The sequence below is a fragment of the Flavobacterium piscis genome, assembly GCF_001686925.1.
GTDB classification, from domain to species: domain Bacteria; phylum Bacteroidota; class Bacteroidia; order Flavobacteriales; family Flavobacteriaceae; genus Flavobacterium; species Flavobacterium piscis.
Genome location: NZ_LVEN01000042.1, coordinates 57,672 through 493,470 on the forward strand (window position 1 = coordinate 57,672; position 435,799 = coordinate 493,470).

The 435,799-nt window shown below is 33.0% G+C and carries 412 protein-coding genes, 8 tRNA genes, 1 pseudogene and 1 riboswitch (1 of these 422 running past the window's edge); of the genes and pseudogenes, 251 read left to right on the top strand and 170 right to left on the bottom strand.

The annotated features are described in order from the left end of the window. Together obgE and FLP_RS17595 are read left to right on the top strand one after the other, a co-directional pair. On the top strand, window positions 1–797 hold the 3' portion of the coding sequence (gene obgE / locus FLP_RS17590; protein ID WP_065450834.1) for a GTPase ObgE. The gene continues 205 nt to the left of window position 1, outside the view; only the last 797 of its 1,002 coding nucleotides appear in the window; its start codon lies beyond the left edge, outside the window; it ends in the stop codon at window positions 795–797. Window positions 798–974: 177 nt separating this feature from the next. Beyond that, window positions 975–3,119: a S46 family peptidase gene (locus FLP_RS17595; protein ID WP_065450835.1), complete on the top strand. Its 2,145-nt coding sequence runs from the start codon at window positions 975–977 to the stop codon at window positions 3,117–3,119. Between the two features lie 132 nt (window positions 3,120–3,251). On the opposite strand, the gene FLP_RS17600 is transcribed toward FLP_RS17595, so the two are convergent. Then, window positions 3,252–9,656: an alpha-2-macroglobulin family protein gene (locus tag FLP_RS17600; protein WP_065450836.1), complete on the bottom strand. Its 6,405-nt coding sequence runs from the start codon at window positions 9,654–9,656 to the stop codon at window positions 3,252–3,254. A 133-nt stretch (window positions 9,657–9,789) separates the two neighbouring features. Between FLP_RS17600 and FLP_RS17605 the strand changes: the two genes are divergently transcribed. From FLP_RS17605 to FLP_RS17615, 3 genes are all read left to right on the top strand, one after another. After that, on the top strand, window positions 9,790–10,476 hold the full coding sequence (locus FLP_RS17605; RefSeq protein ID WP_065450837.1) for a tetratricopeptide repeat protein: 687 nt from the start codon (window positions 9,790–9,792) through the stop codon (window positions 10,474–10,476). Between the two features lie 58 nt (window positions 10,477–10,534). After that, window positions 10,535–11,890, top strand: coding sequence for a UDP-N-acetylmuramate--L-alanine ligase (locus FLP_RS17610; RefSeq protein WP_065450838.1), 1,356 nt, complete (start codon window positions 10,535–10,537; stop codon window positions 11,888–11,890). A 156-nt stretch (window positions 11,891–12,046) separates the two neighbouring features. Then, the gene (locus FLP_RS17615) at window positions 12,047–12,559 is read left to right on the top strand and encodes a hypothetical protein (protein WP_065450839.1); all 513 of its coding nucleotides are present in this window, start codon (window positions 12,047–12,049) and stop codon (window positions 12,557–12,559) included. Window positions 12,560–12,647: 88 nt separating this feature from the next. Here FLP_RS17615 and FLP_RS17620 read toward each other — a convergent pair whose 3' ends face one another. Beyond that, window positions 12,648–13,274, bottom strand: coding sequence for a DUF1287 domain-containing protein (locus tag FLP_RS17620; protein ID WP_065450840.1), 627 nt, complete (start codon window positions 13,272–13,274; stop codon window positions 12,648–12,650). A gap of 206 nt (window positions 13,275–13,480) precedes the next feature. Here FLP_RS17620 and radC point away from each other — a divergent pair, with 206 nt between their 5' ends. From radC to FLP_RS17635, 3 genes are read left to right on the top strand one after another with little or no spacing between them, the layout of a single operon-like run. Continuing rightward, the gene (radC, locus tag FLP_RS17625; protein WP_065450841.1) at window positions 13,481–14,170 is read left to right on the top strand and encodes a RadC family protein; all 690 of its coding nucleotides are present in this window, start codon (window positions 13,481–13,483) and stop codon (window positions 14,168–14,170) included. Window positions 14,171–14,173: 3 nt separating this feature from the next. Continuing rightward, on the top strand, window positions 14,174–14,860 hold the full coding sequence (locus FLP_RS17630) for a YjjG family noncanonical pyrimidine nucleotidase (protein ID WP_065450842.1): 687 nt from the start codon (window positions 14,174–14,176) through the stop codon (window positions 14,858–14,860). A gap of 2 nt (window positions 14,861–14,862) precedes the next feature. Further along, the gene (locus FLP_RS17635) at window positions 14,863–15,609 is read left to right on the top strand and encodes a hypothetical protein (RefSeq protein WP_065450843.1); all 747 of its coding nucleotides are present in this window, start codon (window positions 14,863–14,865) and stop codon (window positions 15,607–15,609) included. Window positions 15,610–15,627: 18 nt separating this feature from the next. On the opposite strand, the gene FLP_RS17640 is transcribed toward FLP_RS17635, so the two are convergent. Beyond that, the gene (locus FLP_RS17640) at window positions 15,628–16,905 is read right to left on the bottom strand and encodes a replication-associated recombination protein A (protein WP_065450844.1); all 1,278 of its coding nucleotides are present in this window, start codon (window positions 16,903–16,905) and stop codon (window positions 15,628–15,630) included. Window positions 16,906–17,057: 152 nt separating this feature from the next. Here FLP_RS17640 and FLP_RS17645 point away from each other — a divergent pair, with 152 nt between their 5' ends. Together FLP_RS17645 and FLP_RS17650 are read left to right on the top strand one after the other, a co-directional pair. Next, window positions 17,058–17,828: a rhomboid family intramembrane serine protease gene (locus FLP_RS17645; protein WP_065450845.1), complete on the top strand. Its 771-nt coding sequence runs from the start codon at window positions 17,058–17,060 to the stop codon at window positions 17,826–17,828. A gap of 57 nt (window positions 17,829–17,885) precedes the next feature. Then, the gene (locus FLP_RS17650; RefSeq protein ID WP_065450846.1) at window positions 17,886–18,392 is read left to right on the top strand and encodes a hypothetical protein; all 507 of its coding nucleotides are present in this window, start codon (window positions 17,886–17,888) and stop codon (window positions 18,390–18,392) included. Between the two features lie 2 nt (window positions 18,393–18,394). Here the strand turns inward: FLP_RS17650 and FLP_RS17655 are convergent, their stop codons facing one another. The 7 genes from FLP_RS17655 to FLP_RS17685 form a co-directional block, all read right to left on the bottom strand. Beyond that, the gene (locus FLP_RS17655) at window positions 18,395–19,195 is read right to left on the bottom strand and encodes a DUF2490 domain-containing protein (RefSeq protein ID WP_065450847.1); all 801 of its coding nucleotides are present in this window, start codon (window positions 19,193–19,195) and stop codon (window positions 18,395–18,397) included. Window positions 19,196–19,239: 44 nt separating this feature from the next. Continuing rightward, a complete protein-coding gene (rlmB, locus tag FLP_RS17660; RefSeq protein ID WP_065450848.1) occupies window positions 19,240–19,974 on the bottom strand; it encodes a 23S rRNA (guanosine(2251)-2'-O)-methyltransferase RlmB in 735 nt (244 codons plus the stop codon). Window positions 19,975–20,149: 175 nt separating this feature from the next. Further along, window positions 20,150–21,607: a SusD/RagB family nutrient-binding outer membrane lipoprotein gene (locus tag FLP_RS17665; RefSeq protein ID WP_065450849.1), complete on the bottom strand. Its 1,458-nt coding sequence runs from the start codon at window positions 21,605–21,607 to the stop codon at window positions 20,150–20,152. Window positions 21,608–21,624: 17 nt separating this feature from the next. Further along, window positions 21,625–24,786: a SusC/RagA family TonB-linked outer membrane protein gene (locus FLP_RS17670; RefSeq protein WP_065450850.1), complete on the bottom strand. Its 3,162-nt coding sequence runs from the start codon at window positions 24,784–24,786 to the stop codon at window positions 21,625–21,627. 310 nt (window positions 24,787–25,096) lie between these two features. Next, complete coding sequence (locus FLP_RS17675) at window positions 25,097–26,602, bottom strand: SusD/RagB family nutrient-binding outer membrane lipoprotein (protein ID WP_065450851.1); 1,506 nt, start codon at window positions 26,600–26,602, stop codon at window positions 25,097–25,099. 10 nt (window positions 26,603–26,612) lie between these two features. Then, window positions 26,613–29,828, bottom strand: a complete 3,216-nt coding sequence (locus FLP_RS17680) for a SusC/RagA family TonB-linked outer membrane protein (protein WP_065450852.1) — start codon at window positions 29,826–29,828, stop codon at window positions 26,613–26,615. Between the two features lie 87 nt (window positions 29,829–29,915). Continuing rightward, window positions 29,916–31,076 (bottom strand): BamA/TamA family outer membrane protein, encoded by a 1,161-nt coding sequence (locus FLP_RS17685; protein WP_342341556.1) that lies wholly within the window; start codon window positions 31,074–31,076, stop codon window positions 29,916–29,918. A 722-nt stretch (window positions 31,077–31,798) separates the two neighbouring features. Between FLP_RS17685 and rpsL the strand changes: the two genes are divergently transcribed. The 38 genes from rpsL to ctlX all read left to right on the top strand — a co-directional run bounded on the left by rpsL (window position 31,799) and on the right by ctlX (window position 55,909). Then, window positions 31,799–32,182 (top strand): 30S ribosomal protein S12, encoded by a 384-nt coding sequence (rpsL, locus tag FLP_RS17690; protein WP_007136570.1) that lies wholly within the window; start codon window positions 31,799–31,801, stop codon window positions 32,180–32,182. A gap of 113 nt (window positions 32,183–32,295) precedes the next feature. After that, entirely contained in the window at window positions 32,296–32,772 is a 477-nt protein-coding gene (gene rpsG / locus FLP_RS17695; RefSeq protein WP_007803600.1) for a 30S ribosomal protein S7, read from the top strand. 10 nt (window positions 32,773–32,782) lie between these two features. Further along, a complete protein-coding gene (gene fusA, locus FLP_RS17700; RefSeq protein ID WP_065450854.1) occupies window positions 32,783–34,939 on the top strand; it encodes an elongation factor G in 2,157 nt (718 codons plus the stop codon). A gap of 11 nt (window positions 34,940–34,950) precedes the next feature. Further along, complete coding sequence (gene rpsJ / locus FLP_RS17705; protein ID WP_007803605.1) at window positions 34,951–35,256, top strand: 30S ribosomal protein S10; 306 nt, start codon at window positions 34,951–34,953, stop codon at window positions 35,254–35,256. 403 nt (window positions 35,257–35,659) lie between these two features. Next, window positions 35,660–36,277: a 50S ribosomal protein L3 gene (gene rplC, locus FLP_RS17710; protein ID WP_007803612.1), complete on the top strand. Its 618-nt coding sequence runs from the start codon at window positions 35,660–35,662 to the stop codon at window positions 36,275–36,277. Then, entirely contained in the window at window positions 36,277–36,906 is a 630-nt protein-coding gene (rplD, locus tag FLP_RS17715) for a 50S ribosomal protein L4 (protein WP_065450855.1), read from the top strand. Before rplC ends, rplD begins: the two co-directional genes overlap by 1 nt. A gap of 7 nt (window positions 36,907–36,913) precedes the next feature. Then, a complete protein-coding gene (gene rplW / locus FLP_RS17720; protein WP_065450856.1) occupies window positions 36,914–37,204 on the top strand; it encodes a 50S ribosomal protein L23 in 291 nt (96 codons plus the stop codon). 9 nt (window positions 37,205–37,213) lie between these two features. Beyond that, window positions 37,214–38,038 (top strand): 50S ribosomal protein L2, encoded by an 825-nt coding sequence (gene rplB, locus FLP_RS17725; protein WP_007803623.1) that lies wholly within the window; start codon window positions 37,214–37,216, stop codon window positions 38,036–38,038. 6 nt (window positions 38,039–38,044) lie between these two features. Further along, window positions 38,045–38,323: a 30S ribosomal protein S19 gene (rpsS, locus tag FLP_RS17730; RefSeq protein ID WP_012022488.1), complete on the top strand. Its 279-nt coding sequence runs from the start codon at window positions 38,045–38,047 to the stop codon at window positions 38,321–38,323. A gap of 6 nt (window positions 38,324–38,329) precedes the next feature. Continuing rightward, window positions 38,330–38,743 (top strand): 50S ribosomal protein L22, encoded by a 414-nt coding sequence (gene rplV / locus FLP_RS17735; protein WP_007803631.1) that lies wholly within the window; start codon window positions 38,330–38,332, stop codon window positions 38,741–38,743. Window positions 38,744–38,748: 5 nt separating this feature from the next. Further along, window positions 38,749–39,510, top strand: a complete 762-nt coding sequence (rpsC, locus tag FLP_RS17740) for a 30S ribosomal protein S3 (RefSeq protein ID WP_007803635.1) — start codon at window positions 38,749–38,751, stop codon at window positions 39,508–39,510. A gap of 19 nt (window positions 39,511–39,529) precedes the next feature. Further along, window positions 39,530–39,955 carry a 50S ribosomal protein L16 gene (rplP, locus tag FLP_RS17745; RefSeq protein ID WP_007803637.1) on the top strand — a complete coding sequence of 142 codons (426 nt, stop codon included), beginning with the start codon at window positions 39,530–39,532 and terminating at the stop codon, window positions 39,953–39,955. 13 nt (window positions 39,956–39,968) lie between these two features. Further along, window positions 39,969–40,160, top strand: coding sequence for a 50S ribosomal protein L29 (gene rpmC / locus FLP_RS17750; protein ID WP_007803639.1), 192 nt, complete (start codon window positions 39,969–39,971; stop codon window positions 40,158–40,160). Window positions 40,161–40,177: 17 nt separating this feature from the next. Next, on the top strand, window positions 40,178–40,438 hold the full coding sequence (gene rpsQ, locus FLP_RS17755; protein WP_007803646.1) for a 30S ribosomal protein S17: 261 nt from the start codon (window positions 40,178–40,180) through the stop codon (window positions 40,436–40,438). 2 nt (window positions 40,439–40,440) lie between these two features. Further along, a complete protein-coding gene (rplN, locus tag FLP_RS17760; RefSeq protein WP_007803649.1) occupies window positions 40,441–40,809 on the top strand; it encodes a 50S ribosomal protein L14 in 369 nt (122 codons plus the stop codon). Window positions 40,810–40,820: 11 nt separating this feature from the next. Continuing rightward, window positions 40,821–41,135 (top strand): 50S ribosomal protein L24, encoded by a 315-nt coding sequence (rplX, locus tag FLP_RS17765; protein ID WP_007803650.1) that lies wholly within the window; start codon window positions 40,821–40,823, stop codon window positions 41,133–41,135. Window positions 41,136–41,137: 2 nt separating this feature from the next. Then, window positions 41,138–41,689 carry a 50S ribosomal protein L5 gene (gene rplE / locus FLP_RS17770; protein WP_007803652.1) on the top strand — a complete coding sequence of 184 codons (552 nt, stop codon included), beginning with the start codon at window positions 41,138–41,140 and terminating at the stop codon, window positions 41,687–41,689. A 3-nt stretch (window positions 41,690–41,692) separates the two neighbouring features. Then, entirely contained in the window at window positions 41,693–41,962 is a 270-nt protein-coding gene (gene rpsN, locus FLP_RS17775; protein ID WP_007803655.1) for a 30S ribosomal protein S14, read from the top strand. Between the two features lie 104 nt (window positions 41,963–42,066). Further along, the gene (gene rpsH / locus FLP_RS17780) at window positions 42,067–42,465 is read left to right on the top strand and encodes a 30S ribosomal protein S8 (protein ID WP_017495014.1); all 399 of its coding nucleotides are present in this window, start codon (window positions 42,067–42,069) and stop codon (window positions 42,463–42,465) included. An 18-nt stretch (window positions 42,466–42,483) separates the two neighbouring features. After that, entirely contained in the window at window positions 42,484–43,026 is a 543-nt protein-coding gene (gene rplF, locus FLP_RS17785; protein ID WP_042565877.1) for a 50S ribosomal protein L6, read from the top strand. An 11-nt stretch (window positions 43,027–43,037) separates the two neighbouring features. Continuing rightward, complete coding sequence (gene rplR / locus FLP_RS17790) at window positions 43,038–43,388, top strand: 50S ribosomal protein L18 (RefSeq protein ID WP_065450857.1); 351 nt, start codon at window positions 43,038–43,040, stop codon at window positions 43,386–43,388. A 3-nt stretch (window positions 43,389–43,391) separates the two neighbouring features. Then, a complete protein-coding gene (rpsE, locus tag FLP_RS17795; RefSeq protein WP_085950271.1) occupies window positions 43,392–43,916 on the top strand; it encodes a 30S ribosomal protein S5 in 525 nt (174 codons plus the stop codon). 12 nt (window positions 43,917–43,928) lie between these two features. Further along, entirely contained in the window at window positions 43,929–44,111 is a 183-nt protein-coding gene (gene rpmD / locus FLP_RS17800; protein ID WP_017495010.1) for a 50S ribosomal protein L30, read from the top strand. A gap of 11 nt (window positions 44,112–44,122) precedes the next feature. Then, complete coding sequence (rplO, locus tag FLP_RS17805; protein ID WP_017495009.1) at window positions 44,123–44,575, top strand: 50S ribosomal protein L15; 453 nt, start codon at window positions 44,123–44,125, stop codon at window positions 44,573–44,575. Between the two features lie 13 nt (window positions 44,576–44,588). After that, window positions 44,589–45,935 carry a preprotein translocase subunit SecY gene (gene secY / locus FLP_RS17810; RefSeq protein ID WP_065450858.1) on the top strand — a complete coding sequence of 449 codons (1,347 nt, stop codon included), beginning with the start codon at window positions 44,589–44,591 and terminating at the stop codon, window positions 45,933–45,935. A gap of 7 nt (window positions 45,936–45,942) precedes the next feature. Further along, complete coding sequence (gene infA, locus FLP_RS17815) at window positions 45,943–46,158, top strand: translation initiation factor IF-1 (RefSeq protein ID WP_007136545.1); 216 nt, start codon at window positions 45,943–45,945, stop codon at window positions 46,156–46,158. Window positions 46,159–46,170: 12 nt separating this feature from the next. Beyond that, on the top strand, window positions 46,171–46,287 hold the full coding sequence (ykgO, locus tag FLP_RS25180; protein ID WP_072945378.1) for a type B 50S ribosomal protein L36: 117 nt from the start codon (window positions 46,171–46,173) through the stop codon (window positions 46,285–46,287). 2 nt (window positions 46,288–46,289) lie between these two features. Beyond that, window positions 46,290–46,664, top strand: a complete 375-nt coding sequence (rpsM, locus tag FLP_RS17820) for a 30S ribosomal protein S13 (protein ID WP_007803675.1) — start codon at window positions 46,290–46,292, stop codon at window positions 46,662–46,664. A gap of 8 nt (window positions 46,665–46,672) precedes the next feature. Continuing rightward, window positions 46,673–47,056 carry a 30S ribosomal protein S11 gene (gene rpsK / locus FLP_RS17825; protein ID WP_007803677.1) on the top strand — a complete coding sequence of 128 codons (384 nt, stop codon included), beginning with the start codon at window positions 46,673–46,675 and terminating at the stop codon, window positions 47,054–47,056. A 95-nt stretch (window positions 47,057–47,151) separates the two neighbouring features. Next, window positions 47,152–47,757 (top strand): 30S ribosomal protein S4, encoded by a 606-nt coding sequence (rpsD, locus tag FLP_RS17830; protein ID WP_026982953.1) that lies wholly within the window; start codon window positions 47,152–47,154, stop codon window positions 47,755–47,757. 21 nt (window positions 47,758–47,778) lie between these two features. Continuing rightward, on the top strand, window positions 47,779–48,771 hold the full coding sequence (locus FLP_RS17835) for a DNA-directed RNA polymerase subunit alpha (RefSeq protein WP_026109818.1): 993 nt from the start codon (window positions 47,779–47,781) through the stop codon (window positions 48,769–48,771). A gap of 36 nt (window positions 48,772–48,807) precedes the next feature. Then, window positions 48,808–49,299, top strand: coding sequence for a 50S ribosomal protein L17 (gene rplQ, locus FLP_RS17840; protein WP_029272056.1), 492 nt, complete (start codon window positions 48,808–48,810; stop codon window positions 49,297–49,299). Window positions 49,300–49,549: 250 nt separating this feature from the next. Next, complete coding sequence (carA, locus tag FLP_RS17845; protein ID WP_065450859.1) at window positions 49,550–50,668, top strand: glutamine-hydrolyzing carbamoyl-phosphate synthase small subunit; 1,119 nt, start codon at window positions 49,550–49,552, stop codon at window positions 50,666–50,668. A gap of 100 nt (window positions 50,669–50,768) precedes the next feature. Then, entirely contained in the window at window positions 50,769–52,061 is a 1,293-nt protein-coding gene (eno, locus tag FLP_RS17850) for a phosphopyruvate hydratase (RefSeq protein WP_065450860.1), read from the top strand. 156 nt (window positions 52,062–52,217) lie between these two features. After that, the gene (locus FLP_RS17855) at window positions 52,218–53,495 is read left to right on the top strand and encodes a citrate synthase (protein ID WP_065450861.1); all 1,278 of its coding nucleotides are present in this window, start codon (window positions 52,218–52,220) and stop codon (window positions 53,493–53,495) included. 65 nt (window positions 53,496–53,560) lie between these two features. Further along, the gene (locus tag FLP_RS17860) at window positions 53,561–54,475 is read left to right on the top strand and encodes a dimethylarginine dimethylaminohydrolase family protein (protein WP_065450862.1); all 915 of its coding nucleotides are present in this window, start codon (window positions 53,561–53,563) and stop codon (window positions 54,473–54,475) included. 64 nt (window positions 54,476–54,539) lie between these two features. Continuing rightward, entirely contained in the window at window positions 54,540–54,908 is a 369-nt protein-coding gene (locus tag FLP_RS17865; RefSeq protein ID WP_065450863.1) for a four helix bundle protein, read from the top strand. A 65-nt stretch (window positions 54,909–54,973) separates the two neighbouring features. Then, window positions 54,974–55,909, top strand: coding sequence for a citrulline utilization hydrolase CtlX (gene ctlX, locus FLP_RS17870; protein ID WP_065450864.1), 936 nt, complete (start codon window positions 54,974–54,976; stop codon window positions 55,907–55,909). 88 nt (window positions 55,910–55,997) lie between these two features. On the opposite strand, the gene FLP_RS17875 is transcribed toward ctlX, so the two are convergent. Next, entirely contained in the window at window positions 55,998–56,627 is a 630-nt protein-coding gene (locus FLP_RS17875; RefSeq protein ID WP_065450865.1) for a MarC family NAAT transporter, read from the bottom strand. A 151-nt stretch (window positions 56,628–56,778) separates the two neighbouring features. Here FLP_RS17875 and FLP_RS17880 point away from each other — a divergent pair, with 151 nt between their 5' ends. The 66 genes from FLP_RS17880 to FLP_RS18205 all read left to right on the top strand — a co-directional run bounded on the left by FLP_RS17880 (window position 56,779) and on the right by FLP_RS18205 (window position 128,315). Then, the gene (locus FLP_RS17880; RefSeq protein WP_065450866.1) at window positions 56,779–57,144 is read left to right on the top strand and encodes a CoA-binding protein; all 366 of its coding nucleotides are present in this window, start codon (window positions 56,779–56,781) and stop codon (window positions 57,142–57,144) included. A 180-nt stretch (window positions 57,145–57,324) separates the two neighbouring features. Beyond that, window positions 57,325–57,945: a recombination mediator RecR gene (recR, locus tag FLP_RS17885; protein ID WP_065450867.1), complete on the top strand. Its 621-nt coding sequence runs from the start codon at window positions 57,325–57,327 to the stop codon at window positions 57,943–57,945. A 70-nt stretch (window positions 57,946–58,015) separates the two neighbouring features. Further along, window positions 58,016–58,807, top strand: coding sequence for a polysaccharide biosynthesis/export family protein (locus FLP_RS17890; RefSeq protein ID WP_065450868.1), 792 nt, complete (start codon window positions 58,016–58,018; stop codon window positions 58,805–58,807). 15 nt (window positions 58,808–58,822) lie between these two features. Beyond that, window positions 58,823–61,270, top strand: a complete 2,448-nt coding sequence (locus FLP_RS17895; RefSeq protein ID WP_065450869.1) for a polysaccharide biosynthesis tyrosine autokinase — start codon at window positions 58,823–58,825, stop codon at window positions 61,268–61,270. A gap of 9 nt (window positions 61,271–61,279) precedes the next feature. Then, window positions 61,280–62,263: an SDR family oxidoreductase gene (locus FLP_RS17900; protein ID WP_065450870.1), complete on the top strand. Its 984-nt coding sequence runs from the start codon at window positions 61,280–61,282 to the stop codon at window positions 62,261–62,263. 29 nt (window positions 62,264–62,292) lie between these two features. Next, window positions 62,293–63,684, top strand: coding sequence for a UDP-glucose 6-dehydrogenase (locus FLP_RS17905; RefSeq protein ID WP_065450871.1), 1,392 nt, complete (start codon window positions 62,293–62,295; stop codon window positions 63,682–63,684). Window positions 63,685–63,767: 83 nt separating this feature from the next. Beyond that, a complete protein-coding gene (locus FLP_RS17910; RefSeq protein WP_065450872.1) occupies window positions 63,768–64,235 on the top strand; it encodes a UpxY family transcription antiterminator in 468 nt (155 codons plus the stop codon). Between the two features lie 268 nt (window positions 64,236–64,503). Next, window positions 64,504–65,817 (top strand): nucleotide sugar dehydrogenase, encoded by a 1,314-nt coding sequence (locus FLP_RS17915; protein ID WP_065450873.1) that lies wholly within the window; start codon window positions 64,504–64,506, stop codon window positions 65,815–65,817. 15 nt (window positions 65,818–65,832) lie between these two features. After that, a complete protein-coding gene (locus FLP_RS17920; RefSeq protein ID WP_065450874.1) occupies window positions 65,833–66,255 on the top strand; it encodes an adenylyltransferase/cytidyltransferase family protein in 423 nt (140 codons plus the stop codon). Between the two features lie 3 nt (window positions 66,256–66,258). Further along, window positions 66,259–67,260, top strand: a complete 1,002-nt coding sequence (locus FLP_RS17925; RefSeq protein ID WP_065450875.1) for a mannose-1-phosphate guanylyltransferase — start codon at window positions 66,259–66,261, stop codon at window positions 67,258–67,260. Window positions 67,261–67,270: 10 nt separating this feature from the next. Next, on the top strand, window positions 67,271–68,317 hold the full coding sequence (rfbB, locus tag FLP_RS17930) for a dTDP-glucose 4,6-dehydratase (protein ID WP_065450876.1): 1,047 nt from the start codon (window positions 67,271–67,273) through the stop codon (window positions 68,315–68,317). Window positions 68,318–68,360: 43 nt separating this feature from the next. Then, a complete protein-coding gene (locus FLP_RS17935) occupies window positions 68,361–70,787 on the top strand; it encodes an SLBB domain-containing protein (protein WP_065451181.1) in 2,427 nt (808 codons plus the stop codon). A 6-nt stretch (window positions 70,788–70,793) separates the two neighbouring features. Then, window positions 70,794–71,858, top strand: a complete 1,065-nt coding sequence (locus tag FLP_RS17940; RefSeq protein WP_065450877.1) for a Wzz/FepE/Etk N-terminal domain-containing protein — start codon at window positions 70,794–70,796, stop codon at window positions 71,856–71,858. 186 nt (window positions 71,859–72,044) lie between these two features. Beyond that, window positions 72,045–73,391: a lipopolysaccharide biosynthesis protein gene (locus FLP_RS17945; RefSeq protein ID WP_083195900.1), complete on the top strand. Its 1,347-nt coding sequence runs from the start codon at window positions 72,045–72,047 to the stop codon at window positions 73,389–73,391. Continuing rightward, entirely contained in the window at window positions 73,363–73,956 is a 594-nt protein-coding gene (locus FLP_RS25790; protein ID WP_123921687.1) for an acyltransferase, read from the top strand. Before FLP_RS17945 ends, FLP_RS25790 begins: the two co-directional genes overlap by 29 nt. A gap of 16 nt (window positions 73,957–73,972) precedes the next feature. Then, on the top strand, window positions 73,973–75,064 hold the full coding sequence (locus FLP_RS17955) for a DegT/DnrJ/EryC1/StrS family aminotransferase (protein WP_065450878.1): 1,092 nt from the start codon (window positions 73,973–73,975) through the stop codon (window positions 75,062–75,064). A gap of 1 nt (window position 75,065) precedes the next feature. After that, complete coding sequence (locus tag FLP_RS17960) at window positions 75,066–75,488, top strand: GNAT family N-acetyltransferase (protein WP_065450879.1); 423 nt, start codon at window positions 75,066–75,068, stop codon at window positions 75,486–75,488. Window positions 75,489–75,490: 2 nt separating this feature from the next. After that, window positions 75,491–76,699, top strand: a complete 1,209-nt coding sequence (locus FLP_RS17965; RefSeq protein ID WP_065450880.1) for a glycosyltransferase — start codon at window positions 75,491–75,493, stop codon at window positions 76,697–76,699. A 73-nt stretch (window positions 76,700–76,772) separates the two neighbouring features. Next, on the top strand, window positions 76,773–77,534 hold the full coding sequence (locus FLP_RS17970) for a glycosyltransferase family 2 protein (protein ID WP_083195901.1): 762 nt from the start codon (window positions 76,773–76,775) through the stop codon (window positions 77,532–77,534). Beyond that, entirely contained in the window at window positions 77,527–78,252 is a 726-nt protein-coding gene (locus FLP_RS17975) for a glycosyltransferase family 2 protein (protein WP_065450881.1), read from the top strand. Before FLP_RS17970 ends, FLP_RS17975 begins: the two co-directional genes overlap by 8 nt. Continuing rightward, the gene (locus FLP_RS17980; RefSeq protein WP_065450882.1) at window positions 78,252–79,568 is read left to right on the top strand and encodes an O-antigen polymerase; all 1,317 of its coding nucleotides are present in this window, start codon (window positions 78,252–78,254) and stop codon (window positions 79,566–79,568) included. The genes FLP_RS17975 and FLP_RS17980 overlap by 1 nt, the downstream gene beginning before the upstream one ends. A gap of 5 nt (window positions 79,569–79,573) precedes the next feature. Then, on the top strand, window positions 79,574–81,007 hold the full coding sequence (locus FLP_RS17985; protein ID WP_065450883.1) for an MBOAT family O-acyltransferase: 1,434 nt from the start codon (window positions 79,574–79,576) through the stop codon (window positions 81,005–81,007). Further along, a complete protein-coding gene (locus FLP_RS17990) occupies window positions 81,007–81,825 on the top strand; it encodes a hypothetical protein (RefSeq protein ID WP_065450884.1) in 819 nt (272 codons plus the stop codon). The genes FLP_RS17985 and FLP_RS17990 overlap by 1 nt, the downstream gene beginning before the upstream one ends. A 23-nt stretch (window positions 81,826–81,848) precedes the next feature. Then, window positions 81,849–82,757 (top strand): glycosyltransferase family 2 protein, encoded by a 909-nt coding sequence (locus tag FLP_RS17995; protein WP_065450885.1) that lies wholly within the window; start codon window positions 81,849–81,851, stop codon window positions 82,755–82,757. Window positions 82,758–82,824: 67 nt separating this feature from the next. Beyond that, window positions 82,825–83,907, top strand: coding sequence for a glycosyltransferase (locus FLP_RS18000; protein ID WP_065450886.1), 1,083 nt, complete (start codon window positions 82,825–82,827; stop codon window positions 83,905–83,907). Between the two features lie 59 nt (window positions 83,908–83,966). Beyond that, window positions 83,967–84,869, top strand: a complete 903-nt coding sequence (locus FLP_RS18005) for an NAD-dependent epimerase/dehydratase family protein (protein ID WP_065450887.1) — start codon at window positions 83,967–83,969, stop codon at window positions 84,867–84,869. A 13-nt stretch (window positions 84,870–84,882) separates the two neighbouring features. Then, window positions 84,883–86,001 carry a GDP-mannose 4,6-dehydratase gene (gmd, locus tag FLP_RS18010; RefSeq protein ID WP_065450888.1) on the top strand — a complete coding sequence of 373 codons (1,119 nt, stop codon included), beginning with the start codon at window positions 84,883–84,885 and terminating at the stop codon, window positions 85,999–86,001. 43 nt (window positions 86,002–86,044) lie between these two features. Further along, the gene (locus FLP_RS18015) at window positions 86,045–86,977 is read left to right on the top strand and encodes a GDP-L-fucose synthase family protein (protein ID WP_065450889.1); all 933 of its coding nucleotides are present in this window, start codon (window positions 86,045–86,047) and stop codon (window positions 86,975–86,977) included. Window positions 86,978–86,988: 11 nt separating this feature from the next. Beyond that, a complete protein-coding gene (locus FLP_RS18020; protein ID WP_065450890.1) occupies window positions 86,989–87,954 on the top strand; it encodes an MraY family glycosyltransferase in 966 nt (321 codons plus the stop codon). Then, a complete protein-coding gene (locus FLP_RS18025) occupies window positions 87,951–88,379 on the top strand; it encodes a cupin domain-containing protein (RefSeq protein WP_065450891.1) in 429 nt (142 codons plus the stop codon). The genes FLP_RS18020 and FLP_RS18025 overlap by 4 nt, the downstream gene beginning before the upstream one ends. Further along, complete coding sequence (locus FLP_RS18030) at window positions 88,369–89,508, top strand: DegT/DnrJ/EryC1/StrS family aminotransferase (protein ID WP_065451185.1); 1,140 nt, start codon at window positions 88,369–88,371, stop codon at window positions 89,506–89,508. The genes FLP_RS18025 and FLP_RS18030 overlap by 11 nt, the downstream gene beginning before the upstream one ends. Before the next feature lie 14 nt (window positions 89,509–89,522). After that, the gene (gene rfbC, locus FLP_RS18035; protein WP_065450892.1) at window positions 89,523–90,071 is read left to right on the top strand and encodes a dTDP-4-dehydrorhamnose 3,5-epimerase; all 549 of its coding nucleotides are present in this window, start codon (window positions 89,523–89,525) and stop codon (window positions 90,069–90,071) included. Further along, window positions 90,071–90,916: a dTDP-4-dehydrorhamnose reductase gene (gene rfbD / locus FLP_RS18040; RefSeq protein WP_065450893.1), complete on the top strand. Its 846-nt coding sequence runs from the start codon at window positions 90,071–90,073 to the stop codon at window positions 90,914–90,916. Before rfbC ends, rfbD begins: the two co-directional genes overlap by 1 nt. A 96-nt stretch (window positions 90,917–91,012) precedes the next feature. Continuing rightward, on the top strand, window positions 91,013–91,897 hold the full coding sequence (gene rfbA, locus FLP_RS18045) for a glucose-1-phosphate thymidylyltransferase RfbA (RefSeq protein WP_065450894.1): 885 nt from the start codon (window positions 91,013–91,015) through the stop codon (window positions 91,895–91,897). A gap of 84 nt (window positions 91,898–91,981) precedes the next feature. After that, window positions 91,982–93,949 carry a polysaccharide biosynthesis protein gene (locus tag FLP_RS18050; protein ID WP_065450895.1) on the top strand — a complete coding sequence of 656 codons (1,968 nt, stop codon included), beginning with the start codon at window positions 91,982–91,984 and terminating at the stop codon, window positions 93,947–93,949. Between the two features lie 202 nt (window positions 93,950–94,151). After that, the gene (locus FLP_RS18055; RefSeq protein WP_065450896.1) at window positions 94,152–95,018 is read left to right on the top strand and encodes an ABC transporter permease; all 867 of its coding nucleotides are present in this window, start codon (window positions 94,152–94,154) and stop codon (window positions 95,016–95,018) included. Between the two features lie 49 nt (window positions 95,019–95,067). Further along, complete coding sequence (locus FLP_RS18060; RefSeq protein ID WP_065450897.1) at window positions 95,068–96,327, top strand: ABC transporter ATP-binding protein; 1,260 nt, start codon at window positions 95,068–95,070, stop codon at window positions 96,325–96,327. Between the two features lie 4 nt (window positions 96,328–96,331). Next, window positions 96,332–97,255 carry a class I SAM-dependent methyltransferase gene (locus FLP_RS18065; protein ID WP_158596318.1) on the top strand — a complete coding sequence of 308 codons (924 nt, stop codon included), beginning with the start codon at window positions 96,332–96,334 and terminating at the stop codon, window positions 97,253–97,255. Further along, window positions 97,248–98,378: a glycosyltransferase family 4 protein gene (locus FLP_RS18070; RefSeq protein ID WP_158596317.1), complete on the top strand. Its 1,131-nt coding sequence runs from the start codon at window positions 97,248–97,250 to the stop codon at window positions 98,376–98,378. Before FLP_RS18065 ends, FLP_RS18070 begins: the two co-directional genes overlap by 8 nt. 11 nt (window positions 98,379–98,389) lie before the next feature. Beyond that, the gene (locus tag FLP_RS18075; protein WP_065450900.1) at window positions 98,390–99,469 is read left to right on the top strand and encodes a glycosyltransferase WbsX family protein; all 1,080 of its coding nucleotides are present in this window, start codon (window positions 98,390–98,392) and stop codon (window positions 99,467–99,469) included. 345 nt (window positions 99,470–99,814) lie between these two features. After that, window positions 99,815–100,744: a glycosyltransferase family 2 protein gene (locus FLP_RS18080; RefSeq protein WP_065450901.1), complete on the top strand. Its 930-nt coding sequence runs from the start codon at window positions 99,815–99,817 to the stop codon at window positions 100,742–100,744. Between the two features lie 48 nt (window positions 100,745–100,792). Continuing rightward, on the top strand, window positions 100,793–101,950 hold the full coding sequence (locus tag FLP_RS18085; RefSeq protein ID WP_065450902.1) for a glycosyltransferase family 4 protein: 1,158 nt from the start codon (window positions 100,793–100,795) through the stop codon (window positions 101,948–101,950). A 49-nt stretch (window positions 101,951–101,999) separates the two neighbouring features. Continuing rightward, on the top strand, window positions 102,000–102,962 hold the full coding sequence (locus FLP_RS18090; protein WP_065450903.1) for a glycosyltransferase family A protein: 963 nt from the start codon (window positions 102,000–102,002) through the stop codon (window positions 102,960–102,962). Further along, a complete protein-coding gene (locus FLP_RS18095) occupies window positions 102,959–103,804 on the top strand; it encodes a glycosyltransferase family 2 protein (protein WP_065450904.1) in 846 nt (281 codons plus the stop codon). The genes FLP_RS18090 and FLP_RS18095 overlap by 4 nt, the downstream gene beginning before the upstream one ends. 28 nt (window positions 103,805–103,832) lie before the next feature. After that, window positions 103,833–104,534, top strand: coding sequence for a Rossmann-fold NAD(P)-binding domain-containing protein (locus FLP_RS18100; protein WP_065450905.1), 702 nt, complete (start codon window positions 103,833–103,835; stop codon window positions 104,532–104,534). After that, window positions 104,531–105,457, top strand: coding sequence for a polysaccharide biosynthesis protein (locus FLP_RS18105; RefSeq protein WP_065450906.1), 927 nt, complete (start codon window positions 104,531–104,533; stop codon window positions 105,455–105,457). The genes FLP_RS18100 and FLP_RS18105 overlap by 4 nt, the downstream gene beginning before the upstream one ends. A gap of 32 nt (window positions 105,458–105,489) precedes the next feature. Beyond that, window positions 105,490–106,500, top strand: a complete 1,011-nt coding sequence (locus FLP_RS18110; protein ID WP_065450907.1) for a glycosyltransferase family 2 protein — start codon at window positions 105,490–105,492, stop codon at window positions 106,498–106,500. After that, window positions 106,501–107,427, top strand: coding sequence for a glycosyltransferase family 2 protein (locus tag FLP_RS18115; RefSeq protein ID WP_065450908.1), 927 nt, complete (start codon window positions 106,501–106,503; stop codon window positions 107,425–107,427). Between the two features lie 9 nt (window positions 107,428–107,436). Further along, window positions 107,437–108,102, top strand: a complete 666-nt coding sequence (locus FLP_RS18120; RefSeq protein WP_065450909.1) for an acylneuraminate cytidylyltransferase family protein — start codon at window positions 107,437–107,439, stop codon at window positions 108,100–108,102. Between the two features lie 18 nt (window positions 108,103–108,120). Beyond that, a complete protein-coding gene (neuB, locus tag FLP_RS18125) occupies window positions 108,121–109,161 on the top strand; it encodes an N-acetylneuraminate synthase (RefSeq protein ID WP_065450910.1) in 1,041 nt (346 codons plus the stop codon). Window positions 109,162–109,195: 34 nt separating this feature from the next. After that, on the top strand, window positions 109,196–110,305 hold the full coding sequence (locus tag FLP_RS18130) for an acyltransferase family protein (RefSeq protein WP_065450911.1): 1,110 nt from the start codon (window positions 109,196–109,198) through the stop codon (window positions 110,303–110,305). Window positions 110,306–110,371: 66 nt separating this feature from the next. Further along, window positions 110,372–111,493 carry a UDP-N-acetylglucosamine 2-epimerase gene (gene neuC, locus FLP_RS18135; protein WP_065450912.1) on the top strand — a complete coding sequence of 374 codons (1,122 nt, stop codon included), beginning with the start codon at window positions 110,372–110,374 and terminating at the stop codon, window positions 111,491–111,493. Window positions 111,494–111,499: 6 nt separating this feature from the next. After that, window positions 111,500–112,399, top strand: a complete 900-nt coding sequence (locus FLP_RS18140) for an alpha-1,2-fucosyltransferase (protein ID WP_065450913.1) — start codon at window positions 111,500–111,502, stop codon at window positions 112,397–112,399. Window positions 112,400–112,412: 13 nt separating this feature from the next. Continuing rightward, window positions 112,413–113,807: a UDP-glycosyltransferase gene (locus tag FLP_RS18145; RefSeq protein ID WP_065450914.1), complete on the top strand. Its 1,395-nt coding sequence runs from the start codon at window positions 112,413–112,415 to the stop codon at window positions 113,805–113,807. 48 nt (window positions 113,808–113,855) lie between these two features. Next, window positions 113,856–115,289, top strand: coding sequence for an MBOAT family O-acyltransferase (locus FLP_RS18150; RefSeq protein ID WP_065450915.1), 1,434 nt, complete (start codon window positions 113,856–113,858; stop codon window positions 115,287–115,289). Continuing rightward, on the top strand, window positions 115,289–116,173 hold the full coding sequence (locus FLP_RS18155) for a hypothetical protein (RefSeq protein ID WP_065450916.1): 885 nt from the start codon (window positions 115,289–115,291) through the stop codon (window positions 116,171–116,173). The genes FLP_RS18150 and FLP_RS18155 overlap by 1 nt, the downstream gene beginning before the upstream one ends. Window positions 116,174–116,225: 52 nt before the next feature. Then, window positions 116,226–117,101, top strand: coding sequence for a hypothetical protein (locus FLP_RS18160; protein WP_065450917.1), 876 nt, complete (start codon window positions 116,226–116,228; stop codon window positions 117,099–117,101). Next, complete coding sequence (locus FLP_RS18165; RefSeq protein WP_065450918.1) at window positions 117,102–118,262, top strand: glycosyltransferase family 4 protein; 1,161 nt, start codon at window positions 117,102–117,104, stop codon at window positions 118,260–118,262. Continuing rightward, complete coding sequence (locus FLP_RS18170; RefSeq protein ID WP_065450919.1) at window positions 118,262–119,803, top strand: glycosyltransferase family 2 protein; 1,542 nt, start codon at window positions 118,262–118,264, stop codon at window positions 119,801–119,803. The genes FLP_RS18165 and FLP_RS18170 overlap by 1 nt, the downstream gene beginning before the upstream one ends. Window positions 119,804–119,806: 3 nt before the next feature. Continuing rightward, on the top strand, window positions 119,807–121,426 hold the full coding sequence (locus tag FLP_RS18175) for a hypothetical protein (protein ID WP_065450920.1): 1,620 nt from the start codon (window positions 119,807–119,809) through the stop codon (window positions 121,424–121,426). Between the two features lie 7 nt (window positions 121,427–121,433). Next, window positions 121,434–122,303, top strand: a complete 870-nt coding sequence (locus FLP_RS18180; protein ID WP_065450921.1) for a class I SAM-dependent methyltransferase — start codon at window positions 121,434–121,436, stop codon at window positions 122,301–122,303. A 6-nt stretch (window positions 122,304–122,309) separates the two neighbouring features. Continuing rightward, window positions 122,310–123,320, top strand: a complete 1,011-nt coding sequence (locus FLP_RS18185) for a glycosyltransferase family 2 protein (RefSeq protein WP_065450922.1) — start codon at window positions 122,310–122,312, stop codon at window positions 123,318–123,320. Beyond that, entirely contained in the window at window positions 123,320–124,432 is a 1,113-nt protein-coding gene (locus FLP_RS18190; protein ID WP_065450923.1) for a glycosyltransferase, read from the top strand. The genes FLP_RS18185 and FLP_RS18190 overlap by 1 nt, the downstream gene beginning before the upstream one ends. A 2-nt stretch (window positions 124,433–124,434) precedes the next feature. Continuing rightward, window positions 124,435–125,508: a glycosyltransferase gene (locus FLP_RS18195; RefSeq protein WP_065450924.1), complete on the top strand. Its 1,074-nt coding sequence runs from the start codon at window positions 124,435–124,437 to the stop codon at window positions 125,506–125,508. 3 nt (window positions 125,509–125,511) lie between these two features. Next, window positions 125,512–126,861 carry an O-antigen ligase family protein gene (locus FLP_RS18200; protein WP_065450925.1) on the top strand — a complete coding sequence of 450 codons (1,350 nt, stop codon included), beginning with the start codon at window positions 125,512–125,514 and terminating at the stop codon, window positions 126,859–126,861. A gap of 59 nt (window positions 126,862–126,920) precedes the next feature. Next, entirely contained in the window at window positions 126,921–128,315 is a 1,395-nt protein-coding gene (locus FLP_RS18205) for a sugar transferase (protein ID WP_065450926.1), read from the top strand. Window positions 128,316–128,318: 3 nt separating this feature from the next. Here the strand turns inward: FLP_RS18205 and FLP_RS18210 are convergent, their stop codons facing one another. Further along, window positions 128,319–129,455, bottom strand: a complete 1,137-nt coding sequence (locus tag FLP_RS18210; protein WP_083195902.1) for a lipoprotein N-acyltransferase Lnb domain-containing protein — start codon at window positions 129,453–129,455, stop codon at window positions 128,319–128,321. Between the two features lie 36 nt (window positions 129,456–129,491). Then, window positions 129,492–130,559 (bottom strand): putative type IX sorting system protein PorV2, encoded by a 1,068-nt coding sequence (locus tag FLP_RS18215; RefSeq protein WP_455423219.1) that lies wholly within the window; start codon window positions 130,557–130,559, stop codon window positions 129,492–129,494. A 239-nt stretch (window positions 130,560–130,798) separates the two neighbouring features. On the opposite strand from FLP_RS18215, the gene FLP_RS18220 reads away from it, so the two are divergent. After that, a complete protein-coding gene (locus tag FLP_RS18220) occupies window positions 130,799–131,515 on the top strand; it encodes a CDP-alcohol phosphatidyltransferase family protein (protein WP_065450927.1) in 717 nt (238 codons plus the stop codon). Window positions 131,516–131,525: 10 nt separating this feature from the next. Then, window positions 131,526–132,386, top strand: a complete 861-nt coding sequence (locus FLP_RS18225) for a glycoside hydrolase family 25 protein (protein WP_065450928.1) — start codon at window positions 131,526–131,528, stop codon at window positions 132,384–132,386. A gap of 45 nt (window positions 132,387–132,431) precedes the next feature. Here the strand turns inward: FLP_RS18225 and FLP_RS18230 are convergent, their stop codons facing one another. The 5 genes from FLP_RS18230 to FLP_RS18250 form a co-directional block, all read right to left on the bottom strand. Beyond that, entirely contained in the window at window positions 132,432–132,653 is a 222-nt protein-coding gene (locus FLP_RS18230) for a DUF5808 domain-containing protein (protein WP_065450929.1), read from the bottom strand. Between the two features lie 52 nt (window positions 132,654–132,705). Continuing rightward, complete coding sequence (gene lptB, locus FLP_RS18235) at window positions 132,706–133,446, bottom strand: LPS export ABC transporter ATP-binding protein (protein ID WP_026982881.1); 741 nt, start codon at window positions 133,444–133,446, stop codon at window positions 132,706–132,708. Window positions 133,447–133,533: 87 nt separating this feature from the next. Further along, a complete protein-coding gene (locus tag FLP_RS18240; protein ID WP_065450930.1) occupies window positions 133,534–133,887 on the bottom strand; it encodes a carboxymuconolactone decarboxylase family protein in 354 nt (117 codons plus the stop codon). Next, the gene (gene tatC, locus FLP_RS18245; protein WP_065450931.1) at window positions 133,880–134,695 is read right to left on the bottom strand and encodes a twin-arginine translocase subunit TatC; all 816 of its coding nucleotides are present in this window, start codon (window positions 134,693–134,695) and stop codon (window positions 133,880–133,882) included. The genes FLP_RS18240 and tatC overlap by 8 nt, the downstream gene beginning before the upstream one ends. Further along, a complete protein-coding gene (locus FLP_RS18250; RefSeq protein ID WP_065451188.1) occupies window positions 134,695–135,660 on the bottom strand; it encodes a KpsF/GutQ family sugar-phosphate isomerase in 966 nt (321 codons plus the stop codon). The genes tatC and FLP_RS18250 overlap by 1 nt, the downstream gene beginning before the upstream one ends. 87 nt (window positions 135,661–135,747) lie before the next feature. On the opposite strand from FLP_RS18250, the gene recQ reads away from it, so the two are divergent. Continuing rightward, window positions 135,748–137,943 carry a DNA helicase RecQ gene (recQ, locus tag FLP_RS18255; RefSeq protein ID WP_065450932.1) on the top strand — a complete coding sequence of 732 codons (2,196 nt, stop codon included), beginning with the start codon at window positions 135,748–135,750 and terminating at the stop codon, window positions 137,941–137,943. Between the two features lie 67 nt (window positions 137,944–138,010). On the opposite strand, the gene FLP_RS18260 is transcribed toward recQ, so the two are convergent. Then, the gene (locus tag FLP_RS18260) at window positions 138,011–138,250 is read right to left on the bottom strand and encodes a hypothetical protein (protein WP_065450933.1); all 240 of its coding nucleotides are present in this window, start codon (window positions 138,248–138,250) and stop codon (window positions 138,011–138,013) included. Between the two features lie 286 nt (window positions 138,251–138,536). Between FLP_RS18260 and FLP_RS18265 the strand changes: the two genes are divergently transcribed. Beyond that, the gene (locus FLP_RS18265) at window positions 138,537–140,096 is read left to right on the top strand and encodes an NAD(P)/FAD-dependent oxidoreductase (protein WP_065450934.1); all 1,560 of its coding nucleotides are present in this window, start codon (window positions 138,537–138,539) and stop codon (window positions 140,094–140,096) included. A gap of 8 nt (window positions 140,097–140,104) precedes the next feature. Then, window positions 140,105–141,196 (top strand): DUF6630 family protein, encoded by a 1,092-nt coding sequence (locus tag FLP_RS18270; protein ID WP_065450935.1) that lies wholly within the window; start codon window positions 140,105–140,107, stop codon window positions 141,194–141,196. 107 nt (window positions 141,197–141,303) lie between these two features. Here FLP_RS18270 and FLP_RS18275 read toward each other — a convergent pair whose 3' ends face one another. The 3 genes from FLP_RS18275 to msrB all read right to left on the bottom strand — a co-directional run bounded on the left by FLP_RS18275 (window position 141,304) and on the right by msrB (window position 144,107). Next, window positions 141,304–142,707 carry an aminopeptidase P N-terminal domain-containing protein gene (locus FLP_RS18275; protein ID WP_065450936.1) on the bottom strand — a complete coding sequence of 468 codons (1,404 nt, stop codon included), beginning with the start codon at window positions 142,705–142,707 and terminating at the stop codon, window positions 141,304–141,306. Window positions 142,708–142,927: 220 nt separating this feature from the next. Beyond that, window positions 142,928–143,545, bottom strand: a complete 618-nt coding sequence (gene msrA, locus FLP_RS18280) for a peptide-methionine (S)-S-oxide reductase MsrA (RefSeq protein ID WP_083195903.1) — start codon at window positions 143,543–143,545, stop codon at window positions 142,928–142,930. 7 nt (window positions 143,546–143,552) lie between these two features. Beyond that, window positions 143,553–144,107, bottom strand: coding sequence for a peptide-methionine (R)-S-oxide reductase MsrB (msrB, locus tag FLP_RS18285; protein ID WP_065450937.1), 555 nt, complete (start codon window positions 144,105–144,107; stop codon window positions 143,553–143,555). A 295-nt stretch (window positions 144,108–144,402) separates the two neighbouring features. Here msrB and idi point away from each other — a divergent pair, with 295 nt between their 5' ends. From idi to FLP_RS18325, 8 genes are all read left to right on the top strand, one after another. Then, entirely contained in the window at window positions 144,403–144,930 is a 528-nt protein-coding gene (gene idi, locus FLP_RS18290) for an isopentenyl-diphosphate Delta-isomerase (RefSeq protein ID WP_065450938.1), read from the top strand. A 22-nt stretch (window positions 144,931–144,952) separates the two neighbouring features. Then, window positions 144,953–145,363, top strand: coding sequence for a 6-carboxytetrahydropterin synthase (locus FLP_RS18295; protein WP_065450939.1), 411 nt, complete (start codon window positions 144,953–144,955; stop codon window positions 145,361–145,363). Window positions 145,364–145,366: 3 nt separating this feature from the next. Further along, window positions 145,367–145,825, top strand: coding sequence for a peroxiredoxin (locus FLP_RS18300; protein WP_065450940.1), 459 nt, complete (start codon window positions 145,367–145,369; stop codon window positions 145,823–145,825). A gap of 52 nt (window positions 145,826–145,877) precedes the next feature. Then, on the top strand, window positions 145,878–146,846 hold the full coding sequence (locus FLP_RS18305) for a type I phosphomannose isomerase catalytic subunit (RefSeq protein ID WP_065450941.1): 969 nt from the start codon (window positions 145,878–145,880) through the stop codon (window positions 146,844–146,846). A gap of 57 nt (window positions 146,847–146,903) precedes the next feature. Beyond that, window positions 146,904–147,170: a hypothetical protein gene (locus FLP_RS18310; RefSeq protein ID WP_026982865.1), complete on the top strand. Its 267-nt coding sequence runs from the start codon at window positions 146,904–146,906 to the stop codon at window positions 147,168–147,170. A 78-nt stretch (window positions 147,171–147,248) separates the two neighbouring features. Continuing rightward, window positions 147,249–147,322 (top strand) — tRNA-Thr (locus FLP_RS18315). Between the two features lie 72 nt (window positions 147,323–147,394). Further along, window positions 147,395–147,468 (top strand) — tRNA-Thr (locus FLP_RS18320). Between the two features lie 314 nt (window positions 147,469–147,782). Next, on the top strand, window positions 147,783–148,241 hold the full coding sequence (locus FLP_RS18325; RefSeq protein WP_065450942.1) for a DUF5362 family protein: 459 nt from the start codon (window positions 147,783–147,785) through the stop codon (window positions 148,239–148,241). A 152-nt stretch (window positions 148,242–148,393) separates the two neighbouring features. Here FLP_RS18325 and FLP_RS18330 read toward each other — a convergent pair whose 3' ends face one another. Both FLP_RS18330 and htpG read right to left on the bottom strand, forming a co-directional pair. Further along, window positions 148,394–149,113, bottom strand: a complete 720-nt coding sequence (locus tag FLP_RS18330) for a DUF4369 domain-containing protein (protein WP_065450943.1) — start codon at window positions 149,111–149,113, stop codon at window positions 148,394–148,396. A 176-nt stretch (window positions 149,114–149,289) separates the two neighbouring features. Further along, window positions 149,290–151,173 carry a molecular chaperone HtpG gene (gene htpG / locus FLP_RS18335; RefSeq protein ID WP_065450944.1) on the bottom strand — a complete coding sequence of 628 codons (1,884 nt, stop codon included), beginning with the start codon at window positions 151,171–151,173 and terminating at the stop codon, window positions 149,290–149,292. A 203-nt stretch (window positions 151,174–151,376) separates the two neighbouring features. On the opposite strand from htpG, the gene FLP_RS18340 reads away from it, so the two are divergent. From FLP_RS18340 to FLP_RS18350, 3 genes are all read left to right on the top strand, one after another. Next, a complete protein-coding gene (locus FLP_RS18340; RefSeq protein WP_065451190.1) occupies window positions 151,377–151,877 on the top strand; it encodes a lipocalin family protein in 501 nt (166 codons plus the stop codon). Between the two features lie 26 nt (window positions 151,878–151,903). Continuing rightward, complete coding sequence (locus FLP_RS18345) at window positions 151,904–152,599, top strand: YiaD family glycine zipper/OmpA-like lipoprotein (RefSeq protein ID WP_065450945.1); 696 nt, start codon at window positions 151,904–151,906, stop codon at window positions 152,597–152,599. Window positions 152,600–152,704: 105 nt separating this feature from the next. Further along, the gene (locus FLP_RS18350) at window positions 152,705–153,655 is read left to right on the top strand and encodes an ABC transporter ATP-binding protein (RefSeq protein WP_065450946.1); all 951 of its coding nucleotides are present in this window, start codon (window positions 152,705–152,707) and stop codon (window positions 153,653–153,655) included. An 85-nt stretch (window positions 153,656–153,740) separates the two neighbouring features. Here the strand turns inward: FLP_RS18350 and FLP_RS18355 are convergent, their stop codons facing one another. Then, window positions 153,741–156,152: an alpha/beta hydrolase family protein gene (locus FLP_RS18355; protein ID WP_065450947.1), complete on the bottom strand. Its 2,412-nt coding sequence runs from the start codon at window positions 156,150–156,152 to the stop codon at window positions 153,741–153,743. 264 nt (window positions 156,153–156,416) lie between these two features. On the opposite strand from FLP_RS18355, the gene FLP_RS18360 reads away from it, so the two are divergent. The 3 genes from FLP_RS18360 (at window position 156,417) to FLP_RS18370 (ending at window position 158,921) form a co-directional block, all read left to right on the top strand. Next, the gene (locus FLP_RS18360; protein ID WP_065450948.1) at window positions 156,417–157,424 is read left to right on the top strand and encodes a 3-oxoacyl-ACP synthase III family protein; all 1,008 of its coding nucleotides are present in this window, start codon (window positions 156,417–156,419) and stop codon (window positions 157,422–157,424) included. A gap of 312 nt (window positions 157,425–157,736) precedes the next feature. After that, on the top strand, window positions 157,737–158,060 hold the full coding sequence (locus FLP_RS18365) for a GIY-YIG nuclease family protein (RefSeq protein ID WP_065451191.1): 324 nt from the start codon (window positions 157,737–157,739) through the stop codon (window positions 158,058–158,060). 189 nt (window positions 158,061–158,249) lie between these two features. After that, window positions 158,250–158,921, top strand: a complete 672-nt coding sequence (locus FLP_RS18370; RefSeq protein ID WP_065450949.1) for a copper homeostasis protein CutC — start codon at window positions 158,250–158,252, stop codon at window positions 158,919–158,921. Between the two features lie 91 nt (window positions 158,922–159,012). On the opposite strand, the gene FLP_RS18375 is transcribed toward FLP_RS18370, so the two are convergent. Then, the gene (locus FLP_RS18375) at window positions 159,013–161,427 is read right to left on the bottom strand and encodes a TonB-dependent receptor (protein WP_065451192.1); all 2,415 of its coding nucleotides are present in this window, start codon (window positions 161,425–161,427) and stop codon (window positions 159,013–159,015) included. A 322-nt stretch (window positions 161,428–161,749) separates the two neighbouring features. Between FLP_RS18375 and argS the strand changes: the two genes are divergently transcribed. The 3 genes from argS (at window position 161,750) to FLP_RS18390 (ending at window position 168,754) form a co-directional block, all read left to right on the top strand. After that, a complete protein-coding gene (gene argS / locus FLP_RS18380; RefSeq protein WP_065450950.1) occupies window positions 161,750–163,528 on the top strand; it encodes an arginine--tRNA ligase in 1,779 nt (592 codons plus the stop codon). Between the two features lie 581 nt (window positions 163,529–164,109). Beyond that, window positions 164,110–167,277, top strand: a complete 3,168-nt coding sequence (locus FLP_RS18385; protein ID WP_083195904.1) for a SusC/RagA family TonB-linked outer membrane protein — start codon at window positions 164,110–164,112, stop codon at window positions 167,275–167,277. Between the two features lie 4 nt (window positions 167,278–167,281). Continuing rightward, on the top strand, window positions 167,282–168,754 hold the full coding sequence (locus FLP_RS18390; RefSeq protein ID WP_065450951.1) for a RagB/SusD family nutrient uptake outer membrane protein: 1,473 nt from the start codon (window positions 167,282–167,284) through the stop codon (window positions 168,752–168,754). Between the two features lie 97 nt (window positions 168,755–168,851). On the opposite strand, the gene FLP_RS18395 is transcribed toward FLP_RS18390, so the two are convergent. Continuing rightward, the gene (locus FLP_RS18395; protein ID WP_065450952.1) at window positions 168,852–169,754 is read right to left on the bottom strand and encodes a DUF6607 family protein; all 903 of its coding nucleotides are present in this window, start codon (window positions 169,752–169,754) and stop codon (window positions 168,852–168,854) included. A 105-nt stretch (window positions 169,755–169,859) separates the two neighbouring features. On the opposite strand from FLP_RS18395, the gene FLP_RS18400 reads away from it, so the two are divergent. The 11 genes from FLP_RS18400 to FLP_RS18450 all read left to right on the top strand — a co-directional run bounded on the left by FLP_RS18400 (window position 169,860) and on the right by FLP_RS18450 (window position 184,068). Continuing rightward, complete coding sequence (locus FLP_RS18400; protein ID WP_065450953.1) at window positions 169,860–171,926, top strand: TonB-dependent receptor plug domain-containing protein; 2,067 nt, start codon at window positions 169,860–169,862, stop codon at window positions 171,924–171,926. A gap of 27 nt (window positions 171,927–171,953) precedes the next feature. Continuing rightward, window positions 171,954–172,577 carry an HmuY family protein gene (locus FLP_RS18405; RefSeq protein WP_065450954.1) on the top strand — a complete coding sequence of 208 codons (624 nt, stop codon included), beginning with the start codon at window positions 171,954–171,956 and terminating at the stop codon, window positions 172,575–172,577. A gap of 345 nt (window positions 172,578–172,922) precedes the next feature. Further along, a complete protein-coding gene (locus FLP_RS18410; protein WP_065450955.1) occupies window positions 172,923–174,407 on the top strand; it encodes an SGNH/GDSL hydrolase family protein in 1,485 nt (494 codons plus the stop codon). A gap of 82 nt (window positions 174,408–174,489) precedes the next feature. Further along, window positions 174,490–175,821 carry a GDSL-type esterase/lipase family protein gene (locus FLP_RS18415; RefSeq protein ID WP_243397554.1) on the top strand — a complete coding sequence of 444 codons (1,332 nt, stop codon included), beginning with the start codon at window positions 174,490–174,492 and terminating at the stop codon, window positions 175,819–175,821. Between the two features lies 1 nt (window position 175,822). Beyond that, window positions 175,823–177,508: an MBOAT family O-acyltransferase gene (locus FLP_RS18420; protein ID WP_065450957.1), complete on the top strand. Its 1,686-nt coding sequence runs from the start codon at window positions 175,823–175,825 to the stop codon at window positions 177,506–177,508. A gap of 219 nt (window positions 177,509–177,727) precedes the next feature. Further along, the gene (gene ffh / locus FLP_RS18425; protein ID WP_065450958.1) at window positions 177,728–179,080 is read left to right on the top strand and encodes a signal recognition particle protein; all 1,353 of its coding nucleotides are present in this window, start codon (window positions 177,728–177,730) and stop codon (window positions 179,078–179,080) included. Between the two features lie 130 nt (window positions 179,081–179,210). Continuing rightward, entirely contained in the window at window positions 179,211–180,095 is an 885-nt protein-coding gene (locus FLP_RS18430; RefSeq protein WP_065450959.1) for a bifunctional 5,10-methylenetetrahydrofolate dehydrogenase/5,10-methenyltetrahydrofolate cyclohydrolase, read from the top strand. A gap of 416 nt (window positions 180,096–180,511) precedes the next feature. Beyond that, a complete protein-coding gene (locus tag FLP_RS18435) occupies window positions 180,512–181,126 on the top strand; it encodes a hypothetical protein (RefSeq protein WP_065450960.1) in 615 nt (204 codons plus the stop codon). 9 nt (window positions 181,127–181,135) lie between these two features. Continuing rightward, window positions 181,136–181,426 (top strand): winged helix-turn-helix domain-containing protein, encoded by a 291-nt coding sequence (locus tag FLP_RS18440; RefSeq protein WP_065450961.1) that lies wholly within the window; start codon window positions 181,136–181,138, stop codon window positions 181,424–181,426. 114 nt (window positions 181,427–181,540) lie between these two features. Then, window positions 181,541–182,929: a DUF4153 domain-containing protein gene (locus FLP_RS18445; RefSeq protein ID WP_065450962.1), complete on the top strand. Its 1,389-nt coding sequence runs from the start codon at window positions 181,541–181,543 to the stop codon at window positions 182,927–182,929. A 188-nt stretch (window positions 182,930–183,117) separates the two neighbouring features. Further along, window positions 183,118–184,068 (top strand): magnesium transporter CorA family protein, encoded by a 951-nt coding sequence (locus tag FLP_RS18450; protein ID WP_243397553.1) that lies wholly within the window; start codon window positions 183,118–183,120, stop codon window positions 184,066–184,068. A 72-nt stretch (window positions 184,069–184,140) separates the two neighbouring features. Here the strand turns inward: FLP_RS18450 and rluF are convergent, their stop codons facing one another. The 3 genes from rluF to FLP_RS18465 all read right to left on the bottom strand — a co-directional run bounded on the left by rluF (window position 184,141) and on the right by FLP_RS18465 (window position 186,695). Further along, window positions 184,141–184,998 (bottom strand): 23S rRNA pseudouridine(2604) synthase RluF, encoded by an 858-nt coding sequence (gene rluF, locus FLP_RS18455; protein WP_065450963.1) that lies wholly within the window; start codon window positions 184,996–184,998, stop codon window positions 184,141–184,143. Between the two features lie 187 nt (window positions 184,999–185,185). Next, the gene (locus FLP_RS18460) at window positions 185,186–185,530 is read right to left on the bottom strand and encodes an antibiotic biosynthesis monooxygenase family protein (protein WP_065450964.1); all 345 of its coding nucleotides are present in this window, start codon (window positions 185,528–185,530) and stop codon (window positions 185,186–185,188) included. Window positions 185,531–185,540: 10 nt separating this feature from the next. Next, window positions 185,541–186,695: a cytochrome P450 gene (locus tag FLP_RS18465; protein ID WP_065450965.1), complete on the bottom strand. Its 1,155-nt coding sequence runs from the start codon at window positions 186,693–186,695 to the stop codon at window positions 185,541–185,543. A 73-nt stretch (window positions 186,696–186,768) separates the two neighbouring features. Between FLP_RS18465 and FLP_RS18470 the strand changes: the two genes are divergently transcribed. Then, window positions 186,769–187,449 (top strand): ArsR/SmtB family transcription factor, encoded by a 681-nt coding sequence (locus FLP_RS18470; protein ID WP_065450966.1) that lies wholly within the window; start codon window positions 186,769–186,771, stop codon window positions 187,447–187,449. Window positions 187,450–187,757: 308 nt separating this feature from the next. On the opposite strand, the gene FLP_RS18475 is transcribed toward FLP_RS18470, so the two are convergent. The 3 genes from FLP_RS18475 to FLP_RS18490 form a co-directional block, all read right to left on the bottom strand. Further along, window positions 187,758–188,618, bottom strand: coding sequence for an alpha/beta fold hydrolase (locus FLP_RS18475; RefSeq protein ID WP_065450967.1), 861 nt, complete (start codon window positions 188,616–188,618; stop codon window positions 187,758–187,760). Between the two features lie 356 nt (window positions 188,619–188,974). Next, on the bottom strand, window positions 188,975–189,754 hold the full coding sequence (locus FLP_RS18485; RefSeq protein ID WP_065450969.1) for a zinc ribbon domain-containing protein: 780 nt from the start codon (window positions 189,752–189,754) through the stop codon (window positions 188,975–188,977). A gap of 3 nt (window positions 189,755–189,757) precedes the next feature. Further along, window positions 189,758–190,852 (bottom strand): Nif3-like dinuclear metal center hexameric protein, encoded by a 1,095-nt coding sequence (locus FLP_RS18490; protein WP_065450970.1) that lies wholly within the window; start codon window positions 190,850–190,852, stop codon window positions 189,758–189,760. Between the two features lie 213 nt (window positions 190,853–191,065). Between FLP_RS18490 and FLP_RS18495 the strand changes: the two genes are divergently transcribed. From FLP_RS18495 to lpxK, 3 genes are read left to right on the top strand one after another with little or no spacing between them, the layout of a single operon-like run. Beyond that, window positions 191,066–191,308, top strand: a complete 243-nt coding sequence (locus FLP_RS18495; RefSeq protein WP_065450971.1) for a DUF2683 family protein — start codon at window positions 191,066–191,068, stop codon at window positions 191,306–191,308. After that, window positions 191,290–191,571 (top strand): Txe/YoeB family addiction module toxin, encoded by a 282-nt coding sequence (locus FLP_RS18500; RefSeq protein ID WP_065450972.1) that lies wholly within the window; start codon window positions 191,290–191,292, stop codon window positions 191,569–191,571. Before FLP_RS18495 ends, FLP_RS18500 begins: the two co-directional genes overlap by 19 nt. Window positions 191,572–191,575: 4 nt before the next feature. After that, a complete protein-coding gene (lpxK, locus tag FLP_RS18505; protein ID WP_065450973.1) occupies window positions 191,576–192,598 on the top strand; it encodes a tetraacyldisaccharide 4'-kinase in 1,023 nt (340 codons plus the stop codon). Between the two features lie 28 nt (window positions 192,599–192,626). On the opposite strand, the gene FLP_RS18510 is transcribed toward lpxK, so the two are convergent. From FLP_RS18510 to lipA, 3 genes are all read right to left on the bottom strand, one after another. Further along, on the bottom strand, window positions 192,627–194,798 hold the full coding sequence (locus FLP_RS18510) for a tetratricopeptide repeat-containing hybrid sensor histidine kinase/response regulator (protein ID WP_065450974.1): 2,172 nt from the start codon (window positions 194,796–194,798) through the stop codon (window positions 192,627–192,629). A 26-nt stretch (window positions 194,799–194,824) separates the two neighbouring features. After that, window positions 194,825–195,823 carry a type I glyceraldehyde-3-phosphate dehydrogenase gene (gene gap / locus FLP_RS18515; protein ID WP_065450975.1) on the bottom strand — a complete coding sequence of 333 codons (999 nt, stop codon included), beginning with the start codon at window positions 195,821–195,823 and terminating at the stop codon, window positions 194,825–194,827. Window positions 195,824–195,912: 89 nt separating this feature from the next. Next, a complete protein-coding gene (gene lipA, locus FLP_RS18520; RefSeq protein WP_065450976.1) occupies window positions 195,913–196,779 on the bottom strand; it encodes a lipoyl synthase in 867 nt (288 codons plus the stop codon). Between the two features lie 327 nt (window positions 196,780–197,106). On the opposite strand from lipA, the gene FLP_RS18525 reads away from it, so the two are divergent. Next, entirely contained in the window at window positions 197,107–197,982 is an 876-nt protein-coding gene (locus FLP_RS18525) for a M48 family metalloprotease (RefSeq protein WP_065450977.1), read from the top strand. Window positions 197,983–198,050: 68 nt separating this feature from the next. Here FLP_RS18525 and FLP_RS18530 read toward each other — a convergent pair whose 3' ends face one another. The 13 genes from FLP_RS18530 to recF all read right to left on the bottom strand — a co-directional run bounded on the left by FLP_RS18530 (window position 198,051) and on the right by recF (window position 208,397). Next, entirely contained in the window at window positions 198,051–198,431 is a 381-nt protein-coding gene (locus FLP_RS18530) for a PH domain-containing protein (RefSeq protein ID WP_065450978.1), read from the bottom strand. A gap of 67 nt (window positions 198,432–198,498) precedes the next feature. Further along, window positions 198,499–199,131, bottom strand: coding sequence for a DUF4184 family protein (locus FLP_RS18535; protein ID WP_244894299.1), 633 nt, complete (start codon window positions 199,129–199,131; stop codon window positions 198,499–198,501). Continuing rightward, complete coding sequence (locus FLP_RS25930) at window positions 199,097–199,237, bottom strand: DUF4184 family protein (protein ID WP_262496247.1); 141 nt, start codon at window positions 199,235–199,237, stop codon at window positions 199,097–199,099. The genes FLP_RS18535 and FLP_RS25930 overlap by 35 nt, the downstream gene beginning before the upstream one ends. Window positions 199,238–199,395: 158 nt before the next feature. After that, window positions 199,396–200,220, bottom strand: coding sequence for an energy transducer TonB (locus tag FLP_RS18540; protein WP_065450979.1), 825 nt, complete (start codon window positions 200,218–200,220; stop codon window positions 199,396–199,398). Between the two features lie 157 nt (window positions 200,221–200,377). Continuing rightward, window positions 200,378–200,929, bottom strand: a complete 552-nt coding sequence (locus FLP_RS18545) for an RNA polymerase sigma factor (protein ID WP_065450980.1) — start codon at window positions 200,927–200,929, stop codon at window positions 200,378–200,380. Then, window positions 200,920–202,026, bottom strand: coding sequence for a glycosyltransferase (locus FLP_RS18550; protein WP_065450981.1), 1,107 nt, complete (start codon window positions 202,024–202,026; stop codon window positions 200,920–200,922). Before FLP_RS18550 ends, FLP_RS18545 begins: the two co-directional genes overlap by 10 nt. 83 nt (window positions 202,027–202,109) lie before the next feature. Continuing rightward, window positions 202,110–202,724 (bottom strand): FMN-binding negative transcriptional regulator, encoded by a 615-nt coding sequence (locus FLP_RS18555; RefSeq protein ID WP_065450982.1) that lies wholly within the window; start codon window positions 202,722–202,724, stop codon window positions 202,110–202,112. A gap of 2 nt (window positions 202,725–202,726) precedes the next feature. Next, window positions 202,727–203,194 (bottom strand): GNAT family N-acetyltransferase, encoded by a 468-nt coding sequence (locus FLP_RS18560; protein ID WP_065450983.1) that lies wholly within the window; start codon window positions 203,192–203,194, stop codon window positions 202,727–202,729. 131 nt (window positions 203,195–203,325) lie between these two features. Then, entirely contained in the window at window positions 203,326–204,339 is a 1,014-nt protein-coding gene (gene murB / locus FLP_RS18565) for a UDP-N-acetylmuramate dehydrogenase (protein ID WP_065450984.1), read from the bottom strand. A gap of 214 nt (window positions 204,340–204,553) precedes the next feature. Beyond that, a complete protein-coding gene (locus tag FLP_RS18570) occupies window positions 204,554–205,612 on the bottom strand; it encodes a glycosyltransferase (protein WP_065450985.1) in 1,059 nt (352 codons plus the stop codon). Between the two features lie 97 nt (window positions 205,613–205,709). Further along, a complete protein-coding gene (locus FLP_RS18575) occupies window positions 205,710–206,387 on the bottom strand; it encodes a DUF2461 domain-containing protein (protein WP_065450986.1) in 678 nt (225 codons plus the stop codon). Between the two features lie 10 nt (window positions 206,388–206,397). After that, on the bottom strand, window positions 206,398–207,096 hold the full coding sequence (locus FLP_RS18580; RefSeq protein ID WP_065450987.1) for a thioredoxin domain-containing protein: 699 nt from the start codon (window positions 207,094–207,096) through the stop codon (window positions 206,398–206,400). 221 nt (window positions 207,097–207,317) lie between these two features. Beyond that, window positions 207,318–208,397, bottom strand: coding sequence for a DNA replication/repair protein RecF (gene recF / locus FLP_RS18585; RefSeq protein WP_065450988.1), 1,080 nt, complete (start codon window positions 208,395–208,397; stop codon window positions 207,318–207,320). 414 nt (window positions 208,398–208,811) lie between these two features. On the opposite strand from recF, the gene FLP_RS18590 reads away from it, so the two are divergent. The 7 genes from FLP_RS18590 to FLP_RS18620 all read left to right on the top strand — a co-directional run bounded on the left by FLP_RS18590 (window position 208,812) and on the right by FLP_RS18620 (window position 217,368). Beyond that, entirely contained in the window at window positions 208,812–209,597 is a 786-nt protein-coding gene (locus tag FLP_RS18590; protein ID WP_065450989.1) for a tetratricopeptide repeat protein, read from the top strand. Window positions 209,598–209,672: 75 nt separating this feature from the next. Beyond that, window positions 209,673–210,245 (top strand): 6,7-dimethyl-8-ribityllumazine synthase, encoded by a 573-nt coding sequence (gene ribH, locus FLP_RS18595; protein ID WP_065450990.1) that lies wholly within the window; start codon window positions 209,673–209,675, stop codon window positions 210,243–210,245. A 164-nt stretch (window positions 210,246–210,409) separates the two neighbouring features. Next, window positions 210,410–212,326: a DNA mismatch repair endonuclease MutL gene (mutL, locus tag FLP_RS18600; protein WP_065450991.1), complete on the top strand. Its 1,917-nt coding sequence runs from the start codon at window positions 210,410–210,412 to the stop codon at window positions 212,324–212,326. Next, entirely contained in the window at window positions 212,323–213,072 is a 750-nt protein-coding gene (locus FLP_RS18605; protein ID WP_083195905.1) for a rhomboid family intramembrane serine protease, read from the top strand. The genes mutL and FLP_RS18605 overlap by 4 nt, the downstream gene beginning before the upstream one ends. A gap of 43 nt (window positions 213,073–213,115) precedes the next feature. Next, complete coding sequence (locus tag FLP_RS18610) at window positions 213,116–213,979, top strand: rhomboid family protein (RefSeq protein ID WP_065450992.1); 864 nt, start codon at window positions 213,116–213,118, stop codon at window positions 213,977–213,979. A 48-nt stretch (window positions 213,980–214,027) separates the two neighbouring features. Next, window positions 214,028–215,044: an endonuclease/exonuclease/phosphatase family protein gene (locus FLP_RS18615; RefSeq protein ID WP_089477453.1), complete on the top strand. Its 1,017-nt coding sequence runs from the start codon at window positions 214,028–214,030 to the stop codon at window positions 215,042–215,044. A 161-nt stretch (window positions 215,045–215,205) separates the two neighbouring features. Further along, window positions 215,206–217,368, top strand: coding sequence for a S9 family peptidase (locus tag FLP_RS18620; protein ID WP_065450994.1), 2,163 nt, complete (start codon window positions 215,206–215,208; stop codon window positions 217,366–217,368). Between the two features lie 119 nt (window positions 217,369–217,487). On the opposite strand, the gene FLP_RS18625 is transcribed toward FLP_RS18620, so the two are convergent. The 8 genes from FLP_RS18625 to FLP_RS18660 all read right to left on the bottom strand — a co-directional run bounded on the left by FLP_RS18625 (window position 217,488) and on the right by FLP_RS18660 (window position 226,777). After that, on the bottom strand, window positions 217,488–218,102 hold the full coding sequence (locus tag FLP_RS18625; protein ID WP_065451196.1) for a WbqC family protein: 615 nt from the start codon (window positions 218,100–218,102) through the stop codon (window positions 217,488–217,490). A gap of 94 nt (window positions 218,103–218,196) precedes the next feature. Further along, window positions 218,197–219,753, bottom strand: a complete 1,557-nt coding sequence (lepB, locus tag FLP_RS18630; RefSeq protein WP_065450995.1) for a signal peptidase I — start codon at window positions 219,751–219,753, stop codon at window positions 218,197–218,199. Window positions 219,754–219,818: 65 nt separating this feature from the next. Further along, window positions 219,819–220,523, bottom strand: coding sequence for a 4-hydroxy-tetrahydrodipicolinate reductase (gene dapB / locus FLP_RS18635; protein WP_065450996.1), 705 nt, complete (start codon window positions 220,521–220,523; stop codon window positions 219,819–219,821). Window positions 220,524–220,561: 38 nt separating this feature from the next. After that, window positions 220,562–221,122 (bottom strand): DUF5683 domain-containing protein, encoded by a 561-nt coding sequence (locus tag FLP_RS18640; protein WP_065450997.1) that lies wholly within the window; start codon window positions 221,120–221,122, stop codon window positions 220,562–220,564. Beyond that, window positions 221,122–222,024 (bottom strand): ParB/RepB/Spo0J family partition protein, encoded by a 903-nt coding sequence (locus FLP_RS18645; protein ID WP_065450998.1) that lies wholly within the window; start codon window positions 222,022–222,024, stop codon window positions 221,122–221,124. Before FLP_RS18645 ends, FLP_RS18640 begins: the two co-directional genes overlap by 1 nt. Before the next feature lie 5 nt (window positions 222,025–222,029). Further along, entirely contained in the window at window positions 222,030–222,797 is a 768-nt protein-coding gene (locus FLP_RS18650) for a ParA family protein (protein ID WP_065450999.1), read from the bottom strand. Window positions 222,798–223,038: 241 nt separating this feature from the next. Beyond that, on the bottom strand, window positions 223,039–224,268 hold the full coding sequence (locus FLP_RS18655; RefSeq protein ID WP_065451000.1) for a hypothetical protein: 1,230 nt from the start codon (window positions 224,266–224,268) through the stop codon (window positions 223,039–223,041). After that, window positions 224,255–226,777, bottom strand: coding sequence for a DUF2339 domain-containing protein (locus tag FLP_RS18660; protein WP_065451001.1), 2,523 nt, complete (start codon window positions 226,775–226,777; stop codon window positions 224,255–224,257). Before FLP_RS18660 ends, FLP_RS18655 begins: the two co-directional genes overlap by 14 nt. A 312-nt stretch (window positions 226,778–227,089) precedes the next feature. On the opposite strand from FLP_RS18660, the gene FLP_RS18665 reads away from it, so the two are divergent. Then, window positions 227,090–229,258 (top strand): pectate lyase family protein, encoded by a 2,169-nt coding sequence (locus FLP_RS18665; RefSeq protein ID WP_065451197.1) that lies wholly within the window; start codon window positions 227,090–227,092, stop codon window positions 229,256–229,258. Window positions 229,259–229,381: 123 nt separating this feature from the next. On the opposite strand, the gene FLP_RS18670 is transcribed toward FLP_RS18665, so the two are convergent. Continuing rightward, a complete protein-coding gene (locus FLP_RS18670; RefSeq protein WP_065451002.1) occupies window positions 229,382–229,786 on the bottom strand; it encodes a septal ring lytic transglycosylase RlpA family protein in 405 nt (134 codons plus the stop codon). 224 nt (window positions 229,787–230,010) lie between these two features. Between FLP_RS18670 and FLP_RS18675 the strand changes: the two genes are divergently transcribed. Next, window positions 230,011–230,085: transfer RNA gene (locus FLP_RS18675), tRNA-Pro, on the top strand. A 445-nt stretch (window positions 230,086–230,530) separates the two neighbouring features. Beyond that, window positions 230,531–231,478: a thioredoxin-disulfide reductase gene (trxB, locus tag FLP_RS18680; RefSeq protein ID WP_065451003.1), complete on the top strand. Its 948-nt coding sequence runs from the start codon at window positions 230,531–230,533 to the stop codon at window positions 231,476–231,478. Between the two features lie 144 nt (window positions 231,479–231,622). Here the strand turns inward: trxB and FLP_RS18685 are convergent, their stop codons facing one another. The 5 genes from FLP_RS18685 to FLP_RS18705 all read right to left on the bottom strand — a co-directional run bounded on the left by FLP_RS18685 (window position 231,623) and on the right by FLP_RS18705 (window position 236,000). Further along, complete coding sequence (locus FLP_RS18685; RefSeq protein WP_065451004.1) at window positions 231,623–232,456, bottom strand: GIN domain-containing protein; 834 nt, start codon at window positions 232,454–232,456, stop codon at window positions 231,623–231,625. Window positions 232,457–232,541: 85 nt separating this feature from the next. Next, window positions 232,542–233,276, bottom strand: a complete 735-nt coding sequence (locus FLP_RS18690; protein WP_065451005.1) for a head GIN domain-containing protein — start codon at window positions 233,274–233,276, stop codon at window positions 232,542–232,544. Window positions 233,277–233,279: 3 nt separating this feature from the next. After that, window positions 233,280–235,007 (bottom strand): PspC domain-containing protein, encoded by a 1,728-nt coding sequence (locus FLP_RS18695; protein WP_065451006.1) that lies wholly within the window; start codon window positions 235,005–235,007, stop codon window positions 233,280–233,282. Between the two features lie 2 nt (window positions 235,008–235,009). Further along, window positions 235,010–235,342: a PadR family transcriptional regulator gene (locus FLP_RS18700; RefSeq protein ID WP_008464689.1), complete on the bottom strand. Its 333-nt coding sequence runs from the start codon at window positions 235,340–235,342 to the stop codon at window positions 235,010–235,012. Between the two features lie 181 nt (window positions 235,343–235,523). Beyond that, entirely contained in the window at window positions 235,524–236,000 is a 477-nt protein-coding gene (locus FLP_RS18705) for a DUF4870 domain-containing protein (RefSeq protein WP_065451007.1), read from the bottom strand. Window positions 236,001–236,231: 231 nt separating this feature from the next. Between FLP_RS18705 and FLP_RS18710 the strand changes: the two genes are divergently transcribed. Then, window positions 236,232–236,684, top strand: coding sequence for a DUF4442 domain-containing protein (locus FLP_RS18710; RefSeq protein WP_065451008.1), 453 nt, complete (start codon window positions 236,232–236,234; stop codon window positions 236,682–236,684). A 146-nt stretch (window positions 236,685–236,830) separates the two neighbouring features. Here the strand turns inward: FLP_RS18710 and FLP_RS25570 are convergent, their stop codons facing one another. From FLP_RS25570 to FLP_RS18740, 7 genes are all read right to left on the bottom strand, one after another. Continuing rightward, a complete protein-coding gene (locus FLP_RS25570) occupies window positions 236,831–236,986 on the bottom strand; it encodes a hypothetical protein (protein WP_165606694.1) in 156 nt (51 codons plus the stop codon). 130 nt (window positions 236,987–237,116) lie between these two features. After that, a complete protein-coding gene (locus tag FLP_RS18715) occupies window positions 237,117–239,354 on the bottom strand; it encodes a multicopper oxidase family protein (RefSeq protein ID WP_065451009.1) in 2,238 nt (745 codons plus the stop codon). A gap of 9 nt (window positions 239,355–239,363) precedes the next feature. Continuing rightward, complete coding sequence (locus FLP_RS18720) at window positions 239,364–241,898, bottom strand: heavy metal translocating P-type ATPase (RefSeq protein WP_065451010.1); 2,535 nt, start codon at window positions 241,896–241,898, stop codon at window positions 239,364–239,366. 246 nt (window positions 241,899–242,144) lie between these two features. Next, window positions 242,145–242,705: an AraC family transcriptional regulator gene (locus FLP_RS18725; RefSeq protein ID WP_065451011.1), complete on the bottom strand. Its 561-nt coding sequence runs from the start codon at window positions 242,703–242,705 to the stop codon at window positions 242,145–242,147. Between the two features lie 2 nt (window positions 242,706–242,707). Then, on the bottom strand, window positions 242,708–243,238 hold the full coding sequence (locus FLP_RS18730; RefSeq protein WP_065451012.1) for a DUF3347 domain-containing protein: 531 nt from the start codon (window positions 243,236–243,238) through the stop codon (window positions 242,708–242,710). Window positions 243,239–243,405: 167 nt separating this feature from the next. Beyond that, window positions 243,406–243,789, bottom strand: a complete 384-nt coding sequence (locus FLP_RS18735; RefSeq protein ID WP_065451013.1) for a hypothetical protein — start codon at window positions 243,787–243,789, stop codon at window positions 243,406–243,408. A gap of 71 nt (window positions 243,790–243,860) precedes the next feature. Then, window positions 243,861–244,694, bottom strand: a complete 834-nt coding sequence (locus tag FLP_RS18740) for an AraC family transcriptional regulator (protein ID WP_065451014.1) — start codon at window positions 244,692–244,694, stop codon at window positions 243,861–243,863. 102 nt (window positions 244,695–244,796) lie between these two features. On the opposite strand from FLP_RS18740, the gene FLP_RS18745 reads away from it, so the two are divergent. The 4 genes from FLP_RS18745 (at window position 244,797) to FLP_RS18760 (ending at window position 253,186) form a co-directional block, all read left to right on the top strand. Next, complete coding sequence (locus FLP_RS18745; RefSeq protein WP_065451015.1) at window positions 244,797–245,963, top strand: MFS transporter; 1,167 nt, start codon at window positions 244,797–244,799, stop codon at window positions 245,961–245,963. 561 nt (window positions 245,964–246,524) lie between these two features. Further along, a complete protein-coding gene (locus tag FLP_RS18750) occupies window positions 246,525–249,734 on the top strand; it encodes a SusC/RagA family TonB-linked outer membrane protein (RefSeq protein WP_065451016.1) in 3,210 nt (1,069 codons plus the stop codon). Window positions 249,735–249,750: 16 nt separating this feature from the next. Then, complete coding sequence (locus tag FLP_RS18755; protein ID WP_065451017.1) at window positions 249,751–251,568, top strand: RagB/SusD family nutrient uptake outer membrane protein; 1,818 nt, start codon at window positions 249,751–249,753, stop codon at window positions 251,566–251,568. Window positions 251,569–251,617: 49 nt separating this feature from the next. Further along, window positions 251,618–253,186, top strand: a complete 1,569-nt coding sequence (locus FLP_RS18760; RefSeq protein ID WP_065451018.1) for a DUF5123 domain-containing protein — start codon at window positions 251,618–251,620, stop codon at window positions 253,184–253,186. Between the two features lie 138 nt (window positions 253,187–253,324). Here the strand turns inward: FLP_RS18760 and FLP_RS18765 are convergent, their stop codons facing one another. The 4 genes from FLP_RS18765 to FLP_RS18780 form a co-directional block, all read right to left on the bottom strand. After that, complete coding sequence (locus FLP_RS18765; RefSeq protein ID WP_065451019.1) at window positions 253,325–253,897, bottom strand: pentapeptide repeat-containing protein; 573 nt, start codon at window positions 253,895–253,897, stop codon at window positions 253,325–253,327. A 41-nt stretch (window positions 253,898–253,938) separates the two neighbouring features. Beyond that, complete coding sequence (locus FLP_RS18770) at window positions 253,939–254,139, bottom strand: hypothetical protein (protein WP_065451020.1); 201 nt, start codon at window positions 254,137–254,139, stop codon at window positions 253,939–253,941. Window positions 254,140–254,210: 71 nt separating this feature from the next. Next, the gene (locus FLP_RS18775; protein WP_065451021.1) at window positions 254,211–255,131 is read right to left on the bottom strand and encodes a helix-turn-helix domain-containing protein; all 921 of its coding nucleotides are present in this window, start codon (window positions 255,129–255,131) and stop codon (window positions 254,211–254,213) included. A gap of 2 nt (window positions 255,132–255,133) precedes the next feature. After that, entirely contained in the window at window positions 255,134–255,697 is a 564-nt protein-coding gene (locus FLP_RS18780; protein ID WP_065451022.1) for a DUF6642 family protein, read from the bottom strand. Between the two features lie 230 nt (window positions 255,698–255,927). Here FLP_RS18780 and FLP_RS25855 point away from each other — a divergent pair, with 230 nt between their 5' ends. Continuing rightward, window positions 255,928–256,056 (top strand): hypothetical protein, encoded by a 129-nt coding sequence (locus tag FLP_RS25855; protein ID WP_262496246.1) that lies wholly within the window; start codon window positions 255,928–255,930, stop codon window positions 256,054–256,056. A 70-nt stretch (window positions 256,057–256,126) separates the two neighbouring features. Here the strand turns inward: FLP_RS25855 and FLP_RS18785 are convergent, their stop codons facing one another. From FLP_RS18785 to FLP_RS18800, 4 genes are all read right to left on the bottom strand, one after another. Next, window positions 256,127–256,474, bottom strand: a complete 348-nt coding sequence (locus FLP_RS18785; RefSeq protein ID WP_207797824.1) for a hypothetical protein — start codon at window positions 256,472–256,474, stop codon at window positions 256,127–256,129. A gap of 294 nt (window positions 256,475–256,768) precedes the next feature. Continuing rightward, a complete protein-coding gene (locus FLP_RS18790) occupies window positions 256,769–257,095 on the bottom strand; it encodes a DMT family transporter (protein WP_065451024.1) in 327 nt (108 codons plus the stop codon). 65 nt (window positions 257,096–257,160) lie between these two features. Then, window positions 257,161–257,724 (bottom strand): Crp/Fnr family transcriptional regulator, encoded by a 564-nt coding sequence (locus FLP_RS18795; protein ID WP_065451025.1) that lies wholly within the window; start codon window positions 257,722–257,724, stop codon window positions 257,161–257,163. Window positions 257,725–257,831: 107 nt separating this feature from the next. Beyond that, window positions 257,832–259,334 carry an aminotransferase-like domain-containing protein gene (locus tag FLP_RS18800; protein WP_243397552.1) on the bottom strand — a complete coding sequence of 501 codons (1,503 nt, stop codon included), beginning with the start codon at window positions 259,332–259,334 and terminating at the stop codon, window positions 257,832–257,834. Window positions 259,335–259,377: 43 nt separating this feature from the next. On the opposite strand from FLP_RS18800, the gene FLP_RS18805 reads away from it, so the two are divergent. The 5 genes from FLP_RS18805 (at window position 259,378) to FLP_RS18825 (ending at window position 265,482) form a co-directional block, all read left to right on the top strand. After that, entirely contained in the window at window positions 259,378–261,240 is a 1,863-nt protein-coding gene (locus tag FLP_RS18805) for a TonB-dependent receptor plug domain-containing protein (protein WP_065451026.1), read from the top strand. Window positions 261,241–261,421: 181 nt separating this feature from the next. Continuing rightward, window positions 261,422–262,270 (top strand): helix-turn-helix domain-containing protein, encoded by an 849-nt coding sequence (locus tag FLP_RS18810; RefSeq protein ID WP_065451027.1) that lies wholly within the window; start codon window positions 261,422–261,424, stop codon window positions 262,268–262,270. A gap of 79 nt (window positions 262,271–262,349) precedes the next feature. Further along, on the top strand, window positions 262,350–263,075 hold the full coding sequence (locus FLP_RS18815; protein ID WP_065451028.1) for a siderophore-interacting protein: 726 nt from the start codon (window positions 262,350–262,352) through the stop codon (window positions 263,073–263,075). A gap of 140 nt (window positions 263,076–263,215) precedes the next feature. Then, window positions 263,216–264,475 (top strand): putative DNA modification/repair radical SAM protein, encoded by a 1,260-nt coding sequence (locus FLP_RS18820; protein ID WP_065451029.1) that lies wholly within the window; start codon window positions 263,216–263,218, stop codon window positions 264,473–264,475. A gap of 224 nt (window positions 264,476–264,699) precedes the next feature. After that, on the top strand, window positions 264,700–265,482 hold the full coding sequence (locus FLP_RS18825) for a TIGR03915 family putative DNA repair protein (protein WP_065451030.1): 783 nt from the start codon (window positions 264,700–264,702) through the stop codon (window positions 265,480–265,482). A 24-nt stretch (window positions 265,483–265,506) separates the two neighbouring features. Here FLP_RS18825 and FLP_RS18830 read toward each other — a convergent pair whose 3' ends face one another. Both FLP_RS18830 and FLP_RS18835 read right to left on the bottom strand, forming a co-directional pair. Next, complete coding sequence (locus tag FLP_RS18830) at window positions 265,507–267,087, bottom strand: Na+/H+ antiporter (protein WP_065451031.1); 1,581 nt, start codon at window positions 267,085–267,087, stop codon at window positions 265,507–265,509. 17 nt (window positions 267,088–267,104) lie between these two features. Continuing rightward, on the bottom strand, window positions 267,105–268,001 hold the full coding sequence (locus FLP_RS18835; RefSeq protein WP_065451032.1) for a helix-turn-helix domain-containing protein: 897 nt from the start codon (window positions 267,999–268,001) through the stop codon (window positions 267,105–267,107). A 191-nt stretch (window positions 268,002–268,192) separates the two neighbouring features. Between FLP_RS18835 and FLP_RS18840 the strand changes: the two genes are divergently transcribed. After that, window positions 268,193–269,173, top strand: coding sequence for an aldo/keto reductase (locus FLP_RS18840; RefSeq protein WP_065451033.1), 981 nt, complete (start codon window positions 268,193–268,195; stop codon window positions 269,171–269,173). 63 nt (window positions 269,174–269,236) lie between these two features. Here the strand turns inward: FLP_RS18840 and map are convergent, their stop codons facing one another. Both map and FLP_RS18850 read right to left on the bottom strand, forming a co-directional pair. Further along, complete coding sequence (map, locus tag FLP_RS18845) at window positions 269,237–270,001, bottom strand: type I methionyl aminopeptidase (RefSeq protein WP_065451034.1); 765 nt, start codon at window positions 269,999–270,001, stop codon at window positions 269,237–269,239. 28 nt (window positions 270,002–270,029) lie between these two features. Beyond that, entirely contained in the window at window positions 270,030–270,392 is a 363-nt protein-coding gene (locus FLP_RS18850; RefSeq protein WP_065451035.1) for a nuclear transport factor 2 family protein, read from the bottom strand. 199 nt (window positions 270,393–270,591) lie between these two features. On the opposite strand from FLP_RS18850, the gene FLP_RS18855 reads away from it, so the two are divergent. Further along, window positions 270,592–271,068: a GNAT family N-acetyltransferase gene (locus FLP_RS18855; RefSeq protein ID WP_065451036.1), complete on the top strand. Its 477-nt coding sequence runs from the start codon at window positions 270,592–270,594 to the stop codon at window positions 271,066–271,068. 103 nt (window positions 271,069–271,171) lie between these two features. On the opposite strand, the gene FLP_RS18860 is transcribed toward FLP_RS18855, so the two are convergent. Further along, window positions 271,172–271,429: a hypothetical protein gene (locus tag FLP_RS18860; protein ID WP_065451037.1), complete on the bottom strand. Its 258-nt coding sequence runs from the start codon at window positions 271,427–271,429 to the stop codon at window positions 271,172–271,174. Window positions 271,430–271,745: 316 nt separating this feature from the next. Between FLP_RS18860 and FLP_RS18865 the strand changes: the two genes are divergently transcribed. The 3 genes from FLP_RS18865 to FLP_RS18875 are packed head-to-tail and all read left to right on the top strand — an operon-like array spanning window position 271,746 to window position 273,651. Then, window positions 271,746–272,684 carry a ring-cleaving dioxygenase gene (locus FLP_RS18865; protein ID WP_065451038.1) on the top strand — a complete coding sequence of 313 codons (939 nt, stop codon included), beginning with the start codon at window positions 271,746–271,748 and terminating at the stop codon, window positions 272,682–272,684. A 38-nt stretch (window positions 272,685–272,722) separates the two neighbouring features. Then, entirely contained in the window at window positions 272,723–273,013 is a 291-nt protein-coding gene (locus tag FLP_RS18870) for a GNAT family N-acetyltransferase (RefSeq protein WP_065451039.1), read from the top strand. Window positions 273,014–273,024: 11 nt separating this feature from the next. Next, window positions 273,025–273,651: an alpha/beta hydrolase gene (locus tag FLP_RS18875; protein WP_065451040.1), complete on the top strand. Its 627-nt coding sequence runs from the start codon at window positions 273,025–273,027 to the stop codon at window positions 273,649–273,651. Between the two features lie 679 nt (window positions 273,652–274,330). Here FLP_RS18875 and FLP_RS18880 read toward each other — a convergent pair. The 6 genes from FLP_RS18880 to FLP_RS18905 all read right to left on the bottom strand — a co-directional run bounded on the left by FLP_RS18880 (window position 274,331) and on the right by FLP_RS18905 (window position 282,798). Next, the gene (locus FLP_RS18880) at window positions 274,331–274,639 is read right to left on the bottom strand and encodes a hypothetical protein (RefSeq protein ID WP_065451041.1); all 309 of its coding nucleotides are present in this window, start codon (window positions 274,637–274,639) and stop codon (window positions 274,331–274,333) included. A 7-nt stretch (window positions 274,640–274,646) separates the two neighbouring features. Next, the gene (locus FLP_RS25575) at window positions 274,647–274,820 is read right to left on the bottom strand and encodes a hypothetical protein (RefSeq protein WP_165606695.1); all 174 of its coding nucleotides are present in this window, start codon (window positions 274,818–274,820) and stop codon (window positions 274,647–274,649) included. Window positions 274,821–274,877: 57 nt separating this feature from the next. After that, entirely contained in the window at window positions 274,878–275,186 is a 309-nt protein-coding gene (locus FLP_RS18890; RefSeq protein WP_065451043.1) for a DUF4468 domain-containing protein, read from the bottom strand. Between the two features lie 348 nt (window positions 275,187–275,534). Then, complete coding sequence (locus tag FLP_RS18895) at window positions 275,535–275,969, bottom strand: hypothetical protein (protein ID WP_065451044.1); 435 nt, start codon at window positions 275,967–275,969, stop codon at window positions 275,535–275,537. Between the two features lie 12 nt (window positions 275,970–275,981). After that, window positions 275,982–282,332: an FG-GAP-like repeat-containing protein gene (locus FLP_RS18900; RefSeq protein ID WP_083195907.1), complete on the bottom strand. Its 6,351-nt coding sequence runs from the start codon at window positions 282,330–282,332 to the stop codon at window positions 275,982–275,984. A gap of 4 nt (window positions 282,333–282,336) precedes the next feature. Beyond that, window positions 282,337–282,798, bottom strand: a complete 462-nt coding sequence (locus FLP_RS18905; RefSeq protein ID WP_243397555.1) for a T9SS type A sorting domain-containing protein — start codon at window positions 282,796–282,798, stop codon at window positions 282,337–282,339. Window positions 282,799–283,426: 628 nt separating this feature from the next. Here FLP_RS18905 and FLP_RS18910 point away from each other — a divergent pair. The 3 genes from FLP_RS18910 (at window position 283,427) to FLP_RS18920 (ending at window position 289,612) form a co-directional block, all read left to right on the top strand. Further along, complete coding sequence (locus FLP_RS18910; protein WP_165606696.1) at window positions 283,427–287,407, top strand: T9SS type B sorting domain-containing protein; 3,981 nt, start codon at window positions 283,427–283,429, stop codon at window positions 287,405–287,407. 517 nt (window positions 287,408–287,924) lie between these two features. Further along, complete coding sequence (locus FLP_RS18915) at window positions 287,925–288,593, top strand: hypothetical protein (RefSeq protein WP_065451048.1); 669 nt, start codon at window positions 287,925–287,927, stop codon at window positions 288,591–288,593. 389 nt (window positions 288,594–288,982) lie between these two features. Further along, window positions 288,983–289,612, top strand: coding sequence for a hypothetical protein (locus FLP_RS18920; RefSeq protein ID WP_065451049.1), 630 nt, complete (start codon window positions 288,983–288,985; stop codon window positions 289,610–289,612). A 142-nt stretch (window positions 289,613–289,754) separates the two neighbouring features. On the opposite strand, the gene FLP_RS18925 is transcribed toward FLP_RS18920, so the two are convergent. Further along, a complete protein-coding gene (locus tag FLP_RS18925) occupies window positions 289,755–290,219 on the bottom strand; it encodes a JAB domain-containing protein (protein WP_065451050.1) in 465 nt (154 codons plus the stop codon). A 497-nt stretch (window positions 290,220–290,716) separates the two neighbouring features. Between FLP_RS18925 and FLP_RS18930 the strand changes: the two genes are divergently transcribed. Further along, entirely contained in the window at window positions 290,717–291,622 is a 906-nt protein-coding gene (locus FLP_RS18930; protein WP_056191235.1) for a LytTR family DNA-binding domain-containing protein, read from the top strand. Between the two features lie 101 nt (window positions 291,623–291,723). Continuing rightward, complete coding sequence (locus tag FLP_RS18935; RefSeq protein WP_065451051.1) at window positions 291,724–292,875, top strand: acyltransferase family protein; 1,152 nt, start codon at window positions 291,724–291,726, stop codon at window positions 292,873–292,875. A gap of 404 nt (window positions 292,876–293,279) precedes the next feature. On the opposite strand, the gene FLP_RS18940 is transcribed toward FLP_RS18935, so the two are convergent. Further along, entirely contained in the window at window positions 293,280–294,038 is a 759-nt protein-coding gene (locus FLP_RS18940; protein ID WP_065451052.1) for a hypothetical protein, read from the bottom strand. Beyond that, on the bottom strand, window positions 294,028–294,357 hold the full coding sequence (locus FLP_RS18945; protein ID WP_083195908.1) for a hypothetical protein: 330 nt from the start codon (window positions 294,355–294,357) through the stop codon (window positions 294,028–294,030). The genes FLP_RS18940 and FLP_RS18945 overlap by 11 nt, the downstream gene beginning before the upstream one ends. Before the next feature lie 728 nt (window positions 294,358–295,085). Here FLP_RS18945 and FLP_RS18950 point away from each other — a divergent pair. Then, window positions 295,086–296,354, top strand: coding sequence for a hypothetical protein (locus tag FLP_RS18950; protein WP_123921688.1), 1,269 nt, complete (start codon window positions 295,086–295,088; stop codon window positions 296,352–296,354). 141 nt (window positions 296,355–296,495) lie between these two features. Here the strand turns inward: FLP_RS18950 and FLP_RS18955 are convergent, their stop codons facing one another. From FLP_RS18955 to FLP_RS18965, 3 genes are all read right to left on the bottom strand, one after another. Continuing rightward, complete coding sequence (locus FLP_RS18955) at window positions 296,496–296,750, bottom strand: GIY-YIG nuclease family protein (protein WP_065451054.1); 255 nt, start codon at window positions 296,748–296,750, stop codon at window positions 296,496–296,498. A 110-nt stretch (window positions 296,751–296,860) separates the two neighbouring features. Next, complete coding sequence (locus tag FLP_RS18960; protein ID WP_065451055.1) at window positions 296,861–297,115, bottom strand: GIY-YIG nuclease family protein; 255 nt, start codon at window positions 297,113–297,115, stop codon at window positions 296,861–296,863. Window positions 297,116–297,171: 56 nt separating this feature from the next. Then, window positions 297,172–297,245 (bottom strand) — tRNA-Met (locus tag FLP_RS18965). A gap of 153 nt (window positions 297,246–297,398) precedes the next feature. Between FLP_RS18965 and FLP_RS18970 the strand changes: the two genes are divergently transcribed. Further along, window positions 297,399–297,791, top strand: coding sequence for an START-like domain-containing protein (locus FLP_RS18970; protein WP_026984135.1), 393 nt, complete (start codon window positions 297,399–297,401; stop codon window positions 297,789–297,791). Between the two features lie 54 nt (window positions 297,792–297,845). Continuing rightward, a complete protein-coding gene (locus FLP_RS18975) occupies window positions 297,846–298,685 on the top strand; it encodes an aminotransferase class IV (RefSeq protein ID WP_065451056.1) in 840 nt (279 codons plus the stop codon). Here FLP_RS18975 and FLP_RS18980 read toward each other — a convergent pair. The 6 genes from FLP_RS18980 to FLP_RS19005 form a co-directional block, all read right to left on the bottom strand. After that, on the bottom strand, window positions 298,682–299,242 hold the full coding sequence (locus FLP_RS18980) for a YqgE/AlgH family protein (protein ID WP_065451200.1): 561 nt from the start codon (window positions 299,240–299,242) through the stop codon (window positions 298,682–298,684). The genes FLP_RS18975 and FLP_RS18980 overlap by 4 nt on opposite strands. A 128-nt stretch (window positions 299,243–299,370) precedes the next feature. Beyond that, entirely contained in the window at window positions 299,371–299,643 is a 273-nt protein-coding gene (locus tag FLP_RS18985) for an HU family DNA-binding protein (RefSeq protein ID WP_017498096.1), read from the bottom strand. A gap of 180 nt (window positions 299,644–299,823) precedes the next feature. Beyond that, a complete protein-coding gene (gene fmt / locus FLP_RS18990) occupies window positions 299,824–300,771 on the bottom strand; it encodes a methionyl-tRNA formyltransferase (protein ID WP_065451057.1) in 948 nt (315 codons plus the stop codon). After that, window positions 300,771–302,666: a RecQ family ATP-dependent DNA helicase gene (locus FLP_RS18995; protein WP_065451058.1), complete on the bottom strand. Its 1,896-nt coding sequence runs from the start codon at window positions 302,664–302,666 to the stop codon at window positions 300,771–300,773. Before FLP_RS18995 ends, fmt begins: the two co-directional genes overlap by 1 nt. A 64-nt stretch (window positions 302,667–302,730) precedes the next feature. Beyond that, entirely contained in the window at window positions 302,731–303,264 is a 534-nt protein-coding gene (locus tag FLP_RS19000; RefSeq protein WP_065451059.1) for an AAA family ATPase, read from the bottom strand. 375 nt (window positions 303,265–303,639) lie between these two features. Next, a complete protein-coding gene (locus tag FLP_RS19005) occupies window positions 303,640–304,557 on the bottom strand; it encodes a carboxylesterase family protein (RefSeq protein WP_065451060.1) in 918 nt (305 codons plus the stop codon). A 331-nt stretch (window positions 304,558–304,888) separates the two neighbouring features. Between FLP_RS19005 and FLP_RS19010 the strand changes: the two genes are divergently transcribed. The 4 genes from FLP_RS19010 to FLP_RS19025 all read left to right on the top strand — a co-directional run bounded on the left by FLP_RS19010 (window position 304,889) and on the right by FLP_RS19025 (window position 308,294). Then, window positions 304,889–305,185, top strand: a complete 297-nt coding sequence (locus FLP_RS19010) for a DUF493 family protein (protein ID WP_017498101.1) — start codon at window positions 304,889–304,891, stop codon at window positions 305,183–305,185. Window positions 305,186–305,187: 2 nt separating this feature from the next. Continuing rightward, window positions 305,188–305,910, top strand: coding sequence for a DUF4290 domain-containing protein (locus FLP_RS19015; RefSeq protein ID WP_065451061.1), 723 nt, complete (start codon window positions 305,188–305,190; stop codon window positions 305,908–305,910). Window positions 305,911–306,000: 90 nt separating this feature from the next. Then, window positions 306,001–307,314 carry a UDP-N-acetylglucosamine 1-carboxyvinyltransferase gene (gene murA, locus FLP_RS19020; protein WP_065451062.1) on the top strand — a complete coding sequence of 438 codons (1,314 nt, stop codon included), beginning with the start codon at window positions 306,001–306,003 and terminating at the stop codon, window positions 307,312–307,314. A gap of 104 nt (window positions 307,315–307,418) precedes the next feature. Next, window positions 307,419–308,294 (top strand): cation diffusion facilitator family transporter, encoded by an 876-nt coding sequence (locus FLP_RS19025; RefSeq protein WP_065451063.1) that lies wholly within the window; start codon window positions 307,419–307,421, stop codon window positions 308,292–308,294. A gap of 196 nt (window positions 308,295–308,490) precedes the next feature. Here the strand turns inward: FLP_RS19025 and FLP_RS19030 are convergent, their stop codons facing one another. The 4 genes from FLP_RS19030 to FLP_RS19045 form a co-directional block, all read right to left on the bottom strand. After that, on the bottom strand, window positions 308,491–308,808 hold the full coding sequence (locus FLP_RS19030) for a GIY-YIG nuclease family protein (RefSeq protein ID WP_065451064.1): 318 nt from the start codon (window positions 308,806–308,808) through the stop codon (window positions 308,491–308,493). A gap of 117 nt (window positions 308,809–308,925) precedes the next feature. After that, a complete protein-coding gene (locus FLP_RS19035; protein ID WP_065451065.1) occupies window positions 308,926–311,415 on the bottom strand; it encodes a DUF5686 and carboxypeptidase regulatory-like domain-containing protein in 2,490 nt (829 codons plus the stop codon). Window positions 311,416–311,485: 70 nt separating this feature from the next. Next, on the bottom strand, window positions 311,486–311,899 hold the full coding sequence (gene aroQ / locus FLP_RS19040; RefSeq protein WP_065451066.1) for a type II 3-dehydroquinate dehydratase: 414 nt from the start codon (window positions 311,897–311,899) through the stop codon (window positions 311,486–311,488). A gap of 278 nt (window positions 311,900–312,177) precedes the next feature. Continuing rightward, window positions 312,178–312,738: a porin family protein gene (locus FLP_RS19045; protein ID WP_065451067.1), complete on the bottom strand. Its 561-nt coding sequence runs from the start codon at window positions 312,736–312,738 to the stop codon at window positions 312,178–312,180. Between the two features lie 287 nt (window positions 312,739–313,025). On the opposite strand from FLP_RS19045, the gene FLP_RS19050 reads away from it, so the two are divergent. From FLP_RS19050 to FLP_RS19075, 6 genes are all read left to right on the top strand, one after another. After that, complete coding sequence (locus FLP_RS19050; RefSeq protein ID WP_065451068.1) at window positions 313,026–313,580, top strand: outer membrane beta-barrel protein; 555 nt, start codon at window positions 313,026–313,028, stop codon at window positions 313,578–313,580. Between the two features lie 209 nt (window positions 313,581–313,789). Next, window positions 313,790–314,371 carry a porin family protein gene (locus FLP_RS19055; RefSeq protein ID WP_065451069.1) on the top strand — a complete coding sequence of 194 codons (582 nt, stop codon included), beginning with the start codon at window positions 313,790–313,792 and terminating at the stop codon, window positions 314,369–314,371. A 177-nt stretch (window positions 314,372–314,548) separates the two neighbouring features. Beyond that, window positions 314,549–315,172 (top strand): porin family protein, encoded by a 624-nt coding sequence (locus FLP_RS19060; RefSeq protein ID WP_065451201.1) that lies wholly within the window; start codon window positions 314,549–314,551, stop codon window positions 315,170–315,172. Window positions 315,173–315,345: 173 nt separating this feature from the next. Beyond that, window positions 315,346–315,954 (top strand): porin family protein, encoded by a 609-nt coding sequence (locus FLP_RS19065; protein WP_065451070.1) that lies wholly within the window; start codon window positions 315,346–315,348, stop codon window positions 315,952–315,954. An 81-nt stretch (window positions 315,955–316,035) separates the two neighbouring features. Next, complete coding sequence (gene xerD / locus FLP_RS19070; protein WP_065451071.1) at window positions 316,036–316,932, top strand: site-specific tyrosine recombinase XerD; 897 nt, start codon at window positions 316,036–316,038, stop codon at window positions 316,930–316,932. Window positions 316,933–317,077: 145 nt separating this feature from the next. Continuing rightward, window positions 317,078–318,598 carry a PAS domain-containing sensor histidine kinase gene (locus FLP_RS19075; protein WP_065451072.1) on the top strand — a complete coding sequence of 507 codons (1,521 nt, stop codon included), beginning with the start codon at window positions 317,078–317,080 and terminating at the stop codon, window positions 318,596–318,598. A gap of 72 nt (window positions 318,599–318,670) precedes the next feature. On the opposite strand, the gene rny is transcribed toward FLP_RS19075, so the two are convergent. The 3 genes from rny to FLP_RS19090 form a co-directional block, all read right to left on the bottom strand. Further along, window positions 318,671–320,233: a ribonuclease Y gene (gene rny / locus FLP_RS19080; protein WP_055091880.1), complete on the bottom strand. Its 1,563-nt coding sequence runs from the start codon at window positions 320,231–320,233 to the stop codon at window positions 318,671–318,673. Between the two features lie 208 nt (window positions 320,234–320,441). Then, the gene (locus FLP_RS19085) at window positions 320,442–320,735 is read right to left on the bottom strand and encodes a cell division protein ZapA (RefSeq protein WP_041516860.1); all 294 of its coding nucleotides are present in this window, start codon (window positions 320,733–320,735) and stop codon (window positions 320,442–320,444) included. A 6-nt stretch (window positions 320,736–320,741) separates the two neighbouring features. Continuing rightward, entirely contained in the window at window positions 320,742–321,032 is a 291-nt protein-coding gene (locus tag FLP_RS19090) for a hypothetical protein (protein ID WP_065451073.1), read from the bottom strand. A gap of 179 nt (window positions 321,033–321,211) precedes the next feature. Between FLP_RS19090 and FLP_RS19095 the strand changes: the two genes are divergently transcribed. Genes FLP_RS19095 through FLP_RS19110 form a run of 4 tightly spaced genes read left to right on the top strand, consistent with a single transcriptional unit; the run spans window position 321,212 to window position 326,766 of the window. Then, window positions 321,212–322,894: a M23 family metallopeptidase gene (locus FLP_RS19095; RefSeq protein WP_065451202.1), complete on the top strand. Its 1,683-nt coding sequence runs from the start codon at window positions 321,212–321,214 to the stop codon at window positions 322,892–322,894. An 11-nt stretch (window positions 322,895–322,905) separates the two neighbouring features. Next, the gene (locus FLP_RS19100) at window positions 322,906–325,365 is read left to right on the top strand and encodes a TonB-dependent receptor (protein WP_065451074.1); all 2,460 of its coding nucleotides are present in this window, start codon (window positions 322,906–322,908) and stop codon (window positions 325,363–325,365) included. Then, window positions 325,362–325,997: a hypothetical protein gene (locus FLP_RS19105; protein WP_065451075.1), complete on the top strand. Its 636-nt coding sequence runs from the start codon at window positions 325,362–325,364 to the stop codon at window positions 325,995–325,997. Before FLP_RS19100 ends, FLP_RS19105 begins: the two co-directional genes overlap by 4 nt. A gap of 46 nt (window positions 325,998–326,043) precedes the next feature. After that, the gene (locus tag FLP_RS19110) at window positions 326,044–326,766 is read left to right on the top strand and encodes a hypothetical protein (protein WP_065451076.1); all 723 of its coding nucleotides are present in this window, start codon (window positions 326,044–326,046) and stop codon (window positions 326,764–326,766) included. Window positions 326,767–327,070: 304 nt separating this feature from the next. Here FLP_RS19110 and FLP_RS19115 read toward each other — a convergent pair whose 3' ends face one another. From FLP_RS19115 to FLP_RS19140, 6 genes are all read right to left on the bottom strand, one after another. After that, entirely contained in the window at window positions 327,071–327,772 is a 702-nt protein-coding gene (locus FLP_RS19115) for a DUF2971 domain-containing protein (RefSeq protein ID WP_065451077.1), read from the bottom strand. Window positions 327,773–327,904: 132 nt separating this feature from the next. Then, window positions 327,905–329,734, bottom strand: a complete 1,830-nt coding sequence (locus FLP_RS19120; protein WP_065451078.1) for an ABC transporter ATP-binding protein — start codon at window positions 329,732–329,734, stop codon at window positions 327,905–327,907. Further along, window positions 329,735–330,772 (bottom strand): PDDEXK nuclease domain-containing protein, encoded by a 1,038-nt coding sequence (locus tag FLP_RS19125; protein ID WP_065451079.1) that lies wholly within the window; start codon window positions 330,770–330,772, stop codon window positions 329,735–329,737. A 6-nt stretch (window positions 330,773–330,778) separates the two neighbouring features. After that, window positions 330,779–332,506: a phospho-sugar mutase gene (locus tag FLP_RS19130; RefSeq protein ID WP_065451080.1), complete on the bottom strand. Its 1,728-nt coding sequence runs from the start codon at window positions 332,504–332,506 to the stop codon at window positions 330,779–330,781. 182 nt (window positions 332,507–332,688) lie between these two features. Further along, the gene (locus FLP_RS19135; RefSeq protein ID WP_065451081.1) at window positions 332,689–333,645 is read right to left on the bottom strand and encodes a glycosyltransferase family 2 protein; all 957 of its coding nucleotides are present in this window, start codon (window positions 333,643–333,645) and stop codon (window positions 332,689–332,691) included. A gap of 18 nt (window positions 333,646–333,663) precedes the next feature. After that, window positions 333,664–334,197 (bottom strand): DUF4199 domain-containing protein, encoded by a 534-nt coding sequence (locus FLP_RS19140; protein ID WP_065451082.1) that lies wholly within the window; start codon window positions 334,195–334,197, stop codon window positions 333,664–333,666. Between the two features lie 245 nt (window positions 334,198–334,442). On the opposite strand from FLP_RS19140, the gene FLP_RS19145 reads away from it, so the two are divergent. Next, window positions 334,443–334,697, top strand: a complete 255-nt coding sequence (locus tag FLP_RS19145) for a type B 50S ribosomal protein L31 (protein ID WP_029272307.1) — start codon at window positions 334,443–334,445, stop codon at window positions 334,695–334,697. Between the two features lie 354 nt (window positions 334,698–335,051). Then, the gene (locus FLP_RS19150) at window positions 335,052–336,227 is read left to right on the top strand and encodes a GlmU family protein (RefSeq protein WP_065451083.1); all 1,176 of its coding nucleotides are present in this window, start codon (window positions 335,052–335,054) and stop codon (window positions 336,225–336,227) included. Between the two features lie 95 nt (window positions 336,228–336,322). On the opposite strand, the gene FLP_RS19155 is transcribed toward FLP_RS19150, so the two are convergent. After that, entirely contained in the window at window positions 336,323–336,766 is a 444-nt protein-coding gene (locus FLP_RS19155; protein WP_065451084.1) for a PepSY-like domain-containing protein, read from the bottom strand. Window positions 336,767–336,965: 199 nt separating this feature from the next. On the opposite strand from FLP_RS19155, the gene FLP_RS19160 reads away from it, so the two are divergent. The 4 genes and pseudogenes from FLP_RS19160 to FLP_RS25315 form a co-directional block, all read left to right on the top strand. Then, window positions 336,966–338,600, top strand: coding sequence for an ABC-F family ATP-binding cassette domain-containing protein (locus FLP_RS19160; RefSeq protein WP_065451085.1), 1,635 nt, complete (start codon window positions 336,966–336,968; stop codon window positions 338,598–338,600). 210 nt (window positions 338,601–338,810) lie between these two features. Then, entirely contained in the window at window positions 338,811–339,965 is a 1,155-nt protein-coding gene (locus FLP_RS19165) for a porin (RefSeq protein ID WP_065451086.1), read from the top strand. A 64-nt stretch (window positions 339,966–340,029) separates the two neighbouring features. Beyond that, window positions 340,030–341,598, top strand: a complete 1,569-nt coding sequence (locus FLP_RS19170; protein WP_207797825.1) for an anaerobic C4-dicarboxylate transporter — start codon at window positions 340,030–340,032, stop codon at window positions 341,596–341,598. A gap of 102 nt (window positions 341,599–341,700) precedes the next feature. Continuing rightward, a pseudogene (locus FLP_RS25315) lies at window positions 341,701–341,879 on the top strand (anion permease); the annotation flags it as partial. Between the two features lie 26 nt (window positions 341,880–341,905). Here FLP_RS25315 and FLP_RS19175 read toward each other — a convergent pair. Then, complete coding sequence (locus FLP_RS19175) at window positions 341,906–342,217, bottom strand: GNAT family N-acetyltransferase (RefSeq protein WP_228520454.1); 312 nt, start codon at window positions 342,215–342,217, stop codon at window positions 341,906–341,908. Between the two features lie 289 nt (window positions 342,218–342,506). On the opposite strand from FLP_RS19175, the gene FLP_RS19180 reads away from it, so the two are divergent. Continuing rightward, entirely contained in the window at window positions 342,507–343,166 is a 660-nt protein-coding gene (locus FLP_RS19180) for an alpha/beta fold hydrolase (protein ID WP_065451087.1), read from the top strand. A gap of 131 nt (window positions 343,167–343,297) precedes the next feature. Here the strand turns inward: FLP_RS19180 and FLP_RS19185 are convergent, their stop codons facing one another. Continuing rightward, window positions 343,298–343,813 (bottom strand): hypothetical protein, encoded by a 516-nt coding sequence (locus FLP_RS19185; RefSeq protein WP_065451088.1) that lies wholly within the window; start codon window positions 343,811–343,813, stop codon window positions 343,298–343,300. A 166-nt stretch (window positions 343,814–343,979) separates the two neighbouring features. Here FLP_RS19185 and rpmH point away from each other — a divergent pair, with 166 nt between their 5' ends. Further along, window positions 343,980–344,141, top strand: coding sequence for a 50S ribosomal protein L34 (rpmH, locus tag FLP_RS19190; RefSeq protein WP_008464848.1), 162 nt, complete (start codon window positions 343,980–343,982; stop codon window positions 344,139–344,141). Window positions 344,142–344,288: 147 nt separating this feature from the next. After that, entirely contained in the window at window positions 344,289–347,144 is a 2,856-nt protein-coding gene (gene carB / locus FLP_RS19195; RefSeq protein ID WP_065451089.1) for a carbamoyl-phosphate synthase large subunit, read from the top strand. Window positions 347,145–347,214: 70 nt separating this feature from the next. Here carB and yiaA read toward each other — a convergent pair whose 3' ends face one another. The 5 genes from yiaA to FLP_RS19220 form a co-directional block, all read right to left on the bottom strand. After that, a complete protein-coding gene (yiaA, locus tag FLP_RS19200; RefSeq protein ID WP_065451090.1) occupies window positions 347,215–347,625 on the bottom strand; it encodes an inner membrane protein YiaA in 411 nt (136 codons plus the stop codon). A gap of 158 nt (window positions 347,626–347,783) precedes the next feature. After that, window positions 347,784–348,320: a DUF4252 domain-containing protein gene (locus tag FLP_RS19205; RefSeq protein WP_065451091.1), complete on the bottom strand. Its 537-nt coding sequence runs from the start codon at window positions 348,318–348,320 to the stop codon at window positions 347,784–347,786. 1 nt (window position 348,321) lies between these two features. Then, window positions 348,322–348,849 carry a DUF4252 domain-containing protein gene (locus FLP_RS19210; RefSeq protein WP_065451092.1) on the bottom strand — a complete coding sequence of 176 codons (528 nt, stop codon included), beginning with the start codon at window positions 348,847–348,849 and terminating at the stop codon, window positions 348,322–348,324. Window positions 348,850–348,866: 17 nt separating this feature from the next. After that, window positions 348,867–349,325 carry a hypothetical protein gene (locus FLP_RS19215; protein ID WP_065451093.1) on the bottom strand — a complete coding sequence of 153 codons (459 nt, stop codon included), beginning with the start codon at window positions 349,323–349,325 and terminating at the stop codon, window positions 348,867–348,869. Further along, window positions 349,312–349,821 (bottom strand): RNA polymerase sigma factor, encoded by a 510-nt coding sequence (locus FLP_RS19220; protein ID WP_065451094.1) that lies wholly within the window; start codon window positions 349,819–349,821, stop codon window positions 349,312–349,314. The genes FLP_RS19215 and FLP_RS19220 overlap by 14 nt, the downstream gene beginning before the upstream one ends. Window positions 349,822–349,982: 161 nt before the next feature. Between FLP_RS19220 and FLP_RS19225 the strand changes: the two genes are divergently transcribed. Then, window positions 349,983–351,455, top strand: a complete 1,473-nt coding sequence (locus FLP_RS19225) for a S41 family peptidase (RefSeq protein WP_065451095.1) — start codon at window positions 349,983–349,985, stop codon at window positions 351,453–351,455. A 73-nt stretch (window positions 351,456–351,528) separates the two neighbouring features. On the opposite strand, the gene FLP_RS19230 is transcribed toward FLP_RS19225, so the two are convergent. The 8 genes from FLP_RS19230 to FLP_RS19265 form a co-directional block, all read right to left on the bottom strand. Then, window positions 351,529–352,599, bottom strand: a complete 1,071-nt coding sequence (locus tag FLP_RS19230; protein ID WP_065451096.1) for a YncE family protein — start codon at window positions 352,597–352,599, stop codon at window positions 351,529–351,531. 5 nt (window positions 352,600–352,604) lie between these two features. Continuing rightward, entirely contained in the window at window positions 352,605–354,467 is a 1,863-nt protein-coding gene (locus FLP_RS19235; RefSeq protein WP_065451205.1) for a TonB-dependent receptor plug domain-containing protein, read from the bottom strand. 27 nt (window positions 354,468–354,494) lie between these two features. Next, window positions 354,495–354,701: riboswitch (cobalamin riboswitch) on the bottom strand. Between the two features lie 67 nt (window positions 354,702–354,768). Then, window positions 354,769–355,302 carry an alpha-ribazole phosphatase gene (gene cobC / locus FLP_RS19240; RefSeq protein ID WP_065451097.1) on the bottom strand — a complete coding sequence of 178 codons (534 nt, stop codon included), beginning with the start codon at window positions 355,300–355,302 and terminating at the stop codon, window positions 354,769–354,771. After that, window positions 355,287–356,084 carry an adenosylcobinamide-GDP ribazoletransferase gene (locus FLP_RS19245; RefSeq protein WP_065451098.1) on the bottom strand — a complete coding sequence of 266 codons (798 nt, stop codon included), beginning with the start codon at window positions 356,082–356,084 and terminating at the stop codon, window positions 355,287–355,289. Before FLP_RS19245 ends, cobC begins: the two co-directional genes overlap by 16 nt. A gap of 58 nt (window positions 356,085–356,142) precedes the next feature. Continuing rightward, on the bottom strand, window positions 356,143–357,822 hold the full coding sequence (gene cobT / locus FLP_RS19250; RefSeq protein WP_065451099.1) for a nicotinate-nucleotide--dimethylbenzimidazole phosphoribosyltransferase: 1,680 nt from the start codon (window positions 357,820–357,822) through the stop codon (window positions 356,143–356,145). Between the two features lie 205 nt (window positions 357,823–358,027). Continuing rightward, on the bottom strand, window positions 358,028–358,537 hold the full coding sequence (gene cobU, locus FLP_RS19255; protein WP_065451100.1) for a bifunctional adenosylcobinamide kinase/adenosylcobinamide-phosphate guanylyltransferase: 510 nt from the start codon (window positions 358,535–358,537) through the stop codon (window positions 358,028–358,030). Window positions 358,538–358,552: 15 nt separating this feature from the next. After that, window positions 358,553–358,942, bottom strand: a complete 390-nt coding sequence (locus tag FLP_RS19260; RefSeq protein WP_065451101.1) for a four helix bundle protein — start codon at window positions 358,940–358,942, stop codon at window positions 358,553–358,555. A gap of 26 nt (window positions 358,943–358,968) precedes the next feature. Beyond that, window positions 358,969–359,331, bottom strand: a complete 363-nt coding sequence (locus FLP_RS19265; RefSeq protein ID WP_065451102.1) for a C1orf53 family protein — start codon at window positions 359,329–359,331, stop codon at window positions 358,969–358,971. A 173-nt stretch (window positions 359,332–359,504) separates the two neighbouring features. On the opposite strand from FLP_RS19265, the gene FLP_RS19270 reads away from it, so the two are divergent. From FLP_RS19270 to FLP_RS19280, 3 genes are all read left to right on the top strand, one after another. Continuing rightward, window positions 359,505–360,647 carry an ABC transporter substrate-binding protein gene (locus tag FLP_RS19270; protein ID WP_065451103.1) on the top strand — a complete coding sequence of 381 codons (1,143 nt, stop codon included), beginning with the start codon at window positions 359,505–359,507 and terminating at the stop codon, window positions 360,645–360,647. Window positions 360,648–360,712: 65 nt separating this feature from the next. Next, window positions 360,713–361,681: an iron ABC transporter permease gene (locus tag FLP_RS19275; protein WP_065451104.1), complete on the top strand. Its 969-nt coding sequence runs from the start codon at window positions 360,713–360,715 to the stop codon at window positions 361,679–361,681. A 125-nt stretch (window positions 361,682–361,806) separates the two neighbouring features. Beyond that, window positions 361,807–362,583, top strand: coding sequence for an ABC transporter ATP-binding protein (locus FLP_RS19280; protein WP_065451105.1), 777 nt, complete (start codon window positions 361,807–361,809; stop codon window positions 362,581–362,583). Window positions 362,584–362,832: 249 nt separating this feature from the next. On the opposite strand, the gene FLP_RS19285 is transcribed toward FLP_RS19280, so the two are convergent. The 3 genes from FLP_RS19285 to FLP_RS19295 form a co-directional block, all read right to left on the bottom strand. Next, entirely contained in the window at window positions 362,833–363,204 is a 372-nt protein-coding gene (locus FLP_RS19285) for a hypothetical protein (protein WP_123936744.1), read from the bottom strand. 109 nt (window positions 363,205–363,313) lie between these two features. Next, complete coding sequence (locus FLP_RS19290) at window positions 363,314–363,769, bottom strand: tRNA (cytidine(34)-2'-O)-methyltransferase (protein WP_065451107.1); 456 nt, start codon at window positions 363,767–363,769, stop codon at window positions 363,314–363,316. 63 nt (window positions 363,770–363,832) lie between these two features. Further along, the gene (locus tag FLP_RS19295; protein ID WP_065451108.1) at window positions 363,833–364,411 is read right to left on the bottom strand and encodes a pseudouridine synthase; all 579 of its coding nucleotides are present in this window, start codon (window positions 364,409–364,411) and stop codon (window positions 363,833–363,835) included. Window positions 364,412–364,553: 142 nt separating this feature from the next. On the opposite strand from FLP_RS19295, the gene FLP_RS19300 reads away from it, so the two are divergent. Together FLP_RS19300 and FLP_RS19305 are read left to right on the top strand one after the other, a co-directional pair. Then, window positions 364,554–364,922: a hypothetical protein gene (locus FLP_RS19300; protein WP_065451109.1), complete on the top strand. Its 369-nt coding sequence runs from the start codon at window positions 364,554–364,556 to the stop codon at window positions 364,920–364,922. Between the two features lie 164 nt (window positions 364,923–365,086). Beyond that, window positions 365,087–365,839 (top strand): SDR family NAD(P)-dependent oxidoreductase, encoded by a 753-nt coding sequence (locus FLP_RS19305; RefSeq protein WP_065451110.1) that lies wholly within the window; start codon window positions 365,087–365,089, stop codon window positions 365,837–365,839. 64 nt (window positions 365,840–365,903) lie between these two features. Here FLP_RS19305 and FLP_RS19310 read toward each other — a convergent pair whose 3' ends face one another. Genes FLP_RS19310 through FLP_RS19330 form a run of 5 tightly spaced genes read right to left on the bottom strand, consistent with a single transcriptional unit; the run spans window position 365,904 to window position 370,239 of the window. Next, entirely contained in the window at window positions 365,904–366,425 is a 522-nt protein-coding gene (locus tag FLP_RS19310; protein ID WP_065451111.1) for a MepB family protein, read from the bottom strand. Window positions 366,426–366,478: 53 nt separating this feature from the next. Continuing rightward, window positions 366,479–368,347 carry a hypothetical protein gene (locus tag FLP_RS19315; RefSeq protein WP_065451112.1) on the bottom strand — a complete coding sequence of 623 codons (1,869 nt, stop codon included), beginning with the start codon at window positions 368,345–368,347 and terminating at the stop codon, window positions 366,479–366,481. Beyond that, on the bottom strand, window positions 368,344–368,895 hold the full coding sequence (locus tag FLP_RS19320; RefSeq protein WP_065451113.1) for an RNA polymerase sigma factor: 552 nt from the start codon (window positions 368,893–368,895) through the stop codon (window positions 368,344–368,346). Before FLP_RS19320 ends, FLP_RS19315 begins: the two co-directional genes overlap by 4 nt. A 51-nt stretch (window positions 368,896–368,946) precedes the next feature. Then, window positions 368,947–369,348: a hypothetical protein gene (locus FLP_RS19325; protein ID WP_065451114.1), complete on the bottom strand. Its 402-nt coding sequence runs from the start codon at window positions 369,346–369,348 to the stop codon at window positions 368,947–368,949. A 6-nt stretch (window positions 369,349–369,354) separates the two neighbouring features. Further along, window positions 369,355–370,239, bottom strand: a complete 885-nt coding sequence (locus tag FLP_RS19330; RefSeq protein WP_065451115.1) for a protease complex subunit PrcB family protein — start codon at window positions 370,237–370,239, stop codon at window positions 369,355–369,357. A 199-nt stretch (window positions 370,240–370,438) separates the two neighbouring features. Between FLP_RS19330 and FLP_RS19335 the strand changes: the two genes are divergently transcribed. The 4 genes from FLP_RS19335 (at window position 370,439) to FLP_RS19350 (ending at window position 373,975) form a co-directional block, all read left to right on the top strand. After that, on the top strand, window positions 370,439–371,812 hold the full coding sequence (locus tag FLP_RS19335; protein WP_065451206.1) for a DNA recombination protein RmuC: 1,374 nt from the start codon (window positions 370,439–370,441) through the stop codon (window positions 371,810–371,812). A 34-nt stretch (window positions 371,813–371,846) separates the two neighbouring features. Beyond that, window positions 371,847–372,395, top strand: coding sequence for an acyl-CoA thioesterase (locus FLP_RS19340; protein WP_065451116.1), 549 nt, complete (start codon window positions 371,847–371,849; stop codon window positions 372,393–372,395). Window positions 372,396–372,425: 30 nt separating this feature from the next. Continuing rightward, a complete protein-coding gene (locus FLP_RS19345; RefSeq protein WP_065451117.1) occupies window positions 372,426–372,821 on the top strand; it encodes a VOC family protein in 396 nt (131 codons plus the stop codon). 584 nt (window positions 372,822–373,405) lie between these two features. Continuing rightward, complete coding sequence (locus FLP_RS19350) at window positions 373,406–373,975, top strand: YceI family protein (RefSeq protein ID WP_065451118.1); 570 nt, start codon at window positions 373,406–373,408, stop codon at window positions 373,973–373,975. A 3-nt stretch (window positions 373,976–373,978) separates the two neighbouring features. Here FLP_RS19350 and FLP_RS19355 read toward each other — a convergent pair whose 3' ends face one another. Next, on the bottom strand, window positions 373,979–374,890 hold the full coding sequence (locus tag FLP_RS19355; RefSeq protein ID WP_065451119.1) for a TIGR01777 family oxidoreductase: 912 nt from the start codon (window positions 374,888–374,890) through the stop codon (window positions 373,979–373,981). Window positions 374,891–374,988: 98 nt separating this feature from the next. Here FLP_RS19355 and FLP_RS19360 point away from each other — a divergent pair, with 98 nt between their 5' ends. From FLP_RS19360 to FLP_RS19375, 4 genes are read left to right on the top strand one after another with little or no spacing between them, the layout of a single operon-like run. Then, entirely contained in the window at window positions 374,989–375,651 is a 663-nt protein-coding gene (locus FLP_RS19360; protein ID WP_065451120.1) for a TetR family transcriptional regulator C-terminal domain-containing protein, read from the top strand. Further along, window positions 375,648–376,952, top strand: coding sequence for an ABC1 kinase family protein (locus FLP_RS19365; RefSeq protein ID WP_065451121.1), 1,305 nt, complete (start codon window positions 375,648–375,650; stop codon window positions 376,950–376,952). Before FLP_RS19360 ends, FLP_RS19365 begins: the two co-directional genes overlap by 4 nt. A gap of 42 nt (window positions 376,953–376,994) precedes the next feature. After that, window positions 376,995–377,678, top strand: a complete 684-nt coding sequence (locus tag FLP_RS19370) for an SDR family NAD(P)-dependent oxidoreductase (RefSeq protein WP_065451122.1) — start codon at window positions 376,995–376,997, stop codon at window positions 377,676–377,678. 5 nt (window positions 377,679–377,683) lie between these two features. Further along, complete coding sequence (locus tag FLP_RS19375) at window positions 377,684–379,102, top strand: SDR family oxidoreductase (RefSeq protein ID WP_065451123.1); 1,419 nt, start codon at window positions 377,684–377,686, stop codon at window positions 379,100–379,102. 477 nt (window positions 379,103–379,579) lie between these two features. Here FLP_RS19375 and FLP_RS19380 read toward each other — a convergent pair whose 3' ends face one another. The 9 genes from FLP_RS19380 to FLP_RS19420 form a co-directional block, all read right to left on the bottom strand. Beyond that, window positions 379,580–380,875, bottom strand: a complete 1,296-nt coding sequence (locus FLP_RS19380; protein WP_065449319.1) for a cryptochrome/photolyase family protein — start codon at window positions 380,873–380,875, stop codon at window positions 379,580–379,582. Window positions 380,876–380,976: 101 nt separating this feature from the next. After that, window positions 380,977–381,459: an SRPBCC family protein gene (locus FLP_RS19385; protein WP_065451124.1), complete on the bottom strand. Its 483-nt coding sequence runs from the start codon at window positions 381,457–381,459 to the stop codon at window positions 380,977–380,979. Between the two features lie 189 nt (window positions 381,460–381,648). Further along, on the bottom strand, window positions 381,649–382,089 hold the full coding sequence (locus FLP_RS19390) for a sterol desaturase family protein (protein WP_065451125.1): 441 nt from the start codon (window positions 382,087–382,089) through the stop codon (window positions 381,649–381,651). Between the two features lie 129 nt (window positions 382,090–382,218). Beyond that, window positions 382,219–383,058, bottom strand: coding sequence for a phytoene/squalene synthase family protein (locus FLP_RS19395; RefSeq protein ID WP_065451126.1), 840 nt, complete (start codon window positions 383,056–383,058; stop codon window positions 382,219–382,221). 3 nt (window positions 383,059–383,061) lie between these two features. Continuing rightward, window positions 383,062–384,528, bottom strand: coding sequence for a phytoene desaturase family protein (locus tag FLP_RS19400; RefSeq protein ID WP_065451127.1), 1,467 nt, complete (start codon window positions 384,526–384,528; stop codon window positions 383,062–383,064). A gap of 38 nt (window positions 384,529–384,566) precedes the next feature. Continuing rightward, a complete protein-coding gene (locus tag FLP_RS19405) occupies window positions 384,567–385,466 on the bottom strand; it encodes a MerR family transcriptional regulator (protein WP_065451128.1) in 900 nt (299 codons plus the stop codon). A 71-nt stretch (window positions 385,467–385,537) separates the two neighbouring features. Next, window positions 385,538–386,500, bottom strand: a complete 963-nt coding sequence (locus tag FLP_RS19410; protein ID WP_065451129.1) for an ion channel — start codon at window positions 386,498–386,500, stop codon at window positions 385,538–385,540. A gap of 135 nt (window positions 386,501–386,635) precedes the next feature. Beyond that, window positions 386,636–387,136, bottom strand: coding sequence for a tetratricopeptide repeat protein (locus FLP_RS19415; protein ID WP_243397557.1), 501 nt, complete (start codon window positions 387,134–387,136; stop codon window positions 386,636–386,638). A gap of 187 nt (window positions 387,137–387,323) precedes the next feature. After that, window positions 387,324–388,268 (bottom strand): DUF4421 family protein, encoded by a 945-nt coding sequence (locus FLP_RS19420; protein ID WP_065451131.1) that lies wholly within the window; start codon window positions 388,266–388,268, stop codon window positions 387,324–387,326. Window positions 388,269–388,634: 366 nt separating this feature from the next. Between FLP_RS19420 and FLP_RS19425 the strand changes: the two genes are divergently transcribed. Further along, on the top strand, window positions 388,635–389,621 hold the full coding sequence (locus tag FLP_RS19425) for a hypothetical protein (protein WP_065451132.1): 987 nt from the start codon (window positions 388,635–388,637) through the stop codon (window positions 389,619–389,621). 2 nt (window positions 389,622–389,623) lie between these two features. Further along, on the top strand, window positions 389,624–390,322 hold the full coding sequence (locus FLP_RS19430; RefSeq protein ID WP_065451133.1) for a hypothetical protein: 699 nt from the start codon (window positions 389,624–389,626) through the stop codon (window positions 390,320–390,322). 132 nt (window positions 390,323–390,454) lie between these two features. Here the strand turns inward: FLP_RS19430 and FLP_RS19435 are convergent, their stop codons facing one another. From FLP_RS19435 to FLP_RS19445, 3 genes are all read right to left on the bottom strand, one after another. Beyond that, window positions 390,455–392,119, bottom strand: coding sequence for a serine hydrolase domain-containing protein (locus tag FLP_RS19435; RefSeq protein WP_065451134.1), 1,665 nt, complete (start codon window positions 392,117–392,119; stop codon window positions 390,455–390,457). Between the two features lie 80 nt (window positions 392,120–392,199). Beyond that, window positions 392,200–393,012, bottom strand: a complete 813-nt coding sequence (locus FLP_RS19440; protein ID WP_065451135.1) for a helix-turn-helix domain-containing protein — start codon at window positions 393,010–393,012, stop codon at window positions 392,200–392,202. A gap of 793 nt (window positions 393,013–393,805) precedes the next feature. After that, window positions 393,806–393,878, bottom strand: a tRNA-Lys gene (locus FLP_RS19445). 610 nt (window positions 393,879–394,488) lie between these two features. Here FLP_RS19445 and FLP_RS19450 point away from each other — a divergent pair. The 14 genes from FLP_RS19450 to FLP_RS19515 all read left to right on the top strand — a co-directional run bounded on the left by FLP_RS19450 (window position 394,489) and on the right by FLP_RS19515 (window position 408,033). Further along, window positions 394,489–394,863, top strand: a complete 375-nt coding sequence (locus tag FLP_RS19450) for a hypothetical protein (RefSeq protein WP_165606698.1) — start codon at window positions 394,489–394,491, stop codon at window positions 394,861–394,863. 297 nt (window positions 394,864–395,160) lie between these two features. After that, on the top strand, window positions 395,161–395,463 hold the full coding sequence (gene ureA, locus FLP_RS19455; protein ID WP_065451137.1) for an urease subunit gamma: 303 nt from the start codon (window positions 395,161–395,163) through the stop codon (window positions 395,461–395,463). 11 nt (window positions 395,464–395,474) lie between these two features. Further along, on the top strand, window positions 395,475–395,843 hold the full coding sequence (gene ureB / locus FLP_RS19460; RefSeq protein WP_065451138.1) for an urease subunit beta: 369 nt from the start codon (window positions 395,475–395,477) through the stop codon (window positions 395,841–395,843). Window position 395,844: 1 nt separating this feature from the next. Then, the gene (ureC, locus tag FLP_RS19465; RefSeq protein ID WP_065451139.1) at window positions 395,845–397,566 is read left to right on the top strand and encodes an urease subunit alpha; all 1,722 of its coding nucleotides are present in this window, start codon (window positions 395,845–395,847) and stop codon (window positions 397,564–397,566) included. 68 nt (window positions 397,567–397,634) lie between these two features. Continuing rightward, the gene (gene ureE, locus FLP_RS19470) at window positions 397,635–398,147 is read left to right on the top strand and encodes an urease accessory protein UreE (RefSeq protein ID WP_065451140.1); all 513 of its coding nucleotides are present in this window, start codon (window positions 397,635–397,637) and stop codon (window positions 398,145–398,147) included. Then, on the top strand, window positions 398,140–398,832 hold the full coding sequence (locus tag FLP_RS19475; RefSeq protein WP_065451141.1) for an urease accessory protein UreF: 693 nt from the start codon (window positions 398,140–398,142) through the stop codon (window positions 398,830–398,832). The genes ureE and FLP_RS19475 overlap by 8 nt, the downstream gene beginning before the upstream one ends. 28 nt (window positions 398,833–398,860) lie before the next feature. Continuing rightward, the gene (ureG, locus tag FLP_RS19480) at window positions 398,861–399,499 is read left to right on the top strand and encodes an urease accessory protein UreG (protein WP_065451142.1); all 639 of its coding nucleotides are present in this window, start codon (window positions 398,861–398,863) and stop codon (window positions 399,497–399,499) included. Continuing rightward, the gene (locus tag FLP_RS19485; RefSeq protein WP_065451143.1) at window positions 399,499–400,284 is read left to right on the top strand and encodes an urease accessory protein UreD; all 786 of its coding nucleotides are present in this window, start codon (window positions 399,499–399,501) and stop codon (window positions 400,282–400,284) included. The genes ureG and FLP_RS19485 overlap by 1 nt, the downstream gene beginning before the upstream one ends. Window positions 400,285–400,293: 9 nt before the next feature. After that, a complete protein-coding gene (locus FLP_RS19490) occupies window positions 400,294–400,995 on the top strand; it encodes a hypothetical protein (RefSeq protein WP_065451144.1) in 702 nt (233 codons plus the stop codon). A 24-nt stretch (window positions 400,996–401,019) separates the two neighbouring features. Beyond that, window positions 401,020–401,910 carry an urea transporter gene (locus FLP_RS19495; RefSeq protein ID WP_065451145.1) on the top strand — a complete coding sequence of 297 codons (891 nt, stop codon included), beginning with the start codon at window positions 401,020–401,022 and terminating at the stop codon, window positions 401,908–401,910. 110 nt (window positions 401,911–402,020) lie between these two features. Beyond that, window positions 402,021–403,298, top strand: coding sequence for a RidA family protein (locus tag FLP_RS19500; RefSeq protein ID WP_065451146.1), 1,278 nt, complete (start codon window positions 402,021–402,023; stop codon window positions 403,296–403,298). 188 nt (window positions 403,299–403,486) lie between these two features. After that, complete coding sequence (locus FLP_RS19505) at window positions 403,487–404,755, top strand: hypothetical protein (RefSeq protein ID WP_065451147.1); 1,269 nt, start codon at window positions 403,487–403,489, stop codon at window positions 404,753–404,755. A gap of 103 nt (window positions 404,756–404,858) precedes the next feature. Next, the gene (locus tag FLP_RS19510) at window positions 404,859–407,114 is read left to right on the top strand and encodes a TonB-dependent receptor (RefSeq protein WP_065451148.1); all 2,256 of its coding nucleotides are present in this window, start codon (window positions 404,859–404,861) and stop codon (window positions 407,112–407,114) included. Between the two features lie 46 nt (window positions 407,115–407,160). Continuing rightward, window positions 407,161–408,033 carry a helix-turn-helix domain-containing protein gene (locus FLP_RS19515; RefSeq protein ID WP_065451149.1) on the top strand — a complete coding sequence of 291 codons (873 nt, stop codon included), beginning with the start codon at window positions 407,161–407,163 and terminating at the stop codon, window positions 408,031–408,033. Between the two features lie 99 nt (window positions 408,034–408,132). Here FLP_RS19515 and FLP_RS19520 read toward each other — a convergent pair. The 3 genes from FLP_RS19520 to FLP_RS19530 form a co-directional block, all read right to left on the bottom strand. Beyond that, a tRNA-Leu gene (locus FLP_RS19520) sits at window positions 408,133–408,215 on the bottom strand. 42 nt (window positions 408,216–408,257) lie between these two features. After that, window positions 408,258–408,330: transfer RNA gene (locus FLP_RS19525), tRNA-Lys, on the bottom strand. Window positions 408,331–408,369: 39 nt separating this feature from the next. After that, a tRNA-Lys gene (locus FLP_RS19530) sits at window positions 408,370–408,442 on the bottom strand. Window positions 408,443–408,569: 127 nt separating this feature from the next. Here FLP_RS19530 and FLP_RS19535 point away from each other — a divergent pair. Beyond that, a complete protein-coding gene (locus tag FLP_RS19535) occupies window positions 408,570–409,088 on the top strand; it encodes a shikimate kinase (protein ID WP_065451150.1) in 519 nt (172 codons plus the stop codon). Here FLP_RS19535 and FLP_RS19540 read toward each other — a convergent pair. Both FLP_RS19540 and FLP_RS19545 read right to left on the bottom strand, forming a co-directional pair. Then, entirely contained in the window at window positions 409,080–409,580 is a 501-nt protein-coding gene (locus FLP_RS19540; RefSeq protein ID WP_065451151.1) for a phosphoribosyltransferase domain-containing protein, read from the bottom strand. The two genes, FLP_RS19535 and FLP_RS19540, sit on opposite strands and share 9 nt — an antisense overlap. A gap of 97 nt (window positions 409,581–409,677) precedes the next feature. Beyond that, window positions 409,678–410,067: an RNA-binding S4 domain-containing protein gene (locus FLP_RS19545; RefSeq protein WP_065451152.1), complete on the bottom strand. Its 390-nt coding sequence runs from the start codon at window positions 410,065–410,067 to the stop codon at window positions 409,678–409,680. A gap of 79 nt (window positions 410,068–410,146) precedes the next feature. On the opposite strand from FLP_RS19545, the gene bamM reads away from it, so the two are divergent. After that, window positions 410,147–411,301 carry a BamM family beta-barrel-assembly machinery protein gene (bamM, locus tag FLP_RS19550; RefSeq protein WP_065451153.1) on the top strand — a complete coding sequence of 385 codons (1,155 nt, stop codon included), beginning with the start codon at window positions 410,147–410,149 and terminating at the stop codon, window positions 411,299–411,301. A gap of 605 nt (window positions 411,302–411,906) precedes the next feature. Here bamM and FLP_RS19555 read toward each other — a convergent pair. The 3 genes from FLP_RS19555 to FLP_RS19565 form a co-directional block, all read right to left on the bottom strand. After that, window positions 411,907–412,860, bottom strand: a complete 954-nt coding sequence (locus FLP_RS19555) for a transketolase family protein (RefSeq protein WP_065451154.1) — start codon at window positions 412,858–412,860, stop codon at window positions 411,907–411,909. A gap of 75 nt (window positions 412,861–412,935) precedes the next feature. Then, a complete protein-coding gene (locus tag FLP_RS19560) occupies window positions 412,936–413,787 on the bottom strand; it encodes a transketolase (RefSeq protein ID WP_065451155.1) in 852 nt (283 codons plus the stop codon). Window positions 413,788–414,130: 343 nt separating this feature from the next. Then, the gene (locus tag FLP_RS19565; RefSeq protein WP_065451156.1) at window positions 414,131–414,454 is read right to left on the bottom strand and encodes a hypothetical protein; all 324 of its coding nucleotides are present in this window, start codon (window positions 414,452–414,454) and stop codon (window positions 414,131–414,133) included. Window positions 414,455–414,834: 380 nt separating this feature from the next. Here FLP_RS19565 and tgt point away from each other — a divergent pair, with 380 nt between their 5' ends. The 10 genes from tgt (at window position 414,835) to FLP_RS19615 (ending at window position 425,092) form a co-directional block, all read left to right on the top strand. Next, window positions 414,835–415,965, top strand: a complete 1,131-nt coding sequence (tgt, locus tag FLP_RS19570; protein ID WP_055091740.1) for a tRNA guanosine(34) transglycosylase Tgt — start codon at window positions 414,835–414,837, stop codon at window positions 415,963–415,965. Between the two features lie 101 nt (window positions 415,966–416,066). Further along, entirely contained in the window at window positions 416,067–417,155 is a 1,089-nt protein-coding gene (locus tag FLP_RS19575; protein ID WP_065451207.1) for an LptF/LptG family permease, read from the top strand. Further along, window positions 417,142–418,029, top strand: coding sequence for a DMT family transporter (locus FLP_RS19580; RefSeq protein ID WP_065451157.1), 888 nt, complete (start codon window positions 417,142–417,144; stop codon window positions 418,027–418,029). The genes FLP_RS19575 and FLP_RS19580 overlap by 14 nt, the downstream gene beginning before the upstream one ends. A gap of 112 nt (window positions 418,030–418,141) precedes the next feature. Beyond that, complete coding sequence (locus FLP_RS19585; protein ID WP_065451158.1) at window positions 418,142–419,095, top strand: acetyl-CoA carboxylase carboxyltransferase subunit alpha; 954 nt, start codon at window positions 418,142–418,144, stop codon at window positions 419,093–419,095. A gap of 140 nt (window positions 419,096–419,235) precedes the next feature. Beyond that, window positions 419,236–420,780 carry a replicative DNA helicase gene (gene dnaB / locus FLP_RS19590; RefSeq protein WP_065451159.1) on the top strand — a complete coding sequence of 515 codons (1,545 nt, stop codon included), beginning with the start codon at window positions 419,236–419,238 and terminating at the stop codon, window positions 420,778–420,780. Window positions 420,781–420,911: 131 nt separating this feature from the next. Beyond that, window positions 420,912–421,286, top strand: a complete 375-nt coding sequence (locus tag FLP_RS19595) for a hypothetical protein (RefSeq protein WP_065451160.1) — start codon at window positions 420,912–420,914, stop codon at window positions 421,284–421,286. A gap of 164 nt (window positions 421,287–421,450) precedes the next feature. Beyond that, the gene (locus FLP_RS19600) at window positions 421,451–421,918 is read left to right on the top strand and encodes a hypothetical protein (protein ID WP_243397559.1); all 468 of its coding nucleotides are present in this window, start codon (window positions 421,451–421,453) and stop codon (window positions 421,916–421,918) included. After that, on the top strand, window positions 421,915–422,706 hold the full coding sequence (locus FLP_RS19605) for a sensor histidine kinase (RefSeq protein ID WP_065451162.1): 792 nt from the start codon (window positions 421,915–421,917) through the stop codon (window positions 422,704–422,706). The genes FLP_RS19600 and FLP_RS19605 overlap by 4 nt, the downstream gene beginning before the upstream one ends. Before the next feature lie 112 nt (window positions 422,707–422,818). Further along, window positions 422,819–423,484 carry a response regulator transcription factor gene (locus FLP_RS19610; protein WP_065451163.1) on the top strand — a complete coding sequence of 222 codons (666 nt, stop codon included), beginning with the start codon at window positions 422,819–422,821 and terminating at the stop codon, window positions 423,482–423,484. Window positions 423,485–423,832: 348 nt separating this feature from the next. Further along, the gene (locus FLP_RS19615) at window positions 423,833–425,092 is read left to right on the top strand and encodes an asparagine synthetase B (RefSeq protein ID WP_065451164.1); all 1,260 of its coding nucleotides are present in this window, start codon (window positions 423,833–423,835) and stop codon (window positions 425,090–425,092) included. On the opposite strand, the gene FLP_RS19620 is transcribed toward FLP_RS19615, so the two are convergent. The 11 genes from FLP_RS19620 to thrS all read right to left on the bottom strand — a co-directional run bounded on the left by FLP_RS19620 (window position 425,093) and on the right by thrS (window position 435,165). Then, the gene (locus FLP_RS19620; RefSeq protein WP_065451165.1) at window positions 425,093–425,896 is read right to left on the bottom strand and encodes an endonuclease/exonuclease/phosphatase family protein; all 804 of its coding nucleotides are present in this window, start codon (window positions 425,894–425,896) and stop codon (window positions 425,093–425,095) included. A gap of 97 nt (window positions 425,897–425,993) precedes the next feature. Beyond that, a complete protein-coding gene (locus FLP_RS19625; protein ID WP_065451166.1) occupies window positions 425,994–426,248 on the bottom strand; it encodes a hypothetical protein in 255 nt (84 codons plus the stop codon). An 81-nt stretch (window positions 426,249–426,329) separates the two neighbouring features. Next, window positions 426,330–426,998 (bottom strand): DNA-binding transcriptional response regulator, encoded by a 669-nt coding sequence (locus FLP_RS19630; RefSeq protein WP_065451167.1) that lies wholly within the window; start codon window positions 426,996–426,998, stop codon window positions 426,330–426,332. A 10-nt stretch (window positions 426,999–427,008) separates the two neighbouring features. Then, the gene (locus FLP_RS19635; protein WP_083195909.1) at window positions 427,009–428,784 is read right to left on the bottom strand and encodes a tetratricopeptide repeat-containing sensor histidine kinase; all 1,776 of its coding nucleotides are present in this window, start codon (window positions 428,782–428,784) and stop codon (window positions 427,009–427,011) included. After that, the gene (locus FLP_RS19640; RefSeq protein ID WP_065451168.1) at window positions 428,781–430,496 is read right to left on the bottom strand and encodes a tetratricopeptide repeat-containing sensor histidine kinase; all 1,716 of its coding nucleotides are present in this window, start codon (window positions 430,494–430,496) and stop codon (window positions 428,781–428,783) included. The genes FLP_RS19635 and FLP_RS19640 overlap by 4 nt, the downstream gene beginning before the upstream one ends. A gap of 174 nt (window positions 430,497–430,670) precedes the next feature. Continuing rightward, window positions 430,671–431,105, bottom strand: a complete 435-nt coding sequence (locus tag FLP_RS19645; protein ID WP_065451169.1) for a carboxymuconolactone decarboxylase family protein — start codon at window positions 431,103–431,105, stop codon at window positions 430,671–430,673. A gap of 78 nt (window positions 431,106–431,183) precedes the next feature. Further along, window positions 431,184–431,756 (bottom strand): Crp/Fnr family transcriptional regulator, encoded by a 573-nt coding sequence (locus FLP_RS19650; protein ID WP_065451170.1) that lies wholly within the window; start codon window positions 431,754–431,756, stop codon window positions 431,184–431,186. Window positions 431,757–431,903: 147 nt separating this feature from the next. Continuing rightward, on the bottom strand, window positions 431,904–432,248 hold the full coding sequence (gene rplT / locus FLP_RS19655; protein WP_041515545.1) for a 50S ribosomal protein L20: 345 nt from the start codon (window positions 432,246–432,248) through the stop codon (window positions 431,904–431,906). Window positions 432,249–432,348: 100 nt separating this feature from the next. Continuing rightward, the gene (rpmI, locus tag FLP_RS19660) at window positions 432,349–432,546 is read right to left on the bottom strand and encodes a 50S ribosomal protein L35 (protein ID WP_022827375.1); all 198 of its coding nucleotides are present in this window, start codon (window positions 432,544–432,546) and stop codon (window positions 432,349–432,351) included. Window positions 432,547–432,644: 98 nt separating this feature from the next. Beyond that, complete coding sequence (infC, locus tag FLP_RS19665; protein WP_371296044.1) at window positions 432,645–433,202, bottom strand: translation initiation factor IF-3; 558 nt, start codon at window positions 433,200–433,202, stop codon at window positions 432,645–432,647. Between the two features lie 16 nt (window positions 433,203–433,218). After that, complete coding sequence (gene thrS / locus FLP_RS19670; protein WP_065451172.1) at window positions 433,219–435,165, bottom strand: threonine--tRNA ligase; 1,947 nt, start codon at window positions 435,163–435,165, stop codon at window positions 433,219–433,221. Between the last annotated feature and the right edge of the window lie 634 nt (window positions 435,166–435,799).

The following is a 435,799-nucleotide window of genomic DNA, read 5'->3' on the forward strand; positions in this document are numbered from 1 at the left end:
AAGCTGGTCACGGTGGAGATGGAGGTGGAGATCGTAGTACAGGTGCTGATGGAGAAGATAAATTTATCGAAGTACCTTTAGGAACTGTCGTAAAAGATAAAGAAACTGGAGAAACCTTGTTCGAAATTACCGAAGATGGTGAAAAAAGAATCCTTTCAAAAGGTGGAAAAGGCGGTTTAGGTAACTGGCACTTTAGAAGTTCAACAAATCAAACACCACGTTACGCACAACCAGGTTTACCGGGTGTAGAAATGGATGTGATTCTGGAACTTAAAGTTTTAGCCGATGTAGGTTTAGTAGGTTTTCCTAATGCAGGAAAATCAACTTTATTATCTGTATTGACTTCTGCAAAACCAAAAATTGCGGACTATCCTTTTACTACTTTAAAACCAAACTTAGGAATTGTAGCTTACAGAGATTTTCAGTCTTTTGTAATTGCAGATATTCCGGGAATTATTGAAGGTGCTGCTGAAGGAAAAGGTTTAGGACATTACTTTCTGCGTCATATCGAGCGTAATTCAACATTGTTGTTTTTAGTTCCTGTTGATACGCCGGACATTAAAGGGGAATATGATATTTTGGTTAACGAATTAACGAAATACAATCCTGAAATGTTAGATAAGGAACGTCTTTTAGTAATCTCAAAATGCGATATGCTGGATGACGAACTTAAAGCTGAATTAAAGACTGAATTAGATGTTGCTTTCAAAGACATTCCTTATATGTTTATTTCATCGGTTGCCCAACAAGGTTTAACAGATTTGAAAGATAAACTTTGGAAGATGTTAAACGAATAGTAAAAATAATAGTTTTATACAAAAAAGGTGTTCTGTAATAGGACACCTTTTTTATTGTGCAAAATGTTAATTTCGTAATAAAATCTTAAAAAGAGGTGAGCATATTTATTTTTGATCCTACTTCGGATGATATAATTATGAAAATGACTTATATTCGCATCACTTAAACAAAATAATATGAAAAAAATAATTTTATTCTTAACCATGTGCTTAATGGCTTTTCCTGTAAAAGCTGATGAAGGAATGTGGTTTTTGATGTTTATCGAAAGATTGAACCATAGAGATATGGAAAAAATGGGCTTACAGCTTACAGCCGAAGAAATTTATAGCATTAATCATCATAGTTTGAAAGATGCAATTGTACAGTTTAACGGAGGTTGTACTGCTGAGATTGTTTCTAAAAACGGATTGGTTTTAACAAATCACCACTGTGGATATAATGCAATTGCAGAACTTTCTACAGCCGAGCAAAATTATCTGAAAGATGGTTTCTGGGCAAAAACAAAAAGTGAGGAAATGAAGCCAAAATCGTTATACGTTCGTTTCTTTGTTCGTATGGATGACGTTTCTAAAAGAATTTTGTCTAAAGTAAATGATAAAATGACAGAGACTGAAAGAAATAAAATCATTCAGCAGGAAATCAATTTGATTGAAAAAGAAAATAACGAAGGAGGAAAATATACCGTTTCTGTTCGTCCTTTCTTTCAGGGAAATGAATATTACTATTTCGTATATCAGGATTATACCGATGTTCGCTTAGTAGGAACACCTCCGGAAAGTGTTGGTAAATTTGGTGGAGATACTGATAACTGGGAATGGCCGCGTCAAACAGGAGATTTCTCTATGTTTAGAGTATACGCTGATAAAGACGGAAATCCTGCGACTTACTCAAAAGACAATGTGCCTTTACAGCCTAAACATTACTTACCTGTAAGTATAAAAGGAGTTAAGGAAAATGATTTTGCTATGATTTTAGGATATCCTGGAAGAACAAACCGTTGGATGCCAGCCGGAGGAATCGAGCAAAACATAAAATATGCATATCCTGCATGGGTTGAAGGTGCTAAAACCGGAATGGATGTAATGAAAAAATATATGGACAAAGATGCAACAGTTCGTTTGCAATATGCGTCTAAATATGCTTCGACTGCCAACTACTGGAAAAACCGTCAGGGAATGATTGATGCCTTAACAAAAGCCGGAACGGTAGATGTTAAAGCCGCACAGGAAGATAAATTCTACGAATGGGCAAGTAAACCGGCTAATAAAGAAAAGTACGAAAATGTAATTCCTACTATTAATGAGTATTACAGATCTACAAATTTAAAAGCAACTCATGATAATTATTTAATGCAGCTTTTGCGTACGTCAAGTTATGCTGCAGGACCAGCAAACTTAGGAAATGCATTGATTGCTTATTATAATGAAAATGACGCTAAAAAAGCAGAAATGTTACCTAAGATCAATGCTATGATCGATAACATTTATGGTGAGTTTTATGCGCCCCTTGAAAAAGATATATTTGCTGCACAATTGAACTTGTACACCTCTAAAGGTGCTGAATATGGTTTAGGTACACAAGTAGCTAAAATGAAATCAGAAAATAAGGGTGATTTTACTGCAGATGTTGCAAAAGCAACTGAGGTAAGTTACTTTACAACTAAAGAAAAAGTGTTGGCATTTATGGCTAATCCAAAACCATTAGCAATTGTACATGATCCTTTGTACATTATTTCTAATGATTTGATGACAAAATACCGTGCTAAAACAGATGATCAGGCTAAAGCTGATGATGGTTTCGCAACTGCTTTCCGCGAATTGGTTGAAGGGTTAAGAGAGTCAAAATTAAACACGATTCAATACCCTGATGCAAACTCTACTTTGAGACTGACTTACGGAAAAGTTCGTGCATTACCTGCAGATCCTAGAAATGATGCTACAATTAATAACTATACTACTATGGAAAGTATGGTGAAAAAATACAAAGCAGGAGATCAGGAATTTGATTTACCAAAACGTTTGTTAGAATTGAACAAGAAAAAAGATTACGGACAATATGCTGACAAAGCTGGATATATGCCTGTAAACTTCCTGACAGATAATGATATTACAGGAGGAAACTCTGGTTCACCGGTTCTTAACGGAAAAGGAGAGTTAATTGGTATTGCTTTTGACGGAAACATTGAAGCAATGGCAGGAGATGTTATTTTTGATCCTAAATTGCAAAGAACAATCAACGTAGATATTCGTTATGTACTTTGGATTATCGACAAATACGCTGGAGCTAAAAATATTATTGATGAATTGACTATTGCAAAATAGTTTGTTTTATTTCTAAAATTAAAGCCGACAGATTTAAAATCTGTCGGCTTTTTTTGTGGTAATTTTTTCCGCCACGAATTCACGAATTTTTATTTTAATTAATTCGTGAATTCGTTGCTATTTTTCGAAATTTTATTGAACTTTTACCCGAATTCCTTTTGTATGACTGGCAAATTCCGGAGCATACATACTTTCAATTGTTGTAATTCCGTTTGAGAATTCTCCGCTGTTGTTTACTCTTATATCATATTCTATTACATAAGTTCCTTTGTTGATCTGGTCAAAAAACAAATGCGTTGCAGCATCTTTTGTGCTCATATAATATCCTAAACCATTTTTGTATTGATATTCAGAAAGTACATTTACAGGTTCAAAGCAAGAAGCGCGCATATCTTTTAAATGCACAAATTCCATGTCTTCTTTAGATTTTATAATTAGTCTTACCGTAACTAAATCTCCTGTTTGTAAAGGGTTTTTGCTTGTAATTCGTTCTAATTGGTTGCCTTTTAGTGAAGTCTTCTTTAAATACAATTCTTTCGAAACTGATAAAACTGCGCCCGAATTGGTTTTGATTTTATCCAATTCTTCAAAATATTGCCAATAAACGCCGCCAAATCCGGGAACTTTAGATTTGTTTTGAATACTTATTGAAGCCATTTCTCTTTTGACTTCATCAGCTTTCCAATTCAGTTTGATATAGCCGGTTTCAGCTTCTTTTTCGTTTTCGTTTAATTTTTTGGTTAAGATTTTTTCGTTTCCAATTTTGATGATAGTATTGTCTTTCACGCTTAACCAATCATTACCTTGCATCAATAAAGCATAAACAGCTTCTGTTGTAGATTTTGTTGTTGGCCAGTTTTTGGTCTGTTTGTTTTTTAACAACCAAACTTTCATGGCATCCACAGATTTGATATCGTGAGTCACTTCGGTGAAAGCCTCAATCAATAAAGCCTGAGTTTCTATGGGGGCCTGATACCAATACCAACCTGCTTTATTGGAAATCCAGTACATGCCCCAATCTACATTATTTGATGACGTTTCTTTTAGACTTTCAATAATTTTTTTAGCCGACTCGCTTTCTCCAAAACGATTTAAAGTTAAAGCAGCCAGTCCTTTTTCGTAAAGCGAATAATTGAGCCAATCTTTTTTAGTTGTTTCTAAATACAATTTTGTTGCTTTTTTCAAAGTATCGGAAAGCGGATAATTGTCTAAATAAAAACTTCTGGTATATAAATAATGCAGATCTGAATAGGGATTGATCCAAATTAGCTTCTCTGTCTTTTTTAAGTTTTTAGTCTTGTTTTTATAATACTCTAAGAATTTATTGTCCAGAAAAGGAACTCCGGTTTTGGCAATGGCATCAATTTTTGCAACATTATCTTCTGTTTTGTTTAATTTGGATAAATGACCTAAACCTGCCAGAATATGACGGGTGATGTATTCATTTTCAGAACTTCCTTCAAACCAAGAAAATCCTCCTGATGAGTTTTGTTTTTGTTTTAATTTATCAAAAGCAGCTTCTTGCGATGCCTTCATTTTTTCCAAATCAAATAAAAGAGCCAGATTCTTTTTCTTTTCTTCTTCGCTTTCCGCATCTTTTAGCCACGGAGTTTCTGCCAGAATAATTGATTTTAGTTCTTCGTTTTCTTCTAATTTAGAATTCAGTTTTCCGTTTTTTCTCCAGTTTTCAAATACAGTTGCAATTTTCGGATTACTCGAAATGATTTCTGAGGCCAAAGCATTGGCATAAAAGCGAGCGAAAGTTTGTTCGGCACATTCATGTTCGTATTCCATCAAAAACGGCAAAGACTGAATTGCCATCCACGATGGATTTGATGTATATTCTAAAGTAAGCTGATGATTTTTTAAAGTCGCTGAATTGTTGTTTTTTAAATTCTCAAAAGTATATTCTTTGGTAGAATTTTCACGAACCCAAATGGGGATACTTTCTGTAACCAACATATTATTGGTCAAAACCGGAAGTATGTTTTCTTCTCCATCCGAAAAATTACCGGATTTGGCCAGGATTTTATATTGCACACCTTGCAAACCTTCTGGAATTGAAATTGTCCAGGTTGCTGTTGTATTCCCAAAAGCACCAACCGTAAAGTTTCTCACATTTTTTGCATTCAGCATTTTGGCATCTATGGGCTGCATTGTTGTCGCATCGAAAAACTGTAAAATAGCGATTCCTGTTTTTACCTGATCTGTTACATTTGAAATCTTAGCCGAGATTACAATCGTATCTTTTTCCCTAAAGAAGCGAGGGAAATTAGGTAAAAGCATTAATTCTTTTTGAGTTACAACACTTTTCTCTAAATAACCGGAAACAGCATCTTTATTATGTGCCAATAAACGAAGTTTCCAAGCCGTTAGAGCTTCCGGCGAAGTAAAATTGAAACTTACTTTTCCGTTGGCATCGGTTTTTAAATTAGGTAAAAAGAAAGCGGTTTCAGAAAGATTTTTTCTGGCTTTTACTTGGGTTAATGCTTCTAATGCTTTTTTGGTTGTAATGATTATGACGCCGTTTGCCGCTCTGCTTCCGTAAAGTGCTGTGGCTTTGTCTCCAGTTAAAAACTCGATGTCAAGAAGATCTTCAGGGTTTATTTTTTTGAAATTATCTTCAGAAGAAATTTCTCCATCAATTATATATAATGTTGATGAATTAATTATCATTGAGGTAAGACCATTCGTGATTTTTTTTCCAGGAACAAATTGCACTTTATTGGTTTGATAGTAATATTCTGGATTGTTTAAAGTATCCCCAGTTTTCATATAGGCAGGTTTTACAAATCGTACCTGATCTACTTTTGGAGCTGGTGCTGAAGCAGATTCTGAAATAGTAATTGCTGCTGCTGCGCCAACAGGTTCATCAACAGTTAAAACAGCATCAGGATCTCCTTTAATAGTTTCACTGCCTACTTTTTTATCTTTAAGTTCGGTTATCGTGATGCCAAGTGAATCACCGTATCGGCTATTATTGAAGTCAAAACCAAACCAGTTTAATCGTGTTTCATCATTTTTTAATACAGTTAGAGGAAGAAATTCATTTAAATTTTCCAGAGATGAAGATGTTCGTTCAAAACCTAAACCAGATTTAAAATTAGGAGAATTGTAATGGTAATTGTTTATACTTAAGCTATTATTCCAGTCCTTTTTTGTAAACTGGTCTAAAGAGCTGTCGTACATAGAGGCTAATACTTCTGCTTCGGTTTTTGCATTGATTGATTTTAGTTTAAACGACCAGGTTTCCTTACTTCCGGGTTCGATTTTATTTCTAAAACTTTCTACAAGTAATTCAAGTTTAGATTCCGGTGTTTTTAGTGCAACGTCTATTTGGTTATTAAAAATTTCGTTGTCGAAAATGCTTTGAAAACTTATGCCAACTGATTTTTCGAATTCTTTTTTTAAAGGAACTTTTATTGTTACTTCATGGTTTTGTAAATGATACGTATTTTCAAAATAGGTTTGATTACCATAATTTCCGTTGGTAGTGATATAAAGATCCGGAATGACAGAAGAAAGTTTAATTGTTACAAAACCATCTTTTTTTGGATCCGTATTAATTTGCTCTGCTGTAAATAATTTACTTGGATTAAATTTGTCTTTGCTTTGTTTTATTTCGAAAGTCGATACAGATTCTATGGGATTATTGAAGGTGTCTTTTGCTGAAAACACAATTTTATAAATTCCGGATTTATAATCTGAAATAAAATCCAAGACTATTTTTTTGTCTTTTTCGGTGTCTACTTTTTTCGAAAACAATAAAACTTCATTTGCTTTATCTGTTTTAATTTCTACCATTTCATAAGGAAACAATCTTTCAAAATCTGACGCTGAGATATTCTCGATTTCTGGTTTTTGCCACAAGTTTTCTTTAAATTTATAAGAAAACGGACTAACGAAATACAATTTAATTTCGCCTTTGGCTGCTAAAAATTCTCCGTTTAAATTGGTACTTGTAAGCGTGATTTCGTTTTTGTTTTTAGTTTCAATACTACCCGGAATACTGGCATTGATGACCAAATCATGATAACCCACTTTTACAGTGGTTTCTGAGGTATGTGTTTCGCCATTAATATCAGTGACATCGGCAATTACACTGTAGCTAAAAACAGGCAATTGTTCTTTGATTGCATTTTTTGAAGGTTCGGCAATAAATTCAATTACAAATTTACCAGAAGCATCTGTTTTGGTTTCGCCCGTTGCTATAATTTCGTTTTGTTCGTTCCCCCAATAATCACTATAATTCCTAACATAACGTGTAAATCGAGTTACTTTGTAAGTTACTTTTGCATCAGAAATGTTGCTTCCGGCAAATGCTTTTGCAGTTCCGTTTACTTTAATCGATTGATTGACCTGAAAACTTTCTTTTTTAGGATCAAAATCTACTTTAAATTTTGGACGTTTGTATTCTTCGACCCTAAAATAAATTTGAGAGTTTTCAAGTCTTACGGTTTTCCAAAATGATGCATTTGGTTTGTTTTTAAACGAAATATCTCCTTTTTCATAATTATCAGGTTGCGTTGCATAAATATTAAAATTACCTGTAAGTCCGCTTTTAGGCAAAGTGAATTCTCCTGAAAAAGAACCAAATTCATTGGTAATAACTTCTAGTTCTTTAAACGTTTGATAATTAGTATCTCTTACGAAAATTTTAAAAGTGGTATTGGCAACAATACTGGTTTTGTTTTTTTGTTTTTTAATGGCAATTCCTTTATAGTAAACCGTTTGTCCCGGACGATAAATTGCCCTGTCCAGATAAAACTCAACTTTTCCTGTTAAAGAATTGTTTTCTGTTTGATTGTATTGCTGCGTATATCTAAGATAATTTTTCTCGGGTAAAATAGTGTCGTTTGCCAATGAAAATTCTATATGCTCATTGTAATCGTAGTTATTTGCTCCAATATAAGAAGCTAGTCCGTTTGAATCTGTTTTAAGAGTATAACGCTTAGATTTTATGGTTACATTTTCAAGAGGTTTTCCTGTTTTTCTGTCCAGCACCTGAAAATTTTCTTTGTTGATTTCCTGCGAGGCCAGAATACTTAAATTTGAAACGGTAATGGTTTGATAAGAAAATGGTTTCTCTTTTTTTGCATCAGAATCACTTTCAAAATAAACTAAATACGTTCCTGTTTCCAGTTGTGGTAAAACAACTTCTGTAGTATATTCAAAATAATCCTTTTTATTTTGAAGCTGATAGTCTTTAGAAGCTATTTTAATTTGATTTTTTGTAATGGCTGCAGCTAAACTATCTTCTTCAGAATATGAATCTAAAAATTTCCTGAGTTTTTTTTGATCTATTTTGTAGAATGATATTCTTAAATGGTCAAGATTTTTATAAGTGATAAAAGCTCTGGTATTCTCCTTATTATAAATGAACTTTTGAAGCCTTGCAGTTAATGATTTAGAAATAACATATTGTTTTTGCCCCAAAGCAGTCTGAGCTGCATTGGTTTCATTATTCATTTTTATTATCTCGTCGTATATTTTGACCGCTTCGATATTATAATCAGGATGTAATTCTTTCGATGCCTGGCTAAGGAGAATTTCTGCTTTTTTTAATAGAATTTTCTGAGTAAGAATGGGATCATTCGAACGTTGTTGAAATTCATTTAAAAATATTTTCAAATCTTCATTGGGCTGTGGCATAAATTCACTACAAAAAATAATGCGGTCAAATTGGTTTTCTAATGATGGATTGCCAGATTCGAGTTTTTGATATAAAGACAGCACTTTTTTGAAATTTTCTTCTTTTATAAAATTGAGATCAAGCGCTAAAAAGGCTTCTGAATTTCCTAAAAGTTCATTTTTATAAGCTGGAATTTGGCTGTTATCAATTTTCCATCGCTCAATTTTTTCAGTGAAAAACGCGATATTTTCTTTTAGTAAATAATCATATAAGTTTTCATTTTTTAGCTTTTCTAAAGTCAGAAAACTAAAAATAGCCTGATACTTTTTTAAAGATGTTTTTTTAAGGATTGATTCATTTTCCAGTGTTTTTTCATAAAGTGCTAGTACTTCTTTTTCAGATGTAAAATCAATGCTTGCTTTATCATCTTCCAGTATATCAACAACGGCTGTGGTGTCTATGGCTACAGCAATAGTATCTACAGTAAAAATAGCAGAATCTATCATTGCAGCAGCTTCATCTACAACCGCCGCAGCACTGTCTACAACTGCATAAGCTTCGTCATAATTAGAGTACCTATTTAAACATTTTGCATAAATTAAATTCAAAATTGCTTTTGATGGTATCGAAACCCGGTTAATATCTGTTTTAAGATGATCTAAGATTTTAGTTTTTGCGTTTTCGTCAACTACCTGCAAATATTTCGATTGATAAAAAAAACATTTTATCATTTGTACTTCGTCTTTTGCTGAAACTGCTTTTTTGTAAATTTTGTCAACGATTTCATTTGCTGATTTTATTTTACCTTCATTTTCATAAGCGGCAACTTTAGCCCAGTTTTTGTCGTTTTTTTGAGCAAATAAAGCAGTAGTAAACAATAAGAAAACAAATAATATATTTTTCATAAATCGGTTTTTAGTATATAGAGCGCGGTTTTGTATAAAAGGTTGGGAAAACTATTGAAAATAAATTTCGTACAAATTACTAATTTATCTTCAAAACCAAATGTTGCGTTTTATATTTCCCTATTTTTGAAAGATGAAAAAGCTAATCCTCTTTTTTTTATTTGTGCCAATATGTATTTGGTCGCAATCTAATTTTGAAAAAGCAGAAAAGCTATATCATGCCAAAAAGTATGATGAAGCGCGGGTTGTTTTTGAAGAGGTTTTAAAAAGCAAACCTTCGGATATAAAAACAATTGAGTATTTGGGAGAAATTACAGCGCATCAAAAAGCATGGATAAAAGGAGCTGAATATTTCAAAAAACTGAAAGAATTAAAACCTGCAGAAGCAGATTATTTCTATAAATACGGAGGCTGTCTGGCAATGCGGGCTATGGAAGTCAACAGATTGAAAGCTTTGGGAATGGTGAGTGAAATGAAAGAATCATTTGAAAAAGCTATTGTTTTAGATCCTAAACACCTTCCGGCCAGATGGGCATTAATCGAAATATATTTGCAATTGCCGGGCATTTTTGGCGGAAGCGAATCTAAGGCAATTTTATACTCCAATCAGCTGGCGCAATTATCGCCCGTTGATGGTTATTTATCAAAAGGAAGAATAGATGTGTATTTTAAGAGATATACAGCAGCCGAAAAAAACTTTATAAAGGCTCATGAAATTGGCAAATCAAAAACTACGTTTCAAAAATTATATAATTTATATTTGAATAATCTAAAAGACACTAAAAAAGCAAAGGAATTAAAACAGAAATTTGAAGCTTAATGTCAAAATTAAATTCCATTTAATTGGAATTTGGAATTTTAAAAAAATTGGAATTTAAATGAGAACACATTTCATCGCAATAGGCGGGAGCGCTATGCACAACTTAGCATTAGCATTACATAACAAAGGATATAAAGTTACGGGCAGCGACGATGCTATTTTTGAACCATCAAAATCAAGATTAGAAAAAAAAGGAATTCTGCCTGCAGAAATGGGTTGGTTTCCTGAAAAAATCACTGCCGATATTGATGCTATAATTTTAGGAATGCATGCGAAAGCCGATAATCCTGAATTGCTAAAAGCACAGGAATTAGGTTTGAAAATATATTCGTATCCTGAATTTTTGTACGAACAGTCTAAAAATAAAACACGTGTTGTAATTGGAGGTTCTCACGGAAAAACAACCATTACTTCGATGATTTTGCACGTAATGCATTATCATAATATCGAAGTTGATTACATGGTAGGGGCACAGCTTGAAGGTTTTGATACCATGGTGCATCTTACAGAAGAAAATGATTTTATGGTTCTGGAAGGTGATGAATACTTATCTTCGCCTATAGACAGACGTCCGAAATTTCACTTGTATCAACCAAATATTGCTTTGATTTCAGGAATTGCCTGGGATCATATCAATGTTTTTCCAACGTATGAAAATTATGTTGAGCAATTTGAAATTTTTATTGCTAAAATTACAAATGGCGGGATTTTGGTTTATAATGAAGATGATGCTGAAGTAAAAAGAGTAGCAGAGGCGGCCACAAATCCAATTCGTAAACTGGCTTATTCTACTCCAAAATATAGCGTAAATGATGGCGTAACTTTATTAGAAACTCCTGAAGGCGATATGCCAATTGAAGTTTTTGGAGCGCACAATTTAAATAACCTGGCTGGTGCCAAATGGATCTGCCAAAACATGGGCGTAGACGAAGCCGACTTTTACGAAGCAATTGCAAGTTTTAAAGGTGCATCAAAACGTTTAGAAAAAATTGCCGAAGGAAAAGGAAAAGTGGCCTATAAAGATTTTGCTCACTCTCCAAGTAAAGTGGCTGCAACTACAAAAGCAGTAAAAGAACAATACCCAAACAGAACTTTGGTAGCTTGTCTGGAATTGCATACCTACAGTAGTTTAAATGCTGAATTTTTGAAAGAATATGAAGGAGCTTTAGAATATGCAGATGTTGCTGTAGTTTTCTATTCTCCGGATGCTGTAAAAATTAAACAGCTTGAAGAAGTAACTTATGAGCAAATTGCAACTGCTTTTAATCGTAAAGATTTAATTATTTATACTAATCCGGCTGAGTTCAAAGAATATTTGTTTCATTTAAATCTTGATAATTCGGCTTTGTTATTGATGAGTTCAGGAAATTACGGAGGATTAAACTTTGATGAAGTAAAAGGCTTAATTGAGTAGTTTTATTTGCAATGAACAGAAGAGTTGCTAAGTTAAAAAGAAAATAAACGACAGCTAAAAAATGAAATAAAACGCAATGATAAAAAACTGTATAAGTTATTTGTTGGTTTTTTAATTTTTGGAATTTTAAACTGGCTTTTCTGGTATAATCAATATTTGAATAAGGGAATTCTTGGTGATATAATATTTGTTTATCTGCCCATTTTACTGGGAATGATTTTCTTTTCTTTTAAGTTCAATTCTTTTGTTAAATATTATTCAGATACAACTTCAGTCCTTGATAAAATTGGCTGTTTTTTACTTTTGTCTTTGATGGGAGTAATGATTTCTTTTCTTAGTTTTGGAACTGTGTCTGATATTATTTATAAGTCTTTAATGGATTATTCTATAAAGGATAAGCCAACAGAAATGCAATCTTATACGATCAAAAGATTCATTTACGGTTCGGGAGGAAGAAATAGTATCAAAAGGTTTTCAAGGATTGAGTATTACGATTCAGGAGAGCATGAAGGAAATTTTAGTCTTAGTAAATTTGATGGTGATGATTCAGATGTTATTAGAGAATTAAGAAATCTGGACAACAACCAAATCAAAAAGAAGAAATTAGTTTTGTACACCAAAGAAGGTTTTTGGGGTATAAAAAAGATTATAAATTATAAGATTAATTAATAGGTCTAAAATGCCAATTACAATTAGTAGTTGGCATTTTTTTTCTTAATTTAATTTGGCATTTTTCTATTGCCATTTTATTTAATCTTTATTCCCAATACCTATAATGTCCTACAATTTTATATTCAAATAAACAATCCTGCAGTACTTGTCCGTTACCAACATTGTGTACAATCAGGTTTCTTTTTCCGTCACTTGATTTTTTGCTGGTTACGATTCCAATATGTGGCAATTTGTTATTAATAAGCCAGGTTACAATTTCTCCGGTTTTATAATCTTTTGGATCTTGTGTTACGGAAAGTTTTTTTCCGTTTCTTTCAAAAAAAATTTCCAGATTAGGAACTCTTCTATGATCAATATTAGTATCTGTTTTAGTCATTCCCCATTTTTCTAGATTAGGATATTTAGAAAAATTTTCGATCATATCTTCATGAACTTCTTTTTGCAAATCGATGCCTAATTTTCGATAGGAACGAATAATAACATCTGTACAAACGCCCTTATTTTTAGGAACATCTCCGTTAGGATATTCGATAGAGAAATAAGCAGGATCATAATCTATTGATGGGTCAATTATAGAGATCGCTGCATTAGATAATTTCTCAGCGAAGTTTTTTGCTGCTGTTGGCGTAGTTTGAGAGAAAGTATTGCTTTTTTCTTTTTGATTACATGAAATGAATAAAAAGATGATGAGTAAGGTATATGGAAATTTCATTGCGAATTTGGCAGAAGTTTGGTTAAGAGTCTTTTGGCATTTAAAGTTAATTAATTTGAAAATAGTAATCACTTTTTATGACTGATTTTTCTTATTTTTAAATATATTCGCTTTTTGGATTAAAAGTAAAATGAATTCAAAAATAAAGATTGTCAGCAGAAAAAGAGTGCAAACTCTAATTTATATATGATTAATAATATACAATAATGGAAACAACTCATTTTCCTATAAACAATTGGTCTGAAGATGACCGACCTCGTGAAAAATTAATGCTGAAAGGTAAAATAGCCTTAAGTGATGCTGAACTTATTGCAATTTTGATTGGTTCAGGAAGTCGAAACGAGTCGGCTGTAGCTTTAAGCAAACGAATTTTATCAAGTGTTGATAGTTTAAATGGTTTAGGCAAAATGTCAGTTTCTCAATTGACTAATTTTAAAGGAATAGGAGAGGCTAAAGCAATTACAATTATTGCCGCATTAGAGCTTGGTCGGCGCCGAAGAGCCGAAGATGCGGTAGATTTAGTAAAAGTTACCTCTAGTAAAAAGGTATTCGAAATGATGCAACCTATTATTGGTGAATTAACACATGAAGAATTTTGGGTGCTTTTTCTGAATAATTCTAATAAGATAATTTCTAAATCGCAGCTTAGTAAAGGCGGAATAACAGGTACAATTGTAGATGCGCGTCTTGTGTTTAAATTAGCACTTGAAAATGGTGCTACAGGCCTGATTTTGTGTCATAATCATCCGTCAGGTAATTTACAGCCCAGTGAGGCGGACAAGGAAATTACAAAAAAACTAAAATTGGCCGGTGAAAGTTTAGATGTTAAAGTTTTAGATCATTTGATTATTACTGAAACAAAATATTATAGTTTTGTAGATGAAGGAATTTTTTAACAGATGAAAACAAATATTACCGATGTTTTTTTTGATTTAGATCATACACTTTGGGATTTTGATAGGAACTCACAGATGGCTTTTGATCGAATTTTTAAAAACAGATTTCCTGAAATTAAAATACAGGATTTTATAGCAAAATACGCTCCTATAAATCAGGAGTGCTGGAAGCTTTATCAAAACGATAAAATTACTCACTTAGAATTGCGTTACAATAGATTGAAGTTTTCTTTTGATGCTTTAAACATTAATATTTCTGATGAAAATATTAATCAAATTGCAAATGATTATATAGAGTTTTTAACTGATAATAACCATCTTTTTGATGGTGCAATCGAAGTTTTAGACTATTTAAGACCAAAATACAGATTGCATATCATTACAAATGGTTTTGCAAATGTTCAGGACAAGAAAATTAATAATGCTCTTCTTTCAGGATATTTCCAGACTATAACAAATTCTGAATTGGCAGGCGTAAAAAAGCCAAATAGTATTATCTTTGATTATGCTGTAAATGTTGCCAAAGCTTCTAAACAAAATAGTGTCATGATTGGCGATTGCCTTGATGCCGATGTCAATGGAGCTTTAAACGCTGGACTGGATGCTATTTTTTTTAATGATAAAAAAATTACGGTCCCGGATAATATTAAACAAATAAACCATTTATTAGAACTTAAAAAATATTTATAATTATGAGAATAAAATTTTTGTTGATTGCGCTTCTTACTTCAGTTATTGGGTTTTCGCAATCTGTTAATGATTACAAAGCAGTGATTGTGCCTTTAAAATATGAGTTTCTTAAAACAGAAAACCAATACAGGTTATCAACGATGACTAAGGCAAATTTGGTTAAAGCTGGTTTTAAGGCTTTTTATGGTAATGAACAGCTTCCGGCAGAATTTGCTGATCGTTGCGATCTATTGTATGCAGATGTAAAAAGAGATAATGGTTTTTTAGTGACCAAACTTTTTGTTGAATTTAGAGACTGCTATGGTAAAGTTGTATTTACTTCGCAAGTAGGAAAAAGTAAAGAGAAAGAATACGAATCAGCTTATAGAGAAAGTCTTGAAATGGCATTTGTTTCTATAAATGCACTGCAATATAAGTATAATGGAAAAAGTGCTAATACAGTGAAAACTGTTACTGCTTCGGTTCCTGCAACTGTTCAAACTGTGACTGCTGCAGCAACTGTATCGGCTCCGGTGGCAGATATTACAGATCCTAACTTGTTATATGCGCAACCTACAGAAAACGGATATCAGCTAATTGATAAAACTCCCAAAGTAGTAATGAAGTTGTTAAAAACATCTCGTCCTGATTCCTTTATTGCAATAAAAGATGGTATTCAGGGATCATTAAATGCAAAAGACAATCAATGGTTTTTCGAATATTACAAGAATGATCAATTAGTATCTGAAAAAGTTGTAGTAAAATTCTAAAAATAATAAAATACGGTTTTAGTAACCATATTTATCTTTCCAACGGTTCTTTAAAAATTCGCGGTTGCTATTCTCTCTAGAATTGTTACCAGGATTATAAAGAACCGTTTTCTTTATGGCATCAGGTAAAAACTCCTGTTCGGCAAAATTATTAGCGTAGTCGTGCGAGTATTTATAATCATCACCATAACCTAATTCTTTCATAAGTTTAGTTGGCGCATTTCTTAAATGAATAGGGACAGGTAAATCACCGGTTTGTTTTACCAATTGTTGTGCGTTACCAATTGCCATATAAGAAGCATTACTTTTAGGAGATGTTGCCAGATATATGGCACATTGACTTAATATAATTCGGCTTTCAGGATAACCAATGGTAGTCACGGCCTGAAAAGTATTGTTTGCCATTATAAAAGCCGTTGGATTTGCATTTCCAATATCTTCACTAGATAAAATAAGCATTCTTCTCGCAATAAATTTCACGTCTTCACCACCTTCAATCATTCTTGCGAGCCAATAAACAGCACCGTTTGGATCGCTGCCGCGAATTGATTTTATAAATGCCGAAACAATATCATAGTGCTGCTCACCACTTTTGTCATACAAAACAGTATTTTGCTGAACCAGTTCAAAAACCCTATCATTTGTAATAATTATTTCATCGCCTGCAGAAGCATTTACAACAAGTTCAAAAATATTCAGTAATTTTCGTCCATCTCCGCCCGAAAGTCGGAGTAAAGCTTCTGTTTCTTTTAATGTAATATTTTTTGAAGCCAGATAAGTATCTGTTTTCATAGCACGATGCAATAAGGCTTCTAAATCTGCTTTTGTAAAAGCATTTAGTATATAAACTTGACAACGTGACAATAATGCAGGAATAACTTCAAAACTTGGGTTCTCTGTAGTAGCACCAATAAGTGTGATCCATCCTTTTTCTACCGCTGCTAAAAGTGAATCTTGTTGTGATTTGCTAAAACGATGAATCTCATCAATAAATAAAATAGGGTTTTTGGCCGTAAATAATCCGCCGCTTTGTTTTGCTTTTTCGATTACGTCACGAATATCTTTTACTCCCGAATTTATTGCACTCAAAATGTAGAAAGGACGTTTAGATTCCTGAGCAATAATTTGGGCCAGAGTTGTTTTTCCTGTTCCCGGAGGTCCCCAAAATATCAATGACGGAATGATTCCTTTCGAAATTTGTTGTGTCAAAGAACCATTTGGTCCAACCAAATGACTTTGACTAATATAATCTTCTAATTGCTGTGGGCGAATACGCTCGGCTAAAGGTGCTTCCATTTTGTAAAATTACTATTTCAATTTTAATTTTATAGTTAAAAAAGGGTTACAAATCATAACAAAGGGTATAAGGAGCATAGCTGACAAATTATCAGTAAATTGTAATTGGATAGTTTTTTGATATTGTCTCTTTAACTTTATTTCCAAAAACAATGAATGATAACCACTTTAAATTTTCGAATGCTGTTATTGGCCTTCCTGTTTTCTTTGTTCTTTTTCTGTGGATTGTTTATTGGATGCAAATCCGGTTTGATTTTGATTTTTACCAACATGGTATTTATCCTCGTGATTTTTCGGGTTTACAAGGTATTTTGTTCAGTCCTTTTATTCACGAAAATTTAGATCATTTATATAATAACTCCATTCCGTTATTAGTATTACTGGCGGCGATGCAATTTTTTTATCCTAAGCAAACTTTGTCTGTTATTGCTTTCGGAATTGTATTGTCAGGTTTAATTACGTGGGTTATTGGTCGCGAAAATTATCATATTGGTGCAAGTGGACTGATTTATGTTTTGGTTAGTTTTATTTTTTTTAAAGGAATTCAAACTGGTTATTATCGTTTGGTGGCACTTTCATTATCAGTAATTTTACTCTACGGAGGAATGATTTGGTATGTTTTCCCAGACGTTGATAAAACAATTTCCTGGGAGGGACATTTGGCTGGTTTTATAACCGGATTTGTAATGTCTTTGCTTTATAAAACTCCCGAGTATACAAAACCGGTTGTTTATGAATGGCAAAAAGCTGATTTCAATCCGGAAGAAGATGCGTTTATGAAGCATTTTGATGAAAACGGAAATTTTGTAAATACGGAGATACCGGAAGAAGAAACAGAATCATTTTCGACTTATTATCATTCAGATGTTTCGGTTAATTATACTGTAACCAGAACAGAATCAGACGATAAATATAATAACTAATATTTGATTGATTTAAAAACGCTATTTTTGTTAGTGTTCTAATTTTAATTTGAGGTTATGAAATATTTAAACCTAACAATAGTTTTTTTATTAGTCTTACTTGCTTCTGAAGTATTTGCACAATGCGATGTAAAAAATAAAGTATTAGCCGATGGAACAATGGTATATTATTTTGAGCCATCTGATTTTTATGTTACCAAATCGAAGTCATTAAAAATTAATATTGTAACAGATAAAGAACATTACTTTGTTGCTTTGCAGCCATTGCCATTTCCTCCTAAAAATGATGGCAAGAAAATCAAAGATGATTTAATTATTCATTTGGCCAATAAAAAAGAATATAAGTTAACTCACTACGATACACAATACAGGCAAAATGATTCGATTATGCAAGTGCTTTATTTAATAGATGACAAAGATCTTGACGATTTTTCAAAATTTGAAGCATTGGTAGCAAAAATAAATATGCAGGGTACTGAGTTTGTTCGAGACTACACTTTTAAGTTGCATAAAGATGCTATTTTAAAACAGCTGACCTGCTTTTTGAAAAAGGAAGATAAATAATTCTATTCTTCGTTAGGAGAATCGCTTTTATGAGATAGTTTTTTTTTGATATTTCTAAAAAGATTATTAAACGTTAGTGTAAGTGAAGCAGCATTTACAATTTGAGTTTCTTCATTTCTGGGCAGGTATTCATTTGCATAAATCAATTCGACTTGTATATCATCTGAAAATAAATAACCAGCTCCAATATTTAGCCTGTTTCTGTCAAAGAAACTTTGTCCTGTTACTTTTGTTCCTGATTTAAAGAATAATTCATCTGAAGCTACTGCGTAAACGACACCTTGTCTTAGAATTTTGCTGTTTATGGGTTGAATGTACTTTATTTGTTGTCGATATCTTAAAACATTATCATAATCTCCATCTTCATTTCGCATATGCCTCAATTCCATTCTCATTCGGGTACTAAGAGTATATCCTGTTTTATGAAAATAGTAAATACTTTGTAAAGCAAACCTAACTTCGGGAGATTTAAACTGACCTATTTCAGGAACATCTTTGTTGTAATTGTAAGCTAAAAATGAAGAGAATTTCCAACGGGGAGAAAAGTAATAATGTCCCCATGCGCGTACAGAACGCTGAGTGTTTTGTTCGAAAATATTAGAAGAAGATTCTGTACTGCTATAGGTGGCTCCAATATTTAATTCAGTTGACCATTTTTCATTGATCGTTCTGTTGAATTGAATTTCATTCCAAAACTGATTGTATGTAGTAGTTTGTCCGTAATTAATACTTGTAATCAATAAAATTACAAGTATTAAACCGGTCTTTTTTGATAATATGTTATGAGAAGGTTTTAAAGACATCAATTGTTATATTTATTTGTCAACCTAATTCCTCAATACTTTGTTTAGCTCCTTTGGCGAACAGTCTCGTATAAAAATGCGCCACAGGCAACAGAAACGTTTAGAGATCCTATTGATCCAAACATTGGTAATTTTGCTTTTTCATCAACGATTTTAAGTACAGAAGGGTTTATTCCTCTTTCTTCCGATCCCATGATAATAGCTACTGGTTCGTTTAATGCAACGTCATATATATTTTGATCTGTTTTTTCAGTTGCGGCAACGGTTTTGATACCTGATCCCTGAAGATAGAAAATAGCATCTTTGATATGTTCAACTTTGCAAATTGGCACATTAAATACAGCTCCTGCTGATGTTTTAACGGTGTCTCCATTTACTGGGGCAGAACCAGATTTTTGTACAATGATTCCGTTTACACCAGTGCATTCTGCTGTTCTTATGATAGCCCCAAAGTTACGGGCATCAGAAATCTGGTCTAATATTAAAAATAAAGGTTTAGTTCCGGATGCAATGGTTGATTCAACTAAATGTTCCAGTTCTATAAAACCAATAGGAGAGATGGTTGCCACTGCTCCTTGGTGATTGTTTGGAGTTAATCGATTTAATTTTTCTACAGGTACGTATGAGAAATTAATGTTAGCGCGTTTCATCACTTTCATTAAATCTTTCATTAATTCTCCTGAAATCTCTTTTTGTATAAATACTTTATCGACTTCTTTACCTGCTTGAATTGCTTCTATAATGGCTCTAATTCCAAATATTTGATGTTCTTTTTCCATGGGACAAATATAGCGATAATGTTTGCAAAAAAAAATCACTCTGAAAAGAGAGTGACATAAGTAATGTTTTATATTTTGACAAAGGGTTTTTATTGAAATTCTTAAAAGTAAAAAGGGCACTCATCATAAGATAAGTGCCCTTTTATTGAAGTTGTTTTTAGATTTAAAAATACTATTATCTAGTACCTCCTGCCCACCAAACTTTTTCTGTGTAAACGTAGTTTCCATCTCCAAATGCTGCTTTTACATTGCTGTTTGCAGATACATCAGAATCACCATAAGGTAATCTAAGCGGGAACTGAGTTGCGTTCAATGGGTTTGCCAATTGAATTGGATGCGCAGCCGCAGAACCGTACATAGCTAATAAACGTCTGTAATCATTGTATGCTTCAGCAGATTCGTTTTCGTAGAAAGAAAGGTATTTTTGTACAGCAATTTCTTTTAATAAATCAGCATTAGTTACAATACCCAATCCAGCAACATAAGTTGTTGCATTTGTGGTTGAAAAATTAGTTGCCTCATCTTTATTGAAAGCAGCATTTACTGCAGCAGTCAAACTAGCTGTGCTTGTAACAGCAGCTGAGTTTCTTGCTTCTGCTTCTGCCTTAATGAACAATAGTTCGTGGTAGCTTAACATAAATATCGGATTACTTGCATCTAATAATGCTGAATACGAATAGTTTTGACTTTGAAGACTAACACCATTGATGTAAAACTCGTAAGTAAGTGGTGCTCCAGCTGATTTTCTTATTGGTTCAAAATAACCTGTAGTACGTGGGTCACCAGTTTTTGTAAGTAATTTATCATGTAAACTTTTGCTTGCAAATAAATATCCTCTATCATTATCGAATTGGAAATAGGGATTTGGAATATTCGAATTTTTCATTTTAAATTCTTCAGCTTTGCTTGTAAAAGATTTACTTACGTAAGTCAATACTTTTGCATAATCAGGATTTTTAAAAGAAAGACGTAAAGTATAACGAGCTAATAAACCATTAGCTGCTTTTATCCATTTAGCATTGTCTCCTCCGTAGATTAAATCCTGAGATCCTAAAGATGCATAAGTTGATGTTTTTCCTAAATTAACAATCGCATCTTCCAAAGTTGCGAAAACAATTTTATAAAGGTCTTCCTGACGGTCTAATTTAGGTGTAAAAATTACTCCAGGTTGAAAAGCCTCAGTAAAAGGAACGTCTCCAAACATATCTGTTAGCAAAGCTAAATTATATGCGTATAGAACTTGTGCAGCACCTAATGTTGCCGTGTTACCTTTTTCTTGACCAGTTGTACATTTATTAATGATCAACTTTAGGTTGTACATTGTTTGATATATGCTATTCCAAGAGTTGTTAAAAGTAGTCTGGTTTTTAGGTTCCCCATTTCTCGTCTCTGCATTGTACATTTGACCAAAACCACCTGCGTTTAATTCTACATAAACACCAGTGTAGAAAGATAGATCTGAACCGGTATTGCTGAATGCAGTACTTGTCATAGCGTCAGTGATGGCAAAACGAGTTGGCACATCTAATGGATCGTTTACGTTTTTGTTGATTTCGTCCATTTTATCCTCTGAACAAGAATTTAATGAAAGTGACGCAATCACCAAAAGTAAGATGACTTTATATTTTTTCATGATTTTTTTGAATTATATTAATTAATTGTTAGATTCATTCCAAATCCAATACTTGTTGTTTGTGGAACAGATAATCTTTCAAAACCTCCAGCCATATTATTGTTTCCTTGAGATGATTCTGGATCTAAGTTTGGCATTTTAGCCCATAATAAAATATTTCTTGCGAATGCAGTAACACGTATGTCGAATCCTGTAGAAAATTGAGGAAGTGTATATCCTAAAGATAATTCTCTAAGTTTCACGAAAGAAGCATCATATACTGCAGTTTCTGCAATATTTGAATATCTGTTATAAGTAGCTTCTTTAGTAGCAGCTTTTGTGTTTGGCTGTCCATCTGCTGTTACTCCTTCTTGAACTAATAGTTCGTCACGGTTTCCTGTTTTAGCACTTAATCCGTAAGTGTCTAATAATGAGTTTGTTCCGCTGTACATTTTACCTCCGTTTTTCCAGTCAAAAGTAGCTGCAAGAGTTATTTTTTTGTATCTGAAAGTAGTTGTTCCTCCTAGGTTGAATTTAGGTGCTACTTCTCCAAGTGATTTGGTTTCTCCAGCTACAGCTAATCCATTAGCATCAACTAGAATATTTCCATTAGCATCTCTTGCAAATGCCTGTCCGTAAATTACAGGAAAACGTTCTCCAATACTAGCTCTAATTTGTGGAGTTGTAAATCCTCCTAAGAAAATATTTGGCACACCTTCTTTTAATTCGTCTACAAAGTTATCAATTTGAGTATAGTTCGCAGATACTGTCCATTCGAAATCGTTAGTTCTAATTGGTGTAACACTTACGATCAATTCATGACTGTTAGTATGGATTTTTCCACCATTCATTACTAAAGTTGCAGCTCCTGTAGAACCTGCTAATGGTACCTGGAAGATTTGATCAATTACATTTTGTCTAGAGTAAGTATAATCGATACTTACGCGATCTTTAAATAATCTTACCTCACCACCTAATTCATAAGATCTTGTATTTTGAGGTTTTAAGTTTGGATCATACTGTACATTGTTTGGTATGTATGAATTTACACCTCCAAGTGGGTAATTTACCGGAGAGTTTGCCCAGAAACCACCTGAGTAGTTAGGTACAGAGTAGTAATTATCTAAATAAGATCCTGCTTGACCTACTTCAGCCCAAGATGCTCTAAGTTTAGCAAAAGATAGCGTAGAGTTTCCTTTTAAACCTTCCAATTCAGTTAATACAACACCTAATGATACTGATGGGTATACAAATGAACGGTTATCTCTTGGCATTGAAGATACAATATCGTTTCTTACTGTACCACCTAAGAAAATAAAGTTTTTGTATGCAAGATTCACGTTTCCAAATAAACCGAAAGTTCTGTTTTTAGCAATGTTATCTGTAGCAACTGTTTGTTGTGTATTTGATAAATTAGGAAAACCACCATAATTAAGGTTATTTCCTGTCATGCTGTACGATTTGTTGTATCTATCGTTAATCTCATTACCAACCAAAGCTGTTAAGTTTAAGTCGTCTGAAATTTTATATTCATAATTAACTGTGAATAATGAATTTACTGTTCTAGATGAAATTCCGTAGATTTCTAAATGTCCTGCTGTAGTTTGTGCATTTCCGTATTCTTGGATATCTCTATAATTAGTAGTATAAGTATCAGCACCAAGTTGGTAACGGAAAGTTAATTTATGTTGGTCGTTCGCTGAGATAGTTGGTGCGAATTCAACATATGTATTTCCGAAAAAACGGTCAGTTTGCTCGTCAAATATATTATTTTTAGCTGCCCAGTAAGGATTGTTAAATCCTGTTGGTCTGTAGTAAACTTGTTTGTAAGGATCTGTTGGACTTGCGAAGCCATTTCCTTTTAAATCATAGCTTATTGGACTTGCGAATGCACCTGCAACAGATGAATCATTTGCACCTGTAGCTTTTGTGATTTTAGTGTTGATGTAGTTACCAACGAATCCAGTTTTCCACTCGTCTCCTAATTTTGTACTAAACGCTGCTTTTGCATTGTAACGATCCAAACCAGTTGCAGGAATAAAACCATCCTGGTTAGAAGAACCTAAAGCAAACGCATAATTACTTTTGTCAGTAGCTTGTGTTATGTTGAAAGAGTTGTTAACTGTTATTCCTGTTTTAAAGAAATCACCAAAATTGTCATATACCTTAGGAGAAACCCATGGGTCTAAACCTGCTGTAACTCTTTGTGGTACGTAATATTGACCAGGATGAGCTCCTGCATTCATTCCGTTTAAAGCATTTGGAACATTACCCCCGTATGTTGGGTTGTTTGGTAATTCAGAAATTTTAGAACCCCAAGATAATGAACTTGTAGGATTGTATATCCCACCTGATCCTTGTGCATATTCATCTTGAAAATTAATTTTTCTAGATATGTCATCTGCAGTAATTGAGCTATTGAAGCTTATTGTAGGTTTTCCGCTTTTAGAAGCTCCTCTACCACTTTTTGTAGTAATTACTACTACACCATTTGAAGCTCTAAGTCCGTAAATTGCAGATGCAGCTTGTCCTTTAAGAATATTGATAGATTCAATATCGTTTGGATCAATATCTACTGCTCTGTTAGCAAGATCTGATCCGGTTACACTGTTTCCAGTGCTGTAATCAGCTTGAGATGCTACTGGCATACCATCAATTACATACAAAGGAGTATTGTTTCCTGTGAATGAACGAGCTCCACGAATTACAATTTGAGAAGAAGCTCCAGGAGCACCACTAGAAGGAGTAATTTGAACCCCTGCCAATTTTCCTTGAAGAGCACCAGCTAAGCTGTTGTTGTTTCCTCTTGTTAATTCTGTCGCTTTAACCTCTTGAGTAGCATATCCTAATGCTTTTTTCTCCTTTTTAATACCTAATGCAGTTACTACAACACTTTCCAGTTCTACTGAATCATTGTTTAGTTTTGCATTAACGCTAGATGAACTTGCTGTTAGTTCCTGGGATCTCATCCCAATGTAGCTGAAAATTAATACTTGGTTTGGTGCTGCTTTGATAGAATATTTTCCATCAAAATCAGTTTGTGTTGCTGTTTTTGTTCCTTTAACTAATACACTAACACCTGGTAAAGGCATTCCTGTATTGTCGGAAACAGTTCCAGAAACAACTCTTTCTTGCGCGAAAGTAAGTTGCGCAATTAGTACTAGCAATAGCACTAAGAATCCATTGAACTTTAGTTTCATTTTTAAATATTTTGAATTAGTTCGACAAAAATCTTAATAATTTGTTAATCTACCTAATATAAAAAGCTTTTTTTTTAGTTAAATTATGATTTTACTATAAGATATTGTTTTTTTATAGTTAAAAAACATGTGTAAATTGTAAATTCGTATTTTTTTGCTTCAAATATGATAATAATGAAAAATAATGTGATTGTTTAAAATGTTAAATTTAAGAAAATAGTGGTTATTATTCTTTTTTTTATAACTTTTACACAAAAAAACCACCCTTTTTGAAGGGTGGTTTTCTGTTAAATTATGTTAGGATTACTATTTACTTATCCCAGAATATTTTTGTGCTTAATTTATCTCCTCCAATTGAAGTTGATGCAGCATTGTAATTTGTAGCATTTAATGTTTGCTCTCTAATAGGATATGCCATTCTTGAAGGTACTTGGCCTTCAGCTGCAGCATCTGCATTTGCAGCTAGTGCTAAAACCGGGAAATTTAGTCTTCTTGTAGATGTCCATCCTTCAAAACCTCTGTTGAATAAAGCATACCAAGCTTGTTCTCCAATTTTTTGTTGCCATGTTCCTGCGGCTGTAGCATAAGCGACAGCTGGCTGACTTAAATAAGTATCTGCATCTGCTGAAGAAACACCCCAGTCTTGCATAGAAGCTCTAATGGCAGCTTCATAATGCGAAGCAATAGATCCTCCTACTGCAACTCCTCTTGCTGAAGCTTCAGCTAATAAAAATTCTACTTCGGCATAGTCTAATAAAGTACCGCTGAAATCAGGGGCTTTAATTTTGTCACTTGCGTGTGTAAATCTCGATTGAGAATTTTTTGTTCCTACTATTCCTCCTCTGTAACCAGTAACTGTTATCAGTTCGTCTGTAACAGGATCTGTATCTTTATACGTTGGTCTAAAATACTGCGCTTTTCTAGGGTCGTTTAAAGTTACTAATGCATCAACAAATGGTTTTGCAACAACAAAATCATTTCTTCCTGAAAATACCATATCTACATACAGTGGATTCGTGTTAGGAAGGTTTGACATATAAGGTAATTTTGCATTGTCAGCATTGGATGTAAATCCTCCTGCTGCGGCGGAAATAATTGTAGCGTCAGCAATAGCACCTTCTAGTCCGGATGCTTTTAAGTTTACTCCTAATTTTAATTTAATACTGTTAGCAAATTTAACCCAAGCATCTAAATCGTCTTTGTAGATAACTTCAGCATCTTCAAATGCAGACTCTGAAGTGTCTATGTTAGCAATGTCATTGTTTAGACGAACAATTAAATCTTTGTAGATGTCAAGAGCTTTGTCGTACTTAGGTAAGTAATTACCTGCTCCTTTTAATGATTCTGTATAAGGAACGTCTCCAAAAGTGTCTACTAATATTTGATAAGTATAAACCATCAAGATATCAATTAGTATTAATTGATTTTTCTTTCTGATTGTTTTTTGAGCAAATTCAGGATCGACAGGGTCTATTACATCTTTTTCTAAAAAAGCTTTTGCTTGCGATAAATCAGCTAGTGGTCCTGCGTATAATCTGTCCCAGTGATTGTCAGAAATTTTACGAGTTACCCAGTTGTAGGTAGATTCATCCAGATAAGTAGTTTCTGTCCATTGCTGGTTTACTAATCTAAATATGTTTTTATTTACGTTTGTATTAACCAATTGCTCAGTAAGACCTTTTTCTGCATTTGTAAATAAAGTGCTAGCAGGTACTACGGAAGGGTTTTTTACATCTACGTTTAAGTCTGTTAGGCTACTATCATCACAAGAAACTGTGAGAATCATAATTCCTAAAGCATATATTAATTTTTTCATTTTTTTGGTATTAAAATTTGAATGTTAAGTTAAATCCAATATCTCTGGTTGTTGGAAGTGATCCAACTGAATAACCTCTAGAGCTATTTCCTGAAGACAATCCGCTTTCTGGATCTGCGTATGGTAGATTTTTACTGATTATCCATAAATTCGATCCTACAAGGCTTGCTGATGCAGAGCTTAAGAAAGTGTTCTCGAACATTTTTTTAGGGAAGTTATATGTAATAGATACTTCTCTTAATTTTACGAATGAAGCATCGTAAATAAAGGCTTTGTTTGGAGCGGCTCCATAACCCATAGTGTTTTCGATCGTTCCGCCTTCTGTTCTTACAGTGTTAACTGATCCGTCTGGTGCAACACCCGGTTGTATAACTCCATTTTCTCTCATGTCACCTATAGCAGTTTCTTTGTATAATCCTGAAGCAAGACCGTAGTACATGTCTAGAGAGAAAATATCTCCACCTTTTTGAGTGTCAATTAAGAATCCAAAAGTTAAATTTTTGTATGTGAATTTATTTCTAACACCACCAATCCAATCTGGAGTGATATTTCCAATGGTATTGCTTGAAGAAGTAGTGATCAAATATTTTCCTGTAGTTTGATCTACTGTTGGCTGTCCGTTTGTGTAAACATAGTCTGTTCCTTTTAAGGCTCCATAAGCTTCTCCCGGAGCAGCATTTACAGTAACACCACCTTGAAAAGATCCTAATTGAAGGTTGTCAAGTCCGTTTGGTAATGAAATTACTTTACTTCTGTTATTAGACCAGTTGATGATTATTTCCCAAGAAAAATCTTTTGTTTTAATAGGAGTACCATTCAATTGAAGTTCTAAGCCTTTGTTTTCGATATTACCACCGTTAACAAGTCCGTTTGTATAGCTTGAAGCAGACGATACTGCTGCAGATACAATTTGATCAACAGAGTTTGTTTTGTAGTAAGTGATATCAAAGCCTAAACGTCTGTCTAGCATGCTTGCTTCTAAACCAACTTCGAATGATTTTGTTCTCTCTGGTTTAAGTTCTGGGTTTTTATTAATACTACGAAACGGAAGTAATAATGAATTTGTGTAAAGAGGTTGTCCTTGAAAATTAGAAACTCTTGTGTAAGTATTGTTAAGTTGTAATGCATCTGCATCATTACCAACTTCTGCATAGTTAACTCTGAATTTTCCTAAATTCAACCAATTTGCTTTTACTACGTTTGAGAATAAAAATGATCCTGAAATTGCAGGATAAACGTATGAATTGTTATCGTCTGGTAGTGTAGATGAAACGTCTCTTCTGATAGAAGCATCTACAAAATAAGTGTCTAGGTATCCAATAGATCCCTGAGCATAAATACCGTTAACACCTGAAGATATTTTAGCTTCTTTAGGGAATGGTAAATCTAATTTAGAGTTTGATAAAGCATAGATTCCAGGTACTACTAATCCACCAACTGTTGATGATAGTACATTGTCTCTGTCATTTCTTCTTATGTTAGTTCCAATAACTCCGTTTACGCTAATGTTGTCTCCGAATTTTTTATTGAAATTTAACATAAAATCGTAATTGATTTCTTGAAAGCTAATGTCATTTCTTTGGTATCCTGATGATTCATCAACTGGAGAAAGACCAAATCCTGAAGCTATAGAGCCAATTGCTCTTCTTTCTTCCTGAAGTTGTTTGTAAGTATCCAAAGACGCTCTTCCTAATGCGCTTAACCAAGGAGTAATTTCATAGTTTAAAGAGGCGTAGCTAAACAAACGAGTCCTGTCATCAGATGAGTAGTTCTGATAACGTGTAAAATAAGGGTTGTCCCAGTATGCTGGCACTAGACCTTCTGGACTAGTAGGGTCACTAAAGTTCCAGGTTATGTTTTGGCCTCCTGAAGCAAAGTAAACATCTTTTTGAGCTTGAACATCAGTGTTGGTTTGCCACCATTGTCTGAAGTTACTCATAATATTGTCGTTGTAACCAGTAGAGTTTCTACCAACTGTGCTTTGTAATGTAACCGAAGCATAAGCGTTAGCGGTAAGTTTATCAGTAACTTTTTGGCTAAATCTTGCACTTATTTGATTTTTTTTCAATTCACTATTCGGTAAAATACCTGTTTGATTTGTGTTAACGTAACTCATAGACAAGCTTGATCTTTCTGTTGATTTTTCAAGCGAGATGCTGTTAACAAATGTTTGAGCATCTTTAAAGAAAGTTACCGGGCCATTTTTTGCAGCTGCCCAAGGTGTTGCTTTTCCATAATTTGGCGAAAATGGTGTAAAAGCATCCCATTGATATACCGGCTGATTGTTGAATGCATCCCCATCAGAGGCATCGTTTGATGTGTCTACGGTATCTGGTGTTCCGGTTCCTAAGAATGATGATCCAAATCCATATCCTGATCCGTATCTGTTTTGGTATGTAGGAAAAGTTGATTTATCAATACTTCCGTTTGTAAATCCGCTTGAGAACGAAAATCCAATTTTATTATCGTTTGACTTTCCTTTTTTTGTTGTTACCATCACAACACCATTTGCAGCTCTAGATCCGTAAAGTGCTGTTGCAGCAGCTCCTTTAAGAATGTTGATGCTTTCGATATCTTCTTGGTTGATATCAGATGCGTTATTACCGTAATCGTAACCTCCGCCACCTACTTGTTGGGAAGAAGCGTTTGAGTTTGAGTTGTCAATTGGCACCCCGTCTATTACCCAAAGGGCCTGATTGTTTCCTGTAAGGGATTTGTTTCCTCTAATTACAACGTTTGTAGATCCTCCAAAGTTGTTGTTTCTCTGAACTTCCACACCCGCAGCTTTACCAGATAAAAGGTTAGCGACGTTTGCATTTCCTGCTCCGCCGTTAACATCTGCACCTGAAATTTGTTGAGAGGCATATCCAAGAGATTTTTTTTCTCTTTTAATACCCATTGCTGTTGTTACTACAACGCCTTCAAGTTGTTGGGCGTCTCCGGATAACTTAGTATTTACTTGTGATGAACTCGCTGTTATTTCCTGCGATTTCATTCCAATGTAGCTGAATACTAAAACTTGACTTGTTGTTGCTTTGATGGAATATTTACCATCAAAATCGGTTTGCGTTCCGGTTTTTGTTCCCTTAACTAATACACTTACGCCTGGTAGTGGCATACCTGCATCATCGGTAACAGTTCCCGAAACGGCTCTTTCTTGCGCGAAGGTTAATTGCGCGAATAGCACTAATAATAGCACTAAAAATCCATTGAACTTTGGCTTCATTTTCTCAATTATTTTGAATTAGTGATGCAATATTCATAATAATTAGTTAATAATCCTAACGTTGTGTTAACGAATTTCTCTTAAAGGTTAAAATTTAACATTATAACATATATTAACGATAGTGTTAAATAATTGAATTTCTCGAAGCTTTGTCCCGCCGTTAGTGAGATTAATCCGAAGTAGGCCATTCGCAGTTTGGATATTTGTTCCTATTCCAATTCCTGTTAAATTTTTTATTTTATCCGGATTTTGACTATTTGTTAAATCTTGATAAATCGCGTAATCTAAAATTGAATTTATGTATAAATTGCTTGATACAACATATCTGTATTCTGTTAGAAGCATGGTAGTTAAATTGCCTTGAAGGCTATTTTCGGTAAACCCTCTTATCGAGTTTATTCCGCCAAATCGGAATAATTCATTCGTAATGTAGTTTTTGCTCTTTAAGTATGAATTTTGCGAGTTAATGAAGATAAAGTTCTTTTTGTTTAATTCGAAATTGTAGAAGAGATTAAAATTGGTTGAAAATTGTGGGCTTGATTTAGCTGTTTCGGGATTGTCATTGGTATTTCTTTTTCCGTATCCGATCATAAAGTTAAGTGATGCCTTTTTTGGGAATAAATTGTTGATGTAATCTGTTTTTTTGTATTCTAAAGTTGATGTGATATAGGAGTTTTGGTAGTCGCTAATAGTAGAGTTATTGGTGTTTTGGATATCGCTTGATTCTGTAGATTGATATCCAAGATATATTTTTGAATTATAATTGATGTAGTATCCCAGATCAATTGCTGTTTTTGTGTTCTGAAAAGTACTATCCTGTTTGAAAATGTTCAATTGTGCTTTTATTCCTAGTGGCGATTGAAAGATGTAAGGAATTTCTAATTTGGTGTTAAAAGTTTTTTGCTGATTTCCATCGCTTTTCCAGTACAAAGAAAATTGTTCGCCAGCGTGGAGGGTATTTATAAGTGTTATGTCAAGGTAGCCGTTAATAGTTGTTTTTTTGTTTTCATCATTTGAAAATCCAATATAGCCATCAAAAGTATTAGCTTTTCTTTTTTCGATGTAAGTATATATTTTCGTCGAATCATTTGTGAATAAAATTTGGGGATATTTTGTTTGGTTTACAAATTCGAAATTACTGATATCGTCATATAGTTCTTTTACGGTTTCTTGATTGAAAGTTTTATTGAGGTATTTTTTGTTTAATTGTTTTAGATGTCCTTTAGGAAAATATTTTTTTTCTTCCAAATTAATCTGGGTTAGAATAATTGAATTAACGGTGCGTTTTTTTTCGGATTTAAAATTTAAATCAGCATAAATTATTAAATTCTCTCTCCGGATATTTTCAAGTTTTATTTTACTGAGTGCAAATCCCTTCTTTTCTGCATCAGCTATTTTTTGATTAAGAAAGTTTTCAACTTCTTGATAAGGTATAATTATGGTGTCTTTTTGTCTTTTTTCTAATTCAAAAAAAAGATTATTTATACCTATATATATATGTATCTCTTTAATTCTTTTTTTTAAGTCAATTATTAAGGTATAAGTACTGTCGTTTATCTGTTCAAGTTGCTGTGTTTTGTGGTCTAGAAAGCCAATTTTGGTTAGCTTTTCAGACATGATTGTTGTTTCTTTATTTAATGATTTAATATTGGGGTGTTTTTTTGTGTAGTCAAGTGAGTCGATTATTTTGTTTTCGGTATTGCCTGAGCCGGTTATTTTTAAATAAAAATTTTGACTATAACACGATGAGCTGATGCAGAGAATAATTATGTATAAGATATGTTTCAAGTCTAATGGTTTGGTTTTTAAAAGTATTGCAAATATCTATTATTTGTTTGTAAAAGTTTAAGGTTAAATAATGTTATTGAAAATTAATGGATTAACGTTTGTATAGTGAAAAATATTTTATACATTTGCAACCCCGTAAAAAGCGGGAATTTAATATACATAATAAATTTTTAGTATTAATTATGCCAACAATTCAACAATTAGTAAGAACAGGAAGAACTCAGATAACTAAGAAGAGTAAATCGGTTGCTTTAGATTCTTGTCCTCAAAGAAGAGGGGTTTGTACGCGTGTTTACACTACTACACCAAAAAAACCAAACTCTGCAATGCGTAAAGTTGCGCGTGTACGTTTGACAAATGGTAATGAGGTGAATGCTTACATCCCTGGAGAAGGACACAATTTACAAGAGCACTCGATAGTATTAGTTAGAGGTGGAAGGGTAAAAGATTTACCAGGTGTTAGATATCATATCGTTCGTGGAGCGCTTGACACGTCAGGAGTTGCAGGAAGAACGCAAAGAAGATCTAAGTACGGTGCTAAACGCCCAAAAGAAGCAAAAAAGTAATTTAAAACGTTAAGAGTTGGAGGTTAGGAGTTGAGGGTTAGATTGAAACAAATGTTGAAGTCTATAACATAACATTTAACGGATAACCTATAACTTTTTATTAAAAAAAAGACATGAGAAAAAGAGCGGCAAAGAAAAGACCACTTTTACCAGATCCAAGGTTTAACGACCAATTGGTAACACGTTTTGTGAACAACTTAATGTGGGATGGTAAGAAATCTACAGCTTTCAAAGTATTTTATGATGCAATTGACATCATTGAGTCTAAAAAGCAAGATTCAGAAAAATCTTCATTAGAAATTTGGAAAGATGCTTTAACAAACGTTATGCCTCACGTAGAAGTACGTAGTCGTAGAGTTGGTGGAGCTACATTTCAAATTCCAATGCAAATTAGACCAGACAGAAAAATTTCTATGGCAATGAAGTGGTTAATACTTTATTCTAGAAGAAGAAATGAAAAATCTATGGCACAACGTTTAGCGTCAGAATGTTTAGCTGCTGCTAAAGAAGAAGGTGCTGCGGTTAAGAAAAGAATGGATACTCACAAGATGGCAGAGGCTAATAAAGCTTTCTCTCACTTTAGATTTTAATTCGTAAGAAATGGCTAGAGATTTAAAATATACAAGAAATATCGGAATTGCTGCTCACATTGATGCTGGTAAAACAACAACAACTGAGCGTATTCTTTTTTATACTGGAAAGTCACATAAAATTGGTGAAGTACACGATGGTGCTGCAACAATGGACTGGATGGCTCAAGAGCAAGAAAGAGGTATTACAATTACTTCAGCTGCAACAACTTGTGAGTGGAATTTTCCAACTGAGCAAGGTAAAATTTTGCCTGAATCTTTGCCATATCACTTTAATATTATTGATACTCCTGGGCACGTTGACTTTACTGTAGAGGTAAACCGTTCTTTACGTGTACTTGATGGATTAGTTTTCTTGTTTAGTGCTGTTGATGGTGTTGAGCCGCAATCAGAAACTAACTGGAGACTTGCTGATCAATACAGAGTTCCTCGTATGGGATTCGTTAATAAAATGGACCGTCAAGGATCTAACTTTTTGGCAGTTTGTCAACAAGTTCGTGATATGCTAAAATCAAATGCTGTTGCGATCACTTTGCCAATTGGTGAAGAAAATGATTTCAAAGGTGTTGTAGATTTAGTAAAAAACCAAGCTATCATTTGGCATGATGCAACTCAAGGGGCAACTTTTGATATTGTGCCTATTCCTGAGGATATGGTTGCAGAGGTTAAAGAATACAGATCTATTCTTATTGAAGCGGTTGCTGATTATGATGAAAATCTTTTAGAGAAATTCATGGAAGATGAAAACTCTATTACAGAGGAAGAAATCAACAAGGCTTTAAGAGCTGCTACTATGGATATGGCAATCATTCCTATGATCGCTGGTTCTTCTTTCAAAAACAAAGGAGTTCAATTCATGTTAGATGCAGTTTGTAAATATTTACCTTCTCCTATGGATAAGGAAGGTATCGAAGGGATTCATCCTGATGATGCTGAATTATTAGAAGAAGATCAAACTAAAATCTTGCGTAAGCCAGATGTAAAAGAGCCGTTCGCTGCTTTGGCATTTAAAATTGCTACTGACCCATTCGTAGGTCGTTTAGCTTTCTTCCGTGCTTACTCTGGTCGTTTAGATGCTGGTTCTTATGTTTTGAACACACGTTCAGGAAATAAAGAAAGAATTTCTCGTATCTACCAAATGCACGCTAACAAACAAAATCCAATCGAATTTATTGAGGCTGGAGATATTGGAGCTGCTGTTGGATTTAAAGATATCAAAACTGGAGATACATTGTGTGATGAAAAACACCCAATTATTCTTGAGTCTATGAAATTCCCTGCGCCGGTAATTGGTATTGCAATTGAGCCTAAAACTAAAGCTGACGTTGATAAGATGGGTATGGCTTTGGCTAAATTAGCTGAAGAAGATCCAACATTTACTGTTAGAACAGATGAGGCTTCAGGGCAAACTATTATCTCTGGTATGGGTGAGCTTCACTTAGATATCCTAGTAGATCGTATGAAACGTGAATTTAAAGTTGAAGTGAACCAAGGTGAGCCTCAAGTTGAATATAAAGAAGCGTTTACAAGAACTGCTACGCATAGAGAAACTTACAAGAAACAATCAGGAGGTCGTGGTAAATTCGGTGATATCGTATTTACACTTGAGCCAGCTGACGAAGTTGATGGTAAAGTTCCTGTAGGATTACAGTTTATTAATGCAGTAAAAGGTGGTAACGTTCCTAAGGAATATATTCCATCTGTAGAAAAAGGTTTCCGTGAAGCTATGAAAACTGGTCCTTTGGCTGGTTATCAAGTGGATAGTTTGAAAGTAACTTTGACAGACGGATCCTTCCACCCTGTCGATTCTGATGCTCTTTCTTTTGAATTAGCGGCAAGAATGGGTTATAGAGAAGTGGCGAAAGCTGCTGGAGCTATTATTCTTGAGCCTATCATGAAAATGGAAGTTATTACTCCTGAAGAAAACATGGGAGATATCGTAGGTGATATCAACCGTCGTAGAGGTCAGGTTAACGACATGGGTGATAGAAACGGTGCTAAAACTATTAAGGCTGATGTGCCTTTATCAGAAATGTTTGGATATGTAACAACATTAAGAACATTATCTTCTGGTAGAGCAACTTCAACAATGGAGTTTTCTCACTATGCAGAAACACCTTCTAATATTTCAGAAGCTGTAATTAAAAAAGCAAAAGGTAACGCTTAATTCTTAAGAAAATGAGTCAAAAAATCAGAATAAAACTAAAATCTTACGATCACATGTTGGTAGATAAATCTGCTGAAAAGATCGTAAAAACAGTAAAAACTACTGGAGCAGTTGTAACAGGTCCAATTCCGTTGCCAACTCACAAAAAACTTTTCACTGTGTTACGTTCTCCGCACGTTAACAAAAAAGCGAGAGAGCAATTTGAAGTAATGTCATACAAGAGATTGATTGATATTTATTCATCTTCATCTAAAACTATTGATGCATTAATGAAACTTGAATTGCCAAGTGGAGTTGAAGTAGAAATAAAAGTATAATTTTTTATTATATTTTATATATAAAAGCGAGTCAGAAATGTCTCGCTTTTTTTGTTGCTGAAATTTTTGAAACTAGTTTGTTTTGAAGTATTTATTTTTGTGATTTATTTCTTTGTTTTTACTGAAATGTCTTTTGTTTAGGCTGTTGCGAGTGTTTTTTCTTGTCGAGATTATGTAATTGTTAAGGTAAATAAAGCAGTTTGTTAAAATATTAAAATTTGATTTTCTTGACGAATAAAATATTGAATGGGAAGGAATCGAAGCTTTGATTTTGATTATGAGACATTTAATTTTTCTAACTGTTTGGTATATTCAATTTTAATGTATACTTTTGCACTCCCTGTTTGGAAATTTCTGTTATTTTTAAATTGAAGGGAATTTTAGTAATTAATAATTAATATTTATGTCTGGGTTAATTGGTAAAAAAATCGGCATGACTAGTATTTTCGACGAAAACGGGAAAAACATTCCTTGTACAGTAATCGAGGCTGGGCCGTGTGTTGTTACCCAAGTCAGAACCAAAGGTGTTGACGGGTACGAAGCGTTGCAACTTGGTTTCGATGACAAAAACGAGAAACATTCCACTAAAGCGGCTTTAGGTCACTTTAAAAAAGCTGGAACTGTTGCTAAGAAAAAAGTCGTTGAATTTCAAGATTTTGCAACTGAACAAAAATTAGGAGATCTTATTGATGTTTCTATTTTTGCTGAAGGAGAATTTGTAGATGTACAAGGTGTATCTAAAGGTAAAGGTTTTCAAGGGGTTGTTAAACGTCACGGATTTGGTGGTGTTGGACAAGCAACTCACGGTCAACACAACCGTTTAAGAGCGCCAGGTTCTGTGGGAGCTTCTTCTTATCCATCTAGAGTATTCAAAGGAATGCGTATGGCTGGAAGAATGGGAGGAGACAATGTAAAAGTTCAAAACCTTAGAGTTTTAAAAGTGGTTGCTGAAAAGAACCTACTTGTTATTAAAGGATGTGTTCCTGGACATAAAAACTCTTATGTAATCATTCAGAAGTAATGGAAGTAAAAGTATTAGATTTCAACGGAAAAGATACTGGAAGAAAAGTTCAACTTTCTGATTCAGTATTCGCAATTGAACCAAACAATCACGCTGTATACCTTGATGTAAAGCAATATCTTGCTAATCAAAGACAAGGGACTCACAAAGCTAAAGAAAGAGCTGAAGTGACAGGAAGTACACGTAAGATTAAAAAACAAAAAGGAACTGGTACAGCTCGTGCGGGAAGTATCAAAAATCCATTGTTTAAAGGTGGTGGAACAATTTTTGGACCAAGACCAAGAAGTTATTCATTCAAATTGAATAAAAGCTTGAAAAGATTGGCGAGAAAATCAGCTTTCTCAATCAAAGCAAAAGAGTCGAATATTATCGTTCTTGAAGACTTTAATTTTGAAGCGCCAAACACTAAAAATTTCATTAACGTTTTGAAAGCTTTAGGGTTAGAAAATAAAAAATCTCTATTTGTGTTGGGAGAGTCAAATAAAAATGTATATTTGTCGTCACGCAATTTAAAGGCTTCTAATGTCGTAACTAGCTCAGAATTAAGCACTTACGCTATTTTAAACACTAACAATTTAGTGCTTTTAGAAGGTTCTTTGGAGTTAATCGAAGAAAATTTAAGCAAATAATAGGAATATGAGTATCATAATTAGACCTATAGTAACAGAAAAAGTAACCAAAGAAAGTGAAGTTTTAAACCGCTTCGGATTCGTTGTTGACAAAAAAGCAAACAAAGTTCAAATTAAGAAAGCTGTTGAAGCTGCTTATGGAGTAACTATCGTTTCAGTTAACACGATGAACGTAAGACCGGATAGAAGCACAAAATACACTAAAAGTGGTTTGATCAGTGGAAAGACAAATGCATATAAAAAAGCGATTGTTCAAGTACAAGAAGGAGAAACAATTGATTTTTACAACAATATCTAAGATAGAAAAATGTCAGTAAGAAAATTAAAACCTATTACCCCAGGTCAGCGATTTAGAGTTGTGAATGGTTATGACGCCATTACAACTGATAAGCCGGAACGCTCTTTGATAGCGCCGATAAAAAACTCTGGAGGTAGAAATAGTCAAGGAAAGATGACCATGCGTTATACGGGTGGTGGTCACAAGCAGAGATATCGTATTATTGATTTCAAAAGAACTAAAGACGGAATTCCGGCTACAGTGAAATCAATCGAATACGATCCAAATCGTACTGCATTTATCGCTTTATTAGCTTATGCTGATGGAGAGAAAACTTATGTAATTGCTCAAAACGGATTGAAAGTTGGTCAGAAATTAGTTTCTGGTCCAGAATCTCAACCTGAAATTGGTAATACATTGCCTTTAAGCAGAATTCCTTTAGGAACTGTAATCTCTTGTATTGAGTTACGTCCAGGTCAAGGAGCAGTAATTGCTCGTTCAGCTGGTACATTTGCTCAATTAATGGCAAGAGATGGAAAATATGCTACAATTAAAATGCCATCTGGTGAAACAAGATTGATCTTGTTAACTTGTTCGGCTACAATTGGAGCTGTTTCTAATTCAGACCACCAATTAGTTGTATCTGGTAAAGCAGGTAGAACAAGATGGTTAGGAAGAAGACCTAGAACAAGACCTGTTGCAATGAACCCTGTTGATCACCCAATGGGTGGTGGAGAAGGACGTTCTTCTGGTGGACATCCACGTTCAAGAAATGGAATACCAGCAAAAGGTTATAGAACTCGTTCTAAGAAAAACCCGAGTAACAAGTATATCGTAGAACGTAGAAAGAAATAATAAGATATGGCACGTTCATTAAAAAAAGGACCTTTCGTTCATTATAAGTTAGACAAGAAAGTTCAGGAAAACGTAGAAAGTGGTAAAAATAGTGTAGTAAAGACTTGGTCTAGAGCTTCTATGATTACTCCAGATTTCGTTGGACAAACTATCGCAGTTCATAACGGTCGTCAATTTGTACCAGTTTACGTAACAGAAAACATGGTAGGTCACAAATTAGGAGAATTTTCACCAACTAGATCTTTTAGAGGTCATGCTGGAGCAAAAAATAAAGGTAAAAAATAAGAAGCAATGGGAGTTCGTAAAAGAGAAACAGCAGATGCGAGAAAAGAGGCTAATAAGTCTATTGCTTTCGCAAAATTGAATAACTGCCCTACTTCACCTAGAAAAATGCGCTTAGTAGCGGACTTGGTAAGAGGTCAGAAGGTAGAAAGAGCACTTAACATCTTAAGATTTAGTTCTAAAGAAGCTTCAAGAAAATTAGAGAAACTATTATTATCTGCAATCAACAACTGGGAGCAAAAAAATAGCGAAGGTAATTTAGAAGAAGCTGGGTTATTTGTTAAAGAGATCAGAGTAGATGGTGGAATGATGTTGAAAAGACTTCGTCCAGCTCCACAAGGTCGTGCACACAGAATAAGAAAACGTTCTAATCACGTAACAATCGTGCTTGGAGCTATCAATAACACACAAAGCAATTCTTAAGCAGCATGGGACAAAAGACAAATCCAATTGGAAATAGACTTGGTATCATCAGAGGGTGGGACTCAAACTGGTATGGTGGAAATGATTACGGTGATAAACTTGCCGAAGATCATAAAATCAGAAAGTATATCCACGCTCGTTTATCAAAAGCTAGTGTATCAAAAGTAATCATCGAGAGAACTTTGAAACTTGTAACCGTTACTATCACTACTGCCAGACCTGGTATCATTATCGGAAAAGGCGGACAAGAGGTAGACAAGTTAAAAGAAGAACTTAAGAAAGTTACTGACAAAGAGGTTCAAATCAACATCTTTGAAATCAAAAGACCTGAATTAGATGCTTATCTTGTGGCGACAAGCATCGCTCGTCAAATCGAAAGCCGTATTTCTTACAGACGTGCAATCAAAATGGCTATTGCTGCTTCTATGCGTATGAACGCTGAAGGTATCAAAGTTTTGATTTCTGGTCGTTTGAATGGTGCTGAGATGGCACGTTCAGAAGGTTTCAAAGAAGGTAGAATTCCTCTATCAACTTTCAGAGCTGACATTGATTATGCTTTGGCTGAAGCTCACACTACTTACGGTAGAATGGGTATCAAAGTATGGATCATGAAAGGTGAAGTTTATGGAAAGAGAGATCTTTCTCCGCTTGCAGGAATGGATAAAAAACAATCTGGAACTGGTGGTGGTAAAGGTGGAGATTCTCCTAGAGGAGACAGAAAACCTTTTAATAAAGGTGGTAAACCAGACGCTCGTAAAAGAAAGTAAATTTTTAAACTAAAGAAAAATGTTACAGCCTAAAAGAACAAAATACCGTAAGGTACAGAAGGGTAAAATGAAAGGTAACTCTCAAAGAGGGCATGAACTTTCTAATGGAATGTTTGGTATTAAATCTGTACATGAAGATGGAATGTTCTTAACTTCTCGTCAAATCGAAGCTGCGCGTATTGCTGCAACTCGTTTCATGAAGAGAGAAGGACAATTATGGATCAAAATATTTCCAGACAAACCAATTACTAAGAAGCCTCTTGAGGTACGTATGGGTAAAGGTAAAGGTGCCGTTGAATATTGGGCTGCCGTTGTTAAACCCGGAAGAATTATGTTTGAAGTTGGAGGAGTTCCTTTATCAGTTGCAAAAGAGGCTTTACGTCTTGCAGCTCAAAAGCTTCCAGTAAAAACTAAATTCGTCGTTGCTAGAGATTTCGAAGCATAATTAAATTTATATTATGAAACAATCAGAAATAAAAGATCTTTCTGCAGCGGAGTTGCAAGAAAAACTTAGTCAAACTAAGAAAATATATGCTGACCTAAAAATGGCTCACGCTATTTCTCCAATTGAGAACCCACTTCAAATTAGAAGTGTAAGAAGAACAGTTGCAAGATTGGCTACAGAGTTAACTAAAAGAGAGTTACAATAATTGTATTCTGCTGAAAGATGGAAGAAAAAAGAAATTTAAGAAAAGAAAGAATAGGTGTTGTTACTTCAAATAAAATGGATAAGTCTATTGTTATTGCTGAAGTAAGAAAAGTAAAACACCCATTATACGGTAAGTTCGTGTTGAAAACAAAGAAATACGTTGCACACGACGAAACAAACGACTGTAACATTGGAGATACTGTAAGAATTAGCGAAACGCGTCCTTTAAGTAAAACAAAATGTTGGAGATTAGTTGAAATCTTAGAAAGAGCTAAATAATTATGGTACAACAAGAATCAAGACTAAAAGTAGCAGATAACACGGGAGCAAAAGAAGTTTTAACTATCCGTGTTTTAGGAGGTACCAAAAGAAGGTATGCCTCTGTTGGTGACAAGATTGTAGTATCTATTAAAGATGCAACTCCTAACGGTAACGTTAAAAAAGGAGCTGTTTCAACTGCAGTTGTTGTACGTACCAAAAAAGAAGTGAGAAGAGCTGATGGTTCTTATATCCGTTTCGATGATAATGCATGTGTTCTTTTGAACGCTGCAGGGGAAATGAGAGGAACTCGTGTTTTTGGTCCGGTAGCAAGAGAACTTCGTGAAAAACAATTCATGAAAATTGTATCATTAGCACCAGAAGTGCTTTAATTCGTTTTAAGATGATAAAGCTAAAAATAAAATCAGGAGATATCGTAAGAGTTATTGCTGGAGACCATAAAGGTGCTGAAGGTAAAGTTTTACGTGTTTACCGTGAGAAAAATAAAGCGATAGTTGAAGGTGTAAACATGGTTTCGAAACATACAAAACCAAGTGCTAAAAACCCTCAAGGTGGTATCGTTAAGAAAGAAGCTTCTATACAAATATCTAACATTTCACTAATTGATCCTAAAACTAAGGAAACAACTAGAGTTGGTATTAGAGTAGAAGGAGATAAGAAAGTAAGATTTTCAAAAAAATCTAATCAAGTACTATAGTAATGGCATATACACCTAGACTAAAAGAAGAATATAAGAGTAGAGTAATCTCTGCTCTTAAAGAGGAATTCGGATATACAAACGTGATGCAAGTTCCAAAACTTGAAAAAATCGTTTTGAGCCGTGGAGTTGGTGCAGCTGTATCTGATAAAAAACTTATTGACTATGCAGTTGATGAGTTGACAAAGATCACTGGACAAAAAGCAGTATCTACAATTTCAAAGAAAGACGTTGCGTCATTCAAATTGAGAAAAGGGATGCCTATTGGAGCAAAAGTTACTTTACGTGGTGAAAGAATGTATGAGTTTTTAGATAGACTTGTTACTTCTGCTTTACCACGTGTTAGAGATTTTAGTGGTATCAAAGCTACTGGTTTCGACGGAAGAGGTAACTACAATCTTGGAGTTTTAGAGCAAATCATTTTCCCTGAAATTGATATTGACAAAGTAAACAAAATTTCAGGAATGGATATTACATTTGTTACTACTGCAAAAACAGACAAGGAAGCAAAGTCATTATTGGCTGAATTAGGATTACCTTTTAAAAAGAATTAAGACATGGCTAAAGAATCAATGAAAGCCCGTGAGGTTAAGAGAGAAAAAACGGTAGCAAAGTATGCTGAGAAAAGAAAAGCTTTGAAAGAAGCTGGAGATTTTGAAGGTTTACAAAAATTACCTAAAAATGCTTCACCAGTTCGTTTGCACAATCGTTGCAAATTAACAGGTAGACCAAGAGGTTATATCCGTCAATTCGGTATTTCACGTGTAACTTTCCGTGAGATGGCTAATAATGGGTTAATTCCTGGAGTTAAAAAAGCGTCTTGGTAATCTCGCAATAAGTTAGTACTTTTGCAAACCAAAAAATAATTTTAATTGATTAAAGGTTCGGGAGGCGAGTGCCTCCCGAAAACCATAGTCGCAATCAAATACATATGTATACAGATCCTATTGCAGATTATTTGACTAGAGTTCGTAACGCTGTGGCTGCAAACCACAAAGTTGTTGAAATTCCGGCATCTAATCTAAAAAAAGAAATAACTAAGATCTTATTTGATCAAGGTTATATCTTGAGTTACAAATTTGAAGACAACTCTGTACAGGGTTCAATCAAAATTGCTTTAAAGTATGATAAAGATACTAAAGAGCCTGTAATTAAAGATATCCAAAGAATTAGTAAACCTGGTTTACGTAAATATGCAGGTGCTGCCAAATTACCAAGAATCCTTAATGGATTAGGAATTGCAATTGTTTCAACTTCAAAAGGTCTTATGACTGGAAAACAAGCGAAACAATTAAATGTAGGTGGTGAAGTAATTTGTTACGTATACTAATTTTAAAGACTAAATAAGATGTCAAGAATAGGTAAAAGCCCAATTGTAATTGCTGCTGGAGTAACTGTTGAAGTTAAAGATGGTATCGTTACGGTAAAAGGAAAAAAAGGTCAACTAACTCAGGAGTTTTCGGACATTACTGTAAAAGTTGAAGGTGATCAGGTTCTGTTAGAAAGATCATCTGATCATAAAGACCAAAGAGCAAAACACGGATTATACAGATCGTTAATCAATAACATGATAATTGGTGTATCTGAAGGTTTTACAAAAGAACTTGAATTAGTTGGAGTTGGTTATAGAGCTTCAAACCAAGGTCAAAAGTTAGATTTAGCTCTTGGATATTCTCACAATATTGTTTTAGAAATTGCTCCGGAAGTAGCTTTAGAAACAATATCTGAAAAAGGTAAAAACCCTATCGTAAAATTAACATCATTTGATAAACAACTTTTAGGTCAGGTTGCTGCGAAAATCAGAGGTTTCCGTAAGCCTGAGCCATACAAAGGAAAAGGTGTTAAATTTGTGGGTGAAGTATTAAGAAGAAAAGCAGGTAAATCAGCTTAAAAAATAAGATTATGTCATTAACAAAATCTGATAGAAGACAGAGAATTAGATTCAGAATTAGAAAATCGATTAGTGGTACTGCTACTAACCCAAGACTATCTGTATTTAGAAGTAACAAAGAAATTTATGCTCAAATTATTGATGACGTGAATGGAGTTACTTTATTATCTGCATCTTCAAGAGAAAAAGAAATAGGAAAAGGTACTAACGTTGAAATCGCTGCTGCTGTTGGAAAACTAGTTGCTGAGAAAGCGTTAAAAGCTGGGATTGATACCATCACTTTTGATAGAGGTGGGTATTTGTATCACGGTCGTATTAAATCATTAGCAGAAGGCGCAAGAGCGGCTGGACTTAAATTCTAATATATTATGTCTAAATACAAAAATGTAGAATTGGTAAAACCAAGTGGTCTTGAACTTAAAGATCGTCTGGTAAGTGTTAATCGTGTTACTAAGGTTACAAAAGGTGGTAGAGCTTTCGGTTTTTCTGCTATTGTAGTTGTAGGTGATGAAAACGGAGTAGTTGGTCATGGATTAGGAAAATCTAAAGACGTTTCTGAAGCAATTGCGAAAGCAGTAGAAGATGCTAAGAAAAATTTAGTAAAAATTCCTTTGAACGGACAATCTGTTCCTCACGAACAAAAAGGTAAATTTGGTGGTGCGCGTGTATTCTTAATTCCTGCTTCTCATGGTACAGGAGTTATTGCTGGTGGAGCTGTTCGTTCAGTTCTTGAATCAGTAGGTATTCACGATGTATTATCTAAATCTCAAGGATCATCAAATCCTCATAACGTAGTGAAAGCAACTTTTGATGCTTTATTACAAATGAGAAGCGCTTATACTGTTGCAAAACAAAGAGGTGTTTCTTTAGAAAAAGTTTTTAAAGGTTAATTCAAGGAAATTATGGCTAAATTATTAGTAAAACAAGTAAGAAGCAAAATCAACTGTCCTCTTTCTCAAAAGAGAGGTTTGGAAGCTTTAGGTCTACGTAAAATGGGACAAGTTGTAGAGCATGATTCAAATCCTGCTATCCTTGGGATGATAAACAAAGTTAAACACTTAGTTTCTGTCGAAGAAGCTAAATAACAAATACTGTTATGAATTTAAGTAACTTACAACCAGCTGAAGGGTCAACACACAATCAAAATAAAAGATTAGGTAGAGGAGAAGGTTCAGGAAAAGGTGGTACTTCTGCAAGAGGTCACAAAGGAGCAAAATCTCGTTCTGGTTATTCTAAAAAGATTGGTTTTGAAGGAGGGCAAATGCCTCTTCAAAGACGTGTACCTAAGTTTGGTTTCACAAACATCAATCGTAAAGAATACGAAGGTGTTAATTTAGATACGCTTCAATTATTAGTAGACAATGGTGTGATTACTGATTCTGTTTCAATGACAGATTTCGTAGCAAATCGTCTGGCTACCAAAAATGAAATCGTTAAGATTTTAGGTAGAGGAGAATTGAAAGCAAAATTAAAAGTAACTGCCCACAAATTTACTGCTACTGCAAAAGCTGCTATTGAAGCTGCTGGAGGAGAAGCTGTAACTATATAACTTATCTACTAAGATGAAGAAATTTATTGAATCAATAAGTAATGTTTGGAAAATCGAAGAACTGAAAAACAGAATCTTAATTACATTAGGGTTGCTTTTAGTATATCGTTTTGGTGCACACGTAACGCTACCTGGAATTGACGCAACTCAATTAACAGGTTTAGCGGGACAAACTAAAAATGGTTTAGGATCTATCCTAGATATGTTTACAGGAGGTGCTTTCTCTAAAGCTTCAGTTTTTGCTTTAGGAATTATGCCTTATATTTCTGCATCTATTGTTGTTCAGTTAATGGGAATTGCTATTCCTTATTTGCAAAAACTTCAAAACGATGGAGAAAGTGGTAGAAAAAAGATTAATCAAATCACTCGTTGGTTGACTATAGCTATTACACTGGTTCAAGGTCCGACTTATATCTATAATTTATACAGAACATTACCTGGAAGTGCATTCTTACTAGGCTTTAATTCACCTGAATTTTTGTTTTCTTCTGTTATTATCTTAGTTACTGGTACAATTTTCGCTATGTGGCTTGGAGAAAAAATTACAGATAAAGGTATTGGAAATGGAATTTCATTATTGATTATGGTTGGTATTTTAGCTCGTTTACCGCAAGCTTTTATACAAGAATTTACAACCAGAGTTACCAATAACAATGGTGGTCCAATGTTGTTAGTTATTGAAATTATCGTTTGGTTATTAGTAATCATTTCTTGTGTATTGCTTACAATGGCAGTACGTAGAATTCCTGTTCAGTACGCTCGTCGTACAACAAGTGGGGATTACGAGCAAGACTTGGCAGGTGGAAACAGACAATGGATTCCTTTAAAGCTTAATGCTTCAGGGGTTATGCCAATCATTTTTGCTCAGGCAATTATGTTTATACCTGCAGCTGTAGCTGGACTGTCTAAATCAGACACATCACAATCTATTGTTGGCGCTTTTAGTAATATGTTCGGATTTTGGTATAATTTTGTATTTGCAACTTTAATTATTGTATTTACATTTTTCTATACTGCGATTACGGTTCCTACTAACAAAATGGCTGATGATTTGAAAAGAAGTGGTGGTTTTATTCCTGGCGTTCGTCCGGGAGCTGAAACTTCAGAATTTCTTGATAAAGTGATGTCTTTAATAACTTTCCCAGGATCTTTATTCCTTGCTTTGATTGCTGTGTTCCCAGCTATTGTTGTAAGTATTATGGATGTACAACAATCTTGGGCAATGTTTTTTGGAGGTACCTCGTTAATAATTATGGTTGGAGTTGCAATAGATACTATTCAACAAATCAATTCATACTTGTTAAACAAACATTATGATGGTTTAATGAAGACTGGTAAAAATAGAAAAGCAGTAGCTTAATTTTTATATGGCAAAACAATCAGCAATAGAACAAGACGGATCAATCATCGAAGCATTATCAAATGCGATGTTCCGTGTAGAGTTAGAAAATGGACATATCGTAATTGCTCATATTTCTGGTAAAATGCGTATGCATTACATCAAATTATTACCTGGTGATAAAGTGAAACTAGAAATGAGTCCTTATGATTTGTCAAAAGCAAGAATTACTTATCGATATTAAAGGATATTCACTATGAAAGTTAGAGCATCAGTAAAAAAGAGAAGTCCCGAGTGCATCATTGTGCGTAGAAAAGGGAGATTGTACGTAATAAACAAAAAGAATCCTAGATTTAAACAAAGACAAGGATAATTATGGCAAGAATAGCAGGGGTAGATATCCCAAAAAATAAAAGAGGTGTTATAGCACTTACCTATATCTTTGGATTAGGAAGAAGTAGAGCTATTGAGATTTTAGAAAAAGCTCAAGTTAGCCAAGACAAAAAAGTTCAAGATTGGAATGATGATGAGATCGGAGCAATTCGTGATGCAGTTTCATTTTATAAAATTGAAGGAGAATTACGTTCTGAGGTTTCTTTAAACATCAAACGTTTAATGGATATTGGATGTTACAGAGGTATCCGTCATAGATCTGGTCTTCCTTTAAGAGGACAAAGAACTAAAAACAACTCTAGAACAAGAAAAGGTAAAAGAAAAACTGTTGCTAACAAGAAAAAAGCAACTAAATAATAAGTAATATGGCTAAAGCAACTGCAAAAAAACGTAAAGTTATCGTTGAATCAACGGGAGAAGCTCATATTTCTGCTACCTTCAATAACATCATCATTTCTTTGACAAACAAAAAAGGTGAAGTTATTTCTTGGTCTTCAGCTGGTAAAATGGGTTTTAGAGGTTCTAAAAAGAATACTCCATACGCAGCCCAAATGGCAGCAGAAGATTGTAGTAAAGTAGCTCTTGAGGCTGGACTTAAAAAAGTGAAAGTTTATGTAAAAGGACCAGGAAACGGACGTGAGTCTGCTATTCGTTCTATTCATAACGGTGGAATTGAAGTTACTGAGATTATCGATGTTACTCCAATGCCTCACAACGGATGTCGTCCTCCAAAAAGACGTAGAGTTTAATTTTATTTATTCATAGTATAAACAAGGTAGAACATAGATTATCGAAGGATTTGACCTGAATTCATAATCTCTACCTTAAATTTAATTTTTTAGAAATGGCAAGATATACTGGTCCAAAAACTAGAATTGCTCGTAAATTTGGCGAAGCAATCTTCGGAGATGATAAATCTTTCGAAAAAAGAAATTACCCACCTGGACAACACGGGATGGCTAAAAAAAGAGGTAAAAAATCTGAGTATGCTGTTCAGTTAATGGAAAAGCAAAAAGCTAAATATTCTTACGGAATTTTAGAAAAACAATTCAGAAATTTATTCAAAAAAGCATCAGCTACTAAAGGTGTTACTGGTGAAGTTCTTTTACAATTATGTGAAGCAAGATTAGATAATGTTGTTTTTAGAATGGGTATCGCTCCTTCTAGAAGAGGTGCTAGACAATTAGTTTCTCACAGACACGTTACTGTAAATGGTGAAGTTGTAAATATCGCTTCTTACCACCTTAAACCTGGTGATAAAGTTGCAGTTCGTGAAAAATCTAAATCTTTAGAAGCTATCGAACGTTCTTTATCAAATTCAAGTCATGTTTATGAATGGATTACTTGGAATAATGATCTTAAAGAAGGAACTTTTGTTTCTGTACCTGCAAGACTTCAAATTCCAGAAAACATTAAAGAACAATTAATCGTAGAGTTGTACAACAAATAATAATTGACTTAGTCGAAATTTATGGCAATATTTAATTTTCAAAAGCCCGATAAAGTTATCATGATCGATTCAACCGATTTTGAAGGTAAATTCGAATTTAGACCTTTAGAACCTGGTTATGGATTGACAGTTGGTAATGCACTTAGAAGAGTTTTGCTTTCAGCATTAGAAGGTTATGCAATTACATCTGTTCGTATCGAAGGTGTAGATCATGAGTTTTCTACTATTTCAGGTGTTGTTGAAGATGTTACCGAAATTATCCTTAATCTAAAACAAGTACGTTTCAAACGTCAAATTGAAGATATCGATAATGAAGCAGTTACAATTTCTGTTTCTGGTAAAGATCAACTAACAGCAGGTGATTTTCAAAAATTTATTTCAGGTTTTCAAGTGCTGAACCCAGACCTTGTTATCTGTAATTTAGATTCTAAAATCAAATTGAACTTCGATTTAACAATCGAAAAAGGTAGAGGATATGTTCCTGCTGAGGAGAACAAAAAACAGAACGCTGCAATTGGTACCATTTTTACAGACTCTATTTTTACTCCGGTAAAAAATGTAAAATATGCAATTGAAAACTTCCGTGTTGAGCAAAAAACAGATTATGAAAAATTAGTTTTTGAAATTAAAACTGATGGTTCTATTAATCCAAAAGATGCTCTTACTGAAGCTGCTAAAGTTTTAATTCACCACTTCATGTTATTTTCTGACGAAAGAATTACACTCGAGGCTGACGAAATTGCACAAACAGAATCGTATGATGAAGAGTCATTGCATATGAGACAATTGCTTAAAACTAAGCTTGTTGATATGGATTTATCTGTGAGAGCATTAAATTGCTTGAAAGCGGCTGAAGTTGATACACTTGGTGATTTAGTATCGTTCAATAAAAATGACCTAATGAAATTCCGTAATTTTGGTAAAAAATCTTTAACTGAGCTAGATGAACTTGTAGCTGTTAAGAATTTAACTTTCGGAATGGACTTAGCTAAATACAAATTAGATAAAGAATAATTCAATCCGCTAAGGCGGATTAAATTTAAAATAGCAATGAGACACGGAAAAAAATTCAATCACTTAAGCAGACAGACTGGACATAGAAAAGCTATGTTGGCTAATATGGCTTGTTCTCTTATTGAGCACAAACGTATTAACACTACTGTTGCTAAGGCTAAAGCGCTTAAACAATTCGTTGAGCCTTTAATCACAAAATCAAAAGAAGATACGACTCACAACCGTCGTATTGTTTTTGCTTACTTACGTAGTAAATATGCGGTAACTGACTTGTTCAGAGACGTAGCTGCTAAAGTTGGAGACCGTCCAGGTGGATACACTCGTATCATTAAAGTTGGAAATCGTTTAGGAGATAATGCTGATATGGCAATGATCGAACTTGTAGATTTCAATGAACTTTACAATGGTGGTAAAAAAGAAGTTAAAAAAGCTAAAAGCCGTCGTGGTGGGAAAGCAAAAAAAGCTGAGGAGACTACTCCAGAAGCTCCAGCTGCTGAATCAGAATCGACTACTGAAGCTTCTGAATAATTATGAAAGTAATGATTCTATAGAAATCAAGGATAAGCTAATTTTTAGTTTATCCTTTTTTTTTGATTTTTTTTAAGGAAATCTGATTTTTAACTTATTTTGATGCTCTGGTTTTATTTTTATGAATGAAAGTTTTAAAAAATCTTGGAGACACTCTTTTAAAGAAGTAAATTTGCAAAATATCTAATTACAATTGAAACAGTTTTGCCTGATTCATTAGACGATAAAAAAAAACAATACAAATTAAAGAATGAAATACACTACACGACAAAGCGCCATTTTATTACTTAGTGATGGAACTATTTTTCACGGAAAATCTATCGGAATTAGCGGTAAAACTTTTGGTGAAGTTTGTTTTAATACAGGGATGACAGGATATCAGGAAATATTTACTGATCCTTCTTACTTTGGTCAGATATTAGTTGCCACCAATGCACACATTGGGAATTATGGAGTCAATGATTTAGAAATTGAATCTGACAGTGTCAAAATTGCTGGTTTAGTTTGTAAAAACTTCAGCTTTAATTATTCACGTGAAGATGCTTCCGGAAGTTTAGAAGATTATTTTACAAAAGAGAATTTAATCTGTATTTCTGATGTTGATACTCGTGCGTTGGTAAGTTATATCCGTGATAACGGTGCTATGAATGCTGTTATCTGTACGGATGGAACTTCGGTTGAAGAGTTGAAAAAAGAATTGGCAAATGTGCCAAACATGGAAGGTTTAGAGTTGGCTTCAAAAGTGTCGACTACTGAGCCTTATTTTTTTGGAGATGAAAATGCTACTTACAAAATATCAGCATTAGACTTAGGTATCAAGAAGAATATTTTAAGAAATCTTGCTAAGAGAGATTGCTATATTAAAGTTTTTCCATATAATTCATCCTATAAAGATTTGACAGAATTTAATCCAGATGGATATTTCTTGTCAAATGGGCCTGGAGATCCAGATCCATTATTTGGAGCAATACAAGTCGCTAAAGAAATTATAGCAGATGATAAACCATTATTCGGCATTTGTTTAGGTCATCAAATTATAGCTCTGGCTAATGGGGTTAAAACTTATAAAATGTTTGGTGGTCACCGCGGAATTAATCATCCTGTGAAAAACATTATTACCGGTAAAGGGGAGATAACTTCTCAAAACCATGGTTTTGCAGTCAAGAGAGAAGCTTTGGATGGTCATCCGGAATTAGAGATTACTCACGTACATTTGAATGACGATACAGTAGCAGGAATGCGAATGAAAAATAAGAATTGTTTTTCAGTACAATATCACCCTGAAGCTAGTCCAGGACCACATGATTCTTCTTATTTGTTTGATCAGTTTGTTGAGAACATAAAACTCGCTACTGCTAAAACGATATAGTTAATAAATAAAGGTGTTTAATAGTAAGAATGCAATTTTTCTATTATATATTTTTATAATTTCGAAAAAAAATATAATTTATTAATAAAAAACAAAAATAATGAGTATTATAATTAAAGTTCACGCAAGACAAATTTTTGATTCTAGAGGTAATCCTACTATTGAGGTTGATGTTATAACTGAAAATGGGGTTTTAGGAAGAGCTGCTGTTCCATCTGGAGCATCAACGGGAGAACATGAGGCTGTTGAATTACGTGACGGAGGAAAAGCATTCTTAGGAAAAGGAGTTTTAAATGCAGTGAATAATGTAAATACTGTTATTGCTGAAGAATTAGTAGGAACTTCTGTTTTCGAACAAAACACTATCGATCAATTAATGATTGATTTAGACGGAACTCCAAACAAATCAAAATTAGGAGCTAATGCTATTTTAGGAGTTTCTTTGGCTGCTGCAAAAGCTGCTGCTAACGAACTTGGATTGCCATTATACAGATATGTAGGTGGAGTTTCTGCCAATACACTACCTGTACCAATGATGAATATCATCAATGGAGGTTCTCACTCTGATGCGCCTATCGCATTTCAGGAGTTTATGATTTTCCCTGTAAAAGCAACTTCTTTCTCTCATTCTATGCAAATGGGAACTGAGATTTTTCACAGTTTGAAAAAAGTTTTGCATGACAGAGGATTAAGTACTGCTGTTGGTGACGAAGGTGGTTTTGCACCAAACTTGGCTGGTGGTACTGAAGATGCTTTAGATACTATCAAATTAGCAGTTGAAAAAGCAGGATATACTTTTGGAGACGAAATTATGATCGCTCTTGACTGTGCTGCTTCTGAATTTTATGTAAACGGAAAATACGATTATACTAAATTTGAAGGGGAAACTGGAAAAATCAGAACTTCTGAAGAGCAAGCTGATTATTTAGCGGAACTTGCTGCTAAATATCCAATTATTTCTATCGAAGATGGTATGTACGAAGATGACTGGGATGGATGGAAATATTTAACTGAAAAAATTGGACACAAAGTTCAATTAGTAGGTGATGATTTGTTTGTTACTAATGTTGAGCGTCTGTCAACTGGAATCGAAAAAGGAATCGCAAATTCAATTTTAGTAAAAGTAAACCAAATTGGTACTTTGACAGAAACTATTGCAGCTGTAAATATGGCTAAAAATGCAGGATATACTTCGGTAATGTCTCACCGTTCAGGAGAAACAGAAGATAATACAATTGCTGATTTAGCTGTAGCTTTAAACTGTGGTCAAATTAAAACAGGTTCTGCTTCTCGTTCTGATCGTATGGCAAAATACAATCAATTATTAAGAATTGAAGAAGAATTAGGAAGTAATGCTTATTTCCCGGGATTAAACGCTTTCAAGATCAAATAATTGTAAGAGTTATATATTAAATTTAAACCATTCGTTTTCTGCGAATGGTTTTTTTTTGGACTTTTAACAAATTCATAGCAGTATTCTTTTTTTAATTAGTCTTAAATTCCTTAGATTTGATAAATTATTATTTTAAAGATTTATTTCCGATATATTATGTCAAAAATAGCTACATTAGAAGTAGATGGTCAAAAAATTGAACTTCCGGTAATTACGGGGAGCGAAAATGAATCAGCTATCGATATTAACAAATTACGTGATTTAACTGGTATTATTACTTTAGACCCTGGATATAAAAATTCTGGTTCTTGCAAAAGTGAAATCACCTTCTTAGACGGAGAATTAGGAATTTTGCGTTACAGAGGATATTCAATCGAAGATTTAGCTGAGAAAGCTAATTTCTTGGAAGTATCTTATCTTTTAATTTTTGGTGAATTGCCAACAGCTCAACAATTAGAGCAGTTCGAAAATGGTATTAGAAAACATACTTTGGTAAACGAAGAGATGAAAAATATCATTGATGGGTTCCCTAAAACAGCTCACCCAATGGGAGTGTTATCAGCTTTGACAAGTGCTTTAACAGCATTTAATCCAAAAGCGGTAAACGTTGAAAATGAAAAAGAGATGTACGAAGCCATTTGTAAAACAATGGGTAAATTTCTTGTAATTGCTACCTGGACTTATAGAAAAACTATGGGTTATCCGTTAAATTATTATGACAATACACAAGGTTATGTAGATAATTTTATGCAATTAATGTTTAAATTGCCTACAAGCCCTTATTCGGCTAATCCGGTTATCGTAGCAGCATTAGATAAATTATTTATTCTTCATGCAGATCACGAACAAAACTGTTCTACTTCTACAGTAAGAATGGTAGGTTCATCTCATGCTGGTTTATTTGCTTCTATCTCTGCAGGAGTTTCTGCACTTTGGGGGCCACTTCATGGAGGTGCAAATCAGGCAGTGCTTGAAATGCTAGAAGAAATTAATAAAGACGGTGGTGATACTGATAAATTTTTAGCGAAAGCGAAAGATAAAAATGATCCTTTCCGTTTAATGGGATTTGGTCACAGAGTTTACAAAAACTTTGATCCAAGAGCAAAAATTATTAAAAAAGCAGCTAAAGAAGTTTTAGAAACTTTAGGTGTTGAAGATCCTATTTTAGAGATTGCTAAAAAATTAGAAACAGCAGCTTTGGAAGATGAATACTTCAAATCAAGAAACTTATATCCAAACGTAGATTTCTATTCTGGAATTATTTACAGAGCACTAGGAATCCCTACAGATATGTTTACAGTAATGTTTGCTATTGGTAGATTACCAGGGTGGATTGCACAATGGAAAGAGATGCGTGAGAATAAAGAGCCAATTGGCCGTCCAAGACAAATTTATACTGGGCACCCGTTGAGAGACTTTAAGTCGAACAAATAAAAATATTTTAAAGCTTCACTTAACTGTGAAGCTTTTTTTATCTTTGGCCAAAATATAATAAAGTTATGTTGCAATTAAATATAAAGAACGAAACGTCTAGATTGCGTGCTGTAGTCTTGGGTTCTGCTGTTCATAATGGGCCAACTCCATCTTTAGACGAGGCTTATGATCCTAAATCATTGGAGCATATTAAGGCAGGAACTTATCCTGTCGAAAAAGATATGGTTGCTGAAATGGATGCTTTTAATGCTGTTTTTCAAAAATATGATGTAACGGTTTATCGTCCTGAGATGATTGAGAATTACAATCAGATTTTTGCAAGAGATATAGGTTTTGTAATAGATGATACTTTTGTGAAATCTAATATTCTTCCTGATAGAGAACGTGAGTTAGATGCGATTCAATATATAATTGATCAGATAGATCCTTTAAAAGTGGTTCGTCCGCCGGAAGAAGTTCACATCGAAGGTGGAGATGTTATGCTCTGGAATGATCATATCTTTATCGGGACATATAAAGGAAGTGACTATAAAGATTATATTACGGCAAGAACTAATATGCATGGTGTTAACTTTATTAAAGAGTTGTTTCCAAATAAAATCGTAAAAGAGTTTGATTTGGTGAAATCTAAAATCGAAGCCAGAGACAATGCTTTACACTTAGATTGTTGTTTTCAACCTGTTGGAAAAGATAAAGGGATTATTTATAAAAGAGGTTTCCGCGAAGAAGCTGATTACATGTATTTAGTGAATCTTTTTGGAAAAGAAAACTTATTTCACATCGAAAGAAACGAAATGTACAACATGTTTTCTAACGTGTTTTCTATTGATGAAAATGTAGTCGTTTCAGAGAAAAATTTTACAAGATTGAACAATTGGTTACGTGCTAAAGGTTTTACCGTTGAAGAAATTCCGTATGCTGAAATTGCAAAGCAAGAAGGTTTGTTGAGATGTTCGACTTTGCCTTTAATTAGAGACTAGTTTTGAGTTTTGTGTTGTGAGGTGTGAGTTATGAGTGTGGGAATGAGATTCAATAAGTTTTTTTATGAAAAGTTATAAAGATTTAGATGTCTACAAAATTGGACTGGAGCTGTTTTATATAGTTCATCCTTCGTCGCTAAAACTTCCTAAGTATGAATTGTATGAGTTAGGAAGTCAGATTCGTAGATCTTCAGATTCTATAGTTTCTAATATAGTTGAAGGTTATGGGAGAAGAAGATATAAAGCGGATTTTATTAAATTTTTAATTTATTCACATTCAAGTTGTCTTGAAACTATTGGGCATTTAGAAAAAATAGCGAAACTTTATCCTAATACATTTAGTAGTATGGATCAGTTAATTAATAATTATGAAGGGTTGGGAGGGAGAATATTTAATTTTATTAAATATGTTGAAGAGAAGTGGAAAAGTTAAGTGCCTTATAGTTTAGAAACTCAAAACTCATAACTCATAACCTACAACCCATAACAAAAATAAAAATGAAACAAACAACAAATGCAATTGTAATGATTCGGCCAGTTGCCTTTAGAATGAATGAGCAAACTGCAGTAAATAATTATTATCAAAAAGTATTAGACGGACTTTTACCAAGTACGGTAAATGCAAAAGCGCAACAAGAATTTGATGTTTTTGTAGAAAAATTGAGAGCTGTTGGGGTTGATGTTACGGTTATTGATGATACATTAGAAACAGATACTCCGGATAGTATTTTTCCAAACAACTGGGTTTCTTTTCATGAAAATGGAGATGTAGCACTTTATCCAATGTTTGCAGAAAATCGCCGTCAGGAACGTCGAGAAGATATTTTAGATACTCTTGAAGATAAAGGATTCGAAATTGCTAATATAATGGATTATACATCTGCAGAAGAAGATGGTTTTTTCTTGGAAGGAACAGGAAGTTTGCTTTTAGACCGTGCGAATGCAAAAGCATATTGCGCTTTGTCTCCTCGCGCAGATGAAGAATTATTTATCGAATTCTGTGAAGACTTTGATTATGCTCCGGTTATTTTTGAAGCTTTTCAAACTGTCAATGGAGAACGTAAACTAATCTATCATACTAATGTAATGATGTGTTTAGGAGAAACATTTGCGGTTATCTGTGCAGATTCTATAGATGATAAAAAAGAACGCAAAATGGTTCTTGAAAACCTAAAAGCGGATAAAAAAGAAATTATTTTGATTACCGAGGCTCAAGTAAATAATTTTGCCGGTAATATGCTGGAAGTTCGAGGTACAAATGACAAGAAATATATTGTTATGAGTGCATCAGCGCATCAAAGTTTAACTTCAAAGCAAATTGCGCAATTAGAAAATCATGCTGAAATTTTAAGTTCAAGCCTTGATACGATTGAAGCTTGCGGAGGCGGAAGTGCAAGATGCATGATGGCCGAAGTTTTTCTGCCAAGAAATTAAGCTTTAGTAACTAAAAAAAAATCCAAATTCCTTACTGATTTTCAGTTTTTGGAATTTGGATTTTTTTTTATTAGAAATGTCGAACGAGTTACATCAAATTTCCTTTGACTATATTAATGATCGAACTTACGATATATTGAATTCCGATAGAAATTACTATAAAACCAACAATTCTTGAAATAGCAACAATTCCTGATGCTCCTAATATTCGTGCTAAATAATGGGCGCTTTTTAAAATGGCAAAAATGGCAATTGCAATAGCTAAAATAGCCAAGGTAGAGATGACAATTTCCTCCATTCCGTGATGCTCCTGATAAAAAGCAATAAGCAAAGATATTGATCCGGGGCCTGCCAGCATTGGTATTGCTAATGGTGTTAGTGCAATATCATTACGCTGTTGTGCATCTGTTTCAACCTTTTTATTGATTCCTCGTTTTTTATTAATTTTTCCGGAAAGCAAAGAAAAACCAGAGTTTACAATTACAATTCCGCCCGCAATTCGAAGAGCGTCAATACTAATTCCAAAAAAGCTTAGAACATATTGGCCAATAAAAAACGAAACAATTAAAATGATAAAAACGTTTATAGCAGTCCAAAGCGAGATTCGAGAACGTTCCTCCTGAGAATCATGTTGTGTAAGTCCAACAAAAATTGGCACCGTCCCAATCGGATTTAAGACCGAGAAAAGAGCAGCAAATAAATAAATGAATAAATCCATGAAGTTTGAGTTAATGAAGTAAAAATAGTTATTTTTTAATATCCGAAAGCAAATTCTTGTTAGGATATTGTTTCGAATGTTATTATTTCTAAATCAATAACCTAAAATAAGCTCATTCTTTTTGATTACTTTTGTAAAATATTTAAAAATGATGAAAAATAAAAAAACCTTAGTTCTGGGTGCAACCACTAAACCAGATCGTTACGCTTTTAAAGCCATAAATATGTTAGTCGAAAAAGGACATACTGTATTGGCAATTGGTCAAAACACGGGAGAAGTTGCAGGCGTAAAAATTTATACCAAAGCAATTCCGGTAAAAAATGTAGATACTGTAACGTTATATTTAAATCCTACGCGTCAGCGTGATTACTACAATTACATAATCGAAGCACAGCCAAAGCGTGTAGTTTTTAATCCGGGAACCGAAAATCCGGAATTGTATCAATTATTAGAATTGAATAATATTAAGGCAGAAGTTGCTTGTACTTTGGTTTTATTAGCTACAAATCAATATTAATTTTTTTAGGAGCTATTTCCAGCTGTCCACTATATCTTTTGTGGTGAACCCCACCACAAAAGGATGCCGTTGCCATCTGGGCTAGAAAGAACTTTTGTATTTATAATTAGTATTCTTGATCATATTGAATTTAGTTGTCTCCCAGTCTACTAAACCATTAAAAATATTACTTTTGTCGTCATGGAATTTTCATCAAAATTAATAGAAAAAGCAGTCAACGAAATGTCGCAATTGCCTGGAATTGGTAAGCGTACGGCATTGCGTTTGGTGCTTCATTTATTAAAACAGCCCAAAGAACAAACAGGCTTTTTGTCTCAGGCATTATTAAATATGCGTGAGGATATTAAATTTTGCGAAAGCTGTCACAATATTTCAGATACAAAAGTTTGCGAAATCTGTGCGAATTTGGCACGAAATCATCAGACTATTTGCGTAGTCGAAGATATTCGTGACGTTATGGCGATCGAAAATACCGGTCAGTATAAAGGAATTTATCATGTTTTAGGCGGCAAAATTTCTCCTATAGAAGGTGTTGGTCCAAGTCAGTTAAATATTTTAAGTTTGGTCGAAAAAGTAAAAGCGGGAAAAGTAATCGAGATTATTTTTGCCCTTAGTTCAACTATGGAAGGGGATACTACCAATTTTTATATCTATAAGCAAATTGCCGAATCAGAAATTATAATTTCTACAATTGCCAGGGGTATCTCAGTAGGTGATGAGTTAGAATATGCAGACGAAATTACACTCGGAAGAAGTATTTTACATCGTGTTCCGTTCGAAAAAACTTTCAAAAACAATTAAATAAACCCAAATAAAGGCTAGATTTTCTGAAGATTAAAGGAAAAGCTATATTTGCGATAAAATTTCAATAATGACAAAAAACGGCTTTTATATATTACTGTTAATTGGTGTGTTGTTTACATCTTGTATTCCAGTAAAAGACTTAACCTATTTGCAGGATAAAAATACTTCAGCAGAGCAAAATAATATTGCCGCAGTAGAATCTAAACCATATAGATTACAAGTAAATGACATTTTAAGTGTCGATATAAAAGCAATTGATCCTAAATTAGTTTCAATTTTTAATACAACAGATAGTGCTTCGGGAGCTGGGAAATCTGAGTCAGGATTGTATTTTAACGGATTTACTGTTGATGATCACGGCAATATTAGAATGCCAATATTAGGAGAAATTAATGTTATAGGATATACGCTTGAAGAAGTCCGGGTTACAATTGAAAAAAAATTGCTGGAAGAATATTTTAAAAAAGAAGCTAATATTTTTGTTACCGTAAAATTAGCAGGTTTTAGATATACAATAAATGGCGAAGTAGGAAGTACTGGTACAAAAACATTGTTTCAGGAGCATGTTAATATTATGGAAGCCATTGCAAATGCCGGCGATATAACCATAACCGGGAATAGAAAAGAGGTAACAATAATTCGTCAGACTCCAACAGGCGTACAAATGCATGATATTGATTTAACAGATGTTAATGTGATAAAATCACCTTACTTTTATTTGCAGCCCAATGATTATGTTTATGTGAAACCGCTCAAACAAAAAACATGGGGAACAGGAAAAACAGGTATAGAATCTATAACTACAATTATTACTGTTTTGTCATTGGCCACGACAGTTTTTCTATTGCTTAAAAACTAAACTTAAATTCAAAAAATGTTAGATATAAAAGATTTTTCCATTTTTGAGAATCATTCAAATTTTGATTTTAAAGGATTCTTGTTGAAGATTTTAAGTTATTGGAAATGGTTTTTGGCTAGTTTGATAATTGCTTTTACAATTGCATATCAGGTAAATATTCGAAAAGAGAAAATTTACGCGATGCAAACGATGGTTTCAATAAAAGAAGAAAGAAATCCGTTTTTTACATCAAATACCAGTTTGGTTTTTAATTGGGGAGGAGTTTCAGATCAGGTAAACGGAATTTCGACTATTATACAATCACGATCTCATAACGAATTGGTGGTAGATAAATTGCAATTTTACATCGATTACCTTACCCAGGGAAAATATAATTTAGTAGACTCTTACGGTGCTGTTCCTTTTTATGTCAATATAGACAAATCAAAAGGTCAGTTGGCGAACACCTTGATCAGTATTAAATTCCTGAGTGCTAATGAATATGAAATTCGCATCCCTTTCGAGAATAATTCTGTTTCATTAATAACCTATTCTAATAATACTTATAGCAATACTGCGGTTCAGCCAACAGAATTTGTAAAAAAATATAAGGTTGGAGAGCAAGTTTCGTTGCCTTTTTTAAACTGGAAACTTCAAATCAATGATAATCCCGGTATGTACACAGGGAACGAATATTTTGTAAAATTCAATGATTTTGATGGTACTGTATCAGGTTACAGAGGAGTAAATGTTGGATCTGATGATAAAGGCGGATCAATATTAACATTATCAATGCAGGGAACAAATAAAGCCCGAATGGTAGAGTATTTGAATGCAACAGTAAAAATGTTAATCAAACTTCAGCTTGACGGAAAAAATCAATTTGCCACTAATACCATTCGTTTTATTGATAGTACTCTTGTTGCAATGGAGTCGCAATTGAAAGAAACCGGAAGTGAACTCAAAACCTTTAGAAAAGACAAAAACATTTATGAGATTGAAGGAGGAGGCGAAAAAGTTTCAGATAAAATAATGGATTTTGATGTTGAAAGAGATCAGGTCACAAGAAAGATAGCGTACTACAATTCTTTAAAATCATATTTAAATAATAGCGTTGATTATTCGAGATTGCCTGCACCATCTGTTGCCGGAATCGAAGATCCAAATGTTGTTGTGAATGTATCGAAACTTATAGCGCTTTCTACACAAAGATCAGAAATGGCTTATGCGGTAAAAAGTGATAAGATCTTTAAAGATTTTGACAACCAGATGCAGGCTGTAAAAAATGTTTTACTGGAGAATATTGCTTCTGCAAAAGGATCTTTATTGACAGATTTGGCAATGGTAAATGCTAAAATAGGTCAGGCTGAAAGTACTGTAAAAAGACTTCCGGAACAACAGCAGGAATTATTGAAGATCCAGAGGAAATATGATTTAAGTGATAATATTTATAATGAATTTTTAAAGAAAAGAAATGAGGCTGAGATTGTTAAAGCTTCGAATTTATCAGATATTCATTTTATAGATCCTGCAAAAGATATTGGCGGTGGATTAATTGGTCCAAAAACTTCTGTAAATTATATTCTGGCTTTATTCTTGGGGACGTTAATACCTTTACTGTTTATTTTTGGAATTTTCTTTATTAATAATTCGATTCAAAATACTGAAGATATTAGTAAATTAACGCAAATACCATTGATTGGTGTCATTGGAGTTAATAAAGATTCATTGAATTTAGCAGTTTTTGATAAACCAAAATCAGCGCTTTCTGAAGCCTTTAGAACTATTCGTTCTTCGTTGCAGTTTTTATATAAAAAACAACAAGTAAGCGGTTCAAAAACATTGATGATTACTTCGTCTATAAGTGGTGAAGGAAAAACATTTTGTTCGATAAATATCGCTACAGTTTTCGCTTTAAGCGAAAAGAAAACGGTAATTATTGGTCTGGATTTAAGAAAGCCACGATTGGCAGATGAGTTTGGTTTGAAAAATCAAATAGGGGTTGTGAATTATTTAATAAAACAAAATAGTTTAGCTGAGATTATAAACCCAACACAAATTCCGAATCTTGATGTTATTCTTTCGGGACCAATTCCGCCCAATCCGTCAGAGTTGATCTTGAGCGATGCAATGCGGGATTTGATTTTAGAACTGAAACAAAAATACGATTATATTATTCTGGATACTCCTCCGGTTGGGTTAGTTTCAGATGCATTAGAGTTAGCACAATTTGCAGATGTTACGCTTTATATAGTAAGACAAAATTATACTAAAAAAGACATGATAACGTTGCTAAATACCAGAGTACAGCGCGGTGAGCTTGCAAATGCGAGTATTATTTTGAATGGTTATGAAAATAAAGCGAAATATGGTACGGCTTATGGATATGGATACGGCTATGGAGCTTATTCAAATGGTTATCATGATGAAGGAGATAAAATAAGTTTCTGGCAAGAAATTTTGAATAAATTCAGGAAAAAATAATTGGTAAAAATGAAAACATCAACTCAAAATACAATTTTAATTACAGGTGGAGCAGGTTTCATTGGTTCAAATTTGTCCGAATATTTTTTAAGATTAGGACATAAAGTAGTTTGTTTGGATAATTTTGCTACAGGACACCGCCATAATTTAAAAGATTTTATAGATAATCCGAATTATAAATTGATAGAAGGTGATATTCGAAATATCGCCGATTGTAATTTAGCGGTAGATGGAGTCGATTATGTTTTGCACCAGGCAGCTTTAGGTTCTGTTCCAAGATCTATAAATGATCCTATTACGACAAATGATGTTAATGTTTCCGGTTTTCTAAATATGCTAGTGGCTGCCCGTGATGCGAAAGTTAAAAGATTTGTATACGCAGCAAGTTCCTCAACTTATGGAGATTCTGAGGGATTGCCAAAAGTAGAAGATGTTATTGGTAAACCATTATCACCATATGCCATTACAAAATATGTAAACGAATTGTATGCTGAAATTTTCAGTAGAACTTATGGTTTGGAGACGATAGGTTTGCGTTATTTTAATGTTTTTGGAAGAAAGCAAGACCCAAATGGAGCATATGCCGCGGTAATTCCAAAGTTTGTTACACAACTAATGAATCATGAAAGTCCAGTCATAAATGGAGACGGAAATTATTCCCGTGATTTTACTTATATCGACAATGTAATTCAGATGAATGAATTGGCAATGACGAGTCAAAATCCGGAAGCTATAAATACAGTTTACAATACCGCATTTGGAGATCGCAATACATTAAACGATTTGGTAGTATATTTAAAAAAATATCTATCTGAATTTGATGCTAAAATAGCTGATGTAGCAATTGTTTATGGAGAAAATAGAGCAGGAGATATTCCGCATTCACTAGCAAGTATAGATAAAGCGAAAACAATTTTAGGATATGATCCTAAATATTCATTGCAAGATGGGTTAAAAGAAGCTGTAAGCTGGTATTGGAATAATTTAAAATAAAATTAAGGATCAAGATAATAGTAAATTAAATGAAAATTACAAAAATTTGTTGCATTGGTGCAGGTTATGTTGGAGGTCCGACAATGGCAGTAATTGCTCAAAAATGTCCGCATATTCAAGTGACTGTTGTTGATTTGAATGAACAAAGAATTAAAGATTGGAACGATCCAAATACAGATAATATTCCAATTTATGAACCGGGACTTTCAGAAATAGTAGCTGAGGCAAGAGGAAGAAATCTTTTCTTTTCGACAGAAGTAGAAAAAGCAATTGATGAGGCTCAGGTTATTTTTATATCTGTAAATACGCCAACAAAAACCTACGGAAAAGGAAAAGGCATGGCTGCCGATTTAAAATATATAGAACTTTGTGCCAGACAAATTGCCAAAGTTGCGAAGCATAATAAAATTGTCGTAGAAAAATCAACTTTACCAGTACGTACAGCCGAAGCGATAAAAAGTATTCTGGACAATACCGGAAATGGAGTTCAGTTCCAAATCTTATCAAATCCTGAATTTTTAGCTGAAGGAACTGCTGTGACAGATTTGCTAAATCCTGATCGAATATTAATTGGTGGAGATACAACGCCGGAAGGTGAAGAAGCAATTAATGCTTTAGTTGATGTTTATGCAAATTGGGTAAGCAAAGATAAAATTTTGACAACAAATGTTTGGTCTTCAGAACTTTCTAAGCTAACTGCAAATGCATTTTTGGCACAGCGTATTTCATCTATAAATGCAATGTCTGAACTATGCGAAAAAACGGGTGCTGATGTGAGCGAAGTTGCAAAAGCAATTGGAATGGATAGCAGAATTGGGCCGAAATTTCTAAAAGCATCTGTTGGTTTTGGTGGTTCTTGTTTCCAAAAAGACATTCTGAATTTGGTCTACATCGCAAAGTCTTACGGATTAAATGAGGTGGCTGATTATTGGGAACAGGTAATTATAATGAATGATCATCAAAAGAGAAGATTTTCGAATAAAATAGTTCAGACTTTATACAATACGGTTGCGGATAAGAAAATTACATTTTTGGGATGGGCTTTCAAGAAAGATACCAATGACACCAGAGAATCTGCTGCAATTTATGTTGCTGATGATCTTATCAATGAGCAGGCTAAAATTTCTGTTTATGATCCAAAGGTTTCAAGAAATAAGATGTTAAGTGATTTAGATTATTTAGAAACCAGAAGTGATGAAGCGAATAGCAAAGCCTTATCAATATTTGATAATGCTTATGAAGCATGTAAAGGTGCTCACGCCATTGCGATTCTAACGGAATGGGATGAGTTTACTACTTATGACTGGCAAAAAATTTACGATTCAATGCACAAACCGGCATTCCTTTTTGACGGAAGAAATATTTTGAATGCAAAAGAATTAGAATCAATAGGGTTTATTTATAAAGGAATAGGTTCTTAATTGAAAAAGATATTGAGGTGAAATTTGATATGAAATGAATAGTGAGAGATTGTTTTAAAATTTTATTTCAATAAGAGACAAAAATGAAAAATTGGTATGTAGTGTATACAAAGCCCAAGTGGGAGAAAAAAGTTGCCGAAAAACTTAATGAAATTGGAATTGAATGTTATTGTCCATTAATAATTCAAATCAAACAATGGACAGATAGAAAGAAGAAGATTGAGGTGCCGCTTTTTAACTCCTATGTTTTTGTTCAGTTAGAAGATACTAATCGTAGTTCTGTTTTTCAAGTTTCTGGCGTAGTTCGATTTCTGTTTTGGTTAGGAAAACCTGCAATTGTTCGTGATGAAGAAATTAAAATAATAAAAACAAGCTTGGCAGCTCCAAATATCAGTGATATTTCAGTAACTTCGATTCAGGTAGGGGATCGTATAAAGTTAGAATCAGGAGTTTTTAGTAATCAGGATGCAATAGTTCAGGAAATTTCAAACACCTATTATACATTAGTTTTGGAATCTTTAGGATGTGTTCTTAAAATAAAATATAAATAATGTAGTTATATTGTGTAACTATTGATACTAACAGAAGGTAAAATTTCTCTAAATAGAAAGTTTATTTTCTGTTTTTTTTATAAGGTGAATTTTTACATACTGATTGATAGAGTGTTGGTGGCTAGTGGTACTATTTATTTGCTTGTTTTTTCTGTATTACGGGAAACCGTATTGAATAGATTGACTTAATATGTTATATTTGCCGAAAATGATTTTAGAGTATCTGTGTCCAATTTTGTGACTCAGAGTGGCGAAGCCGTGAATTGTTATGACTGAAATAGATAAAAAAGATTACAAATTGAACGAAAACGTAAAAATAGCCATTATTGGTTTGGGTTATGTTGGCCTGCCTTTGGCTCGATTATTTGCTACTAAATATTCAGTTATAGGTTTTGATATTAATGAAGCAAGAATAGCTTCTTTAAAATCAGGTACAGATACAACATTAGAAGTTGATGATGTTACTTTGCAAGCTGTTTTAGTAGATAATTCTACCACTAAAGCCGGATTGTACTGCACGACTTCTTTAAACGATATTGCAGATTGTAATTATTTTATAGTTACAGTTCCTACACCAGTTGATAAAAATAATCGTCCTGATTTGACTCCTTTATATAAATCGAGTGAGTCTGTTGGTAAGATATTAAAAAAAGGAGATATCGTAATTTACGAGTCAACTGTTTATCCAGGTGTTACAGAAGAACAGTGTGTGCCAGTTTTAGAAAAAGTTTCAGGATTAAAATTTAATGAGGATTTTTATGCCGGATATTCACCAGAAAGAATAAATCCGGGAGATAAAGAACATACAGTCGAAAAAATATTAAAAGTCACTTCAGGTTCAACACCTGAAATTGGTTTAAAAGTTGATAATTTATATAAGTCAGTAATTACTGCGGGAACGCATTTAGCACCAAGTATAAAAGTGGCAGAAGCAGCTAAAGTTATTGAAAACTCACAAAGAGACATCAATATTGCTTTTGTAAATGAATTAGCAAAAATATTCAATTTAATGAATATTGATACACAAGAAGTGCTAGCAGCCGCATCAACAAAATGGAACTTTTTGCCATTTAAACCAGGATTAGTAGGTGGACACTGTATTGGTGTAGACCCTTATTACTTAGCACAAAGAGCTCAGGAATTCGGATATCATCCTGAAATCATTTTAGCAGGAAGACGTTTAAATGACAGTATGGGTGAATATGTGGCTTCGCAGATCGTAAAGCTGATGATCAAAAAAGGTATTTCGGTAAATGGTGCAAACCTTTTGATGTTAGGAATTACTTTTAAAGAAAACTGTCCAGATGTTCGTAATACAAAAATTGTAGATGTTGTAAAAGCATTAAAAGAATACGGAATTTTAGTTACCATATTTGATCCATTGGCTAATGCGAATGATGTAAAAAAAGAATATAATTTAGTAACAATTAACACTTTGCCAAATGATACATTTGACGCAATTGTGCTCGGAGTTTCTCACAAAGAATTTTTAGAATTAAATTTTTCAGAGTTGCAAAAAGAAAATAGTTTATTATACGATGTCAAAGGAGTTTTGGGTAGTATAGCTGATAATAGACTTTAATTTTTAAATTAAATTATGAAAGTAGGAATAACTTTTAGTGCTTTTGATTTATTACATGCCGGACATATTAAAATGTTGGAAGAAGCAAAAAGGGAATGCGATTATTTAATAGTTGGTTTACAAACAGACCCAACACTTGATCGTCCTGAAAAAAATAGTCCCTCACAAACAGTAGTAGAAAGATATATACAATTAAAAGGCTGCAAATTTGTTGATGAAATTGTTCCTTATGCAACAGAACAAGATTTAGAAGATATTTTACGATCCTTTAAAATAGATGTACGTATTATAGGAGATGAGTATCGTGATAAAAATTTTACTGGTCGCGCTTATTGCGAAGAAAAAGGAATAGCATTATATTTTAATGTTAGAGATCATCGATTTTCAAGTAGTAACCTTAGAAGAGAGGTTGCTGAAAAACAATTAAAAAAAATATAATATATGGAATTGTCGATAACTCATGTAATTTTGACAGGAGGCGTTGGGAGTAGACTTTGGCCACTTTCTCGTAAAAGTCAACCAAAGCAATATTTGGAAATATTTGAAAATAAATCTTTATTCGAAATGACTGTAGATCGTAACAGGCATTTGGCCAATAAAGTGATGGTGGTTGGGAATGTCGATAATCATCATTTGAGTGGAAAAGTAATGAATAAAACCGATACAACTTATTTGAATATTGTAGAGGCTACACCAAGAAATACAGCTGCTGCCATAGCATTTTCGGCTTTTGCATCAGATCCTGGTGATGTTTTAATTATAACTCCTTCTGATCATATTATTGATAAAATGGATGATTATAACAATGCTATCCAAGAAGCAGTTTCAAAAGCTAAAGAAGGTTTCATAGTAACATTTGGAATTATACCTACAAAGCCAGAAACAGGTTATGGTTATATTGAATCGAAAGGTGATAGAGTAGTATCATTTCGTGAAAAACCTAATGAAACAACTGCAAAAGAATTTATTGCAAAAGGTAATTTTTTATGGAATAGTGGAATGTTTTGTTTTAAGGCAGGAGTGCTTTTAGATGAATTAAAACAATTTCAGCCAGATGTTTATGAAAAATCCAAAGCAGTTTGGGAAGCATCTAAAGAAGGGTTTTTAGATTTGGAATTATCAATGCAAATTCCATCCATTAGTATCGATTATGCTGTGATGGAACGTAGTAAAAAAATTAAAGTCGTTCCTGCTTCTTTTTCATGGTCAGATTTAGGTTCTTTTGAATCGGTCTATGATTATTTAATTCTAAAGGGGCATCCAGTTGATAAAAATGGTAATATGGTTATTGGTTCAGGGAAGCATACAACTTTTCTGGGTCTAAAAAACACTATTTTTGTTTATACAGATAGCGCTAATTTAATTTTGCAAAAAGAAAACTCACAAGATGTTAAAGATATCTACAGTGAATTAGAAAAGATAAATTCAGATTTATTAAATTAATAAAATTAAAATGAAAAAAATTCTTATAACTGGCGGTGCTGGTTTTATTGGTTCTCATGTAGTGAGACGTTTTGTTAATAAATATCCAGATTATCAAATCTTTAATTTGGATGTCTTAACTTATGCTGGGAATCTGGAGAATATAAAAGATATTGAGAATAAATCAAATTATACTTTTGTAAAAGGTGATATTGTTGATGAAGTTTTTATTACTGAACTTTTTGCTACTCATAATTTTGACGGAGTTCTTCATTTAGCAGCTGAATCACATGTTGATCGATCTATTGAAGATCCTTTAGCATTTGTAAAAACAAATGTTATTGGAACTATGAATTTGTTAAATGCAGCAAAAAATCAATGGAAAGGAAATTTTGAGAATAAAAGATTTTACCATATAAGTACAGATGAAGTATATGGGTCTTTGGGCGCTGAAGGATTATTTACTGAAACAACAGCTTATGATCCTAATTCTCCTTACTCTGCTTCAAAAGCTAGTTCTGATCATTTTGTTAGAGCTTATGGTGAAACATATGGCTTGCCATATGTCTTGACTAATTGTTCGAACAATTATGGTTCATACCATTTCCCAGAAAAATTAATTCCACTTTTTATAAATAATATTATAAATAATAAACCATTGCCGGTTTACGGACATGGAAACTATACACGTGATTGGTTATTTGTAGAAGATCATGCGATTGCAATAGATCTAGTTTTCCATAAAGGTAATAACCATGAAACCTATAACATTGGAGGATTTAATGAATGGAAAAATATTGATTTGGTTAAATTACTATGTCAAATTATGGATCAGAAGTTAGGAAGAGAATCTGGAACATCCCAAGATTTAATTACACACGTGAAAGACAGACCTGGTCACGATTTGCGTTATGCGATTGATGCTTCTAAAATTAATAAAGAGTTAGGATGGAAGCCATCTGTTACTTTTGAAGAGGGATTAGAAAAAACTATAAATTGGTATTTAAATAATGAAGAGTGGCTGCATAATGTAACATCTGGCTCTTATAAGGAATACTATGAAAAACAATACTCATAACAATACTTTAATTGCTTATTTTTTTAAGATTAACTTAAATCACATGAAAAAAATAATATACGTTCTTATACTGTTTCTTACTTTTTTGTTCTCTTTTAATGCAAGTGCACAGGATATTCTTAGATCTAAAGATTTAAGTACTATAAAAGTAGACTATTTATCTGATGATGACCTGTCTAAAATAAGTGCTCAGCTTAGAAGCAATAACACTTCAATCGAACAGGCAGAACCAATGGCACTTTCTAAAGGAATGAGTCAAACAGAATTTAATAAGTTAAAAATCAGACTTTCCGAGTTCGAAAAGAAGAATTCTAAAGATTCAGGTAAAGCTAATGCCACAAAACAATCAGATAGTAATTCCGGGAGGAAACAAGAAAAAATAGTAAATGAAAAAGTTAAGGATTCTACCAATGCTTTGATTTTTGGTTCAGAATTGTTTGATAATCCTACGTTAAATTTCGAGCCAGATTTAAAACTTGCTACTCCAATGAATTACATTTTAGGTCCTGGAGATGAATTACAAGTAAGTATTTACGGAGTTCAGGAATACAATGAAAGTATTCCGGTAAGTGTAGAAGGTAAAATTTCCATTGATTACGTTGGACAAATAGCAGTTTCTGGTATGTCAATTGAAGCCGCTACTCAAAAAATTAAGGCAGCAATAGCAAGAGTTTATAGTACAGTTTCGTCTGGACAATCTCAAGTAAGTATAAGTTTAGGACGTATTCGTACTATTAAAATTACCGTTGTTGGAGGTAAACAGCCGGGTAACTATTCTATTTCATCTTTAGCAACAGTTTATAACGCTTTACATTTAGCGGGAGGACCAGGCAAAAATGGAAGTTACAGAAATATTGAATTAATTAGAAATAATAAAGTTTATAGAAATATTGATATCTATCGATTTTTAGTAAAAGGAGATCAGTCTGACAATGTTAGTTTAAAAGATAATGACGTAATTAGAATCCCTGCTTACAGTCAAAGAGTTACTGTTGAAGGAGAAGTAAAACGCCCCGGTATTTTTGAAATGAAAAAAAGCGAAAAATTCTCTGATCTATTAAATTTTGCATCTGGATTCAACGAATTTGCATATACTGCATCTGTAAATGTCCTGCAAAAAACAGGTAAAGAATTTAAGGTTCATGATATAAATGAGAGTGAATATAATACTTATCAGCCACAATCTGGAGATGTATTTAGAGTTACTAAAATTCTAAATCGTTTTGAAAATCGTATCAAAATTGACGGAGCAGTTTTCAGGCCAGATTACTATTCGTTCACTGAAGGAATGAGGATTTCTGATCTGATTACAAGAGCAGAAGGCTTGAAGGAGGATGCTTATACAAAAAGAGCAAGAATCATTCGTTTAAAAACCGATTTAACTACAGAAATTGTAAATGTAGATTTAAGTGCAGCCTTAAGTGGAGCCTTAAATGCTGATATAGAATTAAAAAGAGAAGACATTGTAACTGTTTATTCAATATTAGATTTTAGAGAAGAATATAAAGTTACAATTGACGGTGAAGTAAAAAATCCTGGTGAATATGAGTATTTTGAGAATTTAACTTTGAATGATCTAGTTGTTCAAGTTGGAGGATTAACGGGTTCAGCTTCTAAAAGAGTTGAAATTGCGAGAATGGTAAAATCAGATGAAATTGATGACGCAGATCCGAAACGCATTGAATTAGTTGAACTGGAAATTACAGCAGATAATAATGAGCAAATAAAAAACTTTGTTTTAAAACCGTTCGATGTTATTAATATAAGAAGAATGGCAGTTTACGAAAAACCGGAAATGGTATCCGTAAGTGGAGCGGTAAGTTATCCTGGTAAATATGTACTAGCAAATAAAAAAGAAACGGTATATAATGTTGTGATGAGAGCAGGAGGATTAACATCCATTGCTAATTTAGATGGCATGAAAATTAAGAGACCTATTAAACAGGAACAAATTGATAAACTACAAAGTATTGATTTGAACTTAACTAAAAATGATTCCTTAAAAGATAAACTCGCTAAAAAATTAAAAGAGGATTTAAAATTTGCAACTATTCCAGTTAATTGGGAAAAAATCGTAAAAGATAAAAACCATTATTCTAATGTTACATTGTTTCCTGGTGATGAGATTGAAGTTGCTGTTTATAATGAAGGGGTTAAAGTAACAGGAAATGTGTTGCTGACTTCTGAAATTCCATATAGAAGTGGAAAAGGATTTAAATATTATATTAATGCTGTAGGAGGTGTAGACAGTAAAGGGTGGAAGAAAAAGGCCTATATTATCTACCCAAATGGTAAAGCTTCAGTGACGGGATCATTTTTATTTTTTAGATCTTATCCTACAGTAACACCGGATTCTCAGATTGTAGTGCCGGAAAAACCTGAAACTAAAAAGATGAGTACCGGCGAGTGGGTTGGTATTGGTAGTGTGCTCACAAGTTTAGCATTGTTAATTGTTACAGCTTTTAAATAATTTTTAATGGATAATAGACTTAATGAAAACGATGAAATATCGTTAAAAGAATTACTCGCTAAAATAAAAGAATGGATTAACTATTTGCTTTTGCAAAGGAAAATTATTGTCTTAGCAGGAATTATTGGTGCCCTTTTAGGATTGACTTACTCATTTATAAAAAAACCAGTATATACTGCTACATTGACTTTTGCTTTAGAAGATGAAAAAGGTGGTGGTGGATTAGGAGGTGCATTAGGACTGGCTAGTTCTTTTGGTTTGGATTTAGGTGGAAGTGGAGGAGGAATTTTTTCTGGCTCTAATTTAACTGAATTGTTTAAATCAAGGTCAATGGTAGAGAAAACTTTATTATCTCCAGTTAATATAGATGGGAAAATAATTTCATTGGCTGAAATGTATATTCAGAACAATGAATGGAGAAAAAAATGGAATGATAAACCGAAATACTCTTCAATTCAATTTTCACCAAATGCAAATCGTAAAGCCTTTACTCGAGACCAAGATAGTATAATGGGATTAATGTATGTAAATCTTTCTAAATCGGGATTGTCTGTTGCGCAAAAAGACAAAAAAATATCAATTATAAATATAGATGTGTCATCGACTAATGAGTTATTCTCGAAATATTTTTGCGAAGCATTAGCAAGAGAAGTCGGTCAATTTTATATTGAGACTAAAAGTAAAAAAGCCAGAATTAATATGGCTATTTTAGAGCGTCAAGTTGATTCTGTTCGTGGAGAATTGAATGGAGCAATTACTGGAGTAGCAGTTGCAAATGATAATACTTTTAATTTAAATCCTGCTCTTAATGTTCGTCGTACTCCATCAGCAAGAAGACAAGTAGATGTACAGGCTAATACAGCTATATTGACAGAATTAGTTAAGCAAAGTGAATTGGCAAAAGTTACATTACGTAAAGAAATACCTTTAATTCAAGTAATTGATAGACCTATTTTACCATTGTATAAAGAGCGTTTTGGGAAAGCTAAAGGATTATTGATGGGAGGTTTTCTTGCTGGTTTTTTAACGGTTGCAGGATTAATAGTGAGAAAAGTATTTAGAGATCTATAGATATTTATGATTATTTAATTTTGTACTCATGCAAGCTTTAAAATATCCACAGTAAAATTAGTTAACAAACTAATGGCATTAAATTGTGCTTAAAAGAATTGAGATGATTTCTTTTTAAGAACTTCGTCGAAAGAGAAATTTACTAAAAAGAAATAAAAATAGTTAGTTTATAGAACTAAAATTTTAATGATAAAAAAATATTTTAAAACACCTAATGATAGAACACAAAGAGCCAACATAAATACGGTTCTTTCATTATTTTTTAGAGGTGGTAGCATTTTATTGCAATTTGCTCTAATTCCATTGACAATTGATTATGTAAAACCTGATGCGTATGGAGTATGGCTTACATTGTCCTCATTAGTAGGTTGGGTAGCTATGTTTGATATAGGTATTGGGAATGGATTAAAGAATAAACTTTCAGAGAGTTTGGCCGTTCAAGATTTCGAGAAAGCCCAAATGTATGTTAGTACAACCTATATGATAATTACTATAATTGCTTGTGTTTTAATAGCATTATATCTCTTATTTTATAAATGGGTTACTTGGCAAGTTGTATTTAATTCTAACTTCATTCCAGAAAACGAATTACAAAACGTAGTAACTATAGTTTCATTGTTTTTCTTGTTAAAGTTCATTACTGATATCATCAATGTAGTGGCTTCTTCATTTCAAATGGTTTCAATTAGTTCAATTCTTTTATTCATAAGTAATCTTGGATTAACAATTTCAGTTTGGATCTTGACCAAAACAACTAAAGCTGATTTGGTATTGTTGGCATTTTGCTTATCTGTTATACCATTTTTAATTTCACTTTTGGCCAATATTTATTTATTTAGTGGATATTTTAAAATCGCTAAGCCTTCTATTAAATATGTAGATTTTAGAAAATCAAAGGGAATAATGAGCTTGGGCTCTCAATTTTTTATTCTTCAGATAATTAGCCTTATCATATTTCAAACGGATAATATTCTAATTGCTCAACTATTTAGTCCAGCTGACGTAACTAATTTTAATGTTGCGTATAAATATTACAGTATCATTACTATTCTTTTTACAATAATTTTGGCACCTTACTGGACGGCATTTACTGAAGCCTATCATATAAAAGATTACTTATGGATAAAAAAAAGTATGCAGAAACTTTATAAGTACTGGTTCTTAAGCGTAATTATTCTTGGGATAATGTTGTGTTTTGCTAATTTTATAATTAAACTTTGGGTTGGTGATAAAGTTAGAGTTTCCTTAAATTTATCAATTGCTATTTGCGGGTATGTTGCTATTTCAAATTGGAATGGAATTTTAGCTAGTTTTCTTAATGGTGTTGGAAAAATTAGATTGCAAATTTATTCAGCAATTATAGTTGGAATAATAAATATCCCATTATCTTTTTTTTTAGTTAAAGTTCTAAATTGGAGTATTTATGCAATGCCAGCAGCAAATTTTATCAGTTTAAGTTTTGGATCAATAGTATGCTTTATTCAATATCGTAAAATAATTAAAAATGATGCGCAAGGTATTTGGAATAAGTAAAGTAATTTTAAAAAAAGCATTTCCATTTTTATTTAATATTGAAATCAATGCAATTATTGGTCAAAATGTTTTAATACCTAAGGTTTTCGCAATAGAAAATCATGGTAAAAAGGAATCGATTGTAATTGGAAATAATAACGAATTCAGTAATGATTTTCATATAAGATGTTATGATTATGGTAAAGTTACAATAGGTAATTATAATTGGACAAGTTTAAGAACACAAATAGTATGTGCTAATCGCGTTGTAATAGGTAACTATTGTATGTTTGGTCGAGATGTTTATATTAGTGATACCAATGAACATCCTATTGATCCAGTTGAACGATTAAATGCTACTATTAAATTTTGGAATGAAAGAACAGTTGATAGGTATCATTTAGTAGATAACTCCGAAGTTATAATAGGTGATAATGTATGGATAGGTGAGCGATCAATAATACTAAAAGGAGTTAAAATAGGAAATAATGCTGTGGTAGCCGCTGGATCTGTTGTTACCAAAGATGTTCTTGAAAACACGATAGTTGGTGGTAATCCAGCAAAAACTATAAAAAAATTAGGATAAAATTAAATTTAAAAATATGTATAAAATTCCTGTATATCAACCAGTACTTAATGGTAATGAAAAAAAATATGTTAATGAATGTTTAGACTCAACTTGGATTTCATCAAAAGGAAAATTCGTTTCAGAATTTGAAAATTCGTTTGCTGATTATGTAGGAGTTAAACATGCAACTACTGTTTCTAATGGAACAGTAGCAATTCATTTGGCTTTATTGGCGTTAGGTATTGGTGAAGGTGATGAAGTTATTGTACCTACATTAACTTACATTGCATCTGTAAATGCAATTGCTTATACAGGTGCCACCCCAGTTTTTGTAGATTCCATACAAGAGAGCTGGCAAATTGATCCAAAGGATGTTATTAAAAAAATAACCCCAAAAACTAAAGCAATAATGGCGGTTCATTTATATGGTTATCCATGTGATATGGATGCTTTAGTTGAAATATGTAAAAAAAATGATCTTTTTTTAATAGAAGATTGTGCAGAAGCTATTGGAACCATGTATAAAGGTAAACATGTTGGGACTTATGGCGATATTTCTACTTTCAGTTTTTTTGGAAACAAAACAATAACTACTGGAGAGGGAGGTATGGTCGTTACAAATGATGAAACACTTCATGAGCGTTCAGTACACTTTAAAGGTCAAGGTCTAGCGAAACATCGTCAATACTGGCATGATGTAATTGGATATAATTATAGGATGACAAATATTTGTGCCGCAATTGGATTAGCGCAGTTAGAAAATATTGAACAAGTATTAATAGAAAAGAAAAGAGTAGCAGACACATACAGGAAATGTTTAGAAAATACTTCCGTTATTTTTCATGATCCAAATGGAGAAGATGTTTATCATTCATATTGGATGTGCTCTATATTGACAAATGATGCAAAACAAAGAGATTTATTAAGAACACATTTAGAAAATGAAGGAATAGAAACGCGTCCACTATTCTATCCTGTGCATACTATGCCAATGTATTCGAGTCAATATCAGAGACATCCTGTTGCAGAAAATTTAGGATGGAGAGGAATGAACTTACCAAGTTATCCAACTTTAAAAACCGAAGAAATTGAATTTATATGTGAAAAAATAAAGGAAGTGTTGTAAAATGATTTTAGAAATTAGTAGCACTAATGTAGAAAACATTGAACTCCTTAAAGAGTTTATTGCATCAATGGGAGATAGTAGTAATTCTTTTAGATATTTCAATTCAAGACAAATTTCGGTTATTGATAATCATTTATCTACCATTCTATTATTATACAAAAATAAACCTATAGGGTATGGGCACTTGGATAAAGAAGTTGATAATGTATGGTTGGGAATAGCAATTAGTCAAAAGTTTTTAGGACATGGATATGGTAATGTTGTTATGCAATATTTAATTAAGAAGGCAGATGATTTAAAAGTACCTGAAGTTAAATTATCCGTTGATGAAAATAACGACAAGGCGATTAAATTATATATCAAATACGGATTTGTAAAACAACGAGAGGAAAATGGAGTATTGTTTTTCAGCAGAAAAGGTTAAGTATGAATAAACTGAATTTAGGAATATTAGCAGACCAATTTATTAATTGGGGAGGTGGAGTTGATTTTATTCGGTTGATTTTAAATGGATTGAATTCTATTAATGAAACTGAAAATAATATTAATATTTATGTATTTATTCCATATCACTCTGATTACAAAATAAAAATAAAAAATAAGATTAAATCAGTTTTAAATAAGCTATTTGGAAAAAAATATTTATTACAAAGAGTGATTAGTCAAAAATCATTTGTAGCTACTTTTAAAAGCGTCAATAATAATATTAAAGTTTATTATTACAATGGTACAGAAGCAGATCTAACTGAAAAGGCAATAAAATACAATATTGACTTTATGTTACCTTGCTTTAATTCCTTGTCATCAGATTTTCCAATTGAATGGGCTGGTTATATTTATGATTTTCAACATCGGTATCATCCCGATTTTTTTTCAACTGAAGAAATTAATAGTAGAAATGATAAATTTTCTACAATGCTTAATCAAGCTAAAACAATAATAGTAAATGCTAAATCGGTTGAAAATGATATTGATAAATTTTTTGGAAAGAGAAAAGCAAAGATAATTGCTTTACCATTTTGTCCCGTGCTAAATTTTGATTTTTTTAAAACGGAATTGAGCCTAACTAAATATAATCTGCCAGATAAGTATTTTATGATTTCAAATCAATTCTGGAGGCACAAAGATCATGTTACAGCTTTTAAAAGCTTTAGATTATTCTTAGACAAAATAGATGATAAAAAAGTTTGTCTAATTTGTACTGGTCAAACTCATGATGATCGTTTTCCAGATTATTTTGAATCATTACAGAATTTAATTATTGATTTAGATTTAAAGAGTAATATTTTGATACTTGGTTACATTCCAAAATTGGATCAACTCCAAGTTCTTAAAAACTGCATAGGAGTAATACAACCAACGCTGTTTGAAGGTGGACCAGGAGGAGGAGCAGTTTATGAGTCCGTAGCTTATGGTATTCCTTCAATTGTTTCTGATATACCAGTCAACACAGAATTGGATGATGAAACGGTTCTTTTCTTTAAGACGGGTTCGAAGGAAGATTTAGCGGAAAAGATGTTAACTCTTTTTTATAAAGAAAGGGTAGTCTATACCAAAAATGATCTGGTTAAAAAAAATAAAAAAGCTTTGTTAAAAATGGGAGAAGACATTCTAAAAGCTATTCAAGTAAATTAAGATGTATGCACTCCATAAAAAGAGTATTTATAATTGTTCGCAATGTTGATATTCTGAATAGTGAAATAATAATATGAAAATAATCGAACCACCTCTTGTAACCATAATAACTGTTTGTTATAATGCAGTACAGACTCTTGAGCAAACTATACTGAATGTAGTCAATCAAGATTGTAAAGATTATGAGTATGTTATAATAGATGGAGGAAGTACGGATGGTACATTAGAAATTGTTAAAAAATATAACGATAAAATTACTCATTGGGTCTCTGAGCCGGATAAAGGTATTTATGATGCTATGAATAAGGGAGCTGCTATTTCTAGAGGGAAGTGGTTATGCTTTATGAATTCAGGAGATACATTTTATCATACCAGCACACTTGAAGATTTATTTTCAAAATCGAATATTTTTGATGAGAATTATGATGTTATTTATGGTAATACAAATAAAATTTACCGAAATTTTAGTAAAATAATAAAGCCAGGTGAAATTAGACAAATTGCGAATCATTTGCCATTCTGTCACCAATCATCCTTAGTTTTAGCTGAAGTGTTCAAAAAGTATAATTTCAACTTGCAATATAAGATTGTAGCAGATGATCATCTATTTTACAGTTTATATAAAGATGGGTATCGATTCGGTTACATTGATCAAGTTATTTCTAATTATGAAGCTATGGAGGGTGTTTCAAGCAGAAAGTTTAAGAATGCACTATGGGAAAATTATCAAATCCGAGGAGGACAATCAAAAAGGTATTGGTATTTTCGATACTACCTTCCATTTTTATTTCGAAACACACTTCATTTAGTGTATATTACTACTTTTCATGAATAATAACACACCATTAATTTCAATAATTACTGCTACTTATAATTGTGCAGATAGTATTGAATCCACCATGCAATCTGTACTGGCTCAAAGTTATCCTAATGTTGAGTATATTATAATAGACGGAGAAAGTACAGATGGAACTATTGATATTATTAAGAGATATGAGAAAAACATAACCGTTTTTATTAGTGAGCCGGACAAAGGGATATATGATGCAATGAACAAGGGAATCCGTGCTTCCAAAGGAATATGGCTTAATTTTATGAATTCGGGAGACTTATTTTATTCCAAGGACTCAATTTGGAATTCCTTGAAAAACATTGATGACAAAGTTGGTTTCATATATTCTGACTTTTATGTTTTAAAAAAACAGCAACTTAAGTTAATTAATGCAAGTTATGATAAAGGAATAATCTTGCATCAATCCGTAATTTATAAAAGAGAACTTCATTTGAAATATGGTGAATATATTGTGAGCCAGAAATATATAATCTCTGATTACTTGTTTTTTCACCTTATTCCGATAGAATTGATTACGAAATCTCTCTATCCAATATCTATTAATTCTGCACCTGGAGTTTCCGCAGGAAATTGGACTTGGTATCAAAAGATATGTTTCGACTTTATTTTTCGTAAAATATCGATTTTTGAATTAGTAAGGGATTTAGTAATTAGGGTTGTCAAAAATGGTATTATTTCATGCTTAAAACTATTTAAGTAATGAATACAGCTGATTTTTTTGAACTGCTGATTAATAATAATTTATTATATTTTTCTTGTTTTGTTTGTGTTTGTCTTTTCTATTATTTTTTGTTTAGAAAAGTCTGTTTTTCCATGCTTGATCCAATATTCATATCTTTGGTGGGGTCAGCTTTTGGAGCCTCTGTAGTGATGTTTTTATTTGCAACATCTAAGATTTCATCTTTTTATTTTATTAATTATTTAGGGACACAGTTTGCTTTTTTAGCAGGTTTTGTATTTTTTGGTAAATTTTCTCCTACTGTTTTTATAAAATCAAAAATTAGATTTGATAATGTATTTTTTTTACAATGTTTTTTTATTGTCTCATTCGTTACATTTTTTGTATCAAATATAATTGTTTATGCAACTTTAGGTATTCCTCTTTTTTTAAAATCCAGACTTGATTTGACGGTTGATGCCGGCGGCTATGGTATATTTACCAGATTTGCTGAGGTTTCTGGTGCTGTAGCATTTTATCTCTTTTTACATTTTATTATTGTAGAAAAAAATGTTTCAAGGCTATTTAAATCTTCATTATTTTTTTATTTATTAGGTCATATAGTGGTTACTTTTTTAAGTGGCTCTAAATCGAGTGTGTGGTTTTTTGCAATGAATTATTTCTGTTTTCTTATACTTAATAAAAATAATACACGGGTTAAAGGTTTACTATTAAAATTACGTCAATATCAACTCAAAATAGTTTTAGTGGGTTTGATTTTTGCTTTTTGTATAATTTTGATAACGTTTGATGGTGAGCCTTCTGGCGCTTTTCTTTTTTTAGCTCAGCGGATAGTAGGATATGGGGATGTTTACTGGCATGCTTATCCAAATGCATATATTGAAAATCTACCACATAATCAATTTTTTGTAGCAGTGTTTGGTAGTTTTTTAGGTTTTTTCCGGATTGTAGATCCTTCCACTTTTCCTGAGCCTCTAGGATATTCTCTTACAAAGATGTTTTATACAGTTGATATGATTGTGGGGCCAAATCCAAGACATAACATATTTGGATATATTTATTTAGGACCCTATTTTTCAATTCTTTATTCATTTATTCTAGGCACTTTGCTTGGATATATACGAAAACTTTTTTTTAACGCCTATTCATTGAGAAGTCTTTCTAAGATACTTTTGCTTCTAGTTTATAGTATATTTATAAGTATCGAAACTGATATAAATTACATCGTTTTTCAATTAAATAACTTATTAGTGGTAATTCCATTTTTATTAGGAATTTCGATGTTTATTTACTATTTCTTTACATGTTCTATTGAAAATAAAGTGTCTAAATTTTAATTTGTATGTTTTTTACTTCTTTACCTTTTTTAATATTTCTCCCAATTGTTTTCTTGCTCTACTGGTTTGTTTTTCCCAGAGTTAGATCGCAGAATCTTTTTATTGTAGTCGCAAGCTATTTTTTTTACGGATGGTTGGATTGGCGTTTCTTGATTCTAATTTTTATTACAACTTTTTCAACTTTTTGGAGTGGAATTCTTTATGAGAAGTTTAGTAATAATTATAAACTTAGAAAAGTTATATCCACATTTATCATAGTTTTAAACCTTCTAATTCTCTGTGTTTTTAAATATTATAATTTTTTTACAGAAAACCTTCAGTTGCTATTCGAAGGAATTGGATTTCATTTTGATTTGACAACTTTGTCTTTGATATTGCCTATTGGAATAAGTTTTTATACATTTCAAGCTATTGGTTATACAATAGATGTTTATTCTAATAAAATTGAGCCTACTGACGATGGTGCTGCTTTTTTTGCGTACATGAGTTTCTTTCCTCAACTCACATCAGGCCCCATAGCTAAAGCTCCTAAATATTTGCCTCAATTTCTTCAAAAAAGAGATTTTGATTATAATTTAGCCGTTGATGGAATGCGCCAAATTTTATGGGGAGTATTTAAGAAAATGGTCGTTGCTGAAAGTTGTGCTACATTGGTAAATCAAATTTTCGGTGATATTCATAATCAATCGGGCTCTACTTTGTTATTGGGAGCTATTTACTATACTTTCCAAATATATTGTGACTTTTCTGGTTATTCTGATATAGCAATAGGGATTGGTAAGTTGTTTGGAATAAAACTAATGAATAATTTTAACTTGCCATATTTTTCAAGAGATATCACAGAGTTTTGGAGAAGATGGCATATTTCTTTGACGTCATGGTTTAGAGATTACATATATATACCATTGGGAGGCAATAGAGTGAGCAAAATGATTAGGATTAGAAACACAATTATCATTTTTCTTATTAGTGGATTATGGCATGGCGCTAATTGGACCTTTATTTGTTGGGGAGCCTACCATGCTATATTGTTTATTCCTCACTTAATTTTTAATGTAAAAGATAAGCATGTGGATAGCCTTAGATTCGGAAGATCGCTCGCTACTATTAAAGAGGTATGGAAAGTTTTGAAAACTTTTTTCTTGGTCTGCATAGGATGGATAATATTTAGAGCTAACGATATAAAGGAAGCATTCGCTTATATTAAAGGTATTTTTAGTACCTCTTTATTTTCATTTCCTCAAGTTATCGGATATAAAGCATTGTTCTTTATTCTTCTTCTCCTAGTTATAGAATGGTTGCAAAGAACAGAGATTCATACACTGAATATTTCTAAAATTAAGTCTCCACTGGTTCGTGTAGTGATATATTTAATTGTTTTTTTTATGATCATGGAGTATGGTGGAAATCAATCAGCATTCATTTATTTTAAATTTTAATGAAAAAGTTTTTATTCAAAACAACGGTTATAGGATTTTTTTTTCTATTTGTTTTTACTCTTATAGGGTATGGTATGAAATATTGTGAATGGTTAACTTCTATTTCAAATGCAAGCGAAGTTTATGAGTCCATATTTAAAAGTAAACGAAAATGTCATGCAGATACTTTGTTAATAGGAGATTCGGTCTGTGGTCAGTTATATCCAGTATCAGAATATAATGGAGAGATATACTCTATTCCTTGTAGTCAAGCAACTACACTTGCTGGACAATTTTTTTTATTAAACAATTTCTTTAAGGCAAATAAAAATAATTTGCCTAAACAAGTAATTTTAGTATATACTCCTTTTTCCTTTCAGAACAACCTTGACCATTTTGCTTTTAATTATCTATTAAAGCCCTTCTATAACGAGGAGTACATAGCTTTATTTGATGATAATTTAAAAAAACAAGTGACAAATATCCCTTTTTATTACTTAACACCATTTCCTTTTACAAGAGCAGTAAATTTCTCACCGAGTTATGATGGGAATTTAAAGAAGTCAAAGTTATTATCACCTATTTCTGAATCGTATTTGATAAAAATTGATAGTTTATGTGGTAGAAATAATGTGAAGTTTGTGTTGAAACCGACTCCTGTTAAAAAAAGCTTTTTGTCTGAAATTCAAAATTTGGAAATAGATAGTAAAAGTAAGGCTTACAGGATTGTTTCAAATTATAAGGAGCAAATTCAATATCTTCCTGATACACTTTTTGCTGATAATGTACATTTCAAGAAAGAATACATTCCAAAGGACTATTTTAAATTAGTAAAATAATTATAATTAATTTTTATAAAATTATGAATATTCAAACAACAGCAGTAGTTGTTACATATAACCCAGATCTATCTACTCTACGAAGGCAATTTATGAGTATTTATGAGCAAGTAGATGCCATTGTTTACGTTGATAACGGTTCGAAAAACATCGATTTAATTAATGAGTTATTTCTAGAATTTGTAGAACAAACAAAGATTAAGTTATTTATAATATCAAATCTTTCCAATCTAGGACTAGGATATGCCCAAAATCAGGGTATAAAAAAAGCAATGGAACTGGATTCAAATTTTGTATTAATTTTGGATCATGATTCGGTTCTTACATCAGGATTTGTTAATGAGTTAGTCAATTCTACAATAGATTTAAAAAATTTAGGGGTTAAGGTTGGAGCAGTAGGGCCAGTATATATTAATGAGAAAACAAATGAGCAATATCCAATTACACGTTATATTGGTCCATTTATAAATAGGGTAAGTCCTGCCGAAGGTTCAAGTATTGAAGCTTCTTTTTTAATAGCATCAGGGTGTCTAATTTCTAAAGATGTTTTGAATGAAGTTGGGTTGATGAATGAGGAATTGTTTGTTGATTATATAGATGTTGAATGGTCTTTTAGATGTAAATCAAAAGGTTATAAATTATTTGCAATCCAAAGAGCCTTAATGCATCATGAAATTGGAGATAATCGTGTCTCTGTTTTGGGTAGAATGATTTCAGTTCATTCTCCTATTCGTCGATATTATCTTTCAAGAAATAGTATCTATATGTTAAGATGCTCGTATGTTGGTTGGGGGTATAAACTAAGGGAATTAGTCTTTAATGTTTTTCGAATTTTTATTTTTACAATAATTTCCAACGATAGATTAAGCTATCTTAAACTTTCATTTAGAGGATTAAGAGATGGGATAAAAGGGAAATTTGGTTCTATTTAGAGTTGAATTCAGTAATTATAAATTAAAAAGGAATGAGATTAATACCTTTTAAAAAATATACTTTTTAATGAAAATTTTTCAAGTAGTAACTTTAGCATACTTAGGCGGAGCTCAGTCTGTTGTTATAAATTTGGTGACGGAAGCAATCAAAGATGGACATCAAGTTTTTGTTTTGTCCGAACAGAACGGTCCAATGTGGGATCAAATTCCTGAAAGTGCGATTAAGATAAAAATAAAAAATCTTCAGAGATCAATAAATCTTTTTAAAGATTTGTCGGTTATGTTTTCTTTGTATAAATTGTATAGAAAACATAAGCCAGATGTAATTCATTTACATTCTTCAAAAATTGGCTTACTGGGACGTTTAATATTTCCTTCAAAAAAAATCGTTTACACAGTGCATGGTTTTGATTCAATAAGAATTGCATTCAAAAAATTTCTTCCTTTAGAAAGACTTTTACAATATCGTACAAGACATATTGTCGGTGTTAGTAATTATGATCTCGAAATGATGTCGAAAGAAAGAATATTTAAGAACACAAGTGTAATATATAATGGATTGTTAGATTGGACAAATTTTGAACCATCTTCAACAAATGAAATTTTAAATCAAAGCATTGATGAATTAAGAAGATTAAAAGAAGAGGATTTTTTTATTATTCTTGCAACAGCTAGATTAACCCCTCAAAAAAGATTCGAAACTTTTCAAAGTGTAGCGGAGGAATTTGTAAATGAGAAAGTTAAATTTGTATGGGTTGGTAATCAGTATCAACCAAAAGATTTACCTGAAAACTTAATTTGTTTAGGAAATATTCCCACTGCATGTTATCTCCTAAAATATATTGATTTGTTTATGCTTCCTTCAAATTATGAAGGTTTGCCAATGTCAATAATAGAGGCTTTAGCATATGGAAAACCTGTAATAGCATCTAATGTAGGAGGAATTGGTGAAATTTTAAATGAAAAAAATGGATTTGCACTTAATAACAATGTTAGCGATTTTGTCAATAAAATTAAATTTTATAGAGATAGTGCATCAGAATATGAAAGAGCAAGTATTGCGGCTAGAAAAAGTTACGAAGACCAATTTACTTTAGATAAAATGTATAGAAAATATTTGTCTCTTTATAATACAATAAATCATCACTAGTTATTTCTTTATATAGTTAGTCTAAAAATATAATATAATGCAAGGAAAGAAAATAATTTATGAATAAGTTATTAATCACTGGAGCCACTGGTTTTCTTGGTAGAAACATTTTAACTGTTTTAAAAGAATCAGATTTTCAAATTATGACACTAGGAAATCTAAGTACTGATATTGTTTGTGATATTAGTTGTGAAATTCCTAACTTTAATTGCAATTTTGATTATGTAATACACGCCGCCGGAAAGGCCCATAGTGTACCCAAATCCGAGTCCGAGAAACAAGAATTTTACCAAGTCAATATAGAAGGAACAAAAAATTTAATAGCAGGTTTTGAGAAAAGTAATTTTTTACCGAAATATTTTATTTTTATTAGTTCAGTAAGTGTATATGGTCTAGAAACTGGAAATAATATTAATGAAGAACATTCGCTTTTAGCAAAAGATGCTTATGGATTAAGTAAAATTGGCGCAGAAGACTTAATTAAAGAATGGTGTGGAAAAAACAATGTCATTTGTACGATATTGCGGTTACCTTTACTAGTTGGTAAAAATGCTCCCGGTAATTTGGGAACTATGGTAAAAGCTATTGAAAAAGGCTATTATTTTAATATTGGTGGAGGTAAAGCTAGAAAAAGTATGGTATTAGCAAAAGACGTGGCTACTTTTATTCCAAAAGTAGCTGTTGTTGGTGGGACATATAATTTAACGGATGGTATAGATCCTAGTTTCAACGAGTTGAGTAATGCTATTTCGAAAAAAAATAAAACGACTCTAAACTTGCCTCTTTTTGTAGCAAGAATAATGGGGCTTTTGGGAAATTTATTAGGTGATCAGTCTCCAATAAATTCTTTCAAATTAAAAAAAATCACATCTGATTTGACTTTTGATGATTCAAAGGCAAGAACTCTTTTAGGTTGGAATCCCCAATCCGTGATTGATTACCTTAAAAATAATGACATTTAATAATTAAATAAAAATGAAAGTAGCACTTATTACAGGAATTACAGGACAAGACGGATCATATTTAGCTGAATTGTTATTAGAAAAAGGATATATGGTACATGGGGTTAAACGAAGAGCATCTTCATTTAATACGCAGCGTATTGATCATATTTATCAGGATACGCATGAAGCGCATGTAAATTTTAAGTTACACTATGGTGATTTAACGGATTCTACTAATATAATCAGAATCATTCAAGAGGTACAACCCGACGAAATCTATAATTTAGGAGCAATGAGCCATGTAAAAGTATCTTTTGATTCGCCAGAATACGTTGCGAATGTTGATGGAATTGGTACACTAAGAATTTTAGAGGCAGTGCGTATCTTAGGTTTAGAAAAGAAAACCCGTATATATCAGGCATCAACATCTGAATTGTATGGTGGTTTGGCTGAGAATAAAAACGAAAAGGGATTATATGATGAGCATTCACCATTTTATCCACGTTCACCTTATGGAGCTGCAAAAATTTATGGTTTTTGGATTACCAAAAATTATCGTGAAGCCTATAATATGTTTGCTTGCAATGGAATTTTGTTTAATCACGAATCACCCCGTCGAGGAGAAACTTTTGTAACACGTAAAATAACTATGGCTACGGCAGCTATTGCTTTAGGAGAACAAGAGTGCTTATATTTAGGAAACCTAGATGCTCAACGTGATTGGGGACACGCAAAAGATTATGTGGAAGCAATGTGGAGAATCCTTCAGCAAGATATTGCCGAAGATTATGTAATTGCAATGGGAGAAACTACCTATGTACGTGATTTTGTTAAAATGTCATTTGCAGAAGTAGGAATAGATATCGAATTTAGAGGAGAAGGAGTAGATGAAAAAGGATATGTTGCTTCTTGTAGTAATCCTGCTTACCAGATTGAATTAGGTAAACAAATTATTGCGGTTGATCCACAATATTTCCGTCCTACAGAGGTAGATTTGCTTATAGGAGATCCTACGAAATCTAAGACTCAATTAGGCTGGGTGCCTCAGTATGATTTAGCAGGATTAGTTAAAGAAATGATGGCTTCTGATCTTCAATATGTTCTTAAAGAAAAAATGTTAAAAGAAGTAAGGTCAAGTATTAATTATTAATTCAAATAAAACAAGTTTATTCTTGAATTAAAAAATCATCATTATGAATTTAAATGATAAAATATACATAGCTGGACATCGGGGAATGGTAGGTTCAGCTATTTTACGTCAATTAAGAAATAAAGGTTTCAATAATTTTATTTTGAAAACTTCTTCAGAACTAGATTTAAGAAATCAACAAGCGGTTGCTGATTTTTTTGAACAAGAAAAACCAGATTATGTTTTCTTGGCAGCTGCAAAAGTAGGAGGGATTATTGCTAATAATACTTATAGAGGAGATTTCATCTATGAAAACTTAATGATTCAAAATAATGTGATTCATCAAGCCTATTTGCAGAATGTAAAAAAATTAATGTTTTTGGGGTCTTCTTGTATTTATCCAAAAATGGCTCCTCAGCCTTTAAAAGAGGAATATATGCTGACTGGAGAATTAGAGCCAACAAATGAACCTTATGCTATTGCTAAAATTGCTGGCATTAAAATGTGTGACGCTTATAGGGATCAGTTTGGCTGCAACTTTATTTCTGTAATGCCTACAAATTTATATGGACCAAATGACAATTATGATTTAAAAAACTCACATGTATTACCTGCAATGCTTAGAAAATTCATTACAGCAAAGCGTAATAAAGAGACTTCAGTTACTATATGGGGAACAGGAAGTCCTAAAAGAGAGTTTTTGCATGCTGATGATCTTGCTGAGGCGTGTGTCTTTCTAATGGAAAATTATAATGAAGCTGGATTGGTCAATATTGGAGTTGGAGAAGATATTTCAATTTTAGATCTGGCAATTTTAGTTAAAAAAATCGTTGGTTTCGAAGGTGAAATTCTAACGGATACAACCAAGCCAGATGGTACTCCACGTAAATTAATGGACGTTTCTAAACTAAGCAGTTTCGGTTGGAAGGCTAAAACTAGCTTGGAAGAAGGTGTTCAGAAAGTTTACAACGAAATAAAAGATACTAATTGGGAGTAACCTCATAAATAATGCAATACACAATACTAGGAATAATTTTAATGATTTTGATGTTGCTTTATTTTAAAGTGGCTGATCGTTATAATATTATTGACAAACCCAATCAAAGAAGTTCACATACAGAAATTACCTTAAGAGGAGGTGGAATCATTTTTTGGTTCGCTGCTCTAATTTATTTTTTACAAAACATTCAGACGAATTATTTTTTCTTTACCGGGATAACTTTGGTCAGTTTAGTAAGCTTTTGGGATGATATTAAGAGTTTGTCTAACAAAATCAGGATTTCAATTCACTTTTTATCCATTACTCTGATTTTTTATGATTTAGGAGTATTTACCCTGATGCCTTTTTATGGAGTTGGTATTGCTTATATCCTGGCAATAGGATTGATAAATGCTTATAACTTTATGGATGGGATTAATGGTATCACAGGATTGTATACTTTGGTCGTTATGGGGGCATTATTATATGTTAACAAAAACATTCAATTTTTCTTTGATGCTGTTTTTATAAAGTATGCGATGATCGCCAGTTTAGTTTTCTTATTTTTTAACTATAGAAAAAAGGCAAAATGTTTTGCCGGGGATATTGGCAGTATCGCTATTGCTTTTTGGGTCATTTATTTGGTTTTGAAATTGATATTAGTAACCAATTCGCTTGTATGGCTTTTATTCTTAGCGATCTATGGTGTTGATGCCATTTGTACCATTCTCCATCGATTGTACTTAAAACAAAATATTTTTGAAGCACATCGTCTTCATTTATACCAGGTTTTAAGTAATGAATATAAAATGCAACACCGTTTGGTCTCTTTATACTACGCAATCGCTCAAAGTGCAGTTTCAGCTTTAGTTATCTTTTTATATCAAAAGGTTAATGATATAGTACTATTTGTAATTGTGATATCACCATTACTTTTATTATATAGCCTTAAGTTTTATTTGTTAAATAAAAGCGATTTAAAATTAAAGGCATGATTCCAAAAATAATTCAGGGAGGTAATTTCTCCGATCATCGCGGAACTATTTCGTATGTTAATGATTTTAAGTTTTCGGATATCGAAAGATTCTATATCATTAGTAATTCTGAAGGAAATCCTATTCGTGCCTGGCAAGGGCATAAATTAGACACCAAAAACTTTTATTGTTTAACCGGTTCTTTCAATATTCATTTTATAAAAATTGATAATTGGGAAAATCCCTCGAAAGAATTAACAGTAGAAACTATTTATGTTTCTGCTAATGACAGTAAGATAGTTCATATTCCTGGGGGTTATGCTAATGCTATAGAATCTTTAGAAAAAGATTCAAAACTAATTTCTTTTTCAACATTACCGCTTGCAAATGTTGGTGACGATGATGTTCGTTATGCTTCAGATTATTGGAAAATTAATGAAAAATAACCGAATTTATTTATCCTTATCTGAGCAAAGCGGTTTTGAACAAGATTATATTCAAAAGGCTTTACAAACAAATTGGATCACTTCCGGAGGACCAAATGTTAATGAATTTGAAAGTGCTTTAGAAAATTATCTAGATGACAAATCATTTGTATCGGCTCTCAATTCAGGTACATCAGCTATTCATTTAGCATTGGTGTTGTTAGGTGTGAAGGAAGGGGATGAGATTATTTGTCAAACTATGACTTTTTCGGCTTCGGCAAATCCAATTCTGTATCAGGGAGCTATTCCTGTTTTTGTAGACAGCGAATTAGACACTTGGAATATTTGTCCTGAATATTTAGAAGCTGCAATTAAAGATAGAATTAAAAAAGGCAAAAAGCCTAAAGCGATTATAGCAGTGCATCTTTATGGAACTCCTTATAAAGTGGATGAAATTCATGCTATTGCTGATAAGTACGATATTCCAATTATCGAAGATAGTGCCGAAGCTTTAGGAAGTTCTTATAAAGGAAAAAAATGCGGGAGTTTTGGAGATTTCGGAGTTTTTTCATTCAATGGAAATAAAATAATTACGACCTCAAGTGGGGGAGCATTAGTCACTAATTCAAAAGAATTAAAAGAAAAAGCCATTTTTTATGCAACACAATCGAAAGATGATGCGGTGCATTACCAACATAGTCAGATAGGTTATAATTACCGAATGAGTAATATTTGTGCCGGAGTGGGATTGGGGCAGATGAAAATTTTAGATAAAAATGTAGGTTCCAGAAGAAAGACAAATATTTTTTATAAGGAGATATTTATGAATATTGAAGAAGTGGATGTTTTTGAGAGTATTAATGAAAATTATTTTTCGAACTATTGGTTAAGTACTATTCTCGTTGAACCTTATAAAAATAGAAATAAAGAGAGTTTGAGACTTGCACTTGAAAATGCAAATATAGAAAGTCGCCCACTTTGGAAACCTATGCATTTACAGCCAATTTTCGAAAAATACCCATATTACGGTAATAAAATTGCCAAAAATTTATTTGAAAAAGGATTATGTTTACCCTCGGGATCAAATTTGTCAATAGAAGATAGAAAGAGAATTAGAGAAGTTATAGTTGACTTCTTTAAAAATAAATAAGAATTGATTTTAATATGAAAATTGAAGAAACGTTTATAAAAGATTTAGTAGTTGTAGAACCAACAGTTTTTGGTGACGAAAGAGGTTATTTTTTTGAATCATATAGTAAAACTAAATTTGAAGATTTAGGTATTACTATTGATTTTGTTCAGGACAATCAATCTTTTTCTAAAAAAGGAACTTTAAGAGGTCTACACTATCAAAATCCACCATTTGCACAAACCAAATTAGTTCGTGTTTTAGAAGGTGAAATTATTGATGTAGCTGTAGATTTGAGAAAAGATTCTCCGACTTATGGAAAAGCATTTAGTGTTCTATTATCTGCTGAGAACAAAAAACAGTTATTAGTTCCTCAGGGGTTTGCTCATGGTTTTTCAGTAATTAGTGAAACAGCATCGGTAATGTATAAATGTGATCAGTTTTATAATAAAGCCTCAGAAGGCGGAATTAAATTTGACGATCCCTCTTTAAATATTGATTGGGGAATGGATTTGAAAGATGCAATTGTTTCTGAAAAAGATCAAATACTTCCTTTTATTGAAAATTGTAATAGTTTATTTTAATGAGAAAAATTCTTGTAACGGGAGCAAACGGACAATTAGGTTCTGAATTAGCTGTTTTATCATTAAATTATCCTCAGTACGAATGGATTTTTGCTGATAGAAGTCAAATTACTTTAGATAATTTAGAACTTCTTGAAATTCAACTCAATCAAATTCAACCTAATGTAATTTTTAATTGTGGTGCCTATACAGCAGTTGATAAGGCTGAAACTGAAAAAGAGCTGGCTTTTACCATAAATGATAGAGCAGTGGAATTAATTGCAAAATATACTCAAGAGAATAATGTGAAACTAATCCATATTTCTACAGATTATGTTTTTGATGGGACTTCTTCAATTGCCTTAAATGAAGACGAGAAAACTAATCCTATCAATGTTTATGGATCTAGTAAAAGAGCGGGGGAAATTGCTTGTTTGAAAGAAAATCCAAATTCAATTATTATAAGAACTTCCTGGGTCTACAGTAAATTTGGAAATAATTTTGTAAAAACGATGCAACGATTAATGCAGGAAAGAGATGCTATTAACGTGGTAAACGATCAAATTGGCTCTCCGACATATGCAACTGATCTTGCTCAAGCTATGGTTGATATTTTGGAATTTCCGAAATGGACTCCGGGGATTTACAATTATTCTAATGAGGGTGAAATAAGTTGGTATGAATTTGCGTTGAGCATACAGGAATTTGGAGGATACAGTTGTAATGTTGGCGGTATACCATCAGCATCCTATCCAACTCCTGCAAAACGTCCTGAATTTTCATTATTAGATAAGAAAAAAATTAAAACTATTTATAATCTGGATATTCCAAATTATAAAGAAAGTTTGAAAAAAATGTTTATATAAAATAAGTAAAGATGATTTTAAGATGTGATTGCAGCATTTCGGTATTAAGAAATCTAAAATCTAAAATCTAAAATCTAAAGTCTAAAATCAAAATATATGAAAGGAATTATTTTAGCGGGAGGTTCTGGCACGCGTTTACATCCATTGACACTTGCTATGAGCAAACAAATGATGCCGGTATATGATAAACCAATGATTTATTATCCGTTGTCTACTTTAATGATGTCAGGGATCAGTGAAATATTAATTATTTCTACTCCGCATGACTTACCTAATTTCAAAAAACTGTTAGGGGATGGCTCTAGTTTAGGTTGTAAATTTAGTTATGCAGAACAGGCAATTCCTAACGGTTTAGCTCAGGCTTTTGTAATTGGAGAAGAATTTATTGGTAATGATGATGTAGCTTTGATATTGGGAGATAATATCTTTTTTGGATCTAATATGCAGGAACTTTTGAAATCAAATACAAAACCAAAGGGTGGTGTTGTTTTTGCTTATCATGTTTCAGATCCAGAACGATATGGGGTTGTGGAGTTTGATGAAAATTTTAAAGCGATTTCTATTGAAGAAAAACCTGAAGAACCAAAATCTAACTTTGCGGTTCCTGGATTATATTTTTACGATAACTCTGTTGTGGAGATTGCCAAAAATATTAAGCCAAGCGCTCGCGGGGAATATGAAATTACTGATGTTAACAAAGTGTATTTAGAAAGAGAAGTTTTGAAAGTAGGTATTTTAAGCAGAGGTACAGCCTGGTTGGATACGGGGACTTTTAATAGTTTAATGCAGGCAGGTCAATTTGTACAGGTTTTGGAAGAAAGGCAAGGGCTTAAAGTGGGTTGTATTGAAGAAATTGCCTGGAGACAAGGATTTATAAATGATGCTCAACTTGAAGAACTAGCTTTACCTTTAGTAAAATCCGGATATGGTACTTATTTGATAGAATTTTTAAAACAAAAGAAAAAAGGTGTTAAAATCTAATTTGCATCAGGAAATAATTTTTTAAAAACTTTAATTTGTATTTTTGTAAGACAGACAAGGTTTATAAAATTAAACTACACCAAATTGAATACAGACAAACAAACCAAAATAGCCTCTTTATTGCATAATTTTCTCTCACCCAGGAATCTAAGAAGTAGCATTAATAATCTTAGCTATTTGCCTAGGTGGATTATCATTGCAATAGACGTAATGGTACTGATTTTTTCGTTTACGTTTACTTATATGTTGTTTGAAGGAACGGCATTGGGCTATATTATTACTTCTCATCAGTTTTATTTTGTTACTAGCTTAATTGTTATTAATATATTTTTCTTTTGGCTATTTAGAACATATTCGGGGATTATAAGACACTCTTCTTACATAGATGCTATTAAACTACTGTTTTCTCAAATGTCGGTTTTAGTGTTTTTTTTATTTTTCAATTTAGTTTTTGAGTTATATACTGGACACAAGGCATTTTTAAACACAGCACTTTTTATAAATCTGGTTTTATCATTTTGTGGTTTATTTTTATACCGTGTTGTTGTAAAACAAACTTTTGAATTGTATTTTTCAGAGAAAACCAATTCTAAGTTAATTAGAACGGTAATTTATGGAACTGATGCTAATGCTATTTCAGTAGCTAATGCATTAAAATTTGAAACACCTTCAAGATTTAAAATTGTGGGTTTTGTTGATAAAAATAATCAGAATGCATCTAAGAGAATGCTGGATTTGCCAATTCTGATTTTAAGAAAAAAATTACCTGCTTTAATGCGTTCTGTAGCAGCAGAAGGTGTTATTATAGCAGATAAAAGTTTATCAAAAGAAGAACAATTAATTATAGTAGATCAATGTCTTGAATTCAATTACAGAGTATATACTGTACCATTAATTTCGGATTGGGAAAATCAAAAAGAAATTTCTCAAAAAGTAAAAAACATTCAGATTGAAGATTTATTAGAAAGAAAACCGATAGTTCTGGATAGTAAATCTATTTCTAAACAATTAAAAGACAAAACGATTCTTATTACTGGTGCTGCCGGATCAATAGGGAGCGAGATAGTGAGGCAGGTTTTAGGTTTTAATCCTAAGGTAGTTATTATTTTAGATCATGCTGAAACTCCCCTTCACAATTTATGTTTAGAAACCATAGCTTTAGGATCACAGGCAAAAATCGTAACAGTTATTGCAGATGTTAGAAGTAAAAAAGCTTTAGAAAAAGTTTTTAAAAATTACAATCCTCACGTTGTGTTTCATGCTGCAGCTTATAAACATGTTCCTTTGATGGAGGAAAATCCATCACAAGCCATCCAGACGAATATTAAAGGAACTAAAAACCTGGCTGACTTAGCGTGTAAATATCGTGTAAAGAAATTTGTTATGGTATCTACTGATAAGGCAGTGAATCCTAGTAATGTTATGGGGGCCAGTAAACGAATAGCAGAGAAATATGTTCAATCTTTATTTTTGAAAAATCAAAAAGAAAATATTGATGGGGCAACTAAATTTATTACAACACGTTTTGGAAATGTTTTAGGCTCAAACGGATCAGTCGTTCCTTTGTTTACAAAACAAATTGCTGAGGGAGGTCCAGTAACCATTACCCATCAGGATATTATTCGTTATTTTATGACCATTCCGGAAGCTTGTCAATTGGTACTGGAAGCCGGTGCAATGGGTAACGGAGGTGAGATTTATATTTTTGATATGGGTAAACCAGTTAAAATTATAGATTTGGCAAAAAAAATGATTAAACTGGCAGGATTTATTCCGGACAAGGAAATCAAGATTAAAATCGTAGGTTTAAGACCTGGAGAAAAGTTATATGAAGAATTATTAAATGATACTTCTAAGACTTTACCAACTTATCATAATAAGATCATGATCGCTCAGGAAATACAAGACGAATATGAGAATTTACATATTGAAATCGACGAGCTTATAGGTATTGCTGATTTTTATGATAACGATGACATTGTAACTAAAATGAAGAAAATTGTTCCCGAATTTAAAAGTATGAATTCTGCTTTTGAAGTTTTAGATAAGTAGTTTCTTATGATAAATTGAATTTTAGATTCAAATAGTGCAAAAAAGGTGTTTTTTTATAAAACGCCTTTTTGCTTTTTAGCTAATTTATAAGCGAATAAAAATCTTGTTAAATACATTTAGTGGAGTATTATTCGAGTGAAAAGGTTTAGACAATATTACTTCTGTAATAACATAATTACAATTGAATTGTAATAATTTTAAAATGAACGACAACAATACCCCAAATGATTGGTTGTTTGAAATAACACCTAAAAATAAATTCTTCTCTCTAAACCTAAAAGAAGTTTGGCAATACAGAGATTTGTTATTACTCTTTGTAAAACGCGATGTTATTACTGTTTACAAACAAACTGTCTTAGGGCCGCTTTGGTATTTAATCCAGCCTTTATTTACTTCTGTAACATTTACAATAATTTTCAATAACGTTGCCGGTATTGATACAGGTACTGTTCCTCCATTTTTGTTTAATTTGGCTGGAATAACCGTTTGGAATTATTTTACAGCATGCCTAACGGGAACTTCAGACACGTTTAAAGCGAATGCTGCAATATTTGGGAAGGTATATTTTCCTCGAATTATTACTCCTCTATCTGTTGTAATTTCGAACCTTGTAAAATTCGGAATTCAATTTTTGATTTTTATCGGATTTTACATTTTCTATTATTTTCAAGGAGCAAATTTGGGGTTAAATGGCCTGATTTTATTTTTCCCAATTTTGATTATTATAATGGGACTTTTAGGGCTAGGATTAGGAATGCTAATTTCGGCAATGGTCACAAAATATCGTGATTTTAGTCATTTAATTGGCTTTGGGATACAGTTATTAATGTACATGTCTGCGGTCATGTATCCTATGAGTTTAATTAAAGATAAATTGCCTGGCTATGGATGGCTAGTAGAGTATAATCCATTAGCATATATAATAGAAACAGCTCGCTATATGCTTTTAAATGTGGGAGAAGTTTCGGTTTTAGGATTATTGTATACTTTGGCTGTTACTATTGCAGTATTTTTTATAGGACTTTTAGTTTTCAACAAAACCGAAAAAAGTTTTATAGATACTGTTTAGAATTGAATATTAAAAACTGTTTACTTCACTTACCATTTTAGATTTACAATTGAAAAAAGATATAATATTAAAAGCCGAAAATATCTCTAAACAATATCGTTTAGGGCAAGTAGGCACCGGAACTTTAAGTCATGATATCAATCGTTGGTGGCACAAGATTCGAGGAAAAGAAAATCCGTATTTAAAAATAGGAGATGTAAATGATCGTTCTATCAAAGGAACTTCTGATTATGTTTGGGCTTTACAAGATATAAACTTTGAGGTTGAACGGGGAGAAGTTTTAGGAATCATTGGTAAAAATGGAGCAGGAAAATCAACACTTTTAAAAATACTTTCAAAAGTTACAGCTCCAACTACGGGAAGTATAAAGTCTCGCGGACGTATTGCATCGCTTCTAGAAGTAGGAACGGGTTTTAATGGTGAAATGACCGGACGAGAAAATATTTTCCTGAACGGAGCAATTCTAGGAATGACCAAAAAAGAAATTGCCTCAAAACTTGATGAAATTATAGAGTTTTCAGGTTGTGAGCGTTATATTGATACTCCTGTAAAAAGATATAGCTCTGGAATGACAGTTCGTTTGGCATTTGCTGTAGCAGCTTTTTTAGAACCTGAAATATTGGTTATCGATGAGGTCTTAGCTGTTGGTGATGCAGAATTTCAGAAGAAAGCTATTGGGAAAATGCAGGATATTTCTAAAGGTGAAGGAAGAACTGTTTTGTTTGTGAGTCATAATATGGCAGCGGTGAAGAGTTTGTGTACAAGGGGTATACTTCTAGAAAATGGTAATGTGAAGTTAATTGGAAGTATAGATGAAGTGATGAATCAATATAGTGTAAACGAAGATATTTATAGTAAAGTTTTAGTTACTCAAAATAATTCTCAAAAGATTAAACCACAGTTAAAATATATATATATGGATGAAAATGAGATTTTTAATAACAATCTCATTTTAACAGCAGAGTTTATTTCTTCCATTGATATTAACAACCCATCTTTAGGAATTGTAGTTTTTAATCATTTAAATAATCCCGTATTTGGAACTAATTCTAGAATACATAATAATGGATATTTGGATAAAAAATGTAAAGAAGGGAAGATAAAACTAACAATCAAAAATTTGCCTTTATTACCCGGACACTATTTCATTTCAGTTTACTTTGGAGATTCAATTTCAGATTTTGAAAGATATGAAGAAGTCCTGAAATTTGAATTAAAAGATTTTTCGAACGTTGCACCAAATATGCCTGAGATTAAGCATATTGGATCAATAAGAATAGAAAATGTTGAATGGAGTATTTATAATTAATTTTATGAAAAATATAATCAGTCCTTTAACGAATTCTAATAATGTTAAGTTAATTAAAATATTTCAAATTTCAGAGATAATAAAGAGATGGAAAGATCAATTTGATATTGATATAAGTAATGAATTTGATAAAGATTATGAGACAATTAGTTTATATCAATGTGTTGATTCTAGTTTGCTTTTTTTTGAGCCAAAATTTGAGGGAAGCTCTAATGTTTATAAAGAATTACAGAATAAATTTGATTGGTACTATTTAGAAGATAAATGGGAATATGACATTGCAGTAAAAGAGATTTACGGTAAAAAAAATATTATAGAAATAGGAAGTGGAAAAGGTACATTTATTAGTAAAATAATCAAAAAATATAATGTGAATATTGTAGGCTTAGAAACTAGTGAAGAAGCAGTTTCAACTGCCCAAGCTAATGGCCTGCCTGTTTACTTGAGTAATATTGATGATTTTTTTAAAGAAAATCCAAATTATGAAGTAGACGCTATAATATCATTTCAAGTACTAGAACATTTATCTGAACCATTAAATTTTTTGAAAGAGCATATTTCCTATATGAAAATAAAATCTAAACTAATTTTATGTGTTCCTAATGTAAATTGCTTTTACAAATATTCAGATGAACTTTTAGATATGCCACCGCACCATGCGACTAAATGGTCTAAGGAAACTTTTCTATATTTAGAAAAAATTTTACCTATAAAATTGAAAAAAATTTACTACGAACCATTACATACATTACATAAAAATATATGGTTGCGTAATTATTCTAAACATTTTAGATCAGAAACCTGGTATGGTATTCTTCTCTTTAATAAAATAACTATGCCAATAATTAGTAAATTACTTGATAATAGGGGATTTAGAAAATTAATTATTGGTCATACAATTTATGTATCATTCGAAAAAGTTGAGTAGTCAGAAATTAAAATTTCTATTTGTAGCACATGATGCTTCACTTACAGGAGCTCCTATTCTGTTATTGAATCTAATAGATTTAATTCATCAAGAAAAGCAATTTGACTTTAAAATTGTAATTAAATCAGGAGATGGGCCATTGAAAAAGGAATTTGAAAAACTTGGAGAGGTTGTACTGTGGAGAGATAGACAAAAGAGAAGATTATTAAATCGAGTAATTTCGTTTATGAAATTTAAAAGTACAAAAAGTAATAAAATTCAAAAATGGATAAATGAGAGTGATATCATATTTTCAAATACGATTACAAATGGAGATTTTTTTGAAGCATTTAATTTCGCAAAGAAATTGCAAATAGTAAGTTATGTTCATGAACTTGAATTAGCTACTGATTTTTATACAACTTCAGAACATCTGAAGTTTGTAAAAAAACTAACTACACATTTTTTAGTGCCTTCAAATGCTGTTGCAAAACATTTGTGTGAAAATTTGGATATCAAATTAGACAAAATACATAATCTAAATTATTTTATACCAGAGTTTTCTTTTAATATAAAAACGATTAAGCAATCTAAAAAAGAATTTGTAATAGGTATAGCAGGTACTTTAGATTGGAGAAAAGGAGCAGATATACTTTCAATTGTGGTTTCTGATTTTTTTAGAAAGTATCCTGACGCAAATGTTAGATTTGTTTGGAAAGGTGTAAACAAAAAATCTATCGAATTTAAGAGAATAAGACTAGAATTAAAAAAATGTAATCTTTCTGAAAAAGTTATATTTGAAACGGCATCTAAAGAAATGGATACTTTCTACAATAACATAGATATATTCTTACTTCTTTCTAAAGAAGATCCCTATCCATTAGTTGTTCTTGAAGCTGCTAATTATTTTAAACCGTGTATTTGTTTTTCTGGCGCAGGCGGGGCTGCTGAATTTGTAGAAAAAGATGCTGGAGATGTAATCCCATACTTAGACATCGAAAAGCTCTCTAATGTATTATTTGGTTATTATTTAGATAGAGAACAATTATATGTTAAGGGAAAGAATGCCAATGCAAAATTAATAAGGTTGCATCAGGATAAGGAATTAATATTAGATCAAATATCAAATATTTTAATACTGTAAAAAAGTAAAACATGATAAAACCCATAGCGATATATCTTCCTCAATTTCATCCAATACCTGAAAATGATATTTGGTGGGGAAAAGGTTTTACAGAATGGACAAATGTAACAAAAACATCTTCAAGGTTTGAAGGACATTACCAACCTCACTTACCAGCTGATTTGGGTTTTTACGATTTACGATTGGAAGAGTCACGTTTGGCACAAGAAGAATTGGCTAGAACTTATGGCATCCATGGCTTTTGCTATTATCATTATTGGTTTAATGGAAAACTTGTCTTACATGAACCCTTAGATAGAAAAATAAAAAATTCTAATGAAAAACTACCATTTATGATGTGTTGGGCCAATGAAAATTGGACAAGAACATGGGATGGAGCAGAGAAGGAAATTTTATTAAATCAAGAATATAGCTTTGAAGATGATCTAAACCATATAAACCATTTAATATCTTATTTTAAAGATGATAGATATATTAAAGTAAATGGAAAACCAGTATTTATAATATATCGGCCAAAATTTCTCCCGGATATTGAGGAGACCATAAAAATATGGAGAGATGAAGTAAAGAAGGCTGGTTTTCCAGATCTTTACATTGGATTTTCTCAAAATCATGAACATGATTATCATCCAAAATTAAAAGGTTTTGATTTTGCGTTTCAATTTCAGCCTGATTTTGAGACTCAGTCTAAAAAAAATGTATTCAATATGAGTATATTAAAAAGGATAAAACGTCGTTTGATGAAATATATGGGACTAAAATTAGAAAAAGATCAATATTATTATGATTACTTTGATTATGTGCAAAAGCAAATAGAGTTAAATTTTAATAAAGATGTCTATCCGGGAATAACTCCAATGTGGGATAATTCGGCAAGAAGAAAAACAGATCCTTTTATCTTACACAATTCAACACCTGAAAAATACAAATTTTGGTTATCACATATTAAAAAAAACTACTCTTGGGAAGAAATGCCTGAAAGCTTTTTATTTATAAATGCCTGGAATGAATGGGCAGAGGGAAATCACTTAGAGCCTTGCCAAAAATGGTCAACATCTTACTTAGAAGCTACGAAGGAAATACTTAATTAAATTATATCAAAATTCGTTCAATTGAATTTAGTTTTTAAATGACAAGAAATAATAATTTCGACTTTTTAAGATTACTCTTTGCAGTTTTTGTAATAATATCTCCTTCCTATTTAATTGTTGTGTATTTTTTGTTTTTTAAAAATGAGATTATTTTTTAATTTTTATCAATTAAACAGTAGACACTTACGAAGTTTATATTTATGGGTTTCTAATTCAACGAAAATTAATTCATTATTTTAAATTGAATCTACAGTTTTAAAATACAAGAACAGAAGCTTCCTAAGATAAAAACTTTTAAGAGAGTAATATTAAAAAACTATAAATGTTAAAGATTAAAAGATTAAGATGAATAAAGTGGAGCAAATTTCTCCTTTGGTTTCTATTATAATTCCAACTTTTAATAGAGAAAAATTAATTAAGGAAACTTTAGAATCTGTAGCATCACAAACCTATGCTAATTGGGAATGTGTTATTGTAGATGATGGATCTACAGATAAAACTGTTACGGTTGTTAAAGAATTTATTAAAAATGACAATCGTTTTACATTTTATGCTTTAGAACATAAAGGAGTCAGTTATGCGCGTAATCATGCATTAAGTAAAATTTTAGGAGAGTTTATACAATTTTTAGATTCAGATGATTTATTACATAAAAATAAAATATCTGAATCATTAAAAGCTTTAGCGAAAGAGGAGTTAAATCATAAAATTGTAATCTCGAATTTTATGATGTTTAGAGACACATTACAAAATATGGAACCGCCTTTTTGTAAACTCACTCCAAATGTATTTACTTTTGAAAAAGTATTATACGATTGGGATTTTCAGTTTAATATTCCAATTCATTGCGGGCTTTTTCATAAAAGCAATTTCGTAAATTTTCAATTTCAGTCAGAACTTGGCGCAAAAGAAGATTGGATCATGTGGCTGAAGATTTTTAAAAATAATCCGGAGGTTATTTTTATAGATTTGCCATTAGCCTATTATAGATATCATGATAAAAATATGACCAAAGATTTTGTGCACATGAAAAGCAATTTCTTTTATTCTTTTTCTATTCTCAAAACAATGGTGTCTGAAAGTGATTTTGAAGCTTTTTTAATCTTTTTAATCGAAAAGTATTATCAGCAATCAAGTGAAAATGCATTGGTACTTAAAAAATATAAACACTCTAATTCGTATAAAACAGGAAATAGAATAAGAAAAATAATTTCTAAATTACATTTACTAGGATTAAGCAAATGGATATTGATGAAAGTTGGCAATACACAATAATTACAAAATGAAAAAATGTAATTGTAGTAGTGGCTATAACTAAATAATATGAAAAAAATACTGATTATTGGTCCAATAGGAGATTTTGGAGGGAGAGAACTAGAGTCTGGTTTTATGGCATCAGCTTTATCTTCAAAATATATTGTAGATATATGTACTACAGGTTCATTGTCAAATAAATCTCAGGTATTTAACTTCAATAAAAAACAAAAGGTTTTTTCACTCGCTGACTTAGCTTGTCAGCAATATTTAGTTCTGAAATTATTGGCATTATTGAGTTACGTTAAAAATAGTTGCAAAGGGGTTTGGAGTAGTTATGTAAATAATAATATTGCGAAATATTTTTTTAATTATAACAAAAAAAGACTTCTTATTGTACAAAAACTAGTAGCTCAATACGATGTTATATTCATTTGTGCTCAATTATCTTCTTCACTAGTGAACGACATAATTACTTTTGCTAAGCTAAATAATAAAAAGATATTATTTAGAACAACGGGAACAATTAGCGAAGGCAGTTTTCCTTATATTGAAAACGTAAATTCATTTATACATCATTCAAAAGTTAATGCCAGTAATTTAGAAAAATTCAAGAATCACGATTATGTAATTATTGATCAGTGTGCTTTTAATGAGAAAGAGTTATTAAATGTGTCTTTATCACAAAGTGGTATACATAATTTTTTGATTTTAGGAAGACTTTCACCTGAAAAAGGAGTTGAAGAATTAATATCTTTTTTTTTACAAGTTTGTCTAAAGAATGATACTTTATATTTAGCAGGAAATGGGCCTTTGGAGAATTATTTAAGAAATAAATACAAAGAAGCAGACAATATAAAATTTCTAGGATTTATAGAGAGAGAACATCTTTCAGATTTGTTTAATCGTATTGATTGTTTAATAATTTGTTCACCTGAAGAGTCAGGCCCATTAGTTGGGGTTGAAAGTATGGCGGCAGGTAAATTAATTATTTCTACAAGAGTTGGTGCAATGACTGAAAGATTAGCAGAAAGTTTAAATCAATTTTGGTTCGATTATAATGATTTAGAATCCTTTAAAAAAACAGTCCAGAGTGTTAAATTATTAAATCAAGATGAGGTGAAGTCCATTTCTGATTCTCTAAGAGATTGCTATTTAAAAGACTATAGTTTGGATAAAATCAAAAAAAAGTATTTGTCAACTGTAAATGGAGTATTGAACAAATGAAGATAATGATTTGTAAATGGAGATATTCGTTGTATAAAATATTTTTAAAATGATTGCGATCATTATTCCGTATTATAAGCTTGAGTTTTTTGAGGCAACTTTAGAATCCCTAAAAAATCAGACAGATAAAAGATTTAAAGTTTATATAGGAAACGATTCAAGTCCCGAAGATCCAAAACCTTTGCTGAATAAGTTTAAGGATACTTTTGAATATAGTTATCATTTTTTTGATTCCAATCTGGGAGGAACCTCTTTGGTAAGACAATGGCAGCGATGCATTGCTCTTATCGATTCAGAAGAGTGGATCATGATTCTGGGCGATGACGATGTTTTAAGTGATAATGTGGTCGAATTATTTCATAAAAATCAACAAGAAATAAAAAATCAAAATAGTAATGTAGTGCGTTTTTCTACCAAAGTTATAAACGAAAAACACGAAGTTATTTCCGTTAAATTCGATCATCCTATTTTAGAAAACGGACAAGATTTTTTGACAAGAAAATTTTCAAAAAAAACACGAAGCTCATTAAGCGAGTATCTGTTTAAAAAAGAAATCGTCGAGCAAAAAAAGTTTAAAGATTTACCGCTTGCCTGGCATTCTGATGATTTGGCTGTATTAGAATTTTCTACACCCAATTTTATTTATTCCATAAACGCGGCTTCACTTTTTATTAGAGTTTCAAATTTAAGTATTACAGGCGATTCAAGTAGCAATGATCGTAAAAATGGGGCAACCTTTGAGTTTGTTGAAATACTTTTTACAGGATACAATTCTCTATTTACAAAACTTCAAAAAAAAGTAATTCTAGATAAACTTGAAATCGCTTTTTTGAATATACCATCATTTAAAAATTATAAAATAGTAATTAATCATCATTTTAATCAAATAAGTTTTGGATCGGCCATAAATTTTCAGTTGCGATTAATAAAATATCGCGTAATTTTGATCCTGCAAAAACTCAAAGTGTTTAATGTTGTTTATGCATTGTATGCTAAAATACTAAATAAATGAAAAACTTTTTTTTAGTGATTCCCACAAGAGACAGATTAGAATGTTTGTCTAATTTGTTACTAGATTTAAATGCCTTCGAAAAATATATTTCACAAGTTATTATAGTCGATCAAAGTCAGATCGATATAGCATCAGATCTTAATAAGCTATCACTAGATTTTAGTTTTACTTTAGTAAAAAATGAAAGAGAAAAATCAGTAAATCATTCTAGAAATCAGGCTTTAAAATATTATAAAGACGAAGAATGGCTGTTTTTTCTTGATGACGATCTAAGAATTCCAAATTTAGCATTTAAGCAAATTGTCGAGGTTTTAAAACCTGATATTATAGATGTTTTAATTCCAGGAATTCAGTTTGACGGAATGGAAACAGCTGAATTTAAGTATAAAACCATTTTAGATACAATAGCAAAACCACATAATTTTTCAAAATCAAGGTTTAGATTGCAAGTATGTTCAGGTTTAAATATTGTAAAAAAAGATGTTTTTAAAGAAGCAGGTTTTTTCTTTGATGAAAATTTTACAATATGGGGCGATGATTGGGATTATGGAATGCGTTTGCTCCAGGCAGGAGCAAATATTTATTTTCAGCCTAAAATTCTGGTCGAACATTTAGAGATTCCTGTAGGCGGACAAAGAGATAAAGGAAAATCAATTGATATTGAATTAGAAAAACAAAAGTTGTATTTCTACTTTTACAAAAAACATTTTTCCAGTACTGTCTTAAAACAGCAATTTTATTTAAGTGTAATCGAAGGAATCAAAATAATAGTACAAACAGGAAAGATTTCAAAATTACAAAAATGTCTCAAAGGATATCGGTTAATGAAGTTAATGAAATAATATAAAGGTCTTTTAATTTCGTAAAGAGATGAGAATAGCAATTACAGGAGAAAAAGGCTTTATAGGAATACATCTAACCCAATATTTTAGAAATATCCTGAAATATGAAGTCGTAGAACTTGGTAGAGATTATTTAGAACAGCTTTCAAAAATAAAACAATTAGACTGGCTTATTCATGGGGCTTTTATTCAAAGGCATTCTGATGCTGATACTCTAATAGCTTTAAATAGAAAATTAACCAGCGACACTATAAAATGTTTAGCAGATAATGATCTTAAATGTAACATTGCTTTTTTATCGTCCTTACAGGAAGATTTAGATAATGCTTATGGGCAATCTAAAAAAGAGGCAAAAATCGCATTGAGAAAATATTGTTCATCAATCAACAAAGAGTTTGTATCGTATAAACTTCCTAATATTTTTGGGATTTATGCCGTACCCGATAAAACATCTTTTGTTGCAACATTTTGCTATAATTTGCACAATCAATTGCCTATAAATTTCAATAAAAATAAAATAAAATTGGTTGGTATAAATGACGTATTGGCAATCGTATCTAATTTTAAAGAAAGTGAAATTTCATATATAGAAACTACAGTTGAAGAAATTTATAAACTATTGAAGTCTTTTCATGATATTAACGTGAGTCATGAATTTCCTGAATTGAAGAACAAATTTGAGTTAGATTTGTATCAAACCTATTTAAGTTATATTAATTATAAAATATGAGATTATTTATTACAGGCGGAGCAGGTTATCTTGGAAGAGAAATAGTTAAAAGTTTTTATGATAAGGCCGAAATAACGATTTACAGCAGAGATGAGGCTAAACATTATTATTTAAAAAAGCAATTTCCAAAAATTAACTGTGTAATTGGAGACGTCTCAGATTTTAAGTTAATGAATAAAGCGGCAAAAAATCATGATCATGGAATATTTGCGGCATCTTTAAAACAAATTGAAGCAGTCGACCAGAATGTTGAGGTGGCTTTAAGGACTATCGTAAACGGAGCTATTAATTCTAGAAATGTAGCCGAAGAGAATAATTTTAAAGCAGCATGTTTTATCTCATCAGATAAAAGCAGAGCAGCCACAACATTATATGGAGCAATGAAATTTATTGGCGGAGAATCTTTTATTGTAGATGCCGAAAAATCGAATGTTAATCTTACTACAGCCATTTATGGGAATGTTCTAAATTCAACCGGAAGTATTATTCCGCTGATATTAGATTCAATTAAAAATAAATACGAGCTAAAGTTATACTCGCCTGAAATGACACGTTTTATGATCGATGTAGAAGCAGCAGTTGGACTAATTCACAATTCATTTCAATTTACAGGCTTTAATATCATCCCAAACATCCCTAGTTTTAGCGTTTTAGATCTTTTTGAAATTTATCAGGAAGAATTTGGACTGAAATTTACATTAGGAGTACCAAGAATTTCAGAAAAAATACATGAAATTATGATCGCTAAAGAAGAAACTCCCAGAACTTATTTGGATAAAAAACTGAATTTGTATATGATGCATTATAAAAATATTTATGATAATTCTAATGTTAATTTCGATGAATTTTCCAGTGAAAATGTAGTAGTCTCTAAAGAAGAATTATATAAAAAATTGAAAGAAAATAATTTCTTTACTCTTTAAGGATTGTTATTAAAAGTTAAAATTAGCATTTTATGAGAATAGGCAGTAATCCTAATAAAGAGATTAATCAAGAACAATCTTTTTATATACACCAGATAATAGTTCCGGTTTACATTCCTAATGAAGAAGGATATTTTTTAGATGCACTCAAAATATTAAAAATTTGTCTGAATTCTTTATTCAATACCATTCACGAAAGAACTTTTGTTACCATTGTAAATAACGGAAGTTGTGCTAATGTTGTCGAATATCTCAATCAGCTTTTTGAAGAAAATAAAATAAAAGAGTTAATACATACTGATAATATTGGTAAAATAAATGCTGTTTTTAAGGGATTGTCAGGAAATAATATAGAACTGGTAACCATAACAGATGCAGATGTTATGTTTTTTGCTGACTGGCAATCACAGACCGTAAATGTTTTTTCTAAAATACCAAAAGCGGGTGTCGTAGGTATTGTTCCGCAATTTAAAATGTATACAAGTCACTGTGGGAATGTTATTTTTGATAATTTATTTAATAAAAATCTGAAATTTCTTCCTGTAAAGAACCAAGAAGCCTTAATACATTTTTATGACAGCATTGGTTGGGATAGAAATTATAATCAGGATTACTTAAAATACGCATTAGGTTTAATTTATGACGATGTGCAGTGTTTTGTGGGTTCGGGTCATTTTGTAGCAACATATAAAAAAGATGCTTTTGAAGAATTATTTTCCTTTATTGGAGGCAGAAAGGCAGCAGGCATCGGCGAAACCTATATTGATAATAAACCTTTAGAAAAAGGGTATTGGAGGCTTACAACTTATGATAATTATGCCTGTCATATGGGTAATGTTTATGAGGATTGGATGAAAAATATAGCAACCAATACAACGACAGTAAATTTTTCGAATTTAAATTTTATAAAATGTAAAAAAATTAGTGCTGCAAGTTATTATCTGAAAAATAAGGTTTTTGTAAAAATACTTGCGGCAAAAGAAATTTCGAGGTTATTTATAAAATGGAAAAAATTGCCAAAAGAAATGGTGAAAAAGTATTAAATGAGAGTAGGCTATACCACTTTTTCAATTGTTATAACCACTAAAAACCGTAAAGATGATTTAGCTATCACTTTACATAAGATTCGATATTTACTAAAAAGAGAAGATGTTGCATGTATTATTTGTGATGACGGATCAACAGATGGTACATTTTCTTTTATAAAAGAACAATATCCGGAAATTCAATTGATTCAGAATCCTCTAAGCAAAGGTTTAATTTACAGCCGAAATAGATTAATGAGTCTTGTAAATTCTAAATATGCCATTTCTATAGATGACGATTTGCATTTTATAACTAAAAATCCTTTAGAATATATTGAAGATGCATTTAATAAAAACCCTAAAATAGGGCTGTTAGGTTTTAGAATTTTCTGGAATCCCCAAGAACCTAAAATAATAGCAAGCAATCATGTTTCACATAGAATGAAAAGTTTTGTAGGTTGCGGTCATGTTTGGCAAATGTCGGCATGGAAAGATATTCCTGATTATCCGGACTGGTTTATATTTTATGGAGAAGAAGATTTTGCATCCTGCCAATTGTTCAAAAAAAATTGGGAAATACATTATTTGCCCGCAGTTTTAGCTAATCACAGAGTAGATATTAAGTCCAGAAAAAAGAACGCAGATTATAATATTCGATTGCAAAGATCTCTAAGAGCGGGCTGGTATTTATATTTTTTATTTGTACCCATTAAATATATTCCCCGAAAAATGATATATTCGATTTGGATTCAAATAAAAACAAAAGTATTTAAAGGAGATTTTAAAGCTTTAAAAGCTTTAGTTTTAGCATTTTTAGATTTGGTAATCTCAATTCCTAAAATTATTAAAAACAGCAATAGATTGTCTGATTTTGAGTATCATGAATATCAAAAATTAGAAGAAACGCAACTTTACTGGCAGCCAGAAAAAGATATTATTCCTTAATTTTTTTAAATGAAAAACATCGCTATAATTCCAGCCCGGGGCGGATCTAAAAGATTGCCGGAAAAAAATATAAAATTATTAAACGGGTTGCCATTACTTTCATTTAGTATATTATATGCACAGGCAAATAGTGATATTATTGATGAAGTATATGTTTCTACAGACGATGATAATATAAAAAAAATCGCCTTGCAATACGGTGCAAAAGTTATCGATAGGCCCAAGGAAATTTCAGGTGATTTTGAGCCAACAGTTTCAGCATTAAAGCATGTATTGCAAAATATAGATTATGCAGTAGATAATGTTTTTTTGTTGCAGGCGACAAACCCCATTCGTCCCGAAGATTTATTAAAAAAGACCTTTCAAATATATCAGGAAGAAAACTGCAGCAGTTTATTTACCGTTTCCAGAAATCACCAAAAATTAGGAAAAATAGCAGATAAAAAGTTTATTCCATACAATTACAAAATAGGACAAAGAAGTCAGGACCTTGAGCCTCTTTATTTTGAGAATGGATTACTTTATATCACAAAAGCAGCATTGATTATGCAGAACATAATTATTTCTGAAGATGCTTTTCCTTTCAAAATAGAGCATATTTTTGCCAACATTGATATTGACACGCAGGAAGACTTTGATTACGCCCAATATTTATACAAAAAACATATAAAATAATAATTCAGAACCTACTTTATGAATCCGTATATAGAAATAGCAGCAAGAAAAATTGGACAAGATTTTCCACCTTTAGTAATTGCCGAGATCGGAATTAATCATGAAGGCTCTCTGCAAGTCGCCAAAGAAATGGTAGATGCTGCAGAAAGAGCAGGAGTTGAAGTCGTAAAACATCAGACTCACATTGTAGAAGATGAAATGAGTGGTGCGGCTAAAAAAGTAATTCCAGGTAATTCTGATGTTTCTATTTACGAAATCATGGAGCGCTGTTCTTTAAATGAAGCCGATGAATTGGAGCTTAAAAGTTATGTCGAAAGCAAAGGAATGATTTTTATATCAACTCCATTTTCTCGTGCCGCTGCAGAACGTTTAGAAAAGTTTGATATTCCGGCTTATAAGATTGGTTCTGGCGAGTGCAATAATTATCCATTATTAGAGCATATTGCTTCGTTTGGAAAACCGGTCATTTTAAGCACAGGTATGAATACTATCGAAAGTGTTCAAAAAGCAGTATCTATTTTTGACAAGCATAATATTCCGGTGGCACTTTTACATACCACAAATTTATATCCTACACCAATTCACCTAGTACGTTTTGGTGCAATGGCCGAACTTCATGAAGCATTCCCGGATAAAGTTTTTGGTTTAAGCGATCATACTTTAAACAATAATGCCTGTTTAGGAGCAGTAGCTTTAGGAGCAAGTATTTTAGAACGACATTTTACAGATCATATGCAGCGCACAGGACCGGACATTGTTTGCAGTATGGATGAAAAAGCTTGTCAGGAATTAATAGTTTCATCTGCAGAGATCGCTTTAATGCGAGGAGGAACTAAAAAGCCGGCACCTGAAGAACGGGTAACAATTGATTTTGCATTTGCTACAGTTTGTGCCATCGCTCCAATTAAAAAAGGGGAAGTTTTTTCTAAAGAAAATATCTGGGTTAAACGCCCAGGAACAGGAAAAATATTGGCAGAACATTTTAATGAGTTAATTGGTAAAACCGCAACTAGAGATATTCAAAATGATGAACAACTAGATTGGGATGATATAAAATAAATTTCATACTCCCGAATTTAACCTACGGATCATTTTGAAACAAAATTACAGACTAAGAGAACTTGATTTTTTAAGAGGAATTGCAATTGTTCTCGTACTAATGCGTCATCAGCAATTATACGATTTTACAACAAAAATGGGATGGATTGGTGTTGATCTCTTTTTTGTACTTAGTGGCTTTCTTGTATCCGGCTTATTATTTAGAGAATACTTAAAGTTTGGCAACATACAACCGGGTTTGTTTCTAATAAGACGGGGATTTAAAATCTATCCGATTTATTATCTAACCTATTTTTTATATTTAGTTTCAAAAATAATAAAACATCAATTTGAATTGAAAGGACTTTTATCAGACCTGTTTTTTGTTCAAAATTATGTTTATGGCTGGGGTTACGCCTATATCCCGAGTTGGTCATTAGCTGTAGAAGAACATTTCTATTTTAGTTTTGCACTATTATTATGGTTGGGAATTAAATACTCATGGATTGACTTAAAATCAGGTGTAGAAAGAAAAATAAGTAAGTTCGAAATTGGGATATTTCTAATTATGATCTCTTGTTTAATTGGTAGAACCATTAGCAATATTTACTTTCAGGGAAATGGCGATAAAAATTTTACGATGTCTCATCTACGAGTAGATTCACTTTTGTCAGGTACTTTAGTTTCCTATCTCTACTATTTTAAAAAAGAAAAATTAGTATTGTTTTTTCAATCAAACAAAGTAGTTCTAATGATTCTCTCGTTTGTCTTGCTTTTTTTTACGCCATTCGTAGATTTTGAAGATTCATTTTTTGTGAGAACATTTGGCTTTACATTTCTCTATATATCATTTGCAATTCTGCTTATTTATTTTTTAATAAATGATAACATAAATAAGCAACTTGATACCCTTTTTTCAAAAACAGGAGTTGATATTATAAGTAAAATAGGATTTTCATCTTATAGTATATATATCATACACGGTTTTGTGAATTTTATATTTGCTTTATTAAACAACTTCTTTTTGAATAATGTATTACATCAAACAGTGTTCTTTTTTATTACATCTGTTACAAGTGTTGTATCAGGAATATTGATGACGTGGTATGTAGAAAAATATTTTTTAAATACTAGAGAGAAATACTTTCCTAATAGAATAAATTAACTTTGCAAAATAATATATTTCTAAACAGTTGTTAGCTGTAAGAAATATAAGATTTTAAATAATTAAATGAAAAAAATCCTTTTTCTTACTGGTACGCGCGCTGATTTTGGTAAAATAAAATCATTGATTCAAATTCTTGAAAAACATCAGGATTTTGAAATTCATGTTTTTGTTACCGGTATGCATCTTCAGGAAGTTTACGGTTATACCCTGATAGAAATAGAGCGTTGTAATTTTAAAAATGTTTTCACATTCGAAAACCATACACATGAAACTACAATGGATTTAACATTGGCAAAAACTATCGAAGGGTTATCAGGTTATTGTAAAACCATTAATCCAGATATGATTGTTGTACATGGTGATCGTGTAGAAACACTGGCAGGAGCAATTGTAGGTTCGCTCAATAATATTTTGGTAGCACATATAGAAGGAGGAGAGATTTCAGGAACAGTCGATGAATTAATCCGACACAGTGTAAGTAAATTGAGTCATATTCATTTTGTATCAAACAAACAAGCTGCAAAAAGGCTGATGCAGATGGGAGAAATCAAAGACTCTGTATTTACAATTGGTTCTCCGGATATCGACATTATGTTTTCTAATCAATTGCCAGATTTAAATACAGCAAAAGAATACTATAAAATTAATTTTGAACACTATGCTATAGTTATGTTTCATCCCGTAACAACTGAAGTTAAAGAGATGAAAAAATATGCAGAAACCTTTGTAAAATCTCTTTTAGAAGACACCCATAATTATGTGGTTATTTTTCCTAATAATGATTTAGGAACCCAGTTTATTCTTGAAGCATATCACAAATTAAAAGACGATTCAAGATTCCGGGTTTTTCCATCCCTTCGATTCGAATATTTTCTGACATTATTAAAAAATAGTCAATTTATAATTGGAAATAGCAGTGCCGGAATCCGTGAAGCACCCTATTACGGAATTCCAATTATTAATATAGGCACAAGACAACAAAACAGATCAATTCATGCAGATATAATTAATACAGATTATACCGAAGATGGTATTAAAGCCGCATTGGCAATAATAGATTCCCATAAAATTCGAAGTATAGAAGATGATTTTGGGCAAGGAAATAGTAATCAGTTATTTTTAGAATGTTTGCAAAAAACAAATATTTGGCAACTCAACCATCAAAAACAATTTAGGGATTTCTAAGCAATTATGATTACATTTTCTAAACTTGGGAATAAAGGAAATTTGGGGAATCATCTTTTTCAGATCGCATCGACTGTAGGGCTTGCTCAAAAATACGGACATACTTATAGTTTTCCGGAGTGGAGCTATTCCAGCTATTTTAAAAATCAGATTCCTGTTTTACAAAAAGAAAATAGTTTTAAAAAAGTTAAAGAAGAAAAATACAATTATTACGACTGGAAATTAGGAAATGATAATTATGATCTTGATGGATGGCTACAATCGGAAAAATATTTTGATGTAGAAAAAACAAAAGAAATTTTTCAGTTTAAAGAATTTGCGAATGATTTGTATCTAAAGCATGATTTTCTTTTTGCTAAAAAAACACTTTTAATATCTGTAAGAAGAGGCGATTTTGTACAACATCCCTATTATTATCAAATATCGCATTTATTTTATTTAAAAGGCATAATTAAAAATTTTCCGGATTGGAAAGATCGAAATATAATTTTTGCAAGTGATGATATAGCGTATTGCAAATACCATTTTTCATTTTTAGAAAACGGCTTTTTCTTAGACGATTTATCAGCAATCGAACAATTAGCTTTAGCAACAAAATTTGATGATTTTGTAATAAGTAATTCCACTTTTTCGTGGTGGATTGCATGGTTGGGAGAAAAAGAAAATTCGAAAATTGTAAGACCTTTAAAGAATTTTAGAGACAAATTTGCAAAAATGAATAACGATCAGGATTATTTTCCCGAAAGATGGATTAGTTTTGATGACAAAAAGCAGAATATTGGAAACCAATATTGGCTTTTTTATCTAAAAGGCTTTCTTTATGACTTTTTAGTTGGAACTAAAATTTCAGTAAAGAAAAATAAAAACAATTTCAAAAAAAGAATAAAGCAATACATTCGCCAGTAAAGATTATAAGAAAATGCAAAACAATAAAGTATTCATTTTATTGCCGGACGGAATTGGAATTAGAAACTTTGCTTTTTCTAATTTTTATCAGCTAGGCATTGATCTCGGTTTTCAAATAAAATATTGGAATAATACACCGTTTGATTTAACGACATTAGGTTTTGAGGCAATTAAAATTAAAAATGCCAGATCAAATCCTTTTACAGATAGTTATAAAAATGCCCGTAAACACATAGAACTCAATTTAAGTATTAAAAGCGAAAATGATCAGGTTTATGATACCTATCGTTTTCCTTTTTCATACCATAAAATAAAGCCTGCCTTAAAAAATCTTGCAACACGGTTTTTAATTGCAACACATTCCTCGACTAAAGGATTAAGTACAATTCGAAAAAAAATTAAAAATTTAGAGCGAAATACAAGCTACTATCAACATTGTCTGGAAACTTTAAAAATAGAAAAACCCGCTTTGGTTTTCTGTACCAATCAACGGCCGGTTTTGGCAATTGCACCATTATTAGCGGCGCAAGAATTAGGGATTCCAACAGCAACATTTATTTTTTCGTGGGATAATTTACCAAAAGCAACCATGGTTGTCGAGACTGATTTTTATTTTGTCTGGAGCGAACACATGAAAAAAGAGCTTTTGCATTATTATCCGGATGTAAAAGAAAATCAGATTTTTGTAACAGGAACACCACAATTCGAAAGTCATTTTGATAGCGATAAATTAATATCAAGAAATGAGTTTTTTGCAAAACAGCAACTTGATACAGATAAAAAATATATATGTTACTCAGGAGATGATATAACGACTTGTCCTGATGACGCCCAATACTTATCCGATGTTGCCGATGCTGTTAGAGAATTAAATGATGAGGGAAATTCACTTGGCATTATTTTCAGACGCTGTCCTGTAGACTTCTCTAATAGGTATAATGCAGTTCTGGAAAAAAATAAAGATTTAGTTGTTCCAATTGCACCCTTATGGGGAAAAGTTGGAGAAGATTGGGATACTATTTTACCCACTAAACAAGATGTAGATTTGCAAATGAACACTATTAAATATACAGAAATGGTGCTGAATCTTGGTTCATCAATGGTATTTGATTATGTGGCGCATCAAAAGCCTTGTGCTTTTATAAATTATAATGTACCCAATAAATTAAATCAGGATTGGTCAGTTTCAAAAATCTATAATTATGTTCATTTCCGTTCCATGCCCAATAAAAATGCAGTTTTATGGCTAAACTCAGCTAAAGACATAAAACAAAAAATAAAACTTGGTTTAGAGCAGCCAACACAAACAATAACAAATGCTCAAAAATGGTTTGAAATAATCAACCAGCATCCTCCTAAAAATACATCGGCCAGAATTTGGAAAGCTATTGAAACAATAGTTAGCTAATTTTGAATTTTATCTCTATTAAATTGTTTATCAAATTTTTAAAATAATATGTTTTTTAATTCCTTAGCATTTGCTGTTTTTTTACCAATAGTTTTCATACTGTATTGGTTTGTTTTCAATAAAACAAAAAGCACGCAAAATGCATTATTAATTGTCGCCAGTTACTATTTTTATTCTTGTTGGGATTGGAGATTTCTATTTTTATTAGTGTTCTCAACCTTTCTTGATTATTATACAGGAATTCAAATCGAAAAAGGAAAATCAGAACGAAGCCGCAAATTTTGGTTTTGGCTCAGCATAATAGTTAATTTAGGATTTTTAGGGATTTTTAAATATTATAATTTTTTCGCTTCTTCATTCTCAGATTTGTTAAATTCAGCAGGAATAGAAGCAAGTCCAATTTTATTGAATGTAATTCTTCCGGTAGGAATTTCATTTTATACTTTTCACGGATTATCATACGTAATAGATATTTACTACAAACGAATAAAAGCCGAATACAACTTTATAGATTATTCCTTATTTGTAAGTTACTTTCCACTTTTAGTAGCAGGACCAATAGAAAGAGCTACGCATTTATTACCTCAGGTAAAAGTAAAGCGTGAGTTTGATTTTGAAAAAGCCAAAGAAGGAATTTGCCAGATTATTTGGGGATTGGTAAAAAAAGTAGTGATAGCTGATACTTGTGCAACATACGCAAATGCTATTTTTGACAATTATACTGCAATGAATTCATTTTCATTAATTCTGGGAGCAATATATTTTGCATTTCAAATTTATGGAGATTTTTCAGGATATTCAGATATCGCGTTAGGAGTTTCAAAACTGTTTGGTTTAGATTTATTACGAAACTTTAATTACCCCTATTTTTCAAGAGATATAGCCGAGTTTTGGCGTCGTTGGCACATCTCACTTTCATCATGGTTTAGAGATTATTTGTATATTCCGTTAGGCGGAAGCAAAGGCGGAATCTGGATAAAAATTAGAAATACCTTTATCATTTTCGTAGTGAGCGGATTTTGGCATGGTGCCAATTGGACTTATATTGCCTGGGGATTTATAAATGCGCTATACTTTTTGCCCTTACTTTTGTCAAACAGTAACCGTAATAATATAGACGAGATCCATCTCAAAGTTAATTTTGATTCCGTGAAAGTCATAATAAGCATACTTTCAACGTTTTTAATTACTTGTGTCGCGTGGGTATTCTTTAGGGCAAAAACCATATCAGATGCTATTTTATATTTAAAAAGAATTGTGACAGATCGAAATTTTGGTTTTCAATATTTAGAAAACGAACGTTACAATTATGAATTACTGCTTATGATTGGAGTATTTGTTTTAGTAGAGTGGAATAACAGAACTAAAGTTGAACCACTTTCCGGGAAAAGAAATCTACTTAAAATAGCTTTGGCAATACTTGCGATAATAGCATTTGGTACATTTTCAGATTATAAAGAATTTATATATTTTCAGTTTTAATGAAGCATTTTTTAATTTATACAGTCAAAATTATTGTTGTAACCCTTTTAATAGCCGTTGCGCTTGATGGTTTATACACAGTTATTTTTATGCAGTCTGAAAATAGAGGAAAAGTAGAAACGGTTTTTAATTCTAAAGCTCAAAAATACGATGTTGTCATTTTGGGTTCCTCGCGGGCAAACAATCATTTTGTGTCACAAATGTTCGAAGATAAAGGACTAAAAACTTTTAATTACGGTATAAGTGGCGGTCATTTGTTCGAAGCTTCACTTGTGCTAAAATTAATGATAGAAAGAAAATATGAGATCAAAAATGTAATTCTTGAAGCAGATCTGAATCTTTCTAATCATCAGGAATCAGATGGCTTTTCTGCAAAGTTCCTACCTTATATTCATAATTCGGAAATTATAAAAGAGCATTTTTCTAACCAAAAAAACTTCAATGAACTATATTATATTCCGTTTTACAGATATATAAAATACGATTCTAAAATTGGACTTAGAGAAGTCGTAAAAATTGAATCTAAAGAAAAAACCAATGCTTTAGATAATTTAGGGTTTTATCCGTTAGAGAAACACAAAAATGGCAATATGAAAAATAATATTGTTAATTTAAATCCTTTGCCGCACAATAAATATTACGAGGAGATTAAAAATATTTGCAAAGCTAACAATATTAATTTTATTGCTGTTATGACGCCAATGTGCGAAAATGTTGTTGGAATGAATTATTTTGATAAAGTAAAAAAAGCGTATCCGGAGATTTACAATTACGAAAATGTAGTAATCGAAAACAAATACTTTTCATCTTGCGGACATATGACAAATGAAGGAGCCAGGATATTTACAACCAGAATAATTAAAGATTTTTTTAAAAGTAGATGAACCGAAACATCCAATATAAAATCTATTTTGCACAGGAAATCATTTTGTTAAAATGAGAAATTTTTTGCTTTATGTATTAAAAATCCTTTTTCTGATTCTTGCTCTGGCAATTATAATCGACAAGGCTTATTCATGTATTTTTCTTCAATCCAATCAAAGAGATAAAATAGGATATATTTACAACTCAGAACCCAAACAATATGATGTTGTTATATTAGGATCTTCGCGAGCGAACAATCATTTTGTAACACAAATGTTTACTGATAAAGGTTTAAAAACTTTTAATTTTGGAATGCAGGGTTCTAAATTGTTTGAATCGGATCTGGTTTTAAAGTTATTGCTTGAAAAAAAAAACAAAATCAAAAATGTAATAATTGATGTTGATGTAACATTAAAATCGGAAACAAGATCAGAAGGCACTTTTGTTCATTTTTTACCCTATTTGCATTCTTCAGATGTTGTAAAAAAGCAATTTGAAGATTTAGACGATTTTAAAAGTCTTTATTATATCCCGTTTTACAGATATCTAAAATATGATACAAAAATTGGTTTCAGGGAAATGTTTTTTTACGGATTAAATAAAAGAAGCCAGGAACTCAATAATGGAGGCTATGATCCTTTAACATCTAACGGAACAAAGTTAAACGAAGAAAGTTTAAATTTTCAGCCCAAAAGAAATAGATACTATGAAGAAATTAAAAGAATTTGCAAATTAAACCATATTAACCTTATTGCGGTAATGACACCAATGTGCGAAAATGTTATCGGAATAGATTATTTTCAAAAAGCGAATCAATTATATCCGGAAATTCATAACTACGAAAATGTAGTGGTAGAAGATCAGTATTTTTCATCATGCGGACATATGAATGATAACGGATCCAAAATTTTCACAGCCAGAATTTTAAAAGATTTTTTTAATAAATAAATGCATATAGCTTTTTTAACATCAGAATATCCACATGATAAAGTTGCGCAGGCAGCCGGAATTGGCACGAGTATAAAAAACCTGGCTAACGCATTAACGAAAAATGGAGAAGAAGTTACTGTTTTTGTGTATGGACAAAAAGAGCAGGAAATTATTGTTGAAAATGGTATTAGAATTCATCTTCTTAAAAATAAAAAGTACAAGTTCTTTAGATGGTTTTTTCATCGAAAATATATTGAGAGCTATTGTAATACAGTAATAAAAAAAGAAAATATCCTTATTTTAGAAGCGCCTGATTGGACGGGAATTACAGCTTTCATGAAGTTTAGAATTCCGTTAGTGATACGTTTTCATGGCAGTGATACCTATTTTTGTCATATAGAAAATAGAAAACAAAAAAAGAAAAATTTCTGGTTCGAAAAATTAGCTTTGCAAAAGGCGGAAGCTTTTATAGCCCCAACTGATTTCGCGGGTAAATTATCAAATTCACTCTTTAAAATCCAAGATAAAGAAACCAGAGTAATTCCAAATGGTTTAAATCCTGAAGCATTTCAAAATTTATTTGCCGGCGAATATGATAAAGAATTAATACTGTACATAGGAACCTTAATTAGAAAAAAAGGAGTTTTAGAGTTACCAGAAATTTTTAATAAAGTTAGAAAAGATAATCCCAATGCAAAATTGGTTTTAATAGGCAGTGATTCGTTTGATATGCAAACCAATTCAGCTTCGACGTGGGAATTGATGAAAAAACAATTCAAACTAGATGATTTAAAAAATGTTACCTATTTAGGAAAAATACCTTACAGCGAAATACAAGCCTATATTAAAAAGGCAAATGTTTGTGTGTTTCCTACTTTTGCCGAAACACAGGGAATGGTAACAATTGAGTCTATGGCATTGCAAAAAGCAGTAGTAAACAGTAATTTTGGCTGGGCACAAGAACTTATAATCGATCGGGAAAGCGGTTTTTTAGTAGATCCGGAAAATCATGAATTATTCGCTCAGAGAATTACCGAAATAATAAATAATGAATTACTTAGTCTAAAAATAGGTAAACAAGCAAGAGATAGAGTAGAAGAGAAATTTGATATTAAGAAATTAGCAAAAGCCAATATTAAGTTTTACCAGGAAATAATCAGACAATACAAAACGAAGTAATGATTATTATTTATCATAAAAAAAATAAGGTAGTTGAGGTTAAGGGTAATAACGAAAATATTTTTTTTTCAAGCACTAATATTGCCAAAACGTTATTTGAATTAGGAGGATTATTTCCGGATAAATTAATAGTCTGGTGCCATTATGATTTAAAATCAAGTTTGAATGTTGCTGAGTTTCCTGCTATCTTTCATCATAATAAAATAATGGCTTCTTACAATCCGTTTAACAAGTCATTTATATCAAACGCGATTGGATATGTGGAAGATTCTCCGTTTATTAAAATCAATAAAAAAGTAAATTATCCAACCTGGCAAATAAGCAGTTATGCCGGAGGTATTCAAGGCGGTATTTTGCTGGCGTTAAAGTTTCAAATTAGTACAAGAACCAGCTTTGATTATTTTTTGCATTCATTAGCAAAATTAGCCATGCCAATTGGCCTTTTATGTTATTCTGAACCAAAAATTTTAAAAGATGTTTTAATTGCAGAAACAAAGAAAAATAGTGATAATTTTATTTTATTTCGATTCATAAAACAACATTATAAAACACGCTGGATATTTTTATTGTTTATAAATCTGTTTTTATACGAAAGAAAAACAGCATTTCTGCCAGTAGTTTTTAGTCTGTTTTATTCCAGAAGAAAACTTAAAAATGATTTTTTACTTGAAGAAATTCCAGTTCAGTCAAAAAACAAAGTAATAGATAGTGGTACTATCGATGTCATTCTCCCAACGATTGGCAGAAAACAATATTTATACGATGTTTTAAAAGATTTATCCCGTCAGACTTATTTGCCAGTAAATGTTATTATTGTAGAACAAAATCCGACGCCGAATACCGTTACAGAATTAGATTATATAAACGATGAGGTTTGGCCTTTTGCCATAAAACATATCTTTACACATCAGGCAGGAGCTGTTAATGCAAGAAATATGGCGCTGGCAGAAGTTAAAAGTGAATGGGTTTTTCTTAATGACGATGATAATAGATTTGAAGCACACCTGCTTGAAAAAACAATTATTAATATTCAAAATTATGGAGCAAAAGCAGTTTCGACGTCTTATTTGCAATACAACGAAATAAAAACCGACCTTGTCGTTAATCAATCTTCAATTTTTGGTTCAGGAAATAGTTTCATACTGTCTAATTTATTAGAGAAAGTTGAATTCAATAAAATGTTCGCATTTGGATACGGAGAAGATTCAGATTTTGGTATGCAACTTCGGAATGTAGGTATCGATATAATTTACTTTCCAAAACCGGAAATCTTACATTTAAAAGCACCAATGGGAGGTTTTAGAACCAAACCGGTTCTAGAATGGCAAAAAGATTTTATCCAGCCAAAACCATCTCCAACAATTATGCTTTATAAAATTTTACATCAAAGTACAGAGCAGATTAATGGATACAAAACGATTCTGTTTTTAAAATTTTATAAAGTGCAGTCAATAAAAAATCCATTTCTTTATTTCTTCAGTTTTAAAAAGCAGTGGAAACAAAGTGATTATTGGGCAAATCAATTAAAAAATAAACCATAAATTTTGATTCAATCTATAACTGTTCTGACATCTTCAGGAAATCATAATATTGATTTAGATGCAAAAACTGCATCTAAACAGGTTATTGATTTATCTTTATTTACGCTTTTAGATGGCGAGTCATTTGATATTAAAATTGAGTTTTACGAACCTGTTGCGGAATTTCGTGATCATGATTACAGTTGGGAAAAAATCAAAAAACATTATATAGCAAACGAGTTAAGTCCTAAAATTATAAGGTTACAAAGTGGTCAAATGGTTCAGTCTAATTTAACTGCTGGAATTTGGGAAATTAATCCTAAAGAATCAACTATTTTGTTGTGGCGATTTAACCCTGAATTTGCTTCGCCCATTACAAACTATTTAGAAAACAACAACAGCAAAATAATTTCGCCAGCAAAACAAAAGTTCTATTTTATAGAAAACCCTACATTATTATTTCCTAAAGAGCATGCAATTGAGTTAAGCAGATCGAAAAGTCCTTTTTCTGGAATTGCTTGTTTCACGGATCATTGCGACTTTGATACTGCTAAAAATCTTGTGTTACAAAGAGAATTTTTCAATGAGCATCAAATTAAAGTCACTAAAGGATTCTTTTTAAATCATTTTTCTAAAAGAGAAGATAACGCATCATTTCAAAATCAAAAAGAAGAAATTTTAAAATGGCATAATGACGGACACGAATTATGCTATCATTCGTTGTCACAATCTATAAAAACGGATCTGGAAAGTTTTGAAGATTTTAAAGGATTTATGCCTCCATTAAATAATCTAAAAGTTTGGATAGATCACGGATTTCAGCCTTATAATTTTTCGCTTTTAAAAAAAAGCAATCTTAAGGAACGTGATTTTGAAGAAGTTTTATCAGAGAGAAACATTAACACACTTTGGAATTATATTGATTCAGGAACAGCAACTAATGGCGTTATCAATCAATTTAATACCAAACATTTTACACTTTCAAGCTTTTTAAAAGGAAATAAAGATTTGGGTTTAATAAAAAAGGCTCAGCTAATAATTAAAAATATTATTTTCCATTACTACAATGATGAAGATTTACTCTTAAAATATAAAAATACAGCTTCAAGTTTTAAGAAAGTATTTATCCAGAAAAATATAAAATCATTTTTTCCGTTAATCAAAGATTTTTTTAAACTAAGTAAATCTATTCTTTTTGTTTTATTATTTTGGAACACGGCAAAAAATGAACCATATAAATTAGCAAAATATTCGCCAATTGTATTCAAGCATATAATTGCTGAAAAAGAATTTTATATCTTTCAAACCCTAGAAATGCTAGACTTTAAGAAGTCCTTATCTCAGGAAAATATAAATATATTAATAAAGGAGAAAGGAGTGTTTATTGCACATACTTATTTTTCTGTACCAATGGAGTACCATGCAGGAAAATTATTTTCGACACCAACAACAATTGATGAAAAAGTATCTCAAAATTTTAAATTTTTAGGAGAGAAAATTCACAATAAAGAAATCTGGAATCCAACACTTACACAGCTAATTAACTATTGGTCTGGTTTTGAAAAAGTGGTTTTTGATATTGATTTTGCAGGAAATATATTTGAAAAAAGTAAGGCTGGCCTACAAATGCGAAAAGTAATTTAATCATAGAATGAATCATAAATTAAAAACTTTATTGTTTAAATCATTTACTTTATTACCCAATAAAGCAGATAATTATTGTTATCATAAAATTCAGAGTTTTTTTGATAAGTCTACTTTAGAAGATAGGCTGAAGAGCGTTGAATCAACTTATATTAGACTTTCAAAGGTCTTGACCAATTTAAATATTGACTTACACGATAAAGTGATTTTTGAATTAGGCTCAGGCTGGTTCCCTGGTATACCCTATTTCTTTAAATATAAGTTTGGTGTGAAAAAAGTACTTACTTTTGATATTAACGAACACTTTAAAAAAGAAACGGTTTTAGAATTAAATGATCTTTTTGCTAAGAGATATAATTGTGAAGTATTATCTAATCCGGACAACAAATATAAGCTTTCGTATGGAGTCGAATATTTTCCAAATTATAATATTGTAAAAAAAGACTTTCCTGATGTTGATATTGTTTTTTCTCGTTATGTACTTTCGCACATGAATGAAAATGATGTTGATACATTGCATAAAAAAATGAAAGCGGTGCTAAAGAAAGGTGCTTATGTTATTCATTTTATTTCACCAAGCGATTTAAGGCAGCACGGTGACAATAGTTTGTCACTTCAAGATTTTTTACAATATAGCAAAGAACAATGGGATAAAATTCACACTAAATATGATTATCACAATCGCTTAAGATTACCGCAATTTCTGGAAATAGTTAAGAAATATGATTATGAAATTGTTCATCTGGATTATGAGAGCTTAGAGAAGGGAACAAAAAAGTATGATTTGTTTCAAAAAGTTCAACTTCATCAAGATTATAGAAAATATTCTGATGAAGAACTAACAGCTGGAAATATCTTCCTGATTTTAAAAGTATAAAATTCTATGAGTTTACCCTTTCGTTTTTCCCTTATTGTATGTACATATATGCGTCCTGAACCTTTGGTGGCCTTACTGGAATCAGTTCAAAGGCAAACGCTGTATCCAGATGAAATTTTGATAATTGATGGTTCAATTAATACTGAGACAGAACTTATTTTAGAAAAAAATAAGATTAAAAAATTAAAATATTTCTACGTTTCGGATGAGGAAAGAGGACTAACCAAACAGCGTAATTTCGGAATAGCAAAAGCGGCACTGAATTCAGAGATAATTTGTTTTCTTGATGACGATACAGTTCTCCGCAAAAACTACTTTGAAGAATTAATTAAAACATATAGTGATTATCCTGAAGCTTTAGGAGTTGGAGGTTATATTACTAATGAAACAAAATGGGAAAAGGTAAATGATAATTACATACCATCAATAAATGAATTTTATTTTGATGGATGGAAACGAAAGGACGGAAGCAGGTTTGTTGTGCGTAAAAAGCTACATCTGGATAGTAATTGCCCGCCTGGTTTTTCACCCCTATTCTCTCATGGTCGAAGTGTTGGCTTCTTGCCACCAAGTGATAAAATATACGAAGTAGAACAATTAATGGGGGGAGTTTCTTCGTTTCGAAAATCAGTTTTCGAAAAACTTTCATTTTCAACCTATTTTCAAGGTTACGGACTTTATGAAGATGCTGATTTTACTTTAAGAGTAGCAAAAATGGGTAAATTATATATTAATACAAACGCAAAATTAGCCCATAATCATGCAGAATCAGGAAGGCCTGATTTATATTATTATGGTAAAATGGTGGTTAGAAACGGCTGGTATGTGTGGAGAATTAAAAATCAGAGTCCTGTTTTTAAAGATAGAATAAAGTGGAATTTAATTAGCATTTTATTAACCGTAATACGGTTTACAAATGTTTTCACAGTACAAAATAAAAAAGCAGCTTTTACCGAAGCATCAGGAAGAAGTATTGGTCTTTTGAGTTTATTGGTTGCTAAACCAAAAATAAAATAATGAAATTTGCTGTAATAACCCATGTTTCTCATATTCAACACAGCAATCAGTATTTTGCTTATGCACCGTATGTGCGCGAAATGAATATTTGGTTTAAATATGTTGATGATGTAATTGTTGTTGCACCATTAAAAATTAATGAACCGACAGTAATAGATATTGCTTATAAAAATATTAATATTGACTTTAGAAAAGTTCCTGATTTTAATTTAATTAATTTCAAGAATACATTATTATCTGTTTTTAAACTGCCAATTACCTTATGGAGAATATTTTTGGCTATGAAAAATGCAGATCATATTCATTTACGCTGCCCCGGAAACATGGGGTTGATGGGTTGTTTTGTACAAATTTTATTTCCAAACAAAACAAAAACTGCAAAATATGCAGGAAATTGGGATCTAAAAAGCAAACAACCATTTACATACAAAATACAAAAGTGGATTTTAAGAAACACTTTTTTGACTCGCAATATGCAGGTTTTGGTATATGGCGTCTGGAATAATCAATCAAAAAGCATAAAGTCTTTTTTTACAGCTACTTATTCAGAGTCGGAAAAAGAAATTATTCGAAAAACAAATTTTCATAGTTCGATCAATTTCATTTTTGTTGGAAGCTTAGTTTCCGGTAAGAATCCACTATACACTATTCAATTAGTTCAAGAATTAATAGAAAAAGGATATAAAATAAATCTGAATTTATATGGTGAAGGATCAGAAAGAAGCTATTTAGAAAACTATATTAAAATAAATAATCTCGAAAGCTATATTGCTTTACAAGGAAATCAAAATCAGAAGATGATAAAGAAAGCATATCAACAAAGCCATTTTGTTATCTTACCATCTAAAAGCGAAGGCTGGCCAAAAGCAATCGCAGAAGGTATGTTTTGGGGATGTATTCCTGTTGCGAGTAAAGTTTCATGTATTCCTTTTATGCTGGATTATGGCACTAGAGGTATTTTGTTAGAAATGGATTTGAAGAAGGATGTAAATGTAATATGCAAAATGCTGAGAGATGAAAAGACTTTTTTAGATAAAAGTCGATTAGCAATTATGTGGTCGCAAAGTTATACCACAGATCTTTTTGAAGCTGAAATTAAAAAGCTATTGTAAAAATGAGAATTGTACAAATCATAGATTCTTTAAATTCCGGTGGAGCAGAACGCATGGCGGTTAATTATGCTAATGCTTTAGCGAAAAGAATAAAATTTTCAGGTTTAATTGTAACTAGAAGTGAAGGAGGTTTGAAAAAAAAAATCGATTCTGAAGTATCTTACCTATTCTTAAAAAAGAAAAAAAGTATAGATTTTAGAGCAATTTTTCTTTTAAGAAAATATATTGCTCAAAATAAAGTTGAGATAATTCATGCACATAGTTCTTCTTTTTTTATTGCAGTTTTAGTCAAATTGACTTTGCCAAGAATAAGAATTATTTGGCATGATCATTATGGAACCCGAGCTAAAGAAACAATTAAAGAGAATAGAGTTTTACTTTATCTTTCAGTCTTTTTTTCTGCAATTTTTGTAGTCAATCATCAATTAGAAGATTGGAATAAGAAGAATATGAAATGCTCAAGAGTAATTTTTATTCCTAATTTCGCAAACTTCCAAAACAATGATGAACAAGTAACTAATTTGAGAGGGAAAGCTGGTAAAAGGATTGTTTTTTTGGCGAATTTAAAAAAACCTAAAAACCACATTTTAATTCTGAAAGCATTTCAGAGTTTAAAATTAAATGAGTCTGGATGGAGTCTTCATTTAATAGGTAAAGATTATTTTGATTCGTATTCCTCTACATTAAAAAAATTTATAGAATCTAATTCTTTAAAAAACCACATATATTTGTATGGCGAAAAGAGTGATATTGGTTATATTTTATCACAAGCTTCAATTGGAGTTTTAGCCTCTACTGAAGAAGGATTCCCGGTAACGTTGCTTGAGTATGCTTTAGCAAATTTGGCTGTTGCGTCTTCAAATGTAGGTTATTGTTCAGTTGTGATTCAACATAATATTAACGGATTATTGTTTGATCCATTTTCTGTATCAGAAGCAAAAAAACACTTATTAAAATTAACTGAAGATAATTTGTTCAGAAAAGAAATCGCGAATAATTTTAAACAATCAGTTTTAGAAAATTATTCAGAAGAAATAGTAATTGAAAAGTTAATTTTGGCTTATAAAAATAAGTAAAGAATGAAAAAAACAAAATTGTCCTATAGCTCTCTGCTTCTAATTCATGCAGTAATTGCTTTGGCTGTTTTTGCGATCCCTTTTTTGTCAAAATTATACGCACTTTTTATTCCAATTGCTGGTTTTTTTATTGTTTATCGCACTAAAAACGCAAACAATGAAGTGCTTTATATTGCAGCTTATTTAGTTGGTGTAGAGGTCTTTTTACGAATGACGGGTGGTAATTTTAATAATGAATTTGTAAAAGTTAATGTTATTTTTTTCATGCTTTTAGGTATGATATATAGTAATTTTTCGACAAATGCATTTATATATTGGTTTTTCTTAATTTTATTAATTCCGGGTATTTTAATTACTTCTACGGTTTTCAATCCGGCAATAGATATTAAAAAATCATTGGTTTTTAATTTGTCTGGTCCGGTTTGTTTAGCCATATCTTCTATATATATGTTTAAAAGAAGAATTCTATTTTCTGATTTACAAAATGTAGTAGTTGCGATGGGATTACCAATAGTGAGTACGACAGTATATTTGTTTTTATTCAATCCTAGTGTCAGAGATGTAGTGACAGGAACACAATCTAATTTTGAAACTTCAGGAGGATTTGGCCCAAATCAGGTCTCTACTGCATTAGGTTTAGGAATGTTTGTCTTTTTTACACAATTAGTATTGTTCTCAAAATCAAAAATGACAATTTTTATAAATAGCTTTTTACTACTCTTTATAACTTACAGAGGTATTGTTACTTTTTCAAGAGGAGGAATTATAACAGCAGTCGTTATGATTGTCTGTCTGTTGTTTTTGTTATATAGATTTTCTAATGCAAAAGGGAAAAGTAAGTTTGTTTTGGTTTTTATTCTGACAGGTTTAATGGCAGTTGGAGTATGGACGTATTCTTCTTTTCAAACTAGAGGCCTTATCGAAAAAAGATATGCAAATCAGGATGCTCGTGGTAGGGAAAAGAAAGACAGATTGGGAGGTAGAGAACAAATTATGAATGAAGAGGTAGCACTTTTTTTAGAAAATCCTATTTTAGGTGTTGGAGCAGGAATGGGAAAACAAGTAAGAAAAGAAACATTTGGAGAGGATGCAGCTTCACATAATGAGATTACACGAATGTTTAGTGAACATGGTTTGTTTGGTATTTTTGGTCTCCTGATACTTGTTGCAACCCCTTTTATTCTTTATATAAATAACAGACAACATTTGTATTTTTTGTCTTTTTTTGTTTTTTGGCTTTTAACAATAAATCATGCCGCGATGCGAACGGCAGCTCCGGCTTTTGTATATGCAATGTCGCTTTTGTTAGTTCAGGTTAGAATTCCGGAAAAAGCAGAAAATTCTGTAGACTAATATCTGTTTTTTTATAATACATTTGCCTGAAGTTTAAGCCCCTAAACAAAATCAAATAAATGTTTCCTACTAATAAAATGCATTTCGAAATTTCGGAAAGAAGATTATTGCTTCTTTTTTTTGATACTGTTTTTATATTATCGGCTCTCTTTATATTAAGTCTGATATTTGATTATAATTACTTTGCTTTTAATACAAGTAATTTACTTAGTATTATTTTACTTCTAAGTTACGTGTACGTTTTTGGATTAATATTCGAAATGTATAATTTACAGGTTTCCAGTAATCAATTACAAATTCTTCAAAGTGTTGTATTTACAGGAACTGCTTCTAGTTTAGCTTATTTATTTACGCCTGTATTATCTCCTGAATTGCCCAAGCAGCGTTTGATTATATTGATCTTTTATTTTACTATAATAGGCACATTATTATTGTGGCGTTTATTTTATGTTTATTTCCTGGCTTCACAACGATTTTCTCAAAGTGTTATTTTAATATGCGATCAAAATCAGGTTGAAGAATTGGTTTTAGGATTAGAGAATGTTGACCCGCATTATAAAATTATTGGCTTTGTCAATTCAGATTCTTTATCAGAGGAAGATTCGAATTTTCATTATGTGAAAGAAATAAAAAAGAAGGATTTAGAAGATTTTGTATTCAAAAATCAAATTTCTGAAATTGTAATTGCTTCTCAAAAAACCGACGGAATTACAGCTGATCTATACCAACAATTACTTCATCTATTGGAATCGGGAAATGTTATTCGTGAATACACGCAGGTTTATGAAAGTAAAACACAGCGTATTCCGGTGCATTATATCGCAAGAGATTTCTATAGGTTTTTCCCTTTTAGTCGAAGTAATAGTAACAGACTTTACTTGTTTTTGGTGCGTTCTATGGAGTTTTTATTTTCTTTTATAGGGCTATTGGCTTGTGTTATTTTTATTCCTATAATTTATATTGGAAACCTTTTTGCCAACAAAGGATCGCTATTTTACACTCAGGAACGTGTTGGTAAAAATGGAGTTATTTTTGAAATATATAAGTTCAGAACAATGGTTGAAAACTCTGAATCCAACGGGGTTGTTTTTGCAACGTCAAACGATATGCGAATTACTCCCTTTGGAAAAATGATGCGCAAATCAAGAATAGATGAATTGCCGCAGTTTTTTAATGTTTTAAAAGGCGATATGGCGGTGATTGGTCCAAGGCCGGAGCGACCATTTTTTGTTGAGGAAATAGCGCGTGTAATGCCTTTTTATGAAACACGACATGTTATAAAGCCAGGTCTTACAGGCTGGGCTCAGGTAAACTATTCTTACGGAGAATCTATCGAAGAGAGTTTGATAAAGCTGCAATATGATTTATACTATATCAAACATAGAAGTATATTTCTTGATTTAAGTATTACTTTCAAAACAATTACTACAGTTTTATTTTATCGCGGACAATAATTTTTAGATGATAATCGGGATACGTTTTTTGTTTCGAATAGCAACTCTCACTAAAACAAATCCACTTGTAATGATCATGGGCAAAACAATTAAAAAATGAGCTTTGTTGATCATAAAAATAGCATAAACTACTAAAAAAAGTAAGTGCAAAACTGCAGATCGATACGTCCATCTTTTGTTTTTTATAACAGACAAAATAAGTAAAATCAATAATAATGGGCTAAGTAAAAGCACATTATAATTCATCGCCAATTCTTGGTGAAAGGAATAAAATCCCATAAAAACAAAAAAGGTTCCTATTAACGATAAGATTAAAAGATAGATTTTATCAACGATTTTATTGTGAGCTAAAACAACAAAGGCAAGAATAAAAAGATAAGTATAGATGTTATTCCACCAGGAACCCGGAGTTTCTTTTTCAAAGCTTAACAATGTACTTGTTTTATTAACTAATGAATTGTTTTGATAAGTAGTTTTCTCTAGACTATTTTTCAATTCAAAAGGCAAAAAGATCTTCGTTCCCAATTGATCTACTTTAGTTCCAAAAATAATACTGGTTCCTAATTGATCATAAAAATGACCGTTGAAATAGGGAAATAAAATAGATCTATAGGTGATATCTGTATCTCCTTTTTTTGTAATAACTGTACTATTCAAACTTTTATTGATGATATCCACTACCATCGAAGTACAGTTTTTGTCAATAAATTTATAAGTGTAAAAACGATCTTCAGAAGCTAATGTGGTATTTAAATTATCAAAAAGCCTTTGTTTTGCGTCCTGAGGAATAAGAAGTACTTGCTCGAATACACTTCTTTTCTCATTATTATATTCTTCAATGAACTCTGGAAACGAATGTACAATTACGAAATATTGCAAATCTCCTTTTGCAAATTTTGCCACAAAATTTGGTGTTCTAAAATCGAAGGCACCGTAATTATACACAACATCAATATTATTTCCGGGATCAGCAACCCGTATTGCGGTATGTCCAAAATAAGAATAAGTTTCATTGCCTAATCCGCAAGTGAGGACACTTATTTTAGCGTCTTTGGATAAAGGCAAATTTTGACTAAAACCAATAAAACTTAGTAATAATAATAAACTAAAAAGTGTTTTTTTGAAAATGACATTTTTCATGATTTAAAATTTTAAGAAGTTTATGGTTTGTAAATTTTATCTAAAGATACCTAAATCTACTTTTAATGAAAAAATATTTGAGTACAAAGCAGTACTTTGGTTTCCTAAATCAGTCAGCGCATAATCGACTTGAATACCTCTGTATTTAAAACCCAGACCAATATTAGGTTGAAAATTCAATTTTTCAGTATTGTCTAACTGGGTTACATTCTGAAAATTTCCTGCTCCCGCACGTAAAAAAACAAGATTGGTATATCCAAATTCAAATCCAATAGCAGGATCAATACTTACTACTTTAGATGAAATAATATCATTGGTTTGCTCAAAACGCATGTTCACATTAGTTGCCACTAATAAGCTATAATCATTATGAAAATCGAACGTTCTCGAAACTCCCAATTGTGCTTTTGGTAATGTAATTTCAGTACTCTCTGGTAATTCGTTATTTTCTCCCGGAATTGCATTGGCAATTTTGGCATATTCTTCTTCATCAATATTCCATACATTGTAAGTTGTTGTGATGTCCCGAAGCATCAACCCAAATTTCCAATTATTTCGTTCAAACTGCAATCCAACATCAAATCCAAATCCCCAGGAATTGGCAAATTTCCCGATAATTCTTCGAATAATTTTTGCATTTACACCGTATTGAAATCCGTCAACAGGCAATTTTCTGGCATACGAAAAAGTAAAACCATAATCAGCAGTCGAAAACAAACGAATTCTGTTATAATCAATGTTTCCCTGATTATCGATCAATTGAGTGGTATCCATAATATCATCAACACCAAAACGAATCATCGAAATTCCCCACGCACTTCTGTCGTCAATTGGGCTTGCGTATCCTATATAATCGTATTGCGCAATATTAGCAAAATAATTGGCGTGCATTAATGAAATCTGATGATCTTCAAGATTGGTTAAACCAGCCGGATTCCAATAAACCGAGTTTACATCATTTGTAGAAGCCGTTACTGCACTTGACATTCCCAGAGCAGCTGCATCGACACCAATATTCATAAATTCATTCGAATATTTTCGAACGGTTTGCGCATAATGCAACGTACAACTCCAACATAATAAAAGCACAAAGATTTTCTTCAACGGATATTTTTTAGCAGATCTGAGTCTGTTTTAATTTTTACCAAAAATATAATATTTTACTCAGCAAATTTATTCCTTTTGAGAAATATTATAAAGATGGATTTTTTAATAAAAAAACTTTAGAAACTCAACTTCCCATTTACCTTTTTAGAAGATTGATATAAATTTTTTGTAGTAATAGTATAAATTGTCACTTATTATGCGAAATTTGTAGTTGCAATTATCAAAATTTATAAATCATGAATATCAAAAAGCACATTCCTAATTTAATTACATTAATCAATTTATTTTGTGGTTGCATAGCCGTTGTTTTTGTTTCACAGGGCGATTTTTTGATGGCTTTTTACATGGTTTGTTTAGGAATCTTTTTTGATTTTTTTGATGGTTTTTTTGCCAGATTATTTAAAGTTTCGAGTCCGCTTGGATTGCAGTTAGATTCTTTGGCAGATATGGTTACAAGCGGAGTTGTGCCAGGATATGTAATGTATTCTATGTTTGTAAAAAGCGCTAATCCTCATGAAGTAATTGGATCGGTTTTTATTCCTTTTTTAGGATTTATTGTAACCTTGGGTTCTTGCTACAGATTAGCGAATTTTAATATTGATACTCGTCAGACAGATTCTTTTATTGGTCTGCCAACACCTGCAAATGCTCTTTTTATTTTAAGTCTTCCCTTGGTTTTAGAATATTCAGATTCTTTGGCCGTATTCGAAATACTAAGTAATCACTGGGTTTTGTTAGCTATAACATTATGTAGTGCCTATATTTTGAATGCCGAAATCCCTTTATTTGCTTTAAAAATCAAGAAATTTACAGTCAAAGATAATGTACTTCAAATAGTATTTTTGTTGGTTTCTTTACTTTTAGTAGTAGTCCTGCAATACATGGCAATTCCTTTGATTATCATTTTTTACGTATTATTATCAGTTGTTAATAATATGTTTTTGAAAAAGTAGTTTTATCGCAATGGCAAGAAAAACCACTACCCGAAGAACTTCTTATTCGCGAAAAACGAAACCTCAGAAATCGGTTTTAGCAAGAGTAATTCGCTTTGTTATTTATTCTTTTTTTGTGTTACTTTTCTTTTTTGCAGTTTATCATTATCGTGATGGACTGGCGTATTATCTTGGCTTTAAATCAAATAAAGTGTTAGACGAAGATGCGGTTGATAAGCATTTGTCTGATGTTAGAAATATTAAAGTTCTTGAAAATCATAAAGGAAAAGTAATAGGTATTGATGTATCTGAGTTTCAGGGAAAAGTACAATGGGATGAAGTTGAGGTTTTAGAAGAAAAATATCCTGTACAATTTGTTTTTGTTCGTGCAACTGCGGGCAATGACAGAGTAGACAGACAGTTTAAAAAAAATTGGGAAGGAGCAAAAGAACATAAAATCATACGTGGGGCCTATCATTATTATAGGCCAAATGAAAACTCAATCGAGCAGGCTAATCTTTTTATTAAAACCGTAAAATTACAAAAAGGTGATCTGCCGCCAGTTTTAGATATCGAAAGATTGCCTAAAAATCAACCTTTGGATAGTTTAAAGAAAGGATTAAAGCGTTGGTTGAATAAGGTAGAAGCGCATTATCAGGTGCGTCCTATAATTTATTCCGGAGAGCGCTATTATAGTGATTTTCTAAAAGAAGAATTTGGCGAATATTTATTTTGGATAGCCAATTACAATTTTTACAGAGAAAAAATCGAAGACGACTGGCTTTTTTGGCAATTTACCGAAAAAGCATCCTTGCCGGGAATCAAACATCGTGTTGATGTTAATATCTACAATGGTGATTTGCAGCAATTACAGTTTATAACTGTTGAGTAGTTTTCATTCGCAGTCGCAGTTTTCAGTATTTACTGTGTAGTTGCTTTATCGTGATAAAAGTGCAAGAATAATTATTGAGAATACTGCCAGGACAACTAAGACAGAATAAGGATTAGCAAGATTTATTGTTGATCCAAGTTGCCATATTCTTTTTGGAGCGAATAATCTTTTGTCCTTAGGATTATAGTACAAGAATCCCAAATACCAGTTATTTGGGTCTTTGTGCCAATTATTGTATTCTTCCTGTGTTGGTTTTTCTGAATTCATTTTAAATTATTATTTTAAAACTGAAAACCGAGACTGAGACTAAATACTTTATTTAGAATTCAAGTTTCTTTTTACGAAGTTCGAAGTTTTGTCCAAGATAAACACGGCGAACCATTTCATCCTCAACTAATTCTTCCGGGATTCCGGCTTTCAAAATTCCACCTTCAAACATTAAGTAAGTTTTATCCGTAATCGCTAATGTTTCCTGAACGTTGTGGTCGGTAATTAGAATTCCGATATTTTTATTTTTTAGCTGAGCTACAATTCTCTGAATGTCCTCTACCGCAACTGGGTCAACTCCCGCAAAAGGTTCATCGAGTAAAATAAATTTTGGGTCTGTTGCAAGAGCGCGTGCAATTTCGGTACGACGTCGTTCTCCTCCCGAAAGTAAATCACCTCGGTTGGTACGAATATGTTCTAAACTGAATTCTTCTATTAAACTTTCCATTTTGGCAATTTGCTCTTCCTTTGAAAGTTTAGTCAATTGTAAAACGCTTAGAATATTATCTTCAATACTTAATTTTCTAAATACAGAGGCTTCTTGTGCCAAATAACCAATTCCTTGTTGAGCGCGTTTGTACATCGGATAATCGGTAATATTCAAATCATCAAGATAAATATTACCCTGATTTGGTTTTACCAATCCAACAATCATGTAGAAAGAAGTTGTTTTTCCTGCACCATTTGGTCCTAGAAGCCCAACGATTTCTCCTTGGTTTACTTCAACAGAAATTCCTTTTACTACACTACGACCTTTATAGGTTTTGATTAAATTATCAGCTCTTAATTTCATTTTTAAAGTTTAATCGTTTAAACGTTAGAATCGTTTATTCGGTACAAATTAACGAATAAACGATTCAGCAAATAAACGTATTAACAATTATTTAGTTTCGGCTTCCTCTAAAGCTTCCCAAAATTCGTAAGCTCTTCTTAAATGAGGTACTACAATTGTTCCTCCAACCAGAGTTGCAATTCCCATTGCTTCCATCATTTCTTCTTTGGTAACCCCTTCTTTATGGCTGGTTTCTAAGTGATATTTTACACAATCATCACAGCGTAAAACTGCCGAAGCTACCAATCCTAAAAGCTCTTTTGTTTTTACATCAAGAGCTCCGGCTGCATATGCATTCGTGTCAAGGTTAAAAATTCGCTTTACAATTTTGTTATTATCAGCGAGCAATTTTTCGTTCATTTTAGAACGATAGTCGTTAAATTCTTGTACGATATCAGACATTTTCTTTCAATTTATTTTTATAAACAATCCTCGAAATAAGGATACTCACTTCGTAGATAAGCAACATTGGTATTGCTACAATAGTCTGGCTTACTACATCCGGAGGGGTTACAATTGCAGCTACAATTAAAATAATTACAACGGCATATTTCCAATATTTTCTTAAGAAATCAGGAGTTACTAATCCTAATTTAGTCAGGAAATATATAATGATTGGCAATTCAAAAAACAATCCGCTTGCGAGGATACTCGTTTTTACCATTCCCATATAAGAATCTAATGTAAATTGGTTTTTTACCACATCACTCACAGAGAATGTAGCCACGAAATTCACAGACATTGGAATTACAACAAAATACCCGAACAAGACTCCTAAAAAGAAAAGTAAAGAAGAGGTGAAGATAAATACCTTGGCATTTTTTCTTTCTTTTTCGTATAAAGCTGGGCTGATAAATTTCCAAAGTTCCCATAGAATAAAAGGGAAACTTAGTATGAAACCTGCTAAAAGACACATCCATACAAAAATATTTACCTGTCCTTCCATTTCAGTGTTTTGAATAATGAAATTCAGTTCGGTAATACAAATGCTATCGGCGAAACCAAGTGCATGAGATAGATCGCAAAACCACACATAGGTAAAAAATGTAGGTCTTATAGGGCCTAAAATGATTTGATCAAATAAATAATCACTTATGAAATAAGTAAAAAAAGCCATAATGCATATTGCAATTGTGCTTCTAACTAATAACCATCTAAGTTCTTCAAGATGGTCTAAAAATGACATCTCGCCAAGGTTCTTTTTTGCCATTATACGATTCCTTCTTTTAAAATGTCATGTAAATGTAATACTCCTTTGTACTCTCCGTTATCTGAAACGATAAGCTGCGTTATCGAAAAATCTTCTAAAATATTTAAGGCGTCAACCGCCATAGTTTCTGAAGATACTGTTTTAGGATTTTGTGACATAATATCTCTTGCAGTTAAGTCAGCTATAGTATCTACGTCATTTAGCATTCTTCGGATGTCTCCATCGGTAATAATTCCAATTATTTTATCATTTTCGATTACTGCTGTAACTCCCAATCGTTTTTCAGAGATCTCAAAAATAACTTTTTTAACCGAAGTATCCGGCGTTACCATTGGTTTTAACGAATGTTCAATCATGTCTTTTACGCGAAGCAATAATTTTTTACCTAAAGCTCCACCTGGGTGATATACAGCAAAATCTTCAGGTTTAAAATCGCGCATTTCCATCAAACAAACGGCAAGGGCATCACCCATAACAAGTTGTGCTGTAGTACTGTTTGTTGGAGCTAAATTTATGGGACAAGCTTCCATCTCGACTGTTGTGTTCAAAACATAGTCAGAACCTTTTGCCAGAAATGAAGTTACGTTTCCTGTTATTGCAATTAAGGTATTGCCAAAGCGTTTTAATAACGGCACCAAAACTTTAATTTCAGGACTGTTTCCGCTTTTGGAAATGCAGATGATAATATCTTCGTTTTGGATCATTCCTAAATCACCATGAATGGCTTCTGAGGCATGTAAAAACATAGAAGGTGTTCCTGTAGAGTTAAAAGTCGCTACCATTTTTTGAGCAATGATGGCGCTTTTTCCGATGCCTGTAACGATCAATCGGCCTTTGGTTTCGTAAATACGTTGGACAGCTTCGTAAAAATTTTCGTCTAAAAAATCAATAAGCTTTGTAATTGCTTCACTTTCAGAGAGTATTGTTTTCTTGGCAATCGCCAATATATTTTCTTTTGTAATCAAAACAGGATATTTTAAATTTGTATGTATAAAAGAAAGTTGTATCTTTATGTGTTGCAAATTTATACAAAATATCCATTAATATAAAGAATGAATTCAAACGAAATTGAAATACACAAGGAATTAAAGAAGTATTTCGGCTTTAGCCAATTTAAGGGTTTGCAGGAGCAAGTCATTACGAGTATCTTAAACAAAAAGAATACATTCGTAATCATGCCTACTGGCGGTGGAAAGTCTCTTTGTTATCAATTACCCGCTTTAATTCAGGACGGAACAGCTATTGTTGTTTCTCCTTTAATTGCTTTGATGAAAAATCAGGTTGATGCCATTAGAAGTCTTTCTTCAGAAAACGGAATTGCACATGTCTTAAATTCCTCTCTTACTAAAACAGAAATCGCACAAGTAAAAAAAGATATTACTTCTGGATTAACCAAACTTTTGTATGTAGCGCCGGAATCTTTAACCAAAGAAGAATATGTAGCTTTTTTACAAAGCGTACCTATTTCGTTTGTAGCTATTGATGAAGCACACTGTATTTCAGAATGGGGGCATGATTTTAGGCCTGAATATCGAAACCTGAAAAATATAATCAAACAATTGGGGCAAGTACCTATAATTGGTCTTACCGCAACTGCAACTCCAAAAGTTCAGGAAGACATTCTTAAAAACCTGGACATGTCTGATGCCAATACTTTTAAAGCATCATTCAACAGGCCGAATTTATACTACGAAGTTCGGACAAAAACTAAAAATATAGAATCGGATATTATTCGGTTTATCAAACAACATAATGGCAAATCAGGAATTATTTACTGCTTAAGCCGTAAAAAAGTAGAGTCGATTGCCGAAGTTTTACAAGTAAACGGAATCAGTGCGGTTCCTTATCATGCAGGTTTAGATGCTAAAACACGAGCCAAACATCAGGATATGTTCTTGATGGAAGACGTAGATGTCGTTGTAGCAACAATTGCTTTCGGTATGGGAATTGATAAACCAGACGTTCGTTTTGTAATACATCACGATATTCCAAAATCGCTCGAAAGTTATTATCAGGAAACGGGTCGTGCCGGTCGTGATGGGGGAGAAGGACATTGTTTGGCTTATTACTCTTATAAAGATGTAGAAAAGCTGGAGAAATTCATGTCCGGAAAACCTGTTGCCGAACAAGAAATAGGTTTTGCTTTATTGCAGGAAGTGGTGGCTTACGCCGAAACCTCAATGTCGCGCAGAAAATTCTTATTGCACTATTTTGGTGAAGAGTTTGATAGCGAAACCGGTGAAGGTGCAGATATGGATGACAACGTTCGTAATCCTAAAAGTAAAGTCGAAGCGAAAGATCAGGCTGTTAAATTGCTTGAAATTGTTCGTGATACTAAACACATATATAAATCAAAAGAAATTGTCTTTACTTTAATAGGTAGGGTTAATGCTGTAATAAAAGCGCATAAAACCGATACGCAATCCTTTTTTGGTTCAGGATCAGACCATGACGAGAAATACTGGATGGCATTATTACGACAAGTTCTTGTAGCGGGATATTTATCTAAAGATATCGAAACTTACGGTGTGGTTAAAATCACAAAAGAAGGTTTGAACTTTATTAAAAATCCAGTATCCTTTATGATGTCTGAAGATCATGAATATAATGAATCTGAAGATGAAGCAATTGTAACCGCAGCAAAATCATCAGGAACTGCTGATGAAGTTTTAATGGGGATGTTGCGAGAACTGCGTAAAAAAGTAGCCAAAAAACTGGGAGTTCCTCCTTTTGTTGTTTTTCAGGATCCTTCTCTCGAGGATATGGCTCTAAAATACCCAATTACTTTAACTGAATTATATAATATTCACGGTGTTGGTGAAGGAAAAGCAAAGAAATATGGTAATGATTTTGTAACTCTGATTAATCGTTATGTAGAAGATAATGATATTATCCGTCCAGACGATTTAGTGGTAAAATCTACCGGAGTAAATTCAGCAAATAAATTGTACATTATTCAGAATATAGATCGAAAATTATCCCTAAATGATATTGCATCTGCAAAAGGACTTTCGATGGATGCTTTGATCAAAGAAATGGAACAGATTGTTTACGCTGGTACAAAACTAAACATCAAATATTGGGTTGATGATATGCTGGATGACGATCAGCAAGAAGAAATTCACGATTACTTCATGGAATCAGAATCAGATAAAATCGAAGACGCTCTTAAAGAATTTGATGGTGATTATGATATTGATGAATTAAGGTTGATGCGAATTAAATTTATCAGCGAGGTAGCAAACTAAAAAAGTTTATAGTCTCAGTTTACAGTCTCAGTCAGAACTGTAAACTGTGACAGAAAACTGCGACTGTTTACTCTTCAAATACTTCCCCCCGATGCGGTTTTAAAGCATCTCTTACCTGAATCATATTTTCATCGGTTACTACCATAAAAGCGGTAGCATGCATGTCGTTTACAATTTTAAACCCCGTTATATTTAACGGAAGTTTTTCTATGGTGATATATTCTTTCAAATGAATTTCGTGATGTTCAGCTGTTTTTGCGGAAGCCGGACCACGAAAATCCCAAATCAATTTTATTTTTCTAGACATTATTTTTTACGTGCAAAGGTTGATAGGCACAAAGGTACAAAGTCTATTTTGAAAAAAAGGTACTGAGGTTCTGAGATACTATCCCGATAGCTATCGGGACTGAGTTTTTTTTCTGTATAGACGCAGAGTCGAAAAGAAAATAAAAAACTTTGAGCCTTCGCGCCTTCGCGAGATTAAAAAATAAAACTTAGTGCACTTCGCGGTTAATTATATAAAGTCATTGCAAAATAGTATTTTTGCATGTTCTTTTCATAAATAGAAAAGCTAATTGAATAAATAAGATACAATGCCAAGAGAACTTTTACTTCAGGTAACTCCGGAAATAGCAGCAAACGAATTGTTGCTAAAAGACTATTTGTCTAAACAAATAAAGGTTTCTCCTAAGGAAATTCAACATATTTCTATTTTAAAACGTTCTATTGATGCGCGTCAAAAAGCGATAAAAATCAATTTGAAAGTTATTATTTATCTGCAAGGCGAAACTTTCCAGGAAACTAAAATAGCGCTACCTATATATAAGGATGTTTCTTCGGCTCAGGAAGTGATTGTCGTGGGCGCAGGTCCGGCAGGACTTTTTGCTGCTTTGCAATTAATAGAATTAGGCTTAAAGCCAATAGTTATCGAACGCGGAAAAGATGTTCGAGGACGTAGACGTGATCTAAAAGCAATAAATGTAGATCATTTGGTAAACGAAGATTCTAATTATTGTTTTGGAGAAGGCGGAGCAGGAACTTATTCTGATGGAAAATTATATACACGTTCTAAAAAACGTGGCGATGTAACCAGAATTTTAGAGCTTCTTGTGGCTTTTGGAGCTTCAGAAGATATTTTGATAGAAGCGCATCCGCATATCGGGACAAATAAATTGCCGAAAATTATAGAAGATATCCGAAATAAAATCATCGAATTTGGAGGTCAGGTTTTATTTGATACACGAGTAACTGATATTCTGGTAAAAAATAATGAAGTTGAAGGAATCGTTACTCAAAACGGAGACAAGATTCTGGCTAATAAATTGATCTTAGCAACCGGACATTCGGCTCGTGATATTTTTGAATTGTTAGATAAAAAGAAAATTTTTATCGAAGCAAAACCTTTTGCTTTGGGAGTTCGTGCAGAACATTCACAAGAATTAATTGATAGTATTCAATATAGTTGCGATTATCGTGGCGAACATTTGCCTCCTGCACCTTATTCGATTGTAAAACAAGTAAACGGCCGCGGGATGTATTCGTTTTGTATGTGTCCTGGAGGTGTAATTGCACCTTGTGCTACAAGTCCGGGCGAAGTAGTTACAAACGGCTGGTCGCCGTCTAAACGCGATCAGGTTACGGCAAACTCCGGAATTGTGATTGAGCTGAAATTGGAAGATTTTAAGCCTTTTGCAAAATTTGGTGCTTTGGCCGGAATGGAATTCCAAAAAAGTATAGAACAAAAAGCTTGGCATTTGGCTGGGGAAACTCAAAGAGTTCCTGCGCAGCGAATGATCGATTTTACCCAAAATAAAGTTTCTTCAGATATACCAAAAACCTCTTATGTTCCGGGAACGACTTCGGTAGAAATGGGACAGGTTTTTCCTGGGTTTTTATCTCAGATTTTACGCGAAGGCTTTAAAGAATTTGGAAAATCGATGCGTGGTTATTTGACTAATGATGCTATTTTGCATGCGCCGGAAAGCAGGACTTCTTCACCGGTTCGTATTCCGAGAGATCCAATTACTTATGAGCATTTGCAAATAAGAGGCTTGTATCCGTGTGGAGAAGGAGCAGGATATGCGGGCGGAATTATATCGGCCGCTATTGATGGTGAAAAATGTGCTTTGATGATTGCTGAAACTTTAAAATAATATATCATATGAAAGACTTCTTTTCTAATTTATTTGGTCGAAATAACGATCCAAAATCAATTGTTTCTTTTGATGTTATGGATGCCATTTATTCTTATTTGTATAATGAGGATAATAAACTGGAATTTAAAATAAAAGGAATTCATGATACTGTTTTGGTGAATTTATATTCATTTCCCGGTTCATTTAATTATGAAGAAGCACAAAATGAAATTAAGAAAGCGGGTTTTAAAAACGCCTACGAAGTATTAAACGAAATTTATAAAAAGATCAATATCGGACCCGTTTCAGAAGAGCAAATGCTTCAGGAATTAGAGTACGATTATATTCATATTCAGTTTTATACAGAACCAACTCCGGAAGCGAAAAAATACCTGAAACATGTTTTGCATAATTTCGTTATCTTTTTTTGCTGTACCAATAGTTTAGAAACTAATGATTTTAGAATGCTCTATAATAATAGTTTTTTTATGGATTACACACAAGGAATTTTAGAAACGGAATCTATTGATATAAAGGAGCCTAAAAACGATACACAGAAAATAGGATTTAAAGAGTTTGAAAGAGTTTTACAGGGAATTTGTGAATATTTAGAAATAGAATTGCCTGAAGATATCGAACTTCCTTCGCAAGAAAAGCTATTGCCAGAAGAAGTTGAGGTTACACAGGAAACTTTTGAAGAGTTTATAAAATTGGTTTCAAGAGGAGATGTAGATGAAAAATTGGTTCAAAAACAAGCAAAGAAACTTTTAAAGAATTTTAAAAAAGGTCATACAGAATATCATGATATTGTGAAAGGGCAATGGGATTTTTTCGAAAGTATCGATGCATGGAACAGCGACTGGAAATTTGATCCTGAAGATGCTGAATATTTTATCTCAGAAATGATAGGCGAAGATCTTAATTTCGATTATCCGGAAGAAACCTATAGTCATGATTTGTTTCCTTATATTCAATCGGCTTTAGAAAGAAGAGGTCTTGAATTAATGAGTTACGATACCCACGGAGATAATTATTTGTTTTTTGTGGCGAATAAAAATGACGTTCCCAGAATTTTACAATTGTCTGAATTGACTAAAATTGAGGTGGATAGTTTGTAAATATACCGACAGATTATAAGATCAAAAATATTTTCGCCACGAATTTCACGAATATACACTCATTAATTTGTGCTAATTCGTGAATTTAGTGGCGAAAAAAAATCTAATTATATCTTAGGAAATTTCATTTCGTTGAAAGTACTTTTTTGAGCCGCTAATTTTTCGACATCCTGCCATTTTCTAGGAGATTCTGCTGATAAATTTTCGTATGAATCTTTTGTGATGGCGATATCATCTTCGATACGGACGCCAATATTCCACCATTTTTTATCGCATTTGCTGTTTGCAGGAATATAAATTCCGGGTTCAACGGTGAGCACCATGTTTTCTTTTAGATTACCCATATAGTTTCCTTTGTCATGAACATCTAAACCAAGAAAATGCGAACAGCCGTGCGGATAATATATTCTGGCATCTTTAGGATCTGTGATAATGCCAAGTTTAATTAATCCTGACGCAATAACTTCTCTGGATCTTTCATTTAAATCCTGAATTGGCGTTCCTGGTTTGCAAATTTTAAAAACCTCTTCCTGCGATTCATATACCAATTGATAAATGGCTTTTTGTTCTTCGGTGAATTTTCCGTTTGCGGGAATTGTTCTGGTAACATCTGCAGAATAACCGTGATATTCAGAACCCACATCCATCAATAATAATTGGTTGTCGATTTTTGTAGCGTTATTTTCTCCGTAGTGCAGGATGCATCCGTTTGCGCCGGCACCTACAATTGGCGGATAACCTTCGCCTTCGGCACCGTAGTGTCTGTGAACGTAAGCGTGAATTCCGTCGGCTTCATTTTCGCTCATATCTGGTCCAGCGGCTTTCATAACTTCGTTATGCGCAATGCAGGAAAGTTTTACAGTTTTACGCATTAACTCCATCTCTTCCGGAGTTTTTATTTCTCTAAGCGAATTGGTAATATTTGTAAATAAGTCATTTGATGCTGTATTTTGTTGTATAATCGCAGCTTTGGTTTTAAAGTTTTCCAATAAACCATACAGGTCAAATCCGCTTTTGTCATTGCCAATATCTGTGGGGATTTTATCGTAAATTATCTTGTCGAACTTTTTAAAATCGATTTTAAAATCTTTGAAATCTTTCCCGTTATAAACGGTGGTAAAACCTAGTTTAGATTTTGCGCCTTCGGTTCCTAATCGTCTTCCTGTCCACGTTTCTTTTGACGCATTTCTTTCTCTTACAAAAAGAACTTCATTGTATTTTTCTGTTCCCTGAGTTTCTTTAAAAATGAATAAAACAGCATCAGGTTCTTTATATCCTGACAAATAATATAAATCAGGATTTTGATGATAATTATAATTAATGTCTTTTGAGAATACTCTTTCAGGATAAGAAAAAACAACAGCTACAGAATTTGAGGGCATTAGATTTCTAAATGCTTCCCTACGGCCTATATGAAATTCTTTCGAAAGATAATCTGTTGGTAAATTCTCCTGAGATTGAATTTGAGAAGTTGTAATGAATAAGGCAAAGAATAAAAATAATTGCTTCATTTTGTGGTTTCTAATTGGTTTTGTGGTTGCAAATTACAAAAAATATGAATTGCTATTGGAGAAAAAAGTTTGCCACGAATTTCACTAATCTCCACTAATTTTTTTCTTTAGAATGTTTAATTTTAATTCGTGATAATTAGTGAAATCCGTGGCAAAAAAAATAAAAAAAAACCGTTCACTTTCATGAACGGCAACTATTATTAACCAATATAAAAGTCTGTTATTTCTTTTTTAATTTGTCTTTAAATACTTTTTCGAATTTTTCTATTTTCGGCTGAATTACCATTTTGCAATACGGTTGACTCTTGTTGTTTGCATAATAATTTTGGTGATAATCTTCGGCTTTATAGAAAACTTTAAAAGGTTCTACTTTTGTCACAATTGGACTGTTGTAGACTTTTGCTTTGTTTAATTCTGCAATAATGCTTTGCGCTGCTTTTTTCTGTTCTTCATTTTTATAAAAAATAACAGAACGATATTGAGTTCCAACATCTGCCCCCTGACGATTTAATGTTGTTGGATCATGAACGGTAAAGAAAACCTGAAAAATTTCATTGATATCAGTTTTTGTTTTGTCGTAGGTGATCTGAACCACTTCGGCGTGACCGGTGGTTCCCGTGCAAACTTCTTCATAAGTAGGGTTGGCTACTTTTCCTCCGGAGAAACCCGAAACTACAGATTTTACTCCGTCTAAATTTTCGTAAACAGCTTCAACGCACCAATAACAGCCTCCGCCAAGTGTTATTGTTTCAAGGTTTGAAGCACTTTTTGCTTTGGTATTTTGTGCAAACCCGTTCAGGGATAATGCAAAAATGGCAATCAGAAATATATTTTTCATCGTTGTTTTATTTAGAATCAGGAACAAAGTCAAGTGCGATCGAATTCATGCAATAACGTTTTCCGGTTGGTTCCGGTCCGTCATCAAATAAATGACCTAAATGTCCGCCGCAACGTCCGCATAGCGCTTCGATTCTTTCCATTCCCACAGAGTTATCATTTTGGTATACTACACTTTTTTTGTTGTCTTGTTCAAAAAAGCTTGGCCATCCGCAACTGCTGGCAAATTTTGCTCCGGAACGAAAAAGTAAGTTGCCGCAAGAAGCGCAATAGTATGTTCCTTTTTCATCTGTATTCCAATACTTTCCGGTAAAAGGTCGTTCGGTATCTGCATTTCGCATTACGTCATAAACATCTTCGGGTAATACTTTTTTCCACTCAGCGTTACTCACATTGAGTTTGGTTGTATCTGTATTCGAATAATATGGATTTCCGGTTTTGCTGATTTTGTTTTCCATTACTACTGTTTTGGTATTTGTTTTTTTTGCGCTTTGTCCGCATGCCTGTAAAATAAAAAGCGGAATTAAAAAGCAAAGACTGAAGATTTGGGTTTTTGTTTTCATTGTTTTTGAGTGCTTTAATTCTGTGGTTTCAAAGATACAACTAGATTTCGCGTTGAAATCCTGTGGATTGTACAATTGAGATTTTTTTAAGTATGTTTTAACTTTTATTATGTACGTAAAACATTCAGTTTTAGTTTTTACGGCTTGTTTTTAAAGGATTTTTTAGCTTGAATGATCTGTATTTTGTTGTGAATCAGTTTTTTGTAAAATGCAATGCTCGTTAAACTTTTCACAATCTCCGCTAGAATTTTCAAGCCATTTCTTTTTTCGTATTTTTGTTTGATCAATAAGCCTTATGACAGAAGAAAACGTAATATTAGTAAATCAAAACGATGAGCAGATTGGTTTAATGCCAAAATTAGAAGCACATGAAAAAGCAGTATTGCATCGCGCTTTTTCGGTTTTTATTCTAAATAATAAAAACGAAATTATGCTGCAGCAACGCGCTCATCAAAAATACCACTCGCCTTTACTCTGGACCAATACATGTTGCAGCCATCAGCGTGAAGGTGAAACGAATGTTGAAGCCGGAAGCAGAAGATTGTTTGAGGAAATGGGTTTTAAAGCCGATTTGAAAGAACTCTTTCATTTTATTTATAAAGCTCCTTTCGATAATGGTCTAACTGAGCATGAACTAGATCATGTTATGATTGGTTATTATAATGATGATCCGGCCATCAATCCTGAAGAAGTCGAAGACTGGAAATGGATGAAGATAGAAGATGTAAAAGCTGATATTGAGAAACAACCTGAAATTTATACCGTTTGGTTTAAAATAATATTTGATGAATTTGATCATTATTTAGAAGATCATAAGCTTTAACCCAGACTAACCAACCACCAAAATGAAAGTAACCATATCAAGAAAAGCGCATTTTAATGCTGCACATCGATTGCACAGAAAAGATTGGACATTTGAAAAAAACAATGCTGTTTTTGGAAAATGTAATAATCCCAATTTTCATGGTCATAATTATGGTTTAACAGTAAGTGTTACAGGAAAAATTGACCCGGAAACTGGTTTTGTTTTAGATGTGAAAGTATTAGCGGATATTATACTTGAAGAAGTAGAGATTCCGTTTGATCACAAAAACCTGAATCTGGATGTTCCGGAATTTCAGGATTTGAATCCAACTGCAGAAAATATTGCTGTTGTGATATGGAATAAAATTAGAAAAAGAATTCAGCCCGATTTTGACCTAGAAATCGTTTTGAATGAAACGGATCGTAATTTTGTAACTTATAAAGGAGAATAATAAATGTCACTAAAAATAGGAGATATAGTTCCGAATTTTACTGCAAAAGATAGTCATGGAGAAGTTTTTGAAAGCCAAAGTGTTTTGGGTCGAAAGCCTATAGTGATTTATTTTTACCCAAAAGATAATACGCCAGGATGTACTACTGAAGCTTGTAGCTTTAGAGATCAATATGAAGATTTTAAGGATCTTGGTGCTGAAGTTATTGGTATAAGCAGCGATAGTGTAAAATCACATCACAAATTTGCCAACAAACATCAGTTGCCTTTTATACTCTTATCTGATCAGGATAAAAAATTGCGACACCTTTTTGGGGTTCGCGATAACTTATTTGGTCTTTTGCCAGGAAGAGTAACGTATGTGATTGACAGAAACGGTGTTGTTATTTTGATTTTTGATAGTATGAATGCCGGAAAACACATCCCGAAAGCACTTGAAACTGTCAAAGAATTAGTATTGTAGAAAAAAATATCAGATCGATATTATATTAATAAAGATATTAGCCTAAGAAAACATGAGTATAAAATCATACCCTTTACAATTTGAGCCCATTTTAAAAGATAGAATCTGGGGAGGAGAGAAGCTGAAAACAATTTTGAATAAACCAATTACTTCTAAAATAACCGGCGAAAGTTGGGAATTGTCAACCGTAGAAGGTGATGTAAGTGTTGTTTCTAATGGAGTTTTGAAGGGAAAATCATTAATGGAACTTATTGATGAAATGCCAAATGAAATTCTGGGAACAAAAGTTTACGAACGGTTTGGAAAACAATTTCCGTTGCTTTTTAAATATTTAGATGCACGTGAAGATCTTTCGATACAAGTACATCCAAACGATGCATTAGCAAAAGAACGTCATAACTCTTTTGGTAAAACCGAAATGTGGTATGTAACGCAAGCTGATGCCGATGCGAGAATTATTGTTGGTTTTAAAGAAAATTCCAGCAAAGAGGAATACTTAAAACATTTAGAGGATAAAACGCTGGTTTCGATTTTAGATACTGTAAAAGCAAAATCCGGCGACGTTTTCTTTTTAGAAACCGGAACCGTTCATGCTATTGGTGCAGGATTGGTAGTAGCCGAAATTCAGCAGACATCTGATATTACATACCGCTTATACGATTTTGATCGAAAGGATGCTCAGGGAAATACAAGAGAACTTCATGTAGATTTAGCTCTTGATGCTATCAACTATAATAAGGTAGAAACGCAGAAAAAATATGAGACAAAAGTAAATACTTCGAATACAGTGGTAGATTGTCCTTATTTTACCACGAATTTTATTCCTTTAGACAATAAAGTTGAGGTGGCTAAATCAGGAGAAACTTTTACGGTTTATATGTGTATCGAAGGGAGTTTTGAAATTGAATATGAAGGTTTCAAACAATTGTATATAAAAGGAGATACGGTTTTGGTTCCGGCTGAGATAAATGCATTTATTTTGAACGGAAAAGCTTCTATTTTAGAAATTTACATTTCATAGCGCTTAATAGAAAGATTATGTGTACTTTTGCAGTCGCAAATTAAAATTAAAATAAAAATGGCAAACGTTAAAAATTTAAAGAAAGACATCAACTTCGTATTAGGAGATATTATTGAGGCAATTTACTTATTCGAAATGTCTACAACAGGAAATCCTACTCCAGAAACGAATGCTTTGATCGATCAGGCTATCGCTGCTTTTGATACTTTGATCACAAAAGTGAATGCTAAGAACGTTGAAAATAAAAAAGCGCACTTTAAACAAATCAATGTTGAATTGGAAGAAACTGCTAATCAATTGATTGCTAAAATCAACGAATTGTAAGCAAAAAAAAGTATAAAAAAGTGCAAATTTATTTTGGTAAAACGAAAAACCGCTTTATATTTGCACCCGTAATGAGTCGCCAGCGTAGCTCAGTTGGCTAGAGCAGCTGATTTGTAATCAGCAGGTCGTGGGTTCGAGTCCCTCCGCCGGCTCAACAAAACCATCACTTTTAGTGGTGGTTTTTATTTAAAAAAATAGCAAATTATTTGCATCCGTAATGAGTCGCCAGCGTAGCTCAGTTGGCTAGAGCAGCTGATTTGTAATCAGCAGGTCGTGGGTTCGAGTCCCTCCGCCGGCTCAACGTAAAACCATCACTTTTTAGTGGTGGTTTTTTTTTGCCCGAAAAACAAAAAAGAGAAATTCCAATATTTAAAAATTCTAAATTCCAAATGATTGAGATTTTTGAATTAAAATCCTTTAGTTTCAACTTTGAGATCGAATGGTAAAATTTATTATTATCTAAAAGTTAAGGCCTTTGGAGCGAATTGTTTTATTGCAAGTATGATTGGGATTTTGAATTTTAATGTTATTATTTAATTGGGAATTTGCTTTGATGAAAAATTGTAACCATATTTTTCTTATGTTTGTTTCTTAACCAAAACATATTTAACAATGGAAGAAAATTCAGTTTTTGAAAAATTTGAGTTGCAACTCGATCAATCTGCAAAAGACTTTTTAAAAGAAACCGCAAAATGGGCCTACTTTTTATCAATAGTAGGATTTGTAGGTATTGGGCTTATCATGCTAATTGCAGTTTTTGCAGGAACCTTTTTCGCAGCGATGGGAAGTATGATCCCGGGAGCGAGCGCTATGGGAGGTTCTTTTGGGGTAGTAATAGGAATTGTGTATTTTATTATTGGAGCAATTTATTTCTTCCCGGTTTATTATTTATTCAAATTTGCATCTAATGCAAAAAAAGCGTTTAGAGATAACGATACTGAAGCACTAACCAGCTCTTTTGGGTATTTGAAATCTCATTACAAATTCCTTGGTATTTTTACGCTTGCTATTTTAGTATTGTACGGATTAATATTTATCCTTTCTATGTTTGGAGCTTTGTTAGGAAGATAAAATGAAATAAAAATCAAATCTTTAAAATTTCAAATTCCAATTTAATTATAAAGTTGATTTCGTTATAGTTTGGAATTTAAAAATTTGGAGTTTACTATAAATAAAAAAGTCCTGAGATTTCTCAGGACTTTTTTGTTTTTGTCAATGCTGTATTATTGTTTTTGTTGCTCTTTTTTAATGTCGGCAACATATTTTGTTAGTTTTTTTCCGTAAAGAGATTGCGCTACTTTTGGCGTCATTGATTTTTGAATTGTATCAAGGAATTTAACATTGATGTCGTAAATCTCAGATAAAGCAATATAAGGGGCTATTTCGTGATCTTTATTGTTAAGAGCAAAGTTTGTAGCATACAAGTATTTTCTTTTGATGTTAGATTCTTGTTTCGTGTTTATACTATCAAGTGCTTTTTGGTCTTGTCTTTTTGTAGCTTTAAATCTTGATTCTACCAAGGACAGATTTTCATCATTAAAACGAGAGTTTATTTTTTTATATTCATCATATAGTTCCTGATTTTTAGATCCGGTAATTTTGGCATTATAGATAAAGTTGTCTAAGTTGGTGTCGATATTAATATTACCAGGTTCAGCAAAAAACAAAATGTTATTGTCTAATGAATTGGTAACGCCACGATCCAGGTATAAATAAAGTACCTCTGGAGATTCCAGTTTAATGTCGCTTTCAAAAGAAGAGTCTCCGTCTATTTTAATGCTGTCAATAGCTACAAGAGAGGTATCAACGATTCTTTGAATGTATAAGGTCCCGTTTTTTAATCCTTTTATATTTCCTGTAAGGTGCAAGTTGTCGGTAGATTCTTTTTTGCTACAAGATGCTAATACTGCGAGTGTAACAAAAGCAATAATTGATTTTTTCATTGGTTTTTTAGATTTTGCTGCAAAATAAAGAAAATAGTTTGAATGTAATGATGTAGCGTTTAATTTTTCCGAAAAATAAATAACAATCTATTTTAAGGTTTTAGAAATAAAAGCATAAAAAAAAATCCTGTTAGCTGAGCTTACAGGATTTTTAAATATTTATTCGATTAAAAATATTATTTAATCATTTCAAAACTTCTTTTTACGAACGCCGTTAAAGCTTCTCCTTTTAAAAGGTTTTGCGATAATTTAGCAAGATCTAAAGCTTGTTTTACCAAGTGTTCCTGATGTGTTTTGTCTTCAGTATTCAAAATGTTGGTTGCCAAATCAGAGTTGGTATTTACTACCAAATTGTACATTTCCGGCATATTACCCATTCCGAACATTCCTCCACCGCCAGATTGGCTCATTTCTTTCATTCTACGCATAAATTCAGGCTGCGTGATGATAAACGGAGCAGCTTGACTATCCATAGCTTCTAGTTGTACACTATACGCTTTAGGGATATAAGCTTCTAATGAAGTTTTTAAAGTTTCTTTTTCTTCATCAGATAATTTAGAAATCGTGTTCTCATCTTTTTTGATCAAATTATCAATATGATCAGAATCTACACGTACAAAAGTTACATCTTTATTGTCACCTTCAATTTTTTGAATCAAGTGCGAAATAATAGGAGAATCTAAAAGTAAAACTTCGTATCCTTTTTCTTTAGCTGTTTCAATATAAGAGTGTTGTGCTTCTTTATTTCCAGCGTACAGTACTACCAGTTTTCCGTCTTTATCCGTTTGGTTTTCTTTTAGTTTCTCTTTTAATTCTTCAAGAGTAAAGTAAGTGTCATCAACCGTTGGGTATAAAACAAATGCACCTGCTTTTTCGTAGAATTTATCCTCAGAAAGCATTCCGTACTCTAAAACGATTTTAATATCGTTCCATTTAGCTTCAAAATCAGCACGGTTTTCGTTGAATAAAGCTTTTAGTTTATCAGCAACTTTACGAGTGATATAGTTAGAGATTTTCTTAACTGCACCATCCGCTTGTAATCCTGAACGAGAAACATTCAATGGGATATCCGGTGAGTCAATAACTCCTTTTAACATTGTCAAAAATTCAGGAACAATTCCTTCTACGTTATCGGTAACGTAAACCTGGTTTTGGTACAATTGAATTTTATCTTTCTGAATTTGCATATCAGATCCTAACTTAGGGAAATACAAGATTCCTGTTAGGTTGAATGGATAATCTACATTTAAATGAATGTGAAACAACGGATCCTCAAATTGCATTGGATACAATTCTCTGTAGAAGTTTTTATAATCTTCATCAGATAATTCAGTTGGCTGTTTTGTCCAGGCCGGGTTTGGATTATTGATGATGTTGTCAGTTTCAACAGTTTCATTTACGTAATCTTCAGGAGCATCTTCCGGTTTTGGAAGTGTTTCTGTTCTTGTTCCGAATTTAATCGGAATAGGCATAAACTTGTTGTACTTGTTTAATAATCCACTGATTTTTGAATCTTCTAAAAATTCAAGAGAATCTTCGGCAATATGCAGGATGATTTCTGTACCACGTGAAGTTTTGTCAGCCGGCTCTAAAGTAAATTCAGGGCTTCCGTCACATGTCCAGTGTGCAGCTGGTTCGTCTTTGTATGATTTTGTAATGATTTCTACTTTTTCAGCCACCATAAAGGCAGAGTAAAAACCAAGACCAAAGTGTCCGATAATACCAGAATCTTTTGCAGAATCTTTGTATTTATCAAGGAATTCTTCGGCTCCTGAAAAAGCAACCTGATTGATGTATTTTTCAACTTCATCAGCTGTCATCCCAAGACCCTGGTCGATAATGTGAATTTTTTTTGCTTCTTTATCGATTTTCACTTCGATAAAAGGATTACCATATTCAACTTTGGCTTCTCCAATACTAATTAAATGTTTTAGCTTTAAAGTAGCATCGGTTCCGTTCGAAATTAACTCACGTAAAAAGATTTCGTGATCGCTGTACAAGAACTTTTTGATTAAGGGAAAGATGTTTTCTACCGAAACATTAATTTTACCTGTTGTCATATTTTTTTAATTTTTTAGTTTAATGTGATGATTCTCATTTCTTCAAATAGAATACCAATTGCTTTTTTAGTGACAAAATGTCGCAAGTGTTAATTCTGAAAGAAAATAATCAGATTGTAAAACAAATGATATTCTTATGAATTGTATCTTTGTGGTATAATAATTGTTAAATAAGTAAGTATTAACTTAAATAAATGTACAAAATGAAGAAAATTATTTTCATTTGCATGATCGCCACGATGTTATTCGCGTGTAAATCAGCTTCGACAACAGCTTCAACAGAAGGCACTTCGCTATCGACTAAACTTGATAAATCTACTCAAGTTGCTCTTAAAGGAAATTGGGTTTTAACCAATGTTTCTTATCCCGGTTCTGAATATATCAAAGTAAATTCTTTTGATCTTGCAGATTCTAAATGCTTTATTGGTAGTACATGGAGTTTTATTTCAAATAACAATAAAGGTACGATGGCACTAACTGCGCCAAGCTGTACCGGTTTTAGCTCGCCAATCGTGTGGAGTATTAACAATCAGGGACTTTTTGTTCTTAAAATTCTTAATGCTGGTGAAAAAGCGAAAAAAGTAAGAGATGGTTACTTATTAAAAGTTGCTGGTGTTACTGAAAGTTCTTTTCAGTTAATCGATAATATTAATGTTGGCGGACAAGTTAAAGACGTTGTTTACCAATTTCAAAGAGCTAATTAAAATTAAAAAAATATAAAATTTATAATATGAAAAAGATAACAGTTTTAGGTTTGAGCAGTTTACTTGTATTGGTAAGTTTCTTTACAAGTTGCGATTCAGTAAAAAACGCAAATAATACTCAAAAAGGCGCAGGAATTGGTGTAGTTGCCGGTGGTCTTATTGGAGGTATTTTAGGAAATAATTTAGGGAAAGGCGGAAACGCTGCTTTAGGTGCTGCAATTGGTGCTGCTGTAGGTGGTGGAACTGGAGCTCTTATTGGAAACAAAATGGACAAACAAGCTCGTGAAATCGATCAGGCTTTACCAGGAGCTTCTGTAGAAAGAGTAGGTGAAGGAATCCATTTAACTTTAAATGAAAATTCTGTTCGTTTTGATACAAACAAATCGACTTTAACAACTCAGGCAAAAGCAAATTTAGATAAATTAGTTCCTGTATTTAATGAATACGGAGATACTGATATTCAAATTTTTGGTTATACTGATAATACAGGAAAACCAGAATACAATTTGACACTTTCAGGACAAAGAGCTGCATCTGTTCAAGCTTATTTAGCTTCAAAAGGACTAAAATCAAGTCGTTTCAAAACTTCAGGTTTAGGAATTGCTGATCCTATTGCAACTAATGATTCTCCTGAAGGAAGAGCCCAAAACCGTCGTGTAGAATTTTCTATTACTGCAAACGACAAAATGGTAAATGATGCAAAAGCAGAAGCTGGAAAATAAGTTTCAAACGCAATAAAATTTCTTAAAAGCTGTTTCATATTTGAAGCAGCTTTTTTTTGACTTTAGAAATTAAACATTGTAAATTTGTGCTTTCAAACATAACCCATGCTCGACATTCAAAATATCTCTTTTTCGTATACCGAAAACCCTGTTATAAAAAACGTTTCTTTTACTATCAATAAAGGAGAAAATATTGCTATTATTGGTGAAAGCGGCTGTGGAAAAAGTACGCTTCTTAAATTACTGTATGGTTTATATGATTTAAATGAAGGCAAGATTTTTTATAACGAAAAACCTATTTTAGGCCCTAAATACAATTTGATTCCGGGAATGCCTTATATGAAATATCTGGCACAGGATTTTGATTTGTCTCCTTTTGAAACTGTTGCAGAAAACGTTGGTAAGTTTCTTTCGAATGGTTTTGCGAACATGAAAAAACTTCGTGTTCAGGAATTGTTGGAAATGGTAGAAATGGAGCAATTTTCGAACGTAAAAGCGAAGTTTTTAAGCGGAGGTCAGCAACAAAGAGTGGCGCTGGTAAGAGTTCTGGCTTTAGAGCCGGAAGTCATTTTATTGGATGAACCTTTTAGCCAAATAGATGCTTTTCGTAAAAATGCCTTACGCCGAAATTTATTTAAATATTTAAAACAAAAGGGAATTACCTGCATTATTGCAACCCATGATAGTACCGATGCCTTATCTTTTGCAGATGAAGCGATTGTGATGCGAAACGGAGAAGTTATTGTAAAAGACAATCCGGTAAAAATTTACGAAGATCCTGAAACTAAATATGTAGCTTCATTGTTTGGAGAAGTAAATGAAGTTCCTACTCATTTATTACTTTCTTATGAAGATCAAACGCATAAGACTTTGGTATATCCGCATCAGTTTAAAATGGTCAATGAATCGAATTTGCCGGTAAAAATTAGAAAAACTTATTTTAGAGGAAATCATTATCTGATTGAAACGGTTTATAAAAGACAATTGGTGTTTTTTGAAAGTGAAATCGATTTGCCTCTTGAACAGGAAATATTTTTAGGTTTAAACTATTTGTAATTAGATAATTTTCTAATCTTAAAATACAAAACCCGACAGAATTTAAATTCTGTCGGGTTTTTTTATTATCGAAAATAAATGAAATTTAGTTTTTTAAATACTTCTCTAAAAATTGATCTTGTTCCCAAAGTAGGTGTAAGATGTTTTCTTTGGCAACATAACTATGTGCTTCTTTAGGTAAAATTACCATTCTTGTAGTGGCTCCCAAACCTTTTAGTGCTTGGTAATAACGCTCTGTTTGCAAAGTAAAAGTACCTGGATTATTATCAGCTTCACCATGAACTAATAAAAGCGGCGTTTTCATTTTGTCTGCATTCATAAAAGGAGACATTGCAGTATAAACCTCAGGAGTTTCCCAATAATTACGTTGTTCGCTTTGAAAACCAAATGGAGTTAAGGTTCTGTTGTAAGCACCACTTCTCGCAATTCCGCAAGCAAACAGGTTAGAATGTGTCAATAAATTAGCAGTCATAAAAGCGCCGTATGAATGTCCTCCCACCGCTACTTTTTTACGGTTGATATATCCTAAAGCATCTACAGCATCAATAGCAGCTTCGGCATTGGCTACCAATTGAGGTATAAAGTTGTCGTTAGGTTCTGTAGTTCCTTCGCCAATAATAGGAAAAGCAGCATCGTCAAGAACCACATATCCTTTGGTTACCCAATACACAAATGATCCGTAATAAGGAAACGTAAATTCGTTTGAGTTTTGAGTCGATTGGCCTGCACTGTTTTTGTCTTTGTATTCAGCCGGATAAGCCCAGATTAACAACGGTAGTTTCTCTTTTTTGACTTTGTCATAACCGGCAGGTAAATATAAAGTTCCGGAAAGTTCAACACCATCTTTACGTTTGTATTTAATAACTTCTTTACTTACGTTTTTAATACTTTCAAAAGGATTTTGGAAAGATGTAATTGGCGTAAGGCTATTTTGTTTTTTAATATTTCTGAAATAATAATTAGGATAGTCACTTTTAGACTGAATCTGAACTAAAACTTTTCCGGTTTTAAAATCTTCGATCCCTAATAAATCTTCTTTTTTGTCTTTATAAGTCGAAGTGTAAAGGCGTTTTGACTGTAACGTTTTTAAATTAAATTCATCAATAAAAGGGAATTGTCCTTCTTTTGTATATCCTTCGCCAATGCGATATGCATTTTCTTTTTCGATCGCTAACACATATTTATTGTATTCATTCTTTTTAGTTTCAAAAACTCCGGGATCTGAGTAAACATCTTGCTGGTTTCTGTCTGTAATAACTTTTGGCTGCTGGCTTGGGTTAGACGGATTTATTAAATACGTTTTTGTATTACGGGTGTCGTACCATTCGTCAGTAAGGAAAGCAGTATTATCGTTACCCCAAACTATGTCGTTGTAACGTTGAGGTACTTTTGCCAAAGTTGTTGCATTATTGGTAAAAGGCGCATCCCAAAGAAAAACTTCGTCTCTAAAATCAACTTTATTTGCTGGATCTCCTTCATCAAGAGCTACAACATAAGATAACGTAGCCGGTTTGTCGTTTCTCCAGGCCATTTCTCTTTTTCCTTTTCTAACGGCCATAAAACCTTTAGGAATTATTTCGTTTAAAGGAACTTCATTAACCGTTTTAATTTCTTTTCCTCTTGCATCATAAACAACTGTTTTAGATGGAAATCTGTATAGAGGTACCACATATGAAAATGGTTTCTGAATAGTAGTTAACATAATATAATTACCATCTGGTGAAATTCTTTCTCCCGCATACATTGCCGCTTCTTTAAACAGAGTCGCAGTTCCGTTAAGGCTGACTTTGTACAATTCTGAAGTAATGATATTTTCAAAATTAATTTCGTCATTTTGATTTTTCAACATATCAGGATAGGTTCTGTTTTGAGATTTTGCACCTGATGTACTTGAAATAATTGGACCTGTTGGTAAATCTTTTTTAGAATCTAATAAAGGCTTTCTGTTTTTAGGAAGCATTTTTACCAGGATAGTTTCACTGTCTAAAAACCAGCTAAACGGATTACCAAGATTTGCATTAACAGTGGCATCGGTAAGTTTTGTTGCTTTTGCCGTTGCTACATCTACAACCCAAAGTTCTACGCCTGAATTTGTAGTATGCGAAAACAAAATTTTCTTATCATTTGGCGACCATGAAATGTTGCTTATTTTAGCATTTTCAGGCAACCCTGCAACTTGTGTTTCGTTTTTTGAGCTAATCTTTCTTAATTTAAGATTGGTAGTATAAGTAACCGTACTAGATATATTAGTTACCGGATTAATTCTCAGTCCACCTAAACGAAGCTCTTCCTGGTTTAAATCGTCTAATGTTTTATAGGTGTTTCTGTACATTAGTAACATGGTTTCCTTTTTAGTATCCATAGATACTGTTGGAGCTCTTTGGTAATCGGCTAGATCTAGTATAGATTTAGAAGGTTTTTGATAGGTTAGGTTTTCCTGAGCAAAGGCAAAAAAGCCCATGTTTAGAAATAAGAGGAGAGTAACCTTTAATTTCATAATTTGAATTTTAGGAGTTTAAAAAAATGCTTTTCATAATGTTTGACTAAAGTACTTTAAACTTGTTACATTTTATACGTTATTTTTCATACTTTTCAATGTTTTGGTATGAAAACTGTTTTTTCGTGATACAAATAGCTTCAATTGAATTTATAATTGAAGTATATTAAATTGCCAATTACGAAAAAAACACTAATTTGTACGCTAATGATTTAAAGTATACTTAAATTTGCAATCGAATTTTTTAATAAATAATAAAACAATATGTATCACTCAAAAATAGCGGGCTTAGGATATTATGTTCCTTCAAATGTTGTGACCAATGATGATTTGTCTAAGATTATTGATACCAATGATGAGTGGATTCAGGAGCGCACGGGAATTCAGGAACGCAGACATATCATTCGTGGAGAAGATACCACAACTTCAATGGGAGTAAAAGCAGCTAAAATTGCGATAGAACGTTCTGGCGTAGCCAAAGAAGATATTGATTTTGTAGTTTTTGCTACATTAAGTCCGGATTACTATTTTCCAGGACCCGGAGTTTTGGTACAACGCGATTTAGGATTACGTACCGTAGGAGCATTAGATGTTAGAAATCAATGTTCTGGTTTTGTTTATGCTATTTCTGTTGCAGACCAGTATATTAAAACCGGAATGTATAAAAATATTTTGGTGATTGGTTCTGAGGTACATTCTACAGGATTAGATATGACAACCCGCGGACGTGGAGTTTCGGTAATTTTTGGAGATGGAGCAGGAGCAGCGGTTTTAAGCCGTGAAGAAGATCTGACAAAAGGAATTTTATCTACTCACTTGCATTCAGAAGGACAACATGCAGAGGAATTAGCTTTGCAGGCACCTGGAATGGGAGCGCGTTGGGTAACCGATATTTTGGCAGATAATGACCCAAATGACGAAAGTTATTATCCGTATATGAACGGACAATTTGTATTTAAAAATGCAGTAGTTCGTTTTGCAGAAGTAATTAATGAAGGTTTAGAGGCAAACGGTTTACAAGTTTCGGATATTGACATGTTGATTCCACATCAGGCGAATTTGAGAATTTCACAATTCATTCAAAACAAATTCAAATTGACGGATGACCAAGTGCATAATAATATCCAGAAATACGGTAATACAACTGCAGCTTCAATTCCGATTGCTTTGACAGAGGCGTGGGAACAAGGAAAAATCAAATCAGGAGATACGGTTGTTTTAGCCGCTTTTGGAAGTGGTTTCACTTGGGCAAGCGCTATTATTAAATGGTAAATTAAATTCATCTTGCATTATATTTTAAAACCTGCTCTAAAAAAGAGCAGGTTTTTTTATACACATTCATTTGTCAGGCTGAGCGAAGTCGAAGCCCTTGTTCCCATTGGGGCGCCCTTCGACTTCGCTCAGGGTGACAGTTGATTAGCAAATAGATTTTTATGAATCACGTTTGTCAGTCTGAGCGAAGTCGAAGACCCGTTGCTATTTGGAGCATCTTTATACTTCGATGAGAATCAACATTCAGATAGGAAGATCTTGGAGTTTTTGAGTAAATTTTCTTACTTTTATATGTTTTTGAAATCAAATAAGATGAAAAGATATTATGTTTATATATTAAAATGTTATGATGACAGTTATTACACTGGAGTTACAAATGATGTAGACAGGAGATTAAATGAACACCATTTTGGTTTAAATAAAGAAAGCTACACATATAGTAAAAGACCTTTGAAATTAGTTTTTTGCACCGAATTTAATGATATTAATCAAGCTATTGCATTTGAAAAGCAAGTGAAAGGATGGAGTAGAAAAAAGAAAGAAGCGATAATAAATGATAGATGGGAAGACTTAAAAAATCTTTCAGAATGTTTAAATGAAACTTCTCATAAATATTATAATAAAAAAGATGTTTAGTATCAACTAGCCTTCGACTTCGCTCAGGATGACAAATGTACTTACAAGTAATTTAATACTCTTTTGTCAGGCTGAGCGGAGTCTAAGCCCACGTTCCAATTGGCTAGCTTTTTACTTTGAGTATGCGATTTTGATTTTTAATTAATATTTTTGTTAAGTGAGAAATGATAAAACTTCTTTTTAATCAAAATGAAAAAAAATCAACTGGAAATAGCGTGTTTCAATTACCAATCGGCATTAATTGCAGAGGAAAGTGGTGCAGATCGAATTGAGCTATGCGAAAATATGCAACTTGGCGGAACAACGCCCAATGCTGTTTTGGCGGTAAGAGTTCGAGAAAAATTATCGATTAAAATGCATGTTATCATAAGGCCTCGCGGTGGAGATTTTGTATATACTGATGAAGAATTTGTAGAAATGAAGCAGGATATAAAACACTTGAAAAAATTAAGTGTTGACGGTTTTGTTTTTGGAATTCTTAATCCTGACGGAAGTGTCAATAAAAAGCAAAATCAGGAATTAGTCAATTTGGCAAGTCCGCTTTCCTGTACTTTTCATCGTGCTTTTGATCATGTCAATTCGATAGAACAAGCCCTTGAAGATGTTGTTGATTGTGGTTTTAAAACCATCTTAACTTCTGGTCACGCAACAAGTGTTGAAGAAGGAATCGATGATTTAGAAATGATTCAGAAACTTGCAAAAGACCGAATTGAGATTATGCCCGGCGGAGGTTTACGATCTTCGAATATTAAATTGTTACAGGAAAAATTAGAACCTACTTTTTATCATTCATCAGCCATTACAGATAATTCTGAAACAGCAAATCCGGAAGAGATAAAAGAATTGCGGAATTTTTTATAAGCAATATATAAAATAAGAAAAGCCTGAAGTTGGCAAACTCCAGGCTTTTCTTTTCTACAAGAACTATTAAAATCTACTACTAAAAGTGGGATTAAAACATTCCGCCACCACCTTTATTAGTGTTGTCTTCTCTTTGTTTACGTTCAAGATTTTTGATTTTTGCTCCACCAAAATTATAGGTTAACCCTAAATAAACGGTTTGGCTTTCCCATGTAAATTGTCCTGCCTGAGGATAAGGATACATCGTATCAAAAGCATATTTCATAGTATTGAATACGTCATTAAAACGTAAACTAATGTTCATCTTGCTGTCTAACAATGTATAACGCGAACCTATGTCCATTTTGTACATTTCATGGTTGTTATTTTGCAATCCATCAACAGCACCTCTGTAAAATCCGAATAATAAAAAGCTTAAGCGCTTGTTTACTTTGAAGTTTGAGTTCATACGACCGTTGAATGCAGCAACGGTAACTTTTCTTTCAATCGGATTACTGATCTTTGTTGCCGGATCATATAAAAACACAACTCCTTGCTGATTGATACTTGAGAAATCGATAGATGGAGAGATGTCCCACCATTTTGTTATCTTATAATTGAAAGAAACTTCGAAACCGTAAGAAGTATTATGATCATAATTGGTAAAAGTCATGATCTGTTTGTTACCACTTGGATCTGTATCGTCCGGATATAAAATTCTGCTAATTTGGTCGTTGATGCTTCTATAGAATACGCCTGTTGTAAAACTTCCTTTTTCGAAAGTTTTAGTATAATTTACTTCTACAGAGTTCGTAAATTGAGGTCTCAATTCAGGATTTCCTAATGAAGTTACTAACGGAGTAGAAAATTCACGAATAGGTTTTGTCTGCTCTAAACTCGGGCGGTCTACACGACGGCTATAGCTAAATTGAAAAGTATTTTTCTCATTCAAATTATACGTGAAGTAAGCTGATGGATATAAAGTGATATAATCATCATCAAATTTTTCAAGACCGTGATTTAAATTAGCGGCTACTTTATAGCTTTCGAAACGAGCTCCTAACTGGTAACTGAATTTTTTAAATTTCTGTCCAAAAGTTACATAAGCGGAGTAAATATCCGTGTCGTAAGTATAATTAGAAACCGGAATTTCTGCTAATGGGTTTCCTGTAGTGTAATCGTTATCCGTTTTAGTAATTCTGGCTTCGGCACCTGCTTCAAGAGTCGTTTTCTCGTTTAGCGGATTTACGTAATCAACATTCAAAGTGCTTAATTTACGGGTACCTCTGATATAGTCATCATAAATTACGCTATTTTTAGTATTGTCAATATTTGTTGACTGAGTATCAAAAGAAGCGTATTGTGTTTCTTTATTGTCACTATAATTTCCTTCAACATCCAAAGTATGACCTTCTTTTTTAAAGATGTGTTTGTATGCTAAGTTGTAAGTCCCAACCTGATCCGGACCTGTATATTTAGATTTTTGAAAAACATTCAGTAAATCAGAATCAGCTACATTATTGTAATCAATGTTGGTGTCTACAAATCCTTTTCCGTTAGATTTATTTTGGTTGGTATAAAATGATAAAGTATTATGATCATCAATTAAATAATCCATTCCAATTTTATACAAGTAAGAATCGTTATCGTTTTTAATGTCTAAATTTTGAGTAATGTCCTGATCTAATCTGTTGATGTGTCCTTCATTAAAATAAGTTCCAAAATTCTGACCTACGTTACCAAAGAAATTTACTTTTCCGGTTTTATAATTCAGGTTCAAAGACTGGTTGTATTTTGCTGTTTCACCAAAAGTGATTCCGCCACTGTAACTTCCGTTAAAACCAGTATTGGCATTTTTATGCAAAACGATATTAATAATTCCAGACATTCCTTCCGGATTGTACTTCGCACTTGGATTGGTGATTAATTCAATTTTTTTGATCGAAGTTGATGGAATTTGTTTTAATAATTGAGCAGGATCGATGTTTGATGGTCTACCGTCAATTAATACACGAACATTGTCATTTCCACGAAGTGAAAGTTTTCCGTCCTGATCTACATTTACAGATGGAATATTGTTCATGATGTCAGAAGCAGAAGCTCCGGCAGTGGTCAAATCTTTTCCAACAGTAATTACTTTTCGGTCAATTTTTTGTTCAATTGTCGAACGGTCGCTTACAATATTTACACCTTTTAACTGAGTTGCTTCTTCTTCAAGAGCAGCATTAATTGTAGCTGACTTTTTACTGTCACTCAAAATTAACGACCCAACGTATTTTCTAAATCCAATGTACTGAATCTCGATCGTATAACTTTTTAAAGCTAAGTTTCTAATCGAAAAGCTTCCATTATCATCTGTATTTACTCCCGTAACTACTTTTCCGTTGTCTTTGATTGAAACTGTGGCGTAAGAAATAGGTGCGTTATTCGATTTTTCGGTAATTTTCCCGGACACTGTTCCCGTGTTCTGGGCTTGTGTTGTTGCAATTACCCCCAGTAATGCAAACAGAAAGAATTTTAATTTCATAATGATGTAATGATTATTTTGATTTGATTGATGATGATGATTTGTTTTTTGTTTTTTTAGATTTTTTGCTTTAAACGAATTCAAAGTTCCTATTAAGACTCTTTTATCATCGATATGTTACAGGAAAAATTAAAAAATATTTTGTTTTTTTTAAGATCCTCTGTTTTTTAATAGATTAGCATTTTAATTTTTTGATAATTTTAACAATCATAATAAAACGCTTTTTAAGAAATTCTAAGTGTTTTATACTATTTTATATGTTTTTCATTTTCTGTAATTGATGAATAAGCAGTATCTTTGCTCACTTTAAAAATAAGTTTACATGTCATTATCACAAATTCTTACACCTTCTATACAAAAAGCAATACAAGCATTATTTGATGTTACTGTTGATAAAATTGAATTTCAAACTACCCGAAAAGAGTTTGAAGGCGATATTACAATGGTAATTTTTCCTTTACTAAAAGTGATCAAAAGCAATCCTGTAGAATTAGGAAATAAAATTGGGAATTATTTAGTCGAAAATCTTTCTGAAGTAGCGCGTTTTAACGTTGTTTCCGGTTTTTTGAATATTGTAATTGCTGATAGTTATTATTTGAATTTCTTTAATGAAATAAAAGACAATCAAAAATTTGGATATGTTACTCCTAATCCGGAGGACAAAGCCATTATGGTCGAATATTCTTCGCCAAATACTAACAAACCTTTACACTTAGGTCATGTTCGTAACAATTTGTTAGGATATTCCGTAGCCGAAATTATAAAAGCGTCAGGTAAAAAAGTATACAAAACTCAAATTATCAACGATCGCGGAATTCATATTTGCAAATCGATGCTGGCCTGGGAAAAATTTGGAAATGGAGAAACTCCGGAAAGTTCAAACTTAAAAGGAGATAAGTTAGTTGGTAAATATTATGTAGAGTTTGATAAAGCTTATAAAGGTGAAATCAATCAATTAATAGAAACGGGTAAAACCGAAGAAGAAGCAAAAAAACAAGCTCCGATTATTATTGAAGCACAGCAAATGCTTAAAAAATGGGAATCTGGTGATGAAAAAGTTATTTCACTTTGGAAAATGATGAACCAATGGGTTTATGACGGTTTTGCTACAACTTACACCAATTTGGGAGTTAATTTTGATAAATATTACTATGAAAGTAATACGTATCTATTAGGTAAAGATGTTGTTCAGATAGGCCTTGATAGTGGTGTTTTCGAAAAAGATCCTGACGGTTCTGTTTGGATTGATTTAACAGATGAAGGTCTGGATCGTAAAATTGTGTTACGTTCTGACGGAACTGCTGTTTATATGACGCAGGATATTGGTACGGCAATCCAGCGTGTAAAAGATATGCCGGATGTGGGCGGAATGGTTTATACTGTGGGTAACGAACAGGATTATCACTTTAAAGTTTTGTTCTTAATCTTAAAAAAACTTGGTTTTGATTGGGCTTCAAGCTTATATCACTTATCATACGGAATGGTTGATTTACCTTCAGGAAAAATGAAAAGTCGTGAAGGAACTGTTGTAGATGCCGATGATTTGATGCAGGATATGACAGATACAGCGCAGCAAATCTCAGAAGATCTAGGGAAATTAGATAGTTATTCGGCTGATGAAAAAGCGAAATTGTACAAAACAATTGGTCTTGGTGCTTTAAAATATTACATCTTAAAGGTAGATCCTAAAAAACGTATTTTGTTTAATCCTGAAGAATCTGTTGATTTTGCCGGAAATACGGGGCCGTTTATTCAATATACATATGCCAGAATCCAGTCAATAATTCGTAAAGCCGATTTTGATTTTTCTGCTGCAACCAATACCCAGGAATTACACGAAAAAGAAAAAGAATTGGTAAAACAAATCGAACTTTTTCCTGAAGTAATTCAAAATGCAGCTCAAAATCATAGTCCTGCTTTGATTGCCAATTATACGTATGATTTGGTAAAAGAATACAATTCATTTTATCAATCAGTGCATATATTAGGAGAAGTAGATTTGACTAAAAAAATATTCAGAGTGCAGCTTTCGCAAAAAGTAGCCGAAGTTATAAAGTCAGCATTTACATTATTAGGAATTGAGGTTCCTGAAAGAATGTAAATATCTTAAACATTAAAATGCTTAAAAAGCCAATAGTTGTAAAACTATTGGCTTTTATTGTTATTAATATGTCCTATTGTTCTTTTTTGAAAGAAAACTCCTTGCTTATTTTGCGGAAGTAATTTTTAATGTTTTTAAAATTAAAAAAATAAGCATTCTTAATTTAATCGACAGTTCTAATACTTGATGATGTTGTCTTAAAAATATTTCCTATTATTTGTTTTTAACTATTTTGAATTAGTACCCTATTTAGTAAAAATGGTAAAGGATCACCGTCTGAAATTGATTTTTGGGCGGTTTTTTTTATCCTTTTTTTTAAATTTTTAATGGAAGATAATGATGAGAAGTGATCAAATACTTAGTGATTTTTTTGGCTTTTTGTAAGATTCTAATTTTTTACAGTAATTCTTCTAATTACTGCTGCTTTGCCTCTTAAGCGCTATAATACCAATTGCTTAATATTTCAAAATTTATTAAAAGTAGTAAATAGATTACTTTTAATTGTGTTAAAAGAATTAAAAATCTTGTTAAAGTTATATTAATTTAATAAGTTGCGCCAAAATAATTTCAAAATATAAACAATGAAACAAAAAATTAAAGGGTTTTTACTACTGATTGTTGTACTGAGTTCTCAGTTGTTTTTTGCACAACAGCGTGTTATTTCGGGAACTGTGTCAGATGTGTCTGGACCGGTACCGGGAATAAATGTTATCGTTAAAGGAACAAAGAATGGCGTACAGACCGATTTTGATGGGAAATACTCAATCAAAGCAAAAACCGGAGACGTTCTTTTATTTTCCTACGTAGGTATGCAGGATGTTACTATTACTGTAGGGACCTCTTCTGTAGTAAATGCTAAGATGAAAGAGATAGGAAAAGAGTTAGATGAGGTTGTTGTGGTGGCTTATGGTAAGGCAAAGAAATCATCTTACACGGGATCAGCAACACAAATTAAATCAGAACAACTAGAAAATAGACCTTTAACAAATGCGTTGTCTGTTTTAGAAGGAAGTACTTCCGGAGTTCAGGTTCAAAGTTCCGCTGGACAACCAGGCTCGGCACCAGAAATTAGAATTCGCGGATTCAGTTCAATCAACGGATCAAATACTCCCTTATATATTGTAGATGGAGTTCCTTATGCTGGAGATATTAGCAATTTAAATTCGAGTGATATTGAAAGCTTGACGGTTTTAAAAGATGCCTCTTCGACATCACTTTATGGTTCAAAAGCCGCAAATGGTGTAATTATAATTACAACTAAAACCGGAAAGTCAGAAAAAGATAAATTTTCATTGAATGTAAGTACTGGTATGACCTCAAGATCTATTAAAGATTATGATAGAGTAGATGCTTATCAATATTATCCATTAGAATGGGAAGCTATAAGAAATAGTCGCCCTATGACTACGCCGGCAGACATTGCTGCAGCTAATATTTATGCGTCAGGAAGAGTAGGTACGGTATTGGTAACAAATCCCTTTAATGTTCCTATAGGAACTGTTGTAGGAACTGACGGAAAATTAAATCCTAATGCCCAATTGTTATATCCTGAAGATTTAAACTGGGAAAAACAATTGGAGAGAGCAGGTGTTCGTAAAAATATAGATTTCTCTTATCAGGGAAAATCAGACAGATCAAATTATTTTGCGTCACTAGGACATTTAGCAGAGGAAGGATACATTCAGAAATCAGGTTTTGAAAGAACAACAGGACGATTAAATTTAAATACAAGTTTAAATGACTGGTTTAAAACAGGTGTGAATTTGTCCGGAACCGTAACTAATTCTAAATTGGGAACTGATGGAGTTGCTAACACAAGTGCGTTCAACAATCCTTTTGTGATAATGAGAACGATGGGGCCAATTTATCCTGTTTTTGATCATGAAGTAAATGGTGATTATAAATTAGATGCTTCTGGTAATAAAGTATATTCAACCACAAGAGGATCTGGAGCCGCTAACGGAAGAAATGTGGTATATGAAACACTAAATAATACAGATATTAAAAAAGGGCTGGCTCTTTCAGGACGAACTTTTTTTGAAATAAGTTTTTTAAAAGATTTCAAATTTACAACTAACGCTTCTATTGATAAGACTTATTCTAATAGAACATATTCATATAATACTCTTATAGGAGATGGATCGCCTACTGGATTAATGGCGAAAGAGGATAGGATATTTACAGGTATCACCTATAACCAATTATTAAATTATTCTAAAAAAATAGGAAATCATTCTATTACTGCATTGTTTGGTCATGAGAGTTTTGATTATGAAAGAAATTGGACTACAGGGGTGAAGACAGGTCAGGTTTCTCCGGATAATATTGAATTTATTAATTACGCAACAACTACTACTTTAGAAAGTAAAACGAGAAATTATTCGACAGAATCTTATTTTTCAAGAGTAGGATATGATTATATGGATAAATATATTTTTTCCGCATCATTTCGTAGAGATGGGTCTTCCAAATTTTCTAAAGATAATAAATGGGGAAATTTTTGGTCATTTGGAGGGGCATGGGTAATTTCTAGAGAAAATTTCCTAGCTGAAAATTCTTGGATTAATGATTTAAAACTAAGGGCTTCGATAGGGGAAGTTGGAAATGATTCTCATATAGCTTCCGATAGAGATGAAGATGGTACAATAACAAAAGGTTTAAACTATTATGTGGGAAAAACCACTTATAGTTTAGGTAATGATAATGGTAGTGAAGGCGGGGTGGTAACATATGCTTCAGCAGCACCTGATTTGAAGTGGGAAGTTAATACTCAAAAAGATATTGCAGTAGAATTTGGATTGTTTAAAAACAGACTTAAAGGAAGTCTTGAGTATTATAATAGAAATACAGATGGGCTTATTTTTCAAGTGCCAAATGCATTATCTTCAGGTTTAGATTATAGAGTAGAAAATATTGGCTCGATGGTGAATAAAGGTTTTGAGATTGCTTTAGACGGTATTGTTCTCAAAACAAGTGATTTCTCGTGGAGTTTAAATGTAAATGCTTCAACTATTAAAAATGAAATTACCAAATTGCCACAAAAAGAGATTATTGATGGCACCAAAAAATTGGCTGTAGGTCAATCTATCTATGATTACTGGTTAAGAGATTGGTATGGGGTAGATCCTGCAGACGGATATGCATTATATGTTGCTGATCCTGAAAAAATGGTTTCCAATGATACTAGTGCACGAGTTATAAATGGAGTGAATGTAACAACAGATCAAAACAAAGCACTTTATCACTATGCAGGTTCTGCGATACCAGATTTATTCGGAACTTTTGGCAGTACAGTTAAGTATAAAGGACTTCAGTTAGATGTTATGTTCTCTTACCAAATAGGTGGTTTGATGTATGATACAAACTATTCAGCTTTAATGCAATCCGGTAATAATTACGGTTCAGCTTTTAGCACAGATATTTTAAACAGATGGCAAAAGCCAGGTGATATTACAGACGTTCCAAGATTAGATGTTACCAGAAGTCCCCAATCAAATGCCGCTTCGGACAGATGGTTAATAGGATCTGATTATTTATCACTAAGACAAATTAATCTTTCTTATAAATTACCTTCTGATTTAATTTCGAAATTAGAAATCGATAATGCTACAATTTATGTAAATGGCGAGAACCTCATGTTATTTACCAAACGTCAGGGAATGGATCCAACCCAAACATTTAATGGTACAACTCAAAACAGATATATTCCTTCGAGAGTAATTACGTTAGGTGTTAATTTAAATTTTTAAGAAAATGAAATCAAATTATATAAAATTAGTATTTTTTATACTCTCAATAGCTGTCTTAGGATCTTGTTCAGATGATTTTTTGGATAAAAAACCAACAGAGTTTGTTGACTATGATGGAGCAACAAAAACAACAGAGAACTTAATGACTTTGTTAAACGGGATCCATAGATCTTTATATCTTCAGTACGAAGATCAAAGTCAGGGAGGTTTGGGCGGTTTAATGCAGCAAACAGATATTGTAGGTGATGATGTTGTTTTTCCAATTACAAACGGTTGGTTTTTGACAGTATATAATTGGAGTGGATTAAATAATGAAAATTCAGTTGATGTGCGTTTTCCTTACAGAACCTATTATAGAATTGTCCGAAATGCAAATACAATAATAAATGCAACTGATGCTGCTATCGGTACAACAGCTGATAAAAATATTGTAAAAGGACAGGCATTGTTATACCGTGCATTTTGTCATTTTCAATTAGTACAGTTGTATGGTAAAAGATATGTAAATGGAGAAACAAATTCACAATTGGGAGTGCCAATTATTTTGAATGTTGGCAATGAAGCTTTTCCAAGATCTACTGTAGAAGAGGTTTATGCTCAAATCAATAAAGATTTAGATGAAGCTAATATTTTATTAATTGGCTATGATAAACCAAACAATTCTCATCTAAATCTAAAAGTGGCTCAGGGATTAAAAGCCCGAGTAGCCTTAACTCAGGGAAATTGGGAAATTGCGGCCGACTATGCAAATAAGGCCAGATCAGGAATAAGCTTAATGTCTATTGCAGATTATGCCGCTGGTTTTAACGATTACAATAATAAAGAATGGATGTGGGGGAGTCACATTAATGAAGTGCAAACGCTATATTTTGGAAACTTTGGAGCTTATATGTCCAGAAACTTTAGCTCAACAGTTATACGTTCCTGTCCAAAAGCAATAAATAGTAAATTGTACAATATGATTCCGGAAACAGATGTTCGTTCTACTATTTTTAGTAAAGACGGAAGCCATCCAGGTCTTGCTTTAGGATCTGCTTTTGCAAAATTTCCTTATACAAGTCAAAAATTCCTGGCTATTGGTACGGGCGATAGTAGATGTGATGTTCCTTATATGCGTGCAGCCGAAATGTATCTTATAGAAGCAGAAGCAAAAGCGAGATTAGGGCAATCAGATGCCGCGTCAATACTTTTTGATTTTGAAAGTAGCAGAGATCCAAAATATGTATTGTCTACCAATACTGGACAAGCATTAATAGATGAAATATTGATCCAAAGAAGAATAGAATTATGGGGAGAAGGATTTAGATTTTTTGATTTGAAAAGAACAAATGCTCCCTTGGACAGAACAGGGGCAAATCACGATTCAGGTCTTACAAATGGAGTTATGAATGTCCCTCCAACAGATAAAAGATGGCAATGGCTTATTCCAGTAGCAGAGATTAACGCTAATCCACTCATAAAACAAAACGAACTTTAAGTAATGAATTGCAAAGAGTTTCATTTTTTTAAGTCTTGACAAAAAAAGCCGATAGTCCTAAAACTATCGGCTTTTTTATAACTAACACAAATATTTTTTATTTTACAAATTTGTCGATGATGGCATCAGATTCTGCTTTTGTAGCAGTTGGTTTTAAATCGAACAAAAGAGAATAAAGCGCTTTCCTGTCTACTTTAGCTTCTAAGTTTAAGTCTTTATGTCTGTCAAAAAGAGTTTGCCATTTGTCACGAACATTTTTCCAAAGAGCATTATTTGCTACCCACCATTTTTGTCCGGCGATACATTTACTATCTGCTACTTTAGTGTAAACATCCATACCTTTTTCCTGTGCTAACAAAACATCTTTTCCGCTGTCATCGCGAATCAATTTGTCATTGTCTTGTTCATGATTCCATCCTGTAGCAGTAATTTCGTGAATGTTTCTTCTTTTTAAAACATTATAGTCATTACGTTTTGTTTGCTCTCTTCTAGGTAGCGGAGCATCAGCAACGTTTGCCCAGTAGTCCTTTCCGTCTACATGTACCCATGTAGAGGATCCTTCATATCTAGGGCTATCATCTACCTGATACACTTTTTGAGTCCATTGACCTTTTACGGCTTTTTTGTCCAGTTTTTTATATTTCCACGAACTTGCTTTATCAAAAGAATATAAATCTGTGTTTTCATATAACCAATCTTGTCTCCAGTGTTTAATGATCATATCGTCACTTACTATTAACAAGTGTTGCATTACAATTTTATTAGGAGTGTCTTCTAACAACTCTACCCACTCTAAAGCAGATTCATGTTTAGTTTGAGAAGGCTTATAAGTAAGAGAATCTTTAGGGTATTGAAAAGTTTCTGTAAAATTAAATTTCACTTCATAACAACCACACATAGATTTGATTGATTTAATGTCTTGTTGCTTTTTATCCTGACTGAAACCAAGGCTACAAGTCAAAGCCATAACGGCTGAAAAATAGAGGCTTTTTGAAATCATAATTTATTTTTTTGGTTTTTTAATTTTCGCAAATATATGTATTTTATTTAGAACAAATAAAAATAGTTCATATATTTGCGTCATTATTAAGACTGAATAAAAATAATGAAAACAAAATTGATGCTTTTTGCGGTTGTCCTTTTTTCTCAGATTTCTGTTGGACAGGAAATGCAAAAAGATAGTGTTCAAACAAATGAATTGTCTGAAGTTACGGTTACAACAGCCACAAGAACCGAAAGAGTACTTGCGTCTTTGCCGTTACCTATGACAGTGATTACGTCTGAAACAATTATAAGATCGGGCGTTACAAGATTAAATGAAATTTTAAATGAGCAAACAGGAATTATTTTAATTCCGGATGAAAGCGGATTTGAAGGTGTTCAGATTCAGGGTTTAGACGCAGCTTATACCATGATCCTTATTGATGGACTTCCTCTTGTGGGAAGAAGCTCAGGAGTTTTGGACTTGTCGAGAATTTCTGTTGGAAATATAGAAAGAATTGAAATTGTAAAAGGAGCATCATCAGCTTTATATGGTTCGGAAGCAATGGGCGGAGTGATTAATGTAATTACAAAAAGACCCAGAAAAGATATGTTTTCAGGTAATCTTTCTTATCGATATGGTACATTTAATACCAATGATGCTAATGCTAATTTACTTTGGAAAAAGAAAAAATTTGGAGCAAACTTATTTGCCAATTTTTACTCGACTGACGGTTTTGATCTGGATAAAAACACATGGTTACAAAATGTTGAAAAATTTCATAATACCACAATTCAGCCCAAAATATACTATGATTTTTCAGATAATCTGAAGCTTACCGTTAGCAATCGTTTTTTTAATCAAAAGATAGATAACAAAGCTATAATTGAATCTGAAAGATATAGAGGTGATGCAAAAGAAAATGAATGGAATTCGCAAATTAAATTAGAACACAGATGGAACCCCAGATTAAACTGGGAATATGAATTGTATGCTACCAATTATAAGAATGATTCTTTTTTGAATGATCCGGATAATGTACTTTTTGAAAAAACATACTATAATCAGTGGCTTGTTCGACCGGAAATAAGGACAACTTGGTCTATAAATAATGATAAATTAACAGCAGGGGCAGGATTAAATTATGAGACTTTAGATCGTACCTATTTTGCTAATAATGTCAAGTTTAATTCACAATATTTTTATCTGCAATATGACTATAATCCCACAGAAAAACTAAATATTCTTGCCGGATTCAGATATGATAATCATAGCGAATATGCATCGCAATTAAGCCCGAAATTAGCGGCAAACTATAAATTTAATAACAGTTTTTCTCTAAAAGGTTCAGTAGGATATGGTTATAAAGCACCGGATTTCCGTCAGTTATATTTCGATTTTACAAATCCATCGGTAGGCTATACTGTTTTGGGATATAATGTTGCCGAAGCCCGATTAGATGAATTTGCAAGCCAGGATTTGCTTTCGTCAAGAGTAGCTGGAATCAATTTTGATGAACCGTTGAAACCGGAAAGTTCGATCAATTATAATTTTGGAGGCTATTATAAAAAAAACAAACTTAAAATAGAACTAAACGCTTTCTACAATTCGATAAGCGATTTAATTGATACGGGTGTTGTTGCTACCAAAAAAAATGGACAAAACATTTTTAGCTACTTCAATTACAGTAAAGTTTTTACTTATGGTTTAGAGTTTAATTCTGCTTATGATTTTACGAAAGACTTTTCCGTTTCGCTTGGATACCAATATTTGACTGCTAAAGATAAATCGGTTGTTGATAATTTTGAAGAGCATCAATACATCCGTAATTCTGATTTACAAACCGTTAAAATTAATAAATCAGATTATTTCGGATTATACAACAGATCAAAACATACGGCCAATATTAAATTTGCTTATACCATTCCGTCACTTAAAACAGACATCAACTTGCGTGTTCTTTATCGAAGCAAATACGGATTGTTTGATACCAACGGAAATGGAATTCTCGACAAATACGACAATTTTATAGGAGATTATTTTATAGCAAATTTATCAGCCTCAAAATATATTATGGATAAATTCATGCTTCAGGCCGGAGCTAATAATTTATTTGATTACACAGACCCAAGTCAAATTCCGAGTTTGGCAGGAAGGCAGCTTTATGGACGAATTCAATACAATTTCTAAATCAACAATAATTTAAATACCATTACTATGAAAACAAATTTCTTAAAACTTTCGCTTTTAGCACTAGTACTTTTTACTGCATCTTGTAGCAGTGATGATGATAAGGATACAACTCCTGAAGTAGTTGTGACAACACCAGTTAAGGATCTTTATGCACCACAATCAGGTGGTCAAGGACAACCTATCACTGGTGATTATACAAAATTCAGTTTTTCTGAAAACAAAGTTGTTACTGGTGATAAATGGGATGTCGCTTTTCGTGGAACGTTTATTATTGTAAATGGTGGAGCAAAAGTTAATGTCGATGACGCAGGTGAACCGGCAAGAACAGGGTCAGGAGCTATTAGTATTGTTTCTAATGCTTTTGGAGCTGTAACAGCATTTCCTACAGCATCTACTTTTAAACAAGATGCAGCTACAGTTTACTCAATTCCTGCAGTAAGCGGACAAGGATGGTATAATTATGCAAACACTATAATTTCTCCTATTGCAGGGAAAGTTTTTGTAGTGAAAACTCATGATGGCAAATACGCAAAATTTGAAATTTTAAGTTACTACAAAGGAGCACCTGCAACTCCAACGGCAGAATCTGCATCAAGATATTATACTTTCAATTTTGCATACCAGGCTAATAGCACTACAACATTCTAAGAAAATATTCAAGAGGAATAATATACTTCTGGCCATAGTTTCGTAATGAAAACAAAATTATTCACGCTGATTTTAGGCGGAATGATGATTGTATTTTTAAGCTTTGAAAGTCAATATTATATAATACAGTACATTAAAATTTAGTTAATCATTAGCTTTGTTTTTTTTATTTTTTTTTGATAAAGAGGTTAGATTCATCTAGCCTCTTTTTTTGTTTTATTTTAATGTTAAAAATAATTCGTAAATTAATGTTTAATTCTATCTTTGCGCATACTTTTTTATAAGGAAATAGCAGACATTTTGATTTAAAAAAAGTTAATCCTTTCTTCAAATTTATAATTACTAGTGAATACAAAATCTTATTTTTTTCAGTCTTTTGCAATTGTAGCATTGGCATTCGTAGCTTTCATTGGATTTAAACAAATCCTGCCAGATAAAATTTTTCCGGATAGTAAAGTAGATTCTAAAAATGTACTTATCGATAGTTTGCTTTTAGAATCTGTTGCAAACGATTCTTTGGCGCTAAAAGGGGACAGTATTTCTGAAAGTGAAAAAAACGAAGCGGGAGAAAAAATCAATTTTGATGCTGCTGAAGGAATCGAATTTCCGTCTGAAACTTTCGATAACTATAAAGGATATCAATACCTGATTTCTTTTTATGAAAAATTATATCAGCTCGAAAAAAATCCACAAGCAAAAGTAAGAATCGCTTATTACGGGGATTCCATGACAGATGGAGATTTAATCGTGCAGGATGTCCGATCCAATTATCAGGAACGTTTTGGCGGTAATGGTGTTGGTTTTGTTTCTATCACTTCAGAATCTGCAGCTTCAAGAGGATCTGTTAAATCTACTTATTCTAAAAACTGGAAAACACTGTCGTATCTAAATATCAAAAATCCGATAAGTCCTTTTGGAGTAAACGGTCATGTGTTTTTTGCAAATGATAAAGCAAATTCAACCTGGGTGCAATATGAGGCAGGTCTTAATAAATACGCAACAACTTTAGATAATCCTACATTGTTTTACGGAAGATCAACCAAAAAAGGAAATGTAAATTTTATTATTGGAAAAGATACTTTACGAAAAAGCCTTGTTCCGAATAATCTCATTAATACATTAAAAGTGACTTCGGGAAGTATAAAAGCATTCAAGGCAAATTTCATTCATGCGGATTCAATTCCAATTTATGGCTTTAATTTTGATAATGGAAGCGGAGTTCATGTTGATAATTTTTCACAAAGAGGAAATTCAGGATTGCCAATTTCGATGTTCAATGCCAATGTAATGCAGGGATTCAATAACAGCTTAAAATACGATTTGGTTATTTTACATTACGGAACCAACGTTTTAAACTACGGAACCAAGAATTATTCATGGTACCAAAAAGGAATGACAAAAGCGGTAAATAAAATAAAGGAATCTTTTCCTGGAGTTTCTGTTTTGATCATTTCAACAGCTGATAAGTCGACCAAATATAATATGGAAATGAAAACAGATTCTGCTGTTGTTCCTTTAATGAAAGCCCAAAAAAGATATGCACTCGAAACCGAATCCGGATTTGTGAATTTGTATACTTTGATGGGAGGCGACGGATCTATGGTAAAATGGGTAGATGAATCGCCGGCAAAAGCCAATAAAGATTATACACATTTTAACCAGCGAGGAGCAAAAGCTATAGGTAAATTATTATACGATCAATTAAATAAAGGTTACGAGCAATACAAAACATTGCGAGGAAATAGAGAAACTGACGTTAATAAGCGGAAAGCCGTCAGGAAAACAAATACAGATTCCGTTTCTGTAAAAAATGATAGCGTAAATGACTAGATTAATGATTTTCTTTTGTTGTCTTTTTTTTGCAACAAACGATAAAGTGCAAAAAACAGATCCCATTCCAATAACAAAAAACATGATGCATAAGATAGATAGAGCAGTGGTTGATTCTTTTTCGGAGGATAAAATCTATAATGCAAAAGTCTTAGGAAGTTTTTTTAAGAAATTAAAAGAAAATGAAGATCATAATAATCAGAAAATAAGTATTGTTCATATTGGAGATTCTCATATTCAGAGTGATTTAATGACCAATGAAATAAGGCTTAATCTTCAGCAAAAGTTTGGTAATGCCGGCAGAGGGTTGGTTTTTCCTTATCAATTAGCCAAAACAAATGGATCTTATAATGAGCGCTTCTATTCGAACAGAGTGTGGGAAAGTTATCGGAACATTCATTCTTTTAAAAGTGTTCCTGTTGGTTTAAGCGGAATAGGATTATGGCGAGACAATGCTGGTTTTGCAATCGAATTGCGTATAAAAGAGGCAAATAATAAGTTTAATACCATTCATATTATTACGCCCAAAAACGAGAATATGTTTGATTTGGCTACATCATCCCAAACCAAAACAATTCAGTCAACAGAGCGAAAAGTGATTACTCATAAAATTAAAAAAGGCGAGGCCATTTCGACAATTGCAGATAAATATAATATCTCGATTGCCGAAATTAAAAGAGAAAATCATCTGAAGTCAAATAACATTCGCGCAGGAAGAACGTTAAGGATTTTAACGAATGAAACAAAACCTAAAAACATTACAAGTTCAGAGTTTGTTGCTTTAGATCTTGTATCTGATTCGTTTTCTCATTCCTATCATTCTGATAAAGCATTAGATAAAATATTTCTGATTCCTAATAAAAACGCTGATAAATACGCGCTTAATGGAATCGTTCTGGAAAAAGATGCTCCTGGAATTATGTACAGCGGAATAGGGGTAAACGGCGCAAAATTCTCAGATTATAACAAGTATCCCTTATTCTTTGAGCAGTTAAAAGCTTTGCATCCTGATATGTTGGTTCTTTCCTTTGGAACTAATGAAAGTTATGATCACATGGAAGCTTCGGCTTATATTGAACAGATTCGTACGTTTATTAAGAAAGTGAGAGAGCAGAATATAAATGTTCCGATAATTATTAGTACGCCAGCACCTTCTTTGCTTAAAGGAAGGAGAACTAATACTTACATATTCGATTATGCGAGAAGTATAATTCAAATGACCGAAACGGACAATGTTGCTGTTTGGGATTTATATGATGAATTTGGTGGAATGCATGGAATTCAGCAATTAAAATCTCAAGGATTAATAGGTCCGGATTGGGTTCATTATTCTAAGAAAGGATACGAAAAACAAGGAAACTTGTTTACAGAGGCGTTTTTAAAAGCATACGATAATTTTAAATTAAAAAAGTAAGTTGATTACAATAGATAACATAAATAATTGGTTTGTTCAAAATTTCGGTGCAGTTACTTTAGAACAGGCTAAAAGTTGGTTTATATACAATCCCGAAGAAAAACTATTGTTTAATACAGGTTTGTTCTTAGGGCTGTTTCTCGTGTTTTATTTTGTGTATGCTTTTTTACGCAAAACATTTTATTTGAGATTAACATACGTTATTCTCTTCTCGCTTTTCTTTTATTATAAATCAAGCGGAATCTATTTTTTACTCTTATTGCTTTCCTCAGTTGTAGATTATGGCTTGAGCCAAATTATCTATAGAGAAGCAAAAGACAGTCGAAAGAAAATCTATTTGATTATCAGTGTGATCCTGAATTTAGGATTACTGGGCTATTTTAAATACATGAATTTTATGATTGTAACATTCAATGATATGTTTCATGGTAATTATAAGCTTCATGATATTTTTCTGCCTGTCGGGATTTCGTTCTACACTTTCCAATCGATGAGTTACATTATCGAGATTTATCGTGAAGAAATCAAGCCAACAAAAAATTACATCGAATACTTATTTTTCGTTTCGTTTTTCCCGCAGTTAGTGGCAGGCCCAATTGTTAGGGCAAAAGATTTCTTACCACAGATTTATCAAAAACTAAATCTTACGAAGCAAGATGTAAACAACGCCTTGTTTTTAATTATTGGCGGATTAATTAAGAAAACCGTAATCTCCAATTATATCTCGATAAACTTTGTCGACCGTGTTTTCGATACGCCAATGAATTATACGTCGTTCGAAAACTTAATGGCATCTTACGGATATGCTATTCAAATTTATTGTGATTTCTCTGGATATTCAGATATGGCAATCGGAATCGCATTGTTGTTGGGGTTCAAATTACCGGCCAACTTTAGAACGCCATATAAATCAACTTCGATCACCGATTTCTGGAGAAGATGGCATATTTCATTATCAACTTGGCTAAAAGATTTCTTGTATATTTCTATAGGAGGAAATCGTGAAGGAACATTCGCGGGATTTTTATTCCCAAGTTTATTCTTCTTCGGATTATTGCTTTGGGGAATGTCAAATATAAACGAGAGTTTTATTCCGTTAGGTATAGCAATTGGGGCAATCGTATTGTTCTCTTTGACATTTTTACTTTCAAAGAAAAAGCATCAAACATTGGTAACCAATTTCAATTTGTTTACTACAATGCTTTTAGGGGGATTATGGCATGGAGCCGGTGCACAATTTATTGTTTGGGGAGCCTTACACGGATTAGCATTAGCAGTTCATAAAATTTTTATGGAATTTTTCCCATCCAAAAAAGAAGGAAAAGGTTCAAATTTCTTATGGACGTTTTTCTCTATCGTAATTACATTTCATTTCGTAGTGTTCTGTTGGATCTTTTTCCGTGCCAGAGATTTCGAAACAGCCTTACAGGTCATCAACAATATTGGTCAGTTAACTTTCGAACCAGAACATTGGCAAGCCATTATATTAGGATATAAAAATGTATTCTTATTGATGCTTTTTGGATATGTTTGGCATTTCTTACCAGAAACCATTACATCAAAAATGAAATTTGTTTTCGATAAAACTCCATTAATAGGAAAAGCAATTATCCTTGGTTTCGTTTATTGGATTGTTTACGCTACAGCTGTGGCAGGTTCACAGCCGTTTATTTACTTCCAATTTTAAAAAAAAAGGTTCATAGCCACAAAGACACAAAGGCGCAAAGATTATTTTTTCTTTGTGCCTTTTTTATATTTTTTGCTCAAAGAAATTAAAAAAAAAGCAAACTTTGTGTCTTCGACTCTTCGTGGCAAAACTAAACTTCGTGGCAAAAAAAGCACTTAAATAAAAATTGCCTGAAATACCTAATTAGATTATCTTTGCACTTCAAATAAAGAAAAAATTATGTTTGATAATTTAAGTGATAAGTTAGATAAAGCCTTCCATATATTAAAAGGGCACGGTAAAATTACAGAAGTAAACGTAGCCGATACCTTAAAAGAAGTTCGTCGTGCCTTATTAGATGCCGATGTTAACTTTAAAATTGCTAAAGATTTTACTACCAAAGTAAAAGAAAAAGCAATAGGTCAGGACGTTTTAACCACACTTCAGCCAGGACAATTATTGGTGAAGTTAGTAAAAGACGAACTAACTGAATTAATGGGTGGCGATGTTGCCGGAATCAATCTTTCTGGTAATCCGAGTATTATTTTAATGTCAGGACTTCAGGGTTCTGGTAAAACAACTTTCTCTGGTAAACTTGCCAACTTCTTAAAAACAAAGAAAAATAAAAAGCCACTTCTTGTAGCGTGTGATATCTACCGTCCTGCGGCGATTAATCAGTTGCATGTTGTTGGAGATCAAATAGGCGTTGAGGTTTACTCAGAGCCGGAAAATAAAAATCCTGTAGAAATTGCTCAAAACGCAATCAAACACGCAAAAGCAAACGGTTTCAATGTTGTAATCGTCGATACTGCAGGTCGTTTGGCAGTAGACAAAGAAATGATGGACGAAATTGCCCGTGTTCACAAAGCAATTGAGCCACAGGAAACCTTGTTTGTTGTTGATGCAATGACAGGACAAGATGCTGTAAACACAGCAAAAGCCTTCAACGATATCTTAAACTTTGACGGAGTTATCTTAACCAAATTAGATGGAGATACTCGTGGGGGAGCAGCAATTTCGATTAAAACCGTTGTAAACAAACCAATCAAATTTGTAGGTACAGGCGAGAAGATGGAAGCAATTGATGTTTTCTATCCGGATCGTATGGCCGAGCGTATCTTAGGTATGGGAGACGTTGTGTCTCTTGTAGAAAGAGCGCAAGAACAATTTGACGAGGAAGAAGCCAGAAAACTTCAAAAGAAAATCGCTAAAAACGAATTTGGTTTTGATGATTTCTTAACGCAGATTCAGCAAGTAAAGAAAATGGGTAATATGAAAGACCTGGTTGGAATGATACCGGGAGCTTCAAAAGCCATGAAAGATGTAGAAATAGAAGATGATGCTTTCAAACATATCGAAGCCATCATTCACTCGATGACACCAATCGAAAGAAGCAAGCCGGCCATAATCGACGTAAAAAGGAAAGCCAGAATCGCTAAAGGTTCCGGAACAAAAGTCGAGCAGGTAAATCAGTTAATGAAGCAATTCGACCAAATGAGCAAAATGATGAAGATGATGCAAGGTCCAGGCGGAAAAAACCTGATGAAAATGATGGGAGGCATGAAAGGAATGCCAGGCGGAATGCCAAAATAAAAAAATAAGAAAAAAGTTTCAAGTTTAAAGTTTCAGGTTCGAGACTAAAACTTGAAACTTTTTTCGATAAAATATATATGTGTTTCGCTTGTAACGTGAAACCTGAAACTTTAAACTTGAAACAAAAACAATGCAACTACTAGACGGTAAAAAAACAGCTGAAGACATTAAAAACGAAATTGCAGCCGAAGTTCAATCGATAAAAGATGCCGGAGGAAAAGTACCTCATTTGGCAGCCGTAATCGTTGGTACAAACGGGGCAAGTTTAACTTACGTAGGAAGTAAAGTAAAATCTTGCCAGCAAATAGGCTTCGATTCTACTTTAGTAAGTTTACCCGAAGATATTACCGAAGAAGCTTTACTGGCAAAAATCAAAGAACTAAACGAAGATGACGATCTTGATGGTTTCATCGTTCAGTTGCCTTTACCAAAACATATCGACGAACAAAAAATCTTATTGGCAATCGATCCAGATAAAGATGTTGATGGTTTTCACCCAACAAACTTTGGTAAAATGGCTTTAGAGATGGAAAGTTTTATTCCTGCAACACCATTCGGCATCATGCAGTTGCTAGAACGTTACAAGGTAGAAACTGCCGGAAAACATACTGTAGTAATTGGCAGAAGTAACATTGTAGGCCGACCAATGAGTATTTTAATGAGCCGCAAAGGAACTCCAGGAGATTCAACTGTTACCCTAACCCACAGCCGAACTAAAAATTTAGCCGAGTTCACTAAAAATGCCGATATCATTATTACAGCTTTAGGAGTTCCTGAATTCTTAAAAGGAGACATGGTAAAAGACGGAGTTGTAATTATAGACGTTGGAATTACTCGTGTAGACGATGCGTCAAACTCAAAAGGTTATGTTATAAAAGGTGACGTTGATTTTAATGAAGTAAGTAAAAAAGCATCTTATATTACGCCAGTTCCAGGTGGAGTAGGACCAATGACCATTGCAATGTTACTTAAAAATACACTTTTAGCCAGAAAAATGAGAAGCGCCAAAAAATAATTCTTTTCAAATAAAAATAAACAAAGCCTATTCAATCGAGTAGGCTTTGTTGCGTTATCTACTTTGGGCGTGACCGTATTTACAAAAGGCGCTATTCAACATGCCGCTTATGTGCGCCTTTCGCAAATACGGTCGGGCTATCCACGCTACTTCGGTAGCCAGCTCCTATCCCTCACGCAACTTTACGTTCATTCATGAAGTCCATCAAAATTATAAGTATTTAAATCGCTATTCGAATTTATGATAGAGTCCCATCGGGACGATATATTTATAGATATCTATGAATTTTGTCTTTCAGAACCCCATCGGGGTGGCATATAAAAATTACAGTTAAGGCGACTTCATAAAAAAAAAATCAATTTTATATTTGTCAATTCAAAATAAAATATAACTTTGCACTACAAAGTACTTTATTTATGAATCAGAAGCACCAAGAAGATTTAGCACACATTCGTTCCATGATGGAGCGCTCTTCAAGATTTATATCCTTAAGCGGACTCTCAGGAGTATTTGCGGGTTTATCAGCTTTAATTGGCGGATTGTACGTTTATCAATTATTCAAAGCAAATGGCATTGAATATTTCGACGACCAGCAAATCACAATTACTTCTGGTTTGGTGTCTCAATTGTTCTTTACAGGATTAATCATTTTGGCCTTTGCTTTTGTTTTCGGATTGACCTTTACCATCAGAAAAAGCAGAAAATACGATTTACCAATTTGGACATCGGCAACAAAAAATATGTTGTTCAATTTAGCGGTTCCTCTTTTGGCCGGAGGCATATTTTGTCTGGCACTTTTATACCACGAAATTTATGGATTAGTAGCTCCGGCTACCTTAATTTTCTACGGTTTAGCACTTGTAAATGCAGAAAAATATACATTTTCGGATGTTAAGTACTTAGGATTCTGTGAATTATTTTTAGGATTTATTTCTCTTTTTTATATCGGATATGGTTTAGTTTTTTGGATCATCGGATTTGGTATTTTGCATATCTTGTACGGATTAATAATGTTCAAAAAATATAAATAAATCCACGCAATGGGAATCATTGATAAACTAAATAAAGATTTTGAAAGTCGTGTCAGATTGGGTATTATGTCCATCCTGATGGTCAATGAATGGGTTGATTTTACCGAGATGAAAAATCTTCTGAACATTACAGATGGTAATTTAGCCAGTCATTCCTCAGCGCTCGAAAAATCAGAATATATCGAAGTCAAAAAAGAATTTGTGGGCAAAAAGCCCAAAACCTCTTACCAGGTAACTCCTAGGGGACGTGCAGCTTTTAAAGAACACCTTTCTTATCTTGAAAAATTAATGAAATCGTAATAACTATATTTTTTTGCCTAAATACTTTGAAATGCAAAGTACTTTTAAATTTAAAATAACAAAATCACTATTAAAAAAACGGTAAATCAAAAGCAATAAATAAATTCAACAAATATGAAAAAACATCAAATCATTCTAGCTTGCAGTATAGTATTTACACTGCTTTTTTACAACGAGTCAATAGGAGTAAACCTCGCTATTTTTGGACTATTATTAACCGGTTCAATCTGTTATTTCTTTCAGGATCGATTTACAGACAGGTCGCATTTGATCTTGGTAGTTACTTCGGTTTTGTCTTGTATGGCTTTTGCTTGGTACGGAGATTTTGTTTCTTTCTTGGCTTTGGCAATTTCAATACTTTTTTTACAGTTTAAAATACAGGAATCAAAACTTAAAATTGTACAGGTATTTCCGTTAATATTTTTAAATGCATTCGCTTCCATTGGTCGTATTTTTATTTTCAGCCAATGGCTTCCGGAAAGAAAAATTCATAACAACTTTGCCAAGAAGCTGGTCGCTTATTTCATTATTCCAGCAATTTTTATAATAGTATTTTTTACAGCCTATTCTTTCGGTAGCTCACATTTTTCTTCTTTACTAACAGATTATACTTTAGATATCGATATTGTCGAAGTGATCTTAATTGGAGTTTTAGGGTTTTATATTTCATTCAGTTTCTGGAATTACTGGGTACCGGAAGTTTGTCATGAGAAAAATGACTTATTAGACAATGATTTTAAGAATATAGCCGAAATTAAAAGTCAGAATACATTTTCGTTTTTAGATATAGATTTCGAAAGAAAAAGTGGTGAGATTACTTTAGTATTGCTCAACTTTTTACTCGTAGTATTCATCATAACGTATAATTACGAGCAATTTTTTGAAGTAATAGAAAAATCAAACTTAAGTGCCGATACACACGAAAGAGTCAATTCAGTAATTTTTTCAATTATTATGGCTGTTGGAGTTATTATGTTCTATTTTAAAGGCGGATTTAATTTTGATAAAAAAGCAGCTAATCTCAAAAAACTGGCTAAAATCTGGATTGTCTTAAACGGGCTTTTGATCGTAAGCACCATTATTAAAAACTCAGAATACATTTCGGTTTTCGGGTTAACTTATAAGCGATTGGGAGTTTATGCTTTTCTAATCCTGGCCATTATAGGTTTAGTTTTTGTTTTTCGAAAGATCACAAAACAAAAAACAAACGCTTATCTGGCAAATCAAATGGTATGGTATTTTTACGGAACGGTTTTGCTGTGCAGTTTTGTAAACTGGGGAAACCTTATTACTACTTATAATATTGCAGTAAACAAATGTGTCGAACCGATATTTTTGAGCCGTTTGAATTTTAATGATGAAGCCAGAAGAGAATATTTCTCAAAACTTCATTTAGATGGACAATTAATTGAAATTAGAAAAGAGGAAGAAATTGATGAATATCAGAACAAAACATTTTTATCAAAAGCATTGTACTATGAATTTTTGAATAATAAAAAATAATTTTTTCCTGAAACCACCTTTAGTAAAATACTGAAGGTGGTTTTTTTTAGTATTTAATTATACTTTTAAAGTTTTAGGTTTTAAAAATAAAGGATACTTTTGCACCACTTAAAAAAAAACTTCTCCAATGGACGATTATTATTCGTTAGTATTAAATTAAAATAGCTTTTGAAACTTTTCAAAATGCTATGATAAAACCCTGCAATTTTGAAATGAAAGCCTTTTACAAAAACAACAACGGATTAATCGAGACAAAAGAATGGACTCCAAACTGCTGGATTAACATTGAGTCTCCTTCAGAAACAGAAAAAAAATATTTACTCGAAGAACTGCAAGTTCCTGAAGCCTTTTACAATGATATTGAAGATATCGACGAAAGACCTCGTATGGAATCTGAAGATGGCTGGACTTTGTTTATTATGCGTATCCCTGTGAAAAGTAATGATGTTAAACTGCCTTTTCAAACTATTCCCTTGGGATTAATTTTTAAAGAAGATGTGTGTGTTACCATTAGTTTTTACGAAACCGAAATCATTTCTGATTTTGTACAATATACCAACCGCAAAAATATACACATAAAAGATAATTTTGATTTGGTTTTAAGATTATTATTGTCCTCAAGTGTTTGGTATTTAAAATACCTGAAACAAATTAATCAAAAGATAAAGCTTGCCGAAGATAATTTAGAGAAGTCAATCAAGAACGAAGAATTACAGGCACTTTTGCAAATAGAAAAATGTCTTGTGTTTTTTATTACTTCCCTAAAAGGAAACGATGTTTTGTTTCATCGAATTAAAAATTTAAAAGCTAAAAGAGAACATTTTGATCAGGATTTATTAGAAGATGTTGATATCGAATTAAGTCAGGCACAAGATACAGCCAATATCTATAGCAATATCTTGACCGGAATGATGGATGCTTATGCTTCGGTGATTTCGAACAATATGAATAATATTATGAAGCAAATGACTTCGATTTCAATTATTTTAATGATCCCTACTTTAATTGCCAGTTTATACGGAATGAACGTGCCCAACGGTTTAGAAGAAAGTAAATACGGAATCTGGATATTACTTTTAGTATCGGTGATCTTATCCATTTTTGGTGTTTATCTATTCAAAAGAAGAAGATGGTTCTGATAAAGTAATTCAGAAATGCATTATATAAAAAGACCCTTTCGCAAAAACGAAAGGGTCTTTTTATAAGATCAATTAGTAATCTCCTTTTTTCTTAAATCTGGGATCATCCTTTGATATAAAATCTGTTCGTCGTTTAGGAACATCATCTTTAGATAAAAAATCCGTTCTTCGTCTTGGACTTGGAGTTTCGACTTTTGGAAAACTTGCTTCTTCGGTTTTGCTTGAGGGTTCTATTAAATGATTTAATTCTTTGATTTCGTCATCGGTCAAATCACGATAGCGCCCAACCGGAACATCAAGCGAAATATTGATGATTCTGATACGTTTAAGCGCCGTAACATCATATCCCAGATATTCAGTCATTCTACGAATTTGGCGGTTTAAACCCTGCGTTAATATGATTTTAAATGTAAATTGACTAATTTGTTCTACTTTACATTTTTTGGTCACAGTATCCAGAATCGGAATACCATTTCCCATGCGTTGTATAAAACGTTCTGTAATAGGTTTGTTTACTGTTACCGTATATTCTTTTTCGTGATTGTTTCTGGCGCGTAAAATCTTGTTTACGATATCGCCGTCATTCGTCATGAAAATTAATCCTTCACTGGCTTTATCCAATCTTCCAATTGGAAAAATACGTTTTGGATAATTAATATAATCTACAATATTATTTCGAACTTCAAGATTCGTTGTACATTCTATTCCAACCGGTTTATTGAAAGCCAGGTATACCAATTTTTCGTGTTTCTCCACAATCAATTTTCCGTCAATACGCACTTCGTCATTTTGCGAAACTTTGGTTCCCATTTCAGCTACAACACCATTTATTGTTACGCGTCCTTCTTCAATAAGCTTATCGGCTTCACGGCGGGAACAATATCCAGTTTCACCAATAAATTTATTCAGACGTTTTAAATTCTCTTCCATACTGCAAAAGTAAGCAAAATTTAGACTTCTTGGATTTTAGATCTTTAGATTGTTAGACTTCTTAGAATTTCAGATTTTAGATTTTCTTCAATCTTGTCACTCCTCGTTTCTTGCAATGACAAAACTAAAGAAGACTATCAAAAGAAAAACCTTAGTGCCTCAGCGTCTTAGAATCTTAGAACCTTTTTTAAGAATGAAACTGCGAACTATCGCTAGGCGTTTCCTTGCGATCAAACATTCCATAATCTCGAACTACATGGGCGATTCTTAAATGATAGTCTTTAAAAACTTCATTTCGTCCTTTTGCCTGAGCATGACGATGCATTTCGAGATTTCTCCATTGCTGAATACTTTCTTCATCTTTCCAGAAAGACAATGATAAAACTTTATCAGGATTGCTAAAACTCTGAAATCGTTCTATTGATATAAATCCTTCAATAGTATCTAATTCTGGGCGAAGACTTGCAGCTATATCAAGATATCCTTCTTTTTTTCCTTCATTAGGAATTACTTCAAAAATTACTGCTATCATATTTTATATTTTAATTGTTGAATTGAATACAGATTCTTTTTGGTAATCTGGCGTTTATAAGGGATTCGTACTGAATTTGATTTTCTAACAATGAAACAAATTTGTAATTCTGAAATAAATGCCAAAGCGCTTCTGTTGCCAAATGAATGGAAAAATATTTTGCCAGACACATATGACCGCCAATTCCAAAAGTTAGATTTTCATTGTTATTCATTCTTTCAATATCAAAATTCACAGGGTTTTCAAACTTTTGAGAATCTCGATTGGCAGAAGCCAAAACAATTAATATTGAATCGCCTTTTTTAATTTGGCTTTCGCCGATGAAAAAATCTTCAATGGCGATTCGTCTTGTATTATGAATCGGAGGATCAAAGCGCAAGGTTTCAATAACTGATTTTTCTATTTCAATTCTGTTTGAAAATGTTTTGTTTTGAATAATTTGTAATAAAGAATTACTCAAAATTCCGCGCCCGGCATCGAAACTCTGGATACATAAACCGATAAAATTACTGACTGTAATTGTACTAATTTCTTCTTTTGAAAGATTATATTGATTCGAAATATTCATTAGTAAAGAATCATAAAAGGGTAGTGAAGAAAGATGTTTTTCAACAGTAAAATAAAGTTTTGCTGAAATTTCATTTATAAATTTTACTTGCTCTTCAGTTTTCTGCGGAAGCATAATTTTGAGAAAAGAGTCTATTACTTCTGAAATAAAATCACAGTCATTTTCTTCAAAACCAAAACTTTTTAAAAGAACAAGGATCGGCATTTTTTTGCTGATAGAATTAACCCAGTCGATTTTATTGTTAGCTAAATCATTTTCGATCAATGACGAAGTAATTTTGCTGATGTTAACTGATTTTATATTTGAAAATAATAGCGTTGCAATTTCTTTTGCGACTTCGTGTTGAATTCCATTTGATAATCGTGTTAGATTGTCTAGAATTTTCAAAGCAAATTCATTCAGTTTTTGTTCATTATCTGGATTTACAATCGGAATTTCGACTTTATTGTTTTTTAGAATTTCGACACAATGTGCATAAGAATAAATTGCCCAGATTTTGTTGGTTTTATCCCAGTAAACAGGATTTTTGTACATCATTAATTTGTAAACTGAATAAGGATTCTGGATGTCTGATTGAAGGAATAAACTTGAGGTCATTGTATTTTATTTTTAACAAAGTTATTTAACTTTACAGGGGAATAGTTCAGTCTGTATTTAACTATGAAATAAAATGGAAGATCAGTTTATAAAAACGGCAACTTTAATTGGTGATGCTACGCGTGCGTCAATTTTGTGGAATTTACTTGACGGAAGAGCATTTACTGCAACTGAATTAGCCATTGCGGTCGAAACATCAGCTCAAAACATCAGTATGCATTTAGGAAAACTTCTTGATGCCGATTTGATTTCTGTCGAAAAACAAGGCCGTCATAAATATTACAGATTTTCGAATAAAGAAGTTGCCTACGCCGTTGAAGCAATGGCGAATCTGATTCCGAAACCGGAGACTTCTGCAAAAAAGAAGACAGAAAATTATCCTGCTATAAAATATTGCAGAACGTGTTACGATCATTTAGCAGGTAAAATTGGTGTGGCTTTAGCCGATAGTTTATTAGAACAAAAAATAATTATTGAAAAGAATAATACTTTCGAAGTTACTTCTGAAGGAGAAAAATGGTTCTCAGATTTTGGAGTTAATATTGGAGACGCCAAGAAACAAAAACGAATATTCTTAAAACCTTGCCTCGACTGGAGCGAAAGAAGATATCATATTGCAGGTTCAGTAGGAACATTGTTATTGAATAAAATGCTGGAACAGGACTGGATAAGAAGAACAAAAGATTCAAGAGTTATTATAATAACAGCAAAAGGAGAAAAAGAAATGTTGAAGTCTTTTAAAATTATTGTTTAAAAACAATTTTGTCATCCCTCGTGCCTCGGGATGACAAAAAATGAGCAGGCTAACTCTCGCAGATTTGGCAGATTGAGCAGATTTAATTGAATAAAAAAATCAGCAATATCTGGTAAATCTGCGGGAAAATTTTTTAATACAAAGTAATCACATTCTTGTCATCTCGACCGAACGGAGAAATCACACAAGAAGCTCGACATAGATTGGAGATTATAGGAACAGAATTACTCGTGCGATCCTTCGTGCCTCAGGATGACAAAGTATAATGGTGAAATAAAAAAACTTTGTGCCTTAGCGCCTTAGTGGCATTAAACCTTTTCTACAGAAAACAAAAACTCAATTACTTTCTCATACAATTCATCATCATGCATTCCGTGACCTAAACCTTTAGTTTCTATAAACTGACTATTCTTCCAATTACTCGCAATTTTTTTCCCTTCTTCAAAAGCAACAATCTTATCTGAAGTATCGTGCGCAATAAAGCCGGAAACATTAAATTGTGATGCGAACTTTTGCGCAGAGAAATCTCCGATTTTAAAGTTGAATCGATTTATGAATTTACCCTCGAGAAGCGAAAACATTTTGGTATTCAAACTCAACATGGCAATATAATTGTCGATCAAAGTTTTTAAATCTGATGGCGCTCCAAGAATTACCATTTTATTAATACTTGTATTGGGAAATAAATATTGATGGTAAACACAAGCTGCACCTCCAATTGAATGACCAATAATGATAGTTGGTTGATACTTTTCTACAGCTTTATTGATAAATTCAGCATAAAGCGGAATATTAAATTCTTTGCCGCTGCTTTGTCCGTGAGCCGGAGCGTCAATAGCAATAATGGTACTTCCGGATTTTTGAAGATGTGGTAAGGTTTGTTTCCAGCGTGCAGCATTACTTTCCCAACCATGAACGAGAAGAATTTTGGTTTCGTTACCTTTCCAGATGTAAGTTTGAAAATGATGTTCGTTATGATGAAACGTTTCAGTTTCTGTATTTTTTAATATTTTGGGTAAATCTTCTTTTTGCAGTCTTCCAATTCTGGGCTGACTAAAGAGGGCATAAGACAGTTCGACAGCTTTTTGCGGACGAACATAACTTAAAAAATTAATATACGACCCAACCGATTTTAATGTAATGAACCGAATTCCTTTTTTAATTCCCAAAACTTAATTTTTTTATAAAGATAAAAATATGATTTTAAAGTTGCTTAAAAATGTTTTGCCACAGATTAAAAGATTAGCACAGATTTAAAATCCTTTATTAATCTTTTAATTTATCAATTCTAAAACCTGTAGAAAGAGTAAAAAAAATTATCGCAGAAAACGCTACGTTTTTTTTACTCTTAGCTTTTATAAAGCACAAAGTTCGCAAAGCTTTATATTGATTTAGCTTTGCGAACTTTGTGCTTTCAAAAGCATTCTTAGAGAAAATCTTTGCGTTCTTTGCGGTAAAATTCTCCACAACATTTAGCAAAATAAAGGCAAAAAAAAAATCCCGATTAAATCGGGATTTTAAATATTTAGAATTTAGAGAACAATTGTTCCATTTTTTCTTTTTCTTCTTCAGCTAATGCGCTGTCAACTAAAATTCTTCCAGAGTGCTCATCAGTAATGATTTTCTTTCTAGAAGCGATTTCTACCTGAGTTTGAGGCGGAATTGTAAAGAATGATCCTGCAGATGCTCCTCTTTCGATAGATACAACAGCTAATCCGTTACGAACACTAGTTCTGATTCTAGTATAAGCAGCTAATAATCTTTCTTCGATCTGAGCAGAGAACTCAGCTGATTTCTCAGATAAGAAGATTTCTTCTTTTTGAGTTTCAGCCATAATAGCATCTAATTCAGATTTTTTATGTTTTAAGTGAGAACTTTTAGCGTCAAGTTTTTCTTTTAAGTTAGAAGTAACTTCTTTCTTATGTTCGATAGAAGCTTTCATTTCTTTGATTTGCTTTTCAGCCAATTGAATTTCTAATTCCTGAAATTCAACCTCTTTAGTCAAAGAATTAAATTCTCTGTTATTACGAACTGATTCTTGTTGTTTTGTGTATTTTTTGATAACCTCTTTGTGCTCATCAATAGCATTTTTCTTTGCTTTGATAAGATCTTCAATAACCTCAAGTTCACTTTTCAGTTTCTCTGAACGCGTGCTTAAACCTGCAACTTCATCTTCTAGATCTTCCACTTCTAATGGAAGTTCTCCTCTCACGTTTCTGATTTCGTCAATTCTAGAGTCAATAAGCTGTAAATCGTATATTGCTCTTAACTTGTCCTCAACACTTAATTCTTTCGTATTCGCCATATTCTATAAGTACTTAACTGGATTTGTATTTTCTTCTGATAAAATGATGGCAAAATTAAGGATTTTTTTTCGAAGATAATCAACAATATAGTTTTTTGTATAGCGTTCACTCTCAAAATGACCAATATCGGCTAAAAGTAGTCGATTTTCTGCTTCATAAAACTGATGGTATTTTAAATCTGCCGTCAAAAAAGCATCGGCTCCAGCCTGAATTGCATTTTTTATGGCGAAACTTCCTGAGCCTCCCAGAACGGCAACTTTCTTGATTTTTTTTCCTGTAAAGACCGAATGGCGAATTCCGTCGGCAATCATTTTATCTTTTACGAAAAGCAGAAAATCTTTTTCATCCATTTCGGTTTCAAATTCACCAATCATTCCTAAACCAATATTTTGATGGGCGTTTTGTAAATCATACACTTCGTAAGCTACTTCTTCGTAGATATGATTGGCAAAAAGTGCTTTCAGGACTTTAGATTGTAAATGTTTTTCGAAAACAACTTCAATTTTTATTTCGCGTCCTGTATGCAATTTCCCTTGTTCTCCAACTACAGGATTGCTGTTTTCATTTCCCTGAAAAGTAAAAAAACCTTCAGTATTAAAACTGCAATTGTCATAATTACCAATCGTTCCGGCCCCAGCTTCAAACATAGCGTTTCGAACCTTATCAGAGTTATCAGGAGTCGTATAAGTAACTAGTTTTTTGATAAAACCTTGTTTCGGAATTAAAACTCTGGTATTTGTTAAGCCTAAAGCATCGCAAAATATTTTATTAACTCCCGCCGAATGATTATCTAAAGCTGTGTGAACCGCATAAATAGCAATATCATTTTTGATGGCTTTCAGGATTGCGCGCTCGACATAATTTTTACCCGTAATTTTTTTAATTCCGGAGAATAAAATCGGGTGAAAGCAAACTACCAGATTGCAGCTTTTTGCAATAGCTTCATCAATTACATTTTCTAAAGCATCATGACAAACTAAAACTCCCGTACTGTCAGTTTCAGCATCGCCAACTAAAAGGCCAACATTGTCAAAATCTTCGGCGTAAGCCAAAGGTGCCATTTCTTCGAGAACTGCTAATATTTCTTTGATTTTCATTATTTTTTGTTTCAGGTTTGTTTTGTTTCAAGTTTCAGGTTATTGTAGTGCATGAAAATTCGAAATGTGAAAACAAATTAACGAATAAAAATATACTTTTTTAAGTTGTATATTCTCAAAGCAATTTTTTTAGTATAATAATTGATACTATTAGTATATAGTATTTATACTAATATTTGATTTTCGTATATTTGTAATTCTAAATCATAAGTCATGACTACAATAAAAATTAACGAGCAAACGAAGACAGGAAAAGCATTTATGGCGATGTTTGAAGCTTTTTTTAAAGGTGTAGAAGGTATTGAGATCGTTGAGCCAGTTTATGGACAGGTTAATGAAGAGCCAAGTATTTATAGTTCTGAATTTATTGAAAAAGTTAAAAGAGCAGAAGAGAATATTAGACAAGGAAAAACAACTAGGTTAAATCCAGATGATATATGGGGAAGTATTTTGTAGAATTTGATGATATTGCTCGTAAAGATTTGAAAAATCACTATAAGTCAGGAAATAAAGCTACCATAAAAAAGATCGAAAAAATACTTTTAGAATTAACTGAAACCCCTTTTTTTGGAGAAGGACAACCAGAGGAATTGAAATATAATTTTAATGGGTATTGGTCTAGAAGAATTAATCAAAAAGACCGAATGATTTATCGTGTAGAAGAAGAAATTGTGACCGTTATTATAGTTTCTGCGATGGGACATTATTCCGATAAATAACTTTATGAAATTACTTCGAATACTACTTTTCCCGTTTGCCGTTTTATATGGATTCATTACTTCGATAAGAAATTTTCTTTTTGATAAAGGAATTCTTAAATCGACTTCATTTAATATTCCTGTAATAGCTGTTGGAAACTTAAGCGTTGGCGGAACTGGGAAAACACCTCAAATAGAATATTTAATCAGGTTATTATCTGATAAATATAAAATTGCCACTTTAAGCCGGGGTTACAAACGTAAATCTGAAGGTTTTGTTTTGGCCGATATGACTTCAAATGCTGAAATTCTGGGCGATGAACCATTTCAGTTTTATCAAAAATTCCCCAATGTTCAGGTCGCGGTTGATGCCAACAGAACAAACGGGATAATACAATTGCTTTCGCAGAATGAAAAGCCTCAGGTTGTTTTATTAGATGATGCTTACCAGCACCGAAAAGTAAAAGCGGGTTTCTATATTTTATTGAGTTCATACGGTGATTTGTATGCAGATGATTTTATGCTGCCAACCGGAAATCTTCGCGAGAGCAGAAGCGGAGCCAATAGGGCAAACATTATAATTGTCACGAAATGCCCTAAAGATTTATCAGATACAGAACAAGCAGAAATTCGTTTGAAATTGAAATTGACTTGTTCGCAGCAAGTCTATTTTACTTTTATCGATTATGATGATTCTATTTACGGTGAAAATAAAAAAATAGCTGTAAATGAAATTAAATCAGAACCAAAATTACTTATTGCAGGAATTGCAAAACCAACGCCATTTTTTGATTATTTAAAAAATGAAAATGACGAATGTATAACTTTTCCGGACCATCATAATTTTTCAGATTCAGACTTAGAAACAATTCAGAGTAAGGCTCAGAATAAAAAGATTGTTACAACAGAAAAAGATTATGTACGTTTAAAAGATTCTAAACTAGCTTCTCAATTGTATTATTTACCAATAAAAAGTACATTTATCAATAACCACCAAAATTTTGACGCGTCAATTCTGAAGTACGTTAAATTAAACTCGGGATCTTAGGAACTTAGAACCTTAGTGCCTTTAAAAATTAATCGAAAAACTTCGCAATTGTACTGTAAAACTCATCTGGTACAAAAGGTTTGGTGATCACATCATTCATTCCGTATGACAAAAGCATGTCTCTGTTTTCATCAAGCGAAATGGCTGTTAATGCAATAATAGGAGTGGTTTTGTCAAATTCCCTGATTAGTTTTGTAGCCGTTGTGCCGTTGATTCCGGGTAAATGAACATCCATTAAAATCATATCGAATCGTTTTACTTTTAAAAGCTCAACAGCATCTTCACCATTATCTATTATTTCGCAGGTAATGGCTTTGTTTTCCAGCATTTTTCGCGTAATCATCTGATTGATTTTGTTGTCTTCAATCAATAAAATCGATTTGTGTTTTAATTGTTTGTCGTTATAGGGTTTTGCTTCTTCTACCACTTCCAAAGGTTCATTGTTAATCTTGAATTTCAATTTAAAGGTAAAAGTAGAACCTTTACCCACTTCACTTTTTAGTTTTATTTCGCCTCCTAAAAGTTCAATCAGTTTTTTAACGATTGTTAGTCCTAAGCCAGTTCCGCCATATTTGCGATTGACTTCTATTGAACCTTGAGAGAAACTTTCAAAAACGGTTTGCAGTTTGTCTTCGGGAATACCAATTCCTGTGTCTACAATTTCAAAATAAACTGTAGCGCCATCTTCTTCTTTCGTGTACAACTTTGCAATTACATTTACATTTCCGTTTTGTGTAAATTTCAGTGCATTATTGATTAAATTTAAAATGATTTGAGAAATTTTAGTAGGATCTCCAATTAAATTATCCGGAATTGATTCGTCTATTTCAAGGTTGAAATAGTTTTTATTGGCAGTGGCTAATTCTTTTAAGGAGCTTTGAATATTGAATAGCAATTCTTTTAAGTTGAAAGTAATGTTTTCTATTTCGACTTTTGTGGAATCGATTTTATTAATTTCGAGAATTTCATTGATGAATGTGGTGAGATAATTTCCTGAAAATTTTAAAGATTCAAGATATTTTAATTGTGTTTTTTTAGGATTATCTTCTAGTAGTAAATGCGTAATTCCGTTAATCGCATTTAATGGCGTCCGGAGCTCATGACTTACAGTTGATAGAAATTCGGATCTTGCTTTTGATGCTTTTTCAGCTTTATTTTTGGCTAAAACAAGTTCTTTGTTTTTCTCTCTTAAAAGTAAATTGTTTTGATTTCGAATAATATTGTTTTTGTATAATGCCAGGCTTAAAAGGGATAAAATCGAAATAAGGGCAATGGCCAAAATGCTGACCAATTTAGAGTAACGATATGTTTTTAGCTGAATTTTTTCTTCGCTTTCACGTTTAATGGTATTGTTTAAAGATTGATTTTTTTTGAATTTTTCGAACTCATTAAGATCAATTTTTGCATTTTTTAATTTAAGAATATAATTTTCTAACTGATAATGTTCATCCAGATAAGAGTAGGCGAGGTCAAAATTTTTATGCTGTTTGTAATATTGGCTTATCGCTAAAATAATTTTTGATTTTTGAGCCAGATTATTGCTTTTTGTATTATAGTCTAAAGCATTTTCCAGATAAATTATAGCAGAATCATTTCGTTTAAGTTGTGTTTCGATTAACCCTAGTTGATAATAGGCATCAGACTTAGTTTTTAGAATAGAAGGATTATCAGGTTTTTCTATTATTTCGTGAAAAGATTTTGCTGCAAGAGGTAAATTCTTATTTGTTTTTAATGCCATCGCTTTTTGAAAGTTCAAAACTTCGGCGTGGTCAACCATTTTTAACTGATTCAAAAGCAATTCTGCTTTTTTGTAATAAATGGCAGCTATTTCATAATCACCTTTTGCAGTATTTGCTACACCAATATAATGCAGTGCCAGCACTTTGGTACACGTTGGTTTTACACTGTCAAAGGAAGCAACACTTCTATGAAAACTTTTTAGGGCTTCATCATATTTATGTTGTTTGTAGTAAATTTTGCCAAGCTTAAAAGTTTGATTGGCTAAACCTTCGTGTTTGTGATTTGATTCGCAAAAATTGATAGATTTTTGGGTATAATAAACCGCTTCCCTATATTTTTTATTGCCCAGATTTTTATTGACTAACTTGTTGTAATAGAAAACACTATCTGTATTCTTTTTGGATTGAGAATACAAAAATGAATTAAAAAAACAAAAAAGAATAAAAAAGTGGTATTTCATGTAATGCAATGCTTTTACAATGAATCTTATGTTTTTCTTGTACGCAAAATCAAATCAATTAATCTTGATGAATAGCCAATTTCGTTATCATACCAACCCACAACTTTTACCATCTTGTCAATAACAGAGGTTAATTGTGCATCGAACAAACACGAATGTGTATTGCCAATGACATCAACAGAAACAATAGGATCTTCTGTGTAATCTAATATTCCTTTTAAATTTGTTTTTGAGGCTTCTTGAAATGCTTTATTTATTTCTTCAATAGTAACAGCGCGTTTTACATTAAATGTAATATCGGTCAATGAACCGTCGGGAACGGGAACGCGAATTCCGCAACCTCCGATTTTTTCATGCAATTTAGGAAAAATTTTTGTTAATGCCTTAGCTGCACCTGTAGTTGTTGGAACAATTGACTGACTTGCGCCTCTCGCACGGCGTAAATCCTTATGTGGCTGGTCGTGAAGGCTTTGGTCTGTAGTGTAAGAATGTATTGTTGTGATGTATGCTTGCTCGATTCCGCACAATTCATCGATGATTTTGATCATCGGAGCAGCATTATTTGTGGTGCAACTTGCGTTCGAAATAATGTTTTCGCTTCCGTCCAGAATATTTTCGTTAACACCTAATACTACCGTTTTGATACTATCAACTTCTGATGGAGCAGAAAGGATTACTTTTTTTGCGCCGGCTTCGATATGTGCGTTTAATTCTTCGTGAGTTTTATATTTTCCCGTAGACTCAATTACAAAGTCAATATTATGGCTTTTCCAGTCTAAATTTGAAATGCTTTTTTCATGAAAAAACAAATAATGTTTTTCATTAACAATTATTCCTTTTTCGTCATGACTAACAATAAAAGGCAAAACCCCATGAATACTGTCGTATTTTATCAAATGCGCCATGGTTTTGTTGTCAGCAATATCGTTGATAGCAACGACTTCAATATCAGGATGGTTTAGAAGTAAACGGAATAAATTTCTACCAATTCTTCCGAAACCATTAATAGCAATTCTTGTTTTCAAGTGCTTTATTTATTTGTTTAAATTGTTCAATCGTTTATTTGTTTAACCGTTGGTGCGATTAAAGAAATAAACGATTGAATAAAAACTTTTTATAAAATGTGTTTTTGTGCTTTGTATGAAGAGCGAACAAGAGGACCGCTTTCTACATGACGGAAACCTAATTCAAGACCAAATTTTTCGTATCGTGCAAATTGATCCGGGGTAATAAATTCTTTTACTGGTAAATGTTTTTTACTAGGCTGTAGGTACTGACCAATAGTAACAATATCCACATTTGCATTGCGTAAATCGGTCATCGTCTGGAAAACTTCTTCTTCAGTTTCACCAAGACCTAACATAATTCCGGATTTTGTTCTGTTGATTCCTTTTTCTTTCAGGTAACGTAAAACCTCTAAACTACGATCATATTTTGCCTGAATACGTACTTCACGAGTCAAACGTCGAACGGTTTCAACATTGTGGGATACTACTTCAGGATTTGCTTCTACGATTCGGTCTAAGTTTCTTTCTATTCCTTGAAAATCAGGAATTAAGGTTTCCAGAGTGGTGTTAGGGTTCATTCTGCGAATTGCCTTTACGGTTTCGATCCAGATAATCGAACCACCATCTTTCAAATCATCTCTGTCAACACTTGTAATTACAGCGTGCTTAATGTTCATGATTTTTATAGAACGAGCCACTTTTTCAGGTTCATCCCAATCTACCGTTTCAGGTCTACCGGTTTTTACACCGCAAAAACCACAAGAACGTGTACAAACATTTCCTAAAATCATAAATGTAGCTGTTCCTTCGCCCCAGCATTCACCCATATTTGGGCAACTTCCTGAGGTACAAATCGTGTTTAAGCTGTATTTATCTACCAAACCGCGAAGTTCAGTATATTTTTGTCCAATTGGAAGTTTTACTTTTAACCACTTCGGTTTTCCAGTTGGTATATTTTCAATGACTGTTTCCATATATCAAAATTCAAAGTGCAAAGATAAGCAATGTAGTTTATTTGATGATTTGTTTACCATTTAATTTGGTATTGATCTCATTATAGTTTGAAAAACCATTTTAGCGATAATTTTGCTCTAGTGTTAAATTATTGTTTTTAAATTATGCTGTTGGTGAAATTGGCTATTTTTTGTTTGTTTATTTGAATAAGAAGAATAATTATAGCACAAGCTTGATTTTTACTCGTTTAATATTTATATCTTTATTTGTTATAAATTGTATTTAATTGAAATAAAAAAACCTAAACATTGTAATACATTTGTTGTTAAATTGTAATAATATAAAACATGAAAAAGAAATTTATTGTATTAGGCGTTTTGTTTGCCGCTTTTGGTTTTACTAAAATGAATGCACAGATTAATTTCGGTGATAAAGCCGTTGGGGCACTTCAAAAAGGTGTTAGTGGTTTTACGTTTAGTAATGCCGATGCAGCTGCGCTTTCTAAAGCTGCAGTAGATAAAATGGATACTGAAAATGAAGTTGCGAGTGCAACAGATCCCTACACTTTAAGACTGAACAGAGTTTTTGGAAAATATACTGCTGGTGACGGATACACTTTAAATTATAAAGTTTATAAATTAAAAGAAGTAAATGCTTTTGCAACGGCAGACGGAAGTGTTCGTGTATATTCAGGATTAATGGATATTATGGATGATAATGAGCTTCTTGCAGTAATTGGTCACGAAATTGGTCACGTTGCCAATAATGATTCAAGAGATGCCATAAAAGCTGCTTACAGAAAAGAAGCTTTGTTAGAAGGTGCGGCTTCACAATCTGCCACGATTGCAAGCGTTACAGATAGTCAGCTGGGTAAAATAGGAAGCGCGATAATCGACAGTAAATTTAGTCGTAAACAAGAAGCCGAAGCAGATTTGTTCTCGTATAATTTTATGAAAAAAAATGGTTATAACGTAAATGCTGAAGAATCAGCTTTTAGAATTTTGGCTAAAATGAGTGAAGGATCACAAGCTTCATTTATCGATCAGATGATGAGTTCGCACCCAGACTCAAAACAAAGAGCCGAAGATGCTAAGAAAAGAGCTGAAAAAGATGGTCTGTATAAACCATATGTGCAACAAAAAATTGTAAATACTGCACCAGTAGTAACTAAAACTACTAAGAAAGCTACAACTACAAAAAAAGCAACCACTAAAAAGAAATAATAATTTCTGTTAGAAAAATAAAACCCGATAAGTTTCTTAGAAATTTATCGGGTTTTTTATTTTTGATATTAACCTAAAACGTGAAAAGCCAGTACTTTTTGTACGTCATACACGTTTACAGATTTATTAAATTGTTTTACAATACTTGGGTTTAGTTCGCTTGAAACCCAAATTTTTAATTCGGCATCAAGATCAAAAGTTCCTGCGGTTTCTACGCTAAAACGAGTGATGCTTTTGTAGGCGATCGATTTGTATTCTGTTTTGCTGCCCGTTATTCCTTGTACGTCAACTAAGATTAATCTTTTGTTAGTAAAGATAAAAGTATCGCGGATAAGTTTAAAACCCATTTCGATTTCTTCGTTATCAGTCAAAAGCTGACCGTATTTTTTAATTAAATCTTCCTGACTTACAGAACCGGCGTTGCCAAGGATAGCTGAAAATATTCCCATTTTTTAGTTTTTAATTTTGATAGATTTGATTTTCCTTTGAAAGGTGATGTAAAAGTAATTGATTTTGTTAAAATTTTTCACTTCCGGTAGATTTAATTAAGACAGGACTTATTACTAAAGAAATTAAAAAAGCTGAAATTACAGTTACAATAATATTTCCTGGAGAGATATGATTTAAATTAATTAAAAATCTTAAGATTGAAATTGTCACTGTAAGTATACTAATCGTAACCCAGTATTTTTGATTAATATCTATCGGCTGAATTATGTTTTCAGGAAGTTTAAAAAATGATGCAACTATAATTATGGCTCCTAATAAAGTGCTTGCATGCTGTGTTATTTTCCAAATTGGAATTTCATTTCCTAAAAAAGAAAAGCTATTCTTTAATGAAGAAATATGTTCTACGAAATAACCATGATTATGTGTAAAACCATCCCAAAAAAGATGAGAAGCTATTCCGATTATTGTGGAGATTAAAACTATAATCCAATTTTCTTTAAAATAATTGTTCCAATTAAACTTGCTGAAAAGCAATACTCTTGATTTTGTAATATTAGGAGAATTAAAGAATAAAGAATTGCGGATTATATTGTGAAATATAAAAGAAAGCAAAATTGCTAAAGGCAAATCAAACCAAAATATTCCATAAAAAGTATGACTGTAATTACTCTGAACCTTCATTCGAATAAAAATACTCAAAATCGGGAGTTAAGCTGCCAATTATAAGTCCGGTTAATGAAATCCAATTTTTAGGTAAATATTTTAAGGGAAGGATTATTGCGGGATGAGAAAAGGTAAATGGCATTAAGATTAGAATAGTTAAGATTTTTATGAGGTTAAATTTAAAATTAATAATCTAACAAAAGGCTTAATTTTTCTTTATCTCTTAATGGTTCAATAAAATAATGTTTTAAATTAAGGCATAAAAAAAAGCAGAACCTAAGTTCTGCTTTTCTGTTTTTATTATTGAGCTTCCGTTTTTATAGTGATTGGAAGGTTATAGGCAGTTCGAACTGCTTTCCCGTTTAATACTCCGGGAATCCATTTTGTTTTTAATGATTTAAGTACTCTGATTGCCTCTTTTCCAAGTCCGTAACCAGGATCATTTTTTACCATGATATCAGTAATAGAGCCGTCTCTTTCGATTACAAATGAAACATAAACTTTTAAAGTTCTGTCGGCATCCAATTCCGGTCTGTTGAAATTATTACCTACATAAGTATAAAACTTAGCCATTCCTCCTGGAAATTCCGGCATTTTGTCTAAAAGTGCAGGAAGTACAGGTTCGTTAGTTATTGGTGCTACTGATACAACTTCTGTGTCTCCACCGGGATTTCCAGGTATTGGATTCGCGATAGTTCCTGATCCGTCTCCTGTATTAGATACTGCAGAAGGATTTTGATCGTTTGTAGCAATCTTGTCTACAGCCTGTTCGGTTGGTACTAGAACTGGATGTGATAATTGACTCAAATCTGTTGCCGAAGTTGCTGCTGCCTGTTGTTGAACTGGCGGTGCCGGAGGCGTTGGCTGAACAGGGATTGGAGTTAAATTTACTGGCGTTAGCGGGTCATAAATAACTGGTCCTTCTTCTACAGGAGCTGGAGTTTTAAATTTGTTGATTAAAATTGATACACTTCCCAAAGCGGCTAATAATAGCAAACCCATAAATAGAGCTGAGATGGTAGTTTTTGAATTCTCCTGGCGTAATTGATACGCGCCGTACTCTTTGTTTTTGTTTTCGAAAACAAGATTGGTCCAGCTTGTTTCGTAGATACTTGATTTAGACATGATTTATGGATTTTAAGGTTAAGTAACATTTAAATCATAAGCGATAAGGTTTTGGGTTTTGGCAAACAACGGAAGCGTTGTTGTTTTAATGTGTGGATAATTTACTTTTTTAAGAATAAAGTGAATTATATTTTATTCTTTACCTAAAGATAATAAATTATCTATTACGTTCGATAATTTCTGCCAATAATTTTTTAGCTCGAAGTAATTTTACTTTTACGTTGCTTAAAGGTTCATCGATTTTAAGTGCGATTTCCTGATAAGTCATTTCCTGAAAATAACGCAACTGGATTACTTCCTGATAATGTGGTTTCAGTTCTTTGATGCATTGTAGCAGTCGGGAAAGATTTTGCTCCTTAATTAAAGCATCTTCGGCTGATGGAGTAGGGTCGGCAATATTGTAAGCCTGTTGGTCTTCGTTATCAGTGATTTCTATAAAAAGATTGGTTTTCTTTTTGCGCAATAAATCAATGTATACGTTTTTTGCAATGGCAATTAACCACGTGTTGAATTGAAATTCAGGGTTATAAGAACCTATCTTATCAAAAGCTTTAGAGAAGGTTTCGATAGTAATATCTTCGGCAGTAGTTTCGTTTTCAGTACGAGTTAGCATAAAGCCATACACTTCATTCCAGAAATAATCTAATAAAAAAGTAAAGGCGATTTGATCGCCCTTTTTTGCTTTTTCTATTTTAGAATTTATTTCCAATATACAGGTTTTGAAAAGATATTAGTTATAAAGATATTAATTTGTGTGAATATAAGCATGATTTCTACAATAGGAAACCAAACTTTAATGTCATTTTCTTTTAATTTTCCGGCAGAAAATCCAATTACAGTCCATGCAACAGTGTAACGAGTTGCCAAAATAGCTAAAACTGCAATCCATTGAAATTGGAAAGCTAATAATAGTATAACTAAAATAAAGAAAAATAATTGTGATATAAAAAAGAGGCCCAATTGCATTTTGTCGAAAAATTTATAATATTCGGCAGTAGAAATATGTCTTCTTTTTTGAGTAAACCATTCTCTGTAAGTTTCTTTTGGTTTAGAGTAGGTGAAACTTTCCGGAGTATAGGATATCGTTGTATTGTTTTTGTTTGCAGCCTGATTGATAAACAAGTCATCGTCGCCAGAACGAATCTGGATGTGTTCGATAAAGCCATTTACATTAAAAAACTCGTCTCTTTTATAGGCTAAATTACGACCAACCCCCATGTACGGGAGTCCCAATTTTGCCCATGAAAAATATTGTACCGCTGTTAAAACCGTTTCAAAACGAATTATTTTATTCAATAAAGAACGCTCAACTTTCTCATAACCTCCGTAGCCTAAAACAATCGTTTTATTCATGGTAAATTGAGAAGTCATTGCTGTAATCCAGTTTTTTGAAGTTGGATAACAATCAGCATCTGTAAATAATAAGTATTCTTTTTTAGAAGCTTTGATTCCCAGGGTTAAAGCATATTTTTTATTGCCCCAAAAAGCTTCATTATTTTGCACTTTTACTAAACGAATATTAGGATATTGTTGTTCAAATTGCTCAAAAACTTCTAAGGTTTCATCGCTTGACGCATCGTCTATTAAAACAATTTCGAAATCAGGGTAATCTTGTTCTGCCAATAGCGGAATAAACTTTTTAACGTTTTCTTCTTCATTTTTAGCACATACAATTACCGAAACAGGTAATTTTTTTGATGTAATATCTTGTGGTTTAGCAAAAGCAAACTTTCCAAAAATTCCTAAGTAGTAGAAAACCTGAATAACAACAATAGCAATAAAGAAGTAAAATAAAGTTATAAGCATCTGATTTTAATGTCTTTTAATTTCTGAATCTTGCGCGTGCAAATGTACTTATGAATTCCTAGATTTCAATGGCTAAAGCCAATTTACTTTCGGCATTTCGACATTTCTTTTGCAACAGCAATAGCCTGAGGGTTTTCAGTTTTTTCTAATTCTGTAATAATGTTTTTATAATTGAGGTCGTCTCGGTTTTGAGAGAGTTTTTTGGTAGCCTGAATTTCATCAATTTCAATTTCAAAACCAAATATTCCTCTCGCTTCACGCATTGTTTTTGTTGATAAATCCTCAACGCGAACAGGATTCTCAGAACCCGCTTCATATTTATCAACCAATTTTTTAAGCTGCTCTATTGTGGTGGCTTCGTCTACAATTTTGATTCGGCCATAAACATGTACGGCTATATAATTCCAGGTAGGCACATTTTCGTGATCGTACCAGGAAGAAGAAATATAACTGTGCGGACCTGTAAATACGGCCAAAACCTGATCGTTCTCGGCAAAACCTTCTGCTTGCGGATTTAATTTTGAAATATGTCCTTGTAAAATTTCTTTTCCGTCAGCTGTAACTTCAAGTTCTATCGGAATATGCGTAGCGCATAATTTTCCCTGAGTTTGATTGATCAGAATGCCAAAACTATTTTCTTTTAAAAAAGTTCTGATCGATTCCGGATCTTCGTCTTTGTATATTTTAGGAGTATACATTTTTATGAATTTTGATTTAAAGATTTTTCCAGACAAATGGCTTCCGGTCGATCTATATATTTTCCGTAATTCGAAATTACTTTATATCCTTGTTTTTGATAAAAATGAACAGCACTTTCATTTTTTACTCGTGTTTCTAAAACCAAATTGGTATAACCAAGATTGACAGCTTCATTTTCTAAAAAACCTAAAATCGTTTGTCCAATTTTCTTTCCCTGATATTTGGCATACATTCGTTTTACTTCTCCGATATTTTGATCAATTGGCCTAATAGCGCCGCAACCCACAATTTCAGAATTAATTTCAGCTATGACAAATACAAATTTTGAATTTTCATTCTCCCAATCCTGAAAAGAATTTTTTCCATCACTTCCAAAACGAAGGTAAAGATTTTCTGATAATTCTTTTGTAATTGCCAAAACTTTTTCGTTGTTTGGATTTACTATTTTTATAGAAATACTTTGTGTCATCTTATTTGAAGAAAATGAGTTTTTTAGATTTGTCACATCGAGCGAAGTCGAGATGCTTTGTTGATATAGAGGACTTCGACTTCGCTCAGTTTGACAATATTTTTAATTTGTGAATTAGTGAAATTTGTGTTTTATATCACATTAACTTCCGCTTCAATATGAATCCCAAACTTTTCGAAAACAGTTTTTTGAACATCTCTCGAAACGGCTAAAATTTCCTGTCCTGTTGCGTTACCATAATTTACCAAAACCAAAGCCTGATTTTTATGAACTCCGGCATCACCAAAACGTTTTCCTTTAAAACCTGCTTGTTCGATTAACCAGCCTGCCGGAACTTTTACCTCAGTTTCAGAAACTTCATAATATTTCATTTCGGGAAACTTTGGATGAATTTTTTCGAAATCAGATTTTAATAAAATCGGGTTTTTAAAGAAACTTCCGCTATTTCCTAATTCTTTAGGATCGGGTAATTTGCTTTGTCTGATGGCGATTACAGCATTACTCACGTCTTTTAAAGTTGGAGTTGTCACATTGTTTTTAGCCAATTCAGCCGTAATATCTCCGTACGAAGTATTGATTTTGTGATTGCGTTTTGTGAGTTTATAAATTACCGAAGTGATAATATATTGATCTTTAACTTCATTTTTAAAAATGCTTTCTCTGTAACCAAAATTACATTCGGCATTGGTGAAGGTTTTTATTTCCTGAGTTTCAATATTTATGGCTTCGCAAGAAACAAAAGTGTCTTTTATTTCTGTTCCGTAAGCACCAATATTCTGAACAGGAGTTGTACCGACATTTCCTGGAATCAGAGACATGTTTTCTAAACCTCCAAAATTGTTATCAATAGTATAGAGTACGAAATCATGCCAGGTTTCTCCAGCCTGACTTTCGACCCAAACAAAATCATTATCTTCTTTAATAATTTTCTTGCCCTTTAAATCTATATGAATGACCAACGCCTCAATATCTTTGGTTAAAAGCATATTGCTTCCTCCGCCTAAAATAAATTTTTTCTCGTTTTTGTATTGTTTTAAAATTGATTTTAATTCGTCTACTGAATGAACAGCAACAAATTGTTTGGCTTTGGCTTCGATACCAAAAGTATTGTGGTTTTTTAAAGAAAAATTGGATTGGATTTCCATAAATAATAGGCTTTTATAATCTGAGTTCAAAAGTAAGGATTATAATTTTTTTTAACCGCAAAGTTCGCAAGGATTTACGCGAAGTCCGCAAAGTTTATGTATGCGTGGTATTGTAAAAAGGCAAAGTTCGCAAAGCTTTGTATTAATCAAGCTTTGCGAACTTCTTTGTTTATGAATATTCAACAGATAAAAAAAAACCTTGCGGACTTTGCGGTTAAATTTTTGAATCCAGCAATTCATGATATTTATCCGCAATAATCTTCATATTAATATCATAATTCGCATTTGCCTCTACAAATTTTCTGTTTTGAATAACGGCCTGATTTCGGGATTCAGCATTTTCAAAAGACCAAATTAGTTCTTCTGCCAAAATTTTGATATTATCAATTTCAATTAACTGTCCGTTTTCGCGATGCTTGATCCAGCTTTGATTTCCTGGGATATCCGAAACTACAGGATAACAGCTACAAGCCATTGCCTCGAATAAAGAAGCCGAAACTCCTTCTGTAATTGGCATGCTGATATAGGTATTTGATTGTTGCAATAATTTAGGAAGTTCAGTGTTTGGGATTCTTCCTGTAAAAATTACTTTGTTTTCGATTTGAAGTTCTCTTGCTAAGTCTTTTAAGAATTGCAAGCGTGTTCCGTCTCCAACAATGGTCAACGAAAAATCGATTCCTTTTTGATGTAAAATCGCAAAAGCTCTTAAAATCGAATCATGTCGGTATTCCGGTTGTAAAGATCGCGTTACAATTGCTTCAATTTTGTTTGAATTATTGATTGAAGGAGAAAAAAGAGATAAATCAATTCCTTTTGGGATCATCAAAACTTTATTCATATCAACGCCAATTGCTTTCATCGAAATCGTCATTACCGGACCCCAGGCATGAATTAAATCGGCTTTTTTGAAAGCGTGTCTCTGAATGATTTTTTTCAGTGGTAATAAAAGCGAGCCTTCCGGCCATAAATCTGTTCGGCCTTGTTGTGCAATTGCGATAGGATGCATTCCTGAAATCGCTGCAAGAAAACCATAGCTGGTTGTTCTTTCTGCAATAATCATATCCGGTTTTTCTCGGCGGATTGTTTTTCGAATAGAAAGAGGAGAAAAAACATATTCTAAAATACGCTTGAATCGGTTGAGTTTTGAATTGTTGGGTGTTTGAAGTTCCCAGGTGCAAATTTCAAAATCGCCAAATTCTTTCAAACCATTCATCCACGTAATCGCATCCGCACGATAAGATTCTCCCAGAAAAAGTATTTTTCTTTTTTTCATGCGATGATTTTTTTTGCCACAGATTAAAGGATTTAAAAGATTTCTTTACTAATCTGTGTTACTCTGTGAAATCTGTGGCAAAAATAGATCTAATTTTTTAAAATTCATCCGTCTCTAAGGCGCGATTGATGAATTCGTTTAAAGGTTTTAAAGCAATTAGTTTTTTGCTCATTTTGGCAACAAAGTCTTTTTGAGTGACTTCAGCAAAATCATATTTTTGAGTAGCTGTGAAACTTTTTAGTTTTAAAAACTCAATTGCAGGATGGTCTTTTTCGTAACCTCGTGGCGGGTTTTTAAGCGAATTGGTTTCATTTATATCCAAACTTCCAAACTCCTTCTTAAAGTTTTTGTCGGTAATAATTGCTTCCAGATCATCATGAAAAAAAGCGATTTCTTTACGTACTTTTTTTAAATCTTCCGCCTCTGGCGAATAAAATCCGCCGGCGATAAAACTGGCGCCTTTTTCTATATGTACATAATATCCAGCACGGTTAGCACCTTTAGCGCCGGTAGACATCCAAACGCCTAAATGGACTTTATACGGCGATTTGTCTTTAGAGAATCGAATGTCGCGATTGATTCTAAAAGTACAGTTTTTAACTTCCAGTAATTCTAATGACGGATCAAGCGGTTTCATTACGTCAAGAAAATCACTTACTAACTGGTGATAATCTTTTTTGAAAATTTCGTATCTCTTTTTGTTATCCTGAAACCAATCTCTGTTATTGTTCTTTTTTAAATCGTCTAAAAATTGCAATGATTCTTTCGTTAGCATATTCTTTATTTTATTGCAGTTGTTTTTTTAAGTCTTCTTCACTGATAAAACCGGTTGTTTTCCATTGTACGGCTTTGTTTTCGTATAATACAATTGTTGGTAATTGGTCAATTTTTAGTTGAGTTGCCAATGTTTTGTTCTTATCTACATCAATTCTAATAATCTTTACTTTATCTGCCATATCTTTTTGCATTGTTAAAAGAAACGGTTCCATTTGCTTGCAAGGTCCGCACCAAACAGCATAAAAATCGACCAAAACCTTTTTGTCTGAATTTAATAAATCATTAAAATCATTCATAGACATTCCGGCTTCTGCCGCTGCAGGAATTCCAAATCCTTCTTCGTTCCAGTTCAGGAAACCGCCATCTAATTCGTAGACAGTATTAAAACCTAATTCTTTTAGTTTTGCGGCTGCTTTTTTGCTTCTTCCTCCGCTTAAGCAATAGACAAAGACAGGTTTTGATTTGTCGTAAGATGCTGCTTTTGCTTCAAAATCGTCACTGTTCCAGTTTACGTTTTTGGCTTTGTCGATATGTTCAGATTCGAATTCGTCAGGAGTTCGAACGTCTAAAATTTGTGGATGATCGGTTGTTTTAATTTTTTCTGCAAATTCTTTTGGATGCAGTGATTCAAAAGAGCTTGATTTTTTATCGTTGCAGGAAATGAATACAACTGAAACTATTAGCAATAAAATTTTGGGGAATTTCATGGGATTAAATTTTAAAAATGGTATCGCTAAAGTAATGATTTTTCAATTTATATTTTCGCCACGAATTTCACGAATTAGTACAAATTAGTTTTTCTGAAAAATGAATTTCACAAAACTTATCTATTTTAGATTGATTTTAAAATTTAAATAAGAAAATAATTAGCGTTAATTCGTGAAATTGCTTCGCCTATTCGCTATCGCTCGGGTCGTGGCAAAAAAAATCACAAATTAAATATCTTATAACTCTGATGTGTCGATTTTACAATAGTTTCGGTACGTTCCGGATGTGTATCTGAAATAAAGAGCTGACCAAAAGTCTCGCTGTTGACCATTTCGATAATTTTACCAACCCGGGTTTCGTCAAGCTTATCAAAAATATCATCAAAAAGCAATAACGGTTTTACACCGCTTTGTTTTTTTAGAAATTCAAACTGAGCTAATTTCAAAGCGATCAAAAATGATTTTTGCTGACCTTGCGATCCGAATTTTTTTATAGGATGCGAGTCAATCTCAAAAGACAAATCGTCTTTATGAATTCCTACGCTTGTGTAATGCAACGCGCGATCTCTGTTGATGTTTTCCTGTAAAAGCGTTAATAGGTCTTTTTCAAACAAATGACTTTCGTAAACTAGTTGTACCGTTTCTTCAGATCCGGTTATGGCCTGATGATGTACATTAAATATAGGTATAAATTGTTCGAGGAAATCTTTTCTTTTTTCAAAAATCGATTGTCCAAAACTATTCAGTTGTTCATTATATATAGATAAGGTATCATTATCGAAAGTATGATTCAGGGCAAAATACTTCAGTAAAGCATTTCGCTGAACAATTACTTTCTGGTATTGAATAAGCTGATGCAGATAAGTGGAGTCTAATTGCGAGATTACGCTGTCCATAAATTTACGTCGTGTTTCGCTTCCTTCAATAATTAAATCACGATCTGCGGGAGAAATAATTACTAACGGAATAAACCCAATATGATCTGAGAATTTATCATACGCTTTTCCGTTTCGTTTTAAAATTTTCTTTTGCCCTTTTTTTAAACTGCAAACAATTTGTTCTGCTCTGTCATTTTTTTCGAGTTCGGCATCAATAACAAAAAACTCTTCTCCGTGTTTGATGTTTTGCACAGCCAACGGATTAAAATAACTTTTTCCGTAAGCCAAATGATAAATGGCATCAAGCACATTCGTTTTTCCAATTCCGTTTTTACCTACAAAACAATTGATCTTGCGGTCAAAATCAAAACTGACTTCGGAGAAATTTTTATAATTGAATAAAGAAATTTTGTTTAAATACATTTTTTTCGAAACTGTAATGATAAAAGTTGGCGTTTCCAGTTTATTACTTTTTCCTGCAGATTAGGTTTTTTCTACAGCTCCACATAACTATCGTGATAAAAGATTAAAAAGGATTTTGTTCTGCAAATTTAATTGAATAAATGCGTAATCTGTTACAATCTGTGAAATCTGTGGTTAAAAATTACTTTTAATGGTATTGGAAATTTTTATTAAGTAGAAAATAGTAAGATGCAAATGGCTAAAAAGATCCAAATAGTTAGGCTTTTAGGGGATTTTGGGATGAATTATTTCGGGATTAAAGAGTAAGAATTGGCTGTTTAGTGAATTATTTTTTTTAAATAGATATAAATTTGCTTTTTTTTACGTTAGTTTCAATAAAAATTTTATTTTTGCCGTTCACTAAATTAATTTTAAATGGCTACTTACAATAAAAGAGGATATAAAGCACCAAAGGAAAAGGAAGTTAAAGAGGAGGTTGTGAATGAAGAACAACAAGTAATTCTTGATGGAAAAAACAGTACTACAGCTGACGTTTTTTCTAAATTAGATGAAACTGCTTCAAAAACTGAGGATTGGGTTGCTAAAAATCAAAAAATCATTATTGGTTTAGTTGCCGGTATTGCTGTGGCTACTATTGGATATTTGGCTTACCAAAAATTCATCGAAGCTCCTAAACAAGACGAAGCTGCAAGCGAAATGTTTGTTGCTCAGCAAAATTTTGATAAAGCGACAAATGGTGTAGCTAGTGATTCATTATACAAATTGGCTTTGAATGGTTCTGAAGGTAAATTCGGATTCGTGAAAATTGCTGAAGAATATTCTGGAACTGATGCTGGAAATTTAGCGAACTATTATGCTGGTATGGCATATTTGAATACAGGTAAATTTGATGATGCTATTAAGTATTTAGGTAACTTTAAATCTAAAGAAGCTATCGTTAATGCTTTGGCAATTGGTGGAATTGGAGACGCTTATTCTCAAAAAAACCAACAAAAAGAAGCTTTGGACTACTATGTAAAAGCAGCTGAATCTAACAAAAACGATTTTACGACACCTCGTTTCTTATTAAAAGCTGGAAAAACGGCTTTGGCTTTAGGTCAAAAAGAAGACGCTTTGAAATATTTAACAGATATTAAAGAAAACTACGATACAACTCCAGAAGCAGCTTCTGTAGATGTATTGATTGGATTAGCGCAATAATATTATTGCAGAGTTTAGATTTTAGATTTTAGATTTGTATTTTAGCAATCTGAAATAAAAATCTAAATATCAAAGATGGCTACCGAAAATAAAAATTTATCCGAATACGATAAAAACACGATCCCAAATGCGAAAGATTTTCGATTTGGGATTGTTGTTTCTGAGTGGAACGAAACCATAACAGAAGGGCTTTATAATGGTGCTTTTGAAGCATTAATTGATAATGAAGTTCCGGCTCAACAAATTATTCGCTGGAATGTTCCGGGAAGTTTTGAGCTGATTTATGGTGCGAAGAAAATGTTGCAGACACAAAATGTAGATGCGGTAATTGTAATTGGATGCGTAATCCAGGGGCAAACCAAGCATTTTGATTTTGTATGCGAAGGCGTAACACAGGGAATTAAAGATTTGAATGTTCAAACTGATATTCCGGTTATTTTTTGTGTTTTAACAGATAACAATATGCAGCAATCAATTGACAGAAGTGGAGGAATTCACGGAAACAAAGGAACCGAAGCTGCAATTGCTGCGATTAAAATGGCCTATATCCGCCAGCAAGCTTCGATGTCACATCCTTTTCATCAGCCTTTGTTGGCTTCAGGAGCAATTCAGATAGAAGAAACACCGATAAAAATCGAGAAAGAATAGCAATATTTTTCTTCTAAAATATTAAAAACCTGTACTGTGTAAAATAGTACAGGTTTTTTGTTTTTTTTATGACAGCACTTATTCTAAAAGCCAAGAGAAATTCATTAAATTTGTGCTTCTTGGTTCGAAAATTTTAACCTTAACTTTTTAATTATTTTTTCTTAATGTCGAGTATCATTCAATTACTTCCTGATCACGTTGCTAACCAAATTGCCGCTGGAGAAGTGGTTCAAAGACCTGCTTCAGTCGTAAAAGAGCTGTTAGAAAATGCTGTTGATGCTAAAGCAACTGACATTAAGTTGATTATTAAAGATGCCGGAAAATCATTAGTTCAGGTAATTGATAATGGTTCAGGAATGAGTGTGACCGATGCCCGTTTGTGTTTTGAGCGTCATGCCACTTCTAAAATCCGTCAGGCAGAGGATTTGTTTTCGTTATGTACAAAAGGTTTTCGTGGAGAAGCATTGGCTTCTATTGCGGCAATTGCGCACATGGAAATGAAAACCAAGCAAGATCAGGACGAACTGGGAACGCATATTGTCATCGAAGGCAGTAAATTTGTTTCGCAGGAAGTAGCTGTTTTACCAAAAGGAACTTCGTTTGCTGTTAAAAATTTATTTTTTAATATTCCGGCTCGTCGTAATTTCTTAAAGTCTGATGTAGTTGAATTTCGTCATGTTATGGATGAGTTTCAGCGTGTAGCTTTGGCGCATCCTAATATTCATTTTACGTTTTACCATAACGGCAGCGAAATGTATAATTTGCCTGCTGCAGGTTATCGCCAGCGTATTGTTGGGATTATGTCCGGCAAAACCAATGAAAAACTCGTTCCGGTTAACGAAGATACAGAGATCATCAATGTTCAGGGATTTGTTTGCAAACCCGAATTTGCCAAGAAGAGCAGGGGAGAACAGTTCTTTTTTGTAAACGATCGTTTCATAAAAAGTGGTTATCTGCATCATGCTGTAATGGCAGCTTATGACGGACTTTTGAAAGATGGTTCACAGCCAAGTTATTTCTTGTTTTTACAAGTTCCGCCTAATACAATCGATATCAATATTCATCCTACTAAAACAGAAATTAAGTTTGATGATGAACAAGCGTTATATGCTATTTTAAGAGCTTCGATCAAACATAGTTTAGGGCAATTTAATGTTGCGCCTGTTCTTGATTTTGATCGCGATGCCAATCTAGACACGCCCTATCACTATAAAGATTTAGAGGCAGAAACGCCAACAATTCAGGTCGACGGAACTTTTAATCCGTTTACAGATGATAAAACCAATCAGCATTATGCTAAATCGAGTTCTGGTTCAAGCTCAGGTTCTGGTTCCAGTTTTAGTTCAGGTTCAGGATCAAATTCATATTCGGGATATAATAAAAGAGTAGAGCCAACGGCAACGTGGGAAAGTTTATATGTTGGTCTGGAAACCGATACAATAGAAAGCTCACCTTTTACATTCGAAAATGAAGAAGTAACTTCGTCCTTGTTCAATGATAATGAAATTGAGCAGGCAAGTCAGGGAACGTATCAAATTCATAAAAAATACATTGTTTCGCCTATAAAATCCGGGATGGTAATCGTTGATCAGCAACGTGCGCATCAACGTATTTTATACGAACAATTTTTGCTTAATATGACTGTAAACCAGGCTTCGAGTCAGCAATTGCTGTTTCCGCTGAATTTGTTTTATTCTTCTGATGAAATGACATTAATCGAAGAATTAAAACCTTCTCTAGAAACAACCGGTTTTGTGTTTGAAGACGCACAGACCGATCATATTGTGATTTCAGGAATTCCGGTAAATATTACCGAAAGTGAAGTTTCTCTTGTAATAGAACAATTATTAAGTGATTTACAAGACGGAATCCCGGCTAGCAGTTATAGCCAGAATGATACAATTGCCAAATCGATGGCCAAAAGTTTAGCGGTTAAAACAGGATCTTATTTAACCGAAAAAGAACAAGATAATTTGGTAAACGGTTTGTTTGCCTGTAAAGATCCAAATATTTCACCTTTTCAAAAACCTACTTTCATCACCATGCGTGTGGAAGATATAGATAAAAAGTTTGCCTTATGATGAATATGACTCCCGTTGTAAAACAATTATTGATAATTAATATTATCTTTTTTATTGGTTCTCAATTAGTGCCGGTTTCTTATGAATATTTTGCTATGTTTTTTCCTGAAAATCCAAATTTCAGAGCATGGCAGCCTATAACGCACATGTTTATGCATGGCGGCATTATGCATATTGCTTTCAATATGATTGCAATGGTTTCTTTTGGATCAGCATTAGAACATTTTTGGGGAGGTAAGAAATTTTTATTTTTCTATATTTCATGTGGTTTAGGAGCCGCGTTACTACATACAGCAGTAAATTATTATTCTTTTCAGGATACTATGAATGTTTTAATGGCTAACGGGTATCAGAAAGCAGATGTTATGAAGCTTTTAAGCGAAGGTAAAATCGATACAAGATGGCAGGATTTAGTTTCTGTTTCGCAGTTTTCAAGTTTTACAGATTCTTATATTGGTACAGTTGTAGGTGCTTCTGGTGCTATTTATGGCTTACTTACAGCTTTCGCTTTTATGTTTCCTAATGCTGAGTTAGCTCTTATGTTTATTCCTATTCCTATTAAGGCTAAATATTTTGTACCTGGAATTTTATTTATTGATTTATTCTTAGGATTCAGAGGAAGTTCTTTGTTTGGAAGCGGAGGAACAGGTATCGCCCATTTTGCACACGTTGGTGGAGCTTTGACTGGATTTTTGATTATGTGGTACTGGAAAAAAAATCAGTTTAATAATAATCGTTGGAATTAATTTTTAACTTTAATAGGGCAAATAAAAACTAAAAAAAGCTTTTATGAATATTCTTGATGATTTAAAATTACAATATAAATTAGGTGGTATAGCAATGCGTGTTATTTACTGGAACGTTGCTTGTTTTATAATCGCTTTAGTATTTTTTTATCAGTATTCAGGAGGTGGTTTTGCTTATCCAAATTGGCTCGCTTTATCATCAGATCCAAATGTGTTTTTGTTTAAACCGTGGACATTCTTAACGTATGCTTTTTTTCATGCATCGTTTTGGCATTTATTGTTCAATATGATGGTTTTAAATTTTGCCAGTAATTTGTTCCTGACCTTTTTTACTCAAAAGCAATATTTAGGTTTGTACATTTTGGGTGCAATTTTCTCTGGAGTTGTTTTTGCGCTAAGTTTTTATTTTTCAAACGTAGCAGGTTCTATTGTTGGTGCTTCAGCGGCTATTATGGCAATCCTGGTTGCGGTAACGACTTATCAGCCTTTAATGGGAGTGCGTTTAATGTTTTTTGGCAACGTTAAACTTTGGCACATTACAGCTGTAATTTTGGTTTTGGATTTAATGCAGTTTAGATTAGAGAACACCGGTGGACATATTTCGCATTTGGCTGGAGCAGTTTTCGGTTTTCTATTTATTAAATTGCTTCAAAACGGAACAGATTTAAGTAAGATAGTGTCCAGAACATTAGATTTCTTTACCAATCTTTTCAAAAGATCCCCTTCGACCCCTTTCAAAAAAGTTCATAAAAATTACCAAAAACCTACAGAAAAAGTGACTTCAAGAATTGTTACGAAAGACAAAACGCAACAACAAATTGATGAAATTTTAGACAAGATTAGCCAGTCTGGTTATGATTGTTTAACAAAAGAAGAAAAAGAGTTTTTATTTAAAGCTGGAAAATAATCCTTTTAGCATAAAAATATGAAAAACCTTTCGTGGTTTAATAAAATAATGTTCTTTTTGAATATAGTACTGACTGTAGTAACATTTAGTATTTATATTTTACCTTTTTTGGCGCCTAGAAGTTTTCCGCTTCTATCGGTGTTTACACTTTTTATGCCTGTATTTTTTGTATTGAATGGGTTCTTCTTTTTTTATTGGGCAATTCAGTTTAAAAAGCGTCTTATTTTGTCCGGTTTGGTTTTGCTGACGGGTATCACATTTATCAGCAAGTTTTATAAATTCTCTGCCAAGGAATATATCAAGGACGAAAAAGACTTCTCTGTAATGAGTTACAACGTACGTCTTTTTAATGTTTTTAAATGGCTGGACCGAGATGATATTCCGTCAAATATAAAGGCTTTTATCGACGAGCAAGATCCGGACATTCTCTGTATTCAGGAATACTCCAATTCGGCTCATATCGACTTAAAAGTGTATCCTCATCGTTATATATTTATAGATGGCAATCAGATAAAAACAGGTCAGGCTATTTTTTCTAAGTTTCCTATTATAAATGAGGGAAATATTATTTTTCCTAAGTCTGATAATAACGTAATTTATGCAGATATAAAACGTGGTACAAATGTTATCAGAATTTATAATATGCATTTACAATCCATTAAGATTTCGCCTGATGTAAGTAATATTTCAAATGATATTGACAATGTAAATCAGGAAAAGTCGCAGCTGATTTATACCCGAATAAGTAAAGGATTCAGGCAACAGCAGGAGCAGGCTGAAATATTTAAAGAGAATATTAAAAAATGTAAAACTCCGTTTATTATTTGCGGTGACATGAATAATAGCCCTTTTTCGTATGTGTATCGAAGTATAAAAGGAAAACAAAAAGATGCTTTTGAAGAAGCGGGAGAAGGTTTTGGTGCAACTTACAAATTCCGCTATTATCCAGCCCGAATTGACTATATTTTTACCGACAGCAAAATGAAAGTAAAAGGATTTGAAAGCTTTCCTGATTTTGAAAACTCAGATCATTATCCTATAATGGCAAGGCTTTCTATGGAGTAGTGCTTTTAACCATAAAAGAGCGCAAAGGTTTATTTAGAGTTCCTAAAGTTTAATTAATAAGCTTTACGAACTTTGCTTTTCTAACCTTTGCGCTCTTTGTGTTTAAGAGAATAATCTAAAAGATTAAAGAAATTGAACAATTACTAAATACCAACTAAATCATGATTAAAAAACATTTTTTATTACTTCTTTTTGTTTGCTCAGGTATATTTGCTCAGAAAGATATTGACATTAACGAGTTAAAATGGCTGCCAAATTCGCATTCATTTTGGGTAAATTCAGCTGAGAATATTTTGGTTTATGATGTAGGTAAAATAGATCAGAGTACAACTGTTTTAACCGCTAAACAATTAAAGGACGCTGGTTTTAATGGAAACATCGAAGAGTTGGTCTGGAATCAAAATAAGACAAAAGTATTGGTTTATACCAACTCAAAAAAAGTATGGCGTGCTAATACAAAAGGAGATTATTGGTTCTTTGATTTAGTAACCGGAAAAGGACGAAAACTTGGAGTAACCTTAGAAGAATCGTCTCTTATGTTTGCAAAGTTCTCTAGTGATAATGAAAATGTTGCATATGTTTCAAAACATAATATTTATCTTGAAAATCTAACTTCAGGTAAAATTACGGCTTTAACAACTGACGGAACGGATAAGGTTATTAACGGAACTTTTGATTGGGTTTATGAAGAAGAATTAGCAGCAAGAGATGGATTTCGTTGGAGTCCTGACGGAAAGAGTATTGCTTTTTGGCGTGTTGATGCAACAGATACAAAATTTCATTTGATGATTAATAATACGGATGCTTTATATCCGTTTGTTGTTCCTGTTGAATATCCTAAAGCGGGAGAAAAACCTTCGGCTGCGAAGATTGGAGTTATTGATGTTGCTTCTGTAAAAACAAATTGGCTTAATATTCCGGGTGAACCTGATAATAATTATTTGGTTCGTATGGAATGGGTTGCCGCAAATGAAGTAATGGTAATTCAGCTTAACAGACATCAAAACCAAGCTTCTATTTATAATTGTAACACTCAATCAGGAAAAGCAAATTTAATTTATCAGGAGAAATCTCCTGAGTGGATTGATGTTTTCGATATTTCTTCAGGAGTTTATGATGGTTTTCCATGTCAGTTTGTAGATAACGGAAAAGCTTTTTTATGGAGTTCTGATGCTGATGGCTGGATGCATGTTTATAAAATTAGCCGCGACGGAAAAAAGAAGGAGCTAATTACAACCGGAAAGTTTGATGCCTATTTTAAAGCCTATAATGAGAAAACAAAATCTATCTATTATATTGCCAGTCCAACAGACGCAACACAACGCTATTTGTATGAAACAAATTTGAATTCGAAGAAAACAAAAAGACTTACGCCCGAAGCTTTTGAGGGGACTAATAAATATGAATTCTCTACAGACGGATCTTATGCAAAACACACCAATTCTAATATCAACCGTAATCCAAATGTAAGATTAGTTTCGCTTTCAGATCATAAAAAAATACTGCCAAAAGAAGATGATGTTTTTACGGCTCCTGCTCGTGCATTTTCTTTAGAAAAATTTAAAGTAACCACCGTTGATGGTGTTGAAATGGATGGGATAATGGCAAAGCCTCTGGATTTTGATTCAACTAAAAAATACCCACTGTTTTTTTATGTTTATGGCGAGCCAGTAGCTACTGTCGCGAATGACGTGCCGTATTTTAATGGATTTATAGATCATTTGATTCCAAAAGGATATATCGGGATTGCAATGGACAACAGGGGAACTCCATCTCTTAAAGGAACAAAATGGAGGAAATCTATTTATAAAAATATCGGAATTATCAATACGCGTGATCAGGCGATGGCGGCTAAAGAAGTTTTGAAATGGAATTTTATCGATAAAGATAGAGTTGCTGTTCACGGATGGAGCGGTGGTGGCGCTGTCACTTTGAATTTGATGTTTCAGTATCCGGAAATATACAAAACGGGGGTAGCGATTGCTGCAGTTACAGATCAGCATTTTTATGATAATATATACACGGAACGTTATATGGGATTGCCAGATGAAAATGAATCGGCTTATATTCAGGCTTCTCCGGTGACTCATGCGAAGAATTTAAAAGGAAATTTGCTTTATATTCACGGAACGGGAGATGATAATGTGCATTATAAAAATGCTGAGGTTTTGATCAATGAACTAATTAAATATGATAAAGTTTTTAATTTAATGATTTATCCAAATCGTTCGCACTCAATTTACGAAGGTGATGGTACCCGCAAGCATTTGATCGATACTTTTTTGAAATTTATAGAAGAAAAATGTCCTCCGGGAGCAAAGTAAGTAAACTCTGAAAATAAAAAAAAGGAGAATTTCATAATGAAATCCCCTTTTTTTTTATTTTATAAATGCTGTAGTGCCAGCAAATAAAAATATAGTATTTTTTATGTAGTCGAAATGATTTACAATATTTTCTGGCTCTTTAGGTAATCCATTGCAAATTTACCTTCGTTAAAAAGTAAATCCAAAACACTTAAATTGTTGATGAATCCGTGTTTGTCATCAAAAACCTGAGTATATTTTTCAAATACATTCGGATCTTTTTTTCCGTTTGCTAAAAATCTGAAATCAGTGAAGTTTTTGGCCTCATGAAAATATTCTGTTGTTTTAGAAAATTCTAATTTCATTCGTAAACACTTCGTTACTATCTCTAGAACTTCCATATTTAGATCCATAAGGAAAGTATGTTGCTTTTCGAAAATAGGAGCGATATCATCTTCAAAGAACTCAAAAAAAGGAGAACTTCTATAAGCAGCTTCTAAGGATTTGAAATGCTGTTTTTGCCAGTCAAATTCATTTTCGATCAAAACATCTTTTGTTTTTTGATGAGCAGATTTCGAATGCTTAACAGGGATGTTTAATAACTGAATTCCGTTTGGACTATAGATATAAGTACGGTTTCTATTGGTCTGTTTTTGAAAATTATCTTCCATTTCAAAAGTGATATTTTCAGATTGAGCCATAACTGCAAAGTGACTAATCGACGGAAAATAGGTAGGAAGTAATAAGGAATTCATTTTGTTAAGTTTTACGTTAAAAGTTTCAGGTTTCAAGTTTCACGTTCGTAAAGAACCTGAAACTTGAAACCTGAAACAAAAATAACTATTTTTTTTATGCTTTGTTTTCTTTTCTTTTTCTCCAGAAATATTCTCCAACAAAATAAAGTGCAAGAACAATCAGAAAGTACTTAAAGTAGGATTGTGGCTGTCCTTCACCATTAACGGTAGTGAAGACTCTGTCCCAACGAACTTTGTTAATTCCTTTTCCGTTAGTATCCCAGCTCATCCAGATAAAAACCGGTTTCCCTACGATATGATTGGCTGGAACGTAACCCCAATAACGGCTATCTTCAGAGTTATGACGGTTGTCTCCCATCATCCAGTAGTAGTCTTGTTTGAAAGTGTAGGTTGTTGCTTGCTTTCCGTTTATTAAGAAATGTGAACCGTCCAGCTGCAAAGTATTGCCTTCGTATTTAGTAATGATTTCTTTGTAAAATGGTAAAGATTCATTGGTTAATGCAACGGTTTTTCCTGCCTGAGGAATGTAAATAGGGCCAAAATTATCCTGACTCCATTTGTTGATATGAGGGAAAATCGCGTTGTCATTTCCTCTGTCAATTTCTCTTTTTACAGCAGTAATTCCTGGAGTGTTTTTTAAGCGTTCAGCACTCGCTTCTGTTAATGCTCTGAAATAGATAGTGTCTCTTTTTTCCTGATCTTTAATGTAAGCGCCATCGGTAATATCAAGCTCTTTCATTAATGATTCAAAATCAACCGGAGTTTTTCCGTCTAAAGCTACTGAATAAGAGTATTGTGGTTTCGCTCTTTCAGGCAGAATTAATTTTTTCCCGTTAATGAAAACAAAACCGTCTACAATTGATAAGCTGTCACCAGGAATACCAACACATCTTTTTACATAATTTGATTTTTTATCGATAGGTTTTATAACCCCTGGTCTTCCTTTTGGCTCATAGAAATAATGAACAGTATCTACAGGCCAGTTGAAAACAACGATGTCTGATCGTTTTATTTTTTCTAAAGCCGGTAATCTGAAATAGGGCAATTGCGGCCAGCTTAAATATGATTTTCTTTTTAAGAATGGTATGGTATCGTGAACCATAGGTAAAGCAACAGTTGTCATGGGTACACGAGGACCATAATTTACTTTACTTACAAACAGGAAATCACCAATTAATAATGATTTTTCGAGAGATGAAGTAGGAATTGTATAAGGCTGTACCACATAAGTATGTACTAATGTTGCTACGATAACAGCAAAAAGTAAAGAACTTACAGTGTCAGCAGTTTTATTTTGAGGTCTTAATTCTCTGTTGGCATTATATTCTAATTTCTGAGTATAATTTACATAATAAATGTAAAAACCAAAAGTAAAAATCCCTAGTAAAGTATCTAAAGTAGATTTTTTGCCAAATGTTCTTAAGGTTTCTACCCAAACAACAGGAAACATAATTAAATTAATAATCGGGATAAAAAGTAATAGAGTCCACCATGTTGGGCGGCTAATAATTTTCATTAAAATTATTGAATTATAAACCGGAATAGCAGCTTCCCACTTTTTTCTTCCTGCGGCCTCATACAGTTTCCAGGTTCCCAAAAAGTGAATTACTTGTACGGCTAAGAAAAATACGAACCAAAGATATAGTGTCATCGTTTTTTTGTTTTATGTTTCAGGTTTTAGGTTGTTCTGTTGAAAACCTTCCTCTTCAAATTTGATTATTTTAAATTTAATACATCTTTCATGCTGTAAATTCCTGTTTTACCAGCAAGCCATTCGGCAGCAATTACAGCTCCAAGAGCAAAACCTTCGCGGTTGTGTGCAGTATGTTTTAATTCGATGCTGTCTACAATTGAGTCGTAAGTTACGGTATGAGTTCCGGGAACGTCACCAATTCTTTTTGCTTCAATGTGAATTTCATTATTGTTTTTGGCTTCGTCTAAAGTCCAATTGGCGTAATTACTGTTTTCGATCACTCCTTTTGCCAAAGAAATAGCGGTTCCGCTTGGAGCATCTAATTTTTGTGTATGATGAATTTCTTCCATCGATACTTTATAAGAATCAAATTGGGACATGATTTTAGCCAAATATTCATTTAATTCGAAGAAAATATTAACTCCTAAACTAAAATTTGAGCTGGATATAAAACCACCTTGTTTTTCGTTGCAAAGTGCGATCATTTCATCAAAATGCTCTAACCAGCCTGTTGTTCCTGAAACTACAGGTACATTGTTGTTAAAACAGCTTGAAATGTTGCTTACTGCTGCGGTTGGAACGCTAAAGTCAATCGCAACATCAGCAGTTGAAAGTCCGTCGTATGTATTGAATTCGTCTTTCTTTAAAACAATTTCGTGACCTCTTTCTAAAGCAATTCGTTCAATTACTTTACCCATTTTTCCGTAACCTAAAAGCGCAATTTTCATTTTGTGTGTATTTTTTGAGTTTAAATAACAGGAGTTATTTAAAAGTGGTAATTAAAAGTTAGTCCAACGTTTGGTCTGAAAGTAATATCGTTAGGATATACTTCCGGACGCATTGATAGTCTTTCGTTTACGTTGAATTGAATCAAAGCCGCGTCAACATTGGCGTCTATAATGTTTAGTGCATAAAAAGCAACAACAAATAATGCGGATAAATCCCTGTTTCGCTGATAGAATTTCTGGCCTGCAACAAGTCGGCTTTCATCAAGAAATTGGTATTTGTCGTCATTGTAGCCTTCTAGTCTTCGTTTGTAAGCATTACGATAATCGCGGTATTTGTTATTGTTGTCAATATAAAAATACAAACTCGTACCAATTGCTCCGTAAACCAAAGGAATTTTCCAGTATTTTTTATTGTATGCCTGACCTAAACCTGGCAAAATTGCAGAATAAAAAGCTGCTTTTGCCGGAGTAAGCGGATCAATTTCTTGTAATTTGCTAGTGTCCTTAACAACCAAAACCGTTTCTTCTTTTGCCTGAGCAAAAAGAGAGACGGTTCCTATGAGAAAGAACAATAGGCTTATGGGGACAATCTTATTCACTATCCGTTTATTAATTTTATAATTCGATTAAAGTCGGCTTCAGAATTAAAAGGAATTGTAATTTTTCCTTTTCCGTTGCCAGCGACTTTTACATCAACTTTCGCACCAAAATAATCGTTGAAAGTGTTTTTTTGTGTTTCTCTAACTACAAAAGAAGATTCAGCTTTTGGTTTCCCTTCCGCTTTTGGCTTTAAACTTTCGTGATAATTTTTTACTAAAGTTTCTGTTTCACGAACAGATAGATTGTCACTTACGATTTTTTGATATATATCAGTCTGAATATCCAGATCTTCAATATTGATGATTGCTCTACCGTGTCCCATGCTGATAAAACCATCACGAATACCGGTTTGAATAATCGGATCCAGTTTTAAAAGACGTAAATAATTGGCAATTGTAGAACGTTTTTTTCCAACGCGCTCACTCATTTGTTCCTGAGTCAATTGAATTTCATCAATTAAACGTTGGTACGAAAGAGCAATTTCGATTGGATCTAAGTCATGACGCTGGATATTTTCTACCAAAGCCATAACTAGTGACTCATTGTCGTTTGCAATACGAATGTAAGCAGGAACATGAGTTAAGCCTACTAAAGTTGAAGCGCGTAAACGACGTTCTCCGGAAATTAGCTGGTATTTATTGAAGTCTAATTTTCGAACAGTAATAGGTTGAATCACACCAAGTTCTTTAATAGAAGTGGCTAATTCGCGTAACGATTCTTCATTAAAATTGCTTCTAGGCTGAAACGGATTTATTTCGATAGCACTTATTTCAAGCTCAATGATGTTTCCAACAACTTTGTCAGCATTTTTGTCTTCTACTGATGTAATGTCGTTTTCCGGATCTTTTAATAATGCTGATAATCCTCTTCCTAAGGCTTGTTTTTTAATTGCTTTTGTCATAAAAACTATTTACTGTTTTTCTTTATAATTTCTTGAGCTAAATGAATGTAATTTACCGCTCCTTTGCTTGTTGCGTCATAATTAATGATGCTTTCGCCAAAACTTGGAGCCTCGCTTAATTTTACATTTCGCTGAATAACGGTATCAAAAACCATATCGTTAAAATGTTTTTGAACCTCTTCTACAACCTGATTGGATAAACGTAATCTTGAATCGTACATAGTAAGTAACAATCCTTCGATATCAAGATCCGGGTTGTGTATTTTTTGAATACTTTTTATCGTGTTCAGTAATTTTCCTAATCCTTCAAGTGCAAAATATTCGCATTGAATAGGAATAACAACTGAATCAGCCGCCGTTAAAGCATTTAAGGTTAATAAACCTAATGAAGGCGCGCAGTCGATGATGATATAATCATATTCGTCTTTTACACTTTCTAATGCTTTTTTAAGCATATACTCTCTGTTTTCTTTGTCAACCAATTCGATTTCGATGGCAACAAGGTCAATGTGAGCAGGGATCACATCAACATTTACAGCTGAACATTTTATAATGGTTTCTTTGGGAGTGTTACTGTGTTCAAGTATTTGGTAGGTACCCATCTCAACAGATTCTACATCAATCCCAAGGCCAGATGTGGCATTTGCCTGAGGATCAGCATCAATCAATAATACTTTCTTTTCTAAAACACCCAATGAGGCTGCAAGATTTACTGATGTAGTAGTCTTTCCAACGCCTCCTTTTTGATTAGCAATCGCAATGATTTTGCCCATTTATTTTCTGAATTTTGAACCGTAAAAATACAATTATTTATGGTTTCTGAAAATCTATTTTGTTAACATTTAAGAAACTTCGGTTAATCGTTGTATGGTGCGTGTTCTGAGGATTTTAATTTCTTATATAATAAAAAAATAGTAACGAAAATTCGTTCTATTATCATCTTCTTTTTGGCATAAAAGAACAAATTTTGGTTTAAATCTTAAAAAAATATGCAACATTAGATTTAGCGTTGCTTTAATTTTTTCTTTTTAAATCTTTTACTAAACTGGCGGTAAAAAATAAAATTGTAATGCCACCCAAAATAATGCAAAGCCACATAAACCATGATTGTTGCCAAAATGACTGACTTGCTGTTGAAGTTTTTGCCGGGTTATTTTGCTGAATATGGTATAAAGTTGTTTGTGGTAAATTGCCGGCAATATTGGTTTTAAAATTCGAAAGATCATATTCCGGTTCTCTCAGCTTTTTATTTCCTGTTTTTAGGATATAATTTTCATTAGAATTTAAATCCGCAATAATAGAAATTGGTTTTTGATAGTATTTTATTTTTGAAATCGATAAGGGTTGATTATCGTGATTTTTGATTTTAATAAAAAACTCTTTTTCGAATATTTGAGGAAATATAAAAGTATTTGTGGCATTTTTTGAATTCAATTCGAAAGAAGTAATTTCTTCGTCGAATATTTGAGATTTCCTTTTTGTCTGGCGTTTTGTTTTCTTGTAAAGAATTGCAGTTCGCTTGTAATAAGTAGGTTTTGAAATTTCGAATGAAATCTCATTAATTACCTGTGGCGCATCAAAAAGAATATGAATTTGAGTTTCTTTTTCTGAAGGAATTTCTTTTGTTACCGATTTCTTTGGATAGATTTCCTGTAAAGCACTTTTCTGCAATTTTGAGTTGAAATTCCCAACTTTAAGAACATTAATTGGAAGTGTTTTTCGATCATCAAAATCTATTTTCAAGTACTTGTAAGTACTTAAAGGATAAGATATTGTTTTAATAACGCTTGTTTCTGATGTGCTGTTGAGATCGTAAAGTGTTTGTGCATCAGAAATCCCAAACCACTCTTTTTGGTCGTCGCTTCCTGAAACAGAATATTTTTTTTCTACATCAGAATTAGCGATAAAAAGCGAAAGTTGATTGTTGTGTTTATTTGAAGGAATTGCAATAATTACTGAAGTGCTCTTTTTAGGAACAGTCGTTTTTGAAACAATAGTATATATATCAAAAGTATTTGATGAAACATTTTGAGATGCTTGTATAAAATACGGAACTTCATTTCCTTTCGCATCAAATAATCTAATGTCGCTCAAATCCTGTTTCGATAATGACCGAATCTCAGGTGATAAAATAATTTCGTTAAAGCCACTTTGAGCGACTTTTTTTAGTTTTGCAGTAGTTTGATATTGCCCAAACGAGAGGTTTGTAATCAATAGCAATAAGATGAATTTATTTAGTTTCATTGGTTTCTTCAGGCTTGTTTTCGTCAATAACTAATACTTTGATTTTTTGATATACAAAAGAGATAATCAAAATTAAAATTCCTAAAAGGATAAAAGAGATGATTTTTCCGGTTTCAGAAATATTACTAATGTCGTATAAAAATAGTTTTAAGATCGTTAATCCCAGTAATGATAAAGCGATTATTCGCAGGGATTTTAGTTGTTTTTTTATTCCGATAATTAAAAATACAAAAGCCAAAACTCCCCAAAGAATTGGGAATCCTGTTTTGATGATTTTAGTTCTGGCCAATGCAATATAATCTTCGGCAATAAATTCACGTAAATAAGGTAAGTTAGATTTGTAACTCGCGTACATAGGACTTGTTTGTATGTCCTGAAGAGTTACCGGAGAATTCATAAAAATGAGACCGTGAAGCATCACTTCTGAACTGGCAATATAAATAATGAAAAATGCCGCAATCCACATGAAGTATCGGCTTTTAAGAAAAGTGAAGTCTACTTTTTTATAAATCTGAAACAATTGATAGCCAAAATATATCGTGATAATCAATGAAATATAATGCAGGTAAAAAGCAATTGCTCTTCCGCTTCCTGAACTAATAATGTCTTTATGCTCAAAAAAAGGATAGTTAGAGAACCAAAAGGCAAACAAGACAATATTACCAATCGCAAGTAATAAAGCACCCTGATATCCGGTTTCTGTTTTTCTTTTTATCAGATAAGAAGAAAACAAAGCCGAGAATAACAAATGATATAAAATAGGTAATGCTATCGAACTGTAAATGCTGTCGATATAGTGATTCGATTGGTAAATAACTTCGAATAAACCTGTGAAATAACCAATTACAAAACCTGTTTCTAAAACGATTCTTTTGTATTTTTCAGGATTAAAGTTGAAGCCGAAAATAGTTGAATTTTCGGTTTCATTTTTTAATAAATACCAAATTGCAAATAAAGAACCGGCAGCAAAAATACCTGTTATAAATATTGGATTAATAATAATATTTAATGGTAAAGTGCCATTGTAATATTTGTTCCAGTCCATGATCAGGCTGAAAATCATTAAAAGATGAACTATTATAGAGCCAAATCGATAGCTTGTAATTTTAGATTTTTGAGATAACCATAACAATAAAACGGCTTCTGCTGCCCAAAATAAGGTAATATAATTGCCCTCGAACTGAATAGGAATTGCTAATGTTATAAAAGTCAGCGTTAAACCAATAAGTAAATAAGCTGCTTTCTGGTCGAGATCGAATTTTTTGTATAAAATCCAGGCGTAAATTAAATTGAGCAAGGCAAGAATAGTGGTAAATAGACCTTTTAATTCCGGATGATAATTGTTTAAAATCGCCATTCCGGCAGCATAAAACAAAAAAGTGTTGCTGGCCAAAATAGTGAGTTGGGTTTTAGAAAATTCTCCTTTAGACCGAATGTTATTTACAAGGTTCATTAATATAAAAATGAAATAGAAAATAAATCCAAATACTAATCCTCCAAGGTAATGCGGTTTGTTCGAGCTTAAATCTTTAGTTAGCCATGCGAAATATAATAAGACCGTAAAGATATAGGCAAGTATATTAACCAGATTCCATTTTTTATAATAGGCTATGGCTAAAATCCCAATATTTAGAATAATAATGTAACTAAAAAGAACTACATAATTTCCTTCGCCGGTGCTTACCATAAACGGAACCGCAAATCCGCCTATTAGCGAAAGCACAGCTAACTCAATTCTATCATAGGATAATGATATTAAAGCACTAAAAGCTGTAATGATCACCATGATACTAAAGGCTACCGTTTGATTGAATAAATGATAATCGTGAAAAGCAATTCCTATTGTAAAATAAAAAATCGCAATTGCCCCGGCAACAATAACCGAACTAAAGGCGGCATAGTTTTTACGCAGTTTATGCGCAATTCCCATAACTAGTGCACCACATAATACGCCAATTCCAACTCTTGCCGGTTCGTTGATCCAGTCTTTGTCTATGGCATATTTTACAAAATAGCTAATTCCTAATACCAGAATTAAAACTCCAATTTTGTTGATCAGGTTTTCACCAATGAATTTCTCTAAATCCGGATTTTTCTCCTTGAAGTTTTCCCAGAATGATTTTTGTGGTTCAACAGGAACAATTGGTCTTTGAACTGGTTTTGGTTCCAGAGGTCTAGATTCAATTGGTTTAGGTGTATTATCAATAGTAGAAGATAAAGCTATTTTTTCTAATTGCTCATCTGAGATTTTTTCTTTGATTGCTTCTGGTTGCGTAGGTTCAAAAATAGCCTTGTTAGATTGTTCAGGCTCAATCTTAAATTCTTCTTTTTTTACAACAGGAATTGGTCCGGTAGGAATAATTTCAGTAGGTTTTTCAACTGTTTTTAAAAGATCAATCTTTTTGTTAAGTTTCTGAATGTCGTTTTCGAGGTGATTAAAACGACCTTTGATGATATTAAATATATAGATTAAGAAACAAAATAACGCAACTAAAAGAAAACTTTCCATAAAGAACTAAGTATAATGTTATGATTGGTAAATATAATAACATTTTAATACGAAGGGGATTTTTTTAGTTCTTTTCGTGTTAAATGAAGTATTTGTTTTTTTCTATAGAATTAGCTTGATCTAAAACTCTCTATTTGTAATTACAAGTCTGTTATTTACTCAGTCTTTACTTTTAGCATTGCTATTAAAAGGAAAATTAAGCCTTTGTATAGTTTTTGATGAGAAAATTGGGACCAAATACGGACATATAGTTTAAAGATTATGACTATTTTTCGAATCCTTAAAAACTATATTAAACCCAAAAAGATTATTATGATTAAAAAGTTAATCTCAGTATTTGCTGCATTTACAGTCATGCTGATGCTATGCAGTTTTGTAACGCTAAATTTATCTGATGAAAAAAATCAGGAGAATAAGATAGAAGGCAAGATTGTTTACAACAAAAAGAAACATAGTATAACCTTATCATGGCCGGCATTTGGTTCTACAGGAAATTATGTAATTACAAGAGGAGGAAGTCGTTTGGCTTCAGAGTTTGTTGCTGTTGGTTCGACTACGAAATTGACATTTACAGATAATAAGCCAAATAAAGATAAATACGAGAACTATTATAAAATTACCCGTAATGCTATAACTATAATGGTTTCGATAGAGAACCAGATTTTTGGCAGTAATATGTATTTCTACGATCGAAAATATGAAAAAGCTGAAACTGCGCGAAATGATATTAATTCGCAGTTTAGTGCTATTGGCCTGGGCGGATCAAATGGCGAATGGACTACAAAACGTCAGGCCTATTATTTTAAAGCAAATATTGAGGGACAAACTTACGATTCGGGCGGATCTGGTTCTGCATCATCGGCAACAGCAAATTCAATAGAATTAGGATTTTATTCTCATATAGGAGGTTTAGGCAAGTTACCATCAGCCGTTAAACTAGGTTCGATATTCACCAGACCTCATCTTTCTGGTGGAGCAAATGCTACGTGTACATTTTGGCGTTCTGTAGAAAATGTAGCAATAATCCGGGATTTTGGATGGACAGTTTCTCAATCCACCAGTGCAAGAAGAATGCTGATTGAAAGTACTTCGAAATACATTTCAGATATTGGAGACACTAACTTTTGGGGAAGCGGTGGTTTTATTGCCGACACACATTATACATCGTCCAGGCCAAACTGGGGCGGACAACAACAATGGTACACCAGAAATACTGTTTTTCCTTCAGGTTCCGGCGCAATGGGCGGTTCGTATAATATGGTTTGGCAAGGTTGCATCAATCCTCCAAAAGCAGATGATGCCAACTCGCCAGTTCCTACTACACCTGTTATTAGAGAAAAACCTTTTCTTTTTATCGATAATGATGGCGAGTACAAAGTATTTGTTCCGGCATGGCAAAAGGACAGAGTAGGAGTTTCCTGGTCGGCAACAAATATGGGGAAAGGAAAAATTCAGGATTTGCTTACCGACTGGTATGTTGCCAAAGAAGGCGATACTGATGTTGAAATTAATAATGCGTTAAAAGTTGGCAAAAATATATTTTTTACTCCAGGTCATTACGCATTGAATGCTCCTATTCAGGTAAATAGAAAGGATGCAATACTTTTGGGCGCTGGTATAGCATCAGTAACATTAGAGCCGACCGAGAAAAATACTTGGGGATGTATCTATGCAGATGACAAAGACGGGATTATCATTGCCGGACTTCTTATGGATTCATTTAATAGTACAACGTATCAGGTTAGAATTGGTAACGAAGGAGCAAATGCTGACCACTCTGCAGATCACATTTTACTTTCAGATATCACTTGTAGAGTAGGCGGGGTTCAGTCAAAAAATATTCAGATACATGCTTCTATGGAAATAAACAGCAACAATGTGGTGGGTGATCATTTTTGGCTGTGGCGTGCTGACCATGGTTCGCAAAAAGGTGGAAATGCACGCTGGATAAGAGACAGATGTAAAAACGGCCTTATTGTTACAGGAGATGATGTTACACTTTATGCTTTATTTGTCGAACACTTTCAGGAATATGAAGTATTATGGTTAGGAGAACGTGGCAGAACTTATTTCTTTCAAAACGAACCGCCATACGATGCTCCAAATCAGGCTAGCTGGAGCAGTCAGGGAGGTAAAGTTGATGGTTATGCAGCATTCAAAGTAGCAAATACTGTGAAAGAACATCAAAGTATAGGAATGGGATCTTATGCAGTTTTTACAGGAACAGATGGCAAAGTGAATAAGAAAAATGGTTTTGAAATACCGAATAGTCCAAATGTGAAACTCGAAAAAATGTGTATCACGCGTTTTGCCGGTCCAGGTAATATTCAAAATGTGATTAATAGTAGTGGCGGTAGTACAGCAACAGGTGTGAAACGTGTCGCCTTATATAACAATGGAGAAGGTACGCAATCGTACGACGAAGAAGTTAATTTGCCTAATAGTGAATCCTATCCTGTCTATATTGTTATGGAAAAGTAAAAAAGAAGCGGTACAATAATACTGGAAAATCTTTCAAATAAAAAAATCTGAAGACTAATAGGTCTTCAGAGTTTTTTTATTGTCCAAAGTAGTACATAATATTTCAATATTAAGAAGGAGGATTTACTTTACCAAAATCTCGATTTTTACATTAATAGCACCACTATTTTTGTTCGAAGCAATATCCATAAAAGCTTTTTTAGAGAGATCAACTTCTCTACCTTTTCTAAAAGGTCCTCTATCTGTAACTTCTACGATAGTGGATTTTTTATTTAATACGTTTGTTATTTTTAGTTTTGTACCAAAAGGTAGTTTTTTGTGAGCAGCAGTGAGCTTGGTGTTGTCGAGTCTTTTTCCGCTTGCTGTTTTTCTTCCGTTAAATTTATCATGATAATAAGAAGCATGCGCTTTTTCTTTATACATTTTTAAGTTCTCAATCTTGATATTCTCATCTCGGGATACAAGACTTTCTTGTGCAAAAGCTGTCAATGAGATAGAGAGAACAATATATAATAGTATTGTTTTCATTTTTCTTGATTTTTTTTGCAAAAAAAGATTAATCTATATAATTAAGTTTATTGCAAAGGCCATATTTATAATATTAAAAGGCATATTTGTGTTTTTTTTAAATAAATAATTAACTTTAATTGACTCATTTGTTTCTAATTATAATTTATAGTGAAATATTTTTTTTCTTATTTCTAAATTTGTTTTGGATAAGCCAAAAATAGTTATATATTTGCACCCGCTTACGGGGTGTAGCGTAGCCCGGTTATCGCGCCTGCTTTGGGAGCAGGAGGCCGCAGGTTCGAATCCTGCCACCCCGACTAAAGTCTTTTCATTTTCTTGAAAAGGCTTTTTTTTTGCATGAAACTGAAATTTCAATCTCATTCTGGATTAATCTCAAAAACTCTGAAAAGAGAAAAAAATTACCACAGACAACACTAAGTTTTTTAAATATTCTAAATTCAGTAAAAACACAAAGTTCACAAAGCTTTGCGGACTTAGGTTTTGTAAACACAACTCCAATCTCCGCGAACTCCGCGAATCCCGATAGCTATCGGGATTGCGAACTCTGCGTTAAAAAATAATTAGGGAGTATATAATTTAATGTTTCCCTACAATATTTGGCATTGATATGTCGCGAAGCATTTTTATTTCTACCGTATTCACTATTGTCTATTTCAGAATAGCAAAAACTGATTAATTGAGTTCTTTATTCCAACAATAAAAACTTACTTTTGCACCATCAATTATTAATAGAATCATATTATGTCAGATACAATCGAAAAAATTAAATGCCTAATCATAGGTTCTGGTCCTGCAGGTTACACTGCTGCTATTTATGCTGCCAGAGCAAATATGAATCCAGTTTTATATCAAGGAATGCAGCCAGGAGGACAATTGACTACTACTAACGAAGTAGAAAATTTTCCGGGTTATGTTGATGGTGTTACAGGGCCGGAAATGATGGTTCAATTACAAGAACAAGCAAAACGTTTTGGCTCGGATATCCGTGATGGATGGGCTACCAAAGTTGATTTTTCAGGAGATATTCATAAAGTATGGATTAACGATTCAATAGAATTGCACTGTGAAACGGTTATTATTTCGACAGGTGCTTCAGCTAAATATTTAGGATTGCCATCAGAACAACATTATTTACAAATGGGTGGCGGAGTTTCTGCTTGTGCTGTTTGTGACGGATTTTTCTACCGTAATCAGGAAGTTGTAATTGTTGGAGCAGGAGATTCTGCTTGCGAAGAAGCACATTATTTGTCTAAACTTTGTAAAAAAGTAACCATGTTAGTAAGAAGCGAAAAATTCAGAGCTTCTAAAATCATGGAAGAACGCGTTCGCAAAACCGAAAACATAGAAATTTTAATGAACCACGATACTCTTGAAGTATTAGGTGACGAACAAGTAGTACATGCTATAAAAGCACTGAACAAAACTACTGGGGAAGTTATCGAAATTCCTGCCACGGGATTTTTCGTTGCCATTGGTCACAAACCAAATACAGATATTTTTAAAGACTACATCACACTAGATGAAACAGGTTATATTATAAACACTCCGGGAACTTCTAAAACTAATGTTGAAGGTGTTTTCGTAGCGGGTGATGCTGCAGATCATGTATATCGTCAGGCAATTACTGCTGCGGGTACAGGGTGTATGGCTGCATTGGATGCTGAAAGATATTTGGCGTCTAAGGAATAAGTTTTCAGTCTTATTTTCAGTTTATTGAAATAGGAATAGAGCTATAAAACAAAAGTCCTATTCGCCGCGGCGAATAGGACTTTTTTGTGTATTTATATTTAAGAAGTTTCAGACTGAAAACTGAAACTGAAAAACTGAGACTTTCTACTTTATCTTCTTCAATAATTTTGCTTCTTCAGAAAAACGAGTCAGCGTAATGGCAGGACTTCCTAAAAGAGAAAGTTCGGCTTTATCCCCAAGGGCTATTGAGGCTGTAGTTTCAACTAAAACACTTCCTAAAGCATAGTTTTCTGCAGTAATATTAGCTTCTTTCAAAGTAAATTTGATTCCTGTAAAGATGGAATTGTTATCTAAACGAATGGTTGCTTTTTCGGCAATTCCTTCAATATTGGCAACTGATTTTTGATATAAATCACATTTGAATTTTATAGCAGATACCAATGTTTTAATCGAGGAATTTTTACTCAATTGTAAATTTGCATCTTCAGACTTTAAATTCAATTCGGTTTTTGATTTGTCATCAGCAAATAAGGTGAACTTTTTAGAATTTACATTCAGGAATAATTTAGCATAATCAAAAGTATTAAACGTAATGTCGTCTAACTGAAGTTCCTGAATAGCATAAACGACTGCATCATTTTTTGCAATAACACTTTTTAGAGAACTTGTATACGTAACACGAACGATTAGTTTTTTGAAAATAGTACTTTCTTTAGAAGTGTATAAACGAAGTACTTTTTCTCTTAAATCCATCCCGATGATATCGTGTAAATTGTCGTCGGCTTCAATTTTTATTTCATTTTTTTCTCCTCTTTCAAGATAAACTTCTAAATTATCATCGGCTTCAATACCATCAAATTCTCCTACTTCTTTTACTGAAGTGGTTACGATTTTAGATCCTTTTATTTTTTCTCTTCTTTGAGCAAAAGTTAATGTTGTAACCAATAATAATAGGAGTAAGGCTGTATTTTTTTTCATTAATTCTAGATTTGATTTTCACAAATATAAAAAAATCATCCACTTTCGATGAATGATTTTTTTATATTTAACAGATAAATATCTTTTACCCCTGGCTAATACTTCCTCCTGAATTCGAAGTTTTCTCGATTGTTTTAGGAGTGTTGTTGTAATTAACACTTCCTCCGCTGTTTGCTTCAGCTTTCAATTTTACAATAGGATGAACATTTACACTGGCTCCGCTTGAAGCTTCGGCATGAATATCATTGGCTAATAATTCACCCGCATTTACATTGGATCCGCTTGACGCTGAGGTATGAAATGTTAAAGCTTTTCCTTTTACACTAATAGTACTTCCGCTTCCGGAATCGGCAGAGATATTATCAGATTCTACATTAAGATCTATTGTTGCTGCACTTGAAGATTCTAAATCCAGATTTTCACCCTGAATTATTCCTTTGTTTGATACAGTTGAAGCACTAGAAGCTTCCAGCTTATCAATTTTAGGCATTTTTACCGTTACTTTTTTCTTTGTTATATTTCGAAAAGAATTGAATTTAGATTTAATGATCAAAGTTCCGTTTTCGACTTTTGTAATAATGTCTTTCTGAATATTATCATCTGCTTCAACAACAATTTCTGTCGCGTCAGATTGCTCAATTACCAGATCGATTGCATTGCTTACATCTATTTTTGTAAAATCTCCCTGAACAATTCTTTTTTCAGTGGTAACATTTCCACTTCCTTCAATTTTGTTTACATTAAGGTTGCATGAAGCGAACAATAATGCGGTAATACCTGCAACAATAAATTTCGTAATATGAATGATTATTTTTATCATGGCTTAGTTAATTTTGATTATAACTCCGTTTTTGTCAGTGGTTAATCTGCCGTTGGTTTTTTTCCCGTTTAAAATTTCTTTTCCATTAATTTTAACCGAAACCTCATTTACTGTGTCATTGTCAGTTTGAGTTTCTTCTTCGTCTATATCATTATGGTCATTCTCTTCAGCTGGACAATTCAAACATTTAATTTTAGAACCTTCTACTTTATAGTTATAGTTGCCACTAAAATGTAAGTTGAAGAAACTATCTTCAGAATCATCATAATCCTGAACAGAAGCATCTGGCTTGAATAATTGACCTTCAGGTAAGTACAAATATACATCAACTTCCTGACCTCTAAATTTGTTTTTTACATCAGTTAGGAAATAATTATCTAAAACTAAATGATTTCCGTTGATCTGAAATTTGTAATTGATTTTTTCTGCTCTTTGTTTTGCTGAGATAAACGAATTTCCTCTTGCACTTTTTTCTATCTGAATATAAGGAGCAGCTTCATCAGTACGTAAAACATGCAAACGAACATCATTTGAATATAGTAATTGATTGTTAGCGGAATCCTGAACAAATTCAAATTCTCTATGGTGATTTAAATCCTTAGCATAATAATCATTGTATCTGAATTTTACGAACAATGTATCTTTTGGTGTAATGTTAAGTGCTTTTTTCTCTACTGTTTTATTGTCGTATGAAATTTCAGTAGCTTGTTTAATTCCTATACTAATAACAATTGCAACGGCAATAATCCAAATTGCTAACAAAGTATATTTTACAATATTTCCAATAGATTTTAAGTTTGGAGATAACAATTTGAAACCTAAAAGTGTCAAAAAGAAAAACGGAATTCCAACTGCAAAGAACATTAATAAACCAAATGACCAGATAGGATAATCAGTAAAGTTTCCTGCTTCAACGAAGTTTTGCCAAGGGAAATCAATGAATATGTTGGTTCCCAAAGTAAATACTCCAATCAGCAACATAATCAAAACACTAATTCCGGACAGGATTAATATTACTCCTAAAAACTTAGCGAAGATTTTAAAAACCGTCATAACAAAGTCTCCAAATGAACTACCTATTCTCTCAGCTCCTGACTTTACCTGGTTTCCCATTGCGTCATAATCTGCATTTTTAAATTTGTAAGATAAGTTTTCAATCTCCTCACGTACTTTTTTCTCTATGTTCGAAATCGTAACCGGTTCGCCAGTCATTTCCAGTTTTTCAGATGTTGTAACCGCTTCAGGTGTTACAATCCAAAGAACGAAATAAGCTAAAATTCCTGTTCCAAAACCTGCAAAAACAAATATTAAGAAGATAATTTTTATCCAGACAGCGTCAATTCCAAAATAGTGACCTAAACCAGTTGCTACACCACCAATCATACCTTTTTCTTTATCTCGGTATAATTTTTTATGTTTTCTGGTTGTATTATAATCATTAAAAGACTGATTTGTTTTTTCTTCGTCTTCAAGGATATAATCTTCCGGTTGTCCCATCACTACAATCACTTCATCAACATCTTTCAGTCCTACAACATGCTTGTCGCTTTTTTGTTTTTCCAATAATAATTCAGAAACACGCATTTCGATATCTTTAATAATTTCATCTTGTCCTGATGAGTTGTTTAATGATCGTTTTATAGCGTCAAAATAGCGTGTCAATTTTAAATATGCGTCTTCATCTATATGAAAAACCATACCGCCTAAGTTAATATTTACTGTTTTGTTCATGATTATTGATTTTGATTGGTGATTAGATTTACGGCGTCAGACAATTCTGTCCATGTTCCGCTAAGTTCGTTTAAAAATGTTTGTCCTATTTCGGTTAAGCCATAATATTTTCGTGGTGGTCCTGAAGTCGATTCTTCCCAACGATAATTAAGCAAACCGTCGTTTTTCAGCCTGGTTAGAAGCGGGTAAACTGTTCCCTCAACAACTAGTAATTTTGCGTTTTTTAAAGTGTCTAATATTTCTGATGTGTATGCGTCTTTTTCTTTCAATACAGATAAGATGCAAAACTCAAGAACACCTTTGCGCATCTGTGCTTTTGTGTTTTCAATGTTCATAATTTCATTTTGTTTTTTTTAGATTGAACAATTCGTTTTTTGATTGATGATGATTGATTGATGATGATTGATTGATGATGATTTTGATTGATGATTGAGTTCGAAACGATTCTTGTTGATTGCTTGTAAAGTTTCGACTATAACTTTTAATTTTTATGTCAGGCTGAGCAAAGCCGAAGCCTTACTTTATAAAAGGAATCGTAAGTGGATATTTGTAAAACTCCCCATTCGAAGCTTTTATCGAAGCGTAAATCACTAAAAAGAATTCAACAAATTTTAATAATCCAAAAAGTAAAACTGCCGTTGCTCCAATACTTAAAATTCCAATATTTCCGTCGATGTTCAGATTTCTGATGATTAAATCTTCATCGTTAAAAACCGTATTGATTGGCAGGTTTTTTAAAAGTACAAATGCAAAAATCGGAATTGCAATTAATGCTAAAATTAAAGTGTAAAGCAAAAGACTCAATTGAAAATTCAATGTTTGCTTTCCGTGATAATTTACAAATTCTGATTTGTCTTTGTAACTCGTCCAGATCAGGATTGGAAAAATATAATTTCCAAAAGGAATAATGTACTGACTTAAAGTACTTAAGTGTGTGAACGTTGCAATGTTCTTTTCTGATGTTTCCATGATTAGTGGTGTTGTTGTTTCCATGATTAAAAGTATATAGTATTTTCTTATGCAAATATATGTCTAAAAGACAGTATCTTGTTTTGCATAGTACCAAATATTAACAAAATATTAACAAAGTTAAAGTTTTAAAATTGGTTATAATGTATTGAAAACCATCGAAAAGGCTTGGTTTTGCTACCTTTTTAGGAAAGTAATTGCGATTTATTGTGCGTGCATAGTTTTTTCGTATTTTTACATAAAAAAATAAATACCATGGCGATATCAGTTTCTAAACTCAATAAATTTGTATTATTCAAATTACCATCAGCATACTTTTGTGGTGTACGTGTAAAGGCAATCGACGAAGATAGATGCGTGGTAAGCGTAAAACATAGATGGATAAATCAAAATCCTTTTAACTCCATGTATTTTGCAGTTCAGGCAATGGCAGCAGAGTTAACAACCGGAGCATTGGTCATCTCTCAAATTCAGCAAAGCGGAAAAAAAATATCGATGCTCGTAGCCAATAATAAAGGAAACTTTACCAAAAAAGCAACCGGAAGAATAACATTCGTTTGTAACGACGGACATTTGATTGCCGAAGCAATTCAAAGAACAATAGCGACAGGCGAGGGCCAAACCTTCTGGATGAAATCCATAGGAACAAATGAAGAAGATATTCAGGTTTCAGAAATGGATTTTGAATGGAGTGTTAAATTGAAATAAGTTTTTTGCCACGAATTTCACGAATTAGCACGAATTATTTTTTAAATCGAATTTTAAAATTAGTGTCAATTCGTGAAATTCGTGGTAAAAAAGCATAAAAAAGGCCTCAAATATTTGAGGCCTTTTACATTTAATGCATGTTGCTACTATTTTTTAGAGCAACATTTTTTGTCTTTGTCACCTGATTTTTTAGAACAAGCTTCTTTCTTCGCTTTTTCTTTTTTAGGAGCTGGTTTTGTGTCTTGCGCCTGTAATCCAATTGTAAATAAAGCGATGGTTAAAACGGTAAATAATTTTTTCATTTTAATATAATTTAGTTGTTAGATATTTTTCTTTTTTTTGATAAACGATTGTTTTTCAAATATAATGCGATTTGGTTTTCAGAATTGTCAACGATAAGTTAATGCAATCAAAACAGTATTAAAATTATTGTTAATAATTCAGATTCACTCCAAAACCAATTCCCATATCGCTGTCGTAATGTGTTGTGATTCCGAAGTTTCTTCCGGCAATATATTTTAATCCAGCCATATATTCCTTATCTGTATTCCACATCAAATTCATTCGCAAACGTCTTGAAAGCGGAATATCTTTTCGTTCAAATTGTACTCTCACATTTCCATCGGTATACATTTCGACCTGAGCTTTTACAAGCATTGGCAGTGTATATTCGATACCGGCGCTAAAAACAGAACGATTGTCTTTGGAATTTGATTGTCCAAAAAAGTTTTGTTCCTGTTCGTCCATTCCCATTTTTCTGTAGCGCCAGTCAAAACCTATAAAAGGCATAAACCATTGCATTTTTCCAATATAGCGGCCAATATGTGTTTCGGTTTCATAACCGTGTTTATCGTTATAACCCAATCTCCATTCGGTTCCAATACTCCAGCGTGTGTTGCTGAACATGGCTTCACCATCATTTCCGTTTGAAGCAAAATCATTTTCGGCCATAAAATGAAACATACGATCGTCCATTTTGAGCATTTTATCTGCCATTTTCGGATCATGAATCAACGGATTTGGAGCTGAATTTTCATAAGTAAAAATACGTCCCATTCCGGCCATCATGTGATACAATATATGACAATGGAAAAACCAATCTCCATCTGCATTTGCCTGAAACTCGATGGTATCGGTTTCCATAGGCATAATATCAATTACGTTTTTTAGCGGAGAATAATCACCGTGTTCGTTTAAAATCCTAAAATCATGTCCGTGTAAATGCATAGGGTGGCGCATCATCGACCCGTTGTACAATACAATTCGAACATTTTCGCCTTTTTTAATTAAGATTTTATCCGTTTCAGAAATTACTTTATTGTCTAAACTCCATACATAACGATTCATGTTTCCCGATAATGTAAAACGTAATTCTTTTACCGGAGCGTCTTTTGGCAATGTTGTTTTGGTTGGAGATTTCAACATTCCGTAATTCAGTGTTACAATTTCAGAAGTAGCGGTAGAATCACTTGACATTTCCATGCCTTCCATATTGTGCATCGAATGATCTTCTGTTTTTGCAGATGCATCTTCTCCCGAAATTTCAGGATACATTACTGCATTCATGTCCATTTTGTTCAGGGACATTTTCATTCCCATATCATTCAGTTCGCCATTCATCTTCATCATGTCGTTCATCATTTTCATTCCCTCAAAATATTTCAATTTAGGAAGATGTTTGACAGGTTGTTTTGTGCCGCTACCTAAAAATAAAGAAGCAGATCCGGTTCTGTCTTCAGCTGTAGCCAAAAAAGCAAAGGATTTTTTATCTTCAGGAATTGTCACGATAATATCGTAAGTTTCAGAAACGGCAATAATCAATCGGTCGACTTCTACAGGTTCAACATCATTACCGTCGCTCGCTACAACTGTTATTTTGCCGCCTCCATACGTCAGCCAGAAATAGCTTGAAGCGCCTCCGTTTGCAATTCGCAATCTGACTTTATCTCCGGCTTTAAATTGCGAAAGCTGATCTTCATTTTTTCCGTTAATTAAAAACTTTTCATAATAAACATCACTCACATCCATGGCATTCATGCGTTTCCACTCGTTAGTGACTTTTGTCGAAAACTGACCTTTTTTGATCGCTTCGGCATAACTCTGTGTTGTTCCTTTTTTTATCGCAAACCAATCATTGGCATTGTGCAGCATTCGCTGAACATTCTCTGGCTTTAAATCCGTCCATTCGCTCAGAATAACCGGAACAGTTGGTAAATCATCAATCCCTTTTCTAAAAGTAGTATCGTCTTTCTTTTTATTAATAATAAAAAGTCCGTACAAACCAATTTGTTCCTGTAAACCTGAGTGACTGTGATACCAATACGTACCGTTCTGGATAATTGGGAAAGTATATTTATGAGTTGTTCCCGGCTTAATAGGCATTTGTGTTAAATACGGAACACCATCTTCTTTATTCGGAAGAAATAAACCGTGCCAATGCAGTGCCGTATTTTCTTTTTTGAGATCATTATGCACATAAATCTCAGCAATATCGCCTTCGGTAAAAGTCAATGTTGGCATCGGAATTTGTCCGTTGACTGCGATAGCGCGTTTTTCTTTTCCTGAAAAATTGACAATCGTATCACGAACGTGCAAATCGTAACGAACTACTTTTTGGGCTTTTGCACTAAAAGCAATCAAAAAGGTAATTATAATAATATGTAATTTCATATTGATTTTTTAAAGGTTGAGGTTTCGCAATCGCAAAGCATTTACAATTACCGAAACCGAGCTTAAGCTCATTGCCAAAGCGGCTAACATCGGCGAAAGCAAAATTCCGAATACAGGATATAAAATTCCTGCTGCAATTGGTACACCCAAAACATTGTATATAAAGGCAAAAAACAGATTTTGCTTAATGTTTTTCATAACCGAAAAGCTCAGCTTTTTAGCTTTTACAATTCCGTTTAAATCTCCTTTTACCAGCGTTATTTTGGCACTTTCAATGGCAACATCAGTTCCGGTTCCCATAGCAATCCCGATATCAGCTTTGGCTAAAGCAGGAGCATCGTTTATTCCGTCACCGGACATCGCTACCACTTTTCCTTCAGCTTGTAAACGTTCAATTTCTCTTAGTTTATCTTCAGGAAGACAATCGGCTTTAAAAGAAGTTAAATGAAGCTGATCCGCCACTGCTTTTGCCGTATTTTTATTATCTCCGGTAAGCATAATGACTTCAACGCCCTGATCGATTAAATCTTTAATGGCTTGGGCACTATTTGTTTTTATGGCATCTGTAATGGTTACATAACCTGAAACAATATTGTTTATGGCAATGTATGAAACCGTTTTTCCAAGATTTTGTTCGGCTGTAATTTTGCTTTCAAAATCATCAGAAACCGAAGCGTTAATCTGTTCCATTAGTTTTTTATTTCCTAATGCTATTTTCGAATTGTTAACTGTTCCTAAAACTCCTTTTCCGGCAACTGCTTCAAAATCCGGAACTTCAAGTAATTGTTGGTTTTTAGCTTTAGCAAAATTAACAACGGCTTGCGCCAAAGGATGTTCGCTATGCTGATTTAGCGAAGCAATACTTTGCAACAGAATATCTTCGTTATTATCGATTGCAAAGATTTTTTCTACAGTTGGTTTTCCTTCAGTAATAGTTCCGGTTTTATCTGTAATTAAAACGTCGATTTTATTCATGTTTTCGAGCGCTTCGGCATTTTTGATTAAAATTCCGTGCTGTGCGCCTTTTCCAACGCCCACCATAACCGACATTGGTGTTGCCAATCCTAAAGCACAAGGACAAGCGATGATTAAAACCGCAATAGCATTAATTAATCCGTATATATACGAAGGTTCCGGCCCAAATTTTGCCCATATAATAAAAGTCAATATAGAAATAGCCACTACTGTTGGAACAAAATACTTCGCAACGCGGTCTGCCAGTTTTTGAATTGGTGCTCGCGAACGGCTCGCATCGTTTACCATTTGAATAATCTGCGAAAGCAAAGTTTCTGAACCTACTTTTTCGGCTATCATTACAAATGATCTGGTTCCGTTTATAGTTCCTGAAATCACATTGTCGCCCGCTTTTTTATCAACCGGAATGGGTTCTCCGGTAATCATGGCTTCATCAATATTGCTTTCTCCCGATGTTATTTTTCCGTCAACAGGAATTTTTTCTCCCGGTTTTACTCGCAATAAATCACCTTTTTTAATATCGTGAATTGAAATTGTTCTGTCGTTTCCGTTTTCTACCAAAGTAGCTTCGGTTGGTGCTAATTTTAGTAATTCTTTAATCGCGCCATTCGTTTGTCCGTGAGCTTTGGCTTCTAATAACTGACCTAATAAAACTAACGTAATGATAACCGTGGCCGCTTCAAAATACAAATGAATAGTTCCGTGATGCGATTTGAATTCGGATGGGAAAATATCAGGAAAGAGCATTCCGGCCACGCTAAATAGAAAAGCAACGCTGGTTCCAATTCCAATCAAAGTAAACATGTTTAAATTCCAGCTGATAATCGATTTATAGGCACGAACAAAAAACATCCATCCGGCATAAAATAAAACCGGAATTGAAAATAGAAACTGAACCCAGTTCCATTTTTCAATTGACATGATTTTAAAAAGTGGATTATCCGGAATCATTTCTGACATTGATATAATGAAAATAGGAAGCGTGAAGAATGTCGCAATCTTCATTTTCTTTAGCAAGTCGGTATAAGTTTTGTTTTCTTCAGATTCAGAAGCCTGCATCGGAACCAAATCCATGCCACAGATAGGACAATCGCCTGATTCGTTCGAAATAACTTCCGGATGCATTGGACAGGTAAATTGTGTTCCAATGGCTATTTGCGGTACCAAATCCATTCCGCAAACAGGGCAGTCTCCGGGTTTGTTATACGTTTTATCGCCTTCGCAATGCATTGGGCAGTAAAAAATACCTGTTGCATTATGAGGAATTACTGTTTTTTCTTTTTTATGAGAATGCGAAGTATGATCTTCTTTTTTATGGCCTGAACAACATGATTTTGCAGCGGGTTCTGTACCATGAGTTGGAGACTTCATTTCAATAATATACTTTCCTACAGCTGATAAAGCTTCCTGAAATTTTTCAGTTGGAACATGTTTTTCCATTGTTATGGTTGCCATTGGCGGATCTAACGTTACTTCGGCATGAATTCCTTCAACTTCATTTAGCGTTTTTTCTACTTTAGTTCGGCAGCCATTGCATGACATTCCTGAAATTATATATTGATGAGTCATTGTTTTTCGTTTTTTAGGTATTACAATGCAAATTTCCGAAGTAAGATTTACAACGGTTTGTATAATTATGAGAATGATTTGTAATATTTAGGAAAGAGTATTTAACCGCAAAGGCCGCAAAGTTTTTTTGGATATACTTAGTTTTATAAAAAACGTTAAGTTCGCAAAGCTTTGTCTAAAATAACTTTGCGAACCTTGCGTAAATCTTTGCTCCCGATAGTTATCGGGATTGCGGTTAAATAAAATTTACAAATTCTCTATCTGAATGCGTTTTTTGTCTTTCAACTGTTTGAAATAAGTGGGCGTAAATCCAGTGATTTTCTTGAACTGATTACTTAAATGAGCAACATTGCTATAGTTTAACATATCAGCAATTTCACTCAACGAAAGCTCATTGTAAATCAATAGTTCTTTTACCTTTTCTATTTTTTGGCTGATAAAGTATTTTTCGATCGTAGTATTTTCAATTTCCGAAAAAAGGTTGCTTAGTGTGCTATAATCCTGGTTGAGGTTTTCAACCAAATAATCAGACAAATTAACTTTAAGTTCGCTGTTTTTATGATGAACTAAATCGACAATTAGATTTTTAATTTTCTCAATTGTTTTACTTTTTTTATCATCAATAAAATCAAAACCCAAAGCTTGCAGATTTTTAAGTAAAATCTCTTTCTGAGAATCGGTAATATCATCCTGCAGTTCGACTTCGCCTAATTCAACAGCAATAGTCTGAAGTCCGAGTTTATCCAACTCAGACTTCACAACCATTTTACAGCGACCACACACCATGTTTTTGATGTAGAGTGTCATATTTATTTTATGGTTTCTACCACGTTTCCGCAAGTCAGCATCGAAGAACCATAATACGGATTCTTAACTGCTTTTTCTTTGCTTAACCAATCAGCATCTGCCATTGGGCAATATTGTTTGTAAACAGCGACATCAGATTTAGAAATTTTAATTAAATCGTAGGTATTTTTTGAAAGTGATTTAAAAGTTTCACGTTGTTTTTTAAGATCTGAAGTACCTGAAATACTTTTGGCATCAGCGGTTAATTTTTTTACCACTTTCATCCAAACAGTGTGTTCGTTACTTTTTAGTTTGTCCATTTTTACTGCAGTTATTGCAGCTAATAAATCATTGGCTTTCGCCGAAGTTAATTTCGCATCGCTTTTTATTAAAGCATCTTTTACTGTAAAATAAGCATCATAAACAGTTTGTAACTGACTGGAATCAACATCTTCATTTGTAGTTATTACTGTTTTTATGGTAGTTGCCTGAATATTATTTGCAGAAAATAATAATGTGATTACTACTGCTATAGTTGAAATTGTATTTTTCATTTTATGTGATTTTTGATAGAGAATGTGAATTTATCCCCTAAGTTAAATAATTTTATTTTTTAATTGAATGTTTAATCTCGCAAAGTCCCAGTGACGCAAAGTTTGATTTTTTCTCAGAACTTTAGAGCTTTGGCAGCTAAACATAATTATGGCTATCAGAAATAGAATTATTTTATTTTTGGTGGTAACCAGATCGAAGTAAAACCATCAGAAATACTAGCATTATTGTAGTATGAGATTTGTTTTTTTGTAGAAAAATTAAAAAGATTATTGCTTAAATCAATTTCGTTTGTGATCAGGCTCAATTGCAGAAATGAAGTTGTACAACCTGAATGGTCGCATTTTCCGTTGCAGCCATGTTGTCCTTTTTTATCTTCTTTGGTTTTCTTACAACAATCCTTCTGGCAAGAATCTGTACTTTCTTTTTTTGAAGTTTCCTTCTTTTCGCATGACATTTTCTCTTCGGTTTTTCCACATGCATAACCCGAATTGGACATCAAAAAGAAGCCAAGAGTTAAAAAGAGAAATAATATGTGAAATTTTTTCGTCAATGAAATTGTTTTTGAAAGTACAAATTTAAATATTTTTTTTAAGAGCAACTATACATTTAAGATTTCCAATTTTAAGTTTTTTTGAAATCAGTTGGTTTCATGTTTTTTCTCTTTTTAAAATAGTTCGAAAGATGACTTTCATCGGTAAAACCAAACTCATACGCTATTTGTTTAATAGGAAGCTGATTGTTGTGAATTCGTTTTTCTATTAATGTAGTTCTCAAATTATGAATATATTCGCGATAACTAATAGAAAATGTTCTTTTAAAATAAGCGCTAAAATAGGTTTCAGCAATATTAAAATGATTCGCAATAACTTTTATCTGAACCAGTTTTGGCTGATAAATATTCTGATGTATATAGGATGTTATCTGTTCGTTATCGATTGAATTACCTTTTACAATAAGATTCTGGCCACGCATGGTTTCTTTAATTAATCCAAAAATTGAAAGAATTTGATAAAAGACAATAGGAGAGGTCGAAACATCGGTTTTACAATTATAAGCAGCAATGTTCTCGATTGTGTTTTTTAAGATTGTTTTGCAGGGATCATCTAATTTAAGAACCGTTTCTTTTAGGGTCCTATCACGCATGAAACTTTCAGGAGTATGAATTAAAAATTCATCACAAGTAAGATTTTGTTTCGAATTGAAATAATTATCGGTAAACTTAATATAGAAAAAGCGTGTACTCTTTTTAATATCAAAATAATGCTCATCTTCTGGTGAAATTACAAAAAGGTCACCTGTTTTATAAGGTAATAAGTTGTTGTTCAGGTGATGAACGCCAGTCCCTTTTTTGATATAAATGATTTCGTAATAAGTATGCGTATGCGGCGGAAGGTGAAATTTCTCATCTTCAAATTCATCAATGACCAGGGTTTTGAATTGATTTAAAATTGGCATAACTTAAATTTACAAGTTTATATCGCAAATGTACAACTAATTTTCTGCTTAACAGTGTTAACTTTGCACCATAGAAAATCTATTCCTTTCTTATAAAAACAAATGAAAAAAAGTCTTATTGCACTCTCATTAGGAGGATTAACAATTGGTATTACCGAGTTTGTTATGATGGGTTTGTTGCCAGATATTGCCTCAGATATGAAAGTTTCGATTCCGGTTGCAGGTTATTTAATTTCTGCTTATGCACTTGGAGTTGTTATTGGAGCACCTTTATTAGTAATCCTTGGAAGAAACTTTCCGCCAAAGAAAATGCTTTTAATCTTAGCATTGATGTTAACTGTTTTTAATGCGCTTTCGATTATTGCGCCAGATTATAATTTTTTATTCGCATCCAGATTTCTTTCCGGATTACCACACGGAGCCTTTTTTGGGGTTGGCGCAGTTGTAGCGAGTCGTTTGGCTGATAAAGGTAAAGAGGCCCAGGCTATTGCCATTATGTTCTCGGGTCTTACATTGGCCAATTTAATAGGTGTGCCTATTGGTACTTATATAGGGCATCATTTTATATGGCGCTATACTTTTATATTAATTGCTGCTGTAGGATTGCTTACATTTTTATTTATTTCTTTATGGATGCCAAATCTTGAGAAAAGCGGAAATGTAAATATGAAAACCCAACTGCAATTTTTTAAGAAAACCGAGGCGTGGCTAATTATAGGTATTACCGCAATTGGATTTGGAGGATTATTTGCCTGGATTAGTTACATCGCACCTTTATTAATTAATGTTTCTAAATTTTCAGCCGAAGACGTTTCTTATATCTTAATTCTTGCCGGATTAGGAATGGTAGTGGGAAATTTTATTGGAGGCAAACTAGCCGATAAATACTCGCCTGCACCAACAGTATTGGCTTTGTTGTTTGTCATGTCGATCGATTTGATTTTGGTGTACTTATTTTCATATAATCAATACATTTCTTTATTCCTGACTTTTCTGACAGGTGCTATCTCTTTTTCGGTAATTGCGCCTATACAAATGTTGATGATTAAAACAGCCAAAGACGCTGAAATGATTGCATCGGCAGCGCTTCAGGGAAGTTTTAATATCGGGAATGCTTTAGGAGCTTTTTTGGGAGGTTTGCCTTTGGCAGCAGGATACAGTTATGCTTCGCCAAATCTTATTGGAGTTGCAATGGCTGTTATCGGAATGGTAATTACCTATGTTTTGATGCAAAAACATAAAAGTAATTTACAGCTACAGGGTGCTTAATAACATGTAAGTTTTTCTTTTTAATTATATAGCCTTTAACGATCTTGTTTAAAGGCTTTTTTTTGCTTTAAATTAATTGGCTCTTCTTAACCAATTTTTTTATAAATGAAGTCTATTATCAGAGTTCCTTTTTTCTTTAGACTATCTTTTTACGAATATTTACAGTCTTAATTTAATCATTAATAAATTTTCAATCATTATCGATGTAATCGATTGTTTTTTCTGTAATATAACAATAAACCTGAACAAAACAATAATACAATTCATATTTTTAGTTGCATAAAATTACATAAGTCGTATAAAAAAGTGCTTTTATTTTTAATGTAATATTTTTTTTAGGAAATTATTATGAATTTTAACTTTTTATATAAAAAAAATATTTATGTTTGTGTAATCGATTACAACTTCGTGTTACTTTACTAAAAAACGGCTATTTATAAAATAAAAATTGATATTATTCCCAAGTATTAATAGCCTTTAAAGATCAAAAAGTTTAAAAGATTACAAATACAAAAAAAACCACTAAAAACAATAAACTATTAATAACTTAAACAATCGACCATGAATTTTAAAGATTTATTTAACAAAGGAACTAATTGTTGCTTTGCAGTTGTTTTCTTATTGTGTTTACTCACAAGCAACCGTATGAATGCTCAGTCGGTAATACTTGAAGGAACAGTAAGAGATGCTGCAGGATTAACTTTACCCGGTGTTAATGTATTAGAAAAAGGAACAAAAAATGGTGTCTCTACAGATTTTGACGGGCACTATAAAATAAAACTTTCAAATCCCAAAACTGCTATTCTAACGTATTCTTTTATTGGTTTTAAAACCAAAGAAACTGCTGTTGCAGGAAAAACTAAACTAGATATTGTGTTAGCTGAGGAATCTAACGAATTAAATGAAGTTGTCGTTATTGGATACGGAACGGTAAAAAAATCAGATTTAACCGGAGCAGTTTCTACTTTTTCGGGGAATGACTTGAAAAAGGTTCCAGTTGCCAGCGTTGCTGAAGCCTTAACCGGCCGTATAGCGGGTGTAAATGTAACTTCTTCTGAAGGTTCTCCTGACGCAGATATTAAAATTAGAGTTCGTGGTGGCGGGTCATTAACACAAGACAGTTCTCCTCTTATTATCGTGGATGGTTTTCCGGTTAATAGTTTAAATGATATTTCATCTTCGGATATAGAAAATATGACTGTCCTGAAAGATGCTTCTTCGACTGCAATTTACGGGTCCAGAGGTGCTAATGGTGTTATCATCGTAACTACCAAAAAAGGTAAAGACGGAAAAATTGCTGTAAGTTTTAACATGTTCTATGGCATGAAAAAAATGGCCAAAGAGATAGATGTTCTACAGCCTGAAGATTTTGTAAAATGGCAATACGAATATGCTCTTCTGGCAAAGGGCAAAACTGATTCTTACGAGCAATATTTTGGAAACTGGCAGGATTATGACTTGTACAAAGGAGTAAAAGGAAATAACTGGCAAAAGCAAGTGTTCGGCCGTACAGGAGAAGTTCAGAGTCGTGATTTAGGAATACGTGGCGGATCAGATAAAATTAATTACAGTTTTAATTACGCTAACTATGACGAAAAGGGTATTATGGTAGGTTCTGATTTTAAAAGAAACAACTTAGCACTTTCTTTAAATAGTAAAGCAAGTAATAAAATTGATCTTTCGTTTACTATGCGTTATTCTGATACAGAGATAAATGGCGGAGGAAGCAACGAGCAAAAAGGAAATCCCGCTGATTCACGTATGAAGCATGCAGTGGGATATTCACCAATAACAATGCCGGGCTTAACTACAGACGATACAGACGAAGCTAGTTCTAGTTATTTGGTTTATCCTTTTGTTGCTGTGGCAGATACAGATCGTCAACAATTAAGAAAAAATTTCAATATGTTAGGTAGTTTTTCTTGGAAACTGGCAGACAAACTTGTGTTTAAAACAGAATTAGGGCTAGATAATTATAATGTTCTGGATTATCGGTTTTACGGGCGTTCTACTTTTTACGCACGTAACACTCCTAGTATAGAACACAGAGGTTCCCCATCGCTTTTAATGACAGATCGTAAAGATTATCGTTTTAGAAATGCGAACACTCTTAATTATGATCTTAAAAAATTTATTGGAAAGAATCATAATCTAAAAGTTCTTCTTGGAGAAGAGATGATTGATTATCGCAGAACTGATGTTTCTTCTACAATCGAAGGGTTACCTAATTTCTTTAATTTAGATCAGTCTATACCTCTTACTTCACAAGGATCACCCCGAATAGTAGATAATTTTTACTTTCCGGATGATAAGTTGCTTTCTTTCTTTGGACGTGTAAATTATGATTATAAAGATCGTTATCTCTTTACTGCTACTTATCGTGCAGATGGTTCCAGTAAATTTTTAGGAAGCAATAAATGGGGGTTTTTCCCGGCTACAGCAGCAGCATGGAAGATTTCAGAAGAAAGTTTCATGAAAGAAATTACATGGATTAATGCGCTTAAGTTAAGGTTAAGTTATGGTGAATCAGGAAATAATAATATCCCAACAGGTCAGACTGTTCAAAGTTATGTTCCGGGTAATAGTACATGGATAAATAATATGGGTAACTATTGGGCGCCATCTGTTGTATTGGCAAATCCCGATCTAAAATGGGAAACTACAATTACACAAAACTTAGGTTTAGATTTTGATTTTTTTAAAGGACGTATTAATGGTTCTTTTGAAATGTATAAAAACTTAACTCAGGATCTTTTGATAAATTTTCCGGTGAGCGGAACAGGTTATTCTACTCAGTATAGAAATATGGGAGAAACTCAGAATACTGGTTTCGAGGCTACTTTGAATGTGGCAGTCATTCAAAAAGTAGATTATGGCTTAAATTTTTCATTTAACATGGCAGTAAATAAAAATCGTATTAACTCTCTTGGTACTATGAGCGACTTTGGAGCTGCGAGCGCATGGGTTTCCGGAATAGGTAATGATTATTCTGTAAGTGTAGGATCGCCAATTGGTATGATGTATGGATATAAAAGCGATGGACGTTATGAAGTTTCAGACTTTGATTATGTTGGAGGTAAATATGTGTTGAAAACCGGTGTTGCAAATGCGTCAACAGTTGTTGGTGCTGTACAACCTGGTTATATGAAGCTAAAAGATTTAAATGGTGACGGCATAGTGGATAATAAAGATCAAACAGTAATTGGAAATTCGAATCCAAAATATTCTGGAGGTTTTGTATTAAATGCTAATGCGTATGGTTTTGACTTATCTGCAGCTTTTAACTTTAGCGTTGGTTTTGATGTTTATAATGCCAATAAAGTTGAGTTTGCAACATCTACTCCAAATGGACAATATAGAAATCTAAGTTCTGAGATGGCCGACGGTCAAAGATGGACTAATATTGATATTTCTACAGGTCAGTTAGTTACAGATCCTGCTGCTTTAACTGCTCTTAATGCAAATACAACAATGTGGTCTCCATACATGAGAAATTATGTTATTAGTGACTGGGCAATGGAAGATGGCTCTTTTTTAAGACTTAATACCTTGACTTTAGGCTATACCACTCCAAAATCGTTTACATCTGCATTGGGAATTTCAAAATTGAGATTTTATGGTACTGCAAGTAATGTTTTTACTATTACAAATTATTCCGGTCCTGATCCTGAGGTTTCAACAAGAACAGCTACTCCTCTAACCCCTGGTGTTGATTATTCAGCATATCCAAGAAGCAGACAATTTGTTTTTGGTCTAAACCTTAATTTTTAATTTAAAACGTATCGAGATGAAACATAAAATAATAATAGCAGGATTAATAATAGCAGGTCTTTTTACTTCTTGCCAAGAGGATTATCTAGAAGCTCCGGCACAATCAACATTAGACGAAGCATTAATTTTTTCGACTCCAGGATTAGCCAAAGATGCTGTAAATGGAATTAAAATCTCATTTGGAGACACTAATTCATACAGAGGACGTTTTTTGCCTTTTTATGGATTAAATACAGATACAGAATGGTACAATTCAGGAGAAACTACTTCTAATGATAAGCCGGATTTGACTAATTATGATGCAAAATCTAATAATTCGCAAATGGATCTTATTGAAACAGCTGGTGGAGGTGGAGGAAATCCATGGACATCAATGTACAGAGGAATTGAACGTGCTAATCTTTGTATTCGCGGACTTCGCACTTATGGTAATCCTGTGGCGGGTTCTGAATTAGGATACCTTTTAGGAGAAGCATTAACTTTGCGAGCCATTTTTTACTCTGATTTAATAAAGCAACATGGTGATGTCCCAGCTCGTTTTGAGCCGGTTAATTCACAAACATTATACTTGCCAAGATCAAATCGTGATATAATTTATAAACAAATTATTGCAGATTTGGGTGAGGCAGCTACTTTAGTGCCATGGCCTAATGAGAGTGCTGCTACCAGTACCGTCGAGGGAATTAACAAAGCTTTTGTAAAAGGATTTCGTGCACGTTTAGCATTAGCTGCAAGCGGATACCAGCAATATAAGGATGGTGTTAGAAGAAGTACTGATCCTGATCTTTCAGTAGCGAATATGTATAAATTGGCACTCGATGAAACCCGTTCAGTAATAGCAAGTGGAAAAGCGAATCTAAACCCTTCGTTCGAATCATTTTGGAAAAATGTAAATAAAGAAGTTTTAAGTGCCGGAGGAGAATCTCTTTGGGAAATACCATTTGGTGCTGGTAGAGGAAAAATGTTAATTAGTTTTGCTGTTCTGCATAATAATGTAGATCAATACCAGACTGGAGGAACTAGTATAGGAGGTACGGCTGGACCTTTACCAACTGTTTTTTATGACTATGATCAGGCAGATACACGCAGAGATGTTACTTGTGTGCCTTATAGTTGGGGAAAATTAGTTAATGGAAAAGCTCAGCAAGAGTTAGGAGTTATGAATAAATGGTTTTTTGGAAAATATCGTATTGAGTGGATGAATCGTATTCTTAATAATAAAGATGATGACGGTATAAATAAAGTATATATGCGTTATGCTGAAGTGCTTTTAATTGCTGCTGAAACTGCAAATGAATTAGAAGGACCAGGTGCAGCAGCACCATATTTAAAGCAAGTGCGAAGAAGAGCATTTGCTGCTGCTGATCAGCCACAAAAAGTGGATGCTTATGTAGATTCATTTAGCGGGAAAGAAGCAATGTTTCAGGCTATTGTTGATGAGAACAAATATGAGTTTACTGGAGAAATGGAACGTAAGCAACAACTTATCCGATGGAATTTATTGAAAACGAATTTGGATCTGGCTAAAGAAAAAATGTTCAAATTACAGCAACGAAGTGGAGAATATGCAGCTGTACCGACTGATCTATATTATAAATATAAAGAAGATAATGAAACACTAATTGTGTATGGCTTAAATAAAGGAGAAAATCAAAATCCTGGAGGTGATTATAGTCTTTTGGTGGATAGCAAAGGAGCAAGCGCCTGGAATATTTTGAAAGATGATAAGATAAATTCACTATATAAATTGGGAGTTGATCCTGATACAAGACAATATTGGCCAATATGGCAATCACTTATCAATACGAGTAACGGACAATTAGTCAATTATTAGAGTATAAGCGTTTTGCGAATAAAATATTAATAATGAAGTATAACTTATTATGAAAACAAAATATATATTAAAAGGATTACTGGCCACGTTGCTAATGTTGCTTGTCTTTTCCAGCTGTGAGAGTTACAATGAAGCAGTATCGGACGATATAGGAGCAAGCAGAGAATTTTCTCCAATTGGACTAACTACAAAAATTAGAAATCAAACTACAGTCGAATTAAATTGGACTGTGAAAGAAGAGGAAGTGGCAAGCTATTATGTAGTAGAATTTAGTGCAGACGATGCTAATTTTGAAACAATTTATAAAACGGTTAAAGTATCACCTACGGAACTTCCTGTACAAATTCAGTTAGAAGGTGAAACTGTTTATTCTATCAGAGTAAAAGCAGTAAGCGGGAATGGATTAGCAGATTCTAAATGGTCTGTTACAACAGCTACAACATTGACAGAGCAAATTTTATTACCTGTTGCCGATGCTGATGTTGAGGCAAAGCAGGTTACATTAAGATGGACTCCAAATAGTACTGTAACACAAATTTCTATCAATCCAGGCAATATTGTACATGCTGTAACAGCAGAAGAAAAAATAGCAGGAGTTGCTTTAGTGTCAGGTCTTATAAGTGAAACAGATTATACAGCAACTTTACTTAATGGAACTAAAACAAGAGGAGTTAGGACGTTTAAAACCGGAATAGATATTGGAACCGGAATTTTAGTAAAACCTACCGATGATTTAAATGCTGCTATTCTTGCTGCTCCTGCAGGTTCTACATTAGTGCTTATGCCTGGCGATTATCAGGTGTTTAAAGGTGAAATTATATTAGATAAGGGAATTACAATAAGAGGATTACGTGCGGGTGATAAACCAAAGTTATCTGTTAGATTTACGTTAAGTAGTAGCGCTTCTAATCTAAGTTTAATTGATCTGGATTTAGATGGAGAAAAAACCCAGGGAGATCTTGTAAAAATTAATCAAGCCGGTACATATGGTAAAATCATAGTTAGCGGTTGTATCGTTGATAATTATCTAGGATCATTTGTTATTGCACCAACAGGTATCGCTGCAAGAGTTGAATCAATTACAATAGATAATTGTGTTGTTACTGATTTCGGTTCAGGCGCTACTGGAGAGTTTATTGATTCGAGAGCAGCTTATTTTGCAAGTATTGTTATAACAAAAAGCACATTTAATAATTGTGTTCCAGGAAGAGCCTTTATAAGAGAAGATCAAACAACAGCATTTGGTACAGGTCTTACAGCAAATATATTAATTGATGGTTGTACATTCTATAAAGTTACAAATACAATTTCAGCAGGTGGATATCAAATACTATATGTTCGATTTTTGAATAATTCAACAATTGTTCGTAATTCGATATTTGCTGAAACAATCGCAAGATATATTAATCAGACAGCTACAAACGCTCCTGCATTTTCGAATAATAATTACTTTAATGCTCTTACTTTAAATTTGGCAAATCCTACAGGAGCATTAAAATCTGATTCTTCAGGAAGTGCATTAAACCCGCAGTTTGCAAATGCTACAGGAGGCGATTTTACAATAAGTAATCAAACATTAAAAGACAACGGAGTGGGTGACCCTCGTTGGATAAAATAGTTCATTTTTAAGTGTTAGTTAGAAAAAAGGGATGTAGCTTTAGGCTATATCCCTTTTTTGATTTAAAATCAATTGGGTCAAAAGGTTTAAATCTCAACGGAAATCTGAGACTAAAAACTGTGACTGTAAACTTTTAAATTATTCAATATCCAGATCAAATTTTTCTAATAATCCGGCAAGTGCGGCATGAGATACTTTGGTACTTTTTATTTTGTTTTCAGAGGGATCAAATGCATAATTTCGTGAACTTCTAAAATCGGTTTTTTCTAAAATACAATCCTGGAAAGTAGCATTGGCAAGATCACAATTTTTAAATACAACTAAAGACAAATCAGTATTTGAGAAATCGACATCTTTTATCGAGCAATCTATAAAGTATGTTTTCTTTAGTTTTTTGTAAATAAAAGTCGAATAATCAAGAAGGCAATCCTGAAAAGACATCGAAAACAAAAAGCTATTACTGGCACTAAAGTCAAGTCCCATTAATTTACAACCGATAAATTTGATGTTTTTTAATCCTGTATTTTTAAGAACAGAAAGCGAAAGATTGCAATTTTTAAAAGTACAATCTAAAAAATCGATAGAACTGAAATCGCTTTTAGAGAAGTTGCAATTGATAAAATCGCAGTTTATAAATTCATTATCAGATAGTTTTTGATCTGAGTAATCAATAGTGTCAAAGGTTTTGTTCTGATGTAATGCAGTCTCCATAATAGTAAGTTGAGGTTTGAAAGAATTTAAAAAAAGGCTGTTTATTCTAATTCGATGCAATCGAAAACTTGATTTTTTAGAACTATTTCGTTTATTTCTTCTTCACTGTCAATTCTTAAAATGTTATCACAATCTTCAAGATCAAAATTCCAAAAAGCATTCGGTAGTAATTCTTGAAGCAATGCATTTGCGAATTCTAATTTCGAATTTGTATCAACGGAAGTCTTAAAAACATAAATCATAGTTTGCTTTTTTTTTACTTGGCAAATTTCAATAAATGCTTTTCGTTTTGATAGGATTCTGCAAGCAATAATTAGGACTTATCAATCAATTTTCGATACTGGATAGGAGTGATTCCTTCAAATTTTTTAAAAAACCGACTAAAGTAAGAATGATCTTCATGACCTACCTGCATTGCTATTTCGCTTACAGAAAGAGAGGTTTGAAAGAGTAAATATTTCGCTTCTAACAAAATGGTTTCATCAATCCATGTGGCTGCGGTTTTGTTTGTGATGGCCTTTACGGATTTATTCAAATGATTTGGAGTAACATTGAGTAAAGAAGCATAATAATTGACCTGATGATGTGTTTTGATATTGGTATAAATAAGCTCTTTAAACTTATTGGTAATCACTTCAGCAGCAGAAATACTTTTAGCACTTTTAACCGAATTTTTATTCATTTCATAAAACAATGTAATCAAATACGATTGCACAATATTGAGATTTGCGCTTGAAGTTTCTGAATATTCTTTGTGAAGTCGCTTAAGAATGGCTGTAATATCAGTAACATCGTTAACATCCAGCGTGATTTTGGGATTACCGGAAATTTTCATGAAATCAAATTCATTGATCATTTCACGGCTGCCGTATTTTCCAATTAAAATATCAGGATGAAATTGGCATATAAAGCCTTTGTGTATATTGTTAATATTTTCAAGAGAGAAAATCTGTCCAGCCGGTATCACGATGATTTCATTATCGGTAGAAGTATATTCCTGATACCCCAATTTCATAACATGCAGACCTGAGGAAATAAAAATTAAGGTATGACAAGAATGTTTAGAAGGTGGAACAGGATGCTGCATTTGCATCATGTCCTCAATTTCAAGACAGAAAAAATGATCCGAATTTGATTTGAAAAGCAAATGAATAGGATTGTCTTCTCCCAGAAACTTCTCGCGAAATCCTGTTGGGCTATAGGTTTTTATTTTCTCAATTGTTTTTGCCTTCATATTCAATAATACAATCTAAAATCGAGTAATTTGCACAAAGCATAATGTTTTTGATACAATTCTTCTACCACTTCGGTAATATCATCATTATCCTGATACAAACTAAAAAAGGCTTTGTCGATTGTGCTGGAACTGGCAATTTTATTATAAGTAGATCCGTAACCTGAAATAGCGCGCGCACCGGTGATGTCCAGAAAGTATTGAGCTTCTTCGTCATTTAAATCCAAAACCTTTAGATTGGCAAAATGAATGATTTTACCTTTCATTTTTCCTTCAAAAAGTTCAGCTATTTCTTCGAGACTGTAATAGTAATCGTGCAGGCAAATAGTATTGGCTTCACCTGGCATTACCAAATAGATGATTTCATAATCTTTAAAATTATGATCTTCGTAAAGCAACACATTCAAACTTTCTTCAAGACCTTCAATTGTATCGCAGGTTTTATAAATACTGGCAATACCCTGATCAATAGCAATTTCTTCCAGGTTCTTTACTACGAGGGTCTCTCTGTCGTCGTCTACGTCTGGAACACCTTCGAGGCAGAAGATGAATTTTTCGTAATCCATACTATTGTGTTTCGGGTTGCTGATAAGTCTTTGTTTTTCCTATCTCACAAAAGTATTTTTTATTGTCGAAAAACTGCTATCAGAAAAGTTTTTTAACGCATTTTTGACATTGAATAAATAATCTCCTTTTGCTATAAACACAATCTAAATTAGATATAAAGTAATGTGATAAAATCTTTTACAAGAAGAGGTAAGCAATCTAATTTTTAAATCGCTGAGAATAAATGTTAATGCCAAAAATAATTGCTGATGTTACAAATGGCACAAAAGCAGAGATTTGCCAAAAAAGTTCTGTTCCGGTTTTTAGTCCTGTATTTGATATGGAGAAGATTCCTAGACCAATAAAAAAAGACAAATAATTAATAGAAAAAATTGAATTTTATAGTTGATCTTCATGTTTTATGATTTTTATAAAAGTAATAAAAATAGTTACTCAGCCCTATTCAGTATCCAGAATTTCTGCCACCATTTTGGTGCGGCCTCTTGTAAAGTTGCGGCATAATTGATAATGGTTGATGCTCTTTTATTGCCGCAAGCAGCACATAAAGAAGCTTTGGGAGTTCTGTACGGTTTAGAACAATTTTCGCATTCAGAACCGTATAAGTCGATACGATGGTGCATGATTGCATTAGGACTGGTCTCTTCAAATCCTGTTAAATTTTTATAATAGTCAAGCAGGTCTTTAAATCGTTTTTTTCTGGTCATACTACATTTCCCTGTTTGAAAACCATCTCGATATAGTTTAGAGGCTACTTTATATTCCTCTTCATTAAGCATAGGAACTTCCATTTTGCAACGCCAACACCAAAGATTTTTCATAGTTTTCTTTTTCAGGTTTGAAATGTATAATGAGTATCTTTTTTAATTTTTAAGTAAATGTTTTGCTAATTTATAATCGTTTGTTGAGAATTATTTACGGTTTCTCACATTCGGTAAACAAAATTCGTTTTTTTAACATTTATAACACTACGTAGAAATACCTGATTTTAAAGAGAAAATGTAAAATTATAGATAAAAAAATGCGGATTAGTTTGTACCAATCCGCTTGTCTTATATGCTAAATGATATATTTTAGTGAGATACCGCTTTTAAACCTATAATTGAACCAATAAGCGTTGTAATAAAAAAGAGTCGCCAGAAATTAGCAGGATCTTTAAATACTAGAATGCCAATTAAAACAGTTCCAACAGCTCCAATACCTGTCCAAACGGCATATGCGGTACCAATAGGTAAAGTTTGTGTCGCTTTCATTAAAAGTCCCATACTTACAATAAGCGATATTAAAAATCCCGTATACCACATGTACATTTCGTTTCCGGTAGTTTCTTTTGCTTTTCCTAAACACAATGTAAAACCCACTTCAAATAAGCCGGCAATAATCAAAATAATCCAGTTCATATCTTTTTTTTGCAAAGGTTAGAAAAGGAATTGGCAGGGAATTTTACATTTGTTAAAAAATGAAACTATTTTATTTCGGCGCGAATTCTACTCAAACTCACTTGAGAAATTCCTAAGTAAGAGGCAATATGTCCCAATTGTACACGCTGAATTAAGTGCGGATAATCAGCAAGTAATTCTTTATAGCGTTCTGTAGCAGTACGAAACTGGCGCGAGATCAGGCGTTCTTCGGTTTTTACAAGTTCTTTTTCGGCAAATTTTCGTCCCCAGTTGGCAATGTGTATATCTTCTTCAAAGAGTTTTTGCAGTTTTTCAGACTTTAATTCATATAAATCACAGTCTTCCAGAAGTTCAATATCTTCATATCCTTTCTGGTTGGCGACATAACTTTTCATTGATAAAACCGTATCTCCTTCTTTACCAAACCAAAAAGTAACCTCGTTATCATCACGATTGGCATATGCTCTTGCAATTCCCTTTCGAATAAAATAAATAGTGGTTTCAATTTTATCAGCACGCAATAAAATATGACCTTTAGAGAAACGCACTTCTTTTACACAATTTTGAAGTTTTAGTTTTGAAAGTTCCGGAAGAGGATAGATCAGGTCAAGAATTTGGTCTATTTCCATGTTATGTTTTTATTTTAAAATGTTTTAAATCAAGCCACAGATTAAAGAGATTATAAAAAATCTGCCAGATCTGCTAAATCTGCGTGAAAAATATCTAACACTTAGATTTATAAAATAGCATCAAGAGACTGTCGTAAAATAGTTACGGCATTTTCCATTTCCGTTTGATCAAAATTTCCAAAACCTAAACGGGTTGCCGTAAGATCTTTGGTTTGATATAAAACTGTTTTGGGCAAAAATAATCCATTTGCGGCACATTGTTTCTGCAATTGTATCAAATTAAAGTGATCCAGCCATTCTACCCAAATCGCCAAACCTCTTAACGGAACCTGAAATTTGATTTTTCCTTCCAGTTTTTCTTTCAATAATAAAACAAAATTATCCCTGCGTTCTTTGTAGATTTTTTTGTTTTTTTTCGAAAGACGATGCACTTCGCCTTCCTTGATCCAATCAGTTAAAACCTGTTCCTTGATAACATCAATTCCGGATTCGAGAATGTTTTGATGTTTTTCGAGTTCTCTTATAAAAGCAGATGGTGCAGCGATAAATCCGTAACCAAATCCTGCCGGTAAAGATCTTCCAAACGATCCGATGTAAACCACTCTTTCGTTTGAATCTAAGGCGGCGAGAGGCAGAACGGGATTATTGTCATAATGAAAATCAAAATCGTAATCATCTTCAATAATCACAAATCCGTAGCGATTGGCCAGTTCCAGAACTTCCATTCGTCTTTTTGCACTCAATGAAGTTGTTGTTGGATAATGATAATTCGAAGTTAAATACAAAATCCTGATTTGATGTTGCTCGCAAATTTGTTTTAACTGTTGGGTATCGATGCCGTCTTTATCAACGGGTATTGTAATAATTTGTGCACCACTGTAAGACAATGTCATATTAGAAATATAATATCCCGGAGAAGCCACCACCACTTTATCGCCTGGAGAAATGAGTAGTTTGGTCACGAGATACAAACTAATTTCATGACTGCTTGTAGTCAATAAATTCGAGGTCGAAATACGAATTCCTCTTGTTAAGTTTAAAAAATTAGAAAACTGGGTTTTAAAATTCAAATGCGATTGCGCCTGAATTTGTTCCCAGGTTTTGGTGGTTTTTTGGTTTTTTAATTTAGAAACATACAATCTTGCCAGAACATCGCTTTGTACCAATCGCAAATCAGGCAAACCATCATTAAACTGATAAGGCAAATCGCTGGTTTCTTTTGGGTTTTCAAGAATTGTAGAATGTTTAAAAGTAAAACCTTCGTTTGCTTTTGATACATTTTTACTTTCGTCAGTAAAATCGGCTTTGTTCTTTTGTTGTTTTTCAGATAATATAAAGGTTCCCTTGTTGGGCAAAATTTCGATCCAGCCTTGCAATTCGAGATCCTGAAAAGCTTTGATCAGGGTATTTCTGTTTACTTCTAATACTTTACATAATATGCGGGTTCCCGGAAGTTTTGTGCCTTCAGGAAGCAACCCAATTTGTATTGCTTTTATAAACTCAAAAACGATTTGCAAATACAAAGCGGTAGTTTCTTCAGGCTTGAGCTGAATGAAACTTTTAAAAGGAATTTGAACCGGACTATCCATTTTTGTAAAACTGGTATACATTAGTAGTACGGCAAGATACTACTTTTGCAAAAAATTAAAACAAATGACAAAACTTTATTTTGCTGCACTGACTCTATTAAGTGTTAGTTTACAAGCTCAGGTGCAAAAAGATACCATTAATATTGATGAAGTAATTATTCATGAAAATAGGTTTAGTACACCTATATCCAAGAAAAACAGAAACGTTTACGTAATTGATCAGGCTACAATTGCAAAATTACCGGGAAGATCTGTTCAGGAAATTCTGCAATATGCCAACGGAGTTGACCTTAGACAAAGAGGCCCTTTTGGAAGTCAGGCTGATGTAAGTGTCGACGGAGGAAGTTTCGAACAAACGGTGGTTCTTTTAAACGGAGCCAAAGTTATAGATTCTCAAACCGCTCACAATATGCTTAATCTCCCTATTCCGGTTGAGGTAATCGAAAGAATCGAAATCATCCGCGGACCGGCAGCGCTTACCTATGGTGTAAATAGTTTAACTGGAGCGATCAATATTATTACCAAAAAACCAACGCAGTCCGGATTTTTAGTCAATAGTTATGCAGGTTCGAATTTCGAAAAGGATACACAAAATACGGGTGATACTTTTTATGGTACCGGAATTCAGGTTGGTGGTGTTTTAAGCAAAGAAAAGCAGCAACATTCGCTTTTTGCTTCGCATGATAAAAGCAACGGATATCGCTATAACACAGCTTTCGAAAATAATAAAATCTTTTATCAGGGTAATTACCAGTTAAATGATACCAACGAAATTTTAACTTCATTTGGTTACATTAATAATGGCTTTGGAGCAAACGGATTTTATGCAGCGCCAGGAGATAAAAACTCAAGCGAAGTGGTACAAACAACTTTTGCATCGGTACAATCGAAACATCAGCTGTCTGAAAAATGGACTTTGATGCCTAGAGTAAGTTACAGATACAATTATGATGATTACCGTTATTACGGAATTTCGAACCTCAACGCAGGAAGAAGCCAGCATTATACCAACTCAGTAGCTGCAGAAGTGAATACTACGTATAAAATGGAGACAGGAGAATTAGGCTTTGGAGCCGAAGTAAGAAGCGAAGATATTCACTCATCTAATATTGGGGATCATAATCGTGACAATTACGGAATTTATCTGCAGTATAGAACGACTTTTATAGAAAAGCTTGATGTAAATTTTGGAACTTATGTCAATTATAATTCCGATTATAAATGGCAGGCTTACCCGGGATTAGATGCAAGTTATGCGATTACAGATGCTTTTAAAATCATCGGAAATATTGGTACAAGTCAGCGTATTCCTTCGTTTACTGATTTATATCTTAACCAGCGTCCGGGAAATATTGGAAATCCGAATCTGGATACCGAAAATGCTTTTCAGAGTGAAATAGGATTCAAATACATCAAAAGGGATTTTAGTTTTAATGCCAATTATTTCTTTAGAAAGATCAGCAATTTTATCGATTGGACAAGAAATGTAACAACAGAGCCGTGGCAAAGTAACAACTACGGAAATCTGAATACCAATGGTTTTAATTTACGTAGCAACTACAGAGTCAGTTTTTCTAACGATTCTAAGTTGAATATCAATCTGGCATATTCTTATCTGGATTTTAAATTTCAGGATGTAATTTCGACTGTTTATGCCAAATATTTGGTTTCGTCTCTGGAACATCAGGTAACCAATACAATAGATTTTCAGCATAAAAATTTTACCGCTTTATTTGCAACCCGTTTTAGCCAAAGAGTAACCGGACCATCGTACTGGGTAAATGATTTTAGAGTAAGTCAATCGATCAAAAAAGTGACTGTTTATGTAGATGCGCAAAACATCTTTAATGCGACTTATTATGAAGTAGGAGCGGTGCCTCTTCCTTCAAGATGGTTTAGCCTTGGAGTAAAATTTGTGACTTTCTAAGCTTCATTATTCTTTTAAAATAAAAATATAAAATCCCTTTAATCATTTATGATGAAAGGGATTTTGCTTTTAAAAAACAGATTGTTTGCTATCTATACTGAGTTTAGGATTAATTTTCTAAGTTTGTACAGACCTCATCGTTTAGAATTTACGTGTTATTCATAAATCCAAAAATCACAATTTGAAAATTCCTGTTTACAATCAGAGTTCAGAAGCAGTTGGCGGTATTTATATTGCCGAATCGTCTGTATTGGGACGAGATGCAGAAACCATAAATAAATTAGGAACACATCGCGATGATTTTTATATTTTTTTTGTGCTTATCAAAGGCAAAGTCATTATGAAATGTGATATGATAGACTTGAAAATTAGTGCACAAAGTATTGTAGTTATAAAACCTTTCCAGATTCATGCGCCAAAATTTGTTTCACCGGATGCAGTTGGATATTATATAAGCGTAGCTCCATTTTTAATTCCGAATCATTGTGCAGCTGTTTTTCAGCATCTGAAAATTGTTGATCAGGTAAATAAAATTGATAAACTCCACAAGCACGATCTTTTGCAAACTGTTGCGCTATTGCACCGTTCTTTTGAAGATACTATTCTCAATAAAACGGCTATTGTCAATGGTCTTTTTAATGCTTTAGTTTACCGTTTTGTCAATATTTATTCAGCATCCAATACTGTAGCATCAGAAATTAAAAATCAATCGATGCTGATTTATTCTAATTTTAAACAATTAATTTCTGAAGTTACTTTTTTAGAAAGTCCATCGTTTTTTGCTCAAAAATTAAATATTACTACTTCCCATTTGAATTATTGTGTGAATGCTTCGACAGGTAAATCAGTCACTTATTGGTTACAAAATAGCATGATTATAGAAGCGCAGCGATTGCTGTATTATACCGAAAATGATGTCAAAGAAATTGCCTTTATGTTAGGATTCGAAGATCATACTTATTTTTCAAGATTATTCAAAAAAATAACTGGCGAAACCCCATTAGCCTTTCGATTGAAATTCCGCGAATAGTCCAATCATCCCTATTTCTTCTGCAACCTGTTTTTTGTGTTTTAGTTTCAATTTTGCATTGAAATTAAAACATACCATTATGAATTCGATGCCTAAAATTATTGGAGATTTTATGGAACTTGCCTTTAGCAGTAAAATTTGCAAAGTAAAAGTTACCGATACTAAAATGCTGAGCCAAAATATAAAGAGAATTAGGTTCAAAGGTCATTTTCCGCACATCAATTTTAAAATTGGCCAAGCCATAATTATCAGGATTGATGATACCAATTATCGAAATTATACGCCCAGTAAATGGAATAGCGAAAAAGGAACATTTGAAGTTATTTTTCATATTCATAAAAATGGTCCTGGAAGTTATTTCGTCGAAAACCTAAAACCTGATGATCAAATAACGGTGGGAATGCCACGAGGTTTTGAGTTTTTTAAAAAAGAAGAAAAATACCAGTTTTTTTATGGAGATGAAACCTGTATTAGTGTTTTTAAAAGTTTTAAGGATGAAATTAATGCTAACGAAAATAATTACCTCGGTATTTTAGAACTGGATCCTGATGATATGGAAGTTGCTGATAAGTTAGGTTTTTCGGTTGATATTGTTCCAAAGTCTGTCAACAAAGCCGAATTTGCAATAGAAACGCTGAATAAATTAGATGCTAAAATTTGGGATCTTTGGCAAAACGGACAGTTTTATTTAATGGGAAATGCAAAGTCTATTCAGGCGTTTAGAAAAGTATTAAAAGAAAAAGGTGTCCTCAATAAAAAAATCTATACCCAGGCTTATTGGGCCGAAGGAAAAATTGGATTGTAATCACATAATCAAATAGTTGAAGCTGTAGTGTTGCATTTTGATACAATTTAGAACAACCAATTTCAGATTTTTTGCATCATAAAAGAGTAGTTTTGAGGCGAAACAAATTTAGTTTTTTTAACCACAAAAAAAGGCTCAAAATGGTACATGAAAGAGTGATGGAGAAGTTGTCGATTTTGGCTGATGCGGCGAAATATGATGTTTCATGTTCGTCAAGTCAAAGCAATCGAAAAAATAAGGATAACGGATTAGGAAATGCAAAAGGATATGGTATTTGCCATTCGTATACCGAAGATGGCCGTTGTGTTTCGTTGCTGAAAATTTTACTGACCAATCATTGCATTTTTGATTGCGCGTATTGCGTAAGCCGAAAAAGTAATGATGTAAAACGTGCCGCTTTTACGGTGCAGGAAGTCGTTGATCTTACGATTGGTTTTTACAGAAGAAATTATATCGAAGGTTTATTTTTGAGTTCCGGCATCTTTGATAATCCAGATTATACGATGGAACGTTTGGTGAGGATTGCCAAGAAATTACGATTAGAAGAAAATTTTAATGGTTATATACATCTTAAAGCCATTCCGGGAGCCAGCGATGAATTACTGCAACAAGCCGGAATGTACGCCGATCGTTTGAGTGTAAATGTCGAAATGCCAACAGAGAAAAGCCTTAAATTACTGGCGCCGGAAAAAAATCATATCGATGTGATCAAACCAATGGAATATCTGAAAAATGAAATCGTTGGTCATAAAGAAGAGAAAAAACTCAATTATAAAGCTCCGCTATTTGCTCCGGCAGGGCAAAGCACACAAATGGTGATTGGTGCGACGCAGGAAAATGATATGGAAATTCTGGGAATGGCCAATTATTTTTATGATCAAATGAACATGCGACGCGTGTATTATTCCGGATATGTTCCTATTAGTTATGATACCAGACTTCCTGCGATAGGAACTCCGGTTCCGATGATTCGCGAAAATCGTTTGTATCAGGCCGATTGGTTAATTCGCTTGTACGGATTTAATGTAAATGAAATCGTGGGTTTTGATCAGCCTAATCTGGATCTTGATATCGACCCAAAATTAGGTTGGGCGTTGCGTAATATGAATCAGTTTCCGGTTGATGTAAATACTGCCGACCTCGAACTGATTAAACGTATTCCGGGTATCGGTTTTTTGAGTGCAAAAAAAATTGTTGCAGCAAGAAAATTTAAAAAACTGGTTCCTCAGGATTTACAAAAATTAGGAATCGCCTACACGCGCGCCAAATATTTTCTGGCATTTGCAACACCTTTTCAATTACAAAAGGATTTAACTTCTATTCAAATCAAAGATCATATTCTCAATACTCAAAAGAGTAAATACAAGAATGACTTTTCGAATCAGCTTGCTTTATTTTAGTTAATTAAATGCAATGGTAGTAATTTTTAACACATAGAAACATAGCCTTTGTTTATTAAAAAGGCGTTTCACTTGATTAAAATGCATCCCGAAGCTTCGGGACTATGTGAAAGAAATGTATTTCTTTTTTGTATCCTTTTTTGCATATAAAATCTATGTTTCTATGTGTTTAATATTGAGCAAACGAATGGACGAAGTAATCACAATTACGGAATAAAATTAGAATGACACAGATAATTTACGATGGTACTTATGAAGGCTGGGTTACAGCCGTATTCGAAATTTATGAATATAAATTGCAGGATATTGTTTTTGCCAAAAACGAAGCCTCTGCCGATTTGCTTTTTTCTACCAATCATACAGTGATTACAGATGAGATAAAAGTAAAGCGGGTTTTAAGCGGATTACAAAAGCGTCTTTCGAAAAATGGATTTCAGGGTTTGTATCATGCCTTTTTATCTGAAACCAATAAGATCGAAGAAATCATGTTTCGGTATGTGCAATATGTATTGTCAAGTACAATAAATGTAGAAGACGATTTTAGTAATAATGATGTTTTAGAACTGCGAAAAGCCATTAGACTGACAGGAAAAGAATCACATCGAATGGAGGCTTTTGTTCGGTTTCAATTAACAAAAGACCAATTGTATTATGCGATTGTTGAACCGGATTGCAATGTTTTGCCCCTTATAGAAAATCATTTTAAAAACCGTTATGCTGATCAGCGCTGGTTAATTTATGATGCCAAACGTAAATATGGTATTTATTATGATCTTAAAAATGTTTCGAATGTAGCAATACAATTTAATACTGAATCAAATTCTTCTAAGTTTTTAGCAGAAATAGGCGATGAAGGCGAAGAACTTTTTCAGGATTTATGGCGCAATTATTTCAAAAGTGTCAATATTGAATCCCGAAAAAATACAAAACTTCATCTCCAACACATGCGAAAACGATACTGGAAAAATCTAACAGAGAAAATTCCGGATATCAAGGGTCGGGTTTAGAAGTAATGCTTTACAAACTATCTTTTAGAGATAACGCAATTTTTCCTCTTCAATATCTAAATAATGCATTTGTCGCCTAATGATGGTTTCATCCAGCGTTTGATCTTCTTTGTTTTTAGCAATTAGCCATTGTCTTTGCTCGTTTAATAAATCAAGATAAATTACTTTCAGTTCTTTGCCTATTGCTTCATCATCAATGCCATTACTGTATTGTTCCCATTTATGAATAAGATGCTGTAACGAAGTATTATTTTCGATCTGGTCGCTGTAATTGGTTTTAAGATAATTTAAAGCAAATTCGGCTAATTCGTGGCGCAGGTTATTATGAGCTTCTTCTTTTGGCAGCGGATCATAAACATCCGTAAGATTAATTTTTTTAATGAAATAAGGTAATGTTAATCCCTGAATGACCAACGTTAAAAGAATAACGATAAAAGTGATAAATAAAATAAGATTTCGCTGCGGAAAACCGTTGCCATTATTCAGATAAACAGGTATAGACAGGGCAGCAGCTAATGAAACTACACCTCTCATTCCGGTCCAGCCCAATATAAAGGGGGTTTTGTAACCGGGATTTCTGCTATCGGCAACTGTAATAAAATTTCGCGCAATGAGCGTCACGACAACAGCACCATAAGAGGATATAATTCTACTGATAATTAAAACAAATGTTATCAGAACGCCATAACCAATTGCCGACGAAATGCTGACAGCCTCGACTTTAAGTCCGTTTGTAATTTGTGGAAGATCTAAGCCAATGAGCATAAATACAAAACCATTGAGGATAAAAGTAAGACTCTGCCAAACATTTATACCCTGCAAACGAGATCTGCTGCTCAAAAATCTGTGTCGGTTATTAGACAAAAGCAATCCGCCACACACTACGGCCAATACACCTGAACTGTGAACTTCTTCGGCAGCGAGGTAAATAATATAGGGTGTAGCTAATGATAAAACGATATCTGCATTGGCATCTGTAGGCAAATATTTATGTGCTTTCATAAAAAGCCATCCAATTAATAAGCCAATTCCAACTCCGCCAAAAATCATCCAGCTAAAACTTACCGCTGCTTTATAAAATATAAATTGCTCAGTTGCCACGGCAATCATCGCAAATCTGAAAATAATTAATGAGGAAGCATCATTAAGTAAACTTTCGCCTTCTAAAATGGATGAAATAGTTTTAGGCACCTTTACAAATTTCAAAATAGCACCGGCACTTACCGCATCCGGAGGAGATACAATTCCGCCCAGAACAAAGCCTAATGCTAATGAAAATCCGGGAATAATATAATTGGCCACTAATGCTACAGAAAGTGCCGAGACAAAAACGACTACAAAGGCAAAACTTGTAATAATGCGTCGCCATCGCCACATTTCTTTCCATGAAACTGTCCACGCCGCTTCGTATAATAATGGTGGCAGAAATATAAAGAAGATAAGATCGGGTTCGATTTGTATTAAAGGCACTTTTGGAATAAAACTGATAGCCAATCCTGCCAATACTAATAATATGGGATAAGCTACTTTTATTTTATTAGCCAACATAATCAGTAATAAAATAACAATTAAAAGACCTAAATAAAAAGGGAAATTCTCAAGCATTCTTTGGTTTATAGATTTTAATTTAAACTTCTGTATTCAATTGGGGTGTAACCCGTATTCTTTTTAAACATTCGATTAAAATGCTGTGGATATTTAAAACCAAGTTCAAATGCGATTTGACTAACGGATTTGTCAGTATCAAAAATTCGTTCTTTGGCTAAGGTAATTAATTTTAACTGAATGTGTTCCTGAGCTGATTTACCCGTTTCTTTTTTAATTAAATCACCAAAATAATTCGCAGAAAGGTGCAAACGATCGGCAAAATAGCTAACCGAAGGTAAGCCCGAATCTTTTGCAATTTCAGATAAAAAATACTCATTCAACAAATTTTCAAACTTCGATAAAACATCAGTATTGATATTTTCTCTGGTAATGAATTGCCTGTCATAAAATCGAACACAATAATTAAGTAACAATTCTATTGTATTACTGATGATGCCTTTACTGTGTTTATCAATAGAGTGAATTAATTCGTAATCTAATTTACTAAATAAATCTTTTATTATTTGCTGTTCTTTCAAAGATAAATGAAGTGCTTCATGTGAGTCATAAGAAAAGAACGAATACTGATTTATAATTTTTGCCAGTGAAGTTCCTCTAATCAGATCAGGATGAAAAAGTAATGTTAGACCAGTAGATTTATAATTCTCAGTATTATTAACCTCGAGTATTTGTCCGGGACCTATAAAAACCATTGTACCATCATCATAATCGTAATTATTACGCCCGTATTTTAATTCGCCGCAATTTCCGGCTTTTAAAAATATAGCATAAAAACCAAAGTGTATTCTGGTATGATTGGGGAGTGCTTTGCTATTAGAATTATCAAAAATACTTATTAAAGGATGCTGGGTTTCAACATCTTTTAATTGATTGTACTGTGTAACTTTTTCGAGTTTTATAATAGAATCCATGATGCGTCTATGAAATTATATACACAAATATACTACTCAGATTTTTAATAACTTAGCGTGATTATGCAAATCAGTAAAAATGGTTAGAATAGCAGTAATATGTATTATAGGCAAGTGAGATTATTGGCGGAAATTTGTAGTATTAAAAATGATACTAAACATATCAGATCACTATTTTTAAAAATAAAATTATGGAAAAGAGAATATTAGGAACTCAGGGTTTAGAAGTTTCTGCACTGGGATTAGGTTGTATGGGATTAAGTTTTGCTTATGGTGCCCAAATAGAAAAACAGCATGCTATAAAAATAATTAGAGAAGCCTACGAACAAGGTATTACCTTTTTTGATACTGCCGAAGCGTATGGTATTACCAACGAAGAATTGGTAGGAGAAGCTTTGAGTCCGTTTAGAAAAGAAGTAGTTATTGCTACTAAATTTGGTTTTAAAGACGGACAGGCATTTAACGGACAAGATAGTAGACCAGAAAATATCAGAGCTGTTGCCGAAGAATCTTTAAGACGTATGAAAACGGATGTTATTGATTTATTTTATCAACACCGAGTAGATCAAAATGTGCCAATTGAAGATGTTGCAGGAACAGTGAAAGATTTGATTCAGGAAGGAAAAGTAAAATACTTTGGAATGTCTGAAGCGGGAGTAACCTCTATTCGAAAAGCACATGCCGTTCAGCCAATATCTGCTTTGCAAAGTGAATATTCGATTTGGTGGAGAGAACCTGAAGTAGCAATTTTGCCAACACTTGAAGAACTAGGAATTGGTTTTGTACCCTTTAGTCCTTTAGGAAGAGGATTTCTAACAGGTGCAATTACAGAAAGCACCAGTTTTGAAGCGACGGATTTTAGAAATTCTTTACCTCGTTTTAGTGAAGAAAACAGAAAAGCCAATCAAAAATTAGTTGATTTGCTATCTGCCATTGCTTCTCAAAAACAAGCAACTCCTGCGCAAATTGCATTAGGTTGGTTATTGGCGCAAAAACCTTGGATTGCACCAATTCCGGGAACCACAAAATCGCACCGATTAACAGAAAATATCGGTGGAGCCTCAATTAAATTATCTCTAGAAGATATTAAAAAAATTGATGATGCTTTTGCTCAAACCACGATACAAGGAGATCGATATCCTGCACAATTGCAAAAAGTAGTAGACAAATAAAAAAAAGCAAAACCCTTAAATACTATTATTTAAGGGTTTGTTTTTTTAGTATCTTTTTAAATCTTAATTCCAGATTCCGTTCATTTCGGTCAAAATAATAGGTTTGCCATTGGTAACTACAATCGTATGTTCGTGTTGTGCCATATGTCCGCCTTTATTGCCTACCATTGTCCAGCCATCCTTAAGTTCTACGGCAAGAGAGGATGAGGTTGAGATAAAAGTTTCAATCGCTACAACCGAATCCTTTTTGAAACGTCTTTGATCAAATCGGTTTTTATAGTTTAATAATTCATCCGGTTGTTCGTGCAGGCTTCTTCCAATACCGTGCCCACCCAGATTTTTGATTACTTTGTAACCTCTTTTTTTAGCTTCAGTTTCGATAAGATATCCTATTTCAGAAATCTTTACTCCGCCTTTTATATTGTCGATTGCTTTTTGTAAAATATCTTTTGATGCGTCAACCAGTTTTTGGTGTCCGTTTACATCTTCTCCAATCACAAATGAACCTCCATTATCTGACCAAAAACCATCCAGTTCTGCCGAAACATCAATGTTGATTAAATCACCTTCGTTAAGAATTCTTTTATCTGACGGAATACCGTGACAAAATTCATTGTTTACACTAATGCAAGTCCATCCCGGAAAACCATACGTTAAATACGGTGCCGATTTTGCCCCTAATTCGTTCAGGATTTTTCCGCCATAGTCATCTAATTCCTTTGTTGTCATTCCTGCTTTGGCAAAGTTTCTCATTTCTTTCAAAGTAAAAGCGACAGCTTCACTTGCCTTTTGCATTCCAATTAATTCTGACTCTTGTTTTATTGACATGATTTTGTTTTTTCTGATGAATACAAAATTAGTTATTTTCTACCAGTTCTATGTCCATCGTTTTGATCAATCCGTCCTGAAAAGTATAAATATGCTTTACTAGTCCGTCAAATATTAAACCGCCTTGCAAATCTTTTACGTTTTGATGCACTTTAACTTCCAGACTTCCGTTTTCTCTTTCATTAAAGCCAACAGGTTCCACTTTTGGATTTATTTCTGTCCATTGTCTTGTCCAATATTCTTTGATTTCATTGTGTCCGCTTATGTAACCGCCTTCCCAGGCTTTTGACCATTGTACGTCTTTTTTCATTGTCGATAAGGCGTTGTCAATGTTTCTTTCGTTAAAGGAATTGTACGCTTTCCTGATAATATCTTCAAATTGATTTTCCATTGTCTTTTTGATTATAAGTAGTCTTAATGAGGTTTATTTTATACAATAGCCTGCACCGATTTGTTGAGCAAATGTTAAAACTATAGCTAATATAAAACTAATTCAATAAAAATTTTAACTACACCATTTGCAAAAGCTAAAAATGATTTTTCTGAACACTTTTTTTATTGAATCAAAAAGGATTTAATATATTTGAAATATGAGTACAAATAACAAAAATATAACGATCAGGCCTGCTGCCAATACTGATTTGCCTAAGCTTGCCGAATTCCTGCAGACTCTTGTTGATGCAGAACGACCATTTGATCCAACACTAAAAGAGGGCGAAATATTTTATTACGATATACAGGAATTGATAGTAGATAAAGCGACAGAAATTATGGTTGTCGAAAGTAATAACGAAATTATTGGAAGTGGTTATGCGCAAATTCGATCTGCAAAACCGTATGAAAAGCATGAAGTATTTGGATATCTTGGCTTTATGTTTGTAATCCCGGAATTTAGAGGACAAGGAATTAGCGGTTTATTACTTACCGCTCTTAAGAAATGGATTTTAGATCAGGGAATAACTGAGGTAAGATTGCAGGTTTATGACGAAAATGAAGCTGCAGTGAGAGCATATGAAAAAGCAGGTTTCAAAAAAATCGTTACAACAATGCGCTGCGATATTGGTTAAGTATTTTTATCAAAGCCATTTTTAAAGTTTTCGAAATAAATTTTAAACCAAAGCCCTTAAACAATTACTGTTTAAGGGCTTTGGTTTGTTGCATATAAATTATTTATTTCTCTTCCTCTAAACCATCAACGGCAGAAATTTGATCCAGGATATTGGTTTGGTTCGGTGAGATATAGTTTTTTACTTCGCTTGGAGTTTCTTTCTTAAAAAGAAGATCTAATGCATGATAAAGTCGTAATAAAACTTCTTTGTCTTCTTTTTCAATTTCTAAAGCACTATTAAAATTAAAAACATAATTATTCGAATTGCGTACTTCTACTTTGATCGTTTTTGATGTGATTTTAAATTTAACTATATCCATATTGTTAGCGCATTAATTATTTTGCAAAAATGAGACTTTAACCCCAATTAGCATTATTATTTTTTATGTTTTTTTATGAGTAAAGAAAAGTTTTTGATAATAAGGATTTGAAAGCGTCTATTTTTGAACTTAATGTGATACACTAACTTTTGATATAAAACCTTATCCTCTATATAAAGAACAATTTAGGCCTAAAATTGACTTTAGTATTTTATTCATTCTGAGTTTTATTTCTTAATCTAGGTTAACGGAGAAACAGCGATAACCGCGGTAAATTTGTAAAAGAAAATCAAAACAACTTAATACATAAAATATCATGGAAAATAAAATCTTAGGCTTACACCATATTACTGCCATTGCAGGCGACGCTAAACGTAATTTCGATTTTTATTCAAAAATACTCGGATTAAGATTCATCAAAAAAACAGTGAATTTTGACGACCCGGGAACCTATCATTTTTACTTTGGCGATGAAGTAGGAAGCGCAGGAACCATCTTGACCTTTTTTCCGTGGGGAGAAGGAATTCAACAAGGAAGAAAAGGATCTGGAATGGCAACAGAAATTGGTTATTCTGTTCCTAAAGGAAGTCTTGATTTCTGGCAGAAACGTTTTGAACAATATAATGTAATTTACAATAAACCGGCAGAAAAATTCGGCGAAAAATACCTAACTTTCCTTGATCCGGATGGGTTGAAATTAGAATTAATCGAATCTAAAACAGGAGACAACAGAAAAGGTTGGGAAACAGATGAAGTAAAAGCTGACGTAGCAACAAAAGGTTTTCATAATATTACGCTGACTTTAAATGACATTAAACCAACTGCAGCAATCTTAACAGAAATATTTGGTTACAAATTGATTGATCAGGATGTAAACCGCTATCGTTATGCAACAGATGGAGTAGAAAATGCCGCAATTGTTGACTTGGTAGAATTAGCTGATGAAAAACGTGGTTTAAATGCAAATGGAACTGTTCACCATGTGGCTTTCCGTGTAAAAAATGACGAAATTTTAATGCACTTCCGTGAAAAAATCGAAGCTTACGGGTTGTCAATTACACCACAAATCGACAGACAATATTTCCATTCGCTATATTTTAGAGAACCAGGTGGAGTTTTATTTGAAATAGCCACCGATAATCCAGGATTTACAGTTGATGAAAGTTTAGAAGAATTAGGTCAAAACTTAAAACTTCCCGCACAATACGAATCTCAAAGAGCAAGTATTGAAAATCATTTGGTTAAAATTAATTAAGCTAAAAATTTGTAAATTAGATTCTTAAGAAAAAATATATGGAAACAATAAAACTGGAATTAGACGAGAAAAAGCATGGAGCCTTTAATCTTTATGTTGATGATAAAAAGCTGGGCGAAATGACAGTAAGCATAAAACCAGATTTGCTGACGGTTTACCACACTGGTGTTGAACCTGAAGGAGAAGGAAAGGGATATGCAAAGAAACTTTTAGACGAAATGACATCGTACGTACGCGCCAATAATTTGATGGTTTTGCCGCTTTGTCCGTATGTGCATGCACAATTCAAAAAACATCCGGATGAATATCAGGATATCTGGAAAAAATAATCTTAGAACTTATGAATATAGAAACTCTAACAGACGGTGTGCCTTTAAATGATGCTAAAAAGGCGCTGATCATGATTCACGGACGTGGTGCAAGCGCTCATGATATTCTTTCGATTTCAAAACATCTGAATGTCGATGATTTTGCCTTAGTTGCCCCTCAGGCAGAAAACAGAACCTGGTATCCTTATTCTTTTTTAGCACCTCTTAATGAAAATGAACCTTCATTTTCAAAATCACTAGAAGCTATTCATAACGTTGTCGTTGCCATTCAGCAAAACGGAATTGAAAAAGAGAATATCTATTTTCTTGGATTTTCCCAGGGAGCTTGTCTGGCTTTAGAATTTACTGCCAGAAATGCCGCTAAATACGGAGGCATTGTGGCATTTATCGGCGGACTTATTGGCGATAAGGTTTATGAAAATCATTACGAAGGAAACTTCGAAAATACACCAGTTTTTATCGGTACCAGCGATCCCGATTTTCATGTTCCGGTTGAAAGAGTAAATGAAACAGAAGTACTTCTTAAAAAGATGGGTGCAAATGTTACTAAAAAAATCTACCCAAATATGGGACATACTATAAGTCAGGATGAAATAGATTTGGTAAATGAGCTTATTTTTGAAAAGGAGAGGTTTTAAGTTTTATGTATCAACACTCAATGTTGTGGAGAAATATTAAAAATTTTATATTCCTAATTATTTTTTAACGCATAAAACGTAATCCCGATAGCTATCGGGATTCGCAAAGTTCACTAAGATTTAAGTAGTGTTTACAATCAAAGTCCACAAAGCTTTGTGAACTTTGTGTTTTTTCTAAGCTTAGTATATTTAAAAAAACTTTGCGTTCTCCATGGTAATTTTTTCTATATCCACAGGTTTGAGGATTGATCCAGTTTTATTTACTTTTTCTTTGAGTTAAATTTATCTTTTTGCAAAATTTCTATCTTGGGTCCTTACTTGATACGAGTTTTCGAAACAAAATCCCAATAAAAAACTCCTAATCAATTGATGATTAGGAGTTTGTTTTTTGTAGCCCTAACGGGACAATTCTCGAACCATTTTTTAGATGATTTGACCAAACTACACTACTAATTTGTACATTCCTGAAATAGTATATTGATTTATAATTTTATATTCTTTTATTTTTTTCAAAATATTTTTTTTCAAATTTTTTTGTTCTTTCTATAAAGAATTCTTTACTCTCTATTAAAAATTCAATTGTTCATACTGGAAATTGAAAAGAGATAATTGGTATATTTGATTGTTCTTCAGTTAAAGTGGTACCTAAAAGTTCTTTTTTATCATAAATTAATTTATACTATAATCCGCACTTAAGATCTCTCCAACGAAAAACAGAATAATAATTCATTTTTTCAGGTATTTCGATATTACCTAATAGCTTCCATTTTTTTAATTTTATTCCAGCTTTAATTGCAGTGTAGAAATAAAAGCCATACCCTGAATTTTGAATTTTATCTAAATCGTCATTATTATCGGTTTGATTAAAAACCCAAATCATATTTCCACCTAAATAATTTGGGTCTGTATAAAAGTATTGAAAGTATCTAATTTCATTTTCATTAATAACTTTATATACATTTCCTGGTAACAAAACTTTTTTAGCCATATTGATTTTACCAGTTATTCTCTTGTTCTAATGGTGTATTAAGAATTTTCTTGATGGCTAAAATCTTTTTAGGCATTTCAGAATAAATAAATTCTTTAATTTCTGTCCATTTTCTTTTACGAAATTTCAAATAATTTGTCTTGCTATATGGGTATTCTTTATCTTCAGTTATATTACCCATAGATATGCCCATCCCTCTATGTATGATGTTATCAATTAAAATCTTGCAACGACCTTTTTAAAAAAATACATTGATATTGAAATCAATTACACCGTTAGCACTATTCATAAATTCGTTTTTATTATAGGCAATCTCTTGCTTGATTTTAATGACACCATTTTCCTTATCAGATTGAATAATATTTTTATTAAAATTACTTTGTCCACCAAAATAATCTATCAACTTACTATTTAGTCTGTCGAAAAGAATTTCTTTCGATTTCGTTGTGTCAATTTGAATAATTTTTTCAAAAACTAAATCTTGTGAAAAGCAGTTGCATGAGATTGTTATAACAAAAAGAATGGTTAACAATAATGGTTTTCTCATTTGGTGAATTATTAATTTGTTTAAAATATAAAAAGAAGAATAAGCTAAAAACAAAAAAGCTCCAGATTTCTCTGAAGCTTTCTCTTAGTGCGGGAAGCATTCAAATAACGAGTCAATTAAATACTAAATTGACGCGATTAAATTGTCAATTAACACTGAAGCTTTACGTTAGTAGTCAACAACAAAAAATCTCTAAGTAATATAATTAATAAAATAAGTAAATCAAAACATTATAAATGGAATTCTTGTAAGTAAAATAACTTAAATTTTTAGAATATTCATTTTTATATTTTTTTAAAATTATTCAAAAAAGTTTAGTGTTACTTAACTCCTTTCAGGTTTAAAAAACTAGAGATAATTTATTAGAATTTTTTTTAAATCACTTTTTAATAGCTCAATGTTTATATCAAGTTTATTTTTTTTACTCACTTCAGCAAGTAAATCTATTTTGTGTAAAAGAGATTCTCTGATAAAATCATATCGTTCGGATTCATTTTTACTAAAAAAATTGTCTTCATTTATTACAATTGGTATTCCTATTGATTTTTCTTTCTTTCGATAACTTTCAATTTCTTTTAAGTTATTTAGTAGATATGGAATGGGATTGATATAAAATTGGAATAATATTAATTTTAAGTCCTGCCCGTAATCCTTGTTTTTTAGAATTTTTAAAGTTTTTTCAATTTTATTCTCTCCATAAATATAGGATCTAAATTCAGGGCCCATTACATCTCCAATATTAGCGGAAACAAAACAACCTAAAATGTTTTCATTGTCATTCATTATATTTTATTTTTAGTGCATATTTAAATTTAAAGGACCTCTCTGTATTATATTTTGTTGATATTCCCATTGGTAAGCTTCAAGCCTATTAGAGAATATAGGTGCAGTTTCCATGTAATGTGACTGCATAAAACTTTTTGAATATCTACTCTCAGGAATTAGTTTTGATGTAATTCCATTTTTAAGAAAAACTCCTTCATTTGTATATAACTTGTAACCCCAAGTTGGCCTTAAACTTTTTAATGAATTACCATGGACAACAACTTCTTGTAGGTTTTCAATTTTTGCAAATTCTGGATTTTTAGAAAGGTCAACATAACCTGAATTATCAGCAGTTGCTGTGCTACTCATATTTACAGGCTCCTGCTGTGTATTTGATGTTTTCTGATAATCTACAAGGGCCTGTTCTCTAGAAATATCAACTTTATCAACAAGTACGGTTGGCTTAGGATTTCCTGTCAATGTATTTAAACCTTTGGCTTGTGCCGCTTTTAATCCTTGATATCCTCCTGTAACTGCGGATATAGCAATGGTGAAACCTACATTTGCAAAGGGATCCTGCCCATCAACAATATTTGCAACACCATTTAAGGCAACATTGGTAGATATAGCATAAGCTGCTCCATTCAAAATACCTGGAGGTGCGAAACTTGCAGCATATCCTCCTGCTGCACCAAATACCGCTCCTTTAACTCCTCCAAAAGCGCCATCAAGCATTACCTGACCAAAATTATTACCATTAAGGGCAGAGCCTACTGCACCTCCAGCAAATCCTGACGCGGCACCTACTATCATACTAGCTGCCAAAGAAGATCCCATTCCTGCCGTTGCATAAGTCACTACTACTGCAACAACAACAACAACAACCATAACGACAAGTTGTTTCCAATTATCACTAAACCAGGACTCACCAGTAAAATCAGTATACTTTAGAGGATTATTTAAAACATAGCTATATCTGTTATAGTTTTGAGTATTAGATAAATCCTGTATAAAATTATCAGGTTGCAAGAATCTATGTAGTTTAGGATCATATATTCTCCCATTCATATTAATGATACCAATACTCTGTAAATGCTCATGTCCTGTATAGCCTCTATCTAATATTATCAAGCCTTGAAGAGTATTTCCTGCCCCGTCTTGTACTTTAATAATATTACCCCACGCGTCAAAAAGCCGTTTTTCGACAATTGATCCAGCTTGATCTGTGATTGCAATTATTGAATTTTGATAATCACGTTGTAAATATAAAAAATTTTGCGTTGTCCCATCACTTTTAAGAACTACTGATGCTGTATATCCATCTCCCCCTATGTATGTAACAAATTCAAAATCACCCGTTGTTCGGTTTTCTTTTATTTCCATTGTTCCATCAGCTGAGTAATGCTTTCGAAAGGGTCTTAAAAGTTTATCATCTTCCAATCCGCCATAGAATATTGTACTACGTTCATTGCCATCATTATAAGTAAATGCAAGTTTATCAACTCCAGTTTCTTCAATTTGGACAGGTTTTTTAAAAGTATTGTATGTTACATGAAGAGTTGGTCTTGCTGTATAATAGCTCAATGCATTTGACGTTACTGTAATTGAGGTATTTTGATATGGTTTATTTGTGTTTGAATAATTATATGTACCAACATTATTTTGAGTAATTCGACCTTTATCATCATAAAGTTGTGTTTCCTGCACTCCATTTATATTTGTGTATTCTGTTAAACGGTCTAAAATATCATATTTAAAGTTTTCATCCCAACCAAATAAGTTATTGCTACGACTTGTTAAATTGCCTTTGAGAGGGTTAAAAACCGTATTTAATGTTAAAATATTAGCAACGGGGGCAGCTGTTTTATCATATTTTACTTGAGAAGGAAATCCATATGAATCAAAATTATTGGTTATAGTTGTTGGGCCGTTTTGCCCGGAAGTTAATTTTCCTTTTGCGTTAACAGTATTTGTCTGTGATAAAACAGTACCGTCTGAATCATCCAGAATTTGCCAAATAAATCCATTTTTATAACTATATTTTACGGCTTTTGAACTACTTTTTCCTGATATGCTCGCAGTACTTGTTTCTTTATTAACACGGCCAAAAAAATCATATTCAAATTTTTTAGTAAAGCTAGCGTAAGGAGTTATTTCAATTGTCTGACTTACTCGTTTTGATGCATCATAGGTGTATAGGTTTGTAATTATGCTGCCGCTTTCATTTAAATTTTCAAATTTAGTATCTGATAATAGTTTACTTGTTGAATCGTATGTATAAGTTGTTTTTGAATTGGTATTTGTACCGTTAATTGTCTTTTGACTTATTTTCCCAACATTATCTAAAGTGAAAGTAGTTGTGCCATTTGGAGTAGTCTCTTTTGTTATTTCTCCAAATGTATTGTATTCATATGTATAAATACCTGCGGATGGATCGGTTAGTTTTGTTTTTCTTCCCCATCCGTCTTGTTCTATTAAAGTAATGACCCCATCAAAATTTGATGATTTTAAGTTACCATCGGCAAAATATGTGTAAGTGATATTTCCTCCAGGGCTTTCAGTTAGTGAAATAACATTTCCAAGGGCATTTTTAATTATTGTTTTTGTTTTTCCATTTTCGCTCACACTAGTAGTCAAGCCTGAGTAAGTTATGTTGCTAGACGTACCTGTATATGAGATATTACTATAAGGTCTTCCGTAAGTATCATAATAAGTTGTGTTCCATTGTGTAGGAGCCGAACCAAAATAGGGTTCGCTTATTTGATTGTTTCTATTGTCGAAATCATAATTATAAGAAACGTACGAAAAAACATCATTTATGTTTTTTACTCCGGTTTTTATTTTTCGGCCCAGATCATCAAAGGTTTCTTCACTAGCGCTGCCATCATCTCCTGTAGTAGTTATGATCGTTTTACCAGAGCTGTTTGAGTATGTGTAATTATTCGTTTTACCTAAATAATCAGTTGTCTTGATTTTTTTTAACCAAGAATCATAAAGATATGACGTTTTTAACCCAGAAGGATTTATTTGAAAGTTTAAGGATCCATTACTGGAATTGTAATCGTAAATTGTCGAAAGCCCTTCGATATCTGTGCTTTTTGTCAAAAATCTACCTGAAGAATCATATTCATATTTGGTAATTCTAGGAGCCAATCCAGAGGTAGAAATTGATTTTTGAATGACATTTCCATATGTATCAAAAATATTGTCTTCAATCAAATACTCTGTATCCGTTCCCTTTTTCTTTACCTGTGTTAGTAGATTGTTTGTATATGCATATAATTCCTCACTAGTTGATGTGTCTCCAGAAACTATTGTACTTTGTGTTTTACTTGTAAGTCTGCCTATAATATAGGGTGAGCCTGTTGTTTGATTTTCGTAAGTAAAAATACCCGTTGTAGTTTGTAAAATTGCGGATCCTTCTTTTACTTTTGCAATAGTTTGGGTAGGATTATTATATATGTCAAAAACATTTGTTGTTTCAGAATTAGTATTATCTAAACCATTGTATTTTTGTGTTATTGTGTTTGAGAGTTTATACACCTTATTGGGTAAAAGTTGGCTTTCGTAAGTTAAAGTGGTACGCGAAATATAATCACTCGGCGTTTGATTTGTTAAACTGGCATATCCTAAAACAGTATAATTTTCAACTGAAGCCCCTCGAAGATTTATGTTGTTCCTTGTTACATCTGAAATTATAGGTTTTGAGTCATCAAACCAGTTTGTTTTTAAAGTGGATCTAAAACCTAAAAATCCTAATCCTTCAATGTTTGAAACTGCTCCATAATACGTGAAGAGCTGTTTTTTATATGTTGTAGAACTAGTTCTTTCCAGTTTTGTTACTACCTGAAATGTTGGCGCTACAATTATATCTGTATAAGGATAATTTTCAGTATAAGGACTGCTATAATAAATAGGTCTGTTATCCTGATAAGAATTTGAATCAAGTGACATATACGATATTGATTCTGTAATTCCATTGCCAGTAACGATACCTTTAAGTAATTGTTCTTTACCGGAATCTTTGGTAGAATTAAATATATAGATTTTGTTATTATTTATAAAAGAAAGTTCCAGTTTTTTATTGAACTGATTAGCTGACAAAAAAATGGGTAAAGCATCACTATAAATATCAGGCTGATTAAGAATCCCTCCACTGTAAGAATTACCAACAACAGAAGAAAAACCTCCATTTTTATTTATGTAACATGATATTCCAAGACTTCCTGTACTTGAAGCCCTACTTGAGTTTGCAACTAACAAATCGGTCTTTCCGTCATTGTTATAATCTGATGGAATTACACTATATGTGATATTGCTACTATTAGTGGGGAAAGTAAAGTACGTCTGAGTTTCTTTAATAAGGTTTATACCAGTAGAAGAATATTTATACCATTCAGAATATCCAGGCCCTTTTGGAATAATAAAATCTGTTTTACCATCACCATTATAATCACCCATCAATATTTTGTCAATTGTTATATTTGGGTCGTTTGTTGGGGTTTTGAATAATAAGACAAATTGTTTACTGTCATTTAATGAATAAATTTTAACGCCGCCAGTATCAAAAACATAAATGTCAGATTTCCCATCTCCATTGAAATCTGCAACCAAAAATTTGCTGCTATTTGTAGTGCTTAGAATACCCGCTTGATTTACAAAATCAGTAGTGACTCTTCTATCAAGGTTAACAAAATATGATCTACCGCCTGTCAAAGTTTGTGTTATTGTCCTTGTACAGTCAAGAAACATAGTATAAGTAATAGATTTTTCGATTACTACTGCATCTGTTAATCCGTCGCCGTTAAAATCGCCGCTGATATAAGTTTTAGGAACATCTTTCTCTATATAGCCTTCTTTAGTAGTAGTAGCCGCTTTTGCATTTAAATTAGGATTTGCTATTCTGTCTACTGGCTCATCCAGATCACAAGGATAGAAATATGTTAGTGTAAATTTTGGGAATGTATATAACTTTTGGTCTTGCTGGGTAATACCAGATCCAGCTTTAGCATAGGTTGTGAAACTGTCAGATTTTGCAACAACCCACGCTTGTAGAGGCATTAATTTATTATCGGAATTTAGCCAGGTTGCTGGAAATATTTCTTCAAATTTGCCTACAGGATGTTGCCAGCCAATATCCATAGAATTACCTGATTGTAAACCTGAAAAAAGCCAGTATTTAGCCTTAGAATCACTTCCTACAGTAGGATATAAAATAAAATCCATACTACCATCTCCATTAAAATCGCCTGAAACAGTATTGGAATTTGCAGAGGTAATACTCCCTACACTTAAGCTCGAAGTGATTGGTGAACCTACTATCGTTTGCGCTGTTGTATCATAACTGAAAACAGTAGGATTGTAAGATTTGGTTCCGTCACCACTCCTTTCAGTAATACTAATTAATCGCTGATAGTCTAAAGTTGTGGTTTCGTGCTGTAGTAAATAATTGCGAAATGGAACGCTATTTCCCCATGAGGTAACCTGGCTTAATATTTTGTTTTGCAATAGATTTTGCCCTCCCACATACATTTGTTCTGGTCTTTGCCTTATTTTATATGTAAACTGAATTTCATTAATAGGGCTATTCGTTGCAACAGCACCATATTTAATGGAACTGACATTTGTTATATTATTTGTTTGTTCATAAGAATAGCTAATTCTTATACCTTGTGGGTTTTCCCAATATGTTATTGACCAATCAGTAATTGATCTTGAATCTGCTGAATTTCCATAATAAGCTTTTGAGCCGTCTGGATATTCTACAATAAAATATTCTGGTCCATAGTTAGAACCATTAGGATGAATTCCTCTAGAAGTAATTTTTACATTTGAAAAATTTTCTGTTTCGTATACAGTTGTATTTGCGCCATAGGCTCCCGATGTTCCTGTCTTGATAATTAATCTTTGCCCATCGAAAGCAAAACGGTCTAAAGTATTGAAATCAACAGGATCTATTGTTCCATCATGAAACTTGGAGGCTGCAATTCTACTTATGGAGGATATTCCTGATATATTCCATCCAAAACCAGCATTACCATTTCCTCCCTGACTACTATAACTTAAATAAATATTGGGAATTACTCCATTTATTCCCGGTGGGGTTGCAATAGGGATTTTGTAATTGGCACCCCCATTGCCAGAAACTGATAATTCACCCTGTGTAGTTCCTGTTTCTGAGGAATTTCCTGTAGGAGAAGCTAATATTGTTACAGAAGCTGGAGCATTTTTAATTATATTCGATAGTGAAGTTTTATTTTCTGTAGCGGATTCAATTCTTTTGATTATAGTCGTACCAGTAACTATTTTTCCTTTCTCTGTTTGTGCAGTTAGCAGAAAAGAAAAATATAACAGCATAAAAGTAAAGTAGAGTTTTTTCATAATATTATTGCTTTATGATTTTGATTGTTTTTTGTTCTCCGTCTTTGTATAATAACTCAATCAAGTAAACTCCATTAGGATATGTATTAAAAGAAATGTTCTGGCTGTTGTTTTCTGGTTTATTTTGATTAAATGAATCTATTAGCTGACCATTTATATTGTAAATCTTTATAATTTTTACATTATTATCATTTATCGGTTGCCAACTAAGATATAGCTCTTCTTTGACAGGATTGGGATAGTAGGAGATAGCGTCTTCAGGAGAAAATTTTAATAAATCCTCTTGTGTCAAATTTTCAACTTCTTTTATAGGCATGTCAGCTTTTTTTGAAGCAAAACATCCTGAAATGCAAAGTTCTCTTTTTATCTGATTTCCTGCATTATCATAAAAGAACATGAGTTTGTTTTGAGCAGTTGAGATATATGATATACTCAAAAAAATAAAAAAAAGGTAATTTTTCATCATAGCTAAGTTGTTTGATATAGTTGTGTAGAATTTAATTTTATTTAATAATCTCCGAAGTTGCTTAAAAATAGTGATTTGCAAATATTATTCTTTAACCTTAAATAGTTTTACGGGAAACCACATTGTTTGAAAATTTAACAATATTATTTATGAAGGTTAGCCATTTAAAGGACTAATTAGGAAATTAATAACTGTATATAATCTCAGATCAATTTCCATCGGAAATACCTGTGTTCAACTTTTCAAAGATTGGATTAAATTTATCGGAATGAAAAAAGACCTAATGAATCTTGATTTCTCAGGTCTGCATTAAAATAGTACTTAATGTGACAATTCTCGAACCATTTGTAGCTAATTTGACCAATTGAGACATAATGAAATTTAATCTATTTTTTTGTCACACTTTTTTGATTTGCATATCTTTTATTATTAAAAACAATAAAGTTTTAAACTCCACAAATAAAACATAAAAGTCAGAGATTATGGGGATATTGCAGGTCATGGTTATACAATTCCTCCAGTATAAAAAGCAACGGAGTAAGTCCTCAAAATTATTTATATTTACATCGAGATTATCATCAATTACGGCTATTAGGTTTCGCTGGATAACTATTTTAAAATTATGCCTTTGAAAATAAAATTACTTTTAAGTTGCTGTTTTTTTTCCTTATTTTCTTTTGCCCAAAGGGAGGCAAGTGTTTGGTATTTTGGTAAAAATGCAGGGCTAAAGTTTCATCCCGACGGATCTGTTACTTCATTAACTGATGGCAAATTAGTTACTAATGAGGGCTGCGCTTCGATAGCAGACGCCGCAGGAAATTTATTGTTTTACACCGATGGAAGAACAGTATGGGATAAAAATCATTTAATTATGCCTAATGGTGATTATTTCAATGGTACTGGATTGAAGGGAGATCCGTCAAGTACAAATTCGGCTATCATTGTCCCTAAACCGGGAAATTTAAAAATATACTATATTTTTACTTTAGATGAGCCCCATCACGAAAATGCTGCAGTTTATCCAAACGCTTTTTCAGGGAATTATATTGATGAGGATAGTGGTAAAACTCCAAATAATGATGATGGTCTAAATAATGGTTTAAATTATTCCATTGTAGATCTTACGAAAACTGGAACTAATGGCAGTCTGGGGGATATTGTAAGCCGTAATAATCCCCTTATCACATACGATACAGATCCAAACGGAGAAGAAATAAAATACAAATGTTCTGAAAAGTTAACCGCGGTGCGCGATGCTTCTGGAAATGGTTTTTGGGTTATTACACAGTTTACGGATTATTTTTATTCCTTCAGAGTGACTTCCAGCGGTATTACAACAACACCTGTTAAATCACTGGTATTACCAAGTGTTCCTACTTATGGGTATCGAAGAAATGCAATAGGGTGTTTTAAAGCATCACCTAACGGAAAAAAATTGACTGCGGCATATGATCAGATTGATACACCAACAACCCCTTATAATAATTATAAAGGAAGCGTTTATACCTATGATTTTGATAATTCGTCGGGTAAAGTATTTAATCCTAAGTTGATTGCAAAAGATATACGTGCTTACGGCGTCGAATTTTCAAATGATTCCAATGTCCTTTATGCAAGTATGGAAGCACTATATACTTCACAAGGATTGGCGCAATTTGATTTGCTCAGCAATGACATTCCAAATTCAAAATTATATATTTTTAATGCTCCATATGGTATTGGAGCACTGCAATTAGCGCCTAATAATAAAATTTACTACAGCAGTTATTATCCAAGTTCATTAGGTGTTATCAATAATCCTAACATAGTTGGCTTAGGATGTAATTTTGATCCAATAGGACAGCCGTTATTATTAGATACTACTCATAATAAGGGGCTGCCTCCATTTATAACCTCATTTTTTGATGCTTTTTTTGAGGCTAAAAATTTGTGTCTTGGAAATGATACATCATTTATATTAAATTCATCTCAAACAATAACAGCCGCCACATGGGATTTTGGAGACGGAACTACTTCAACAGATTTAAATCCTTTACACAGGTATTTAGCCGTTGGATCTTATAATGTCTCGGTAACAGCTACAGGCCCAAGCGGCTCCAGCACAGAATCAAGAGAAGTGATTGTCAGTAATATTCCAACTGCAACTCAGCCACAGGATATATTGGTTTGCGATGACAACAATGATGGTTTGTTTGTATTTGATTTAACCAAACAAAACAATTCTATTTTAAACGGACAGGATCCAAATTTGTATACAATAAGTTATTATCATAACAATATACTTATTCCTAATCCCAACATTTATCAAAATAAAATACCTTATCAGAAGGAAAGCATTACAGCAGAAGTAAGTAATAATATTAATTCAATGTGTAAAAGCAGTACCTCCTTTGTTATTAACGTTCATGACAGTCCAAAACCTAATTTACCTTTAGATATTCCAGAATTGACTAGTTGTGATAATTCTAGTGTTGGAACGGATACTGATGGTAAAATAATTTTTGATTTGACCCAAAGAGAAGCATCTATATTAAACGGTCAGCCAGCAGCCCAATTTTTGATTTCCTATTATAAAGATGCGGAATTTAACCAGTCCATAATTTTGCCTGGATCTTATGTAAATTCGTTGGCTTCAGAAACTGTGTATGTAAAGGTAATAAACAAAGATAATATTGGCTGCTCAGCTGCAACATCATTTAATTTAAAGGTTTTTAGTCTGCCTATAATTGTAAGTACAGTAAGCTTAAAACAATGTGACGAGGATATTGATGGATTTAGCTTTTTTAATTTAGAAGAAGCAATTAAAAAAATAATGACAAATTCAACTGAAATTATAACATTTTATAAAACCTTAGCTGATGCTCAGAATGCTACTAATCCCGTTTTAAATCCTACTGCATATAGAAATCAAAATGTTAGCAGTGATAAGGTATATGTCCGAGTATCTAATCAAAACAATTGTTACCGGATTGCACAATTAAATCTTATTGTTTCGACAACGCAAATACCCTCGACATATTCTAAATTATTTACTCAATGTGATGATAGTAATCTAGGAAATAACCATGATGGTATTACATCATTTGATTTCAGTAGTGTAACAACCGATATAAAAGAAAATGTTTTTCCTACGGGACAACTTTTAGATGTGAGCTACTATGAAAATGTTGAAGATGCTTTGGCAGAGAAAAATGCTATTTCGGATATCTCGAACTATCGTAATACAAGCTCACCTAATTTACAGAAAATTTTTATCAGGGTCGATAGTAGAATTAATAATGATTGTTTAGGATTGGGAGGATACATTACCTTAAAAGTTGAACCTGTTCCTATAGTAGAAAATTTGAAAAAAGAACATTGTGATGACGATCAGGACGGTATCTACGGATTTAATACTTCAAACCTTGAAAAAGAACTACTGAACGGGATCACAAATGTTACTGTCTTTTACACGGATCAGGATAATAATCCACTTTCAAGCCCACTGCCAAATCCGTTTATCACAGCTTCTCAGGTTGTAACGGTTGTTGTAAAGAATAATACGTCTACAGGATGTTCATTTAATGCAACAATATCTTTTGTAGTAGACAATTTGCCTGAAGTATTTGCAATTGATCCGACACTTACCAACGTTTGCGATGATGAACCAGATCCTGTTATGCAGGATGGTAAATATGCTTTTAATACTTCTTCGTTTGAGGCTGCTTTATTGGGTGGGCAAACTGAAATGACGGTTAGATATTATGATGCTAATGATCAATTGTTATCTAGTCCGCTTCCTAATCCATTTGTAACCCACACGCAAAATGTAAGAGTAGAAGTCATAAATCCGAATAATTCAAATTGTTCTGCCAGCACTATAATTCCTTTTATTGTAAATCAGGTTCCTAAGATTAATTTGAAAGGAGAGGAGTTAGTATGCAGTAACTTGCCAACATTCACAAAGAACATCGATGCCGGACTCTTAGATTTGAGTTTGATTAATGATTACCAGTACACTTGGTTTTTTAATGAAACTTTACTTCCAAATGAAACAAGCTATGGTTTAACAGTGAATAGAGAAGGAATATTTACTGTTGATGTTGCTGATAAACAAACACATTGTAGTCGAACAAGAACAATCAAAGTATCAGCATCAGATATTGCTTCAAATTTAATTGCTGTCGTTGATCAGTCCAATACCATTACTATTTCTGTAACAGGAAACGGAGATTACGTGTATGCTTTAGATGATGAAAATGGTTATTATCAGAAAGAAAATTCTTTTGAAAATGTGCTTGCCGGTACTCATACAGTTTATATAAAAGATCAAAATGGCTGTGGAACGGTATCTAAAGAGGTAGCAGTTTTTGGAATCCCTAACTTTTTTACGCCCAATCAGGATTCTTATAATGATTATTGGAACATTGAAGGTATTGATGCTTCAAATGCAAAGACAACTATTCAGATTTTTGATCGGTATGGAAAACTACTAAAACAAATTACTCCGATGAGTCAGGGATGGGATGGAACTTATCTTGGAACTCAGATGCCAGCGGATGATTATTGGTATGTAATAAAATTGGGAGACAACAGGATTTTTAAGGGACATTTTGCTTTAAAAAGATAAGAAAGACAAATATGTTCATTTTTTACAAATCTGAATAGGTGGCAGGATTACATGCCTATTCCTTAATTCGTTGATTTTATTGGTGTTCTCAAGTATTCTTCCAAAAAGGGTAGCCGAATAGGTCTCATTTATAATGACTTACCTTGTAGCCCTTTGTAGCCTTGATCAATTTAATAGCAGTGAGTCAATGTACTTTTATATACGTAAAGGTATTAAAAATGTCATTATAATACAACCTTTAATAATCGTTGTCTTGAGTTATTAAGGCTGTAAATAGGATAAATTACTTTGGATTAAACTTTTTCGGTAGTATGTATGTCATTTTTTTATGACAAATAAATATTTATTTATCATTATGTTTTTCCGTAATATTTCCGAATATTAATCGGTAATATTTGTTCTAAAATTATGAAAAGATCGAAATATAATTTTATAGCTACGCAAAATTACTGCGTACTTCTTAGATATCTTTGAAGTTAATAAAAGATATTAATAAGTAATTTTTATACAAAATTTTATGGAAAGACAACCTTTAAATGAAAATGTTTCCGAAGTTGATTTAACTCAAATATTTAAAGAGTTAGAGCAATTGAACAAACAATTAAATGACACAGCTGTTGAGATTTTTACAAATGAAACACAAAGAAACTTACTTTCCAAACCAAGTCATTTTACGTTTTCAATTGTTCACAGAGCAATAGAATTAAATAGAGGATTTAAAGCTCTAACCGAATCCAACAACTGGATAACCGCAATAAACTTATTACGGCTTCAAGCTGATAATTGTATGAGAATGTTCGCTATGAGTTTGGTTACAGATAGATTGGACTTTTATAATCGAATTCAAAATGGGGAACATATTAGAAATATAAAAGATGCAGAGGACAACAAAATGACTGATTTGTATTTATCTCAAAAATTAGACAGTATTTATCCTGGATTTAAATTATTATATGAAAACACAAGTGGATTTATTCATTTCTCAAGTGAACACATAAAATTGAATACTGACAGAGTAGACAATGGTGAGGAGTTTATGATGTACATAAGATTAGCTGAGATAACGGAATTTTCGATAAATAAAAAAGTGGACTTCGCTTTCAATATGTTTATGGTAAGTAAAGAGCTGTATAAACTTCTAAATGGTTATAAGCTGCACATGATAGATTTTATGAAACAATTTTGATTAAAAAGGACTGTATGTAACTGCCGTTTGGTCAGATTATAAATTGAGGCTGAATTTAAAGATAGTTTATATTTGGAAAATTTGTGATTAACCGAAAGATCCTCATCTTTAACTCGTGAACGGAAAGAAAATTAAATTTGACAGACAAAGTAAAATACAAAACAAAAAAGCTCGCGATTTCTCTGAAGCTTTTGTCTTACTAACGGGATCAAATCAAGTATTCAACCAGTTTTTTGGCGATTATTATAGTGTTATCGAATGCTTATCTTAATGATTTATAATGCAAAAATTATAACACTTATACATCAATCTCCCCAAATTTGGATAGCTTTGTGTGGTTTATCACACATATAAATTAGGAAGGCATAATTACCCATAGAAATTGAACAATGACAAATAATAACGAAAACGAACTTTCGAAATCTCTTGCACAAACTCTTTCGGAATCAGATTTAACCAAAATCGGAATTGATATTGCAGAAATATCAATTGATTCAATACTAGAAAATGGTGTACTTAAAGATTTACCAATTGTTGGTTCTTTAATTGGAATTTGGAAAACTGGCGTTGCTGTAAATGATTACAGGTTTCTAAATAAAATGATGCTTTTCCTTAAAGAATCATCTATATTATCAGAAAGCAATCGAAAAAAAATTATTGAAGATTTAGAAGACAGTGAATATCAATCAGAAGTAGGTGAAAAATTAATTGCTATTATTGATAAATTGGAAACTGGTTCTAAAGCTAAACTTCTTGGAAAAACATTAGCTCTTTTTGGTAATAAAATTATAACAAAAGATGAATTTTGGAGAGTAGCATTTATTATTGAAAGATTACCAATGTCGGATATAATTGCGCTAAAAAATTGGAAGACTATTGAATTAAATATAGTTGAAGATATTCGAAGGCACCTTTATCTTTCTGTCGGAATAGGATGGTTTGTAATAAATATGTCATCAACTGGATTTTGCTGGCAAGAAAGGTTATGTGAAATTTTTGGCGACTATTTAGTTGATTAATTTAAACTATCCCTAAAAGATACTACAATGGATTTGGGAAATTGGCTTAATGCAAAATTAAAATTAATGTTGAGCACTAATATAAAAATCATTTTATAGGCTATCATTTTTTGGGATGTATTACTAACTATTATAAAGGCGCTTATAAAGCGCCTTCATCAGCAAAGGAGTAATAGGATTCTCTAGTTATAATCAAAGAATCCAGTAATGTGATATCAAGAAGTCTTCCGGCTTCTTTTACTTTTCGGGTTATTTGTTTATCGGCTTCAGAGGCTGTTAGGTTTCCTGAAGGGTGGTTGTGAATCATCATTAAAGATGTAGCATTTGCCTTAAGAGCTGACGAGAATATTAGTCTAATATCTACAACAGTTCCAGCAATTCCTCCGGAAGAGATTTCGTAAATTCCTAGTGCCTTGTGAGCTTGATTCAAAAGTAATACTTTGAACTGCTCGAAGAATTCTATTTTATTATGATCCCAAGCTGAAAGCACAAGTTTATAAGCATCTTTTGAAGATTTGATTTGTGGTCTTTCAGAGTTTTTTACTTTTGTTTTATAGATCAGTTCAATTTCAGATACATTCTGCCAGTTTTGATTTAAAGTTTCCATAATTTCTATATTTTAAATTAATTATGGAACATTCACCGGGAATCGCCTAGCAAGCGCAAAAAGCAACGCAATAAAGCAGGATTTTTTTCCTGCATTTATGGGGGAATTTTTTGCAAGCGCCCGCAGGAGATTCTCGAACTTTGTGACGAAATTAAATAAGATATTAAAAGAAGTATGGATTCGTTAGCATGGGTTGGAAAAGATTCAATGTAGCCACTATGCAAAAAAAGTAAGGTTCGAACCCCTCATCGCCCACGGAAATTAATAATAAATAGCGGACTGTCAGGGAATACAATCGAACACCTGATCTCAGTTTTGACATTTTTTGATAACTTAAAATAGTTTTATTCAAAGTTAATATTCCATTTAAGTCAAAAAAAAAATAAAAGTACTTTTCAAAGTGTTTTGCTTTTTTTAGATATTATCAAATCTAAATAGTTCCAAAAGCTATACGCTTTCTATTTTTTGTATTTTTATTCCCAAAATAAATTTTTAATATGCGATTCTACATCAATACAGAACATTTGAGGAATGAAATTGAATATCCTCAACGATATAAGTTTGAAAATCTTATCAAAAGCTCTATTGTTGTATTTCTTATCATTCTACTTTTTCTTTTAATGTTTAAACCATTTGGAGTTTATGATCCGGAACTGAAAATGCATTATTTCTTTATTTGTTTTTTACATGCTTTAGCTCCGGCAATAATTTTATTTGTTTATTTTGGAGTATTGAATTATTTCAGAAAAACGAAGAATCAAACTAAATGGACTTTACTTGAAGAATTCATTCAAATTGGAGCGCTATTAGTTTTAATTGGTACAGCAAGTTTCTTGATGCGAGATTTACTTTATAACAATCCAAACAACTGGTCATGGAATTATTTCTTTGAAGAAATCAGAAATTGTTTTGTTGCGGGTATATTTTTCTATTTTTTTCTACGATTATCAACTTTCTATTTTGAGTCAAAAAAAGGATCGCCATTTGTTCTGCAATTTACCCCGCTGACAGTTAAACCCGAAAAAACAGTTTTAAAATCTAATATTTTTATCACCACACAGGTAAAACAAGATGATTTTTTACTGGATATGGACCAATTACTCTTTGCAAAAGCAGATGGCAATTACATTGAGTTAACAAAATCGAATGGCCATCAAATGACTACAGAAGTAAAAAGAATTTCGTTAACTCAATTTGAAACTCAAATAACAGATTACCCGCACTTATTTAGATGTCACAGAACCTATTTAGTAAATATGTATAAGATCAAACAAGTAGCTGGAAACTCCCAGGGTTATGTATTATCATTTAAAGAAACAGACATAAAAATACCTGTTTCAAGAAAGCAAATCGATAACTTTAATAGCTGTTATCAGCAGCTTCAAAATAAAAACATTGCCTAAGCTTGTTGCTTATCACAAAAGCTAGTTGCTAGTAACAACCCTTGCTCTGGCTGTATTTTCTTGTTGTACGTTTGCCATAAATAACGCAAAACCTATTTATTATGCCAACTGCAACAGCTGTTTCAAATGAAGATTCTGGCTCTTTAAACAAATTATTATATATAGATAATATCAAAGTTTTACTGACAATTTTAGTGGTACTTCATCACACTTTAATTGCTTACAGTTCTTCGGGAGGCTGGTATTATAATGAACCAAGCAGCTTTTTAGGTGCACGTGCTGTTATGACAATGTTCGTTAGTATCAATCAGTCTTTTTTTATGGGGTATTTTTTTCTATTGGCAGCCTATTTTACCGGTTCTTCGTATTCTAGAAAAGGAGCTTCAAAATTTATTAAAGACCGATTAACGAGATTAGGAATTCCTATAGTATTCTATTCTTTTATCCTTACACCATTCATGTGTTATCTGGTCTATTATTTTACAAAAAATCATATCACTTATTTTGAATATCTAAGCGGTTACGATAGTTGGATTGACTTAGGAGTTACATGGTTTGTGGCGGCACTTTTGCTTTTTACATTACTTTATGCAGCAGTAAAAAAAATATTCAAAATTAACTTCGACAAACCTGTGGCAGCACCTAACACGCGTGCCATATTATTATTTGCATTAGCATTAGGAATTATTAGTTTCTTGGTTAGAATTATATTTCCTGTTGGATGGGTTCTTGAACCAGTTGGATTTCAGCTTGGGCATTTTTCACAATATATTGCACTATTCATTATCGGATTACTGGCTTCAAAAAACAATTGGTTCGATCAACTTTCAGAAAAAACAGGCAGACAGCTGAAAAGATCGGCAATGTTATGTTTATTGTTTTTTCCATTATTTTTTGTCATTAGTTTCAAGCTAAACACACCCTCTTCTTGGTTTTCCGGAGGTCTTCATTGGCAGGCATTATTATATGCAGTTTGGGAACAATGGATCGGTATATCGATAATAACAGCATTATTAATTAAAGGAAAAAGAAACTGGAATATTTATTCAAAACTATTTACTAAAGTATCACGCTGTAGTTTTGCTGTTTACATTTTTCATCCGTTTGTAATTGTAGTACTTACATTAGCGGTAAGAAGCTGGTCTATTGATCCTGCAATAAAACTTCTAGCTATTGCTCCATTAATAGTGCTAAGTAGTTTTGTACTGGGATCACTTATTTTATTAATTCCAGGAATAAAGAAAATCATTTAGTATTTTATTTTAAATGATGGGATTAAAATCTTTCGCTGCAATAAATCATTCCTTCGGGATTTTATAAAGAGTTCCGGACGAACGAGATATAAAATTTCTCTTCAGATTTTGAGATTGATCCATAAAAAAATTAAGGCAAGCAATTTGTGAAGTATAAAAAACAACGCCATTGGAATCCGATGGCGTTGTTTGTCTTTGTGTGGAGTGTCAGGGCATGGAATCGAACACTTAATACCCATTCTGACATTTTTTGATACCTTAAAATAATCCTGTTACACATTCAGATCATTATTGAGTAGAACAATTTCCTGATTAGTTTTGTTTGTAATAACATAAACTTTTTCGCTTATATCAAAGTGGTTAGAGTCCTATTCTCGCTACTAAAAATAATTTTTGATAGTGTTTTAGCGATGTGTGTTTTGAGATTTTTGCTCGACAACAACTTCTTCTTTTAATTTTGATATTTGATTTTTCAAATTCTCAAAATCAAGATTTATTTTTGTAGCTTCTTTAATATCAAGAACTCTTAAAACTGAAATTTGAGCAGTAATCTGTGATGCTTTCTGAATTGAAGAATTATAAGGTTTGCTAATTTTGGCATTTCGAAAAATACTTTCATTAGGTCTTAATTTTTGTGAAACAGCTCGGATTATTTTGAAAGCTTCTCTATTCAATTCCATATTGCTTTTTATAATATTTGCGCTTGGGGAAATAGATTCTAATTTATTTAGCAAAAAATGGGTTCTATTACTATTTAATATTTTATTGTATCTCAAATTCATTTTGTTTTGAAATCTTCGATATTTATTTTTATAAAATAATTTAATTAAAAATTCCGTGGACGTATATACTGTTGGATCAGGTTGAATACAGACCACAAGCTCTGTCAAATTAAATTCATCATACTTTTTAATCCATGAAGCAAATTTTGGCTGTAAATTATTTTTTTCAGTTTGTATTATTCTAATCGCAATATTATTATACCTCACAGCTATTAATGGATTGCCATCATTTATCTCTTCCCCATTCATGTAATGATTACTCATCCAATCTTTAAAATCAGGTTCAATTTCATGGATTTTGCTTTTCCAAAAATCTACATTTGATTTATATTTTTCATCATCTTTCAGGAAACCTTGAAAATTTGAAATTTTATATTTCATTTTTTTGTGTTTTAGATTTTGTTAGAAAAGCGACCCCTTTATGAACTTCTAGGTCTACACGTTCTTTGTAATTTTTGGGAAAAGATTTATTATGTACTGCGGGTATTCCTCCTTTTTTATTTGCTTTATTTACGTAGTCTATACATTCAGCAAAAGCATTTTTTCGAATCTTTAAATCTCTTCTAGTTAATTTATTTTTTAAATTTTCTATAAAGACTATTGCTTGACAATGGTATAAAGGGTCAACTTGTGCCCAATTTACGGATTCCTCTAATTTTTGCCCTTGTGCTTGAAAACGCCCTCTATTTTCTATATCCATAAATATCAAAATAATGTTTAAATATTATATTGTGGAATTGTAAGTAATATTATCGTCTGATAAAAATCAAAACTTTTATAAATATTAGGTTAATTCTAATTCAAAAGTAATTAACTAAGATTTTCGATCTTAGCTCTTTCGGGACCCTATAGCATAAATTAGCAATCTTTCCGCAAAGAGAATCTACAAAAGTAAATATAAACAAAAAAAAGTCCAGATTTCTCTGAAGCTTTGTTTTAGTGGCGGGAAGCATTCAAATATCTAACCAGTTTTTTGAAGATTATTATAGTATCATGAAATACGCATCTTAAAATTTTATTTTGAAATATTAATATAACTTTTTTGAAGAATAAATAGAAGCTTCTTTATTTTGAAATATAAAACTGTTGAAAGAATTTGGAAAAAAAAATACAAATTGAAAACATGTAGTTTGAATCTTTTTCTGCTTTTTGTTTACATATCCATATATTTGAAAATTAATCAATGTGTAATATGTATTAGCATGAGTAACAAAATTTGGAGGATTTTTGAGATTTTGTCAGACATATCAATAATTTTAAAAATCTAGAAAAATCATTTAATGGAAATAAAAACTAAAAATGATAGGACATTAATTTTTAGAGAAATTAAAGATGAAAGAATATGGAAAACTTAGTCATAATTATCAGCTAGTGATGACTTCCCTACCACAAAAAAAACTTAATTAATAAAAATAATTTTATAAAAAAATGAACCTAAAAACAATACTTTTTTTCTCTCTTTTTTTTCAATCTATGATAAGTTTTGGACAATTTAAAGGTCCTGAACCAACAATAATTCGGCCTGAAGTTATTCTCCCAGAGAATCAATTAAACGACTTTGCAAAATCATATAATAAAAAAAATAAAAAAACAATCATTGGTAAAAAAATCACGGAATATGATATAAATGGAAATATAACGAAAGAAATAGATCCTGGAATTTCTTCGACAACAACAACACTTTACACTTATAAAAATAATATTTTAATTGAGAAAATCACGACCACTATATCGGATTCGAAAATAGTGAAAAGGAATAATGCTGAGAATGCCGCTTACATAAGAGAAAGCTTAAAAAGAGGTGAACAAAGCGTTGTAGTAGCTTCATTTGATGACGAAAAGAAATTGAACACATACAAAGCTATTTTAGATAAAAAAAATCGTGTGATTTCGTATATATCTGAACAAAAAGAAAATGACGGTTATAGACCGATTGATATTACTAAGCAAGTTAAAATCGTTTACGATAAAGATAAAATCGTAGAAATTACTACGAACAATACTGAAAAAAAGCATTATTTCTATGAGAAAAATTCCCTTGTAAGATCTGAATCTTTAATAGATGATGATGATTCAAAATCATCCTATACAAATGATTATGTTTATGATAGTAACAATAATTTAGTTCTAATAAAAAGCAATAGTAAAGGGATTTTTAAAGGAAAACCTTTTCAATATAGTTCTGTTAACGATTCAGCCGTTTACGATAATAAAAGGAATTTAGTTTGGGCCTATTATATAAGTAATTATATGCCATCTAAAGGAAATGAAAAAAAACAATTTATAACTTATAAATATGATGCCAATAACAAACTCATCGAGTCTTCTCAATATGAAAACGGAATTGAGCATATAAAAAACGAGTATTTTTATGAAAATAATCTAATAACAAAAGTATTAAAAACCTATTTCGTTGGTGTTCCTGTTAAAACTACTGGCTCAAAAACTTATAATTATACTGATGGTAAATTATTAGAATACAATGAAATAGATCCTTTTACTAACAGTGAAAAACAGTGTATTTATGAATATGATGAAGCTAAACATTTAAAAAAGATAACTGAAATAAGGAAATATACAGATAGTAGAACAGGGAAAATCACAAATCATACTTCCACAGCTGATTTCTCTTTTAAAGAAAATACACTAACTTTTAAAAATCAAATAGGGCAATTAGAAATTTATGATTTTTTTTAATAAAAACTTGATAGATTAGATTTATAACTATAAATGAACAGTTCTTAAAACAAAAAAGCTTCAGATTTTTCTGAAGCTTTGTCTTAGTAGCGAGGACGGGAGTTGAACCCGTGTCCGCCGCGGCGGATATAAATACTGCAACTATAAGTTTTGGATTATATTTTGAATAAATTCCCTGCCAATTCCTGATTTGAAATATTTCTCTCTTTTCATTGCTTCCGATTTAGAATGGAAAAATTCGACATGAATTACAGTCCATGGTCTAAATTTTAAAGTAAATCCTTTTGTTCCAAGATAATTATGAGACTTAAATCTATCAATTAAATTAGAAGTAAAACCCGTATAGTTTTTATTAAATCTTTCAGAATAAAGAATATAGACAACAAATTCTTCCATGTGCAACTTTTATAAACGAAAAAAACACCAACTTTTCAGTGGTGTTTTTTATTTTGTAGCGAGGACGGGAGTTGAACCCGTGTCCGCCGCGGCGGATATAAATACTGCAACTATAAGTTTTGGATTGTATTTTGAATAAATTCCCTGCCAATTCCTGATTTGAAATATTTCTCTCTTTTCATTGCTTCCGATTTAGAATGGAAAAATTCGACATGAATTACAGTCCATGGTCTAAATTTTAAAGTAAATCCTTTTGTTCCAAGATAATTATGAGACTTAAATCTATCAATTAAATTAGAAGTGAATCCAGTATAATTTTTATTAAATCTTTCAGAATAAAGAATATAGACAACAAATTCTTCCATGTGCAACTTTTATAAACGAAAAAAACACCAACTTTTCAGTGGTGTTTTTTATTTTGTAGCGAGGACGGGAGTTGAACCCGTGACCTCAGGGTTATGAATCCTGCGCTCTAACCAACTGAGCTACCTCGCCAAGATTGCAAGTGAACCGTGTTCCTCATTGCGGGTGCAAAGATAGAAATATTATTAAAGCTTCCAAGAATAAATTGAAGAAAAAAAAATATTTTTAAAAATGCATTGTTTTTGGACATATATTCTTATATTTCGAAAAAATTAAAAGTAGCACATGGATCCAAAAATACGTTACGAAATAGAGTTTCCAATAAATTCTTCGCCACAATTATTATATCAATATATATCAACGCCGTCAGGTTTGTCAGAATGGTTTGCAGACAATGTAAACTCACGAGGCGAATTTTTCACTTTTATCTGGAATGACTCGCAGGAAAAAGCACGTTTGGCTTCTAAAAAAACTGGGGAAAAAGTCAAATTTAAATGGGTTGACGAAAGCAGTAAGGATACAGAGTACTTTTTTGAATTGCATATTTTAGTAGATGAACTGACTAAAGATGTATCATTAATGGTAGTAGATTTTGCCGAAAAAGAAGAAGTAGGAGAAGCTAAACAATTGTGGGAGAATCAGATCTCAGATCTGAAACATCTTATAGGATCTGTTTAGTAAAATTCTATTTTAAACCTTATATTTGCCCTGAACAAAATTCAGGGTTTTTTTATGATCAATTTTAACGGAAACATAGTAGCACAAGACGATAATATCTTAACTCAAAATCGTGCTTTTTTGTATGGAGATGGTGTTTTTGAAACACTAAAAATAGTCAATCATAAAATCTTGTTTCTTGAAGATCATTATTTTAGATTAATGGCTTCAATGCGTGTTGTTCGAATGGAGATTCCGATGAATTTTACAATGGAATATTTTGAACAGCAAGTTTTAAGTCTTGCCAATCAGGAAAATATTTCTTCTTCGGCTAGAGCCCGAATTACCGTTTTTAGAAAAGACGGAGGTTTGTATTTGCCAAAAACCAACGAAGTTTCTTTTTTAATTCATGCAACGGCATTAGAAAGCACATCTTACGCTATAAATACTGGAGAATATGAAGTTGATTTATATAAAGACTTCTATGTGACCAAACAATTATTATCGTCGATTAAAACGACCAATAAAATGATAAATGTTACCGGAAGCATTTTTGCTCACGAAAATGGTTTGGCTAACTGTCTTTTGGTAAACGACACAAAAAATGTGGTCGAAGGTCTACAAGGTAATTTATTTATGCTAGTAGGTAAAAAACTAATTACTCCTCCAATCTCCGAAGGCTGTTTAAACGGAATAATGCGCAAACAAATAGTAGCTTTGGCTAAAAAAGTTGAAGGCATAGAAGTGGCAGAAGAAATAATTTCACCTTTTGATCTTCAAAAAGCTGACGAATTATTTCTCACAAATGTAATCACGGGGATACAACCGATAACTAAGTATCGTAAAAAGGAGTTTACAAGTAATCTGGCTCATTTATTAGTACAAAAACTGAATGAATCTATATCTGAAAATTAATTCAGATACGGATTTTCAGGTGCATTAGACCAAATAAGATAATCGCCTCCGAGCTCAATAATTTGCTCTTTCCAAAAATGGGTGGTCGACTTTCCGATAATTTTATTTTTATAACTATTATCAGTGATGATCCAGGAGTTACCTTGCATTTCATTCTCAAGCTGATTTTCGTCCCAACCGGTATAACCTAAGAAAAAGCGAATATTGTTTTTGCCAATAGATCCGTCGTTTATTAAGTCTTTGGTCGATTCGAAATCACCTCCCCAATAAATCCCATTTGAAATCTCAACACTATTAGGAATCAATTCCGGAATATTGTGAATAAAATACAGGTTGTCCTGTTCAACAGGGCCGCCGTTATATATTTTGAAATTGGCATCAATCTCAGGTATTAGGTCATTAATAGTATACTTTAATGGTTTATTAATGATAAAACCTATTGATCCTTCTTTGTTATGGTCTGCTAATAAAATTACCGATCTATTAAAAGATAAATCTCCAATTATAGAAGGTTCAGCAACAAGCAGGTGTCCTTTTTTTAATTTTTCTGAAATCATACGGCTACAATTTTTATTAAATTTAATCATAAAATTTTTAAAAACCCAAATAAAATCGTTAAACCGCACAAAAAAACCCTCCATGAGGAGGGTTTTGATTATATTATAAGTTTAGAGAACTTTCTTACTTAGTTCACTGCACCTTCTAATTCAGCTCCGGCTTTGAATTTTACAACATTTTTAGCAGCGATTTGAATAGTTTTTCCAGTTTGAGGATTTCTTCCGTCTCTTGCAGCTCTAGCAGATACTGACCAAGATCCAAAACCTACTAAAGAAACTCTACCACCTTTTTTCAAAGTAGCTCCTACGTTTCCTAAAAATGACTCTAAAGCTAATTTTGCCGCAGCTTTTGTGATTCCTGCATCAGCAGCGATAGCATCGATTAATTCTGATTTGTTCATAATAATTAGTTATTAATTGTTGGTTAAAAAAAATTGTTAATACACAAATTTAGTAGGAAATCCGTTCCTTGCAAGTGTTTTCTTTAATTTTAGCAAAAATTGTTGATAACTTGCTTTTTTTGTTCATAACGCCAGTTGTTTTGAGCTCAAAATCAGGTAAAAACCCCTGTTTTACTGACCTTAATAGACCTTTGCGCTATCAGTAAAAGTGATCCCGTTAAGTAATTCTGCTACTTGCATTCTCTTTTTTCCCGGTAATTGTAAACTCAAAAGCTGGATGAAGCTATCTTTGATCGCAATTTTGATTTCTTTTTTACTGCTAATCAAGCTTCCAACTTCATAAGAATGTGGTTCTAAAACCAGTTTTGCTTCGTATATTTTGATGCTTAACTCTTCGTTTTTATCTTTCAAAAAGCACCATGAAGCAGGATATGGACTTAAACCTCGAATTAAATTAATGATTTCATCTCCGGATTTTGTCCAGTCGATCTTACAATTTTCCTTGTTTAGTTTATAAGCTGTTTTAATTTCGGCATCATCTTTCTGAATTGTGGTGGTTACATTTCCGTTTTCAATTACCTTCAAAGTATCAATAACCGTTTCGCTGCCTAATAACATTAATCTATCGTGCAATTGTCCGGCATTTTCTTCCGGTTCAATAGTAATTTCTGAATTCAGAATCATTGCACCAGTATCTATTTTGTCATCAATAAAGAATGTTGTAACTCCTGTTGTGGTTTCTCCATTAATAATTGCCCAGTTAATTGGTGCTGCACCGCGATAATTTGGTAACAAAGAAGCGTGAAGGTTAAAAGTTCCTAAACTTGGCATTTCCCAAACTACTTTTGGCAGCATTCTAAAAGCAACTACAATTTGCAAATTGGCGTTGAGCGCTTTTAATTCGGCTAGAAAATTTTCGTCTTTTAAATTGGTTGGCTGTAATAAAGTTAGGTTGTTTGCCAAAGCATATTCTTTTACGGCCGAATATTTTATTTTTTGTCCTCGTCCTGCCGGTTTATCTGCAGCTGTGATAACGCCAACAACATCATAATTGTTTTTGATAATGGTATCCAGAATGCCTACTGCAAATTCCGGGGTTCCCATAAATATAATTCTCAATTTTTCCATTATAATTTTAAAGTGTATTTATTGTTTGCCTGAATGGTAATATAATTGTTTTCAAGTAATTCCTGAAGTGCCAAAATTACATCATTTGCGTCAAGTTTTATTTTGGTTTCAATCTCTCTCGACGTTAAAGCTGCCGTTTTTAATAAATGTAAAATTTTATCTGCAATCGAATCTGCTTCGGTAATTTTTCCTTTTTGAGTAATACAATAGGAGCAAACGCCACAATTTTCTGTAGTTTCTTCTCCAAAATAATCCAAAATCAATCGGTTTTTACAGGTTTTATTGTCCTTTATATAGTGTAGAACAGATAAAAGCTGGTCTTTTTTAAGCTGATTTTGTTTTTCGAGATACTTTGCAACTCTGTTTATGGTGAGATTATCTTCGCGAACTTCATTAAATAATATAGTAGCGTCGTTATTTTTAGATTTGTATTCAATAATTTCTTTCTCTTTCAATTTTTCTAAAACAGCAGCAACCTGTGCTTCGGTATGGTTTGATTTTTTTGCAATTAGCGAAATATTAAAAGGCATTTTCATTTCGTAAATTCCCGGGTAAGTTCTCAGGATGGCTAAAATGATTTCTTCGTCATTAGAATGTAAACTCGTATATCGAATTACTTCTTTCGATTCAATCAAAAACTGCATCGTAATTTTTTCAGAGAATTCCTGAGACATGGTAATGATTCCCTGCTGATTTAAAAACTGCAAAGCATTATATGTTTTGAGAGTTGGGAAATCATATTTCTGGCAAAAATGATTCAGTTTAAACGAAAAAGAATCATCTAAACCTTCGCCATAAGCTATCTGAAAATAATTGCAAAGCTTTACATACATGGTATTCAGAAACTTTTTATCCGGCAAAATGCTTAAAAATTGCTGTTCAGACTGAATACTGTCTGACGAATTCGTCAAGACAACTGAGAAAGCTTTTTCTCCATTTCGCCCGGCTCTTCCTGATTCCTGATAATAGTTTTCTATATTTTCAGGAAGCTGAGTATGAATTACTGTTTTTACATTGTCTTTGTCGATCCCCATTCCAAACGCATTTGTGGCTACAATTACCTGTGCTTGTTCAGACATCCACAATTGCATGTTTTTATCTTTTTCTTTTGATGAAAGTCCGCCGTGATAGTAGGTTGCTTTGAATCCTAAAGATTGTAATTGCGTTGACATATTCAAGCACGATTTTCTATTTCGTACATATATTATAGAAGGCTGTGGATTTTTTTTTAAGATTTGTTCTGTGCGATACAATTTGTCTTCGACTTCAAAAACCATGTATGCAATATTTTTTCGTTCAAAAGATTGCTGAAAAAGTATTGGGTTTTTCAATCCCAATTCGGTTTTAATATCTTCAATAACTCTTGGAGTTGCTGTAGCCGTCAAAGCTAAAAAGGGAATTTTAGGAAAAAATTTTTTAAGTTCTGAAATCTTCAAATAAGCCGGACGAAAATCATGTCCCCATTGCGAAACGCAATGCGCTTCATCAATTGCAATTAAATTTATAGGAAGATTTTTTATGCGTTCCAAAATCCAGTCTGATTGAAGCCGTTCCGGAGAAAGGTATAAAAATTTGTAATTTCCGAACTGGCAATTATCCAGAAGATCGATAATTTCTTCGGTATGAATTCCTCCTGTTAGAGCAATTGCTTTAATTTCCCGCTTTTGCAAATTCGCCACCTGATCTTTCATTAAAGCGATCAAAGGCGAAACGACCAGACAAATACCTTCCTTCATCATGGCCGGAACCTGAAAACAAATTGATTTTCCGCCACCTGTTGGTAGTAAGGCAAAAGTATCCTGACCATCCAAAACTGAGTCAATAATCTCCTTTTGTAAAGGTCTAAAACTGTCGTGTTTCCAGTATTTTAAAAGAATTTCTTGCGCTTCAGACATTGGCCTTGTTTTAAAGTTAAAAAATTTAGAAATCAGTTTCTAGTTTTGCAACTTTAAAACAAGCCTAAATTTTATCTAAGATATAAAGAATTCTGTTGTCAACCGTATCTTTTGGCACCTCAATTAAGTCGTAGCCATATTTTTTATAGGTTTCAACAAGGTGTTTTTGTATCGTTAAAGCCTGTTCGAAATTTTCGTAGCGCTCAGTGTCGCATTCGTAAATCTCTTCCCAAGGTGGTAAAATAAAAGTTTTGGTGTATTTGAAATCCTCACAAGCTTTTACAAAATGTGCCGGATAATCATCACCTATATAATCCATATAAGCGACAACATCAGGAATTCCGCGATCTATAAAAACAACACTGTCGGGTTCTTCAAGAGCATCTTCGTATTGTTTAATGCGGCCTTCAAGCAACATTTCGCTAAACAATAAAGGTTGTTCCAGAAACAATTGGTCGATACCACGCTGTTGTGCTTCGAGTGTAACTTGTCTTGAAATTTCAGGATAACAGCAGTAGCCACGAGCTACCAATTCGTTAATAAGAGTAGATTTTCCCGTTCCCGGGCCACCAATTAAAACTATGATTTGTTTTTGCACTTTCTTAAAATAAAGCGCAAATTTACCTAAACTTATTGTATTTAAAAAGATTATTTTGCCTTGAGCGAATGATTTCGCAATTTTAGGTGATATCGCTAGTGCTTTTGACTAAAACTTTGGGGCTATATTGCCTCAACTGGACTAAAGTCCAGCCCTATTAAATGGATTGTTCCTCCGGAACTCAAACGAAAAAGACTCGTAGGCTCGATAAAATGAATCGTTCCTCAGGAATTCAAACGAAAAAGAGTCGTATGCTCGATAAAATGAATCGTTCCTCAGGAATTCAAACAAAAAGAGTCGTAGACTCGACAAATATTGTAGGGCTGGACTTTAGTCCAGTTTTATAATAGTAGGCAAGTTGTTGTTTTAATTGTATCACTCGCAAAACAAATACTTCCCAGCACCAGCACCTTTTTTCCCTGAAGGAATAATAATATGCGATTCAAATCTTTTTCCTTGCAAAACATCATTTACAAAATCCAGAACATATTGCTGTCCCTGGTGAAAAAGATAACCTGAAAATTCATGTCCGCCGCCACAAAAAGTAATCAGTTCAATATCTTTATGTAAATCATTCATATGATTGTAAACAGCATAAGACCCAAAAAGAATCAGCCATCCAGAAGCATTTGTAGGGCAGGAACGATGCGAGCCTGCCGCATACGGAACAGTATCATCATTGTTTCCGTGTGCCAATAACATCGGAATTGCTTTTTCTTTTGTGATTAAATTGATGTCCTGGATAGCGCCCGAACCACCTATGAAACCTTTGTATTTAAAGTTTTCAGGAAGATTATTTTTGTATAAATTCATAAGTTTATAATCCCAAAACGAAGCATGAAAACCAATTTCGGCTCCGGCACTAATTCCTGAAATAAATATTTTCGAAGCATCAAGGTTGTATTTATTGGCATTTTCAATCAAAAAAGAAGTGGCTTGCCACATATCACTCACACCAATTTGTATTGCTTTTATTTTTTCAGTCAAAGTTCCTTTGCAACCAAAATCCTTTCCTTTCATATATAAAGAATACGAAATGCTGGCAACTGCATACCCGTTTTTTGCCATAAAAAGCCCGAATTCTTTTTCGCTTGTGCGTTCTCCACCCGAAAATCCTCCACCAAAAGCAAAAATAATTAACGGAATTTTTTCGTTGGATTTCTTCTTTGGCAGATACAAATCAAGATCCAGTTTGATTGTGTCATTCTGAAAATAAGTCATCGTTTTTATTTCCTGAGCTTTTATTGAGTTGAATGTGAGTGCAATAAAAAGAATAAGAATGTAGTTTTTCATAGTAATGTATTTTTTAATCGTACAAAGTCGCAAAGACGCAAAGAAAAAATATTCGAAGTTTACAAAACTTTGCAACTTTGCAGGCAAATTTCTCCGCAATGTTTTCCAAATATAAAAGTTTGGCACTAATTTCACGAGTTTTCAAGAATTTTAACTTTAGAATTGATCAAAAAAAAACAAAATCAAGGATAGATTTACCGCAATATAATTAGTGTGAATTAGTGAAATTCGTGGCAAAGAATCAACTCTTTTTTCAATGAAAAAAATCTAAAATCTAAAATCTGAAATCTGAAATCAAAAACGTATATTTGCCTTCTATTTTAATGTGCAAATGGAGAACGATAAAGAAAAAAACACAGCCGAATTTTACGAAAGATTAAAGGTAGAGTTAGATAACTCAAATACTTGGCCTGCAGAATATTTGTATAAATTTATAGTGCCATCGGTCGATGATAATGTCGAACGGGTTGAAAAAGCTTTTGACAGTATGGGCGCCGTTATTAAAACAACAAAATCTAAAACAGGTAAATTTACCAGTGTTTCTGTAGATGTTACAATGCATAGTGCCGATCAGGTGATTAGCAAATACAAAGAAGTTTCTACTATAGAAGGTATAGTTTCATTATAATTATGGTCGAAAAATATAAAAAAGAAATCGCGAATGACGTTGTTTTTAATTTAGAATACAATTCTGAAAGACAACGTTTACTTATTCCGGAATATGGTCGTCATTTACAAAAATTAATCGATCAGGCCACTATTATCGAAGATGATGAAACGCGCAATAAAGCAGCGAAATACATCATTCAGGTTATGGGAAGTCTGAATCCGCATTTGCGTGATGTACCGGATTTTCAACATAAATTATGGGATCAGCTTTTTATTATGTCTGATTTTAGATTGAATGTAGAATCTCCATATCCAATTCCGTCAAGAGATGTGTTGCAGTTAAAACCAGATGTTTTACACTATCCGCAAAACTTTCCTAAATACAGATTTTATGGTAACAATATCAAATATATGATTGATGTTGCCAACAAATGGGAAGATGGAGAAATGAAAAATGCATTGGTATTGGTAATTGCCAACCACATGAAAAAATCATATCTGAGCTGGAACAAAGACACGGTAAAAGATGATGTGATTTTTGAACATTTATTTGAATTGTCAGGAGGAAAAATCAATTTATTACAAAGCACAGAAGAGCTTTTGAATACTACCGATTTATTGCGTACCAACAAGCGCATGTCGAACAAAATTACGCCACCAGGACAGCCAAAAATTCAAAGTAACAAAAACAATAAAGGTCCGGGAAAACCAAAACCATTTCAAAAAAACAATAATCAGAAATAAAAAAAGGTGCTAAGATACTAAGATGCTAAGCTACTAAGATTTTTAGCTCAGAACCTTAGAACCTCAGAACCTCAGAACCTAAAAAAAAATATGGGAGTATTTAAAATCGAAGGAGGAATTCCTTTAAAAGGAGAAATAACGCCACAAGGAGCAAAAAATGAGGCATTACAAATTTTATGTGCCGTGCTTCTAACGGGGGATAAAGTAAAAATTAATAATATTCCCGATATTATTGACATCAATAAATTAATCACTTTGTTGGGTAATTTAGGAGTTAAAATTCAACGCAATGAACCGGGTTCGATTACGTTTCAGGCTGATGAAGTTAACGTTGGATATTTAGAAACCGAAGCTTTCAAAAAAGAAGGTGGAGCACTTCGTGGTTCTATTATGATTGTTGGACCATTATTGGCCCGTTTTGGAAAAGGATATATTCCTAAACCTGGAGGAGATAAAATAGGTCGTCGTAGATTAGATACTCACTTTGAAGGTTTTATTAACCTTGGAGCAAAATTCAGATACAATAGAGAAGACCACTTTTATGGAGTAGAAGCCCCGGCAGAAGGACTTAAAGGAACAGATATGTTACTTGACGAAGCATCTGTAACCGGAACTGCAAATATTGTAATGGCAGCTGTTTTGGCAAAAGGAACAACCACAGTTTACAACGCAGCTTGTGAGCCTTACTTACAACAGTTGTGTAAAATGCTAAACTCTATGGGAGCTAAAATCACTGGAGTGGGTTCGAACTTATTAACTATCGAAGGTGTTGAAAGTCTTGGAGGTTGTGAGCACAGAATTTTACCTGATATGATCGAAATTGGTTCTTGGATTGGTCTTGCGGCGATGACAAAAAGCGAAATTACGATTAAAAATGTAAGTTGGGAAAATTTAGGTTTGATTCCGAATACTTTTAGAAAACTAGGTATTACAATCGAAAAACGTAATGATGATATTTACATTCCGGCTCATAAAGACGGATATGAAGTAAAAACAGATATTGATGGTTCTATTTTAACAATCGCAGATGCGCCTTGGCCAGGATTTACACCTGACTTATTAAGTATCGTTTTGGTTGTGGCAACACAAGCAAAAGGAGATGTTTTAATTCACCAGAAAATGTTCGAAAGCCGTTTGTTTTTTGTAGATAAATTAATCGATATGGGAGCAAAAATTATGTTATGCGATCCGCACAGAGCGGTGGTTATGGGACATAATTTTGAATCTCAACTAAAAGCAACAACAATGTCATCTCCAGATATTCGTGCCGGGATTTCATTATTAATTGCAGCGCTATCAGCAAAAGGAACAAGTACAATTCAAAATATCGAACAAATCGATCGTGGATACGAGCGTATCGACGAACGTTTAAGAGCAATTGGAGCAAAAATCGTGAGAGCGTAAAAATATTTGCCACGAATTCAGGAATTAAACGATGATTAAGATTGAATTCTAAAAATTAAGAGTTTTTGCAATTCATGAATTCGTGGCGAAAAAAAATAGTCTAAATGACAGATGAACAAAAAGCTGTAAAAGCTACTATATTTAGTATAGTTGGGAACACCTGCTTAGCCTTGGTAAAAGGTTTGGCAGGTTTTTTTGGCAATTCTTATGCCTTAATTGCAGATGCGATCGAGTCTACTGCAGATATATTTTCATCTTGTTTGGTTTTGTTCGGAATCAAATATTCTAATAAACCGGCAGATGAAAACCATCCTTACGGCCACGGTCGTGCAGAGCCTTTAATTACCTTTTTGGTTGTTGGATTTTTAATTACCTCGGCCACAATTATTGCGTACGAAAGTATTTCAAATATCCAAACTCCTCACGGATTGCCAAAATCATGGACATTGTATGTTTTGGGTGTAATTATTGTTTGGAAAGAATATTCATTTAGGCTGGTAATGAAACGAAGTAAAGAAACTAATAGTTCTTCTTTGGCGGCCGACGCTTGGCATCATCGCAGTGATGCTGTTACCTCAATCGCCGCATTTATTGGTATCTCGATTGCGTTGATTATGGGAAAAGGCTATGAATCAGCAGATGATTGGGCGGCACTTTTTGCTGCTTTTTTTATCTTATATAACAGCTATAAAATTTTCAGACCTGCGCTTGGAGAGATTATGGATGAAAATTTGAATGATGATTTAGTCGAAGAAATTCGTGTAAAAGCATTAACTGTACAAGGAATTTTGGGAACCGAGAAATGTTTTATCCGTAAAGCGGGAATGAAATATCACGTAGATCTTCATGCCATAGTTTCGGCAAAAATTTCAGTGAAAGAAGGACATGATTTGTCTCATAAATTGCAAGATACTTTAAAAGAAAAAATTCCTCAATTGGGGAATGTTTTGATACATATTGAACCGGATGATTATCATTGATTCTGAGGTTCAAAGGGGCAAAGGTTCAAAGGTGCTAAGGTTTTGAATCTGGAAAAAAATCCGTTTATTCTTTTTTTAAAGAGTAAGTGGATTTTTTTATAGATAAAGTTTGTCACTTCGACGAAGGAGAAGTCACATAAAGTAGATCACGTCACGTAATTTCTCTTTCGAATGACAAAATTGACAATTTGATGGTTTATTCGAAATGATAATTAAGAAATTCCATGCCTGAATTGAAACTTTGTATTAATTCTATTTTCTTTTCTCTTCTCCATTTTTTTAATTCTTTTTCTCGAGCAATTGCTTCTTGGATCCAAACAAATTTTTCATAATAAACTAGAAATTCTATACTGTATTTTGAAGCGAAAGTTTTGTTTCCATTTCCTAAATTGTCTTTATGTTGTTGTAATCTTAATTTTAAATTGTTAGTTACGCCGATATAAAAAGTAGAACGATATTTATTGGTTAAAATGTACACATAATAGGAATGAAATCCTTCTTGTGGATTAAACATAATTTTTAATGTTTTTATAGTTTTTTGTCACTTTAAAAAAAGCATATGCAGAAGTTACTTTGTGTGAACTTCTTTATGTGACTTCTCCTTCGTCGAAGTGACAAGATTGTCTTTAATCTAATCAAGGACATTCAAAATCTTCAACCCAAACACAACACCATTTTGTTCAATTCCACCTTGATAAGAATGAACATAATCCACCCTGAACAATTTAAATTTTCCGAATCCAAGATTGTCTAAACCAACCGTTAATTCAGTATAAGGTTTTCTATCCGGAATGGACAATGAATGAAATCCAAGGTTCATGGTAGATTTTAAAAGATTCAATAGCGGGATTTTATTCATGATAAATCCGGTATCGTTGTGCTCTAAATGCATCTCAAAATAACTGTCGTTTGTGCTGTTAGCGTAGTATGGCATCAAATTAAAAACATTCAAATAACGATCGCTTGTTCCTATATGAGTTTGGTTTCCGTTAAAATGTCTGTAATCTATAAACGAAATATTTTCGGCATTAAAGAATTTTCCTGTTCTTAAATTCATTCCCAGAGTTCCTTTGTTGCCCAATGATAAATCGTAAACAACAGAAGCGCCAATTCGTTCAAACTCGTATTTTTTTTCACTGGCAGCAAATGCTTTTTCAAATGCTAAAAATACGGTTGGATATTTATCATTTTTAATGTTATATCTTCCATCAGGTCTTGAAATGTATTTGTTGCCAAAATTAATGCGGGTACTTATAGCGGCCTTAAATAAATGATGCTGATTAAAAGCCGGTGTTGTAAAATCATTTGGTGACACCGGATTGTTTGAAGAGTAGATATCATCTTTTTTAAAGAAAGAATAATCTGTGGTATTAAAAAGAGGTTTTCGCTGTTCATAAGCTACTTTTCCAAACAAATTCACTCCATTTAGAATGTTTTGCGAATAGTTAATCTGAGCATATTCAAGGTTGTATAATTTCATATAATTGTCTTTAAAAAATAAAGAACTTACAGAATTGACCAGCTTCGTTATAGGTTCGAAACTATTAAACTGTGTGACCTTTGTTCCTCCGGAAACTCCAATGGTCGCAAAATTCAGATTATTGAATTTATGACTGAATTCACCAACAACGCGAAAACGCTCATCCGAAAAACCGTAGTTAAATGTCGTACTTATCGAAGTGCTTTTTCCTTTGTCTTCATTCCATTTTCTAAAGGAAAAACCGGAATCTAAATTAAAACCCTGAACGGTATTAAAACTTAAAGAAGCGATGTTTAATAATCCTTTGTAATCATAAGAATATTTTTTGAAAGTGTTTTTATAATCATAACCCATTAAAATATCGGTGACTTTAAACTTATTGTTTTTTGCATCTACAGAATCGATATATTTTTGAGATTTTCTAATGGTTTGCAGACTATCCTTTTTAGTATAATCTGTGCTTTCTTCGATCGTTAGCGGAATGGGTCTGATCTGGTTCCAGAAAGCATCATCTTTTTTGTTGGCATTGGCTTCAAAGGCAACAATTTCATTTCCAAATGTTTTCTTCTCAAACGAAGCTGGAAACTCGTAATTAGAATACACATAATTAAATTTTCCCGAGAATTTTACGCCAAAGATACCGGCATTAAAATCCAGTGTTTGCGCATTTTTACTCCAGATTTTATTTTTTGCATTGTAACTAAAGCTTTGTTTTAAGGTCATTACTTCAGTAAATTCATTCTTCATGCGGTACCCTTTTATATCTAAATCCAGGGCATAAATGGCAAAACTATCGTCGACAATATAAATGTAACCTTCAAAAACAGGTTCTTTATCACGTTTGGGAATTACCTTAATTTTGTAAATCTGCTGATTGTTATCATCATAAAATGTCCCTTCGAGTTTGTACTTGTAGTAACTAAAAGCATTATCAGCAATAGGAGAGATGAGCTTGACATCAAAGTCCAGCGTGTTGTCGTAAAAGTCATAAGTAGAGAGCGAAGCAGTATTGTAACTATATCCTTTATTATTTCCCGAAATTTTAGAGGCAATAATCTTCTCTTTTAATTTGTCCGGTTTTTCAAAAATAATTTTAGAAATAGTTTCAGACAAATATAAAATTCCGCTTCCGGTAGAATCCAGGTTGGATGCCATATCTTGTCCCAAATCTACTTTTTTGCCCAGAATTTTTTTAGGCAAATCCTTAACTTTAAACATTCCTTTCGAATAAAAATCAGCTGTATATCTACCGGTTTTGTCTGAGTTGTCTTTTTTTTCTGCTATAGCACTTCTTATAATAGCATCAGCAGGATTTTTTTTAGGATCAATTACAACTTCATTTAGAGCAAAGCTTTCTTCAGGCATTTTTACATCTAAAACAATTGTTTTTGAATCTCCCGAAACGGATATCTTTTGAGTTTTAAAACCTAAATATTGAAAAACGATTTTATTTTTACCAATTTCCTTGACATTTAGCTGATATTTTCCTTGTTCGTTCGAAGTGGTTCCGCTATAAGTGTTTTCTTCAAATACAGAAACAAAAGGCAGCGGATTACCTTTTTCATCCGTTATAGTTCCCTTTATCTGGGCGAAATTTGAAATTGAAAAAAATAAAAAGGCAAGTAAAGTATAGTTTTTCATGAAATAGGTTTCTCTAACAAAAATAGAATAAGTTAAAAATGAGCTTATTAAAAATTTGTTAAATAAAAACCTATAAGAAAGACTGAATAGCGAGATTGTAACTTTTGAGTCCAAAACCTAAAATTACACCTTTTGCATTGCCTGATAAATACGATTGGTGTCTGAAACTTTCACGGGCATAGGTATTCGAAATATGTACTTCGATTACTGGTGTTGTTGCTGCTTTAATAGCATCTCCCAAACCTATAGAGGTATGTGTATAAGCGCCGGCATTCAAAATGATTCCGTCGTATGTAAAACCAAATTCCTGAATTTTGCCAATCAGTTCGCCTTCGATATTACTTTGATAATAGGACAGTTCAATATTTGGATACGTTTTTTGCAACGTTTCAAAATAATCTTCAAAAGTTTGACTTCCGTAAACTTCCGGTTCTCTTTTTCCTAAAAGATTTAAATTGGGTCCGTTGATTATAGCGATTTTCATATTTAAGTTATTTTGAAAATATTAGATTTTTTTAAACCGTATAGGTAATATAAGTTCATTTAATCTAAGTTATTGTATTGTTGATTTTTTAGTTGATGATATTGCAATTGACATTGACATTGACATTGACATTGATTTTTGACATTGATTTTTGACATTGCCATTGCAATTGACATTGCCATTGATTTTTGCTATTGCCATTACCATTGAACTTGGTAAAAATAAAAAAACCGTTCTAATTAATAGAACGGTTTTTGTAAAAGTATGTGATATATTTTTTAGAACATGAATCCGGCAGAAAGTTGGAATACTGAGTTTTTAAGATCAGCTTTAGATGAAACTTCTGTTAATCCAAATCCGTAACGTCCTTGAATAAATATTCCTTCGGTAATTTTTAATCCAAGACCTGCATTAATAGCAAAGTCAAAAGTTTTAGGGTCTTGAGCATCAAATTCTTCCTTATTACTTAATAAAAAAGAAGCTTGAGGTCCAACTTCTAGACTTAATGATTTGGTCATGTAAATCTTAGCCATTACAGGAATGGACAAGTATCCTAATTCGTTTTTAAATTCACCCAAAGCATTTTTATAACTTGCTCCCTGAGTAGAATACAGAAGCTCTGGCTGAATAGAAAATTTCTCTAATAACTTTACTTCAGCAACCAAACCTGCATGATAACTTGTAATTCCGTCTTTACTATAATCTATTCCGTCAAAACTTGCATCTCCTGTTTGATTTGCAAAGTTAACCCCTGCCTTAACTCCAATTTTTAATAATTGAGCCTGAATTGTAGCTGATGTTGCCATAAACAAAACAGCTGCTAAAATTATCTTTTTCATAAAAGTGTTTTTTAAAATTTGGTATTTTTTAACGTTATCTATAATTCAAAACTACATTTTTTTGATTTTATTGTTTTATATATTGCTTTAAATAATTAATAAAATTCGCACTCATTTTTGTTTTTTGCGCTTCTTATTTCATGTTTTTGCCTTTAATCCTTTGTCTTTCAGTTTTTTGTTTCCTTATCAATTGTGGCTTATTTTAATACTTTTCAGTCTTATGATGGACTTTTTTTAACAAGTATAAGATTAGTTTTACGGTATAATAATAAATAAAAATTGTAAACATGAAAAAAATTATTTTAGCTGCTATTGCAGTAATGGGATTTAGTTTTGCTAATGCGCAAACTGGAGGATTTTCAAAAGGTGATGCTTTTATTTCTGGAGCGTTAAGTGTAAATTCTACAAAAGAAGGGGATAGTAAAAGTAATAATTTTATAGTTGAACCAAGAGTAGGTTATTTTGTAACTGAAAATGTGGCTATTGGTGCTAAATTAGGTTTTGGAACACATAAGGTAAATGATGACAAAACCAATGATTTCACAGTTGGGGCTTTTGGTAGATATTACTTTACTCCAGCTTCTCAGTTTTCTGTATATGGTCAGGCAGGTGTTGATTTTACAAACTCAAAAAGTGGAGATTATAAAGAAAATGAAATTGGAGCAAATGTTGGTTTAGGTTTAAGCTATTTCTTATCAAGCCATTTTGCAATCGAAGCTACTTGGCTTGGTCTAGGATATAGTGTAAACAACAATGGTGGACATGATGCTGACAAAATCAATACTTTTAATTTTGGTACTGATTTGAGAGATGTAAGCTTTGGAGTGGTTTACAAATTCTAATTTGGAATTACGATAATTTTGAAAAGCCTTCCTAATTTAGGAAGGCTTTTTTTGTTTAAAATTGTTTAATTTAAAACAAATTAAAGTTTCTTCGTTTGCTTTTAATGCGGTTAAGTGTCTAATTACCACTTTATTTGTTAAATTCCAAATAATTTTTTGTGAAGTATATTTTTATATTTGATTATTAAATTTAATCAAAACAAATTAAAATGAAGAAAATTATTTTAGCTGCTATTGCAGTAATGGCATTTGGATTTGCTAATGCACAACAAACAAGATTTGGAATAAAAGGAGGTCTTAACATGTCAACTGTAGTTGGCGGAGATGTTGATAATACTAAATCATTAGTCGGTTTTCACGTGGGAGGTTTTGCGGAAATTCATGTTGTTGAGAAATTTTTTATACAACCAGAACTTTTATTTTCAACTCAGGGAACTAAATTTGATGGTCCTTTTGGAGAAGATTACGATACTAAGCTGAACTACTTAAATATTCCGGTATTGGCAAAATATTATATCGTAGATAAAAAATTTAGTGTTGAAGCTGGACCACAGTTAGGTATTTTATTGTCCGCTAAAGTTGACGGTGAAGACATTAAAGATTTTACCAGATCAGTAGATCTTGGTTTTAATATAGGAGCAGGATATAATTTTACAGATAATCTTTCAATTGGTCTTCGATATACTCTTGGTTTATCTCCTCTTTCTGATAAAGATATTGATAATGAAGATGATTATTATGATAGTGCTAAAAATAGTAACCTTGCGTTATCTTTGGCTTATAAATTTTAATATTCTAGAATTAAATAATAACAAAACCTTACTGGATATCAGGAAGGTTTTTTTTATGCCTGAAGGTTTTAGAACAAGAAATTATTGTCTATTTCGTCGGAATTTAATCATATATCAATTTAGTTTATAATGAGGATATTTCTATATTTGGCGAAATTAATCAACCAAAAAAATAAAATGAAAAAAGTAATTTTCTCTGCAATTGCAGTGATGGCATTTGGATTTGCAAATGCACAAGATGTTAAGTACGGTCTTAAAGGAGCCTTAAACGTTTCAACTTTTACCGGAGATACAGATGGAGCTAACCTGAAATCACGAATAGGTTTTAATGTTGGAGGTTTTGTAGAAATAAAACTTTCTGAGAAATTTGCTTTGCAGCCAGAGCTTCTGTATTCTGATCAAGGAACTAAATTTACAAATATTGGAGATTACTTAGATGGAGATTTTTACACTGGAGATATTAAATTTAATTTGGCTTATATAAATGTACCTGTAATGGCTAAATATTATGTAGCAGAAAAATTTAGTATTGAGGCTGGTCCGCAAATTGGGTTTTTAGTTTCTGCAAAAACAAAAACAAAGTTGGATGGATTTAGTCAGACTGTTGAAAATGATATTAAAGATAGTTTCGAATCAATTGATCTTGGATTAAATTTTGGAGCAGGATATGATTTTACAGAACATTTTGGGATAGGGGTAAGATATAATGTAGGATTAGCAAATATTGCAAAAACCGAAGCAGGTGATGATACTAAACTTCATAATAGTGTTTTTTCGTTTTCTGCAGCTTATAAATTCTAGTACTATAAAAAATTGAAAGCCTTTCTAATTTGAAAGGCTTTTTTTGTAAGAAGAATTTGTTTTTAATAAGATTTTGCGCCTAGTTACTACAAAAAATGTTAAAATACAAATAATTTTTTGGTAAGTATATTTCTATATTTGCCCTCGAATTAATTTAACCAAAACAATTAAAAATGAAAAAAGTTCTTTTATCTGCAGTTGCAGTTATGGCATTTATGAGTGTAAGCGCTCAAGAAACAAGATTTGGAGTTAAAGCTGGTGCAAACTTAGCTACATTTACAGGAGATGTTGAAGATGCAAAATCTTTAGTTGGTTTTCAAGTAGGTGGTTTCGCTGAAATTAAATTGACTGATAAATTCGCTATTCAACCTGAGATCTTATTCTCAACTCAAGGAGCAAAAGAAGAAGGAAGCGATATTTTTAGTTCATATGAAAATAAAGTAAATTTAAGCTATTTAAATGTTCCTGTAATGTTTAAATATTATGTTGCAGAAAAATTTAGTCTTGAAGCTGGACCACAAATTGGATTTTTACTTAGTGCTAAGTCAAAGTATAAGGAAACTGTTGATGGTGAGACATATTCAGATGATGTAGATGTAAAAGATGCTTTTAAATCAATTGATTTTGGAGTAAACTTTGGTGCTGGATATGATTTTACTGAAAATCTTTCTGTAGGATTGCGTTATAACCTTGGCTTGTCAAATATTGCTGAAACAGAAGAAGGTAGTGATGCAAAAGTTAAAAACAGCGTTTTCTCTTTATCTGTAGGATACAAATTCTAATCTAATTAGATATTTCATACTAAGAAACCTTCCTGATTCAGGAAGGTTTTTTTATGTCCAAAAATGTTTTACTTTGTAAGTATGAATTGGAATAGGTATATCAAAGATTATCAGTCGTATTTAAGGATCGAAAGAGGGTTGTCTAAAAACACCATCGAAAACTATGGTTTTGATATCGAGCGATTGTGTCTTTTTTTAGAAACAAATCAAATTGAAGTTTCTCCTTTAAAAATAAATGAAGAAACAATACAGCAATTTATATACGCGGTTGCAAAAGAGGTGAATCCTCGTTCGCAGGCGAGAATTATTTCGGGATTAAAAAGTTTTTTTAATTATTTGGTTTTTGAAGATTATAGAAATGATAATCCGCTTGAATTAATCGAAACGCCCAAAACAGGCCGAAAATTACCGGATACTTTGTCTGTACAAGAAATTGATGCGCTTATTGCTGCCATTGATTTAAGTTCGAACGAAGGCGAGCGAAATCGCGCCATGCTGGAAACCTTATACGGTTGCGGACTTCGGGTTTCTGAACTCGTTTCGCTTAAAATTTCTGATTTGTTTTTTGATGAAGGCTTTATAAAAATTACCGGAAAAGGAAACAAAGAACGTTTTGTTCCCATAGGAAAACTGACGCAAAAATACATACAGATTTATCAAAAGGAAGTTCGTGTAAATCTAACGATCAAAAAAGGTCACGAAGATACCTTATTCCTGAACCGAAGAGGGAATCAGCTTACACGAGCCATGATATTTACGATTATCAAAGATTTGGCTGTAAAAATCAATTTGCATAAAAGCATTAGTCCTCATACTTTGCGCCATTCATTTGCTACTCACTTACTTGAAAACGGAGCCGATTTAAGATCGATTCAATTAATGTTAGGGCATGAGTCGATCACAACTACTGAAATTTATGTGCATTTGGATCGAAGTTTTCTAAAAGAAGTGATGCATTCCTATCATCCTCGAAAATAATTTTTTTGCTCTGACAAGTCATTTTAAGTGAAAATTTAATATATTGTGATGTATTTTCTACTAAAAGCAGATAAGATCGACAAACAGCACTTTTATTGTTTTAAATGTTATTTTGATCACTAAATTTAAGTAAAATAAGTAGCATATGGTTTTTGATTTATATGGAAGTGAAGATTGCTTAGAGGTAAATAATTTTTACAAGAAGTTATTTGCAGAAATGCCCGATTTAGTTTTTCAGTTTATTATTGATTGTGATAACAATTATACTTTCCCCCTTGTCAGTAAATCTGCTGATGAAATTTTAGAACTTAATACAGAAATGTTTTTAAGTAATCCGGAACTTATTATTTACAATAGAATTTTTCCTCAGGATCAGGATATTTTTTTTCAGTCTTTAGTCAAAGCAAGAAAAGAAATCAAACCCTGGAATATTGAGTTTAGGGCTGTTTTGCCAAAAAAAGGATTGCGTTGGTTTAAAATTTCTTCTAAAACAGAATTGTCTTCAAATGGCTGCGTGAGTTTTTACGGACATGTTTCGGATATTACAGTATTAAAAGATAAGGAAGAAAAGCTCCGTTTATCCGAGGAGCGTTTTCAGTTTGCTTTAGAAGCTTCAACAGCCGGAATTTGGGATTGGGATATGGTAACCAATAATGTTTTCTATTCTTCTTTATCGCTTAAAATTTTAGAATTAGATTCTTCGGATATTTTTGATGACCCGGAACGCTGGGATAAAATTGTGCATCCCGATGATCTGCCAAAATACTATTCGGATATTCAGGAACACTTTGATAATAAAATTCCGTATTATGAAAATTATCATCGTGTAATGACTTCCAGTGGTAACTATAAATGGATTCTGGATCGCGGAAAAGTGATTAAACGGGATGAAAATGGAAAGCCGTTACGCGTTATTGGTACACATACTGATGTTTCTTTACAAAAGGAAAAAGAGTTAGAGCTTTTAAAAACCATGAAATTATATAGTGATCAAAACAGCCGACTGGTGAATTTTTCGCATATCGTTTCGCATAATTTAAATACACAGGCAGGAAATATAAAATCGATTTTGGACTTTATTGATGCCGATATAGAACGACAAACCGTTAATGAAATGCTAGAGCATTTAAGAACCGTTTCTAACGATTTGAATGATACTATAGCCAATCTGACTCAGATTGTAAAGACACAAAGCAATATAAATATTGCTGTTGTGCCAGTAAAACTTTGTGAATATATCGACAAAACGATTTCGACTATCAAAGGATTTGATAAACAAAAGAATGTTACGATAATAAATAATGTTCCTAAATATTTGACAATTAATTTTAATCCGGCTTATATGGAAAGTGTTTTGTTGAATTTTGCAACAAATGCCATAAAGTATGCGCATCCTGAGCGGGATCCTGTTATTGTGTTCGATTTTTCGATTGAACCCGAAGGGCATAAATCATTAAAAATTACAGATAACGGATTAGGTATCGATTTGAATGTATACGGTGATTTATTATTTGGGATGTATAAAACTTTTCATAAACATCAGGAAGCCCGAGGAATTGGTTTGTATATAACCAGAAATCAAATTGAGGCTATGAAAGGAACTATTTCTGTAGAAAGTGAAGTTGGAGTAGGGACTAGTTTTAAAATCATCTTTAATGATATTTAAAATCCTAAATTGATATAAATAATAAAGGCTATCTGTAGAAGATAGCCTTTATTATTTTATAGAATGTTGAGATTATTTAGCGATATTAACTGCTCTTGTTTCTCTAATTACTGTAACTTTTACCTGACCTGGATAAGTCATTTCGGTTTGAATTTTTTGTGAAATTTCGAAAGATAAGTTGGCTGCATTGTCATCAGAAACTTTTTCGCTTTCTACAATTACACGCAGCTCTCTACCGGCTTGAATTGCGTATGCATTTTTTACACCGCTAAAACCGTAAGCTACTTCTTCAAGATCTTTCAAACGTTGAATGTATGAATCTAAAACCTGACGTCTTGCTCCTGGTCTTGCACCTGAAATAGCATCACAAACCTGAACGATAGGAGAAAGTAATGATTTCATTTCGATCTCGTCGTGGTGAGCTCCAATGGCGTTGCAAACTTCTTCTTTTTCACCATATTTCTCCGCCCATTGCATACCTAACAATGCGTGAGGTAAATCACTTTCAGTATCCGGAACTTTACCAATATCATGTAGTAAACCTGCTCTTTTAGCCAGTTTTACATTCAGGCCTAATTCGGCTGCCATGATACCACAAAGTTTAGAAACTTCTCTTGAGTGTTGTAATAAGTTTTGTCCGTAAGATGAACGGTATTTCATTCTACCAACTACTTTTATCAATTCCGGGTGTAAACCGTGAATTCCTAAATCGATAACCGTACGTTTACCAACTTCGATAATTTCGTCATCGATTTGTTTGGCTGTTTTAGCTACAACTTCTTCAATTCTTGCTGGGTGAATACGTCCGTCAGTTACCAATTTGTGCAATGACAAACGTGCAATTTCTCTACGAACCGGATCAAAACAAGAAAGTATAATAGCTTCCGGCGTATCATCAACAATGATTTCTACTCCCGTTGCAGCTTCAAGAGCTCTAATGTTACGTCCTTCACGACCAATAATTCTACCTTTTACATCATCAGATTCAATGTTAAATACAGAAACGCAATTCTCAACCGCTTCTTCTGTACCCACTCTCTGAATAGTGTTGATGATGATTTTCTTCGCTTCTTGCTGAGCTGTAAGTTTTGCCTCTTCAATAGTATCCTGAATATGAGACATGGCTTTACTTTTGGCTTCAGCTTTTAAACCTTCAACCAATTGTTCTTTTGCTTCTTCTGCAGAAAGCCCTGAAATAACTTCAAGTTGCTGCAATTGACTTTTGTGTAATTTGTCAACTTCAGCTTGTTTTTTATCTAAAACTTCAATTTTGTTATTGTACTCGTTTGTTTTAGCTTCAAAATCGTCGTTTACTTTTTTGGCTTTAGAAAGTTCGTTAGAAATTTGAGATTCTTTATCGCGAACTCTTTTTTCTACTTCGGCTACTTTTTTGTCTCTGGCTAAAATAACTTGCTCGTGCTCAGATTTTAATTCAATGAATTTTTCTTTTGCCTGAAGAATTTTATCTTTTTTAATGTTTTCGGCTTCTAAATTAGCATCTTTTAAAATTGAAGAAGCCTCTTTTTTTGCGTTCTTGATTAGATTAGAAATATTGCTTTTTTCGATAATTTTAGCTATTGCAAAACCTGCCGCAATCCCTATAATACCTGAAATAATGATCGTTATTATGTCCATGTTTGTTAAAATTTATATATAAAAAAAGCCTACATTAATTGCTTGAATAAACTCGTAAAGACAAGTTTTGAGCTAACTCACTGTTCAAGTTTCCTTGCCGAAGCAGGGCATACTATAGTAGCGAAGATTCACTCACTTTAATTTGTTAGTGTTGAGTTTACCAATTGTGAACTAATGTAGGCAGTATCTTAGTTTCTGTAAAGAACGTTTAATTTTCGAGATATTGATCTAATAGCGAATTTAATCTTTTAATTCTTTCGATGGTTTCTTCTCCATCGATTGCGTTATCAATTTGTTTTTGTTCTACTTGTGATGCAAATTGTAAAGCACACATAGCCAGAACATCTTGTTTGTCACGAACCGCGTAACTTTCTTCGAATTGCTTGATCATAGCATCAATTTTTTTTGAAGCACTTCTAAGTCCTTCTTCCTGAGTAGGTTCTACCGTTAGCGGATATACCCTGTCTGCAATTGATATTTTAATTCTTAGCTTTCCGTCCATGTCTTTCTAGTCTGATAGTTGTGCTATACAGTAATCAATTTCGCGAATTAATGAATTTATTTTAAGCTTTGTCTCTCTCTTGTTATTGTCGCTGCCGAGCAACGAATTGGCTATTTTAAGTGTATCATATTGCTTCTTCAAAGCCTCCATTTCTTCAGATTGTTTCTGGATAATTTGCGCAGCTTTGGCTAGTTCTAATCGTAATACCTGATTATTTTTTTCTAGAGCTTTTGACTTCTCAAAAAGCTTTTCGACTTTATATTCAAGAGTATCAATTATTTCTGCAATTACACTCATTGTAAATCCTATTCATTACTTAATCATACAAAGTTAGTATTCCTTTTTATTAATGCAATTTTTTATCGATTTTTTTACATTAAAAATAACCAATTAAATGAAATTCAATCAATTGTATTTTTGTAGCTTTTTACTCGGTTTTGGCTTCTTATTTTTTTATCTTAGCAAAAATGTTGCTTATGAAATTCTCACTACTCACCTTATTTTTTTGCCCTTTTATTTTTGCTCAGACGCAATATCCAAAGAATGATTTTCGTGCTCCGCTTGATATTCCGATGCAGCTTTCCGGTAATTTCGGGGAGTTAAGGCCCAATCATTTTCATGCGGGATTCGATTTAAAAACCAATCAAAGAGAAGGTTTAAGTGTACATGCAATTGCTGATGGTTATGTTTCAAGAATAAAAATCTCAACTTTTGGCAACGGAAAATGTATCTATATTACGCACCCGAACGGATATACCTCAGTTTACGGACATTTACAAACTACTGTGGATGAAATTCAGGAGTATGTAAAAAAAACACATTATAAAGAAAAAGCATACGAAATCGAAATGTTTCTGAAACCAAACGAATTGCCTGTTACAAAAGGACAGATAATTGCGCTTTCCGGAAATACAGGTTCTTCTGAAGGGCCGCACTTGCATTTTGAAATTCGGGATAGTAAAACAGAATTTGTAATCAATCCACTGTTTTTTGGATTCGATAAAAATATTAAGGATACCCAAAAACCCACGCTTACGAGTTTATATGTTTATCCTTTAGATAATGCAACGGTCAATCAGTCGAAACAGCCTTTGCTGGTAAATATGACACTTCAAAAAGACGGAACTTATTTGGCAGGAAAAGTAAAAACAAACGGAAAAATTGGTTTTGGAATTAATGCAGTTGATAACGATGATGTTTCTCATAATAAAAATGGGGTCTTTAATGTATCCGGTTTTTTAAACGGAAATCAAAATTATAATTATCAGTTTAATACCTATTCGTTTGACGAAATGCGTTATATCAATGCTTTTATTGATTATTCGAGATATAAAAAGACAAGTCAGCGTATTCAAAAGCTTTTCATGAAAACGCCTTTTGCATTAAGTATTGTTAAAACAGATTCAGAACGCGGTATAATTTCGGCTCAACCCAATCTGGCTTCGACGTATAGAATTGAAGTTTCTGATTATTTTGGGAATCAAAATTCAATTACAGTTCCAATTGAATACGATACTGCAACACCGCTTGTACAGGCGGAACCTGTTATGTCGAAATATTTTATTAAATATAATAAGGACTCCAATTTCGAGAAAGATAATATGTCGGTTTTCTTTCCCGCAGGAACTTTCTATGAAGATTTTAATATGAATTTTGATGTAAGGAACAATAAAATCTATATTCATGATGATACGGTTCCGGTACATTCGAACTTTACCATTACTATTAGAGATACTGTTTATCCTGAATCTTTGCGTGATAAATTGTATATCGGGAAAGGTACCAGTTATAACGGAACCATTAGAAAAGGAGATGTTTTTACTGCAAAAGCTAAAATACTGGGGCAATACGGTTTGGTTCTCGATACAATTGCTCCGGTCATTAGGATTGCAAAACCTGTTGAAGGAAAATGGATAAGTGACCAGAAAAAAATCGATTTTACGATTAGCGATGCTGCATCCGGTATAAAATCATACAATGGATATTTAAACGGAAACTGGGTTTTATTTGAATATGAAAATAAAGCAAGAAGAATTACGCACACTTTTGATAATGAATTGTTGCTGGATGGAGAAAATGTTTTAAAAATAGAAGTGATTGATAATGTGGGTAATTCTGCTATCTTTGAAACTCGTTTTTTTAGAAGTCAACAAAAATAAAACCAAAGCGATTGAACCATAATAAGCAATTATTCGTTTTTCTTTTTTTATGTATTACGTGTTTTTCATTTGCTCAAAATGCTCATGTAAAAGGTGTTATTTTAGATGATCATAACCGTCCTGTTCCTGATGTAAATATTACTTCTTTAGGAACCACAAGGCAATCTGATGAAAATGGTTTTTTTGAAATCAATATCCCTTCAAACAAAAAAACTTCGCTGATTTTTACTCATATTTCTTTAAAAATGATGAGTCTTACGGTGAATTTAAATCCCAATGAAGTTTTTGTTTTTAATCCCGTTATGAGCAGCTCAGAAGAGCAAATGGGAGAAGTTTTTGTTTCTACCAAAAATAAAAAGCGTGTTCAGGGAATTGCTACTGTTGATGCGGCGACAATCAAGAAAATTCCCGGACCAAATGCAGGGATCGAAAATATTCTAAAAACATTGCCTGGAGTAAATTCAAACAATGAGCTCAGTACACAATATGCAGTTCGTGGGGGTAATTACGATGAAAATTTAGTTTATGTAAACGAAGTAGAAGTTTATCGTCCGTTTTTGATTCGTTCCGGACAACAGGAAGGTTTGAGTTTTACGAATACAGATCTGGTCCAGAATGTTGATTTTTCGGCAGGAGGATTTCAGGCTAAATTTGGCGATAAATTATCTTCAGTTTTAGATATTACTTATAGAAAGCCAACTGAGTTTGGCGCTTCGTTAGAGGCTAGTTTATTGGGCGGAAGTATTGCTGTTGATGCTGTTTCTAAAAATAAAAAGTGGTCAGCGGTGACTGGAGTTCGTTATCGAAACAACAGTTTGCTGGTAAATAGTCAGGACACGCAAACTAATTATACGCCTACTTTTGCCGATATTCAGACAAATGTCAATTATGATATTTCGGATAAATGGCAGGTGAGTTTTTTAGGTAATATTTCTCAGAATAAATATTTGTATCAGCCATTAACACGCGAAACAAAATTTGGAACAATAGATCAGCCTATGTCTCTGGCGGTGTATTACGAAGGAAAAGAACGAGATCAATACGATACGTATTTTGGCGCTTTGAAAACAACTTACAAGGTTTTGCCAAGTTTTACTTTAAAATTTATAGGTTCGCTGTTTCATACAAAAGAGGAGGAGCATTTTGATATTTTGGCGCAATATCGTTTAGGAAATGTAGGAGACGACGGATCAACTCAAGTCGATTTTACACGCGGAATTGGTTCGCAGCTCAATCACGCCAGAAATGATTTGGATGCTTTAATTGCGAATGCAGAAATTAAAGGTTTTAAGGAATGGAAAAATGACAGCCAGTTAGAGTTTGGTCTAAAATATACCAGAGAATCGATTCGTGACAGAATTGTAGAGTGGGAGATGATTGACTCGGCAGGTTTTTCTATTAATCCGCCTATTGTTATTTTACCTAAAAACAATCAGCCTTACGAACCTTATACAGGGCCACTTTTGCCGTATCAGGATGTTCGTGCGACTAATTTTAATACTATCAACAGATTTTCGGGATACGCCCAATACAATAAGAAATCAGAACTGGGATCCAATCAGATTTGGTATAATGTAGGTGCTCGTTTTCAGAGTTGGGATGTTTCCGGAGCCTCGGTTGAAGGAAAAAATCAAGTTGTTTTTAGTCCGCGTGCTCAGTTTGCAATTAAGCCGGATTGGGATATGGATATGGTTTTCAGACTTTCGGGAGGATTGTATCATCAGCCGCCTTTCTATAGAGAACTTCGTGATCTGGATGGCGTTGTGAATCCAAATGTAAAAGCGCAGGAATCCGTGCATATTGTTTTGAGTAATGACTATAATTTCAAGATGTGGAACCGTCCGTTTAAATGGGTAACGGAATTGTATTATAAATCACTTTCTGATGTCAATGTATATTCGATCGATAATGTGAGAATTCGTTATATCGCCAATAATAATGCAACTGCTTACGCACAAGGTCTTGATTTCAGGCTGAACGGGGAATTTGTTCCGGGAACTGAATCATGGATTAGTTTTGGTTATTTAAGAACCGAAGAAAATTATGCAGATAAAGGATATATCGCCAGACCAACAGATCAACGATTGAAATTCGCAATGCTGTTTCAGGATTATATGCCGAATATCCCGAGTGTGAAATTATATCTTAATCTGGTTTATAATACTGGTTTGCCAGGTGGAGCGCCGGCATATTCAGATCCGTATTTGTATCAAAACCGATTGAACGATTACCGCAGAGTAGATGTTGGTTTTGCTAAAGTTTTTGTAGACAATAGTATAAAAGTGGCTAAGGCAAAGTGGTTGAAAAACTTCAAAGAATTATCTGTTGGGTTAGAAATTTTCAATCTTTTTAATAATCAAAACGCAATCACCAATACCTGGGTTCGTGATGTGTACTCTAAAAACCAATATGCGATTCCGAATTATATGACTTCAAGGGTTTTCAATGTAAAGCTGAATGCGAGGTTATGACAAATAAGCGCGAAAAAAGAAAACGAATTTTTTACGTGCCGGGAATAATATCTTTGGTTTTTATTCCGTTGTTGTGTTTGTACTATTTTTATAAAGTTGATGCTTTTAAAGTTTATAATTATCTTGAGTTTTTTGTTCCCAATAAAGATGAACTTGTAAAATTTAAAGTTGAAGATTTAAGAAAGTATAAAATTTTTAAGTTTGAAGACAATAAATTAAAAGAGGAACAGAAGTTAAAAGAATTGAGTTTTTTTGTTCATAATTTGATTAAAAAATATGATACTATAAATGGGGCTAAAATTCATTTTGGACGAAAAACAGATTACGATACTTTTGTGAATGTAATTAGTATTATGTCTGAGGAAAATGTACCAACATGGGTTTTGTCTGAAGATAATATTTATGTATTGGCAAATGCTAAACCAAGGCCTAATCGAGATCGTGGCTTTGTTTGCGGTAACGGAATATATTCAGAGATAAATACACTTAGAATGGCGGAAGAAAACCGAAAAAAAGAACTTCAGGTTTTTCAGGTTTCTTTTCTAAAACAGCAATGGATTATATTTCTTGGTTATCTGGGAATTGTAGTTCTCAACATCTTTGCCTTAGTAAAATTCAATAAAACGAAATAATACAATCAAAAATACTATATTTGATATCCTAATATAATTAGCATACATGAAAAAATCCTTAACATATATAGCCTTGGCAATCGTCGGAACATTAGTGAGTTGTAAAGACGACGTTCAGAAACCGAAAGTGATTTATGATGCTGCCAACAAATCAAATGTTGTATCCAAAACAGATTCAACGCAGATTGAAATAGCCGATTTGCCTATTCAGATGGAAGGAACTAGTTATTTAATTCATCCTGTTGGCGATTTACGCGTTTTCGAAAAACGAACCAAATCACGTTACGGATCTTCGAGTGTAAACGATGTAAGCTTTACAATTTCAAATTTAGGCGAATATGAAATTACAGGATATTTGCAAAACCTGAAGTTTCAAAAAGTCGATTCAGATTCTATTCGCCCTTTGACAGATAAGCCAGCTTTGATCTTAACTGCTACTTATTTGAAAGCGGTTGCAGACAGAACTCAAAACCAAATTATGGTGTATACATTGGCTGATGCTGATACGAATAAAGATGGGAAAATTGATTCAGGAGATATTAAAACATTGTATCTAAGTAGTATTAGCGGAGAAAATTTCACAAAGATTTCGGAAGATTTTCAAGAGTTAATCGATTGGAGTTTAGTAGAATCTAAAAGCCGTCTATATTTTAGAACAATAGAAGATACCAACCAAAACGGACAATTTGATAAAAATGACGTTTTGCATTACAACTATATTGATCTGGCTTCTAAAAAATGGGAAGTGAAGAGTTATAAGCCGATTTAAATTTTAGATTTCTGATTTCTGATTTTAGATTGAAATTAAAGTTTAGATCTGATTCAAAATAAAACCGTTTGGAAATTAATTTCTAAATGGTTTTCTTGTTTTTAATTATGATCAAAAAAAAAAGAGCCATTAGGCTCGATAACTTTTGTAGAGCTGGACTTTAGTCCAGTTTAGGTTAATATTTTAAGAAATTATTTAAAATCCACAGCCAATAAGATATAAATCCTTTTAATCTGTGTAATCAGTGGCTAAAAAAAAACTTAGAACCTTAGGGTCTCAGAATCTTAGCAACTTAAAAAAAAATCTAAATCAAAATATCACTCTCAAGATCAGATTTTTCGATCTCGAAACCAAATCCTAAGCGTTCTACGAGCTCAATAACCAGCTTTTTATACCAGTTTTCAGATTTTGGATGAATATAGATCTTTTCAATCAATTGTTTCAGATCGACGTTTATTTTTAAACCGTCATTTAGTCTCAAATTACTTTTTGAAGTATCGGTAATAATGCGGACTTCACGCTCGTACTGAAAACTTTTTCTCTTAAACAAAAACGGGAAGAACAAATCATCAAACGGAATATACTCTTTTTTGTAATCGATATAATTGACTTCGCCAATATATTGGTCAAAATTATTCTCGGGATTCAATGCTTTCTGCAATCTTCCAATAGTAGACTGAATCGCTAATCCTTCGCTGTTTTGAGTGAAAATCTGCCACATGGCAAATGATTCGTATTCATTGATGTGCCAGCTGCTTATAGCGACTTGTTCGCGATGCGTTTTGTAATAATTTAAAAAGTCAGGATTGTCTATTGCCAGTTTTTTAATCTCTTCAAAGGTAGGTTCGCTAAAAGTACCTTCATACTGATCTTCGAATTTATCAGATCGGGACATGAATAATTTCTTCGACAATAATAAATCAAGAAATTTAGATAAGTCCAAGTATTTCCAAACAATAGTATCCGGATCATCAGGAAGCGTTATGTTTGGATTGTTGAGATACATTTTTTTGAGTTTTAAGATTTATTCTAAAAAAAAGCCACAGATTATACAGATAAATATATGATTTTAATTCTTTAGTAGAAAAATAATCCGCGTTAATCTGTGTAATCTGTGGCTAAAAGTTGATTCTTTTATTTACGATTCAAAAGACTGCATCGTTACCAGCTTATTGTAAGTTCCGTTGTGAGCAATCAATTCGTCGTGTGTTCCCTGCTCAACGATTTTTCCTTTTTGCATTACCACAATCAGGTCTGCTTTTTGAATGGTCGAAAGTCGGTGCGCAATTACAATCGAAGTTCTGTTTTGCATCATATTCTCTAAAGCCACCTGAACAAATTTTTCGCTCTCGGTATCCAAAGCAGATGTTGCTTCATCCAAAATCATAATCGGAGGATTTTTCAATACCGCACGGGCAATTGATAAACGTTGTTTTTGTCCTCCTGAAAGTTTGTTTCCGCTATCTCCAATGTTAGTGTAGATTCCTAAAGGTAACTCGCTTACAAATTCATAAGCATTCGCGATTTTTAGAGCCTCGATAATTTCATCATCTGTAGCGTCTAATTTTCCTAATGAAATATTTGCTTTTATAGTATCATTAAACAAAATACTGTCCTGAGTAACCAATCCCATTAAGCCACGCAGCGATTGCAGGTTCATGTCTTTTATGTTGATTCCGTCAATAGCAATAGTACCGTCATTTACATCATAAAAACGAGTCATAAGGTTGGCAATAGTACTTTTTCCGCTTCCTGATTGTCCAACTAGTGCTACAGTTTGTCCTTTTTTAATACTAAGAGAAAAGTCTTTTAAAACTGTTTCGTCCTGATATTTAAAATTGATATTTTTAACTTCGATACTATCGTCAAAAGATGTTTTTACAATGGCATCAGGTTTAGAAGTAATTGGGTTTTCCTGATCTAAAATTTCCAGAACACGTTCTGCTGCCGCATTTCCTCTTTTTACTCCGTAAGAAGCTTTAGAGATTGCTTTTGCAGGTGTCAGGATATTGTAGGCTAATCCCATATAGGCGATAAAAGCAGCGCTATCTAGGCTTTTGTCGATTAAAACCATTTGTCCTCCGTACCATAATAAGATCGCAATTACAGTGATTCCCATAAATTCACTTGCAGGAGAGGCTAAGTTCTGGCGATTACCAATACTATTTGATAAATTAAAAAAACGTTCAGTAGAATTTTGAAAAACATTATTAAAGTAATTTTCAGAATTATATCCTTTTACAACCTTCAAACCTCCAATAGTTTCTTCTATAGTCGATAAAAAAGTCCCTTGTTCCTGTTGTGCTTTAGTAGATTGTTTTTTAAGCTGTTTTCCAATTAATGAAATGATATAACCGGAAACAGGAATGAAAATAAAAACAAACAGCGTTAGTTTAGGGCTAATAATCACCATCATGATTATTGTAAAGATAATAGTCAAGGGTTCTTTTACAATAAGTTCCAGAATGGCTAAAAATGAGTTTTGTACCTCATTTACATCGGCTGAAATTCTCGAAATCACATCTCCTTTTCTTTTCTCAGAATAAAAAGCCAAAGGCAGTTCCAGCGTTTTCTTGTACATTGCATTTCGCATATCCCTTAGGATTCCATTTCGTAAAAAAGTAATGAAAAACATCGCCAAATAATCGGCAATATTTTTTAATAAAAATATTGAAATGATGATGCCTACCATTATAGATAAAACATAACCAGGCTCATGTGTGCCTTTTGTTGTGGTAATATAATAGCTTAAATAGTCCTGGCCGTAGTCCTGAATTTTTAGAATTCCCTGATATACCGGTTTTACCGTAATTTGCTTGTTTTTATCAAATAATACCTGAAGCATCGGTATTAAAGCAACAAACGAAAGTGTGCTAAAAAGCGCATACAAAACATTGAAAAAAATGTTTAAGAATGCATATTTTTTATACGGATATAGAAAAGGAATTATTTTTTTTATGTTACTCATTTATTTGTAGATATTATTTTCTGCTATAGCAATGGCTTTTTCCAGTTTTTCTAGCAATAATTTTTTTTCTGGTAATTGTGTTAAATAAGCTGAAACTTTGATTTGTTCGTCATTGTCAAGCATTAAATAATTTATTTGTTCAGGAGATTTTTCACTGCACAAAATTAATCCAATTGGTTTGTTTTCACCTTCTTTTTGTTCGTTTTTCTCTAACCAACGTAAATAGAGCTCCATTTGGCCTTTGTATCCGGCTTTAAATTTTCCTAGTTTTAAGTCAATAGCAACTAATCTTCTGAGGCCGCGATGATAAAAAAGTAAATCGATATAGAAATCTTCATCATCAATAGTTATTCTTTTTTGGCGTGCAAGAAAAGCAAATTCGCTTCCCATTTCGGCAATGAAATTTTGCAATTGTGCCAAAATAGAACTTTCCAGATCCTTCTCAGAATAACTGTCATGAAGTCCCAGAAAATCAAGAAAGTAAGGGTCTCTAAAGGTGAGGTCCGGACTAATTTGTTTTTCTGATTTTAAAAGAGCAAGATCACTAAGAATAGTTTCTTCGGGCTTTTTGCTAATGGCAGTTCTTTCAAAAAGCATACTGTCAATGCGTTCCTGTAAAGTTCTCACGCTCCAACGTTCGTGAACGCTCATTTGAATGTAAAACTCTCTTTTAATATTATTTTCAATATAAATTAAGGTTCTAATATGAGACCAACTCAATTGTGCACACAGTGTGTGCACAATTGTAAAGTCTTGAATTATAGAGTTTAACTTGATGAAGCTGTGCAGGTTTCTTTTGTTAAATCCACTTCCGTATCGTGTAGAAAGTTCCTCGCTTAAATTCTTAATGAGTTTCTTCCCATAATCGGCACGATCATTTTTTAGAATTTCTTCATTAATGGTCTTTCCAATTTTCCAATACAACAGCGTTAATTCCTGATTCACCGTTTTGGCAACAAAATGACGGGTCTGGTCTATTAATCCTATAATCGAATTTAATAGTTCAGGCTGCTCATTTGTTTCCGGTTTATAACTCATTATTTTTTATTTCAATTGCATTCCTGCAATGATATTTTGTATTTTTTCGTCTAAATAACTTTCTGCAGCATCAAAATTAGCAACCGAATCTAATTCTGCATTAACGCTAATGTAGAATTTAATTTTAGGCTCAGTTCCGCTTGGTCTTGCACAAATTTTAGAACCATCTTCTGTGTAATAAATCAATACATTCGATTTCGGGATATCCATTGCAGATTCTTCACCAGACAATAAATTCAAAGCGATCGATGATTGATAATCTTCAACCATAATCACTCTTTGTCCGTTGATTTCTTTTAAAGGATTTTGACGTAAATTAATCATCATCTGATTGATTTCCTGCAAACCTTCCATTCCTTTTTTGGTCAATGAAACCAGGTATTCTTTATAGAAACCATTTTCTACATAAAGTTGTAAAAGTTCATTATAAACGCTGCTTCCTGCCGCTTTTGCCTGAGCTGCAACTTCGCATATTAATAAAGTAGCTGCAACGGCATCTTTATCTCTCACGGCATCACCAACCATAAAACCAAAGCTTTCCTCGCCACCGCCAATAAATTCAAGTTCCGGGAAATCTTTGATCATTTTGGCAATCCATTTAAAACCGGTCAAACCAACTTTACATTCTACGCCATAACTTGTAGCCAGTTCCATCATCATCGGAGTCGAAACAATCGTAGAGCCTACAAATTGTTTACCGTTGATTTTGCCTGCTTTTTTCCACTGTTTCAATAAAAAAGAAGTCATCAAAATCATCGTCTGATTTCCGTTAAGCAAAGTCATTTTGCCATCGTTGTTTCTAACCGCTACACCAAGACGGTCACAATCAGGATCTGTTCCTACAACAATGTCAGAATTGGTTTTATCGGCCAAAGCCAAAGCCATAGTCAAAGCTTCAGGCTCTTCTGGATTTGGAGATTTAACTGTTGGGAAATCTCCGTCAGGAATTGCTTGTTCCGGTACAATATGAACGTTTTTGTAGCCCGCTTGCGCTAAAGTATCCGGAATAGATTTTATAGAAGTTCCGTGCAATGAAGTAAAAACAATATGTAAATTATCTTTGGCTTCAGCCGGAGTATTAAAACTTGCGTTTTCGATAGATGATTTTATAAATGCTTTGTCGATTTCAGTATCAATATATTCAATCAGACTTTCGTTAGCATTGAATTTAATTTTATCGTAGCTTAAATTTTCGATCACATTGATAATTGCAGCATCCTGAGGAGGAACTATTTGTCCGCCATCTTCCCAGTATACTTTGTATCCGTTGTATTCCGGCGGATTATGAGAAGCCGTAAGTACGATTCCGCATTGACATCCTAAATGTTTAAGTGCAAATGATAATTCAGGAGTTGGTCTTAAATCTGAGAATAAGTAAACATGAATTCCGTTTGCCGAGAAAACATCAGCCACAACTTTTGCCAAAGTATTACTGTTATGACGACAATCATAAGCAATAACTACTTTTAAAGGCTGGTTTGGGAAAACTTCGTGTAAATAATCAGATAAACCTTGAGTATTTTTTCCAAGCGTATATTTGTTGATTCTGTTGTTTCCAACGCCCATAACACCACGCATTCCTCCAGTTCCAAATTCAAGATTTTTATAAAAACTTTCCTCGAGTTCTTTTGGCGATGTAGTCATTAATTCTTTAACCGCAGCTTGTGTATCGTTGTCAAATGTAGGTGTTAACCATTCGTTTACAGCATTCAGGATATTAGGTGCTATATTCATCATTCGTATATTTTTATATTTAATTTAAAATAATAATAATTTTCAGGAGCTAATCCTGCTATCATTCCAATCTTTTTTTGTTGTAGAAAAAACAACAAAAAAGGATTTTCCCTTCAAATGAAATTCACTGAACTCCAATAAAAATAGAAGTATAGTGAAGTAATCAAGGCTAGGGCTTCATGTTAAAAATTAACCTCTCGGGCTACTTTGTAACGTGCTTCGTTGCTTTTAGTTCTCAAAATAATCTCCCCAAGAAAACCTGCAAGAAATAATTGAGTTCCCAGAATCATGGTTGTTAAGGCGATAAAAAACCAGGGATTACTAGTTACGAGACTATATTTCATTCCGTTATACATATGGTATAATTTAGAAATACCAATATATGCGGCAGATAAAAAACCGATAATAAACATTACCGAACCCATTGCACCAAATAGGTGCATTGGTCTTTTTCCGAATCGGGATAAAAACCAAATCGTAATCAAATCCAGGAAACCGTTTATAAACCGTTCCATTCCAAATTTGGTTTCACCGTATTTACGAGCCTGGTGAATCACTACTTTTTCGCCAATTTTATTAAAACCGGCATTTTTGGCCAAAACAGGAATGTATCGGTGCATTTCGCCCGAAACTTCAATATTCTTTACAACTGTATTTTTGTAAGCTTTTAATCCGCAATTGAAATCATTCAATTCAACTCCCGAAGTCTTTCTTGCCGCCCAGTTGAAAAGTTTAGAAGGAAGATTTTTTGCCACAACAGAGTCGTAACGTTTCTTTTTCCATCCTGAAACCAAATCAAACTTCTGAGCGGTGATCATTTCGTATAATCCCGGAATCTCATCCGGACTATCCTGTAAATCGGCATCCATTGTAATAATAACGTCACCTTGCGCTTTTGCAAAACCAGCATGTAGGGCCTGCGATTTTCCAAAGTTTTTCATGAAACGAATTCCTTTTACATTAGGGTTTTCGTTAGAAAAACTTTCGATAATATTCCAAGAATTATCTGTACTTCCATCATCTACAAAAATGATTTCATAAGAGTAATTGTTAGATTGCATCACTTTAATAATCCACGAATAGAGTTCTTTAAGTGATTCCTCTTCATTAAGAAGCGGTATAAGTATAGATAAATTCATTTATATTTTATTATAGACTTAAGGTTTGTCATTCTTTACTATTGCTCCAATAATTAGAGAATATATTAATCCAATTAATGAATACATGACAAGTGTTACTGGAAGAACAATTAATGGGTTCATGAATTTTTTAACCATGCTAAGTCCCATTTCTAATTCTTGTGATGTTATATTAGGATTTTGAGTTATCATTCCTTCTTTAGAAATTTCCAGCATTTCATTTATGAATTCAGGAAATATCAAATTAAAAATTACACTAAATATGGCATATACCAAGCCTGCAATAACAGTAATTGAAACTCCTGTTTTTAAACATTCAGAAAAAGATATGAATCCATTGTTGATATCCTTCTTATAATGATTGCAACCTAAGTATATAAATATAAGAGGCAGAACTAAATAGTTGGCTATATTTACAATTACTCCAACACTTGAGTTTACTAATGATTTCATGCCAATTACATACATAATGACAAACTCCAAAACCATTATAACACCGAACAAAAGACCGTACATAGTTCCCGACTTGGCAGGAGATATATTTTTATCCATATAATTATTAGTTTAATTAATCCACAAATATAGCAATTCCCAATATATGAGAGATAAAAAAGCTTTTTGAATTTAACTAAAAAAAAGTGGGATAAACATTTGTAGATTAAAAAAGAATTGTAAATTTGCAAACTCAAATAATTAAAAGTTTTAAACAAAAAAAGAGTATCCTTTGTTTACACCTTTTTCTAACCATGAAAAAGCTTCAAAATAAAAATGCTCTAAACAATAAAATAAAAGAAAAGATGAAAAAAGGAATTCACCCAGAAAATTACAGATTAGTTGCATTTAAAGACATGTCAAATGACGAAGTTTTTATCACTAAATCTACTGCAGATACAAAAGAAACAATTGAAGTTGACGGAGTTGAGTATCCAGTTGTAAAAATGGAGATTTCTAGAACATCTCACCCTTTTTATACTGGTAAATCTAAACTTATCGATACTGCAGGACGTATTGATAAATTCAAAACTAAATATGCAAAACACGTTAAAAACTAATAACTGTTTTTACTTATACAAAAGCCTTCCAATTTGGGAGGCTTTTTTTATGGAATTGTAAAATTTAACCGCAAAGCCCGCAAAGATTTTTATCTGGCATTATATTTAGAAAACACAAGTTCGCAAAGTTAAATCTATACAAAGCTTTGCGAACTTTACTTTTTGCAAAAACTTAATAATATAAACTTTGCGTTCTTTGCGGTTAAATGATTATCAGTATAAAAATATGTTAGCCAAAAAAGCAATTATTTTCTTATTTTGAATAAGAGTACTTTTTAATAGAACAAATAAAATATTTGTAACTTTGATCTCGATAACCAAATCAAGATTTTAACAAGTACAAATTTTATATTTATGAATTACATTCTTTTTGACGGTCCCGTCCGGAATGCTTTACTACCTTTTACTTTTACAAGACCTGTTGCTGATATACTAATTGGAATCATGACGATTCGCCAAAAATGGGAAGCACGTTTAGGTTCGACCATTACAACTATTACCGAAGAATACTTGTCAACTAAATTTCCGATGGTGGAAATGGAAGAAAATGTAATGATCAATGCGGCATATTTACCAAATGATACGCTTGCAGAACTGGTTTCTGATTTAAAAGAAAATCAGGCAATCTTTAAAGGAGATGATGTTATCGCTTTTTTTACCACAGAAAATCAGGAAGAAGTAGATTTTGATGCTTACGAAATCATTCAATATAACGGAGATGCTCTTACTGTAGAACATACATGGGATATTTTTTCTAAAAATGATGCAGCCATTCGTGAAGATTTTATTTATCTAACCGAAGACAGAAAATCACAGCCTATCCCAAAAAGTGTAAATGTTATTGCGCCCGAGAATGTATTTATCGAAGAAGGAGCAAAATTAGAGTTTGTTACGCTGAATGCTTCAACAGGACCTATATATATAGGTAAGAATGCTGAAATTATGGAAGGAACCGTAATTCGCGGTCCTTTTGCTTTATGCGAAAATGCTCAGGTAAAACTAAATGCCAAAGTGTATGGAGCAACAACAGTAGGTCCGGGATCAAGAATAGGCGGAGAGGTTAAAAATTCGATTCTTTTTGCTAATTCAAACAAAGGACACGACGGGTTTTTAGGTGATTCAGTTTTGGGAGAATGGTGTAATATTGGCGCAGACAGTAACAATTCAAACCTGAAAAACAACTACGAAGAAGTAAAGTTATGGAGTTACGAAACCGAAGGCTTTGCGAAAACCGGGCTTCAGTTTTGTGGTTTAATGATGGGAGATCATAGTAAGTGCGGAATCAATACCATGTTTAATACCGGGACTGTAGTAGGAGTAAGTACCAATATTTTCGGGAGTGGTTTTCCTCGTAATTTTGTTCCTAGTTTTTCATGGGGAGGTGCAGGAGGTTTTACTACTTATGTAACCAAGAAAGCTTTCGAAACTGCAAAATTAGTGATGGGAAGACGAAATATAGATTTCGACGAAACAGAATCTGCAATTTTAGAACACATTTTTGAGGAAACTAAAAAATGGAGAAAGGATTAATTTAATGAGATAATTAGTCAATTAGATAATGAAGTAATATAGTAAACCCGACAAGTTTTTAAAAGCTTGTCGGGTTTGTATGTTTAAATTAAATATTAGTTATCGAGTTTAGTAAAATCTCCTTTTAAGTTAAATTTTAATTCTAAACCGTTTGTCAGTTTTGTTTCATAACCAAAAGTTCCTATTTCTATTTTGGTTATTTTCTCTTTAGGAAAATTAGTTTTTACATACGAAGCAATTTTTTTCGGAATTATGGAGGATGGGATTTTGCCGCTGTTTCCATCAACTTCTTTCCAGTTTCCTTTTTTATCAAATTCTATTTCAATTTTATTGTCGTACTGAACTTTATATTCTGTAGAGAGGATTTCTTTGTCCTCTAGTATGTAGCTTGGTTTTTTAGATCCAAAGTGAGCCTTTAAAAAAGTTTGCGCATTTGCGGGTAAAGCTTCTTTTTTAATAACGGTTTTTTGTGCATTTGCAGAAAATCCAAACAGTAATCCTGCAATTAGGCTGGCTACAAGGTTTAATTTCGTTCTCATATTTGCTGATTTTAATTCTCATACAAGATAAGGCTAAATTTTTAAAGATGTAGGAATATTGGTATAATATTAAAAAATGGAGCGCGCTGTGGTTTAAATAATATTGTCTAATAGTCTAATTAATCTATCTTTGCGCTTTTAAAAAAATACTTGCTGAGAAGTCTAAAAATCTAAGCAGTCTAAAAATCTAAAAATCTCAATGATTACAGTTAACGATATTTCGGTTCAGTTTGGTGGAACTACACTATTTAGCGATGTTTCTTTTGCTATAAATGAAAATGATAAAATTGCCCTTATGGGTAAAAATGGTGCGGGAAAATCGACACTTTTAAAAATAATTGCAGGTCAGAGTAAACCTTCTACAGGAAGTATTTCGGCTCCAAAAGAAGCGGTTATTGCTTACTTGCCTCAGCATTTATTGACCAAAGATGGTTCGACTGTGATGGAAGAAGCATCTAAAGCTTTTGGTGAAATTTTTAAAATGAAAGCTGAAATAGATGAAATCAACGAACAATTAACCGTTCGTACAGATTACGAAAGTGATGCTTACATGAAATTGATCGAAAGAGTTTCTGACTTAAGCGAAAAATTTTATGCAATCGAAGAAGTGAATTACGAAGCTGAAGTGGAGAAGATTTTAGTAGGTTTAGGTTTTGAGCGTGAAGATTTTGCTCGTCAGACTTCAGAATTTTCCGGAGGATGGAGAATGAGAATTGAATTGGCTAAAATTTTATTGCAAAAACCGGACTTAATTTTACTGGATGAGCCAACCAACCACATGGATATTGAAAGTATTCAGTGGCTGGAAGAATTCCTGATCAATTCAGCAAAAGCAGTTGTTGTAATTTCGCACGATAGAGCGTTTGTCGATAATATCACCAATCGTACTATCGAAGTGACAATGGGAAGAATCTACGATTATAAAGCTAAATATTCTCATTACCTGGAATTAAGAAAAGATCGTCGTGTACACCAGCAAAAAGCCTACGATGAGCAACAAAAAATGATTGCTGATAACAGAGCTTTTATCGACCGTTTTAAAGGAACATTCTCTAAAACAGATGCCGTTCAGTCTCGTGTTAAAATGCTTGAAAAGTTGGTGATCGTACAAGTTGATGAAGTAGATAATTCTGCATTAAAATTAAAATTTCCGCCAGCGGCACGTTCAGGTCAATATCCTGTAGTGGTAAAAGAACTTTCTAAATCGTACGGAGATCATGTTGTTTTTAAAGATGCTAATATTGTGATCGAACGAGGTGAAAAAGTAGCTTTTGTAGGTAAAAATGGTGAAGGAAAATCGACCATGATTAAAGCGATCATGAAAGAAATTGGTATTGATGAAGGAAGTGTTGAAATTGGACATAATTCTCAAATTGGATATTTCGCTCAAAACCAGGCTTCATTATTGGATGAAAATGCAACAATTTTTGAAACGATTGATAATATAGCTGTTGGAGATGTTAGAACGCAGATTAAAAATATTTTGGGAGCATTTATGTTTCAGGGAGATGATATTACTAAAAAAGTAAAAGTGCTTTCCGGAGGAGAAAAAACGCGTTTGGCAATGATTAAATTATTGCTTGAACCAGTTAACTTATTGATTCTGGATGAGCCTTCAAATCACCTTGACATGAAAACCAAAGACATTATCAAAGATGCTTTACGTGACTTCGACGGAACTTTAATTTTGGTTTCTCACGACCGTGATTTCCTTGACGGATTAGCAACTAAAGTTTTTGAATTTGGAAACAAACGTGTAAAAGAACATTTTGAAGATGTAGCAGGTTTTCTTGCTCATAAAAAAATGGATTCTATGAGAGAGATAGAGAAGTAATCTAGTTAAAAATATAATAATATAAAGGGCGTTAGTTAATTCTAACGCCTTTTTTTATGAAAAAATTAATAAAAAACGATTATTAAATAAATGTTAAAAACATGATATAAATCAGAATTGTAGCTGTAAGGATTAGATAATTTTAGTAGAGTAAAACAGGGCTATTCATAGCTTGATTTTTATAAAATAAAATAAATCTAAACTTTTATTATGAACCTTTTAAATAAATTTTTCTCCAAAAAGATTATACTTCTAATCTTTTTATTTCCCTTTTTCTCGAGTGGGCAAACTATAGATTCTCATGCTCAAACAGAATTAAAATATCCTCAATTTAAAGTACAGGGGCTTTTTCAGGGCCGTTACTTAAGTGGCTTTACGAAAGGAATAGATGCTGCAACCGGACTGCAGCATTTAGATGGTGAAGGAGTCGAAGATACATTCGATATAAAAAGAATGCGTCTTGGGCTTACAACAAAATTAAGTGATGGATTTGATGTTGTTGTTCTGGCAAATTTTGCAGACGTAAAATCAGATCCTAAAAACAAGATTCTTGAAAATGCCTTTGCAAGGTATATTTTTAATAAAAACATTGGTATTATGGCAGGTCAGTTTAGACCCGCTTTTGGACTTGAGGAACTAAATCCTGCCGATATTCTTAAATCATTCGATTATTCTAATCAATATACAGAGTTTGGTAATAATGGCTGGGCAAGTTTTCAAATGGGGGCTTCTGTATTTGGAGGGTTTAATTTAGGAAAGCTTCCCGTTAGTTATGCATTTTCTGCTGTAAACGGAAATGGGAGAAACCAGGTATCAGACAAAGACGATGGTAAACAATACTCTTCGCGTTTTGCTTTCGAATTAAATAAAAAACATAATATCAATTTTGGTATTAATGGTGGTTTTGGGGAAGTTTTTAATACCAAAGTTTTTGCAGTTGCCTTAGATTTTACAGCTGATTTTAAATTGGCGGATAAACTAATATTACAAACGCAGCTTGAAGGCAAACAAGGAATAAATCACTACTTATATTATTCTTTAGCTGCAGAATCCAGAACAGGAAATATTAATGATTACGAAATGCGTGGGGCATACTTCCTGCCCAATTTGAGATATGAAATTCAATATCAAAAATTAACCGCTATAGAATTTTCATGTCGCTATGAATATTTTGACAGAAGTTTTAAAATCAATTCAAATGCAAGACAGACTTATACGCCAATGGCAGGTCTGGAATTTGGAAAAGGATATACGGGACGTATCGAAATGGGAATGCAATTCGATAATTATAAACGCAACGTCGCCAATACTACGGCATACGATAACAACTTATTTATCATACAATTTCAAGGAAGATTTTTCTAGAAATAAAACTCCTGCGTAGTGTTTGGCTACACAAATATTAACTAATCAATAATTTAAAATAAAAATGAAAACAAGTATCAAAATAGTACTTTGTCTCTTCTTTGCAATTGCAGGAATGAATCCTTCTTTTGCCAATAGCACAAACAAAAAAGATATTGTTGCAGAGCAATCTATAGCTCAGGTTTCAGTTCCTTCAAATTCAAAAATAACTGTTCAAAAAGAGATTGCAACACCTTCAAAGGCACAAAATGAAACCGTTAAAAAAGCTTCAACTGATTCCGAAAAAGCAATACCGGCAAACGCTCCATTCTTGTTTTGGAGTCAATTAGTCTTGCTTCTGGTAATTATTTATTTCGGAATAAAATATGGAGGTATTGCCTTGGGAATGCTGGGAGGTTTAGGAGTTACCTTATTAGTATTTTTATATGGAGTAGAACCGGGAAAACCTCCAGTAGAGGTAATGCTGATTATTCTGGCAGTAGTTACAACATCATCATCGTTAGAAGCGACAGGAGCATTAAATTTAATTGTAAGTTATGCTGAAAAATTGCTTCGTAAGAATCCAAATAAAATTGTGTTTTTAGCGCCATTGACAAGTTTTACTCTTACCATGCTGGTAGGTACAGGACATGCAGTTTATCCATTATTGCCAGTTATTTACGATGTTTCGATTAAGAATAAAATTCGTCCGGAACGCCCAATGGCAATGGCTGCAATTTGTAGTCAGTTAGGAATTACGGCGAGTCCAATTTCTGCAGCTGCAGCAGCGTTGGTTGGAATTTTTGCAGCGGCCAATTTACATGTAAGTCTTATCGATATTCTAAAAATTACAATTCCGTCCGGTCTTGCCGGTTTGCTTCTTGCAGCACTTTGGAGTTTGAAAAGAGGAAAAGATTTGGAAAACGATCCTGTTTTTCAGGAAAAGATAAAAGATGAAGAACAACGAAAATATATTTTTGGAGATCTGGAAGAACAAACTAACAAATTCGGAAAAAAATCTAAAACTGCTTTAGCGTTGTTCCTGCTTGGAATTTTAGGAATTGTAATTATTGCTATTTTTCCCGAAGCCATACTTCCATTAGATAAAGAAGGGAATTCTTTAAAAATGAGTATAGTACTGCAATTTGTAATGTTGGCGGTTGGTGCAATCATACTTTTTGCTACAAAAATATCGGCAAAAAGTATTTCCGATACAAAAGTTTTCAATGCAGGTATGGTCGCGGCTATTATGATTTTTGGTATTGCCTGGATGAGCGATACAGTGATAGAAAATAACAAACCCTATATTTTGTCACTTATTAGCGAAACGGTTACGGCACATCCGTGGACATTTGCTCTGGCTATGTTTTGCGCTTCTGCTTTTCTAAAAAGTCAGGCAGCGACGTTGTTGGTTATTATGCCTTTGGGAATTTCTTTAGGAATTCCAACGCCGGTATTGATAGCTTGTATTCCAGCGTCATATGCCTATTTCTTCTTCTGTTTTTATCCAAGTGATTTGGCAGCAATCAATTTTGACAGATCAGGAACTACTAAGGCAGGTTCGTGGATATTGAATCATAGTTTTATGATTCCGGGTATGATTGCAGTCTGGACAGCAGTTATTGTAGGTTTTGGATTGGTAGAACTGTTATGAGATTAATTATTATTTAAAGGTTTTAATTCTAAAAAAGCACAAGAGAGATCTTGTGCTTTTTTTTTTCGAGAAAATAGTAGAGCTTTTATTTCGTGATTTTTCCTATTTGCTTTTATGCTTGATTTTGTAGGGTCTCTTTACAGAACTTTAACGCATTATGGTCACGGGCCGGCACCTGTTTTCTTTGGGAGCGGCTATATAGATTTAAAAAGCTCGTGGGTCAAAAGATTAATCACCGATTAACAATGCTGCTTATTTGCATGGTTATCGGTGGATTATGACTATGACTTATTGGCTATTTTTAAAATTAAATTCTAATTCCGGGAGGAAGTAATTCCTTGTACTGAGGGTTTTTTTTGATAAATAATACAATTCTGGGATGAATAGGCATTAATCTGAATTTCTTTTCGATAATAAGTTCCATGATGTTTTTAAGTACTACATCAATTAATGCTTGATTGTCAAAACCTTCTGGCGAGTTGATTTTGGTTAGAAAGATTTTCTTTTCCTGAAATGAATATTCAACAGAAAGTAATCCTTCAGGGACTATGGTTTCAAATTGTCTTGCAAAAGTATTGTCTTTGATTTCCATAGTTTCAATAGGTTCCATATTAGTCATGTTTTTTGGGGATTGAATTAAAAAAATAATAGAAAAAGAACGTTAATAGTATTGTTTGAAAAATCCTGGAAAGATCTTTTGATATTGGTTATAATGACTACAAAGGTAATCATTTGATTTTCAATATAAAATTATTTTTTGATAGTCCTGTAAAGGCTTGGGTTGCGTGCGGTTTTTGTGATTTTATTTTGTTTAAATTAATTATGGTGTAAGATTTGCAGTGCATATCGCTAAAAAAAGTAATTTTAGCTTGAAATTAAAGCTGTAACCATAATCTGTTTCTGTTAAAATGAGTAAAATTCCCGTATACTTTATGCCTGGTCTGGCAGCTAGTCCTGCTATTTTTGAAAGAATCAAATTAGATGAATCTGTTTTTGAAGTATGTTTATTAGAATGGGAGATTCCACAAGCAAAAGAATCTTTATCTGATTATGCGCTTAGAATTTCTAAAAACATTAAACATGAGAATCCGGTTTTGATTGGAGTTTCGTTTGGAGGAATTCTGGTTCAGGAAATTGCAAAACATATCGAAGTTCGAAAAGTAATTATTATTTCGAGTGTGAGAAGTAATGTCGAATTTCCGAGAAGAATGAAAATTGGTAAAACTACAAAAGCTTACAAGCTGATTCCGATGAAGCTGATTTTGAATATCGAAAATCTGGCAAAATATTCCTTTGGAGAAAAAATCAATAAGCGAATTAAACTGTACGAGAAGTTTTTAGCGGTTCGTGACCTTAAGTATTTACAATGGGCGGTAGAATCAGTTGTTTTATGGGACAGAAATGAAATTGATCCCAAAGTGGTACATATTCACGGCGATCAGGATGATGTTTTTCCTATAAAATATATCAACAGTTGCATTGTGGTAAAAGGCGGAACGCATATTATGATCCTGAATAAATACAAATGGCTGAATGAGAATTTGCCTTCGATCATCTTGGAAGATTAGAAATCTTTAAAATCCCAAATTTTTTAAATTCCAAATTCCATAATATTTTGAAAAAATAAAAAGCAACAAAAAAAATCCCAAATACCATTAATTGGAATTTGGGATTTTAAATATTTGGAATTTCAGCAATTTTAGATTTTTTTCATTTGATCTTTCATCATTGTGATTTGCTCTTTCAGCATTCCTTGTTTGTCTAATTTCTTAGCTTCGTTTAATAAATTAGTTGCTTCAAGCTTTCTGCGGCGTGACATTGCAACTCCGGCAAGGTTTAATTTTGCTACGGCTAAATCCATATCCATTGATAGTCCAAGCTCGATAGCTTTTTTGAAATGTTTCTCGGCCTGGTTGATATTTGTTTGGGATAACATGATTCCGTGTAGGTAATTAAAGTATCCTTGTTGTTTTCTTACTAAAGCAGCTTCCGGGTTTTTGATGTATGCCAGCCATTTTTTAGCACCTTCGAAGTCTTGTTTTCTTAATTTAAGGAAAGCTAAAAGGATAAATTCGTTTTTAAAGTAAAGAAAAATCGGAATTGCCGTTAATAATATAAGGAAGATTCCGTTCCCGATATTACTTTCAGTAAATTGCCAAACGCCAGCAACTACAAGAAGTCCGGCCAAAATAAGTTTAATATTCTTGTGAAACATAATAGATGTATATTTGTGATTGCAAATATAGTAAAATGAATTAAAAATATTTTTATTAAAGTACTTGCCAGAAAAAAAAGTCTTTGTATATTTGCACTCGGTTTTAGAATAACGATATTCTAAAACAGAAAAGAGATATTAGATACCATTTTAAAGATACAAAGCAATGAGCAAAAGAACGTTTCAACCATCGAAAAGAAAAAGAAGAAATAAGCACGGATTTATGGACAGAATGGCTTCTGCGAATGGAAGAAAAGTTCTAGCGCGTAGAAGAGCAAAAGGAAGACATAAATTAACTGTTTCTAGCGAGCCTAGACACAAAAAATAATGTTTGTATAAACATACATAAGGCGATTACTTTTTTAGTATCGCCTTTTTTTATACCTTGTCGGTAAAAAAAGATGCAACGTTCTAGTTTAGAATACACTACGAATGTTTTTTAAAGTACTTTATATAACTACACAATACAAATAAAATGCCTAAAGACACATCAATAAAATCAGTTTTAATAATAGGGTCAGGACCTATTGTTATTGGTCAAGCTTGCGAATTTGATTATGCAGGTTCTCAATCTGCACGTTCTATTCGTGAAGAAGGAATTGAAGTTATCTTGATAAACTCGAATCCAGCGACTATCATGACCGACCCAACAATGGCCGATCATGTTTATTTGAAACCTTTAACTACAAAATCGATTATTGAGATTCTGAAAGAACATCCACAAATTGATGCTGTTTTGCCAACAATGGGTGGACAAACAGCTTTGAATTTATGTTTGGAGGCTGAAGAAAAAGGAATCTGGCAGGATTTTGGAGTAAAATTAATTGGGGTTGATGTAAACGCTATTAATATTACCGAAGACAGAGAGCAGTTTAAACAGCTTTTAGAAAGAATTAATGTGCCAACTGCACCGGCAAAAACGGCTACTTCTTATTTAGAAGGTAAAGAGATTGCTCAGGAATTTGGTTTCCCGCTTGTAATTCGTCCTTCGTTTACTCTAGGAGGAACAGGAGCTGCAATTGTTTACAAAAAAGAAGATTTTGATGAGCTTTTAACACGCGGACTTGAAGCTTCTCCAATTCACGAAGTTTTAATAGATAAAGCTTTGATGGGATGGAAAGAATATGAGTTGGAACTTTTAAGAGACAAGAATGATAATGTTGTAATTATCTGTTCGATCGAAAATATGGATCCAATGGGAATTCATACCGGAGATTCGATTACGGTTGCACCTGCAATGACATTATCAGACACGACTTTCCAAAAATTACGTGACTATGCCATCCTGATGATGCGTAGTATTGGTAATTTTGCTGGAGGTTGTAATGTGCAATTTGCAGTTTCGCCAGACGAAAAAGAAGATATCGTAGCGATCGAGATTAATCCTCGTGTGTCTCGTTCTTCTGCATTGGCATCTAAAGCGACTGGTTATCCAATTGCTAAAATTGCTTCTAAACTGGCTTTAGGATACAATTTAGATGAATTACAAAATCAAATTACAAAATCAACTTCGGCTCTTTTTGAACCAACTTTAGATTATGTAATTGTAAAAATACCACGTTGGAACTTTGATAAATTTGAAGGTGCTGACAGAACTTTAGGTCTTCAGATGAAATCTGTTGGGGAAGTAATGGGAATTGGACGTTCGTTCCAGGAAGCATTACACAAAGCTACTCAATCTTTAGAAATCAAAAGAAACGGTTTAGGTGCTGACGGAAAAGGATATAAAAACTACGAAGAGATTATTGAGAAACTAACTTTTGCAAGTTGGGATCGTGTTTTTGTAATTTATGATGCGATTGCAATGGGAATTCCGTTGAGCCGTATTCATGAAATCACAAAAATTGATATGTGGTTCCTGAAACAATACGAAGAGCTTTATACTTTAGAGAAAGAAATTTCGAACTATAAAATTTCTAATCTTCCAAAAGAACTTTTGCTTGAAGCGAAACAAAAAGGTTTTGCCGACAGACAAATTGCTCACATGCTAAATTGTTTAGAAAGCGAAGTACATACTCTACGTATGGACCAAAACATTAACCGTGTGTTTAAACTGGTTGATACTTGTGCGGCTGAGTTTAAAGCGCAAACACCTTATTACTATTCAACTTTTGAGGCCGAAATCGAAAAAGCAAATGGTGAACGCTATGTAGATAATGAAAGTATTGTTACTGATAAAAAGAAAATCATAGTTCTTGGTTCAGGACCAAACAGAATTGGACAAGGAATTGAGTTTGATTATTCTTGTGTACACGGAGTTTTGGCTGCTAAAGAATGTGGTTACGAAACCATCATGATCAACTGTAATCCTGAAACAGTTTCGACTGATTTTGATACAGCGGATAAATTATATTTCGAACCAGTTTTCTGGGAGCATATATATGACATCATTCAGCATGAAAAACCAGAAGGTGTTATTGTACAGTTAGGTGGACAAACGGCTTTGAAACTGGCTGAAAAATTATCTAAGTACGGAGTAAAAATCATCGGAACTAGTTTTGATGCACTTGACTTAGCCGAAGATAGAGGACGTTTCTCAGATTTATTAAGAGAATTACATATTCCTTTCCCACAATTCGGAATTGCTGAAACGGCTGATGAAGCTTCTGCTCTTGCAGATACTTTAGATTTTCCGTTATTGATTCGTCCTTCTTATGTATTAGGAGGTCAGGGAATGAAAATTGTAATCAACAAGAAAGAATTAGAAGAGCACGTTATCAACTTATTGAAAACGATTCCAGGAAATAAATTACTTTTAGATCATTATTTGGCCGGAGCAATCGAAGCTGAAGCTGATGCAATTTGTGATGCTGATGGAAATGTGTATATCATCGGAATTATGGAGCATATCGAGCCTTGCGGAGTGCACTCTGGAGATAGTAATGCTACTTTGCCTCCTTTTAACTTAGGAGAATTTGTAATGCAACAAATAAAAGATCATACGGTGAAAATCGCGAGAGCGCTTAAAACTGTTGGTTTAATCAATATTCAGTTTGCTATTAAAGATGATACGGTTTATATTATCGAAGCAAATCCTAGAGCTTCAAGAACAGTACCTTTTATTGCAAAAGCTTACGGAGAACCTTATGTGAACTACGCTACAAAAGTAATGTTAGGACACAATAAAGTAACGGACTTCAACTTTAATCCGCAATTGAAAGGTTACGCGATTAAACAACCGGTTTTCTCTTTCAGTAAATTCCACAATGTAAACAAAGCATTAGGACCAGAGATGAAATCAACAGGAGAAAGCATCTTGTTTATTGATGACTTAAAAGACGATCAATTCTACGAATTGTACTCTAGAAGAAAAATGTATTTGAGTAAATAATCTCAAATCCTGATATAAAAAAAGCTCCAATGTAAATTGGAGCTTTTTTGTTTCTGGTAAGTTTCGATATTTATCTATTCAAATTTTCGTTTTGAGTATGAGCCATATTATCTCTCGTATTTTTTTGTACTGAAATAGCGCCAAACAATGCTAGTAAAAATGCAAATGCGTAGAAACCTTTTTCACTTGGTAAAATTGTAGCATTCCACAGTCCAACGGCTAATAATACAATTGATAATAGTGTTCCGAACCAGCAAATTCCATAGTAGATATCTGTTACGGGAAGTTTTTCAAGTCTGTCTCTAACGCTTTTTTGTAATGAAACAACAGCAAAAAGACCAAACATTAAAACGGTGAAATAATATCCTTTTTCATTTAGCAACATTTCTGCTCTTGCAAGTCCAACGATGTATCCAACCATTCCCGCTCCAAGAGCTACCCAAGATGCCGCTATAAAGGCATTCGATGTTTTTTGTACCATATTAATTTATTTCATGTTTTGGTTAAGAACAAATATAGATAAATTAGGGTCATATCAAAGCAAATTAAATAAAGAATTATTCAGTTTAATCCTGTAAAAATAATATATAAAAAAAGCTCCAAAATATGGAGCTTCTCTTTTAAAGTAAGTAAGACGTATTATTTAATCAATTGTTGTAAAGGCTTCAATTGTTCCATGTCGATTTTGGATTCTTTTAAAACCGACATTAGAGTCATGATGTTATTTGGGTTCATATTTTCGCCTAATACCCTAACCACTGCAAAACCGTTTTCTTTTCTGTTGGCAAAAACGACAAATTCTTTAATATGGTCATCAGAACCTACATAACTTATTGATGCTCCATCTTTACCTGAGCCAAAACTCATCAATTGCTGGTATTTTGGATCTTTTAGAATCGCTTTTACTTTGGATCTTTCTGCCTCAAACTGAACCTGATTGGCGGCATTTGCTTTAAAAGCCAGAATGTTCATCTTATCAAATGATTTTAAAGCCTCGGTTTGTTCTGCAGATAGTTTTGTTTTCTCTACGTTTAAAATACTGGGCGAAACATCCAGAGCAATAAAATTTTTATTGTCTGTATTCTCTACAAAATATTTCTGCAATGAAGGATCAGAATTACAACTTACTAAAGTTAGTAATACTAAAAGGGCTGAGGTAAAAATGTTGGTTTTCATCTTATTTTTTGCTTTTAGAGGCTTTTTTTAGATCAGAACCGCCAGGAAGTTTCATCTTATCTGTAAGTACTGAAATTTCGTTGATATCAAAATTACCTGTTAAAGATAATAAAACAGTTTCGTCGTTTTTAGCACCATCAACGTACATTAATAATTCTCTTATTTGAGAATCTGATGCTCCAGATTTTACAGAGATTTTAACGTTTCTGCCGCCATCATTAATTCGCATTAATTCTTCTAATCCTGCCGTTTTTACATATTTGTCAGCAGAGGCTTTCATGTCGGCTTCAATTTTAGGATTTTTAGTAGTAAACACTTTTAAGTTGTCTAATTTTTTAATGAGATTAATGTATTGTTGTGTTTCCTTATCAGAGGGATCAGCTTTTACTTTACTCATTAAATCAAACATTTTTTTGTTTACAATTACTGAGGTTACATCGTCCTGACCATCAAATTTGTCAAATGCTCCCTGTGCATAAAAAGTAGTGGTTACGAATGCGAGAACTAGTGTTATGATGAAATTTTTCATTTTTGATTGAATTTTAATTACTGTTTAAAAATTTTGTTTTTTGATTGTTCGTATTCATTAATGTATTGTACACTTTCGATACCTACATTAACATTGCTTGATAATAAGGCCAAAGCTTTTTGCGTTGCTGCTAATGCTTCTTCCGGATCATCATAGGTTCCTAGTTCTGTTTGCGCCACAGCCGGAGCTGCATTTTTTTCGCTTACATAAAAATAGGTTCCAACTCCTAGTAAAACAACAACTGAAGCCGCAATCGATAACCACGCCACATTTCGTTTTTTAGTTTTTAGTGGTATGTCCTGCGTCGATTTTTGTTCTTTTACCTGAGAGAAATAACCAAACATAGGTTTGTATTGTTCTAAATGCTGCGCAACATTTGGTGAAGAAAAATAGTCTTTTAATTCTTTTTCCTCTGCAATACTGGTTTCTCCCTGAAAGTATTTTTCTAATATATCTTCTATTTTATTGAATTCCATAACTGTGTGTGTTAAACATTGATTCTCTTATTTTTTTTCTCGCTCTCGAAAGTGCTACCCGAATAGCCGTTTCATTCATGTTGACAATTTTCGCAATTTCATCAAATTCATATTGTTCAACATCGCGTAACTGAATTAATATTTGTAATTGTTCGGGCAACTGACTTATAATTTTCTCCACCCATTCTAAACTATTCGAATCCTCTAGTTTCTTATCCAGTTGAGGTTCCCTGTCAGTATAGTTATTATGTACAATTTGAAGATTTCCGGCTCTTTTTGATTTTAACTGATCGAGACAATAATTCTTGGTCATTGTCATTGCTAATGCCTCAACACTATTGTAGTTGTCCAAACTTTCTTTTTTATTCCATAATTTAACTATTACTTCCTGCGTAGCATCTTCGGCCTCTTCTGTACTGGTTAATAATCTTTTTGCCAGACGAAAAACTTTGTCTTTAAAAGGATTTATTAATTCTATAAACACATTCTGATTCATAAAATTGGTTGGTTATTCGTTAGCTTATATAGTCAAGACGAGGCACTATTATTTTTGTTACACAGAGCGTGGAAATTTTATAATAAAAAAATACTTTAAAAATATCATTGTTAAAACTAAAGATACTATTTTTACGTTAATACTACATAGATACCTACTATATGAAAACAATTTTAAAGAGCGTACTGTTATTATTTCTTCTCGTATTTTCTTTGCAATCTTGTGAAGATCAGGATGATGTTGTGGCTCCGGCCGATTTACAGGTGAAAGATTTCATTTGGAAAGGGCTAAATCAGTTTTATTTATGGCAAGCCGACGTGCCCAATTTAGCCGATGATCGTTTTAATAGTCAGGAAGCATTAAATTCTTTTTTAAGAGGATATTCTCAACCTGAAGATTTATTTCAGGCTTTATTAAATAAACCTATTAGCAAATTCCCAAAAGGTCAGGCAATTGATCGCTTTAGCTGGATTGTTCCTGATTATACTGTTTTAGAGCAGGAACTTCAGGGAACGACAAAAAATAATGGTGTCGATTTTAGTCTAAGTTATAAACCTAATAGTACAACAGATTTGATAGGTTACGTACGTTATATTATTCCTAATTCTGATGCTTCGGGAAAAGGAATCAAACGTGGTGATCTTTTTACAGCAATAAACGGAACCCAACTTACAGTTTCAAACTATCGATCTCTTTTGGCTGCGGATAGCTATACCTTAAATATGGTTGTTTTTAATGGTACTGGTTTTGAGTCTAACGGGAAAACAATTTCGTTAGTAAAAACAACTTTAGACGAAAACCCTATTTTTATTAATAAAGTAATAACTTCAGGAAGTCATAAAATTGGTTATTTAATGTATAATGGTTTTTATGCCAATTACGATGCGCAATTAAATGCTGCTTTTGGTGAATTGAAATCGCAGGGAATTACAGATCTTGTTTTAGATTTGCGATATAACGGCGGTGGTTCTATACAAACCGCAACGCGTTTGGCAAGTATGATTACAGGTCAGTTTACGAATCAGATTTTTTCTAAAGAAAAATGGAATGCTAAGATAAATGCAGCTTTTGAAATTGATAATCCGGAATTTTTAAATAATCGTTTTGTAGACAAAATAGACGGATCGGCAATAAATAGTTTAAACTTATCCAAAATATATATTCTGACAACAGACGGTACGGCTTCTGCGAGTGAGTTAGTCATAAATGGTTTGGTGCCCTATATTTCAGTAGTTCAGATTGGAGAAACAACAGTTGGTAAAAACGTTGGTTCTGTTACTTTATACGATTCTCCCACTTTTGGCAAAGCACAAAGAAATCTAAATCATAAATACGCGATGCAGCCCTTGGTGCTTAAAATAGTAAATGCTGCAGATTTTGGAGAATATACAGATGGTCTAAAACCAACTTATGAACAATTGGAACGTATTAGCAATCTTGGCGTTTTAGGTGATACATCAGAGCCATTATTAAATGTTGCTATTTCGCAAATTACAGGAGCAACTGCTAAAAAAGCACAACTCGATGAAGGTATAGCTTTAAAGAATTTTACAGATGCCAAAGCAATGAACGGCATCAGAAATCAGATGTATGTTAAAGATGCTCCGGAAGGACTTTTAAGAGCATTAAAATAATAAACATAAAAAAGGCTTTCAATTTCTGAAAGCCTTTTTTTATCCAAAATAATAAACTAATTCTATTGTTAGGTTAGTTGTTAAAGTAAAATCCGTTTGGATTAACACCTACGCTAAAATCATTAGCAAGTTTTCCTGTTAGAGAATAGATATAAATATCTCCATTATCTACACCATTTACTTTGTCTGCAACATATATTTTGCTGTTTTTTACTGCCAGGCCATAAAGAGAAGTAACTTCAGCAGCCTTGAAAACTGGGGCAGCTGGTAAAGTTGTAGCGCTTGTAGTAAGAGAGTAAATATTACTGTCAATAGTGTAATATAATTTATCGTTTTCAATATCTAAAAATCCAGGATGTGTTATACCTTCAAAACTAAGAGTAGAGGTAATAGTATTAGCGCTTAAACTCACCTTTACTAATTTACCAGCTGTTTGGGTAGGAGCATAGTAAGGGTATCCTTCACATAAAATATATAGACTTCCACTATCTTTTACCAATGCTGACGGCATATCACCTACTACAAAGTTAGTTACCACTGAATTAGTTGCAGAATTAATTACAGTTAATGAATTTCCGAAGTTATAACCTCCTTTATGAGTTACATAAAGTTTACCGCCGTTTTCAATTATTTTTTCAGGTCCTTCAACTACAGGAATTTTAGATGTTATAGTGTTTGTAGCAAGGTCAAGAATACCTACGTAATCATCATTAGCATCTTCTCCTACTCCCCAGTTTGTAACATATCCTTTTCCATTTGCAAAAGCGATATATCTTGGGTTTTTTATGCTTGCAGTAATAGTAGCAACACTCTTGAAAGTATATCTGTTTACTACTTCAATTTTATTAGAATTATTTACAATCAGATAAGCGAAGTCTCCATTAAAACCGATGCATTGAATAATGTCGTTTGTTGTTTTTTCAGGATTTAATAAAGAAAAAACATTGTTTTCAATTTTTAAATCATCTGATAGATAAGATACATTTCCATTCGATTTAAGAAATTGACCTTCATTTGCAATAAATAATCCCCCTTCGTAATTTCCACGAGGTTCCGGTGTAGTATCATCATTATCATTGCTACATGACACAAAAAATGCCGAGCTTAGTATGACAGTTAAAAATAGTTTGTTAAATCTTTTCATTGTATTTAAAAATTAAGGTTTATGTATATTGTATAATTTCTTCCCGGCATTTGTCTGCTGGCAACGGGTTGGTAATTTTCATTCCAGATATTTAAAGCTTGTATACCAAGTTTATAACTGTTCTTTTTTCCAAAATCGTAATCAATACCAATATTTCCAATATTGTAATCTTTTACTTTACTTGCAGGATTGTTAAAAGGCGTTGTGTAAGCATCTCCGTTGTATAAATATTGAAAATAAGAAGATATTTTTTTCCAATTATAAGAAACTGATCCTGTTAGTTTATGGTAAGGAACATAAATCAATTGCTTGTAAACAGATTCTCCTTTTATTATTTGTTTACTTTCAGAAACCGTATAGGCGTAAGTTCCGTTAACCGTAAAATTATTGTTTCCTATTTTGGGTCTCCATTCTAATAGTATTTCGGCACCATAAGCTCTTACTTTATCTGTGTTTTCAGGTGACCACGCGCCGCCGCTTCCCTCAGTTGGAACCCAGCGTAATAAGTCTTTGATAGAATTATAATAGGTGGTTAGAGAAACAGAAAAATTCTTTGTAAAAAACTCATTGCCAATTTCTGCCTGATAAGAAGTTTCAGGTTTTAGATCAGGATTACCGCTTCCTTCCCAAAACAAATCATTGTATGTAGGCATTCTGAAATTTTTGGAAGCATTAAATTTCAAACGATAAAAATCAGTGAATTGATAACGAGTTCCAAAAGAAAACAGAAATGGATTCCCAAAATTATCGGTTACTTCCTGACGAATGCTGGCATTATAATCCCATTTGTCAGTCACGAGATGACTTAATAATAAACTAGCCGAACCAACTTCTCTTTTTGCATGATCGATGCTCGAGCCATATCCTTTATTGTGACTGTAATCAACAATGGTGTTTAGTTTGATTTTGTCATTTACATCAAAAGCCAAGTCATATTTTATGATAGAAGTTTCAACTTTACCATATGTAAATAGTTCAGAATCTATATTGCTAAAATATTTATACGATTCCCCAATATGCGCCAATTTCAGTTTTGATGTAAAACGATTGAATACACTTTCCCATTCTACTAAATTTCGGGTATTAAAATCGTTGTATTTTGTTTTGCTTTCTGAGGGTGTAATTAAAGAAAAATGACGTTCTGCATCATAAAACTGGCTGTATACTTTTATGGTGTTTTTAGCATCTATTTTATACCCAAAAGTGGTGTTCATGCTAGTGTTATAATATTCACCATTTATGTTTCTCTGATCTGTTGTGCCGGGATATTTAAAATCATTATCAGAGCTATTTCTGGAGATATTAACCTGTAGACTATATTTATCAGAAGATGCGTTAATGCAATAGTTGGCACTCAAAGTATTGTAACTTCCCAGGCTAAAAAATACCTGATTCGAAAATTCATTTTTAAATCTCAAATCATTATTAAGGTGAATGCTTCCGCCGATTGCACTGCTTCCGTATAAAACGCTTCCTCCACCAGCTTTGACAGCTATAGAATTAAAATCTCTTGTTCCGATAGTATTGAAATCTGTCTGACCTAAAAATTGTGAATTAATGTTTATACCATTCCAGATAACTGCTGTTTGTGCCGCAGTGGTTCCTCTAAAAGAAGGTCCGGATGTCATACCAAGACCGTTTTCCTTAAAATAAATGACAGTATTGTAATTTAATAGAGACGTTAAGGAAGATTGGTTTTTATTGATAACGGAATCATTCAGTACCTGAACCGATTGTGAGGCGGAGTACTTTTTAAGATTCGCATCAGATACAATAACTTCTTTTAAGTTATTAATAGTATCACTCTGCGCTACAATAATCTGGCACAAGAAGAATAAACAAAAAGCAAAAAGTTTTTTCAAAGTCATAATTTCTACACTCTTTTTCCCGAGAGCTCGATATTTGTTACAAAGGCAGGTCTCCTGGCTTGCGTCTTGTTGTTTACCTTCCCGTTCGCGGGGGCGAGCAGTGGTTTGTAGATAACAACAATCATTCTTTTTTAGAACTAAGCTTACAGTTGCGGGTACAGCTCAAGATTTGATTATTACTTGATTCCCTTTTAATGTGTTTGAAATAACACAACCTTAATTGGCTGCAAAGATAAAGTTAAAAATGTCGATTTTTCTAATTTGTTTGACTTTTAAAACTAAAATGGAAACAAAATTATAATTAAAGTTCGATTTTGATAACTTGTCCAAAATCTACTTTGTTATTAAAGGCATCTTTTAGCGGCAATGAAGTATGATGACATAAAATGCTACGAATCACTCCAGCATGTGCTACGATAATGATAGGTTTTGTTATTTCTTTTGAAATTTGAGATAAAAAATCACCAACTCGTTCATGTAATCTTATAAACGATTCGCCATTGGAGATGCTACTATTTACAAAATCCTCCATCCAGGGATTAAGTTGTTCAGGCGGAATCTCATTCCAGTTTTTCATTTCCCAATCGCCAAAATGCATTTCCATTAAACGATCTTCTTTTTCAAATGCAATCGTTTTAATATTTTTTTGAATGTATTCTGCTAAAATCACACAACGTTTCAACGGACTGGAAAATATTATTGCTTCAGAAGGTAATTGCGAAACGATATTTTCAAAAACAGATTCAAAAGGTTCTGCTAATCCTACATCCGATTGTCCGTAGCAAACTCCTTTTTCGCAAATTGTTTCGGTATGACGAACTAGATAAACTTCCATATCAAAAGTAGGCTTAAATAATAAACAACCTCACAAACCTGTTGTGTTGCACCAAGACAATCACCAGTATATCCATCAATCCATTTCTGGAAATAACGTGCTAGAAAAAACCGTGTTATAAAAACCGGAACTAAAGCTAAAAGGAATTTATATTGAAAATAAGAGAAAACAAAAAGAGGAAGCAATCCGAAGAAAAAAGAACCTAAAACTTCTTTCCAGGAATGGTTTTTAGCAATAGGTTTACTTTTGCTCGAAGCGTCGTCTCTTGAATATTCATGTGTAAAAATAATAGAGATCGCAGCCAAACGGCTTAAAGCGTGCGCTGAAACAAATAAAAGAAATACTTGAATAAGCGATGTAGTATTATCTCCTTTGAAAAGAGAAATTGATTCTGAAAGTAATTTGAATTTCACTAAAAACAATAAAACCAAACCAATGGCTCCATAAGCGCCAATAGCGCTGTCTTTCATAATGATCAGGATTTTTTCCTTGGTCCAGCCACCGCCAAAACCATCACAAACATCTGCAAAACCATCTTCATGAAAAGCTCCTGTGGTAAGAACAGAAATGATTAATGCAAAAATTACCGCTGTTTCTACAGAAAGAAAAAGAGAAAAAAGATAAAAAGCCAGAAAAGAAATACTGCCAACAATCCAGCCAATCAAAGGAAAATACCGAGTGGCCTTGTTTAAATAATCAGGATGATGGTCGATGTTTTTTGGACAAGGAATTCTGGTGTAGAACATTAAAGAGGTAAAGAAAATATGTAGTTCTTTTTTCATTTAAAAAAGGTAATTATAAATTTAAGACTGAAAACTGAAACTGAAAACTGCGACTTTTTCACTTCCTACTAATCCCTGCACTTTCAAAACTTGCCATATCATTCAAAAAAGTTTCAGCCGATTTTAAAATAGGAAAAGCAATGGCACAACCCGTTCCTTCGCCCAAACGTAAATCCAGATTTAAAATAGGTTTTGCATCTAAATAATCAAGAAGTTTTTGGTGTGCTTTTTCGGCAGAGCAATGACAGAAAACAGCATTGTTTTTAATATTGGGATTTATTTTTGAAGCAATCAAAAAAGCCACGCTACAAATAAAACCATCAACCAAAACCAGCATTTTGTTTTCCAGGGCGGTCAACATTCCGCTGGCGATTTGTATAATTTCAAAACCTCCAAAATAGGCGAGCTGCTGTTTTAATTCGGCTTGACCGGAATAATTTTCAATTGCTTTTTTGAGTAAGTTTTGTTTCTGAAGCAGTTTGTCATCCTCAACTCCGGTGCCTTTTCCAACACAATCTTCGATAGGTAAACCTGTTAAAAGACTCATTAAAACCGAAGCCGTAGAAGTATTTCCAATTCCCATTTCGCCAAAACCAATGCAATTAGAACCGGTTTTGGCAATATTTTCGACAATTGATTTTCCTTTTTCGAAACACAATTGCAATTCGGTTTCGCTCATAGCGGGAATGTGCAAAAAAGACTGCGTTCCTTTGGCGATTTTTGCATGAATCAAATTCGCATTGGTAGGAAAATCATAATTTACTCCTGCATCTACAATTGATAATTGAATCTTGTTTTGATTGCAAAATACATTGATTGCCGCACCGCCATCAAGAAAATTACCCACCATTTGTCGCGTAACATCTTGCGGATAAGCGCTCACTCCATGATTTGCAATCCCGTGATCAGCTGCAAAAACTACTATATTTGGTTTTGTTATTTTTGGATTTAGAGTTTCAAAAACTGTTGCCATTTGAAAAGCCAGCTTTTCGAGACTTCCTAAAGAACCAACAGGTTTAGTTTTAGAATCTATTTTTTCCTGTAAAATTGTACCGAAATCATTTTTAGTTTCGACCTCGTTTTCAACTTTTAGATTAAAATCTGTAATAAAATTTTCAGCAACATTTTTAATTTCTTTACAAATCGGGGCTTCAGATTTTTGTTTCCAATGCAATTGCTGCAACATCGGTTGATTGTCATAATTCGTTGCCGGTTTTCCAATACAGAAATACCCCAAAGGCTCCATATTTTCAGGTAAATCGAGAATTTTTTTAAACTGGTAATAATCTAAAATCGAAACCCACCCCATGCCGTAACCTTGTTCTGTAAGCGAAAGCCAGATATTCTGTGCCGCACAAACCGAACTAAATTTTACAGCTTCATTACTGCCTACAGTCCCAATCGTAAATTGGTTTAAAACCGATCGATCGTACGCAATAATAAGTCCAATTGGTGCTTCTTCAATCGCTTCAAGTTTCAACGATTTGTAATGCTCTTTTTGTTCGGGATTATCGGTAAGTTCTTCAGCCTTTTTATTGTAATCTAAAAATAGATTTTTTACAGCTGTTTTAACTTCATCAGACTTTATTATAAAATAGCGCGTAGCATCGGTCAATCCAACAGATGGTGCCCAATGTCCGGCCTGTAAAGCTTTCTCAATCACTTCATCGGGAACTTTATCAGCAGTAAAATGTCTGGTATCCCGGCGCGATTTTAAAATATCATCTAAATAGCTCATAAATTCTTTAAATTACAATTTTTAAATTCCAAATTCCAATTCAATGGCAATTACAATATCAATTGCAAAAATCAAATGGCAATTTGAAAATTTAAAGATTAAAGTAAAGATAAAGTATAAGGTTGGAATTTGGAATTTAAAAATTGAAATTTGAAATTTTGGATTTTCACATTGCAATTGTCATTGATATTGATTTTTGAAATTGTCAGCCTTTTATCTTAACCGGAATTCCCGAAACCATCAACACCACTTCATCAGCATTTGAAGCCAGAAACTGATTCATCCAGCCTTGCAATTCGGTAAATTTTCTGCCAATATGAGTTTCGGCATGAACACCCATTCCGATTTCGTTAGTTACAATTATTAAAGTTGTATTTTCCTGATTTACTATCGAAAGAAACTCTTTTTTTGCTTCTTCCAAACTTAAATTCACATCATATTTATGATCGGTAAAAAAGTTGGTTAACCAAAGTGTTACGCAATCGATCAGCGCTACTTTTTGGGTAAAATCAATTTTACTTAAATATTTTTCCTCTTCAATATTTGTCCATCGTTCGTCACGTTCCTGCTGATGACGATCGATTCTGTTCTGGAAATCGGCATCCCATTTTCTTGCAGTTGCGACATAAATTGGTGAATCTGAAAGTTGTAAAGCCAGGTTTTGGGCATAACTACTTTTTCCTGATCGTTCGCCTCCGGTAATTAAGTAAACCATTTTAATTATTAATTGTTAATTGTTAGTTGTTAATTTGAGGGACTGCTTAGAAACGATTTGATTTTTTGTAGATTTAATAATGCTGGTTATTAGTTTTAAAATTTCTATTGCATCATTATTGATATTTTCAAATTCTTTTTTATTCAGATAATCAGTTGCGTACAATAATTCCAACCAGTAAGCAGGCTCATTTGCCTCTTTTTGTGCGATTGCAAATTTATGAATAAAATCGTTTTTGCTTTCAGCATGTTCAGCTTCTCTTACGATTGCACCAATGCTAGTTCCTGATCTAAGCAACTGTTTTGAAAGGGTAAATTCTTTTTTCTCATTTGATAAATATTGACTTAATTTTACTATTCTAATAGCAAAATCAAAACTTTTATTTTTCACAACGTTATTTTTCATAATTAACAACTAACAATTTATAATTATCAATAAGGACAATGCCTGCAATCATTTCCGCAACAAGTTCCTCTTTTTAGGTGAAACCAGGTTTTAAAAACGTACTTGTCATTTTCGATATAATAATCGATTCCTTCAATTAGTTTTTCTTGTTTAGGTAATGATATTGCTTTGTTTATAAGTGCTTTTTGAGGGGTAATTGTTTCTACATAAGCATCAATTTTGTCTTCGCAAGCTTCCTTAAAGCAAATCGGACACAGGCAATCGCCTCCTTCAGAAAGGTTAAAAATAGGAGGGAAGTCATTGCACCAACATTTGCTTTCTTCTGAAATATCTCCACAACTAAAAGAAGATTCACAACTTGAGCAAACTTTCGTTTTTATGCTATTCATAGGTTAAAGATGGTATTTTTTTGGTTTTGTAAGAATAAAGGTAAACAAAAAAAATAGAAATTGCGTTACCTTTGTAACTCTCGAAAAGAGTAAAATTTATCCGGTAATAGTTTACATTACGAGATAAAATGGAGAATGCAAAAACTATTCCTTAAAAATAAGATAACCCATATATGAAACATTTATTACCAAAACTGATTTTTATTTTACCCTTTTTTGTTCTTGTTGGATGCAAAAAAAATGAAACAGAAGCCATTGTAAAAAATGAAATTGCGAAAAACAGTATCGAATACGCATCGGGACTTTCTATAGTAAAGCACGATGGATATTCAGTTGTAACAGTTTCTGAGCCCTGGCCAAATTCCAATGCAAAATTTACTTATATTCTAAAAGAAAAAGAAGCGAAGGTTCCGGATAGTTTGCAAAAATATACCACAATAAAAATTCCTTTAGAGTCTGTTGTGGTAACTTCAACCACTAATATTCCATTTCTCGAGATGCTCGAAGTCGAAGATAAATTAGTTGGATTTCCGCATACAGATTATGTTTCATCAGAAAAAACCAGAGTTTTAATCGACAAAGGATCCGTTAAAAATGTAGGTGAAAACGAAAAATTAAATATCGAGCAATTAATCGAATTGTCTCCGGATTTGATTGTAACTTTTGGTGTAGACAACAACAATTCGGCGTTGGATAATTTGAAAAAAAGTGGTTTAAATGTTTTAATTCAGGCCGACTGGATGGAACAATCTCCACTAGGAAAAGCAGAATGGATCAAACTTTACGGAGCTTTATTTGGTAAAGAAGACAAAGCCAAAGAATTATTTGATAAAATTGTTACCAGTTATGATCAGGCAAAAAAATTAGTAGCTGATAAACCTGCAGCCTCATCTGTTTTATATGGTTCGATGTATGAAGATGTTTGGTATGTAGCCAAAGGAAACAGCTGGGTAGCCCAGTTTATGAAAGATGCTCACGCTAATTATTTATGGGCAGACTTAAAAGGAACGGGAAGTGAAGGCTTATCTTTTGAAAAAGTCTTGGTAAAAGCCAAAACGGCTAATTTTTGGATTGCTTCCGGATCGTTTAAGACTTTGGCAGAAATAGAAAAAACCAACCCGCATTACAGTCAGTTTGATGCCTTTAAAAATAAAAATGTGTATACATTCGAAGGTAAATACGGAGCAACAGGAGGAACTGTTTATTATGAATCGGCTCCAAGCCGTCCGGATTTAGTATTGAAAGATTATATCAAGATTTTTCATCCTGATTTATTGCCAAGCTATGAATTTACTTTTGCATCAAAATTAAACTAAACGTATTGATCAATAAAAAGCGAAATATAATCCTGTTTTCGGTACTTGCTTTAACACTTTTATTTATGTTTTTTCTGGACATTAGTTTGGGGTCTGTTACCATTCCGTTCAAAGAAGTATATACGAGTTTAACAGGTGGTCAAGCCAGTAAATCGACCTGGGAATATATCATTATTAATTATCGTTTGCCAAAAGCAATTACGGCAATGTTAGTTGGCGTAGGTCTGGCTATTAGCGGACTATTAATGCAAACCTTATTCAGGAATCCGCTGGCGGGGCCGGATGTTTTAGGATTAAGTTCCGGAGCAATATTAGCCGTAGCCATTGTGATTTTAGGAGCAGGTTTTTTACCGTCATTTTTAAACTCAATCTTATTATCACCATACGGAATTGTGTTCGCCTCAACATTAGGAAGTATCCTGGTTTTACTATTGGTTTTATTAGTAGCACAGCGTTTACGAAACACAATGGCAATTTTAATTGTAGGACTTATGTTTGGTAGTTTTACGAGTGCTATTGTAGGCGTTTTAACTTATTTTAGTTCGGCTGAACAATTGCAAAAATTTACTTTTTGGTCGTTAGGAAGCCTCGGAAACCTTTCCTGGACATCTATTTCGATACTAGCAGTTTGCGTTGGTTTGGGGTTGCTTTTAAGCGCCAGCAGCATAAAACCGCTAAATGCATTGCTTCTTGGCGAAAATTATGCTAAGAGTATGGGATTGAATTATAAAAAAGCGAGACTCATTATTATATTTGCCACAAGTATTTTAGCCGGAAGTGTAACCGCTTTTGCCGGACCAATAGCGTTTATAGGATTAGCAGTTCCGCATATTGCAAAACTAACATTTCAAACCAGTAATCACGCTGTTTTATATTGGAGCACATTTTTTTACGGCGGCATTATCATGTTATTTTGTGACATGGCATCTCAATTACCGGGATTAGACACAACATTGCCTATTAATGCCATAACATCCATAATTGGAGCACCGGTTGTAGTTTATTTATTAATGAGAAAAAGAAATTTTCAGTAAATAATGGCCCACGGATTCGACGGATAAAACTGATTTTCACAGATTTTAAAATCATTTTAATCATTTAATCTGTGGCAAAAAAAACTTAGCAACTTAGCCTCTCAGAACCTTAGTAACTTTAAAAGATGACGACTATTTTAGAAACTTCAAATTTAAGCATTGGCTATAAGTCCAAGAAAGCAACTGTGGTTATTGCCGAGAATCTAAATTTGAATTTAACTTCAGGAAAACTCATTTCATTAATAGGAGCAAACGGAATTGGGAAATCGACTTTATTACGAACGATTACAGGAATTCAGGACCCACTATCAGGAAATGTTTTTCTGAATGATAAAAATATAAATAGCTACAAACCTTTGGATTTAGCACAGAATCTAAGTTTGGTATTAACCGAAAAATTACCGCCAAGCAATCTTTCTGTTTTCGAATTAGTGGCATTAGGCCGTCAGCCATACACCAACTGGATTGGCACTTTAACCCAAACCGATATCGAGAAAGTTCAGGAAGCATTAGAACTGACACAAATCGAACATTTGGCTCAAAAAAAACATTTTGAAATTAGCGACGGACAATTGCAAAAAGTTCTAATTGCAAGAGCTTTGGCGCAAGATACACCGCTTATTATTCTGGACGAACCAACAACACATCTTGATTTACTGCACAAAGTTTCGTTGTTTAAATTGTTGAAAAAGCTAACTCAGGAAACTCAAAAATGTATTTTGTTTTCGACTCACGATATCGATCTGGCAATTCAGTTAAGCGACGAAATGATTATCATGACGCCGGAATTAATTGTTCAGGACGAACCTTGTAATTTAATTTCAAAAGGAAGTTTTGCAACTTTATTCAAAGATGAACATATTGTTTTTGATGCCGAAAAAGGGAAGTTTGTAATTACTTAGGATTCTTCATAAGTTAAAAGATCGCATTATTTATAAGTCCCAGCGTGGCGTTATATTTATAGAAAAAGTTATCACATTTTAGGCAGAACCCCAGATGGGTGAAATATTTATAATAAAGAAGAATATATATCGCTCCGCTGGAGTTTTGGTTGAGGGTCAGTACTCTAGCTATAAATATTACGCTCCGCTGGAGCTTTTGACCAAAATTTTAAATTAATTTAAAACTTCACTCTATTTTGAAAAGGGGGATTATGAGATATTATTTTCTCTCTTATATCTATTTCTTTGTATGGTAAACGTAATTGTTAATTCATTGATATCAGTGCTTAAATCGGCAAGATCAAACTTCATTATCTGTCCTGAATCAATAATATAATAAACGAAATAATAACGGGTATCTTTTTCGTTTTTATATTCAGTAACAACTCTTTCGTTTTCAGTATTACTCCAGGGAACCAGAATTAAATTTCTATACTGAATTCCTTTAGAATTAATTCTAAATTGAATTTCATCAATTCTCTTTATTTCTTTAATTAAATAAGGAATTTGAAATAGAAAAATACCTGATAGAACAAGTGAAACTAGAGATTGGTCTTGATTTAGAAAATATATTGCAGCCACAACAAGTCCTATTAAAAGCAAAATCCTCAAAAGAATATTTGTTCTTGTGTAGTAAATTAAGATTTCCTTAGAGTAGCTTAGATTATTTGCGTCTACTAAAGGTCTCATTTTAAAGTTTGATCCCAATTTGTCTCTTAGCTTCACCAATTACAAAAGCAACAGAATTCGCAATATTAAAACTTCTGATTAATTTCGACATTGGGATCGTTAAATGGTTCTCAAAACGAGCTAAAACTTCCTGGCTTAATCCAACACTTTCTTTTCCAAAAACCAGCCAGTCTCCATCCTGAAAATCAGTTTCCAAATACGATTTTTCGGCGTGAGAACTCATCAGAAAAACACGTGACTGATCAGGAATTTGATTGATCCATTCTTCAATATTCTGATATTCGGTAACATCAAGATGTACCCAATAATCCAAACCGGAACGTTTTAGGTTTTTATCATTAATTACAAATCCAAACGGATGAATTAAGTGCAATCTACTTTCGGTACCCACACACAATCGTCCAATATTTCCAGTATTATTTGGTATTTCAGGTTCTACAAGAACAACGTTTAGCATTTTTTTTAGTTATGAGTTATGAATTATAAGTTATGAGTTTTAAGAATTATCTAATTTTCAAATTCACTCATTATCTAATGTAAAAAAATCCGGAACTTCTAAAACTTCACCGGCTTTCAGGTTTTGCAAATATACATTTCCTATACGAACACGAACCAATCGTAAAGTCGGAAAACCAACAGCAGCTGTCATTTTTCGAACCTGACGAAATTTTCCTTCGTTTACTGTTATCGATGCCCAAGAAGTTGGTCCATGACGTTCGTCCCGTATTTTTTTCGCCCTTGGTCCAAAATCAGGAATTTCAGTAACGATAAAAGCAGAACAGGGTTTCGTTTTGTATTTGCCGCCATCAAAACCTATTTCTACACCTTTTTGCAATTCCTCAATCGCTTCCGGAGTAATAACACCGTCAACCTGAACATAATATTCTTTATCGACTTTTTTGCTTCGTATTTGTTCGCTCACTTTTCCGTCAGTCGTCAATAAAAGCAATCCTTCAGAATCTTCGTCAAGCCTGCCAATAGCCATAGTTCCTTCGGGGAAATCGTATAATTCTCCCAAAAGCTTTTTCTTTCTTTTTAATTCATAAATAAATTGACTCAGATAGCCGTAAGGTTTAAAAAGAATAAAATGTTGATGCATGCCGTATTTTTAGACTGCAAAGATAGTTTTGTTTGAGATGGAATTAAAATATTGATGCAATAATCCAAATGCAATGTTAAAGGGTTTAGAAATCCGCTATAGAATTCGTAATATTATAAGACTAACACTAAAATACAAAATTATGGAAACTAATAATTTAGGAACGAAAAAGATAAATGGAGTACAAAAAGATATCGATGAAACTAAAGGAAAAAACATTTCTCACGATGGAAAATCAGATGATGCAAAACTTAAAAAAGAGGTAGTTGCCGATAAAGATGGTGATAAAAAAGTGGTTGACAGAGCGCGAAATGAGAACGAAGATATTAACGTAAAGGATGATGGAAAAGCTAAAGGTGCTAATGCCAATAGAGGAGTGTCATCAGATGAAGAGGCCAAAAAAACGGTAGAGAATAAAGACAGAAATTCTGATATTACACCTAATCGTTATCCTAATTCTAATCCTGAAAGTCATGAAGATCGTGGGAACATGAAATTAGATGAGGAGTAAGTGCTATCTTTAAAATAGTAAATATTTTGCTGAATTAAATCCTTTTTTTCTAAAATAACATTTGATTGGCAATTGGCGTTAATGTTATTCTAAACTTGGTTTTGAGATTGGTCTTCCCTGTAGATCTACGTAAATTGTAGTACAAATTTTAAATAAAATTAAAAATGGCACTTTTAGAAAACAAAGTAGCTTTTGTATCCGGTGGCGGTTCAGGAATTGGTCGCGCAGTAGCAGAAGCTTATGCCCGTGAAGGAGCAAAGGTAGTACTTTCAGATATTAACGTAGAACACGGTGAAGAAACCGTAAAATTTATAAAGGATCAAGGTGGTGAAGCTTTTTTTGTAAAAGGAGATTCATCAAGCGCAAGCGATAATAAACACATGGTTGAAGTAACCGTTTCTAAATACGGCCGACTAGACATTTCGTGTAACAATGCAGGAATGGGAGGTCCGGCAAAACCAACCGGCGAATACGAACCGGAAGCATGGGATAAAGTAATTGCGCTGAATTTGAGCGGTGTTTTTTATGCGTGTCGTTATCAATTGGAGCAAATGGAAAAAAATGGGGGAGGAAGTATTGTCAACATAGCATCTATTCACGGTCAGGTTGCAGCACCGCTTAGTCCTGCCTATACAGCATCAAAACATGGCGTTGTAGGACTAACTAAAAATATTGCAGCAGAGTATGCACAAAAAAATATTCGTTGTAATGCAGTTGGACCTGGTTATATCGAAACTGCTTTGCTAAAAGATAATTTAAACAACGATGCCATGAGTTCTATAGCAGCAAAAGCACCGATGAACCGTTTAGGAACTGCCGAAGAAATTGCAGAATTGGTATTATTTCTAAGTTCAGAAAAATCTTCTTTCACAACCGGAAGTTACATTATTGCTGATGGCGGATATACCGCAATCTAAAATGTGATTTTTTGGTTTAATATAAAAAAGGCATCCCTTTTTATGACGAGATGCCTTTTTCTATTTAAAACAGTGCTTTAAACCTATCCAAATTTGTGCTGGGAATTATTTCATGAAAATAATCCAATTGCCATTGTTGTGTTTTTTGTGCTTGTTTGCTAGTGGTTTCATCCCAGGGCGGATAAACTCTTGTAGCTCTTTTGCCTTCTTTACTTGCTGTAGAAAAGATCCCTTTCTCAAGCAAAATGCTTTTTGGGAAAATAAATTGCCCATACGATTCGTTCTTTCGAACACTAATAATTACAAAATCAATACGGTCCAAAAAAGTAAAAGGTTCAATAATTCCAGTTGTATTGCGTTTCCATAAAGTTACAAACTGACCTGTTTTTGTTGGCGTTATTTTGGCCGTTCTGTAACAAATGTGCTTTCCGTTCAAATCAAAATGGTATGCATCATAATCGGCACTTTCAAGTGCTGCGTGAGGCTGAGTAACTTCAAAATTACAACAATCATAAACTCTTTCTTTGGCAATGATTAAATCTTTAGGTAATGATTTTTGATCGTTCCAATTATTTTTGATGGCCATTTTGGGAGATATTTCTATTGCGTTATTTGGGTAAAATTACCACAAAAAGAACTTTAAAAAGAAACATTTAACCCAAAATTAAATCCCCATTGAAACTGATTAAAGGATTGATTATTTAAAGGATTTACATAATAATTCATTGCAGGTTCAACAAAAACATTCGTTTTTTTGTAAACACGGTATTGCAGCGTACTGCTTAATGTAGAACCATAAATGTAATCATTAGCATTTACATTTTGTCCAATCGAATTGCCGTCTAATGCTACATTATTAGAAATCAGTTTTCCAACAAAACCACCGGTGTTTAAATTGATACTTGCTCTGTTCATACTAAAAACAACATACGAAACTTCTAAAGGCATTTCGAGATATCGTAAATTTTGATCCAGATTACCATTTTTAAGATTGTTGTTTTCTATATTATTTTGTTTGAATGCGTCACTGGTCGAATTAGGAACAAATACATAATTATCATTGGCTGTAATAGGAGCAGATAAAGCCGCCGAAGCAGTTTGATTAAAATAGTCGTTAGAACTAAAAAAAGCATTGTTTTTTGCGCTTAAATACGAAACGTTTGCAACACTCTGTCCTAATTCGTTAATTTTTAATCCGGAAGCAACCGCCCATTTCTTATTGATTTTGTATTTGGTTTTTACTCCGTAACTGTTACTTTGTCTGGAATCATTTGTGTTACCAAGCGTTTTTTCGTTCTTATAATTTTCAGAACTGGCCACTCCTGCAAAAACTTCAACAGCCCATTTTTCTGCATTAGTAAGATTTTTGTTTTCCTTTTCTTTTTTCTCTTCCGGAGTTACAATTCCTTTTTCTAAGTTTTGAAGTTCTGCTAACTGAGCAGAATCCTTTCTGGTCAAAACATCATTAAATTTTGAATTGCTTTTTTGATTGTCCGCAAGTTGTTTTTCAGCTATTACACTTCTGGTTTTTTCATTTGCTTTAACTTCATTTAAAACTTTTTGATTTTCATTTAAAGTGGAAGAATTGAAAGCAACATTGTTATTGTTTTTTGAAGTGTATTGATCTTCAAAGATAGATTTCGATAATTGATTTTTTGAGTTTGGATGAAACGGATTGACTTTACCCGCAGAAAATGTTTTTTCGGCTAAAATTTTATTGCTGGCTTTTTTATCTGCACTTACAATCTGATTTTTAGATGCTGAATTAAATCCGTTTGTTTTACCTGCAGCGAAACTTTTTTCAGCCAAGGTTTTGTTCGAAATTTTCTTATCTGTTAAAGATTGAATTTTCGAATTTGGATTGAATGAACCCGCTTTACCTGAAACAATAGTTTTTTCTGTTGACGGATTTGAAATGTTTTTATCAGCATTGGCAATTTGGTGTTGCGAATCTGAGTTAAATCCGTTTTTCTGATCGGATACAAATGTTTTTTCGGCTACAGCCTGATTATTATTAAGCTTTCCGGTATTTGTTTTTGAATTAAAAGCATCATTATTGTTGTTTTTAGATTCGGTATGAGCAACTGCTGTTTTTTGATTTTGATTTTTTTGAAAATGTTTAGGTTGATTGGCCTTGTTTTTTAGAGATGAAACTTCATTAATACCATCAGATTCTTTTTTACTTACAACTTCTTCTGATTTGTTTTCAGTAGATCGTGTAGCATTTGTAGTATTGCCATCATTTTTGTGATCATCATGAACAACACTATTGTTTTGCGGAGTATCAATTTTTATAGTTTTAATTCCTGAAGTAGAACTAAAATGTAAAACAGAAGGGAGTAGCAAGCCCAATAATAAGCATGCCGCAGCCGACCACCAAAGAATAACCCTTTTCTTCTTTTTTGGTTTGTCTAATTTCTTCTCAATTTCGCCCCATAATTCAGGCGGCGGAACACTCGAAAAGTTTTCCATTGATGAAAAAATATCTTCTATATTTTGCTTTTTCATGCTATTTTAAAATTTTTTATGCTCAGTATTTTTTTTTGCAAAATGTGCTTGGCCCTGTTTAAATTTGATTTTGAAGTTCCTTCCGAAATTTTTAATAATGCTGCAATTTCCCGATGTTTCATTTTCTCAAAAACGTATAAGTTAAAAACCGTTCGGTATTGGTCAGGCAAATCCCGGATGTATTCTAATAGTTTTTCTTGTTCAATGGGGAGAATGTCCAATTCTTCTTCTTCAACAAAATCCGTATCAGGATCAAAAACATCTAAAAAAAAGCTTTCTTTTTTCTTTTTATTTAAGGTTTCGATTAGTTTGTTGATAAAGATTCGTTTTAGCCAGCCCTCAAAACTTCCTTCAAATTTATACTGGCTTATTTTTTGAAATACAATCACAAAAGCTTCCTGAAAAACATCTTTTGCATCATCCTCATTCTTCATGTACTTTAGGCAAATACCATATAAAACAGGAGAGAACAACTGATAAATTTTCAGTTGTCCCTCTCTGTCATTTTTTATGCACAGTAGAATGTATTTTTCTAAATCGTCTTTCAAAAAAGTGGTATTGTTTGGTTTTGCAAAAATAGTTTTTATAAGCTTATAAAACTACCTTTTAAAAATAGTACGGGTTGCATCCTGGTTATTGCTGACAATCGTTAAATTTTGATTGTCAAGACTTTCTATAATATAAGTCTTCCCTTCAAAAGTAATTAAGTCATTTTCTGACTGGTCAAAAAAGCTACTGCCTTTCTCCATTTGATAAGCACTATTTCTAATTTCTATATTGTTTTTGTAAGTGATCACTCTTCCTTCAGGAGTAAAAACAACCTTCTTTGTAAAACCGATAGTTTTAGGAGTAGCCAGGTATGGATTGCTGCCTCCTCCAATCGATTTTTGCCAGATCCATGTATTTACAATAGATCCCGAATTCAGGGTAGTTGATTCCAGTGAATACGCAGTCGAAAAAAGACAACACACAACAATAAATAATAAAAATTGCTTTTTCATGATTGATTATTTTTGAGCTGCAATTTTATCCTGAATGGCTTTTTTGAACACTTTTATTTCAGCACTCTGATCGCTCGTATCGTTATTGTCAATAAAGATTTTAGTTACAATTCCTGCCTGACGAAGCTCAAAATAAGTACCACCCTGATCAGCTGCATCTGGCGAACCATAAGTTTTGGTTTGTCCTTTTAAACTTAAAATTTCTGCAGGTACACTTTTCAGGAACAAAGTATAATCACCTTTTTTAGTTGTTGTAGTGTATTTGTACTGATTAAAATCAAAACCATTAGCAGCAACATTTTGGAATTTTAAAATATTAAAATCATTTAACTGATAAAATTTTCTGCAATCAGTTCCACCTGTACATTGATTGAAATAGCTTCCTATTACAATGTTGTCAGGGTTCTCATTTGTTTTATTAAAAAGAATTGGTTTTAATGTTTTTGGGATTAAGATGAAATCGCTAGGGTAGTTTACTGTCGAAGTGATAGGCTCTCCCGGTTGCGGTGCTTTTTCATAATAGTTTATCAGAATTTCGCATTTGTTTTCTACCATGCTTGTTATTTTTATACTATAACCTGTGGTAGTTTTAAGACCGGAGAAAAGACCAACCAAATAGTTTTTAGTAAAATCGATAGTTAGATCACCTGCGTTTGGACAAGCGCTGGCGTTATCACGCTTAGTAAAGAAACCTTGTAATTTTTCATCTGTATTTACTAATATATAAGTAGGAACAGTTGGGTAGGTTTTTACATTGTATGCACATAAAAGAGGAGTTCCTATAAATGCTGATTCTTCTGTTGGTCCGCAATCAGTTTTTATATCGTCATTATTAAGAGAGCATGCGCTGAATCCAAAAGCTATAAATAAGCTTAACATTAATTTTTTCATGATAAATTTTTAATAGGTTATATATACTGTAGATGTGCATGTTTTGAAATGGTTGCGTTAAAAAATAAGTTTTTTTTAAGAAGAATAATTTTTAAGATTTTTTTTATTCAGAAAGAGCATTAATATGTGAAATTTCGATTTTAAAATTATGCACTTCGTATTATTGATTACTTTTACTTTTTTTAAAACAAATTTATTTATGTTCGATTTTCTTCCCTATTTAGTAGCTTTTGTTGTGGCTTTGTTTTTAGGCGTGTTTTTGGGTAAGCTGCTGTTTTCGGCTAGGTTTCAGTCAGAAAAAGTGAGTCTCGAAGAGCGATTAAATTCTCATGTAAATCAATTGCAATTGCAAAGAGAGCAATTTGAAAGGGAAAGAAATAATTTTGAAAAACAGGTTCAGCTGGCTGCTGTAGAAAAGGAAAACATTCGAACAGAAAAAGACAGTTTAGCAATTCAGTTATCTAAAAAAGAAGTAGATTTCGAAAATTTGTGGGAACGTCATAAAGAGCAAAAAAACGAAATAACAGAGTTACAGGAAAAATTCACTAAAGAATTTGAAAATCTGGCCAATAAAATCCTCGAAGAAAAATCGGCAAAATTTACCGAGCAAAATAGCGAAAACATGAAAAATATCCTGTTGCCTTTGCAGGATAAAATTCAGGGTTTCGAGCAAAAAGTAGAACAAACCCATAAAGAAAGCATCGATTATCATGCAGCGTTGCGCCAACAGATTGTAGGTTTAAGCGAAATGAACGCTCAAATGAGCAAAGAAACCCTAAACCTGACAAAAGCCTTAAAAGGAGATAGTAAGATGCAGGGAAATTGGGGCGAACTGGTTCTGGAACGTGTTTTAGAAAAATCAGGTTTAGAAAAAGGCCGTGAATACGAGGTGCAACAAAGTTTTACTAATAACGAAGGAAATCGCGTTTTTCCGGATGTGGTGATCAATCTGCCGGATGGTAAAAAAATGATTGTTGACTCTAAAGTTTCTTTAGTAGCCTATGAAAAATGGATCAACGAAGAATCTGAAATTCTTAAAATTGATTATCTCAAAGAACACGTAAATTCTATAAGAAGACACGTAGAACAACTTGGCAACAAAAACTACCATGATTTATATCAAATAGAAAGTCCTGATTTTGTTTTGCTTTTTATCCCCATAGAGCCCGCTTTTGCCATTGCATTAAACGAAGATTCGGCACTTTACAATAAAGCATTCGATCGTAATATCGTAATAGTTACCCCAAGTACTTTATTGGCTACTTTAAGAACCATCGACAGTATGTGGGCCAATCAAAAACAACAAGAAAATGCTTTTGAAATTGCCAGACAAGCTGGTGCATTATATGATAAATTCGAAGGTTTTGTAACCGATTTGGTTAGAATTGGAAATAAAATTAAAGACACCAAAACCGAATACGAAAATGCAATGAGCAAATTGGTTGATGGCAGAGGAAATTTAATTTCCAGTGTCGAAAAATTAAAGAAAATGGGAGCAAAGGCTAAGAAGTCGCTGCCCGAAAATATTATTGCAAGAGCCTCTAATGAAGATGATAATTCATTATTGAACTAAAATACCACTATCAACTATATCCAAAAATCAAAATATGACAACAGACTTTAAGCCGGTATCCTCATCAAAAATCAGTATTTCAGAATTAATGCTGCCATCGCACACGAACTTTAGCGGAAAAATCCACGGAGGTTACATTCTGCAATTACTCGATCAGATTGCGTTTGCTTCTGCCTCAAAATTTTCAGGAAATTATTGCGTAACGGCTTCTGTTGATACGGTAAATTTTTTAAAACCAATCGAGGTTGGCGAATTAGTAACGATGAAAGCTTCTGTAAATTATGTAGGTCGAAGTTCGATGGTTGTGGGTATTCGTGTAGAAGCTGAAAATATTCAGACAGGTGCAATCAAACATTGCAACTCCTCTTATTTTACAATGGTAGCTAAAGATAAAGAAGGTAAAAGTGTTCCGGTACCGGGATTAATCTTGTCGAATCTTGACGAAGTTCGTCGTTTTAGAAAAGCAATTAAACATATTGAACTTCGAAAAGAGGTCGAAGAACATGAAAAAATAACCAATGTAAGTTCTATCGAAGATCTCGCAGGTTTAGCGAAATACAATGTATTGTTAGAAATTAGCTAGAATAGTTTATAAAATTAAAAAGAAACAAAAATGGTAAAGTTTGGATACACAATATTATATGTAGAAGATGTACAAAAGTCAATTGAGTTTTATGAAAACACATTTGGTTTTTCAAGAAAATTCATAACTCCCGAAAATGATTACGGAGAATTAAGTACAGGTGAAACAACGATTTCATTTGCATCAAAAAAATTAGCGGCTCAAAATTTAAAAGATGGTTTTATTGAAAGTAATCTTGAAGATAAACCTTTTGCAATTGAGTTGGGTTTTATTACTGATAATGTTGGCGAGTTGGTACAAAAAGCAACTTCTTTTGGCGCAGTTTTAATAAAAGAGCCAACGCAAAAACCGTGGGGACAAATTGTAGCGTATGTCAGGGATCTTGATGGTTTTTTAATTGAGATTTGTACAGAAGTGCAGGGGTAGACATTTTTTATTGTGTGTAGTCCCTACGGGACATCTTTTACGTTCCTTATTTTATTTTTCTACCAATATTTAATTCCTAAAGGAATATCTCATAGAGATTATATTGGTAGAATAAAATTGTAGACCACCAATTATGTCGCGTAGGGCAATGTCATTAAATTATGCGTTAAACACAATCCCTTTGTGATCTTATAGCAAAGCGTAATTCACAAAACTTGGCGAACTTTGCGGTAAAATTTTCTTTGTCACGTTACTTATGGGCTTCAATTTCGCTCAGCCTGACAAGATTGCGTTGAAAAAGCTTAACTTAATGACATTGCAAGTAGGGACAATATTCGACAAGTAAAAAATCATTTTCACCAATCCCATTTCACTTTTTACAACCAAAAAACATTTCACAAACATTTGGCAAAAATCGGCAACCGTGTCCGTGAAAATTTCGTAACTTTAAGTATAAACATTTGGTTATCACGTTTTCACGGAGTACTGCCATTCAATTTTTAAAAATTTATATTAAGTCCAGTTTTTTTCTCTTCTTAAAATAAAAAAAATCGAATGACATAATTGTTTAATTATTGACGATTATGAAAAAAACTACTTTTTTTATTTTGCTATTTACAGCTTATTCTGTTATTGCTCAGGATAAATTTTTTACCAATACAGGAACTGTTAATTTTGAAGCTTCTGTACCTTTCTTCGAAGAAGTAAAAGCTGTAAACAGACAGGTTGCCATTGTCTTGGAACCTAAAACCAGTACATTTATTTGTACAGTGATTGTGAAAGATTTTCGTTTTAAGCTCGACATGATGCAGGAACATTTTAACGAAAACTATATGCAAAGCCGTCGTTATCCTAAAGCTGTTTTTAAAGGAAAAATCGAAAAATTTGATTTAAAGGATATCAATGAAACGGAGAAAGAATATCAAATAAAAGGGAAATTGGTTTTGCGAGGAAAATCGAAAGATGTTATGGTAAGCGCTTTAATTAAAAAAGTGGGTGACGGAATTCAGATTATTTCTGATTTTCCAATTTCTGTTTCTGATTTTAATATCCAGATTCCAAATGAAATAGCAGCTAAAATTTCAAAAACAGCCAACACCGGATTAATTGGAGTAGTTAAAACCAATGATTCAATGTATCTTACTTTAAAATGAAATTTAATTCAGACAGCTTGCAAGCGCAGTTTCTAAATCAGTAAATTGAAAATCAAATCCCATTTTTTTTATTTTTTCAGATGAAACTCTTTGACCTTCTAAAACCGCCACACTCATTTCACCTAAAACTATTTTAAGGACAAATGCAGGTGCTTTTGGAAGCCAGATTTTGTATCCAAATAAATTGGCCAGTGTTTTAGATAAACTCGCATTTGTGGTATTGTCTGTAACGCAGGAATTATAAGGGCCATGCATTTGCTGGTCTGTAATAGCTTTTAGGTAAATATTGCATAAATCCTCAATGTGAATCCAGGGAACGTATTGTTTTCCTGTGCCTAAAATGGCACCAAAACCTGACTTAAAACTTGGAACAATTTTTTTTAGAAAACCTTCGTCTTTTCCCAATACAATTCCGGTTCTTATTTTTACGGTTCTAATGTTTAATGCATTTATTTTATCGACCGCTTTTTCCCATTCCTGGCAAGTGATGCCTAAAAAGTCATTTGCCGGCGTAGTATTTTCGGTACAGATATTTTCTTTAGTATAAGCGCCATAAATTCCGACCGCGGAGGCAGAAACAAATGCATCCGGCTTTTTATTTGTTTTTTCTAAAACAGAAAAAATAAGATCAATGGGTTGTGTGCGGCTTTCCAGAATTTCTTTTTTACGTTTTTTAGTCCATCTTTTTTCAACAATTCCTTCTCCTGACAAATGAATAATGTAATCAGCTTTTGTTATCGCTTCTTCATCAATATAATTGCGCGTCAAATCCCATTTGTAATAGGTGATCGATGAAGTATTTTTTCTGTCAGAGCGGCTTAAAATAGAGACTTCGAAACCATTATCAATAAGTAAATCGGTTAAGTGTTTGCCTATAAATCCAGTTCCTCCGGTAAGTAAAATATTTTTTGCCATAATAGTTTATAATTTATTTAACAGCGTATTCTGTTTAACGATAAGTAAAGATACTTAAACATTGATTACCTTTAAGGTAAATTAAAAAAATTAATAAGATGGAAGCTAAAAATAAGATAATCAGTAAGGAAGACATCGTTTCAATATATATGGAAGAGGTTTTGGAAAAAGGACAAAAGCCAAAATCGGTTTATCATTTCGCAAAAGAAAATAATTTTACCGAAGCCGAGTTTTACGCTTTTTTTGGTACACTTGAAGGTTTAGAAAAAGAAATTTTCAGATTGTTTTTTGCCAATACAGTCGATTTGCTTCATAAAAATGCAGATTATCTGGAATACGATATGAAAAACAAAATGCTGAGTTTCTATTTCACTTTTTTTGAAATCCTGACAGCCAACAGAAGTTATGTTTTACAATCTTTAAAATTCGACCGAAATCCGTTAAAAAACTTAGTGCAGCTTACTACGCTTCGCAATAGTTTTAAAGAATATGTTTCAGAAATCCTAACCGACGATTACAGATTAGAACAGGAAAAGTTGCAAAAGTTTCAGGAAAAAGGAATTCAGGAATCGGCCTGGTTGCAATTAATGCTTACCATAAAATTCTGGGTCGATGATGAATCAGCAGCTTTTGAGAAAACAGATATTTTTATCGAAAAATCAGTAAATGCTTCATTTGAGTTAATGAATGTCACACCACTAAATCACTTGATAGATTTAGGTAAATTTCTTTTTAAAGAAAAAATCTACAGCAAACAATGAAAACAATCGATTATATACCAACATCAAAAATAGAAAGAGCCAGTAAATTGGTGCAAACCGGTGCGAAAATAGGTGTAAACTATGTAAAGCATTATGCCGAAAAAATGGTGAATCCAGATTTGACACGCGATAAACTCAACGAAAACAACGCCGAAGACATTTACGACGGACTTAAAAGCCTGAAAGGAAGCGCGCTAAAAGTAGCCCAAATGCTAAGCATGGACAAGAACTTTTTGCCTCAGGCTTATGTCGAGAAGTTTTCATTGTCACAGTTTTCTGTTCCGCCGCTTTCGGCGCCATTGGTTTTAAAAACCTTTAAAACTAATTTTGGAAAAACACCTTACGAAATTTTCGATGAATTCAATGCCAATTCTGTCAACGCAGCAAGTATTGGTCAGGTACATTTGGCGGTGAAAGACGGAAAAAAGTTAGCCGTTAAAATCCAATATCCAGGTGTTGCCAATAGTATTTCGTCAGATTTGGCTTTGGTAAAACCCATCGCAATCAGAATGTTTAATCTACAAGGAAAAGATTCTGATAAATATTTTAAAGAAGTCGAAGATAAACTGATCGAAGAAACCAATTACTTACTCGAATTAAAACAAAGCGAAGAAGTGGTAGAAGCGTGTAATAAAATCGAGAATTTACTTTTCCCGAGATATTATCCTGAGTTTTCATCAGAGAAAATCATCACTATGGACTGGATGACAGGAATTCACCTTTCTGAGTTTACTGCTATCAATACAGACAAAGAAGTTGGCGATAAACTTGGGCAGGCACTTTGGGACTTTTATATGTACCAAATTCATGTTCTTAGAAAAGTACACGCAGATCCGCATCCCGGAAACTTTTTGGTCGATGATCAGAACCGTTTGATTGCACTTGATTTTGGTTGTATGAAAACAATTCCCGAAGAATTTTATGTGCCTTACTTTGAGTTAATCAATAAAAATGTAATTACTGATAAAGCGCTTTTCAATCAAAAATTGTTCGAATTAGAAATTCTTCGTCCGGATGATACTCCGGCAGAAATTGAATATTTTACCGAGATGTTTCATGATTTATTATCTCTTTTCACGAAACCGTTCCAGAACGAAACCTTCGATTTTGCCGATGAAACTTTCTTTGACAGCATTGCCAAATTAGGAGAACGCTTCTCTAACGATACCAATCTCAAGAAAATGAACGGAAATCGCGGCTCTAAGCATTTCATTTATATGAACCGTACTTTTTTTGGCTTGTACAATTTAATGTTTGATTTGAAAGCGAAGATTGTGGTTAGTAATTATTTGAAATATTAGGAGTTAAAAAAAGCACTCGGATAATAAATTAAACTTTAATAAATGAGAAACATTCTAATTATCGGAGGAAGTAAAGGAATCGGAAGTGCTGTTTTATTGCAACAGCTCGAAAGCAATCGAGTATATAATATCAGCAGGAGCGCGCCGGAACTTACGCATCCTAATCTTACTCATTTTGGTTTAGATGTATTGCAGGATGAACTTCCTGATATAGACGAAATAGATTCTTTAGTTTATTGTCCGGGTTCTATTACGCTAAAGCCTATCTCGAATTTAAGTGTTGATGATTTTAGAAAAGATTTCGAAATAAATGTCATTGGCGCTGTAAAAGTTATTCAGAAATATTTGCCTGTTTTAAAAAAAGGAGATGAACCTTCGATCGTTTTATTCAGTACCGTAGCCGTAAAATTAGGAATGCCTTTTCACGCCAGTATTGCAACTGCAAAAGCAGGTGTCGAAGGCTTGACAAAATCACTTGGGGCCGAATTAGCTTCTGTAGTTCGTGTCAATGCCATTGCGCCTACTATTACGGATACTTCACTTTCGGCTTCGATCTTGCGAAACGATCGCATGAAAGAAAACATGGTCGATCGCCATCCTATGAAAAGTTATTTAAAACCTGACGAAGTTGCTAATATGGTTGATTTCCTGATTTCTGAAAAAGCAAATTCTATTTCAGGTCAAATTTTCGAAATGGATTATGGATTAGTGACTTTTAAAATCTAGACACTATGAAAATTCTCCTGACAGGTGCAACAGGTTACATTGGCAAACGTCTTTTGCCGCTTTTATTGGCGCAAGGACATCAGGTTATTTGTTGTGTAAGAGATAGAAACAGATTTTACATACCCGCAGATTTTCTGCAAAAAGTACAGGTCATTGAAGTCGATTTTCTTGAAAAAGAAACGCTGCAAGCAATCCCAGCCGATATTGATGCTGCTTTTTACCTTATTCATTCCATGTCAGGTTCTGATACCAATTATGATGAGTTAGAAAGTATTTCGGCAACTAATTTTACCGAAAGAATAAATCAGACTCAGGCACAACAAATCCTGTACTTAAGCGGAATTGTAAATGACAAGTCACTTTCTAAACATTTGTCGTCCCGCAAAAATGTCGAAAGTATTTTAGCGAAATCAATAGTACCGTTAACCACTTTAAGAGCCGGAATTATTGTAGGATCGGGGAGTGCTTCTTTCGAAATTATCCGCGATTTGGTCAACAAACTTCCGGTGATGATTACACCCAAATGGCTTAATACAAAATGCCAGCCCATTGCGATAAACGATGTGTTAGAGTTTCTTTCAAAATCACTGTTAAATCCAGTCACTTATAATCAGAGTTTTGATATTGGAGGTCCGGATATACTCACCTACAAAGAAATGCTATTGGCTTTCGCCGAAGCAAAAAATCTCAAACGGTACATTTTTACTATTCCCGTAATGACACCCAAATTGTCGTCATATTGGCTGTATTTTGTTACCTCAACGTCATATAAACTGGCATCGGCTTTGGTAAGCAGTATGAAAGTCGAGGTTGTTTGCAACGATCATCGTATTAATGAGCTTTTGCAAGTGAAGCCCATGACGTATAAACAAGCGCTTTCGAGAGCTTTAATCAAAGTTGAAGAAGATAAAGTGGCTTCAAGCTGGAAAGATTCCTTGGTAAGCGGACGTTTTAATCGCAATATCTCAGCACATCTAAAAGTGCCTAAAAAAGATTGCTACATCGATCGGAGAAAAAAAGAAATCGAAAATCGCGATTATACCATAGATAGAATCTGGTCAATAGGAGGCGAGACAGGTTGGTATTATGGCGATTGGCTCTGGAGTTTACGAGGCTTTATCGATAAGCTTTTTGGTGGCGTAGGTTTGCGCCGTGGGCGAACCAATAAACACGACATTCATTCCGGTGATGCTTTAGATTTTTGGCGCGTTTTATACGCCAATAAACAAGAAGGAAAATTGATCTTATATGCCGAAATGAAATTGCCCGGGGAAGCCTGGCTCGAATTCAAAATCATACACAATACTTTATATCAGGCTGCAACCTTTAAACCCAAAGGTATTTTAGGAAAACTATATTGGTATTCTGTTTTACCGTTTCATGGTTTTATTTTCAACGGAATGCTTAATAAATTGATTAAGTAGTTTTAGGAGCTGTTTCCTGCTATCAGCTATATCTTTTGTGGTGAACCCCGCCACAAAAGGATACCGCTTCTATCAGGGCTAGGGATGCAGTTTTTATTAGAAGTTTCATCTATTAATGTCATAACCGCAATCTTGTCTTCCCTCATTCTTCTTGAAATCTAATTTTCGTTATATCAAAAATGATCGTTGTAAGTCCCAGAGGGACGATATATTTATAGAAAATTATTTTTTTTTTTGAAGAGAACCCCAGCGGGGTGGTATATTTTATAATCTTTACGGCAATTATATGTCGCTCCGCTGGAGCTTTAACATGATGATGTGTATCTTTTCTATAAATATATCGTCCCTCTGGGACTTGAATTGTCTTTATATTCTGTCGGTCTAAATATCAGGCAATTTTGTACTTGCCTACTCAAGTTTTAAAGCATCAGATGTTTGGGATTTGGTCCCGAAGCTTCGTGTAAAAAATTTGGAATTTTATTTAATTATCCCCGCCTTATATGTCGCAATTGCACGATCTCTCGCAAAAGCATGATCCACCATTGGTTCATTATATCCTAAATCAAATTCAGGAATCCATTTACGAATGTAGATTCCTTTTTCGTCGAATTTCTTTAGTTGAATTTCCGGATTAAAAACCCTGAAGTATGGTGCTGCATCGCAACCTGTTCCTGCTGCCCATTGCCAGTTGCCTACGTTTGATGCCAATTCGAAATCCAGTAATTTCTCGGCAAAATAAGCTTCGCCCCATTGCCAGTTAATAAGTAAATGTTTGCATAAGAAACTGGCGACAACCATACGAACACGATTGTGCATATAACCGGTTTCGTTAAGCTGACGCATTCCTGCATCGACCATTGGGTAACCCGTAGTTCCGGAACACCAGCGCTTAAAATCGTCTTCGTTATTGCGCCATTGAATGCCATCATAAGCCGACTTGAAATTGTGATTCACGCAATTTGGGAAATTGAACAGAATCTGGATAAAGAATTCTCTCCAGATTAATTCGCTTAAAAAAGTCTGGTTTTTCTTGTTGGCCCAATTCACTAATTTTCGAATACTAACAGTTCCAAAACGTAAATGTGGAGAAAGATAAGATGTACTGTCTAATGCTGGAAAATCTCTCGTTTCTTTATAATTGCCTATTTGCGTTAAGTTGTGGGGCAATACTTTTATACTGCTTCTTTCAAAACCAATTTTGGATAATTCAGGAAAGTTAAAATTGTTCTTAGCAAAATTTATAAACAAAGGTTTTGTATCGTATTCAAAAGCTTGTCCTGAAAGATGGTATTTCTCCAGCCATTTATTTTTATAAGGCGTATAAATGGTATAAGGAAGTCCATCAGCTTTGGTGATTTCTTTTTCTTCAAAAATCACATGATCTTTGAATGAAAAAGATTCAATGTCATTTTTTCTTAATAATTCCTGAATTGATAAATCACGTGTAATAGCGTATGGTTCGTAATCTTTATTAAAGAATACTTGATGAATGTCAAATTCGGAAACAAGTGATTTCCAAACCTCAAAAGTTTTTCCTTTTTTTATTAAGACTGATGAATCAATTAGTTGAAGTTGTTCGTTTATTGCTTCAAGTGAATCGTAGATGAAACTGACTCTCGCATCATTTTCAGGAAGATTTTCTAAGATATCGTCGTCAAAAATAAATAACGGAATTACCGGAAAATCAGATTGCAGGGCATTGAATAACCCGATATTATCATCAAGACGCAAATCACGTCGAAACCAGAAAAAAGTAACTTTTTGTTTTGTCATTATAAGTAACGCTATTTTTGTTTGCTACGAATTCAAGAATTTTTTTAACCAATCAATTGAATTTAATATTATAATTCGTGAATTCGTGGCGATTTTTTCATCTATGGAATCTGTGGAATAAAATTATTTGAATTGAATAGTTCTTCAATTTTTTTGTGGCGATATTCAAAAATAGATTTCAGTTTATTTTTTACCATTATCTTATTGGCGAGTTGGCCTAAGAAACCAAATGGTAGAGCATAATGTACAACATCAGTCATTTTTGTGCCGGTTTCAGTTTTTTCAAAAAAGTGTTTGTGATGCCATAATGCATAAGGCCCAAAACGCTGCTCGTCTACAAAATATTGGTTTTCTGATGAAATTGTTATGATGGTCATCCAATTTATTTTGATGCCCAAAAGTGGTTTTAAAGTATAGGTAATCACTTGTCCGGGATACATTCGTTTGCCATCAAAATCCTCAATTACGAAACTCATATCGTCAGGTGTTATCTCTTGCAGGTTTTGTGGACTCGAGAAAAAGTCCCAACATTTTTCGATACTGGCGTTTAAGTGTTGTACAGTTTCTAGTTTATATACTTTCATAAAATCGATTTACTTTTTACTCGTTGGTTATTTTTTAACACATAGAAACATAAATTTCGAATGATCAAAAAAGACGTTTCACTTATCTAAATGCACATAGCTATGTGTAAATAATGTATTATTTATTTTAATCTTCTTTAAAAAGAAAAAATCTATGTTTCTATGTGTTAATTTTTTTTTACGAAAGGTTTACATTTTATAATATTTAAAGGGCACGAATAACATCCCGAAACATTCTCCGTGTTCTTTTCCTAAATGTTTGTGATGTATTTTATGCGCTTTTCGGAGGCCAATTAAGTATTTATTTTTGGTGTTTTTGAACCATTTAAAACGCTGATGAATTAAAACATCGTGAATTAAGAAATAGCAAGCTCCGTAAGTGGTGACGCCGCAAGCGATGAAAAATAAATAATTGAATCCGCCCTGAACGCCAAAATAGAAAAGAACAATACTGGGAATGGCGAAAATGACAAAGAAAATATCGTTGCGCTCAAAAGTATCTTCGTATTTGGGTTGATGATGATCTTCGTGAAAATACCACATAAGTCCGTGCATGATGTACTTGTGCGTGAACCAAGTAACACATTCCATGAAGAGAAAAACGCCTAAAAAGATTAAAAAAGAAATCATTTTTTATGTTTTGAGTTATTAAACTTATTGCTCTGGTCGAGTAACGAGGAATCTCACTATTATAGATGTAAAGTTTGATTTAGCAAATGTGGTTGCTTTGTTCCTCGCAATGACATACAAGCTGTGAATCTAAACCAGTTTCAACTTGTAAGTTACAAAAGATTGTGCTAAAAGCCCGGCTTTTGTATAATTAGAAACTCTGATTCTGGAACTTCCAATTTCGTAATACGGTGTGTTTTTTAGTTTTTTTAGTAACTTTTTGTAATAGATATAAGCGGTATAAACCCCAAATTGTGCTTCGATAGGCAATTTTACAATTCCCTGATAAGCAATTCTGAAATCTTCTTCGATTTCGTTGATGATCGTGATTTTGGCATTTTCATCAAAAGAATTTAAATCGACTCCGGGAAAGTAGTTTCGGTTTAAAACCAAATTATCATCTTTAAGATCCCGCAAGAAATTAACTTTCTGAAATGCCGATCCCAAACTCATGGCTTCGTTTTTTAGCTGCTCGTATTTTTGTTCATTTCCTTTTACAAAAACCTTAAGACACATTAAACCCACAACATCTGCAGATCCGTAAATATAATCTTCATACTCAGTTTGAGAGTTGTAGGTGGATTTGATGAGGTCTAGTTTCATGCTTTTAAGGAAAGCCTGCACAAGATCGTCGGTAATATTGTATTCCTTTACGGTATGCTGAAAAGAGTTGAGAATAGGGTTTAAGCTAATGCCAAACTCAACGGCTTTGTAATATTCTTTTTCGAAATCATTAATAAGATTTTCTTTGTCGTACTCATGAAATGAATCGACAATTTCGTCAGCAAAACGAACGAATCCGTAAATGCTGTAAATCGCTTCACGAATGCTTGGTGAAAGCATTTTTACCGCTAACGAAAAGGATGTACTGTAGTTTTGGGTGACCAATTTGCTACATTTGAAAGAAACGGTGTCGAATAGTGATTTCATTTTTTAAGATCTAAAAGATTTTTGAATTAACTCGGCTACTAGTTTTCCTGAAATTAAAGCAGGCGGAACACCTGGGCCAGGAACTGTTAATTGTCCTGTAAAATATAAATTACGAACTTTTTTACTTTTTAGTTTTGGTCGTAAAAAAGCCGTTTGCAATAAGGTATTGGCCATTCCGTAAGCATTTCCTTTGTAAGCGTTATAATCGGTTGCAAAGTCATTCTTACAAAATGATCTCTTAAAGATAATGTTATTTTTAATTTTTTGTTGTGTAAGCTGCTCAAAACGTGTAATGATTTTTTCGAAGTATTCTTCTCTAAGTGCTTCACTGTCATGTATTCCTGGAGCTAAAGGAATAAGGAAGAAACCGCTTTCTTTGCCTTCCGGAGCTGCAGTGTGATCTGTTTTTGACGGAAAGTTGGCATAAAACAAAGGGGCGTCAGGCCATTTTGGCTCATCGTAAATATCTGCTGCATGCTGATTAAAATCGACATCAAAAAATAAAGCGTGATGCGAAATGTTTTCTATTTTCTTGTCAAAACCAACAAAAAATAAAAGTGATGATGGAGCAAAAACGCGGCTTTCCCAATATTTTTCAGAATAGGCGCGGTGTTCGATATCTAATAAAGTTTCGGTATGATGATAATCTGCTCCGCTTAAAATGATATCTGCTTTTACGCTTTTTCCATTAATGACAATTCCTGTTGCAGTTTTATTCTCGACTACTATTTTTTCGATAGCAGCATCGGTTTCTATTGTAACTCCAAGTTCCAAAGCCAGTTTTTCGATACCGCGAACAACGTCGAACATTCCGGTTTTTGGGTGCCAGGTTCCTAAGCCAAAATCAGCATAATTCATAAAATTATAGAATGATGGTGTTTTGGTAGGTTTTGCACCCAGAAATAAAACGGGAAACTCCAAAATCTGAATCAGTCTTTGGTTTTTAAATTTCTTACGGATATCGTTACTTACGGTGCTAAAAAACTGATTGAGTTTTAAAGTGGTTTCCACGGTAATTAATTCCAGAGGAGAAACTCCCGGACGATATACCAAATCCTTAATTGCAATATCATAATTGCTTTTGGCTTGTTTGATGAAAATTTCAAGTTCGTGACCGCTTCCTTTTTCTATGCTTTCAAAAGTGGTTTTTATTTCTTCGAGATTATCATAAATGCTAATAAAATCATCTACTCCAAAATAAACCCTGTAAGCTGGATTTAGTTTGATAAGCTCGTAATAATCAGTTGTTTGTTTGTTGAAATCATTAAAAAAACGTTCAAAAACATCTGGCATCCAGTACCAGCTTGGTCCCATGTCAAAGGTGAAACCTTCTTTTTTAAACTGTCTTGCCCTGCCGCCAATAGATTCATTTTTTTCATATATAGTCACCTTGTTCCCTTGTTGTGCCAGGTAACATGAAGCGGCTAAAGCAGAGAAGCCTGATCCTATTATTGCTATTGTTTTTTTCATTTGTTTAACAAATGTACAAAAACTTTAAACAAAATAGATTATAGCATACTAATTGTTTCTTCCATAGAATTAAAAATTCGTATTCTTTCCGGTAGAAGTCCCTGGTCAATGTTTTCGACCATATTACCCATAAGCCAAATTTCGTTGTTTTTTTGAAGTAATTTTTGTCCCATAGATTTTACATATTGATTGATAACACTGCGATCCGGCTGCACTGTCATGAAGGATATAAATGTAATATTCTCAAAATGTTTGGTTAAATCCTGAAGGTTTTCAATTGGCATACTTTCGCCCAAATAAATCGTTTTGTAGCCATGGGATAAAATTTCATATTGCAGGTACAACAAACCTATTTGGTGAATTTCGTTTAGCGGTAAGGAAAGCACAAAAATTCTATTGGTTTTACTTGGTTTTAATATTTGAAGACTTTCGGTATAGATTAATATTTTTTGTTTGATCAAATGACTCATGAAATGTTCATTTGCAGGAGTTATGGTTTCTGATTGCCATAATAGTCCCAGCTCTTTCAATAAAGGAAGAAAATGATCTTTGAAAACTTCTTTGAATGATTTTTCAGAGATCAGCCAATCGAAAGTATTGAAGAATATTTCCTGATCAAAATTCATCATCGCCATCTTGAATGAAGTTATGGCGTAATTCTGAGAATTTTTCTTCGAAATAATTTCGCGAACCAATTGCGGGATTTTTTCTTCGGGATAGGTGGCAATTTTAGAGATTTTATATCCGTATTCGTGTAATAAAGTAATGTTTAAAAGCTTCTGTAGATTTTGTAGGTTATAGAGTCTAATGTTGGTGTCAGTTCGCATTGGCTCCAGGATGTTGTATCTCTTCTCCCAGATACGAATGGTGTGTGCTTTTATTCCTGATAAGTTTTCGAGGTCTTTTATGCTGAAAACAGTCTTAATATTGTTTATCATTACTGGCTATTTGGTGAACAAAAATAGAATAAAATCTGAAAAAAGATTTAAAACTTCGCTAAAATGATAGATTACGAAAGGTCTACTAATTTATAATGGTTTAATTTGTCTAAGTGCAGGATTGTTTTAGAGTTGTTTTTACTTCTGTTGTACATGGTTTCGAATTTGGCTCCGTAAACAATTTCATTAAAAGTATACGATGTTCTGGCAGCAACTGTATTGCTATACATATTATCGAATGTTGTAATGAATACTAATATTTCGCCGTGGACTTTTTTGAAATCATCTTCGGTAAAATTATATAACGGACTGTCTTCTGTAATGGGGTGTACCAAAGTCCAGCTCAATGATAGTGCATTGATTTTGTCTAATTCAAGATTCAGGTTGTAGAATTTATTGGTTTGTACGCCATTTTCTTCCAAGCTCATTCCCAGTGTTACTTTTGCTGTTGCATCTGTAAAATTGGTATTTTTAAAAGGTACAAGTCGTATCATTAATCCTTTGCTTTCGCCATAAGGTGTTATTAGGGCATTATCTGCAAATTTTAAAAAAGCTGTTGGTTTACTGAATCTTCCAAAAAATAAACCTGTTGCAATGGCAAAACTTAATAAACCTATTAAAGCTTCGGCTGCTGATAATGCACTGGTTAAAAAACCTGTTGGGCTAATGTGTCCGTAACCTACCGTGGTAAAAGTTTGCGCACTGAAAAAATAGGCTTGGCCAAATTGGGTTAAAACACTTTGAGATTGTTCGATTCCGTCCAGATGTTCGATACCAATGGCGTAGTAAATAATGGCAAAAATAAAATTGAGCACAATATAAAAAATAAACAAAATCGACATGAATTTCCAGTTGGGCATGTCGATCATGGTATGGTACCAACTAATGCGGCGAAAAAAATGCATGCCCCTTTTTTCGATATTGGGAGTCCCGTCCTTGTTTACAAATCTTCCTCCGTAGCTGTTTGCATTGGCTCCAAAACCGGAGTTTTTATCGGTTTGTGCTTTGTGATTTATCTTTTTTAAAAGTGCCATTAAAAGTTGGGTTTAAAGGGCAAATGTAAGGATAACTTTGAGATGAAATTAGGTCCGTTTTTTTTGAATAAAAAAAGCAATCTGTAAATATCAATTTTACAGATTGCTTTAGTATTGAATGCGTTTGATGCTGTTTTATTTACAAAAAGTAGCTCTGTTTTTTATGGCACTCTGACTGCCTAATTCGATTGCTTTTGTAAAATCCTTGCACGCATTTTTTTTATCGCCCATTTTATTATAAGCCAATGCTCTTAAGTTGTAAGCAATATAATCTTTTGGGTTTAAACCAAGTGATGAGGTACAATCATCTACGGTTTCTTTAAAGTTGTTTAATTTGTAATTTACATTGGCTCTGCCGGTAAAAGCATCTGCGTTCATGGTGTCCAGTTCGATTGTTTTACTAAAATCTGCCTGTGCGCCTTTTAGATCGTTGAGTTTAAATTTTGCTACACCACGATTTTGATAAGCTTCGACGAACTTAGAATTCATGCTGATGGCTTTTGTGTAATCAGCAATTGCGCCTTTTGTGTTGCCGGCTTCGGCTTTTTTCATGGCTTTATCAAAATAGGCCGTTGCGGATTGTGCCCACGCAGAGCAAGTGATCATAATAAATGACACGATTAAAAAGTGTTTCATAAACCAATTTGGGATTTAGGTTAGTAGGTTAATTAATTTTTGGAAACGAATTTAGTAAAGTTTTGTTTTGTTGGGAAAGTTCTTTTGTGAAATAACTATTATTTAATTTATTCTTTTTGGATAATTTGTTTTTTGTTGTGTTAAAACATTGGAAACTAGATCTTTGTTTCTGTTAGAAAAAGATTGTTTAATCTGATTTCTTATTACGAACAAACGGATTGGAATTTAGCCTCCAGATATATCCAATTTGTAAATTTCCTGAAGATAAAGCAATGTTGTTAGTGTCATTGCCTGAGAAAGAAGAAAATATAAGGTTATTGATATATGATAGGCCAAGAGACCAATTTTCTTTATTATAACCAACAGATATTCTTGGGAAAAATGTAGGGTAGATTTCTATCTTTTGTTTGCCAAAATCGTTTATTCTTTCAGTACCAAAGTTTACCCCCATAGTTGCTGATCCGCTGGTAAACCATCTTTTGTTAATTGCCCAGGTATAAGCATAGCCTCCACTTACTCCGAATTGGAAATTGCGTAATGAATTTTTAGATTTGTGTACAAAAGAGCTGTCAGAACCTATTTTGGTAAAATATACTCCTCCGCCAAGCAAAAAGCTTCCGGCTGATTTTAATTGTCTTTCGTTTTGATTAAAAGCGGCTTTATAGGAGAATTTCTTATTATTAAAAACATATTGGCCAAAAGCGCCATATTGCTGAATATTTAAGTCAGGATATAATTGTGTGTTTTTATCCGATTGATCTGAAGTATAAAAGCCATGATATTTTTGTATAAAAAGGTCTATAATGAACTTTTTCCCGTAATGGTGAATTTGAAAATCAAGTGCTTTGGTTTTTCCTTTTTCATCATCTTTCAGGAAACTCAAACTGTGACCGTAGCTTAAATCGATTATGGTATTTTTTATAGCAACTCCAAAACCTAAACTCATCGGTGTATTGGGCATGAAATTTTTAATTTCTCCATCTGTTTCCTTTTCCATCGAAATAAATTTCATCGATAGATAAGTTCTTAGAGAGACTTTATTGTCAAAAGGTTTAATATACGTTGTGTCAATCTGCGCCTCGCAAAAATAAGGAAGGAAAAAAAAGAGCAAAAAAGAAAAATATAATTTCATTAGGATGTCAAACGGAAAATAAGGCCTCTTAGTATTTTAGAAAAACCGATTAAAAAGGTTTACAGGGGTTAAAAATAAGACGTAATGAATTGATTTTAGTTACAAAATTTATAATCTAATGTAAATAAAATGTGTTTTAGAGTTATTCTATTTGTTTTTATAAAACGATAATTTTATTTAAAAAGGGAGCCATTTCTTAGTTGAGATTTTATTCTAATTTCTTTTCTGCTATAATTTTTTATGTAAATTTGATTGGTATCTATTTGTACAGCAATGTTGTAATAGATAGATATACTCAGAAAAAGGAATGTTTTTTTTTCTAAAAATAAACGTTTTAATTAGTAACCCCAATAATAATTAAAAGGAATGAGAAAAAATTTTGCCCTTGCTTTTGGTGCGCTCTATATGTTGTTTTTTACAATTCCATTTCCAATGCTTATCTATTATAGCGTTAATAGTGAATTTGATGTAACTACGCTGAAAGATAAAAATCCGTGGCTGGCTTTGGCTATAGTTTCGATTTCGATAATTCTTTGGTTGATTGTTTTAATTGGTTATTTCCACAAATGGATTCTTCAGATTTTTATTTCAAAAAGAAACATAGAAAAACTAAAGTCGGGCGGAGTATCGCGCGAAGCAAAAATTTTAAGCGCTGTAAAAACATCTAAACCCAATGAAAAAATCAATACCTATGAACTTGAACTATCATTTAAAAACCTGGCTGATACAGAAATTACAAGTAAGACCGTTATTACGGATGCTAAACCTCATCAACGTCGTTTTGAAGCGGGAAAAAAATTAAGTTTAATACTCGACAGAGATGCCAAAGAGCCTCCGCACTTTATTATTGCCAATACCGAAGTGGGTTTAAATATAGCGAGGATAGCATTTATTGTATTAGGCTGGCTGGTATTTGTGGCTGGAGTAATTGGTTATTATATTTATTCGTACCGAATCGAAAGTTATGGTATGGGCTGGCGTTTTATAAGTTTTGGTCATCCGCTGATTGTGTGTCCAATGGTGCTTTTGTTTTTTAGATATCTTCTAAAATTTATTTATAGTAAGCTTACAGTATTAAATGGCAGTTCATCAATGATCAAGTTTAAGGGAATAAAAACCTGGGCTAAATTGATTAAAGTAAGCCAAACCGGAACTTATATTAATGATCAGCCCGAGATTCTTTTTCAACTCGAGTACACAGATAACAAACATCATGTTCATCGCAATAGTCTGAAAAAAGTAATCAGGCTTCTTGAACTCGATATTACCAAACAGGAAAAAATAGAAATTTTTTATCTGCCGGAAAATCCAAATAAAATTGCTTTTGCAAGCGATTTAAATACTATAGATTAGCAATGAGAAAATTAACTATACTACTAATTTGCTGTCAGCTTTTGTTAAGTTGTGAACAGGTAACTAAAACTATCGATGAGACCTTTAAGCCGAATGATACGTTAGTTGAAAAAGAAAAAGAAAGTCCCGTGCCGGAAACGACGGTAAACACTCAGATTGATGTTCAGCAAATTATAAAAACAGCACTCGAAACACATTCTGTAACCCATACGCATACTGAAGGTAAGAGTATTGATCTTTTGACTGACATACAAGGATTAGAAAAAGCAGAAGAGTCTTTGAGAAAATTGCCTCAATATGCCGGAAAAGAGATTTTTATTTATTCGACGCTGTATTTTTATAATGACGGACTCATTAATGTTATGCTTCAGCATCCAACAAATCCCAAATATGTGGATATTTATAATTATAAAGAAGGTCAGTGGTCTGAACCAAAACCTCTTCAGTTATCGGTTAGGGACGAGGTACAAAAGCGTTTGGTTTCACTTAATAAAATTAAGTTTGTAAATGTTGCCAAAGTAACGGCTACTTACAATGAGAAAGCAAAAGAAATAGAAGGAGCAAAACCTCTTACGAGTGCTTATGTTTCTATTTGGGATAATAAGATGCGCTGGTATCCTTCGAGTATAAATGGGAGCAGAGAAAGATTTTCGATACAATTTAATGATGACGGAAGTTTGAAAGCATTTAAGCAGGAGTAAGGCTTTATGTTGAATATTTATAATTTGCCTGACTTACTGTTGGTATTAAAAAAAGGTAAAACATACTGTGTGTTTTACCTTTTTTAATGGTTTATGCTTTTCGGTGCGAATTATAAAATCAAACAGACAATTTTATTTTAAAATCGCCGGCAATAAATAATCGTGAATTATTTTGTCTGCTTGTGCATGTCCGTAAGGCTTGTTAAAAGCTTTTGATGTAATGATGACTACCAGCGGCAAATCTTTAAAAATTATAAATTCGTTTCCGCCATTTCCGGCGCAGTAGTAGGTTTCGTAATTTTTACCTTTGTAATTGACTGTTTTATTCCAAAACAAATAACTGTAGAATTGATTGTCTCGCTCAGGAATCTGAATTTGTTTTGTAAAGGTTTTTTCGACCCAATTTACGGGAAGTATTTGTTTGCCATTCCATACACCATTATTTTTATATAACTGTGCATATTTAGCATAATCCAGCGAAGTCATTTGAAGGCTGCCTGCGGTATTTGGTACTTTTTGCGGCGTATATTGCCATTGATAATTCGTAATATTTAAAGGTTTGAAAAGTTTTTCATCGGCGTATTTTTCTAGTCTGCCCGGAACACTTTTATCCAGAATATCTCCTAAAAGCACTACGCCTGCTGTAAAATAATCCCATTTGGCTCCATTAGTTTTAGTAGGATCAGTAGGCAAGTCCAGCGTAAATTTGACCCAGTTATCTGTAGGATACATGTTTTCTTCGTTTCCGGGTGACTCGCTATGTGCATCAGATCCTTCAAATGAAGAGCTCATAGTGAGCAGGTCTTTTATTTTTATACTGTCTTTTTTTATGTTATAATTTGCATAGTCTTTTAAGTTATAAAAAGAACTAAGTGTCTGGTTTTCATTTTTAATATATCCATCATTTATGGCTACACCCATAAGTGTCGAAGCAAAAGATTTTCCTGCCGAACGAGTGTCGTGCAAGGTATTTCTGGCGGCATCATTGAAATATTCTTCTATTAAAAGTTTACCATCATAAATGGCGACAACGCTTGTTATTTCTTTTAGATTGTATGAAGCAATTTCCTTATTTAGTAATTCGATTTTCTTTTTGTCGAATTGAAAATCAGAAACTTCCCATCCGCTGTTGGGCAATATTGGCTGTATTTCCATTTGTTTGGCAGTCACTTCAGGAGTTTTTATGATCAGTTTAATTTGCCCTTTTGCGATTAAGGTTCCAACTATTGCTTCGGTATTTTTGTTGGTGATAATATAAGGTCTAACTTCAATTCTTAAATTGTGAGTTCCGTTTGTGAGTGCTTTTTCGCCGCCATTAAGTTTAAAACGGTCCCACATGTGCAAAGCCCAAAGATTTTCGGCTTTTGAGCTGGTAAGCGGAATTCTTAATGTTTTAGAGGTGTCTTTGCTGCTACCGTACCCAAAATTACAGCCTGGGTTAATATTATCTTTATAAATGAATTTATTGTCAATATAAAAAGCAAACTGAAGATTACCCATTTCTACAAGTTCTTCAGCCGATAAATTGGGAGCTAATTGATGTAAATAGTTTGTTATTGAGTTATCCAGAAAAATCCTGATGTTAAGATTTGATTTATATGTAAGGTTGAATGACTCAAGAAAATCGGTTTTTTTATATTGATCTAATGGAATGTTGCCATCCATAAAAGTAACTTTCCCGATGTTTGATTGATGAAGTTCTCCGGTAATTCCTTCGGTTTTAAATAGATCTGCATTTTGGCTATAACTAGTTAAGCACAAAAGGCTGATTGCAAGTAGAAATAATGTTCGTTTCATATTTTTGATTGATTGATTTGATCGAGGTGTAAAATTATTCTGCTGGCAGCATTAAAAATTGTACAAGATTAACATTTGCATTATTTCATTAAAAGTAATTTTAAATGTGCAGAAGGATTTAATCCGTTTACCTCTTTGAAGCATCTGGTAAAATGGCTTTGGTCAGAAAATCCACATTCGTAAGCAATTTCAGTTAAGGATTGTTTTTGTAAAGAAAGAAGGGAAAGTGCTTTTTCAACTTTCAATTTTCTCATGTATTCGCTTAAAGTGCAGTGAAAGTATTTAGAAAAATCTCTTGACAAGTGAACAGGATGTATTCCGGCTATTTTAGATAAATAATCTAATGAAATTGTGTCTCCAATCTGGTCATGAAGGATTTCATCGATAATCTGTACCCATTTTGGATTTTTGTGTAGTAAAGAATTATTATGTGCACTTAGTTTTGATAAAATTTCGATCAGTAAAGTTTGGGTTGAGAAATCTACGGCGGTACCTTCAATTTTTGCAGCCCTGAAAACTTTATACATTAAAAACTTGATTTCCGGTTTTGAGATATTAATGCTTCCTTGCAAATTATCATCAGATAGTGCTATAGTGTCAAACCAATGTTTTTCGATTTCGAGATGAAAACCTCTCGTAAATCCGTCAGGTTTTATGTTGTAATGTGGTTCCTGCCAATTATGAAAAAGCAAACTTCCCGGAGTACAATTGTAGACTTCTTTTTTATTTCCCTCTATAACATTGCCTTCAAGAATAAACGTAAAATAAGCATTCTCATGATAATGCCAGTCTACTTTACTATGGGTGTAAACGGTATCTGTCAATGTTATTCCGTCCAGTGCAATGGTTTCATTGGTTTGTCCGTAAAATGTGCCTTTTTGTAGCTGTTTCATAATTAATTGTATTAACTTCTTTTTTCGGGACTGAAATATTTCAATTGAATTAAAACATATTGAATTAAAAAAGGAAAGATTCTCCTTAATTAGAAGAACTTAATTGCAAAAAGTTACAAAAATTGTTGAATTTTAAGTGGGTTCAATTTAGCTAAACATTCATTTGTTGTGTGGGGGGTAATTATTTATAGCTCAATAAATTGAAATAGGATAGGTTGAAGGTGCAAGGTAATAGGAATTGATCGTACAATCAATATTACGCCTGCAATTTCTATTTAGAAGTCTTTAAGGGATCAACGCTAAATGTTGTGGAGCAGCTTACAGCTGCTGACTGTTTTTTTACCGCAGAGAAACAAAGATTTTATCTAATAATGTCTTAACACAGAGTTCGCAAAGCTAAATCAATATACAGCTTTGCGAACTTTGCGGTATTTTTTTTTGCTTCAGAGGTTTTAGGATTGACGTATCTACACTGAATGTTGTGGAGAAACATTAAAAATTTTATATTCCCTAATTATTTTTTAACGCAGAGAGCGCAATCCCGATAGCTATCGGGATTCGCAAAGTTCACTAAGATTTAAGTAGTGTTTACACAATCAAAGTCCACAAAGCTTTGTGAACTTTGTGTTTTTTCTAAACTTAGTATATTTAAAAAACTTTGCGTTCTCCGTGGTAATTTTTTCTATATCCACAGGTTTTCGTGTTGATCCTCTTTAAGTTGATTTCAATTCGGCTATTTTTAACCTGAACTAAAATGAAAAAAGGTCAAGTAAATAAATACTTGACCTTTTTGTGACCCGACTGGGGCTCGAACCCAGGACCCCATCATTAAAAGTGATGTGCTCTACCAACTGAGCTATCGAGTCATTCTTTTCTTGAATGCGGGTGCAAATATAGGGAGTTATTTTTTAAATAGCACTACCTTTTTTCAAGTTAATTTAATGTAAATGTATTGTTTTGAATTAATGGATTGAAATAGAGGAAGAAACAAAATAAAATAAAATGTTTTTTAGTGTTTTTAATTTTTGTTACGTTGCTGGTGTAGGTTTTGAATCATTTATCGAAAGATTTAAAGTTTCCCGGGAAAATTTAGAGGTTTACTTTTCTGCTTTTTTCACGCAAATTTATTTCTTCTATTGTGCTTTGTATAAAATATTTTAAATCATTCCTTCTTGTTTTTTTAAATCTTTATTTTTTAGACAGCATCTTTAAGTAAGATTATAATAAACTTGACGGAGCTTTACTCCAAACGGATAATTATGTTCAGAATTACAACTCAAAAATTATAAAATAATAGATATTTGAGAACAGCATACATTTTTTATAATCAATAAATTAAAAATAGGTTATAGGTATTTTATGATTCAAAAAATCATGCCCCGCGGCTAAAAAACTATATTTTTATATTTTGTCCCGATTTTGACTATTTTAAGTGATCTTTTTGATAGTAACAAATATAACTTTGCGTCTATGATAATGAGAGCAAAAAAAAGATCAATTGGGCTTTATGCCATTTACTTTTTCACAATTTTTTTTGGTGTTTTCTTTATGCTTAAAGGTGAAAATCATCTGCTAGTCAAAACTAATAGTAGTACATATTCACAAAAAACTAATAATCAAATTTCGGCTGGTGTTTTTGATTTGCTCGATATTCAAGAAAGACTTGCAATCGATGATGATTTGAATCAACCACTATTTGATATTAATATAGTATCGGAAGAATGGAGTACTTATGCTTTAAATCTTCATTTTTATTCTACGCAGCCGGTTATTATAGCCGCTCATAACTATTCGTATATCACTTTACCCCGATATATATTATTTCATTCTCTACGAATTCCAAGTTGTTAATTTCTTTCAGACTTCATTTATAAGTTTACAATAACTGGTAAAATTTAACTTTTGCTTTTGCTAAAGAGCAAGTTGCTAAGTTTATTCAAGCGTTAGCGTTTTACGACTAATTTGCCGAATATGCTGTCAAAACCAAAAACTATTATAGGTAGTACTCCTTGTAATTTTTATTAATAGTATCAAACTATAAATGAATCGCTTATAAGTTAAATATTTGCTTTACACATTCATTTTATCTTTTTTAAATTTTTAACAAGATAAATAATACGATAAATCTAATTTTAAATAAAAACAATTATGCACTTAACACCAAGAGAAATTGAGAAGCTCATGTTGCACACAGCAGGAGAACTTGCTCTAAAAAGAAAGGCCAGAGGTCTAAAATTGAATTACCCGGAAGCGGTGGCTTTAATTAGTCATTTTTTACTGGAAGGCGCAAGAGATGGCAAAAGGGTTGCCGAGCTAATGCGCGAAGGAGCTCAGATTCTAACAAAAGATGATGTAATGCCGGGAGTCGCTGACATGATTCATGATGTCCAGATTGAAGCCACTTTTCCTGATGGAACCAAGTTAGTAACAGTACATGATCCAATCCGTTAATCCCAATTATTATGACACCAGGAGAAATTTTTGTAAAAGAAGGTACAATCATCTGCAATGAAGGCAGAGAGACTGTAAAAATAACAGTAACCAATACAGGAGATCGCCCGATTCAGGTAGGTTCTCATTTTCACTTTTTTGAAGTGAATAAAGCGATGAGTTTTAATCGTGAAAAGGCTTTTGGAAAAAGGCTCAACATTGTTGCCAGTACGGCTGTTCGTTTTGAACCGGGAGAGGAAAAAGAAGTAATACTTGTCGCAATTGGCGGAAACAAAAAAGCAATGGGCTTTAATAATCTTGTTGACGGATTGATAGATTCTGATACTACGAAAAAAGAAAGTTTAGCTAAAGCGAATCAATTAAATTTTAAAAATTCATAACATGAGCTTAAATGTAGACAGAAAGCAATATGCTAATATATTAGGTCCAACTACTGGAGACAGAATAAGATTAGGAGATACTGACATCATCATCGAAATCGAAAAAGATTTTACCCATTATGGCGATGAAGCTGTTTTTGGAGGTGGGAAAACGGTTCGCGACGGGATGGGGCAAAATGTTGAACGTACAAGAGATCAGGATGTCTTAGATCTTTGTATCACCGGAGCAACTATTATTGATCACTGGGGAATTGTAAAGGCAGATATCGGAATCAAAGATGGTAAAATCATAGCTATAGGCAAGGCAGGAAATCCAGATACAATGGATGGAGTATCTCCTAATATGATTATCGGTGCATCTACAGAAGTTCATGGTGGTAAAGGTTATATCGTAACTGCCGGAGGAATAGATACACACATTCATTATATCTGCCCACAACAAATTGAAACTTCTCTTTATAGTGGTATTACAACCATGATTGGCGGAGGAACGGGACCAAATGACGGAACAAACGCAACGACTTGTACGCCGGGTAAATTCAATATTCAGAGAATGTTGGAATCTGCAGAAGAATTTCCTATGAATTTAGGCTTCTTTGGTAAAGGAAATTGCTCAGCAGAAGCACCACTTGAAGAACAAGTTGAAGCAGGAGCCTTAGGTTTAAAAATTCACGAAGACTGGGGAGCTACAACGGGAACAATTGATGCTGCACTTAAAGTAGCGGATAAATATGATGTTCAGGTGGCTATTCATACTGACACTTTAAACGAAGGTGGATTTCTGGAAGACACCATGAAAGCTATTAATGGAAGAGTAATTCATACTTTCCATACTGAAGGTGCCGGTGGCGGACATGCACCGGATATTATCAAAGCTGCAATGTATCCAAATGTATTGCCTGCTTCTACAAATCCTACACGTCCTTATACGGTTAATACAATAGACGAACATCTTGATATGCTTATGGTTTGTCACCATTTAAGTAAAAATATCCCTGAAGATGTAGCATTTGCTGATTCCCGTATTCGTCCTGAAACTATTGCTGCCGAAGATATTTTACATGATATGGGAGTATTCAGTATTATGAGTTCTGATTCTCAGGCTATGGGAAGACCCGGAGAAGTAATTACCAGAACATGGCAAACGGCAAGTAAAATGAGAGATCAGCGTGGTCAGTTAGAGGAAGATAAAAATACACAAAATGATAACTTCCGTACAAAACGTTATGTAGCCAAGTACACTATTAATCCTGCTATTGCTCACGGTATTTCTAACTATGTTGGATCTATTGAGCCAGGTAAAATAGCTGACTTAGTGATCTGGAAACCAGCATTATTTGGTGTTAAACCTGAAATGATTGTAAAAGGAGGTTTTGTAATTGCTGCAAAAATGGGCGATCCAAATGCGTCTATCCCTACGCCGCAACCTGTGATTTACAGAAATATGTTTGGAGCTTATGGTCGTGCTAAATTCACCACTTGTGCAACTTTTGTTTCTCAGGCTTCGATTGATAATGGATCTATTGCTGATTACAAGCTGGAAAAAATGATTCTTCCTGTAAAAAATTGCAGAAACATCTCTAAAAAAGATCTTATCCATAATGATAAAACACCGGTAATTGAAGTAAATGCTGAAAACTATCATGTAACGGTAGATGGTGTACATGTTACTTGTGAGCCGGCAGAAACGCTTCCGTTGACTCAATTGTATTATTTATTTTAATAGTAGTAAAAATTTAAGACCTAACAGATTTTTAAAAATTGTTAGGTCTTATTTAAAAATAAAAAACGATGACCATCAGTGAAACTTTAGGGACTATTTCGAATAGTACAATTAACGGGCGATCAATAGATTATCTCGACTTAGAATGGTTCGAATCGACAAAGAGGATTCAACGTAAAAAAACACGTCAGGGAGAAGATATTGCCATTAAATTCCTTAGAGAAGGACAACGCCTTCGAGAAGGAGATATTCTTTTTGAAAATGAAGAGAAAATAATTGTGGTCAATATTCTGGAAACAGAAACTATTGTTATTTCTCCGTCTTCAATGCTCGAAATGGGAACAGTGTGTTATGAAATTGGAAACAAACATATTCCGCTTTTTATACAAGAAGACAAAGTGTTGTTACCTTTTGAAATGCCAATGTTCAGATGGCTGGAAGTGAGCGGTTTTAAACCCGAAAAACAATCCGTGAAATTACTGAATCTGTTAAAATCGAATGTAGAACCGCACGGACATGCAAGTTTGGGTTCGACAATTTTTACTAAAATCCTAAAAATGGCAGCTCCAAAAGATGAATAATATAAAATTTTTAGCCAGCCTTTTGCATATTTCAGATCCTACATTGCCTATTGGAGGTTATTCTCATTCCAGCGGACTTGAAACGTTTATACAAAACAAAATTGTACACAACGCAGCAACTGCACAGGAGTTTGTAGAAAACATGCTTAAGTATAATCTCAAGTACAACGACGGTGCTTTTGTAAAATTGGCCTACGAAGCTACTGCGTCAAATGATTTAAAAGCCATTTTAGATCTGGATCAGGAATGTAACGCTTTAAAGTGTCCGAGAGAAATTCGTCAGGCAAGCCAGAAACTGGGATTGCGTTTGATTAAGATCTTCAAAAGGCATGAGAATTTCCAGCTTATGGAAGCTTATGAAGAAGCGGTTCGAAATGGCGATGCAAATTCTCATTACTGTATTGTTTTTGGAATGTATTGCTGCCTGTTAAAAATCCCTTTGCAAGAAGCTCTTTTTGGGTTTTACTACACTTCTACCGCCGGAATGATTACCAATGCTGTAAAGTTAGTACCACTTGGACAATTGGATGGACAGGATATTTTATTCCGTCTGTATCCGATAATGGAAAAAACGGCACAGGATACCATAACATTAGAGCGAGAGTATGTGGGACTATGCAATACCTCTTTTGACATTCGTTGCATGCAGCATGAAAGACTGTATTCAAGACTGTACATGTCTTAATTAAAAATGAAAAATAATTTATAAAAAAATGAAAAATAGAAAATATATAAAAGTAGGAGTTGCCGGACCAGTAGGTTCTGGAAAAACTGCTTTATTAGAACGATTGAGCAGACACTTATACGGAACATATGATCTTGGCGTAATTACAAATGATATCTATACGAAAGAAGATGCAGAATTTATGGCCAAAAACAGTCTTTTGCCTCATGAACGTATTATTGGGGTAGAAACAGGAGGATGTCCTCACACCGCTATTCGCGAGGATGCAAGTATGAATCTTGAAGCAGTAGATGAATTGGCAAACCGCTTTTCAGATATTGAACTGATTTTTATCGAAAGTGGCGGAGATAATCTGTCAGCAACTTTTAGCCCGGATCTTGCTGATGTGACCATTTTTATAATTGATGTTGCCGAAGGTGAAAAAATTCCAAGAAAAGGAGGACCAGGTATCACAAGATCAGATTTACTGGTGATCAATAAAATCGATTTGGCTCCTTATGTGGGTGCAAGTCTTGAAGTGATGGAAAACGACGCAAGAAGAATGAGAAAAGGAGCTCCTTTTATATTTTCAAATCTTAAAACAGATGTTGGTGTGTCGGAAATTATAGGCTGGATTAAAAAATATGCTTTACTGGAAGATTGTGAAGAACCGAATTTAGTAAGATAATGAACAGTCGCTTACATATTATAGCAGGTTATAAACAAGGAAGCTCCTATGTAAAAGACCTCTATGTTTCTCCTCCTTTTCGTGTAGTATCAGTAGGACAACGCAAAACCGACAATAAGCTTTATCAAATTGTAATGAGTAGCTCACCGGGAATTTTATGCGGTGACCGTTACCAACTGGATGTTGATTTAGAAAAAGGAGCCGCATTGCAGCTGCAGTCACAATCATATCAAAGATTATTTAATATGAAAACTGACGCTGTGCAGCAGCTTACTATCTCGATGGAGGATGATACTTCTTTTGCTTATGTCCCACATCCGGTGGTTCCTCATGAAAATTCTGATTTCAAAAGTAAAGCCGAAATCCGTATTGGTACAAACAGTCAGGTAATCATCAGTGAGATTATCACCTGTGGAAGAAAGCATTATGGTGAGCTTTTTAAATTGAGACGTTTTCAGAATCTTACAGAGATTTATCACAAAAACAAATTGGTTGTAAAGGACAATGTACTTATCCAACCTGACCTGATTCCGATAAACGGCATAGGAAATCTGGAAGAATTTACGCATCAGGGAACTCTTATCTTTTATAGCACGAAAGAAAATGTGGATAAAAATCTCTTAGTAGAAACTATCTATTCTATTATAGAATCTCAAAGTGAGATGGAAATCGGCATTTCGGCAATGGAAGATAACGGATTCGTTATTAGAACACTGGGAAATGGTGGTGAAGTAATGTATAATTTTTTCCTCAAGGTTCAGGAAATCCTTTGGGAATTAGAATAAAAATTAGTTATGAATAGTACTATTTGGGCATTAATACTGAGTGCTGTATCTATAAGTTTTATACATACCGCATCAGGACCAGACCATTATTTGCCATTTATTGTTTTGTCGAAATCTAAACAATGGAGCAAAAGCAAAACAATTCTACTTACAATTGTCTGTGGTTTTGGCCACGTTTTTAGTTCTTTGGTTCTAGGAACTATCGGGGTTTTTATGGGATGGCAGCTTAATAAATTTTCATGGTTTCAGGAAATCAGAGGCAACATTTCGGGTTGGGCATTGCTTCTTTTTGGCGTAATCTATCTCCTATATGGCATGATTCAGACCATAAAAAATAAACCTCACAAGCATTTTGATGTACTGGGAGGTGATGTTTATGTTTATGAACACAATCACGGCGAAGTCGTTATGCCTCAAAGCCGAATAAAAGTAACACCCTTTGTGCTGTTCATGATTTTTGTGATGGGACCAAGTGAACCACTTACACCACTTCTTTTTTATTCGGGATTAAATCGTTCCGTGACCGAAATTGTTGCACTAGTAGTACCATTTGCACTTACAACTGTCGCAACGATGCTGGGCATGGTTTTACTTGGACGATACGGATATTCAACTTTTTTTAAGACCGACAAACTAGAACGCTATATGAGTGTTGTAAGTGGTGCTGTAGTCACTATATGCGGCATTGGAATGGTCTTTTTAGGATGGTAAAATCAAAACAAAAAACAATTCAAAATGGATAAAATTTTCACAAAAATTCCTTTTATCGATAATGTATTAAAGGGAATAGGGCAAATTATGCTTCAGGAAAACAAATGGACAGGAATCTTATTTCTTATTGGTATTTTTTTAGGAAGCTGGCAAGGAGGTGTTGCTATTTTGTTGTCTACAAGTGCCGGAACATTTACAGCGATGAAACTGGATTATGACAAATCGGAAATTAATGCCGGATTATATGGTTTTAGTGCAGCTTTGGTGGGAGTGGCTTTGTCTTTTTTCTTTCAGACTACAATATTAATTTGGATTCTTATTGTTTTAGGTGGCGCACTGGCAAGTATAATTCAGCATTTTTTTATTAGCAAAAAAATTCCGGCGTTTACATTTCCATTCATTGTTATTATTTGGGTATGTGTTTTTGTATTGCATCACTTTACAGATATCCCACCTTCGGAAATGATTAGCGCAAAACCGGAAAATGTTGCCTATAGCGAATTTATAACACCCATAAATGGCTTTGGGGAGGTCATTTTTCAAGGAGGATTATTATCAGGAGTTATTTTCTTTATCGCAATTTTTATCAGTTCTCCCGCAGCAGCTTTGTATGGCCTTGTAGGATCTTTATTGGGAGCTTATTTTTCATATATGGATGGCGAATCAATTGAAGGTATTCATATGGGATTATTCGGTTTTAACGCGGTACTTTCTGCTATTGTTTTTTCAGGTTTCAAAAAAACAGACGGGTTGTGGGTATTAATCGCAGTCTTGATTACAGTTGCTATTGATGACTTCCTGATTGATCATAACATCCTGACTGAGGTAGGCGGAGTATTGACTTTTCCGTTTGTGGTAGGAACGTGTATTACATTACTTATTCAGAGATTATTTATTACTAAAAAACAAAACTAAAAGCATCCCCAATTTACAACATCATTCAATTCAAATAATCATGTATTTCTTGCTGGGATAGCAGAATGCATATCTAAAAATTACTCAAATTATTAAAATAAATAAACAAAATGGCATCAAATAAAATAAACTCATTAGTAGCTAGAAATACCGAGAATGCTCCAAAAAATATCGGACCATATTCACAAACTGTAGCGTTTTCACATTATAATAATCTATCAGCTCAATTACCAATCGACCCAAAATCTGGTAAGATAGTAGCTGGCGGTATAAAAGAACAGACCGAACAATGCTTTAAAAATATCAAAGCCATTTTAGAGAGCATCGATCATGTTATGAATGATGTCGTTAGAATCACTGTATTCGTAAAAAACATTAAGGATGTTGATACTGTAGACGAAGTTTATAAAACATTCTTCCCTACTTATGTTCCAACACGAACTACAGTTGCAGTTGCTGCTTTACCTTTGAATGCTTTAGTACAAATTGAAGCACTTGTTTCAAATGGCGAGGGTACAATTCCAAATGCACCACAGGCAGGTAATCTAATCAAACTTATTAATAACACGGCAAATGCACCTTTGAGTAATTTGTCTGCACAAACAGTATCATTCTCTCATTATAATAATCTTTCAGCTCAATTACCAATCGATCCAAAAACGGGCAGATTGATAACAGGAGGTGTAAAAGAGCAAGCTCAACAATGTTTAAAAAACATCAAAGCAATCTTAAACAGTATTGATGTTCCTTTTGATGATATTGTTAAGATTAATATCTTTCTTAAAAACCTGTCAGACATTGAAGCTGTAGATGAGGTTTATACAGCATTTTTTCCTGATTCTGCTATTGCAAGGGCTGTAGCTTATGTTCCTGCAAGAACAATCGTGGCCGTTTCGGATTTATCTATGCATGCTTTGGTACAAATTGAAGCAGTAGTGTCACACGGAGACGGAACACCTCCTCAAGCTATCGAAGACAGACATGGAATTGTCATCAACGCAAACAATACTGAAAATGCGCCAAAAAATTCTCTTTCTACGCAAACCGTAGCATTCTCTCATTATAATCACATTTCAGCTCAATTGCCAATCGACCCAAAAACGGGTAAAATGATAGCCGGAGGTGTAAAAGAGCAGGCAGAACAATGTTTAAAAAACATCAAAGCAATTTTAGAAAGTATTTCACATGGTATAGAAGATGTAGTTAAGGTTAATATCTTCCTTAAAAACATCACAGATAGCGAACTTGTAGATGAGGTTTATACAACATTTTTCCCAGGGGGTATTCCTGCAAGAAGAACAGTTGGCGTGTCAGCATTACAAAACGATGCATTAATCCAAATTGATGTAGTGGTATCAAATGCAGAAGGAACACCTCTAAAAGCGTAACATTCAACTCAAAATATAATTTATAAAAGGGGCGATAATGGTATTATCCCCCTTACCCTTCTGCTTTATTTCTTAAGTAATTTTTTATTCCAAAAAAAAAACTAAAAAAGTATTTAGCATCGGGCAAGTACGGTTTTTTCTTATTGAATTCAGAAATCAAATCACCTTATACTTAAAATAAAACAATTATGAAAAATAGTAAATTCGCATTTTTATTTTTGGTTGTTACTGGTTGTTACACAGCACAAGCACAAATTAATTTTCCGTCTCAACAAAAAACAGATGATGGAAAATCGCTTTATGAAATGGAGTTTTCTCCTCGTTTAAAATTAAATGGATACTTAAATTTAGGAGGTAATGACATGAATTCTCAGTCAATCAACCTAAATTCAGCTGATCCTTACAATAAAATCGATCAGAAAAATGCAGGTTTTAATATGTATCAAACACAGTTGGCATGGAAGACTATCTATAATGGATTCTCAAAAGGTCCTTTAGTTACTTATGTTGAAGCGCAATGGTGGGGCGCTCCCGGCGCAGGCGGTAACTTACAATTAAGGGTAGCCTACGTCGATTACAATCATTGGCATATTGGTCAGGACTGGACTTTCTTTGGTAATGGTGTTCCAAGTTGGTACAATACGCTGGATTGGGAAGGACCTAATAGTGGAACATGGGCGCGTCATCTACAGGTCAAATATTACAATGATTTTGGTGCCGACAAATCATGGAAGTTTGAAGGTGGTGTCGAAAGTTCTTCTGAATATCTTAAAATCGCTGGTGGAGTTACTCCCGGTCAATTTTCTGTAGATCCAATTGTAGCATTTACCAAAAAACTGCATGACCAAACAGGTTACTTACGTTTAGCTGTTATGGGACGTACGCTTCGTTATGAAAAAGACACAAATGATAATACTATGACAATGGGATGGGGCGTTAATGCCAATTACAAAACGATGCTCAATGAAAAGAGTTATTTTATGGCTCAGGCTGTTATTGGTTCTGGTATAGGAGGTTCTTATACTTTATCCGGTGCCTTGTTTGGTAATGGAGGTGCAGGAAATATGTATGACGCCATTTATGACCAGAATGGTAACTTTAAAACAGTGCCTATTTATGGAGGTTCTGCAGGCTTAGAATATTACTTTGGAGAAAAGAAAAGGCTGCATTCTAATTTAGTTGTAGGTTATACTACCATGACGTATAATGCAACTCCTGTTTCGCTTGTAAACAGTAAAGTTATAAATGATAATTCAACGGCAGATTTTGTTAACAATAATTCGAATTCGAATACGCGAATTGCTTTGCCTTCTGCTTCTATCAATGCTATGTATGATATCACCAAAAACTTCTTAATAGGTTTAGAATATGATGCCGGCGCGAAACAGATCATCAATACCAATACACAAACTTCTACAGTTAATCGTATTGCTGTAGGCATGATGGTTGGATTCTAGCTTTTACTAATAATAGACTTTTGAGTCACATTAAACATAATAATCTAGAAAATCTGCTTGAAGCTTTTACAAGCAGATTTTGTAGATTATATTAAAAAACAAAATGACAAGAATTCAAAATACAATAGTTTTCCTTCTCTTAATGATAAGTGTAGCAGCTGTAGCACAGAAGAAAGAAAGTGAAATGAAAGCTTTCCTTAAAGATACAGACAGTAAATTTCCAATAGGTAATGTCTTGATAGAATACAATCACGGAAACACACATAGCCATTCAGAACAAGATGGTTCGTTCAAATTGCACTTTCAATCCTTTCCGGATACACTTGTAATTAGTCATCAGGGATATGATCAGCAGAAATTGGCTGTTAATAGCACTACTGAGTATGAAAACAAAGTCATTTTTCTTCAGCGCAAGCCTATTGAGATTTCCGAAATAATTATTAACCACAATTCATTTCTTTCAGATATCACAAAAGTTGATCTTAATAAATTTCCGGTAAACTCAGCTCAGGATTTATTGCGCAAAGTTCCTGGTTTGTTTATTGCCCAACATGCCGGTGGTGGAAAGGCAGAACAAATTTTTTTAAGAGGTTTTGATGCAGATCACGGAACGGACGTTAGTGTAAATGTAGACGGAATGCCTGTAAATATTGTATCACATGCTCACGGTCAGGGATACTCAGATCTGCATTTTGTGATTCCCGAAACCATCAATAATATCGATTTTGGAAAAGGAGCCTACTACGCTGACAGAGGAGATTTTAATACTGCGGGTTATGTAGATTTTAAAACTTATGGGGCTTTGAAAAACAGTATGATTAAACTCGAAGCAGGTTCTTTTAATACGAAAAGAATTCTGGGAATGTTCAATATCATAAACGATCCTGACAACAAGAAAAATTTCTATTTAGCAACAGAATACAATTACACCGATGGGCCTTTTGATGTAAAACAAAATTTCAACAGAGTTAATATCTTTGGAAAATACAACCAGTGGATAACCGATAATGATTATTTCAACATTCAATTTTCTACGTTTAATTCTTCCTGGAATGCTTCAGGACAAAATCCGGAACGCGCCATTAATCAAGGAATTATTGATCGTTGGGGAAGTATTGATCCTACCGAAGGAGGAAGTACTTCTCGTACCAATGTTCAGATGAATTTTAAACATATCATTTCTCCATCAGAGCATATTGAAGCGATGGCTTGGTATTCTAAGTATAATTTTAATCTTTATTCTGATTTTACATTTTTCTTAAATGATCCTATTCACGGAGATGAAATTCAACAAAAAGATGGCAGAAATATTTATGGCGGTGAATTTAAACATGTCAAAAATTTCATCTTTTCTAATAGTTCTTTAGAATTGATATCCGGAATTGGATTCCGAAATGACGATATTCAAACTTTGCAGCTGAATCATGTTTATCACAGAGATTTATTGTTGAATAAAAAAATGGATGTTACCGGCGTAGAAACCAATTTGCACGCTTATTCAGAATTGGTATGGAAAACCGGAAAATGGACTATTGCTCCGGCGCTAAGACTGGATCATTTTATTTTTAATATGCATGATTTACTGGATCAGGAGCAATTGCCATCGGGACAATCATCAGAAGCAACCCGACTGAGTCCTAAGCTTAATTTTTCTTATGCTTCCAGTGACAAAGTTGTGTGGTTATTAAAAACAGGCATGGGGTTTCACTCTAATGATATGAGGGTTGTAATTCCACAAAACGGGCTTAATACATTACCATATTCTATAGGAGCTGATTTCGGAACGAGACTTCATCCTTTGAAATCATTGATTATTACACCAACGATATGGTATTTATTTCTACAACAGGAATTTGTTTACGTAGGTGATGATGCTGTAGTAGAACCGTCGGGTAAATCAAAACGTTATGGATTTGATTTAGGTATTCGCTACCAGCCATTACCAAATCTATATTTAAATGCTGATGTTAATTATTCTCATGCCCGATTAATGGAGGAACCAAAAGGAGAAGATTATATTCCGTTAGCACCCGTAATTACGAGTACCGGATCTTTAAATTGGGATTTCATGAAAGGCTTTTCTATAGGATTACAGTATCGTTATCTAGGTGAAAGACCTGCAGTTGAGGACAATAGTCTCAAAACAAAACCTTACCTTGTAAATGATTTGATATTTTTTTACAACCGTGCAAAATGGGGGGCTAATATGCAAATCAATAACTTGTTTAATGTAAAATGGAATGAAGCTCAATTCGCTACAGAAACGCAACTGAAAAATGAAGCTGCACCAATTACTGATATTACTTATACTCCGGGAAACCCTTTTGGAATAAAAATGGGAGTATTTTATAAATTTTAAATGAAACTAAGTATTAAATTTACACGATTTTCAATAGTATATTAATATGGAAACACTTTCTAATTTTCAATATAAGAAACTTTTTCTTCCTAATATTACAGAAAAAATACTTTCTAATAATGCCGATATACAGCTTTACAGGCTCGAAGATTATCTAAAAGGTATTCTTATGCCCGTAGTTCCATACCGTACCACTTTTAATTTTGTTCTGTTTATCACCAACGGACATATTAAACAATATCTGGAGAATAAAGAATATAATGTAGAAAAAGGAAATGTTATTTTTATCAAACAAGGAACAATTACAGCGACCATAGAATTATCAGATGATGCCGAAGGTTTTTTCTTAGCCTATGAAAATAATATTGTATCCGAACAGGAATTACCCAAACATAAAACCAGCATTTTTTTTATGCCTCCTTTCCTAAATTTGGATAGTCTTACTTACGAAACAATTAAACAATTGCTTACCATTATGGAGCAGGAGTTATGGCTTAATGAATTGAATTTAAACGAGATAATTATTACTATGCTTCATCTTATTTTGGTGAAAATATTAAGTACAGATACTAATAGTCATCATAAATCAGCTACTCGTCCCATGGAGTTGTCTCTTCAGTTTCGGGATATTCTGTTCAAGTATCACAGAGATGAAAAAAGAGTAACATTTTATGCCGATAAACTATCTGTTACAGAAAATTACCTTAATAAATGTGTGAAAAATATAACTCAGAAATCACCCAAACAATGGATCAACGAAATGGATATCAATTACAGCAAAGCGCTTCTTCAGTCCAGTAAAGATATTGCTGAAATTGCTTACCAGCTTAATTTTCACACAGCTTCACATTTTACGCAACTTTTTAAGAAAATTACAGGAATCACCCCTAAAGAATATAGAATACAATTTTTTAAATAAAATGATATTCTCCTGGTAAAAACCTATCCTGCTAATACTATATTCAAAAAATAATTTAATACAAAACAAAAAAAAACACTCGTTTCGAGTGTTTTTTTGTGACCACGGTGGGATTTGAACCCACACGCCCTTACGAGCACCACCCCCTCAAGATGGCAAGTCTACCGTTTCTCCACGTGGCCTAAAATAAAAAAAGGTCAAGTAAATAAATACTCGACCTTTTGTGACCCGACTGGGGCTCGAACCCAGGACCCCATCATTAAAAGTGATGTGCTCTACCAACTGAGCTATCGAGTCATGCTATCAAGAAAAGTATTTTGTAAATCACAAATTTTGTGACCCGACTGGGGCTCGAACCCAGGACCCCATCATTAAAAGTGATGTGCTCTACCAACTGAGCTATCGAGTCATATTCTTTCCTTGAATGCGGGTGCAAATATAAGGAGTTATTTTTGATATTTGCAAGCTTATTTATTATAAATTTGTCTTTTTTTAATCAAAATTTACAACACCTTAATTTTTAGGTTCTTATTAAAATGAAAAAGATTATATTATTAGGATATATGGGCTGCGGAAAGTCAACAATTGCCCAAAACTTGTCAAAAATTACAAATATTCCGTTTCTGGATTTAGATAAATGTATCGAAAATAAAGCAAATTTATCGATAAACGAGATTTTCGAGCAGTTTGGAGAGATCCATTTTAGAAAACTAGAACACGAAATGTTGCTGGAATTACTTCAGTCTTCAGAAAACAGCATCATAGGCTTAGGCGGAGGAACGCCTTGTTATGCCAATAATCATGAATTATTAAAAAGAGATGATGTTACTTCGATTTATTTAAAAGCTTCAATAGACACTTTATATAATAGATTAATTCATAACAAAAGCAAACGTCCGCTAATTGCTAATATGAATGAAGAGGAAATGAGAGAGTTTATCGCAAAGCATTTGTTCGACAGAAGCTATTATTATAATCACGCGCAACATAAAGTTTCGGTTGATAATAAAGCTGTCGATGAAACAGTTCAGGATATTCTGGAAATCTTAGCTTAAAAAAGCATAATTATCACCGTTGTCATCAAAAACAACCTGAACATGCTCTAATAAAGAGGTAGATAACGAAATTCCTTTAAAATCGGCCTTTACAGGATATTTTTTATGATTTCGATCTACAAGCACTGCTGTTTTGAATTTCTTTAACGGAACGTCTAAGAAATGACGAACAGCATAAATTAAAGTAGTCCCTGAATTTAAGACGTCGTCTACAAGTACCAATCCTTTGTTTTCGTATTCTTCTTTTGTTAAAGAAGTCTGTATAGGCAACTGCGGATTTTGTTTGTCGACTTTCACTTCGCAAAGAGAAACCTTAAGTGTCGAAATTGTACTTAGTGCCAAAGCAATTTTTTGCGCAAAAATAGATCCGTTAGATGCGATTCCGGCAATAACAACTTCTTCTTCGTCAACAAATGTTTCGTATATCTGATAGGCGATACGTTTTATTTTATGTTCGATTTCCTGATTTGTTAAGATGATGTTTTTGCTCATGATTTATTTTTTTGCTAAAATACAACTAGAATTTTAGATATTAGAATTTAGATTTCAGATTTTTTGATTGGAATTTGGGATTTGTAAAATTTGGAATTTACTCAGTTTCTTCATCATCAATAATATCATTTCCGTATTCGTCGATATCTCTTCTGTCTTTTTTAGTTGGTCTTCCGGTTCCGGTTTTGCGATAATGCTCTTTAGATAGTTTTAATAATTCTAAATGTGCATAAGCTTCAGCTGGTGTTTCATTTTTTCTATATATATCTACCAGTTTTGCACCAACACGGCTTTCAGGAATATCGAGAACCGTTATAATTTGTGTGATCTGATCTTTTCTAAAAGTGATTTTATCGGTTGGAAAAACTTCTTTCGAGGGTTTGGCAACCTGCCCATTTACTGTAACATGGTTCTTTTTGCAAGCTTCAGTAACCATATTTCTGGTTTTGTAATAACGTACGCACCATAAGTATTTATCTATTCGCATAATTTTTCTAAATTCAAAGTTAAATTCTTTACAAAAATAAATCAATATTGTATCTTGCGCACTTAAAAAATTAACAATAATGAATAAATTTAAATATTATTTTATTTTATTACTTGCAGGAATAGCGATTGTGTCTTGTAATAAAAGTGATGATGACGATGTTGTGACTGTGCCTCTAAGGGACTATAAAGAACAATACAAAGCAGATAATGATTCTATTGTTAAGTATTTAAAGACTAATTATATTAAGGAAGTAACTCCTAATTTTGATATCGTAATAGAAAAAATTCCTGCAGGAGGAACAGAAGTTTCCATTTGGGATCAAAAGGAATATCCTTTGCAAACAAGAAAGGTTTATAGTAATGATGTTACTTATGAAGTGTATTTTTTAACTTTAAGACAAGGAACAGGAAGTGCTCCTATGAATACAGATAGAATTGTTGCTTCTTACACAGGTAATTTTTTGAATGGAAAAGTATTTGATAGTTCTTATGGAAATGCAGAGACTTTTAACTTATTTGCATATTCACCTGAAGGTAGTGTGATCGAGGGTTGGTCAGAGATTTTTCCTCAGTTTAAAACTGGTACTTCTAAAACAGATGTAGCGACGGGTGTTATTAGTTATGATAATTATGGTGCGGGAGTTATGTTTTTGCCGTCAGGATTAGGTTATTATGCCGGTACTGTAGGTAGTGATGGTCCTGCATATTCTTGCCTAGTGTTTAGTTTTAAGTTGTTTGATTTGCAAAGAATGGATAATGAATATAGTATTTCTTCGTCGACCGGAGGAATTGTTATTCTTGGAGATGGTGTTCCTGATTATTTGGAAGATGTAAATGGTGACGGTTATGTTTATGATTTTAGAAATACAACTAAATATCCGAAACCGCCAACTGATTTAATTGATGATACAGATGGAGATGGAATAGCTGATTTTGTTGATTTTGATGATGATGGTGATGGTTTTACTACAAGATTCGAAATTACAAAACCAACAAATCAAATAGGTATAGTTAAAGTTGGTGATGTTTATATAAATTACGGAACCGGATTTTATTATCCTTGGGATGCTAGAGAAGATAATCCTGCTACGCCAAATACAAATGAATTTGAGCCTAGAGGAATTCCTAGAAAACCAACAGGGGCGAATGGAACTTTTGTACCTGAAGACTATACGGCTTCAGGACGATTAAGAATTCATCTTGATAAAACATATCCAATTAAAAAGAATTGACTTTTTGATTGATAATAAACTAAAACCTCGAAAGTGATTTCGGGGTTTTTTTTGTGTTCAAAAATTTCTCTTGTACTGAAAAGTGCAGTTTTTTGGAATTAATTTATTGACTTGTAGTGGTTTATTTAGAAAATAATTTACCGTTTTACGTTTTCCCGTAATGAATATCTGAATCATAATGGTAGATTTGTAAGAGTAATGATCAAATCGTAAAAATGAAATTAACAAAAGTTCTTGAGGACTTCTTGAAATTAAAGATTAGTGAGGAGTATTTGGCCAGTTGTTAGATGCTTATTGCGATATAGATCATGTTTGATAAATAAGAGGCTGCAAAATAGAAACAAACGATGAGTCTAATAAGAGTAGTAGTGATTTCTGTCAACTTATACTTGTGATGCTTTGGGGAGCATCATCAAATATTAGTTCAGTCTCTTGATACAAGAAATCAAATTTGTCTGATATTGAATTTTGTTATTTCAGTTTCGAGTCCGGCAGCTTTGTTTCTATTGATCTGCTTTTTTATGCTAATATTTGGTATTGGTATAAAAGTAAAAACCCCGAAAGTGATTTCGGGGTTTTTGATATAAAGTAAGAAAATCTAAAAATTATTTTCTTTTGATTACTCTTTCTACAGCTTCAACAATCGCTTGGTTGTTCAATTTGTATTTTTCCATTAATTGCTCTGGAGTTCCAGATTCACCAAAACTATCGTTTACAGCAACAAACTCTTGTGGAGCAGGATTGTTTAAAGCTAACACTCTTGAAACGCTTTCTCCAAGACCTCCAAGAATATTGTGCTCTTCTGCAGTTACAACACATTTAGTTTTTGCCAATGATTTTAGAATCGCTTCTTCGTCAAGAGGTTTAATAGTGTGAATGTTGATTACTTCAGCAGAAATTCCTTTTGCTTCTAATGCTTCTGCAGCGATAAGAGCTTCCCAAACTAAGTGTCCTGTTGCAACAATAGTTACATCAGTTCCTTCGTTTAATAAAATTGCTTTTCCAATTACGAAAGGTTCGTCAGCTGGCATAAAGTTAGGCACAACCGGACGTCCGAAACGTAAATAAGCAGGACCATGATGATCTGCTAATGCTAATGTAGCCGCTTTAGTCTGATTGTAATCGCAAGTATTAATTACAGTCATTCCAGGTAACATCTTCATTAAGCCAATATCTTCAAGGATTTGGTGTGTTGCTCCGTCTTCTCCTAATGTTAAACCTGCGTGAGATGCACAAATTTTCACGTTTTTATCAGAGTAAGCAACAGATTGACGAATTTGATCGTAAACTCTTCCTGTAGAGAAGTTGGCAAAAGTTCCTGTAAAAGGAATTTTTCCTCCAATTGTTAAACCTGCAGCGATACCAATCATATTAGCTTCTGCAATACCAATTTGGAAAAAACGCTCCGGGTGATTTTTTTTGAAATCATCAAATTTTAATGATCCAATTAAATCAGCACAAAGTGCTACTACTTTTTCGTTTTTTTGACCTAGTTCAGTCATTCCCGCTCCAAAACCTGAACGAGTATCTTTACTTCCTGTATTTGTATATTTTTTCATTTTTGTCTTTTTGCTGTACGCAATAGGCTGTAGGCAATAGGCATAAAGCTTACTGCTTAAAGCTTATAGCTTTTTTTAGTAATCGATTTGATCTGCAGAATAGTTTTGAGCCAAAGCACTTTCTAATTGGTCATTGTTAGGTGCTTTACCATGCCATGCGTGAGTGTGCATCATAAAATCAACTCCGTTACCCATTTCAGTATATAGTAAAATACAAACTGGTTTTCCTTTTCCTGTTCTTGATTTTGCATCTGTTAAACCTGCAATGATAGCATCGATATTGTTTCCTTCTTTAATTTCAAGAACGTCCCAGTCAAAAGCTTCAAATTTTGCACGGATACTTCCCATTGCTAAAACTTCGTCAGTTGTACCATCAATTTGTTTTCCGTTAACGTCAACAGTTGCAATAAGGTTGTCTACTTTTTTAGCAGAAGCATACATGATCGCTTCCCAGTTTTGACCTTCTTGTAATTCACCATCTCCGTGTAAAGTATAGATTAAGTGATTATCACCGTTTAATTTTTTTGCTTGTGCAGCACCAAGAGCTACAGATAAACCTTGTCCTAATGAACCAGAAGCCATACGAATTCCAGGCAATCCTTCGTGAGTTGTTGGGTGCCCTTGTAAACGAGAGTTTAATAATCTAAAAGTTGCAAGTTCTGAAACAGGGAAATAACCGCTACGTGCTAGTACGCTATAAAATACAGGAGAAATGTGTCCGTTTGAAAGGAAGAAAATGTCTTCTCCAATTCCGTCCATATCAAAACCTTCTTTACGCTCCATAATGTTTTGGTATAGAGTTACCAAAAATTCAGTACAACCTAGTGAACCACCTGGGTGACCTGAGTTGACAGCATGTACCATTCGAAGAATATCTCTTCTTACTTGGATAGTTAAATCGCTTAATTGTTGTGTGTTAGGCTTCATTTTATGTGTAAAAGTTAAACTGGTGCAAAAGTAATTTTTATTTTGCGGGCTGACAAATGATTTTTGGGTTTAGTTTGCTGAAATTGTTAAATTTTGAACCTTTTTTTGTTGATTTAGAAAAAAAAGAAAACTTCTTGAAAGAAAAAAGTTTGTTAGAAGTTGAAACGATTAAAATCATTTGAAAAAAAATCCAAATATCAATCCACTTTTTTGTTGAAAAAAATAACATTTTGCATAAAAAATGCCACAGATTACAAGATTAAATTGATTTAGAAAAATCTATTAACTTGAAATCTGTGGCAAAAATCTATTGTAATTCTTGTAATTTGGGACAAAAAAGGGCTTATTCCGTATCGCCTTCGCTATAAAAATTATTTTCTTCATCTTCAGAACCAATTTCTTCCTGCTCATCATCAAGTTCTGAGCCTGGAATATCTAAATCGTTTCCGAGTTTGTCACTATTTTGTTTCCATTCATTGTCGTTGTTATCGTTTTGAATGACTGTTCTTTCACCTGAAATCCCTTCCGGATCGATGTCTTCCAGTTTTTCTTCCTGATTGTAAATGTCTTCGTTTGCAGGATAATCTAAATTTTCAAGATTTTTTTCAATCTGATCATCTTTAATTTGATCTAAATCTACGGGAGTTTTTTCTTCTGAATTTATCATGATGACTATATTTTAATTGTTATAAATTTCATTTTAATGTAGGATTAAAGTTAAGAAACTAATGTGCGTGGTATGTTACATTTTGATAATGCGATTGTTGTAACTTTTACATTTGTGTTATTTATCGAAAAGCTGCTGCATATTTGCGTTAGGGATAGAAGTGAAAAGCCCGGAGCCTGACGAAGGAAGTGCGAGGACTTGTAGCGAATAGCCCGACCGAAGGGAACGCCCAAAAAGAATAAATTCCAATTTTTGTAAATTCCAAATTTCAAACTTTTAGGCAAGTAAAAATCATTATCTAATTATATAATCGACAAATTATCTAATTAATTAAATTTTCCTCAAATTAACCTATCTTTGCCGACTGAAAAAAGAAACAGATGAAGTTTGATTTATTGAAAAAAGATCCGCAATCTAAAGCGAGAGCGGGAAGTATTACTACAGATCACGGCGTAATCGAAACGCCTATTTTTATGCCTGTCGGGACGGTTGCATCTGTAAAAGGAGTACACCAGCGCGAGCTAAAAGAAGATATTAATCCGGATATTATCCTTGGGAATACCTATCATTTATATTTACGTCCGCAGACTGAAATTCTTGAAAAAGCGGGTGGATTGCATAAATTCATGAATTGGGATCGTAATATTTTGACTGATTCTGGTGGATATCAGGTGTATTCTCTTTCGAATAACAGAAAAATTAAAGAAGAAGGAGTAAAGTTTAAATCGCATATTGATGGTTCCTACCACTTTTTTTCACCGGAAAGCGTAATGGAAATTCAACGTACAATTGGGGCTGATATCATTATGGCTTTTGATGAATGTACGCCTTATCCTTGCGATTACAGGTATGCACAACGTTCGATGCACATGACGCACCGTTGGTTAGACCGTTGTATCAACCATTTGGATAAAGTGCCTTATAAATATGGTTATGAGCAAACTTTTTTCCCAATTGTTCAGGGAAGTACTTACAAAGATTTACGTCAGCAATCTGCTGAATATATTGCCAATTCAGGACAGCAGGGTAACGCCATTGGTGGTTTATCTGTAGGTGAACCTGCTGAGGAAATGTACGCGATGACCGAAGTGGTTTGCGAAATTTTACCCGAAGACAAACCTCGTTATTTGATGGGAGTAGGAACTCCAATTAATATTTTAGAAAATATTGCGTTAGGTATTGATATGTTCGATTGTGTGATGCCAACTCGTAATGCCAGAAACGGTATGTTGTTTACGGCAAACGGAACAATCAACATTAAAAATAAAAAATGGGAAGCTGATTTTTCGCCAATCGACGAAATGGGACATACTTTTGTAGATACTGAATATACGAAAGCCTATTTACGCCATTTATTTGCTGCCAACGAATATTTAGGAAAACAAATTGCTACGATTCATAATCTTGGCTTTTATATGTGGTTGGTTCGTGAAGCCAGAAAACATATCTTAGCAGGAGATTTTAGACCATGGAAAGAAATGATGGTTAAAAACATGAGCCAAAGACTATAAAAGAGTTTCAGGTTATTTTTGTTTCAGGTTTCAGGTTCAGTTGAGAACGTGAAACCTGAAACTTGAAACTTGAAACTTTTAAACTTGAAACTAAAAGTTTTATGCTGACTATAATAGATAAGTATATTTTAAAAAGATATTTAGCCACTTTCTCAGTGATGATCTTATTATTTATTCCGATTGGAATTGTAATTGACGTCTCTGAAAAGGTGAATAAAATGTTGGAGAACAAGATTCCTTTTACTGCAATTGCGGTCTATTATTACAATTTTACAATTTATTTTGCGAACTCTCTATTTCCGATATTCTTGTTTTTATCGGTAATTTGGTTTACCTCAAAATTGGCTAATAATACTGAGATTATTGCGATTTTAAGTTCTGGAATTTCATTTACGCGTTTTCTTCGTCCTTATATTATTGGTGCTTCTATCGTTTCGGTTTTTGTGCTTTTAATGGGGTTTTTCATTGTTCCGGCTGCCAGTGAAGGTTTTAATAATTTTAGGTATACCTATCTAAAAGGAAACGGAAAACAGCTGATGCGCGGAGAGAATACCAATGTGTACAGGCAAATTAATGACAACGATTTTATTTTTGTAAATAGTTTTAATGAAGAGTCTAAAACGGCTTTTAATTTTACATTGGAACATTTTGAAAAAGAGCAGTTAACGTATAAAATTACTGCCAGCCGTATAAAATGGGATCCTAAAAAGAAGATTTATATTTTGTACGATTATACCAAAAGAACCCTTGGCGAACTGAATGATAAAATAGAAAAAGTACCTGAGAAAAATGTGGCTTTCAAATTTGAACTGGCCGATTTAACTCCAGTGGTATATATTGCCGAGACGCTTCCGTTAGGCAAGCTGATTGATTTTATCGAGAAAGAACGTAAAAGAGGTTCAGGAAATATTAATACTTATTTAGTCGTACTATATAAAAAATACAGCGTACCGGTTTCGGCTTTTATCCTGACCATTATTGCCGTAGCAGTTTCGTCTATGAAACGACGCGGTGGTATGGGAACGAATCTTGCGATTGGTATTGCAATTGCATTTTCATTCGTATTTTTTGATAAAATATTCGGTACCCTTGCCGAAAAATCTACTTTCTCACCTTTATTTGCTGTCTGGTTCCCGAATATTGTTTTCGGAATTCTGGCAGTTTACCTATTACGTAATGCGAAACGATAATTTAAAAAGTTATTTAAATCTTCATTTAATTGTTTTTATTTGGGGCTTTACGGCTGTTCTTGGCGCTTTGATTACTATTGATGCTGAAAATCTGGTATGGTTTAGAATGCTTCTTGCAGGTGTTTTTCTTGCTGCTTTTATAGTTTACAAGAAGCAATCTTTTGTGATTTCGGCCACGTCCTTTGCTAAATTAATTTTTGTTGGATTGCTAATTGCAATGCATTGGATTTTCTTTTTTAAGGCCATTCATGTTTCGAATGTTTCAATAACACTTTCGATATTTTCGTTGGGTGCTTTTTTTGCATCTTTACTGGAGCCGCTTTTTTACGGAAGAAAAATTTTATTTTATGAAGTTTTCTTCGGGTTAATTATTATAGCAGGTTTAGCATTAATAATGCGCGTAGAAGTAAAATACCTGGTAGGAATGTATTATGCCCTGGCTTCTATTATTCTGGGAGTTTTGTTTACCTTAATGAATGGTAAGTTAATTTCTGATCATGAACCGTCGGTAATTACGTTTTATGAGTTTGGAGCAGGAGTTTTCTTTATTTCAGTTTATTTTTTAATACAAGGAAAATTCAATGCTGATTTCTTTACCATGTCATTAAACAACTGGATTCTGCTATTGGTTTTGGCATCAGTTTGTACTGCTTATGCATTTACGGCATCTGTAAAAGTAATGCAGAAACTAACGCCTTATACCGTAATGTTAACGACTAATTTAGAGCCTGTTTACGGAATTATTCTGGCCTATTTTATCTTGGGCGGAAAAGAAAAAATGAGTACAGAATTTTATATTGGCGCTCTGATAATTGTAATTACAGTTATCTTAAACGGCGTTTTTAAAAATTATAAAAATAAGAAAGAAGTGTAATAATTTCCTTATTTTTAAATTACATTTTTACATTTTAAATACGATTTAATCACACCAATGATATAATATTTTTATATTTGCGGTTCGATTTACAAACAAAATTCAAAAATCCATGGAATATTTAGATTTTGAGCTTCCAATAAAAGAACTTGAAGAACAGTTAGAAAAGTGTGTTATAATTGGAAAAGAATCTGATGTTGATGTAACACCTACCTGCAAGGAAATCAACAAAAAATTAGAAGAAACTAAGAAAGAAATATACAAAAACCTTACGGCTTGGCAACGAGTTCAGCTATCAAGGCATCCAAACAGACCTTATACTTTAGATTATATCAGAGCAATTTGCGGAGATACATTTTTAGAACTTCATGGAGACAGAAATTTTAAAGATGATAAAGCGATGGTGGGCGGACTAGGAAAAGTAAACGGACAATCGTTTATGATCGTGGGTCAGCAAAAAGGTTTTAATACAAAAACACGTCAGTACCGTAATTTTGGTATGGCAAATCCGGAGGGATACCGTAAAGCTTTGCGTTTGATGAAAATGGCAGAGAAATTCGGAATTCCGGTTTTAACTTTAGTTGATACTCCGGGTGCATACCCAGGACTTGAAGCAGAAGAAAGAGGACAAGGAGAAGCTATTGCCAGAAACATTTTCGAAATGGTTCGTTTACAAGTGCCAATTATCACGATTATCGTTGGTGAAGGTGCTTCTGGAGGAGCTTTAGGAATTGGTGTTGGTGATAAAGTTTACATGTTAGAAAATACATGGTACTCGGTAATTTCGCCAGAATCGTGTTCGTCTATTTTATGGAAAAGCTGGGAGTACAAAGAACGTGCTGCAGATGCTTTAAAATTGACTTCATCTGATATGAAAAAACAAAAATTAGTGGATGATGTAATACCAGAACCGCTGGGTGGAGCGCATTACGATCGCGAAACTACTTTTAAAACAGTAGCAGAATACATCACCAAAGGATATAATGAATTGAAAGACTTATCAACAGCCGACTTAATTGCCCAAAGAATGGACAAATACAGTAATATGGGCGAGTATAAAGAGTAAATTCATGTAAAACGATTTAAAATCCGAAGCCTTACAGTTTCGGATTTTTTTTTGGTTATCAACAAAATGATCTTATTTATAAACAATTAATAGTTATAACTCAATAGCGATCTTTTTTTAAATTTCGCTACTTTCGCCATATGGAAAATTTCAAAAGTGTAAACCCCGCAAAGGTAAATAAACCCTCAATTATTAATTTAGAAAAAGGAAAACTTCCTCCGCAAGTTCTTGATTTAGAAGAAGCTGTGCTTGGGGCGATGATGATTGATAAAAAAGGAGTTGATGATGTAATTGATATTTTGCAAGGGGATGCTTTTTATAAAGAAGCACATAAATATATTTTTGAGGCAATCGTTCAGCTTTTTACAGAAACGCAGCCAATTGACTTGTTGACGGTTTCGACTCAGTTGAAAAAAAATGGAAAATTAGAATTAGCCGGAGGAGATTTTTATTTAATTCAGCTTACACAAAAAATAGCATCTTCGGCGCATATCGAATTTCACTCGCGTATCATTCTTCAAAAGTTTATTCAAAGAAGTTTGATTCGTATTTCGACTGAAATTATCGAAGCATCTTATGATGAAACTGCGGATGTATTTGATTTGCTTGATCAGGCCGAATCTAAATTATATGAAGTAACGCAAGGAAATATCAAACGTAGTTCTGAAACTGCTCAGAGTTTAGTACTTCAGGCTAAAAAGAAGATTGAAGAAATTGCAAAACAAGAAGGTTTAAGTGGTGTTGAAACAGGTTTTCATAATCTGGATAAACTAACTTCGGGATGGCAGCCTTCGGATTTAATTATTATCGCGGCGAGACCTGCGATGGGAAAAACGGCCTTTGTACTTTCGATGGCGAGAAATATCGCTATTCAGTACGGGCATGGAGTGGCTTTGTTCTCTCTTGAGATGGCTTCAGTTCAGTTGATTACCAGGTTAATTTCATCAGAAACAGGACTTTCGTCAGAGAAATTACGTACTGGTAAATTAGAACCTCACGAATGGGAAATGCTGAGTACCAAAGTAAAAAACTTAGAAAAAGCGCCTTTGTTTATTGATGATACACCATCTCTTTCTATTTTCGATTTAAGAGCAAAATGTCGTCGTTTAGTTTCGCAGCACGGTATCAAGATTATCATTATCGATTATTTGCAATTGATGACTGCCGGTGGAAATAATAAAGGAGGAGGAAACCGTGAGCAGGAAATCTCGACAATTTCCCGAAACTTAAAAGCCCTGGCAAAAGAGTTAAATGTACCGGTAATTGCCCTGTCACAGTTATCACGTGCGGTTGAAACGCGTGGTTCCAGTAAACGTCCGTTACTATCGGATCTTCGTGAATCTGGAGCGATTGAGCAGGATGCCGATATTGTTTCGTTCTTATACCGACCTGAATATTACAAAATTGAAGAATGGGATGATGATGAGGCGTCGCCAACTGCTGGTCAGGCAGAAATCATGATCGCTAAACACCGTAATGGTGGTATCGAAAACATTCGATTGAAATTTATAGGACACTTGGGTAAGTTTGATAACCTTGATGATTTCTCTGGTAGTTATGACGATTTACCATCAAAAATGAATCATGAAGATAATCCATTCATAACCAAAAATTTACCTTCGCCTAATGAAGCATTTGGCAGTAACCTAAATGACGATGATGATGACAGTGATGTTCCGTTTTAATAAAATATTTAAGCCTCTTTTATGAGGCTTTTTTTACACCTAAATGTTAACTTTTTTGATAAAATTGAGTAGTTTAGCCAAACAATTGATTCCAACAATTGCATATTAATTAACAACCAAAAAAAAATATTATGTCAAAAGAAGAAAGTTTCGAAAACTTAGGAAGTGTAGAAGTAGGATTGTCTATTGCTGAAACCTGGACAGCAAATTATCGTAAAGCCACTGCCGAACAAGATGAGTTGGGAAAAAAAACAGGAGCTTACCTTATTCCGTTAGCCACTTTAAAATCAGTATTAGAGCATCCAATAGATGCTGTTCGTGCTTATAAAGCAATTAATACCGCAGGCGAACAAGTCTTGGTTTTTGTTGGAACAAAAAAAGACGAAAAAGGAATTTACAGAGATGTGTTCTTTTCTGGTGATGCAGTTGAAAATGAAGGATCTGTTGTTTATGATGCAACACGCCCATGTCCGCCTTATGGAGACCCGTCTAGTCCGCTTAGTTAATGGATGATTTTTTAATATATTTTGGTTATTTTATCTTAGTAATCAATGTAGGTTTATATTCATTTAGCTTTTTTCGAAAGGAAAAAGCTAATGTTTTTTTTATGCTTTATTTAATGTTTTCTCTCTTCGTACAATTTGGAATGGAGTTCCTCTATCATTTAAAAATGAACAATTTATTGCTCATGAACCTCTTTTTTATTGGCCAGATGGTCTTATTGGGATTGTTTTACAGATCGTTATATAAGCAGGAAATTCAGAAAAAATTTGTTTTGATCGCTTTATGTTTTGTATTATTAATTTTAGTAGCCAGAATTGTTTACGATCCGGGTCTGCAGTTTAAGTTTAATTTATTTCAAATTACTATTACTTCTTTATTAACGGTTGTTTTTGCGTTAATTCATTTTTATAATATGATTACCGAAAATAAACAATATTACTATCTTACAATAGGCGTTATTGGCTATATGTTTGGAAGTACAGTTTTATTCTTAATAGGTAATCTTACAATAGGGTTAAGTGATGATATTAAATATCTTAGCTGGAGATTAAATGCTTTTTTATTTATTGTTTATTACTTTTTTATTTTATTTGAATGGATAAAGAGTTTTTCAAAAAAGAATGTTAAGATATGAGTTCGAATCTGGATTATGAGAAAGAAATAGTAGCGATTATTTTGTATACTTCTTGCTTTTTGATGGTTGTTGCCATTTTTTTGGTAGTGTTTTTTTATTTTTCGAGGAAAAAAATTATTCAAAAAGAATTAGAGAAAAGAGATTTAATATTACAATATCAAAAAGAACAATTGCACGCTGTGATTTTTACTCAGGAAGAAGAACGAAAAAGAATTGCTCAGGATTTACACGATGATATCAGTTCTAAACTTAATATTGTTTCATTAAATACACATTTACTTTCTGCTCCTAATTTAACAGAAGCTGAGACAAAAGAAATTACAGATAATATTATCAATCTAACGGCAAAAGCTTTGGAGAATTCCAGAAAAATTGCCCACAATTTACTGCCTCCGGTTTTTGAGAAATTTGGACTTAATGCGGGTATTGAAGAGTTGTGTGAAGAATTTGAAAGCAGTAAATCGGTAAAAGTAAAATACGAGAATGAAGTTGATTTTGATGAGAAAGAGATAGATCGTCATTTGCATGTGTTTAGAATTTTGCAGGAATTGATGAATAATTCTTTACGTCACGGAAAAGCGACCGAAATATACATTGCGTTTAAAAATATAAACGGGATTATTACTTGCAATTATCAGGATAACGGGGTAGGACTTGATAGTGAAAATGTTGAAAATCAGAAAGGATTAGGAATGAAAAATATCGACAGCCGAATTTCTTTTTTGAATGGAACGATAAAAATGAACTCTGAAAAGGGTAATGGAGTTGCCGTAATTTTCACTTTTTAAGTTAAAATTGATAAACAAACACTCTTTTTGCTTAATATGTTAAGATTCTGGGGCTGTTTTCGTTTGAGATTTTGTAATTTCGACGAACCAAACGACCAAAATCAAATAAAAAATGAGTGCCGCTATTAAAATTGCTTTAGTAGATGACGAAGTTTTATTCCGTAAAGGAATATCTTTTTTATTGCAAAGAGAAGATAATATCGATATTATTTTTGAAGCATCAAACGGAGAAGAACTTCTGTCTAATTTAAATGACAGTATTATCAAACCCGATATTATTATTATGGATTTGAAAATGCCTATTCTTAATGGTGTTGAAGCCACAAAAATAATCCGAAAATTATTTCCCGAAATTAAAATAATTGCTTTAACAAGTTATGATACAAAATCGTTTATTGCAAATATGATTCAGGTTGGTGCTGTTGCTTACTTAATCAAGAATACAACACCAAAGGATTTAATTCACACCATTAACCAAGTTTCAAAAAAAGGTTTTTATTATTGTGATAATGTTCTGAAAACAATTCAGGAAACAATTATTTCTACTAAAAATTCAAAAGGAAATTTAGAAACAAGTTTTCTATCGCCTCGCGAAATAGAAATTCTTCAGCTTATTTGCCTGCAAAAGACGACTACAGAAATTGCCGAGCATCTTTATTTGAGCCCGCGAACCGTAGAGGGACATCGTAACAATTTATTGCTAAAAACAGAGTCCAGAAATATTGCAGGATTAGTAGTATATGCTATTCAAAACGAAATAGCAGTTTTGACAATTTAAAAATTCAACTTGTTAAAAACTGAATTGAAAGTACATAGTACAATACTATCGTTACTACAAGTAAGCACAAGGCTATTTTTTGCATTACATTCATTCCCTTTGGTTGGTTCTTATGATCATTAAACTTCATGGTTTTTGGTTTTTTCATTGATTAGTTTGATGATTCGGGAAAGCAAATGTAATGATAATAATTTTTCATGAAATAGGTGTTTCTACCTGATTTTGAGAAAACTGCAATTGAAATTAGCTTGCCATAAATTCATAATTAATATTTAAAAAAATATAAAACAAGCGTATCTGTTGTGTTTTTAAATGCTTACTTTATATCTTTACTAAAATAATTTTATAATGAATAAGAGTTTAGTTTATATTTTCATATTCCTACTTTCATTAACAGCAAAAGCTTCGTTTATCTTAATTCCGATGGACGAAACCACACAGCAAAATCATCTAAAAGCATACGGAATAACCTATTGGTGTTTAAGTAAAGATTATAAGGCAAGTTGGTTGCTTAATTATCGTGGAGGCTCTTTTTTGTTGCCTGATGCTGACGAAATTCGTAAAGAATGCAAGATTCGCGGAGTAAGCTTTGAAGTGCTTTCGGATACTGAAGAGGCTTCGATTTTAAACGAAATCTCAAGTCCGTCACAAAATATGGAATCGGTTATTCTTGAAAAAGCACCTAAAATTGCCGTTTATACACCAAAAGGAAAACAGCCTTGGGATGATGCCGTGACATTGGTTTTAACCTACGCCGAAATTCCTTTTACACCAATTTATGATGAAGAAGTTTTAAGTGATCAATTGCTGCTATACGATTGGCTGCATTTGCATCACGAAGATTTTACGGGACAATATGGTAAATTTTATGCTGCATATAAAAATACACCCTGGTACATAGATCAAAAAAGAGATGCCGAAGCTCTTGCTGCAAAATTAGGTTATAGCAAAGTATCACAAGAAAAAGGAGCAGTTGCGAAAAAGATCCGGGATTTTGTTATTGGCGGTGGATTTATGTTTGCTATGTGCTCTGCAACTGATAGCTTTGATATTGCACTTTCGGCAGATGGTGTTGATATTTGCGAAGCTATGTTTGATGGAGATGCGAGTGAGTCTAATTATCAGTCTAAATTAGATTACGGCAACTCATTTGCTTTTAAAAATTTTACATTAGAAAGAAAACCTGAGGTATACGAGTTTTCAGATATTGATATGACCAATAAACGCAGAATTCCGATGGAAAAAGATTATTTTTCTTTAATGGAATTTTCTGCAAAATGGGATCCAATTCCAAGTATGTTATGCCAAAATCATACACAATTAGTAAAAGGTTTTATGGGACAAACAACATCATTTGATACAGCATTAATAAAATCAAATGTTTTAGTAATGGGAACCTGTGAACTTAACGGTGAATCAAGATACATTCATGGCGAAAAAGGAAAAGGGATGTTTACTTTTTTTGGCGGCCATGATCCTGAAGATTTTCAGCATCAGGTTGGAGATCCTCCTACAGTTTTAGACCTGCACCCCAACTCCCCGGGATATCGCCTGATCCTGAATAATGTTTTATTTCCTGCAGCAAAAAAGAAAAAATTAAAAACATAATTACTTCAAATAAAATTCGAACCAAATAGGGATATGATCCGATATTCTTCTGGCTTCTTTTAGCGAATTAAAATTTTTGTGAAACGGAAGTATACCTGAATTAATAAATTCTAAAGCACTTGCTTTGTAAAACATATTATCAAATTCAGATGCGAGACAGATATTGCTTTTGCATTGCTGTTTTAATGTAGTTTTTTGATTTTGTAAAATAGGAGAGTAGCCCATTTTCTTTAAAGGATTAAATACCGTGTGGGATTGAGGGCAATTAAAATCGCCTAGAAATACTAAATTTAGAGCAGGATATTCGAGTGGCAGAAACTTAAAGTACTTAATTTCGGTTTCTGGTTGCTTACTTTTGGTAATAGCATGGAAATTAACCAGTGTAACCGTTTTTTTATTTATTTCAAAAGTAGCAAAATAGGGTTCCCTGTCAATTTCAAGATGATATTGTTTTTCTAACCAAGGATTTCCTTTTAGTTGGATTCTACTGGTTTTCCAAAGAAAAGCATAACGTTCTGTTTTGTAACTGGTACCACTTGTTGGATTACTAATACAATAATCCCATTTAGTTCCTTTTTCGTTTAGTAACATGGCAAGTTTAGCGACAGCTTGTGCGCCACCGTAACCTGCAACAACTTCCTGAATTGCTACAATATCATACTCTAAAAGAGTGTTGGCAATAAAATTTAATTCAGATTCAGATTTAGATTTTCCAAAGTTTTCTAAATTCCAGGATAGAATTTTGGTTTGTGAAAAGGTGAGAACAGTAAAAAATAAAAGAAAAAAACTTAAAATATATTTCATGCTAAAGATAAAAATTCAAATATAAGCATTTAAAATTTTTAGACGAGCTGTTTATTTAGATGAAAAAACTTAGTTTGTATGGTTAAATAAAATACAATTATTCTTTTTTATACCTGTTCTTTAGAGCAGTTCCTATGATGATTATTTGCAAAACAAGAAGAGCTGGTATGAAAATAATTTTCCAGTCTATCTCGAGCCAGCCTGTTTTTTCAGAAATGAATGCAAAACTTAATGATAGAAAAAGACAAAGTAGCATAGTTTTCATAACGATTTTATTTTGAGTGGTATTAATTTTTGAGATAAACATTTGCTGCAAACGTTTCCCTGAATTAATTTTATATTTAGCTTTCATTAGGTGGTTAATAAATTCTACACAAACTTAAATCTATAAAAAGTCATTTCCTTACGGGATTCCGTAAAAAAGTTATAAAATTTACACCAAACCAAAATCTTTTGCAATTGCAATTAAGTGTACGTTATTATTAGCTTTAAAATATATTTTTAATTTATTGATGCGTTTCTCAATACTGCTGGTGCCGTTTGGTGTTATTGAAGAAGCTTTAAACTCACTAGAAATATTTTCTAAGATATAACCTTTAGCCAAAAGTTTTAAAATCGAAATATCATAAGATTCAATTTCAATTAAAGCCTTATCATTAAAACTAAAAGATAAATCTGAAGAAAGTATTTTTTCTTCATTTCTAAAAGTACCTTCAATTGCTTTTCTTAATTCAGTAATACTGTTTCTTCCTTTTGAAACATAGGCATTAATACTTAAATCGTAAAAAAGAGATTTTATACGATAGGATTTATCTTCAATAGAAAAAACTATTTTTTTTAATTTAGGCTGAACTTCATTTGCTGCTTCAATAAGTTCTTCACCGCTGGAAAGAGTTACATTACGGTGATCAGACTTAAAAGATAAATCGCTTATGAGTAAGTCATAAGGTTCGTTTTCGAGCAATGCTTTTTTTATTTTTAATAAACCATCATCACAATATTTCACATGATCAATTGTTTGAACTTGTAAATCTTCAAGCACTTGAATAACGGCTACGCTTATACTGTCTAAATCTTCGGCAACTAAAACTTTTTTGTACATATAATGGTGTTTACAAAGGAAAGGTAAAACTTAATCTAAATCCTTTTTCTGAATTGTTGTCAAAAATAATATTTCCATTTATAGTTTTAATACGGTTTTCCACATTTTGCAATCCATTTTTCAAATTTGGTGTACTATTTTTCGTTCCAATCCCGTTATCATTATAAATGATCATAAGATTTTTTTCGATTATTTTAAAAGTAATACTTACCAAGGTTGATTCTCTATGCTTTTTCATATTGACAAATAGCTCCTGTAAAATCCTGTAAAGCACTATTTTTTTATTTTTTTCAATATCATCCCATAAAATCAAATCAAAACCATTTAATAAGATATTCAGTTTAGGAGTTTTAAAGCTGGAAATCATTTCTTTTAAATCGCTTGCATACTGTTTCCCAGTAGTAATAGTGCAATTTTCTTTAGAAATATTTCTTGTTCTTGCATAAATTGCATCAAGGTTATTCAGTAATTTTTCTTTATTATCTTCTTTTGTCAGATCAATATTTTCTGCAAAGGTTAATGTTTTGTAAACATCATGAGCCAACTCGGCACTTAATTTTTTCGAAATTCGTATCTCACTTTTAAGTATCGCATCATTTTTTTCTTTTCGTCCCTTAATACTTAAATAAAAAAAAAGAAATAAACTGAATATAGCTGTAAAAAAAAGAATGATGTAAGAAATTATATTGCGATTTTTTTGTCTTTCTAACTGCAGCTCATTTTTTACTTTTTCTGCTTTGTATTGCAGGTTTTCATCTTTATCTTTTTTAGAATAGTATTTAATTCTGGCAAATTGATTTTTGGCCGTCGTTCTGGTCTTCTCAATACTATCAGAAAGTTGGATAAATTGAGTAGTGTATAGTTTTAAGTTTTGCCCATGGCTGGTCTTTGTTAGTAATTTCAAGCTCTGAAGTTTGTTCGATGCATCATTTAGTTCATTCGATAAAAAGTAAGCTTTCTTTGCATAAGGCTGTGCTTTTTGTGGATTGCTTAATTGAAAATATTCGGCAATGTGCAAATAGGTATATAAAAGAGCATAGTTGTTTTTTAATCTTAGTTGTATTGCCAAAGCTTTTTTGTAGTAATTAATTGCTTCCGGTTTTTCCTGTTGATGATAACACAATCCTAAATCATCTAATATTCGCGCATATTCGTAATCATTTACGTTTTTATTCTCTTTGCAAATCGTTTTAATTTTTGATAAGGGAATTAATATGCTTTCTGCCAGTTTTACTTTGTTCTGCTTCAGGTATATTTGAGAAATACTATTAAGAACGACTATTTTTCTAAACGTACTGGTTTTAAGATGTAATGCTTTTTGATAGTATAAAAGAGAATTTTTGTAATCGTAAGTATAATAATAATTGGCACCAAATTGTTCGTAGACATTTGCTGCGAACCTTGGTTTTTTTATTTTTTTTAAATGTGGAAGTGTCTTTGTTAATAATATTTCACTGGCAACAAAATCACCCTGCATTTGTTCAATTGCGGCCATGCAGGTAATTGCATAAACATACTCGATGTAATATATATCAGTATCGCAAAGCAATTGTGCTTTATTAAAGTAATCATATGAATTATTGAGTTCGTAGGAATCAAAAAGGATATCTGCTTTATTGAGAACTTTTCTTATCTCAGATTTGTTATGTTTTCTTTTAATAGTAGGCTCGTATTTTGGAGATTTGAATAAATAAATCACGCATCCTATTATTAAAAAAATGAGAATGGACATAAGATATTTTAAAACCGTTTTATTCTGAAATAATCTGAAAATCTTTTTCATCATGATAAAGGGATTTTTAGTAAGACCTTAAAACCTTTTCCGGGGTGTGAATCTATTTCGACATTTCCTTTTATGGATTGAATTCTATTCTCAACATTATGAAGTCCGTTTTTAAAAGATAATTGTGTCAAATCAGCTCCATTTCCGTTATCACTATAATTTATAATAATGTTTTTGTCCGTTTCTTTAAAATTGATTACGGCTAAATTGGCATTACTATGTTTCTTCATATTTACAAGTAGTTCCTGAAGCACTCTGTATACAGTTGTTTTTTTACTTCTATCAAGAGTATTCCACGAAATTGTTTCTAAATCATTTAGAATAATACTAGTGTTAGAAGTATTAAATTCTAAAATCATTTCTTTTAGACCTAAAACATAATTTTCATTGGTAATAATAGCGCAATTTTCTTTCGATATATCTCTGGTTCTGGAGTATATAATATCAAGATTGTTTAATAACTGCTCCTTGTTTTCTGTTAGCGCAAGGTTTTTGTTTTCAACAAATGCCATTGTATGATAAATATCGTTAGCAAGTTCATCATGTAGTTTTTTTGCAATTCGGGTCTCACTTTTGTAAGTCGCTTCAATTTTTTCTTTCTTACCTCGGGAAGTCAGGTATAAATAGAGTACTATTATTAAACTCAAACTGATGGCAATAATAATATACGAAATTATATTTCGATTTTTCTGTCTTTCCAGTTGTAGTTCGTTTTCTGCCTTATGGGTTTTCAGTTTTAAATTTTCGTTCTTTTCTCTTTTAGAGTCGTATTTTACACGTGCAAATTGATTTTTGACTTTCTGTCTCACTTCAAAAATGCTGTCAACGAGATTAACATATTTGGTAGAATATTTTTTTAATGCTATGTCAGAACTATTCTGAATGATTAGTTTTAGTGACGTTAATCTTTCATCAGTATTATTTGCAATGGTAAATTGATTATAGCTTAGCAGCATATATTTTTTTGCCAGAGAAGAATTTCTTTTTTCATAGAATTTTGCCAAATGAAGATAGCTTTTTCCTAAATCAAAAGGATCACCTTTCTTTTGTCTTATTTTAAGGCTTTTATTTAAATAGTAAAGTGCTTTTTTGGGTTGGTTTATTTTAAAATAACAGAAGCCAACGTTATCAAGTGCTTTAGCATAAAAGAGATCATCGCTTATTACTTCTTCTTTTGTAATTAAAGAAAGGAAGATTTCGAGCGACTCTTTGTATTTTTCTTCTTCAATCAAAATCACTGCGATATTATTTTTAGCGGCTAGATTTCTCCATGGCTCTGTTTGCAACTGTAAAGCCTTTTGGTTGTATAATATTGCATTTTTATAGTCGTATGTGTTTAAGTAATTAATACTTAAAATGACATAACTGTTCCATGCATATTGCTGGTTTTTTATATATTTTAAATAAAGTAATGCTTCAGTAACTGTAGATTCACTACCCGTATAATCACCTTGACTTTGCTGAATGTCGGCCATTCTGTTTAAAGTGCTTACATAATCTAAAGCATCAGTTACGGGGTTGCAGATAAATTTTACTTTGTTGTAGTAATAGAAAGCACTATCAAAATTATTTGTGTTATAGAAGTTATCAGCAACTTTAGTTAACTTTTCAATTTGAAGTTTTGTGCTTTTTTGTTTTGGAGTTGTATTGGTTTTCTTTTGGCAGGAAAAAAGAAATAGAAAAGTAAAAATAATAAAAAAAAAGTTCCGCATCATTCGTGGTATCATGCGCCAAAAATAAAGAATTTTAGTTCTTAAAAAAGAGTAGAAATACGGTATTTTGTTTAATTTGTAAAACTTTCTTTTTGTTGATTTTTAAGTATATACGAACAATACAATCTAATTTGTGGTATTGTTCGTATATATAATGCAAAATTGAAATTCTTTAAATTACACAGCTCTCATTCCTGTTGCAATAGCCAATCTGTTCCAGGAGTTAATAGTGATAATGATCATAATGATTTCTGCTAAATATTTGTCATCAAAAAGGCGTGCAGCATTCTGATAAACTTCGTCAGAAACATGATTCGTAATCATTGTAATTTGTTCTGTTAAGGCTAGTATTGCCTTTTCTTCTTCGGTAAATACATCGGCTTCACGCCAGGCACTAATGAGATAAATACGTTTTTCCGTTTCGCCATATTTTCTCGCATCTGCAGTATGCATGTTAAGGCAAAATGCACAGCCGTTTATTTGCGAGGCACGAATTTTTATTAGCTCTTTTTGTATGGGAGTTACAGAGGTAGTTGCATTATATTTTTCTAAATTTACTAAAGCTTCATACGCTTCAGGAGCAACTGTTGGGATAACGATTCTTGGTTTCATTTTTCTTGTTTTTTAAAGTTTGATACAAAGATCTTGTATGTATGTTTTAAAAAACTTGAAGTACTTCAAGAAATGAATCTAGATTTTGCCTGCTCTAATTTTACTCATAAATTCAGCAGAGAAATCCAGATAGGAGGCAAGCATGTATTGCGGAACGCGTTGAACAAATTCAGGATACAAACCATTAAAGTGATGATACCTTTCTTCTGCCGACATGGTAAATAAAAACTTGATTCGCATTTGTGCAGCGCCAAAGGATTTTTGCGCTACAATTCTAAAATAGCGTTCCAGTTTCGGAATCTGAAATAGAATAGATTCTAAAGTTGATTTATCTATAGCAATTACCTCTGATTGCTCTACAGCCTGTATGTAAAAATGAGAGGGAATATAGTTGTGGTAGCTTAAGTAATCGGTAATCCACCAATTCTCAATGCCAAATTGAAGCGTTTGTTCTGTTCCCTTAGTATTAATAATATACTGCCTCATACAGCCTTTAACTATAAAATAAATTTTATTGCAAATCTGACCCTCTTCTAATACAAGTTCTTTTCTTTTAATAGTAGATACACTTAAGCAAGAATCCAATAGGTCAATTTCTATAGGTTCTAGTTCTACGATCTTTTCAATATGTTGTAAAAGTGACTTGTGCATGTTATGTGTGATTCTGTACAAATGTACTTTTTAAATTTAATTCGTAAACACGGGAACTTAAAATGATCGTAAAAGCAAAAAACCATCCGCCGTGGCGGATGGTTTTTCTATGATAAGTAAGTAATCTAAATTGAGTTTATAAAACGTTTATTTTACTTTGTTAAGTATTGCTTTGAAAGCTTCAGGGTGATTCATTGCTAAATCTGCAAGAACTTTACGGTTCAATTCGATTCCGTTAGCTTTTACTTTACCCATGAATTGAGAATAAGACATTCCTTCCAGTCTAGCTCCAGCGTTGATACGTTGAATCCATAATGCACGGAAATTTCTTTTGTTTTGTTTTCTATCGCGGTAAGCGTAGCACATTGCTTTCTCTACTGCATTCTTAGCAACTGTCCAAACGTTTTTACGTCTACCAAAGAAACCTTTGGCTTGCTTCATTATTTTTTTTCTTCTTGCTCTTTTGGCAACTGAATTTACTGCTCTTGGCATAATTTTAATGTGTTTTTGTAGCAGGCGTCCCGAATTAAATCAAAGGAACTTAAAAGCCATACTCCAAGGTTATATAAATAATTTTTAACCTAAAGAATTATTAGATAATTCTTAATTGTTGTTTGATGCTTTTCATATCTGTTTTGTGAACTAGCGCTGAGTGAGTCAAAGCTAATTTACGTTTTTTAGATTTTTTAGTCAAGATGTGACTTTTAAAAGCATGCTTTCTTTTAATCTTTCCAGAACCAGTAACTTTGAAACGTTTCTTGGCGCTAGATTTTGTTTTCATTTTAGGCATTTTTCCTAGTGTTTTAATTTATTCTTACTTACTTATATCTTTGTTTCAAGTTTAAAGTTTCAGGCTCAGATACTGAATACTGAAACTGTAAACTGAGACTATTTCTTCTTTTTAGGAGCAATGAACATAATCATTCTCTTTCCTTCCAAAACCGGCATCGCTTCCACTTTACCGTACTCTTCTAAATCTGTAGCCAAACGTAGTAATAAAATTTGTCCTTGATCTTTATAGATAATAGAACGACCTTTAAAGAAAACAAAAGCTTTAAGTTTAGCACCTTCTTTTAGGAACTTCTCAGCATTTTTTCTTTTAAATTCGTAATCATGCTCATCTGTCTGAGGACCAAATCTAATCTCTTTTACTACAACTTGCGTTGATTTAGCTTTTAATACCTTATCACGTTTCTTTTGTTCGTAAACAAATTTCTTGTAATCCATGATTTTACAAACCGGCGGCTCAGCGTTTGGCGAAATTTCAACCAAATCCAATTCGAACTGATCCGCTAAACGTAAAGCTTCTGCAAGCTTAAATACACCTGGTTCGATGTTTTCGCCTACTAGTCTTACTTCTTGTACACCACGAATAAGGTTATTTATTCTGTGTGCATCTTTTTTTTCTACTCGAGGTTGGTAACCTCTGTTGCTTCTTATTGCTATGACTTTATAATTTAAGTTAAACTGTAAAAACTTTTAATGTCTTTTTTATTTCTTCGTTTACAATAGCGACAAATTCATCAATTGTAACTGTAATATTCCCTTTTCCTTCTTGCCCGTGACGACGGATCGAAATAGTTCCGTTTTTCTCCTCTTCCTCACCTACAATAAGCATAAACGGTATTTTTTGCATTTCAGCATCTCTAATTTTCTTGCCAATAGTCTCGCTTCGGTTGTCAATTAGGGCGCGAATTTCGTGATTTTCTAGCAAATCTAAAACTTTTTTAGCATATATTTCGTATTTCTCGCTCAAAGACAAGATTATAGCCTGTTCCGGCATAAGCCAAAGTGGGAAATTTCCTGCTGTATGCTCCAGTAAAATTGCTATAAAGCGTTCCATAGATCCAAAAGGAGCTCTGTGAATCATAACAGGGCGATGTAATTCATTATCAGCGCCTTTATAAGTTAATTCAAAACGTTCCGGAAGGTTATAATCAACCTGGATGGTTCCCAATTGCCATTGTCTTCCTAGGGCATCCTTAACCATAAAGTCAAGCTTCGGACCATAAAAAGCAGCCTCGCCATATTCTACAACAGTATTCAGTCCTTTGTCAGCAGCAGCATTGATAATTGCATTTTCAGCTTTTTCCCAGTTTTCATCAGTACCTATATACTTATCTCTGTTCTCTTTGTCTCTCAACGAAATCTGAGCAGTAAAGTCTTCAAAACCTAATGATCCAAATACATAAAGTACCAGGTCAATTACCTTTTTGAATTCTTCGTCTAATTGCTCCGGAGTACAAAAAATATGCGCATCATCCTGAGTAAACCCTCTTACACGAGTTAAACCATGCAATTCACCAGATTGTTCATATCTGTATACGGTACCAAATTCAGCATAACGCTTAGGTAAATCTTTATACGACCAAGGTCTTACATTGTAGATCTCACAGTGGTGAGGACAGTTCATCGGTTTCAATAAAAACTCTTCACCTTCGGCAGGAGTATGTATTGGCTGAAAACTATCAGCGCCATATTTCGCATAGTGACCAGAAGTTACATAAAGTTCTTTTTGACCAATATGTGGAGTAACAACTTGTTCGTACCCTGCTTTCTTTTGTGCTTTTTTCAAAAACTGCTCTAAACGATCTCTAAGTGCAGCACCTTTTGGTAACCATAAAGGAAGTCCTTGTCCAACTTTCTGAGAGAAAGCAAACAATTCAAGTTCTTTACCTAATTTGCGGTGATCACGACGTTTGGCCTCTTCCAGAAGTTCAAGATATTCAGTCAAATCTTTTTGTTTAGGGAAAGAAGTTCCGTAAACACGAGTCAACTGTTTGTTTTTTTCATCACCTCTCCAGTAAGCACCCGCAACACTCATGATTTTAAAAGCCTTGATGATACCAGTATTTGGGATATGTCCACCTCTACATAAATCAGTAAAAGTAGCATGGTCACAAAAAGTAATAGTTCCGTCTTCAAGATTCGAAATCAATTCAGTCTTGTAAACGTTATCTTTATATAGTTCTAAAGCATCAGCTTTACTAACCGGACGCATTTTAAATTCATGTTTTCCTCTTGAAATTTCAAGAACACGATCTTCAATCTTTTTAAAGTCAGCATCAGTGATCTTTTGATCTTCAAAATCCACATCATAATAAAAACCGTTAGAAATTGCAGGTCCAAGAGTTAATTTAATTCCAGGATACAATTCCTCAAGCGCTTGCGCCATTACATGCGAAGTCGAGTGCCAGAAAGCTTTTTTACCTTCCGCATCATTCCAAGTATATAAAATAAGACTACCGTCGGTCGTCAATGGAGTTTCGGTTTCTATTGTTGTACCATTAAAAGACGCAGAAATCACATTTCTTGCAAATCCTTCACTAATGCTCTTAGCAACCTCCATCGGAGTTACACCTGAAGCAAACTCTCTAATTGACCCGTCGGGTAAAGTAATCTTAATCATTGTTTATAATTTTGTGAATGCAAATATAGCGCATTACTAAAATACATACAATATATATATGCATGTTTATACTATTATATATGTAGTGAATTAATGTTATTCTAAAGTTGATGCTTTTTTATACATATATTAAGCGGGTAAATGGGACCATAATTTGCAAGAAGGGCTCTCTAGAGAAGAATTAGTATTTTAATAAGGAGCTGTTTCCCGCTATCCGCTACAATCTTTTGTGCTTCCCGATAGCTATCGGGATTGCGCGATTAAAAAAAACAGTAAAACCCCCAACTTTGCGACTTTTTCAAAACAAAGCCAAGAAAAAAAGAAACCTTCGCGCCTTAGCGCCTTCGTGGCAAAACCACCTAAAACAGGCAAAACCCAACAAAAGCAGCCAAAGATTAAAAAAACTTCGCCTTGTAAAAACCACCCAACCAGTTACTTATAAAAAAGATGGAAAATATATAATAAAAAGGCTTGTAAATGTAAATAAAGGGTCTACTTTTGCACCCGCAACAGCGACAGACGTTCACTGAAATACTGACAAGCATTACGAATCAAACTGAAAATTTATTTTCAAAAAAAGATTAAGAAAAGCTTGTGAGATTTAAAAACAGAAGTTACATTTGCAACCAGCAAA

What these genes read in the sequence shown, in the direction of transcription:
- FLP_RS18875 (WP_065451040.1), top strand. Translation starts at nt 273,025, where the DNA reads ATGAATATAGAAACTCTAACAGACGGTGTGCCTTTAAATGATGCTAAA.
- rplT (WP_041515545.1), bottom strand. Translation starts at nt 432,248, where the DNA reads ATGCCAAGAGCAGTAAATTCAGTTGCCAAAAGAGCAAGAAGAAAAAAA.
- FLP_RS19545 (WP_065451152.1), bottom strand. Translation starts at nt 410,067, where the DNA reads ATGCGAATAGATAAATACTTATGGTGCGTACGTTATTACAAAACCAGA.
- FLP_RS17675 (WP_065450851.1), bottom strand. Translation starts at nt 26,602, where the DNA reads ATGAAAAAATTAATATATGCTTTAGGAATTATGATTCTCACAGTTTCT.
- FLP_RS19090 (WP_065451073.1), bottom strand. Translation starts at nt 321,032, where the DNA reads ATGAGTGTAATTGCAGAAATAATTGATACTCTTGAATATAAAGTCGAA.
- rpsS (WP_012022488.1), top strand. Translation starts at nt 38,045, where the DNA reads ATGGCACGTTCATTAAAAAAAGGACCTTTCGTTCATTATAAGTTAGAC.
- FLP_RS18765 (WP_065451019.1), bottom strand. Translation starts at nt 253,897, where the DNA reads ATGGAGACTGCATTACATCAGAACAAAACCTTTGACACTATTGATTAC.
- FLP_RS19215 (WP_065451093.1), bottom strand. Translation starts at nt 349,325, where the DNA reads ATGGAATTCAATAAAATAGAAGATATATTAGAAAAATACTTTCAGGGA.
- FLP_RS19495 (WP_065451145.1), top strand. Translation starts at nt 401,020, where the DNA reads ATGGATAAAATTTTCACAAAAATTCCTTTTATCGATAATGTATTAAAG.
- FLP_RS18450 (WP_243397553.1), top strand. Translation starts at nt 183,118, where the DNA reads ATGATAAAACCCTGCAATTTTGAAATGAAAGCCTTTTACAAAAACAAC.
- FLP_RS18665 (WP_065451197.1), top strand. Translation starts at nt 227,090, where the DNA reads ATGATTAAAAAGTTAATCTCAGTATTTGCTGCATTTACAGTCATGCTG.
- FLP_RS19510 (WP_065451148.1), top strand. Translation starts at nt 404,859, where the DNA reads ATGACAAGAATTCAAAATACAATAGTTTTCCTTCTCTTAATGATAAGT.
- lepB (WP_065450995.1), bottom strand. Translation starts at nt 219,753, where the DNA reads ATGACACTATATCTTTGGTTCGTATTTTTCTTAGCCGTACAAGTAATT.
- FLP_RS19515 (WP_065451149.1), top strand. Translation starts at nt 407,161, where the DNA reads ATGGAAACACTTTCTAATTTTCAATATAAGAAACTTTTTCTTCCTAAT.
- FLP_RS19125 (WP_065451079.1), bottom strand. Translation starts at nt 330,772, where the DNA reads ATGAGTTATAAACCGGAAACAAATGAGCAGCCTGAACTATTAAATTCG.
- FLP_RS17880 (WP_065450866.1), top strand. Translation starts at nt 56,779, where the DNA reads ATGAAAAATAAAAAAACCTTAGTTCTGGGTGCAACCACTAAACCAGAT.
- FLP_RS18695 (WP_065451006.1), bottom strand. Translation starts at nt 235,007, where the DNA reads ATGAACAAAACAGTAAATATTAACTTAGGCGGTATGGTTTTTCATATA.
- FLP_RS18090 (WP_065450903.1), top strand. Translation starts at nt 102,000, where the DNA reads ATGATTGCGATCATTATTCCGTATTATAAGCTTGAGTTTTTTGAGGCA.
- aroQ (WP_065451066.1), bottom strand. Translation starts at nt 311,899, where the DNA reads ATGAAAATCGCTATAATCAACGGACCCAATTTAAATCTTTTAGGAAAA.
- FLP_RS18110 (WP_065450907.1), top strand. Translation starts at nt 105,490, where the DNA reads ATGAGAATAGGCAGTAATCCTAATAAAGAGATTAATCAAGAACAATCT.
- FLP_RS18260 (WP_065450933.1), bottom strand. Translation starts at nt 138,250, where the DNA reads ATGTCTAGAAAAATAAAATTGATTTGGGATTTTCGTGGTCCGGCTTCC.
- FLP_RS18605 (WP_083195905.1), top strand. Translation starts at nt 212,323, where the DNA reads ATGATGAATATGACTCCCGTTGTAAAACAATTATTGATAATTAATATT.
- FLP_RS18580 (WP_065450987.1), bottom strand. Translation starts at nt 207,096, where the DNA reads ATGAAATTCCCCAAAATTTTATTGCTAATAGTTTCAGTTGTATTCATT.
- rplP (WP_007803637.1), top strand. Translation starts at nt 39,530, where the DNA reads ATGTTACAGCCTAAAAGAACAAAATACCGTAAGGTACAGAAGGGTAAA.
- FLP_RS18540 (WP_065450979.1), bottom strand. Translation starts at nt 200,220, where the DNA reads ATGTCTAAATCAAGTATCTACGAAACAAGCTGGACCAATCTTGTTTTC.
- murB (WP_065450984.1), bottom strand. Translation starts at nt 204,339, where the DNA reads ATGGAAATCCAATCCAATTTTTCTTTAAAAAACCACAATACTTTTGGT.
- FLP_RS18205 (WP_065450926.1), top strand. Translation starts at nt 126,921, where the DNA reads ATGTTTCCTACTAATAAAATGCATTTCGAAATTTCGGAAAGAAGATTA.
- rpsG (WP_007803600.1), top strand. Translation starts at nt 32,296, where the DNA reads ATGAGAAAAAGAGCGGCAAAGAAAAGACCACTTTTACCAGATCCAAGG.
- FLP_RS18395 (WP_065450952.1), bottom strand. Translation starts at nt 169,754, where the DNA reads ATGATTTCAAAAAGCCTCTATTTTTCAGCCGTTATGGCTTTGACTTGT.
- FLP_RS18190 (WP_065450923.1), top strand. Translation starts at nt 123,320, where the DNA reads ATGAAATTTGCTGTAATAACCCATGTTTCTCATATTCAACACAGCAAT.
- FLP_RS18170 (WP_065450919.1), top strand. Translation starts at nt 118,262, where the DNA reads ATGATTATTATTTATCATAAAAAAAATAAGGTAGTTGAGGTTAAGGGT.
- cobT (WP_065451099.1), bottom strand. Translation starts at nt 357,822, where the DNA reads ATGAGCTATTTAGATGATATTTTAAAATCGCGCCGGGATACCAGACAT.
- FLP_RS17860 (WP_065450862.1), top strand. Translation starts at nt 53,561, where the DNA reads ATGTTGCAATTAAATATAAAGAACGAAACGTCTAGATTGCGTGCTGTA.
- FLP_RS18805 (WP_065451026.1), top strand. Translation starts at nt 259,378, where the DNA reads ATGACAAAACTTTATTTTGCTGCACTGACTCTATTAAGTGTTAGTTTA.
- FLP_RS18570 (WP_065450985.1), bottom strand. Translation starts at nt 205,612, where the DNA reads ATGAAAAAAAGAAAAATACTTTTTCTGGGAGAATCTTATCGTGCGGAT.
- FLP_RS18945 (WP_083195908.1), bottom strand. Translation starts at nt 294,357, where the DNA reads ATGGATATAGAAAATAGAGGGCGTTTTCAAGCACAAGGGCAAAAATTA.
- FLP_RS19430 (WP_065451133.1), top strand. Translation starts at nt 389,624, where the DNA reads ATGAGAAAATTAACTATACTACTAATTTGCTGTCAGCTTTTGTTAAGT.
- FLP_RS19305 (WP_065451110.1), top strand. Translation starts at nt 365,087, where the DNA reads ATGGCACTTTTAGAAAACAAAGTAGCTTTTGTATCCGGTGGCGGTTCA.
- neuC (WP_065450912.1), top strand. Translation starts at nt 110,372, where the DNA reads ATGAAAAAAATCCTTTTTCTTACTGGTACGCGCGCTGATTTTGGTAAA.
- trxB (WP_065451003.1), top strand. Translation starts at nt 230,531, where the DNA reads ATGTCAGATACAATCGAAAAAATTAAATGCCTAATCATAGGTTCTGGT.
- FLP_RS19340 (WP_065451116.1), top strand. Translation starts at nt 371,847, where the DNA reads ATGACAACAGACTTTAAGCCGGTATCCTCATCAAAAATCAGTATTTCA.
- FLP_RS18840 (WP_065451033.1), top strand. Translation starts at nt 268,193, where the DNA reads ATGGAAAAGAGAATATTAGGAACTCAGGGTTTAGAAGTTTCTGCACTG.
- FLP_RS18075 (WP_065450900.1), top strand. Translation starts at nt 98,390, where the DNA reads ATGATAAAACCCATAGCGATATATCTTCCTCAATTTCATCCAATACCT.
- FLP_RS18445 (WP_065450962.1), top strand. Translation starts at nt 181,541, where the DNA reads ATGAAAAAACATCAAATCATTCTAGCTTGCAGTATAGTATTTACACTG.
- rplW (WP_065450856.1), top strand. Translation starts at nt 36,914, where the DNA reads ATGAGTATCATAATTAGACCTATAGTAACAGAAAAAGTAACCAAAGAA.
- FLP_RS17640 (WP_065450844.1), bottom strand. Translation starts at nt 16,905, where the DNA reads ATGGAAGCACCTTTAGCCGAGCGTATTCGCCCACAGCAATTAGAAGAT.
- FLP_RS19645 (WP_065451169.1), bottom strand. Translation starts at nt 431,105, where the DNA reads ATGAAACCAAGAATCGTTATCCCAACAGTTGCTCCTGAAGCGTATGAA.
- ureC (WP_065451139.1), top strand. Translation starts at nt 395,845, where the DNA reads ATGAGCTTAAATGTAGACAGAAAGCAATATGCTAATATATTAGGTCCA.
- FLP_RS19230 (WP_065451096.1), bottom strand. Translation starts at nt 352,599, where the DNA reads ATGAAAAGATTTAACAAACTATTTTTAACTGTCATACTAAGCTCGGCA.
- FLP_RS18325 (WP_065450942.1), top strand. Translation starts at nt 147,783, where the DNA reads ATGGAAGAAAATTCAGTTTTTGAAAAATTTGAGTTGCAACTCGATCAA.
- rpsC (WP_007803635.1), top strand. Translation starts at nt 38,749, where the DNA reads ATGGGACAAAAGACAAATCCAATTGGAAATAGACTTGGTATCATCAGA.
- FLP_RS18265 (WP_065450934.1), top strand. Translation starts at nt 138,537, where the DNA reads ATGCCAAGAGAACTTTTACTTCAGGTAACTCCGGAAATAGCAGCAAAC.
- FLP_RS18825 (WP_065451030.1), top strand. Translation starts at nt 264,700, where the DNA reads ATGACACAGATAATTTACGATGGTACTTATGAAGGCTGGGTTACAGCC.
- FLP_RS19355 (WP_065451119.1), bottom strand. Translation starts at nt 374,890, where the DNA reads ATGGCAAAAAATATTTTACTTACCGGAGGAACTGGATTTATAGGCAAA.
- msrA (WP_083195903.1), bottom strand. Translation starts at nt 143,545, where the DNA reads ATGAAAAATATATTTCTGATTGCCATTTTTGCATTATCCCTGAACGGG.
- FLP_RS19155 (WP_065451084.1), bottom strand. Translation starts at nt 336,766, where the DNA reads ATGAGAACGAAATTAAACCTTGTAGCCAGCCTAATTGCAGGATTACTG.
- FLP_RS19045 (WP_065451067.1), bottom strand. Translation starts at nt 312,738, where the DNA reads ATGAAAAAGATAATTTTAGCAGCTGTTTTGTTTATGGCAACATCAGCT.
- FLP_RS19350 (WP_065451118.1), top strand. Translation starts at nt 373,406, where the DNA reads ATGAAAAAAACTACTTTTTTTATTTTGCTATTTACAGCTTATTCTGTT.
- FLP_RS18560 (WP_065450983.1), bottom strand. Translation starts at nt 203,194, where the DNA reads ATGACACAAAGTATTTCTATAAAAATAGTAAATCCAAACAACGAAAAA.
- FLP_RS19410 (WP_065451129.1), bottom strand. Translation starts at nt 386,500, where the DNA reads ATGGCACTTTTAAAAAAGATAAATCACAAAGCACAAACCGATAAAAAC.
- FLP_RS17915 (WP_065450873.1), top strand. Translation starts at nt 64,504, where the DNA reads ATGACTGAAATAGATAAAAAAGATTACAAATTGAACGAAAACGTAAAA.
- FLP_RS19360 (WP_065451120.1), top strand. Translation starts at nt 374,989, where the DNA reads ATGGAAGCTAAAAATAAGATAATCAGTAAGGAAGACATCGTTTCAATA.
- FLP_RS19365 (WP_065451121.1), top strand. Translation starts at nt 375,648, where the DNA reads ATGAAAACAATCGATTATATACCAACATCAAAAATAGAAAGAGCCAGT.
- FLP_RS18095 (WP_065450904.1), top strand. Translation starts at nt 102,959, where the DNA reads ATGAAAAACTTTTTTTTAGTGATTCCCACAAGAGACAGATTAGAATGT.
- FLP_RS18820 (WP_065451029.1), top strand. Translation starts at nt 263,216, where the DNA reads ATGGTACATGAAAGAGTGATGGAGAAGTTGTCGATTTTGGCTGATGCG.
- FLP_RS19610 (WP_065451163.1), top strand. Translation starts at nt 422,819, where the DNA reads ATGAGTGCCGCTATTAAAATTGCTTTAGTAGATGACGAAGTTTTATTC.
- FLP_RS18550 (WP_065450981.1), bottom strand. Translation starts at nt 202,026, where the DNA reads ATGCTTATAACTTTATTTTACTTCTTTATTGCTATTGTTGTTATTCAG.
- FLP_RS19315 (WP_065451112.1), bottom strand. Translation starts at nt 368,347, where the DNA reads ATGAAAAAGCAAAATATAGAAGATATTTTTTCATCAATGGAAAACTTT.
- FLP_RS18670 (WP_065451002.1), bottom strand. Translation starts at nt 229,786, where the DNA reads ATGAAAACAATACTATTATATATTGTTCTCTCTATCTCATTGACAGCT.
- FLP_RS18915 (WP_065451048.1), top strand. Translation starts at nt 287,925, where the DNA reads ATGGAAAGACAACCTTTAAATGAAAATGTTTCCGAAGTTGATTTAACT.
- FLP_RS19380 (WP_065449319.1), bottom strand. Translation starts at nt 380,875, where the DNA reads ATGACAAAACAAAAAGTTACTTTTTTCTGGTTTCGACGTGATTTGCGT.
- FLP_RS18660 (WP_065451001.1), bottom strand. Translation starts at nt 226,777, where the DNA reads ATGGAAAGTTTTCTTTTAGTTGCGTTATTTTGTTTCTTAATCTATATA.
- xerD (WP_065451071.1), top strand. Translation starts at nt 316,036, where the DNA reads ATGAATTGGAATAGGTATATCAAAGATTATCAGTCGTATTTAAGGATC.
- FLP_RS19060 (WP_065451201.1), top strand. Translation starts at nt 314,549, where the DNA reads ATGAAAAAAGTAATTTTCTCTGCAATTGCAGTGATGGCATTTGGATTT.
- FLP_RS19390 (WP_065451125.1), bottom strand. Translation starts at nt 382,089, where the DNA reads ATGATTTCTTTTTTAATCTTTTTAGGCGTTTTTCTCTTCATGGAATGT.
- rplV (WP_007803631.1), top strand. Translation starts at nt 38,330, where the DNA reads ATGGGAGTTCGTAAAAGAGAAACAGCAGATGCGAGAAAAGAGGCTAAT.
- FLP_RS18065 (WP_158596318.1), top strand. Translation starts at nt 96,332, where the DNA reads ATGAAAAATATAATCAGTCCTTTAACGAATTCTAATAATGTTAAGTTA.
- rluF (WP_065450963.1), bottom strand. Translation starts at nt 184,998, where the DNA reads ATGGAAGAGAATTTAAAACGTCTGAATAAATTTATTGGTGAAACTGGA.
- FLP_RS18350 (WP_065450946.1), top strand. Translation starts at nt 152,705, where the DNA reads ATGCTCGACATTCAAAATATCTCTTTTTCGTATACCGAAAACCCTGTT.
- FLP_RS17935 (WP_065451181.1), top strand. Translation starts at nt 68,361, where the DNA reads ATGAAAAAAATAATATACGTTCTTATACTGTTTCTTACTTTTTTGTTC.
- fusA (WP_065450854.1), top strand. Translation starts at nt 32,783, where the DNA reads ATGGCTAGAGATTTAAAATATACAAGAAATATCGGAATTGCTGCTCAC.
- FLP_RS18415 (WP_243397554.1), top strand. Translation starts at nt 174,490, where the DNA reads ATGATGCATAAGATAGATAGAGCAGTGGTTGATTCTTTTTCGGAGGAT.
- FLP_RS18375 (WP_065451192.1), bottom strand. Translation starts at nt 161,427, where the DNA reads ATGAAATTAAAATTCTTTCTGTTTGCATTACTGGGGGTAATTGCAACA.
- FLP_RS19620 (WP_065451165.1), bottom strand. Translation starts at nt 425,896, where the DNA reads ATGAAATATATTTTAAGTTTTTTTCTTTTATTTTTTACTGTTCTCACC.
- FLP_RS19440 (WP_065451135.1), bottom strand. Translation starts at nt 393,012, where the DNA reads ATGAAACAGCTACAAAAAGGCACATTTTACGGACAAACCAATGAAACC.
- FLP_RS18495 (WP_065450971.1), top strand. Translation starts at nt 191,066, where the DNA reads ATGACTACAATAAAAATTAACGAGCAAACGAAGACAGGAAAAGCATTT.
- infA (WP_007136545.1), top strand. Translation starts at nt 45,943, where the DNA reads ATGGCAAAACAATCAGCAATAGAACAAGACGGATCAATCATCGAAGCA.
- radC (WP_065450841.1), top strand. Translation starts at nt 13,481, where the DNA reads ATGGAAACAACTCATTTTCCTATAAACAATTGGTCTGAAGATGACCGA.
- FLP_RS25570 (WP_165606694.1), bottom strand. Translation starts at nt 236,986, where the DNA reads ATGAAAAAATTATTTACCGTTTTAACCATCGCTTTATTTACAATTGGA.
- FLP_RS18490 (WP_065450970.1), bottom strand. Translation starts at nt 190,852, where the DNA reads ATGAAAATCAAAGAAATATTAGCAGTTCTCGAAGAAATGGCACCTTTG.
- FLP_RS19110 (WP_065451076.1), top strand. Translation starts at nt 326,044, where the DNA reads ATGAAAAAATCCTTAACATATATAGCCTTGGCAATCGTCGGAACATTA.
- FLP_RS18275 (WP_065450936.1), bottom strand. Translation starts at nt 142,707, where the DNA reads ATGAAGCAATTATTTTTATTCTTTGCCTTATTCATTACAACTTCTCAA.
- FLP_RS17665 (WP_065450849.1), bottom strand. Translation starts at nt 21,607, where the DNA reads ATGAAAAAATATAAAGTCATCTTACTTTTGGTGATTGCGTCACTTTCA.
- FLP_RS19145 (WP_029272307.1), top strand. Translation starts at nt 334,443, where the DNA reads ATGAAAAAAGGAATTCACCCAGAAAATTACAGATTAGTTGCATTTAAA.
- FLP_RS17975 (WP_065450881.1), top strand. Translation starts at nt 77,527, where the DNA reads ATGAATAATAACACACCATTAATTTCAATAATTACTGCTACTTATAAT.
- FLP_RS19650 (WP_065451170.1), bottom strand. Translation starts at nt 431,756, where the DNA reads ATGCACAAGTCACTTTTACAACATATTGAAAAGATCGTAGAACTAGAA.
- FLP_RS19245 (WP_065451098.1), bottom strand. Translation starts at nt 356,084, where the DNA reads ATGAAAAAAGAACTACATATTTTCTTTACCTCTTTAATGTTCTACACC.
- rpmC (WP_007803639.1), top strand. Translation starts at nt 39,969, where the DNA reads ATGAAACAATCAGAAATAAAAGATCTTTCTGCAGCGGAGTTGCAAGAA.
- FLP_RS17995 (WP_065450885.1), top strand. Translation starts at nt 81,849, where the DNA reads ATGAATATTCAAACAACAGCAGTAGTTGTTACATATAACCCAGATCTA.
- lipA (WP_065450976.1), bottom strand. Translation starts at nt 196,779, where the DNA reads ATGGAAACAGTCATTGAAAATATACCAACTGGAAAACCGAAGTGGTTA.
- FLP_RS19405 (WP_065451128.1), bottom strand. Translation starts at nt 385,466, where the DNA reads ATGATAAACAATATTAAGACTGTTTTCAGCATAAAAGACCTCGAAAAC.
- FLP_RS17620 (WP_065450840.1), bottom strand. Translation starts at nt 13,274, where the DNA reads ATGAAATTTCCATATACCTTACTCATCATCTTTTTATTCATTTCATGT.
- FLP_RS19375 (WP_065451123.1), top strand. Translation starts at nt 377,684, where the DNA reads ATGAAAATTCTCCTGACAGGTGCAACAGGTTACATTGGCAAACGTCTT.
- htpG (WP_065450944.1), bottom strand. Translation starts at nt 151,173, where the DNA reads ATGACAACAGGTAAAATTAATGTTTCGGTAGAAAACATCTTTCCCTTA.
- FLP_RS17600 (WP_065450836.1), bottom strand. Translation starts at nt 9,656, where the DNA reads ATGAAAAATATATTATTTGTTTTCTTATTGTTTACTACTGCTTTATTT.
- FLP_RS18155 (WP_065450916.1), top strand. Translation starts at nt 115,289, where the DNA reads ATGAAGCATTTTTTAATTTATACAGTCAAAATTATTGTTGTAACCCTT.
- cobC (WP_065451097.1), bottom strand. Translation starts at nt 355,302, where the DNA reads ATGGAAGTTTATCTAGTTCGTCATACCGAAACAATTTGCGAAAAAGGA.
- FLP_RS19005 (WP_065451060.1), bottom strand. Translation starts at nt 304,557, where the DNA reads ATGAAAAACTACATTCTTATTCTTTTTATTGCACTCACATTCAACTCA.
- FLP_RS17940 (WP_065450877.1), top strand. Translation starts at nt 70,794, where the DNA reads ATGGATAATAGACTTAATGAAAACGATGAAATATCGTTAAAAGAATTA.
- FLP_RS18730 (WP_065451012.1), bottom strand. Translation starts at nt 243,238, where the DNA reads ATGAAAAATACAATTTCAACTATAGCAGTAGTAATCACATTATTATTT.
- FLP_RS18405 (WP_065450954.1), top strand. Translation starts at nt 171,954, where the DNA reads ATGAAAACAAATTTCTTAAAACTTTCGCTTTTAGCACTAGTACTTTTT.
- FLP_RS18220 (WP_065450927.1), top strand. Translation starts at nt 130,799, where the DNA reads ATGAATATCAAAAAGCACATTCCTAATTTAATTACATTAATCAATTTA.
- FLP_RS18890 (WP_065451043.1), bottom strand. Translation starts at nt 275,186, where the DNA reads ATGAGAAAACCATTATTGTTAACCATTCTTTTTGTTATAACAATCTCA.
- FLP_RS17925 (WP_065450875.1), top strand. Translation starts at nt 66,259, where the DNA reads ATGGAATTGTCGATAACTCATGTAATTTTGACAGGAGGCGTTGGGAGT.
- FLP_RS18590 (WP_065450989.1), top strand. Translation starts at nt 208,812, where the DNA reads ATGGCTACTTACAATAAAAGAGGATATAAAGCACCAAAGGAAAAGGAA.
- FLP_RS17670 (WP_065450850.1), bottom strand. Translation starts at nt 24,786, where the DNA reads ATGAAACTAAAGTTCAATGGATTCTTAGTGCTATTGCTAGTACTAATT.
- neuB (WP_065450910.1), top strand. Translation starts at nt 108,121, where the DNA reads ATGAATCCGTATATAGAAATAGCAGCAAGAAAAATTGGACAAGATTTT.
- FLP_RS18980 (WP_065451200.1), bottom strand. Translation starts at nt 299,242, where the DNA reads ATGATTTCAGAAAAATTAAAAAAAGGACACCTGCTTGTTGCTGAACCT.
- FLP_RS18770 (WP_065451020.1), bottom strand. Translation starts at nt 254,139, where the DNA reads ATGATTTATGTTTTTAAGACTTCCGTTGATACAAATTCGAAATTAGAA.
- FLP_RS19210 (WP_065451092.1), bottom strand. Translation starts at nt 348,849, where the DNA reads ATGAAAAATTTCATCATAACACTAGTTCTCGCATTCGTAACCACTACT.
- FLP_RS18390 (WP_065450951.1), top strand. Translation starts at nt 167,282, where the DNA reads ATGAAATCAAATTATATAAAATTAGTATTTTTTATACTCTCAATAGCT.
- FLP_RS19385 (WP_065451124.1), bottom strand. Translation starts at nt 381,459, where the DNA reads ATGAAAGTATATAAACTAGAAACTGTACAACACTTAAACGCCAGTATC.
- ribH (WP_065450990.1), top strand. Translation starts at nt 209,673, where the DNA reads ATGGCTACCGAAAATAAAAATTTATCCGAATACGATAAAAACACGATC.
- FLP_RS19535 (WP_065451150.1), top strand. Translation starts at nt 408,570, where the DNA reads ATGAAAAAGATTATATTATTAGGATATATGGGCTGCGGAAAGTCAACA.
- FLP_RS17605 (WP_065450837.1), top strand. Translation starts at nt 9,790, where the DNA reads ATGAAAAAGCTAATCCTCTTTTTTTTATTTGTGCCAATATGTATTTGG.
- FLP_RS25575 (WP_165606695.1), bottom strand. Translation starts at nt 274,820, where the DNA reads ATGGGTAATATAACTGAAGATAAAGAATACCCATATAGCAAGACAAAT.
- gmd (WP_065450888.1), top strand. Translation starts at nt 84,883, where the DNA reads ATGAAAGTAGCACTTATTACAGGAATTACAGGACAAGACGGATCATAT.
- FLP_RS19265 (WP_065451102.1), bottom strand. Translation starts at nt 359,331, where the DNA reads ATGAATAGCATAAAAACGAAAGTTTGCTCAAGTTGTGAATCTTCTTTT.
- FLP_RS19300 (WP_065451109.1), top strand. Translation starts at nt 364,554, where the DNA reads ATGGAAACTAATAATTTAGGAACGAAAAAGATAAATGGAGTACAAAAA.
- ureA (WP_065451137.1), top strand. Translation starts at nt 395,161, where the DNA reads ATGCACTTAACACCAAGAGAAATTGAGAAGCTCATGTTGCACACAGCA.
- FLP_RS19625 (WP_065451166.1), bottom strand. Translation starts at nt 426,248, where the DNA reads ATGAAAGCTAAATATAAAATTAATTCAGGGAAACGTTTGCAGCAAATG.
- FLP_RS17635 (WP_065450843.1), top strand. Translation starts at nt 14,863, where the DNA reads ATGAGAATAAAATTTTTGTTGATTGCGCTTCTTACTTCAGTTATTGGG.
- FLP_RS19395 (WP_065451126.1), bottom strand. Translation starts at nt 383,058, where the DNA reads ATGAAATCACTATTCGACACCGTTTCTTTCAAATGTAGCAAATTGGTC.
- FLP_RS18650 (WP_065450999.1), bottom strand. Translation starts at nt 222,797, where the DNA reads ATGGGCAAAATCATTGCGATTGCTAATCAAAAAGGAGGCGTTGGAAAG.
- FLP_RS19065 (WP_065451070.1), top strand. Translation starts at nt 315,346, where the DNA reads ATGAAAAAAGTTCTTTTATCTGCAGTTGCAGTTATGGCATTTATGAGT.
- FLP_RS18355 (WP_065450947.1), bottom strand. Translation starts at nt 156,152, where the DNA reads ATGAAATTAAAGGTTACTCTCCTCTTATTTCTAAACATGGGCTTTTTT.
- eno (WP_065450860.1), top strand. Translation starts at nt 50,769, where the DNA reads ATGAGTATTATAATTAAAGTTCACGCAAGACAAATTTTTGATTCTAGA.
- FLP_RS18905 (WP_243397555.1), bottom strand. Translation starts at nt 282,798, where the DNA reads ATGATGAAAAATTACCTTTTTTTTATTTTTTTGAGTATATCATATATC.
- FLP_RS18920 (WP_065451049.1), top strand. Translation starts at nt 288,983, where the DNA reads ATGACAAATAATAACGAAAACGAACTTTCGAAATCTCTTGCACAAACT.
- FLP_RS19335 (WP_065451206.1), top strand. Translation starts at nt 370,439, where the DNA reads ATGTTCGATTTTCTTCCCTATTTAGTAGCTTTTGTTGTGGCTTTGTTT.
- FLP_RS18780 (WP_065451022.1), bottom strand. Translation starts at nt 255,697, where the DNA reads ATGGATTACGAAAAATTCATCTTCTGCCTCGAAGGTGTTCCAGACGTA.
- FLP_RS18785 (WP_207797824.1), bottom strand. Translation starts at nt 256,474, where the DNA reads ATGCTTAATGAAGAGGAATATAAAGTAGCCTCTAAACTATATCGAGAT.
- FLP_RS18440 (WP_065450961.1), top strand. Translation starts at nt 181,136, where the DNA reads ATGGGAATCATTGATAAACTAAATAAAGATTTTGAAAGTCGTGTCAGA.
- thrS (WP_065451172.1), bottom strand. Translation starts at nt 435,165, where the DNA reads ATGATTAAGATTACTTTACCCGACGGGTCAATTAGAGAGTTTGCTTCA.
- FLP_RS19505 (WP_065451147.1), top strand. Translation starts at nt 403,487, where the DNA reads ATGAAAAATAGTAAATTCGCATTTTTATTTTTGGTTGTTACTGGTTGT.
- FLP_RS18360 (WP_065450948.1), top strand. Translation starts at nt 156,417, where the DNA reads ATGTATCACTCAAAAATAGCGGGCTTAGGATATTATGTTCCTTCAAAT.
- FLP_RS18975 (WP_065451056.1), top strand. Translation starts at nt 297,846, where the DNA reads ATGATCAATTTTAACGGAAACATAGTAGCACAAGACGATAATATCTTA.
- FLP_RS19180 (WP_065451087.1), top strand. Translation starts at nt 342,507, where the DNA reads ATGAGTAAAATTCCCGTATACTTTATGCCTGGTCTGGCAGCTAGTCCT.
- FLP_RS17955 (WP_065450878.1), top strand. Translation starts at nt 73,973, where the DNA reads ATGTATAAAATTCCTGTATATCAACCAGTACTTAATGGTAATGAAAAA.
- FLP_RS18160 (WP_065450917.1), top strand. Translation starts at nt 116,226, where the DNA reads ATGAGAAATTTTTTGCTTTATGTATTAAAAATCCTTTTTCTGATTCTT.
- rplN (WP_007803649.1), top strand. Translation starts at nt 40,441, where the DNA reads ATGGTACAACAAGAATCAAGACTAAAAGTAGCAGATAACACGGGAGCA.
- rplE (WP_007803652.1), top strand. Translation starts at nt 41,138, where the DNA reads ATGGCATATACACCTAGACTAAAAGAAGAATATAAGAGTAGAGTAATC.
- FLP_RS18900 (WP_083195907.1), bottom strand. Translation starts at nt 282,332, where the DNA reads ATGAAAAAACTCTACTTTACTTTTATGCTGTTATATTTTTCTTTTCTG.
- FLP_RS18270 (WP_065450935.1), top strand. Translation starts at nt 140,105, where the DNA reads ATGAAAGACTTCTTTTCTAATTTATTTGGTCGAAATAACGATCCAAAA.
- rpsQ (WP_007803646.1), top strand. Translation starts at nt 40,178, where the DNA reads ATGGAAGAAAAAAGAAATTTAAGAAAAGAAAGAATAGGTGTTGTTACT.
- FLP_RS17595 (WP_065450835.1), top strand. Translation starts at nt 975, where the DNA reads ATGAAAAAAATAATTTTATTCTTAACCATGTGCTTAATGGCTTTTCCT.
- FLP_RS19130 (WP_065451080.1), bottom strand. Translation starts at nt 332,506, where the DNA reads ATGAATATAGCACCTAATATCCTGAATGCTGTAAACGAATGGTTAACA.
- FLP_RS18465 (WP_065450965.1), bottom strand. Translation starts at nt 186,695, where the DNA reads ATGACCTCAAGTTTATTCCTTCAATCAGACATCCAGAATCCTTATTCA.
- FLP_RS19030 (WP_065451064.1), bottom strand. Translation starts at nt 308,808, where the DNA reads ATGTTTAATCCACAAGAAGGATTTCATTCCTATTATGTGTACATTTTA.
- ureB (WP_065451138.1), top strand. Translation starts at nt 395,475, where the DNA reads ATGACACCAGGAGAAATTTTTGTAAAAGAAGGTACAATCATCTGCAAT.
- FLP_RS18835 (WP_065451032.1), bottom strand. Translation starts at nt 268,001, where the DNA reads ATGGATTCTATTATAAAACTCGAAAAAGTTACACAGTACAATCAATTA.
- FLP_RS19175 (WP_228520454.1), bottom strand. Translation starts at nt 342,217, where the DNA reads ATGACTAATATGGAACCTATTGAAACTATGGAAATCAAAGACAATACT.
- FLP_RS18310 (WP_026982865.1), top strand. Translation starts at nt 146,904, where the DNA reads ATGGCAAACGTTAAAAATTTAAAGAAAGACATCAACTTCGTATTAGGA.
- dnaB (WP_065451159.1), top strand. Translation starts at nt 419,236, where the DNA reads ATGGAAAATTTCAAAAGTGTAAACCCCGCAAAGGTAAATAAACCCTCA.
- FLP_RS19135 (WP_065451081.1), bottom strand. Translation starts at nt 333,645, where the DNA reads ATGAATTTATCTATACTTATACCGCTTCTTAATGAAGAGGAATCACTT.
- FLP_RS18055 (WP_065450896.1), top strand. Translation starts at nt 94,152, where the DNA reads ATGAACGACAACAATACCCCAAATGATTGGTTGTTTGAAATAACACCT.
- carA (WP_065450859.1), top strand. Translation starts at nt 49,550, where the DNA reads ATGAAATACACTACACGACAAAGCGCCATTTTATTACTTAGTGATGGA.
- FLP_RS18970 (WP_026984135.1), top strand. Translation starts at nt 297,399, where the DNA reads ATGGATCCAAAAATACGTTACGAAATAGAGTTTCCAATAAATTCTTCG.
- rplD (WP_065450855.1), top strand. Translation starts at nt 36,277, where the DNA reads ATGGAAGTAAAAGTATTAGATTTCAACGGAAAAGATACTGGAAGAAAA.
- mutL (WP_065450991.1), top strand. Translation starts at nt 210,410, where the DNA reads ATGTCGAGTATCATTCAATTACTTCCTGATCACGTTGCTAACCAAATT.
- rplX (WP_007803650.1), top strand. Translation starts at nt 40,821, where the DNA reads ATGATAAAGCTAAAAATAAAATCAGGAGATATCGTAAGAGTTATTGCT.
- FLP_RS17680 (WP_065450852.1), bottom strand. Translation starts at nt 29,828, where the DNA reads ATGAAGCCAAAGTTCAATGGATTTTTAGTGCTATTATTAGTGCTATTC.
- FLP_RS18705 (WP_065451007.1), bottom strand. Translation starts at nt 236,000, where the DNA reads ATGGAAACAACAACACCACTAATCATGGAAACATCAGAAAAGAACATT.
- FLP_RS19555 (WP_065451154.1), bottom strand. Translation starts at nt 412,860, where the DNA reads ATGAAAAAATATACAAATACAGGAAGTAAAGATACTCGTTCAGGTTTT.
- FLP_RS19475 (WP_065451141.1), top strand. Translation starts at nt 398,140, where the DNA reads ATGAATAATATAAAATTTTTAGCCAGCCTTTTGCATATTTCAGATCCT.
- recR (WP_065450867.1), top strand. Translation starts at nt 57,325, where the DNA reads ATGGAATTTTCATCAAAATTAATAGAAAAAGCAGTCAACGAAATGTCG.
- FLP_RS18100 (WP_065450905.1), top strand. Translation starts at nt 103,833, where the DNA reads ATGAGAATAGCAATTACAGGAGAAAAAGGCTTTATAGGAATACATCTA.
- FLP_RS19290 (WP_065451107.1), bottom strand. Translation starts at nt 363,769, where the DNA reads ATGCTAAACGTTGTTCTTGTAGAACCTGAAATACCAAATAATACTGGA.
- FLP_RS18790 (WP_065451024.1), bottom strand. Translation starts at nt 257,095, where the DNA reads ATGAACTGGATTATTTTGATTATTGCCGGCTTATTTGAAGTGGGTTTT.
- FLP_RS18610 (WP_065450992.1), top strand. Translation starts at nt 213,116, where the DNA reads ATGAATATTCTTGATGATTTAAAATTACAATATAAATTAGGTGGTATA.
- FLP_RS18200 (WP_065450925.1), top strand. Translation starts at nt 125,512, where the DNA reads ATGAAAAAAACAAAATTGTCCTATAGCTCTCTGCTTCTAATTCATGCA.
- FLP_RS17890 (WP_065450868.1), top strand. Translation starts at nt 58,016, where the DNA reads ATGACAAAAAACGGCTTTTATATATTACTGTTAATTGGTGTGTTGTTT.
- FLP_RS19540 (WP_065451151.1), bottom strand. Translation starts at nt 409,580, where the DNA reads ATGAGCAAAAACATCATCTTAACAAATCAGGAAATCGAACATAAAATA.
- FLP_RS19605 (WP_065451162.1), top strand. Translation starts at nt 421,915, where the DNA reads ATGAGTTCGAATCTGGATTATGAGAAAGAAATAGTAGCGATTATTTTG.
- FLP_RS18925 (WP_065451050.1), bottom strand. Translation starts at nt 290,219, where the DNA reads ATGGAAACTTTAAATCAAAACTGGCAGAATGTATCTGAAATTGAACTG.
- msrB (WP_065450937.1), bottom strand. Translation starts at nt 144,107, where the DNA reads ATGAAAACAAAAACCCAAATCTTCAGTCTTTGCTTTTTAATTCCGCTT.
- FLP_RS18025 (WP_065450891.1), top strand. Translation starts at nt 87,951, where the DNA reads ATGATTCCAAAAATAATTCAGGGAGGTAATTTCTCCGATCATCGCGGA.
- secY (WP_065450858.1), top strand. Translation starts at nt 44,589, where the DNA reads ATGAAGAAATTTATTGAATCAATAAGTAATGTTTGGAAAATCGAAGAA.
- cobU (WP_065451100.1), bottom strand. Translation starts at nt 358,537, where the DNA reads ATGGTTTACTTAATTACCGGAGGCGAACGATCAGGAAAAAGTAGTTAT.
- FLP_RS17960 (WP_065450879.1), top strand. Translation starts at nt 75,066, where the DNA reads ATGATTTTAGAAATTAGTAGCACTAATGTAGAAAACATTGAACTCCTT.
- FLP_RS18755 (WP_065451017.1), top strand. Translation starts at nt 249,751, where the DNA reads ATGAAACATAAAATAATAATAGCAGGATTAATAATAGCAGGTCTTTTT.
- FLP_RS17985 (WP_065450883.1), top strand. Translation starts at nt 79,574, where the DNA reads ATGTTTTTTACTTCTTTACCTTTTTTAATATTTCTCCCAATTGTTTTC.
- dapB (WP_065450996.1), bottom strand. Translation starts at nt 220,523, where the DNA reads ATGAAAATTGCGCTTTTAGGTTACGGAAAAATGGGTAAAGTAATTGAA.
- FLP_RS17910 (WP_065450872.1), top strand. Translation starts at nt 63,768, where the DNA reads ATGAAAAATTGGTATGTAGTGTATACAAAGCCCAAGTGGGAGAAAAAA.
- idi (WP_065450938.1), top strand. Translation starts at nt 144,403, where the DNA reads ATGACAGAAGAAAACGTAATATTAGTAAATCAAAACGATGAGCAGATT.
- FLP_RS19630 (WP_065451167.1), bottom strand. Translation starts at nt 426,998, where the DNA reads ATGTACAAAAAAGTTTTAGTTGCCGAAGATTTAGACAGTATAAGCGTA.
- FLP_RS19560 (WP_065451155.1), bottom strand. Translation starts at nt 413,787, where the DNA reads ATGAAGCCTAACACACAACAATTAAGCGATTTAACTATCCAAGTAAGA.
- FLP_RS18655 (WP_065451000.1), bottom strand. Translation starts at nt 224,268, where the DNA reads ATGAAACTAAATAAATTCATCTTATTGCTATTGATTACAAACCTCTCG.
- FLP_RS18460 (WP_065450964.1), bottom strand. Translation starts at nt 185,530, where the DNA reads ATGATAGCAGTAATTTTTGAAGTAATTCCTAATGAAGGAAAAAAAGAA.
- bamM (WP_065451153.1), top strand. Translation starts at nt 410,147, where the DNA reads ATGAATAAATTTAAATATTATTTTATTTTATTACTTGCAGGAATAGCG.
- FLP_RS18795 (WP_065451025.1), bottom strand. Translation starts at nt 257,724, where the DNA reads ATGGAAATAGACCAAATTCTTGACCTGATCTATCCTCTTCCGGAACTT.
- FLP_RS18685 (WP_065451004.1), bottom strand. Translation starts at nt 232,456, where the DNA reads ATGAAAAAAAATACAGCCTTACTCCTATTATTATTGGTTACAACATTA.
- rfbC (WP_065450892.1), top strand. Translation starts at nt 89,523, where the DNA reads ATGAAAATTGAAGAAACGTTTATAAAAGATTTAGTAGTTGTAGAACCA.
- FLP_RS18080 (WP_065450901.1), top strand. Translation starts at nt 99,815, where the DNA reads ATGAATAAAGTGGAGCAAATTTCTCCTTTGGTTTCTATTATAATTCCA.
- FLP_RS18400 (WP_065450953.1), top strand. Translation starts at nt 169,860, where the DNA reads ATGAAAACAAAATTGATGCTTTTTGCGGTTGTCCTTTTTTCTCAGATT.
- FLP_RS17650 (WP_065450846.1), top strand. Translation starts at nt 17,886, where the DNA reads ATGAAATATTTAAACCTAACAATAGTTTTTTTATTAGTCTTACTTGCT.
- FLP_RS19585 (WP_065451158.1), top strand. Translation starts at nt 418,142, where the DNA reads ATGGAATATTTAGATTTTGAGCTTCCAATAAAAGAACTTGAAGAACAG.
- FLP_RS18115 (WP_065450908.1), top strand. Translation starts at nt 106,501, where the DNA reads ATGAGAGTAGGCTATACCACTTTTTCAATTGTTATAACCACTAAAAAC.
- rpsM (WP_007803675.1), top strand. Translation starts at nt 46,290, where the DNA reads ATGGCAAGAATAGCAGGGGTAGATATCCCAAAAAATAAAAGAGGTGTT.
- FLP_RS19425 (WP_065451132.1), top strand. Translation starts at nt 388,635, where the DNA reads ATGAGAAAAAATTTTGCCCTTGCTTTTGGTGCGCTCTATATGTTGTTT.
- FLP_RS19370 (WP_065451122.1), top strand. Translation starts at nt 376,995, where the DNA reads ATGAGAAACATTCTAATTATCGGAGGAAGTAAAGGAATCGGAAGTGCT.
- rplR (WP_065450857.1), top strand. Translation starts at nt 43,038, where the DNA reads ATGTCATTAACAAAATCTGATAGAAGACAGAGAATTAGATTCAGAATT.
- FLP_RS18760 (WP_065451018.1), top strand. Translation starts at nt 251,618, where the DNA reads ATGAAAACAAAATATATATTAAAAGGATTACTGGCCACGTTGCTAATG.
- FLP_RS18295 (WP_065450939.1), top strand. Translation starts at nt 144,953, where the DNA reads ATGAAAGTAACCATATCAAGAAAAGCGCATTTTAATGCTGCACATCGA.
- FLP_RS17855 (WP_065450861.1), top strand. Translation starts at nt 52,218, where the DNA reads ATGTCAAAAATAGCTACATTAGAAGTAGATGGTCAAAAAATTGAACTT.
- FLP_RS18830 (WP_065451031.1), bottom strand. Translation starts at nt 267,087, where the DNA reads ATGCTTGAGAATTTCCCTTTTTATTTAGGTCTTTTAATTGTTATTTTA.
- FLP_RS18305 (WP_065450941.1), top strand. Translation starts at nt 145,878, where the DNA reads ATGAGTATAAAATCATACCCTTTACAATTTGAGCCCATTTTAAAAGAT.
- FLP_RS17905 (WP_065450871.1), top strand. Translation starts at nt 62,293, where the DNA reads ATGAAAATTACAAAAATTTGTTGCATTGGTGCAGGTTATGTTGGAGGT.
- FLP_RS17610 (WP_065450838.1), top strand. Translation starts at nt 10,535, where the DNA reads ATGAGAACACATTTCATCGCAATAGGCGGGAGCGCTATGCACAACTTA.
- FLP_RS19490 (WP_065451144.1), top strand. Translation starts at nt 400,294, where the DNA reads ATGAATAGTACTATTTGGGCATTAATACTGAGTGCTGTATCTATAAGT.
- FLP_RS19185 (WP_065451088.1), bottom strand. Translation starts at nt 343,813, where the DNA reads ATGTTTCACAAGAATATTAAACTTATTTTGGCCGGACTTCTTGTAGTT.
- FLP_RS18210 (WP_083195902.1), bottom strand. Translation starts at nt 129,455, where the DNA reads ATGAAAAATGTCATTTTCAAAAAAACACTTTTTAGTTTATTATTATTA.
- ureE (WP_065451140.1), top strand. Translation starts at nt 397,635, where the DNA reads ATGACCATCAGTGAAACTTTAGGGACTATTTCGAATAGTACAATTAAC.
- FLP_RS18690 (WP_065451005.1), bottom strand. Translation starts at nt 233,276, where the DNA reads ATGATAAAAATAATCATTCATATTACGAAATTTATTGTTGCAGGTATT.
- ureG (WP_065451142.1), top strand. Translation starts at nt 398,861, where the DNA reads ATGAAAAATAGAAAATATATAAAAGTAGGAGTTGCCGGACCAGTAGGT.
- FLP_RS19635 (WP_083195909.1), bottom strand. Translation starts at nt 428,784, where the DNA reads ATGATGAAAAAGATTTTCAGATTATTTCAGAATAAAACGGTTTTAAAA.
- rpsH (WP_017495014.1), top strand. Translation starts at nt 42,067, where the DNA reads ATGTATACAGATCCTATTGCAGATTATTTGACTAGAGTTCGTAACGCT.
- FLP_RS18865 (WP_065451038.1), top strand. Translation starts at nt 271,746, where the DNA reads ATGGAAAATAAAATCTTAGGCTTACACCATATTACTGCCATTGCAGGC.
- FLP_RS18370 (WP_065450949.1), top strand. Translation starts at nt 158,250, where the DNA reads ATGAAAAAAAATCAACTGGAAATAGCGTGTTTCAATTACCAATCGGCA.
- FLP_RS19485 (WP_065451143.1), top strand. Translation starts at nt 399,499, where the DNA reads ATGAACAGTCGCTTACATATTATAGCAGGTTATAAACAAGGAAGCTCC.
- rplF (WP_042565877.1), top strand. Translation starts at nt 42,484, where the DNA reads ATGTCAAGAATAGGTAAAAGCCCAATTGTAATTGCTGCTGGAGTAACT.
- FLP_RS18700 (WP_008464689.1), bottom strand. Translation starts at nt 235,342, where the DNA reads ATGAACATTGAAAACACAAAAGCACAGATGCGCAAAGGTGTTCTTGAG.
- FLP_RS18850 (WP_065451035.1), bottom strand. Translation starts at nt 270,392, where the DNA reads ATGGAAAATCAATTTGAAGATATTATCAGGAAAGCGTACAATTCCTTT.
- FLP_RS19330 (WP_065451115.1), bottom strand. Translation starts at nt 370,239, where the DNA reads ATGAAAAAATTAATGTTAAGCTTATTTATAGCTTTTGGATTCAGCGCA.
- FLP_RS19575 (WP_065451207.1), top strand. Translation starts at nt 416,067, where the DNA reads ATGCTGACTATAATAGATAAGTATATTTTAAAAAGATATTTAGCCACT.
- lptB (WP_026982881.1), bottom strand. Translation starts at nt 133,446, where the DNA reads ATGAAATTAAGAGCTGATAATTTAATCAAAACCTATAAAGGTCGTAGT.
- FLP_RS19015 (WP_065451061.1), top strand. Translation starts at nt 305,188, where the DNA reads ATGGTCGAAAAATATAAAAAAGAAATCGCGAATGACGTTGTTTTTAAT.
- FLP_RS18645 (WP_065450998.1), bottom strand. Translation starts at nt 222,024, where the DNA reads ATGACAAAAGCAATTAAAAAACAAGCCTTAGGAAGAGGATTATCAGCA.
- FLP_RS18150 (WP_065450915.1), top strand. Translation starts at nt 113,856, where the DNA reads ATGTTTTTTAATTCCTTAGCATTTGCTGTTTTTTTACCAATAGTTTTC.
- FLP_RS19095 (WP_065451202.1), top strand. Translation starts at nt 321,212, where the DNA reads ATGAAATTCTCACTACTCACCTTATTTTTTTGCCCTTTTATTTTTGCT.
- FLP_RS19225 (WP_065451095.1), top strand. Translation starts at nt 349,983, where the DNA reads ATGAAAACAATTTTAAAGAGCGTACTGTTATTATTTCTTCTCGTATTT.
- FLP_RS18625 (WP_065451196.1), bottom strand. Translation starts at nt 218,102, where the DNA reads ATGAATTCCTTATTACTTCCTACCTATTTTCCGTCGATTAGTCACTTT.
- FLP_RS18960 (WP_065451055.1), bottom strand. Translation starts at nt 297,115, where the DNA reads ATGGAAGAATTTGTTGTCTATATTCTTTATTCTGAAAGATTTAATAAA.
- FLP_RS18930 (WP_056191235.1), top strand. Translation starts at nt 290,717, where the DNA reads ATGCGATTCTACATCAATACAGAACATTTGAGGAATGAAATTGAATAT.
- FLP_RS18750 (WP_065451016.1), top strand. Translation starts at nt 246,525, where the DNA reads ATGAATTTTAAAGATTTATTTAACAAAGGAACTAATTGTTGCTTTGCA.
- FLP_RS18745 (WP_065451015.1), top strand. Translation starts at nt 244,797, where the DNA reads ATGAAAAAAAGTCTTATTGCACTCTCATTAGGAGGATTAACAATTGGT.
- FLP_RS18180 (WP_065450921.1), top strand. Translation starts at nt 121,434, where the DNA reads ATGAATCATAAATTAAAAACTTTATTGTTTAAATCATTTACTTTATTA.
- tatC (WP_065450931.1), bottom strand. Translation starts at nt 134,695, where the DNA reads ATGGCAAAAAAGAACCTTGGCGAGATGTCATTTTTAGACCATCTTGAA.
- FLP_RS18470 (WP_065450966.1), top strand. Translation starts at nt 186,769, where the DNA reads ATGGAAGATCAGTTTATAAAAACGGCAACTTTAATTGGTGATGCTACG.
- FLP_RS25855 (WP_262496246.1), top strand. Translation starts at nt 255,928, where the DNA reads ATGCCAAAAATAATTGCTGATGTTACAAATGGCACAAAAGCAGAGATT.
- FLP_RS18020 (WP_065450890.1), top strand. Translation starts at nt 86,989, where the DNA reads ATGCAATACACAATACTAGGAATAATTTTAATGATTTTGATGTTGCTT.
- yiaA (WP_065451090.1), bottom strand. Translation starts at nt 347,625, where the DNA reads ATGGTACAAAAAACATCGAATGCCTTTATAGCGGCATCTTGGGTAGCT.
- FLP_RS19415 (WP_243397557.1), bottom strand. Translation starts at nt 387,136, where the DNA reads ATGAAACACTTTTTAATCGTGTCATTTATTATGATCACTTGCTCTGCG.
- rpmH (WP_008464848.1), top strand. Translation starts at nt 343,980, where the DNA reads ATGAGCAAAAGAACGTTTCAACCATCGAAAAGAAAAAGAAGAAATAAG.
- FLP_RS18955 (WP_065451054.1), bottom strand. Translation starts at nt 296,750, where the DNA reads ATGGAAGAATTTGTTGTCTATATTCTTTATTCTGAAAGATTTAATAAA.
- FLP_RS19580 (WP_065451157.1), top strand. Translation starts at nt 417,142, where the DNA reads ATGCGAAACGATAATTTAAAAAGTTATTTAAATCTTCATTTAATTGTT.
- rpsJ (WP_007803605.1), top strand. Translation starts at nt 34,951, where the DNA reads ATGAGTCAAAAAATCAGAATAAAACTAAAATCTTACGATCACATGTTG.
- FLP_RS18345 (WP_065450945.1), top strand. Translation starts at nt 151,904, where the DNA reads ATGAAAAAGATAACAGTTTTAGGTTTGAGCAGTTTACTTGTATTGGTA.
- rplC (WP_007803612.1), top strand. Translation starts at nt 35,660, where the DNA reads ATGTCTGGGTTAATTGGTAAAAAAATCGGCATGACTAGTATTTTCGAC.
- FLP_RS17990 (WP_065450884.1), top strand. Translation starts at nt 81,007, where the DNA reads ATGAAAAAGTTTTTATTCAAAACAACGGTTATAGGATTTTTTTTTCTA.
- FLP_RS19280 (WP_065451105.1), top strand. Translation starts at nt 361,807, where the DNA reads ATGACGACTATTTTAGAAACTTCAAATTTAAGCATTGGCTATAAGTCC.
- FLP_RS17970 (WP_083195901.1), top strand. Translation starts at nt 76,773, where the DNA reads ATGAAAATAATCGAACCACCTCTTGTAACCATAATAACTGTTTGTTAT.
- FLP_RS19010 (WP_017498101.1), top strand. Translation starts at nt 304,889, where the DNA reads ATGGAGAACGATAAAGAAAAAAACACAGCCGAATTTTACGAAAGATTA.
- ffh (WP_065450958.1), top strand. Translation starts at nt 177,728, where the DNA reads ATGTTTGATAATTTAAGTGATAAGTTAGATAAAGCCTTCCATATATTA.
- FLP_RS19120 (WP_065451078.1), bottom strand. Translation starts at nt 329,734, where the DNA reads ATGAGTAACATAAAAAAAATAATTCCTTTTCTATATCCGTATAAAAAA.
- FLP_RS25930 (WP_262496247.1), bottom strand. Translation starts at nt 199,237, where the DNA reads ATGCCATTTACCTTTTCTCATCCCGCAATAATCCTTCCCTTAAAATAT.
- rlmB (WP_065450848.1), bottom strand. Translation starts at nt 19,974, where the DNA reads ATGGAAAAAGAACATCAAATATTTGGAATTAGAGCCATTATAGAAGCA.
- rfbA (WP_065450894.1), top strand. Translation starts at nt 91,013, where the DNA reads ATGAAAGGAATTATTTTAGCGGGAGGTTCTGGCACGCGTTTACATCCA.
- rpmI (WP_022827375.1), bottom strand. Translation starts at nt 432,546, where the DNA reads ATGCCTAAAATGAAAACAAAATCTAGCGCCAAGAAACGTTTCAAAGTT.
- FLP_RS17965 (WP_065450880.1), top strand. Translation starts at nt 75,491, where the DNA reads ATGAATAAACTGAATTTAGGAATATTAGCAGACCAATTTATTAATTGG.
- map (WP_065451034.1), bottom strand. Translation starts at nt 270,001, where the DNA reads ATGTCAATAAAACAAGAGTCAGAATTAATTGGAATGCAAAAGGCAAGT.
- rny (WP_055091880.1), bottom strand. Translation starts at nt 320,233, where the DNA reads ATGGACATAATAACGATCATTATTTCAGGTATTATAGGGATTGCGGCA.
- rpsL (WP_007136570.1), top strand. Translation starts at nt 31,799, where the DNA reads ATGCCAACAATTCAACAATTAGTAAGAACAGGAAGAACTCAGATAACT.
- rpsD (WP_026982953.1), top strand. Translation starts at nt 47,152, where the DNA reads ATGGCAAGATATACTGGTCCAAAAACTAGAATTGCTCGTAAATTTGGC.
- FLP_RS25790 (WP_123921687.1), top strand. Translation starts at nt 73,363, where the DNA reads ATGATGCGCAAGGTATTTGGAATAAGTAAAGTAATTTTAAAAAAAGCA.
- FLP_RS18985 (WP_017498096.1), bottom strand. Translation starts at nt 299,643, where the DNA reads ATGAACAAATCAGAATTAATCGATGCTATCGCTGCTGATGCAGGAATC.
- rpsN (WP_007803655.1), top strand. Translation starts at nt 41,693, where the DNA reads ATGGCTAAAGAATCAATGAAAGCCCGTGAGGTTAAGAGAGAAAAAACG.
- FLP_RS18530 (WP_065450978.1), bottom strand. Translation starts at nt 198,431, where the DNA reads ATGGGAATATTTTCAGCTATCCTTGGCAACGCCGGTTCTGTAAGTCAG.
- FLP_RS19400 (WP_065451127.1), bottom strand. Translation starts at nt 384,528, where the DNA reads ATGAAAAAAACAATAGCAATAATAGGATCAGGCTTCTCTGCTTTAGCC.
- lpxK (WP_065450973.1), top strand. Translation starts at nt 191,576, where the DNA reads ATGAAATTACTTCGAATACTACTTTTCCCGTTTGCCGTTTTATATGGA.
- FLP_RS19260 (WP_065451101.1), bottom strand. Translation starts at nt 358,942, where the DNA reads ATGAAAAATAACGTTGTGAAAAATAAAAGTTTTGATTTTGCTATTAGA.
- FLP_RS19115 (WP_065451077.1), bottom strand. Translation starts at nt 327,772, where the DNA reads ATGTATCTCAACAATCCAAACATAACGCTTCCTGATGATCCGGATACT.
- FLP_RS19025 (WP_065451063.1), top strand. Translation starts at nt 307,419, where the DNA reads ATGACAGATGAACAAAAAGCTGTAAAAGCTACTATATTTAGTATAGTT.
- FLP_RS18230 (WP_065450929.1), bottom strand. Translation starts at nt 132,653, where the DNA reads ATGAATTCAGAAAAACCAACACAGGAAGAATACAATAATTGGCACAAA.
- FLP_RS18340 (WP_065451190.1), top strand. Translation starts at nt 151,377, where the DNA reads ATGAAGAAAATTATTTTCATTTGCATGATCGCCACGATGTTATTCGCG.
- FLP_RS18510 (WP_065450974.1), bottom strand. Translation starts at nt 194,798, where the DNA reads ATGAAATACCACTTTTTTATTCTTTTTTGTTTTTTTAATTCATTTTTG.
- ykgO (WP_072945378.1), top strand. Translation starts at nt 46,171, where the DNA reads ATGAAAGTTAGAGCATCAGTAAAAAAGAGAAGTCCCGAGTGCATCATT.
- FLP_RS18615 (WP_089477453.1), top strand. Translation starts at nt 214,028, where the DNA reads ATGTTCTTTTTGAATATAGTACTGACTGTAGTAACATTTAGTATTTAT.
- FLP_RS18500 (WP_065450972.1), top strand. Translation starts at nt 191,290, where the DNA reads ATGGGGAAGTATTTTGTAGAATTTGATGATATTGCTCGTAAAGATTTG.
- FLP_RS19640 (WP_065451168.1), bottom strand. Translation starts at nt 430,496, where the DNA reads ATGATGCGGAACTTTTTTTTTATTATTTTTACTTTTCTATTTCTTTTT.
- FLP_RS17920 (WP_065450874.1), top strand. Translation starts at nt 65,833, where the DNA reads ATGAAAGTAGGAATAACTTTTAGTGCTTTTGATTTATTACATGCCGGA.
- FLP_RS19310 (WP_065451111.1), bottom strand. Translation starts at nt 366,425, where the DNA reads ATGGCCATCAAAAATAATTGGAACGATCAAAAATCATTACCTAAAGAT.
- FLP_RS18105 (WP_065450906.1), top strand. Translation starts at nt 104,531, where the DNA reads ATGAGATTATTTATTACAGGCGGAGCAGGTTATCTTGGAAGAGAAATA.
- FLP_RS18145 (WP_065450914.1), top strand. Translation starts at nt 112,413, where the DNA reads ATGCAAAACAATAAAGTATTCATTTTATTGCCGGACGGAATTGGAATT.
- FLP_RS18015 (WP_065450889.1), top strand. Translation starts at nt 86,045, where the DNA reads ATGAATTTAAATGATAAAATATACATAGCTGGACATCGGGGAATGGTA.
- FLP_RS19035 (WP_065451065.1), bottom strand. Translation starts at nt 311,415, where the DNA reads ATGAAAAACTATACTTTACTTGCCTTTTTATTTTTTTCAATTTCAAAT.
- FLP_RS17865 (WP_065450863.1), top strand. Translation starts at nt 54,540, where the DNA reads ATGAAAAGTTATAAAGATTTAGATGTCTACAAAATTGGACTGGAGCTG.
- FLP_RS19105 (WP_065451075.1), top strand. Translation starts at nt 325,362, where the DNA reads ATGACAAATAAGCGCGAAAAAAGAAAACGAATTTTTTACGTGCCGGGA.
- rfbD (WP_065450893.1), top strand. Translation starts at nt 90,071, where the DNA reads ATGAGAAAAATTCTTGTAACGGGAGCAAACGGACAATTAGGTTCTGAA.
- FLP_RS19235 (WP_065451205.1), bottom strand. Translation starts at nt 354,467, where the DNA reads ATGACTTTGAAAAAACTTTTTGCTTTTTGTTTATTCTTCTTGTGCCAG.
- FLP_RS17875 (WP_065450865.1), bottom strand. Translation starts at nt 56,627, where the DNA reads ATGGATTTATTCATTTATTTATTTGCTGCTCTTTTCTCGGTCTTAAAT.
- FLP_RS18435 (WP_065450960.1), top strand. Translation starts at nt 180,512, where the DNA reads ATGAATCAGAAGCACCAAGAAGATTTAGCACACATTCGTTCCATGATG.
- FLP_RS19160 (WP_065451085.1), top strand. Translation starts at nt 336,966, where the DNA reads ATGATTACAGTTAACGATATTTCGGTTCAGTTTGGTGGAACTACACTA.
- FLP_RS19275 (WP_065451104.1), top strand. Translation starts at nt 360,713, where the DNA reads ATGTTTTTTCTGGACATTAGTTTGGGGTCTGTTACCATTCCGTTCAAA.
- FLP_RS18895 (WP_065451044.1), bottom strand. Translation starts at nt 275,969, where the DNA reads ATGAATGACAATGAAAACATTTTAGGTTGTTTTGTTTCCGCTAATATT.
- FLP_RS17895 (WP_065450869.1), top strand. Translation starts at nt 58,823, where the DNA reads ATGTTAGATATAAAAGATTTTTCCATTTTTGAGAATCATTCAAATTTT.
- FLP_RS18720 (WP_065451010.1), bottom strand. Translation starts at nt 241,898, where the DNA reads ATGACTCATCAATATATAATTTCAGGAATGTCATGCAATGGCTGCCGA.
- FLP_RS19140 (WP_065451082.1), bottom strand. Translation starts at nt 334,197, where the DNA reads ATGGATAAAAATATATCTCCTGCCAAGTCGGGAACTATGTACGGTCTT.
- FLP_RS19170 (WP_207797825.1), top strand. Translation starts at nt 340,030, where the DNA reads ATGAAAACAAGTATCAAAATAGTACTTTGTCTCTTCTTTGCAATTGCA.
- FLP_RS18940 (WP_065451052.1), bottom strand. Translation starts at nt 294,038, where the DNA reads ATGAAATATAAAATTTCAAATTTTCAAGGTTTCCTGAAAGATGATGAA.
- FLP_RS18240 (WP_065450930.1), bottom strand. Translation starts at nt 133,887, where the DNA reads ATGTCTGATATCGTACAAGAATTTAACGACTATCGTTCTAAAATGAAC.
- FLP_RS19205 (WP_065451091.1), bottom strand. Translation starts at nt 348,320, where the DNA reads ATGAAAACCAACATTTTTACCTCAGCCCTTTTAGTATTACTAACTTTA.
- FLP_RS19270 (WP_065451103.1), top strand. Translation starts at nt 359,505, where the DNA reads ATGAAACATTTATTACCAAAACTGATTTTTATTTTACCCTTTTTTGTT.
- FLP_RS18710 (WP_065451008.1), top strand. Translation starts at nt 236,232, where the DNA reads ATGGCGATATCAGTTTCTAAACTCAATAAATTTGTATTATTCAAATTA.
- FLP_RS18555 (WP_065450982.1), bottom strand. Translation starts at nt 202,724, where the DNA reads ATGTATACTCCTAAAATATACAAAGACGAAGATCCGGAATCGATCAGA.
- FLP_RS18030 (WP_065451185.1), top strand. Translation starts at nt 88,369, where the DNA reads ATGAAAAATAACCGAATTTATTTATCCTTATCTGAGCAAAGCGGTTTT.
- FLP_RS17645 (WP_065450845.1), top strand. Translation starts at nt 17,058, where the DNA reads ATGAATGATAACCACTTTAAATTTTCGAATGCTGTTATTGGCCTTCCT.
- FLP_RS18300 (WP_065450940.1), top strand. Translation starts at nt 145,367, where the DNA reads ATGTCACTAAAAATAGGAGATATAGTTCCGAATTTTACTGCAAAAGAT.
- FLP_RS17945 (WP_083195900.1), top strand. Translation starts at nt 72,045, where the DNA reads ATGATAAAAAAATATTTTAAAACACCTAATGATAGAACACAAAGAGCC.
- FLP_RS18800 (WP_243397552.1), bottom strand. Translation starts at nt 259,334, where the DNA reads ATGTATACCAGTTTTACAAAAATGGATAGTCCGGTTCAAATTCCTTTT.
- FLP_RS19150 (WP_065451083.1), top strand. Translation starts at nt 335,052, where the DNA reads ATGAATTACATTCTTTTTGACGGTCCCGTCCGGAATGCTTTACTACCT.
- FLP_RS17655 (WP_065450847.1), bottom strand. Translation starts at nt 19,195, where the DNA reads ATGTCTTTAAAACCTTCTCATAACATATTATCAAAAAAGACCGGTTTA.
- FLP_RS17835 (WP_026109818.1), top strand. Translation starts at nt 47,779, where the DNA reads ATGGCAATATTTAATTTTCAAAAGCCCGATAAAGTTATCATGATCGAT.
- FLP_RS18225 (WP_065450928.1), top strand. Translation starts at nt 131,526, where the DNA reads ATGGCAAGAAAAACCACTACCCGAAGAACTTCTTATTCGCGAAAAACG.
- FLP_RS18430 (WP_065450959.1), top strand. Translation starts at nt 179,211, where the DNA reads ATGCAACTACTAGACGGTAAAAAAACAGCTGAAGACATTAAAAACGAA.
- FLP_RS19600 (WP_243397559.1), top strand. Translation starts at nt 421,451, where the DNA reads ATGAACAATTTATTGCTCATGAACCTCTTTTTTATTGGCCAGATGGTC.
- murA (WP_065451062.1), top strand. Translation starts at nt 306,001, where the DNA reads ATGGGAGTATTTAAAATCGAAGGAGGAATTCCTTTAAAAGGAGAAATA.
- recF (WP_065450988.1), bottom strand. Translation starts at nt 208,397, where the DNA reads ATGTATTTAAACAAAATTTCTTTATTCAATTATAAAAATTTCTCCGAA.
- FLP_RS18140 (WP_065450913.1), top strand. Translation starts at nt 111,500, where the DNA reads ATGATTACATTTTCTAAACTTGGGAATAAAGGAAATTTGGGGAATCAT.
- FLP_RS18485 (WP_065450969.1), bottom strand. Translation starts at nt 189,754, where the DNA reads ATGGCGAATACGAAAGAATTAAGTGTTGAGGACAAGTTAAGAGCAATA.
- rplQ (WP_029272056.1), top strand. Translation starts at nt 48,808, where the DNA reads ATGAGACACGGAAAAAAATTCAATCACTTAAGCAGACAGACTGGACAT.
- FLP_RS18740 (WP_065451014.1), bottom strand. Translation starts at nt 244,694, where the DNA reads ATGCCAATTTTAAATCAATTCAAAACCCTGGTCATTGATGAATTTGAA.
- FLP_RS18330 (WP_065450943.1), bottom strand. Translation starts at nt 149,113, where the DNA reads ATGAAAAAATCAATTATTGCTTTTGTTACACTCGCAGTATTAGCATCT.
- FLP_RS18165 (WP_065450918.1), top strand. Translation starts at nt 117,102, where the DNA reads ATGCATATAGCTTTTTTAACATCAGAATATCCACATGATAAAGTTGCG.
- FLP_RS18005 (WP_065450887.1), top strand. Translation starts at nt 83,967, where the DNA reads ATGAATAAGTTATTAATCACTGGAGCCACTGGTTTTCTTGGTAGAAAC.
- FLP_RS19565 (WP_065451156.1), bottom strand. Translation starts at nt 414,454, where the DNA reads ATGATAAATTCAGAAGAAAAAACTCCCGTAGATTTAGATCAAATTAAA.
- FLP_RS18725 (WP_065451011.1), bottom strand. Translation starts at nt 242,705, where the DNA reads ATGACACTCTACATCAAAAACATGGTGTGTGGTCGCTGTAAAATGGTT.
- FLP_RS19050 (WP_065451068.1), top strand. Translation starts at nt 313,026, where the DNA reads ATGAAAAAAATTATTTTAGCTGCTATTGCAGTAATGGGATTTAGTTTT.
- FLP_RS18950 (WP_123921688.1), top strand. Translation starts at nt 295,086, where the DNA reads ATGAACCTAAAAACAATACTTTTTTTCTCTCTTTTTTTTCAATCTATG.
- FLP_RS17630 (WP_065450842.1), top strand. Translation starts at nt 14,174, where the DNA reads ATGAAAACAAATATTACCGATGTTTTTTTTGATTTAGATCATACACTT.
- FLP_RS19085 (WP_041516860.1), bottom strand. Translation starts at nt 320,735, where the DNA reads ATGGACGGAAAGCTAAGAATTAAAATATCAATTGCAGACAGGGTATAT.
- FLP_RS18855 (WP_065451036.1), top strand. Translation starts at nt 270,592, where the DNA reads ATGAGTACAAATAACAAAAATATAACGATCAGGCCTGCTGCCAATACT.
- ctlX (WP_065450864.1), top strand. Translation starts at nt 54,974, where the DNA reads ATGAAACAAACAACAAATGCAATTGTAATGATTCGGCCAGTTGCCTTT.
- FLP_RS18775 (WP_065451021.1), bottom strand. Translation starts at nt 255,131, where the DNA reads ATGAAGGCAAAAACAATTGAGAAAATAAAAACCTATAGCCCAACAGGA.
- FLP_RS17900 (WP_065450870.1), top strand. Translation starts at nt 61,280, where the DNA reads ATGAAAACATCAACTCAAAATACAATTTTAATTACAGGTGGAGCAGGT.
- FLP_RS19220 (WP_065451094.1), bottom strand. Translation starts at nt 349,821, where the DNA reads ATGAATCAGAATGTGTTTATAGAATTAATAAATCCTTTTAAAGACAAA.
- FLP_RS18995 (WP_065451058.1), bottom strand. Translation starts at nt 302,666, where the DNA reads ATGTCTGAAGCGCAAGAAATTCTTTTAAAATACTGGAAACACGACAGT.
- FLP_RS19500 (WP_065451146.1), top strand. Translation starts at nt 402,021, where the DNA reads ATGGCATCAAATAAAATAAACTCATTAGTAGCTAGAAATACCGAGAAT.
- FLP_RS19615 (WP_065451164.1), top strand. Translation starts at nt 423,833, where the DNA reads ATGAATAAGAGTTTAGTTTATATTTTCATATTCCTACTTTCATTAACA.
- tgt (WP_055091740.1), top strand. Translation starts at nt 414,835, where the DNA reads ATGAAGTTTGATTTATTGAAAAAAGATCCGCAATCTAAAGCGAGAGCG.
- FLP_RS19435 (WP_065451134.1), bottom strand. Translation starts at nt 392,119, where the DNA reads ATGAAACGAACATTATTTCTACTTGCAATCAGCCTTTTGTGCTTAACT.
- FLP_RS17980 (WP_065450882.1), top strand. Translation starts at nt 78,252, where the DNA reads ATGAATACAGCTGATTTTTTTGAACTGCTGATTAATAATAATTTATTA.
- rplO (WP_017495009.1), top strand. Translation starts at nt 44,123, where the DNA reads ATGAATTTAAGTAACTTACAACCAGCTGAAGGGTCAACACACAATCAA.
- FLP_RS19325 (WP_065451114.1), bottom strand. Translation starts at nt 369,348, where the DNA reads ATGAAAAAGCAATTTTTATTATTTATTGTTGTGTGTTGTCTTTTTTCG.
- FLP_RS18000 (WP_065450886.1), top strand. Translation starts at nt 82,825, where the DNA reads ATGAAAATTTTTCAAGTAGTAACTTTAGCATACTTAGGCGGAGCTCAG.
- FLP_RS18085 (WP_065450902.1), top strand. Translation starts at nt 100,793, where the DNA reads ATGAAAAAAATACTGATTATTGGTCCAATAGGAGATTTTGGAGGGAGA.
- carB (WP_065451089.1), top strand. Translation starts at nt 344,289, where the DNA reads ATGCCTAAAGACACATCAATAAAATCAGTTTTAATAATAGGGTCAGGA.
- FLP_RS18880 (WP_065451041.1), bottom strand. Translation starts at nt 274,639, where the DNA reads ATGGCTAAAAAAGTTTTGTTACCAGGAAATGTATATAAAGTTATTAAT.
- FLP_RS18185 (WP_065450922.1), top strand. Translation starts at nt 122,310, where the DNA reads ATGAGTTTACCCTTTCGTTTTTCCCTTATTGTATGTACATATATGCGT.
- rpmD (WP_017495010.1), top strand. Translation starts at nt 43,929, where the DNA reads ATGGCTAAATTATTAGTAAAACAAGTAAGAAGCAAAATCAACTGTCCT.
- FLP_RS19420 (WP_065451131.1), bottom strand. Translation starts at nt 388,268, where the DNA reads ATGAAATTATATTTTTCTTTTTTGCTCTTTTTTTTCCTTCCTTATTTT.
- argS (WP_065450950.1), top strand. Translation starts at nt 161,750, where the DNA reads ATGTCATTATCACAAATTCTTACACCTTCTATACAAAAAGCAATACAA.
- FLP_RS18365 (WP_065451191.1), top strand. Translation starts at nt 157,737, where the DNA reads ATGAAAAGATATTATGTTTATATATTAAAATGTTATGATGACAGTTAT.
- FLP_RS19595 (WP_065451160.1), top strand. Translation starts at nt 420,912, where the DNA reads ATGTCAAAAGAAGAAAGTTTCGAAAACTTAGGAAGTGTAGAAGTAGGA.
- FLP_RS18715 (WP_065451009.1), bottom strand. Translation starts at nt 239,354, where the DNA reads ATGAAATTACATATTATTATAATTACCTTTTTGATTGCTTTTAGTGCA.
- FLP_RS18385 (WP_083195904.1), top strand. Translation starts at nt 164,110, where the DNA reads ATGAAACAAAAAATTAAAGGGTTTTTACTACTGATTGTTGTACTGAGT.
- rplB (WP_007803623.1), top strand. Translation starts at nt 37,214, where the DNA reads ATGTCAGTAAGAAAATTAAAACCTATTACCCCAGGTCAGCGATTTAGA.
- FLP_RS18525 (WP_065450977.1), top strand. Translation starts at nt 197,107, where the DNA reads ATGAAAAAGAAATTTATTGTATTAGGCGTTTTGTTTGCCGCTTTTGGT.
- rpsK (WP_007803677.1), top strand. Translation starts at nt 46,673, where the DNA reads ATGGCTAAAGCAACTGCAAAAAAACGTAAAGTTATCGTTGAATCAACG.
- FLP_RS18575 (WP_065450986.1), bottom strand. Translation starts at nt 206,387, where the DNA reads ATGCTAACGAAAGAATCATTGCAATTTTTAGACGATTTAAAAAAGAAC.
- FLP_RS18935 (WP_065451051.1), top strand. Translation starts at nt 291,724, where the DNA reads ATGCCAACTGCAACAGCTGTTTCAAATGAAGATTCTGGCTCTTTAAAC.
- FLP_RS18195 (WP_065450924.1), top strand. Translation starts at nt 124,435, where the DNA reads ATGAGAATTGTACAAATCATAGATTCTTTAAATTCCGGTGGAGCAGAA.
- FLP_RS19165 (WP_065451086.1), top strand. Translation starts at nt 338,811, where the DNA reads ATGAACCTTTTAAATAAATTTTTCTCCAAAAAGATTATACTTCTAATC.
- FLP_RS18870 (WP_065451039.1), top strand. Translation starts at nt 272,723, where the DNA reads ATGGAAACAATAAAACTGGAATTAGACGAGAAAAAGCATGGAGCCTTT.
- FLP_RS18620 (WP_065450994.1), top strand. Translation starts at nt 215,206, where the DNA reads ATGATTAAAAAACATTTTTTATTACTTCTTTTTGTTTGCTCAGGTATA.
- FLP_RS19295 (WP_065451108.1), bottom strand. Translation starts at nt 364,411, where the DNA reads ATGCATCAACATTTTATTCTTTTTAAACCTTACGGCTATCTGAGTCAA.
- FLP_RS19055 (WP_065451069.1), top strand. Translation starts at nt 313,790, where the DNA reads ATGAAGAAAATTATTTTAGCTGCTATTGCAGTAATGGCATTTGGATTT.
- FLP_RS18120 (WP_065450909.1), top strand. Translation starts at nt 107,437, where the DNA reads ATGAAAAACATCGCTATAATTCCAGCCCGGGGCGGATCTAAAAGATTG.
- recQ (WP_065450932.1), top strand. Translation starts at nt 135,748, where the DNA reads ATGAATTCAAACGAAATTGAAATACACAAGGAATTAAAGAAGTATTTC.
- fmt (WP_065451057.1), bottom strand. Translation starts at nt 300,771, where the DNA reads ATGGAAAAATTGAGAATTATATTTATGGGAACCCCGGAATTTGCAGTA.
- FLP_RS19075 (WP_065451072.1), top strand. Translation starts at nt 317,078, where the DNA reads ATGGTTTTTGATTTATATGGAAGTGAAGATTGCTTAGAGGTAAATAAT.
- FLP_RS18815 (WP_065451028.1), top strand. Translation starts at nt 262,350, where the DNA reads ATGAATTCGATGCCTAAAATTATTGGAGATTTTATGGAACTTGCCTTT.
- FLP_RS19450 (WP_165606698.1), top strand. Translation starts at nt 394,489, where the DNA reads ATGAGAGCAAAAAAAAGATCAATTGGGCTTTATGCCATTTACTTTTTC.
- FLP_RS19345 (WP_065451117.1), top strand. Translation starts at nt 372,426, where the DNA reads ATGGTAAAGTTTGGATACACAATATTATATGTAGAAGATGTACAAAAG.
- FLP_RS18860 (WP_065451037.1), bottom strand. Translation starts at nt 271,429, where the DNA reads ATGGATATAGTTAAATTTAAAATCACATCAAAAACGATCAAAGTAGAA.
- rfbB (WP_065450876.1), top strand. Translation starts at nt 67,271, where the DNA reads ATGAAAAAAATTCTTATAACTGGCGGTGCTGGTTTTATTGGTTCTCAT.